This is a genomic window from Streptomyces sp. NPDC044106 (assembly GCF_056433985.1).
Genome location: NZ_JBWKFZ010000001.1, coordinates 169,224 through 610,671, shown reverse-complemented (window position 1 = coordinate 610,671; position 441,448 = coordinate 169,224). Strand labels below are relative to the sequence as shown.

The following is a 441,448-nucleotide window of genomic DNA, read 5'->3' as shown; positions in this document are numbered from 1 at the left end:
CGGCTACCCCGGACTCGGGTAACAGCCGCGACAGCACGGCCCATTCATCATCGGAGAGTTCATGACGGCGCACCACGGCAAACATGATCCATCACGCAAGACGATCTTTGAAGACGCCCCCTAGGGCCCCGCTCCGGACTGGAGCGGGGCCCTAGGGGACGTACCAGGCGGAAGCCGGGTCAGAAGCGGCGCGTGATCAGCGCACGCTTCACTTCCTGGATCGCCTTCGTGACCTCGATGCCACGCGGGCACGCGTCCGTGCAGTTGAACGTCGTGCGGCAGCGCCACACGCCGTCCTTGTCGTTGAGGATCTCCAGGCGCTGCTCGCCCGCCTCGTCACGGCTGTCGAAGATGAAGCGGTGCGCGTTCACGATCGCGGCCGGGCCGAAGTACTGGCCGTCGTTCCAGAAGACCGGGCACGACGACGTGCAGGCGGCGCAGAGGATGCACTTCGTCGTGTCGTCGAAGCGCTCACGGTCCTCGGCGGACTGCAGGCGCTCGCGCGTCGGCTCGTTGCCCGAGGTGACCAGGAACGGCATGACGTCGCGGTAGGCCTGGAAGAACGGGTCCATGTCGACGACCAGGTCCTTCAGGACCGTCAGACCCTTGATCGGCTCGACCGTGATCGGCTTGGCCGGGTTGATGTCCTTGATCAGGGTCTTGCAGGCGAGACGGTTCTTGCCGTTGATCCGCATGGCGTCCGAGCCGCAGATGCCGTGCGCGCAGGAGCGACGGAACGTCAGCGTGCCGTCGATGTCCCACTTGACCTTGTGGAGGGCGTCGAGGACACGCTCCTTGGGGTCGATCTCCAGCTGGAAGTCTTCCCAGGTGGCGTCCGCCGAAACCTCGGGGTTGAAGCGGCGTACGCGCAGGGTGATCGTGATGTACGGGGAGTCGGCGAAGCCCGCCTCGGGCTTCGCGTCTTCCTTCTCGAGGGTCGGGGTAGCCATCAGTACTTACGCTCCATCGGCTGGTAGCGGGTCTGGACGACCGGCTTGTAGTCGAGACGGATCGTCTCCGTGCCGTCGTCGCCGACCTCGCGGTACGCCATGGTGTGGCGCATGAAGTTGACGTCGTCGCGGGTGGGGAAGTCCTCGCGGTAGTGACCGCCGCGCGACTCCTTGCGGGCGAGCGCGGACTGCGCCATGACCTCGGCCAGGTCGAGCAGGTTGCCCAGCTCGATGGCCTCCAGGAGGTCGGTGTTGAACCGCTTGCCCTTGTCCTGGATGGACACGTTCTTGTAGCGGGCACGGAGCTCGGCGATCTTCTCCACGGCCGTCTTGATCGTCTGCTCCGTGCGGAACACCATGACGTTGGCGTCCATGGTCTCCTGCAGCTCCCTGCGGAGCTCGGCGACCCGCTCGTTGCCCTTGGCGTCGCGCAGCTGCTCGACGAGGGAGACGACCAGTTCCTCCGGGTTCTCCGGAAGCTCGACGAAGTCGTTCTTCGCGGAGTACTCGGCGGCGGCGATGCCCGCGCGCTTGCCGAAGACGTTGATGTCCAGGAGGGAGTTGGTGCCGAGGCGGTTGGCGCCGTGCACCGAGACGCAGGCGACCTCGCCGGCCGCGTACAGGCCGGGGACGACCGTCGTGTTGTCCGCCAGGACCTCGCCCTCGACGTTCGTCGGGATGCCGCCCATGGCGTAGTGCGCGGTCGGCTGGATCGGGATCGGGTCCGTGTAGGGCTCGATGCCGAGGTACGTGCGCGCGAACTCGGTGATGTCCGGGAGCTTGGCGTCCAGCTGCTCCGGCGGCAGGTGCGTCAGGTCGAGGTAGACGTGGTCGCCCTCGGGACCGCAGCCGCGGCCCTCACGGATCTCCGTGTAGATGGAGCGGGACACGACGTCACGGGACGCGAGGTCCTTCATGACCGGCGCGTACTTCTCCATGAAGCGCTCGCCGTCCTTGTTGCGGAGGATGCCGCCCTCACCGCGGGCGCCCTCCGTGAGGAGGATGCCCATGCGCCAGATGCCGGTCGGGTGGAACTGGAAGAACTCCATGTCCTCCAGGGGGAGGCCCCGGCGGTAGCAGGCCGCCTGGCCGTCGCCCGTCAGCGTGTGCGCGTTGGACGTCACCTTGAAGAACTTGCCGGTGCCGCCGGACGCGTAGATCACGGCCTTGGCCTGGAAGATGTGGATCTCGCCGGTGGCCAGCTCGTACGCGACGACGCCCGCGCTCTTCTTCACCCCGGTCGCGGGGTCCTCGACGATGATCTGGTCGAGGACGTAGAACTCGTTGAAGAACTCCACACCCTCCTTGACGCAGTTCTGGTAGAGGGTCTGGAGGATCATGTGGCCGGTGCGGTCGGCCGCGTAGCAGGACCGGCGCACGGCGGCCTCGCCGTGGTTACGGGTGTGTCCGCCGAAGCGACGCTGGTCGATGGTGCCGTCCGGGGTGCGGTTGAACGGCAGGCCCATCTTCTCCAGGTCGAGGACCGCGTCGATGGCCTCCTTCGCCAGGATCTCGGCGGCGTCCTGGTCGACCAGGTAGTCGCCGCCCTTGATCGTGTCGAAGGTGTGCCACTCCCAGTTGTCCTCCTCCACGTTGGCGAGCGCGGCGGCCATGCCGCCCTGCGCTGCGCCCGTGTGGGAGCGGGTGGGGTACAGCTTCGTCAGCACGGCGGTGCGGCTGCGCTTCGTCGCCTCGATGGCGGCGCGCATGCCGGCGCCGCCCGCGCCGACGATGACGGTGTCGTACTTGTGAATCTTCACGGAAGTCGCCTCGGCTTTAGCGGATGTTCGGGTCGAAGGTGAAGATCACCAGCGTGCCCAGAAGGATGGTGAACACCGTGGCGGTGTACAGCAGGCCCTTGAGCCACAGACGCGTGTTCGGGCGCTCCGCGTAGTCGTTGATGACCGTGCGCAGGCCGTTGGCGCCGTGCAGCATCGCGAGCCACAGCATCAGCAGGTCCCAGACCTGCCAGAACGGCGAGGCCCAGCGACCGGCGACGAACGCGAAGCCGATCTTCGAGACACCGCCGTCGAGCACCAGCTGGATCAGCAGGTGGCCGAGGACGAGGACGACCAGGACGACACCGGACAGGCGCATGAAGAGCCATGCGGCCATCTCGAAGTTGCCGCGGGTCGAGCGCGGGGTCTTGGAGGTGCGCTTGCGGGGCGCCTCGATGACCGGGGCCGGGTGGTCGGAGTCGTAGAGCGAGGCGCCCTCGACGGGGCCGACTCCGGACGTTCCGGACTTCTCAAGCGTGGTGTCAGCAGACATGTCTGGCGTCAGCTCCCGAAGAGTTCGCGGACGGCGTGGCCGAGGACGGGGTAGAGCGCCCCGACCATCAGGACGACCCAGATACCGACGACGGTCCAGAGCATCTGCTTCTGGTAGCGGGGACCCTTCGACCAGAAGTCGACGGCGATGACGCGCAGGCCGTTGAGTGCGTGGAAGAGGATGGCGGCGACCAGGCCGTACTCGAGGAGTCCGACGATGGGCGTCTTGTAGGTACTGACGACATCGTCGTACGCCTCGGGGGAGACGCGGACGAGAGCGGTGTCGAGCACATGCACGAACAGGAAGAAGAAGATGAGGACGCCGGTGACTCGATGAGCCACCCATGACCACATTCCTTCCCGGCCGCGGTACAGCGTTCCAGCCGGCACGGAAGTTCCTCCGGGAGCGGGGGTTGGGGCCGGCCGCCAGTCTTCTTGTCAAAGAAAGAGCAGCTCTGTCGGACGAGCCCGGCCGGGTACGGTCCACCGGCCGCTCGTCATCGTATCGACGAGTTGTCGGTGGGCCTGCCCCGGGTCCACAGGTGTGATCAAACAGGCAATCAAACAGGCACGTACGGGCTATCGGGGCGTGCGGGCGGGCGGCTCGCCCCGGTGGCCTGTCCGAGGGCCGCTCCCGCGGCGTGTTCCGCGTCCTGGCCCAGGGCGAGCCTGGTCAGCCTGGACCGGGCGAGCCGCCTCAGTTCGTCGGCCGCGACGGCGCGCTCGTCCTCCGGATCGTTGCCGAGGCGTGACCGGATGCCGGAGAGGAGATGGTCGAGCGCCTCGCCCGGCGCCACGTCGTCGAGGCAGATCACGAAGGAGTGCCCGAAGCGGCTCTCGTACGCGGCGTGGGCGGCGCGCAGGGCGGTGTGGGCGGCGGCGCGGGTGGCGGGGGCGGCGACCTGGTACGGGATCTCGGGATCAAGCGGTTCGCAGGCCAGGGCCTCGGCGAGGTCACCGGGCGTCAGGTCGTACGCCGCCTCGTCGGACGCGGCGAGCAGCGCGTCGAGGTCGGGGTAGGGCCGGTGGGCGGTGACGCGGCGGGCCCAGCGCAGGCTGCCGCAGCAGCTGAGCAGGGCGGCTTCGGCCGCGCCCGGCGTGGCGGCGTTCAACTGGTGCGGCGCGGGGGTGGCGCGACCGGCGGGACCGGTGGGGCCGGTGGGACCGGCGAGACGGGGTGAACGGTGCGGGGGCAGCGTGCGCTCCTGGACAGGGGGCGGCAAGGAGGGGGCCATGCGGGTGTGGGGGTGGTGCAACGCTATCGAGACGTGCGGTCAGCTGTCCGATGGATGAGCGAATTTCACTCGAATGGGAGAGTTTCGACGTGTTCTGTGGACGAGCCGCCTGGGGGAGGGCGTCGTAGCGTGGCGGTATGGCTCTGATATTGGCTCCGATATCGACGTCAGTGACAGCTCTCACGGTGACGAGGGGTGACCGGTGAGGCGCGGGCCGGTGGTCGCCGCGAGCGGCGTCGCCGTCGCCGGGGCCGCGGTCCTTGCCGTGGGCCTCTGGCCCGGCGGCTCGGACGGCGGGGGAAGCGCGCGCGTGTCGCCGTCGCGGGAGGAGTCCGCCGCCGCGTCCCCGGCGAGTCCCACCAACGGCTACGCGCTCTCCAAGGCCCCTGCCACCATCCCCGCCGTGCGCGAGCACACCGCCGCCCGCGGCCCAGGCTGGCGGCCCGCCGAGGGAAAGGGCCGCGTGGTCGTCCGTGACGACGGCCTCGCGGACGAGGCGCGGCTGCTCGCCGGCGAGCTGAAGCTGTCGTACGGGGGAGACGCGAAACCCCGCGAGGGCGACGTGGAGCTGGCGCTCGGCAAGGACAAGAACAGCGAGGACAAGAACAGCAAGGACAAGAACAGCAAGGACAAGAACAGCGAGGGCAAGAGCCGCGAGGGCAAGAGCAGCAAGGCGAAGAGCGGCGGCGACGAGTCGTACACGCTGACCGTGAAGGAGCGGCGCGTGCGGATATCCGCGCCCACCGAGGCCGGTGTCTTCTACGGGACCCGCACCCTCAAGCAGGAGGTGAGCGGCGGCAGGGCCGCTCCCGAGGGCGAGGTGCGGGACCGCCCGGCCAAACCGCAGCGCGGCTTCATGATCGACACAGCGCGCAAGCACTTCGACGTGAAGTGGATCGAGGACCGCATACGCGAGCTCGGCGACCTCAAGTACAACCAGCTCGGCCTGCACTTCTCCGACGACCAGGCGTTCCGCATCGCGTCGGACTCGCACCCCGAGATCGTCTCCTCCGACCACCTCACCAAGGACCAGGTCCGCCACCTGGTGAAGCTGGCCGAGAGCAGGCACATCACGGTCGTGCCCGAGATCGACTCACCCGGCCACCTCGGCGCCGTCATCAAGCAGCACCCCTCGCTCCAGCTCCGCACCGCCCGCGGCACCGCCACGCGCGGAGCCGTCGACATCTCCGAACCGGAGGCGGGGAAGATCGTCGACGACCTGCTCAAGGAGTACGCCGAGTTGTTCCCCGGCGCGTACTGGCACCTCGGCGCCGACGAATACCAGGCCCTGACCGTCAAGGACCCCGAGTCCACCTATCCGCAACTGGCCGCCGCCGCCCGCAAGCGCTACGGCCCCGACGGCCGCGTCCAGGACCTGGCGACGGGCTGGCTCAACGACCGTGCCGACACCGTGCGCCCGCACAAGAAGAAGCTGAAGGCGTGGAACGACGGGTTCTTCCGGGGTGGGACCGCCGAGGCCGCCGACGACCTGGAGGTCGCCTACTGGACGGGCAAGGAGATCGGCGCGCGTGAGCCCGTCGAGTATCTGAAGGCGGGCCGCAGGCTCACCAACTACAACGACGAGTACCTCTACTACGTCCTCGGCCAGCCCAACGACTTCCGCTATCCGACCGGGCAGCGGATATACGAGAGCTGGACCCCGCTGGTCGTCCGCGGCACGAGGCCGGTGGACGCGCGGTACGACGACCAGATCCTCGGCGGCACGTTCGCGGTCTGGGGCGACCTCGCGGGCGCGCAGACCCAGGAGCAGGTGGCGAAGGGCATACGCATGCCGCTGCGGGCCACCGCCCAGAAGCTCTGGGACCCCAGAAAGCCGACGCTGGCCTGGAACGACTTCGTGAAACTCGCTGATACCGTCCGGTAGCCGCTGTCCGGCGCCCTGGGGAGGGACGCGGGCGGCTCCATTCGCTCGTGAACCACCCGTGGGGGGTCGCTCGACCATGCTGTCCCAAGAACACCCGGACCATCCAGACCATCTGGACCAGCCACACCTCTTGAACCATCCGCACCACCCGCCGCAGCAGTACGCCCCCGCCGCGCGCCCCGCCTGGCTGCGCTCGCCGGTCGGCCTCAGCCGGGCGGTCATGGCGCTGCTCGGGGTCGTCATCGCCGCCGACCTGTACTCGCTGTGGGCGGGCACCGTCATGCGGAACGTGATGGCGGACCTGCTCGCGGGGGAGTTCGGGGCGGGTGTGGCGCGGGACGCCGAGCACGCCGACACGCTGTACGCGGTCTCCGGCTTCCTGCAGACCGGGGCGCTGATCGCGACCTGCGCCGTGTTCCTCGTCTGGTTCCACCGGGTGCGGGTGAACGCCGAGGTGTTCGAGCCGCACATCCACCGCAAGACGCGCGGCTGGACCGTGGGGTCCTGGTTCGTGCCCGTCCTGAATTTCTGGTTCCCGCGGCGGATCGCCGTCGACATCTGGGACGCGAGCGGCGACCGTTCGGTGGCTCTGGACCGCACGACGACCCTCGACCCGTCGGCGGGCGGCGCTCCGCACCGGCTCGTGAACGCCTGGTGGACGCTGTGGGTGGCGAACCTCCTCGCCGGGCGGTGGTCCACCCAGTCGTACTGGCGGGCGGAGGAGCCCGACGAGATCAAGGCGGCCGTCGGGAACCTGATGTTCTCCGACGCGCTCGACATCGCGGCGGCCGTCCTCGCCATCCTCTTCGTGCACCGCCTCACGGGCATGCAGGACCGCAAGGCCAGGTCGGGACCGCCGCGGCCGCAGCCGCTGCCGGTGGTGCCGGGGCCGCTCGCCGCGCCGTGACGCGGGCTTCCGGATTTCGGCTTCCGGGGTGGCCAACCTGCGGACATCTGTGGTGTATTCGGCCTCGGAGCCCGGTACGGGCATGACGCGGGACGAGCACTACGGGGGGTGCGCGGCATGGGTTACTGGGGGTACTACGTCGTCGGCAGGAGCGAGCGGCCGCTCGCGGAGCTCGCGGCGGTGGCCGCGGTACGGGACGAGCTGACGCTCCTCGACCGGCGGCCCGACGGCTGGCAGGTGTGGGAGGTGCCGGGCGGCGACGGCACGCGGGACGTCGGGAACATGAACACGCTGGCCATGGAGACGGGCGCACCCGCGCTCTTCGGCTATGTGATGGCCAGCGACTGCGTGGTCGTCGAGGCGGCCGCTCCCGAGAGCGGGGCGTGGACCACCTGTCTGGCGCGGAGCGCGATGGCCGGATATCTCGGCGACGCCGAACTGACCGTGGAGGACTACTTCCTCGAACCGCGCGACGCCGCGCAGCGGGCGGTGGCCTGGGCGGCGGAGTCGGGCAGGACGGTGCCGGCGGGGCCGTTGCTGGACGTGCTGAACGCGGCTGCCCAGCCCTCGGCGGAGGAGCTCTTCTTCCGCTTCCTCGACCGCCTCGGCGTGGTCCGCCAGTGACGTTCCCGGGCCGGTGCACGCAGTAAGAGCATGTGTCATATCAGGCGTGGGGGAGTGCGTGCCAGGCGGCGGCCACCCGACCGGGGATATGACACAGGCTCTAAGGGGCAGTGCAGGGTCCGGGACGGGAGACGTAGAGCATGAGCCTGGTGGAGCTGATCGCGCAGGCCGACGAGAGGGGCCTGGCGGCGAGTGGCCTCGCCTGCCTCGACCGGTGCGTTCCGGTGCTCGGCGGCGACGACGACCTGCTGCGCCCGCTGTGGACGAAGCTCGCGGAGGGCGGCGACTGGGGCGGGCCGCTGGCCGACGCGCGCTCGGCGCTGGGTAGGTCGGCGGGGCCGGGCCGAGCGGCCTTCGGGGCCTGTGACGAGGCGGCGGCGCTCGCCCGGCGGATGTTCGACGCCGTCCCCCAAGCGTATTCGGGGTCGGGGGTGCGGGAGTGGGCGGACGGCTGCTCCGTCGCCGCTCTCCAGGTCCACCGCCTCCTTGAGACCGCGCCGGACCGCGGGGCCCGCACGGTGGCGGCGCGCCGCGAGGGCCGCACGGACGGCATGACGCCGCTGGTCGCGTCCGAACTCCGGCGCCAGGTCCGGATCCTGGAACTGCTGTCCAACAAGGGCGCGGGCCCGGCGGGTGGCCTGCGGCAGGCGCTCGACGTCTCCATGGAAGGGCGACGGGTGCTGCGGGCGGTGGTGTCGCGGCGGGCGCGGGGACAGGGCTGACGGCGCCGGAGCGTGGTGAAGGATTTCCGCCAATACCGGGAGTGCCGTGGCGAGAAGCGAATGGTGGCTACGGTAGCCCGGGGCGAATATCGGCCCACTTGAATTCTGGTGGAGGTGGAGGAATTCAGCACCGCTCGCTTCCGGCCGGGTGCGGGACGTCGGCGGTGCCCGTGCAGGTGACGCGGTACGTCACCGGGGCCGTGGGTAGGGGGTGCCGCCGATCGGAATCGCCGCCGCCGAGAAGGGCGTACGCGACGAAGGCGGCGCAGATGCCGATGAGCGCCGTGCCGACGGCGACGACGCGGCGGTCCGAGATCTCACCGACGACCGTCGGGTCGTCGGGATCCTCCGGAACAACGGCTTCCCCTAATTCCGCGTACTCGACGCTTTCCCTGATGTCCGTCGCGTTTTCGTCCTTCATCCATCTCCCCCACCCCGGGCGCTCTGCAAATCCGCCCGGTTATACAACACCTCGGTCTCCGTTCGCCAGGACGAGAAGAAAACGGACCAAACGCTTGACGGCACGAGGAGCATTTTCGTATCGCGATGCCCGACGCGTGAGTCCCGCCCAGGGTTGTACCGCCTCTGTGGATCGGCCGGGTGAGAAGCGCCACGCCGGAAAGCCGTCATGACCGGGGAGCGGCTTGCGCTGAGTAGAACGAGGGCGCGTCGTGCGCTTTCCGGATCACCGGGGCGAAGGAGTGGCAGTCATGGACGGCGAGGGCAGACAGGCGGCTCGGGCGGGGGATATGCGGGGGCAGGCCCGGGAGTTTGTCGCGCGGGCCACTGCCCGCAATCGGCTGCCTCTTGACTTCTCCGTCGCCAGCCTGCGCGTCGTCGACTTCCTCATCGAGGGCCTGCGAAAGGGCGGCCGTGATGGGGTCGAGATCGCCGGGACGCTGTTCGGGCTCGGCGCCTACGTAGGTGAAGTCCTCGTCCGCCGCGCCGGCGCCGTCTGGATCGATTTCGATGCCGGACAGCGGGAATTCTTCGGGCAGACCGTCGGCGTCCGGATGCCGGACGGCCGGGTGTGGAATCCCCTCGGCAAGGTCGTCAATTGCCTTGAGCGCGGCGGAATGGGTGGCTCCGAAGGGTCCCTCCAGGCCTTTTACCTCACGCTGCCGGGACGGGCGCGGCGCGCGGCGTGAAAGAGCCGTCGGGCAGTTTTTGAGCCTTCTTTCGTTATGGGCGGCTGCGGCAGAGTGTGCCGGGCGCGGGGGCGGAGCGGGAAAACGCGGGGCGCGGCAGGACGCGGGCACGGTGGGCGGTGCCGACGGAGTGAAGAGGAGAGCGTGGCGCAGGGTGGGGAACATCGCCGTTCAGCGGCTCGTGACGAAGAGCTGACGCGGGCTCTGGGGGCCGCGCGGGAGGGGGACGAGGAGGCTTTCGCCTTTGTCTACCGGTGCGTGCACCCGGGAATTCTCGGCTTCCTGCGCGGACTCGTCCGCGACGACGCGGAAGACGTCGCGTCCGAGGCCTGGCTGCAGATCGTCCGGGATCTCGGCCGCTTCCGCGGCGGCGGCGCCGACTTCCGCCGCTGGGCCGCGGCGGTCGCGCGCCATCGCGCCATCGACCATCTGCGGCGGCTGGGCAGCAGGCCCCGGGCCACGCTGACCGAGCAGGACATACTCGACATCCCGGCCGTGGACGACACGGCGGGCCGCGCACTGGAGACGCTCTCGACGGAGCACGTCCTCGACCTGGTCGCCGACCTGCCGCCCGGCCAGGGCGAGGCGGTGCTGCTGCGGGTGGTCGTGGGCCTCGACGCGCCCGCCGTCGCGCGGGTGCTCGGCAAGCGGCCCGCGGCGGTGCGGTCGGCCACGTACCGCGGACTGCGCGGGCTGGCCCGGCAGTTGGCGGGCGGGGACGCCGCGCCGCCGGTGGCGCCGGGCGCCGCGGGCCTTTCGCGCCGCGCCCGCCTGCCCCCGTACCGGCAGCGTGCGGAACCCGGCGAGTCCTGCGTGGGGCGGCAGCTGTCCTGCGCCCCACGGTAGCGGCCCGGCACGGGCAAAGGACGGCTCCTCAAGTGCGTACGACGGCACTTCGGGCCGCGCGTCCCCGTCGTGTACGTCGACTGGGCCCTCACCGACTGCCGTGAGCAGGCCGAGCAGTGACCGGGGAGCCGCTCGGAAGTGACCGAGGTACTGCGCGAGATCGCGCTGCAGTACGGCGACTGGGGCGGCGACGGCGGCGGGATCGCCGGTGAACGGCGCCCGGAGCCCGCGCGCCGCCCCCTCGCCGGGGGAGCGGCGCGCGGGGTGGGGCTACGGCGTCAGCGTCTGCCCCAGGTGGGCGCCCGCCGGGGTGCCCAGGAGCGTACGTCCGTAGTAGACGCCGCTCGACCCGGGAATGCCCGAACTGCCGCTGTCCAGCTGGAGGATCGTGCCGTCGCCCGCGTCCTCGCCGTCGACGCCGATGGCGAGGTCCGCGCGGCCGAAGCCGGACAGGTCGGCCAGGGTCACCGAGGAGCCGAGGCGGTCGCCGGTCTCCGTGGAGCCGGGGACATCGGGCTCGTCCTGCGAGAAGGCCTTCGCGCCCGAGCCGGTGAGGCCGGCGGACGAGCCCTTCAGGAGGAGCGAGGTGCCCGCGTCCTTGCGGTTCTTGCCGGCGCGGGTGATGTCCTCGTCGGGGGCGCCCGTGACGACGTCCGCGTAGCCGTCGAGGTTGTAGTCGCCCGCCGCGACCGACCAGCCCATCGCGTCGCCCGCCTCGGCGGCGCCGGGCACGCCGGACGTCGCCTGGTGCACCGTCTTCATGCCGGTCGTCGTGAACCCCGTCGACGTGCCGGGGACCACCGTGACCTGGCCGCCCGCGTGGGCGCCCGACTCGGCGGTGTAGGGCTGGCCGATGACCAGGTCGTCGTAGCCGTTGCCGTTGACGTCGCCCACGGCGACGGACCGGCCGCCGGGGACGGAGAGCACGCCGACCCGGCTGAGCCCGGAGCGGCCGCCCCGGAACCAGGCGACCTTGCCCTTGCCCGCCTGGTCGCGGTAGGTGAGCGCCACGTCGCCGTAGCCGTCGCGGTTGAAGTCGCCGGACGCGGCGTCCGGGTACGCGATGGCGGTGTCGCCCGAGGTGAGGCTGCCGCCCGACTCGTGGTCCTCGTCGAGCCGCGCGGCCCACGAGCCGCCCGTGCCCGTCGCCGCCGCGAAGACATCCGCCTTGCCGTCGGCGTTGAAGTCACCGGAGGCGACCGCGGAGCCGAACCTGGCGCCCGGGTAGTGGAAGTCGTCCGAGAGCTGCATGTCCGTGCCGGACGTGAACTTCGGGCCGTACAGCATGGTGACCGCGCCGCGGTCGGCGTGGCCCGAGGTGTCGTCCTCGCCGGGGGCGCCGATCACGAGGTCCGCGTAGCCGTCGGCGTTCAGGTCGCCCCACGCCGTGGCCGCGCCCCAGTCGTCGCCCTTCTCCGAGTTGCCGGGGACGCCGGGGCTCGCCTGGGTGAGGGAGACGCGGGACGATCCCACGGGACCGCCGAGGCCGCCGGGTACCACGGTGACGCGGCCGCGGCTCGACGACGCCTTCGGGATGCCGGCGATCAGGTCGGTGATGCCGTCGCGGTTGTAGTCCGCCGTCGGGATCGCGGAGTTCTTGCCCGCGCTACCCGCGAAGCGGCGGATCTCGCCGAGCCCGGCGTACAGGTTCTTGCCGGGGCACAGGGTCGAGAAGCCGTCGCGGTGGCCGGAGACGGTGCGCAGCGAGGCCTGCTCGCCCTTCTTCCACACGCCGGTGTCGTCGGCCGCGGTCAGCGTGACCTTGCCGTTCGGGTCGCCGCCGTACTGGCCGAGCTTCCACGCCGTCACGCGCGCCACCGACTCCAGGGCGGCCCGGGTCGGCCTGCCCGCGGGCGTGTTCGTCGCCAGGTCGCCCTCGAAGTCACCGAGGACGGCGATGCCCGCCGAGTCGCCGTTGAAGCCGTAGGTGTGCGCGCCGCGCACGGGCAGGCCGATGCCGCCACCGCGGCCCTCGAATATCTGGCCGCACTTGTCCACGACGAAGTTGTAGCCGAGGTCGTTCCAGCCCTCGGTCCGCACGTGGTACGTCAGGAGGCCGCGGACCAGCGCCGCCGACTGGGCGCAGCTGTAGTCGTTCGTACCGGCCGTGTGGTGGACGAAGACCGCCTTGACCTTGTCGTTGTACTCCGGCGCGTCCTTGACCAGCGACTCGTCGGCGCCCCAGGCGGCCCGGCCGATCACCGGGGGCTGGGTGACCGTGGAGGGCGGGGGCGTGGGCCCGGTCGGGGCGGGGGTCTTGTCGGCGGGGGCGAAGGCCGCGGGGGACAGGGCCGTGCCGGTGCCGGTGGTGCCGGTGGTGCCGGTGGTGCCCGCGCTTGCCGTGCTTCCCGTGCTTTTCGCGCCGCCGTCGAGCGCCGGGTTGCGCGCCTCCTCGGCGGTCACGCCCGGGTCCACGAGGTTGACCTCAAGTTCCCCCGGCAGGGCGGTACTTGACGAGCCGACCTCGGCGACGACGCGGACCTCGACGCCGTCCGAAGGCCCGACCCAGAGCGGGTCGGACGCGGCACGCGGGCCCGCCTCCGCCTTCTCCGCGCGGTGCGGCTCCAGGTCCAGGGCGCGCCAGCCGGTCCAGGAGCCGGAACCGATGGCGCGCGTGCGGACCTGCGCGGAGCCGTCCAGCTCCACGGCGGCACCGCTCCACGAGACGCCGAGGAGCGAGAACTGCTCGGTCTCCGTGCGCGGCAGCGTCCGCTTCGTCGCATCACCGGCTTCGAGCGCCAGATCGTGCACGCTCGCCGGCCGCTCGGCGCGCGGGTCGGCGCCGCGCCCCTGCCCGTCGCCGGGACCGGCCATGGCGTACGTCGCCGCCCCCGCGCCGCCGAGGACGACGGCCCCGACCGTCAGCAACGCCCTGCGCCGCAGACTCAGCGGTCTGTACGCATGCGTGGTACGCGCCTTCTCACGTGGTTTGCGCGGACTCAAATACCCCACCCCTCAGCGAATTGCCGGTGAACTCAGCGAGTCCGTACGACTGATCGCCCTCGCAAAGGGTTGTAGCGGAGCGGGTGATTTGTCGCGTGACGTATCCCGCACGCCCCGGGCGTGACGCGCGGGCGGGCCGGTGCGCTGGGTCATGTGACAGTGGTGAAGTCGTGGGGTGAGTCGAGGTCAGGGGCGGGGTTGCGGGTGGGGAAGAACAGAAGAGGGATACGGGCCGCCGCGCTCTGCCTCGCGGTGGGCGCGCTCGCGTCCTGCGCCACGGAGCGGCAAGTGACGTACTCCGGCGGCACCCTCGAAGAGCTCGTGCCCGAGGACGAGAAGCGCGGCAGGGAGCTGGCCGTTGAGGGCATGCGGCTTCTCAAGGAGGCGGAGTCGGTGCGCATGGCCGTCGACATGACCAAGGCGGCGCGGACCCGGACCGGCGTGCTGCACATGGACCGCGACGGCAACTGCACGGGCACGTACGACATGGGCCCGATGGAGCGCGGCCGGCTCATCGTCGTCGCAGGGGACGCGGCCTACGCGCGCTACGCCGACGAGTCGCTCGACGCGATCGACGCGATGGCGGCGGGGCGGGACCCCGAGGCCGCGGCGCGCGTCCGGGAGCGGACGGCGCTCGCCCGCGGGAAGTACCTGAAGCTGCCCGAGGGCACCGGAAACGGCTCGGGGGCCGCGACTCCGACGACCAACTGCGACCTCGACAAACTCACCGAGACGATGCCCGGCACTCCGGAAGAGGGCGAGACCTTCAAGGCCCTCGACCCGATCCGGCGCTACGGCCAGGACGTCATTCCGCTCGCCGGTGAGTCGCACGGGCAGAAGATGACGCTGTACGTCGCCGCGGACGGCGAGCCGTACGTGGTCGGCGTCCGGCAGGTGGGCAACGGCGTGGCCATGCTCCTGCGGTTCTCGGAGTACGACGAACCGGTCCACGCGGTGGCCCCGCCCGTGGAACAGACGTTGGACATCTCGCGGTTCCTCCCCGAGGGAGGGGACGGCGGCTCGCTCTTCGAGGTGTGAGCGTGGGCCCGTGCCCCGGGTGAGCGTGACATTTCCGCCCCCGGCGACGCTGTCGACCGTGGAGGCACAGGCGCCGTGGCCCGTGCCCGCAGCGGCCGGATGGGAGCGGGTTGGGCCAGCGTGGGGGACCCCGTCGCACACAGCCGTACGACGAGGAGCTGGGCAGGGCCGTCGCGGCGGCCCAGAAGGGAGACGAGGCCGCCTTCGCGGTCGCGTACCGCCTGGTCCAGCCGGGGCTCGTCGGCTATCTGCGCGGCCTCGTCGGGACCGACGGCGAAGCGGCCGAGGACGTCGCCGCCGAGGCGTGGCTGGAGATCGCCAGGGACCTCGGGCGGTTCCACGGCGACGGGGCGGCTTCCGCGCCTGGACCGCGACGATCGCCCGGCACCGGGCCCTGGACCACCTGCGCCGCCGGCGGGCGCGGCCCCGCACCACCGCGCTGGAACAGGACGTCCTCGAACTCCCGGGCCCGCACAGCACCTCGTCGTCGGCCCTGGAGACCCTCTCGACCGAACGGGTCCTCGACCTCATCGCGACCCTGCCCCGCGACCAGGCGGAGGCCGTCCTGCTCCGCGTGGTCGTCGGCCTCGACGCCCCGGCGGCGGCACGGGTACTCGGCAAACGCCCCGGGGCGGTGCGGACGGCTGCGTACCGGGGACTGAGGAGGCTGGGGGAGCGGATGGGGGGCGATGGGAGGTGATGCGCGGTGGCGGTGGCGGTGGGGCGGGGGCTGGGCGAGCCGGGATGACTCCGGCCGGGCGACGGCCGTGCTTCAGCCGCTCCGACGGGGTGTCAGCCGGCCGCGGCGAACCGGGGGCGCGGTGGTTCGTCGGCTCGAAGCCGACGGCGCTCGGGTCGGGACAGGAGTGCCTTGGTGATGTCCTCCATGGGGCGCCGGCCGCGCGGTGGACGGCCGCGCCGGAGCCGACCAGGGCCGCCACCCCCCACAGGAGAGGCCCCGGCCGGCGCGCGGCACGAACCGCGTGCGGTCCGTATCTTCTTCAGCGCCGCGCGTGCGTTTTCTGTCACACCGCGTTCCGTCACGCACTAGTTGCAGTTTGTACAAACATGGACGCAGGGGTGCCCCAGCCCGTACCGTGCTGCTTCGCGCCGGGGCCGGGCGCAGATCTCCGAGTGGCAGGATTGAGAGAGTGCTGGGGGACGACGCGGAGCTGACCGCCGCGGTGCTTGCGGCACAGGACGGGGACGAGACCGCTTTCCGGACTGTGTACCGCGCTGTGCACCCGCGCCTGTTGGGTTACGTACGCACGCTGGTCGCCGACCCGGACGCGGAGGACGTCGCCTCCGAGGCCTGGCTGCAGATAGCGCGCGACCTGGAGCGGTTCAGCGGTGACGCGGACCGGTTCCGGGGCTGGGCGGCGCGCATAGCGCGCAACCGCGCCCTCGACCACATCCGCATGCGCGGCCGCCGCCCCGCGGTGGGCGGCGACGAGTCGGAGCTCACCGGCAAGCCGGGCGACGCGGACACCGCGGGGGAGGCGATGGAGTCCCTCGCCACCGGTGAGGCCCTCGCCCTGATAGCCCGGCTCCCGCAGGACCAGGCGGAGGCCGTCGTCCTCCGCGTCGTCGTCGGTCTCGACGCGAAGAGCGCCGCCCAGACCCTCGGCAAGCGTCCCGGAGCCGTCCGTACCGCGGCGCACCGCGGCCTGAAGCGCCTCGCCGAACTGCTCGGCTCGCAGGGCGCCGACCCCCATGAGGCGCTCGACGCCGTACCCCCGCAAAGAGAGCCGCGCGGCCGCGCGGTGACGTCCGCCGGTGTGACGCAATCGCGCACGCGGACGCAGAAGGACATGTGATGGCCGACGAGCAGCACAAGTGGCTGGACCGCGATGCGGCGGAGCGTTTGCTGCGCGGCGAGCCCCTCGAAGACGTCGACCCTCACGCCCGTGCGCAGGCCGACCGGCTCGCCGCGGCGCTCGCCGCGCTGGCCGCGCAGAACCGCTTCGCCGAAACGGGGGGCGGCGACGAGGACGGGGACGGGGACCGGAGCGGCACGGAAAGTCGCAGCGCTTCGGGGGAGGGCAGCCACCCTGAGAACGGCACCGGCACCGGCACCGACGCCGACGCCGGTCCCGCGCTCCCCGACATCGGTGCCGACGGCCTCGCCGGCCCGGCCCCCGCCGCGCTCCCAGGTGAACTCCCGGGCGAAGCCGCCGCGTTGGCCGCTTTCAGGGAGGCCCGCGCAGGGCTCCCGCCGAGCGGTGGCGGCAGGTCGCGGACCGCGCCGTACGCGACGGCCGCGCACGAGGCGGCCGCGAGCGAGACCGTGCGTCTGGGACGTGCGGGGAGCCGTCCCGCGCCCAGCCGCTGGGGCCGCCCCGTCCGCTTCGGGATCGCCGCGGCACTGGCCGGGTGCATGATCGGCGGGGTTGCCGTGGCCGCGGGGACGGGCGTGCTGCCCTCGCCGTTCGGCACGCACAGCGACCCCGGCCCCACCGTGTCCGCCTCGGCCGACACTGCCAGCTCAGAGGAACCGCAGGCTCCCCCGTCGGACGACGCCGGTGAGCCGTCCGAGGAGCTGTCCCCGGACGAGGGCGCGACACCGGGCGACGGGGCGACGCGGGAGCCCGCGTCCACCGCGTCGCCGGAGGCCGGGGCCGACGGCGAGGGCGAGAGCGACGCGGGCGACGACCCCACGGACCCTCCGGAGCAGCCGGACGGCGACAAGCCGGCGCACCGGGACGAGGCCAGGAACTGGTACCGCAAGGCGGTGGCCGCCTGCCGTGCCTACCGCAGCGGCGAGCTGCAGGGCGGCAAGCGCCGACGTCTCGAGGAGATCGCCAAGGGCCCGGCCCGTGTGGAGGCGTTCTGCGGCCGGGTGCTCGGCGGCTCGGGCGGCGGCGGCCAGCAGGGCGGCGGTCATCAGGGTGGTGGCGGACACCAGAACGGCGGCGGGAACGGCCACGGCGGCGGTCACGGTGACGGGGGCGGCGACGGCGGCGGGAAGGGCTCCGGCGGTGACGACGACGGCGGCCCGGGCGGTGACACCGGCGGTGTCCCCGGGCCTCCCATGTCCTCCCCGGCCGCCCCGGGTGCGACTCCCACGGCTTCGTACAGCGCGCTGCCGCACCTGCCGTGAGCGCCTGTCGTAAGCACCTCGCACAGCTCTGTCCGGCCGGGGTGTGACGTTTTCGGGAGCCGTGGCGCAGTAAGAAGTGAGCCGACTGGTCATCGGCCCACGCACGAGCCGGGGGTTCCCCCCGTACCTTCGGCTCCGTGCCCTCGGCGTGGGCGGGATACGTTCCCCCGATCCCGCCCACGCCGCTTTTCCCGGGACCGGTCCGGCCCGCTCACCCGTGGGTGACGACACCGGCTCTCACTTGTAGATGACGACGCGGTCGCCGTTGCGGACCTGGGCGAACAGGCTCGCGATCTTCTTCTCGTCCCGCACGTTCACACAGCCGTGCGAAGCGCCGCTGTAGCCCCTGGCCGCGAAGTCCGACGAGTAGTGCACGGCCTGGCCGCCGCTGAAGAACATGGCGTACGGCATGGCGGTGTCGTAGAGCGTCGAGACGTGGTGCCGTGACTTCCAGTAGACGCTGAAGACGCCCTCGCGGGTCGGCGTGTACTGCGAGCCGAACCGCACGTCCATCGTCGACACGGCCCTGCCGTCGATCATCCAGGTGAGCGTGCGGCTGCTCTTGGCGATGCACAGGACCCGGCCGGTCAGGCACCGCTTGTCCGGCGCGGCGGCCGGCCTGCCGCCGCCCGCGTACAGCTCCTGCCGCGTCGGTTCGCGCGTCATGTCCTGCAGCTTGCGCAGGGTCACGGTGTCCGTGGCGCCGGTGCGGGGCAGGCCGCGCTTGGCCTGGAAGCCCTTGACCGCGCCGGCGGTGAGGGGACCGTACGTCCCCGTGGGGGCCGCCTGGAACCAGCCGATCTGCCGCAGTCTGGCCTGCAGTTCCCGCACCTGTCCGCCGTGGTCGCCCTCCCGCATGAGCGTCATGGCGGGCGGCGGGGGCGGCGCGGCCTTCACGGCGGACGGCGTGTCGGGTGAGGTGCCGGGTGCGGTGTCGGTCCGCGCCGGGGCCCGCGTCGGCGGTGGGGACGGGGACGGGTGCGTCGGGGTCCGCGTCGGCGCCCGGGTGGCCGACACCCCCGCCCCGCGGTCCGCGCCTGACGGCCCGCCGTCCGTGTCGACCGCCACCGCCTTGCAGCCCGCCGCCAGGACCAGTACCGCCAAGGCCCCTGCCGATATCGCGCCCCTGTCCATCCTGCCCCTGCCCATCACGCCCCCGGTGCTCATGGACAACACTTCTTCTACTGTTTCCCGGTTTGCCGCGAGTGACGCGTCCGGGGCGCGGGCGCAAGCTGGAGACATGACACACGAGTCGGAGTCCGGACTGCCCATCGAACCCGTGTACGGCCCCGAGGACCTGGCGGGATGGGACCCGGCGGAGAAGCTCGGCGCCCCCGGCGCGTACCCCTTCACCCGCGGCGTCTACCCGACGATGTACACCGGCCGCCCCTGGACGATGCGCCAGTACGCCGGATTCGGTACCGCCGCCGAGTCCAACGCCCGCTACCGCCAGCTCATCGAGCACGGCACGACCGGCCTGTCCGTCGCCTTCGACCTGCCGACCCAGATGGGCCACGACTCCGACGCGCCGATCGCGAGCGGCGAGGTCGGCAAGGTGGGCGTCGCCGTGGACTCGCTCGACGACATGCGCGTCCTGTTCGGCGGGATCCCGCTGGACAAGGTCTCCACGTCGATGACGATCAACGCCCCCGCCGCGCTGCTGCTCCTCCTCTACCAACTGGTCGCCGAGGAGCAGGGCATCGCCGCCTCCAAGCTGACCGGCACGATCCAGAACGACGTGCTCAAGGAGTACATCGCGCGCGGCACGTACATCTTCCCGCCCCAGCCGTCGCTCCGGCTCGTCGCGGACACCTTCCGGTACTGCCGGGCCGAGATCCCTCGGTGGAACACCATCTCGATCTCCGGCTACCACATGGCGGAGGCGGGCGCCTCACCCGTGCAGGAGATCGCCTTCACGCTGGCCGACGGCATCGAGTACGTCCGTACGGCGGTCGCGGCCGGCATGGACGTGGACGACTTCGCGCCGCGCGTCTCCTTCTTCTTCGTGGCGCGTACGACGATCCTGGAGGAGGTCGCCAAGTTCCGTGCGGCCAGGCGCATCTGGGCCCGCGTGATGCGCGAGGAGTTCGGCGCGCGGAACCCGAAGTCCCTGATGCTGCGCTTCCACACGCAGACGGCGGGCGTTCAGCTCACCGCCCAGCAGCCCGAGGTGAATCTCGTCCGCGTCGCCGTCCAGGGCCTCGGCGCGGTGCTCGGTGGCACCCAGTCCCTGCACACCAACTCCTTCGACGAGGCGATCGCCCTGCCCACCGCCACGTCGGCCCGCCTGGCCCTGCGCACCCAGCAGGTCCTCGCGTACGAGACGGACGTGACCGCCACCGTGGACCCCTTCGCCGGGTCGTACGTCGTCGAGCGCATGACGGACGACGTGGAGGCGGCGGCCCTGGACCTGATGCGGCGCGTCGAGGACCTGGGCGGCGCGGTGCACGCCATCGAACAGGGCTTCCAGAAGGGCGAGATCGAACGCAACGCCTACCGCATCGCGCAGGAGACGGACAGCGGCGAACGGGTGGTGGTCGGCGTCAACCGCTACCGCCTCGACGAGGAGGAACCGTACGAACCGCTGCGCGTCGACCCCGCCATCGAGGCACAGCAGTCGGCCCGCCTCGCCCGGCTCCGCGAGGAACGCGACGCGACGGCGGTCCGCACCGCGCTCACCGCCCTCAAGGAGGCGGCGAAGGGAGAGGCCAACGTCCTCCCTCCCATGAAGGACGCGCTCCGGGCACGAACCACGGTGGGCGAGGTGTGCGACGCGTTGCGGGAGGTGTGGGGGGCGTACGTGCCGACGGATGCGTTCTGAGGGGGGCTTGGGGGTCTCGAACGGGTGATCCGGAGCGGAATGCCCGTGGGGGTGGTCACCCTCATGAAGAGGCCCCCGGAGGACGCCCGCGGGACGAGGGCGTCACGGTCCTGAAGGGCTATCTGGAGGTCGGCGAGGGCGCCCTGCACCACGACATCGGGGCCCTGCGCGACCGCGGCCTGGTCAGCGAGGACTCCACGGGTACCCTCGCTCTCACCACTGGGGCTGGGTGAGGCCGAGGCCGGCGAGGGTGGTGCGGATGTGGTGGACGACGGCCGCGCCCGCCGCCGAGCTCCAGTAGCCGACGGGCTGGCCGACGAGGTCCTCGTCGCTGTGTGAGTACGCGAAACTGGTCATGCACCGGAACCTAGAACCACAAGCGCGCTTGAGGTCAACACCCGCACCGCGCCAGGTACTCCATGAGCCCGTCCCGCGTGTCCGCCCCCGCCCAGCCCACGTATCCGTCCGGCCGGACCAGGAACAGCCCCTTCCCGTACGGCTCGTGAACGGGAACGCGGTGGACGCGGACCAACTCCGCGTCAAACGGCGGCAGTTCCGCGTCCGTACCCACCGCGAGAAGCGTGAAGTGCGGGCCCCGGAACGCGTCGAACAGCGTGCCAGTGCCGTCCGAGCCATCCGCGCCATCCCCGCCGCACGGGCCGTCCGGCGCCCGGTCGCCCGCCCGCACCTCGTCATCGGACAGGCCCGTGCGGGTCTCCACCGCCAGTGACGACGCGCGGTAGCCGATGCCGAGCTGCCGGGTGGCCGCGCCGCGCCTCGCCTCGCCTCGGTGGATGCGGGTGGACAGGCCCAGCATCTGCTCGGCGTTGGGCCGCCGCTCCTCCTCGTACGTGTCGAGCAGCGCCTCGGGCGCGCCGTGCCGCAGCACCGCGCCCAGCTTCCAGCCCAGGTTGTAGGCGTCCTGGACGCTGGTGTTCAGGCCCTGGCCGCCGGCGGGCGAGTGGACGTGCGCCGCGTCGCCCGCCAGGAAGACGCGGCCCTCGCGGAAGCGGTCCGCGAGCGCCGCGCGCGGCCGGAAGTCGGAGACCCAGCGGAGCTCCGTCACGTCGTCGGCGTCCAAGTGCGTGCGGGCGGCGACGAGTTCCCGTACGCCCCGGAGGGAGAGGTCGGGCGTGGTCCCGGCGGGGAACTGGGCGGTCAGCTGGAAGTCGTCCGTCCCGGGCAGCGGGCAGATCGCCGTGTACAGGCCGCTGTCGTCGGCGGCGGGGAACATGTGCCAGTTGTCGCGGTCGAGCGCGGGGATGCGGACGTCGGCCACCAGGATCGGATTCGGGTCGACGCTCTCGCCCGCCATCGTGATGCCGAGCGCCCGGCGGAGGGTGGAACGGCCGCCGTCCGCCGCCACCGCGTACGCCGCGCGCACCACCGCCCCCGTCGAGAGGCGGCCGGTGACCCCCTCGGCCGCGGCGCCCCGCGTCAGCTCCGTCACGGCCGCGCCGAACACGACGTCGCCGCCGAGCTCCCGCAGCCGCGCGAGGAGGATCTCCTGGGTGCGCCACTGGGGGAGCAGGCACGGCTCGACGTACGGGGCGGTCTCCGTCGGCTCCGGCGCGTCGAACATCCGGTACTCGCCCTGCCGCTCGCCGCCGCGCCACACCATCCCGACCGGCGGCGGGCCGCCCGCCGCGAGGACCGCGCCGACCACGCCGAGGTCGTCGAAGACCTCCATGGTGCGGGGCTGGAGGCCCTTGCCGCGTGAGCCGGGGAAGAGGGCGGGGGCCTGCTCGACGACGACGGTGTCGACGCCGCGCCGCACCAGGTCGCAGGCGAGGGCGAGCCCGGTGGGGCCCGCGCCCACGACGAGTACGCCGGTTTCCTTAACGTTGTTAAGTTCCATGCCCCGGAGGATGCGCTTAACGGTGTTAAGTTGTCAAGGTGGCTACGACGAAACTGGACCGCGCCGGCGTGGCGCGCACCGCGCTCGACCTCCTGAACGAGACCGGACTCGAAGGGCTCACCCTGCGCGCCATCGCGCAGCGCCTCGACGTCAAGGCACCCGCCCTGTACTGGCACTTCAAGGACAAGCAGGCGCTGCTCGACGAGATGGCCACCGAGATGATGCGGCGGATGGGCGAGGAGTTCCTGAGCGCGCCGGACCCCGACTGGCGCGTGGCGCTCACCGACGCGATGCGCGGCCTGCGCAGGCACCTGCTGCGCTACCGCGACGGCGCCAAGGTCTTCAGCGGCACGCGGTACACGGACCTGTCGTACGCGGCGCCCATGGAGGCCATGCTGCGCGCACTGGTCGATGCGGGGTTCGCGCCGGGCCCGGCCGCGCGCGCCTGGTTCACCGCCTACAGCTACACCATCGGCTACGTCATCGAGGAGCAGTTCACGGCCCCCGACCCGGCCCGCGGCGAGAGCGGTTACGACCTCGCCGCGCGCGCCGAGCGCCTCGCCGCGTACCCGCTGATCGCGGCGGCGGGCGAGGAGATGTTCGGCGCGCCCGACGAGGGGTTCGAGGCGGGGCTCGCGGTGGTGGTGGCGGGGGTGGGGGCGACGCTGGTCACTTGTGGGGAGTGAGGTCCCGGCTCAGTCCCTTGCGGATCAGCGGGGTCAGCCGCGCCTCCACGTACCGGTTCAGGAGCCACGCGAGGAGCAGCATCGCGGCGATGGTCAGGCCGAACGTCGCGTACGAGGGCAGCCCCAGGTGCCGGTGCAGCGCCTCCACGGTCACCCAGCCCAGGTGCTCGTGCACCAGGTAGAAGGGGTACGTCAGCGCGCCGGCCACCGTCAGCCAGCGCCAGTCGACCCGGTCCAGGTGGCCGAGTGCGATCAGGAGCACCGCCGCGAAACCCGCCGTCACCACCGCGATGATCACGGACGCCGAGCGGTAGGAGAAGAAGTCCGGGTTGGGTGCGTGCCACAGCTGGCCGACCGCGTAGTGCTGGCCGATCAGCCAGCTGACGCCCGTGATGCCCCACGCGGTGAGGTCGCGGCGGTCGCGGTGGAGGAGGTAGATGCCGACGCCGCCGATGAAGAACGGCGCGTACTCAGGCATCAGGACCACGTCGAGCAGCGGCTGGTCCGCGGCCTCCGCGACGGCCGCGGACAGCGTCCACACCGCGCAGAACAGCACGACGCGCGCGCGGGTGGCGCCCGGCAGGACCACACAGAGGGCGAACAGCGCGTAGAAGCGCAGCTCCGCCCAGAGCGTCCAGCAGACGCCGAGGACTCGGTCGGCGCCGAGCGGCTGTTGCAGCATGGTGAGGTTCACCAGCGTGTCGCTGGGTGAGACCGTCCTGTACGCGACGGCGGGCAGCGCGAAGACGGCCGCCACCAGGACGATCGCCACCCAGTAGGCGGGCAGCAGCCGGGACGCGCGGGACGCGAAGAACGAGCGCAGGGGCCTGCCCCAGCCGCTCATGCATATGACGAAGCCGCTGATCACGAAGAAGATCTGCACACCCAGGCAGCCGTACGCGAACCACTCACTGGCCGTCGGGAACTGCTCCCTGGGCGAGCTGCCCCAGGCCTGGGATATCTCGCCGTCGCGGCCGCCGTAGTGGTACGCGGCGACCATGAGCGCGGCGACCAGGCGCAGCCCGTCCAGGGCGCGGAGGCGGGGCCTGGCGCGGGCGGTCCTGGCGGCGGGGACCGCAGGGGGAGCGGACAGGGCGGAGGTCTCCACGCCGGTTCCGGCGACGGGGTCCGCGGCGGGTTCCGCTCCCGCGGACCGTATCGGGAGGGTGGTGTCGGAAGACGTCATCCGAGCGCGGTCCGCTTGAGCGAGCGCTGCACCGAACGCGCGCGGCGGGCGACGCGGCGGACCGCCGCGTTGCGCGGGATGAAGGCGAGCTGCGAGGGGAGGGCGCCGGGCAGCGCGAGCGCGGTGAGGCGGCGCCGCTTGAAGTAGCGCCAGGTCGCGGTGGTGAGGTTCCGCGCGAGGTAGCGCTCGGCGTCGGGGCGCAGCCGCGGGTATATCTGCGGCTGCATCGCGAAGCCGACCGCCTTGAGGAGGTTGGTCAACTCGCCGACGGTCAGGCCGGGTTCCCGCGCGGTGACCGCGGCGCGGTCGGTGAGCTCGGGCAGCAGCGCGTCGACGATGGTGACCGGTACGCGGTTGCTGTTCTGGTAGGGCGCGAGCCGTTCCAGGAGGAGGTCCGTGCCGGTGCGGGCGGCGGGCAGGCCGTACAGCGCGGACGCCGTGAGCAGCGCCGTGGAGAAGCAGCCGACGACGAGCGCGGGCCGCATCCGCCGGTAGAGCACCTCGGCGAGCACCGGCGTGTCGAGCACCGTCAGCTCGACACCGATCTCCCGCGCCTCCTTCTCCAGGGCGCGCGACCAGCGGGCCGGCGCCGTGGGATGGGGCTTGAACACCACCTGCGTGTGGCCCAGTTCGGCGGCGCCGCGCACCATGCGGATGTGCAGCTCCTCCTCTTCCTCGGCGGTGAGGATGGAGAGCGCGGAGAGGTACTGTCCGAGGACGAGGGCGGAGCCCTCGAGGCCGGGCAGGTCGCCCGCCGGGCCCGCGCCGTCGTCCCCCGACAGTTCTTCCAGTACGGCGACGAACGCGTCGGTCGGCACGATCTCCGGGGCGACCCCGAACTCGGTGAGGAGCAGCGGGGTGAGCCCGGGCACCAGGTCCAGGTGGAGCAGGCGCCGCACGCGGGTGCCGACCAGCGGGTCGATCTTGTTGCGGGTGGGGCCGTAGCTCATCAGGCCGTCGGCGTAGACGTCCACGGGGACGCCGGTGAAGATCTGCGCGAGGGCGAGCGCGGGGTTGACCTGGATGGACTCGACGGCGAGCTCGATCTCGTCGTCACCGAGGTCCCAGAGCAGCCGGATGTAGCGCTCCCACAGCACGACGTCGTCGCCGCGCGGGGCCCAGCCGCCCGGGTGGAAAGGGGCGATCGTCTCGTTCCAGGACCGCACGTCGTCGAACCGGCCGCGCAGCCGCGCGAACCCGGGCATCGTGTCGAGAGCGGGCGTAGTCTCGGGCGTCGCCGCGTTGTTGCTGACCAGGAGGATGCGCCGGTCCGCGGGGCCGAAGCGGCCGGCGTCCAGGGCGGCGGCGAGCGTCGCGACGCCGTACAGCGTGGACGCCATGAAGATCTGCGTCGTACGGGGCGTGGCCCGTGCGGGCGCCTGCGGGGTCGCCTCGGAGGGGGTCTCAGGGGTCGCCATCACGCGGCCACCTCCGCGGACGCCGGGCGCCGGCGCAGCCTGCGCAGCCGGGTCGCCCGCTGGACGTCCATGGAGTCGAGCGCGTCGTCGAGAACGCCCTGCGGCATCCGCTTCAGCGCGGCCGCACTCATTGACTTCAATTTCCGCGCCACGGATGGCTCGAACCTTTCGATGGATCCCAAATGGTGGGAGGTGATCGCGCAGTAGGTGCGTACGGCCTTCGGCAGGAGTTCGTCCGCGTCCCGGTCCGCCGCCGTTTCCCGTATCACCTGGTCGAATGCCTTGATGAAATCGAGCTGGCGCACATCGCCGATCTGCGTCAGCGACGAGGCGACACCGCGCCGGTAGAACACGCCGAGAAGGCCCACCGCCGCGAAGGATTCCGCCTCGCGGTGCAGCCGCCAGATCCACGGACGGTCCTCGGCGGTGCGCAGGCCGTCGGTGAAGTGCAGAAGTCCCCGGTCGGCGAGGCGGCGGTGGTAGATGCCCGCCCAGGCGTACGCGTAGTCGACGGACGTCGAGCGGTCGGCGGGCAGGATGACGTCGCGCGGATTCAGTACGACGCCGCGCCTGCCGTGCGGGACGCGGTGCACGCTACGGGCGCGCGCGGTGCACTGCACATGGTCGGTGCGCACGAAGTCACAGCCCAACTCCTCGATGGCGGCGACGAGTTGAGTGAAGTAGCCGGGGGCGAGCCAGTCGTCGCCGTCCAGGAAGGTGAGGTACTCGCCGCTCGCCGCGTCGAGGCCCGTGTTGCGGGCGGTCGCGAGGCCGCCGTTGATCTCGTGTCGGAGGTGGATGGCGCCGGGAAGCTCGCGCGCCGCACGCTCCAGGATGTCCGGAGTCTCGTCGCGCGAGCAGTCGTCGACGAGAATGAATTCGAAGTCGTCACGCGCGTTCGCACGCAGACTCCTCAAGGTGTCGGGCGCGTATTGCTGCACGTTGTAGAACGGCACGATGACGGAGAGCTTAACCACGTGGGTGACGCTAGGTGTCGGCCCGTCATTCGTGTCGACCCGCAGTGGGATGGCAGGTGAACGACGCGTGGCGGAATGGTTAACCGGGCCGCCGGTAAAGCCGTTCCCGGGCCGATTCGCCGTTCGTCGGCATGCTGTTAACCGTTTGTTGCACCTGAGTTGGGCCGCGAATCGAAATGTATTCCTAGCGTCTGGGACGTGCCAGCAAGCAACCAGAACCCGCTGCGGGTAGCCGTACTCGCCGACTCCGATACGCGATGGAAATGGGGCGCTCTCACCGCGAACCGCATCGTATCGGGCGCTCGGTCCGACGGCGGTGCCCCCGAAGGCCGTGACCCCGAAGGTCACCGGCTCAGTGGGTACCTGCTCCGCGGCCGGGCCACCCCCACACCCCGCCAGCTCGACGAGGTGGGCATCAGCGCGGACTCCCTGCGCGAGGTCACGGCTGTCGAGTTCCTGCGCGAGGTGGAGCGGGACGCGCCCGACCTGATCGTGCTCGCCCTGGTGGGCGGGGCGGTCCAGGCGCTGCTGCACGGACTCGCCCGCGTCACCGAGGACGCCCGCCTCACCGGGAGCGCGAGGAAGCGCCCCGTGGTCGTCACCGGCTATGTCGGCGTCGTCTACGAGAAGCTCGCCGACGGCCTCCTCCTGCGCCACGGCGCGGACATCGTCCTCGCCAACTCCCGCCAGGACGCGGAGCGGTTCCGCGCGGTGTACGAGGGGGTGGGCGCCGACGCGTCGGCGGTGACGGAGGCGGCGCTGCCGTTCCTCGGCGGCGCGCCCTACCGCGAGAACGACCCCTACACCGTCGTCTTCGCCGCCCAGCCCTCCGTCCCCGAGACCGCCGCACACCGCACCTACCTGCTGCGCAGGCTCGCCGAGCACGCCCGCCGCCACCCCGACCGCGAGGTCCTGCTCAAGCTGCGCAGCAAGCCCGGCGAGCACACCACGCACATCGAGGAGCTGCCCTACCAGAAGCTGGCGCAGCGGATCGACGGCGGCCTGCCCGCCAACTGCCGCCTCGTCTACGGGCACATGGGCGAGGTCCTGGACCGCACCGACCTCCTGGTCACCGTCTCCTCCACGGCCGCGCTCGAATCCCTGCACCGCCGCATCCCCACCGCCGTCCTCACCGACCTCGGGGTGCGCGAGGCGCTCGGCAACCACCACTTCACCGGATCCGGCTGCCTCGCCTCCTGGGACCAGCTGGACGCGGGCCACCTCCCGGAGCCCGACGCGCGGTGGCTGGCACGGCAGGGCGTCGCCGCCGACGGCGCGTACGACAAGGCCTTCGACACGGCGCGCGAGCGGGTCCGGGAGCTGCTCGCCGACGCGGCCGCGGGGAGCCTCGCGCCCCTCGCGCCCTACTACAGCCTCACCACCGCCCGCGGCTATCTGCCCGGCATCCTCGCCCGCCACCACCTCGGCCCCGACGGCGCACCGCTGCCGGGCGCCCCCGCGGCCGACAAGGACCCCGGGCCCGTACGGCAGATCGTGCGCCGCGCGGCCCGCGGCGCCTACCGCCACGGAGTGCAGCGCGTGGCCCCCGTCATCCGGCGGATGGGCGAGCTGTGAGCCCCCCGCACCGGCAGGACGGCGAGCCGTGAGCCCCCACCCCCTCCAAGGAGCCCCCATGTCCCACCCCGGCCAAGCCGGTACGCAGCCCCGCCGCGTGCTCGCCGTCATCCCCGCCCGCGGCGGCTCCAAGGGCGTACCCGCCAAGAACCTCGCCCCGGTCGGCGGCGTACCCCTCGTGGTGCGCGCCGTGCGCGAGTGCCTGGCCGCCCGCCTCGTCACCGACGTCGTCGTCTCGACGGACGACCAGGTGATCGGCGAGGCCGCCCGCGCGGCCGGCGCCGAAGTGGTCCTGCGCCCCGCCGCCATCGCCGGTGACACGGCGACCAGCGAGGCCGCCGTACTGCACGCCATGGACGCCCACGAGGCGCTGCACGGCGCGGCCGTGGACGTCGTCCTCCTCGTGCAGTGCACCAGCCCCTTCCTCACCCGCGAGGACGTCGACGGAGTCGCTTCGGCGGTCGCCGAGAACGGCGCGGACACGGCCGTCACGGTCGCGCCCTTCCACGGCTTCATCTGGCGCGACGCGGCGGACGACGCCACGGACGGCGCCGCCGAGGTCCCCGCGCAGCGCACGGACGCGCGGGGCGGCACCGCGACTCTCACCAACGCGACGCGCACCAGCGGCGGTTACGGCGTCAACCACGACAAATCGTTCCGCCCGCGCCGCCAGGACCGCCCCCAGGACCTCCTGGAGACCGGCGCCGCCTACGCGATGGACGCGGCGGGCTTCCGCACCGAGAAGCACCGCTTCTTCGGCCGCACCGAACCGGTCCGCACCGACCCCGCCCGCGTCCTGGAGGTCGACGACCCGCACGACCTCGCAAGGGCCCGCGCGCTCGCCCCCCTCTTCGACGCGGACCGCCCGGCAGGCGGCACCGCCCTCCCCACCGCGGCCGACATCGACGCGGTAGTCCTCGACTTCGACGGCACCCAGACCGACGACAGGGTGCTGGTCGACTCCGAAGGACGGGAGTTCGTCTCCGTGCATCGCGGGGACGGCCTCGGCATCGCGGCCCTCCGCAGGAGCGGCCTGAACATGCTGATCCTGTCCACGGAACAGAACCCGGTCGTCGCCGCGCGCGCCAGGAAGCTGAAGCTTCCCGTCCTGCACGGCATCGACCGCAAGGACCTCGCACTAAAGCAGTGGTGCGAGGAGCAGGGCATCGCGCCCGAGCGCGTGCTCTACGTCGGCAACGACGTCAACGACCTCCCGTGCTTCGCCCTCGTGGGCTGGCCCGTGGCGGTCGCGAGCGCCCACGACGTCGTGCGCGGCGCGGCCCGCGCGGTCACCACCGTCCCCGGCGGTGAAGGCGCGATCCGGGAGATCGCCACCTGGATCCTCGGCCCCTCTCTCGACTCCCTCCACAGTTAAGGAACGTTCCTGCCATGACCTCCCACACCACCGTCACCTCCATCGGCGCCAACTCCCGCCTGCGCCGCTTCGGTTCGAAGACGGCCGGCCCCGGTCAGCCCGTCTACATCACCGGTGAGATCGGCATCAACCACAACGGTGACCTGGAGAACGCGTTCAAGCTGATCGACGTGGCCGCCGAGGCGGGCTGCGACGCGGTCAAGTTCCAGAAGCGCACCCCGGAGATCTGCACCCCGCGCGACCAGTGGGACATCGAGCGCGACACGCCCTGGGGCCGGATGACGTACATCGACTACCGCCACCGCGTGGAGTTCGGCGAGTCCGAGTACCAGGCCATCAGCGAGCACTGCGCCAAGCGCGGCATCGACTGGTTCGCCTCACCGTGGGACACCGAGGCCGTCGCCTTCCTGGAGAAGTTCGACCTGCCCGCGCACAAGGTCGCGAGCGCCTCGCTCACCGACGACGAGCTGCTCCGCGCCCTGCGCGCCACCGGCCGCACGGTCATCCTCTCGACCGGCATGTCCACCCCGAAGCAGATCCGCCACGCGGTGGAGGTACTCGGCTCGGACAACATCCTCATGTGCCACGCCACGTCGACGTACCCGGCGCAGGCCGAGGAGCTCAACCTCCGCGTGATCAACACCCTCCAGGCCGAGTACCCGAACGTCCCGATCGGCTACTCCGGCCACGAGACCGGCCTGCAGACCACGCTCGCCGCCGTCGCCCTCGGCGCCACCTTCGTCGAGCGCCACATCACCCTGGACCGCGCGATGTGGGGCTCCGACCAGGCCGCCTCCGTCGAGCCGCAGGGCCTCACCCGCCTCGTCCGCGACATCCGCACCATCGAGGCGTCCCTCGGTGACGGCGTCAAGAAGGTCTACGAGTCGGAGCTCGGCCCGATGAAGAAGCTGCGCCGCGTGGCCGGCGTCGTCGCCGAGTCGGAGACCGCCGACGCCGAGCCGGTCGCGGTCTGAACCGCGGCCCGATCCAACGGGAGACGGACACACAACGATGAGCCCCCGAGTCGGCCGAGGCGCCGACACCACGGCAGCCCCGGGCGCCGACACCACGGCAGCCCCGGGCAGGGCGGCGACCACGCTCGCCTTCGTGGAGAGCCCGGTCCAGCTCCTCAACGTCCTCGAGTGGGCGCACGCCGCGGCCGCGACCGGCCCGGCCGGGGGCCTCACCGTCGTCGTCCTCTCCCCGAACGACCCCATGACGCGAGGCCAGCTGCGCCGCATGGCGCAGCTCGCCCGCGACGAGGGCGTGGAGGTCCGCTGGGAGGAGGCACGCGGCGGCGCGACGGCTCCCTTCCAGACCGTCGGGGGGCTCACCGGCGCCCTGCGCAGGGCCGACCGGGTCGTCATAGGCGACCCGTTCTCCCGCTACGTACAGCTCCTCCTCACCATCACCCGCGCCCGCTCCCTGGTCGTGGTCGACGACGGCACGGCCACGATGGAGTTCATCGCGCAGCTGGCCTGCGGCGAACGCCTGCAGCGCTGGCACCGCAAGGGCGGCCGGCCCGGCCCCCGTGACCTGGTCTTCGCCCCGGTCTCGGCGTCGGCGCGGCGCCGCCTCACGCCCGGCGGGACGCGCACCGTGGAGGTCTTCTCCGCCATGCCGATCGAGAGCGCGCCGGACGGCGTACGGGTCACGTTCAACGCCTTCGCCTGGACCAGGGAACGCTTCGGCCCGCCCCGGGTCAGCAAGGGCGCAGACCTGGTCGGCACGTCGCTGGTCGAGACGGGTGTGGTCGACCCGGACCGGTACGTGGAGGCGGTCCGCGCACTGTCCCGCACGCACGGCGCCACCCGCTACTTCGCCCACCGCCGCGAAAGCTCCGAGAAGCTGCACCGCCTGGCGGTCGAGACGGGCCTCCAGGTGGTCCGCCCGGACCTCCCCCTGGAACTCATCGCCCGCAGGGGCCCCATCGGCCGCACGATCCTCAGCTTCCCCTCGACCGTCGTCCACACCCTGCCACTGGCCCTGGCCGGTACGGAGGTGAAGGTGGCGGTCTGCGACATCGACCCGGCCTGGCTCACCGAGACGGCGTCGCCGCGGGCCCAGGGCTTCCTGTCCGGGGTGACAGGAACGGCACGGGACGTGCACCGCTTGAGGTCGGTGGGGCACGTGGCACCGGCGTGACACCGTGATGTGACGCCTACGGGGTGAAGCGCTCCACGTACCGCCGCTGCCAGGGGGTCTCGACCGCGCGCCGGTCGTAATGGCGCCGCACGAAGGTGACGGCGTCCCCGGCGGGCACCCCGTCGAGAACGGCGATACAGGCGAGCGCGGTCCCGGTCCGCCCGCGTCCGCCGCCACAGGCGACCTCGACCCGCTCGCCACAGGACCGCTCCCACGCCTCTCGCAGCAGCGTGCGGGCCGCCCCCCGGTCACTGGGCAGCCGGAAGTCGGGCCACCGCAGCCAGCGCGACTCCCAGGGCAGGTCGGGCGGCGGCTTCCCCAGCAGGTACACGCCGAAGTCGGGCAGCTCCCCACCGGGCAACGGCTGCCGCAGCCCCCGTCCCCGGACGACCCGCCCGGACGGCAACGCGAGCACGCCGGGGGCGCCGTCCCGCCAGGTCGGCGCGGAGCTGCTGTCCTCGGTCATGGCTGGCCGGTCTCCTCCCGGGTACGGACGACGGACACCGGCTCATTGTCGCGGCTGGAGGGGCCACCGGGTGGCCGAAATGGTGGGCGTCTCGCCGACCGCCCCCGTTACCGTCTCCGGATGACCGAATTCGACACCCTGCACACCACCCGCGACGCCTACGACGCCATCGCCCCGACCTACGCGCAGATGTTCCACGACCCGGCGCTGCTCGACCGCCCCTTGGAGCGCGCCCTGCTGAGCGCCTTCGCCGAGTTGGTGCGGACGAGCGGCGGCGGCAGCGGTAGCGGCGACGGCAACGTCATCCGCGAGGTCGCGGACCTCGGCTGTGGGCCCGGCCACCTCACCGCCCACCTCCACAGCCTCGGCCTGAACGCCTTCGGCGTCGACGCGTCGCCCGTGATGGTCGACCTCGCACGCGAGGCACACCCCGGGCTGCGGTTCGAGGTCGGCTCCATGGCCGCGCTGGACATCGAGGACGGCGTACTCGGCGGGGTGCTTTCACGGTGGTCCGTCATTCACACCCCGCCGCCGGAGCTGCCCGCCATCCTGGCCGAGACGGCCCGGGTCCTCGCCCCCGGCGGGCACCTGCTGATCGAGTTCCCCGCCACCGACGGCCCCGAGCACGAGACGCAGTCCTACGACCACGTGGTCGCGACGGCCTACCGCTGGTCCCCCGACCGCTTCGCCGAACTCCTGCGCGAACAGGGACTGACGGAGACGTCCCGCTTGGTGATCGAGCCGACCCCGACCGACAAGCGCCAGTTCCAGGAGGTCCAGCTCCTCGCGCACAAGGCGTAGACCGGGGGTGCGCGCCGCCTTACAGGCGCCGCACGGCTTACGCATCCTCCGTGGCGGCCTGAAAGTTTACCCATCGCGACCAACGGTCATGCGCCACGCGGCCAGAAATTCTTCCCCTAACGGGCTGAACTTTTGTTGATCGCGGGTCAGTTGGCCGGTGCGTCGCCTTACCCTTCAAAGGGTGAACCAACTGATGTCCCATGCGTCCGAAGAGGTGTCCGAAGACGTGTGCACAAGCGTGTCCGACGACGTGACCGGATCGGCGTCCGCCCCGGCGGACCTGCTCCCCGGCGCGCTGCCCGAAGCGCTGCGCGCCGAACTCGTCGCCTTCCGGCGCGACTTGCACATGCATCCCGAGCTCGGCAACCAGGAGTTCCGTACCACCGCGGCCCTCAAGGCGCGGCTGGAGGAGGCGGGCCTCGCGCCCCATGTGCTCGCCGGGGGTACGGGGCTCATCTGCGACGTGGGGGACTGGGACGGCGTACGGCCCATGCTCGCCCTGCGTGCCGACATCGACGCGCTGCCCATCCCGGACACCAAGCTGGGCGTGCCCTACCGCTCCACCGTGCCCGACCGCGCCCACGCCTGCGGGCACGACGTGCACACCACCGTCGTCCTGGGCGCCGGGCTCGTGCTCGCCGGGCTCGCCGCGAAGGGGGAGCTGCCCCATCCCGTACGGCTGATCTTCCAGCCCGCCGAGGAGGTGCTGCCGGGCGGCGCGACCGACGCCATCGAGTCGGGCGCCCTGGACGGCGTCGGCCGGATCATCGCCGTGCACTGTGATCCCCGCGTCGACGCGGGCCGCATCGGACTGCGGCACGGGCCGATCACCTCCGCCTGCGACCGCCTGGAGGTCTCACTCGCCGGGCCCGGCGGGCACACCGCGCGACCGCACCTGACCACCGACCTCGTCACCGCCGCCGCCAAGGTCGCCGTCGAGGTCCCCGCCCTGGTCGGCCGGCGCGTCGACGCCCGCTCGGGGCTCTCGCTGACCTGGGGCCGCATCGAGTCGGGCCACGCGCCCAACGTCATCCCGCAGCGCGCCGAGCTCTCCGGCACCGTGCGCTGCCTCGACCTCAGGGCCTGGCGCGACGCGCCCGACCTGGTGCACGGGGCGGTCCAGGAGGTCGCCGACCTCTACCGCGCCAAGTCCGAGATCAACTACATCCGCGGAGTGCCGCCCGTAGTCAACGACCCGGTGGTCACCGACCTGCTGGGTGACGCCATGGCGGCGCGGCGCGGCCCCCAGTCGGTCGAGGACACCGAGCAGAGCCTCGGCGGCGAGGACTTCTCCTGGTACCTGGAGCGGGTGCCCGGAGCCATGGCCCGGCTCGGTGTGCGCGAGCCGGGGGAGCGCACCGTCAGGGACCTCCACCAGGGCGACTTCGACGTCGACGAGTCGGCGATCACCGCGGGAGTCGAACTCTTCACCGCCGCCGCGATGTTGGACGCGGTGCGGTAGGCGTGGCGTCCCGCCCTCCTGGTGGCGCCCCTGGTCGCGTCAGCGTGCGAACTTTTCGATCGCCTCCGGGGTGACGGGGGTGAAGAAGTTGACGAGGTTGCCGTCGGGGTCGCGGAACAGCAGCGACCGGTTGCCCCAGGGCATCGTGGTGGGCTCGTTGACGAAGTCGGTGACGAAGCCGGTCAGGTTCTGGTGCACGCGGTCCACGTCGTCGACGAGGAACTCGGTGATCACGCTGTGGTTGTCCGCCGGGCGGGCGGATCCAGGGGCGAACAGCGGGACGGTGCGGGTGCCGGCGATCGCGAGGGTCGCGCCCGCGGTCCTGAGTTCGGCGAAGTCCTCGGTGGCCCGTACCGCCCGCATCCCCGTGGCCCGCTCGTAGAAGTCGACGAGGCGTGCGACGTCGCTGGTGATGATGCGGATCGAGACGAAGTCCATGGGAATCTCCTGGGCTGTGCGGAAGGCGTACGCATCGCTGAAGGCGTATGCATCGCCAAGGGCGTACACATCGCTGAAGGCGTGCAGTCGCAGGCTAGGAGAGATAGAGGACAGAATCCGTCCTGTATTCGCATTAGGCTGCGGACATGTCCCGACCCACCGGCCGCGTGCTGACCCTCCTGGAGCTGTTGCAGTCGGGCGGCACCCGCACGGTGGCCGAGCTCGCCGACCGGCTCGGCGTCGAGGGACGCACCGTGCGGCGGTACGTGGACCAGCTGGTCGACCTGGACGTGCCAGTGGAGTCGGTGCGCGGCCGCTACGGCGGGTACCGGCTGGCTCCCGGGTACCGCCTGCCTCCGCTCATGCTCAGCGACGACGAGGCGCTCGCCGTGCTGCTCGGCCTGGTCGCCGGTCGCCGGGCAGCAGGACTGACCACGACGGAGCGCACGGCGAACGAGACGGCGTCGGCGAAGATCCGGCGGGTGCTCCCCAAGCACATCGCCCGCCGGCTCGACACACTCCTGGAAGCCCTCGCCTTCACGGACCACCCCGGCGAGCTGGACCACCCGGACGCCGGGCTGCTGCTCACCATCGCCGACGCGGTGCGCCACCGCCGACCGGTCTGGGTCCGCTACACCGACCGCGAAGGACGGCGCAGCGAACGCGCCCTGCACGCGTACGGAATCGTCGCCCATGCGGGCCGGTGGTACGTGACGGGCCGGGACGCCCGGGTCGGCGAGGACCGCACCCTCCGGCTCGATCGCATCGTGGACGCACGGACCCTGCCCGGCTCATTCGAAGCGCCCGCCGGTCCCGGTCCGGCCCAGCGCGTGCTGTCGGGATTCGCCACGGCGGAGTACCGGCACGAGGTGATCATGCGGATCCACGGGACGGTCGAGCAGATCCGCGCGCGCCTCCCCGCCAGCGTCGCGATCCTGAAGGAGCAGGAGCAGGAGCAGGAGCAGGAGCAGGAGCAGGAGCCCGAGCGAGGGCCCGCGCCCGGCCAGGCCCCGGCGGGCACGCGCTGGCTGCGCGTCGAGCTGCGGGCGGAGCGGCTCGACTGGTTGCCTCCCGTACTCGCCTCACTCGACCGGCCGTTCGTCGTCGAGCGCCCCGCCGAACTGCGCGACCTCATCGTCGCGTTCGCCGATCGCCTCACGTCCTGTGCCCGTCAGGGGTGACGGCGCCGCAAGGGCCCATAGGGACAAGGCAGGGAAGGGAATGCCCGTGCGGTGCCGCAAGAGGCGGGCGAAAAGCACAACAAGGTAACGGCACCGCGAAAACCCGTTCCCCTCCCTTTCTACGCGCGTTAATGTGCGCCGAAATCAGCGTCGTACGCGGCGCGTTGGCGATCAAGGGGTGCTTCCTGTGCGTCGTCTCTCTTCGCAATCCCGCCGGCCGCGACCAGCTCGCGCCCGGGCATCACGCGCCACTCACATCACCGCGACACTCGCCGTCCTCGTCCTCGCGGCGGCCGGCTGCGGAAAGACCAGTAGCGAGGCGTCGCAGGACGACGACGGCAAGGACAAGGGCTCCGGGGGCTCGTCCTCGTACAAGGCGAAGGGCGTCGGCCTCGCGTACGACATCGGCGGGAAGGGCGACCAGTCCTTCAACGACGCCGCCTACGCGGGGTACGCCAAGGCCCGCAAGGAGTTCAAGATCGGTGGCGTGGACATGGAGCCGGGTGACGGCGAGTCGAGCGCCGACAAGGTCCAGCGCCTCGAACAGCTCGCCCAGCAGGGCTACGACCCGGTCGTCGGCGTCGGTTTCGTCTACGCGCCCGCGGTGCAGGCCGCAGCGAAGAAGTTCCCCAAGACGACCTTCGGGATCATCGACGACAACACCGTGAAGGCGGACAACGTCGTCGACCTGGTCTTCCACGAGGAGCAGGGCTCCTATCTCGCGGGCGTCGCCGCGGCGAAGGTGAGCAAGGCCAAGCACGTGGGATTCGTGGGCGGTGTGGACATTCCGCTCATCCACAAATTCGAGGCCGGATTCGTGCAGGGCGTGAAGTCCGTCAATCCCAAGATCAAAATCGAGAAGCGGTATTTGACGGAAAAGCCCGAGGAGGGCGGTTTCTCCAGTCCGGACCGCGGACAGAACGCCGCGAGCGGGCAGATCGAGGCGGGCGCCGACGTGATCTACCACGCCGCGGGGTTGTCGGGCCAGGGCGTCATCCAGGAGGTCGGGTCGCAGAAGAAGTGGGCGATCGGCGTCGACTCCGACCAGTACAGGCAGAAGGCGCTGGCCAAGTACAAGCAGTACATCCTCGGCTCCGCCTTCAAGGACGTCGGCGGCGCGGTGTACGACCTGACGAAGTCGGTCGTCGAGGGCCAGCCGATGAAGGGCGAGCAGCGCTACGACCTCAAGTCCGGCCGTGTCGGCTTCTCCGACTCGAACCCGAAGTACGCCGCGATGAAGGACGTCGTCGCCGCGGTGGAGAAGGCCAAGAAGGACATCGTCAGCGGGAAGGTCAAGGTCAAGATCAACCCGTAGGGCGTGATCCGCACACGTTTTACGTAGTACCCGCTGCGGCTGCTGGGCGCTCCCTCTGAAGGGGGCGCCCACTTGCCGTTCGGGTGCCCGACACCCGGTGGCCACAGCTCGATAACGGAGCGGACAGAAGGGTTCTTATGTCAGGTCTACGCGCGTTACGCTGCGGCGAAATCAGCGCCAGGTAGGCGCCGATGCTTGCTTGTACGTGCTTGTGCTTGCTTGACTCAAGGAGTTCGTCTCTATGCGCCGGGTGTCTCGAATAGCTGTCGCGGGCGCCGCGACCGCCGCTCTTGCCGTAACCGTCTCCGCCTGTGGTGGCACGTCCAGCGACGCCGCCGCGAGCAAGGACGACAAGAACAAGGGCATCGCCATCGCCTACGACGTCGGCGGCGCCGGCGACCAGTCCTTCAACGATGCCGCGACCGTCGGCATGAAGAAGGCGGCCAAGGAGTTCAAGACCGGCGAGAAGGCCATCGAGCCGGTCGACGGCGAGTCGGACGCCGACAAGGCGCAGCGGCTGACGCTGCTCGCCAAGCAGGGCTACAACCCGGTCATCGGCGTCGGCTACGCGTACGCGCCGGCCATCAAGGAGGTCGCGGCGAAGTTCCCGAAGACCACCTTCGGCATCGTCGACGACGAGACGGTCAAGGCCGACAACGTCTCCGACCTGGTCTTCAGCGAGCAGGAGGCGTCCTACCTCGCGGGCGTCGTCGCTGCCAAGACCACCAAGTCCAAGACCGTCGGCTTCGTCGGCGGCGTGGACGTCCCCCTCATCCACAAGTTCGAGGCGGGCTTCGCGCAGGGCGTCAAGGACACCGACCCCAAGGTCAAGGTCGTCAAGCAGTACCTGACCGAGAAGGCCGAGGACGGCGGCTTCTCCAGCCCCGACAAGGGCAAGACCGCCGCCCAGGGCCAGATCGAGAAGGGCGCCGACGTGGTCTACCACGCCGCCGGCCTCTCCGGTCAGGGCGTCATCGAGGCCGCCGCCGCCAAGAAGGTCTGGGCGATCGGCGTCGACTCCGACCAGTACAAGCAGGACGCGCTCGCCAAGTACAAGAAGTACATCCTGACCTCGGCGACCAAGGACGTCGCGGGCTCGGTCTACAACCTCGCGAAGGCCGTCGAGGACGGCAGCGCGAAGGGCGGCGTCGTCCGCGCCGACCTCAAGTCCGGCGGTGTCGCGCTCGCCGACTCGAACCCCGATTTCCAGAAGATGAAGGACGTCCAGGCCGCGCTGAAGAAGGCCGAAGAGGGCATCAAGAGCGGCAAGATCAAGGTCAAGACCACGCCGTAGGGCGCGGTTGCAGGGCCGGACCACGCCGTAAGGCGCGGCGCCTTGCCGACTGCCGTGACGGCAGCGTGATTCTCGTGCGACGGGGTGTGGGGGACGATGGTTCACCCGCGCCCCGTTCGCGCGGGCCACATCTCAACACCCCCTGCAACGAGGCGATTTCGCGCAGGGACTTTCCAGTAGCAGCAGGGGCACTGCGCGCGTAGGCGGCCCCTTTCCCTCCGGCCCTTTTCAGGCCTTCCGGCCCCCGAGGAGAGTGCGCCATCGACGCGTCCACCAACCCTCCGCCCGTCGCCGTCGAACTAGTCGGCATCACCAAGCGCTTCCCGGGCGTCGTGGCCAACCACGACATCCACCTGACCGTCCGCAAGGGCACCGTGCACGCCCTCGTCGGAGAGAACGGCGCGGGCAAGTCGACCCTGATGAAGATCCTCTACGGCATGCAGAAGCCGGACGAGGGCACCATCACCGTCGACGGCGAGCAGGTCGCCTTCGCGAGCCCCGCCGACGCGATCGCGCGCGGCATCGGCATGGTGCACCAGCACTTCATGCTCGCCGACCAGCTGACCGTCCTGGAGAACATCGTTCTCGGCAGCGAGAAGCTGCACGGCATCGGCGGCGCGGCCCGGCGCAGAATCGCCGAGATCTCCGAGCGTTACGGACTCGGGGTGCGCCCCGACGCGTACGTGGAGGACCTCGGCGTCGCCGACCGGCAGCGCGTGGAGATCCTCAAGGTCCTCTACCGCGGCGCCACCACGCTGATCCTCGACGAGCCCACGGCCGTCCTCGTGCCGCAGGAGGTCGACGCGCTCTTCGACAACCTGCGCGAACTGAAGTCCGAGGGCCTCTCCGTCATCTTCATCTCGCACAAGCTGGGTGAGGTCCTCTCCGTCGCCGACGACATCACCGTCATCCGGCGCGGCACGACGGTCGGCACGGCGATCCCGTCCGAGACGACGCCGCGCCAGCTCGCCGAGCTGATGGTGGGCAGCGAACTGCCCACCCCCGAGACGGCGGAGTCGACGGTCACCGACCGCCCGATGGTCCAGGTCGAGAGCCTCAAGTTGCTCGCCGACGGCGACTCGGGCCGCGCGCTGCTCGACGACATCTCCTTCACCATCCACGAGGGCGAGGTCCTCGGCATCGCGGGCGTCGAGGGCAACGGCCAGACCGAGCTGATCGACGCGCTCATCGGCCTCAAGCACGCCGACTCCGGCGTGATCCGCATGGCGGGCGAGGACATCACGGCCGTCCCCACCCGCAAGCGCCGCGAGGACGGCATCGGGTACATCCCCGAGGACCGCCACCGCCACGGGCTCCTCCTGGAGTCCCCACTGTGGGAGAACCGCATCCTCGGCCACGTCACCGAGAAGCCGAACTCGGGCGGGACGCTGGGGTTCTGGCTGGACCTCAAGAGCGCCCAGGCCGACACGCGCCGCATCGTCGAGGAGTACGACGTCCGTACGCCCGGCATCGACGTGACGGCCGCCTCGCTCTCCGGCGGCAACCAGCAGAAGCTGATCGTCGGCCGCGAGATGAGCCACAAGCCGCGCTTCCTGATCGCCGCCCACCCCACCCGCGGTGTGGACGTCGGCGCGCAGGCGCAGATCTGGGACCAGATCCGCGAGGCCCGCCGCGAAGGCCTCGCCGTACTGCTGATCTCCGCGGACCTGGACGAGCTGATCGGCCTCTCCGACACCCTGCGCGTCATCTACCGCGGGCGGCTCGTGGCGGACGCCGACCCGGCCACCATCACGCCGGAGGAGCTGGGGTCGGCGATGACGGGTGCCGCCTCCGGTCACCTGGAACACCCCGAGTCCGGTGACGGCTCCGAGGAGGACGAGACCCGATGAAGAAGATCGACAAGGAGCGCGTGCTCCTCGCGGTGGCCGGGCCGGTCATCGCCCTCGTCGTGGCCGTGGCGCTGACCTCGGTCGTGCTGCTGGCGTCGGGCAAGAGCCCGATCGAGCCGTACCGGCTGATGCTGACGCAGATCTCCTACTCCGACGTCCAGGTCCTGACCCTCAACCAGGCAGGGATGTACTACCTGGCCGCGCTCGCGGTGGCCATCGGCTTCCGCATGAACCTGTTCAACATCGGTGTGGACGGCCAGTACCGCCTCGCCGCGATGATCACCGCGGTCGTCGGCGCGCACGTCGCGCTCCCGGCGCCGCTGCAGATCCCGCTGCTCATGGTGGTCGCCATGCTCACGGGTGCCTTCTGGGCCGGCATCGCGGGCATCCTGAAGACCACCCGCGGGGTCAGCGAGGTCGTCGCGACGATCATGCTCAACTCCATCGCGACGAGCGTCATCGGCTACCTCACCCTGACCGACAACTTCGGCGTCCCGGTCGGCAACAACCAGACCACCGGCGTGATGGAGAAGTCCGGCTGGTTCCCCGGCATCAAGCTGGCGGGCGGCGAGGTCTACGGCTTCGTGTTCGTCGCCGTCGCCGCGGGCGTCCTGTACTGGCTGGTCCTCAACCGCACCCGGTTCGGCTTCGACCTGCGCGCCACCGGCGCCTCCGAGTCGGCCGCCGCGGCCTCCGGCGTCAACGCCAAGCGCATGGTGCTCACCGCCATGCTGGTCTCCGGCGGCATGGCGGGCCTCGCGGGCCTGCCGATCCTGCTCGGCGACACCCACACCTACAGCCTCAGCTTCCCGGCAGGACTCGGCTTCACCGCCATCGGCATCGCGCTGCTCGGCCGCAACAACCCGGTCGGCATCGCCCTCGCCGCGCTGCTCTGGGCGTTCCTCGACAAGGCCTCGCCCGCGCTCGACTACGCGACCCCGGTCGCGTACGACAAGGAGATCGCGGTGATCATGCAGGGCCTCATCGTGATCGCGGTCGTCGTCTCCTCCGAGTCCGTACGCCGCTGGGGGCTCAGCCGCCAGCAGCGGCGCGTCGGTGAGGAACTGGCCGCCGCCGCACGGGCGAACGGCAACAACGGCAACAACGGCAACAACGACTCCGTGAAGGAGGTGGCTGCCCGATGAGCACGGCAACCGTCGCCAAGCCCCCGGCCAAGCAGCCCGCGCCGGGCCGCCGCCGCGTCTCGCTCCCCGTCGTCCTGCTGATCGTCGCGGGCGTCCTCGTGCTGACCTCCGTGGTCCGCATCATCACCGGCGCCGACGGCATCACGTCCACCGGACAGATGTCGACGGCCCTCAAACTCGCCGTGCCGATCGGTCTCGCGGGCCTCGGTGGCCTCTGGGCCGAGCGCGCGGGCGTCGTCAACATCGGCCTCGAAGGCATGCTGATCCTCGGCACCTGGTTCGGCGCCTGGGCCGGATTCCAGTGGGGCCCGTGGGCGGGCGTCGTCTTCGGGATCCTCGGCGGCGCGCTCGGCGGACTGCTGCACGCGATCGTCACGGTCACCTTCAACGTCAACCACATCGTCTCCGGCGTGGCCCTGAACATCCTGGCCCTTGGCGTCACGCGCTACCTCGCGACGTTCGCCTTCGAGGGCGAGGAGGGCGGTACGTCGAAGCAGTCGCCGCCCGTCGACTCGCTCGGGGACTTCTCCGTGCCGGGCCTCTCCGACTGGCTGATGGACCTCAACCACAAGCACTGGTTCCTGGTCTCCGACCTCGCGGGCCTGCTCGGCGGCCTGTTCACCAACCTGTCACCGCTCACCGTGGTCGCCGTCGCGATGGTGCCGCTGAGCTGGTGGGTGCTCTGGCGCACCTCGTTCGGACTGCGCCTGCGCTCCTGCGGCGAGAACCCGATCGCGGCGGAGTCGCTCGGCGTCAACGTCTACAAGTACAAGTACCTGGCCGTCGTCATCTCCGGTGGCCTCGCGGGCCTCGGCGGCGCGTTCCTCTCCCTGGTCGCCTCCAACATCTACCTGGAGGGCCAGACCGGCGGCCGCGGCTACATCGGCCTCGCCGCGATGATCTTCGGCAACTGGATGCCGGGCGGACTGGCGCTCGGCGCGGGCCTGTTCGGTTACACCGACAGCCTGAAGCTCCGGGGTGGCGGCACCAACGTCCACGCGCTGCTGCTGCTCCTCGCGATCCTGCTGGTCATCGGTGCGGTCTACCTCGCCTGGCGCAAGCGGTACGTGCCCGCGGCGATCACCGCGGCCGTCTCCGCGCTGATGTTCCTGTGGTACGGCTTGACCGACGAGGTGCCCAACCAGGTCGTCACCGCCACCCCGTACGTGGTGACCCTGCTGGTCCTCTCGCTCTCCGCCCAGCGGCTTCGGATGCCGAAGGCGGACGGAATGCCGTACCGAAGGGGCCAGGGCAAGTGACGTTCATCGCCGCCGACGCCGACTGGGACGCCCTGCGGGAGGCGGCGCGCGAGGCCATGTCCCGCGCGTACGCCCCGTACTCGGAGTTCCCGGTCGGCGCCGCAGCCCTGGTCGACGACGGCAGGACGGTCGCCGGCTGCAACGTGGAGAACGCCTCCTACGGCCTCGGCCTCTGCGCCGAGTGCGGCCTCGTCTCCCAGCTCCAGCTGACCGGCGGCGGCCGGCTCACCCACTTCACGTGCGTGGACGGCAAGGGTGAGGTCCTGATGCCGTGCGGGCGCTGCCGCCAGCTTCTGTACGAGTTCGGCGGCGCGGAGCTCATCCTGGAGACGCCGTCGGGCTTCCGTACGCTGGGCGACATGCTGCCGGACGCGTTCGGGCCGCAGCACCTGGGCGGGCGGCCGGAGAACCGCAACTGACGGGTGGCCCCGTGCCCTTGGGATCTGCGGATCTCGGGTGCGGGGCCGCCTTCATCTCGGGGCTCTATGCGCGTAGAGTCGCGGCATATTCACGTACGTACGCCGTTGTACTGCTGGAAGGACATGCCATGGACGTCATCTCCGTCATCCGCACCAAGCGTGACCGGGGCGAGCTCAGCGACGAGCAGATCGACTGGGTCATCGACGCGTACACCCGCGGCGCGGTCGCCGACGAGCAGATGTCGTCCCTCGCGATGGCGATCCTGCTCAACGGCATGAACCGCAAGGAGATCGCCCGCTGGACCGCCGCGATGATCGCGTCCGGCGAGCGCATGGACTTCTCCTCCCTCTCCCGCCCCACCGCCGACAAGCACTCCACGGGCGGTGTCGGCGACAAGATCACGCTGCCGCTCGCCCCGCTGGTCGCCGCGTGCGGCGCGGCCGTCCCGCAGCTCTCGGGCCGGGGCCTCGGCCACACCGGCGGCACCCTGGACAAGCTGGAGGCCATCCCCGGCTGGCGCGCGCTGCTCTCCAACGAGGAGATGCTGAACGTCCTGGAAGGCGTCGGCTCGGTGATCAGCGCCGCGGGTGATGGCCTGGCCCCCGCCGACAAGAAGCTCTACGCGCTGCGGGACGTGACCGGCACGGTCGAGGCGATCCCGCTGATCGCCTCCTCCATCATGTCCAAGAAGATCGCCGAAGGCACCGGCTCGCTCGTCCTCGACGTGAAGGTCGGCACCGGCGCCTTCATGAAGAACCTCGACGACGCCCGCGAACTGGCCTCGACCATGGTCGAGCTGGGCACCGGCAGCGGCGTCCGCACGGTCGCGCTGCTCACGGACATGTCGACCCCGCTGGGCCTGACGGCCGGCAACGCTCTTGAGGTCCGCGAGTCGGTGGAGGTCCTCGCGGGCGGCGGCCCCTCCGACGTCGTCGAGCTGACCCTCGCGCTGGCCCGCGAGATGCTCGACGCGGCGGGCCTGCCGGACGCCGACCCGGCGAAGGCGCTGGCCGACGGCTCGGCGATGGACGTCTGGCGCCGCATGATCACGGCGCAGGGCGGCGACCCGGACGCGGCGCTCCCCGTGGCCCGCGAGACGCACGTGGTCCGGGCCCCGTCGTCCGGCGTCCTCACCCGCCTCGACGCGTACGACATCGGAGTCGCGGCCTGGCGCCTCGGCGCGGGCCGCGCGCGCAAGGAGGACGTGGTCCAGGCGGGCGCGGGTGTCGAACTCCACGCCAAGCCGGGCGACTCCGTCGAGGCGGGGGCGCCGCTGATGACCCTGCACACGGATACGCCGGACCGCTTCGCGTATGCGTTGGAGTCGGTGGCCGGCTCCTACGACATCGCTCCGGCCGGGACGGGCTTCTCGGCGACTCCGATCATCCTGGGGCGGATCGGCTAGCACGGGCGCCTTCGGTGGATCGGTGTCTTTGATGGTTGCCGGGGCCGCCCGGTGTTGTGCGGAGTGTGGCGGTTCCGGGCCGGGAGTAAAGGGCGCTCCGCTGCGCTGCGCGTCGGCTGCGCCGATTCCGCTGCGCTCCACCCTTGACTCCCGTCCCTCCACCGCACGTTGACTTTGACCCGGACGGCCAGGGGTGGGGGCGACGGGGGCGATGCTCGGGCCATCCCCTTTCATCGCCGGGTGCGGCCCGGTCCAACGCGAGCCGCCGTCACGGTCGGGGCGGGCCCGGCTCCGCCGCTCGGGTCATCACCTCGCGCTGCCGGGTGCGGACCGGCCCATCGTGAGTCGCTGTCACGGTTGGGGTGCGGGGTCGGTACGAGGTGGCGTGCGGCGACCGTCCCGGCCGAAGCGATGGCGGCGGTCTGCCATGGGCTCCAACCCCGGCCCCTCCGGCACCTACTTTGGGAAAGTTGCGAACCGACTCGCCGCGCGCCCCCTCTCCCACGCCCGCGCGCCGCCAGCCAAGTCACCGCTCTCGCGAATCGGACGCGGTAAGCCCGCACGTTGGGGGGGCGCATCCGGCTCGGCAGGGGGGCGCGCGGCGAACGCATTCGCAACTTTCCCAAAGTAGGTGCCGGAACGGGGCGGCCCGACCCAACCTTCCCCCTCCCACATCCCGCGCGTCATCCCACCCACCACCCCATCTCCCGCATCCGCAGAGGCAAGCCCACATGGGAAGGGGCGCATCTAACTTGCCAGGGGGCGCGCGGCGAATGCGTTCGCAACTTTCCCAAAGTAGGTGCCGGAACGGGGCGGCCCGGGCCCACCGGCACATCGACCGTCACTCCCGCCCACGTTGGGCCGGTCCGCACTCGGCCGCGCGAGGTGATGACCCGAGCGGCGGAGCCGGGCCCGCCCCGACCGTGACAGCGACTCACGATGGGCCGGTCCGCACCCGGCAGCGCGAGGTGATGACCCGAGCGGCGGAGCCGGGCCCGCCCCGACCGTGACGGCGGCTCGCGTTGGACCGGGCCGCACCCGGCGATGAAAGGGGATGGCCCGAGCATCGCCCCCGTCGCCCCCACCCCTGGCCGTCCGGGTCAAAGTCAACGTGCGGTGGAGGGACGGGAGTCAAGGGTGGAGCGCAGCGGAATCGGCGCAGCCGACGCGCAGCGCAGCGCCCTTTACTCCCGGCCCGGAACCGCCACACTCCGGAACAACACCGGGCGGCCCCGGCAACCATCAAAGACGCAGGCCCACCAGAGGTACAGCCCGCCCACCGATGAGTTCCGGCCGCCGCCGCGGTCAACCCTGCGTGACTGCTCCCGAAGAGAACCTCATTCGTATCGAGGGCCCGCTGCGCCCAGGAGACATTCCACCCCTGTGCGACCGGGTCGCAGCGGCCCGGCACGGGCCCGGCGGCGGCGCCGATGTGATCTGCGACGTCGCCGGCGTGACCACCGCCGACCTCACCACCGTCGACGCCATCGCCCGGCTGCACCTCGCCGCCCGCAGGGCCGGGGCCGGGGGCGGGATCCGGCTCAGGAATCCCAGCCCCGCCCTGCTCGCCCTGCTCGGGCTCGTCGGGCTCGTCGAGCTGCTCGGGCTAGTCGTCGAGATGGGGGGCCAGGCCGAACAGCGGGAACCACCGCGGCGTGTCCAGGAAGCAGTGGAAGCCGGCGATGCGGCCCTCTGAGATCTCGATGACCTGGATCGCCCAGGGCGCGAAGCCGCCGTTCTCGGGGTCGGGCTTGTAGTGCGCGAAGCCCGGCGTGCCGTTCACGTTCACCGGGAACAGGCGGCTGTTGGCGCACCCCGCGCCCATCGTGGTCATGAAGCCCGTGATGTCCGCCGTGCCGCGCAGCCAGAGGTCGAACGGCGGCATCGTCATGACGGCGTCCTCGGCGAGCAGCGCTGTCAGCGCCGCCATGTCGTAGCCCTCGAAGGCGGCGACGTAGCGGTCGAGGAGCTTCTGCTGCTCCTCGTCCAGCGGATCGGAGACGGCCGTGTCGTCCTCCGGCCGCTCGGCGAGGGTGGCACGGGCCCGCTGCAGCGCGCTGTTCACCGAGGCGACCGACGTGTCGATCAGCTCGGCGACCTCACTGGCCTTCCACGCGAGGACCTCCCGCAGGATCAGCACCGCCCGCTGCTTGGGCGGCAGGCTCTGCAGGGCGGCGACGAACGCCAGACGCACCGACTCCTTGGCGACGGCCGCCTCGGCGGGGTCGTGCAGGCTCGGCAGCACGCGGGCGTCCGGCACCGGCTCCAGCCAGGTGTTGTCCGGACGCGGGTTGAGCGCCGCCTGGGCCAGCGGGGTGGCCGCGGTCAGGTCCATGGGGCGGGCGCGGCGGTTGCCCGCGTTCAGCATGTCCAGGCAGACGTTGGTCGCGATGCGGTACAGCCATGAGCGGATGCTGGAGCGCCCCTCGAACTTCTCGAAGCTGCGCCAGGCCCGCACCATCGTGTCCTGCACGGCGTCCTCGGCCTCGAAGGCCGAACCCAGCATCCGGTAGCAGTACCCGGTCAGCTCGACCCGGTGCTTCTCCAGCGTGACGTCAAGATCGGTCGTCGTCCCAGCCATGTCGCCCATCCCCACCCCTGCGCGTTCCCCGAAAGGGCCCGTTGTGAGGCCCAACACATCGGAAGCTACCGCAGCCCACTGACAACGGCCCCCGGACCGGGGAAACCCGCAGGTGAAATCAGCAGGAACCGGCGACGAGAGCGCGCCGCGACTCCACCCGCGCCGCGTGCGAACCCCACACCGTGACCGCGGCGACGCCGAGCACCGCGAGGACGCCGAGGCCGACGGTCCCGGCCCAGCCGCCCGCGTGGAAGGCGACCGCGCCGAGCGTGCCGCCCGCGCTGGAGCCCAGGTAGTACGCGGACTGGTAGAGCGCGGAAGCCTGCGCCCGCCCTTCGGTGGCCGTACGGCTCACCGAGGAGGACGCGACCGCGTGGCCCGCGAAGAAGCCCGCGGTGATCAGGACGAGGCCCAGCAGGACCATGAGCAGCGACGAGGAGAGGGAGAGCAGCAGGCCGCCGGCGGTCGTGCTCACCGCCAGGTACAGCGCCCCGCGCCGCCCGAGCCGCGCCACCAGCTTCCCCGCGGCCGCCGAGGAGACCGTGCCGACGAGATAGACGAGGAAGATCGAGCCGATGACGCCCTGCGGAAGCGAGAACGGCGCCTCGGTGAGGCGGTAGCCGATCACCGTGTAGACCGCGCCGAAGACGGTCATGAAGAGCGCGCCGATCGCGTACAGCCTGCAGAGCAGCGGGTTCGACAGATGCGTACGCACCGTACGCACGAGGGCTCGCGGGCTGAGTGGCCCCGGGGTGAAGTGCCGCGGCGCGGGCAGCAGTACGCGGAAGGCGACCGCGCACAGCACCGCGACGATGCCGACCACGCCGACCGCCGCACGCCAGCCCCACGCCTGCGCGACCCAGCCGGTGACGATGCGCCCGCTCATGCCACCGATGGAGTTGCCGGCCACGAACATGCCGATCGCGGCCACCAGCGCCTTCGGCCGCACCTCCTCGGCGAGGAACGCCATCGCGGAGGCGGGGAGCCCGGCGAGGGCCGCGCCCTGCACGGCGCGCAGCACGATCAGGACCTCGACCGAGGGAGCGAAGGGGACGAGGAGGCCGACGGCGACGGCGACGGTCAGCGAGGCGGTCATCACCGCGCGCCGCCCGAAGCGTTCGCTGAGCGCGCTCAGCGGCAGGACGAAGAGAGCCAGTGCGCCCGTCGCCCCCGACACCGTCCAGCTCGCCGTGCTCGCGCTCACGCCGAAGTCGGCGGAGACGAGGGGGAGGAGGGCCTGCGTGGAGTAGAGGAGGGCGAAGGTGGCGACCCCCGCGAGGAAGAGCGCGAGACTCATCCGACGGTAGCCGGGTCCGCCCGGGGTCAGACGTGAATCGGTGGCGGGGGACGACGGGGCGGGGGCGACCGCATGGGTGGCGGACGCCCCAGTACTGGCAGCAGGCATGCCACGAACGTACGGCCGACTTTTTGATGCGTCCAATGCATGGAAACCCCATAATCGATGCCATGCAGCATCAGCACAGGTCAGCGCCGCGCGTGTCACAGAACAGTGACCCGCAGGACATCGTCACGCTGCTCGCGCCCCGCCTCGCGTACTTCGCGGGCGTCGCCCGCAGCGAGCACGTCACGCGCGCCGCGCAGCAGATGCGGATCCCCCAGTCGACCCTCTCCCGCGCCCTCGTCCGGCTCGAACGAGACCTCGGCGTCGACCTGTTCGCCCGCCGCGGCCGCACCGTCTCGCTCACCCCGGCGGGCCGCACCTTCCTCGCCTCGGTCGAGCGGGCCCTCGGCGAGGTGGAGCGCGCCGCGGAGTCGGTGCGCGCGGACGCCGACCCGGAGTCCGGCAAGGTCGCCTTCGGCTTCCTGCACACCATGGGCTCGGAGACCGTACCCGGCCTGATCCGCGCCTTCCGCGCCGACCATCCGCGCGTGCGGTTCAGCCTCGTCCAGAACTACGGCGAGGCGATGATCGAGCGGCTGCGCGCGGGCGAGCTCGACCTCTGCCTCACCTCGCCGGTGCCCGACGCCCCCGACCTGGTCGCCCGCCGCCTCGACGAACAGCGGCTGCGCCTCGTGGTGCCCGACGACCACCGCCTGGCCGCCCGCAAGCGGGTCCGCCTCGGCGAGGCCGCCGAAGAGGCGTTCGTGACCCTGGAGCCCGGTTACGGCCTGCGCCGCATCACGGACGACCTCTGCCACGAGGCGGGCTTCAAGCCCCGCGTCGCCTTCGAGGGCGAGGAGGCGGAGACGCTGCGCGGCCTGGTCGCGGCGGGCCTCGGCGTGGCCCTGCTGCCACCACCGGCCGTGCCGCGCCCGGGAGTCGTGGAGCTCACGGTGACGGGCCAGCGGGCGGTCCGCGAGATCGGCGTGGCGTGGCTGGGCGGCCACCCGGACACGCCACCGGTGGCGGCGTTCAAGGCGTTCCTGCTGAGCAGGAAGGGGCGGCTGCTGCATCAGTCGTCCGCGCCGCAGCCCGGCCCCGGAATCTCCGGTCACCCCGGCCCCGGACTCTCCGGTCACCCCGCCCCCGGCGATGTCTCAAGCCCGTCCGGCGATTGAGGGCGAACGCGGCGAAGCCGGTGACCGACCCGCGCCCCGTCCCACCCTCACCACCGAAGCGACCGCCCGAAGCCGGAGGCCAACGGCATGCGCAGCCCCAACGGCGGCGGAGCCGCCAACGCGTCCTCAAGGGGCCGCGCGAAATCCGCCCCGAACAACGTCCCCATCACGAAGTCCGAGGCCAGCGCGAGGACTTCGGCCTGGTGCTGATGCAACCGGTGCCCGTCCGAGTGCACTTCGAACCGGCACACATCACGGTTCGCCTTCTTCGCCCGCTCGGCGAGCCGGAACGACAGCTCGGGATCGGTCCGCTCGTCGTTCGTGCCGTGCACGATCAGCACCCGCCGCCCCGCGAGCTGCTTCACCGGCTCGGGGGTCGCCGCCATGTCGTCCTCCGGCAGCCAAGGCGCAAGCGCCAGAACGGAGTTGACGGCCTCGTGCCCGCCCGAGCGAAGTGCCGCGCGCCCGCCCATGTCCACTCCGGCGAGGCACACGGGGACGTCGCCGTAGCGACGTACGATCTCGTCCGCCGCCCAGGCCGTGTCATGGGCGAGCTGCGCCTGCGCGCCGTTCCAGCCCCGGCAGCGGTAGTGCACGACGTGGGTGACGAGGCCCGCCTCCCGCCCGTCGTGGGCGAGTCTGCGGCCCAGCGCCCGTACGCCGACGCCCGCGAGCGGCGACGGTCTGCGCGCGGAGGTCTCGGCGCCGCCGGGCAGCAGGAGCACCGCTCCGCCCACCGCCGAGGGAGCCGGTCCGATCGCACGCCCGAGCCTGGCCGCGCCCGCCGGCCCCACGGTCCCTTCCTGTGCCATGACAGAACAGTGTCAGAAGCCATCGTGTACGCCACCCGTCCGCAGGGTCACTGTTACGTATCGACCAGTGAGTTCTACGCGCGTAGGCGCTAGAGTGCCGAAATGACGAGCCAGACACACACGACCGGTCACACGGACCGTGAAAAGCCCAGCGCCGAACAGATCCGCCGCGCCCCGAAGGTGCTCCTCCACGACCACCTCGACGGCGGCCTGCGCCCCGGCACGATCGTCGACCTCGCCCGCGCATGCGGGTACGAGGGACTGCCCGAGACCGACCCCGACAAGCTCGGGATCTGGTTCCGCGAGGCGGCCGACTCCGGCTCCCTGCCGCGCTACCTGGAGACCTTCGCCCACACCTGCGCGGTGATGCAGACGAAGGACGCCCTCAAGCGCGTCGCCGCCGAGTGTGCCGAGGACCTCGCCGAGGACGGCGTGGTCTACGCCGAGATCCGGTACGCCCCCGAGCAGCACCTGGAGCAGGGACTCACCCTCGAAGAGGTCGTCGAGGCGGTCAACGAGGGCTTCCGCGAGGGCGAGCGCCGCGCGAAGGCCAACGGCCACCGCATCCGCGTCGGCGCACTGCTCACCGCCATGCGGCACGCGGCCCGCGCCCTGGAGATCGCTGAGCTCGCCAACCGCTACCGCGACCTCGGCGTGACCGGCTTCGACATCGCGGGCGCGGAGGCGGGCTTCCCTCCCACCCGCCACCTCGACGCCTTCGAGTTCCTCAAGCGCGAGAACAACCACTTCACGATCCACGCGGGCGAGGCCTTCGGCCTGCCGTCGATCTGGCAGGCCCTGCAGTGGTGCGGCGCCGACCGCCTCGGCCACGGCGTGCGCATCATCGACGACATCAAGGTCGATGAGGACGGTTCGGTGCAGCTCGGCCGCCTCGCGTCGTACGTCCGTGACAAGCGGATTCCGCTGGAGCTCTGCCCGACCTCCAACCTCCAGACCGGCGCGGCCACCTCGTACGCCGAGCACCCCATCGGTCTGCTGCGCAAGCTGCACTTCCGCGCGACGGTGAACACCGACAACCGCCTGATGTCGGGCACCAGCATGAGCCGCGAGTTCGAGCACCTGGTCGACACGTTCGGCTACACGCTCGACGACATGCAGTGGTTCACAGTCAATGCGATGAAATCAGCATTCATTCCTTTCGATGAACGACTGGCCATGATCAATGACGTGATCAAGCCCGGCTATGCCGAACTGAAGTCCGAGTGGCTGTTCCGGCAGACCGTCTCGACCAGCGCTTCTGTCGAGAGCTGAGGGCGCGGCGTCCGCCGCTGCGGGACGCGAGGGCGGCCGGGAGTACCCACTCCCGGCCGCTTTTCGTTTGACCGCCGCCCGTGATCGGGGCCGCTTACGGTCGTTGAACTCCGCACACCCCCCTCCGTAAGCACAGCCGCCCAAGACACAAGGACGCATTGACAATGAAGCAGTCTGCCGCCAAGACCCTCGGTGTCGCCGCTCTCGGCGCCGCCTTCGCCGCCGCGGGTGCCGGCGCCGCGAACGCCGCCCCCGCCGTGCCGGACCCCGCGGCCGCCCTCGGCCCCGTCTCCTCGGTGGTCCCCGTCGGAGGTCTGACCGGCGCCACCGAGTCCCTCGCCGCCGGGCAGAGCGCCGTCGGCAGCGGTCTGCAGACCCTGGGCCCGGCGGTCGACCGCGTCGCCCCCGGCCTCCTCGGCGACCAGAAGGTCAAGCCCGGCAGCCCCAAGCCCAAGCCCGGCGTCCCCGCCTCCCCCGTCTCGGGTCTGCTCGGCGGCATCCCCCTCGGCGGCACCGGCATCAACGGCCTGCCGCTCGGCTGACCCGGCCCGGCACGTACGCCGATGGGGTGCCCCCTTTCGTGAGGGGGCGCCCCATCGTTGTGTCCGGGTCCCGGCGAGGTCACCAGGCCTGGCGGGTCTTGCTCTCGGACGGCAGCAGGAACCACAGCGCGATGTAGAGCAGGAACTGCGGGCCGGGCAGCAGGCACGAGACGACGAAGATGACGCGCATCATCTTCGCGGAGGTGCCGAAGCGCTTGGCCAGGGCTGCGCACACTCCGCCGATCATCCGGCCGTGGGTGGGGCGGGCAAGGGCGGTCATGTCGGGCTCCTTCGTGAACCGTAGGTGGGGGGCTTCTTCCCTGTGCCCCGATACCTCGACGGTACGTTCGCGAAGTGGCCCAAAGCGTCGCTCTACGGGGCGATGCCGACCCTGGGAATTGTCGGGGTCGACCCCTGAGACAGCTCCTCCCGGCGGCGGGCCGGGCGGCGCTCGACGCCTCTGTCACGACGGAGCCTGGCCCTGACCGCGGGCACCACCGCGAGGTGCGCCACGGCCACCCCGAGGGTGTTCAGGAGCAGCGAGTCGATGTCGACGACCTGCCCGGGGACCCCGGTCTGCAACAGCTCGATGCCGAGGGAGAGCAGTGCTCCGGCAGCGACCGTGCGGACCAGGGAGCCCCACGGCGAGACCGTGAGCCGGCCGTCGGCCAGCGGCAGCAGCACCCCGAGCGGCGCGAGCAGCAGCACGCTCTCGCCGATCCGGCGGGCCGCCTGGAAGCCGCCCAGCGCCAGATCCGCCTTGATCCCGGCGAGCGGCTGCAGATTCGCGGCGCTCACCCAGGGCACGTCCAGTGGACGCAGCGTGATCCACCCGACGAGCAGGAGGTGCGCGGCGAGGAGGAATCCCCCCGCCGCACGGAAGCGGATGGCGGCAATACGGCCGCCCGAGCCTTGGCGCACGTCCCCCAAGACGTCAGAGGCGGCAGGATCGGTTCCGCGTACCCGTCCGCTACTGGTCGACGCTCTCCGTGGGCGGCGCCACCGTACCCGGCCTCGAGCGGACCTCCGGGGTGCACTCGTAGCGCCGCAACGGGGCGTCTCCCGGGCCACCCAGGACGACCGCCCCGTCGTCGGAGGCCGCGTTGTCGGCCAGCGTGCACACGATCTGGGCCAGCGCGAACGTGGACAGGCTCTCCGGCGGTGTGCTGAGGCGCAGCGCGTCGCCGGGTTCGCCCTTGCGCGGTCCCGAGACGGTGACGCCCGCGCGCACGTCCGTGGCGAAGCCCGCCTGCCGCTCAGGGGCCGCCGGGGGCGCCGCCAGCTCCTCGAGGAGCGCCTGGGCGATGCGTACCCGGTCGGTGCTCGCCTTGTCCGTGCGGATCCGCAGGTCCCGGTCGACGGTCACCAGCTGCGCCGCGCACACCAGGAACACCTCCACCGGCACGCCGCCGCCCGACCGCGAGGCGATGCCGGAGCCCGAGAGCACGCACGGCACCCGGGACGGCGCCGCGCCGTAGTCGGTCGGCACCTCGGTCGACCTGATCCCGCACCCGGCGAGCACCGCGGTGAGCGCCGCGACGGCGGCCACGGCGCGCGTCCGTCGCCCGTTCATGCCTGTTCCCCCTCGGCGCTGTCCCCGTCCTCGGTGCCGTCGGTGCCGTCGGGGCCGTCGGTGCCGTCACCGTCGCGCGGCAGCCACAGCGTGAAGACCGCGCCGCCCTCCTCGGAGTTGGCCGCGGTGATCTCACCGCCGTGGATGTGCGCGTTCTCCAGGGCGATGGAGAGGCCGAGGCCGCTGCCCTCGGAGCGCGGGCGGGACGCGCTCGCCTTGTAGAAGCGGTCGAAGACGTGCGGCAGGACCTCTTCGGGGATGCCGGGGCCGCCGTCGCGTACGGAGATGACGAGCTTGGCGTCCTCCAGGCGGACCGAGACCTTCACCGGGGAACCGCCGTGCTTGAGGGCGTTGCCGATGAGGTTCGCCAGGATCACGTCCAGGCGGCGCGGGTCGAGCCGGACCATGATGCCGCGCTCGGCGTCCAGGTCGACCGCGTCCAGCCAGGCGCGCGCGTCGATGCACGCCGTGATCTGGTCGGCGATGTCGACATCGTCGAGGACCAGGCGCGCGGTGCCCGCGTCGAAGCGGGTGACCTCCATGAGGTTCTCCACGAGGTCGTTCAGGCGGCGGGTCTCGCTCACCACGAGCCGTACGGCCGGCTCGATCATCGGGTCCACCGAACCGGTCTCCGCGTCGAGCTCCTCCTCCAGGACCTCCGTCACGGCGGTGATCGCGGTCAGCGGGGTGCGCAGCTCGTGCGACATGTCGGCGACGAAGCGCCGGGACGCCTCGTCGCGGGCGCTCATGTCGGCGACCTTCTTCTCCAGGTTCTCGGCGGTCCTGTTGAACGTCCGGGAGAGATCGGCGAGTTCATCGGTGCCCGACACCCGCAGGCGGGTGTCCAGCTTGCCCTCGCCGAGCCGCCGCGCGGCCACCCCCAGGCGGTGTACGGGCTTCAGCACGGTCGTCGCCGCGGCCTGCGCCAGCAGCGCGGAGCCGATCAGCGCGAGCCCCGTGGCGATGGCGAGGGACCAGCCGAGCGAACTGAGGTCCTTCGCCTCCGGCTCCAGGGACTTGAGCATGTAGCCCGTCGGACCGCCGCCGATCACGGTGGCGCCGCCCACCAGGTACGGCGTGCCGTGGTCGGCGATCCGCTGCCAGTACAGGTGGTGGGCGCTCTTGTTGCCCGAGGTGAGCGGCTGCTTCTCCTTCACCGCCTTCTGCAGCGCGGGCGGCACCTTGGCGAGCGTGAAGGCGTCCAGGTCGGAGTAGCCGACGATCTGCCCACCGGTCTTCTTCTCGGCGACCAAAAGCACGCTGTAGCGCTGGCCGCTGGTCGCCATCTGCTCGGCGGTGGACTGCAGTTCCTCCTGCGAGGGATTGGCCTGCAGGGCCCCCGCGCGGCTCTGCATCTGCTGGCGGAAGTCCTTGAGCGCCGCGTCCTGCGCGCGCGTCAGCACGGCCTCGCGGTTGAGCCAGTACGCGATGCCCGACGCGGAGACGGCGGCGGTGAGCGCCACCAGGCCGAACACCACGACGAGGCGCAGCCGCAGGCTCGTGAAGCGCAGCCCCGCCAGTATCGCCTTGCGTGCCGCGGCCCACCCGCGGAGCTTGTCGTGCGGTTTGGTCACTGAGGCGTGTCCAGCCGGTAACCGACGCCGCGCACCGTACGGATCAGGGTCGGCGACGACGGTACGTCCTCGACCTTGGCGCGCAGCCGCTGCACGCACGCGTCGACGAGCCGGGAGTCGCCCAAGTAGTCGTGCTCCCACACCAGACGCAGCAACTGCTGCCGCGACAGGGCCTGTCCCGGCCTGCGGCTCAGCTCCAGGAGCAGCCGCAGCTCGGTCGGCGTGAGCTGCAGGTCCTCGCCGTTCTTCGTCACGGTCATCGCGGCCCGGTCGATGACGAGCGAACCGAACGTCGCCGCGTCGTTGGCCTCCCGCTCGCCGCGCCGCAGCACGGCCCGGATCCGGGCGTCGAGGACCCGCCCCTGCACGGGCTTGACCACATAGTCGTCGGCGCCCGACTCGAGGCCCACGACGACGTCGATGTCGTCGCTGCGCGCGGTCAGCAGGATGATCGGCAGCTGGTCGGTGCGCCGGATACGACGGCACACCTCGAACCCGTCGATGCCCGGCAGCATCACATCCAGCACGATCAGGTCCGGCCGCTGCTCACCGAGCAGCTTCAGACCGTCCTCGCCGGTGGCAGCAGTGGCCACCCGGTGCCCCTGGCGCGTGAGCGAAAGCTCCAGGGCCGTCCGGATGGCGTCGTCGTCCTCGATCAGCAACAGGGAAGGCACGGACGTCATTCTGTCCCATGCCACGGCCCCAGTTCGACTGCTGGGTCTTCCCCGGGCCCTTTAAGAGCGGGTAGATGCCCCCACCCACACGTGACCTTCACAGGTGGAAGACGTACCGAACCCCTGTGACAGGCCTGTGACAGTCGACGGACACCGTCATGAAGTGGCTCCGGCAGAGTTCTGGTCACAAGCAGGAAGCACGGAAGCAAGACGGAACAGGCCGGACTCCACCCGACGGGGGGCGCAAGATGAATACGCTGCACAGCACCAGCTCAAGCGCAGTTGTCACGCGTCTCCACGACGTCGGACGGAGCGCCGAGAAGTCCGGTGCAACGGGAGGGCGGGGGTGCGCTCGCGGTGCCGGGCGTCAGCACACCGGGTTCATGACGGTGGTTGACAGGGCTCACGGGGGAGCCGCGTACGGGGAGGGCTCGGGGGAGCGCAAGTCGCTGTCGGAGGCGGAGTTCACCGCCTACGTCCAGGAACGGCGCGCCTCCCTGTACGCAACCGCCTACCACCTGACAGGCGACCGCTTCGAGGCCGAGGACCTGCTGCAGAGCGCCCTCTTCTCGACGTACCGCGCCTGGGACAGGATCAGCGACAAGGCCGCGGTCGGGGGCTACCTCCGCCGCACCATGACCAATCTGCACATCAGCGCGTGGCGCCGCCGCAAGCTGAACGAGTACCCGACCGAGGAGCTGCCGGAGACGGTGGGCGACACGGACGCGATGCGCGGCACGGAGCTGCGCGCGGTTCTCTGGCAGGCCCTGGCCCGCCTCCCCGAACTGCAGCGGACGATGCTCGTGCTCCGCTACTACGAGGGTCGTACGGACCCCGAGATCGCGGACATCCTCGACATCAGCGTGGGCACGGTGAAGTCCAGCATCTGGCGCTCGCTCCGCCGGCTGCGTGAGGACGAGGTCCTCAGCTTCGGCCGTGACCAGGAGGAGTCCTTCGGCGAGCTGGTCGCCTGAGGGGCGGGGGGAACACGGGGGAAGCAGGGGGGCCGCCGCTCCGGGGGGTTGCGGCGGATGCACGGGGGAAAGCACGGGGGAAACAAGCAGCGGGACCGGAAGGCCGGGGGGTCTTTCCGGTCCTTCTGTTTTCCGGTCTCCCGCTGCTTCCCCGGTCTCCTGTCGCTTCGCGGTCTCGTACGCTACGACGACGCCTTGGCCCGCGCCTTCACATGGCGGCCCGCCGCCGCGGCCGCGACCCGGCCCAGCGCCTCCTCCTTGCCGCAGGGGTGCGCGCCCAGCGCGGTCTGCCGCGCCACGATGGCGCGTTCGGCCCGCATCAGCCGCCATCCCCGCCGCAGCAGGAACGGCACGGACTTGCGCCCCTCCCGCAGGTCCCGCAGCAGTCGCCGCCGGAACGTGGTCGCGGGCCTGCCCCGCAGACAGATCGCGTCGGCGAGCACGCCGAGCTCCTCGCACCGCCGCACGATGTCCGCGGCGAAGATGCCCTCCGCGATGAACAGCGGCGTGCGCTCGATGTCCAGCGCCTCCTGGCCGACGCGCGAGCTGGTCGCGATGTCGTACACCGGCACCTGCGTGCGCCCCGTACGACACAACTCCTCGATGGCGGCGACCGCGACATCCGCGTCCCAGGAGCCGACGGAGTCCCAGTCGATGTCCGAACTGCCCGGGACCTGCGGCAGCGTGGGGTCGTCGCCCTCCTTGTAGAAGTCGTCCAGACACAGGACGGGCAGCCCGGAGCGGTCGGCGAAGGAGGACTTGCCTGAGCCGGAGGGGCCCGCGAGCAGCACGACGCGGGTCGGTATCGGGGGACGGGAACCCAAAGCTGTGGCCTTTGCACCTGGGGGTGGACCGCATCTCCCGACACGGCTCGTCAGCGTGGACGGAGCCATTATCAACCGAGCCGAGCGCGGAACCCACCCTTCCGCCCGGCCCCGTGCCCCGCTCGCCGGGAACGCCCGGCGCGCCCTACCGGGCGAGTCGCCCTTTGGCTCCCGTGCGGCGACTCAACTACGCTACGTGCGCGCTCGGTCACTCACTACGCACGGATATGGGCGGTACCCATGGCACGACACACAGCAACCCTGTCACCCCGGCCCGCCAAACGCGCACTGCTGCGCGCGGGCCTCACCGTCACCGCCGCGGGCGCCGCCCTCGGCATGGGCGCGGGTGTCGCGGGGGCGGCGGAGCCGGGCCCCGCGGCGGCCGGGCTCACCGCGCCGCTCAGTGCCCTGGACACGGCGATGCCCCTCCAGGTCCTCACGTCGGCCGTGCACCACTCGACGGAGGGTGGCCTCGGCCCCGCCAAGGACCTGCAGCTCGACCCGCTGGCGAACACCAGCGCCGACCCGCTCGACAACACCCTCGGCACGCAGATCGCGGACTTCAAGCCGCTCAGCACGGGAGTGGTCACCGCCCCGCTCGCCGAGGGCGGTTCACTGTCCGACCTTCCCGTGGTGGGCGCGGTGGCGGGGCTGCTGCCCGGCTAGGCAGGCAGTCAGTCAGCCAGGTGGTCGGTCGCCGCCGGGTCCTTCTTCGAGCGCAACGGCATCTCGCGGATCAGCCACGCCGCCGCGAACGTCACGGCGCACAGCACCGCCGTGCCGGTCATGACGGCGTGCAGGCCGTCGGTCACCCCGGACCGGAAGGCCTCCCGCAGCGGTTCGGGCAGGCCGCGCAGGGAAGCGGGGGTCAGCTCGTGGCCGCCCGCGAGGCTCTCCCCGGCCGGACCGAGCCGGTCGGTGACGGTGCCGGTCAGCCGGTCCGTGTAGAGCGAGCCCAGCACCGCGACGCCGAGCGAGCCGCCGATGGTGCGCAACAGCGTGGTGGTGCCGCTGGCCGCACCCAGATCGCGGGGTTCCGCGCTGCTCATGGTGATCAGCAGGGACGGCTGCATCAGAGAGCCGAGACCCGCGCCGAGCACGAAGGTCAGCCCGGACGTGACGGCCGTGGCCGTGTCCACGCCGACCGTCAGGAGGGCGAGGGCGCCCGCCGTGGCGATGGCGCCGCCCGCGATCGGATACGCGCGGTACCTGCCGCCCTTGCCCACCGCGCGGCCGATGTACAGCTGCGCGCCCATCATGCCCAGCATCAGCGGGAGCAACAGAAGGCCGCTCTCCGTGGACGACTTGCCGCGGACGAACTGCATGTACTGCGGCAGGTAACCGGCCGCTCCCAGCATCGCCGCGCCCGCGAGGAAGGTGAGCACCTGCGCGAGCGTGAAGTTGCGGTCGTGGAACAGGCGGGGCGGGATGACCGGTTCGGGGGCGCGCCGCTCCACGCGGACGAAGGCGGCGAGCGCGACCGCCGCGAGCAGCGCGAGGCCGCCGGTCTGCGGCGAGATCCAGTCGTACGTGGTGCCGCCCCAGGTTCCGAGCAGCGTCAGCGCCAGGATCGCCGCCGTGAGGAGGGCGGCGCCCGCCGCGTCGATACGGGCCGGGCCGCGCTCGCCGCGCACCGTGACGAGCAGGCCGACGATCAGCAGCGCGGCCGCGCCCACGGGCACGTTGACGTAGAAGACCCAGCGCCAGTCGAGCCGGTCGGTGAGGAAGCCGCCGAGCAGCGGTCCGCCGACCATCGCGACGGGCAGCAGCACGCCGGCCATCGACTGTGCGCGTCCCGCCTCCGCGGGCGGCAGCAGCGTCCCGATGAGGGACATCGCGCCCACGAAGAGCCCGCCCGCGCCGAGCCCCTGAAGGGCGCGGAAGGCGATCAACTGCTCCATGTTCTGGGCGAGTCCGCAGAGTACGGAGCCGAGGAGGAAGATCGTGACGGAGGCCTGGTAGCCGCCCTTGCGGCCGTACAGGTCGCCCAGCTTGCCCCAGATCGGGGTCGAGACGGCGGCGGTGAGCAGATAGGCCGTCACCACCCAGGAGAAGTGGTCGAGGCCGCCGAGGTCGCCGACGATCGTCGGGAGCGCGGTGCCGACGATCGTGCCGTCGAGCGTCGCCAGGATGATGCCGAGGAGCAGGCCGAGGAGGGCGAGCGGGGAGGGCGGGTCCGGGGTTTTCGGCGGTGCGGGCGGTGCGGGTGGTGCGGGCGTCGGTTCCGGGGTGGCGGGTGGGGTGGGTGCGCGGGGCTCCGTGCGCTGGTTCATGGCGTCCTCGCTGTGGGTGACGTGACGTCAGGCGGCGTACGGGCGGGCGGACCTGGCCTCGCGCAGGGCCAGCGCCCACCATGCGAGCTGGTCGAGCATGGTCTTGACCGCCGCGTCGCTCGCCGGTTCCGTCATCTCCTGCTCCTCGTCGAAGAGGCCCCAGGCGTTGTGCAGGCTGACGGTGTTGCGGATCGTCGTGGCGTTCAACTCGGCCATGACGACCCGGAGGTGTTCGACCGCGCGCAGGCCGCCGGAGATGGCGCCGTAGGAGACGAAACCGATCGGCTTGGCGTGCCACTGCTCGTTGTGCCAGTCGATGGCGTTCTTCAGGGACGCCGGGTAGCTGTGGTTGTACTCGGGCGTGATGAAGACGAAGGCGTCGGCCGCGGCCAGGCGCGGGGTGACCAGCGCGAGGGCCTCGGTGGTGCCGGGCGCGGGCGGCTCTCCGAAGGCGGGCAGGACCGTGGGCAGCGGGGTCTCGGCGAGGTCGACGACGTCGACGTCCATGTCGTCGCGCTGGTCGACGTGGCCCTTGATCCAGCGGGTGACGACGGGTGCGAAGCGGCCCTCGCGGGTGGAGCCGACGAGGATCGCGACGCGGAGGGCGGCGGGGCGCGAAGTGGGTGTGGTCATGGGGGTCCCCCGGGAATGTGAATGTGTACGGCGTATCGTTCGCGTACAACGTACACATCGATGTGTACGGCGTCTACACGGGATACGGTGTACGCATGGCAGCACAGAAGAAGCCCGAGCCCGACATCACGCTCTGGGAACGCATGGAGCGCCCGACGGCCGCGCAGCGCACCGCGCTGACACCGCAGAAGATCGCCGAGGTGGCCGTGAAGATCGCCGACGCCGAGGGCTTCGCGGCCGTCACCATGCGCCGCCTCGCCACCGATCTCGGCGTCGCGCCCATGGCCGCGTACCGCCACGTCTCCGGCAAGGACGACCTGTGGGCGCTGATGGTCGACCGGGTCACCGCCGAGGTCGTCGTACCCGAGGACGTGACCGGCTGGCGCGAGGTGCTGCGCGCGTACGCCGTCGGGAGCCGCCACCTGATGCTGGCGCACCCCTGGCTCGCCCAGCTCCCCACGCCGCACTTCGCCCTGACGCCGAACCGGATGGCCATGGCGGAACGCCAGCTGGCGGCGCTGGAGAACCACGGCCTCGACGCCGACACGATCATGACGGCCTTCCGCACCGTCGGCGCCTATGTGCACGGCGTCAGCCAGTCGGAGGTGGCGCTGCGCCAGTTCATGGAGGACAACGGCTGGACCAGCGGCGACGAGACGCGCGCGGGACTCGCGCCGCAGATGACGTACCTGATGAGCACCGGCCGCTACCCGGCCTACCGGCGCTACGCCCTCGACGCGGGACGCAAGGACGACGCCGCCTGGCGGTTCGAGACGGGGCTCGACTGCGTCCTGGACGGCATCGCGGTCCGGCTCGGCCTCGAACCGCGGACATGACGGAGCCCCGGCCTCCTGGACGGAGGAGGCCGGGGCTCCGCGGTGTGCGGGGGTGGCGGTGGCTAGTACGCCGAGCCGGACGCGCCGAGCGAACCCGTCGGGTGCCAGACCGTCTTGGTCTCCAGGAAGGCCGTCAGGCGGTACGTGCCGGGGTCGGCGGAGAAGTCCACAGGCTGTGGACGCAGCACGCGCTTGAGGTTGTCGGCGGCGGCGATCTCCAGATCGCGCGCCAGGTCCGCCTCCGCGCCCGCCAGGTCGATCGCGTTGACGTCCTGGTGGGCGGCGAGCGGGGCCGCGATCTCGGTGGTCTTCCCGCTCAGGATGTTGACCACGCCGCCGGGGACGTCGGACGTCGCGAGGACCTCGCCGAGGGAGAGCGCGGGGAGCGGCGCCTTCTCGGAGGCGACCACGACGGCCGTGTTGCCCGTCGCGATCACCGGGGCGATCACCGAGACCAGGCCGAGGAACGACGAGTCCTGGGGCGCGAGGACCGCGACCACGCCGGTCGGCTCGGGTGTCGAGAGGTTGAGGTAGGGGCCCGCGACGGGGTTCGCGCCGCCCACGATCTGGCCGATCTTGTCGGTCCATCCCGCGTACCAGACCCAGCGGTCGATCGCCGCGTCCACGACAGCGGCGGCCTTGGACTTGGAGAGGCCCTCCGCGTCCGCCACCTCCCGCACGAACTGGTCCTTGCGGCCCTCCAGCATCTCCGCGACGCGGTAGAGGACCTGACCGCGGTTGTACGCGGTCGCGCCCGACCAGCCGCCGAACGCCTTGCGGGCGGCGACGACCGCGTCACGGGCGTCCTTGCGGGAGGAGAGGGGCGCGTTCGCGAGCCACTCGCCCTTGCCCGCCGCGTCAGCGGCTGATGTCGCCTTGTTCACCTCGTACACCCGGCCGCTCTCGGAGCGGGGGAACTTGCCCCCGACGTACAGCTTGTAGGTCTTGAAAACCGTGAGTCGGTCAGACATCGAGGTACGCCTCCAGCCCGTGCCGGCCGCCCTCGCGGCCGAAGCCCGACTCCTTGTAGCCGCCGAACGGCGAGGTCGGGTCGAACTTGTTGAAAGTGTTGGCCCAGACGACGCCCGCCCGGAGCTTGTTCGCGACCGCGAGGATGCGCGAGCCCTTCTCCGTCCAGATGCCGGCGGAGAGCCCGTACTGGGTGTTGTTGGCCTTGGCGACGGCCTCGTCCGGCGTGCGGAAGGACAGGACGGAGAGGACCGGGCCGAAGATCTCGTCGCGGGCGATGGTGTGCGCCTGTGTGACGTTGGTGAAGAGCGTCGGCGCGAACCAGTAGCCGGAGGTGGGCAGTTCGCACGACGGCGACCAGCGCTCGGCGCCCTCCGCCTCGCCGGTCTCGGCGAGCGCGGTGATGCGGGCGAGCTGCTCGGCGGAGTTGATGGCACCGATGTCGGTGTTCTTGTCGAGCGGATCGCCCAGGCGCAGGGTGGACAGGCGCCGCTTGAGCGAGTCGAGCAGCTCCTCCTGGATCGACTCCTGTACGAGGAGGCGCGACCCGGCGCAGCAGACCTGCCCCTGGTTGAAGAAGATGCCGGTGACGATGCCCTCGACAGCCTGGTCGATGGGCGCGTCGTCGAAGACGATGTTCGCGCCCTTGCCGCCCAGTTCGAGCGTGACCTTCTTGCCGGTGCCCGCGACCTGGCGGGCGATCGCCTTGCCGACGGCGGTCGAGCCGGTGAAGGCGACCTTGTTCACGTCGGGGTGGGCGGTCAGCGCGGCGCCCGCGTCGCCGTACCCGGGGATGATGTTGACGACGCCCTTGGGCAGGCCCGCCTGACGGCAGATGTCCGCGAAGAACAGGGCGCTCAGCGGAGTGGTCTCGGCCGGCTTCAGGACGACCGTGTTGCCGGTGGCGAGCGCCGGGGCGATCTTCCAGGCCAGCATCAGGAGCGGGAAGTTCCACGGGATGACCTGGCCCGCGACACCGAGCGGCGCCGGGTTCGGTCCATAGCCGGCGTGGTCGAGCTTGTCGGCCCAGCCCGCGTAGTAGAAGAAGTGCGCGGCGACCAGGGGGAGGTCGGCGTCGCGCGTCTCCTTGATCGGCTTGCCGTTGTCCAGCGTCTCCAGGACGGCCAGCTCGCGGCTGCGCTCCTGGATGATCCGGGCGATGCGGAAGAGGTACTTGGCGCGCTCGGCGCCCGGCAGCGCCGACCACTTCTCGAACGCCCTGCGGGCGGCCTTGACGGCGCGGTCGACGTCTTCGGAGGAGGCCTGCGCGACTTCGGAGAGGACCTCCTCGGTCGACGGGGACACCGTCTTGAAGACCTTGCCGTCGGCGGCCTCGGTGAACTCGCCGTCGATGAACAGGCCGTAGCCGGCCGCGATGTCGACGACGGAGCGGGACTCGGGCGCGGGTGCGTACTCGAAAGGAGTGGAGGTCATGGGTCAGTCCACCGTCACGTAGTCAGGGCCGGAGTAGCGGCCTGTGGCCAGCTTCTGGCGCTGCATCAGCAGGTCGTTGAGGAGCGACGAGGCGCCGAAGCGGAACCAGTGGTTGTCCAGCCAGTCGGGTCCCGCCGTCTCGTTCACCAGGACGAGGAACTTCACCGCGTCCTTGGTGGAGCGGATGCCGCCCGCGGGCTTCACCCCGATCTGTACCCCGGTCTGCGCGCGGAAGTCGCGGACGGCCTCCAGCATGAGCAGCGTGTTGGGCGGGGTGGCGTTGACGCCGACCTTGCCCGTCGAGGTCTTGATGAAGTCGGCGCCCGCGATCATGCCGATCCAGCTGGCGCGCTTGATGTTGTCGTACGTCGAGAGCTCACCGGTCTCGAAGATGACCTTCAGGCGGGCCGTGCCGCAGGCCTCCTTCACGGCGCGGATCTGCTCGAACACGGTCATGTAGTCGCCGGAGAGGAAGGCACCACGGTCGATGACCATGTCGATCTCGTCGGCGCCCGCGGCCACGGCTTCCCGCACGTCACCGAGTTTCACCTCGATCGCCGCGCGGCCCGCGGGGAAGGCGGTCGCGACGGACGCGACCTTCACGCCGCTGCCCGCGACGGCCTCCTTGGCGGTGGCGACCATGTCCGGATAGACGCAGACGGCCGCGGTGCGGGGCGTCTCCCGGTCGGTCGGATCGGGGTTGACGGCCTTCGCGCCGAGCGCCCGGACCTTGCCCGGGGTGTCGGCGCCCTCGAGCGTCGTCAGGTCGATCATCGAAATGGCCAGGTCGATGGCGTACGCCTTCGCCGTGGTCTTGATCGAACGGGTTCCGAGCGAGGCGGCACGCGCCTCCAGGCCGACCGCGTCGACGCCGGGCAGCCCGTGAAGGAAGCGGCGGAGCGTGCTGTCGGACGCTGTCACGTCAGCGAATGCAGTGGGCATGGTCACGAGGGGAGCATATCTACGCGCGTAGCTGCTGTACAGGGGTGGGGGTTCCGGGCGCTGCCCGGGGCCGGGTAGGGGCCGAGACGGGGTCGGCGTGGGGCCGGGATCGGGCCGCGGTGGGATCGGGGTGGGGACCGGCCAGGGGCCCCGGGCCGGGCTTCAGGCAGAATCAGGGTATGAGCGACCCCCAGAACCCCGTGGCGGAGCCCGCGTACAAGGACCGCACCTTCCGGTCCCCCGCCGGCATCGCCGGCGGCGTCCTGCTGCTCGCCCTCGGCGCCTGGCTCGGCATCGACGCCGTCGTCCGCGGCGAAGGCCGCACCCCGTGGCTCGCCCTCGCCGGGCTCCTGTTCGCCGTGCCGCTGGTCCTCGCGTTCACCGTGCGGCCCGTCGTGTACGCCAACGACGACCGGCTCCGCGTCCGCAACCCGTTCCGCACGATCACCCTGCCGTGGGCGTCCGTCGCGTCGCTCCGCTCCGGGTACTCCAACGAGGTCCTGACCGCCGCGGGCGCCAAGTACCAGCTCTGGGCGATCCCCGTCTCGCTGCGCGGCCGCAAGAGGGCCGCGCGCAGGCAGTCGCAGGCCGCCGCGTCCGGCGACCCGACGGTGGGCGGCCGCCCCTTCCTCGACCCCACGGTGCGGACCCGTTCCTCGGGCGACCAGTCCATGGACGAACTCCGCGAACTCGCCGAAAGCCGCTCCGAGGAACCGTCCGCACAGGGCGAGCCGCTGGTGCGGTGGGCGTACGAGATCGTGGTGCCGTGTCTGGCGGGGGCGCTGCTGCTTGCGGTGTTGCTCGCGGTGACGTGACCTCGCCGCGGAGCGGCGCAGCATTACCGGGCGCTGAGGCGCGGAGCACTGGACCCCGCCGCGGAGCGGCGCAGCAGTACGTGGCGCTGAGGCGCCGAGCACAGAACCCCGCCGCGGAGCGGCGAAGTACCACCGGGCCGGAGGGCGTACCGGTCGTGGCAATCCGCAGACCGGCGATCTACGGCGGACCCATCCACGCCAGAAGCATGTGCCCCCCGACCCCCGCCGAGCCGACCGCCGCCATCACCAGGACCGACACCATCACCCGCTTCCTCGCCCGCGCGAGCGCCACCGCGAGCGGCAGCAGAAGCGGGAAGCCGGGCAGCAGGAAGCGTGCCCGCGGGAAGTACACCCCGCTGCTGCCGAGGACGATCAGCAGCAGCAGACCGCTGAACAACAGCAGCGGCAACGGCTGGCGGTCGCCCACGCAGAACACGAAGAGGACCACCGCCCCCAGCAGCGTCGCCGTCACCATGGCGAGGAAGAGCGGCGGCCGCTCGACCACGAACAGGGCGTGCATGCGCCGCAGCGTCTCCACGCCGCCGTCCCACTCGTTGCGCCACAGCTTCTGCACGGCGAAATAGCCGTCCCAGCGGCCCAGGCGCAGGCCCACCCACCCGACGTACGAAAGCCAGCCGAGCGGGGCCAGCAGGGCGCCAAGGACGGGACGCGGGAAGCCGGACCGCTGTCCGGCGAAGCGGCCGTGGAGTGACAGGAGCGCCGTCACGGACACCGCCGCGGCGAGCGCCACTCCCGTCGGGCGGGTGAGCCCCGCGAGTGAGGCCAGAACCCCCGCCCACACCCAGCGGCCGGTGAGCACCGCGTACAGCGACCACGCGGTGAGCGCCGTGAAGAGCGACTCCGTGTAGCCCATCCACTGCACAAGCGCGACCGGCAGGCTGCCCCACAGCACCGCGAGGACGACCCCGGCCCGGCGGCCGTACAGCCGGGCGCCCACCGCGAAGATCCCCCACGCCGCGAGGAACGAGCAGACCAGCGTGATGCCGAGGCCCGCCGCGCCGCGCGGCAGCCAGGGGAGCACCGTGTCGCCCACCCTGACAAGGACCGGGTACAGCGGGAAGAACGCGAGGTTGTTCGCGTCGAACTGGGTGCCGAGCGTGTGCGTGTACCCGTGGTCGGCGATCTTCAGGTACCAGTCGCAGTCCCAGGACCGCATCAGCAGATGCCCGACCCCCCGGTGCTTCCGGTGCGCCCACGTGGCGAGCACCAGGAGGCCCAGGGCGCGGACGCCCGCGTACGCGAGGAGCGCGGGCGCGGCGTGGCGCAGGGACCGTCCCACCCGCCTCCTGAACCCCGGTGACGGGTGAGGGACGCTGCCGGAGCGCCTGGACGCGGGTACGCAGGACGGCGCGGCGGTGGTGGGCGAGGACTCGGAGATTCCGTACGGCACTGCGGCAGCTCCCGGAACGTGAAAGTGCGCTACCGGTCGTCCCTTCCTGGGGGACCGGCAGCGCACCGGATCGCTGCGGCAGCTGCGCTAGCGGAACCACTCGCACGGGTGGTCCCGGGCTACGTGGCCAATGGCTGGCGGCTATGGGCGCCGTGGAACCGTCCCGTTCAGATGCCCGCAGCCGACGACAGGTCGCGCTTGATCGTCTCCAGCGTCCTGGCCGCCTCGGCCCGCGCCCCGGCCAGCTCCGCCTTGGACGACACCGGGACCACCACCTCCAGGTAGCACTTGAGCTTGGGCTCCGTGCCGCTCGGGCGCACGATCACCCGGGCGCCGTCGAGCGTGTAGCGCAGGCCATCCGTGGGCGGCAGCGTTTCCGTGCCCCGCGTCAGGTCCTCCGCCTTCGTCACGGGCAGGCCCGCGAGCTCCGTCGGCGGCTGCTCGCGCAGCCTGCGCATGGCGTCCGCGATCAGCGACAGGTCCTCGACGCGTACCGACAGCTGGTCGGTGGCGTGCAGACCGTGCTCCACGGCCAGGTCGTCGAGCAGGTCGAGCAGCGTACGACCCCGCTCCTTCAGCTCGGACGCGAGCTCCGTGAGGAGCAGCGCGGCGGTGACGCCGTCCTTGTCGCGTACGCCCTCGGGGTCCACGCAGTAGCCGAGCGCCTCCTCGTAGCCGTAGCGCAGGCCGTCCACGCGGGCGATCCACTTGAAGCCGGTCAGGGTCTCCTCGTACGGGAGGCCCGCCTTCTCCGCGATCCGGCCGAGCAGGGACGAGGAGACGATCGACTCGGCGAAGGTGCCGTGCGCTCCGCGCGCGACCAGGTGCGCGGCGAGGAGGGCGCCCACCTCGTCACCCCGAAGCATCCGCCAGTCCGCGTCGCCCTCTCCCGTCCGCACGGCCGCCGCGCAGCGGTCCGCGTCCGGGTCGTTGGCGATGATCAGGTCCGGGGCGGGGGTGGTGCGGGCCGCCGTCGCGAAGGCCAGGTCCATCGCGCCCGGCTCCTCGGGGTTCGGGAACGCGACCGTGGGGAAGTCCGGGTCCGGCTCGGCCTGCTCGGCGACGAGGACGGGCTCGGGGAAACCGGCGCGGGCGAACGCAGCGAGGAGGGTCTCCTTGCCGACGCCGTGCATCGCCGTGTAGACGGCGCGGGCGGTGCGCGGGGAGCCGGGGGCCAGGACGGCGTCCGTACGGGCCAGGTAGGCCTCCAGGACGTCGTCGGAGAGGGTCTCCCAGCCGGTCTCGGGGCGGGGGACGTCGTGGAGGCTCGCGATGGCGTCGATCTCCGCCGCGATCTCCGCGTCCGCGGGCGGGACGATCTGGGAGCCGTCGCCCAGGTACACCTTGTAGCCGTTGTCGCGCGGCGGATTGTGGCTGGCCGTGACCTCCACGCCCGCGACGGCGCCGAGGTGCCTTATGGCGAAGGCGAGCACGGGGGTGGGCAGGGGGCGGGGCAGGACCGCCGCGCGCAGGCCCGCGCCGGTCATGACGGCGGCCGTGTCGCGGGCGAAGTCCGCCGATTTGTGGCGGGCGTCGTAGCCGACGACGACCAGGCCGTCGTTCTGGCCCTTGCCCTTGAGGTACGCGGCGAGGCCCGCGGCGGCGCGGATGACCACGGAGCGGTTCATGCGCATGGGACCCGCGCCGAGCTCGCCGCGGAGGCCCGCGGTGCCGAACTGGAGGGTGCCGGCGAACCGTGCGGTCAGCTCTTCGGTGTCCTCGGCGTCGATGAGCTTGGCCAGCTCTTCGCGGGTCTCGGGGTCCGGGTCCTCGGCCAGCCAGGCCTGGGCACGTGCGATGAGTTCGGTGTCCTGCACGGGTTCTTCAGCCTCTCGTGTGTCGGGTTCGTCTGCGGGTCCGTCTGGGCTGGGGTCTGCGCCTGTTGTTCGGTTGTGGGGCGGGGCCGCGGGGGTATGTGCGTACTCGCTGTCCCTGCGTCGCGCTGCCCGGGCAATGGGGCTACAGGATGCTCGGTGCTCCGTTCGCACATACCCCCACGTCCCCTCCGGTGCGTGTGCGACTGCGGCCCGGTGGGGGCTGGCCCCGTCCTGCCGTACGTTGTGGGGCAAACGCCCCGGCCCCCGCCCCTACCTCGGCCGTGCGCTGCGGGGCAAACGGGTGGGTGGGTGGGATACATCCGCCGCGAAGCGGCGGGCCTGTTCGTACCCGCAGACGGAAGGCGGGGGCGGGGGGGCCGACCCAACGAGCCCCCGCCCAACGAGCCCCCGCCCAAGGCGCCCCCGCCCGCTAAACGCGGGGGAGGACCTTCCCCAGCAGCTCCCCCATCCGCGTCGCGCTGTCGCGGCCCGCCTGGAGGACTTCCTCGTGGTTCAGGGGCTCACCCGTCATGCCCGCGGCGAGGTTCGTGACGAGGGAGATGCCGAGCACCTCCGCGCCCGCCTCGCGCGCGGCGATGGCCTCGAGGACGGTGGACATGCCCACCAGGTCCGCACCGATCGTGCGGGCCATGCGGATCTCCGCAGGCGTCTCGTAGTGCGGGCCGGGGAACTGCGCGTAGACGCCCTCCTCGAGAGAGGGGTCGATCTCCTTGCAGAGCGTCCGCAGCCGCGGCGAGTACAGGTCGGTGAGGTCCACGAAGTTCGCGCCGACGATCGGGGACGTCGCCGTGAGGTTCAGGTGGTCGCTGATGAGCACCGGCTGGCCGGGGCGCATGCCTTCGCGCAGGCCACCGCAGCCGTTGGTCAGCACGATGGTCTTGCATCCTGCGGCGACGGCGGTGCGGACGCCGTGCGAGACGGCCGCCACGCCACGGCCCTCGTAGTAGTGGGTGCGGCCCAGGAAGACCAGCGCGCGCTTGTCGCCGATCTTGATGGAGCGGATGCGGCCGCCGTGGCCCTCGACCGCCGGCGGCGGGAAGCCGGGCAGCTCGGTGACGGGGAACTCCGCCTCGGGCTCGCCCAGCGCGCCGACGGCGGGGGCCCAGCCGGAGCCCATCACGAGGGCGACGTCGTGGGTCTCGGCGCCCGTCAGCTCGCGCAGGCGCGCGGCGGCGGCGTCGGCGGCGGCGTAGGGGTCGCCCTGGATGTGGTCCGGAATAACTGAAGCGTTCACGCGGACGAGAGTAGCCGCTCAGGGCCTACGCGCGTAGATGACGATGCTCACGGGATTTCGATCGTTGTCTTGTCGTTTCCGACGAGGGCGGTCGGCCCGTGCCGGGACCACCGGTTCAGCAGGGGCGCTTGCGCAGTTCCATCACGTAGTCGTGGGGCGCCCCGGCGGATTCCGCGGCGTCCGCGAGTTCGCCCAGGTAGCGCGCCGAGGGCAGGCCGCCCTCGTAACCGTTGAGCACGTACACCCAGGCGGGCTCCTCGCCCTCCAGCGTGTGGACGCGGACCCGCATGCGCCGGTAGATGTCCATGCCCACGCCCTCCCACCGGTCCATGGAGTCCTCGTCCATGGGGGCGATGTCGTAGAGCGTGACGAAGACCTGGGAACGGGGGGCCTCGACCAAGGTGGCGAGCGCGCCTTCCCAGCCCATGTGCTCGCCGCCGAACGTGAGCCGCCAGCCGGTCAGCCAGCCGGTCGCGCGCAGCGGTGAGTGCGGGGCGCGGCGTGACATGAGCCGCGGATCCAGATTGCCGGCGTACGCGGCGTAGAGCGACATGTGGTCGAGGGTACGGCAGCAATCACCTGCGCCCCTCCCGTACCGCGAGGACCGCGTGGTCGTGGGGTGGCCGCACGGACGGAGGGCCCCGGCGCGTAACCACCTTGAAGCGTGCGGGACAATGGAGTACGTGACTCGGATCGTGATCATTGGCGGCGGACCCGGCGGATACGAGGCGGCCCTGGTGGCCGCCCAGCTCGGCGCGGAGGTGACCGTCGTCGACTGCGACGGTCTGGGCGGGGCGTCGGTGCTCACCGACTGCGTTCCGTCGAAGACTCTGATCGCGACGGCCGAGGTGATGACCACCTTCGACTCGTCGTACGAGGAGCTGGGGATCATCGTCGCCGACGACACCCCGCACATCGACACCCCCGCGCGCGTGGTCGGCGTCGACCTCGGCAAGGTCAACCGCCGCGTGAAGCGTCTGGCGCTCGCCCAGTCCCACGACATCACCGCGTCCGTCACGCGTGCGGGCGCGCGCGTGCTGCGCGGCCGGGGCCGTCTGGCGGGCCAGCAGGACACCGACGGCTCCCGCAAGGTCGTGGTGCGTGCCGCCGACGGGAGTGAGGAGACCCTCGTCGCGGACGCGGTCCTCATCGCGACCGGCGGCCACCCGCGCGAGGTGCCCGACGCGCAGCCCGACGGCGAGCGGATCCTGAACTGGACCCAGGTGTACGACCTCGACGAGCTGCCCGAGGAGCTCATCGTGGTCGGCTCGGGTGTGACCGGCGCCGAGTTCGCCGGTGCCTATCAGGCGCTCGGGTCGAACGTGACGCTCGTCTCCAGCCGTGACCGGGTGCTCCCCGGCGAGGACCCGGACGCCGCCGCCGTCCTCGAGGACGTCTTCCGCCGCCGCGGCATGAACGTCATGTCCCGCTCCCGCGCCGCCTCCGCCAAGCGGGTCGGGGACCGGGTCGAGGTCACGCTCGACGACGGCCGCGTCATCTCCGGCACGCACTGCCTGATGGCCGTCGGCGCCATCCCGAACAGCAGCGGGATGGGCCTCGAGGAGGCCGGGGTCAAGCTGAAGGACTCGGGTCACATCTGGACCGACAAGGTCTCGCGCACCTCCGCGCCCGGCGTGTACGCCGCCGGTGACGTGACCGGGATCTTCGCGCTCGCCTCCGTCGCCGCCATGCAGGGCCGCATCGCGATGTATCACTTCCTGGGCGACGCGGTGCAGCCGCTGAACCTGAAGGCCGTCTCGGCGAACGTCTTCACCGACCCCGAGATCGCGACCGTCGGCTACAGCCAGGCCGATGTCGACGGCGGAAAGATCGACGCCCGCGTGGTGAAGCTGCCGCTGCTGCGCAATCCGCGCGCGAAGATGCAGGGCATCCGCGACGGATTCGTCAAGATCTTCTGCCGTCCGGGAACGGGGATCGTCGTCGGCGGTGTGGTCGTCGCACCGCGCGCCTCGGAACTGATCCACCCCATCTCGATCGCGGTCGACAACAATCTGACCGTCGAGCAGATCGCGAATGCGTTCACCGTGTACCCCTCGCTTTCCGGGTCGATCGCCGAGGTGGCACGCCAGCTCCACACGCGGAAGACGGCGGGCGAGAGCTGATCGGAAGGGCGGCCTGAAACAACTCCGCGCAGGTCACGGAGTGTTGCGGCCCATTCGCGCGGCATACGCGAAGTGCAAAGCACCCATACCACTTCCCGCCCTGCCGTGCGAACAACTTCTGTAATTCGGCGCAAACTGCTGAAAGCAGACGGTCGTTGGGGTTACTGTCAGTTTCGTGTTCGCTGCAGAACGTCGCCAATTGATCCTCGAAATGGTGCGGGCCAACGGGGCGGTATCGCTCCGTGAGCTCGCCCGCGTCGTCCAGACCTCCGAAGTGACCGTACGGCGGGACGTGCGCGCGCTGGAGGCAGAAGGACTCCTCGACCGCCGACATGGCGGTGCGGTATTGCCGGGCGGATTCACGCGGGAGTCCGGCTTTCCGCAGAAATCACATCTCGCGACCGCCGAGAAGACAGCCATCGCCGATCTCGCGGCGGGCCTTGTCGAAGAGGGCGAAGCCATCGTCGTCGGGGCGGGTACGACCACGCAGGAGCTGGCCCGACGGCTCGCGCGGGTGCCCGGTCTGACCGTCGTCACCAACTCCCTTCTGGTGGCGCAGGCGCTGGCCCACGCCAACCGCGTCGAAGTCGTCATGACCGGCGGCACCCTGCGCGGCTCCAACTACGCGCTCGTGGGCAGCGGCGCCGAGCAGTCCCTCCAGGGCCTGCGGGTGACCCGGGCCTTCCTCTCGGGCAGTGGTCTGACCGCGGAACGCGGCCTCTCCACGTCCAACATGCTCTCCGCGAGCGTGGACCGCGCGCTGGTCCAGGCGGCGGCCGAGGTCGTGGTCCTCGCGGACCACACCAAGCTCGGCACCGACACGATGTTCCAGACGGTGCCGACGGACGTCATCACCCGCCTGGTCACGGACGAGCCGCCGGGGCACGACGACCGCGCGGCCACGGAGCTGCAGGCCCTGGCCGACCAGGGCGTGCAGATCGCGGTGGCGGGCGGTGCCGTCGGCCCTAACACCGGTGCCGATTCCGTCCAGGCGGGGCGCCAGCCGCGCCGGGACGTGCCCCTGCCGGGCCAGCGTCGCAACCACGGGGCGGCCCCGGGCCAGCAGCTGCGCAGCGCGGTCCTCGGGGAGCAGCCGCCCGGGGAACGGGCGGCGCGCGTCGCCGACCTGCGCCGTCGCTGACCCGGGCGGCCGCGGCCCCGAAGGACGGGATCCGCGGCCGTGGGCGGTGCCGGTGTTACGCCGTCGGCTGCCCGTCGGCCTTCAGGCCCCGCAGGGTCAGCGTGAGCAGGCGGTCGGCCAACTCCGGATCGTCCGGGGTCTCCTCGGCCGCCAGCGAGATCGCGTTGGTCAGCTGGAGCAGGTCGGAGATGGAGACGTCGGGGCGCACGGCCCCTGCCTCCTGGGCGCGGGCGAGCAGCGCCGCGCCCGCCCGGCGCATCGGCTTGCTGCACCGCGCGAGCGCCGAAGTGTCGTCGTGCGACGCCGACATGAGCGCGCTGGACAGGCCGCGGTACTCACCCGCATGAGTGATGATGGCGCGCAGCCACGTCACCAGCGCGGCACACGGCTGCGGGTCGTCGAGCAGCGCGTGCGAGCGCGCGAGGAGATCGCTCACCGCGTCCTCCCAGACCGCGCTCATCAGCGCGCACCGGTTCGGGAAGTGCCGGTAGAGCGTGCCGATGCCGACGCCCGCGCGGCGCGCCACGTCCTCCAGGGAGGTGCCCGTGCCGTGCTCGGCGAAGGCGGAGCGCGCCTCGGCGAGCAGCCGGTCGTAGTTGCGGCGGGCGTCGGCCCGCATGGCCCGCGCCGACTGTGCCGCCTGTCGCGGCGCTCTCGGCTGCTGGCCCGTGCCGGTCGTCATCCCCGCACCCTTCGTGAACGTACGCGTACCTCAAGGATGCCACTGCCCGCGGCACCCTCCCGGGTGAAGAAGGCGTCCAGCTCCGCCCTGGCCCTGCGCTCGCGCCGGTGCGGCGGCAGGGCGCCGCCGCACAGGTTCCGGGTCAGCCAGAGCACCAGCGGATACGTGACGCAGGTGCCGACGAGCACTCCGGTCAGCACGCCCGCCGCCAGGTTACCCATGATCATCAACTCGCCTTCGTGTGCTGCTTCTTGCCGCCGGCCCCGGCGGGCATGCGGAAACCGTCGCGGGCCGTGGCGATCATCGTGGCGCCGTTGTCCGGGACCACCGCGCCGTAGCCGAGGAGCCGCCAGCGGATGTCGACGGCGTCGCTCTCGTAGTACGGCACCGGACCCGCCGCCGACGGCACCAGGAGCGGCGCGGGCCGCCGGGCGCAGCCGTGGCAGGCGGCGACCTCCTCGCCGCCGTCAGGGGCCCCCGGGGGCCCCACGCGCGCGTGCCCGCGCGCGTGCAGCGGGTTGAAGTAGCAGGGCGGGTCGGGCCGCAGCGGCCGTTCCGTCACCAGGGCCGCCAGGGCGCGCAGCCCGATCCGGCTGAACTCGGCCGCCGCCACGAGTTCCCCCAGGGCGCGCGCGGCGTCGTACGCGGGGTCGGGGCTCTGCGGCCCGTCGCTGACCGGCCGGATCACCGAGTTGCTCGCCTGGATGGCCGCCGTGACGGCGAACGAGGAGAGTTCGGTGCGCAGTCGGGGCGAGAGCGAGCAGGTGTGGCGCAGGGTGTCGCCGAGCGCTGCCGCGTCGCTGAGCAGCTCCGCGCGGCGCTCGGCGTGCGGCCGCAGGGCCTCGGCGTCGCCGTGCGGTTCCGGCAGCGGGGCGCGCCAGTCGGGCGCGGGCAGCGGCAGGGTGAAGGTGTAGGGGCGGCGCCGCCCCATCGGCAGGTGCGTGAAGCGGCGTAACAGCGCCACCGAGAGGCTGAGCGTCAGCCCCAGGACGAGCCCCGCCTCGTAGCGCTCCCCGGCGTCCGCGGTCACCGCGAGCCAGCCGCCGGCCGTGCCGGCGCCCGCCGCGGCGAGCAGCCCGGATATGTCCCCCGTGCGTGTCACTGAAGTCCCCCCGTGGTCTTCGGTTCTACGAGGGGGAGGACGCGGGGCGGGAGCGGGGTGGTTGCGACGCCGGAGGAGCCGGGAAATCAGCCCCTCCGGCGATTGCGGAGCGGGGCCCGGGGCAGCGCCCCGGAAACCCTCGCGCCGTCGCGGGTCAGTCCTTGATCTCGCAGATCACCGCACCGGAGGTCAGGCTCGCGCCCACCTCCGCGGTGAGGCCCTTGATGGTGCCCGAGCGGTGCGCGTTCAGGGGCTGCTCCATCTTCATGGCCTCAAGGACGACGACCAGGTCGCCCTCGTTGACCTCCTGGCCCTCCTCTACCGCGACCTTGACGATCGTGCCCTGCATGGGCGAGGCGAGGGTGTCGCCGGAGGCGGCGGGGCCGGACTTCTTGGCCGCGCGGCGCTTGGGGCGTGCGCCGCCCGCCGCCGCCGTGCGCGCGATCGTCATGCCGAGGGAGGACGGCAGCGAGACCTCGAGACGCTTGCCGCCGACCTCGACGACGACCGTCTCGCGGCCCGGCTCCTCGTCCGTCTCGGCGTCCGCGGTGGCCGTGAACGGCGGGATCTCGTTGACGAACTCGGTCTCGATCCAGCGGGTGTGGACCGTGAACGGGTCGGTGGAGCCGGTCAGTTCCGGCGCGAACGCCGGGTCCCTGACGACGGCACGGTGGAAGGGGATGGCGGTGGCCATGCCCTCCACGGTGAACTCGTCGAGCGCCCGGGCGGCACGCTGCAGTGCCTGCTCGCGCGTCGCGCCGGTGACGACCAGCTTGGCGAGGAGCGAGTCCCAGGCCGGGCCGATGACCGAGCCGGACTCCACACCCGCGTCCAGGCGGACGCCGGGGCCCGACGGCGGCGCGAAGGTGGTGACGGTGCCGGGCGCGGGCAGGAAACCGCGGCCCGGGTCCTCGCCGTTGATGCGGAACTCGAAGGAATGGCCGCGCAGTTCGGGGTCGCCGTAGCCGAGTTCCTCGCCGTCGGCGATGCGGAACATCTCACGGACCAGGTCGATGCCCGCGACCTCTTCGGTGACCGGGTGCTCCACCTGCAGACGGGTGTTGACCTCCAGGAAGGAGATCGTGCCGTCGACGCCGACGAGGAACTCGACGGTGCCCGCGCCCACGTAGCCGGCCTCCTTGAGGATGGCCTTCGACGCGGCGTACAGCTCGGCGTTCTGCTCGGCCGTCAGGAACGGCGCGGGCGCCTCCTCGACCAGCTTCTGGTGGCGGCGCTGCAGCGAGCAGTCACGGGTCGAGACGACGACCACGTTGCCGTGCTTGTCCGCCAGGCACTGGGTCTCCACGTGCCGCGGCTTGTCGAGGTAGCGCTCGACGAAGCACTCGCCGCGGCCGAAGGCCGCCACGGCCTCGCGCACCGCGGAGTCGTACAGCTCGGGGACCTCTTCGAGGGTGCGGGCCACCTTCAGACCGCGGCCGCCACCGCCGAACGCCGCCTTGATCGCGATCGGCAGGCCGTTCGCCTCGGCGAAGGCGACGACCTCGTCGGCGCCGGACACCGGGTCGGGCGTGCCCGCGACCAGCGGGGCGCCCGCGCGCTGCGCGATGTGCCGCGCGGCGACCTTGTCGCCGAGGTCACGGATGGCCTGCGGCGGCGGGCCGATCCAGTTCAGGCCCGCGTCGATGACGGCCTGCGCGAAGTCGGCGTTCTCCGAAAGGAAGCCGTAACCGGGGTGGACGGCGTCCGCCCCCGCGTCCTTGGCCGCCGCCAGCACCTTGGAGATGTCCAGGTAGCTGGTGGCCGGAGTGTCACCGCCCAGCGCGAACGCCTCATCGGCCGCCCGGACGTGCAGAGCGTCCCGGTCGGGGTCTGCGTAGACGGCTACGCTCGCGATCCCTGCGTCCCGGCATGCCCGAGCAACGCGGACAGCGATTTCGCCACGGTTGGCGATGAGCACCTTGCGCACGATGGCTCCCTCCTTGAAACAAGCCGAGTTTAGGGACTGCCGACACGGGCTTACGACCCGTCCCCAATGGTGAGCTTGCCCACACGGAGTGTGACTCGAGGCCGGCTGGTTCCGCGAAATCCCTTGTCGTACCGCCGTAGACAGGGTCCCTCCACGGCAGCGTAGCCCTCCGGTGTGGTCAAGGTCTCTGTCCGCCTGCGCTGCGGACGCGCGGCATTCTTTGTGGAGTCCCTACGAATGGCCCAATGATTCTTTGCCTGCGGCACAGCTCTTGTCCCGGGGTTTACCCGTTAGTAGCGTTCATGGTGAAGCGACGTACCAGGGGTAACAGCGGAGCGGAAGTGGGTGGGGCGCCGTGGCGCGCAGACCGGTGGCCTGGGTGGGCGCGATCGTTCTCCTCGCGGAGGCGCTCGGCATCGCGCTCCTCAACTGGTTCCTCGGCCACGTCGTCGACAAGCAGGACATGTCCCTGGCGGGCCTCGACCCGCACACGATGACCGTGTCGACCTGGATCGCCGGACTCCTCTTCGGCGGCTACCTCGCGCTGTGCGCCGTCGTCCTGGCCCGCACCGCGGCCCGCGACCGCGCCCCCGGCACCTTCGGCCGGCTGGTCCTGATCAGCTGCGCCGTCGTGCACGGCCTGCTCGGCGCCTTCTGCGTCGGCCTGCTGGGCTGGACCGCCTTCGTCTTCATGATGGTCGTCCTCGGCCTGATCGTGCTGCCGCTCGTGGCATACGAGAGGAAGGCGCGGCAGGACGGGGCGGCGGAGGGCGGCGGAGCGCCCGAGAACGGCGCCCCGCAGCCCGCCTGAGCCATTGGTCCGAGGGCAGCTCTTACGGCTGCCACAACTGCGTGATGCCCACGCCCAGTTCCGCCAGGAGGCGGCGCAGCAGCGGCAACGAGAGGCCGATGACGTTGCCGTGGTCGCCCTCGATGCCCTCGATGAACGGCGCCGAGCGGCCGTCCAGGGTGAACGCCCCCGCCACGTGCAGCGGTTCGCCGCTCGCGACGTACGCGGCGATCTCGGCGTCGGAGGGCTCCCCGAAGCGGACCACGGTCGACGCCGTCGCCGACGTGTAGCGCCCCGAGGCGGTGTCGTAGACGCAGTGGCCGGTCTGCAGCACGCCCGCGCGGCCACGCATGGCCTTCCAGCGGGCGGTGGCCTCCTCGGCGTCGGCCGGCTTGCCGAGAGCCTGGCCGTCCAGCTCCAGGACGGAGTCGCAGCCGACGACCAGCGCGCCCTTGGCTTCCGGCCGCGCGGCGACCACGGAGGCCTTGGCCTCGGCCAGCGCGAGGGCCAGCTCCGCGGGGGTGGGCGCGGACACCTTGTCCTCGTCGACGCCGCTGACGATCACCTCGGGGGCGAGGCCCGCCTGCCGGAGCAGGCCGAGCCGGGCGGGGGACTGGGAGGCGAGGACGAGGCGGCGGGGCTGATCAGTCATGCGGGTCAGCGTAGGCGCTGTGCCGGCCGGTGCGGGGCACTCAATGGATGCCGAGCACGAACATCGCGACGACCATCGCCAGGGCGAGGACGAGGCCCGCGCGGCGCATCTTCGCCTGCAGGTCCCGCATGTCCTTCGGAGGATCGTTCTCCGGATCCGACCACAGCATGCAGTCGATACTGCGACCGGACGGGCCGGGGCGCCTGAGTACGCGTACTCAAGTTCCCCGGCCCGACCCGCGCCGCTCCAGGCCCTAACCGGGCCAGTAGGTGCGGCCCCAGGCGGTGGGCGAGGGTGCGGGCAGCCGGTGGCGGGCCACCCGCGCGGGGTCGGCCCAGGAGTCGGGGAGCGCGGGCGCGCCGGACTGCGCCCCCGCCAGCGCCGCGGCGCGCGCCTGGACCACCGCCAGGGCGGCGGCCAGCTCCTCCGGGGTCGGGTTGCCCCGTACGACCTTGATCATGAGCCCTCCCTGAGGGACTAGAGGGGGATGTTGCCGTGCTTCTTCGGAGGGAGGGATTCCCGCTTGGTGCGCAGCTGACGCAGGCCGCGTACGAGATGCGACCGGGTCTCCGACGGCATGATCACCGCGTCCACATAGCCGCGCTCGGCCGCCGTGTACGGGTTGAGCAGGGCGTCCTCGTACTCCTGGATCAGCTGTGCGCGGGCCGCCTCCTGGGCCGCCTCGTCACCCGCCGCGGCGATCGTGCGGCGGTGCAGCACGTTCACCGCGCCCTGCGCGCCCATCACCGCGATCTGCGCGGTCGGCCAGGCGAGGTTCAGGTCGGCGCCCAGGTGCTTGGAGCCCATCACGTCGTACGCGCCGCCGAACGCCTTGCGCGTGATGACGGTGATCAGCGGGACGGTGGCCTCCGCGTACGCGTAGATCAGCTTCGCGCCGCGCCGGATGATGCCCGTGTGCTCCTGCTCGACGCCCGGCAGGAAGCCCGGCACGTCGACGAAGGTGATGACCGGGACGTTGAACGCGTCGCAGGTCCGGACGAAGCGGGCACCCTTCTCGGAGGCGTCGATGTTCAGGCAGCCCGCGAACTGCGTCGGCTGGTTGGCGACGATGCCGACCGGGCGGCCCTCGATCCGGCCGAAGCCGGTGATGATGTTCGGCGCGAACAGCGGCTGCGTCTCGAAGAACTCGGCGTCGTCCAGGACGTGCTCGATGACGCCGTGCATGTCGTACGGCTGGTTGGCGCTGTCCGGGATCAGCGTGTCCAGCGCCAGATCCTCGTCCGTGGGCGCGAGGTCGGCCTCCTCGGGGAAGGCGGGCGGCTCGCTGAGGTTGTTCGAAGGCAGGTAGGAGAGAAGGGACTTGACGTATTCGATGGCGTCCTTCTCGTCGCCCGCCATGTGGTGCGCCACCCCGGAGGTGGAGTTGTGGGTGCGCGCGCCGCCGAGCTCCTCGAAGCCGACGTCCTCACCGGTGACGGTCTTGATGACGTCGGGCCCTGTGATGAACATGTGCGAGGTCTGGTCGACCATGACCGTGAAGTCGGTGATGGCGGGGGAGTAGACCGCGCCGCCCGCGCACGGCCCGACGACCAGGGAGATCTGCGGGATCACACCGGAGGCGTGCGTGTTGCGGCGGAAGATCTCGCCGTACATCCCGAGGGCCATGACGCCCTCCTGGATGCGGGCGCCGCCGGAGTCGTTGATGCCGACGACCGGACAGCCGGTCTTCAGCGCGAAGTCCATGACCTTGACGATCTTCTGGCCGAAGACCTCGCCGAGCGCTCCGCCGAAGACGGTGAAGTCCTGCGAGAACACGGCGACCGGGCGGCCGTCGACCGTGCCGTAACCGGTCACCACGCCGTCGCCGTACGGCCGGTTCTTCTCCAGGCCGAAGTTGGTCGAACGGTGCTGCGCGAACTCGTCCAGCTCCACGAAGGAGCCGTCGTCGAGAAGGAGTTCAATCCGCTCGCGGGCCGTCAGCTTCCCCTTGGCGTGCTGCTTCTCGACCGCGCGGGCCGAACCGGCGTGCTTGGCCTCCTCGATGCGGCGTTGCAGGTCGGCGAGCTTTCCCGCGGTCGTATGGATGTCGATGGCGCTGGCATCGGCGCCGTCATCGGCGCTGCGGTCTGACGCGGGCACGTTGGGCTCTTCCGGCTCGGACATCGGGATGCGGCTCCCTGCCTGCTCAAAGGGGCTTGTCTACGGCTGTGCGGCTGGCTACTGACCCGTAGCGTATCGGCGTGGATACCGTTCGGCAGTGCGGCGTTTACCACACCTAAGGTGGCTTGCATGACGCCGTCAGATGCTGAAGACAACCGCTGGTCCGACCTCGAAAGGCCGCCGCTCGGCGCCGCCTCCCTGCGGCGGGCCCTGCTGCGGGACGGTGGTCTGTGGTCCTCCCTGGACGTGGTGGCCGCCACCGGCTCCACCAACTCCGACCTCGCGGCGCGCGCGGACGAATTGCCCGAGGGCGCGGTGCTCGTCGCCGAGGAGCAGAGCGCGGCCCGCGGCCGCCTGGACCGCCGGTGGTCCGCGCCCGCCCGCTCCGGCCTCTTCTTCTCCGTCCTCCTCAAGCCCGACGAAGTGCCGGTCGAGCGGTGGGGCTGGCTGCCGCTGCTCACTGGTGTCGCCGTCGCCACGGGGCTCTCGCGGGTGGCCGGCGTGGACACGGCACTCAAGTGGCCCAACGACCTCCTGGTGACCGTGGGGGGCCAGGAGCGCAAGGCGGGCGGCATCCTCGTGGAGCGGGCGGGGTCCGCGTCCGGCGGGGGCGTCGTCGTCGGCGTCGGCATCAACGTCACGCTCCGCGAGGACGAGCTGCCGGTCCCCACGGCGGGCTCCCTCGCCCTGGCCGGCGCGGCCACCACGGACCGCGATCCGCTGCTGCGGGCCGTCCTGCGCTCCCTGGAGCAGTGGTACGGGGACTGGCGCGGCGCCGACGGCGACCCGGGCGCCTCCCGGCTCCAGGAGGCGTACGCCGCGGGTTGCGCGACGCTCGGCCGCCGGGTCCGCGCGGAGCTCCCCGGTGACCGGTCCATCGTGGGCGAGGCGGTCGCGGTGGACGGCGACGGCCGCCTGGTCCTCGCCACGGAGGAGGGGGTGCAGGAGCCGGTGGGGGCCGGGGACATCGTGCATCTGCGCCCGGCGGGGTGACGGTGCGGCGTGCCGCGGGTGCGGGCGGCGGGCGCCCGAGGGCAGGAAGCGGGAGCGCTCCCCCGGCCGAGTCAAGAAGGCGGTCGCGGGAGTCGTACGTGAGCTGCGGCACACCTGCCGTAAAGTTGACGCCGGTCGATACCTGACCGCGGCAGATCGGAAGGGCAGCAGGCGTGACCGTCGACGACACGGGCTCCGGCGAGGGTGCACACCCCGCCCACGACAGCGGGTCCGGCCGTACCGCTGGGTCCGTGGCCGCCCGTGACGGCGGGGCGGAGGGCGCGGTGCCGGGTGTCTCCGGGGTGCCCGAGGTGGACGGGGACGGCGAGGGCGACGCGGAGAGGGACCCCCTGGCCCTCCGCCTCGAACAGCTCATCCTCGGCGCCGACCGCCGCTACACCCCCTTCCAGGCGGCCCGCAGCGCCGGTGTCTCGATGGAGCTGGCGTCGCGCTTCTGGCGCGCCATGGGCTTTCCCGACATCGGCCAGGCCAAGGCGCTGACCGAGGCGGACGTGCTTGCCCTGCGCCGCCTCGCGGGCCTCGTCGAGGCGGGGCTGCTCAGCGAGGCCATGGCCGTGCAGGTGGCACGGTCGACGGGGCAGACCACCGCCCGGCTCGCCGAGTGGCAGATCGACTCCTTCCTCGAGGGCCTCACCGAGCCGCCCGAGCCCGGCATGACCCGCACCGAAGTCACGTATCCGCTCGTCGAACTGCTCCTGCCCGAGCTGGAGGAGTTCCTCGTTTATGTCTGGCGGCGCCAGCTCGCCGCCGCCACCGGCCGGGTCGTGCAGGCCGCGGACGACGAGGAGATGGTCGACCGGCGCCTCGCCGTCGGCTTCGCCGACCTCGTCGGCTTCACCCGGCTGACCCGGCGCATGGAGGAGGAGGAGCTCGGCGAGCTCGTCGAGGCCTTCGAGACCACGGCGGCGGACCTCGTGGCCGCGCACGGCGGGCGGCTCATCAAGACCCTCGGCGACGAGGTGCTGTACGCCGCCGACGACGCGGGCGTCGCCGCGGAGATCGCGCTGCGGCTCATCGAGACCATGGCCAACGACGAGACGATGCCGGAGCTCCGCGTCGGCATCGCCTTCGGGACCGTGACGACCCGGATGGGCGACGTCTTCGGCACCACCGTGAACCTCGCGAGCCGCCTCACGTCGATAGCGCCACGGGACGCCGTCCTCGTCGACGGCGCGCTCGCGGAGGAGCTGACGCGGACGGGCGAGGCGCCCGCCTCCGAGGCGGAGGCGGCGGAGGAGGCCGCCCAGGCGGAGAAGGAGGGCGAGGAGCCGCCCTCGTACCGCTTCGCGCTCCAGCCGATGTGGCAGCGGCCCGTGCGAGGCCTCGGCGTCGTCGAACCGTGGCTGCTGGCCCGCCGGGGCTGAGCCCTTCCCGAGCCGGGGCCCGGCTGACATGATCGCCGGGTAACGACCGTTAACCGGAGGTGGAGGAGCGTCATGGGTGACGAGCAGCGGTACGGGGGGTACGTGGCGGTCCGGCGGCACGGGTGCGTCGTCGAACTCGTCCTCGACCGGCCCAAGGCGATGAACGCCGTCTCCACGGAGATGGCCCGCTCCATCGCCGCCGCCTGCGCCGCCCTCGCCGAGGACCGCGACGCCCGCGTGGTCGTGCTGACCTCCACCCACGAGCGGGCGTTCTGCGTGGGCGCCGACCTGAAGGAGCGGAACTCCTTCAGCGACGCCGAGCTGCGCCGCCAGCGCCCCACCACCCGCGCCTCCTACACCGGCGTCCTCGACCTGCCCATGCCCACCGTCGCCGCCGTGCACGGCTTCGCACTCGGGGGCGGCTTCGAGCTCGCGCTCGCCTGCGACATGATCGTCGCCGACCCGACCGCGGTCGTCGGGCTCCCCGAGGTCTCCGTCGGCGTCATCCCGGGCGGTGGTGGCACGCAGCTCCTGCCGCGCCGTGTGGGGGCGGCCCGCGCCGCCGAGCTGATCTTCTCGGCGCGCCGCGTGGAGGCCGCGGAGGCAAGGGAGTTGGGTCTGGTCGACCTCCTCGCGGGGGAGGGCGAGGCCCGTACGGAGGCGCTCGCGCTCGGCGCCCGTATCGCCGCCAACTCGCCCGTCGGCCTGCGCGCCGCCAAGCGCGCCCTGCGCCTCGGGCACGGGCTCGACCTGCGGGCCGGTCTGGAGGTCGAGGACGCGGCGTGGCGGACGGTGGCGTTCTCGGCGGACCGGGCGGAGGGTGTGGCGGCGTTCAACGAGAAGCGGAAGCCGCAGTGGCCGGGCGAGTAGCGCGGCGTCGCGGCGGGTGCGCCCCGCCCCGAAGTTCCAAAACCCCGCAAACCTCCTAATCTGGGGAAATGGGTGACGACGTCCGGCTGCGGGCCGTGGTGGAGCTGGCGCAGGGAATGGCCGCCGCGCACACTCCGCGCGAGTCCTGGCGGGCGGCGGCCGTCGGCGTCTGCCACGCGCTGAACGGCAGCTTCGCCGCGCTCTCCGTGTGGGAGCGGGACACGGGACGGCTGCGCGTCCTGGTGAACGCGGGTCAACGCGCCCGGGGCGAGGAGGAGTTCCCGGAGAACGAGGCGTACCCCGTCCACCAGTTCCCGGAGATCACCGAGTTCCTGCACGAGCACTGGGCGGGCGGCGGCGAGCCGCACGCCTGGGTCGAGACGGCCGAGGGGCCCGCGGGCCCCCGCGCGGCCGGCTACTGCCACCAGCGGGTGGCCGCGCTGCGCCGCCGGGGCCGCGGCTGCTGCGTGATCGCGCCGATCGTGCTGCACGGGCGGGCGTGGGGCGAGCTGTACGTGGCACGCGCGCCGGGCGCCCCCGTCTTCGACCGGGCCGACGCCGACCTCGCGACGGTTCTCGCGGCGGTGGTGGCGGCGGGGATCGCGCAGACCGAGCGTCTGGAGGAGGCCCGCAGACTGGCCTTCACGGACGCGCTGACGGGGCTCGCCAACCGTCGCGCGGTCGACCTCAGACTCGACGAGGCGGTGGAGCGGCACCTCGCCGAGGGCGCCGTGGTGAGCCTGGTCGTCTGCGACGTTAACGGGCTCAAGCGGGTCAACGACACCCGGGGCCACGCGGTCGGCGACCGCCTCCTCGAACGCTTCGGATCGGTCCTCTCGCTCTGCGGCGCGATGCTGCCGGGAACGCTGTCGGCGCGGCTCGGCGGCGACGAGTTCTGCCTCCTCTCCGTGGGGCCCACCGCCGACGAGGTGGTGCGGATCGCCGATGAACTCTGCGTACGCGCCGCCGAGTTGGAGCTCGGTGATGGGGTCGCGTGCGGTGTCGCGTCGACCGGGGACCCGATCGGCCCGGTGCGCTCCGCCCGCCGCCTCTTCCGTCTCGCCGACGCGGCGCAGTACCGCGCGAAGGCCGCGCGCGCGGTGAAACCGGTGGTGGCGGGGCGCGAGGGCGGGCACGAGGGGGCGGACGACCCGGTGATCCGCCTCGCCGACGCGCCCGCGGGGGCGCCCGAGGCGGGGGAGCGGCGGAAGTTCCGGGGCCGGGAGCCGCGGCCGGAGGACCGGCGCGGGGACGGCCGGGGTGCTCATGGCTCCCGGTAAGTGGCCCGGACCAAACCCACCCGTGACACCTGGCGATTCAATCCGTACGCTGCTGAATATGGATATGCACAGCGTGGGCACCGTGGCCCTTGGGACCTCCGGGACGACCGCGGCGGACGTCGTCGCCGTCGCACGCGGGAACGCACGGATCGAACTGTCGGCCGAGGCGCTGTCCGCGCTCGCCGCCGCCCGCGAGATCGTCGACGCGCTCGCCGCCAAGCCCGATCCGGTGTACGGCGTCTCGACCGGCTTCGGCGCCCTGGCCAGCCGCCACATCGGCCCCGACCTCCGCGCCCAGCTGCAGCGCAACATCGTCCGCTCGCACGCGGCCGGCATGGGCCCGCGCGTGGAGCGCGAGGTGGTCCGCGCGCTGATGTTCCTGCGCCTGAAGACGGTCTGCTCCGGCCACACGGGCGTACGCCCCGAGGTCGCGCAGACCATGGCCGACGTCCTGAACGCGGGCATCACGCCGGTCGTCCACGAGTACGGCTCGCTGGGCTGCTCCGGTGACCTCGCGCCGCTGAGCCACTGCGCGCTGACGCTGATGGGCGAGGGCGACGCCGAGGGCCCCGACGGCGAGGTGCGGCCCGCGGGCGAGCTGCTCGCCGCGCACGGCATCACCCCCGTCGAGCTCCGCGAGAAGGAGGGCCTGGCCCTCCTCAACGGCACCGACGGCATGCTCGGCATGCTGATCCTTGCCCTCGCGGATCTGGAGAACCTCTACAAGTCGGCGGACATCACGGCCGCGCTGACGCTGGAGGCGCTGCTCGGCACGGCGAAGGTCCTCGCCCCCGAGCTGCACGCCATCCGCCCGCACCCGGGCCAGGCCGCCTCCGCCGCCAACATGCTCGCGGTCCTCGAAGGGTCGGGCCTCACAGGGCACCACCAGGACGACGCGCCGCGCGTGCAGGACGCGTACTCCGTGCGGTGTGCCCCGCAGGTCGCGGGCGCGGGCCGGGACACGATGGCGCACGCGCGCCTGGTCGCCGAGCGCGAGCTGGCCGCCGCCGTCGACAACCCCGTCGTCCTGCCCGACGGCCGCGTCGAGTCCAACGGCAACTTCCACGGCGCCCCCGTCGCGTACGTCCTGGACTTCCTCGCGATCGCCGCGGCGGACCTCGGCTCCATAGCGGAACGCCGCACGGACCGGCTCCTGGACAAGAACCGCTCGCACGGTCTGCCGCCGTTCCTCGCGGACGACGCGGGCGTCGACTCCGGCCTGATGATCGCCCAGTACACGCAGGCGGCGCTGGTCAGCGAGATGAAGCGGCTCGCCGTCCCGGCGTCGGCCGACTCCATCCCGTCCTCCGCCATGCAGGAGGACCACGTCTCCATGGGCTGGTCGGCCGCCCGCAAACTCCGCACGGCCGTCGACAACCTGACCCGCATCGTGGCCATCGAGCTGTACGCCGCCACGCGCGCGGTCGAGCTGCGCGAGGGCCTCACCCCGGCGCCGGCGTCGCGTGCGGTCATCGAGGCGGTCCGCAAGGCGGGCGTCGAGGGCCCCGGTCCCGACCGCTTCCTCGCGCCGGACCTGGCGGCGGCGGACGCGTTCGTACGGGCCGGTGCGCTGGTGGCGGCGGTGGAGCCGGTGACGGGGACGCTGGCGTAGCGGACGGCTCTTACGCCGAAGAGGGTGCCGTCACCTGGTGGCGGCACCCTCTTCCGTGTTCCTGGTGTTCCTGGCGGCACGTCAGTCGCGGTCGACGTGCTCGCGGGTGATCTTGCCCTTGACCGCGTCGATGTCGAAGTCGGTCTTGTTCCAGTCATCGGTGACGACGTCGACGGACCAGACGACGCCCCCGCTGTCGTTGTCGTCCAGGCTGACGGAGGTGACGGTGCCCTTCTTCTTGTCCGTGGCCACCTTCGCGGCCTGCTGCGCCGTCTGCTTGCTGCGGGAGAGCCAGTTGGCCGTCTCGCGCTTGTCGTCGGCGTCCTGGTCCTTGTCGGGCATGGAGCTGATCACCTTGCCGGAGGCCGCGTCGATGCGGACCTTGTGCACGGTGCCGTCCTTCTCGGCCACCTCGGCGACCCACTGCGGGGTGCCGGCGCGTGCGCTGGTGCTGCTGCTCGGGCTGCTGCTCGCACTCGCACTCGCGCTACCGCTGGGGCTCGCGCTCGCGCTCGCGCGGTCGCCGTCGTGGTCGTCGTCGTCCACGCCGTCCAGGTCGAGGTCGGTCAGCTTGCCGCCCGGCACCTTGTCCAGCGCCGTCTCGGCGGCCTTGCTGTAGGTGACCTTGGCGGCGCCGAGCAGCGCCTTGCGCTCCTTCTGGTCCTCCGTGAGGGACGCCTTGTCGGTGGCGCTGCTGGTCGGGGAGGCCGCCTCCTTCGCCGCGCCGGAGGGCGCCGAGGCGGATGTCTTGCTGTTGTCGTCCCCGCAGCCCGTCACCAGGGCGGCCGATGCGACGATGGCGCAGACGGTGCCGACGAGACGGACGCGGCGGACGCGGGGGATGCCGGGCTTCATGTGCCGGGGCTCGAATCTCATAACCGCATGCCTAGCCACCGTCCCGCCCGCCCATGTTGCCGAGGGCCAAGGGTCACCCGATCGACCGGCGAGAGAGGGAATCCGTGGGCTCCTGCCGCCCTGATGAGCGGGGTGTGGGGCCCGGTGAGTACGCGTACTCGTCCCTCCGCGCGGGCCCCGGGGCGAAGCCGTCCCCGCGAACGTCACCCGAAACATCCTCCCTGCCGAACTGGCCGACTGGCCGGTCTGCGGGTACGTTGCCTGGCCGGGGTCAGTCGTGGTGGGCCGGTGCCTTTTTCGGTGGGCGGGGGCGTCCGGGTTTTTGCGGAGTGTGGCGGTTCCGGGCCGGCAGTAAAGGGCGCTCCTTCGTCGCGTCGGCTGCGCCGATGTCCCTTCGGGCCACCCTTGACTCCCGTCCCTCCACCGCACGTTGACTGTGACCCGGACGCCCAGGGGTGGGGCCGCCGGGGGCCGCTGCTCGGGTCATCCCCTTTACTGCCGGGTGCGGCCCGGTCCAACGCGAGCCAACGTCACGGTCCGGGCTCGGCTGCCCCAGCGGCATCGCCGCTCGGGCCATCCCTTTGCGCTGCCGGGTGCGGCCCGGCCCAACGCGAGCGCACGCTACGGCTCCGGCTGGGTCGGCCAGGCGGCGTCGCCGCTTGGGCCATCCCTTTGCGCTGCCGGGTGCGGCCCGGTCCAACGCGAGCGCACGCTACGTTCCCGGCTCGGCTGCCCCTGCGGCGTCGCCGCTCGGGTCATCAGCCTTCGCGGCCGGGTGCGGGCCCGGCCCATCGAGAATCATCGACCCAGTCACGGCTCGACCAACCGATCGACCGGGTCGCTGCCCGGTCCGGCATCTACTTTGGGAAAGTTGCGAAGCGGTCCGGCGCGCGCCCCCCCTGTCACGCCCCGCGCGCCCCGCCCGTCTCGGATACGCGACCTATCGCCCGGGGGGGCATCAACTTTCGCTAAGTTGCGAAGCGGTCCATCGCGCGCCCCCCTGCCACGCCCTGCGCGCTGCCTCATGCGCCTCGGCAGACTCCCATCCGGGGCGGCGCATTGGGAGTGAAGAGGGGGCGCGCGGCGACTCCATTCGCAACTTTTCCAAAGTAGGTGCCCCGGAGCGGCAGGCGACCGCCCGGCGATGAATGGTCTGACCGAGCGCGACCCTAGCGTCCGCCCACGATGGACCGGTCCGCACCCGGCAGCGATGGCTGATGACCCGAGCGGCGAGGCGGCAGGGGCAGCCGAGCCCCGACCGTGACGTCGACTCGCGTTGGGCCGGGCCGCACCCGGCAGCGCGAGGGGATGGCCCGAGCGGCGACGCCGCAGGGGCAGCCGCGCCCCGACCGTGACGTCGGCTCGCGTTGGACCGGACCGCACCCGGCAGCGAAAGGGAATGACCCAACCCACACCCCCCGGCGGCCCCACCCCTGGGCGTCCGGGTCACAGTCAACGTGCGGTGGAGGGACGGGAGTCAAGGGTGGCCCGAAGGGACATCGGCGCAGCCGACGCGCAGCGCAGCGGAGCGCCCTTGACTGCCGGCCCGGAACCGCCACACTCCGCAAAACCCCGGACGCCCCCGCCCACCAAAAAAGGCTCCGGCCCCCCCGTGGGACCGCGCGGGGCGGTGCATCGCACGGGGTCAGTACGCCGCCTCGCCCTCCGCACGCTCCCTGCGTACCGAGAAGACCACGAAGGCCGCCCCCAGCCCGAGGAACGCCGTCCCCCCGACCACGTAGGGGGTCGTGTCGAAGCCACCCGTCTCCGCGAGGCGGGGCGCGGAGGCCGCGGTGGCCTCGTGGTGGGGTGCGGTCGAGGTGGAGGACGAGGTCGCCGCCGACGTCGCGGGGCGGGTGTCGCGGGGGGCGTCGTGCGACGTCGGCGACGTCGCGTTCGCGGAGGGGACGAAGCACAGGGCACCGAGAACGGCTCCGGCGGCGGCTGTGGTCAGCAACGATCGGCGTGCGGACACGGAATCGGATCCCCCTTGTGGCGCTGGCGAATTGGCCGTGTGGGGCGATGCTAATGAAAGGTGCGGGTCGCGGGAAAGTCGCGAGGTGACGGGGCCGTACGCTCCGTCGTATGAGTGGAGACGAGACATCACGCTTTGTACGGCTGCGAGTCGAAATGGTCGTCGAGGTGGCTGACGCCGGGAAGGTGACCTCGGCCGCGCTCGGCCGCATCGCCGAGGACGAGCAGATGCCCACCGAGGAGCGCGCGCACGCGGAGAGCGCCGTCCAGGAGGACGTCGCCGAGGCGATCGCCTACCTCGTGGACCCCTTCGACCTGGTCAGCGAGGTGCCTGGCACCGAACTCACCCAGGCCTCGTGGAGCAGCGAAATGATCGACTACGACCCCGATTCGCCGGACTGGGAGACGGACGAGGACGATGGGGATGATGGGGACGAGGATGCGGGTGGCCGGGGTGGCACGCTGTCGTAGGGCCAGTCGGGATTGAAGAATCCGGAATCGGGAACCCCGGGCAGCAACCGCCGCCCGGGGTTCAGTCGTCTCACCGTGCACGGTGGTCGACGGCAGAAAGACGAGTAGTCGGTCCAGATCGGTCCAGTACCGCGAACGTGGTGTTCCCCACACTCTTCGCGATAGTGGAACGGGACGAACCGGGCAGGACGTTATGCGGGGTTGCGGGGGACCCTCGGGGATTGACTTGGGGATTCGGCAACTATGGAGATGCGTGTGATGACGGACAGTAGGCGCCGCAGGACCGGGCGTGGACGCAAGGGCGTCGCAGCCGTGTCCGCCCTCGTGGGCGGCGTGCTCGTGCTCTCGGCGTGCAGCAGCGACGACGGTGACAAGGCTTCGGGCGGCAAGGAGTCGCAGAACCAGGTCGACGAGGCGGCCGCCAAGAAGACCTCCGTCGCCCAGATCGCGATCGCCCCGAAGAACGGCTCCGACAACGCAAGCATCAACAGCGCGGCCAAGGTCACCGTCAGCAAGGGCACGCTCACGGACGTGACGATGACGCCGGCTGACGGCGGCGCGCCCGTCAAGGGGCAGATAGCTGCGGACAAGAAGAGCTGGAAGCCCGTCGGCCAGCTGGAGCGCGCCACCAGGTACAAGATCTCGGCGACCGCCCAGGACTCCGAGGGCCGCAAGGCGCACGAGAACTCGTCCTTCACGACCGTCTCGAAGGCCAACAGCTTCATCGGGAACTTCACGCCCGAGGACGGCTCCACGGTTGGCGTCGGTATGCCCGTGTCGATCAACTTCGACAAGGGGATCACCAACAAGAAGGAGGTCCAGTCCGCCGTCAAGGTGTCCTCCGACAGCGGGCAGGAGATCGTCGGGCACTGGTTCGGCAACAACCGCCTGGACTTCCGGCCCCAGGACTACTGGAAGGGCAACTCCACCGTCACGCTGAAGATGAACCTCGACGGCGTCGAGGGTGCCGACGGCGTCTACGGCGTGCAGCAGAAGACCGTCCAGTTCAAGATCGGGCGCAACCAGGTCTCCATCGTCGACGCCAAGACGAAGCAGATGAAGGTCACGCGGGACGGCAAGGTCGTGAAGACCATCCCGATCTCCGCGGGCTCGCCGCAGAACAAGACGTACAACGGCAAGATGGTGATCTCCGAGAAGTTCAAGGAGACCCGCATGGACGGCGCGACCGTCGGTTTCAAGGACGGCGACGGCAAGGGCGAGTACGACATCAAGGACGTGCCGCACGCCATGCGCCTGTCGAACTCCGGCACGTTCATCCACGGCAACTACTGGGGTTCGCCCTCCATCTTCGGCGGCGCCAACACCAGCCACGGCTGCATCGGCCTCCAGGACGCCAAGGGCGCGGGCGACAAGAGCACCCCGGGTTCCTGGTTCTACGAGAACTCCATCACCGGTGACGTCGTCGACGTCCGCAACACCGGTGACAAGGTCGTCGCCCCGGACAACGGCCTCAACGGCTGGAACATGGACTGGGCGCAGTGGAAGGCCGGCTCCGCCGTCTGACCGCTGTGCCGGATCCCGCCGTTCGACGCTGACGCATGTCGTACGAGAGCGGCCCGCACCCCCGACGGGGTTCGGGCCGCTCTTTGGCGTTCCGCGATGGTTTTCGGCCGCACAACTCCCCACTTCCGCCCCACTGTTGAGCAGCTGTTCCCCCCTCGGCATACTTCGACCTCCGAGGGGCGGGAGCCCCTTTACCTCCAGGGGGAGACTTGCACAGACAAGTGAAGAGAGCGTACGGGGCGGGGATCGCCACGGCGGTCGCCGTGGCCCTCGCGGCGGGCATGACCAGCCCGGCCACCGCGACACCGGCCACGGGGGGAACCGGCAACGGGGCACAGGCCACCGGTGGACCGGCCACCGCGGGACAGGCCCGCACGACCCACGTCACCCTGATCACCGGCGACCGCGCCGTCCTCGACCCCACGGGCCGCGTGATCGGCCTCGACCGGGCCAAGGGGCGCGAACACATACCCGTACAGGTACGGCGCACCGGCGGGCACACCCTGCTGATACCCGCCGACGCGCGCCGCCTGCTGTCCGACGGAAAGATCGACCCGCGGCTGTTCGACGTCACCGAGCTGAACAAGAAGCGCAACCGCGCGGTGCAGAAGAAGGGCCTGCGGGTCATCGTCGGCTACAAGGGCGCCGCGGGCACCGCCAAGGCCGACGTCCGCGCCGCCGGTGACACCACGGTCCGCAGGACCCTGAAGTCGCTGAACGCCGACGCCGTCGCCACACCCAAGCGCGACGCGGCCGACCTGTGGGCCGCGCTCACCAGCGGCAAGGGCGCGACCCGCACCACCGCGTCCGGCATCGGCCACATCTGGTTCGACGGGGTCCGCAGGGCCAGCCTCGACAAGAGCGTCAAGCAGATCGGCGCCGACAAGGCCTGGGCCGCCGGGTACGACGGCAAGGGCGTCAAGATAGCCGTCCTGGACACCGGCGTCGACGCCACCCACCCGGACCTCAAGGACCAGGTGATCGCCGAGAAGAACTTCTCGCAGTCGGCCGACGCCAAGGACCGCTACGGCCACGGCACCCACGTCGCGTCCATCGCGGCCGGCACGGGCGCCAAGTCGGGCGGCAAGTTCAAGGGCGTCGCACCCGGCGCCAAGCTGCTCAACGGCAAGGTCCTCGGCGACGACGGATACGGCGACGACTCCGGCATCATCGCCGCCATCGACTGGGCGGCCGCCGAGGGCGCCGACGTCGTCAACCTCAGCCTCGGCGGCGGCGACACCCCCGGTGTCGACCCCCTCGAAGCGCAGGTCGACAAGGTCTCCAAGGACAAGGGCATCCTCTTCGCGATCGCCGCGGGCAACGACGGCGAGCCCGGCTCCGTCGGCTCGCCCGGCAGCGCGGACGCCGCCCTGACCGTCGGCGCGGTCGACGACAACGACAAGCTGGCGGACTTCTCCAGCCAGGGCCCCCGCGTCGGTGACGGTGCGATCAAGCCCGACGTGACCGCGCCCGGCGTGGACATCACGGCCGCCGCGGCGCCCGGCTCCGTCATCGAGCGGGAGGTCGGCCAGAAGCCCGAGGGCTATCTGACGATCTCCGGTACGTCGATGGCGACCCCGCATGTCGCGGGCGCCGCCGCCCTGCTCAAGCAGCAGCACCCCGACTGGAAGCAGCCCGAGCTCAAGGGCGCGCTCACCGGCTCCACCAAGGGCGGCGCGTACACGGCGTTCCAGCAGGGCTCGGGCCGTATCGCCGTCGACAGGGCCATCAAGCAGACGGTGATCGCGGACCCGGTGTCGGTGAGCTTCGGTACGCAGCAGTGGCCGCACGCCGACGACAAGCCGGTCACCAAGAAGGTGACGTACCGCAACCTCGGCAAGAACGACGTCACCCTCGACCTGACGGCGACCGCCACCGACCCGAAGGGCCGTCCGGCCCCGGCCGGGTTCTTCACGCTCGGCGCGGAGAAGGTCACCGTCCCCGCGGGCGGCACCGCCTCCGTCGACATGACCGCCGACTCCCGTCTCGGCGGCACGGTCGACGGCGCGTACTCCGCGTACATCGCGGCGAAGGGCGGCGGCCAGTCGGTGCGCACCGCGGCCGCGGTGATGCGCGAGGTGGAGTCGTACGACCTCACGCTGAAGTTCATCGGGCGCGACGGGCAGCCGACCAAGACGTACGACGTCTACCTCCAGGGAATCATGGGCCTGGCCAAGGGCCAGGGCCTGACGCCGTACGACCCGTCCGGCACCGTCAAGGTGCGCGTGCCCAAGGGCAGTTACGTCCTCGACTCGGACATCGCGGTCGACCCGCAGGACTTCTCCAAGGGCAACGACTGGATGTACCAGCCGAAGCTCGACATCACCAAGGACGCGACGGTGACGGTCGACGCGCGGACCGCGAAGCCGGTCGACGTCACGGTGCCCTCGGCCGACGCCAAGAGCGTGCTCGCCTCGCCCGACTACACGGTGGAGACCCCGGACCTGGCCACCGGCTTCGGCTGGCTGCTCGACGGGTACGAGAACTTCCGCACCGGCGCCCTCGGCGCCGCCCCGACCGGCGTCAAGCTCACCCAGCAGTGGGCGTCCGTCTGGGCCCAGGGCGACAGCGCCGAGTACGACACCGTCGCGGGCGGCCCGGTGAGGCAACTGGCCACCGGCTACACCAAGCACTACAGGACGAGCGAGCTGGCCACGGTCAAGGCCGGTCTCGGCGCGTCCACGCGGGGCAAGACCGGTTCGCTGCGCGCGTACGGCGTCCTGCCCGATGGCTACGGCTCCGCGTCCGTCTCCCTCCCGAACAAGCTGCCCACCACCCGCACGTTCCACGTCTCCACGGGGGACAAGGTGAAGTGGGGCATGGAGTTCGAGCAGAACGGCCCGGACGACGAGCAGGGCTTCCCGACGGTCGAGGCGAGCTACTCGCTGGGCGCCCCGCAGACCTTCAAGGCGGGCCAGAGCTACGGGAAGACGTTCAACACGGCCGTGTTCGGCCCGCGCATCGGCGGCGAGTACGGCGTCTACCGGCGGGGCAACGGCATCGTGGGTCGCCTCCCGGTGTTCGCGGACGGTCAGACGCACGTGGGTTCCTCGGTGTTCTCCTCGGTGAAGTCGACGCTGTACCGCAACGGCACCAGAATTGGGGAGAACGAGGACCCGCTGACCGGCCAGAAGCCGTTCAAGGTGCCGGCGGGCGACGCCGCGTACCGGCTGACGACGTCCGTGAAGCGCAGCGTCACGATCGGCGCGGCCACCACGCGCGTCGACGCGAGCTTCTCGTTCCGCTCCAAGAAGGCGGACAACGCGAGGCTGCCCGTCTCCGCGGCGCGGTTCAGGCCGGCGGTCGACCTGTGGAGCAGGGCGGAGGCGGACAAGAAGCAGTCCGTGCCGGTCGATGTCCTCGGCTCGGCGGCCGGTGCCAACCTCAAGTCCCTCGCCGTGTACGTCTCGTACGACTACGGCCAGACCTGGAAGAAGGTCACGGTAAGCAACGGGAAGATCTCCGTGAAGAACCCGGCGAAGAACAAGGCGATCTCGTTCCACGCCAAGATCGCGGACAAGAAGGGCAACAAGTCGACGTTGTCGATCTACAACGCGTACTACGGCAAGTGAGCGTGTAGTTCTGATGTCCTGAAGATCTGAGCAGAATGTCGGCTCGGGTGCGGCGCCGGTGGGACCGTCGATCACGTATCGCCGGAACCCGTCGGCGCCGTGTCGTTACTGTGCCTCCATGGCCCCCATGACGAATATCCCACCGGACGCATCCGACCCCGCCCCCCTGCCCACGGCAGGGTTCGGCTTCCCGGGACCGCTGCGCGACCAGCTCGTCGCCGCCGTCCTCGACGGGTCCAAGACCTCGACGACGGGGCTCGTCGTCGACTACGAGCACGAGGGCGAGCCGCTGCCGGTGGCGGGGGAACGCGCGATCGTCGTCGACTCCGACGAACGTCCCGTGGGGATCATCGAGACGACGGAGGTCCGCGTCGTGCCGCTCGCCGACGTGGACCTCGCGCATGCCGTGGACGAGGGCGAGGGGTACACGAGTGTGACCCAATGGCGCGTACAGCACGAGGAGTTCTGGCACGGCGCCGAGATGCGCGCGGCGCTCGGGGACCCCGGCTTCACCGTCGACGACACGACGCCCCTCGTCCTCCAGCGCTTCCGGCTCGTGGCCGACCTGCGGGAGGAATGACCGTCCGCGCTCCGCTGCTCGGATTCCTGGGGCAGGGTCAGCCCGCGCTGCCGTAGGGCCTGGTGATGATCTCCAGGACGTGGCCGTACGGGTCGTCCCAGTAGACGCCGCGGCCACCGTCGTTCATGTTGATCTGCTGGGCGTGCTTGTGCTGCGGGTCGGCCCAGTAGGGGAGGCCGCGCTCCTCGATGCGCCCGAAGATCGTGTCGAACTCGTCCTCGGAGACGAGGAAGGCGTAGTGCTGCGGCGTGAGCGGGGCGCCGTCGCCGGGCGCGTCGTAGAAGTCGAGGGTCACGCCGTTGGGGATCTCCACCGGGATGAACGGGCCGTACTGGGGACTCACCTCGAGCCCCAGGATCTCCGCGAGGAACCGGGCTGACGCCTCCTTGTCCTCGGCGGCGACGATGGTGTGGTTCAGCTCGATCGACATCGTGGAACCTCCTGACCGGCACGGGTTGGTGAGGACCACGCTAGGTGCGGGCGGCGGATGCCGGATCGGTCCCGGGGACCGGAGTGCGGTGCGCCATCGGGACTAGGACGCCGGACGCCGGACCTCAGAGGCCGGACGCCGGACCCCGGACCCCGGATATGCCGAAGGCCGGCCGGGTGTGGTCCCGGCCGGCCTTCGGCAGCGTTCGATCAGGTTCGCACCGCTCAGATCGTCGCCGTGTCGATCACGAAGCGGTACCGCACGTCGCTGGCGAGCACCCGCTCGTACGCCTCGTTGATCTGGTCGGCGCGGATCAGCTCGATCTCCGAGCCCAGGTTGTGCTCCGCGCAGAAGTCGAGCATCTCCTGCGTCTCCTGGATGCCGCCGATCATGGAGCCCGCGAGGGTCTTGCCGCCGGCGATCACCGAGAAGAGGTTGAGGGAGACCGGCTCCTCCGGGGCGCCGACGTTCACGAAGGCGCCCTCAGAGCGCAGCAGGCCCAGGTACTTGTCCAGCGGGAGCGGCGCGGAGACCGTCGAGAGGATCATGTCGAAGGAGCCCGCGAGCTGCTCGAACGTGGCCTCGTCGCTGGTCGCGTAGTAGTGCTCGGCGCCCAGGCGCAGGCCGTCGTCCTTCTTGCGCAGGGACTGGGAGAGGACGGTCACCTCGGCGCCCATGGCGTGCGCGATCTTGACGGCCATGTGGCCGAGCCCGCCGAGACCCACCACGGCGACCTTCTTGCCGGGGCCCGCGTTCCAGCGCCGCAGCGGGGAGTACGTGGTGATGCCGGCGCACAGCAGCGGCGCGGCCACGTCCAGGGAGATCCCCTCGGGGATGCCGACGGTGAACGCCTCGTCGACGACGATGTGCGTGGAGTAGCCGCCGTAGGTCGGCTCGCCGTCCTTGCCGAGACCGTTGTACGTCGGGATGTTGCCCTTGACGCAGTACTGCTCCAGGCCCGCCTTGCAGTTCTCGCACTCGCGGCAGGAGTCGACCATGCAGCCGACGCCGACGCGGTCGCCCACGGCGAACTTGGTGACACCGGGGCCGACCTCCGCGACGACTCCGGCGATCTCGTGGCCGGGCACCATCGGGTAGATGCCCTCGCCCCAGCCGTCACGGGCCTGGTGGATGTCCGAGTGGCAGATCCCGGCGTACTTGATGTCGATCAGGACGTCGAACTCGCCGACGGCGCGGCGCGGCACGGTGGTCCGCTCCAGGGGCGCCTCGGGGGCGGGAGCGGCGTAGGCGGAAACGGTGGTGATCTGCTCAGTCATGTCATCGAGGCTGCCAGTGACCTGCGCGTTCGCCCAGACACCCGTTCTGCCTACGACCACTGTGCCTACCACTGGCGGGGTCAGGCTCAGGGACGTACGCGCCTGGATACGGGAAGGCGAGCCTGGATACTGGGAAGCATGGACGAGAATCCCGCGCTCCTCGACAGTCGGGCGGAGCTGAGTGAGTTCCTGCGCACCCGCAGGGCACGGCTGCAGCCCCAGGACGTGGGTCTGCCGGACTTCGGGCGGCACCGCAGGGTGCCCGGTCTGCGCCGCGAGGAGCTCGCCCAGCTCGCCGGGGTCTCCGTCGCGTACTACACCCGGCTGGAGCAGGGCAACGGCCGCAACGTCTCGGGGGAGGTGCTCGACGCCATCGCGCGCGCCCTGCGCCTCACCGACGCCGAGCACGCCCACCTGACGCGCCTCGCGAAGCCGAAGGCCCTCAAGAAGAAGCGGGCGGTGCGCCAGCAGCACATGCGGCCCGCGCTCCAGCAGCTCCTGGACACCATCCAGACCGTGCCGGCGTACGTGGTGGGCCGCCGCACGGACATCCTCGGCTGGAACGCGCTCGCCGCCGCGCTCTTCGGCGACTGGGGACGGCTCGCGCCGGCCGACCGGAACTGGGCGCGGTTCTGCTTCCTCGACCCGCGCTCGCGCGACCTCTTCGTGGACTGGGACCAGAAGGCGTCGGACATCGTCAGCTACCTGCGCATGGACGCGGGCTGCTACCCCAACGACCCCGAGCTGTCCGCTCTCGTCGGTGAACTCTCCGTGAAGAGCGAGGAGTTCAGGGGGTTGTGGGCCACGCACGACGTCAGGGAGAAGGGGCACGGCGTCAAGCACCTGCACCATCCGCTGGTGGGGGACCTGACGCTGTCGTTCGAGACGTTGAAGCTGCCGGACGACTGCGACCAGTCCCTGTTGATGTACCACGCGGAGCCGGACTCGGCGTCGGCGCAGGGGCTGCGGCTGCTGGCCAGCTGGGGCCGGGACGCGTCGTCGGTGGGCTCGGCGCCGAAGTAGCGCGCCGTGAGCCGGGATTTCGCGCCCGGCGGAACGCCGCGTGCTGCCCACGCGGCGGTGCGGATCCTAGGCTGGGGGAGTGAGCAGCCACGAGGCACAAGAGCCGCAGAAGTCGCAGAAGTCGCCGGGGCGCGAGCAGCCGCTTCGGCCGAGCGCGGTCCGCGTGATCCCTCTGCGCCCCCCGGGCAAGGAGGCCACGGAGGCCAAGGAGCCTCTCTGGCGGGACATCGTCGGCGATGTCCTGCGCCGCGAGCGCCTGGCCCAGGAACGCACGCTCAAGGACGTGGCGGACGCCGCCCGGATCTCCATGCCCTACCTCTCCGAGCTGGAGCGAGGCCGCAAGGAAGCCTCGTCCGAGGTCCTCGCGGCCGCCGCCCGCGCACTCGGCCTTGGCCTGCCGGACCTGCTGTCCCTGGCCCAGACGCGGCTGGCCGGCCTTCCCCGCGCGAGGCCGGCCAGGGCGTCGTACCAGGCAGAGGTCCGACTGGCGGCCTGAGCCGCCTGTGTCACCGCCTGCCGCCGCCCTCAAGCGGCGGCGGGCAGCTTCCGCCGGCTGAGCACCTGGTCGGCGAGCCCGTACGCGACGGCCTCCTGCGCGGTGAAGACCTTGTCGCGGTCCATGTCGGCGCGCAGGGTGGCCACGTCGTGGCGCGTGTGGTGGGCGAGGACCTCCTCGACCTGCGAGCGGATCCGCAGCATCTCCTTGGCCTGGAGGCTGAGGTCGGAGACGGTCCCCTGCTGCCCGCGGCTGGCGGGCTGCCCGAGCAGTACGCGGGCGTGGTCGAGGATGAACCGCCGCCCCGGATCGCCGCCTGCGAGCAGTACGGCGGCCGTGGAGGCGGCCTGGCCGACGCAGAACGTCGAGATGGGCGCGGTCACGAAGCTCATGGTGTCGTAGATCGCCATGAGTGAGGTGAAGGAGCCGCCCGGCGAGTTGATGTAGATGGCGACCTCGCGGTCCGGGGCGGACGACTCCAGGTGGAGCAGTTGCGCGATGACGACGTTGGCGACCCCGTCGTCGATCTCCGTCCCGAGGAAGATGATGCGCTCGGAGAGCAGCCGGCTGTAGATGTCGTACGCCCGCTCGCCCTGCGGAGTGCGCTCGACGACGGTGGGAATCGTGTACTGACTCATGCTGTCCAGTCCCCTCGTTCTCTCAGATTCCCAGGCCGATACGCCGCTTCGACCCCGCGGGCCGCACGTCCTCGAGGGACTCGACGACGTGGTCGACCATCCCGTACTCCTTGGCCTGCTCGGCGGTGAACCAGCGGTCGCGGTCACCGTCGCGCGAGATGGTCTCCTCGCTCTGCCCGGTGTGCTCGGCGGTGATCCGCTCGATGGCCCGCTTCGTGAACTCCAGGTTCTCCGCCTGTATGGCGATGTCGGCGGTGGTGCCGCCGATGCCGGCGGACGGCTGGTGCATCATGATCCGCGCGTTGGGCAGCGCGAACCGCTTGCCCGCGGTCCCCACGCTCAGCAGGAACTGCCCCATGCTCGCGGCGAAGCCCATGGCGAGGGTCGCCACGTCGTTCGGGATGAGCCGCATCGTGTCGTAGATGGCGAGCCCGGCGGTGACGGAGCCGCCGGGGCTGTTGATGTACAGACTGATGTCGGTCTTCGGGTCCTCCGCCGACAGCAACAGCATCTGCGCGCAGACGCGGTTGGCGGAGACCTCGTCGACCTGCGTCCCGAGGAACACGATCCGCTGATTGAGCAGCTGCGCGGCCAGATGGTCGTCGTACCGCGAGGGAGCGGTCTCCCCGTCCTCCCCCCGCGGCCGCGCCACCGTGTCCCAGCCACTGTCGAGCCCTGCCATCACGCCTCCAGAAAGTCCGGCGGCCACCAACGCCGCGCCGTGACTTCACTGTTGCCCCTGGCGGGCACCGATGTCAGCGATCTCGGCTTGCGGCAGATTCGCTGAGGGCAGAGGGGGTCGTCACCAGGGGGAGCGCGGGCGCCTCAGCTCTCGGTCGGTGCGGGTGCGATCCCCGTCGGGCAGGCACGGCCCCAGTTCGTCTCCGAGGGGGCGTCCAGGGTGGCGCCCGTGCCGCCGATGCCGCAGTAGCCGTCCGGGTTCTTGTCCAGGTACTGCTGGTGGTACGGCTCCGCGGGCCACAGCGGGCGGGGTTCCGCGGGGAGCACCGTCGTCGTGATCGTGCCGTAGCCCGCGGCGGTCAGGACCTGCTGGTAGGCCTCCAGGGACGCCGTCGCCGCCTCCGTCTGGGCGGGGGAGTGGGTGTAGATCGCCGAGCGGTACTGCGTGCCCACGTCGTTGCCCTGGCGGAAGCCCTGCGTGGGGTTGTGGGACTCCCAGAACAGCTTCAGGAGTGCGGCGTACGAGACCTTCGAGGGGTCGAAGACGACGCGGACCGCCTCCGTGTGGCCCGTCAGGCCGGAGCAGACCTCTTCGTAGGAGGGGTTCTCGGTGTAGCCGCCCTGGTAGCCGACGTAGGTCGTCCAGACGCCCTCCGTCTGCCAGAACTTGCGCTCGGCGCCCCAGAAGCAGCCGAGGGCGAAGTCGGCGACCTCCAGGCCGGCGGGGTAGGGGCCGAGCAGCGGGTTGTCGAGGACCGTGTGGCGGGAGGGGACCTCGAATTCCGGGGTGGCCCGGCCCTTCAGGGCCTGCTCGGGGGTGGGGAGCTCGGGCGTGCGGCCGAAGATCATGCGGGTCTCTCCTCGTGCGGGACAGGGGGTTGCGGGGGCTGTTCCGTCAACGTGCGGGTGCGGCCACGCATTCCGTCAGTGCGGCAGCGTCGCCGGGCTGCCGCCGTTCGCCTCGTAGCCGGCGACGGCCAGCGCGCGGTACACCGCGTACCCCTCGGCCGGGTCCTCGGTCAGCGTCCAGGGCAGGGCGCCGACGTGGCCGTCCACGTGCACGAGCTGGCTCATGGCCTCGCCCCAGCGCTCGCTGCGGACCAGGAAGAAGACCAGGAGGTGACGGACGTGCGCCAGCATCGGGTCGTCCGGGCGCGCGGCGTGCACCGCGAAGAGGGCGCCCTCGACGGCCTTGGTGACGACCTCGCTCTCGTAGAAGCCGCGGACCAGGTTGACCTCGGGGAGGTGCTCGTAGACCGCGAAGAGGGGGAGCGCGGCGAGCAGCGAGCCCCGGGGGGCACGCGCCGCGGCGGCCTCCGCGAAGCCGTACGCGAGGTCGCGGGAGCCGTGCCACTTCTCGCACCAGTAGTGCAGTGCCGCGAGGTGCGCGCCCATGTGTGCGGGCGCGCGGTCCAGGATCTTCAGCCACAGCTGCTCGAACTCCTCGCGGGAGTACGAGAGTCCGCGCGCGATGGAGAGCTCGATGATGTACGGGACGGGGTCGCCGGGGGAGAGCAGCGCCGCCTGCCCGCACGCCTGTCGGGCCTCCTCCAGAATGATCCGGAACTCGTCCGTCCCCTGGACCGCCGTGCGCCACGCCTGCTGGACGAGGAACTCCGCGTGCACCGCGGCCCCGCCCGCGTCCTTCGGCGCCTCGGCACGCCAGACCCGCAGCCACTGCCCGCCGGGGCTGTCGCTGACGCCGCCGGGCCGGTGCTGCAGTTCGAGGGAGGCCGCGCCCGCGAAGGCCTGCACGCGCTGCCACCGCCGCTCGCCGTGCGTCTCCGTGCCCGCGAGGAGCTGCGAGGCCGCCTTCCACTCCTGGGTGCGCTGCACGAGGTCGAGGACTTCGAGGAGATCGGCGTCCGGCCCCGGCATGCGGATGTCCAGCTCCTCCTGGCGCAGGAAGCCGTAGTTCTCCGGGTCCGCGGCGTCCGGCGAGCCCGGGGCCACCTGCCGGATTCCGCCGCGCCTGCGCAGCAGTACGGGCCCGAGGACCGCACCGATCATGATCACCGCGAACAGGAACCAGAGAATCTCCATGGCACAAGCGAACCAGACGCGTCGGACAATTGGCGAACCCGCCGGGGCGTACCCGGACCGACCCGGCGGAAGGTCCCGGTCGCGCACTACGCTCAGGCCGTATGAGTGACTCGCACAGCACGCAGAGCTTCGAGACCGTGGCGATCCACGCGGGCAACACCGCCGATCCCCTCACCGGCGCCGTGGTCCCGCCCATCTACCAGGTGTCGACCTACAAGCAGGACGGGGTGGGGGGTCTGCGCGGCGGCTACGAGTACAGCCGCAGCGCCAACCCGACGCGCACCGCCCTGGAGGAGAACCTGGCCGCACTGGAGGGCGGCCGCCGCGGGCTCGCCTTCGCGTCCGGCCTCGCGGCCGAGGACTGCCTGCTCCGTACGCTGCTCGCCCCCGGCGACCACGTCGTCATCCCCAACGACGCGTACGGCGGCACCTTCCGGCTCTTCGCCAAGGTCGTCTCGCGGTGGGGCGTGGACTGGTCGGTGGCCGACACCTCCAACCCCGAGGCGGTGCGGGGAGCACTGACCGACCGTACGAAGGCGATCTGGGTGGAGACCCCCTCCAACCCGCTGCTCGGCATCACCGACATCGCGGCCGTCGCGCAGGTCGCCCGCGAGGCCGGGGTGCGCCTCGTCGTCGACAACACCTTCGCGAGCCCCTACCTCCAGCAGCCGCTGGCGCTCGGCGCGGACGTCGTCGTGCACTCCATGACGAAGTACATGGGCGGCCACTCGGACGTCGTGGGCGGCGCGCTCGTCGTGGGCGACGCGGAGCTCGGCGAGGAGCTGGCGTACCACCAGAACGCGATGGGAGCCGTCGCGGGCCCGTTCGACGCCTGGCTGGTGCTGCGCGGCATCAAGACCCTCGCGGTGCGCATGGACCGGCACAGCGAGAACGCCACCAAGGTCACCGAGATGCTGACCCGGCACGCGCGCGTGTCGCAGGTTCTCTACCCGGGCCTTCCGGAGCACCCCGGTCACGAGGTCGCCGCCAAGCAGATGCGGGCGTTCGGCGGGATGGTGTCGTTCCGGGTGGAGGGCGGCGAGGAGGCGGCCGTCGAGGTCTGCAACCGCGCCGGCCTTTTCACCCTCGGCGAGTCCCTCGGCGGCGTCGAGTCCCTGATCGAGCACCCGGGCCGGATGACGCACGCATCGGTCGCGGGCTCGGCCCTTGAGGTCCCCGCGGACCTCGTGCGCCTCTCCGTGGGCATCGAGTCGGCCGACGACCTCGTCGCCGACCTGCAGCAGGCGCTGGGTTAACCCCTATCCCCAGCGGGTCAGGGGTGGAGTCGTGTCCGACGGCGGCTCCACCCACGGCCGGGCCAGCGAGGCCCACACGATGAACGCCACGGCGGCGGCGAACAGCAGCGTCCAGAACAGCCGCCGCACCGCCGTACGGCGCCGCAGGAGCCTGCTGCCGCGCCGCACCGCGTCCTCGAGGAGTTCGGGCGGCACGACGGGCGCCGTGCCCTCCAGGAGGCGCCGGACCGCCTGCTCCTTGCGCTCGTACTGGCTCATGACGGCGCCGGACCGCTCAGCGCCCTCGACGGCGCGGGTCCGCGCCGCGGGTGCAGGACCGTCGCCGTCGCGCGGGCGCAGATCACCGAGACCCGCTCCGAGGGCAGCCCGAGCAGCGCGGCCGTCTGCTCCTCCGCGACGCCTTCGTACACCCGCAGGACGAGGATCAGCCGCTCCTGGGGGCTGAGCCCGGCGAGGATCCCGCCGTGGCCGCGGTGGCGGCGCCAGGCGCCGCGTCCGAAGCGGATGGCCAGCTGCTGGCGGGCGTGGTCGTACGGGTCCTCGCCGCGCAGCCGGTCCCACGTCGCGTACGTGTGCGCGAGGGCGCCGGTCAGCAGGACGCGCGCGCGTGGGTTGTCGTCCGGGGGCTCGGCGGTGAGCAGGGTCGCGGCATGCAGGAGCCGCCCTGCCGCGCCCGCGACGAACGCCTCGAACTCCCGGGCACGGCGGGCGCTGAGCAGCGCCTGCCGATCTCGCACCACGCCTCCCGGCCGGAGGGAAGGAGGATCCCGGTCTCATATGAGGCCAGACGCGGGGCCCGGGTCAAGACTCCGGAGTGGCCGGAACTTCTCCCGCGGGTGACGTCTGTGACGTCTGACGCGCCGAGAGGGCGGAATTGAAGCGTGTGAGGAGCGCGCAGAAGCTCTCGCGCTCCTCCGGGGCCCACTCCTGCGTCAGCTCGGCCATCAGCTCGCGGCGCGAGGAGCGCACCTCGTCGAGTCTGGCCTGGCCGCGCGGCGAGAGCTGGAGGACCACGGCGCGGCCGTCCTCCGGGTGCGAGGTGCGCTTGACGAGCCCGGTGTCGACCAGCGGGGCGACCTGCCGGGTGACCGTCGAGGAGTCGATGCCCATGCTCGCGGCAAGCGCCTTGACGCCCATCGGGCCTTCCTTGTCGAGCCGGTTGAGCAGCAGATACGCGGCGCGGTCCATGGAGTTGCGGACCTGGCCTACACCGCCGAGGCGGGTCTGCTCCGCACGGCGGGCGAAGACCGCCACCTGGTGCTGGAGGCTGTCCAGGAGGCCGGGGTCGCTGGCGGTCGTCATGTCCGGAGTTGTGGGCATGGCCGGGGGCTCACTTCATGCGAGGGCGATGGGTTGGGGGACAGGGTACGCGGCTGAGGCCCGTACCGTACCTGCGCTGCGAAAACCTACGGGGAGAACGGTCTCGTCCCTTGGTCGTCGCAGGAGGATCCGGGCCTCGGCTGCAAGACTTGCGGACATGAGCTACCGCACGCCTGACTCCTTGCCGAAGGTCACCCTCGACGATGTGCGCGGCGCGCAGAAGATGCTCTCCGGAGTGGCCCGGACGACCGCGCTGGAGGGCAGCAGGCACCTGTCGGGACTGGTCGGCGCCCCCGTGCACCTCAAGTGCGAGAACCTCCAGCGGACCGGTTCTTTCAAGCTCCGCGGCGCGTACGTGCGGATCGCGGGCCTGCTCCCCGAGGAGCGCGCCGCCGGTGTCGTCGCCGCGAGCGCGGGCAACCACGCGCAGGGCGTGGCGCTCGCCTCCTCGCTGCTCGGGGTGGCCTCCACGGTCTTCATGCCGGCCGGGGCCCCGCTGCCCAAGGTCGCGGCGACCAGGGAGTACGGGGCGCAGGTGCGGCTGCACGGCCAGGTGGTCGACGAGACGCTGGCCGCCGCGCAGGAGTACGCGCGCGAGACGGGCGCCGTCTTCATCCACCCCTTCGACCACCCGGACATCATCGCGGGGCAGGGCACGGTCGGCCTGGAGATCCTGGAGCAGTGCCCCGAGGTGCGCACGGTCGTCGTCGGCGTCGGGGGCGGCGGCCTTGCGGCGGGCATCGCGGTCGCGGTCAAGGCGCTGCGCCCGGACGTGAAGGTGGTCGGCGTACAGGCGGCGGGTTCCGCGGCCTATCCGCCCTCGCTGGCCGCCGGGCGCCCCGTGGCGATCGAGAATCCGGTGACGATGGCCGACGGCATCAAGGTCGGGCGCCCCGGCGACGTGCCGTTCCGGCTGTTCGCGGAGCTGGTCGACGAGGTCGTCACGGTCTCGGAGGACGAGCTCTCCAGCGCCCTGCTGCTCTGCCTGGAGCGGGCCAAGATGGTCGTGGAGCCGGCCGGGGCCAGTCCGGTGGCGGCCCTGCTGAGCGCTCCGAAGGCGTTCGAGGGGCCGGTGGTTGCGCTGCTGTCGGGCGGCAACGTCGATCCGCTCCTGATGCAGCGGATCCTGCGGCACGGCATGTCGGCGGCGGGCCGCTACCTCTCGCTGCGGCTGCGCCTGACCGACCGCCCGGGCGCCCTCGCCACGCTCCTCGGGGTGCTGTCGGAGGTGGACGCCAACGTCCTGGACGTGAGCCACGTACGCACCGATCCGCGGCTGCGGCTCACGGAGGCGGAGGTCGAGCTGCACCTGGAGACGAAGGGGCCCGAGCACTGCGCCGAGGTGGGTGCGGCGCTGCGGGGGGCGGGGTACACGATCATCGGGTGAGGTCACCCGGACTTCTTCCGTCGTCCTCGGCCCACTTTCCGTCGTCGGCGACCACTTTGGAAAATCAGCTGAGCGAACGCGATGTATCGCGTTATGGTGTGTCCCGTGTCACCCGATCGCCGGGCGTGCCAAGTCCGGCAAATCTAAACTTTCCATAGGAAGTCACCCACACCAGGGGAGAACCCACATGCCAGGCGCCATCTACGCCGAAGGTCTGGTGAAGACCTTCGGCGACGTAAGGGCTCTGGACGGCGTCGATCTGGATGTCCCGGAAGGAACCGTGCTCGGCCTCCTCGGGCCGAACGGCGCGGGGAAGACCACGGCGGTCCGCTGTCTGACGACGCTCCTCACGCCGGACAGCGGCAAGGCGGTCGTCGCGGGCATCGACGTGCTCAAACACCCCAACGAAGTCCGGCGTTCGATCGGGCTCTCCGGTCAATTCGCCGCCGTGGACGAGTACCTGACAGGCCGTGAGAACCTCCAGATGGTCGGCCAGCTCTACCAGATGAGGGCCAAGGAGGCCAAAGCCCGGGCGAGCGAGCTGCTCGACCGGTTCAATCTCGCCGACGCCGCCGACCGCCCCTCCAAGACGTACTCGGGAGGCATGCGCCGCCGCCTCGACCTCGCGGCCGCACTCGTCGTATCGCCGCCCGTGATGTTCATGGACGAGCCGACCACCGGCCTCGACCCGCGCAACCGCCAGCAGCTGTGGGAGGTCATCCAGGAGCTCGTCGCGGGCGGCACGACCCTGCTCCTCACCACCCAGTACCTCGAAGAGGCCGACCACCTGGCGCACGACATCTGCGTCGTCGACCACGGCCGCGTCATCGCCCGCGGCACCTCCGACCAGCTCAAGGCCAGGACAGGCGGCGAGCGCGTCGAGGTCGTCGTGCACGACCGCGACCACATCGCCACCGCGGGCGAGGTGCTGCGCGGCTTCGGCAAGGGCGAGGTCGCCGTCGCCGAGCACACGCGCAAGCTGACGGTCCCCGTCACCGGCGGCGCCAAGCTGCTCGCGGAGGTCATCCGCGAACTGGACGCGCGCGGCATCGAGATAGACGACATCGGCCTGCGCCGTCCGACCCTCGACGACGTCTTCATCTCCCTCACCGGACACGCCGCCGAGCAGGCGGACGGGGCCAATGGAGAGGGCGCCGACACCGATCCCCAGCGCAAGGAGGAGGCCGACAAGTGAGCACCGCAACCGACGCCGCGCCCACGGCGGCCCCGAGGCCCGCCGGAGGCATCGGCCAGTCCGTCAGGGACTCCCTGGTCATCGCCCGACGGAACCTCATTCGCATGAGCCGGATCCCCGAGATGGTCCTGTTCGGGCTCATCCAGCCGGTGATGTTCGTGATCCTCTTCACGTACGTCTTCGGCGGATCGATCCAGGTCGGCGGCTCGCTGTCCTCGCAGGACTACCGCAACTTCCTGATGGCGGGCATCTTCGCGCAGACCGTCACCTTCGCCACGGCGGGCGCCGGCGCGGGGATCGCCGACGACATGCACAAGGGCCTCATCGACCGCTTCCGCTCCCTGCCGATGGCGCGGGGCGCGGTCCTCACCGGCCGCACCGTGGCCGACCTGGTGCAGACGGCGCTGACCCTGGTCGTGCTCGCCCTGGTCGCACTCCTCATCGGCTGGCGCACCCACGAGAACTTCGGCAAGGTCCTCGCGGGCTTCGGCCTGCTGCTCCTGCTCGGCTATGCCTTCTCGTGGATCGGCGCCCTGATCGGCCTCTCGGTCCGCACACCGGAGGCGGCGACCTCGGGCGGCCTGATCTGGCTGTTCCCGCTGACGTTCATCTCGAACGCCTTCGTGGACTCCAACAAACTGCCGACGTTCTTCCGGCACATCGCCGAGTGGAACCCGTTCAGCACGACGGTCCAGGCCTGCCGGGAGCTCTTCGGCAACCTGCCGCCGGGCTTCAGGACACCGGACGCGTGGCCCATGCAGCACCCGGTGTGGGCGTCACTGCTGTGGTCCGTGGTGATCCTCGTGGTCTTCCGCACGCTGGCGGTCCGCAAGTACCGCTCGGCGACGGCTTGACCGCACGGGACAGGGGAGCGGACAGGACAGGGCCCCCGGCACTCGCGGTGCCGGGGGCCCTGTCCCGTCGTGGAGCTCGAAGCCCGTGTGGAGCTCGAAGAGCGCGCTATGCCTTGTACGGCTTGGCTTCGAGGATCTTGACGGAGGCGAGCTTGCCGTTCGGCAGCTCGTACTCCGCGTTCTCCCCGATCTTCTTGCCGTTCACGCCGGTGCCCAGCGGGGACTGCGGCGAGTAAGTCTCGATGTCCGCGCTCGCGTACTCACGGGAGGCGAGCAGGAACGTCACGGTGTCGTCCTCGTCGCCGTCGAAGGCGATGGTCACAACCATGCCCGGCTCCACGACACCGTCGTCGGCGGGCGCCTCGCCGACCCGCGCGGTCTCCAGGAGCTGGGTGAGCTGGCGGACCCGGAGCTCCTGCTTGCCCTGCTCCTCCTTGGCCGCGTGGTACCCGCCGTTCTCGCGCAGGTCGCCCTCCTCACGCGCTGCCGCGATCTTCGCCGCGATCTCGGTGCGCGCGGGACCAGACAGGTACTCCAGCTCGGCCTTGAGCTGGTTGTACGCCTCCTGGGTCAGCCAGGTGACGTTCTCGCTGGTCTGGGTCACAGGTGCTCCTCGTAGGTACTGGGAATACAAAGCATCGCCCTACCCAGAAGGATGTTCCTTCACGGGTGGGCGAAACCACGAGCCTAACAATTCAGCCGCGTCAGGGGGAGGACATAAGCCGTCAGATTTGCGTCAACGCAGGTGAGCGCGGTAAAGCAGCCGGTCTCAGTCGGCGTGGCAGCCGAGCAGCTCGACGTTGGTGGCCTTGCTCGTCGTGCGCAGTGTGACGACCTTGTCGATACGGCCCGTGCGCTGGTCGAAGCGGAAGTCCGCGCGGCCCACCTCGGCGCCGGACTCGGCCTGGGAGCGCAGGGTGCAGTAGCCGCGCGCGTCGGCGTCCTTGCGTACTTCCAGGTGCGCCTCGACGGCGTGGTCCGAGACGACGTCGAACTTGATGACCTCGCCGCTGACCTTCGTACCGTTGATGTAGTCGTAGCCGAACCAGCCGACGACGCCGAGCAGCAGTACGCCGAGCACCGAGCCGATGATCTTCAGCTTGCGGTCGGCCGCTTCGTCGGCCGTGCGCGAGCGGCCGTACCGGCCCTCGGGAGCCCCGCCGGGAAGCCGCTGCGAACGCCCCTCGGGAAGCCCGTCGGGAAGCTTCGAGCCCGCCGCCGCCATGATCGTCCTCCAGGAACAGGGGATGCCGGAATTTTCCGCCCCCCGGTTCCGTCACTATAGAAGCCGCCTGTTGCGCCGCGGCATCGAGGGCGCCCGATAAAACTTGAGGATCGAGTCTTGACTGAGCAGCTTCGATTGATGGCCGTGCACGCCCACCCCGACGACGAGTCGAGCAAGGGCGCGGCCACCATGGCCAAGTACGTGTCCGAGGGGGTGGACGTGCTCGTCGTGACCTGCACGGGCGGTGAGCGCGGCGACATCCTCAACCCCAAGCTCCAGGGTGACGCCTACATCGAGGCGAACATCCACGAGGTCCGCAAGAAGGAGATGGACGAGGCCCGCGCGATCCTCGGCGTCAAGCAGGAGTGGCTCGGCTTCGTCGACTCGGGCCTGCCCGAGGGCGACCCGCTGCCGCCGTTGCCCGAGGGCTGTTTCGCCCTGGAGGACGTCGACAAGGCGGCGGGCGAGCTGGTGCGCCAGATCCGCTCCTTCCGTCCGCAGGTGATCACCACCTACGACGAGAACGGCGGATATCCGCACCCCGACCACATCATGACCCACAAGATCAGCATGGTGGCGTTCGAGGGCGCGGCGGACGCCGAGAAGTACCCGGAGAGCGAGTACGGCCCGGCCTTCCAGCCCCAGAAGCTCTACTACAACCAGGGCTTCAACCGGCCGCGCACCGAGGCGCTGCACCACGCGCTGCTCGACCGCGGCATGGAGTCGCCGTACGGGGACTGGCTCAAGCGCTGGGACGAGTCCGAGCGGGCCGAGCGCACGCTGACCACGCACGTGCCGTGCGCCGACTTCTACGAGACCCGTGACAAGGCGCTGATCGCGCACGCCACGCAGATCGACCCCGACGGCGGCTGGTTCCGCGTGCCGATGGAGATCCAGAAGGCGGTCTGGCCCACCGAGGAGTACGAGCTCGCGAAGTCGCTCGTCGATACTTCCCTCCCCGAGGACGACCTCTTCGCGGGCATCCGCGACAATGCCTAGCGTGAACGCACATCTGGCAATGACGCACCTCGTCCCTCTCGCCAAGGAGGTCGACGACGACAAGGTGACCCCCGGCGTGCTGGGCTTCATCGTCTTCGCGGTGATGGCCTTGGCTGTCTGGGGCCTGATGAAGTCGATGAGCAAGCACATGCGGAAGGTCGACTTCAAGGAACCGGAAGCGGAAGCGGAAGCCGGGCCGGAGAAGGAGTCGGCAAAGCCCTGATGCCGCTCCGGGCCGCAGCGCCCGGAGTGCCGCACGGGGCCTGTCCGTGGACGTATACGCGCGAGAGTCGCGGGGCCTCGATGAGACGGCCGCCGCCGCTCATGGGCGCGGCGGCGACCGTCAGGTGCGCGAGGTGGCGGGCTCCCCTCCGACGCCTCCCCGCGCGGGTGTCCTCCGAGGCCGGCAGGAAGCGGGAGTTTCCTGACCGGGCACCTGGAGAACAGCGGCTGGAGCCGTGTCGTCGGCGATGCGGCCCCAGCAGGCCTTGTCTGGTGCGACCGTGCGCGACCCGGGGTCTGGGAGCCGTGGCGAGGGGGCCCGGACCGCGACAGGCGTACGGGCTCCGTCCCTCTGTACGTGAGGGTAGAGCGAGGGCGGCACCGGTGGGAATGGCGCCCGGGGGTTCTGGGCGTGTCCTGTCCGGAAAGAGACGCTGTCGTACGTCTCCGCGCGGGGTGCCGGGGGCTTCGTGGCGTAGAGGAATTGCGCTCCGCCGTGGCCTTTGCGGTGCCTGTGCGTGGAGGACTGTGGAGGCAGGGCGTGCCGCTCGCGTACAGCTCCCCTCCCCGGGCGGTGTGGCCCGACCATGGGCGCCGGTGCTGCGGGAATGTGTCGGCGCCCATGGCGTCGGGACGACGCGGGATTTTCTGCTGCGGGGCCGTCGTGGTTGTTCGCACAGTTCCCCGCGCCCCTAGGGGGCCCGAGCCTGCGCCCAGGAGTTCTCTATGACACAGGCTCTCAGTCCTGCTCCGGTACCGGTACGCCCATCACCTCGCGGGCGTGGCGGTTCGGGACCATGCCCAGGCGCCAGGCCTGCCAGCCTGTCTCCAGGTCGGCGCCCCGGTCCAGGAGGAGGGCGTACGCCTGGACGTAGTCGGCGAGCTTGCCGTCGCGGGTGGGGTGGGTGGCCCGGGCGAGTTGGCTGAGTTCTTCCTGGGCGACGGCCGTGCCGATCTCCCAGCCGCCCGGTGAGCCGTACGGCAGCAGCGTGCAGCGCAGGAAGCGGGCCCAGTCCTCGCCGCGGCGGTCGCCGTAGGAGGTGAAGAGGGTGATCGCCTCGTCGCACAGGGCGAGCGCCTGCTGCGTGCGGGTGTTGCCCGCGTCCACGACCGCCAGCTCCAGGCAGGTCCAGGCCTCGCCGTGCGCGACGCCTATGCGCTGGAAGTCGGCGCGGGCGTCCACGAGGAGCTGGCGGGCGAAGCCGGAGTTGCGCAGCGAACCGGTCTGGGCGGCGCGCTGGTCGCGGGTCACGCGCGCCGAATGGTGCCGGGCGCACGCCAGCCCGTACACGTCCCGCATCCGGGAAAACATCGTGCGGGCCCGCTCCAGCTCCCGCACCGCCTGGTCGAGGTCGCCGGTCTCCTCAAGGGACTGGCCGAGGTAGTACAGGGACCAGGCCTCGCCGCGCGCGTCGTCGTTGTCGCGGTGCCGGGACACCGCCTGGCGCAGGCCGTCGACGGCGGGGGACGGGTCGCCGTCCACCAGCCGGGCCCGCGCCAGCTGCGTGAGGGCCCAGGCCTCGCCGCGCGCGTCGTGGGTGCGGCCGTACAGGCCGAGGGCGTCGCGCAGTTCGCGTTCCGCGCGGGGTACGTCGCCCAGGCGCAGGCAGAGCTGGCCGAGCTGGAAGTGGGTCCAGGCCTCGCCGTGCACGGAGCCGCTGGCGCGGTGCAGGCCGAGCGCGGTCCCGAGCATGTCGAGGGCGTGCGCCAGGTGCGCGCGGTCCCGTTCGACCGCCGCGAGCGCGTGCAGCGTCCAGGCGCGGTCGCCCGCGAGCTCGTCGGCGGTCTGCAGTTCGAGCGCTTCGGTGAGGCGGGCCGCGGCCTCCGTCAGATTGCCCTGGTGGTGCAGGGTGATGCCGAGGGAGCCGAGCGCGCGGGCGGCGGCCGCGTCCTGGTGGGCCTCGAAGTACAGGTCGACGACGGAGTTCAGGGTCGTGCGCGACTGGTCGAGCTCGCCGAGCTGACGGGCCGCGATGCCGGTGCGCCACTGCACGCTGCGGCCGAGCAGGCCCTGGTCGATGGCCTGGGTGAGTTCGTTGATCTCGCCGAGGCGGTAGAGGTCGCCGCGCAGCAGGCAGTAGTCGCACAGGGCGCCGAGGAGGTTGAGTACGGCCTGCTGGTCGACGCCTTCCGCGTACCGCAGGGCCGCCGTGATGAACGTCGACTCGTCGTCCAGCCAGCGCAGGGCCGCGTCGAGGGAGGCGAAACCGTGCTGCCCGAACTGGTCGGCGCGCGTGGACGTCTTGCCGTCGACCAGGCGGATCACCGTGTCGGCGAGCTCGCCGTAGCTGGCGATGAGGCGCTCCTGCGCGGCCGTGCGCTCGGCGGGCTCCTCCTCGTCGAGGAGGCGGGCCCGCGCGAAGGTGCGCACCAGGTCGTGCAGGCGGTAGCGGCTGGCCGCCGACGCGGCCGCGCCCTCCACGTGGCTGCGGGGCCGCGGCAGGTCGACCAGGCCCGCCCGGGAGAGCGCCGTCAGCTGCCGGGCCGCCTCCTGCTCGTCCGTGCCGAGCAGCGCCGCCGCGGCGGCGGCGCCCAGCGAGGCGCGCCCGGCCAGTGCCAGGCGGCGCAGGAGCCGGCGGGCGGGCTCGGACTGGTCGGCGTAGCGCAGCCACAGGACGCGCTCGACCGGGGCCACCTTGTCGCCGGGCCCGTAGGCCGACAGGTCGGCGGCAAGCCCGCGCGGCGTACGCGGCCCGAGGGAGGAGCCCGCGGCGCGCAGCGCCAGCGGCAGGCCGCCGCACAACTCCCGTACCGCGTCGCCGGATTCGGCGTCGTAGGGTCCCGAGAGGTCCTCGGCGGACTCCCGGAGCAGCTGCTCCGCCGCCGCCTCGTCCAGCGCGTCGACCGGCAGCCGGTGCACCCAGGCGGGCAGGTCGTCGGGGAGCTCCAGGGGCTCTCTCGCGGTGATGAGCACGAGGCTGTCCGAGCGCTCCGGGATCAGGGTGCGGATCTGCTCGACGTCGGCGGCGTCGTCGAGGACGATCGTCACCGGCAGGCCTGTCAAGTACTGGTGGTAGAGCTCGCTGAGCCGTTTGACCTGCTGTTCCTGCGAGGACCGCTCGCGGAAGAGCAACTGCTCGCGCGGGGCGCCCAAACGGTTCAGCAGATGCAGCAGAGCGTCGCGCGTGGACAGCGGGGTGTCCTCGGGGGCGTCGCCGCGCAGGTCCACCACGCACGCGCCGCGGAACTGGTCCCGCAGCTCGTGCGCGGCCCGCACCGCGAGCGAGGTCCGTCCCGAGCCGGGCACGCCGTGCAGTACGACGATCGTGGGCCGGGTGTCGGTGCTGGCGCGCGCCGCGTACACCCACTGGGCGATCCGGCCCAGTTCGACCCGGCGGCCCACGAACGGGGCCGCGGTCTCGGCGAGTTGGCCGAAGGACTGCTGGAGCACGCTGCGCCGCCGCGCCGCCGCGCTCTTGTCCGTGCCGCGCAGCTGGGGCGTGGTCTTCTTCGTCGTACCGGTCGATGCGGCCAGGACCCGCTGCTGGTCGAGGAAGGGCCGGATGCCGCGCACCTCAAGGGCGGTCAGCCACTGCAGCCGGAGCTGCTCGGGGCCGCCCGGCCTGCTGAGCTCGCCCGCGCGGCGGCTGGCCGCGGGGACGTGGGCGGCCGTCACCTTCAGGACGGTCGCCGCCGCGCCCGCGAGGGCGACGACCGCGCCGGTGCCGAGGGCCGTGCCGACGCTCGTACCGAAGGACAGGTCGGACACACCGGCCGCGAGGGCGGCAACCACCGCCACGAGCACGGGAGTTCCGGCGCCGTCCTTCGCGTACCGCTGGCCGAAGCTGAGCCGGCCCACGTCCGCCGTGTCGAGCGCGCTCGTGTAGCTCTCGTACTCCTCGGCCGCCGTCTGCGCCATGGCGTCCAGCGCGCCGCGTGCCCGCGAGAGCAGGACGCTCCCGTCGACGCGCCCGCCCGAGCGCCTGACCTCGTCCTCAACGGCCCGTGCCAACAGCCGCTCGGCCTCGGCCCGATGGCTGTCCCGCATATGGGTTCCCCCTCCGAGAGCAACAGTTGCCTGCGGTCACAAGTGTCCTGCGTACGGAGCCCGGGCGCGAGGGTGTCCGGTCGGCCCGGCGCGATCAGCGGGCGGATACGCGTCAATAACAACTCGAACTGACGTCTTCCGCATGAGCCCTATTCCGCGCGGATGTCCGGGTCCTGCGTCAATGTCCACCCATATCGGGAGAGTGGCCCACCGGTGCGGCGGCGCGATGAATGGAAGTCGATTATCCGGATGGTATCCGAGGTGACCTTCCCTGCGGCCACCGGCGTGTCCTTCCGGGAACCGGGCGGGCGCTGATTCCGCTTGGAGAGGCGCGGTGAAGAAATCGCCGGGGAAACGGTGCGTGCGGGGACGGCCAAATACTGGTTTTACTTGCAACCGTAATTCATTTTCGTTTCAATGGCTGATTGCGTGCGCCATGTATGTGGGAATCGCGGGGATGACTGCATTATTGCGGCACTCTTCGGCTCGGCGTCGCGGCGGGCTCGGTGGAGGCTTCACGGCGGGGCCGGTTGACGATCTTTCTCAGGGGGACGTCGAGTTCCACGGCGGCACAGGCGTACCGGCCCAGTGGATCAACGGCTTGGTGTTCCCGGTGGCCAGTGGTGCGAGTGGGCCCAGTAGTTGCGCTTTGAATGATAAATAGAATCCGACGCTCCGGTGTGTTCCGGGGAATCGCGACCCCAAATTCGAAGATCAAAGACTATGCCCGCCGCACGGGACGCGGTTTTTTTCGCTCCCCTCTTGACGCCGGGTTAAGCGCTCTGTAATCGTGCTCTGCATTCCAGAGCTGGGATCACGGGGGGCGCATGTCGAGCAATGTTCGATTTCCTATTGATGCGGAATACGGCGCTCAGCCGGGACCTGCTTCCATCCCGCTTCCCACTCACTGGTACCACTTCCTGCCCGATCTGCCGGCGCCGTTACCGCCCGTCAGGGACGAGCTGACGCCGTCCGCGGCAGAGATCGCGCGGCAGGTGAGGCCGGCGGCGCTGCTCGACCAGGACAGGCCGTCCGACCAGTGGGTTCCCATACCCGAGCCGGTCGCCGACTGGCTGCGGCACATCGGCCGCCCCACCCCGCTCCACCGGGCGAAGGCGCTGGAATCCGCACTCGGGACGAGCGCCCGCATCTACCTCAAGCGCGAGGACGTCTTGCCGACGGGGAGTTTCAAGCTCAACTCCGCCGTGGCGCAGGCGTACTACGCGGCCGAAGAGGGCCGCACGACGCTGATCAGCGAGACGGGCGCGGGGCAGTGGGGGATGAGCGTGGCGCTGGCCGCCTCCCTGCTCGGCCTCGACTCCGAGATCTTCATGGTGCGCTGCTCGCTGGCCCAGAAGCCCTACCGCCGCCACTACATGGAACTCCTCGGGGCCACGGTCCACGCGTCCCCGTCCCCCGACACGAAGTTCGGCCGGCAACTGCTCGCGCGGACGCCCGACCACCCGGGAAGCCTGGGCACGGCCATCAGCGACGCCATCCAGCACGCACTCGACGCCGGGCCCGGGGCCGCCTACCTGTCCGGCAGCGGAGTGCCCCACGTATACCTGCACCAGACCCTCCTCGGCCTTGAGGTGCAGGCACAACTGGCGGCGCTGGAGGAGCCGATCGGGGTTCCCGGACGCGGCGACCACCTCATCGCGTGCTCCGGTGGCGGCAGCAATCTGTGCGGCCTCATCGGACCCTTCCTCCGCCAGGCCAACGCCGCGGGAAGTGAACTGCGCCTCCTTGCCGCCGAATCCACGGCGGCGCCACGCCTCACGGCGGGGCGCTACCAGTACGGCCGCTCCGACCTCGCCGGACTCACCCCCGAGGTCCTCGGATACTCGATGGGCCCCGACTTCATCCCGCCGCCGGTGCACACGGCCGGGCTGCGCAACCACCACAGCTCCAGCGCGGTCAGCCTGCTGCGCCACGAGGGCCTGCTCGACGCGGTGGCGATCGGGGAGAAGCGGGCGCTCGAAGCGGGGCGTCTGGTCCTGCGGACCGAGGGGTTCCTGCTCGCGCCGGAGTCCACGCACGCGGTCGCGGCGGCCATCGAGGTGGCGGCGCGGGCCAAGGAGGCCGACGCGGACCCGGTCCTCGTGGTCCTTGCCAGCGGCTCGGGCCTGCTCGACCTGCAGAGCTACGGCGACGTGCTGTCGGGCGGCGTCCGATGACCGCGGCCTCCCGCGCGGCGGCCAAGCCGCGGGGCACGATGCTGGAGGGCTTCTCACCGGTGCCGGGCGTGCACTGCGAGACGACCATGCTCAACAACATGCTGCGGTACGCCGGGATCGACGTCTCGGAGGCCCTGGTGTTCGGCCTGGGCCGGGGCATCGACTCCCAGTTCTTCCCGCCGCCCCCGCACGCGGGCGTTCCCCCGATGCTCACGGGGCGCGTCGAGCCGGGACGTATCGCCGCGGACGCCTGCGCCGCCATGGGCCTGGACCTGGTCGTCGCGCAGGACGCCGACGACGCCGCCGCTCACGCGCGGGCCGTCGCCGCGCTGTCGGCGGGCAACGTCGTGGGCGTCACCGTCGACATCTTCCACCTGGACTACTTCGCGTCGAAGGCCCACTTCTCGGCCCACTGCATCGCGCTGCACGGAATCGACGCCGCCACCGCGTACGTGGCCGACACCGCGCAGCAGGGCGGCGCCCAGCGACTGCCGTTGCAGTCCTTCACCCGCGCCCGCGCCTCCGACGAGGGCTTCATGCCGTCCCCCCGCCTGCACTGGCACCTCGACGGCGGCCGTGACGCGCCGGCGGACCAGGTGGCGGCCCTCGCCCCGCAGGTGTGGCCCGCCATCCACGGCGCCGCCGTCCGCTACCTCGACCGGCGGCGCGGAGACGACCGGGGGATTCTCGCCCTGCGCCGGGCGGCCGAGGAACTGCCGGACTGGCAGCGGCTGCCGCGCAGCGAGGTGATGATCCCCGAGACCGCCCGGTTCTGGCGGTTCGCGGGGACCGGGGGCACCAACTTCCGCGGCCTGTACGGGGAGTTCCTCACCGAGGCCCACGCCCTGACCGGCGACGCGGAGCTGCTGCCGGGCCTTGCGCGGTTCGAGGGAATCGTCTCGGCGTGGACGGGGCTCATCGACCACCTGACCGGCTACCCCGGAGCGGCGAGCCGTTCCGCTCACCTGAAGGACGCCGCCGCGCGGCTCCACTCCATCGCCGACGCCGAGGAAGCCGCCTTCGGCGAGCTCGCGGAACTGGCCCGAGACCGGGTCGGAGCGGTGTGAACGGCATGAACCACGGAACCACCACGGTGAAGACCGTGTGCCGCATGTGCCACGGCGGGTGCGGCGCACTCGTGGAGCTCACCGACGGCAGACCGACCGGCATCTCCGGCGACCCGGAGAGCCCGACGAGCCGCGGCTACTTCTGCATCAAGGGCAAGGCCTCCCTCGACCTCCTCGAAAGCCCGGACCGGCTCCGCACCCCACTGGTCAGGACCGGGCCCCGCGGCAGCGGTTCCTTCCGTCCGGTCGGCTGGGAGGAGGCGCTCGACGAGGTGGCCCGCAACCTCCGCGTGAGCATGGAGAGCTTCGGCCCCGAGTCGGTGGTCCTCGGCCAGGGCACCGACCGCAACTACCAGGAGTGGGTCTTCCGCCTCGCCAACGCCATCGGCACGCCCAACGTGGTCGGACCGGCCCACGTGTGCTTCTACCCGCGTGTCATGGCGTCGATCCTCACCTACGGAGGCTTCACCTTCTGCGACTACGCCGGGGACCCGGAGGTGATCCTGCTCTGGGGCAGCAACAAGCTCAACACGCACTCCGACGGGGTCATCGGCGTCGACCTCATGGGCGCCATCGACCGCGGCAGCCGCCTGGTGGTCGTCGACCCCCGGCGCACCAGGACCGCCGAGCGGGCCGCCCTCCACCTCCAGCTGAAGCCGGGCACCGACGCGGCGCTCGCGCTCGGCCTCATCCACCTGCTGATCGCCCGCGGCTGGTACGACGAGGAGTTCGTCGCCCGGCACACCTCCGGCTTCGAGGAGCTGGAGCGGGGGATCCGCGCGTACGACCCCGTCACCGTGTCCCGCATCACCGGCCTCGGACCGGAACTCATCGAGGCGGCGGCCGAGATGTACGGCCGGGCGTCCCGCGCGTGCGTCGAGGCGGGCACGGGTGTCTCGCAGAGCGACAACGCCTTCGACACCCACCGGGCGATAGCCGTCCTCTCCGCGCTCTCCGGGAACCTCGACGCCCCCGGCGGGGACCTCATCTGGGACCCCATGCCCGTCGAAGGGCGCCGGGCGTTCCCGAGGTCCGATCTGCTCGGTGAGGACCAGGCGGCCAAACGGATCGGCGGCGCCGCCCACAAGGTGCTCTCGATGTCGGGCTGGGTGGCGCCGGGCGACCTCCAGGAAGCGATCCTCAGCGACAGCCCGTACCACGTCAGCTCCATGGTGGTCTTCGGATCCAACCCGCTGGTCTCCCACGAGAACGCGGCGGCCACCGAGGCCGCGCTGACCAAGCTGGACTTCCTGGCGGTCGCGGACATGTTCATGACGCCGACCGCGCGCCTCGCCGACGTCGTGCTCCCCGCCTCCTCGTGGCTGGAGCGCGACCAGATCGTGGAGTTCAACTCCTACATCGCGGCGCGGCAGCGCGTCGCGACGGTGGAGGGCGCCAGGTCCGACGAGGAGATGATCCTCGACCTGGCCCGGCGCCTCGATCTGGAGCAGCACTTCTACCCGGGTCTTGAGGAGGCCCTGGACGCCAAGCTGAGCGGCATCGGCCTGACGTGGCAGCAGTTCAAGAAGGTCGGCCACCTCCCCAACACCAAGCGGTACCGCAAGTACGAGACGGCCGGCTTCCGCACCCGCTCCGGACGGGTGGACCTGGCCCACCGGGGGCTCGAGGCCATGGGGTACGACGCGGTCCCGACGTTCAAGGCGCCGCCGTCCACCACGGACGCGCTGCCGTACGTCATGACCAGCGCCCACAACCTGCAGTTCTTCAACACCGAGTTCCGCCAGCTCCCCACCACGGCGCGCCGCTACCGGGAACCGCGCGTGACGATCCACCCCCGCGCCGCCGAGGCCCTGGAGGTGGGCGACGGGGACCAGGTGGAGATCTACCGGGACCCGGAGCGGCCCGGTGTGGTGATGGCGGTCAACGTCTCCGACGCGGTGGCACCCGAGGTGATCGTCGCCGACGCCGGGTGGTGGTACCCGGGCGAGGCGGACATCGCCGCCGCCACCCGGTCGTCGGTCAACCGGATCACGAGCGGCGAGCGCCGCGACAAGTACATGGGCAGCGCGATGCTGCGCGGCCTGCCCGTCGGGCTGCGCCCCGCCGTGGCGGCGGAGCCAGGAACAGCGAAAGAGGCAAGGGCAGAGGCAGGGGCCGAAGTGGGAGGTGGTGCGCATGGCGGGCATTCGACGCACTGAACGGGTCCACGAGACCGAAGTCGGTCTGCAGGGCGATGAGTTGGCGCTCAAGTACGACGACATGCAGCGCCACATCCGGGACCGGGGATGGCTGCAGGAGAAGGTCGACAGCGTCCTGGAAGCGGGCATCGACTCCGGACGCGTACTCGAAGCGGGCTGCGGCCCCGGACTGCTCGGCCTCGAATGGCTCAGCCAGAGCTCGGGAGACTGCACCCTGGTCGGCGTCGACATCTCCCCGGCCATGCTCGACAGGGCGCGCGCCAACGCGAGCGCCTACGCGTTCTCGCACCGCACCGACTACACCGCAGGCAACGTCCTGGACCTGCCGTTCCCCGACGCGTCCTTCGACCACGCCTTCAGCGCCGCGTCGCTGCACGAGTGGTCCGACCCGGTCAGAGCGTTGCAGGAGATCGTCCGCCTCGTGCGGCCCGGCGGCGCGTTCTGCGTCTCCGACCTGCGCAGGGACATCGACCGGACCACGTTCCAGTTCATGAAGGCCAACATCGCCGTCGACATGCGTCCCGGCTTCCGTACGTCAGTCCAGTCCGCGTACACGGTCCCCGAAGCCGTCGATCTGCTGAAGCGAGCCGGAATCCACGCGGACAGCGTGACGGCGGTGCAGATGGGTCTCGTCATCGTGGGACGGAAGGAGAAGGAGTCATGACCGCAGCCACAGGCCGTCATCCGTCCGCCCACCGCGGAGAAGCGGGCGCGTTCCCGTCCGACCCCGAATTCGCCGACGTCTGGCGCGAAGTGCTCGCCGAGTCCGCGTCCTGGAACGAGGCCGACTGCGCCTCGTACCTGCGGAGCTGGTGCGGCCACGCGCCCAAGGACGTCACCGAGCGGTTCGCCGGCGTGAACCACATCGGCGTCTACCTCGGCGACTACGCCAGTGACGACGAGGTGTTCCGCTGGCACGCGTACCTGGAGGGCCTGCGGAGCGCCGGAGAGATCTCCTCCGTCGAGATGGGCCCCTCCTACATCGCGCCCCGGCAGTACGGAACGCCCGGCTGGTGGCTCTCGGTGGCGCTGCCCGACGGCCGGGTGATCGAGACCTTCACCTGCCGGTCCTTCGGCGCCTGGCTGGAGCGGCCCGTCGCCGAACGCGGGCGCCTGATGTCGCACGTCGCCCTGGAGGTGTTCGCCGCGGACGACGTCCTGGCGGTCCTCGGCGGCCTCGAGCACGAGGTCGAGCACCTGGAGGCGATCGCGTACACCGAGGCCGACGAGGTGGGCCACACCTACGGGCACCTGCGCAACAACTCCACCCAGTCGGTCCTCGAAGTCGTCTACGACGCCGCGAAGGCGCAGAGCGGCGCGGGCGCGGGGGAGTCGCGACGGTGAACTGGCTATCCGGCGAGCACTGCGAATCGACCACCCTGGCCAACCTGCTGCTGAGCCGCGGCATCGAGGTCAGCGAACCACTGATCTTCGGCCTGGGCCGCGGCATCTCGTTCCTCTACTGGAACTCCAAGCACATGCCCGCCCCGTTCCTCGGCGGCCGCGTCAAGCCCGACCACCTCATCCGCAACGCCACCGGCGCCCTCGGCGTCGAGCTGCTGGAGAGTGAGACCGCCTCGCAGGCCAAGGCCGAGCGGGAACTCCTCGCCGCCCTGGACGCCGGGGAGGCCGTCGGCCTCAAGCTGGACCGCTTCCACCTGGACTACGCCCACGACAGCTTCCACTTCGCCGCCCACTACCTGACGTGCGTCGGGTACACGGCCGAGACGTACACCGTCGTGGAGACCCAGGGGCTCGGGGTGCAGACCACCGGCAGGGCCGCCCTCGGACGGGCGCGGGCGGCGAAGGGCCCGATGAGCTCGCGCAGCCTGTCCTTCCGGCTCGGCAGGAACGGATACGACCCGCGCACCCTGCCCGGCGCGTGCCGCGAGGCCATCGCGGCGACCGCCGCCGACTTCCTCGAACCGCCCATCACCAACATGGGGCACAAGGGGTTCCAGAAGGCGGCCAAGGCGATGCGCGGCTGGTGCGACACGCTCGACGACCCGAGGGCCGCGTTCACCTTCCTGTCCCACAGCATCGAGGACGGCGGCACCGGCGGCGGCTTCTTCCGCACCCTGTGGGCCGACTTCCTCGACGAGGCGGCCGAGCTGGCCGACGAACCGGCCTACGCCTCCGTGGCCCGCACCTACCGCGAACTCTCGACCCGGTGGACACGCGTCGCGGAGCTGCTGCGCGACGAGTCCGAACCGGCCGCGATGCGCAAGGCCGCCGACGAAGCGGCCGTCATCCTGGAGGACCTCGGCCGGGCCGAACGGGACGCCATGTCGAAGCTGGCGGTCACGCCGTGACGACATCGCAGACGGCCCCCGGGGCGGTCCGGACAGCGGACCGGCTGCGCGACGTGATCGGCGCGCGCCGCCGGGTCGCCCGCAAGGTCGCGCACGTCGCGTCCCTGGGCCGCGATGAGCTCGGCCGGTGGGCGGCGGGCGCGCTCGCCGAGACCGTGGCGCACGCGAGCGGGCACTCGCCCTTCTACGCGGGCCGCGTACCGCGGTCGCTGGCCGACGCCGTCGCCGCGGACCCCGAGGCGTTCCGCTCGGTGCCCTTCACCACGCGGCAGGACCTCGCCGACGCCTACCCGCTCGGCATGCTGGCGGTCCCCCGGCGCGAGGTGACCCGGTTCGACGAGAGCTCCGGTACGGGCAACGGGCAGTCCATCGCCGCCTTCTTCACGGCCGACGACTGGGTCGAGAACAACCTCATCGTGGCCCACCTCCTCTCGGCGGTCCTCGACAGCTCCGACGTGGTCGCGATCGCCGTCCCCTACGAACTCGCCGGTGTCGGCCAGGACCTGGACCGCGCCCTCGAACTCCTCGGCTGCACGATCGTTCCGCTCGGCGCCGCGTCCCCGTCCTGCCCGCCGGAACGCATGGTGCAGGCCCTGCGGCGCTCCGGCGCCACGGCGCTGATCTGCTCGGGCACCCGCGCCCTCCTGCTCGGTGAGATCGCGCGGCGCGCGGGCATCGACCCCGGCCGGGACCTCGCCGTCAACAAGATCCTGATGGCCGGGGAGGGCGCCTCACCCGCCAAGAAGGCGCGCCTCACCGAGCAGTGGGGCGCCGCCACCTACTCGATGTTCGGCATGACCGAGACCAACACGCTCGCCATGTTCTGCGCCCGCCAGGACCTGCATCTGGTCGAGACACGCACGTACTTCGAGATCGTCGACCCCCGGACCGGGGAGCGGCTGCCCGACGGCGAGGCCGGTGAACTGGCCGTGACGACGCTCGCCAGCCGGGCGATGCCCCTGCTGCGCTACCGCACCGGCGACACCTGTCAGATCGAGGCGGCGCCCTGCCCCTGCGGCTCACCGCTGCGCAGGCTGCGGCACCGCGGGCGGCTGGGGGACCGGATCGCGGTCGGCCGGGGTTCGGCCTCGCAGCTGGAGATCGAGGACGTCGTGCTCGGCGCCATGACGACGCCGCCGTACTTCTTCGCCTTCGACGTCGACGGACCCGTACTGGACATCGCGCTGCCCCCCGGCAGCGCGGCCGACCGGCGGACCAGGGACACGATCGCGGCGGAGGCCGACCGCAGGTTCGGGGCCACCACCAGGCTCGGTGTCCTGGACGTCCCGGCCTTCGAGCACGCGCTGCGGACCTCCGCCAAGCCGACCATGCGCAATTTCCTGCGCGCCGGGGAGGAGCGATCACCATGACGGAAGCAGAGCCTCCAGGCCGGCTCCCTCTCGACGGCCGGTTCCACATCGACGACACGTGCATCGACTGTCATCTCTGCCGCGACCTCGCCCCCGACAACTTCGAGGGCGACGACGAGAACGAGATCCACTACGTCCACAAGCAGCCCGAGGACGACGACGAACTCGAATGCGTCCTTGACGCCTACGAGTCGTGTCCCAGCAACTCGATCCGCTACCTGCGAATCTCCACCGAGGAGTGAGCGCGATGACCACACAGGAGTCGCAAGCGTGTCCGGTGCCCACGGTCGCGGTGAGCACCGGACCACCGGACGCCTGCCCCGCGTCGGGACCGCCCGGCAATGAGCTGGGGCCCATCGCGCCCAGCTACGACCACCTGCACCGCATCGACCTGATCGGGGCGGCGAGGGAGGCCTGCCCCACCGAGCCCGGCTCGTACGAGTCCACGGTCCGCGCGGTGTTCCAGGCGGCCGAGGTGTGCCTGCTCAACCTGGCCCGCCTGACCGACCGCGGCCGCAAGGCGGTCAAGGCCCGCGACTACGCGTCCGCCTCCCGCTACATCCAGTGGAGCATGGGCTTCCACCGGCTCCTGCGCGGCCTCGGCAAGGTGAGCCAGGAACTGCAGAGCCTCTCCGGGCGGACCTCCCGCCCCGGGGTGCGTTCGGTGGACATCGCCGAGACCGCGGGATGCCAGGCGTACATCGACGAACTGCGCGCCTTCGACGACGAGGTCCGCTGCTCGCTGCTGGTCAGCGACCCGCTCACGGTGCGGGCCACCATCGCCACCCGCAGCATCGACGACGACCTGTACCGGCTCCTGCACGGCATCCGGATCTGCAGCCACGACGCCACCAAGTGGGAGAGCGACCTCTCCGGCGTGCCGCTGCCGCTCGAAGGGGAGCTGAACACGCTCCTGGCCACGGGCCTCCTCGCCGACGCCGTCGCCGCGACCGAACTCCACCCCGGCACCATGCACGGCGAGTTCGTCGCGCTGCACCAGGTCCCGGAGATCCTCAGCGCGGAGTCCAACGACCACCTGGAGCTGGCCGTACGCGACGTACGGGCACGCACCCTCAGCAGCGCCGCGTCGCACCTGGCGCTCTGCAACGCCGTCCTCGGCCCCATGGTCGAGGCGCAGCGGGTCATGGCGGAGCTGCTCGCCACCGGCGAGTACCACGGCTTCCGGAAGAACCTCGGTCCCGCCAGCGGCACCCACTCCCTTGCGATCAAGCAGCACATGTTCAAGGACCTCTTCAAGCACTTCTGGAACGAGATCTCGACATGGCTCGGCGCGGCCGGCGAGGGCTCCCTCGAAGACGCGGCCCTGGCGATCGACGCCGAACGGCACAAGGACGCCGACTCCTGGCTCCGTCACCAGCTGCTGCACCAGGCGTTCCGGCTTCACCACACGTACCAGGAGTGGCGGCACGAGCACCTGCACATGCCGCGCAACTGCCTGGGAAGCGGCGGGACCAAGTCGATGATCGGCGTCTCCGACGGCCCCCAGGCCGTCTACAAGATGCGCGACGCCGCCAACGCCCAGCCCTCGCTGACCGCGCTGCACAGGGCGCGCGGCATGAAGCTGACCAGCGTCGTCGACTGCTCCCCGCTCACCGTGCTGCTCACCGATCCCACCTCGGTGGACTCGGAGCTGATGCGGGTCGTCGGTGAGGCCACCCGGGACTACTTCCCCGAGGTCCAGGAGCAGGGCTACCAGCAGTTCCACCTGGGCGCACCCGAGCGAATGCCGTAGGAAGGCGGGGCATGCCGATACATGAGTCCGAGACCGTCATGACGACCGCGACACCCGCGGCCGGCGCTCCCTCCCGGCCGGGCCTTGGAGCGCACGACGGCGCCACGTACGTCGAGAGTCTGGCCGACGGCCGCGAGGTCTGGGTCGAGGGCAAGCAGATCGACGTGACCACGCACCCCGACTTCCGGCCGATGCTGCGCACCCTCGCGGGCCTGTACGACCGGCAGCGCTCGCCCGCTCTCGCCCGCGAGATGACCTTCACCTCCGACGTCAGCGGAAACCCGGTCAGCCTCTCCTACCTGGCCCCGAGCACCCCGGAGGAGCTGGAGCGCAAGTGGCTCAACTCCCGGCACTGGGTGACGGGCTCGCACGGCCAGATATCCCGGATACCGGACTTCATGGCCAACGTGGTCGTGGGGCTCTACGACTTCCGTCACGCGCTCGGTGAGGTCGACCCCGTGTTCGCGGCCAACGCCGAGAACTACTACCTGCACTGCCGCGAGAACGACCTCGCGCTGACGCACGGCCTCGGCGATCCCCAGGTCGACCGGTCGGTCACGCCCATGCAGCGGCCCGAGCTCGGCCTGCGGGTCGTCCACCGGGACAGCGCGGGCATCGTCGTCCGCGGGGCCAAGCAGATCGCCACCCTCGCCCCGTACGCGCACGACGTCCTCATCTACCTCTCGCCCGCCAACTACCTGCGCGAGGACCCGGCGTACGTCTGCTGGTTCGGCGCCCGCCTGGACACCCCCGGCCTCAAGATCCTCTGCCGCCGCTCCTACAACGGGCCCGCCCACACGCTGGGCTCCCGCTTCGACGAGCAGGACGCCATGCTCGTCTTCGACGACGCGTTCATCCCCAACGACCGCATCTTCCTGCTCGACGACGCGAACACCGCCGTCAAGGGGTTCCGCGCGCTGAACCGCTGGTCCCTCTACACCGGGCAGATCCGCTTCCAGCACCGGCTCCGCGTCATGCTCGGCGTCGCGTCGCTGCTGGCCAAGTCCATCGGGGTCGACAAGTTCCGCGAGGTCGGCGCCATGCTCGGCGAGCTGGCCGCCTATGTGTCGGTGGTCGACCTCGCCCTCAAGACGGTCTCCCAGGAGGCCACCGAGACCCCGAGCGGCCTGCTCGCCCCGGGATCGACCGCGGCCCTCGACTCCATCGCAGGCCAGTTCTCCGAGCGCGCCTCGGCGATCGTGCGGCAGATCGGCGCCTCCGGGCTCATCATGCAGCCCGCCGAGGGCGACCTGGAGTCGGCGGAGCTGCGCGAGGCCCTCGACCTGTACATGGGCGGGCGCGAGACGTCGGTCGATGACAAGTCGCGGCTCTTCCGCCTCGCCGGTGATCTGGTCATCGACCGGTTCGGCATGCGGCAGGAGCTGTACGAGGCCTGGAACCGCGGCGACCCCACGAGGGTCCGCTCGATGCTCTACACCACGTTCGCCGACCTTCCGGCCTGCGAGTCCGCGGCCCGCGTCCTGGCCGACCTTTTGGAGCACCCGTGAACGACAGCATCGTCCTTGAGGGCGTCACCACCCACAACCTCAAGTCCGTCGACGTGGCGCTGCCCAAGGGCAAGTTCATCGTCGCGGTCGGCGTCTCCGGGTCCGGCAAGTCCTCCCTGGTCATCGACACGCTCTTCGAGCATTCGAAGTCCCTCTACCTCGGCGCCCTTTCGAGCAGATCCCTCGACCTGGGCGACGGCGACTACCAGTTCGACCGCATCGCCGGGACCCAGCCACCTGTAGCCCTGCGCCAGCGCGACGGCGGCTACAGCAACCCCCGCTCGACCGTGGGCACGCTCACCGGGATCGACGGGCTCTACCGGCTCCTGTTCGGCGCCGCCTCCCACCCCGTGTGCCCCGCCTGCTTCGGCGACACCGGACCCGATCTGCTCTGCCCCGACTGCGGCATCTACACCGAGCCGCACTCGGCCCAGCACTTCAGCCCCAACCGCCGCGAGGGCAAGTGCCTGCACTGCGACGGTGTCGGCGAACTGGTCGGGTTCTCCCTCGACCGGATCATCCCCGACCCGTCAAGGACGCTGAAGGAGATCTGGGACGGCGCGGACTCCGGCACCTTCGCCGTGCCCAACTGCCGCAAGGTGTTCGAGGCCATGGCGCAGGACACGGGCATCCCGCTCGATCGCCCCTTCGCCGGGCTCACCGACGAGCAGCGCGAGCGGGTCCTGCACGGCTCCGACACCGTCTACAGCATCAAGCTGAACAAAGTCACCAACGACTTCAGGTTCGAGGGAATCCTCGGCTTCCTGGAACGCGCGTACAAGAACGCCAGCAGCCCCGCCCGGCGCAACGCCTTCGCCAACTACCTGGCCAGCGAGGTCTGCCCGGCCTGCGAGGGAGGCCGGCTGCGCACCGAGTCGCTGAAGGCCTCCGTCGCCGGGCTCACCTTCCCGCAGTTCCAGCGCGACGAACTCTCCACCTCGACCGAGCGGCTCCAGGAGGCGCTCTCGGCGGGGAAGCTGCCGGGGCAGGTCCGCGGCCTTGCCGAGGAGATCGTCAAGAAGTCCACCAACATCCGGCAGGTGGGCCTCGGCCACCTCCAGCTGCGCCGCCCCATCGTCACCCTCTCCGGCGGTGAGCTGCAGCGACTGCTGCTCGCCCAGCACCTGGCGAGCGACCTGACCGGCGTCATGTACGTACTGGACGAGCCCACCGCGGGCCTGCACGACGCGGACACCGAGAACGTCCTCGCCTCGCTGCGGCGCCTGCGCGACCTCGGCAACACCGTCATCGCCATCGAGCACGACGAGAGCGTGATCACCGCGGCCGACTGGGTGGTCGAGCTCGGCCCCGGCGCGGGCTCCCGGGGCGGCGAAGTGGTCTTCGAGGGCCCCGTGGCGGAGCTTTTGAAGACGCCCGACTCCCCGACGGCGAAGGCGCTGCGCTCCCGGCCCGCCGCCCGGGAGAGCGCCGACCTGTCCGACGCCCAGTGGCTCGACGTACGCGCCCTCACCCGCAACAACGTCGAGGATCAGGCGGTACGTCTGCCCCTGCGCGGACTCACCTGCGTCACCGGAGTCTCCGGGGCCGGAAAGAGCTCGCTGATCGGCAGTCTCCACGACCGGCTGAAGGCGGGGCTCAAGAGTGTGGCGGCGGGCCGCGGCACCGGGACCGCGGGCGGCGACATCGACGGCATCCAGCATCTCGACGACGTGATCTACGTCGAGAAGCGCCCCATCGGGCGGTCCAGCCGCAGCACGCTGGCGACCTACATCGGCATCGGCGACCACATCCGCGACGCCTTCGCGGGCAGTGAGGACGCGGTCGAACGCGGCCTGGGCCGGGCCGAGTTCAGCGCCAACGTCGTCGGCGGCCGCTGCCCCGCGTGCAAGGGCCTCGGGCTCGCGGAAGTCGACATGACCCTCTTCCGCAGCGAACACGTCGTGTGCTCCGAGTGCGACGGCCGGCGCTTCCAGGACCACGTGCTCGACGTGCGGCTGCACGGCCGCAACATCCACGACGTCCTGTCGATGACGGTCGAGGACGCCCTGGCCTGGTTCGACGGTCTCGGCACCACCAAGGTCGTGAAGATCCTGACCGTCCTCGACGAGTTCGGCCTCGGCTACCTGCTGCTCGGCTCCTCCACCACCACCCTCTCCGGCGGCGAGGCCCAGCGACTCAACCTGGCCGCGGAACTCATCAAGCAGCGCCGCAGCGGCACCCTGTTCATCTTCGACGAGCCCACGCGCGGCCTGCACCCGGCCGACACCCGGCACCTGTTGGCCCTCTTCGAACGCCTCGTCGCCTCCGGCAACACCATCGTCGCCATCGAGCACACCCTGCGCGTCGTCGCCGTCGCCGACTGGGTCATCGACATCGGCCCGGGCGCGGGCCGCGCCGGTGGCAAGGTCATCCACTGCGGTACGCCCGCGGAGCTGCTCGGGGCCGAGGGCTCGGCCACCGCGACGCATCTGCGCCGGGCACTGGAGGGCCGCACCGCCCCCACCTCGCCGGGGCAGCCGACGCTGTCCGCCCGGACGATGAGCCCGCTGGCGGGGGCCAAGGAGCTGCTGCCGACCGCGGTGGCCATCGTGACCGGCTGCGACGGCGCCGCGGGGAACGGCGCCCCGGCGCCGCGCGGGCTGACCGTCGCCTCCCTCACGACGGTCTCGGAGGATCCCGGCCTCATCGGCTTCGTGGTGAAGGCGGAGAGCTCCAGCTGGGCGAGCATCGCCCCCCGGCTGCACTTCTGCGTCAACATCCTGAGCGACCAGCAGGCGGACATCGCCCGCGTCTTCGCACGCACCAGGCCCGACCTCCGCTTCGACGACGTGGAGTGGGCCGCGACCGCGAACGGCTGCCCCCGTATCGAGGGCGCCTTCGGCTTCATCGACTGCCGGACGGCCGCCAGCTACCGGATGGGGGACCACCTGCTGATCCTCGGCACGGTCCACAGGGCCGAGGCCGACGACACGCTCAAGCCGCTGCGGCGGGGCGGGAACGGGCGCGACGCCGACTACGGCTGGACCCTGGCCGGCGAGCTGGCCGAGGCGGGTGCCGCCTCATGAACCCCGTGGCAGACCGGTTCGACGCGCATTTCGCGCGGTGGCTGCGCACCCTGGAGGCCGACGCGCACCACGGCTCCTCCGTGACAGGGGAAGCCCCGCCGCTGTCCGCGCCGGTGAGGTACGGCGAATGGGCGGCCCCTGACGGTGACACGCATGCGATCCGGATGACCCAGCCGGAGTGGGTGCTTGGCCAGCTCGACCTCGTCACCGCCCTCGGCGACCTCATCACCCCCGACGACGTGGCGGTCGTCGCCGTCCCCTACGAACTGTCCCTTGAGGGAGCCGCCGTCGAGCGGGCCATCGAAGCGCTCGGTGCCTGCCTCATCAGCGTCGGCACCAGCAACACGATCTGCCCGGTCCCACGGCTCCTCGACCTGATCCACCGGTACGAGGTGACGACGCTGGCCTGCCCGCCCCAGCTGGCCGCCGAACTGGCCGCGCTCGACGAGGCGGCCGGACGGGACCCGAGGGCGTCCACCGTCCGCACCATCCTCGCGACCCGCCCTGCCGCCCCCGAGCGGCTGCGGCGCGTCGCGGCGAGGTGGGGCGCGGTGGCCTCCGGGGTCTTCAGCACCCCGTTCAGGCCCGCCACGGCCACCACCTGCGCGGCCGGGCGGCTCCACCTGCTGGAGGACCGCTTCGATGCGGGCCTCCGGTCGCCGACGCCGGGCCGCATCGACCGCGACGCCACCCGTGGGGAACTCGTGCTCACCGTCCCCGGCTCCCAGTCGGCCGCGCCGGTGGAACTGCCGACCGGAGAGCTCGTCGAACTCCGCCCACCGCACACGCCCTGCGCGTGCGGCTCCGAACGGCGCGTCGTCACCCCGCTCGGACGGGTGGCCGACGCCGTCGCCACCCCGGAGGGCCCGATCACCCAAGTCGACGTGGAGCACTGCCTGTTCACCTCTCCGGAGCCCCGGGGGCAGGTCGCGAGTACGCGCGAAGGCGAGCGCCTGTCCGTGGCCTTCGCCGTACGGAGCAGCGGCGGTCCGGCGCTTCAGGAGCTCGCCCTGAGCCGGCTCGGGCCCGCCGTCGAGCTGACGCCGTTCGTCGAAGACATCGCCGGAACCGACACCCGCACGAGGAGCAGCAGATGAAGGTAGCGGTAGTCCAGACACGCTGGGCCGACGATCCGGCCGACGGCCTGCGCAACGCCCACAAGGCCATCGAGGAGGCCACCGAGTCCGGCGACGTCGACGTGCTCTGCTTCCCGGAGTTCTTCCTCGGCCCGCCCTGGTACATGCCGGGCCAGGACCACCTGCGGGGCCGCACCGACACCCGCATCCCCGGACCGGTCATCGAGACCTTCCAGGAACTGGCGCGCGGCACCCGCACCAACATGGTGCTCGGCGCGATCGTCGAGGAGCTCGACGACGGCATGTACAGCAACACCTCGCTGTTCCTGAACAGGGACGGCGAGATCGCCGGGCGGGCCGCCAAGGCGCACATGTTCGGCAACGAGATCGTGGTGTGCCGCCCGGCCGACTCGCTGGGCATCATCGAGACCGACTTCGGCCGGGTCGGGCTCGCCGTCTGCTCCGACTTCTGGGTGCCCGAGGCCATCCGCGTCATGGCGCTCGCCGGGGTGCACACCGTCTTCGTACCGGGCGGTACACTGCGCCAGAACCAGGCGCTGATGGTCAACGCGCTCCGCACCACCGCGTACCTGAACGGCGTGAACGTGGTGTACGCCAGCTCCGTCGGCCTGGTCGAGGGCACCCGGGGCGACCGGGTGGTGCAGATCCACTTCGCGGGCACCAGCCTCGTGGTGTCACCGGAGGGCGTGATGGCGCAGGCCGGCAGCGCCCGGCCGCAGATCCTCCACGCCGACCTGGCTCCGCCGCCCCCGGACAACGACGGCAGCGACTGGATCGCCATGCGGCGCCCCGGGGCGTACGGGCCGCTCCTCGGAGCGTACGAGGGCATGAGCCGTGACCTCGCGGCGGAGCTGCGCACCAACCTGGCCGAGGACGCCGGACAGCAGCGGCAGCCGACCGGGGCCCCCGCGACGCAGCCGACGGGAGCGTGACGATGACCAGGATCTTCGTGGCCCAGTACCGCCGCCACGCCGACGCGCAGAGCACCGTGGACGCGGTCCTCAAGTACCTCGACGCCAAGGTCACGGCCCGGGCCGGATTCGTCGTGCTGCCCGAGAACGCCTTCGCCCCCGCGACCGCGGGCCCACTGCCCGCCGCGCTGCGGGACCAGGCCCTCGAACGCCTCGCCGAGCTGGCCCGGCGCCACGGCACCTACGTACTCACCGGATCGTGGGCCGAGGAGCACGGACCCGGCGGGAGCCCGCACCAGGTCACCCACCTCCTGGACCCCGCAGGCGAGGTCCGTGCCGTCGTCCGGCGCGCCGTCGACGACCGGGGCCGCACCCTCACCGGCGACGACTTCCCCGTGGTGGACACCGAGCACGGCCGGGTCGGGGTGCTGCTCGGCCCGGACTTCTGGCTGGTCGAGCCGCCCCGCATTCAGTGCCTCGCGGGAGCCGAGCTCCTTCTCGTGGCCGGTTCGACCAGTGGCGCGGCGACCGACAGCCAGCACGCCGCGGTCTGGGGCCTCGCCACGCTCAACACCGTCGGCATCGCCCTCGCCAGTGCGCTCGACGCGCCATCGGCGGGCGGCTCCGGCGTCGCCGTCCCCGACGGCTTCCTGGCCTGGGCCGGCACCCAGGAGGCCGTGGTCAGCGCCGCCTGGGACCTGGCGCACATCCGCCACCTGCGCCAGCCGGACCTGCGCTTCCAGGAGACCCTGTGGTTCGGCCTGTGGGCGCGGCGGCCCGACCTGTACACGAGCCTCGCCGACGGGGAGCACCCCTCCGGCGCCGCCGTCGACGCGGGGAGCTGACATGCGCCGAGCCGGTCTCCCCGAATCCGCGGTACGCACCGACATCACCGCGGCCCTCGCCGAGGACGTCCGCTGGCCCCGGGTGCTCAACTCCATCTGCACCCAGCCGCATCCGCTGGCCGTCGAGATGTCCCACGCCGCGGCGCACACCAACCTCGGCGACGTACGGATCTTCCGCGGCACCAAGCGGATCGAACGCAAGGTCGTCGCGCTCCTCCTGGACCTGCTCGGCCACCCCCGGGGGGCGGGGAGCCTGGTCTCGGGGGGCACCGAGGCCAATCTGCTCGCCGTCCTCGCCGCCCGCCAGGAGGCGCGGATCTCCGGACGGCTGACGGAGCGCCCGGAAGTCGTCGTCGGAAGCACCGTCCACTTCTCGTTCGACAAGATCTTCGCCGCCCTCGGCATCACCCCCGTGCGCGTCCCCGTCGACGACGGTCTGCGGCTCGCGCCCGACGCCGTGGCGGCGGCGGTGACCGAGCACACCATCGCGGCGGTGGCCACCGCGGGGAGCAGCGAACTGGGGGTGGTGGATGCGGTCGACGACATCGCCGCCGCCCTCGCCGGGCGCGGGGTGTGGCTGCATGTGGACGCGGCCACGGGAGGCTTCATCATCCCGTTCGCGCGCGAACTCGGCCGCCCGCTGCCGCAGTTCGACTTCCAGGTCGACGGCGTCCGGTCGATCACCATCGACCCCCACAAGTACGGCCTGGCGAACGTCCCCGCGGGCGCGATCCTCTTCCGGGACCAGGAGGCGTACCAGGCCGACTCGTTCTTCCTCGACACCCCCGCGCACACCACGCTCCTCGGCACCCGCCCCGGCAGCGCCGCGGTCGCGACCTACGCCGTACTCGAACACCTCGGCAGGGACGGCTTCGTCGAGGTCACCCGCGCCAACTACGAGAACACCCGCTACCTGACCACGCAGCTGGCCGAGGCCGGGTACGACCTCCTCGTCGAACCCGACCTGAACATCGTGGTCGCCCGGGTCCCGCACGCCGCCGAGGTGTCACGCCGCCTCGACTCCGCGGGCTGGATCGTCTCCACCTCCAGGCGCTTCGACGACGGGCTTCGCCTCGTGGTGGCCAGGCACGTCACCCGGGACGTCATCGACGAGTTCCTGCCCGCCCTGGTCAAGGCCGATCACGAAGTCCGGGCGGAGGCGGCCGGATGAGGGCTCCCGCCCTCGCCACGACGATCCCGATCCCCTAGGAGTCCCACGTTGAGCCTGTTCCGCGGAGAAGGACTCACCCTTGCCGCCGTCCAGACGCGGATCGACCCAGGACGGCGCGAGGAGAACCAGGCCCGCGCGGCGGACCTGCTCGCCTCGGCGGCCGAGCAGGGCGCAGGCCTGGCCTGCCTGCCCGCGTCCTTCGCCACCGGAGTCAACTTCCCCTCGCTGCGCAAGGACGCGACGCCCCTGGACGGCCCCGTCATGAGCTTCCTCGCCGAGCAGGCGCAGCGGCACACGATGCACATCGCGGCCGGCGTGCTCCTCTCGGAGGGCCGGGACATCTACGACACCGCCGTCCTCGTCGGCCCCTCGGGCGACCTGCTCTGCCTGTACCGCAGGGCCTGTCTGTGGGCGGGCGAGCGGGACTACCTGGCGGCCGGGGAGCCCGTCGACGCCGTCAAGACCCCGATCGGCCGCATCGGCCTCCAGGTCAGCTACGACCTGCGCTTCCCCGAGGCGAGCAGGCACTTCCTCACCCAGGGCGTCGACGTCGTCGTGTGCGTCGCGGCCCTGTTCGCCGACTTCTCGCACCACGTCAGGACCCTGGCCCGGGCCCGCGCCGCCGACAACGCCACCGCCCTCGTGTTCAGCAGCGGCTCCGGCGAGAACCGTTTCGTGGGCATGCCGTACGTGGGCCGCAGCTGCATCGTCGACGGCCTGACCCAAGGCGTCACCGACGACGACGCCGATGTGCTCGCGGAGGTCCCGGCCCGCAGCCGCGAGGGCGTCGCGACCGCCACGCTGTACCCGCGCAGGCGGCAGAAGACCAGTGCCGGGCTGCCGTTCCGTGCGGACACCGAGGCGACCTGGCGCACCTCCTACATCTGGGAGGGGCCGTGACGGCACCGGCTTACCGAAGGCGCGACGCCCAGGCGTCACCACCAGGCTCCGGCTTCAGCGTGTCGGAGTGGCTCGGCGACGTGTTCCGGCTCGTGGCCCTCGACCTCCGCCAGTTCTTCGACAACCGGCTGTACGCCGTCTCCACCTTCCTCACGTCCGTGTCGATGGTCCTCGCCTTCGGCGCGGCCACGGACCAGATGGACAGCCCCACCGCTGACGCGGCCAACTTCTTCGACTTCGTGTTCCCCGGCATCCTCGCCGCGGGCATCATGTTCAGCTGCACGTACTCCGTCGGCTACACGATCATCGTCGACCGGAACCGGCGCACCATCGAGGACCTGATCCTCTCGCCCCTCTCGTACTCGGGGTTCCTCCTGGCGCGGTTCGTCGGAGTCACCCTGAAGTGCCTCTTCCAGTTCGCCGCGGTCCTGCTCCTCGGCCTCCTGGTGTTCGACGCCGCCGTCGACTCCGTGCCGCTCGCCACCCTCGCCTTCGTCACCGGATGTCTGGCGTTCGCGGGGCTCGGTGTGGTCGTGGCCACCTTCTCCAACGAGATCTCGTTCCCCGCCGTCGTCAACATCATCGTCATCCCGCTCATGTACTTCGCCGGTGTCTTCTTCCCCCTGCAGAACCTGGGGTGGGTGGGCGACGTCATGGAACGGCTCCCGCTCTCCGTCAACGTCGAGCTGTTCAGGGCGGCCACCGGGCAGGGCCCGTCGCCGTCGGTGGAGACCATCGTCCTGGCCGTCGCCTACGCCGTCGTGGCGGTGGGTGTGTCGGCGTACGCCTTCAGACAGAGGATCGGCCGTGGCTAGCGCACACGACAACCGCGTCCCGGTGCTCCAGGTCTCCGGCCTGGCCTACCGCGTCAGCCCCGAATTCGGCCTTCAGGGCATCGGGTTCGACGTCGGGGCGGGTGACGGCGTCGCGATCATCGGGTCCAACGGCGCGGGCAAGACCACCCTCATCAGGCTCATCGCCGGGCTGCTCAAACCCCGGGCCGGCGACGTGCGGGTGTGCGGCACCGAGGCCAGGCGCTGGGGCAAGGTGAGCCGCCACATCGGCTACGTACAGCAGTCGAAGGAGCTGCCCGACGGAGTGACGGTCGAGGCGTACGTACGCCATCAGCTCCGCCTGCACCGGGCCGAACCCGCCCGGCTGCCCGAACTCCTCGCCCTGGCCGACCTGGAGAGCTACGCCGGGCAGTACGTGCGGACGCTGTCCGGCGGCAGCCAGCGCAAGCTGCACATCATCACGGCCGTCGCGCACCGCCCCGACCTGCTGATCCTCGACGAGCCGACCTCGGGCCTCGACCCCGGCGCCCGGCAGACGCTCCTCGAACTGCTGGCCAACCTGAAGAAGGACGGCGTCGGCGTGCTCTACGCGAGCCACCACCGCCAGGAACTCGACGCCCTGGCCGACTCCGTCGTCGTCCTGCACAAGGGCCGACAGGCCAAGGGCGCCTCGCTGGACGACATCGCCCGCTCGGCGGGCAACCCGCGCCTCGCCCTCGAAACGTATCCGGACGCCGACCCCGGACCGCTCCAGAGCTGGTCCGAACGGCTCCTCCAGAGCCACGAAGGCGTCCGGGCGGTCCGTCCGACACGCACCGGCGCCGACATCGAACTGCCCGACGGCGAGCACCCCGAGGCGCTCGGAGAGATCGTCTCGCTCGCACACGCCGAAGGCATCGGGCTTCGTGCCGCCTTCTACCACCGGGCCACTCTCGCGGAGATCGTCCGGACCATCGCCCACCACGAAGGACTGGGAGAGAGCTGATGAGCATCACGACGACCAGCATGCCGTTCTGGAAGGAATATCCGGAGCGGGACAGCGAGTGGGTCAGGCAGTACCCCACCAAGCACGTCATGGTCACCGAGGAGGAGGTCTTCACCACCAAGCCGATGGGTGTGTACATGCACATCCCGTTCTGCAACCGGCTCTGCTTCAGCTGCCCGTACATCAAGTTCCAGACCGAGCGCGACCTGACCCTGGCCTACCTCGACGCCCTCAAGGCCGAGATCACCAACTACGCGAACCGGCCCTACATCCAGGACCACACGATCACCCTCGGCTACATCGGCGGCGGCACGCCGACCTCGCTGACCGCCCAGCAGCTCGACGACCTGCTCGGGCACCTGCACAGCAGCTTCAACTTCGCGCCCGACGCCGACTTCTCCATCGAGACCACGCCGATCGACATCACCGAACGCAAGGCGAAGGTGCTGCTCGAACGGGGCGTGCGCCGCATCAGCCTCGGTGTGCAGACGTTCGTCGAGGAGGAGCTGAAGAACCTGGGCCGCCCCAGCGACCCGGAGATGCTCAAGGCCAGCATCCGCCTGCTGCAGGCGGCCGGCTTCGAGAACATCAACATCGACCTGATGCACGGCATCAACGGGCAGACCATGGAGGGCTGGGAGCACAGCCTCGATGTGGCGATCGACCTCGGCGTCACCTGCGTGTCCTTCTACACGTACATGGAGTTCGCCCAGGTCTCCACCAAGCGCCGCAAGCTGCCGCCCGTCCCGGACCGCCAGACGGTCGACGACATGTTCTTCTTCGCCGCCGACAAGCTCACCAAGAACGGCTTCCTCGGCTACTACGGCGACTGTTTCGCCAAGCCGGGCTTCCAGCCCAAGTACGGCGAGACGTCCTGGAGCGAGGACATCCCCATCATCCCGCTCGGCCCCACCGCCACCGGCCACCTGCGTGAGCACTGGTACTTCAACGAACCCGACATCGGGCGGTACGTCCAGACCGTGCGGGAGGGCCGTCTGCCCATCTCGATGGGGCGGCACATCCCCAAGCCGGAGGCCATCCGCAGGTCGATGGTGCTCGGCGTCAAGGCGGGCCGGGTCAACCGCGAGCGCTTCATGCGGCTGCACGGCGTGGACTTCATGGAGATGTTCGCCGACGAGATCTCCGACCTCGTCGAGAAGGGCCTCGTCGAGGTCAAGGACGACGGCATCGAGGTGACGGGCCCCAAGGGCTGGTACTACCTCGACAACATCTCCAAGGCGTTCTACTCCCCGGAGTTCCGCCGCTATCCGCAGCACCTGGGGGCCGACATCACCGGCTTCATCTCGCCCCAGCGTGCCCTTCCCCTCGCTGTTGTCAACGCTGGTTCTGAAGGAGGCTGCAATGACTGTTGAGGCGCCGCTGCTGGACCTCGCCGAGCGGGTCCCCCTGACGCAGCCCTACACCGACATCGAGGCCGTCCGCGCGTACGACCTCGGCATGCGCCGCTCCGCCCTGATGGCGTACAAGCGCCCGACCGAGCGCATCCTGGCGGCCCACCGCGAGGGCATGACCGACTTCGTCGACATCGGCTTCAACACGGGACTCCTCTCCCTGCACGTCTCCGGGCGGCTGCCCGAAGTCGCCGTGTCGGGCGTCGAGGAGCACAACAACCTCGTCGACGTCGCCGAGGACAACCTGACGCTGTGCGTCTGGGCCAACACGGCGGGGGACGTCGAGTTCGAGCACTCCAAGCTCAGCCGGCTCCCCTTCGCCGACGACTCCGCGGACATCGTCTACTCGTTCTCCTCGCTGCACCGCTGGCGCCGCCCCGTGGAGACGCTCAAGGAGGCCGCGCGCATCTGCAAGCCCGGCGGGACGGTCCTCATCGAGGACGTGAACCGGCTGGCCGAAGAGGGGCACATCACGTTCATCCTCCAGTTCGTCAAGGAGGGCGGCGAGCAGTTCATGCGCTCGCTCAAGGCCGCCTACTCGCCGGAGCAGATCCGGGAACTGCTGCACGAGGCCGGGCTCGACGACTGGCACGTGGTCGAGGAGGACCTGGGCCTCGTCATCTCCAACCGCCCCGTCGTTCCGGTGAGCATGTGATGGGCCGACTCAAGATCGCGGTCGTCCAGATGGAGTCCAAACTCGGGCGGGAGCCCGCAAACCTGCGGCGGGCCGAACGCTACGTCAAGCAGGCCGCGGCCGAGGGCGCGGGCCTCGTCTGCCTCCCGGAGGCCTTCCTCACCTCCGGCAACATCCTGGAGGTCGCCGACGTGGCGGTCACCATCCCCGGCGACGCCACCGACCACCTGTGCCGCCTCGCCGCCGAGCAGGGCGTCCATATCGTCGCGGGGCTCCTGGAGCGGGGCGAGGACGCCGCGTACTACAGCACCTCGGTACTCATCGACCGCACCGGCGAGCTGCGCGGCACCTACCGGCGCGTGCACCGCCACGAGCTGGAGAGCCGCTACCTGTCCGGTGGCAGCGAGTACCCCACGTTCGACCTCGACATCGGGCGGATCGGCCTCATGCAGGGCTACGACGTGAACTTCCCCGAAGTGACCAGGGAGTACCTGCGCCGCTCGGTGGACATCGTCGTGTGCTCCGCGCTGGTGCCGGACATGTTCACGTACCTGGTCGACATGCGACTGCCGGTGCGGGCGGTCGACGGCGAGTGCGTGCTCGCCTTCGCCTCCGGCGTCGGCAGCAACCTCTACGCCGGCTTCGGCTACATGGGGCGCAGCCAGATCCTGGCCGACCCCCTCTTCCTGGAGTCGGAGCGATTCGACTTCGAGGACGGCGACGAACGCATGGTGCTGCTCGCCGAGGGCGAGGGCGTGGGCGTCGTCGAGGTCGACATCGACCGGATGCGCCGCTACCGGGACAAGGCAACACTGCGGGGCGACGCCCAGCCTGGCACCTACTGGCGGCCGGTCACCGACGCCGCCACGGCACCGGCCACGGCGTCCCTCCATACGTAGGAGCGTTCAATGCGAGTCCTCCTGATCTCCACCAACAAGATCCGCGTTCCCCGTCCCGCCCTGCCGATCGGCATGGCCTACATCGGCGCCGCCGTCAAGAAGGCCGGACACGAGGTCGACGTCCTCGACCTCCTCTGGGAGTCGCGCGAGCTCAAGGCCGTGCGCGAGAAGCTGACCTCCACCACCTACGACGTGGTGGGGATCGCCGTCCGCAACCTCGACAACCTCACCTTCGTCGACCCGATCTTCTTCGGCCCGCTCACCGAGAAGATCGTGCAGTGCGTCCGCAAGTACACCGAGGCCAAGGTCGTCCTCGGCGGCTCCGGCTTCTCCGTCGAACCCCTCGCCTTCTTCGAGTACGCCCAGCCCGACTTCGGCATCGCCGGCGAGGGCGAGGTCGGCATGGCGCAGCTGCTGCAGTACCTGGAGGTCGGCGGGTCGCTCGACACCATCTCCGGCCTCTGTTACGTCGACGACGAGGGCCACTTCGTCCACAACCCGCCCAACACGGGCTTCGACATCGGGGCGCTGGTGCCCGACCGGTCCCTGTACGACCCCCGCTACTTCGAGGAGGGAGTCTCCGCGGCCTCCGACCTCACCCGGGACACCCAGCCCGCCATCGAGACGCTCCAGACCAAACGCGGCTGCAAGCTGTACTGCTCCTACTGCATCATCCGCAAGACGGAGGGCAAGGGGAACCGCTTCAAGGAACCGGCGGCGGTGGTGGACGAGATCCAGCGGGCGATGCGGGAGAACCCGGAGGTCAAGGAGTTCGAGATCGTCGATGCCACCTTCAACTTCCCGCTCGACTACGCCGCCGACGTGTGCAACGAGATGGTCAAGGCCAAGCTCGACGTTCCCTGGTACTGCCAGCTGACACCCAACGCGGTCACCCCGGAGTTCATCGAACTGCTCGCCGCGGCCGGCTGCATCCGGGTCGACCTCGGCACCGACGCGTTCACCGACGAGGCCCTCGCCGACCTGCTCAAGGGCTTCGACCTGGCCCGTGTCGTCGAGGTCGACCGGTGGTTCACGGCCAGCAGCATCGAGCACACGCACTGCGTCTTCCTCGGCGGCCCCGGGGAGACCTCGGCGGCGCTGCGCGAGTCCATCGACTTCACCGAGCGCTACCTCAACCCCGCCCAGATCTACGCCAACCTAGGCATCCGCATCCTCAGCGGCACCAAGCTCCTGAAGCAGGCGGTGAAGGCGGGCATCATGGAGGATGGCCAGGGCACCTTCGTCCCCGCCTACTACGTCGAGCCCGAGATCGTGCGGGACCGGGACACCCTCGACTTCGTGCGCAACGCCTACCTCAGCCACAAGAACTGGTACCTGTGGTGGGGGCTGCGCGGCCAGACCCTGAGCGAGCGCGCCCAGTACTCGGTCGAGACGGTCGCCGAGATGCAGCGCGAGTACACCTACGCGATGGCGGGCAAGCCGCGGCTGCGGCCCGCCCGGCCGAAGGCCAAGCCGGTGGCCCTCACGCTCGGGACGCCCGCATGAGACCCGAAACCGCAGCCACCGCACTGCGGGAGCTGCTCGCACGCCACGCGGACCCCGCGTTCGCGGACAGGATGCAGCGCTACTTCCCCGCCCCCGTCCCGGCGCTCGGTGTGGGCAACCGCACCGTCGCCGACCTGACATACCGCTGGGTGGGCGACCATCCGGACCTCTCGCCCGCGGACCGGCTCGCGATCGCCGACACGCTCATCGGGGAGTCCGCGCACCACGAGGAGACGCTCGCCGGCTTCGCCCTCCTGCACAAGGCCGCCAAGAAGCAGCTGGGCGGCGAGCTGCTCGACCACGCCCGCACCTGGCTCGACCAGCACGTCACCAACTGGGCCCAGTGCGACGACCTGTGCCTCAAACTGCTCTACCCCTACCTCCTCGGTCACCTCGACGAGATCCCCCGGACCCGGACGTGGATCCACGGCGGCCCATGGGCCCGGCGGGCCGCCAACGTCGCGGTGGTCAAGTTCGTGCGCCGGACCGTGGGCAGGACCGTCTACGAACTCCCGGTCAGCCATGTGTTCGACAACTGCACCGCGCTCATGGCCGACGACGAGTTCTACGTCCAGAAGGGCGTGGGGTGGCTGCTCAAGGTCACCGCCCAGGTCCATCCGGAGGCCGTCGACGAGTACCTGCGGACCTGGCACGGGCGGATGCGGCGGGACACGTTCAGGTACGCGCTCGAAGGGATGAGCGCCCACGACCGCTCCGTACTCATGGCACTCAACGGAGGTGTGCGCGCATGAGCGATACGAACGGCTACGTGCACCGGCCCGGCATCCACAGCGAGAGTGCCTGCCAGCGCAACGTCCTGGCCGCCGCAGGGCACGACATCGACGAGCACGTCATCTTCGGGCTCGACGGCGGCTTCGGCTTCTCGTACTTCCCCACCCGGGGCAACACGCCCGACATCGTCGTCGGGAAGCAGGTGGTCATGCCGCTGCGGGCGGCGCGGCTCCTCGGCGTCGAGGTCCAGGCGCACACCCCCAAGTCCGCAGCGGGCCTCGCCGCGCTCCTCGACGCCGTGCCGGCCGTCACCACCCGCGTCGACATCGGGCTCATGCCGTACTGGGGTCTGGAGGGCAGGGCCTCGTTCGGCGGCTACTTCGTCAACGTCGTCCGGGCGACGGGTCAGGGCGAGTTCGAGGTCTCCGACCCGGCGTTCGACAGCAGCGTGCGGGTGAGCGCCGACGACCTCAACGCGGCGCGTTCCAGCCGGAGTTCACCGCCGCTCAACCCCGACTGGCGGACCTACACCTTCGGCGCGCCGCGCAACTCGCCCCGGCTCGACCTGGTGGGGCCCGTCGCCGTGCGCACCCTGAGCCGGGAGGTGCTGAGGCCGGGCAGCCGGAGCCTGGGCATCCCCGCCATGAAGGTCCTGACGACGACCGCCCCCTCCTGGCCGGCGAACAAGCGCGGCGAGGTGGAGGACGTCGACCTCCAGGGCAACGTCATCACCACGAGCGCGCTGGCCAGGCAGCTCCTGCACCTGGGACGCCAGATCGAGTCCTTCGGCACGGGAGGCGGGATGTTCCGGCCCGTGATCGCCCGGTTCCTCAGCACCGTCCACGAACACTGCGACAACCCCAGGTACGCGGAGGCGGCCGACCTCTTCGGCCAGAGCGCGGAGCACTGGACCGGGCTGGGGAAGGCGCTCCTCGCCCGCAGCGCCTGCGCCGACGACGCCGAGCTGAAGAGTCTCGTCGACGAGGTCGTCACCTCGGTCCGCGCGTCCATGGATCTTGAGAAGCGGGCCCTGGCCGGCCTGACGACCGTGTAGGAGAGACATGGACGCCGACGAAGAGGCCCTGAAGCAGGGGCCCACGATGTGGAACCAGTACGTACGACGGCGCAGGGCCGAGGGTCACCGGGCGGATCTGCGCGGCGCGCACCTGTCGGGCGCGGACCTGAGCGATACCGACCTCGCCCACGCCGACCTGCGCGGAGCCGTGCTCCGCGCGTCGTACCTGATGTCAGCCGATCTCCGCGGCGCCGACCTCGACGGCGCCGACCTGAGCGAGGCCTACCTGATCCGCGCGGACCTGGTGAACTGCCGCCTCGTCGGAGCCGACCTGGACGGCGCCGACCTCAGCGGAGCCGATCTCACGGGCGCGCACCTCGACCCCTCGTTCACGCGGTCACAGGTCATCTCCGACTACCTCACCATCTGGCCGTCGAAAGGCAAGGAGAGTCATCAATGATCGTCCTGGGCTACAACGGATTCGGCAAAGCCGAGGAGCTGTTCGCACGCCTCTACCGGGCGACCGGCATCGACCGTCACCTGCTGTTCGGCCATGACTCCGGGGCGGCCCTGATCGTCGACGGCGAGCTGGTGGCGGCGGTCGAGGAGGAACGGCTCATCCGGGTGAAGAAGACGTCCAGGTTCCCCGCCGACGCGGTGAGCTGGTGCCTGGAGACGGGCGGTGTCACCCTCGACGACGTCGACGTCGTGGCCTTCTCCTGGCAGTTCTCCGACGACGTCATGGACAAGATGATCGCGGAGATCACCGAGGACGGTACGGCGAGCCCGGCACAGAAGTTCTCCCGCCTCGAGCGCCTCGCCGAGACCTACGCGGCCCTGTTCAGCGAGGAGGCGATCCTCGCCGACTTCTTCGAGCACACCGGCCACCGCCTCGACCCGCGGAAGCTGAAGCTGGTGCCCCACCACCTCGCCCACCTCATGACCGGCTACCACCTGGCCGGTGGCGGCGACACCGCCTTCGTGGTCAGCGACGGCCGCGCGGAGTGGCTTTCGGCGATCATGGGCGAGGTGCGGGACGGCGAGGTGCGGATCCTGGACGACGTGAGCATCGACTCGCGGCACTCCCTGGCCATGCTCTTCTCGGTGGTCACCAGGTACCTCGGCTTCATGCCGAACAACGACGAGTACAAGGTGATGGGCCTGGCCGGCTACGCGCCGCCCCCCACCGAGAACCCCTTCCTGGAGCACGTGGTCGAACTGCTGCCCGACGGCACGTACACGATCCCGTACCCCGCGAGCGCCGTCCCCGCCTACTACGCCCTGTTCGACCGCATCTTCGACGCGGGACCCTCGCAGCGGGAGGACTTCGACTTCCGCGTACGGGTCGCGAGCGCCGCCCAGCAGATGATCGAGGTGGTGACGGCCGCGCAGCTGGGGGTGCTTGAGCGCCGGAGCGACCTGCCGCGGCTCGTCTTCGAGGGCGGCCTCGCACTGAACTGCGTGAACAACACCAAGCTCCTTGAGGGCTCACGCTTCACCGACATGGACGTGAGTTTCGGGGCGTCCGACGTCGGTGTGGCGCTGGGCGCCGCCCTGCACGCGAGCCGGGAGGCGGGTGACGATCCCCGCCCCGGCAAGTCCCCCTATCTCGGGCCCGAGTTCGACCGCGACGACATCCTGGCCGCCCTCGACAAGTTCGCGCAGCAGGTCGAATGGCGCGAGGTCGACGCCGGGCGGGTGCCCGCCGAGACCGTCGAACTCCTGCGGGACGAGAACGTCGTCGGCTGGTTCCAGGGACGGATGGAGTACGGGCCGCGCGCCCTGGGCAACCGGAGCATTCTCGCCAATCCCCGCTTCCCCGGCATCAAGGACCTGATCAACGAGCGGATCAAACAGCGGGAGCAGTTCAGGCCCTTCGCCCCCGTCGTGCTGGAGGAACGCGCGTCCGACGTCTTCGAGACCGGCAAGAAGGACTCCTCGCCCTACATGACGTTCGTGTTCCCCGTGCGCCCCGAGTACCAGGAGCTGATCCAGGGCGCCTGCCATGTGGACGGCACGGCCCGCATCCAGACGATCAACGACGACAGCAACCCGAGGCTCGCGCAGGTACTGCGCCGGTTCAACGAGCGGACCGGGGTGCCGTGCCTGATCAACACGTCGTTCAACGTGGCGGGAGAGCCGATCGTCTGCTCACCCGTGGACGCCATCGCCTGCTTCCTGAACACGGAGATGGACCACCTCGTACTCGACAACTTCTTCGTACGGCGCTCCACGGAGGCGTGAAACGGGAGGGCGCGGGGCGGGCGCGGCCGATGAGCGTGACATCCTCAGGATTCGCCCTACGGTAGGTGGCCGAGCCGCCACACCGGTGCGATGAACCGCTCGGCCGTGGGCTCACCGCCGCTTGCCGCCGCCTCCCGGGACTGAGCCGACCAATGCCATCAACACTGTCAACATCATCAACCTCAGCCACGCCGAACTACGACGTGAAGAAGGACAAGGACCTGCGGGGCCTGTACACCGCGAAGAAGAAGTTCGAGGTCGTCGACGTGCCGGCCATGAGGTTCCTCATGGCCGACGGGGAGGGCAGCCCGAACACCTCGCAGCTGTACCGGGACATCGTGCAGGCGCTGTACGCGACCGCGTACGCCGTCCGGGCCCTCGCCATCGACGAACTCGGCAAGAAGCACACGGTCGGCCCGCTCGAAGGACTGTGGTGGGCCGACGACCTGCAGGCCTTCACGACATCACGCGACGAGGACGGCTGGCAGTGGCGCCTCATGATCGTCCAGCCCGACTGGATCACCGGCGAGCTCTTCGCCGAAGGCCGGAAGCGGGCGATCGACAAGAAGGACCTGACCGCAGGCGACCGCGTCCGCCTCGACGAGTTCCACGAGGGCAAGTCGGTCCAGGTCCTGCACACCGGCCCCTACAACCAGGAGGGCCCCACGATCGCCCGCATGCACGACGAGTTCATGCCGGAACAAGCCCTCAAGCCCCGCGGCAACCACCACGAGATCTACCTCTCCGACGCCCGGCGCACGGACCCATCACGCCTGCGCACGATCCTGCGCCAGCCCGTGGAGCCTGCCGGGGGCTGACGTCTGCTGTCCTGGGCCGTGCGGGGCAGGGCTCGTGTGGGCCCCGTCGCCGGAGGCCTTCGAGGAGGCGCGGCGGCGCGACGTGCCCGTTCTGCTCTCGGTCGGGTACTCCGCGTGCCACTGGTGTCAGTGAACTCGCGAAACCAGTAGTCGGCGGTGCTCACACCTCTCTGGTGGTCACGCGGTTCCCGCAGGGCTTCGACCACTCATCGCGGTCAAAAGTCAGGACGATCACGGGGCTGGGGCACGGAGCGCGAGTGCGGCGATCGCGTAGTTGTGCCCATGGAGCCCCCTGCGTCCCGAAGCAGCGTCACTGCGGAAAGCGAGCCCTCCTGGTTGACCGGTTCCACCCGCAGCTGAGAGAGCACCCACTTCAAGCACACCAGATCGGTCTTCCCATGCGCGGCTTCGACGATGGTCAGCGCCGAGACGAGGACGCGGCGCGCCGCTCGGCATCCCTGGCGTTTTCGTCCCCGAACAGCTCGCGACAAGCGGTTTCGATCTCCTGCTCCGTGAGCGCGCCGTGCTCTTCCTCGTGGGCCGCGACGATCTCGGCGAACCTGTCCATGGCGAGCTGGTGCCTGACGGCTTCCGAGATGTAGGTGGACAGTCCGCGACGACCGGTTCAAGAGCGGAGCTCGGTGACCAGCTCGGCGGGCATGGACACGGACATGTTCTCGGTGGTTCCGGGGCTTCGCCGAACCACATTTCTTGCGACGAGGAGCGTCCGAGGTGCGTCACTCACTGGTTTTCGCACAAGCGGCCGGAGCGCGTCGCCAGGGCATGAGAAGCGATCTGAGGACACACAGAGTGCGAGACGCATGTATGCAACTGTTGTGAGTCGAGGTGGTGACCTCCGTTTTACGGTCGTGAGCTCCGGGCTAGGCTCGACGAATCGCACTTCAATTCGGCACGACAGGTTCTGGGGGACGACGTGGGTGCTGTACGAGCCTGGATGGTACGGGCCGGAGCGGACGGTGACCGGGAGGACGTCTGCATTTCCATGGGCTTGACGATCGCCGGCTGGCCCGAGGTCGGTGACCTCACGAGCTGCATGACGCCGGAAGACCTCAAAGCCGAGCTCGCCAAGGCGTACCCCCGTGAGAACCCACGCGTCCTCGGGAACTGGCGCGGGCAACTGTGGCGTTTTCGCGCCGCCATGTCGCCTGGGGATCTGATCGTCCTGCCACGCAAGGCGGGTGACATCGCCATTGGACACCTTACGGGTGACTACCAGTTCGATGCAGAGGCTACTCCGGGACTCCAGCACGTGCGCCCTGTCACCTGGAAGCGCACCGACGTACCGCGCGCGGAGCTTCGCGCCGACCTGCGTGCGACGCTTGGCTCTCTGCTTACAGTGAGCCAGCTGCGCCGCTTCGATGCCGTGAATCGTCTCACCCTGCTTGCGGCGGGTAACTCCGATCCGGGAAATCCTGACGCCCCGGCTGACCTGCGGTTGCTGGAGGGACCTGCCGAGTTGGCCGCCAAGGTCGCCGAAGCCCCGTCTGGCATGCCGGTGAAACTGACCGTACGCGACCTGCTCAGCATCTGGGACTTCGTGAGTCGCTCGGGCAAGGCGACGGCCACCATTCGCCGGGATCTGGACGAGCTCGGTCTCGCAGTTGTCCCTCCTCTCACCGAGGTCCCGTCGATCGATCACGTCGTCCGCGTCGTCCCCATCGGCTTGGCTCCGGAAGCAAAACGGCAATCGTTGGGCGAAGAGACCGTCAACCTGGAGCTCGAGCCCGAGGAAGGAGATGAATCCGCGGAGGATCTTCTGGTCAAGGAGGAGGCGGGCTCCCCGGACACTGGCGACATCGGCCTGACCGCTGTCGGAGCCGTGGAGGGTGAGAGTGGCGACGATGACGAAGAGTCAGCTCGTCCGGCGCCTGTGCTGGTGACTGTGGGGAGGCTGTCCTCGGCACGCAGTGAGCTGAAGACCGTCAGGCTCACCGACCCGCTCAGCCGAGCGGTGGAGCTTCTGTCCGAGAACGCGTACGACCAGCTCCCGGTCCTCGACGACGACGGTCACTTGTGTGGCTCCGTCACCTGGCGGGAAATCGGTGCGACCAACCGCCCTGCCACCGCGCTGGTCAGAGACGCTGCTGTGCTGAAGGTTCGGTCTATCCGTACCGACGAGCCCATGGTGGACTGCCTGGCCGACGTGGCCGACCACGGCTGCGTTTTCGTGATAAATCCCGACGGTAGCCTCTCTGGGATCGTGACCGGTCACGACTTGGTCCACAGGTTCGAGCAGGAACTGCGCCCCTACGCCCTTATCCAAGAGCTGGAACTCCGCCTGCGCCGAGCGCTCAGGAAGGCTCTGATGCAGGTGAAGGAGACTCGTGGTGAGTATGGCCTCCCCGGCGATCCCACAAAAATCGTCAAGCTCGCCCATCAGGGCATGAACTTCTCCGACTACATCGCATTGCTCAAACGGGATGATGTATGGCAGGCCACAGGTTGGCAGTTCCCGCAACAGAGCTTCGCCGACCGTATGGACCGGGTTCGAAAAATCCGTAACGAGACCATGCACTTCCACACCAGTGACGATGACCGCATCAACGCGGTCAAGGAGATCCAAGTCGCTCTGCAGATGCTCAAGACCGTTCAGCCGCAAGCCTGAGGGCACGGCAGATCCAGCGCTGCCGCACTCCGGGGCTGCTGTTCCGGGATACCGACGATGTTGATGCAGTCATTCTCCCGTGTCGACTTTTAGCAGTGGAAACGGGTGACACCGGAACATGGAGTGCGACTCGCCCCTGCGGCCAAAGGTGTCATACGTGTGCCTGGCGAGGCCCGGTGCTACCGCTCCGTACGGCGCAGGAACTGCCAGCCCAGTACGGCCAGGGCCAGCGTCTGCCCGACAGAAGCGAGCACGAGCAGGGGCTGAACGACGGGAGAGCACCAGAACGCGGTCGTACAGACCATGGGCAGGACCAGGTACGTGAAGAGGTCCACCGCAGTCTGAAGCCGCTTGCGCACGGTGCGGCCCGCAACGTTGCGGTGGTAGACCTCCCACTCGAACAGTGCACCTTGGGCCGAGGTGAGTTCCCCCAGGCGGGGGCCCAGCCGGTCGCGGACGTAGTAGCCGATCACCGAGATCTTCTCGTCGTTGACCAGGTAGGTCCAGCCCAGGATCAGACAGATCGCGGGGACGCAGAGCAGCAGTCGGGACCGTCCGCTCTGGACGGTGATGGCCACGACCGCAGTGGCGGCGGCGAGCGTGAAGTAGAGCAAGTTGTCGCGGAACCCTATGCGGGTCTTCTGTTCCTCCTTGAGCCGGTCATACTCGGCCAGCAGGATTTGGCTCTCGGTGACGTCATCCGTGGAGGTCACAGGCGCTCCTCTGCTGAGTCCAGGATCAGCCGGCCACCTGGAAGGGCGCCAGGCTGTCGGGGCCGTGCCGTTCGATCCAGCTCTTCCCGTCCGCCGCTATCCCCTCCAGGAGACGGAAGGTGTGGGTGGAGCCGGCCGCGCTGAGGTTGATCTCGGAGATCTCCCGGGCATTCTCGGTCGGTGCCAGTTGATGGGCGTCGGCGTCCTTGACGCGGATCTTCCTGGCCGGTCCGTTGGCGAGGAGGAGCTCCAGGTCGTAGCCGATGTCGGCGTTCTCCGTCACCTGCACGGAGGTCAGCGCGTCGAACCGGTAGTTGCTCCGCTGCTCGTTCCTGCGCGTTGCGTCGGAGAAGTTGAACTCGGAGCTGATCTCGCGGATGCCGTCCTGGGTGAACAGGAACAGGCGGAAGACGTAGTGCGAGTACCGCCATGGGCCGCCTCGCACCCGGCCCCGTTTGTAGGAAGGAGCGGGGGCCACCAGGATGGTGTGGGTGATCAGGTCGCGCCAGGTGAGCCGGTGGTACCGGAGTGCCTCATCGACGAACGACGTCTTGTCGCAGGTGAGCCAGGTCTCCATCTCCAGTTCGCTGGGACGCGTTTCGTCCAGGAACGACTTCCACCGGTGGTAGGTGATCTGTCGGGCGGTCAGTTGTTCCTGGTACTCCCGGGTCTCCCGGACCAGCCGGTGCTCTTCACGCCGGACCTCCAGCCATCGGGAAGCGGTCGCGTGCCCGGACCAGGCCGCACCGAGCATGGCAAGGAACGCCCACAGCACCCGCGGTTGCCCGGCACCGGAGACCGCCGTGCCGAACGCGGACAGAGCCGCCGCGCCGAGAAGAGCGAGGGCCGCCACGGTCAGGGCCTTCGTCCTGACCGGAGTCTGGGCCTGGCGGTACTGATCGAACAAGGTGCCGGTGTTGTAGCGATTCCGGGCGTCCTCGGCGAGGTACCGGATCAGCCAGTCGACCCGCTCCACGCCGATCCGGCTCTCCCGGTAGAGGTCCGCGATCTCGGCGGCGAGACTGCCGCGGATCTGAACCGTGTGGGCGAGCCAGGCGTCCGAGGTGAAGCCGTGGGGCCTGCGAACACTGAAGTAGTGATCGAACGAATGGCGGACGCCCTTGGTGAACCCGCTCTCGGTGGACGTGGAGGCGGAGGCGGGATCGTGCGGGTCCGGCACGAGGGCCCCGGCCACGAAGCCCGGCCTGGACCGGCCCCACCACCGGACGCCGAAGCGGGCCGCGGTCAGGCCCGCGCCGAGCGCCACCGGTAACTCGACGATCGCCCGGGTTGGATCCGCGACCAGAGCCAAGGCCCAGAGGAACGCACTGCTGACGACGAACAGGACCGCCCGGACGGGGAGGGCCGCCTTTGCGGCGGCAGCGGTGCTCGGTCGGGGCGGAGCGGCCCGCGCCCCGATGGGGGTGGGTGCGAAGTAGGCCCAGACCCGCCGGCTCCGGTCGTTGCTGAAGCGTTCTGCCCTGGCCCGTCCGAGGGTGTCCGCCCACAGGTCGTCCTTCAGCCCTCCGGTGAGCATGAGGTCGAGGTGGCGGAGGATCGCGTCGTGCTGGCGGCGCGGCAGGTCCTGGAGCTGCTTGAGTACGGGGCCGGTCTCGCTGCCGGTGGTGCTGAGTACCGCCAACAGGTCGAAAGTGACGCGCAGGGCTTCCTTCCACCCGTCCTCGGGGTAGGTCCGTACGAGCCTGGAGGTGTAGCGCAGCCGCTGGACCTCTTCGGCGCTCAGGTCGTGGTGGGTGCGAGCGCTGAGCATGGCGAGCACCCAGTGGAAGCGCACCTCCGTGCCGTCGTAGCCGCGGACGATCGCATCGGTGATCATTTCTCGGGCTCGGCTGGGGACGCCGTCCTCCAGGAGCTGTACGCCGACCCGGTACTTCTCCTGCGGCGAGGCGTCCGGGTTGACGATGTAGACGTTGGAGTCGTGCACGGTCTCGGCCTGGATCCCGATGGTGGAGTTGTACGCGGCCGAGCTGTATGCGGCATCGTCGTCGGGGCTCATGCCAGATCACCGGCCGCGGCAACAAGGGGAGCCAGCGTGGCCACCAGTGCGGGGCACTCCGCGACCAGTCCGCGCAGCCTCTTGAGCGTCATGACCGTCCGCTTCGACGATCCAGGGGTGCGCTCCCCGGCCGACCGGAGAGCGGAGTCCAGATCGGTCAGGGCCTCCCGGTAGCTGTCCTCGTCGAGGGCGCCCTCGGTGCGGTGCCGCCCCAGCTGTTCGCGGAAACCGTTCAGTTCCGTGACCAGGTCCGTCGGGCCGGATGCCTTCGAGGCCGCGTTCATGTGGACACTGCTGCCCGTGACCGAGTCGGCCATAATGCCGACGGTGCTGTTGTGGACGGTGTTACTCACGCGCCGGTCGAACCGGTCGGCCGAACGGGCCCTGTCGTCCTCGGGCATTGCGGCCTCCTCCTGCTCGCCCACCAGCTCCACTGCCAACCGGATGGCGAACGCCGACGCGTTCGCCGCGGCCCGCGGTTGCCAGTTGCGGTCCTCCGAACTGTTCTTCGTGCCGTCCGCCCGGTCGCTGATCCCCCGGACGATGGCCACCGGCGCACCGCTGAGATGGCCGGCCTGGGCCACACCGGCCGCCTCCATCTCGATGGCGAGCGCGTCGTTGTAGTGCTGTCGGATCCACTTGGCCTCGGCCGAGATCCTCGAATTCTGGACGATCTCACCGGCGGCGATCGCCCCGAAACGCACCTGCGGTCCGTCCTCGTGCCCGGGTGCGGGGTCCGCCCAGTCGTCCGAACGGGCCAGGTGCGAGGCGAGCTGGCTGATGCCGTGCGGCGCTTCCCACGCGCGGGGACGGGCTTTGAGCCCGTCGTCCTCGCTGGTCCCGCCGTGGTAGGCGTACACATGTGACGCCACCACAACGTCACCCAGCCTGGTGGCGTCCCACAAGGCGCCGGCGACTCCGACGAACAGCACGGCAACCGGCGAGAACTCCTGGATCGCGCGTTCTGCGATCACCGCGGCGGAATGGTTCCCCTTGTTCGTCAGTCCGAGCGCGACACGGCACGATGTGCCCCGTACGGTGCCCGTTTCGAACCGGGTACCGCGCTCGTGGCGATGCACCTGAAGATCCGTCAGCCGTTGGCGCACAGACTGATATTCCAGATTGAGGGCGGTGAGGATCACCACCGGGGCTTTCGGCATCTACTCCTCTTCCCCTTTCGCGTTCTCTTCCGTCGCAGCCGGCGCGGGTCGGATCAGCGGTGGAAACAGCACGGTGTTCGGACCGGCCCGGTACAACCGTGCGGGCCGCCCTCCCGTGGTCCTGCGGTCCGTGCCGGCGGGCACGATGAATCCCTTCGCGGCTTGGACCTTCCGATAGAAATTGCGGGTGTCGAGCGCGGTTCCCCAGACGGCCTCGTACACCTGCTGCAGCTCCGCGATGGTGAAGCTCTCTCCGCAGAACGCGGTGGCCAGTGCCGAGAACTCAATCTTGGTGCGCGCGCGTTCGATCCCGTCCGCGGCGATGCGCCGGTGGTCGAAGGCAAGGGCGGCCTCGCCGGACAGGACGGCTTCCGCGGGGACCCACGCGGCGTCGGCGGCATCCGTCCCCGCGACAGGGTCGGGCAGCCCCGGTGCGATCGCCAGGTGAGCCACGGAGACGACTCGGCCCCGCGGGTCACGGCCCGAGCTTCCGTACACGCCCAGCTGTTCCAGGTGCACGCAACCGGAGGTCAGGGCCGTTTCCTCACTCAGTTCGCGGTGGGCGGCGTCCAGGATCTCCTCGCCCTCGTGGCTCAGGAATCCTCCGGGCAGCGCGAGCATGCCCTGGAAGGGATCTTCGCCCCGCTCCACCAGGAGGACGTGCAGACGATTCTCCCGCAGCGTCAGGATCACGAGATCGACCGTCAGCAGGACAGGAGGTGGTGACCATGCGGCAACTGGCATGCCGTGCACGCTACTTCAGTTACTGTCACTTACACAAGAAGGGAGGTGGGGGGGGGGAGTCGACGCGCAGTTTCGGAGGGGATGGAGCCGCCCATCACGTGATGGCCCACAAGTGCGGTTCGGCCGAGCGGGGCGGGCTCGTGAGGGTTTCGCCGGTCGCGCCGACCGCTTGAGAAGCTTCTCGTGACAGGCAACGTGCGAACCCAGTGGTCAGCGGTGCTCGTACCTCTTTGATGATCACGCGGTTCCCGCGGGGCTTCGACCAGTCGTCAGGGTCGGAGGTCAGGGCGACGACAGGGGTCGGAACCCTGAGTGCGGGCGCGCGGCGTTGCTCCTCGTGGACCGTCGCGATCTTGCCGAGCCCGTCCATGGTGAGCTGTTCTGCGGTTGCCTGCGGGGGCCCTGCCGGGAGATCGGCTGGCCGGACCTGGGTGGCCGCCTCGCCTCAACCGCCGTGCTCGCGCAGAAGTTCGATCATGTTGCGGAGCATCGGTATCGCCGAGTCACCGACCTTGTCCTTGTCGTTGAAATGCATCAGCTCGTTGCGGATTTCGCGGAGCTCGTCGAGGCGGGCAATGAAGGACTTGCGGTCCAACGGCCAGCCCAGCTTGTCCCACTGCAGCTGATTGCCCAAGACCTGGTGGTAATCCCCATAGGACAGCTGATCGAAGGCGGCGAGCTTCCGGCGTCCGTCCGGATCGCAGAGCGCGACCACCTCTGCGAGGTCCAGACCTTCCGAGATGACACGGCGCAGGTGCCGGTCGAGGTCGCCGATGAGCAGGAACGGCCGGGCGGTGGCGCCGTATTCTGCGGCCACGTCAGCGATGGTGATGATGCCGGCGATCTGATTCGTCTGGTCCTTGACCAGGAGGAAGCCGAACCGCTCCAGTTCGGGCAGGACGTCGATCAGGTGGTCGGCATAGCTGACCGCGTGAGCGGCGACGATGGCATCGGAGAAGGGAGCCTCGGAGTTCGCGTAGCGCGCTCGGGCGATGGATTCCCAGGTGACGGCGCCTCGCAGATTCCGGGGTCCGCTCAGTACCGGCAGTTGCGAGTACCCGTTGAGCCGCATTTTGGTGAACACCTCCTCGAAGCTCGCTGAGGAGGACACCGACACAACCCCCTTGAGTGCTGAGGGCAGGTTGCCGACCGTCTGACCTTGGATCGGTTCCCCCTTGTCCTCCTCGTTGCCGGAAGGGGCAGCGAGCCTTGGGCTGTCGGATTCCCCCGGTTCCTCCTGCCCCGCCACCGGCCCCTGCTCGGTCGTCTCCTCCTCGTCCTCGGTGTCCCCGGAGGTGCCGGTCAGGGTGACCCGGTCGTCAATCCCCACGGCTGCGAAGTCCGGCACTGTGGACAGGCCGTGGTTGGCCAGCTCGGCGGCTACCCGCTCGGTGACCAAGTAGCCGCGCCGGGATGCCCCCCACCAGCCCAGCAGATCGCGGACGGTGAGTGTGACCGGGGCCTTGGCGTCCGCCTGCCTCCGGGCCTCCTTCAGCCGCGTGTGCCGGACGGCGGAGTCTTCCGCCGCAATGTCGCCGGAAGGCGGCAGCTCCGCCGCCGTGTCCAGGAGACTTTGCCTCACCTGGTCCAGCAGGGTGCCGTCGTCCAGTGCCCAGGCGGTCCACCCGTCATATGGGCCTCGCCCGGTGGCGGCAGCTGCGGCCGCCGAGGGGGATCTGAACCGCTGGCCGTCACTCAATTCGATTCTGCCGTCCGCGGATACCTGTGCTCGGTGCTCCTGCCCGAACCGCCGCTGCCGGAAAGTGAGGCGCGCCCCCGGGCTCAGCAGACCGGCGCGGACGAGGTCGGAAACCAGTACTCGCCGCCCTTCGATCAGGTAGGAGGCTCGCCCCAGTGACTCGTCCGCACTGCCGTCTGCCGCGTCATCGGTCACAGGTTTCTCCCGGTCGGCCTGCCTTGGAACGCTGTGATCATCGCAGAGCCGTGTCAGTCATCGGTGCGGATTCAGACGATTGCTTCGCCGGGTGTGGCCTGTCCTTGGCGGCATGTGCACCGTCCAGGTCGCGTACCCATGGGTCGCGAGGAAGGCCCCCTGTGCCGCCCGCTGCCGCGGAGCCCGCTCCGGAGCGGTGGAGGTCGGCCCGGCATCTGGACGACTTTTCCGTTCTCTATATGTCCCCAAGATCGACCGTGATGGAGAAAGGCGCCGTGGCCTTCACCGTGCCGATGAACATCTCGCCGTCCCTGTAAGCCCTGGTGGCGGCATCGAGAACGTAGGTGTAGACGATCGGGACACCGGTGGCGACCTGCTCGACCCGCCAGTAGAAGGGGATACCGGCCTTGGCGTACTGGTCCACCTTCACGATCCGGTCAGTGGTCTCCGAGCCGGGCGACACGACCTCGACGACCAGGAGCACGTGCTCGGGGCGGGTGGGCGTGAAGTCGATGGTCTCTGCCCGGTAGACGGTGACGTCCGGACGGCGGTTGGTGAGCGGAACGTCCTGCAAGCGGACGTCGAAGTCCGTGTCGGCGTTCCAGTCCGGGCCCGCGGCGGCGTCCAGGGCGTTGGCCAGGATCCGGGCCGGCCGGTTGTGGCGCTTGGAGGCGCTCGGGCTCACGACGACCATCCCGTCCACGATCTCGATGCCGGCGCACTGCTCCTCGGACCAGGAGTCGTACTGCTCCGCGCTGATCTGCGAATGCATCCACGCGGGCGGCACCATCTCGGCGGTCATGGTGTACCTCCTTCGAGGAGCCTCGGCAGGTCCAGCGTCACTGCGCCCAGCCTACTGTTCCGAGGTGCCGGGCCGCCCGACGCGGCAGTGGACGGAGTCGCCCGCCACGTGATGGCGCGCAGGTGCAATTCGGCCAAGTGGGGCGGGCTCGTCAGGGTTTCACCGGTCGCGACAGGCGCTATGAGAGGCTGGGTCGTATGAACCGGCTGGCTGGTGTGACCTCGCCTTATCTGCTTCAGCACGCGGACAATCCGGTCGACTGGTGGCCGTGGTCGCCGGAGGCCTTCGAGGAGGCGCGGCGGCGCGACGTGCCCGTTCTGCTCTCGGTCGGCTACTCCGCGTGCCACTGGTGTCACGTCATGGCGCACGAGTCGTTCGAGGACGAGGCGACGGCCGCGCTCATGAACGAGAAGTTCGTGAACATCAAGGTCGACCGCGAGGAGCGGCCCGACGTCGACGCCGTGTACATGGAGGCCGTGCAGGCCGCGACGGGGCAGGGCGGCTGGCCCATGACCGTCTTCCTCACCGCCGACGCCGAGCCCTTCTACTTCGGTACGTACTTCCCGCCGGAGCCCCGGCACGGCATGCCGTCCTTCACGCAGGTCCTCGACGGCGTGCACCGCGCGTGGACGGACCGGCGCGGCGAGGTCGCCGAGGTCGCGGGCAAGATCGTGGCGGAGCTCGGCGAGCGGCAGCTCACCCACGGCTCCGGCGAGAAGCCCGGCGAGGACGAGCTGGCCCAGGCGCTGCTCGGCCTGACCCGCGACTACGACCAGGCGCACGGCGGCTTCGGCGGCGCGCCCAAGTTCCCGCCGTCCATGGTGATCGAGTTCCTGCTGCGGCACTACGCCCGCACGGGCGCCGAGGGCGCCCTCCAGATGGCCGCCGACACCTGCGAGCGGATGGCCCGCGGTGGCATCTACGACCAGCTCGGCGGCGGCTTCGCGCGCTACTCCGTCGACCGCGAGTGGATCGTCCCGCACTTCGAGAAGATGCTGTACGACAACGCCCTGCTGTGCCGCGTCTACGCCCACCTCTGGCGGGCCACCGGCTCCAACCTCGCGCGCCGCGTCGCCCTGGAGACCGCGGAGTTCATGGTCCGTGAACTGCGCACGAACGAGGGTGGGTTCGCCTCCGCGCTCGACGCCGACAGCGAGGACCCGGCGACGGGTGAGCACGTCGAGGGCGCGTACTACGTATGGACGCCGCGGGAGCTGCGGGAGGTGCTGGGGGAGGCCGACGCCGAGCTGGCCATGACCTGCTTCGGCGTGACGGAGGAGGGCACCTTCGAAAAGGGCGCCTCGGTGCTCCGACTCCCTCGGGCGGGAGGCCCGTTGGCGGACGCCTCGCGGCTCGACTCCGTCCGGGAGCGGCTCCTCGCGGCGCGCGCCGGGCGGCCCGCGCCGGGGCGTGACGACAAGGTGGTCGCCGGGTGGAACGGCCTCGCGATCGCCGCGCTCGCCGAGGTCGGCGCGTACTTCGACCGGCCGGACCTGATCGCGGCCGCGGTGGGCGCGGGCGACCTCCTCGTACGTCTGCACATGGACGACCGCGCCCGGCTCGCCCGCACCTCCAAGGACGGCGTCGCGGGTGCCAACGCGGGCGTCCTGGAGGACTACGCCGACGTCGCCGAGGGCTTCCTCGCGCTGGCCTCGGTGACCGGGGAAGGGGTGTGGCTGGAGTTCGCCGGCTTCCTCCTCGACCACGTCCTCGCGCAGTTCGTGGACGTGGAGAGCGGGGCGCTGTACGACACGGCGGCCGACGCGGAGCAGCTGATCCGCCGCCCGCAGGACCCCACGGACAACGCGACGCCCTCCGGGTGGACGGCGGCCGCGGGCGCGCTCCTCACGTACGCGGCCCACACGGGTGCCGCCCCGCACCGCACGGCGGCCGAGCGCGCCCTCGGCATCGTCAAGGCGCTCGGCCCCCGCGTCCCGCGCTTCATCGGCCATGGTCTCGCGGTGGCGGAGGCGGCCCTGGACGGCCCCCGCGAGGTCGCGGTCGTCGGCGACATCCTCGGCGACCTGCACCGCACGGCCCTGCTCGGCACGGCGCCGGGAGCGGTGGTCGCCGCGGGCCCGCCCGGCAGCGACGAACTCCCCCTCCTCGCCGACCGCCCCCTGACCGACTCCCGCCCCACGGCCTACGTCTGCCGCGACTTCGTCTGCGACGTGCCGACGACGGATGCGGGGGAGCTCGCGGGGTTGCTTTCCCCGGCGGCGCGCCCGGTGACGTGACGCGGGCGGGCGGGGCGATTACCCGGGAGGTAATCGCCCCGCCCGGCCGGTGCCGGAGAGACTGACGGTCTTCCCGCGCCGACCGGACGCGGGCCGGGACCGAGAGGCCAGCCATGCCAGCCATGTCCACCGCCGCAGCACACTCCACCCGCGCCGTCATAGAGGAACTGCTGCGCCGGATCGGTGAGGGCGACCCCGAGCGCATCGCCGAGCTGTACGCCGAGCGGGGTGACTGGAAGCTGGACTGGCCGGAGTCCGAGCACGGCAGGGCGGCCACGCCGTGGATCCGGCACCGCTCCACCCGGGCCGACGCGGCCGCGCACTTCCGCGAGCTCGCCGAGCACCATGTGCCGGAGCAGGCGGCGACCGAGGTCGAGCGCATTCTCGTGGACGGCGCCGACGCGGTGGTGCTCGGTGAGATCCGCCGGACGGCCCGGTCCACCGGGCGCCCCTATCGTGCGCGGTTCGCCCTGCACCTCACGGTGGAGGGCGGCCTCGTCACCCGCCACCACGTCTACGAGGACAGCCTGGCGGTGGCGCAGGCGTTCGAGGCGGGCAGGGGCGACGCCGCGCAAGAACGGTGAGGCTCGTCAGCTCCTCACCGGCACCCGGCACCCCGCACCCCGCACCCGGTTCCCGACTCCCCGAACTCCGCCACCGCCCGCTCCACGATCTCGTCGAGCCGGTCGTGATGGGCGCCCCGCCAGAACACGCGGGCGCAGCTCCCGCACTGGGCGAAGACGTCGTACGTGCCGCGGGTGCCGCCCTCCAGGCGGTCGGCGACCTCTTCCTTCGTGGCCGGGCGGAGGGTGCCGTTGCAGGCGCTGCAGCGGGTCCAGGGGCGCAGGGCGGGGGCGAAACGGCCGAGGACGTCGCGGAGTTGGTCGTCGGGGCGGTCGCTGTAGACGTACGCCCCGGCCCACAGCTCGCGGCGCCGCAGCAGGCCCCGGTCGCGGCTCAGCAGCACGCGGCGCTCGGCCGCCGAGCGGGCGGCGAGGGCCGGGTCACCGATGTCCGTGCTCTCGTACGCCGTGTCGACGCCGAGCAGCCGCAGGCGCCGGGCCAGCGTGCCGAGGTGGACGTCGAGGAGGAAGCGGAGCGGGGCGCCGGGGACGCGCTGGGGGCGGGGCACGGCACGCACGTCGACGGTCTCGCCCGCCGCGGGGACGTGTCCGGCGGCGACCTCGCGCCCGTCCACCACGAGCGCGCCGACCTCGGTGAGCGGGACGCCGAGCGACTCGACGACGTGCCCGAGCGTGGACGCGCCGTCCGTGACCGCCGGGGTGGGGCCGCCCCTTCGCCCCTGCGGGACGAAAATCCCCAGCTCGGGGGCGAAACTGACGAGGATCTCCGGACCGTTCATGCCGTCAGGATGGCATGGACGGACGGCGGGTCACCGGGGATTTTCCGTGCCCCCGAAGCGGGCGCCTTCCGTCCCCCCGAAGCCGGCGGCCAGCATGTCCATCGTCCGGTCCACGAGCGCGGGCAGGTCGTCCTTGTGGTCGTGCTCCGCCCAGTACGCCGCGGTCTCGGTGAGCGCGCCGATCAGCGCCATGGAGAAGGTCCGCACCTCCAGGTCGCCGGGGTCGCGGCCGGTGCGCTCCGCGATGACGCGGCAGAGGACGGCGCCGGTGACGGACATGCTCTCCATCATCCGCGAGCGCACGGCAGGCACCTCGGTCATCAGCTTCGTGCGCAGCCGTGAGACCTCAGGGTCCTCCGCGAAGCCGACTCCCACCGCCCGCCGCAGCACATGCCGCAGGGACTCCAGGATCGGCTCGTCGGCGGGCCGCTCCCGCAGCTCGCCCTCCAGGAGCGGGTCGAACTCGTCGGTGAGGACGATGTCCTCCTTGGTCGGGAAGTAGCGGAAGACGGTGGAGGGGGAGACCTCCGCGGCATCCGCGATCTGCTCGACCGTCGTCGTCTCGTACCCCTGCTCCCGGATCAGCCGGTACGTCGCGTCCCGGATGGCGAGCCGGGTCTTGAGCTTCTTCCGCTCGCGGAGCCCGGGCCGGGAGGCGGCCCCGGGGGCGGCCCCGGAGGCGGTCGCCGAGGTCTCGGCGGTGGGGATGCGTGCGGCCGTCATGAGCCTCATTGTCGGGCATCCACCGCCGCGGCCACCGATGAAGCAGGGGGAGCCGGGTCAGCCGTGCTGGTACGCCACCAGGGAGATGCCGACGTAGTGCACGACGAAGGCCGCCAGCGTCAGTGAGTGGAAGACCTCGTGGAAGCCGAAGAAGCGGGGGGAGGGGTTGGGGCGCTTGATGCCGTAGATCACGCCGCCCGCGCTGTAGAGCAGGCCGCCGACGACGACCAGGACGAGCACCGCGATGCCGCCCGTCCGCATGAAGTCCGGCAGGAAGAAGACGGCGGCCCAGCCCATCGCGATGTAGCACGGCGTGTAGAGCCAGCGCGGGGCGCCGACCCAGAAGACGCGGAAGGCGATACCGGCCGCGGCGGCTCCCCAGATGCCCCAGAGCAGCCACTGTCCCTTCGACCCGGGGAGCAGCAGCATCGTCAGCGGGGTGTACGTGCCCGCGATGATCAGGAAGATGTTGGAGTGGTCGAGCCTGCGCAGGACGCGGTCGGCTCTGGGTCCCCAGTTTCCCCGGTGGTACAGCGCGCTCACGCCGAACAGCAGGCAGGAGCTCAGGGCGAAGATGCCGCAGGCGAGCCGGCCGCGCGGGGAGTCCGCGAGCGCGGTGAGCACCAGGCCGGCGACCACCACCGCGGGGAACATGCCGGCGTGCAGCCAGCCGCGCATCTTCGGCTTCGCCGGAAGCGGCATGGCTTCCGGGGGCGGAACGAGTGAAGGCTCACCCGCGGGCTGCGAGTTCGCTTCCGGTGTAGACGCGGTCATGAGCGGAATCGTACCGACGGGACCGTAAGTCGCACATCAGGCGGATGTATTCGCACGGCAAACGGTCAGGTCCGTACGACAAAGGGAATGCAAAGGGCGGATCAGTGCCGTCGCACGCGTACCCGTACAAGTGGCGATGCTCACTCCGCTCAAGTGTGAAGCCCTCTGGACAGATGCGCGAACGCGTCGGATGATCAAATGAGTGCGGTCGGCACCGGATGAGCGCCAAAGTTCGTACACGTGAAGCGTCCGGGTCGCAGCCCCCACGGGGCATACATCCCAAAAACCCCTCGAATAGGAGCAATCGTGGCGCGCGACATCGCGGCTCCCCTTCTCGCAGAGCCCCTGGGCACTGCCCCGACCAACCACCAGGAGCTCGTCTCCTGGGTCAACGAGATCGCCGGACTGACGCAGCCCGACCGCGTCGTCTGGTGCGACGGATCCGAGGCGGAGTACGAGCGCCTGTGCGAGGAGCTCGTCGCCAAGGGCACCTTCAAGAAGCTCGACCCGGTGAAGCGCCCGAACTCGTACTACGCGGCCTCCGACCCCACCGACGTCGCGCGCGTCGAGGACCGCACCTTCATCTGCTCCGAGAAGGAGGAGGACGCGGGCCCGACCAACCACTGGAAGGCCCCCGCCGAGATGCGGGAGATCTTCGCGGGCGAGCAGGGCGTCTTCCGCGGCTCCATGCGCGGCCGGACCATGTACGTCGTGCCCTTCTGCATGGGCCCCCTCGGCTCGCCGCTGTCCGCGATCGGCGTCGAGATCACCGACTCGGCGTACGTCGCCGTCTCCATGCGCACCATGACCCGGATGGGCCAGGCGGTCCTGGACGAGCTCGGCGAGGACGGCTTCTTCGTACGGGCCGTCCACACGCTCGGCGCCCCGCTGGCCGAGGGCGAGGCCGACGTGCCGTGGCCCTGCAACTCCACCAAGTACATCTCGCACTTCCCCGAGGACCGCGAGATCTGGTCGTACGGCTCGGGCTACGGCGGCAACGCCCTGCTGGGCAAGAAGTGCTACGCCCTGCGCATCGCCTCCGTCATGGCGCGCGACGAGGGCTGGCTGGCCGAGCACATGCTCATCCTCAAGCTCACGCCCCCGAAGGGCGAGAGCAAGTACGTCGCCGCCGCCTTCCCGAGCGCCTGCGGCAAGACCAACCTCGCCATGCTGGAGCCGACCGTCCGCGGCTGGACCGTCGAGACCATCGGTGACGACATCGCCTGGATGCGCTTCGGCGAGGACGGCCGCCTCTACGCGATCAACCCCGAGGCGGGCTTCTTCGGCGTCGCGCCCGGCACCGGCGAGCACACCAACGCCAACGCCATGAAGACCCTGTGGGGCAACTCGGTCTTCACGAACGTCGCGCTCACCGACGACAACGACGTCTGGTGGGAGGGCATGACGGAGGAGACTCCCGCCCACCTCACGGACTGGAAAGGCAACGACTGGACCCCTGAGTCAGGCGTCCCCGCGGCCCACCCCAACGCCCGCTTCACCACGCCCGCCTCGCAGTGCCCGATCATCGCGCCCGAGTGGGAGGACCCCAAGGGCGTGCCGATCTCGGCGATCCTCTTCGGCGGCCGGCGCGCCAGCGCGGTGCCGCTGGTGACGGAGTCCTTCAACTGGCAGCACGGCGTCTTCCTCGGCGCGAACGTGGCGAGCGAGAAGACCGCCGCGGCCGAGGGCAAGGTCGGCGAGCTGCGCCGCGACCCGTTCGCGATGCTGCCGTTCTGCGGCTACAACATGGGCGACTACATGGCCCACTGGGTCAAGGTCGGCGCGGACAAGCCCGACCAGTCGAAACTCCCGAAGATCTACTACGTGAACTGGTTCCGGAAGAACGCGGACGGCAAGTTCGTGTGGCCCGGCTTCGGTGAGAACTCCCGCGTCCTGAAGTGGATCGTGGACCGCCTCGACGGCAAGGCCGACGGCGTCGAGACCCCCATCGGCATCCTGCCGACGGCCGACTCGCTGGACACCGAGGGCCTCGACCTGGCCAAGGACGACCTGGAGTTCCTGCTCACGGTCGACAAGGAGGTCTGGCGCGAGGAGGCCTCGCTGATCCCCGAGCACCTCAACACCTTCGGCGACCACACGCCCAAGGAGCTGTGGGACGAGTACCGCGCGCTGGTGCAGCGCCTGGGCTGACGGCCCGCGCATTCCGGATGGGCCCCGCACAACGGCGTGTGGGGCCCGCCCGCGTATACGCGCAGGGCCCGCCCGCGTACATATGCACCCTGTGTACCTTGCCTTCACATGCCCCCCACATGTTTCATAGGCCCCACACGGGGGCCCGCCGCACGGCGCGGGCCGTCAAGAGAGCCTGCGGGGGGACGAGTTGAAGAAGAACCAGAAGGCCCAGAAGCACCAGCGCTTAAGACGGGTGACGGGCGCCGCACTCGCGGTGTCGCTCGGCTCGGCGGGACTGGTCGCCCTCGGGGCGCCCGCCGCGTCCGCCGCGACACCGTCCGACGAGGTGGCGAAGCTGCCCATCGCGTCGTTCGGGGCGATGGTGGTCGACGACGCGCACGAGCGCGTCTACGTCACCGACGGGAACAAGAGCGACACCGGCGCGAGCGCGGTCCGGGTCTACAACTTCCAGGGCCAGCGCGTCGGTTCGCTCGCCACCGACCAGCCCGCTTCCGGCATGGCGCTCAGTGCGGACGGCGCGACCCTGCACGTGTCGCAGTCCAACCGCATCCTGACGTTCGACACCGCGACGCAGGCCAGGACCGGCGCCGCGAGCACGCCCTACGACGTCACCTGTGGCCGTGAGCTGGCCGTCGCGGGCGGCAGGACGTGGTTCACGGAGACGCCGTACTCCGGTTCCTCCTACTGCGACCGGCCCGACAACCTCGCCCTGCTCTACGGGGTCGGCGGCACGTCCTCGGTCAGCACCGGCTGGAGCAGCCAGGGGCGGCTGCGGCTCGCGGCCGGGCCCGGGGCGCCCGACCGGCTCGTGGTGGGGCAGGCGGGCGCGGGCGCCACGGCCGACCCGTTCGTCACCACGTTCGACGCGAGTGGCGAGACCCTGGTCCGGGGCCCCTCGCGGCGGTTCGCCGACGCGCAGGGCAAGGGCGCGCTCGACCTGAAGGACATCGCCCAGAGCGCCGACGGCAAGCGGATAGCCGTGGCGGACGCCGCGTACGGCACCCGGCTGCTCGACGCCGGTGATCTCTCCGACGCCCCGGTCGGCTACCAGCCGCTGCCCGCGGGCGCCAAGGCGTCGGCGGTGGCGTTCAGCGGCGACGGAAAGTACGTGGCACGGGGCGCGGTCGCCGCCGGCAGCACGGCGGACCTGCTGATCCAGTCCGCCGACCCGAAGGACGGCGGCACGCCGACGGAGTTCGCCTTCGAGAGCGAACTCGACGGGACACGGGTCGTGCCGCAGGGGCTCGAATGGGCCAAGGACGGCTCGCGACTCTTCGCGGTGACCTCGGACGGCGGCAGCGGCCACTGGCTGCACATCATCAAGCCGCCCGCCGCGCAGTACGACTCCCGCTTCACCGGCGCGCTCACCACGACGCCCGCGAAGCCCGTCGTCGGCGAACCGCTCGGCATCCGCGGCCGCCTCGAACTGGACGGACCCGCCCCCGCGGAGCCCGTACGGGTCGCCGCCGTCCGCAAGGACGCCGACGGCACGCAGGAGGTGGCGACAGCCAAGGTCGCGGCCGACGGCAGCTTCACCGTGCCCGACGTGCCGGACCGGCTGGGCGAGGCGGCGTACACGCTGCGCTTCCTCGGCGACGTGACGCACCGGCCCGCCGAGGACGTCACGGTCACGGTGGACGTGGGCAAGGCGCCGACGGCGATCGAGCTGAGCGCGCCCGCCGATGCGACCCGCGCGGGTGGCGTCGAGATCACCGGCAGGCTCACCGGGCAGGGGCGCGCGCTGCCGGCCGGGATCGAGCTGAAGGTGACGCGCACCGACAGGCTCGGCGCGACGGGCGAGCTCACGGCGGCGCGGGTCGCGGCCGACGGCACCTTCAAGGTCAAGGACCTGCCCGGCAAGAAGGGCCGGACGGTGTACGCGGTGAGCTACGAGGGCGACGCCCTGCACGAGGGCTCGACCGCGTCGGCCACGGTGAAGATCACCGGCTGAGAAGCACCGAAGAGCACCGACGGCGGCGCCCACCCCCAGTGACGTCGCCGTTGGTGGCGCCCGGTCCGCGGCCTCCTCGGCCGCGGACCGGGGCCGTTCAGGAGGCGCCGACCAGGCGCGCGGCGTCCGCGTGGGCGTCCATGCGCTCCGCGGCGAGGATCGCCGCCGCGGTGTCGGCGCGGGAGGCCGCGACGACCAGGGCGCGGCCCGCGAGGGCGTGCGCGCGCTGGTGCAGGGCGGACACATGGGGTTCGTGGATGGCGGCCGCCACGGAGGACCGCGGCGGGCGCGCGCCACCGCGCAGCCGGGCCACCTGGTACGCCAACTGCTCGGCGGCGCCGTCCAGTTCCGCGGACGGGGCGAGCGCGCGCAGCTCGTCGGTGACGGCGAGGAGCGCCGCGAGGTGCCCGGCGAGCTGGATGTCCAGCTCCTCCTCGCGGGAGCGGTGCGGGTAGCCGGCGTCGTCGGCCACCGTGTGGACCGACTTGGTGCGGATCGGCTCGTACATGGGATGGCCTCCAGACGGTTGCTTGAAAGCCATCCTAGCTTAGATTCTGTCTAAAGTTGAGTCCGGGCCAATAGCGGGTCGTCACGGCTGGCTGTAGCCGTCGAGGAAGTTCCCGATACGCGTGACCGCCTCCGCGAGATCGGTCGCCGTCGGCAGCGTCACGACACGGAAGTGATCGGGTTCCGGCCAGTTGAAGCCTGTGCCGTGCACGACCATGATCTTCTCGGCGCGCAGCAGGTCGAGGACCATCTGCCGGTCGTCCTTGATCTTGAAGACCTTCGGATCGAGCCGCGGGAAGAGGTAGAGCGACCCCTTCGGCTTCACGCAGCTCACGCCGGGGATCTGGGTCAGCAGGTCGTACGCGGTGTCGCGCTGCTCGATGAGCCGTCCGCCCGGCAGCACCAGGTCGTTGATCGTCTGCCGCCCACCGAGCGCCGCGACGACACCGTGCTGGCCCGGCATGTTCGCGCAGAGGCGCATGTTGGCGAGGATCGTCAGGCCCTCGATGTACGAGGAGGCGTGCGCCTTCGGACCCGAGATCGCCATCCAGCCGACGCGGTAGCCCGCCACCCGGTACGCCTTCGACATGCCGTTGAAGGTGAGGGTGAGCAGGTCGGGGGCGATGGCGGCGGTCGGCGTGTGCGTCACGCCGTCGTAGAGGATCTTGTCGTAGATCTCGTCCGAGCAGACCAGGAGGTTGTGGCGGCGCGCGATGTCGGTCAGGCCGCGCAGCATCTCGTCGCTGTAGACGGCGCCGGTCGGGTTGTTCGGATTGATGATCACGAGCGCCTTGGTGCGGTCGGTGACCTTGCGCTCGATGTCGGCGAGGTCCGGCATCCAGTCGGCCTGCTCGTCGCAGCGGTAGTGCACGGCGGTGCCGCCGGAGAGCGAGACCGCAGCCGTCCACAGCGGGTAGTCAGGGGCCGGTACGAGGACCTCGTCGCCGTCGTCGAGCAGGCCCTGCATGGCCATCACGATGAGCTCGGAGACGCCGTTGCCGATGAAGACGTGCTCGACGTCGGTCTCGATGCCCAAGGTCTGGTTGTGCATGACGACCGCGCGGCGGGCGGCGAGGAGGCCCTTCGCGTCGCCGTAGCCGTGCGCGGTGCCGACATTGCGCAGGACGTCCTCGAGGATCTCGGGCGGGCACTCGAAGCCGAAGGCGGCGGGGTTGCCGGTGTTGAGCTTGAGGATGCGGTGACCGGCCGATTCCAGCCGCGTCGCCTCCTCGAGCACCGGGCCCCGGATCTCGTAACAGACGTTGGAGAGCTTCGTCGACTGGATGACCTGCATGTCCGCGAGCTTACGGCCGGGTCGGACGGGCCGCCCCGTGTTTTCGGACACAAGAGGGGCGCAGGGGGCGAGGGGGGCGCCGGGGGAGGGGATGTTCTGTCAGCGGTCGGTTGTGTCCGTTTGTGGTCTTGTCCCGGCGGCCGGGGACCCCAACAATGCGCATGACAAAACCGTGAGAACTTCGGTCACACAGTCATCAGAGGGGACCCCCACATGAAGAAGCCTCTCGTCGGTGCGTGCACCGCCGCCCTGCTCCTCGGGGCGGCGGCGGTACCCGCGTCGGCAGTCGGTCACGAAGGGCCGGCGAAGCCGCAGGCCAAGGTCAAGGCCGTCAACTTCGCGGGGACGGTGGCGCTCAGCAACTGCTCCGGCTCCGTGGTCCGCGTGCCCGACTCCAAGCCCGGCGACCCCGCGCTCGTCCTGTCCAACGGCCACTGCCTGGAGAGCGGCTTCCCGGCGCCCGGCCAGGTCGTCCTCAACAAGCCGTCGTCCCGCAGCTTCACCCTGCTCAACGCCTCCGGCGGCAACGCGGGGACGGTCCGGGCGAGCAAGGTGGCGTACGGCACGATGACGGACACCGACGTGTCGCTCTACCAGCTGACCAGCACCTACAGCGACATCGAGAGCAGGTACGGGATCAAGGCGCTGGAGCTGAACGCGGCGCGGCCCCAGCAGGGGCGGGCGATCACCGTCGCGTCCGGCTACTGGAAGAAGCTGTACAAGTGCAGCATCGACGGCTTCGCGTACCGCCTGAAGGAGGGGAGCTGGACCTGGAAGGACTCGGTCCGCTACACCCCCGCCTGCCAGACGATCGGCGGTACCTCGGGCTCCCCGGTGATCGACGACGCGACCGGCAAGGTCGTCGCCGTCAACAACACCGGCAACGAGGACGGCGAGCGGTGCACGGACAACAACCCGTGCGAGGTCGACGAGAACGGCAAGGTCACCGTCCGCAAGGGCATCAACTACGCGCAGGAGACCTACTGGATCGTGCCGTGCGTCGGCGCGGGCAGCAAGATCGACCTGAGCCGCGCGGGCTGTGGGCTGCCCAAGCCGGCCGGGATGAAGCAGCCGTAGCGGTACGCAGCCCTTCGGGCCCCGGCCGGGACCGCACCCCTGGTGCCCCCGGCCGGGCGTCCGCCCCGGCCGATATCTGCCCCGGCCGAAGCAGACATGCGCATACACCGTTGGTAGCGTTCCCCCGGTGACCTCCTCGCACGGCCCCGAGCGGCTCGATGACGACGACTACCCCGCCTACACCATGGGCCGGGCCGCCGAGCTGATCGGCGCCACGCCGGCCTTCCTCCGCGCGGTCGGCGAAGCCCGGCTGATCACCCCGCTGCGCTCCGAGGGCGGCCACCGCCGCTACTCCCGCTATCAGCTGCGCATCGCCGCACGTGCCAGGGAACTCGTGGACCAGGGCACACCGGTCGACGCGGCCTGCCGCATCGTGATCCTGGAGGACCAGCTCGACGAGGCGCTCCGCCTCAACGAGGAGCTGCGCCGCGACCCCGGCACGGACGGCACGGCGACGCCCTGAGGCAGCCGGGCGCGAAACGCTGCGCCCTCTGCCTCCGTATATCTGTGACGGCAAAAGCAGGATTTCGGGTGGTGCGAGCGGCGGGGTATTCGCGGGTCGACGACGCGATATGGAAAAACGCGCGCCGACGGCGAGGGCGTGCTACTGTCGATTTCAGTTGCAGTTGTGGTTCCCAGAGACTCCAAGTGCTCCGGTCGGCGTTAGGTGCCGACGGGGGCACTTTGTATTGCCGGTCATTTCCGGACGGGGTAATCATCGCGGCGACGCGGAGTCCGCACAGTGCGGGCTCCCGGGCTCTGCCCCGAAGGAGATATGACATGGCTACTGGCACCGTGAAGTGGTTCAACGCTGAAAAGGGCTTCGGCTTCATCGAGCAGGAGGGCGGCGGCGCCGACGTCTTCGCTCACTACTCGAACATCGCCACCCAGGGCTTCCGCGAGCTGCAGGAGGGCCAGAAGGTGACCTTCGACGTCACGCAGGGCCAGAAGGGCCCGCAGGCCGAGAACATCGTTCCCGCCTGACGCTGACGCTCACGCGTACTTCGTAGCTGGGGCCCGCACCTTGGGTGCGGGCCCCAGCTCGTTGCGTTTCCGGGGAAGGCGTTCCGCGTTTCCCTGATTTTCACCGGACGGATTCGGAATACTTTCGCGTCCACCGGGAATATGTTTCATTTTCCCCGGCCGTTCCTGCGATTCTCGGCACCGGTCGGTGCCGGTCAGAATTCCTCGATACGCGCCGCATCGAGGAAGGTTCTCCTTGAACCGTTCAACGCGCACGAACAGCCGACGTCCCAGGAGCACGGGCCGCCGCCCCGCCGCGCTCCAGGGAGAGTTCGCACTGCCGGTCACCGTCACCCCGGCCCTCCCGCCCGTCGAGGACTTCGCGGCGCTCGGGCTGCCGGACGGGGTCGTGAAGACCCTCACCGGGCTCGGTGTCACCGCCCCCTTCCCGATCCAGGCGGCCACGCTGCCCAACTCCCTCGCGGGCCGCGACGTGCTCGGCCGGGGACGCACCGGATCCGGCAAGACCCTCGCCTTCGGCCTCGCGGTGCTCGCCCGCACCGCCGGACAGCGCGCCGAACCGCGCCGCCCGCTCGCACTGATCCTCGTCCCCACCCGCGAGCTCGCCCAGCAGGTGACGGACGCGCTCACCCCGTACGCCAGGTCGCTGCGGCTGCGTATGGCCACCGTGGTCGGCGGCATGTCGATCGGACGGCAGGCCGGCGCCCTGCGCACCGGCGCCGAAGTCGTCGTCGCGACACCGGGACGGCTCAAGGACCTCATCGAGCGCCGCGACTGCCACCTGGACCAGGTCGCCGTCACCGTGCTCGACGAGGCCGACCAGATGGCCGACATGGGCTTCCTTCCCCAGGTCACCGAGTTGCTCGACCAGGTGCGGCCCGGCGGGCAGCGGATGCTGTTCTCGGCCACCCTGGACCGCAACGTCGACCTCCTGGTCCGCCGCTACCTCAGCGACCCCGTCGTCCACTCGGTCGACCCCTCGGCCGGCGCGGTCACGACGATGGAGCACCACGTGCTGCATGTCCACGGCGCCGACAAGTACGCCGCCACCACCGAGATCGCCGCCCGCGACGGCCGGGTGATCCTTTTCCTGGACACCAAGCACGCGGTCGACCGGCTCACCACGCACCTGCTGAGCAGCGGCGTGCGCGCGGCGGCCCTGCACGGCGGCAAGTCCCAGCCGCAGCGCACCCGGACGCTCGCCCAGTTCAAGTCCGGGCAGGTCACGGCGCTCGTCGCCACGAACGTCGCGGCGCGCGGCATCCATGTCGACGACCTCGACCTCGTCGTCAATGTGGACCCGCCCGCCGACCACAAGGACTACCTGCACCGCGGCGGCCGCACCGCGCGGGCCGGCGGTTCCGGCAGCGTCGTCACCCTGGTCACGTCCGCGCAGCGACGTGACATGAACCGGCTGATGATCGCCGCGGGCATCCGGCCGCACACCGCGCAGGTCCGCTCGGGCGAGGCCGAGTTGACGCGTATCACCGGTGCGAAGGCGCCCTCGGGCATCCCGGTCACCATCCCGGCGCCGCCGAAGGACGACTCCCGTCGCGGCGGATCCTCCGCCCGGGGCCGCCGTCCGCGCGACGGCCGCGCGCGCCGCGCCTACGCCGCCCGCTCGCGCAGCGACAGCGCGGCCTGACGCAGGCTCCGAGCCGGGCCCGGCGGGCTTCCCGCCCCGGCGTCCGTCCGTCCACCGACCCTCTTCCCTGTGAGGCACCATGCGCTGTGTCATCGCCCGCTTCCCCTTCGACCTGTTCAAGAGTGACGTCGAGCAGGTCATGAAGGGCGTCAAGCCCGAACCCGTCACGGGCGAGTCCGTGATCGTCGGCCGCCGCACCTACCCGGTCAAGCAGGTCGGCGAGCTGATCACGCGCCAGGACCGCCGTGACTTCTCGGCGCGCGAGGTGACCAGGGCGCTGACCGGCCTCGGCTTCACCTGCCGCACCGCTCCCGCGCCGGTGGCGCCCGAGCCCGCCCCGGCGCCCTGGCCGACCTCCGTCGTCTAGGACGACCGTCTAGTACAGCTGGTACGACCGTCTAGTACGCGTCGGGGGCCCGCGGCGCCGCGCGGGGCGGTCGTCCCGCCACGAGCGCCGAGGCCCCCGGCAGCCAGCCGAGGGCCAGCCCCCACAGCGCGCCGGACAGCGCGCCGGTCAGCGGCAGGAGCAGCCAGCCCCAGGGCCCTGCCTCGACCATCCGGGCCGCGACCAGGCCGCGCCACACGCCCGCGAGGGCCGCGCCCGCGATCAGCGCCGTCCAGCCCGCGAGCAGGCGGCGGCCCGTCCCCGCGCCGGGGCGTAGGCGCAGATGGCGGCGCATCCGCGCGGCGGCCGTGGCGATCAGGAGCAGCGCAGCGAAGTCCTCGCAGAGCTGCCAGGACCAGTCCGTCGCGCCCAGCGGCGTCATCCGCAGCCCCGGCAGCGCGAACGGCACGCCGAGCGCGCTCGGCACGACCGAGAGACCCGCCCGCGCCGTGAACGCGGTCAGCAGCGTCGCGCTGCCGTGTGCCAGGACGAGCAGCAGGCAGACGCCGGCGACCACGGCCGTGGCATCCGTCCGGGCCCGCAACGCGTCCAACGTCGTCCGCATGGCGCGCCACTGTAGGCCGCCCCGGCCGCCGCGGAACAGAGGTGCGGAAGAATAAAGTGAACAAGGCTCAGGTCTGTCGCGCGACGGGTCCCGCGATCTACCATCCCGGCCATGAAGTCCCCTGCGGCGTGGCGCACTTGGGCGGTGGGCGCCGTCGTGCTCGCCGTCGCCGCCGCGCTGCTGGTCGCCGTCGGACCGGAGGGCGCGGGCGCCGCGCGCGCCGACACCGCGAGCGGCCACCGGTGGATCACCGACCGGCAGGGGCGCGCGCTGGTGCTGCGCGGCCTGTCCACGGCGAGCAGCGCCAAGCAGGCGGGCGACGGCATGCCGTGGATCGAGGAGAAGGACGTCGCACGCGAACGGCGCGATCTTGGCACGAATTTCGTCCGCTTCCTCCTCCAGTGGCGCAAGGTGGAGCCCGCGCCGGGGACGTACGACAGGACGTATCTGAAGCGGGTCGCCGAGCGCGTCCGCTGGTACGGCGAGCGGGGCTACCACGTGCTGCTCGACATGCACCAGGACCTGTACGGCCCGGCGGTCGGCGGCGACGGCGCCCCCGGGTGGGCCACGGAGACCGACGGTCTCACGTCCGCCGCCACCGACCCCTGGGAACTCGGCTACGCCGAACCCGGGACCGTCCGCGCCTTCGACCGTTTCTGGGGGACGGTCGAAGGCGGCGGACGTGACCTGCGAAAACACTACGTCGGCGCCCTGCGCACGGTGGCCGGGCACTTCGCCGACGACGACGCCGTCATCGGCTACGACCTGATGAACGAGCCGTGGGGCGGCAGCGTGCAGGGGCCCGCGTTCGAGTCGGGGCCGCTCGCCCGTCTCTACCAGGACGGCATCGACGCGATCCGCACCGTCGACCGCGACCACTGGCTCTTCGTCGAGCCGTCCGCCATCGGCGCCAACTGGGGCTTCGCGTCCGGGCTCCCGCGCCTGGACGACCCGCGCGGCGACGGCGACAGGGCCCGCATCGCCTACGCGCCGCACCTCTACCCCCTCCCCATGGATCTCGGCGGCGGCTACACCGGGTCGGCCAGGGGGCAGGTCGACAGGTCCCTGGAGGCCTGGCGCGCGCAGACGGAGAAGACCGCGCGGCGGCTCGGAGCGCCCGTGATCATCGGGGAGTTCGGGCTCGACGTGGGGCTGCCGGGCGCCATGGAGTACGTCGAGAAGGTGCAGCGCATGGCCGACGGGATGGGCGCGGGCATCGCGTACTGGTCCAACGACCCCGGCAGCTGGGCGCCGTGGGACTCCGACATGAAGCCGACCGCGCTGCTGCCCGTGCTCGACCGGCCCTACCCGCGGGCCGTCGCGGGGGACCCGGTCGCCCACCGGTGGGACGCGGAGGCCAAGACGCTGACGGTGAGCTGGCGGGGCGTGGCGGGCGTGCGGGGCGGCACGGAGGTCCACCTGCCCGCGCGGCTCTTCCCCCGGGGAGGGCGGGTGCTGGGCGGCTCCCAGCGCTCCTGGAACCCCAAGTCCCGCATCCTCACACTCACTTCGGGGCCCGGCACGCACGCTGTCCGCATCACACCACATGGGTGAAAGGGAAGAGTTCCCACCCCTTGTCCGGCCGCACAGCGCCCCCCAAGAATGCCCCTGACATACGTATGACTGGTGTACATCGCAAGGGGGGCTCCACTGATGGGACGACAGACGAGCAAAGCGGTGACGGGCGGGCTGCTCGCCCTCGCCCTGGCGGGCGCGGGCGCGGTACCCGCGTTCGCGGGGCACGGACAGCCGGCCCGGCAGGGGCAGGCCAAGACCAAGAAGGTCGACTTCGCGGGAACGGTGGCGCTCAGCAACTGTTCCGGCTCCGTCGTGCGCACGCCCCGGTCCGAACCGGGTGACCCGGCGCTCGTCCTCACCAACGGCCACTGCATAGAGTCCGGGTTCCCGGCGGCCGGCGAGGTCATCGTGGACCAGCCGTCCACCCGCACCTTCAAGCTCCTCGACGCGAAGGCGCACGACGTCGCCACGCTCAAGGCGTCCAAAGTGTCGTACGCGACGATGACGGACACCGACATCACGCTCTACCAACTCACCAGCAGCTACCGCGACATCACCAGGAAGTACAAGATCAAGCCGCTGGAGCTGGAGGACGACCACCCGGTGAAGGGGCGGGCGATCACCGTCGTCTCCGGCTACTGGAAGAAGACCTACAGCTGCAACATCGACGGCTTCGTCCACCGCATCAAGGAGGGTGAGTGGACCTGGAAGGACTCCGTCCGCTACACCCCCGCCTGCCAGACCATAGGCGGCACCTCGGGCTCGCCGGTCATCGACCACAAGACCGGCAAGGTCACCGCGGTCAACAACACCGGCAACGAGGACGGCGAGCGCTGCACGCTCAACAACCCCTGTGAGATCGACCGCAAGGGCAGGGTGACCGTGCGCAAGGGCATCAACTACGCGCAGGAGACGTACGGGATCGTGCCGTGCGTCGGCAAGGCGAGCAAGATCGACCTCGGCCGCAAGGGGTGCAGGCTGCCGCGCCCTGCCGCTGCTCAGAGGTAGGACGCGGGTTCGCTCCTCGCCGCGTACGTGGCCCCCGTCCCCGCCCCCGTCCCCGCCCTCGGCACCGGCACCGGCACCGGCGGGGACGGGGGGCGGGGGCGGGCGGCCCTCCTGGCCCGGAGAGCCGGGGTCAGGGAGTGCGGCGGACCGCGCGTCCCGCGAGGACGTCCGTGCGCCGGCCGTCCCGCATGACGAAGCGGCCGTCGATCAGGACGTGCGGCACGCCGACGGGCAGGGTGCGCGGCGCCTCGAACGTCGACCCCGCCGCGACCGTCTCCGGGTCGAAGAGGACCAGGTCGGCGCGGTAGCCCTCGCGGACGACGCCCCGGTCGGGCAGGCGCAGGCGGGCGGCGGGCCGTGAGGTGAGGTGTGCGACGGTCTCCTCCAGGGACATGACGCCGAGCTCCCGCGCGTAGCGCCCGAGGTACTGCGGGAACGTCCCGTACGCGCGCGGGTGCGGCTTGTAGCCCTGGAGGATGCCGTCGCTGCCGCCGGTGTGCACCCGGTGTCGCATGATCGCCTGGACGTTCTCCTCGTGGCCGACGTGCTGGAGGATCGTCGAACCGAGGTTGTCGTTGATCAGGAGACGGCGGGCGGTGATCCACGGCTCCTCGCCCCGCTGGGCCGCCGACTCGGCGATCGTCTTGCCGACGCAGGAGGCGAGCCCGGGGTCGCTGACGCCGGACACCTCGATCGTGTCCCACTCGATGGGCACGCCGTGACAGCCGTCGGCGCCGATGACCTCCATGTGGTGCCGGATCTCCGCGGCGCTCGCGTCGTCCTCGAGACGGGCGAGGATGGCATCGGGCCCGCCCTCGCTCGCCCAGCTCGGCAGCATCGCGACGAGCGTCGTGCAGCCGGGGGTGTAGGGGTACGTGTCCAGGGTGATGTCGGCGCCGCTCGCGAGCGCGTCGTCGAGCAGGGCCAGCAGGTCCGGCGCCTTGCCCTTGTTCACGCCGAAGTTCATGGTGGCGTGCGCGAGGTGCAGGGGGCAGTTCGCGGTCCGGGTGAGGTTCACCATCTCCTCGTACGCCTGGAGGGCGCCGGCGCCGTAGCTGCGGTGATGGGGGCAGTAGTAGCCGTTGTGGGCCGCCACGACCCGGCAGAGCTCGGTGAGTTCGGAGTCGTCGGCGTACATGCCCGGCGTGTACGTGAGCCCCGACGACATGCCGACGGCGCCCTCTTCCATTCCCTCGGCGACGAGCTGCTTCATGCGGTCCAGCTCGGCCGGGGTCGCCGGGCGGTCGTCCCAGCCCAGCGCGTGCATGCGGACGGTGCCCTGCGGGATGAGGTAGGCGGCGTTCACCGCGATGCCGTGGCCGCCGTGGGCGGTGTCGAGGGCGTCGAGGTAGCCGCCGACCGTGCGCCAGCTGAAGTCGATGTCGCTGCCGTCGCCGTTCCACCCGGTGATGGCCTTGCGGACCTGGGCGAGCGTGCGGTCGTCGACGGGGGCGTAGGACAGTCCGTCCTGGCCGATGACCTCCAGGGTGACGCCCTGGGCCGCCTTCGCGGTGTGCTCCGGGTCGCGGAGCAGGGCGAGGTCGCTGTGGGCGTGCATGTCGATGAAACCGGGCGCCAGCGCCAGGCCCTCGGCGTCGAGGGTGGCCTGCCCCGTGAGGCGGGGCCCCGCGTCCTCTTTGCGGATCTCCGCGATCCTGCCCTCGTGTACGCCGACGTCGGCGCGGTAGGAGGCACCTCCGGTGCCATCCATGACGCGGGCGTCCCGGATCACCAGGTCCATGTCGCCTCTTTCCTTGTGCGCTTCTTTGGCTGCGGGTGGTGCGGGTCTCGTGGCCGGGGTGGGGGCGGACCGCCGTTGGCGGGGGACGGGCCCCTACGTGGCTATGCGTCGCGGGGCAAACGGGTGGGCGGGTGGGATACATCCGCCGCGGAGCGGCGGTTCAGGCCCCTACGCCCGCCGCGCGTCGCGGGGCAAACGGGTGGGTGGTGGGATACATCCGCCGCGGAGCGGCGGGACAGTCCAGCCCCCCACCCACAGGAAGTGGACCGGAGCCGCCCCCCCCGGAGACCGCACCGGCCGCGCAGCGGCGGACCAGAACACCCCCAAGACCCCCAGGTCAGAAAAACGTTCGGACGTAGTCCGTGACCGTCCCGTCCCCCTCCACCAAAGGAATCAGCTGCCACTTGTCGAACACCGTGCAAGGGTGCGAAAGCCCCATCCCGACCCAGTCGCCCACGACGAGATCCGCCTCCGGCGAGGTCACGAGCCACCCGTGCTGGTCGGAGAGCCCGGTGACCGAGACCCCGGTCGCGGCCCGCTCCACACCGTCCCGCCGGACGACCTGCGCCTCGGGCAGATCCAGGTCGTACGCCGCGTCCCGCTTGCCCGCGTTGATGAACGCCTGCTCGGCGGAGGGCCGCGACACCACCTGGGCCCAGAGCCGGAACGCGGGCTCAAGAGCGCCCTCGTCCGGGACCCGGTTGAACGGCGTCAGATGCTTGTAGTGGCCGTCGTCGTGCGAGACGTAGGCACCCGAGCGCAGCAACTTGCAAAGGGGCCGCGAGAGTTCGGGGATCTCCGCGAAGACCGACGCGACCGCGTCGAACCACGCACTGCCCCCCGCGCTGACCACGACCTCCGGCAGATCGGTGAAGAGCCCCGCCGCGTCGAACTCGACGAGCAGCGCGACGAGCCGCCGCAGCCACGCCGTGACGCTCTCGTTCGACGCGTCCGGCACCTCGCCCTCGTACCCGGCGACACCCACGAGCCGCAGCGTGTCCGCGCCCGCGATGGCGCCCGCGATCTCGAAGCACTCCGCCTCGGTCCGCACACCGGTCCGCGCGCCGTCGCCCGCCGCCAGCTCCACCACGACATCCACCGGGCGGCTCGCGCCCGCCTCGCTGAGCGCGGCGTGCATCAGCTCGACGCCGCGTACGGAGTCCACGTAGCAGATGAAGCGGAAGGAGGGGTCCGCGTCGAGCTCGCCGGCCAGCCATCGCAGCGCCGCCGCGTCGACGAGCTCGTTGGCGAGGAAGATCCGCGAGACGCCGAACTCCCGTGCCACGCGCGCCTGGTGGGGCACGGCGAGGGTGATGCCCCATGCCCCGCGCTCCAGCTGGCGGGCGAAGAGCTGCGGGGCCATCGACGTCTTGCCGTGCGGCGCGAAGGCCAGGCCGTGCCGCTCGGCGTACGTCTCCATGAGGGCGAGGTTGTGCTCCAGGCGCTCGGCGGAGAGCGCGAGGACCGGGGTGGTGAAGCCGCCCGTGAAGAGGTTGCGCCGCTGCGCCGCGAGTTCACCCACCGTCAGCCCTTCGGCGTCCGGCGGCAGGCCCTTGAAGCGGTGGTCGAGCCGTTCGTCGGCGAGAGCGGCGAGCCGCCCGGCCGCGGGCGTGGCCTGCGGACCGGCGGGACGTTCGACGGCGTTGTCGGCGGCCATGGGCGCCTCCTCCAGGAGTGCATTCATGAGGGGATTCATGAGGTGTTGCAGCATGTGCAACAGTCATTGCGTATGCCGCTTACTGCTGTCTAACATCCGAGCCAACGCCGGGTCAACGGATCCGGAGAGTCGGTTGAGGGGCTGGAAGATCGTGACCGCACAGGCAGCCGCACCGACGGCCGCACCGGCAGTGGTGGACGTCGTGGCACTCGGCGAGTCCATGGTCACCTTCCTGCCCGCGCGGCCCGGCCGCCTCGCCGACGTGCCCTCCTTCGACCGCGGCATCGGCGGCGCCGAGTCCAACGTCGCCTGCGCCCTGGCCGCCGCGGGACACACCACCCGCTGGGTCAGCCGCGTCGGCGCCGACGGCTTCGGTGACCACCTGGTCGAGACGATCGGCGGCTACGGAGTCGACACCTCCGCCGTCGGCCGCGACCCGCACCGGCCCACCGGCATCTACTTCCGCACCGCAGACGACCGTGACACCGACGCCCACGAGGTCGTCTACTACCGCGCGGGCTCCGCCGCCTCCGCCATGGCGCCAGGGTCCGTCGACGAGGACGCCCTCACCGCAGGACGCGTCCTGCACCTGTCGGGCATCACGCCCGCCCTCTCCGCCGACTGCCTCGCCCTCGTACGCCACCTCTGCGCCCGGCGCCCGGAGCGCGGCCCGCTCGTCTCCTTCGACGTCAACCACCGCCCCGGGCTGTGGAAGGACACCGGCGACGGCCCCGGCGTCCTCCTCGACCTCGCCCGCGGCGCCGACCTCGTCTTCGTCGGCGAGGACGAGGCCGCGGCCGCCTGGGACGTGACCGGCGGACCCGCCGCCGTCCGCGCCGCCCTGCCCGAGCCCGCCACCCTCGTCGTCAAGCAGGGCAGCCGCGGCGCCACCGTCTTCCGGCACGGCGAGGACCCCGTCTTCCGGGCCGCCCTGCACGTGGACGTCGTCGCACCCGTCGGCGCGGGCGACGCCTTCGCCGCCGGTTTCCTCTCCGCCACCCTGCGCGGCCTGCCCGCCGACCGGTGCCTGCGCCACGGCCACCTCATGGCCGCCGCCGCGCTCACCGTCCCCGGCGACCTCGCCACACCCCCCGACCGCACCCACGCCGACCGCCTCGCCGACCTGGACGACGCCGCCTGGGGGACACTTCGTCTCGGCCCCGGCTGGACGGATCGCGCCCCGTCGGACACCGCGGTCGAGGAGGAGGTACGTACCCCATGAGCCAGACCGTCGACCGCGCCCTTTCGATCCTGCCGCTGCTCGCCGAGGGCCCCGCCGACCTGGGCCAGGTCGCCGACCGGCTCGGCGTGCACAAGTCCACGGCGCTCAGGCTGCTGCGCACCCTCCACGAACACGGCCTGGTCTTCCGCCAGTCCGACCAGCGCTACCGTCTCGGCGCGCGCCTCTTCGCCCTCGCCCAGCAGGCCGTCGAGAGCCTCGACGTGCGCGAGATCGCCCACCCCCACCTCCTCGCCCTCAACGAGAAGTGCGGCCACACGGTCCACCTCGCCGTCTACGAGGAGCAGGAAGTCCTCTACATCGACAAGGTCGAGAGCCGCTACCCGGTGCGGATGTACTCCCGTATCGGCAAGCCGGTGGCGATCACCGTCGCCGCCGTCGCCAAGCTACTGCTCTCCGACTTCCCGGAGGCCGAGCGCCGCGCCATCGCGGAGAAGCTCGACTACCCCACCTACACGTCCCGTTCGACACCCAACGCCGCCGCGTTCCTGCGGGAGTTGGAGAAGGTGCGCGAACAGGGCTGGGCCACCGACCTCGGTGGCCACGAGGAGTCCATCAACTGCATCGGGGCCCCCATCCGCGGTGCGGACGGGCGCGTCGTCGCGGCCATGTCGGTCTCGGCGCCGAACGTCGTCGTGACCGCCGAGGAACTCCTCACCCTGCTCCCGCTGGTCCGCCGCACGGCGGACGCCATCAGCAGGGAGTACTCCGGCGCCGCGCCGGAGGCCAAGACCGCCCCACTCAAGGAAGCCTGATCAGCCCATGACCGAGAAGACCGCGCTCACCCCGGCCACCCACACCACCCCGCCCGCGAAGTTCTCCCACGGCGTGAAGAAGGGCAACATCCTTCAGGTCGCAGGACAGGTCGGCTTCCTCCCCGCCGAGGAGGGCAAGGCCCCCACCCCCGCGGGCCCGACCCTGCGCGAGCAGACCCTGCAGACCTTCGCCAACGTCAAGGCGATCCTCGAAGAGGGCGGCGCCACCTGGGACGACGTGATGATGATGCGCGTCTACCTCACGGACGTGGACCACTTCGCCGAGATGAACGAGATCTACAACGCGTACTTCGAGGAGCAGGGCCTCAAGGCCCCCGCCTCGGCCCGCACCACCGTCTACGTCGGCCTCCCGGCGGGTCTCCTCATCGAGATCGACGCGCTCGCCGTCCTCGGCTGACCCACATCCACTTCTCCACGCAAGCCGTACGTCGTCACGGCACGGCGCCCGCATCCCGCCGGGCGCCGTGCCGCGATCCCCCCTGCTCCGAAAGCCCCATGCACTTACGAGGTCAAAGATGTCCCCGTCCCACACCGCCGTGCTCGCGGCCGCCCCCGCCGCAGAACCGCCACCGCACACCGGTGGCATCCTCACCCTGATCGACGGCACCGCAGGCCTCCTGACGGTCGCCGCGCTCGGCATCGTGCTTCTGCTCTTCCTGATCATCAAGGTCAGGCTGCAGCCCTTCGTGGCGCTGCTCGCGGTCTCCATAGCCGTCGGTCTCTCGGCCGGGCTCTCCGTCACCGAACTCTTCGGCACCGTCCAGAGGTCCGACGCCGTCTCGGTCATCGAGACCGGCATGGGCGGCATCCTCGGCCATGTGGCGATCATCATCGGCCTCGGCACGATGCTCGGCGCGATCCTGGAGGTCTCCGGCGGCGCCGAGGTCCTCGCCTCCCGCCTGCTCGGCCTCTTCGGCGAGAAGCGCGCGCCGCTGGCCATGGGCCTGACGGGCCTGATCTTCGGTGTCCCCGTCTTCTTCGACGTCGGCATCTTCGTCCTCGCGCCGATCGTGTACGCCGCCGCCAAGCGCAGCGGCAAGTCGATCCTGCTCTACTGCCTGCCCCTGCTCGCGGGCCTCTCCATGACCCACGCGTTCCTGCCCCCGCACCCGGGCCCGGTGGCCGCCGCGGGACTGCTCCACGTGGACCTCGGCTGGGTCATCCTGATGGGCATCGTCTGCGGCATCCCCGCGGTGCTCGCCGCCTGGGCGTTCTCCGCGTGGGTCGGCAAGCGCATCTTCGTGCCGGTGCCGCAGGACATGGTCGAGGCCGCCGAGGAGGCCAAGGCCGCGGTCGTCGCCGAGCAGCGGGCGGCGGGCGTGGCCCCGCAGGAGAAGCCGGTGCCGCTGGGCATCGTCTTCACGATCATCGGCACGCCGCTGGTCCTGATCCTCCTGGCGACGTTCTCCTCGATCGCCTTCGATCCCTCGACGTTCCGCAGCGTCATCGAGTTCTTCGGCAGCCCGTTCGTCGCCCTGACCATCGCCCTGCTGATGGCGTACTACCTGCTCGGCATCCGGCGCGGCTGGTCCCGCAAGTCCCTGGAGACCGTCTCGACCGCGTCCCTCAAGCCGGTCGGCAACATTCTCCTGGTCGTCGGCGCGGGCGGGATCTTCGGCGCGGTCCTCAAGGCGAGCGGCGTGGCCGACGCCATCTCGGACACCTTCCAGGACGTCGGCCTGCCGATCATCGTCCTCGCGTACCTGCTCTCCCTGATCCTGCGCGTCGCCCAGGGCTCGGCGACGGTCGCGATCGTCACGACGGCGGGCATCGTCGCCCCGCTCCTCTCCGAGGGCGACTACTCCCAGGCGTTCACCGCCCTGGTCATCATGGCGATCTCGGCGGGCTCCATCTTCGCCTCGCACGTCAACGACGGCGGCTTCTGGATGGTCGCGAAGTACTTCGGCATCAGCGAGCGGGACACGCTGAGGACGTGGACCGTCCTTGAGTCGGTCCTGTCCGTGGCAGGGTTCGCGGTCGCCGCTCTGCTGAGCCTGTTCGTCTAGGGCCTGTCTTTCGGATCTGTCCGGGGTCGCGGGGTCTGGCACGCACATCTGCGGCGTTGTCGTCGGTTGCCAACGCTCCGCGTTGCCGCCCTCCTCCGCCTTGCAGCTGCACGCACCAGACCCCGCTCAAGCCCCACCCAAGGCAAGGCCACCCAAGTCCGGCCTGATCCGAAAGACAGACCCTAGGGCCCTAGCGGTTCGCCCTGCCGGTCTGCCGCTTGCAGGTCAGGTCGCCCGCGGGCAGCTTGCCGGTGGCCAGGTAGCGGTTGACCTGGTTGTCGACGCAGGCGTTCTCGTAAAGGCCGTAGACCGCGTGCCGGTTGGCGCCCTCGACGGTGACCAACCGGGAGCTCGGCAGCAGACCGTGCAGGGCGACGGCGCCCTTGTGCGGGGTGCGCGGGTCGCCGGTGGCGGACACGATCATCGCCTCGGCATCGTGCGTCACCGCGGTGGGCTCCTCACGGGGCCGGTCCCAGAAGGCGCACGGGCCGATGTTGTTGTTCATCGGGCCGAAGCGGGGGTACGCGGCGCGGCTGCGCCGGATGTCCCGCCAGTAGACCTCCGGGTCGCGCGGGGCCGCCTTGTCCCCGCAGATGATCGCGGTCTGCGAACTGCCCATGTTCGACTGGTCGCCGGTCGTCGCGAGCCGCAGGAGCCCGGTGAACTGCGGCGAGAGCGTGGTCGGCAGCCCGGCCGCGGCCTCGTTCAGCACGGACACGTGCTCGCCGAGGGACGCCCGGGAGGCGTCGGTGTCGCTGTCGAGCCCGGCGAGGAGGACGAACGGGACCTGGGTGTCGTCCAGCCGGAAGCTCTCCGGTGCGGTGCCGACGGACAGCGGGCCGCGCGCGGACTCCTTGATGACGCGGTCGACGGTGGCGAGGACCTGGGCGCGGGTGCGGCCGAGGTGGTAGGTGTCGTTCCGGGCGGCGGCCCAGGCGGCCCAGTCGGCGAGCGCCCGCTCGTTCTCGCCGACGGCCTCCTTCAGGAGCCGGGGGCCGAACTTGCGCGGGTCGATGGCGCCGTCGAGGACCATGCGGTCGGTGCGGCCGGGGAACATCTGGGTGTATACGGTGCCGAGGTAAGTGCCGTACGAATAGCCGAAGTAGGAGATCTTCCGCTCGCCGAGCGCGCCGCGGATGACGTCCATGTCGCGGGCGGTGTTGCGGGTGCTCACGTGCGGCAGTACGTCGGCGTTGGTGGCGCGGCACTTGGCGGCCAGGTCCTTGTGGAGGTCGATCTGGCGCTCGAAGCTCGCCCGGCCGAGGCCCGCCGAGAAGAGCTGCGTGCCGACGTTCCAGCCGCAGTCCAGCGGGGTGCTGCGGCCGACGAAGCGCGGGTCGAAGCCGACGATGTCGTAGCGCGGACCCGTCTTCTTCATCCACGCGTGGAACTCCGGCGGCGACTGCACGGCACCGTTGCCGGGGCCGCCGTTGTTGAGCAGGATCGAGCCGATGCGGTGGCGGGTGTCGGTGGCCTTGAGCCGGGATATCGCGACGGTGAGCGTACGGCCCCCCGGCTCGGAGTAGTCGAGCGGCACGGTGACGTCCGCGCACTGGACGCCGGCCGTGTCCAGGTCGCGGCCCATGGAGTCGTCCGGGCTCTTGGCGCAGCCGCCCCAGCTCAGGTGCTGGGAGTAGTAGCGGTCAAGGCCGGAGGCGGGCTTCGCCGGGGTGGCGGTCGCCGTGCCGGTCGCGGCGGCCGCGGCGGGGGCCGCGCCGAGGCAGGCGGCGAGGAGGAGGCCGACGTTCCGTATGCGTCTCATACCGTCGACGCTAAGTGGATCATCGGCCCCGCTCACTACGGCTGTCCCCCCACTTCGGAGGGGGATCACCCCCGCCGACGGCCGGCGGGGGCGCGCCGCCGTCAACTCGCGCAGTACTGCTGCTCCTTGCCGATGGACCGGTACATGCAGTCCGAGTTCTCCAGGAGCTGCAGCACCGCGTCGCGGTTACGCGACGTCTCCCGCTCGATGACCTCGTCGGGCGGGTAGAAGCCGCCGCCGCCGGAGCGCGGGTACATCTCGAAGGTGTAGCTGAAGATCTTCTGGTCGCCCCACAGCCAGTCGTCGATCGTGCCGTCCGTGATGTAGAGGTCACTGGACTGCTCGGGCGTGTAGCCGTTGCTCGCGGCCATCTTCCTTCCGACGGCGGCGTGCGCGTCGCGGTCGTCCTGGGTGAGGCCCGGTGCCGTGTCGTTGTACGTGAAGCCGTACGGCCACAGGACCAGCTCGCTGTACGTGTGGAAGTCGATCCCGGCCTTGATCTGCTGCTTGCCGCCGACGACGCGGCTGCGGACGAAGTTGGCGACGACCTTCACCTCGGGGGCCGACTCGGCGGCCGAACCCCGGTAGGTCTCGGAGCCCGGGGTGCTCGAAGAGCCGCCGCAGCAGCCCCACTTGTAGCCCCAGTTGCGGTTCAGGTCGGTGCCGGTGCGGCCATTGGAATTGGGCTGCCGGTTGAGCCGCCAGCTGCGGTACGAGCCGGTCGCGATGTCGTACTCGCCGCCGTCCGGATTCATGTCCGGGACGATCCAGATCTCGCGCGAGTCCACCATCTTCTTGATGCGGGCGTCGGAGGCGTAGCCCGCGCCGAGTTCGCGGAGGAGGTACAGCGCCATCTCGACCGTCAGGTGCTCGCGGGCGTGCTGGTGGTGGGTGAAGAGGACTTCCGGCTCGGCCTCGTCGGTGCCCACGTTGTCGCTGACCTTGATGGCGACGATGTCCCTGCCGGAGTACGACTTGCCGATGACCTTCTTCGACATCAGGCTCGGGTAGGCCGCGATGCGCTGGTCGATCTCCGCGTTCATCTCGGCGTAGTTGTGGTACCTCGCGTCGGCGGGCGGGAAGTCCTTGACCCGCACTTCCTGTCCGTCCGTACGCTTCGGCGGTCCGGCCAGGGGCTTGAGCTCGTACCCCGACTCCCGCAGCTTCGCGGCCTGCCGGGCGTCCGCCGAGACGACCACCGCGCGGGCGTCCACCTCGTCGATGGCGACGCCGGTGCGGGCGAGTGCGGTGCGCGCGGCGCGGTCGTCGCGCAGGGGTATCTCGTACTGGCGCGTTTCCTCGTCGGTTGCCGTCGCCGCGCCGCCCGCGGCCCGGTCATCGGATCCCGATGCGGCGTTGGCGGTCAGGGGCGCCGCCAGGGCGAGGGTGAGGAGGGTCGCGAGAGCGGCGGATCTCCTGCCGCGTATGCGCAGTCGCATGAAGTCTCCTGAGGGGGTGGGGGTTGCTCAGTGCGACACGTGCGGGGGCGTGCGGTGGTGCGGTGCGGGGTGTGCGGTGGTGCGGTGCGGGGTGTGCGGTCGTGCGGTGCTGCGTGTGCTGTCGTGCGTTGCGGGTCGCGCGGCCCCATCGTCGAGCCATGGCATGGCCCCGTCAACGCTCTCTTCGGCCAACCCCCTTGTGCCGGAAGCGGCGATGCGCTTTCTTGATCGGCATGGCTGAAACCACAGGCAGTGGCACCACCGCCGACGCGACGGCCCCCCGGCCGCGCAAGTCGAGCTGGAAGTACATCGGCCCCGGCATCGTCGTCGCGGCGACCGGCGTCGGCGCGGGCGACCTCGTCGCGACCCTCATCGCGGGCAGCAACTTCGGCTACACCCTGCTGTGGGCGGCCGTCATCGGCTGCGTCGTCAAGATCTCGCTCGCGGAGGCCGCGGGCCGCTGGCACCTGGCCACCGGCCGTACCCTCTTCGACGGCTGGGCGAGCCTCGGCCGCTGGACGACGTGGTTCTTCGTCGTCTACGTGGTGATCTGGGGGTACGTCTACGGGGCGGCCGCGATGTCGTCGTCCGGGCTGCCCCTCCAGGCCCTGTTCCCCGACGTCATGGAGCTCAAGTGGTGGGGCATCCTCACCGGCGTCGTCGGCCTGGCCTTCGTCTGGTTCAACAAGTACGCCGTCTTCGAGAAGGTCATGACGGTGCTCGTCGGCATCATGTTCGTCGTCACCGTCTACCTCGCCATCCGCGTCACCCCGCACCTCGGTGACGCCTTCGCGGGCCTGCTCCCCGTCCTGCCCGACGAGAAGGACTCCGTCCTCAACACACTCGGCCTGATCGGCGGCGTCGGCGGCACCATCACGCTGGCCGCGTACGGCTACTGGGTCAACGCCAAGGGCTGGACCGACGCCGGCTGGATGAAGGTGATGCGGCTCGACAACCGCGTCGCGTACATCACGACCGGCATCTTCGTCGTCGCCATGCTCTTCGTCGGCGCGGAGATGCTGCACTCCGCCAACGTCGCCATCGCCAACGGCGACAAGGGGCTCGTCCAGCTCTCCGGCATCCTGGAGGAGGAGTACGGCAACGCCACCGCCAAGATGTTCCTCGTCGGCTTCTTCGCCACGTCCTTCACCTCGCTGATCGGCGTGTGGCACGGCGTGAGCCTGATGTTCGCCGACTTCGTCGAGCGCTACCGCAAGGAGCGCGTCGGCGCCGAGGAGAAGGCGCTGACCGGCGAGGAGGTGGCGTCCGGCAGCCACGAGAAGTCGGTGCCGTTCCGCGCGTACCTGCTGTGGCTGACCTTCCCGCCGATGGTCCTGCTCTTCCAGGGCCAGCCGTTCCGCCTCATCATCCTCTACGGCGTCCTCGGCGCGGCCTTCATGCCGTTCCTCGCCCTCACCCTGGTCTGGCTGCTCAACTCCTCGCGCACGCCCCGTGAATGGCGCAACGGCTGGCTGAGCAACGGCATGCTGGCCGTCGCGGGTCTGCTCTTCCTGGTCCTGTGCGTCAAGCAGATCACCGACCAGGACTGGGGCAGCTTCTTCTGAGGGCCTGTCGGAGGAATCGCCCCGGGGGGACGCGTAGGTTCCGGGGAACGGCTTCGGCCAACCTCGGTCCGGGTGGCCCGGGGCCGAACGCGGAGTTGGCGGGGCGTGGACCTGTCGATTCCGGCTGCGTCGGGTTTTGGCCCTGATTTCCGCGGGCGCTGCCTGCCCCGCGCGCCGTCACTACTGTCATGCCCCACTCAGGCCCGGCTGCCGGAAAGCCGGGCGGACGGGGGTGGAACGACCATGAGAGCCAGCAGAGAAGTGACCGGCAGGGCGCGTACGTTCGTCTCGCTCGCGGCGCTGGTCGCCGGGGGAGTGCTGTGGGCCGCGCCGAACGGCGCCGCGGCCCCGGCCGACCCGGGCGCCGCCCCGGCCCCGGCCGCCGCGGCGTCGTACACCATCGGGCAGTTCAACATGGCGGGCGGCAACGCTCAGCACGGTGACGACGGCGACGAGGCACCGGACGCCCTGGTGCGCAGCGTCCAGGACCGCAAGCCCGCCTTCATGACGCTGAACGAGGCGTGCAGGGACTGGTCGGACCGGCTCCAGTCGCAGCTCGGCGGCGAGTACACGGTGCTGTTCGACCCGGTGACCAGGAGCGCGGGAGGGCCGAACACCAAGTGCTACCACCCGGTGGGCGTGCCGGACGACCAGCGCACGGACTTCGGCAACGGCCTGCTCGTCCGCAACGACATGGGCTTCGACACCTCGACGCTCGTCGGCCACAGCCTCGGCACCTCGGCCGACCGCGAGCAGCGCGAGATGCTCTGCATGACCTCGCCCACCAGGCAGCTGGCCCTGTGCAGCGTGCACCTCACGCACAACAGCAAGTCCGAGCGCCGCAAGGAGTCCGCCAAGGCCAAGGAGATCCTCGACACCACGTACGCCGGATACACGAAGTACCTGGGCGGCGACCTCAACGCCGAGCCGCTGCACCAGGCGCCGGACAACTTCTACCACCCCGACTACGGGCGGGGAGCGGGCGGCCAGTTCAAGGAGGCCGACAGCCACTGCGGCAACAACCCGCACTGGGGCGACGTGATCGGCGGCTCACCCTTCCCGGTGATCCTCTGGTGCCGTGACGGCGAGGCCACGATGAGCGACGCGAATAAGAAGATCGACTACATCTTCGTGCCGATGGCGACGCACGTCGACTGGGCCGACGCCACGAACGCGGAGCACTCCGACCACAAGCTGCTGTGGGCCGGGGTCACCTTCTGAGAAGCCCGGGCCGACGACGGTCGGAACGACGGCGGTTCCCCCCGGGTGGAGCGGGGGGAATCGCCCACCTCCATATGAACAGTGGGAAGTTGGGTGTCGAGTCGACCATGACGTGGATATGGTGCTGAGGCAGGAGTGCACGAGGACCGGGGGTGTACGCATTGCCGACCGCCATAGCCGTCACGGGCCCCGACCTCGTGCTGCCGTCGCCCGACCGGCACACCCCGTCGGCCGCCGTCCTCCAGTCGGCCGTGCGGCCCCCGCGGGCGTACTCCCTGGACAAGGCGCTCGCCGAGATGCACACCCTCATCGAGCAGCACGGCCACGTCATCGCCCTGTGCCCCGCCTCCGCGCCCGCGGTCGTCCGGCAGCGGCTGCACGCGGTCCGCTCCGTCCTGGAGAGCGACCGCATCGCCGTCGTCCGCTCCGACCTGCCGCCGCTCGGCCTCTCCGTACTCGCGCTCCAGCTGCGGCAGCTGTCGGTCTGTGACTTCAGTCCGGGCGTCCTGGCCTGCGCCGCCCGGCTCCTCTCCCACTACATCTACGCGGGCGCCCTGCTCACCTCGGTCGCCAGGCTCGACCGCGTCCCCGTCACCCTCAAGACACACGCCAAGTCCTGGCTGCCCGGCACCCAGTTCGCCGTCCTCGCCACCCCGCGCCCCGAACTCGTGAAGCTCTCCGGCGGCAACGGAACGGCCCTGCCGGGGCCGGGATTCGGCACCCGCCTGCTCTACGCCCCCGGCAAGCTGGCCCCCGACTGGGTGACCGGCACCCTCGCCCCCGCCTGGCGCTCCCAGGACGTCACCGAGACGACGCTGCCCGGCGAATCCGCGCGCTGGTGGGCCACCGGCAGGCTCGTCGAGTTCGCCGCGGCCATCCCCGACATCTCCGTCCTCTACCAACTCGTCTCGTCCGTCCGCCGCGACGACTGCCACTGGTGCGGCCTCGAACTCATCGGCGACCGCTGCGCGTTCTGCGCCGCGCCCCTGCCGCCGCCCGCCGAGTGCCCCGCGCCCCCGGTGCGCGCCCTCACCTCCACCGGCACCCGAACCCGCCCCGGAAACGGCGGCGCACGGCACGACGCGACCGCCCTGCCCCGCGGCGCGACCTAGGTCAGGACCACCCGCCCCCGCACCTCGTACGCGACCGACGACCGCACGTGCGCCACCCCGCTCACTGTCCGTAGCCAACCGCACTCGATCGAGGTAGTCCGGCCCATGAACTCACGCCAGCGCCGCGGCGTCATCCTGCTGGTCCTTTCGGTCCTGTGCGCGATCGGCGCGTTCGCGGGCGTCCTGTCGGTGATCCGCGACGTGAATGCGAAGGTCGGCCCCGAAGTCCCCGCGTACAAGCTCAAGGACGACATCGCGCCCTACAAGGAGCTGACGTCCGACCAGTTCGAGAAGGTCGAGATGCCCGAGCGCTGGCTGTCCGACAACGCCGTCACCGACCTCCGGCAGATCCGCGGCAAGATCGCCGTCACCCAGCTGCGCAAGGGCTCGCTGCTGCAGTCCGACATGATCGTGAAACGGCCCGAACTCGGACCGGGCCAGCAGGAGATCGCCATCATGATCGACGCCGCGACGGGCGTCGCCGGAAAGATCACGCCCGGCTCGACGGTCAACATCTACGCCACCTTCAAGGGCGAGGCCGACAACGCGAAGGACCAGTCCAAAGTCATCGTGGAGGGTGCCAGGGTGCTCGACGTCGGCAAGCTGACCCCGCTCGAACCGAACCAGGACGACCGCACCCGCCGCAGGGCCACCGAGGCGGTGCCCATCACGTTCGCCCTCGGCACCGCCGACGCCCAGCGCGTCGCGTACGCCGAGTCGTTCGCCACGCACGTCCGGCTCGCCCTGGTCGGCGCGGGCGGCGACGCGACCGTACCGCCCCGCGACCGGACGTACACCCTCGACGAGGACAAGTAGGAGGTCACGTATGACCACTCGGATCCTCCCCGCCGTCGGAGACATCGACGCGGCCCGCGCCCTATCCACGCTCACCGGCCAGCTGCCCGACACCGAACCCGCGCTGCCGGTCGGCGACTCCACGGCGCTGCTCGACACCCTCGCGCACCTCGCCGCCGAGTCGGTCGACGAGTTGCCCGAGGTCGTCCTCGTCCACGAGCGGATCGGTCCCGTCCCCGCCCTCGACCTCATCCGCGACCTCGTCCTGCGCTTCCCCGCGGTCGGCGTCGTCCTGATCACCGCCGACACCGGCCCCGGACTCCTCACCGCCGCCATGGACTCCGGGGCGCGCGGCATCGTCGGCCTCCCGCTCGCCTACGACGCCCTCGCCGAGCGCGTCCAGGCGGCCGCCGCCTGGTCCACCGGGATGCGGCGCCACCTGGGCAACGGCAGCGGCGGCCTCGAGCTGTACGCGGGCAACGGCGCCGGACCCGGCTCGGGCACCGTCGTCGCGGTCAGCGGGGCCAAGGGCGGCGTCGGGGCGACCGTCACCGCCGTCCAGCTCGCCCTCGCCGCCAAGGCCTCGGGGCGCACCGTCGCCCTCCTCGACCTCGACCTGCAGTCCGGCGACGTCGCCTCCTACCTCGACGTGCAGTTCCGGCGCTCCGTCGCCGACCTCGCGGCGATCAGCGACATCACCCCGCGCGTCCTCCAGGACGCCGTCTACACCCACGAGACCGGCATCGGCCTGCTCCTCGCCCCCGCCGAGGGCGAACGCGGCGAAGAGGTCACCGACCGCGTCGCCCGCCAGATCATCGGCGCCCTGCGCACCCGCTACGACGTCGTGATCGTCGACTGCGGCGCCTACGTCACCGGGGCGAGCGCCACCGCCGTGGAACTCGCCGACCAGGCCCTGCTCCTCGTCACCCCCGACGTCGTGGCCGTCCGCGCCGCCAAGCGCATGGTGCGCCTCTGGGACCGCCTGCAGATCCGCAAGGCGGAGGAGACCGTCACCGTCATCAACCGGCACGGCAGGACCGCGGAGATCCAGCCCTCCCTGGTGGAGCGCGTCACCGGCACGAGAACGGCCCGTTCCACCGTGCCCGCCTGCTTCAAGGAACTGCAGGGCGCGGTCGACGCGGGCCGCATGCAGGACCTGGAGAGCCGCTCCACGGTCAAGCAGGCGCTGTGGGCCCTCGCGGGCGAACTCGGCCTCGTCGACGGCGACACCGCGGCCGGCACCAAGCGCTCCGGCCTCGCCCTGCGCAGAAAGGCGGCGGGCGGCGACCGGGGCGCGGTCACCCTCGAATTCGCCGGCATGTTCCCGCTCCTCCTCGTCGTCATGACGCTCCTCTGGCAGTGCGCGCTGTACGGGTACTCGTACTCACTCGCGGGCAACGCGGCGGACGAGGCGGCGCGGGCGTACACGGCGGCGCGTGCGGTGGGGGAGGGCGCGGCCGGGGCCTGCGACGCGGCGGGCAAGGAGCATCTGCCCGGTGCCTGGCAGGGCGCGGAGATCTCGTGCGGGGAGGAGGACGGCGTGTACAAGGCCCACGTGCGGGTCGACGTGCCGGTGTTCTTCCCCGGCTTCGACGCGGGGTGGAAGGTCCACGGAGAGGCGGGCGCGGCGAAGGAGGGGGACGACGGGTGACGCGGCCCGGGTTCTTCGTGAGGCTCCGGGGCCGCCGGGGGCGGGACGGGCGCCGCCGCTGGGGCGACCGGGGCGTATCCATGCTGGAGTTCGCCGGATTCCTGCCGATCCTGCTGCTCGTCGGCCTGGCCGCGATCCAGCTGGGCCTGGTGGGGTACGCCGCCAACCAGGCCGGGTCCGGCGCCCGCGCCGCGGCCCGCGCGGCCTCGCAGGGCGACTCCGGGGAGGCGGCGGGTGCGGCGGCGATGGACGGCGACCTGGACTCCTCCGTCGATGTCGGGATCGGCACCGAGACCACGACCGCGACCGTCGAGGTCCAGGTCCCGACCCTGCTCCCCTTCATCGGCTCGGACTGGAGCGTCACCAAGCACGCCACCATGCCGAACGACGACGACCCCACGGACGACTGACGCCCGCCTGAAACCACGTATCGACGAAGGAGGTTGAGAGGACACCATGAGCCTGCGCGACCGCGTGGCCCCCACCCGCCAGACCGAGCCCAGCCGCGACGACGGCCTCGTCGCCGTCTACCGCTCCAAGCTCCTGGAGGAGATCGACCTCGCCGAGATGTCGTCGCTCGCGGCGGCCGACCGCCGGGTCCGCCTCGAACGAGTGCTCGGCCACATCATCAGCCGCGAGGGCCCCGTCCTCTCCACCTCCGAACGCGCCCAGCTGATCCGCCGCGTCGTCGACGAAGCCCTCGGACTGGGCGTACTCGAACCGCTCCTCGCCGACACCTCCATCACGGAGATCATGGTCAACGGCCCCGACTCGATCTTCGTCGAGCGCGCAGGCCGGGTGGAACAGCTCCCCCTGCGCTTCGCCTCGAACGAGCAGCTGATGCAGACCATCGAACGCATCGTCTCCACGGTCAACCGCCGCGTGGACGAGTCGAACCCGATGGTCGACGCCCGCCTGCCCACCGGCGAACGCGTCAACGTCATCATCCCGCCGCTCGCCCTGACCGGCGCCACCCTCACCATCCGCCGCTTCCCCCGCGCCTACACGCTCCCCGAACTCATCGGCCTCGGCTCCCTCGACGAGCACATGCTGATGCTGCTCGCCGCGTTCGTGAGGGCCCGCTTCAACCTCATCGTCAGCGGCGGCACGGGCACCGGCAAGACCACCCTCCTCAACGCCCTCTCCGGCCTCATCCCCGCCCACGAACGCATCATCACCATCGAGGACTCCGCCGAGCTCCAGCTCCAGCAGGACCACGTCATCCGCCTCGAATCCCGGCCCGCCAACGTCGAGGGCAAGGGCCAGATCACCATCCGCGACCTCGTACGCAACTCCCTGCGCATGCGACCCGACCGCATCATCGTCGGCGAGGTCCGCGGCGGCGAGACCCTCGACATGCTCCAGGCGATGTCGACGGGCCACGACGGTTCGCTCGCCACCGTCCACGCCAACACCGCCGAGGACGCCCTCATGCGCCTGCAGACCCTCGGCTCCATGTCGGAGGTCCAGATCCCCTTCGAGGCCCTGAAGGACCAGATCAACTCGGCCGTCGACGTGGTCATCCAGCTGGCCAGGCACGGTGACGGCTCCCGCAAGGTCGCCGAGATCGTGCTGCTCGTCAGCCACGGTCGCCAGCAGTTTCGCATCGTGCCGGTCACCCGCTTCGTGCCGTACCCGCTCGGCGCCGACCGCGTCGTGCACGGCCGCTTCGAGCACCTGCCGCTGCCCCGCGAGGTCGCCGACAAGCTGTACGTCGCCAACGAACCGGTGCCGCCGGCCTTCGGTGTGGCGGAGGCCATCGACGTACTGGACACGAGGGAAGCGATCGGATGAACGACCCCGCCGCCCTCGCGCTGGGCGCCACGATCCTCACGGGCACACTCGCCGTCGCCGGCATCCACACGTACGCGTCGGGGCGCGCCCAGCGCCAGGCCCTGGCCGACCGCCTGGCGCTCGGCCCCGGCTCGGGGGACGGCGGCCCGGCCGGCCGCGCCCGTCGCTTCGCCGCCGTCGACCGCCGCCTGCGCCATACCCGCCTGGGCCGCTCCCTGCACCTGCGCCTGTCGGCCACCGGACTCGACCTGACACCAGGCGAGTTCTTCACCTACGTCGTCGCGGTGGTCGCCGCCCTCTGGCTGACGGCGGCGGCCACGCTCGCCCCCTTCTTCGGCCCGATCGCGGGAGTGGTCGCCGTCTGGAGCGCGGTCGCCTTCCTCAACTGGCAGCGCCAGAAGCGCATCGAGGCGTTCATCAACCAGCTCCCCGACGTGGCACGCATCCTGGCCAACGCGACGGCGGCGGGCCTGGCCCTGCGCACGTCGCTCGCCATGGCGGCGGAGGAGCTGGAGGCCCCCGCGGGCGAGGAACTCAGCCACGTCGCCGACCAGTTGACCCTGGGCCGCTCCATCGACGACACCCTCGGCGAACTGGCCGAACGCTTGCCGTCCCGCGAGCTGATAGTCCTGGTCACCACCCTCGTCCTCTCCAACAAGGCGGGCGGCACGGTGGTCAACTCGCTGCGCAACCTCACCCAGACCCTGGAGGACAGGAAGGAGACCCGGCGCGAGGTCCGCACGATGCTGTCGGAGGTCCACGCGACGGCGTTCACGGTTCCCCTGCTCGGCCTGGGCTCCCTGCTCCTCATCAACTCCTCGAACGAGGGCGCGCTGGAGCGCGTGACGGGCTCACCGCTCGGCCAGACACTGATCCTCATCTCGCTCGGCCTGTATGGGATCGGCTTCTTCGTGATCAGACGCCTCGGAAAGATCGAGGTCTAGAAGTGCCGTACAAGGAGGGAGCGTTACGTTGCTGGGCTTGCTGCTAGCGGTCGCGATGGGCCTCGCCGTGGCGGGCGTCTGCCAGGGCATCCGCATGTACCGCGCGGACGCGAAGCTCCCCTCCGACCTGGCCATCGCCCTGGAGGTCGGCGCGACCCGCGTCTCGGTGGCGGGCTCCGCGGTCGACCGCCTCGGCATGCGCTTCGCCCCCTTCGTGCTGCGCCTGATGGGCCCGAAGCGCGTCGACGCCAAGCGCCGCAGGATCGACATGGCGGGCAACCCGGGCGGCCTGACCATCGACCGCTACGCCGCGCGCCGCGCGGTCTACGGCGTCTTCGGCCTCGTCCTCGGCCTGGTCTTCCTGACCAACGGCTCCCCGCTCTTCGGCCTGCTCACCCTGGTCTTCGGCGCGGTGGCGGCCGACGCGCTGATCTGGCAGGCGATCCGCGAACGCCGCGAGGTCATCGACCGCACGCTCCCCGACTTCCTGGACGTCCTGGCCGTCGTCGTCTCGGCGGGCCTCGGCTTCCGCCAGGCGCTGGACCGCGTCGCCGAACGGTACGAGGGTCCGTGGGCGGACGAACTCCGCATCACCCTGCGCCAGATGGACATGGGGGTCAGCCGCCGCCAGGCCTTCGACGAGCTCCGCCGCCGCAACGCGTCCGAACAGGTCGCTCAGTTCGTCTCGGCCCTCCAGCAGGGCGAGGAACTGGGCTCCCCGATCGCCGACACCCTGATCCAACTCGCCACGGACATGCGCCGCACCGACGCGCAGAACTCCCGCCGCAGAGCGGCGAAGACGATCCCCAAGGCGACGATGGTGACACTCGTCTTCATGCTCCCGGCCACGATGATCCTGATCGCCGCGGGCATGTTCCTCGGCTCGGGCTCCGACTTCGGCTCCATCCTGGGCCGTTAGCACCAGGAGCGAGCACCAGGTTCGCGAAAGCTCTTCGCGGATGCAACTCGATGTGGGACAGTCGGAATTGAGCTCACGGTTCGCGGGAGGGGACTTCGTGCATGGTGATCTCAACGAGAGGGAAGGGAACCCGCCAACTTGGCGACGGCGCGCGCCGGTTGGCGCATACGTCGCGCAGAGTTGCTGCCGTTGTACGCGTGGTGGCGTACGTTGCCTCTGACTGCAACGGTCGCGGTATCGGGTGGGAGAGAAGGGGCCGTCGTGCTGAAGGATCGCGCGCTCAAAGTCTGGGTCGACTGGACGGTCGCCGTGGCGTCCCGGGTTCGGGGGAGGGGCCGGGATGCGGGGGCGGGGTTTGTGGAGTATGCGGGGTTGATGATTCTTATTGCGGGGATCTATACGTTGATCGACCAGCTGGGGCTGGATGGTCGTATCTCGGAAGCAATCGGCAACGCGGTGGACGACGTCGTCGGTGGCTGATGCCGAGAAGGCTCCGTAGCGATCAAGGGCAGACACTCCCCATCTACATCTGGCTGACGGGGATTCTGCTCTTTGTTGCGTTGGCCTTCTTTGCCTTCGCTCAGGCCGCGTCAGCGCGGAACGGTGCTCAAACGGCGGCAGATGCGGCGGCGTTGGCAGCGGCACAGGAAGCCAGGGATGATCTCGTAGAGGAAATGGGCCTGTCCATCGGCGAAGGTGACGATTGGCTCGATTGGCTGGTAGGGGACAAGTTCACCAGTGATGGGGCCCGCGGTGCGGCCGATGCGTTGGCCGCCGAGAACGACTCTACGGTCATCGGCTTCGGTCCCGCGGAAGTGAACGGATACCAGGGCTTCCGGGCGGAAATCGAGACCAGGTACACCGCCGGTGACTCGATCATTCCTGCCACGGACCAGCATGCCAAGGCCGAGGCCACGGCAGTCATCGAGCCGCGCTGCGATGTCGCTCCATCCGCCGACCCGGAGAAGGTCGTGGAATTCGACTGCGACGGCGGCGAATCCTTCCACATCAATCCGGATGACTTCGAGCTGGACAACCTCCCGGACGCTTCCGTGCTCTTCTCTGTCCACCTGGCCGACTGACAAGCGATTGACGAGAGAAGGTAGCCGTAGCGATGAACATTCGGCACACCACGGTGACGCGCAGGGCGATGACCGCTGCGGCGATCGCTACCGGCCTGGTCTTCGCGGTGGCCGGCTGCGGCGGGGGTGACGGGAATGACGACAAACCCGAAAAGGATTCCACGTCCAGCTCGTCCGCTGACAACGGCGACGACACTGACAAGGGGAGCGGCTCACAAGCTCCCGAAGCGGGCAAGACCTTGGCTGAGGTGAGGAGCAATGGCATCACGCTGAGTGTCACTTCAGCCGTCCGCGACGAGGGCGGCTTCCTGACCGTCAGTGGAACCGTGCTTAATGGTAAGTCCGGTCGTTGGATCGGTGCCGAATGGGCGAGCGACGAACAGGAACTGAAGAAGAACGGTGGCTCCATGGCCGGAGCGAGCCTGGTGGACGAGGCGGGCAAGAAAAAGTACTTGATCCTTCGGGACACCGAGGGGCGTTGCCTGTGCACTCAGTTTCAAGGGGGCGTCGCTCAAGGTGCAACCACTGAATGGTTCGCTCAGTTTCCCGCCCCTCCTGAGGGTGCCGACAAAATGCAGCTGCAGGTGCCTTCGATGCCCCCCGCATCGCTCGAGATCTCCGAGGGCGAGTAACCCATGGCCCGCCACCACCTCACCGGCGCCACCACAGCCGTCACCCTCAGCACCCTGATCCTCGTACTGGGCCCCGGCCCGTCCTGGGCCGACGACGACCCACCCGTCCCCCCCGGCAGCACAACCACCTCCCCACCCCCCAAAGTCGACGCCACCAGCCCGGGGCTGAAGCTTGCCGACGGTGCTACTCTCGCGCCCGCCAAGGTGCTGGACATCAAGTCCGTCGTCGAGGACCTCGGCGGCGAGGAGCGGCGCGAGGACACCAACACGGACGTGAAGTTCGCGTTGCAGGCGGAGGTGCTGTTCCCCAAGGACAGTCCGAAGCTGAACCCCGAGGCGAACGCCCGGATCAAGGCGATCGCCGAGGAGGCGAAGAACCAGAAGGCCACGGACGTCAGGGTGTTCGGCTTCACGGACAGCCTCGGCAGTTACAGCCACGGGAAGAAGCTGTCCCGCGACCGCGCGGAAGCCGTGCACGACAGACTGGCGGCCTACCTCGGCCCCGAGGTCACGTACTCCGTGCGCGGCTACAGCGAGGACTACCCGATCGCGGACAACGGCTCCGAGGAGGGCCGTACGAAGAACCGCCGGGTGGAAGTCTCCTTCCCGCGCGGCAGCACGGGGACCGAGTCCGGCTCGGAGTCCGGCTCCGAGCCGGACGGCACTACGAGCTGAGCCACGGGTAACGCCCCACGTCCCCGCCCGCGTAATCCGGATCCAGATAGATGAAGCAGCGCTGGATCAGCCAGTCCCGGATCTCGAAGACGTCGCAGAAGCGGCCCGCGCCCCAGCCGGGCAGCCCTTCGCGCCACGCCCCGTCCCGGTGCTCGCCATGGCTCGTGCCCTCGCAGACGACGGTGTCCGAGCCGGAGAAGACCCAGTTGAAGTCGGCGTAGTGGTGCGTGATGGAGCGGATCGTGCCGCCCACGTCGCCGAACATCCGCCCGATGGCCGCCTTGCCGTCGGCGAGGCCCCACTTGGGGAAGTACACCTGGGCGTCGTCCGCGAAGAGGTCGAGGAGCGGGGCGCCGTCGGAGGTCCTGCCGCCCCGGTCGAAGGCCTTGAGGTAGGCGAGCGCGACCGACTTGCGCTGCTCGTCCGTCATGGTGTGCCGGGTCACTGTCACACGGGTGGAGTCTGACGGCTGCCGGCCGCGCGTCAAGGGCCCGCGGCGCGGCGCCGGGCGCACCCGATGTCAGGATTGCCCCATGACCAGCCACGCAAGCCAGGACCCCGGGGCCACCGGCGGCCCCCGCACGTTCGACGACCTCGTCGCCGAGGCCGAGGCCGCGCCCACCGAAGGGTGGGACTTCTCCTGGTTCGAGGGCCGGGCCACCGAGGCGCGGCCCTCGTGGCGGTACGCCGAGGCCATGGCGGACCGCCTCGCCACCGCCTCCGCGAGCCTCGACATCCAGACCGGCGGCGGCGAGGTCCTGGCCCTGGCCGCCACCCTGCCGCCGCTCGCCGTCGCCACGGAAGGCTGGCCCGCGAACGTCGCGAAGGCCACCGCCCTGCTCCACCCGCGCGGCGTGGCCGTCGTCGCCTCGCCCGAGGACGCCCCGCTGCCGTTCGCGGACGGCGCCTTCGACCTCGTCACCAGCCGGCACCCGGTGAAGGCCCACTTCGACGAGATCGCGCGCGTACTGCGCCCCGGCGGCACGTACTTCGCTCAACACGTCGGGCCCGCCAGCGTCTTCGAGGTCGTCGAATACTTCCTCGGACCGCAGCCGGCGGAGGTCAGGAACAGCCGCCACCCCGACATCGAGCGCGCCGAGGCCGAGGCGGCGGGCCTGGAGGTCGTGGACCTGCGGGCCGAGCGGCTGCGGATCGAGTTCCACGACATCGGCGCGGTCGTCTACTTCCTGCGCAAGGTGGTGTGGATGGTTCCGGGCTTCAGCGTCGCGGAGTACCGGCCGCGACTGAGCGAACTGCACGACCGGATCGAGGCGGAGGGCCCCTTCGTCGCCCACAGCACCCGGCACCTCTTCGACCTGCGCAAGCCGTAGCCGCTGGAACACATCACGCGCACCGCTCAATTCGTGACGTATGGCCGCGAATCCGAGCCCCGATTCCTCATCGTTATCAATACTGGCTCGATCCGCCCCTGAACGTCACGTAAGTTCAGACCAAGGCTAATTCGCGTGAGCAAATCTGCGCGGCGGTGCCGTGCGGTGGAGGGGGCCGCGCGGCGCCGCGAGCCGTCCCCCGGAGCCGGTCCCCGAACCGTCACCGCACGCCGCCCCCGGCCCCGTGCACGACGATCCGCGCACCCCGGCGTACGCCCCAGCCCGCCATCGCCCCGGCCTCCGCCTCGATCACGTGCCTGGCCCTCGGCCGCGGCAACCCGATACGTCCCGGACGCATCGTCCGGACGGACAGCACCCGCAGCTCGCGGTCGAGATACGCCACATCAATGGCGAAGCGCATCCGAACGGTGTGCACGCTGCTCGCCGGTGACAGCAGGAGCGCGCCCGTCATCCCCGTACGCCCGAGCAGCCCCCGCCGCCGCGCCCGCGCCGAGTCCGCGATCTCCAGAGGGATCTCCGCAGACGCCTCCGGCGCGATCGGTGAAGAGGGAGTACCAGGGGTCGGGTCCGCGCGGCCCGGCAAAGGGGCAGAGACCGTCATCGTCGCCATGACCGCGAAATTAGCGGCCCGGCCACCCGGGGCGTCAAGCGCGCGAACCGCGCGGGGGTCCCTCTTGGGGGTACCGACGCGCACGGCCGGAATTCGCCTTCGAACCCCTGATTCCGCCGGTGGAACGGGATCGCGCAGTCGTCGGCCGGTCTCGGAGAGTAGTTGTGGCGCGCCAATGCACCCATCAGCACTTACGAAGGGTTATGGTGGAAACCCCCCCTCGGGCCGGTCCGTCTCCCCCCCACGGACCGGCCCGATTTTTTGTGCCCCGAAGATCTTCGTCCGGTTATCGTCATGGGCATGTCTAACGAGCATCCCCCTCCGCCCCCTCCGCAGCCCGGCCCCCAGTCCAACCCCCAGTCCAGCCTGCCCACCTACAACGGCCCCGCCCAGGACCCGGGCTACGGCCAGGCTTATGGCCAGGGCTACGGACAAGGTTATGGACAGGGCTACGGTCCGGGCCCCGGGTACGGATACGGGCAGGGTCCGATGGCCCCGTTCCGGATGCCCGGCGTGGTCCGCGCCGCGCAGATCGTGACCTGGGTGCTCGCCGGACTCACCGTCCTCGGCACCGTCCTCCTGATCGCCATCGCCAACCCCGAGACGGCGGGTGCGGCCCTCGGCGTGAACATCTGCCTCCTGGTCGCGGCCGGCATGGCCTTCCGCTTCGGCACCGCGGGCAACGGCATCCGCGTCACCTGCATCGTCCTGATGAGCGTGCAGATCGCCTTCGGCCTCGGCGGCACGGCCGCGGGCAACCCGGGCGGACTGCTGCCGCTGCTCGGCGCGATAGCCGTCGTCGTCCTGCTCTCGCAGGGCACGGCGGGCGCGTGGTTCAAGCGGCCGCGGGCCTGACACGCCCAACGCGCGCCACCTGGCGAAGACGGCCCGGGGCCCCGGGCCGGAACGCACCGCGTCCGGCCCGGGGCCCCGCCACGTCACGTCACCCGTCGGTTCAGCCCCGCCCGGCCCAGATGTTGGTGCCCGGCGTCGACACCGCGAACGTGTCGATCGCGGAGAGCTCGCTCTCCGTCAGCTTCGGGCCCGCGAGCGCCGCCACGTTCTCCTCCAGCTGCTTGACGCTGGAGGCGCCGATCAGCGCGGAGGTCATCCGCTCGTCGCGGAGCACCCAGTTCAGCGCGAGCTGGGCGAGGGACTGGCCGCGGCCTGCCGCGATGTCGTTCAGGCCGTTCAGCCGCCGCACGACCTCGTCGCTCAGCAGATCCGGGTCGAGCGACTTGCCCTGGGTGGCGCGTGAACCCTCGGGGATCCCCTTCAAGTACTTGTTCGTGAGCAGGCCCTGGGCGAGCGGCACGAAGGAGATGCACCCCATGCCCGCCTCCTCCAGGGTGTCGAGCAGCCCGTCCTCCTCGGTCCAGCGGTTGATCATCGAGTACGAGGGCTGGTGGATGAGGGCGGGGACGCCCATCTCCCGCAACAGGCGCGCCGCCCGCGCGGTCTGCTCGCTGTTGTACGAGGAGACGCCCACGTAGAGCGCCTTGCCCTGCTGGACGGCCGAGGCGAGGGCGCCCATCGTCTCCTCGAGCGGAGTCTCCGGGTCGAAGCGGTGGGAGTAGAAGATGTCCACGTAGTCGACACCCATCCGCCTGAGCGACGCGTCGAGGGACGACAGCAAATACTTTCGACTGCCCCACTCGCCGTACGGGCCGGGGTGCATGAGGTAGCCGGCCTTGGTCGAGAGGACCAGCTCGTCACGGTACGGGGCGAAGTCCTGCGCGAAGACCTTGCCGAAGTTGAGCTCCGCGGAGCCGGCCGGCGGACCGTAGTTGTTCGCCAGGTCGAAGTGCGTGACGCCCAGGTCGAAGGCGCGGCGCAGGATCCCGCGCTGCGTCTCCAGGGCCTTGTCGTCGCCGAAGTTGTGCCAGAGCCCGAGGGACACCGCGGGCAGTTTCAGACCGCTGCGGCCCGTCCGCCGGTACTCCATCGAGTCGTAACGGTCCGGTGCCGCGCGATACAGAGACGTGTCGTTCATGGGGACGAAGCTACTTCAGCGCCCTGGCACCCGACTGTGGAGGGACGCTCGAGCGGCGGTAGGGTGTCGCCCTCGGGGTTGCTCTGGGCGCGCCCCTGGAGGATCGCCATCTGCTGGAGGCTGACACACGTGAACCTGCGCGACCTGGTGTACGGACTTTACGCACGCCGGGTGGAAGGCCGCCTCGACCACGACCAGGTGCCCAAGCACATCGGGGTCATCCTCGACGGCAACCGCCGCTGGGCGAAGGCGGCGGGCGGGACCACCGCAGAGGGCCACCAGGCGGGCGCACACAAGATCGAGGAGTTCCTCGGCTGGTGCGCCGAGACGGACGTCGAGGTCGTGACGTTGTGGATGCTGTCCACCGACAACTTCGACCGGCCCGACGACGAGCTGAAGCCGCTCCTCGGCATCATCGAGGCCACCGTCCGCTCGCTCGTCGCCGACGGCCGCTGGCGCGTGCACCACGTCGGCGCGCTGGACCTGCTGCCCGCCCACACCCAGATGGTGATGAAGGAAGCCGAAGAGGCGACCCGGACCAACACCGGGATACTGGTCAACGTCGCCGTCGGCTACGGCGGCCGCCAGGAGATCGCCGACGCGGTCCGCTCGCTGCTCCTGGAGCAGGCGGACAAGGGCAGCAGCCTGGAGGAGGTCGCGGAGAGCGTCGACATCGACCAGATCTCCAAGCACCTCTACACCAGCGGCCAGCCGGACCCCGACCTGGTGATCCGAACGAGTGGCGAGCAGCGTCTCTCCGGATTCATGCTCTGGCAGTCCGCCCACTCCGAGTACTACTTCTGCGAAGTCTTCTGGCCGGCCTTCCGCAAGGTCGACTTCCTGCGCGCGCTGCGTGACTACGCGGCCCGCCACCGCCGCTACGGCGGCTGACCGGGCACGCCCCTGAGGTCGGGGTAACCCGGAGTTAACCAACGCGTCGTCATATGCCATGGCATGGCTGCGCTTGTTCGAGGGAATAAGCCTTCCAGGTCGACGTCTCAGCAGTATCCGACAGGGACGTCGTATCTCAGCGGGCGGCATGAGCCGTCCGCCCGGGAGGCCCGTTGCACCAGGACGACCGTGTGAGCAGCACGGGCGACGTGGAGGGCCGGCGCTCGGCCCGCGCACCGCGGCCCGTGACCGGTCCGGCTCACACCCGCCGGATCGCCCCCGGCATCCCTCCCGTCGCTCCCCGACCTCATCCGAGGGGGTACGTCCTTCCGTGGTGACCAGCACAAAGCGCCGCATGCCCGACAGGCGCACCTATGTTCTCGACACCAGCGTCCTGCTGGCCGACCCGAACGCCCTGACCCGCTTCGACGAGCACGAAGTCGTGCTGCCCGTCGTCGTGGTGACGGAGCTGGAGGCCAAGCGGCACCATCCGGAGCTCGGCTACTTCGCCCGGCAGGCGCTGCGCCTGCTGGACGACTTCCGTATCCGGCACGGCCGCCTGGACGCCCCGATCCCGATCGGGGACCTGGGCGGTTCGCTGCGCGTCGAGCTCAACCACTCCGATCCCGGCGTGCTTCCTGCCGGCTACCGGTTGGGGGACAACGACTCACGGATTCTCGCCGTCGCGCGCAACCTCCAGGCGGAGGGGTACGACGTCACCGTCGTCTCCAAGGATCTGCCGCTCCGGATCAAGGCGTCCTCGGTCGGCCTCCTCGCCGAGGAGTACCGCGCCGAGCTCGCCATCACGGACTCCGGCTGGACCGGCATGTCCGAACTGACGCTCTCGGCCGAACAGGTGGACCTCCTCTTCGAAGAGGACACCCTGTACGTCCCCGAGGCGGCCGACCTGCCCGTGCACACGGGGCTCACCATCCAGTCGGAGCGGGGCAAGGCGCTGGGCCGCGTCACGTCCGAGGGCAACGTCCGCCTCGTACGCGGGGATCGGGAGGCCTTCGGCATCAAGGGCCGCAGCGCCGAGCAGCGGATCGCGCTCGATCTGCTCCTCGACCCGGACGTCGGCATCGTCTCGATGGGCGGCCGCGCGGGCACCGGCAAGTCGGCGCTGGCGCTCTGCGCGGGCCTGGAGGCCGTCCTGGAGCGCCGGCAGCACCAGAAGGTGATGGTCTTCCGGCCGCTGTACGCGGTGGGCGGGCAGGAGCTCGGCTATCTGCCCGGCACCGAGGCGGAGAAGATGGGCCCCTGGGCGCAGGCGGTCTTCGACACGCTCGGTTCGGTGGCGGGCAAGGAGGTCATCGAGGAGGTCACGGCGCGCGGGATGCTCGAAGTGCTGCCGCTCACCCATATCCGGGGGCGCTCGCTGCACGACGCCTTCGTGATCGTGGACGAGGCGCAATCCCTGGAGCGGAACGTCCTGTTGACCGTTCTGTCCAGGATCGGGGCGAACTCCCGTGTCGTACTGACCCATGACGTGGCCCAGCGCGACAACCTCCGCGTCGGGCGGTACGACGGCGTGGTCGCCGTCGTCGAGAAGCTGAAGGGGCATCCGCTCTTCGCGCACGTCACGCTCACGCGGTCGGAGCGTTCGCAGATCGCGGCCCTGGTGACCGAAATGCTGGAGGACGGTCACCTCTGAGGCACATGACGGCATTTGCACCGTAGTTGGCGCCGCCCGGCGAAGCGAAGGAGCCTAGCCGGGCGGCGTCTCGGTGCGCGCCTCTTTCCGTAAAACTCGTGGGGCAAACGGGGTGTGAGCTTTCCCACGCAATGGAGAATTGCCTTGCGGTGTCCGGCTGGGGCAGAGTCTGGGTCCTGTCAGGCCCCGCATGCGACACACCTGTACCCCCAGCGGTACCGAACACCAGAACTTCATAGTGACCGTCGCATGCCGCCCGAAGCACCACGCGACGCTCCCGTCACGGGAGTTGAGCACCGGGTCCGTGCCTCCCGTGACCGATCGCAAGCGGAGGCCAGTGCCAGGGGCACGATTGCGTCCGCGAGGTCACCTATGCGGGCGATGCTGGAAGGAAACCGTGTGAGCCGGATTTCGGTCCGGGGATTCGCCGTGGCATCTGCCACCGCGGTCACCACCGTCGGCGCTGTCGTGGGTGTCGCCTCGGGCAACACCCAGCCCTCGAACACGAACGACTTCGAGGCAGCTGCAAGCGATGCGACGCTCCTCGCAGACATCCCCGCGGGTCAGCAGGCGCAGGTCCAGACCGTCTCCCTGACGCAGCAGGCCGACGCGCAGGCCATGGCCGCCGACAACGCGGCGCGGAAGACCGCCGCGGAGGAGGCCCGCAAGCAGGCCGCCGCATCGGCGATCGAGAAGCAGAAGGCCGCGGCGAAGGCGGAGAAGGAGGAGGCGGCCAAGAAGGCCGCCGCCAAGAAGGAGCGTGAGGAGAAGGCCGAGAACAAGGCCAGCCGCTCCTCCGCCCGCGACGCCTCCAGCTTCTCGCCCCAGAGCTCTTACACGGTCGCTCAGGTCCAGGCGATGGCACGGCAGATGGTCCCCGGCGACCAGTTCCAGTGCTTCAGCAACATCGTCAACCACGAGTCCACGTGGAACTACAAGGCCACCAACGCCGGTTCCGGCGCGTACGGCCTCGTGCAGGCGCTGCCCGGTTCCAAGATGGCCTCGGCGGGCGCCGACTGGCAGACCAACCCGGCCACGCAGATCAAGTGGGGCCTCGGGTACATGAACGACCGCTACGGCAGCCCGTGCGGAGCCTGGAGCTTCTGGCAGGCGAACAGCTGGTACTAGGCCGGATCCGGCCCTACCGGTGCTCAACCTTGAGAGGCCCCTCACCGTCCTTCGGTGGGGGGTCTCTCCCGTGTACGGTCGGTGCGACAGCTCCAGGGGGGAGCGGTGGGGAACGACGGGGGTAGAGGACGGATCATGTCGCGAGTGCCAGGATGGCTCGGCCGGCTGGGCGCCGGGCTGAGTGAGATGGGCGAGAGGTTGAACGAGCAGCGCCGCGACGAGGACGCCGACTCCGAGACCGACGAGCCGGGAGTCTCCTCCGCCGAGGACACCGAACACGTGCCGCCGCCGCCCGCGTACGCGCCGGCCATAGCGGCCAGACCCGACCCTGTGGCCTCCATCCCGTGGGGCATGCGCGTCGCGGCCGAGGCCGGCTGGCGCCTCCTCGTCCTCGCGGGCACACTCTGGGTCCTGATGAAGGTCATCAGCGCGGTGCAGCTCGTCGTGCTCGCCTTCGTGGCCGCGCTCCTGTTCACCGCGCTGCTGCAGCCCACCGTGGCCCGGCTGCGGCGGCTCGGGCTTCCGCGCGGCCTCGCGACGGCGGTCACGGCGATCCTCGGCTTCGTCATCATGGGCCTGGTCGGCTGGTTCGTGGTCTGGCAGGTCATGGAGAACGCCGACGAACTCTCCCGGCAGGTCCAGGACGGCATCGAGGATCTGCGTAAGTGGCTCCTCAACAGCCCGTTCCACGTGACCGAGGACCAGATCAACGACATCGCCAAGAGCCTGCGGGACGCGGTCGGCTCCAACACCGAGGAGCTCACCTCCGCGGGCCTCGAAGGCGTCACCGTCATCGTCGAGATGCTGACCGGCATCCTGCTGGCGATGTTCTCGACGCTCTTCCTGCTCTACGACGGCAAGCGCATCTGGCAGTGGTTCCTGAAGCTGATGCCCGCCCAGGCGCGGCCCGGCATCGCGGGCGCGGGGCCGCGGGCGTGGCGCACGCTCACCGCGTATGTGCGCGGCACGGTGATAGTGGCTCTCATCGACGCCATCTTCATCGGCCTCGGCATCTACTTCCTCGGGGTGCCGATGGCGGTGCCGCTCGCCGTCATCATCTTCCTCGCCGCGTTCGTGCCGCTGGTCGGTGCCGTGGTCTCCGGCGCGCTCGCGGTGGTCGTCGCGCTGGTGACGCAGGGCGTGTTCACCGCGGTGATGGCGCTCGCGGTGGTCCTCGCGGTGCAGCAGATCGAGGGGCACATCCTGCAGCCGTTCATCCTCGGCCGCGCGGTGCGGGTGCATCCGCTGGCGGTGATCCTGTCCGTCGCCGCGGGCGGCATGGTCGCCGGGGTCGGCGGTGCGGTCGTGGCGGTACCGCTGGTGGCCGTCACCAACACGGTCGTCGGCTACCTGCGGGCGTACTCCCGCGAGGCGGCGCTCAAGCAGGCGCCGCAGCCGAGGGGGGCCACCGCCGTGGACGCCGCCCCGGCGGAGCCGCCGCAGCAGTAGCTCCGGGACACACGAAAACACCGGCCGGGCTGGAGGAATCCAGCCCGGCCGGTGTTTTCGAGGGTGCGGAGGTCACTCCGCGAGGTGCGCCTCGGAGTCCAGCGTGACGCCCACGGCCTGGATGACCGCGGCGATCTTGAACGCCTCCTGGATCGTCTCGCGGTCGACACCGGCCTTGCGCAGGACCTGCTCGTGCGAGTCCAGGCACTGGCCGCAGCCGTTGATCGCGGAGACCGCGAGGGACCACAGCTCGAAGTCGACCTTCTCGACGCCCGGGTTGCCGATGACGTTCATCCGCAGACCGGCGCGCATCGTCCCGTACTCCGGGTCGGAGAGCAGGTGACGCGTGCGGTAGAAGACGTTGTTCATCGCCATGACGGCGGCGGCCGACTTGGCGGCGGTGTACGCCTCGGGGGAGAGGTTGGCCTTCGCCTCGGGCTCCAGCTCGCGCAGCACCTTGGGGGAGCGGGACGCGATGGCGCAGGCCAGCACGGTGCCCCACAGCTGCTGCTGCGGCAGGTCCGAGTTGCCGATGACCGAGCCGAGGTTCAGCTTCAGGTCCTTGGCGTAGTCCGGTACGGCGGACTTCAGTTCGTCGAGTGCCATGTCAGAAGGCTCCTGTTCACTCGCCCGAGAGCAGCGCGACCGGGTCGAGGGTCTCGTCGCCCTGGGTCCAGTTGCACGGGCAGAGCTCGTCGGTCTGCAGGGCATCGAGGACCCGCAGGACCTCCTTGGGGTTACGGCCCACGGAACCGGCGGTCACCATCGTGAACTGGATCTCGTTGTTCTGGTCGACGATGAAGACGGCGCGCTGCGCGAAGCCGTCCGCGCCCTCGATGCCGAGCTCACGCATGAGCTCGTGCTTCGAGTCGGCCATCATCGGGAAGGGCAGGTCGGTGAGGTCCGGGTGGTCCTTGCGCCAGGCGTGGTGCACGAACTCGGAGTCACCGGAGAAGCCGAGGATCTGGGCGTCGCGGTCGGCGAACTCGTCGTTCAGCTTGCCGAACGCCGCGATCTCCGTCGGGCACACGAAGGTGAAGTCCTTGGGCCAAGCGAAGACGACCTTCCACTTGCCCTCGTAGGTCTTGTGGTTGATCTGCTCGAACTCCGCGCCCTTCTCAAGCGAGACGCAGGCGGTCAGGTCGAACTCGGGGAACTTGTCACCGACAGTGAGCACACGTACTCCTTGCAGCAGAGAGACTCCCTTTTGGGGAGTTTCCTGTGGGGTTGGACTGATGTCGATGGTGGCACAGGGTGCATTGATTACGGAAATAGCTAGAGTGGGTCGTGTTGATCGGAGGTGGTTATCAGTGCGAGCCATATATAGGGGAAAGCCGACAAACGGCAGGCAGCCGAGTCTTGCGCAGCTGCGCGCCTTCGCCGCCGTGGCCGAGCATCTGCACTTCCGGGACGCCGCGGCCGCGATCGGGATGAGTCAGCCCGCCCTCTCCGGGGCCGTGGCCGCGCTGGAGGAGGCACTGGGTGTCAAGCTCCTGGAGCGGACCACCCGGAAGGTGCTGCTCTCGCCCGCCGGCGAGCGGCTCGCCCTGCGGGTGAAGGCGGTCCTCGACGAGGTCGAGGCGCTCATGGAGGAGGCCGACGCCGTCAAGGCACCGTTCACCGGCGCGCTGCGGCTCGGCGTGATCCCGACCGTGGCGCCGTACCTGCTGCCCGCGGTGATCACGCTGGTCCACGACAAGTATCCCGACCTGGACCTCCAGGTGCACGAGGAGCAGACCTCCTCGCTCCTCGAAGGGCTCACGGCCGGACGGCTCGACCTGCTGCTGCTCGCGGTGCCGCTCGGGGTGCCGGGGGTGGCGGAGCTGCCGCTCTTCGACGAGGACTTCGTGCTCGTCACGCCGCTGGATCACTGGCTCGGCGGCCGCGAGGGCATTCCGCGCGAGGCGCTGAAGGAGCTGAACCTGCTGCTCCTCGACGAGGGGCACTGCCTGCGGGACCAGGCCCTCGACATCTGCCGGGAGGCGGGCCGCGCGGAGGCTCCCGTCACCACGACCGCCGCCGGGCTCTCCACGCTCGTCCAGCTGGTCGCGGGCGGGCTCGGCGTGACGCTGCTGCCGCGCACGGCTGTGCGGGTGGAGACGAGCCGCAGCAATCAGCTGCTCACCGGGTACTTCGCCGATCCGGCGCCGACCCGGCGGATCGCCCTCGCGATGCGGGCGGGGGCGGCGCGGGCCGCGGAGTACGAGGAGCTGGCGCGGGCCCTGAAGGAGGCGGTGCGGGCGTTGCCGGTGCGGGTGGTGGTGTGATCCCGCACCGGCGTACCGCCGCGATGCCGGTCCGCTGGCCGCGGGTCGGACGTGGCTGTCCGCGCAGCTCCCCGCGGCCCTGAAAGCAACCCCCGGCGCCGCCCCTGAAGGCCCCCTGGGCGCCGCCTCTGAAAGCCCCGGCGCCCGGAGCTACTCCGTGCGCAAGCCGTCCGGCCTCATCATGCGGCGCAGCGGTGGCAGGCTGAGGAGCGTGACGGCGGCCACCATCGCCGCGCCCGCGCCCGTCAGGGGCAGGAACGACCACCAGTCGGTGACCGACTTGTCGATCATGCGGGTCATGACCACGCCGAGGCCGAGACCGCCGATGATCGCGAGGCCGAGTCCGAGGGCGACCGGGACCGCCGTCTGCCACAGGAGCGACCACGCCATCGACGAGCGGCGCGTGCCGAACGCGGTGAGTGCCGCGAGCAGCCTCTTGCGCTCACGCAGTTGCTCGATCATCGAGACCAGCATGGAGGCCGCGATCAGCGTCATCGTGGCGCTCGCGCCGATCTGCAGACCGCGCGCGATGGACGCGTACTGCTTGTCGCGGTCGACCGACTTCAGGGTGTCCACACCGATGAACGGATCGATGCGGAGCGCCGTGTTGCGCACGTACTCCTCGGCGTCCGCCACCTTCGGGTCGGTCTTGACCCAGGAGGTCGTCGACGCGTCGTCCAGCTTCTTGACGTCGATGGCGCCCGGCGTCGCGAAGATGCCGTCGATCTTCCTGCCGGACGGGTTGGGCCGCGCCTGGACGGTGGGCGTGTCCTTGGGCAGCGTCCACAGGACCGGGTCCGCCTTCTTGTGGAAGTCGGGGTCGGGCCCGACATTGACCGGCTTGCCGGGGCGTGCCGTCTGGTCCACCCAGCCGTTCTGCTCCTTGCTGCCGGTGTGCGAGATGAAGGTGTCGCCGTCCTTGCACGAGCCGATGGCCGCCAGCTCGCGCAGGGTCGCGCAGGTGCCGATGGTCACCTGCGTGGTCGGCGTGAGGTTGTTGACCTTCTTGCCGTCGGGGCGGGTGACGAACGCCTGCACGGTCCCGATGACCTTGGTGACGCCCTTGGTCGCGGCGAAGTCGTCGATCATCCGCTGGCTGAGGGGGCCACTGGCGGCCCCGCTGCGGACCGTGAGCTGGGCGCGCGTGGTGTCCTGCCCCGTGATCTCGTTGAAGTCGTCGTGCATGGACGCGAACATCATCTGCAGCGCCACCGCGCCCGCCACCGCGACGGTGATCCCGCTGACCGCGCGGGATGCGGTGCCGGTGGTCATCTGAAGCCTGCGGACGGCGAGTTGCCAGGGCACGGGCCCGCCGCGCAGTCGTCCCACGACGGCCTCGACGAGCCAGGGAAGCAGCGCGCTGAGCCCGATCAGGGAGAGCGCCGAACCCACCGCGATCGCGGTCACGTTGACGGCGTCGTTGCCCATGTCGCGGTCGATGCGGCCGGAGTAGAGCAGGATGCCGATGCCGAGGACCGGCAGGACGAGCCGCCACCACAGGCGGCGCTTGCGCTGCTTGGCGCCCCGGAACACGCCGAGGGGTTCGATGGCGACCGAGCGCAGCGAGATCAGCGTCACCAGGACCGCGGCCACCGGCACGGCCACCGCGACCAGCGCGACCAGGCCGGGCGACGGCACCATGTCGGAGGGGTAGGCGCTGACGTTCGTCAGGTCGACCACGCCCACCAGCTCCCGCAGGAGCAGGAAGAACACGGCACCCGCGGCGAGCCCGAGGAGCGCGCCGAACAGCGCTTCGCCCGCCGCGATCCTGCGCACCGCACGGGCGTCCGCGCCGACCAGGCGCAGGGCCGCGAGCCGCCGGTCGCGCCGGTCGCCGCCGAACCGGACGGCCGTGCCGATGAAGATCGCCACCGGGGTGAGGAGGACGACGCAGATCAGCACGACGAGCGCCATCAGGAACGGGTCGAGGGGCAGTGAGTCGTCCTGCCCGAAGCCCTCGACGCGGTAGTTGTTGCCCGTCGCGGTGATCTTGTCGCTGCCCGCGTAGTAGTAGAGCTCCACGGGTGAGAGGAGGCCCGCCTCGCCGATGGTGCCGGTCACGCGGTAGTCGCCGAAGCGTTCCTTGAGCAGCTTGTTCGCCGGGTCGTCGAGCAGGTCGCGCAGCGCGGGCGAGACGACCATCTCGCCGGGCGCGGGGAGCTTGTCGAGTCCGGGCGGTAGCGCCGGGCTCCTGCCGTCGGCGCGCACGAAGAAGCCGGTCAGGCTCTTCTCGCGGAACGTGGTACCGGTGTTGCGCATGACCACCGTCGACTCGGACGCCTTGACCGGCGAACCGTCGAGGGAGGAGTGCGGTGTGCGGGCGAACGACCGGTCGTCGCGGTTCTGCAGCATGTTCGGCACCGATGCGGCGCCGAGCAGCAGCGCGACGCCGAGGCCGACGCCGACAGCGGTCAGGACCGTGCGGATCCAGCCCTCGCGGCCGCCGCCCGTCGCGAACCGTATGCCCATGCCCAGGTCGCGCAGCCAGGCGGCGACTCCGGTCGGGGCCTTGGAGCTCGGCGCCGCTGTCGAGGGCCCCGGGCGCACTCGGGTGTCGCTCATGAGGCCCGCTCCATGTCACGGGACTTCCCGTCCCGCACGACGATCTCGCGGTCGGAGTAGGCGGCGACGCGGGTCTCGTGGGTGACCAGGACGACGGCCGTGTTGGCCGAGCGGGCCGCGTCGGTCAGGAGCTCCATGACGCGCTCGCCGTTGAGTGAGTCGAGGGCGCCGGTCGGCTCGTCGGCGAAGATGACGCGCGGGGTGGTGGCCAGGGCGCGGGCGACGGCGACGCGCTGGCCCTGTCCGCCGGAGACCTCGCCGGGCCGCTTGGCGGCGACGTCGTCGACCTCCAGGCGCTCCATCCAGGAGCGGGCAGTCGCCTCGGCCTCCTTGCGCTTGACGCCGTTCAGGCGCAGCGGCAGTGCGACGTTCTCGACGCAGGTGAGCTCGGGCACGAGCTGGCCGAACTGGAAGACGAAGCCGAACTCGCTGCGGCGCAGGGCGCTCAGTTCGGCGTCCGACATGCCGGTCAGTGAGCGGCCGCCGTACGCGATGGAGCCCGCGTCGGGGCGGACGATCCCGGCGAGGCAGTGCAGCAGGGTCGACTTTCCCGAGCCGGAGGGGCCCATGACGGCGACGACCTCGCCGGGGTGGATGGAGAACTGCGCGCCGTCGAGCGCGGTGGTCGGGCCGTACGACTTGCGGAGTCCGTCGGCCACGAGGAGGGAACCTGCGGGGGTCATGAGGAGCGCACCTCCTGGGCGAGCTTGCCGAGGCGTGCGGCGGCCAGCTCAAGCCAGCGCAGGTCGGCTTCGAGGTGGAAGAGCGCGTGGTCGCAGATGAGCTGGTCGGCGAGGTCGCCCTTGCGCTTGCGGTCGGTGAGGATGCGCATCAGGCGCAGGTGCTCCGCGCGCTGTACGTCGAGGAGTTCGGCGGCGTCGCGGCCGGTGAGCAGCGCGAGGACGACCTTGGTGTAGAGCGTCGACTGGAGGTAGGGCTCCGGCTTCTCGGGGGTGGCGAGCCAGCGGTGGACATCCGTGACGCCCGCCTCGGTGATCGCGTACCGCTTGCGCTCGGGACCGCCGCCCGCCTCTATGCCGTCGACTTCGACGAGGCCGTTCTTCAAGAGCCGGGACATGGTCGAGTAGACCTGCCCGTAGTGCAGGGGCTTGTCGTGCCCGAACTTCTCGTCGAAGGCGCGCTTGAGGTCGTAGCCGTGCCGGGGGCCCGACTCCAGGAGACCCAGAAGGGTATGGCCAATGGACATGCGGAGCACTCTACACGGTGTGTATACGTGATGTGTATACGCGGCACGTATACACACCGTGCAGAGATCATTTGTGCGAGGGGCGGGCAACCATAGGGGCCCGGCGGGCGTCGGTTCCTTAGGGGCAGGTGCTCATTGTCACGTCCGGAAAAGACCGGATGGGCAGGAGTTTGTCCCGCGGTGCGGTGTTAGCTTCATGAGCTGACTCGACGTACGCATGTTGACTAGACGGAAGCGGAGCACTCTCAGTCATGGGCCGAGCCGAAGAACGACAAGCGCGGCAGCGCGGTGCCCGCCGGGCAGCGCGCGGGCGCCCGTCCGGCGGGGGCAAGCCCAAGCGCACCGGCATACGCCGCTTCTTCACCTGGAAGAAGATCCTCGGCACGTTCTTCGGGTTCTGCCTGCTCGGCATGCTCGGCTTCGTGGTCCTGTACCTCGTGGTGGACGTCCCCGAGGGCAACCCCGCGGCGAAGATGCAGAGCAACGTCTACAAGTACAGCAACGGCGAGGTCATCGCCCGGACCGGCGACGTGAACCGCGAGATCGTCGACCTGGACAAGGTGCCCGAGGAGGTCCAGAAGACCTTCGTCGCCGCCGAGAACAAGTCCTTCTACAAGGACGAGGGCATCGATTTCAAGGGCACCGCACGAGGCGTCCTGAACACGGTGACCGGCAAGGGCAAGCAGGGTGGTTCGACCATCACCCAGCAGTACGTGAAGAACTACTACCTCAGCCAGGACCAGACCGTCAGCCGCAAGCTGAAGGAACTCGTCATCTCGCTGAAGGTGGACCGCGAGAAGAGCAAGGACGACATCCTCGCGGGCTACATCAACACCAGCTACTACGGCCGCGGCGCCTACGGCATCCAGGCCGCCGCCCAGGCCTATTACCGCGTCGACGCCAAGGACCTCAACGTCCAGCAGGGCGCCTACCTCGCCGCGCTGCTCCAGGCCCCCAGCCAGTACGACTGGGCGGCCGCGACGCCGACCGGCAAGAAGCTCGTCAAGCAGCGCTGGAACTACGTCCTGGACAACATGGTCGAGGAGGACTGGCTCGACTCGGGCAAGCGGGACGAGCTGAAGTTCCCCACGCCGAAGCCCCCCAAGGCCCCGCCCGGCCGCGAGGGCCAGATCGGCTACCTGGTGGAGGCCGCCAAGCGCGAGGTGCTGCGCAACAGCGACCTCAGCGAGGCCCAGTTCGAGGCCGGCGGCTACACCGTCACGCTGAACATCGACCCCAAGAAGCAGAAGCAGCTCGAACGGGCCGTCGACAAGAAGCTGAACGACAGGCTCGACCGCAAGAAGAACAAGGCGGACGCGCGGGTCCAGGCGGGCGCCGCGTCCGTCGACCCGAAGACCGGCAAGGTCCTCGCCATGTACGGCGGCGAGAACTACGTGAAGCACTACACGAACAACGCCGTCCGCCGCGACTACCAGTCCGCCTCCACCTTCAAGCCGCTGATCCTCGCCGCGGCCCTGGAGCACGGCGCCACCACGCAGGACGGCAAGCCGATCACGGCGAACACGATCTACGACGGCACCAGCAAGCGGCCGGTCAGGGGCAGTGAGGTCGGCTTCGCGCCGCCGAACGAGGACGGCGTCAACTACGGGCCCGTCACCGTCCAGAAGGCGATGAACAAGTCCATCAACTCCGTCTTCGCGCAGATGGGCGTCGACGTGGGGATGCCCGAGGTCATGAAGATGGCCGGCACGCTCGGCATGAACGTCGACGGCCTGCCTGCCGTGCCCGCGCAGACCCTGGGCTCCATGGGCGCGAGCCCGCTGGAGATGGCGGGCGTGTACGCCACCCTCGACAACCACGGCAAGAAGGTCACCCCGGCGCTCGTCGGCTCCGTCGAGCACAAGGACCGCGCCATCGACCTGCCCGACCCGATCGGCGACCAGGTCATCAAGCGCGGCACCGCCGACTCGCTCACCTCGGTCCTGACCGGTGTGGTCGACGACGGTACGGGCCACGCGGTGCGCAACCCGTCGCAGGACGTGGCGGGCAAGACCGGTACCTCCGACGACAACAAGTCGGCCTGGTTCACCGGCTACACGCCGAAGCTGGTCACCTCCGTCGGCCTCTTCGGCGAGGGCGCCCCGGGCACCCCGGAGAGGGGCCGGCAGGTTCCCATGAAGGGCGCGCTCGGCGAGGCGCGCATCGACGGCGGCAGCTTCCCCGCCGAGATCTGGGCGGCCTACACGTTCGACGCCATGGGCGCGCCGAGCGAGTTCGACCTCAACACGGACATGGGCGCGGCCGTCGCGCCGCCGCCGGACCCGACGTCGAAGGCGCCCAAGGAGCCGACGAGCACCCCGACGGAGCCGACGCACAAGCCGACCCAGAGTCCGACGCAGAGCCCGACACAGAAGCCGACGCAGAGCCCGACCCAGAGTCCGACGCAGAAGCCGACGCAGAAGCCGACGCAGACCCCGACGGCCCCGCCGACCTCGACGATCGACCCGGAGGATCCCGAGGACGGCTTGTTCGGCAGGGACTGAGCAGGACAGGCTCCGAGCCCGAGCACGAAGAAGGCGCCCCGGATCGAAAAGGTCCGGGGCGCCTTCGTACGTCGCCTGCGGGGCGCTCAGCTCCGGTTCAGCTCGAACCAGACCACCTTCCCGGTGCTCAGCCGCGTCGCGCCCCAGCGCCGCGCCATCTTGTTGACCAGGTACAGGCCGCGACCGCCCTCGTCGGTGGCGCGGGCGTTGCGCAGCCGGGGCAGCTGCGGCACGTCGTCGCCGACCTCGCAGCGCAGCACGTCGGTGCGGAGCAGGCGCAGTGTGATCGGCCGCGACGCGTACCGCACGGCGTTGGTCACGACCTCGCTGACCAGGAGTTCCACCGAATCGGTCAGCTCCTCGAGACCCCAGCGCACCAGCGCACTGCGGGCCAGCCGGCGGGCGCGGGACGGCGTCGCGTTCTCCGGCTCCAGGAACCAGTACGCGACGTCGCTCGGGGCGATCCCGTCGAAGCGGGCGGCGAGCAGCGCGATGTCGTCGTCCCGGTCGCCAGGACCGAGCATGTCGAGCACCTCGTCGCAGAGCGCCTCCAGGGGCGGCGGGTGGTCGGGGCCCGTCAGCTGCGCGGTGGCGGCGAGCCGTTCGCGCAGCTGCTCTATGCCGGTCCATACGTCGCGAAGGCGGGACTCGACGAGCCCGTCCGTGTAGAGGAGGAGCGTCGCGCCCGCGGGGGCGTCCAGCTCGACGGCCTCGAAGTCGACGCCGCCCACGCCGATGGGGGCGCCCGGCGGCACCCGGAGCACCTCGGCGCGTCCGCCCAGGTGCAGCAGGACGGGCGGCGGGTGGCCCGCGTTGGCGATGGTGATGCGGTGCGAGACCGGGTCGTACACCGCGTACAGGCAGGTGGCCATGCGGTCGGAGCCGAGCCGCTGGGCCTGCTCGTCCAGGTGGTGCAGGACCTCCTGGGGCGGCAGGTCGAGACCGGCGAGGGTCTGCGCCGTCGTGCGCAGCTGGCCCATGATCGCGGCCGAGGTCATGGAGTGCCCCATGACGTCGCCCACGACCAGGGCGACGCGGCTGCCGGGCAGCGGGATCGCGTCGTACCAGTCGCCGCCGACGCGGGCCGTCTCGGCGGCCGGGAGGTAGCGCGAGGCGAGCCGCACGCCGGTCGGGCGCGGCAGCGTCTCGGGGAGCATGGTGCGCTGCAGCTCGTCGGCGATGTACGCCTCGCGACCGTACAGGACGGCCTTGTCGATGCCGAGCGCGCTGTGCGTGGCCAGCTGGGCGGCGACGAGGAGGTCGTCGCCCTCGAACGCGGGCCGGTCGGGGCGGCGCAGGAACACGGCCGCGCCGATCACCCTGCGGCGGCCCCGCAGCGGCGCCAGTATGGCCCGCTGGCCGCCCGGCAGGGTGCGCCCCTCGCCGAGCAGCTCGGGCAGCGCCGCCCGCGCGGCCGCCGAGTCCGCGAAGACCGGGCGCACGCCGCGCAGGACCTCGGCGAGCGCGCCGCCCGGCCGCACCTCGCACAGCTCGGCGCTGCCCATCACGTCGGTGATGTCGGACTGCACCATCTGCAGCGCGGGCTGCGTGCCGCCCTCGGTGTCCGGCTCCTCGGCGCCCTCCTCGATGGAGCGCAGCCGGTCGGAGCGGCGCAGCCGGAGCACCAGCGGCCCGGTCGGCCGCTCGTCGCCGACGGGCAGCGGGTCGCGCAGATAGACCAGGATCGCGTCGGAGAACGTCGGCACCGTCGCCCGGCACAGGCCCATCACGATCTCGTCGAGGTCGATGCCGCGCGCGATGCGCCGGGTCGCGGCGCCCACGAAACGCAGCCGGTCACCGTCGCGCCGCATCGCCACGGGGCCCGAACCCGGCGGTCTCGGCTGCCCGGAGCGCCGCTCCCCGCCGTCCGGCGGGGCCGGGAGTCCGGCAGGGGCGGGTCCGCCCTGGGACGGCACGCCGCTCTCGGGCACCGGGCGCGGCCGGTGCGGGTCGGGCTCGGCGGCCGAGGACTGGGAGTGCTCGCCGGACGGCACGGGGGCGCCCGGGCGCGACTCGCCGGCTTGCTGTGCCGCTGCCCCGGCGCCCGCCGATGGTTCGGTGGAACGCAGCAGCGCCCCGCGGGAATCCGCGGGGGCGGTCGTCCCGGCACCTGGTGCCTTGCGACCCTCGTGGGGGGTGAGGTGCTCCGTCACGCGTTTCGAATCCGTCCGTCCGGGGCTGCGCGCCGTGCGCGCCGTCCAGCGTTGCACGTTGCTCAGCCGCGTCGGCAGTGCAGAAAGACCTGATGCTCGGGTGGTACGTCGGTGCTCGCGGGGGCGTACGAGTACGTGTCCTCGCCGGTGATCTCGAAGCCCGCGTCCCGTACGACCTGCCGCAGTTCGTCCCGCAGGTAACCGGATACCCGGATTGTGTGTCCCAGGAACGGAATTGCCGCGTCATCCAGGTCGGCCTCGACCATGGACAGCTCCATCAGGCCTCCCGGCCGCAGCAGACCGTGCAGCCGCCGCAGCGCCTCGGGGATCTCCGCGCGCGGCAGCATCAGGAGGGCGAAGAAGCAGACGATGCCGTCGAACGTGCCGACCCCGCCCGGTCCATCCGCCCGCAGGTCCGCGATGTCGAGTTGCCGGAACTCGACTCCCGGGACGTTCTTTCCTGCCAGCTCCAGCATGCCCGCCGAGATGTCCGTGCCGAGCACCGAGTGGCCGGATTCGGACAGCTGGCGGGCGGTGGGCAGGCCGGTGCCGCAGCCCACGTCCAGGACGCGGGACCCGGCAGGAAGCGCCTCGGCGATACGGCGTCCGGCGTCCAGTTGGCCTTCCTTGTGCGGGAAGGCGTCGTCGTAGTGCTGCCCGATGGCGTCAAAGGCCTCGGCCTGACCTCTGCGGTCCTCGCTCACGTTCTGCCGCCCCTCGATGACTTCCTGTCAGGCACCGCGCGAACGCACGGAGTTGCTGTGATGCGCCCTTGCGGAGGACGATCCTACGTTTGAACCACGGGGGCGCATCAAGGGTCTCATGTCGACACGTGCGCGGGCGTACGGTCCCAGTCATCCGGAAGGGACGGTACGACCCAGGACGGATCGGGACGCCAGTGCTGCCAGCCGTCCGAAAACGGTGTCCCCCAGGACTCGATCACGTCAAGTGCGGCGCGTCCGGCGGCGCGTACCCCGGCGGCCTTGTCCGCGCCCATCAGGCCCACCCGGCGGGCCTGCTCGAACTCGTCCTCGTCGTGCCAGCGCCAGCTGCGGTCCGGGCGCACGGAGATGTCCAGAAAGTGGTCCTCGGAGTCGACGCCGCCGGCCCAACGCACGCGCGGCTCCTCCAGGTTCACGTACCAGTTCTTGAACTTCCAGCCCGCGTCCCAGAACAGCCAGACCGACCAGGGCTCGCCCGGCCGCGCGAGCTTGAGGACGCCGGTGCCGAACCAGCGGTCCCTGCGTACCGCGCGCGGCTTGGTGTAGCGGGTGGCGAGCGGTTCGCGGTGCAGGGGAGTCCCGTCGGCGATCACCGGCTTCACACACTCGGTGCCGGGCGCCATCCACACGGCGAGCAGTTCGGCGGTATCGCGCACGACGGTGACGGGGCGGCAGATGTGGACCCGGGTACCGGAGTTCTCCCGGTACCGCCACAGGACGTGGTCCCCGGGCGCCCACCGCGCCGCTCCGCCACCGGCCGTCGTCTTCCCGTCGAGGTCTGTCATGGACAGATACTAGACGCCCCCTCCGTCGGGGGCGGGTCCGCGCCGGGACGCGTCAGGGGTGCGTCATGCGCAGGACGTCCAGTGCCTCGTCCAGCTGCTCCAGGGTGAGGTCGCCCCGGTCGACGTAACCGGATTCGAGCACCACTTCGCGGATCGTCTTCCGATCGGCCAGGGACTTCTTCGCCACCTTCGCCGCCTCCTCGTACCCGATGTACTTGTTCAGCGGCGTCACGACGGAGGGCGACGACTCGGCGTACTCACGGGCCCGTTCGCGGTGGGCGGTGATCCCGTCGACGGTACGGTCGGCGAGCAGGCGCGAGACGTTGGCGAGCAGCCGGATCGACTCAAGGACGTTCTTGGCGATGACCGGGAGCATGACGTTCAGCTCGAAGTTGCCCGCGGCGCCGGCCGCCGCGACCGTCGCGTCGTTGCCTGTGACCTGCGCGGCGACCATCAGGGCCGCCTCAGGAATCACCGGGTTCACCTTGCCCGGCATGATCGACGAGCCGGGCTGCAGATCCGGCAGGCTGATCTCGGCGAGCCCCGTGCGCGGGCCCGACGCCATCCACCGCAGATCGTTGGCGATCTTCGTCAGGCCGACCCCGATGGTCCGCAGCTGCCCGCTGGTCTCGACGATGCCGTCCCGCGCGCCCTGCGCCTCGAAGTGGTCGCGCGCCTCGGTCAGCGGCAGGCCGGTGGCCCGCGCGACCTCGGCGATGACGGCGGCGGCGAAGCCGGGCGGAGTGTTGATGCCGGTGCCCACGGCGGTGCCGCCCAGGGGCAGTTCGGCGAGGCGGGGCAGCGAGGCGCGCAGCCGCTCGACGCCGTACCGCACCTGCGCCGCGTACCCGCCGAACTCCTGGCCGAGGGTCACGGGGGTGGCGTCCATGAGGTGCGTACGGCCGGACTTCACGACGTCGGCGAACTCCTCCGCCTTGCGCTCCAGGGCGGCGGCGAGGTGCTCCAGGGCGGGGATCAGGTCGCCGGTGACCGCGCCCGTCGCCGCGATGTGGATCGAGGAGGGGAAGACGTCGTTGGACGACTGCGAGGCGTTCACGTGGTCGTTGGGGTGGACGTCGCGACCGAGCCGTTCCGTCGCGAGGGTGGCCAGGACCTCATTGGTGTTCATGTTGGACGAGGTGCCGGAGCCGGTCTGGAAGACGTCGACCGGGAAGTGGTCGTCCCAGCGCCCTTCGGCGACCTCGGCTGCCGCGGCGGCGATGGCGTCGGCGACGTCCTTGTCGACCACGCCCAGCTCCGCGTTGACCTGGGCGGCGGCCGCCTTGATCCGCGCGAGGGCGGCGATGTGGGCGCGTTCGAGTACCTGTCCGGAGACGGGGAAGTTCTCCACCGCGCGCTGGGTCTGGGCCCGCCACTTGGCGTGCGCGGGGACCCGTACCTCGCCCATGGAGTCGTGTTCGATCCGGTACTCGCCGGTGCGGTCGTCGCTGGCGTCACTGGTCATGCCCTGAACCTACCTCTCCGTTCAAACCCCGTAAAAAGTTGAGCACTTGTCTTGTTCCAGGTATTCCCAAGCCTCCTACCCACCAGTAAAAACCCTGGGTAACACCACACCGGGGAGGCGCAATGAAGCGCATCAGACGCAGCGGACGAGGCAGCGGACGAGGCGGTGGCAGGGGCCGGCTGCGATGTTCGTTCGCGGCAGCCGTCGCGATGACGGCCGTGCTCGGCACGGCAGCCGCCGTACCCGCCCAGGCGGCGGACGGGAGCGGGCAGAGGGCGCCCGCCGCGACGCCCCTCCCGCCCGAGCTGGAGAAGATCCGGGCGGACGAGGCCACCAAGCTGTACGGCGGCCCCGCCGAGCGCCCGATGGCCGACCGCAAGACCGGTCTGATCTCGCTCGGCGACAGCGAGATCTCCGGCGAGGGCGTGGGCCGTTACGAACCGGGCACCGACGGCCCCGACAACTGGTGTCACCGCTCGCCGGACGCCGCGATCCACCGCACCGGCATCCCGGCCGACGTGACGTACAACGTCGCCTGCTCGGGGGCGCAGACCGTCAACATCAGGATCGGCGGCCAGAAGCAGTACGCCGACGAGCTGGTCCAGAGCGACAACCTCGCCATCAAGGCGCGCAACACCAGGATCAAGGCGATCCTGCTCGTCATCGGCGCCAACGACGACCTCGAGTTCGCGCCGGTGATGACCGACTGCGTGACGCGTTTCCTGCTCAGCCGGGGCTCCTGCGCGGGCAAGTACACGCCCGGCTGGCAGGCGCGCGTCGACGCCCTCGTACCCAAGGTCGAGCAGTCGCTGCGCGACCTGAAGACGGTCATGAAGGACGCGGGCTACCAGGAGGGCGACTACAAGCTGGTCGCCATGGGCTACCCGAGCCCGATCGGCCCGGACTTCCGCGACAACCCCAAGTTCCCGGGGAAGCTCGCCTGCGGCGGACTCGGCTACGACTCCGACACCGAGTGGGGCCGCAACTACGCGGTGCCCGCCTTCGAGACCGGCATGCGCAAGGCCGCGCGGAACGCGGGCGCGACCTACCTCGACAACTCCCGCCTCTTCCACGGCCACGAGGTCTGCACGGAGGACACCTGGGCACGCGGCCTCTACGTCGACGTGTCCAACCCCTTCCCGCCGGACTCCAACTCGGTGCGCCAGTCCTTCCACCCGAACGCCCGCGGCCACGCCGCCTTCGCGTCCTGCCTCACCCAGATCTACCGCTCGGACCGGCGCGAGGGCAGCTGCGCCGACCCGGCCAGCACGGGGAGTCCCACCCTGTACGAAGGCGCGTGGGACGACGCGTACAAGCCGTTGAAGAACGCCGGCACCGGCACCTGCGTGGACGTCGACGCGTCCAAGAGCGCCAACGGCACCAAAGTCCAGGGCTGGGACTGCACCGGAAACCGCAACCAGACCTGGTGGTACGACGACGCGCGCGGCTCCCTGCACACGGGCCTGACCCAGGACCGCTGCGCGGACGTGCCGGACGCCTCCTACAAGGAGGGCACCGCCGTCACCCTCTGGAACTGCCACGGCGGCGCCAACCAGAAGTTCGTGCGCGACGCGGGGACGGTGCGCCCCGCCGCCGACACCGGACTCTGCCTGACCCTTGCGGGGGCCAGGGAGCCGGTGCGGCTGCAGAAGTGCACGGGGGCGGCGAACCAGCGGTTCGCCTGAGAACGCCGCAGGGACCCTTCACGCGCGCGTGAAGGGTCCCTGCCGTCAAGTGCTACGCCAGGCCCGGTCCGCGCACGGGAATGTGCGTGAACGTCGGTTCCGGGGCCGGGTTCTGGAAGAAGTCGTTGCCCTTGTCGTCGACCACGATGAAGGCGGGGAAGTCCTCCACCTCGATCTTCCAGACCGCCTCCATGCCGAGCTCCTCGTACTCGACGACCTCGACCTTCTTGATGCAGTCCTGGGCGAGGCGCGCCGCGGGGCCGCCGATGGAGCCCAGGTAGAAGCCGCCGTGCGCGTCGCACGCGTCGGTGACCTGCTTGCTCCTGTTGCCCTTGGCCAGCATCACCTTGGAACCGCCCGCCGCCTGGAACTGCTCCACGTAGGAGTCCATGCGGCCGGCCGTCGTCGGGCCGAAGGAACCGGACGCGTAACCCTCGGGGGTCTTCGCGGGGCCGGCGTAGTACACCGGGTGGTCCTTCAGGTACTGCGGCATCTCCTCGCCCGCGTCGAGCCGCTCCTTGATCTTGGCGTGCGCGATGTCGCGGGCCACGACCAGCGGCCCCGTGAGCGAGAGGCGGGTCTTCACCGGGTGCTTGGTGAGCTCGGCGAGGATGTCGTCCATCGGCTGGTTGAGGTCGATCTTCACGACGTCCGCGGCCTCGGCGTCGTCGTTGAGGGTCTCGTCCGTCGTCTCCGGCAGGAAGCGCGCCGGGTCGGTCTCCAACTGCTCGAGGAAGACGCCCTCGGCGGTGATCTTCGCGGTGGCCTGGCGGTCGGCCGAGCAGGAGACGGCGATGGCGACGGGCAGCGAGGCGCCGTGCCGCGGCAGGCGCACCACGCGCACGTCGTGGCAGAAGTACTTGCCGCCGAACTGCGCGCCGATCCCGATCTTCTGCGTGAGCTCGAAGACCTTCTCTTCGAGCTCCTTGTCCCGGAACCCGTGGCCGGTCGCGGAGCCCTCGGCGGGCAGTTCGTCGAGGTAGTGCGCGGAGGCGTACTTCGCGGTCTTGAGCGCGAACTCGGCGCTGGTGCCGCCCACGACGATCGCCAGGTGGTACGGCGGGCACGCGGCCGTGCCCAGGGAGCGGATCTTCTCCTCCAGGAACTTCATCATGGAGGCCTCGTTCAGGACGGCCTTCGTCTCCTGGTAGAGGAACGACTTGTTGGCGGAGCCGCCGCCCTTGGCCATGAAGAGGAACTTGTAGGCGCCGCCGTCGGTCGCGTACAGCTCTATCTGGGCGGGGAGGTTGGAGCCGGTGTTCTTCTCCTCCCACATGGTCAGGGGGGCCATCTGGGAGTAGCGCAGGTTGAGCTTCGTGTACGCGTCGTAGATGCCCTTGGAGAGCGCCTTCTCGTCCTCACCTTCGGTGAGGACGTTCTGTCCGCGCTTGCCCATGACGATCGCGGTGCCGGTGTCCTGGCACATGGGCAGCACGCCCGCCGCCGCGATGTTCGCGTTCTTCAGCAGGTCGAGCGCCACGAACTTGTCGTTGCCCGACGCCTCGGGGTCGTCGACGATGCGCCGCAGCTGGGCCAGGTGGGCGGGCCGCAGGTAGTGCTGGATGTCGTGGATCGCCTCGGCGGCCAGCTTGCGCAGCGCCTCCGGATCGACCTTGAGGAACGTCCGCCCGTCGGCCTCGAAAGTGGAGACACCCTCGGAGGTCACCAGCCGGTACGGGGTGGTGTCCTCTCCCAGCGGGAGCAGATCGGAGTACTCAAACTCTGGCATTACGGCCATTCCTCACTCGGCAGACAGCGGCGCGGCCTCCATTGGCGACGCGCCATCCAGCGTAGAGCGCGCGGAACGGGCCGGGTCTGTGAGGTAGGGCTCAGTGACCCGAGGCGGGTTATCCACAGGGGTAGTCGCGATCTATCGCGTTTGGGTACGCTGCTTTCGTGGACCTCGAAAAGCAGCCCTCAGCGCTCCGTGCCTCCGACGCCGACCGGGATCGGACGGCGGACATCCTGCGTGAGGCCCTGGCCGAGGGCCGCCTGACCGCGGAGGAGCACTCCGAGCGGATCGACGGGGTGTATGCCGCCAAGACCGTGGCCGAACTGGAGCCGCTGGTGCGGGACTTGCCCGCGGCGCACGGGCGCCCGTCCGCCGGGAGAGGAGCCCCCGAGCCCGCCCCCTCCAGGCCGTCCCCCGGCGTCGTCCCGCCGGTCGCCGACGAGAACATGGTGGCGGTGCTCAGCAGTTCCGCGCGCAGGGGCCGCTGGCGGGTGGCCCGCCGCACGCACGCGTACGCCGTGTTCGGCAGCGTCGAGATCGACCTGAGCGAGGCGATCTTCGAGCAGCGCCAGGTGGTCATCAAGGCCGTCGCGATCTTCGGATCGGTCGAGATCCGCGTCCCGGAGAACGTCTCGCTGCGCGGCAGCGGCACCGGCGTCCTCGGCAACTTCGAGGTGGACACGCTCGACTCGCCGGACCAGGACGCCCCCGTCGTGTACGTGGACGGCATAGCGGTCCTCGGCAACATCGAGGCACGGCCCAAGCGCGGCAAGCTCGTCCGCGATCTGCACCGGCAGCTGCGCAAGCACTTCGGATGAAGGCGGCGCGCGGGCCGTCGCGGGGACCAGGTCACGGGTCGTCCCGGGGAAGCTGAACGTCCGTAATCGGAACTCAGTGCATAGGCGCGCACACAGCGGGTAGAGCTTGCTGCATCGTCTCTCGCTCGCGAAGCCGTCGTCAGGAGTAGACCCGTGCTGCAACCGTCGCGTCAGTCTCTGCAGGCCGCCGCCGTTCCGGCACAGCGGGTGCCCGCGCGAGATCGGGACGATGACGCCCCATGGCACACCGAAGCCGTGTGCCGTCGTGACGAGGCGGGCCTGTTCTTCGCCCCGTCCAAGGAGCCGACCGCGGCGCGGCTGTCACGCGAGGAGGCGGCCAAGCGCGTCTGCGCCCGCTGCCCCGTGATGGTCGAGTGCCGCGAGCACGCCCTCCTGCAGCCCGAGCCGTACGGCGTCTGGGGCGGCCTCACCGCCGCCGAGCGCCGCGTCGTCCTGGCCCGCCGTCGCCGGCGCGACCTGGAGCTGCAGAAGGCGGCGCACGCGACGGGTATCGCGGCGGCGGGATAGCACTCCGCCCACGCACGCCGAAGGGGGCGTCCCCCGCACGGGGCGCCCCCTTCGACGTATGCCTCGTTCCTGTCCGGTCCGGCCGGTCTGGCCTGCTCGGCCCGCGTCCTACTTGGCGCGGTCGAAGTCGATGGCGCTGTACGCGCGCAGCTTCGACAGCCGGTGGTCGGAGTCGATCTTGCGGATCGTGCCCGACTTGGAGCGCATGACGAGGGACGACGTCGAGGCGTTCGCCGCCCGGTAGCGCACGCCCTGGAGCAGCTCGCCGTCGGTGATGCCGGTCGCGACGAAGAAGACGTTGTCGCCCTTGACCAGGTCGTCCGTGGAGAGCGTGCGGTCCAGGTCGTGGCCCGCGTCGATGGCGCGCTGACGCTCCGCGTCGTCCTTGGGCCACAGCTTGCCCTGGATGGTGCCGCCCAGGCACTTGATCGCGCAGGCCGAGATGATGCCCTCGGGGGTGCCGCCGATGCCCATCAGGAGGTCGACGCCGGTGCCCTCACGGACGGCCATGACGGACCCCGCGACGTCGCCGTCCGAGATGAACTTGATGCGGGCGCCCGTCTCGCGGATCTCCTTGACGATGCCCTCGTGGCGCGGGCGGTCGAGGATCATGACCGTGACGTCCTCGGGCGAGGAGTTCTTGGCCTTGGCGACGCGGCGGATGTTGACCGAGGCGGGCGCGTTGATGTCCACGTAGTCCGCGGCCTCGGGGCCGGTGACCAGCTTGTCCATGTAGAAGACGGCGGACGGGTCGAACATCGCGCCGCGGTCGGCGGCGGCCAGCACGGCGATGGCGTTCGGCATGCCCTTCGCGCAGAGGGTCGTGCCGTCGATGGGGTCGACGGCGATGTCGACCTCGGCGCCGGTGCTGTCGCCGATGTGCTCCCCGTTGAAGAGCATCGGGGCCTCGTCCTTCTCACCCTCACCGATGACGACGACGCCGTTCATCGAGACGGTGGAGACGAGGGTCCGCATGGCCCTGACGGCCGCGCCGTCCGCGCCGTTCTTGTCGCCGCGGCCGACCCAGCGGCCCGCGGCCATGGCGGCCGCCTCGGTGACGCGGACGAGCTCCAGGGCGAGGTTGCGGTCGGGAGCCTCGGGGGAGACCTCGAGCTCGGAAGGGAGATGATGCTCGGTCATCGGAGAGCACCTTTCTGCTGATACAAAAAAGTGGCGCGCCCGTAGGGCGTCCTTGGAAGGGCGGTGGTGGGAGACGGGAGGGCGGCCGGATGAGGGTGTGGCACGACTCTATCCGTAGGCCGACAAAATGAGCAGTGGGCCCCACGCATGAGCGGGACGGGCACCGGGGGAGGAGTCGCGCCGTGCGCCTGAGACCATGGGGGCGTGGCAGGAAGACAAGGCACTCAGACGGTCAAGAACATGCTGTGGTCGTTGGTGGCGATCACCCTCGCTGCGGGCGTGATCTACATCTTCGTACCGCACGACGAGTCCAAATCGTCCGTCAAGCGGGTCGACTACCGCGTGGAGCTCCTGACGGCACGGCGGGCGGCGTCGTACCCCGTGGCGGCGCCCGAGGGGCTGCCCAAGGAGTGGAAGCCGACGTCGGTGCGGTACAAGGGCGCCGAGGACGACAGCTGGCACCTGGGCTTCCTCGACCCGCACGACGAGTACGTGGCGATCGAGCAGTCCGTCTCCGCGAAGCCGGCCGCGTTCATCAAGGACGTCACGCACAACGCCTCGAAGACGGAAGCGACCGAGGAGGTCGGCGGCCGCACCTGGCAGCGGTACAAGGGCTCGAAGTACAACGCCCTGGTGCTCAGCGGGCAGGCCGAGAAGGCCGAGAAGAGCGACGAGGACGGCAAGAGCGACGAGGACGGCAAGGGCGCGACCACGGTGATCACCGGTACGGCGTCCTTCGGGCAGCTGGCCAAGATGGCCGAGTCGCTGAAGATGTCGTGACCGCGCGCATGCGTGACCGTCAGGACGTATGACGGTGATGTGACGGTGAAACGCGAAGGGCCCCCGGCGATGACGTGCCGGGGGCCCTTCGCGTGTGCGGCTGCTGCCTGGTGCGGGCTCAGGCTCAGACCGTGGTGATGACGTCGTCGTAGGCCAGGCGCGGGGAGCGCGGGAACCAGGCGTCGTCGCCCGGCTTGCCGATGTTGACGATCATCAGCGGGGTGTGGTCGTCGTCCAGGAACTCCTTCTGGACGCCGGCGAAGTCGAAGCCGGTCATCGGGCCCGCGGCCAGACCCGCGGCGCGGACGCCGACGATGAAGTAGCCGGCCTGCAGCGTGGCGTTCACCAGGGCGGCCTGCTCGCGGACCGGGCGCTCCGCGAAGAAGGCGTCCTTGGCCTGCGGGAAGTGCGGGAACAGCGCCGGGAGCTCCTCGTGGAACTCGTTGTCCGCGGAGAGGATCGCGACGAGCGGCGCGGCGGCCGTCTTCGGGCGGTTGCCCTCGGCCATGTGCTTGACCAGGCGCTCGCGGGCCTCGGGGGAGCGGACCAGGGTGACGCGGAGCGGCGACTGGTTGAAGGCGGTCGGGCCGTATTTGACCAGGTCGTAGATCGCCTGGACCTGCTCCTCGGTGACCGGCTCGTCGGTGAAGGTGTTCGCGGTGCGGGCCTCGCGGAAGAGCAGGTCCTGGGCGGCGGGGTCAAGTACGAGAGACATGGATCAACCTTCTTGAACGTACGAAGTGTCTGGCGGACCCGTCACCGGGCTCGCGGATACGACAGTACGCCACTTCTGTTCAACTTTCAATCAAAAGTGGAGCTGGGTGATCCGGTTCACAAATCGCAGGTCGGCGCTGTTCTGGACTCGGCAGGACTGGGCTCGGCAGTGCTGCCTCGTCAGGATTGGGCTCCTTGAGGTGCGGGCTCCTCAGGCGTCCGGGTCGTCGTCCGTCTCCGGGCCCGCCAGGGCCGCGTCGAGCCGGGCCCGCGCGCCGTCCAACCAGCGGCGGCACACCTTCGCCAGCTCCTCGCCGCGCTCCCAGAGCGCCAGTGACTCCTCCAGGGTCGTCCCGCCGGTCTCCAGGCGGCGTACGACCTCGATGAGCTCGTCCCGCGCCTGCTCGTAGCCGAGGGCGTCCGTGGGGACCGCGGTCTCGTCCGTCTTGCTGGTCATGCGCCCACCCTAAATCTCGGCGTTGTCGTCATTTTGTGTGGTTTCCATTGCCCGGGCGGTTTCCGGCGACCGCACGGACTCCGTCGCTCGTACGGTGAAGGCGCCCTCGGCGACGCGTGCCCGCAGCTCGTCGTCGACGTCCACTTCTCCCGGCGCCCGGACCACCGTGCCGTCCGGCTTCTGCAGTACCGCGTACCCCCTCTGGAGGGTCGCGGCGGGGGAGAGGGCCACCACGCGCGCGTGCGTGTGCGTCAGCTCCGAGCCCGCCCGGTCGAGGAGGTGGCCGAGCGTGCGGCGGCTGCGGTCGACCAGCGCCGCGACCTGCTCCTCGCGCTCCTCGACCATGCGGTGCGGATGCTCCATGCAGGGGCGGGCCAGGGCGTGCGCGAGGCCGCGGGTCTCGCGGTCGAGGAAGGCGTCGACGCTGCGCCGGGCGCGGTCCCGGAGCCACTGCACGCGCTCATACTCCTCGCCGACGTCCGGCACGACTTTCTTGGCGGCGTCGGTGGGGGTGGAGGCGCGCAGGTCCGCCACGTGGTCGAGAAGGGGGTTGTCCGGCTCGTGGCCGATCGCGGAGACGACGGGCGTACGGCAGGAGGCGACGGCCCGTACGAGCTGCTCGTCCGAGAACGGCAGCAGATCCTCCACGCTGCCGCCGCCCCGCGCCACGATGATCACGTCGACCTCGTCGTGCGCGTCGAGGTCCTTCACGGCCTGGACGACCTGCGGCACGGCGTGCACGCCCTGGACGGGGACGTTGCGCACCTCGAAGCGGACGGCGGGCCAGCGGTGCCTGGCGTTCTCCAGGACGTCCCGCTCGGCGGCGGAGGCGCGGCCGGTGACGAGCCCGATGAGCTGCGGCAGGAACGGCAGCGGCTTCTTGCGCTCGGGTGAGAAGAGCCCCTCCGCGGCGAGGCTCTTCTTCAACTGCTCGATCCGTGCGAGCAGCTCACCGACGCCGACCGGCTTTATCTCGGCGGCCCGCAGCGACAGCTGCCCCCGCCGCTCGTACCACTCGGGCTTGGCGCGTACGACGACGCGGGCGCCCTCGGAGACGACGTCCGCCACCGCGTCGAACACCTGGCGGTAGCAGGTGACGCTCACCGAGATGTCGTGCGACGGGTCGCGCAACGTCATGAAGACGACGCCGGCGCCGGGCCTGCGGGAGAGCTGAGTGATCTGCCCCTCGACCCAGATGGCACCGAGCCGGTCGATCCACCCGCCGATGAGCCGCGACACCTCCCCCACGGGGAGGGGTGCGTCCGCGGACGTGTTGAGAGCCATGCGCCGAGCGTAGCCGCCGGGTATGACACGGCGTTGGTGTGCGGTGGTGTGCGGTGGTGTGCGGTGGTGTGCGGTGGTGTGCGGTGGTGTGCGGTGGCGTGCGGTGGCGTGCGGTGGTGCGTGGGCGGGGACCCTTTCCGTCGGTTCACCTCGTGCGGGTCGTGGGGGCCGGGCGCGCGGTTCCCCGTGCCCCTGGGGGGCACGGGCGGATCCGCGCGTCATGCTCCCGCTACGTATCCCGGCGGGCCTCGCCCCCGCGGCTCGCTCCCTGCACCACCAGCACCACCAACCCCACCGCCAACCAGACCGCCCCCACCACCTGCGCGGAGCCCGACGCCTCCCAGATGACCGCCACCACGATCGCCGCACCGAGCACCGGGATCAGCAGATGGCGCCACCAGGTGAAGCCGTCCTCGCGGTGACGGACCGCGAACCAGCCCACCACGCTCGCGTGCAGCAGCAGGAACGCCGTGAGCGCGCCGATGTCGACCACCGACACCAGGTGGTCCATGCCGTCGTCGCGCCGCGCCGCCCACACCGCGGCGACCAGCGTCACCACCGCCGCGCACAGCAGCGCGATCCGCGGGGTCCCGGCGTCCGTCCTGGACAGGGCCCTCGGCAGCCGGCGGTCACGGGCCATCGCGTAGAGCAGCCGCCCCGCGGCCGCCTGCCCGGCGAGCGCCGCGAAGGCCGCGCCGATCGCCTTGCTCGCGGCCACCAGATCGTGCAGCCACGTGCCGGCCGCCGAGTCCACCGCGTCGTAGAAGGCCGTGCCCTGCTTGCCGGGATCCGCCGCGAGATCGGCCGACGCGAGCGGTTCGAGGAGGGCCACCAGGTAGGTCTGGGCGATGAACAGCAGACCCGCGAGCGCCAGACAGAACAGCACCGCCCGCGCGACCTTCGCCGACCCGCCCGTCACCTCCTCCGCGAAGGACGCGATCGCGTCGAAGCCCAGGTACGACAGGACGGCGATCGACACCGCGCCGACCACCGCCGACAGCGCGAACGCACCCTGCGAGCCGTCACCCGTCAGCGGTGAGAGCCAGTCGCGCTGCGCCCCGTCCCGGACCAGGACGACCACCGCAGCCACGACGAAGACGAGCAGGACCACGACCTCCAGGGCGAGCACCGCGAAGCCGACCCGCGCCGCCGCCCGTACACCCCACACGTTCAGCGCGGTCGTGATGAGCACCGCGAGCGCCGTCCACACCCAGCGGGACACCGACGGCACGAGGGAGTTCATGGCGATGCCGGAGAAGAGGTACGCGACCGCCGGGATGAGGAGGTAGTCGAGCATCGCCATCCATCCGGCGATGAACCCCGGGCCCTTGCCGAGCCCCACGCGCGCGTAGGCGAAGACGGACCCCGCCTGGGGGACGACCCGCACCATCTGCGCGTAACTGAATGCGGTGAACGCCATCGCGACCGTGGCGACCAGGTAGACGAGGGCGACGGCGCCGTGCGACTTCGCGTCGAGCGTCCCGAAGACACCGACCGGCGCCATGGGGGCGATGAAGAGCAGCCCGTAGACCACGAGGTCACGGAAGCCGAGACTTCGCCGCAGCCCCGTACCCTCGGCGGGCTCGGCGCCCTCTGCATGGGCTCCCGTACGGGCGGACTGACCGGACATCGTGCCTCCGTAGATCAACGCAGGCCCCCAGTCTCCCCAACCGGGCGATCTTTGACGCGCTGGACGCGGCCTTACGATGGTGCGTATGACTGCTACGCCTGGCACCCGCCGTGTCCTGCTCGCCGCTCCCCGTGGCTACTGCGCCGGCGTGGACCGTGCCGTGATCGCCGTCGAGAAGGCCCTGGAGCAGTACGGGGCCCCGATCTACGTCCGCCACGAGATCGTCCACAACAAGTACGTGGTGCAGACCCTGGAGAAGAAGGGCGCGATCTTCGTCGAGCAGACGGAGGAGGTCCCCGAGGGCTCCATCGTCATGTTCTCCGCGCACGGTGTCGCGCCGACCGTCCACGCGGAGGCCGCCGAGCGCAAGCTCGCGACCATCGACGCGACGTGCCCGCTGGTCACGAAGGTCCACAAGGAAGCGGTCCGGTTCGCCAAGGAGGACTTCGACATCCTCCTCATCGGGCACGAGGGCCACGAGGAAGTCATCGGCACGTCCGGCGAGGCGCCCGACCACATCACGCTGGTCGACGGCCCCGACGACGTCGCGAACGTCGAGGTGCGCGACCCCGACAAGGTCGTCTGGCTCTCCCAGACCACGCTCTCCGTCGACGAGACGATGGAGACGGTCGACGCCCTGAAGGGCAAGTTCCCCAACCTGCTCTCGCCGCCCAGCGACGACATCTGCTACGCCACGCAGAACCGCCAGACCGCCGTGAAGAAGCTCGCCGAGGACGCCGAGCTGGTCATCGTCGTCGGCTCCAAGAACTCCTCGAACTCCATCCGCATGGTCGAGGTTGCCCTGGACGCGGGCGCCGCCGCCTCGTACCTGGTCGACAAGGCCGACGAGATCGACGAGGCCTGGCTGGAGGGCGTGACCACGGTCGGCCTGACCTCGGGCGCCTCCGTGCCGGACGTCCTGGTGGACGGCGTCATCGAGTGGCTGGCCGAGCGGGGCTACGGCGACGTGGAGACGGTGAAGACCGCCGAGGAGTCCATCACCTTCTCCCTCCCCAAGGAGCTCCGCAGGGACCTGCGCGCCGAGGCGGCCGAGCTGTCCCAGCGCTGAGCACGAGCGCGTCGTACGGTGGGAGCCATGCAGATCTTCGGTGTGGACATCGGCGGATCAGGGATCAAGGGCGCTCCCGTGGACCTGGACCGTGGAGACCTGACGCAAGAGCGGCACAAGGTACTGACCCCGCATCCGGCGACGCCGGACGCCGTGGTCGAGGGAGTGCGCGAGGTCGTCGAGCACTTCGGCTGGAAGGGCGCCATCGGGGCGACCTTCCCCGGAGTGATCGCCGGCGGCACGGCGCGGACGGCCGCCAACGTCGACAAGAGCTGGATCGGTACGGACATCCAGGCGCTGATCGCCGACCGCCTCGGCGGCGTTCCGGTCACCGTCCTGAACGACGCGGACGCGGCGGGCGTCGCCGAGATGCACTTCGGCGCGGGCCGCGGCCGTACCGGCACGGTCCTTCTGCTCACCCTCGGCACGGGCATCGGCAGCGCGCTCTTCACCAACGGCAGACTCGTCCCGAACACCGAGCTCGGCCACCTCGAACTGCGCGGCCACGACGCGGAGAAGAAGGCCTCCTCCAAGGCGCGCGAGGACGAGGACCTGAGCTGGGAGCACTGGGCGCGCCGCGTACAGAAGTACCTCGCGCACGTGGAGATGCTGTTCTCGCCGGAACTGTTCATCATCGGCGGCGGGGTGAGCCGCAAGGCGCACAAGTTCCTGCCGCTCATCGAGGGCATCACCGCGGAGATCGTCCCGGCCCAGCTGCAGAACGACGCGGGCATCGTGGGAGCGGCGATGGCGGCGGCGGAGGCGCAGACGTCGGCCGGGTGAGCCGGACACGTCGCGTGGGCCCCGCGGGGCCGGGGCTCACGCGACGGGCAGTCGCTTCCCGCCGGGCGGCGGCGGCGCCGGTGGCTGCTGCTTCTGCTGCGGGCCGGTCCTGCGCCGCTCCGTCATCAGCTGAACCCTGCGTACGATCACGATGAGTCCGGCGACGAGAGTCCCCCCGTACAGCCAGCCCGCGTGGAACGCCAGCGTCGTCACGAGCCCTATGAGCTGGCCGCCGAAGCCGCCCGACCCCTCGGAGATGGGCAGCACCCCGGCCGCGAAGGCGATCGGCACGCCCACCGGGGCGGTGACGAGGTCGGCCGGGCGCACCCACAGCGCCGTGAGCGCGGCCACGGGCAGGAACAGCACGCCGTACGCGACGACGGAGCCCCCGACCAGCCAGAGCAGGCACGCGAGCAGGAACATCACGGCCGTGCAGAAGAGCCCGCTGCCGAGCCCGGTCAGGCGGGGGTTCGGGATCCGCCGCAGCGTGCGGTACAGCGGGGTGCGGCGCAGGGCACGTACGAACGGTGGGGCGGGACGGCGTGGGCGCGGCGCGGCCCGGTACACGGTGCGCGACGCGGCGGGCCGGCCCTGCGGGGGCAGCGGGGCGGTCGTCCGGCGGGGCCGGGCCGGCGAGGTGCTCCTCGGGGCGGACTGAGGGGGGCGCGTCCTGTGTTGCTCCACTGGACCAACCTAGGCGGGACACGGCGCCGATCCGGTCGCGGGACACGCCTTTGGGACGACCTTGGCCATCCGTTCGAGGCCTGGATGACGGGCAGGCGGGGGCGTCGGCGGCACGCCGTAGACTGGGGGATCGCCCCACGGTCGCTCCGGCCCTCCGGGCCGTCCACCCACAGCCCTCACGTACGGGAAGTCGCAACGTGTCGCTCACGATCGGAATCGTCGGTCTGCCGAATGTCGGCAAGTCGACCCTGTTCAACGCCCTGACCAAGAACGACGTCCTTGCGGCCAACTACCCGTTCGCGACGATCGAGCCGAACGTGGGCGTGGTCGGTGTCCCCGACCCCCGCCTCACGAAACTGGCCGAGATCTTCTCCTCGCAGAAGGTCCTCCCCGCGACGGTCGACTTCGTCGACATCGCGGGCATCGTGCGCGGCGCGAGCGAGGGCGAGGGCCTGGGCAACAAGTTCCTCGCCAACATTCGCGAGTCGGACGCGATCTGCCAGGTCATCCGCGCCTTCAAGGACGAGAACGTCGTGCACGTCGACGGCAAGGTCTCGCCCAAGGACGACATCGAGACGATCAACACCGAGCTGATCCTCGCCGACCTCCAGACCATCGAGAAGGTCCTGCCGCGCCTCCAGAAGGAGTCGCGCATCAAGAAGGACGTCGCCCCGAAGGTGAAGGCGGTCGAGGAGGCCCAGGCGATCCTGGAAAAGGGCGACACGCTCTTCTCCGCCGGCATCGTCCAGGGCTCCGGCAAGGAGGAGCTCCTCCACGACCTCCACCTCCTCACCACCAAGCCCTTCCTCTACGTCTTCAACGTGGACGAGGACGAGCTGACGGACGACGACTTCAAGGCGGAGCAGCGCGCGCTCGTCGCCCCTGCCGAGGCGATCTTCCTCAACGCCAAGCTGGAGGCGGACCTCGCGGAGCTGGACGACGAGGAGGCCCTCGAACTCCTCCAGTCCGTGGGTCAGGAGGAGCCCGGCCTCGCCACGCTCGCCCACGTCGGCTTCCGCACGCTCGGCCTCCAGACCTACCTCACGGCAGGCCCGAAGGAATCCCGCGCCTGGACGATCAAAAAGGGCGCGACGGCGCCCGAGGCGGCCGGCGTCATCCACACCGACTTCCAGAAGGGCTTCATCAAGGCCGAGGTCATCTCTTTCGAGGACCTGGTCGAGACGGGCTCAGTGGCCGACGCCCGCGCGGCGGGCAAGGCCCGCATGGAAGGCAAGGAGTATGTGATGCAGGACGGGGATGTGGTGGAGTTCCGGTTCAACGTGTAGCGGCTGACTTACCGCCACGTCGCTGATCTGGCAAACATGCAGGTCAGGGAGGGTCCGACTCTTCGGGGTCGGGCCCTTTGTATTTTCCCGTGCTGGGTTGGTGCTGGGATAGCCGACCCCTCGTCACCTGTCGTCATCCCTGGTCATCCGTACCGTGCTGGGATTGAGCTGGGACGTGGATGGGCCGCCGGTGTCAGGTTCCACTCTGAATGAGTCCTCCTAGACCACGAGCCGATCGTCGGGGGAGCGCAGTCTGCCGCACCCGGGTTCGTTCTTGCCGGTTTGCGGAGTGGCCGCTCCGGCAACATCGCGCCGATTCGTTCGCCGAGTCCCAGATCAGAGAGTTCGTGCAGGGTCTCGTCCAGCGGTTGCTCGCCGATCCGAAGCTGATCAACCAGTCCAGGTCGTGCTCCCGACTCTGGTCGAGCACCCTCGACCCGCTCCAGCATTTTGATGCCATTTCTTAGGTCTAATTGATATCGTTGTTGGGGCGTCGAGCTGTGGAGGGACAACTGATGGCCAGGACTGTGATCGATCTGGACGACGAGATCGTCGAGCAGGCGATGCGGGTGTACGGGGCGAAGACGAAGGCTGCCGCAGTGCGGGCGGCTATGGAGGAGGGGGTGAAGCTGCGACTGCGCCGGGAGTTGTTCGACGCCATGGACGAGGGCGAGTTCGAGGACGTGTTTGCGGAGATCCGCTCGCAGACGGGGCCGCGGAATCCGGATGGCTCTCTGAAGCGTGAAGGCGGGGCCTCGGCGGCGTGATCGGGCGCTACCTCATCGACAAGTCGGCGCTGGCCCGCCGGGGCAAACCAGCGGTGCGGGCTCGGCTGGATGCGCTGGATCGCGATGGGCTCCTGGCTGTGTGCGCCCCGACTGAGTACGAGGTTCTGTACTCGGCACGAGGGAAGCCCGAGGCGCTGCGGTTGCGGACCCTGCTCCGTGGATTCGACTACCTGCCCTGCAATGACGAGGAGTTCGAGCGGGCGCTCGAGATCCAGGCTCTGGCCCTCAACGCCGGCTTTCACCGGGCGCTGTCGCTGGCCGACGTCCTCATCGCGGCAACCGCTGAGCGGCATCGAGCCACGGTCCTGCACTATGACGGCGACTTCGACATGATTGCTTCATTGAGCGGACTGCAAGCCGAGTGGGTCGTGGAGCCAGGCACCGCCGACTGAGCCGGTGTTTTCGGTGTCGAATCCTTTTACCCCGCCAGCCCCGTCTTCGCCCCCGCCCCGCACAGCGGGACCACCACCGAGCGGTCCTCGAACACACCGGCCCCGGACACGCCGGCCCCGGCCGCGCCCTCCCGTACCGCCGCCCAGCACGCCACCCCCGTCGATTCGACATAGAGGCCGCGCGACGCCAAGTCGGTCTGGGCCGTGCGGATCTGCTGCTCCGTCACCGTGAGGAAGCCGCCCCCGGAGTCACGTACCGCCCGGAGGATCTGTCGTGCCCGGAGTGGCCGTGGGATCGCGATGCCCTCCGCGAAGGTGGGCGCCATCGGGGTCTCGCCGACCAGGTCTTCCGCACCGGCCCGCCACGCCTCGGCGAGCGGGGCGACCGCCGCGGACTGCACGGCGTACAGCGCCGGTCGGCTCTTGATGAGTCCGGCCCCGTACAGCTCCCGCACCGCGAGCGCCGCGCCGAGCAGCAGGGTGCCGTTGCCGACGGGGACGACGAGTGCGTCGGGCAGCGTGCCGCCGAGGTCTTCCCAGAGTTCGTGGACGTACGTCTTCGTGCCGTGCAGGAAGTAGGGGTTGTGGACGTGGGAGGCGTAGAACGTGCCGGTGGTGTCGGCGGCGGCGCGGGCCGTGCGGGCCGCCGCCTCGCGGTCGCCTTCGACCACTTCGAGCCGCGCCCCGTGCGCGCCGATCTGCTCCAGCTTCTTCGGTGACGTACCGGCGGGGACGTACACCGTGCAGGGGAGCCCGGCCCGCGCGCAGTACGCGGCGACGGCCGTGCCCGCGTTGCCGCTGCTGTCGGCGATCACCCGGTCCGGGCCAAGGCGCCGCGCGAGGGCGGCGAGGACGACCGCTCCGCGGTCCTTGAAGGAGAGCGTCGGCATCAGGAAGTCCAGCTTGGCCGAAACCCGTCCCTCCAGTTCGACCAGGGGCGTGCGGCCCTCGCCGAGAGAGATCGACGGGGTCGGCAGCGGCAGGGTCTCCGCGTACCGCCACAGGGAGTTCACCCGCCGGGACAGGCTGTCGAGCGGTGCGGGTACGGGGGAGAAGTCCAGGTCGAGAGGGCCGCGACAGGCGGGGCACGACCAGGCGAGCGTGGTCGACGCGACGCGTGTTCCGTCGTTCGGGCAGACGTAGTCCGGGAGGGCGGGCAGGTGGGGCTCCGTCACAGGGGTCATGCGCGCAGGCTAGTTGGGGCGGTTGGTGGCAGTTGGTGGTGGTGATGGCCGTGTGGCGCGCAGGGTTCGGCGCCAGGCCGGTGCGGCGTAAATAACGGTGCGCGAACGCCGTGTTACGTCCTGTCCTGACCCTTGTGAGTTTCCTATGGACCCGCCAATCTTTCGTTCTGACAGAGGCAAGAGCGGGTGAGTCCACTTGACATGACCCTGTCGTATTCCCCTGTCGGTGTGGGCATCACGGCATCACGGCATCACGGCATCACGGCATCACGGCATCACGGCATCACGGCATCACGGCACCACTCCGCACCGACCCGCATCACCCCGCACCAATCCCCCACCAGCGCACCACCTATTGAGGAGGACCCCTCAGATGGCAGTGACGCGTCACAACCGCCGAAGACTGGCCGGGATCAGCACGACCGCGGTCGCGGCCCTCGCCCTCGGCGTCGTCTCCGCCCTCCCGGCGGATGCCCGGCCGGACCGGGCGGAAGGTGCGATCGAGAACGCCGGCGCCCCCGGAGTGATCAAGAACAGCTACATCGTGAGCCTCGACAAGAACGCGCCGAAGGCCCGCTCCGCCGAGGGCAAGGCCCTGGCCAAGGAGTACGGCGCCAAGATCGAGCGGACCTACGACAAGGCCCTCAACGGCTACGCGGTCGAGCTCTCCGAGGCCGCGGCGAAGAAGTTCGCCGCCGACCCCGCGGTCGACATGGTCGTGCAGAACCGGACGTTCACCGCCACCGCGACCCAGAACAACCCGCCGTCCTGGGGCCTGGACCGCATCGACCAGAAGAACCTGCCGCTCGACCAGAAGTACACCTACCCGGACTCCGCGGGCGAGGGCGTCACCGCGTACATCATCGACACCGGTGTCCGCATCAGCCACAGCGACTTAGGCGGGCGCGCCTCCTACGGCTACGACGCCGTCGACAACGACAACACCGCGCAGGACGGCCACGGCCACGGCACGCACGTCTCCGGCACCGTCGCGGGGACCCTGCACGGCGTCGCCAAGAAGGCCAAGATCGTCGGCGTCCGTGTCCTGAACAACCAGGGCTCGGGCACCACCGCGCAGGTCGTCGCGGGCATCGACTGGGTGACCAAGAACGCGGTCAAGCCGGCCGTCGCCAACATGTCGCTCGGCGGCGGCGCCGACAGCGCGCTCGACACGGCGGTACGCAACTCCATCGCGTCCGGCGTCACGTATGCCGTGGCGGCGGGCAACGAGTCGACCGACGCGTCGACCAAGTCCCCCGCACGCGTGGCCGAGGCCATCACCGTCGGCGCCACGACCAGCACCGACGCGCGGGCGAGCTACTCCAACTACGGCAGCATCCTCGACATCTTCGCCCCGGGCTCCTCGATCACCTCGACGTGGAACACCAGCGACAGCGCGACCAACACCATCTCCGGCACGTCGATGGCCTCTCCGCACGTCGCGGGCGCAGCCGCGATCTACCTGGGCCAGAACCCCAATTCGACCCCGGCGCAGGTGTCCGCCGCCCTGGTCAGTGCCGCCTCGACCGGCGTCGTCGGCAGCCCCGGATCGGGCTCCCCCAACCGTCTCCTGAACGTCACCGGAGGCACCACCAACCCGCCGGGCAAGTCGTTCAGCAACACCGACGACTACGCGATCAACGACAACGCCACGGCCGAGTCGCCGATCAACGTCACGGGCGTCGAGGGCTCGGCACCGGCCGCGCTCGCCGTGCCGGTCACCATCCAGCACACCTACATCGGCGACCTCCAGGTCCAGCTGATCGCCCCCGATGGCACCGCGTACACCCTCAAGGGGTACGGCACCGGCGGCAGCTCGGACAACATCAACACCACGTACACCGTGAACGCCTCCTCGGAGACGGCCAACGGCACGTGGAAGCTGCGCGTCAGCGACAACGCCGCACAGGACACCGGGAAGATCGACTCCTGGGGGCTGCAGTTCTAGGGCGCATGGCCTAGGCGGGCAAGTCCCTGTCCGCGTCCTCGCGGTACGGCTCCGGGTCGGTTACCCAGCCTGCCGCGAGGGCGAGGCGCGAGGTGCGGTGGACGGCGAGGAAGCCGAAGGGGCGGTCGAAGGTGGCGTGCACCTCGGTGGTGACGTAACGCTCCTCGGGTACGCCCATGGCGGCCACGTCGAACGCGGTGGCGGCCGCGGCCCGGAAGCCGAGCGCCCCGAACGTCGCCGTCGCCGCCTGCCCGCCCCGCTGGAGCGCCAGGGGTTCGGCGGCGATCCCCGGGAAGTGGCCGTGCGTCCCGTCCCCCGCCGCCGTCAGGCCGAACAGTTCGTGCCGCCGCATCAGGTCGTGCTCCGCGGTGAGGGTGAACGCCACGGTGTCGACGTGCAGCGTCGGCGGACGGGGGCGCGCGGCGCGCACCTTGCGCACGCTCAGTCCCGGACCCACGTCGCCGTACGGCAGTTGAGGCCCGGGGAGCACCGGGAGCCCGCGGGCCAGCGCGTCCACGCCCGCGCCGAGCACCCGGCCGGGCGCCATGTGCCCCTCACCCAGCAGCAGATGCACGTCGATCCCGGTGTCGCCGAGCACTTCCAGCCGCGTCACGGCCCCGGACGGGCTCTGTGCGACGCCGACGCGGTCGAGGAGCGACGTCGAGCGGTACAGGGAGGTCAGCGCCCGGCCCTTCCAAGGCCCTGCCACAGGCCACAGCACGCCCTCGTCGAAGGGCTGGAACCAGTCCGTCCGCAGCGCCGGCGCACTCGCCAGGACGAACCCGGTCTCGTCGTCCGGCCGGGTCGGCAGCCGTTCGATCTGTCCGCCGGTCCGCCGGGACGCCCACGCGTCGAGGGCCGCCGCGTCCGCGTCCTGGTCCCCGGTCAGCACCCCCAGCGCCGCCACCGGCACCCCCTTGCGCCACGCGTCCCGCAGCGTCAGCGTGCGCTTGGTCCACAGGCCCACCGCCGCGTCCACGCCCCGCATGGCGTCCAGTGAGGCCAGCAGCTCCCGTGCCGCGCCCGCCGCCTGGTCCGCCGGCAGCCCCACGGCGTCCGCGAGTTCGGCGCGGGCCGTGCCGTCCGCGCCGTCTGCGAGGAGCGCGAGGAGGGGCCAGACGCCGGGCGCCGAGAAGACGGTGCCGGTCCCGGCGGCGGCCGTCGCGGCCCACCGGGAGGTCAGACCGTTGACGGCCTGGACGACTGTCCGAGTTGTAGAGGTTTGCCGCCGGGTCAATGCTCCGCTCCCACCCCGATTACGATGCGTGAAGCCCTCCGCATCGCCCGCCCAGAATCCAGGAGCACGCTACCCGTGGACATACCGCCGCCGCCCGGCCCGTACGCGCCTCCTCCCGGGCAGGAGGGGGTTTGGGGTCAGGTCGGGCCGCCGCCCGGGCAGGTTCCGTACCAGCCGTGGCCCGGCCCGTACTCCCCGTACTCCCGACCGCCGGTGAACGGCTTCGCCATCGCCTCCCTGGTCCTCGGCATCCTCTGCTTCCTGCCCGGCGTCGGCCTGGTGCTCGGCCTGGTCGCGCTCGCACAGATCAAGAAGAAGGGTGAGCGCGGCAAGGGGCTGGCGGTCGCGGGCAGCATCGTCTCGGTGGTCGGTCTGCTGCTGCTCGTCCTCACCGTCGCCACGGGCGGCGCGCGCGATTTCGTGGAGGGTTTCCGTGACGCGGCGCGCGAGTCCCGGCAGGGCGCCGGCGGCTTCCCGGTCGACAAGGGCGGCTGCTTCGACGCCCCCGACGGAAGCATCGACTCCATGAAGTACGCGTTCCAGGTCGAGGAGGTCCCGTGCGCGGGGCGCCACGACGGTGAGGTCTTCGGGTCGTTCCGCCTGAACGACGCGCGCTATCCGGGGCAGGACGCGGTCGCCGAGCTCGCCCGGAGCAGGTGCACCGACCTCCAGTACGGCTACACCGGCGGCAACGGCGGCGGCAACGGTGACGGGCTCGGTGCAGGCGTCGCCGAGATCTACTACTTCATGCCCGACCGGACCACCTGGCGCCAGGGCGACCGCCACGTGACGTGCATCTTCGGCGCCGTGGATCCGGAGCATCCGCTCACCGGTTCCTTGCGTCGGGGCGCGTCGGCGTCGGACGGCGGCTCCGAAGAGCGTGTGTAGGACCTGAGACGCTTCCTCAATACCCTTGACTGCTCGCCATATCCGCGGAAAGGCCCTGCGTAAAGACCTGCGGGGGCAGACTTCATCACTTCGGGTGATTCCTTGGCCTTGGGTTGCATCCAACAACCCACGGTTGCCACGCTGTTGCTGTCTGTCAACCTGATGGGAGTGGCTAGTGACTTTCGGTGAGCAGCCGGCGTATCTGCGCGTCGCGGGTGATCTCCGCAAGAAGATCGTCGACGGTTCGCTGCCGCCGCACACCCGACTCCCCTCGCAGGCCAGGATCCGCGAGGAGTACGGGGTCTCCGACACGGTCGCCCTGGAGGCGCGCAAGGTCCTGATGGCCGAGGGGCTCGTCGAGGGCCGCTCCGGGTCCGGCACGTACGTACGGGAGCGCCCGGTCCCGCGCCGCATCGCCCGCACCGGATATCGCGCGGTGAACGGCGGTTCGACCCCCTTCCGTCAGGAGCAGGCCGCCGACAGCGCGCGCGGCACCTGGGAGTCCCGCAGTGAGCAGATCGAGGCGAGCGCCGCGGTCGCCGAGCGGCTCGCCGTCCGGCCGGGCGACCGCGTGATGTGTACGAAGTACGTGTTCCGGGACGCGGGCGAGGCCATGATGCTCTCCACCTCCTGGGAGCCCCTCGCCGTCACCGGCCGCACCCCCGTGATGCTCCCCGAGGAGGGCCCGCTCGGCGGCTGTGGAGTGGTGGAGCGGATGGCGGCCATCGACGTGATCGTGGACAACGTCGCGGAGGAGGTCGGCGCCCGCCCCGGCCTGGCGGAGGAGCTCAACGCGCTCGGTGGCGTCCCCGGCCATGTGGTCATCGTCGTCCACCGGACGTACTACGCGTCGGGCCGCCCGGTCGAGACGGCCGACGTCGTGGTGCCCGCCGACCGCTATCGGATCGCGTACCACCTGCCGGTGAAGTGACCGAGCCCGCCTGCTTGCCGGTGAGGTGAGCCGCCCGTCGCGTGGGCGTGCGGTCGACGGGGGCGCACTCACAGAGTGCGCCCCCGCGCGATGACCGGGTCCTGGCCGATAGCGGACCCCACGCGTACCTCTTTGTGCAAAGCCGTATCCGCTGAGTAAAGGTCGGGCGTAGGCTCGGGCATATGCGTATTGCGGTTTCCTTACTGATCGAGGCGTGGGGCGCGCCGGGGGTGGCGAGCGGAGGGGCGCGATGAATGACGGGACGGGCCTGCTGCCCTGGTTCGTGATACGGCAGGACGGCGACGGCAACCGCTATCGCGTGGGCAGGTACGCGACGAAGGCCGAGGCCCAGCGGATCGCGGACAGCCTCGACGACCGCGGTCACCGACAGCTCTACTCCATCGAGCGGATGAGCCAGAACGGCAGCGGCCGCTGAGCCGGACGCCTGCCGCCGCCGCGTCCGCTGGGGGTACGGCCTAGGCTCCGGCACATGAACGAATGCGATGTGCCGGTCGGACGCGAGGTGCCGGACGAGCGCGGCACGGCGGATGAACGCGTCGTGGTGGGTGCCGCCCTGTATGACGATGGGCGCCTGCTCGCCGCACGGCGCAGCGCGCCGCCCGAACTCGCGGGCGGCTGGGAGCTGCCCGGCGGCAAGGTCGAGCCCGGCGAGCGGTGCGAGGACGCGCTGGTGCGCGAGCTCCGCGAGGAACTGGGTGTCGAGACCGAACTGACCGGCCGCGTGCCCGGCCAGTGGCCCCTCTCCAAGGGGTACGTCCTTCGGGTATGGACGGCCCGGCTCGTCTCGGGCGAACCGCGGCCCCTGCAGGACCACGACGAGCTGCGCTGGCTCGCTCCTGACGCCGTCTGGTCGGTCGACTGGCTGACCGCGGACGTACCCGCCGTCACGGCGGCGCTCGCTCTGCCGCACGCCGCGCACTGACCCCGCCTACGCCGTTCGTGCCACAGTGCGTCGGAGTACGCGGTAAGCCGACCTGGATACCGGGTATGTGCCCATTAACCCCATGAAACCGGACAGGTTCAGCTACTGGTCTGGAAGTGATCGGCGTGATCGACACCGAAGGCGACTGCGCCGAGTGGGCCTTTCCCGCGGACCCCGGCGCGGTCCGCACCGCACGAGCCGTCGTCCGCAAACAGCTCGCCGACTGGGGCCTCGCGCCCCTCGGCGACGTCACCGTGCTGCTCGTCAGCGAGCTGGTGACCAATGCGCTGCGCCATGCCTCCGGGCCCATCGGCGTACGTCTCGTACGTCCCCCGAACCCCACCGGAACGCTCCTCGTGGAGGTGTCCGACCCCCTCCCCGACCCACCCCTCGAACGGATGGCCGCACCCGACGACGAGGGGGGACGCGGCCTTCAGCTGGTCTCCCGCTCGTCGCGGCGCTGGGGGACACGGTCCGGTCGAACGGGCAGGACGGGGAAGACGGTGTGGTTCGAGCTGGCCCTGCCGGGTTAGAAGACTGGCAGTGTGCGACAGCCGTCCGGCACAAGGGCGGCACGGGCCAAAAAGCGTCGAGTCCGTGCTGTGATCGTGAACGCCGTGTGGCGCGGCACCGTAGTGCTGGATACTGCGGTCAGCCGTATGCGGTGACCGGTGCCGGGCGCGGTGAGCTGGAGGGGACGGTTCGCGTGAGCGAGATACCAGCGAAGGCGACGGAGCGCGACGGGCCGTCGGGCGACGCGAGAAACCATGGGGGCACGGATGCCCGTGGGGCCGCGGATGCCTATGGGGCCGCGGATGACGCGACGGGCGACGGTCCGGTCGGCAGCGGTTCGTACGTCGGCGGTTCGTACGGCGACGGCGACGGCGGCGGCGATGTGCCGATGGACGAGACATGGCAGAGCAACCCACCCGGTTCGATCTACGACTACATCAAGGTCGCCTCGTTCTCGATCGGCCCCGACGGACTGGTCGACCAGTGGAGCGTGCGCGCCGAGCGGCTGTTCGGCGTGGCCGCGCGGGACGCCGTGGGCAAGGACCCCATCGAGGCCTTCGTACCGCCGGAGCTGCGCGCCGGGGGACACCGCAAGATGGCCGAGATCCTCGACGGACGGGAGTGGACGGGTGTCGTCCCCTTCCGCGTGCCGGAGGGCTCCGAGGACTTTCCCGCACCCGGCGGCGCGCCGTCCGGCAGCGGTTCCGGCGGCGGTTCCGGCGGCGGTTCCGGCGGCCTCGAGGGCGTCGCCGAGGTCTATGTCATGCCGACCGAGACGGAGGACGGCGAGCGGGCCGCGGTCTGCATCGTCGTCGACGTCCGCGCGCTCCGGCAGATCGAGACGGACCTCGCGGCCTCACAGGCCATTTTCGGCCAATCACCCTTCGGTTTCCTGCTGTTCGGCACCGACCTGAAGGTGCAGCGAGCCAACCGCCGGTTCGCCGACGTGTTCGGCGGCGGCATCGAGGACCAGCGCGGCCGCACCGTCCACGACTATCTGCCGCGCCACGAGGCCGACCGCATGGCCGCCGCCATGAAACGAGTCCTTGAGACCGGCGATTCCGTGACGGACATGCAGATAGTGGGCCCCGTGCCAGGCGGCACCGAGCGCAGGCACTGGTCGATCAACCTCTACCGCGTGCACAGCGGTTCGGGCCGCCCCATCGGCGTCGCGGGCCTCGGCACCGACGTCACCCGCCGGCACGCCGCCGCCCGCGAGGCCGCCCACGCGCGGCGCAATCTGGCCCTTCTGAACGAGGCGGGCGCCCGCATCGGCAACTCCCTCGACCTGGAGACCACCGCCAGGGAACTGCTCGACGTCGCCGTCCCCGGCTTCTGCGACCTCGCGTCCGTCGACCTCTACCAAGGCCTCCTCGACGGTGACGAGACGCCGCCGGGGCTCGCCGACGGCAGCGCGGACCTGCGTCGGGTGGCCTTCGCGAGCGCCGTCGCCGACGCCCCGTTCCCCGCGGGCACCGGGCCCGTCGACGTCGGTGCCGTGCACCGCTTCGCCTTCACCTCGCCCTGCGCCGACGCCCTGCGCGGCGCCCGCCCCCGGCTGATCACCGCGGACGACGACGATTCGGCGAGCCGGCGCACCGGCGGCCTCGTCCAGTCGACGCTCGCCGTGCCGATGGTCGCCCACGACACGGTGGTCGGCCTCGCCCAGTTCTCCCGTACGAAGGGCAGCGAGCCCTTCGGCGAACGCGACCGGACGCTCGCCGTCGAACTGGCCGCGCGCGCCGCCGTCTGCATCGACAACGCCCGCCTGTACCGCCGCGAGCACGAACGCGCGCTGATACTGCAACGGTCCCTGCTGCCGCCCGGCGACCCCGAGGCGTCCGGCCTCGACATCGCCTGCCGCTACCTGCCGGGCAACGCCGCGACGGAGGTCGGCGGCGACTGGTTCGACGTCATCGAGCTGCCGGGCCACCGCACGGCCCTGGTGGTCGGCGACGTCATGGGCCGCGGCCTGCGCGCCGCCGTCGCCATGGGGGAGCTGCGCACCGCCGTGCGCACCCTGGCACTCCTCGACCTGGAGCCCGCCGAGGTGCTCTCCGCCCTGGACGAGATCGCCAGCGGCCTCGGCAACCCGGCAGGGCCCCAGCAGGCCTCCCGCGCGGCGCGCAAGGCGGCGGACGCGGACCTCGGCGAGGTCTACCTCGCCACCTGTGTGTACGCGGTCTACGATGCCGTCACCCGCCGCTGCACCTTCGCCAACGCCGGCCATCTGCCGCCCGTCCTCGTGGAGCCCGGCGAGAGCGCGCTCATGCTCGACGTGCCGCCGGGCATGCCGCTCGGCGTCGGCGGCGAGCCCTTCGAGGACGTCCAGGTCGAACTCCCCGAGGGCGCCCTCCTCGCGCTCTACACCGACGGCCTCGTGGAATCCCGCCACCACCCGCTCGACGAGGGCCTCAACGCGTTGGTCAGCTCGCTCAACGACGCGCCGCCCGTCCTGGAGGACGTCTGCGACCACGTCCTGAACACGCTGGACACCCACCACGGGGAGGACGACATCGCCCTCCTCATGGCACGCGTCCAGGGCCTGCCCGCCGAGCACGTGGGCGACTGGACGCTGCCGCGTGAGCCGCAGTCGGTCGGCCGCGCCCGCGAACTGGCCTGCGACCAGCTGCGCTCCTGGGATCTCGACCGGCTCTGCGACACGGCGGAGCTGCTGGTCAGCGAACTCGTCACCAACGCCCTGCGGTACGGCGAGGGCGACATCCGGCTACGCCTGCTGCTCGACCGCACGCTGGTGTGCGAGGTGTGGGACGGCGGCTTCGTCCAGCCACGCCGCCGCCGGGCCAGGGACACCGACGAGGGCGGGCGCGGACTCCAACTGGTCGGACTGCTCAGCGCGGCGTGGGGTTCGCGCAGGACACCGCACGGCAAAACCGTGTGGTTCGAACTCGCGCTGCCGGGGGAGTCGGAGCCGATGGACGCGGCGGAGGCGCTGCTCAGCCTGTTCTGAGGGATGAGGAGGGAGGGGTGAGGTGGGGGTGTGAGGTGTGATGCCTGTGGTCTGGGGTCGCCTGAGGGCTGACGGCAGACGCGGGTGCCTCTCCTCGGACCGCGTCTCCCGGACGTCGGTGTGCCGGGCCGCGTCCGTCATCCGGTTCTGCTCCCCGGCGGCCTTCGCCCGCGCCACCGACGGGTCGCCCCTTCGGTCTGCGGCGCGTTCTTCTCCAGGGCGCGCAGCCGCTCGAGGCCCGCGCTCGCGGCGCCCAGGCGGTGGCCCGCGTCCGTGCACCGGGCGGCAATTTCGCCCAGCATGCGGCGCCTGGTCGGATCGTCCTCAGGGAACGCGTCGTCGAGCTTTTGCCGCAGCCGGAACGCCGCCGCCAGCTCGGCCTGCGCGTACGCGAGGGCCTCACCGAAGGGTCTGACCGCCTCCTCGCCGAACCCGGCGACAGCGGAACCTAGATCCTCGGCGCCGGTGCGGACCGCGGCCTCGGTCTCCACGAGAAGCAGGCGGGCCTCCTCGTCGAGCTCGGGGAGCGGGACGAGGCCGGGGCCGGGGCCGCCGGTATCGCCGCCCGCCCGCTGGCCCCGGCCGCCGCCGGGCGTCGTACGGGTGGCGACGCGCTTCCTGCGCCGCTTGCAGGTGATCGCCGCGGCGATCCCGGCCGCGCACGCCACCGCCACGGGGAGCACGAGGTCGCCGTTCATGGAACCGCCCGAGCCGTTCCTACCACCCTTGTCGCTCATGCCACCCGGGTCGGCCGAACCGGGGGTGATCGATGGGCTGGGAACCGGGGCGTCGGCGAGCACCGAGCGATAGCGGGTGACCACGTCCCGGAGCTGCGCGTCGCTGAGGTGCGCGGCGCTGAGCCGCGCATCGTCGCCCATGGCGGTGGCGCCCGCCCAACGCTGCGCGGAGCGGCCGGTGAAGTCGTGCGCGCAGACCACGAAGAGCTGCGCACCGCGGTCGTCGTGGAGCCGGTCGAGCGCCCGCTCGACGGCGCCCTCGTGGTCGCCGAGCGGGTCCGTCCGGTCGGTGACCTGCCCGGTACGTGAGAGCGTGACCGGCTCGTCCGCGACCGCGCCCGAGGGATACAGCACCGCGAACCCCCCGAGCAGCACGGCCACCACGGCCCCTGCTGCCCTCGCGGCGACCGTGCGCGGGGGCGGCGTCACATTCCGGAGCGTAGGGCGGACCTCCCGTTCCCGCGACCTGGGAGGCGGGGTCCGCAGGGACGGTGAGCGCCGGGTGGCGGGTAGTGAGTGGCGGGAGGCGAGTGGTGAGTGCGAGGCCGGGGCCGGGGCTGGCTGTCGGGTGCCGGGGGCGGCTGCCGAAAGCCCAAGCCCCCCTCAGCAGCCGCAGGCAACGCCCCAGCGCGGCCGATCTCGCCTCACGAATCACCCCGCGAACTCCACCTCCGGATACCGCCCCGACGGCCCGTCGAGAAGGCCGTCGTCCGTTCCCCGCAGCCATCTGTCGAAGAACGCCGCCACATACGCCCGTTGCGCCGCCACCGCCCGTGCCGGGTCGACCGTGCCTATGTTCTGCTCCAGGACCTTTCCGGGCACGCCGGCCTGCGGCAGCAGCGCGGACAGGTCGGTGTACGTCTGGTGCAGCGAGCCGCGCAGCGTCAGGTTCCGCTTCCAGCCGGTGCTGTGGGACCAGAACGAGCGCCACGACGGCTCGGTCCTGCGGTCGTTGCCCGCCCGGCCCATGAGCAGGAACGGCCGGTCCAGGCCGTGCCGCGCGACCGGCATCAGATTCGTGCCGTGGGGTTCGGAGTTGTACTCCAGCGTGCCGTCCAGGTCGATTCCGGCCGTGACCCGCCGGTCCTCGTACATCGTCTCGGCCGCGGCGATCCCGCCCGCCGACTGGCCGAACATGCCCACGCGATGGCGGTCGACGATCCGGGAGAGGCCGTGTGGCAGCGAGCCGAGGCGGTCGAGGACGAACCGGGAGTCGGCGACCCGGGTGTCGAGGGTCCGTTTCAGGAGCTTTGGAAGGGTGTTGTTCTTCTGCGCCTCCGCCAGCGCCTTGCGGAGCGGTCCGTCGTCCTTGACCGAGCCGTCGGGGAACTGCACCCCGGGGTTCTCATAGGTGTGGTCGACGGTCACCACGACATAGCCGCGGCTCGCCATCTCCTCGACCAGGGCGGTGCCCCAGGTGCGCGGGTCGCCCGCGCCCGCCGCGTACACCAGGACGGGGCGCCGTCCGTCGCCGGTGTCCGCGGGCGCTCCCTGCCGGGCGTGGGCGCGCAGGGCGGCGAAGTCGATCGCGCCCCGGGGGATTCCGTGCGGTGCGGTGGCGTCCCAGCGGGCTGCGGCGCCCGGCTCCATGTAGCGGGCGCGGCGGTGCCCGGAGCCCGCGTGGTCCGGCGCCGCCGGGTACCAGACGCTGATCATCAGCTCTCTGTACGGCTGCGAGCGCACCCATGGGTCGTGCCGGGAACGGTCGACGAGCCGGGCCGAGACGGTGCCGATGTCGTGCGGCCCGGTGGGCGCGGGCAGGTGGACCGCGGTGGCGGGGGCGGTGGCGGACGCGCTGGGCGCGGAGATGGACGCGGAGGTGGACGCGGACGCGGGGAGAGCCCCCGCGGTCGTCGCGAGCCCCGCGACCGCGAGCCCGACCAGCGAACGGCGGGTCAGTGAACGGCGGGTCAGTGAACGGCGAGCCACGGAAACACGAGAAGTCATGCCTCCATGCTGATCGTCACCGACCCCCCGCGACCATGGGGGAAATCATGGAAATCCCACCTGGGGGATTACCCCCAGAGGCCCCGGCCCCGGCCCCGGCCCCGCCCCGATCCGCCCTCCCCGTTACGCGCAGCTACCCCGCTACTCCGCCCGCCGCCGAATCTTGTTCCCCAGCCACACCAGCGGATCGTACTTGCGGTCAACCGCCCGTTCCTTCAGGGGAATCAGCGCATTGTCCGTGATCTTGATGCCCTCGGGGCACACCTCCGTGCAGCACTTGGTGATGTTGCAGTAGCCGAGCCCGTGCTCGTCCTGTGCCGTCCGCTTGCGGTCGAGGCCGGACTCCGCCGCCGCGTCCAGTGGGTGCATGTCCAGCTCGGCGACGCGCATCAGGAAGCGCGGCCCGGCGAAGGCCGTCTTGTTCTCCTCGTGGTCGCGCACCACGTGGCACGTGTCCTGGCACAGGAAGCACTCGATGCACTTGCGGAACTCCTGCGGGCGGTCCACGTCCTCCTGTTGCATGCGGTACTCGCCGGGACCGAGGTCCGCGGGCGGCACGAACGCCGGGACCTCGCGCGCCTTCGTGTAGTTGAAGCCGACGTCCGTGACCAGGTCCCGCACCACGGGGAACGCCCGCAGCGGCGTCACCGTGATCACCTCGTCGGGGTCGAAGACCGACATCCGCGTCATGCACATCAGCCGCGGCCGGCCGTTGATCTCCGCCGAGCACGAACCGCACTTGCCCGCCTTGCAGTTCCAGCGCACGGCCAGATCGGGCGCCTGGGTGGCCTGGAGCCGGTGGATGATGTCGAGCACCACTTCGCCCTCGTTGACCTCGACCTTGAAGTCCTCCAGGTCGCCGCCGCCGAGATCCCCGCGCCAGACCTTGAACCGCGCGTCGTACGAACTCATTCGTACAGCTCCTCTTCAGCCAGGTACTTGACCAGCTCCTCCTTCTCGAAGAGGGCGAGCAGGTCGGGGCGGATGGGCTCGGTCTCCGTGCGGACCAGGTCGATCTGGCCGCGTACGGAATCGGTGGCGGCCAACCCCTCGGTGGGGTCGGCGAGTTGGCAGAGCAGGTTGACGCGGCGCCACTCGCGGCTCATCGCCGGGTGGTCCTCGCGGGTGTGGCCGCCGCGGCTCTCGGTGCGCTCCAGGGCGGCCCGCGCGACGCACTCGCTGACCAGGAGCATGTTGCGCAGGTCGAGGGCGAGGTGCCAGCCGGGGTTGAACTGGCGGTGGCCCTCGACACCGGCCCGCCGCGCCCGGACCCGCAGCTCCGCCAGCTTCTCCAGGGCCTGTGCCATCTCGGCCTCGCGGCGGATGATGCCGACCAGGTCGTTCATCGTCTGCTGCAGTTCCTGGTGGAGGGCGTACGGATTCTCCGGCGTCGCCCCGTCCTGCGGGCCCTCCGCGCTGAACGGCCGCAGCGCCTCGGCGGCCGCCGTGTCGACCTGCACCTCGTCCACGGGCGGCCGGGCGGCGAGTCCCGCGGCGTACCGGGCCGCGTGCAGGCCCGCGCGCCGCCCGAAGACCAGCAGGTCCGAGAGGGAGTTGCCGCCCAGCCGGTTGGAGCCGTGCATGCCGCCCGCGACCTCGCCCGCGGCGTAGAGCCCGGCGACGCGGCGCGCGGCGGCGGTGTCGGAGTCGACCGCGATGCCGCCCATCACGTAGTGACAGGTCGGGCCGACCTCCATCGCCTCGGCGGTGATGTCGACGTCCGCAAGTTCCTTGAACTGGTGGTACATGGAAGGCAGCCGGCGCTTGATGACCTCGGCCGGCATGCGCGTGGAGACGTCGAGGAACACTCCGCCGTGCGGGGATCCTCGGCCCGCCTTGACCTCGGAGTTGATGGCCCGCGCGACCTCGTCACGGGGGAGGAGTTCGGGAGGACGGCGGTTGTGGTCCGGGTCGTCGTACCACCGGTCGCCCTCGTCCTCCGACTGCGCGTACTTCTCCTTGAAGACGTCGGGCACGTAGTCGAACATGAACCGCTTGCCCTCGGAGTTGCGGAGCACCCCGCCGTCGCCGCGCACGGACTCGGTGACGAGGATGCCCTTGACCGACGGCGGCCAGACCATGCCCGTCGGGTGGAACTGCACGAACTCCATGTTGAGCAGCGGAGCACCGGCGAGCAGCGCGAGCGCGTGCCCGTCGCCCGTGTACTCCCACGAGTTCGACGTCACCTTGAAGGACTTGCCGATGCCGCCGGTCGCCAGGACCACGGCAGGTGCCTCGAGGACGAAGAAGCGGCCGGACTCGCGGTCGTAGCAGAAGGTCCCGCAGACCCGGCCGCCCTCGGCGAGGCCGCCGTCCTCCTCCTTCAGGACCCGGGTGACCGTGCACTCCTGGAAGACCTTCAGGCGGGCCTCGTAGTCCCCGAACTCCTTGTGGTCCTCCTGTTGCAGCGAGACGATCTTCTGCTGGAGCGTGCGGATGAGTTCCAGGCCGGTGCGGTCGCCGACGTGGGCGAGGCGCGGGTACTCGTGTCCGCCGAAGTTGCGCTGCGAGATGCGTCCGTCCGGGGTGCGGTCGAAGAGGGCGCCCCAGGTCTCCAGCTCCCACACGCGGTCCGGTGCCTCGCGGGCGTGCAGTTCGGCCATGCGCCACTGGTTGAGGAACTTGCCGCCGCGCAGCGTGTCGCGGAAGTGGACCTGCCAGTTGTCGCCGGAGTTCACATTGCCCATGGAGGCGGCGATGCCGCCCTCGGCCATCACCGTGTGGGCCTTGCCGAACAGCGACTTGCAGATCACGGCCGTACGGGCGCCCTGCTCACGCGCCTCGATGGCGGCCCGCAGACCCGCGCCCCCGGCCCCCACCACGACGACGTCCCACTGCTGCCGCTCCACTTGAGACATTCCGAGGGTCCTGTCCGTTAGAAATAGCGCGAAGAAGTAGTGCGTAGAAGTCGCGCGGATCGTCTAGAAGAAGCGCGGATCGTCGAAGGCGCCGCTCGCGACCAGGTAGACGTAGAGGTCGGCGAGCGCCACGCTCGCCAGCGACGTCCAGGCGAGCAGCATGTGACGGCTGGTCAGCTTGCCCGTCCACTGCCACAGGCGGTATCGCACCGGGTGCTTGGAGAAGTGCTTGAGCTTGCCGCCGATGACATGGCGGCAGGAGTGGCAGGAGAGCGTGTAGATCCAGATCAGTACGACGTTGACGAGGAGGACGAGCGTGCCGAGGCCCATGTGGCCCCACTCGTAGTGCTCGTCGCGGAAGCCCAGGACGGTGTCGTACGTGAGGATGCCCGCCACCGGCACGGCGGCGTAGAAGAAGTACCGGTGGATGTTCTGCAGGATCAGCGGGAAGCGGGTCTCGCCCGTGTACTTCTTGTGCGGTTCGGCGACCGCGCAGGCCGGCGGTGACGCCCAGAAGCCGCGGTAGTAGGCCTTGCGGTAGTAGTAGCAGGTCAGCCGGAAACCGAGCGGGAAGATCAGGATGAGCACCGAGGGGGAGAGGCCCCACCAGCTGCCGAAGATCTCCCAGTTGGGGCCGGAGCGCATGGGCTCGCAGTTCTCGGCGACGCACGGCGAGTAGAACGGCGAGACGTAGGGCGCCGCGTAGTAGTCGGCGTTGGCGAACGCCCGCCAGGTCGAGTAGACGACGAAGGCGAGCAGTCCGGCGGCGGTCGCCGCGGGCGCCAGCCACCAGCGGTCGGTGCGCAGATGGGCAGCGTCGATGGCGGCGCGCGTGCCGTCGCGCACGCCGCCGTCGGGGGCCGTTCCGCTCTTCGGTTGGGGTTCCGTGCCGGTGGCCAACGAGGCTCCACTCCTTCGTCCTCGGGTCGGGGAGAGGCTCTGCGAGTGCGTGCGTGCGTGCGTGCGGCGTGCGGAGGCGGTGCGGGGCGGGCGGGAACGGAAGTCAGGGCGCGCGGCGGTCGCAGCCGCCCAGGCCCTCGTCGTCGAGGTCCCCGGAGTCCGCCCACAGGGAGCTGTCGTACGGCGCGTCGGGGATGGTCACGAATTCGCGTGGAAGCGGTTCGGTGCGGGGTGCCGGTGGCAGGGCGGAGGCGCGCAGCAGGGCCACGCTCTCGCGCAGGTGGTCGGTGTCCGTACGCACCCGGCGTACGTCGACACCCGTCAGCTGTCCGTCGGCCTGCTGCTCCAGCCTGCCGACCGTGCGGACCAGGTCGTCCACACATCGTTGTACGGCCGTCAATTCGTCGTGCAGAGCCATTACTTGCCCTCACTTCGGGGGTGCGGTGGCAACGCTCATGCGCCTGCGAGTGTCGCGCGCCACATCCCGGCTTGTGAAGGGATCTGCACCGATTACCGGATCGGGAGCGGTGAACGCGCCGGATCACGCGCCTGTCCCGGTGGCCGCGACCGACGGCGTACCCCGTCGCCGCGTTGGGCCGCACGAGTGGCAAACGCGCGCCCCCCGTCGTGCCTCCCCCGCGGTACGGGTCCCGTCCCCTTCAGTGGGGCGATAGATGTGATCAGCACCATATACCGCCAAACGTGATCAAACCCGGCGCGGTCCCGGTAGCGGGCGGCCGGGCGAGCCCCGGACCCCGGAGGTACCAGCCATGTCCCACGACCGCGTCAGAGCCTCATCTGTCGTGTTCCTCGCGACGGGGGTGCTGATTCTGCCCGCCCTCGCCGGCTGCAGCTCGAACGACGAGGCGGGCCGGCCGACCGCGGGCCAGGACGTCGCTCCCGCCGCCCGGGGCCTGGTCGCCGACGGCGGAACCGTGAACTGGGCGGTCGACGCGCTGCCCGAGACGCTCAATTCCTTCCAGTCCGACGCCGACGAGGCGACCTCACGGGTGGCGGGCGCCGTCCTGCCGTCCCTGTTCCGGCTCGACGCGCAGGGCAGGGCGCAGCGCAACGGCGACTTCCTGGAGTCCGCGGAGGTCGTCGAGCGCGAGCCGCAGCAGGTCGTCCTGTACAAGCTCAACCAGCAGGCGGTCTGGAGCGACGGCCGCGAGATCGGCGCCGACGACTTCGCCGCGCAGTGGCGGGCCCTCTCCGGCAAGGACACCGCGTACTGGACGGCGCGGAACGCCGGTTACGACCGCATCCAGAAGATCGAGCGCGGCGCGAACAACCTGCAGGTGCGGGTCACCTTCGCCAAGCCGTACGCGGACTGGCGCTCCCTCTTCTCGCCGCTGTACCCGAAGCAGGTCATGGGCACCCCGGACTCCTTCAACGACGGCGCGCGCCGCAAGCTGAAGGCGACCGCCGGTCCCTTCGCCCTCGCGGACATCGACCGCAAGGCCGGTGATGTGACGCTGACGCGCAACCCGCGCTGGTGGGGCCGTCCGGCCAAGCTCGACAGGATCGTGCTGCGCGAGGTGAAGCGCGCCGAGCGGGCCGGGGCGCTCGCCCAGGGCAAGGTCGACCTCGCCGCGGTCGATCCGGCGGCGGCGGAACGTATCTCCCTGGCCGCCCGGGACAAGGGCGCCCAGGGCCCGCCCGCGCACGGCCCCGCCGCCGCGCTGACCCCCGCCAAGGCGCTGCGCTCCTGGGCCGTCGCCCACGGCTCCGACGCGGAGGCCGCCGGCGCGGAGAGAGCGGCCCGCGCCAAGACCCGCAAGGCCGTCAAGAAGTACGTGGCCGAACAGGACGGGCTGCGGGGCTACGTGGTCCGCAAGTCCCTGGAGCCCGCCTACACCCAGCTGGCCCTCAACGGTTCCGAGGGCCCGCTCGCCGACGACCGCGTGCGCCGCGCGGTGGCCCGCGCCCTCGACCGCGAGGAACTCGCCAAGGCCGTCCTCAAGCCGCTCGGCCTGCCCGCCGTGCCGGTCGGCAGCCATCTCGCCCTCGCCGGGCAGCAGGCGTACGCGGACAACAGCGGGGCGCTCGGCGAGCAGGACACCGCCGAGGCGCGGGCGCTGCTCGCGGACGCGGGCTGGACGCCGGGCGCGCTGCTGAAGGGGAAGAAGGAGAAGGAGAAGGGGCCGAAGACGGCGGGCGGCGAGGCCGGTGCGAAGAAGTCGGAGGCGGACTCGGGCAAGGACTCGTCGGACGACGGCACGTACATCGTCGGCGAGGACGACGGCAAGCCCGTCGACACCGGCACCACGGTGCTCGCCCCGGCGCCCGCGGCCGCCTACCAGCGGGCCGCCCTGAACCGGCAGGCCGACGTCCTCGCGGCGCCCGGCGAGACGGACAAGGAGAAGAAGAAGGAGCCGGGCGACCAGCCCAAGCACAGCGACAAGCGGGCCAAGGCCAAGGCGGGTGGCAGGGACCAGGCCAAGGGCGGTGCCCCGGGCGCGTACGCCCCCAAGGGCACCGCGGCCCCCAAGGGAGCCACCGGTGTCGCGGCGGGCCCGCTCACCAAGGACGGCAAGCCCCTCACCCTGCGCTTCGTGCTGCCCTCCGGGGACGGCTCGGAGCCGCTGCGCGCGGTGGCCGACCGGATCTCGCGGATGCTGGAGAGGATCGGCGTGCGCACGGAGACCTCGAAGGTCTCCGACGCCAGCTACTTCAAGGACCACATCGCGTCCGGCCAGTACGACCTCGCCCTGTACTCCTGGCCCGCTTCGGCCTTCCCCGCCACCGACGCCCGGCCGATCTTCGCCAAGCCGGTCCCGGCCGCGGACGGTTCGCTGAACGTCGAGCAGAACTACACGCGCGTCGGCACCGACCACATCGACCAGCTCTTCGACCAGGCGGTCTCCGAGCTCGATGAAGAAACGTCACGCTCCCTGGTCAAGAAGGCCGACGCCCGGATCTGGGCCGAGGCCGGGTCCATTCCGCTCTACCAGCGTCCCCAGCTGATGGCGGCCCGCCCGAACCTGGCGAACGCCGGAGCGTTCGGCTTCCAGTCCCCGCAGTACGAGGACATCGGCTTCCTGAAGCCGGGCACGAAGCCGCCGGGACTGCCGGCCGCCGAGTAGCGAGCGGGCCACCAACCGGCACAAGCGGCACAAGCCGCCCGTGGACACCCCTCGCCGAGGGCGCGTCTGCTCAGATTCCGCTCAACTCTCTTGCCCGCCGACCGCCCCGGCGGGCAAGCTCGTATCCACCCATTGACCTGCTGTTTCGTTGAACTTCCCCCACCTTTGGCAGCCCCCGCGACGCCCCCGCGGAGGCTGCCTCCGCGGAAGGCCCGTAGACTGGGGTGAGGCCGTGGCGTGTCCAGCCCGGCAGGGTTCGCGTACTTCAGAGGTGCGTGCGACCATCCACTCACTCCAGGAGTACGCCGCACTATGGCCACGCGCCACGACATCCGTAACGTCGCCATCGTCGCTCACGTCGACCACGGCAAGACGACCATCGTCGACGCCATGCTCAAGCAGGCCGGTTCCTTCGCCGCGCACGCCGCAGAGTCCCTCGACGACCGCATGATGGACTCGAACGACCTGGAGCGTGAGAAGGGCATCACGATCCTCGCCAAGAACACGGCGGTGAAGTATCACCCCAAGGACGGCGGGGACCCGATCACGATCAACATCATCGACACCCCCGGCCACGCCGACTTCGGTGGCGAGGTCGAGCGCGGTCTGTCGATGGTGGACGCGGTCGTCCTGCTGGTCGACGCCTCCGAGGGCCCGCTGCCGCAGACCCGCTTCGTGCTCCGCAAGGCCCTCCAGCAGCGGCTGCCCGTCATCCTGTGCATCAACAAGACGGACCGCCCCGACTCGCGCATCGACGAGGTCGTCAACGAGACGTACGACCTCTTCCTCGACCTCGACGCGGACGAGGACCAGATCGAGTTCCCGATCGTCTACGCGTGCGGCCGTGACGGCGTCGCCTCGCTGACCAAGCCGGAGGACGGCACGGTTCCGGCGGACTCCACCAACCTGCAGCCGTTCTTCTCCACGATCCTGGAGCACGTCCCGGCCCCGACGTACGACGAGGCCGCGCCGCTGCAGGCGCACGTCACCAACCTCGACGCCGACAACTTCCTCGGCCGCATCGCGCTGCTCCGCGTCGAGCAGGGCGAGCTGCGCAAGGGCCAGACGGTCGCGTGGATCAAGCGCGACGGCACCATCGCCAACGTCCGCATCACCGAGCTGATGATGACCGAGGCGCTCACCCGCAAGCCGGCCGAGATGGCGGGCCCGGGCGACATCTGCGCGGTCGCCGGTATCCCCGACATCATGATCGGCGAGACCCTGGCCGACCCGGAGAACCCGATCGCGCTGCCGCTCATCACGGTCGACGAGCCGGCGATCTCCATGACCATCGGTACGAACACCTCGCCGCTGGTCGGCCGTGGCGGCACCGGCAAGGGCGCGGACGCCAAGTCCGCGGTCAAGGACCGCAAGGTCACCGCCCGCCAGGTGAAGGACCGCCTGGACCGCGAGCTGATCGGTAACGTCTCGCTGCGCGTCCTGGACACCGAGCGCCCCGACGCCTGGGAGGTGCAGGGCCGCGGTGAGCTGGCGCTCGCCATCCTCGTCGAGCAGATGCGCCGCGAGGGCTTCGAGATGACCATCGGCAAGCCGCAGGTCGTCACCCAGCAGATCGACGGCAAGACGCACGAGCCGGTCGAGCGCATGACCATCGACGTGCCCGAGGAGCACATGGGCGCGGTCACGCAGCTCATGGGCGTCCGCAAGGGCCGCATGGACAACATGTCGAACCACGGCTCCGGCTGGGTCCGCCTGGAGTTCGTCGTGCCGTCCCGCGGTCTGATCGGTTTCCGTACGGAGTTCCTCACGAGCACCCGCGGCACCGGCATCGCCCACTCCATCCACGAGGGCCACGAGCCGTGGTTCGGCGAGCTGAAGACCCGTAACAACGGCTCGCTGGTCGCCGACCGCGCGGGCACGGTCACCGCCTTCGCGATGACCAACCTCCAGGAGCGCGGTGTGCTCTTCACCGAGCCCGGCACCGAGGTGTACGAGGGCATGATCGTCGGTGAGAACTCGCGCGCCGACGACATGGACGTGAACATCACCAAGGAGAAGAAGCTCACCAACATGCGCTCGGCCGCCGCCGACTCCTTCGAGGCGATCGTGCCGCCGCGCAAGCTGTCCCTGGAGCAGTCCCTGGAGTTCTGCCGCGACGACGAGTGCGTCGAGGTGACCCCGGAGGCCGTGCGCATCCGCAAGGTCGTCCTGGACCAGAAGGAGCGCGGCCGCTCCGCGTCCCGCGCCAAGCACAACTGACACCGAGGACAACCGACACCAAGCACAACTGACCCGCTGAGGTAAGCAGTCAGGGGCAGTTCGCCGCTCACGAGGCCGATTTCCGCCGCTCCCGAGGGAGCAGGGGCGGAGGTCGGCCTCCGGCGTTTTCGCTGACGGTACGGTGTGGCCACGGCCCGTCAAGAGGTTCCCGGCAACCGGTTTTTGGCTGGAGAACGTCCGCTATCCGGACGTCACTGACCGTTAGATGTGTAACACGTCCGTTTCGCAACCATCTATCTCGGATCGGTTTGTCCGGATTTTGGAAGTTGTACGCGTCAGGTGTGATTGAACCGAGACCAAAAGGGTGTGGTCGACCGGTACCGCATGGCTAATAGTTGACCGCGTATAGCTCGGGTCAATGGGTCACGCGCTGTGGGGAGCGCCGACTCACGAGCACACTGGGGTACTCGATCTTCGCCGTCAGGGGTGTCGGCGTGGTTGCACGTACCCCCTCTTGCAGTGAACAAGTGGACTCATGAGGAGGAACCCATGCGTGGTGCCAAGAGCGCCAAGTGGGTCGCGTGCGCGATAACCGTCACTCTGGCGGCGACCGCCTGCGGCGGTGGCGGCAGCGACAGCAGTGACGACATGAACAAGGGCAAGCCTGACCCGAAGGGCATCGTCACCGCGCAGCTCAGCGAACCGCAGAACCCGCTGCAGCCGGCCAACGCCAAGGAGAGCCAGGGCAGCCGCGTGCTGCGCGCGGTCTTCGCGGGCCTGGTCGACTACAAGCCCGGTTCCGGCGAACTGGTCAACATCAACGCCGAGTCGGTGAAGCCGAACAAGGACTCCTCCGTCTGGACCGTCAAGCTCAAGCCGGGCTGGAAGTTCCACGATGGCACCCCGGTGACCTCCAAGTCCTACGTGGACTCCTGGAACTGGTCGGCCAACGTGTCGAACAACCAGACCAACTCCAGCTGGTTCGCCGACATCAAGGGCTACGAGGACGTCCACCCCGAGAAGGGCAAGCCCAAGTCCGACAAGATGTCGGGCCTGAAGGTCGTCGACGACAACACCTTCACCATCTCGCTCAACAGCCCCGTCTCGTACTTCGCGTACAAGCTCGGCTACGACGTGTGGGCGCCGCTTCCCGAGGCCTTCTTCAAGGACCCGAAGGCGTTCGGCCAGAAGCCCGTCGGCAACGGCCCCTACAAGTTCGTCTCGTGGGACCACAACAAGCTGATCAAGGTCCGTAAGTTCGACGGCTACAAGGGCCCGAACGCGGCGAAGAACGGCGGCATCGATTTCAAGAACTACACGACCGCCGACGCCGCCTACTCGGACCTGCGCTCGAACAACCTCGACTGGATCGAGCAGGTTCCGACCACCGCGCTGACGAACTACAAGCAGGACCTCGGCGACCGCGCGATCGACCAGGAGTACTCCGCGGTCCAGTCGATCGTCCCGGCGTTCTACTCCAAGCAGTTCAAGGACATCGACCCCAAGGTCATCCAGGGTCTGTCCATGGCGATCGACCGCGACACCATCACCAAGAAGGTGCTGCACGGCACGCGTACCCCGGCCGACTCCTTCGTCGCGCGCGGTGTGCTCGGCCACAAGGACGGCGCCCTCGGTGACGTCGCCAAGTTCGACCCGGCCAAGGCCAAGGCCCTCATCAAGGAGGGTGGCGGCGTCCCGGGCAACAAGATCTCGATCCAGTTCAACGCGGACCAGGACCACAAGCCGTGGGTCGACGCGGTGTGCAACAGCATCCGCAAGGCCGTCGGTGTCGAGTGTGTCGGCGCGTCCAAGCCGACCTTCCAGTCGGACCTGAACGCGCGTGACAACAAGCAGGTCAAGTCCATGTACCGCGGTGGCTGGGTGCTCGACTACCCCGTCAACTCGAACTTCATGCGCGACCTGTACGGCTCGAAGGCCGCCGGTAACACCAGCGGCTTCTCCAGCAAGAAGTTCGACGAGCTGAGCTCCAAGGCCGACAAGGCCGCCACGCTCGACGAGACCGTGAAGCTGTACCAGCAGGCGGAGCAGACTCTCGTCAAGGAGATGCCGGCCATCCCGCTGTGGTTCTACAAGGTCAACAGCGGTCAGTCGACCAACATCCTCGGCAAGATCCCCTACGGCCAGGACGGCGACCCCATCTTCACCGACGTTCAGGTGAAGCAGAAGTAAGCATCGGGACCGTCGTCGGGTGCCGCCGCCCAGCAGTGGGCGGCGGCACCCGACCCAGGCGCGCAGGCCCGTGACTCTCCACCCCCACCCTGCGGTTGAGAAGATCGCGTAGGCCGTCGCCGACCCCTCACGGCATGGAGGCATGATGGGGCGCTACGCCGCCAGGCGACTGCTCCAGATGATCCCGATCTTCATCGGGACCACTCTGTTGATTTTCCTCATGGTCCACATCCTTCCCGGAGACCCCATCCGGGCGATGTGGGGCGACAAGGCCGCCGACCCCGCACAGGTCGCGGCACTGCGCCATGAGTTCGGGCTCGACCAGCCCGTGTGGAAGCAATACACCGACTACATGGCCAACCTCTTCCAAGGGGACTTCGGCCGGACGTTCGGCGGCCGCGAGGTCGTCGACGTCATGTCGGAGGCATTCCCGGTGACGCTCAGACTCACCGCGCTTGCCATCATCATCGAGGTCATCGTCGGCATCGGTCTCGGTGCCTGGGCGGGCCTGCGCGCGGGCAAGGCGGCGGACACAGGTGTCCTCGTCTTCACCCTGTTCGTGATCTCCATCCCGGTGTTCGTGCTCGGCTACCTCGCCCGGTTCATCTTCGCGGACGAACTCGGCTGGCTCCCGCCGAACGTGCAGGACTCCGCGAACCTCTCCCAGCTCTTCCTGCCGGCGTTCGTCCTCGCGATGCTCTCCATGGCGTACGTGGCGCGGCTGACCCGCACCACCTTCGCCGAGAACCTGCGGGCCGACTACATGCGCACCGCGACGGCCAAGGGCCTGCCGCGCCGCCGCGTCGTCGGTGTCCACCTGCTGCGCAACTCGCTGATTCCCGTGATCACGTTCATCGGCACGGACATCGGCGGCTTCATCGGCGGTGCCGTCATCACCGAGGGCATCTTCAACGTGCAGGGCGTGGGCAACCTCCTCTACAGGGCGATCCAGACGAGCGAGGGCTCCACGATCGTCGGCGTGGTGACGGTCATCGTCCTCGTCATCCTGCTGCTCAACCTGATCATCGACCTGCTGTACGCGGTCCTGGACCCGAGGATCCGGTATGCCTGACGCACCTGTGAGCAAGACGGCCCTCGACGTTCCGCCGGGGACGGCACGCACGGAGGACGGCGCGGACGCCGCGGCCGCGGGCGTCGCCGCCACCAAGGTCAAGGGCGCCGGTGAGCGCGAGAAGCCCCGTTCGCTCTGGGGCGACGCGTGGTTCGAACTGCGCCACCGCCCGATGTTCTGGATCGCGGGGATCCTGCTGGTCCTGCTCCTCGTCATCGCCGCCTTCCCGGGGATGTTCACCGGAGCCGACCCGCGCGACGGAGACCTGACCAACCACTTCCTGAGCAAGCCGGAACTGGGCCACTTCTTCCAGGCCGACTGGTTCGGCTACGACGGCCAGGGCCGCTCCATCTACGCCCGGGTCATCTACGGAACGCGCGCCTCGATCATGGTCGGTGTGGGCGTGACCGTCCTCGTGACCCTGCTCGGCGGTCTGCTCGGCATGCTGGCCGGCTACTTCGGAGGCTGGATCGACTCGGTCATCTCCCGGGTCACGGACATCTTCTTCGGCCTGCCCTTCCTGCTCGGCACGATGGTCATCCTGAACGCCTTCACCGAGCGCAAGGTCTACGTCGTCATCGCGTCCCTCGCGTTCCTCGGCTGGACGTCGATCGCCCGCGTGACGCGCAGCTCCGTGATCAGCGCCAAGCAGGCCGACTACGTGACGGCGGCGCGGGCGCTCGGCGCCGGGACCACCCGGATGCTGTTCCGCCACGTGATGCCGAACGCCATCGCGCCCACCATCGTGGTGGCGACGATCGCGCTGGGCGGCTACATCTCGGCGGAGGCGACCCTCTCCTTCCTCGGACTCGGTCTCGCCGACCCGACGATTTCCTGGGGCATCGACATCTCCGAGGGGAGCAAGGCGATCCGGGACAACCCGCACGCCCTGTTCTTCCCCGCGGGAATGCTGAGCATCACGGTCTTCGCGTTCATCATGCTCGGCGACGCGGTCCGCGACGCCCTCGATCCCAAGCTGCGCTGAGGGAGGCGTACGTGACCAGCATCGACATCAAAGAAGACGCCTTTCCCGCACCGCGTTCAGGTGAGGAGAAGAGCGGCAGGCTCCTGGACGTCAAGGACCTGCACGTCGAGTTCGACACCCGTGACGGCGTGGTCAAGGCCGTCAACGGCGTCAACTACAGCGTGGACGCGGGCGAGACGCTCGCCGTGCTCGGTGAGTCCGGTTCGGGCAAGTCCGTGACGGCGCAGGCCATCATGGGCATCCTCGACATGCCGCCGGGGAGGATCCCGCAGGGCGAGATCCTCTTCCGCGGTCAGGACATGCTGAAGATGTCCGGCGAGGAGCGCAGGAAGATCCGCGGCCGGAAGATCGCGATGATCTTCCAGGACGCGCTGTCCTCGCTGAACCCCGTGCTCTCGGTGGGCTATCAGCTCGGCGAAATGTTCCGGGTCCACGAGGGGCTCAGCCGCAAGGCGGCCAAGGCCAAGTCCATCGAGCTGATGGAGCGGGTCAAGATCCCGGCGGCCAAGGAGCGGGTGAACGACTACCCGCACCAGTTCTCCGGCGGTATGCGCCAGCGCATCATGATCGCGATGGCGCTGGCCCTGGAGCCTGACCTGATCATCGCGGACGAGCCGACGACGGCGCTGGACGTGACGGTGCAGGCGCAGGTGATGGACCTGCTCGCGGAGTTGCAGCGCGAGTACAACATGGGCCTGATCCTGATCACCCATGACCTGGGTGTCGTCGCCGATGTGGCGGACAAGATCGCGGTCATGTACGCGGGCCGGATCGTGGAGACCGCGCCGGTGCACGAGCTCTACAAGCGCCCGGCGCACCCCTACACCCGCGGTCTGCTCGACTCGATCCCGCGCCTTGACCAGAAGGGCCACGAGCTCTACGCGATCAAGGGGCTGCCGCCCAACCTGCTGAAGGTGCCCGGCGGTTGTGCGTTCAACCCGCGCTGTCCCAAGGCGCAGGACGTCTGCCGCACGGAGGTCCCGGCGCTGGTGCCGGTCACCGAGCAGGACGGCGCACCGCTGGCGGGCCGCGGCAGCGCGTGCCACTTCTGGAAGGAGACGATCCATGGCTGAGCCGACGAAGGCTTCGAAGCTCTCGAAGGCCGCGAAGAGCGAGCCGGTCGACGCCACCCCGAACGTCTCCGACGTCGAGCCGGTGGACGCCGCGAGCGAGACCGAGGCGGTCGCCGCGATCGAGGCGCCTGTCGAGCGCGGTGAGCCGATCCTGCAGGTCCGCAACCTGGTCAAGCACTTCCCGCTGACCCAGGGCATCCTGTTCAAGAAGCAGGTCGGTGCGGTCAAGGCGGTCGACGGAATCTCCTTTGACCTCTACCAGGGCGAGACGCTGGGCATCGTGGGGGAGTCCGGCTGTGGCAAGTCCACGGTCGCCAAGCTCCTGATGACCCTGGAGCAGGCCACCGCCGGTGAGGTCTTCTACAAGGGCCAGGACATCACCAAGCTGTCGGGGCGCGCGCTGAAGGCGGTGCGCCGCAACATCCAGATGGTGTTCCAGGACCCGTACACCTCGCTGAACCCCCGTATGACGGTGGGTGACATCATCGGTGAGCCGTACGAGATCCACCCCGAGGTGGCTCCGAAGGGCTCGCGCCGTCAGAAGGTCCAGGACCTCCTGGACGTGGTCGGCCTGAACCCCGAGTACATCAACCGCTATCCGCACCAGTTCTCCGGCGGCCAGCGCCAGCGCATCGGCATCGCCCGCGGCCTGGCCCTCAACCCCGAGATCATCATCTGCGACGAGCCGGTCTCGGCCCTGGACGTCTCCGTCCAGGCCCAGGTCATCAACCTGATGGAGCAGCTCCAGGACGAGTTCAACCTCTCCTACCTCTTCATCGCCCACGACCTGTCCATCGTCCGGCACATCTCCGACCGCGTCGGCGTCATGTACCTCGGCAAGATGGCCGAGATCGGCTCCGACGAGCAGATCTACGAACACCCCACACACCCCTACACCCAGGCCCTGCTCTCCGCGGTGCCGGTGCCGGACCCGCAGGCCCGCGAGGGCCGCGAGCGCATCATCCTCACCGGTGACGTGCCGTCCCCCGCGAATCCGCCCTCGGGCTGCCGCTTCCGCACCCGCTGCTGGAAGGCGGAGGACAAGTGCGCCAAGGAGATCCCGCTGCTCGCGATCCCGGAGCGCTTCAAGGACCAGGACACTCCGGCGGCCCACGAGTCGGCGTGCCACTTCGCGGAGGAGAAGGCGGTACTGGTCGGCTGACGCCGGCGTGTGACCGTCTCTGAGGGGCGCCCGGGACCGACGAGTCCCGGGCGCCCTCGCGTTCGCGGGTGGGCCCCCTCGTCGACCTCAGTCGTCGAGACGCTTGTCGTCGATGTCGACGGTGACGGTGCCCGGCGGATATCTGTCTTCCTGGTCCGTGAGGATGATGTCCTGCTGAGGGCGGGCCGGGCTCGGCAAGGAGGCGTACAGCGCGTGGCAGACGTCGGGCCCGCCGAGCCCGTCGCGGACCATCGTGGCGACGGAGACGGACGCGACCCTGTCCAGCGGTTCGATGTCGATGCCGGGCAGTGCGAGCGCGTTCGTGCCCGCTTCGGCGTCGTCGCTCTCCGCCTGCATCAGGCAGAGAGCGGGCACGAGGAGGTGCCGGAAGGGGGACGCCGCGGCGTTGTCCGCGATACGGGCGAGTTTGCGGTGCCCGCGGGCAAGGGCCAGGACGGCGCTCGTGTCCAGGATGATCACGCGGCGTGGTCCCTGTCCCGCAGGGCGCTCCGGGTCTTCTCCGCCGCGACCTCATAGACACGCTCCAGCGCGTGGGGCGTCGCGTCGAACTCCTCGTCCGTGAGCGTGGAGTGCATCCGCTCGCGCATGAGACGGCGGCTCTCCTCGATACGGGCGCGCGTCTGCTCCGCGGTGAGCCGCTCCGCTGCCAGCTCCGCGACGAGCGCGCCTATCGTCGTTCCCCGCTCTTTCGCCAGCATGGCGAGGTGATCGCGGGTCGCTTCGGGGACCTTGATGGTCGAGTCAGCCATACCTGTCACGGCACACCGGCTCTCTACTTCCGGTACACCGCGACTCGTGGGACGACCTCGCCGCAGGTATGCCCTATGCCGCCGATGCCACCGTCGAGCTCGAACCAGGTGGCCTTGCCCGGCCCCGGCCCGTGTGTGCAGATGCCCCAGGCGCGGGCGCCGTACGAGATGAGCTGTATGCCGCGGCCGGTTTCGTCGCCCTCGGCGGGGGTCCGGCAGACGGGCAGGCCGGGGGCTTCGTCGTGGATGAGAACCCGGAGCCGGCCGCCGAGGTCCTGACCGGCCCAGTCGGCGAAGAGGGTCACCGGAGCGGTGCAGGCTTTGCTGGCGCAGGCGTTGATGGCGTTCGTGACGGCTTCGGAGGTCAGCAGGGCGGCGGTGTCGGCCAGTTCCGTACGCCCCGCCGAGGCGAGGAGCGTCCGCACGGTTTCCCTCGCGGTGCGGACCCAGACGGGGTCGGGCGGGAAGGTGAGGGTGACGCCGGTGGTGGTGGGGGGCGGGTCGTTCATGGGGGCTGCTCCTTGGGGTGCGCCGGTCGGTGACGAGGCCCGCGTGGGCGGGGGTACTTCCGATTGCTGCGCGGGGGGTGCGGGTGCTTTCTGAAGGTAGGGAACACGTTCAGTTAGTTGCAACCGTTTCCACTGCCTGTCACTGGTGTGGGTGACATGCGAACTACCTTGTGGACCATGCGAGTTCGAGCCGGAAGACTCCATTGCGGAGGAGGTCAGGCATGCCACCCAGAAGCAATCCCAGTGAGCGGCAACGCCGACTCGGACTCGAACTGCGCAAGCTGAGAAACGCCGCGGGGCTGTCCGGTGACCAGGCTGGAGCGCTGCTCGACGCGGATCGGACTCGGATCAGCAACATCGAGGCAGGGCGCATCGACGTCTCCCGTAACCGGTTGTACAAGCTGCTCCGGGAGTACGGGTGTCCGGACGGCCCGTACTTCGACGGCCTCATGGCGATGGCGCAGGAGAGAGGAACGGGGTGGTGGGACGAGTTCCGCGGCTCCATCGGCCCAAGAGCGCGTGACCTGGCGGAACTTGAGTCACGCTGCTCCGGCATCCGTATCCACGAGCCGCTCTTCATCCCGGGAATGTTCCAGACCGAGGACTACGCACACGCCGTGGTCACGGTGGTGGAGCAGGACCAGGCGCGCGTAGGTCGATACGTCGAGTTCCGCCGGGCCAGGCAGCGGATCCTGGTGGAGCCCAGGTCGGTCCCGTACCACGCAATCGTTCACGAGGCGGCGCTGCGCGTGCACACGGGCGGTACCAGGACCATGCGCAAGCAGTTGCTGCGTCTGATCGAGATTGCTCGGCTGCCCAACGTCACGCTGCAGGTCTTCCCGTTCGAGCGCGGAGCCTATGCGGCGTTCAGTCGCCCGTTCGTCCTCTTCGGCGGTGGCAGCCGAGAGTTGGACACCGTCTACCTTGAACATCCACTGAGGTCGGTCTTCCTGGGGGATGGAGAGGCCATCGACGAGTACGGCAAGATGTTTGAGCGGCTCTCCGAACTGGCGCTCGCACCGGTCGATCCGGAGTCTGCGCCCGAGTCCCATGACGGACGGGACTCGCTGAGCCTGATCCAGCACATCATGTACGAACTGTAGGCAGGGAGTCAGATGTACCAGCTCACTTGGCAGAAGTCCTCTTTCAGTACGGGCGGCGAGGGCGAATGCGTCGAGTTGGCGAACGGCCCCGGCGGACACGTGCACCTTCGGGAGAGTGACCGGCCCGCGGAGATCACCACGGTGGCTCCTGGTGCCTTGTACGGGCTCCTCCGTGCCCTCAAGGCGGACGGCGCCCCCACCCTCCGTGGGTGACCTGGGCCTACGCCCCTGGCGGGAAGAGGACGCCGCCACCGTCCTGGCCGCCTTCTCCGAACCGGAGATGGCGTGGCAGGCGGACGAACCCGTCGACTCCGTCGGCGCCGCCGCCCGTTGGCTCGCGCGCCGCACGGCCGAGCGCGACGCCGGATCGGCGTACGCCTTCGCCGTGGAGGACGAGAACGGCACGGCGCTGGGCAACGCCTCGGTGGGCGCGGTGAACCACGTCCACGGCACCGGCTGGGTGTCGTACTGGACGACTCCGGAGGCGCGGGGCAGGGGAGTGGCGGCCTACGGGTGCGGGGCGTTGGCGGACTGGGCCTTTGTCGAACTCGGCTTGTTCCGCCTTGAGCTGGGCCACCGCACGAACAACCCCGCATCGTGCCGCGTGGCCCGCGCGGCCGGCTTCGCGGTGGAGGGGCTGCAGCGCCAGAAGCTGATGTACGACGGCATCCGATACGACGTGGAGCTGCACGCACGCCTGGCGACGGGCCCCTGCTGAGTGCCTGGCGGGGGAGGCTTCGGCTTGCCCGCACCGAGTGGTTACCGGGGCCGCCCGGTTTTTGCGGAGTGTGGCGGCTCCGGGCCGGCAGTAAAGGGCGCTCCTGCGTCGCGTCGGCTCCGCCGATTCCGCTCCGCTCCACCCTTGACTCCCGCCCCTGCACCGCACGCAGACTTCGACCCGGACGGCCAGGGGTGGGGCCGACGGAGGGGCCCACTGGGTCATTCCCTTTCATCGCCGGGTGCGGACCGGTCCATCGTGGGCGCGGGCCAGGGTCCCGGCTCGGCCGCCCGCGCGGCCCCGCCGCTCGGGTCATCGGCTCTCGGTGCCGGGTGCGGACCGGTCCATCGCGGGCGGCCGTCACGGTCAATGTGCTGGGCAAGCCCGCCCAAGCCCGTCTCCCCCGGGCACCTACTTTGGGAAAGTTGCGAACGGGCAGACCGCGCGCCCCCCTTCGCAACCAATGCGCCGCCCGGCCAGGAGAGACCGAAAGGGAGAGACCGCCCCCCGGGCACCTACTTTCGCCAAGTTGCGAAGGAGGAGACCGCGCGCCCCCCTTTCACAACCAATGCGCCGCCCGGCGGGAGAGACCAGACGGTGAGAGGCCGTCGCTCGGGCACCTACTTTGGGAAAGTTGCGAATACGTTCGCCGCACGCCCCCCGCGCACGCTCAACACGCCCCCGGGAACCGGAACTCCTGCGGCAAAATCCCGCCATAGATGGCCATGCCGGAGGGCGCGCGGGGTGTGGCAGAGGGGCGCGCGGCCCTTCCATTCGCAACTTTCCCAAAGTAGGTGCCCGGGGGCGGCGGGTCCGGTGTCCTGCCACGCTCCCACCACCCCGGGCACGCCACATTGAGCCGGTCCGCACCCGGCAGCGCAAGCCGATGACCCGAGCAGCGAAGCCGGGCCCCTACCGAGCCGGGACCCTCACCCGCGCCCACGATGGGCCGGTCGGCACCCGGCCGCGAGAGCCGATGACCCGGGCGGCGAAGCCGGAAACGGACGGCCGAGCCGGAACCCTGCCCCGCGCCCACGATGGGCCGGTCCGCACTCGGCAGTGAAAGGGGATGACCCATCCAGGGAATCCCGCAGCCCCCACCCCTGGCCGTCCGGCTCAAGGAAGACTTGCGGTGGAGGGGCGGGAGTCAAGGGTGGAGCGGAGCGGAATCGGCGGAGCCGACGCGACGCAGGAGCGCCCTTTACTGCCGGCCCGGAGCCGCCACACTCCGCAAAAAACCGGGCGGCCCCGCCCACCGTCAAAGATGCAGCCCCACCGAAGTTCCCGCCGCTCCGTCAAGGCGGAACGGGGCGGTCACATGGGAAGTGACCGCAGCCGCACCGGCCCCCCGGGCCACCGCGCGTCCTCCCGCAGCGGTGTCACCATCGTCCGCAGGGGCATGGTCACCACGCGGCCCCCGGGCTGTTCGACCTGTACGTCCTCGTCGAGCGCGTGCCAGCCCAGCCTCTCGTACAGCGTGACGAGCGGGGGGGGGCGGCAGAAGAGCAGGGCGTGGGGTGGGCCCAGGGTGCGGGCGTGGGAGAGGGCCGTGGTGAGGACCTCGCGGGCCAGGCCCCGGCCGCGTACGTCGGGGGCGACCGCCACACCGCCGACCCCGATGACCTCCAGGTCGGTCCCGTCGACCGACAGGGGCAGGCGTCGCAGGCCTGCGTGGGCCACGAGTCGGCCCTCGTGACGTATGCCGAAGTGTTCCTCCTTCGGCAGCCAGGCCAGACCGGTCTCCGCGACACCGAAGGGGTCGTCGCCGGCACCCAGGATCTCGTCCTGCTCGGTCTTCGTGTACCGGGTGAGCCGGACCGCGCTCGGCCGGTCGGATGTGTGGCGTGCGCTGCGGTGTGTGCTGTGGTGTGTGCTCATCTCCGCATGGTGGCCCAGGGGAGTCCCGCACCGTACGGCAGCCCCGGAACCGGCCGCGCCCCGCTCGGGTCAAGGGGGAGGGCGGGCCGGTTCCGGTGAGCGGGGGCTCTGCCCGGAGGGGTGGGCGGGGCTCCGGTCGGAGATCGGAGGAGTGGGTCCTTGGTCAGAGCGACTTGCGCGCCGACGGGACCACCAATTCAGCCGGTGCCTCCGGGTGGTGGCACGCCGTCAGGTGGCCCTCGCGGTTGCCGTCGATGCGGACCAGCGGGGGTGTTTCCGTCGCGCACTTGTCCGTCGCCTTCCAGCAGCGGGTGCGGAAGCGGCAGCCGGAGGGCGGGTTGACGGGGGAGGGGACGTCGCCGGTGAGGAGGATGCGTTCGCGGCGCGGGACGTCGTCCGGGGTGGCCTCGGGGACCGCCGACAGGAGCGCGCGGGTGTAGGGGTGGCGCGGGTTCCCGTACAGGCTCTCGCGGTCGGCGATCTCCACGATCCGGCCGAGGTACATCACGGCGACCCGCTGCGAGAAGTGGCGTACCACCGCGAGGTCGTGGGCGATGAAGAGGAACGCGATCCCCAGGTCTCTCTGCAGTTGCTGGAGCAGGTTCACCACCTGCGCCTGGATGGAGACGTCGAGGGCCGAGACCGGTTCGTCGGCCACGATCAGCTTGGGTTCGAGGGCGAGCGCGCGGGCCACGCCGATGCGCTGGCGCTGGCCGCCCGAGAACTCGTGCGGGAAGCGGTTGTAGTGCTCGGGGTTGAGGCCGACGGTCTCCAGGAGTTCGCGGACGCGGGCCTCCCTGCCGTTCGGCGGCTCGATGCCGTTGACCTCCATCGGACCCGAGATGATCTTGCCGACGGTCTGGCGCGGGTTCAGCGACGCGTACGGGTCCTGGAAGATCATCTGGATCTCGGAGCGGACCGGCGCCAGCTGCTTGCGCGAGGCGTGCGTGATGTCCTGGCCCCGGTAGGAGATTTTGCCGCCGGTGGGCTCCAGGAGGCGCGTGATCAGGCGGCCCGTCGTCGACTTGCCGCAGCCGGACTCGCCGACCAGGCCCACGCTCTCGCCCTGGGCGACGGTGAAGTCCAGGCCGTCGACCGCCTGCACGGCGCCGATCCTGCGCCGGAACGGGAAGCCGCCCATGACCGGGAAGTGCTTGGTCAGCCCGCTGACGTCCAGGAGGGGAGTGCTGTCGCTCATCGTGGTCAAATCCCGTCTCGTGTACGTCAGTACGTCAGTCGGTGCGCGTCGTCGCGAAGTCCACGAAGAACTCCGCGCGCTGCTCGGCCGTGAGGTGGCAGGCCGCGCCCCGGCCGTCGGTCAGTTCGAGGAGCGGCTGCTCGCCCGCGCAGCGCCCGTCCCCGACCTGCTCGGTGAACGCGCACCGGGGGTGGAAGCGGCAGCCGGAGGGCGGGTTGAGCAGGCTGGGCGGCGTACCCGGGATGGGTGAGAGCGGCACGTCCACCGGGCCCTCCAGGGACGGCATCGAGCCGAGCAGCCCCCAGGTGTAGGGGTGTTGCGGGGCGCGCAGCACTTCCTTCTTGGTGCCGCGCTCCACGCACCGCCCCCCGTACATCACCAGGACGTCGTCCGCGATGTCGGCGATCACGCCGAGGTCGTGGGTGATGAAGATGATCGCCGTGCCGAACTCCTGCTGGAGGTCTTTGAGGAGGTCCATGATCTGCGCCTGGACCGTCACGTCGAGCGCCGTGGTCGGCTCGTCGGCGATCAGCAGCGCCGGGTTGCAGACCAGTGACATGGCGATCATCGCGCGCTGGCGCATACCGCCGGAGAACTGGTGCGGATAGTCGTCCACACGAAGGTCGGGCTGGGGGATGCCGACCTTCTTGAGCATCTCGACCGAGCGGTCCCGCGCCTCCTTCTTGGAGGCGCCGGTGTGCTTGCGGAACGTCTCGCCGATCTGCCGGCCGATGGTGTGGTACGGGGAGAGGGAGGCCAGCGCGTCCTGGAAGATCATCGCCATCTTGTTGCCGCGCAACCGTTCCAGCTCGCGCTCGGTGGCGGTGAGGAGCTCCTGGCCGTCGAGGAGGATCTCGCCGTCGATGGCGGTGCTGTCCTTGTGGTGCAGGCCGAGGATGGCGAGGTTCGTGACCGACTTGCCGGAGCCGGACTCGCCGACGATGCCGAGGGTCCTGCCCTTCTCCAGGTCGAAGTCGAGGCCGTCGACGGCCTTGACCATGCCGTCCTCGGTGGAGAAGTGGACGCGCAGGTCGCGTACGGACAGGAAGGGGGTGGTGCTCATCAGATCTCTCCCTGAGCCCTAGGACAGCCGCACGCGCGGGTCGATCAGCGCGTACAGGGCGTCGACGACGATGTTGAAGATGACGATCGCGGTGGCCGCCACCAGGACCACGCCGAGCAGCAGCGGCAGGTCGCTCGTGTCGACCGCCTTCACGGACAGCTCACCGATGCCGTGCAGGGCGAAGGTCTTCTCGGTGATGATCGCGCCGCCGAGCAGGACGCCGATGTCGAGGCCGAAGATGGTGACGATCGGGCCCATCGCGCCGCGCCAGGCGAAGCGGAAGAAGACCGTACGGCGTGAGAGTCCCTTGGCCCGCGCGGTGCGGACGTAGTCCTCGTTCATCGTCTCGACCAGCTGCGAGCGGGCCATGCGCGTGTAGTTCGCGGTGAAGATGAGCGCGAGCACGAGCCAGGGGATCAGCAGCCCGGAGAACCACTGCGCGGGATTCTCGGTGATCGGGGTGTACGCGGGCCGGTCGAGGAGGTGCATCTGGTCGGTGAGGACGTACACGGCGAAGACACCGACGACGTAGATCTGCATCGAGGACGCGATGAGCGACGCGGACGAGGCGATCTTGTCGACCGCCTTGCCCTGCTTGAGGGCGGCCAGCATGCCGGTGCCCACGCCGAGGACGACGAAGACGACGGCGGCGCCCATCGAGAGCGAGACGGTGGTGGGGAAGCGGTCCAGGATGGTGGCGAGGACGGGTTCCCGGTTGCGGAACGAGTAGCCGAGGCAGGGCGCGTCGCAGAAGCCGTACGTGTCGTAGTCACGGCCGACGAAGACGCCCTCGAACCAGTGCCAGAACTGCACCGGCAGCGGATCGGCGATCCCCAGGTTGTGCTTCACCAGCGCCAGCGTGTCGGGCGGGCAGACCTTGCCGCAGGCCAGGCGCGCGGGGTCGCGCGGAGCGGCGTAGAAGAGAAGGAAGACGATCGCGCTGATGATCAGCAGGATTACCGCGCCGCCGATGACGCGGCGGAAGAGGAAGCGGAGCATGGCAGTTGGGGTTCCTGACCTGACGGATGCCGTGCGGGAGGGGAAGGGCTGGGGCGGGCCCCGTGAGCGGGGCCCGCCCGGGGGCGTTCGTCAGCCCTTGACGTACGTCTTGTGGAGCATCGTCGCGGCGAACTGCGGGTCGTGGATGGCGCCGCCGACCTTGGAACCGTGCAGGTACCAACGGCGCTGGTAGGTCTCCGGGATGATCGGCACGACCTCCTTCATGATCCGCCGGTCGAGCGCGGCCCAGGCCTTGCCGGCCTCCTTCGGGTCCGCGATGACGGCGTTCTTCTTGATCGCCTCGTTGATCCAGGGGACGTCGCACTGGGAGACGTTGTTCTGGCCGTCACCGATCGCCGCGCCGTCGAACAGCGGCTGCATCAGGGTGTAGGCGGTCGGCCAGTCCGGGGACCAGCCGAACCACATCACGTCGAACTTGTTGTCCAGGCGCTGGGCCTGGTCGTAGAAGTCCGTCGAGTTGAGCGGCTTGATGACCGGCTCGAACCCGGCGGCCTTCAGGTTCTTCTCGATGACGATCTTGGTCTTGTCGTACGTGGGGCGCCGCGGGAAGGCGTACACGATCTTCGTGCCGAGCTTGCCGGCCTTCTTCAGGATCTCGTGGGCCCGCTTCACGTCGCCCTGCGGCTTGTCCAGCTTGCCGTAGAGGTCGAACTTCTCGCGGCCCAGGATGTCGGGGCTGAGGATCGTCGTCGCGTAGTCGCCCGCGGTGGCGCCGCCGTAGATCTTGCGGCTCTGCTCCAGGGGCCAGGCGATGAGGAGGGCCTTGCGCACCTCGACGTCGGTGACGCGCTTCATGTTGATGGCGAAGTAGTAGGTGCCCGAGGAGAGGCCGTTGAAGCTGCGCTTCTTGATGTCCGGCGTGGTGAGCACCTTCTGCATGCGCTCGGCCGGGATCGGCTCGTAGAGGGCGACCATCTGCTGGTCCTTGCCCTGGTCCGCGATGAAGCGGTCGCAGGACTCGGGGCCTGTCGGCCCGAACTCGAACTCGAAGGTGTCCGGGTAGGCGTTGCGGATCGGGTCGGTCTTGGGGTCCCAGTGCTTGTTGCGCGTCAGCGTCATCGACTTGTCGATGGAGCGGTGCTTGACGATGTAGGGGCCGCTGGAGAAGGGCGCCTTGTCGTACTTCTCCTTGGTGTCGTGCTTCACGGGCGTGGCCGCGTACGTGTGCATGGCCAGCGTGAAGTTGAACTCCGGGCGCGACTCCTTCAGGTGGAAGGTGATCGTCTTCTTCGCCTTGTCGGTGACGATCGAGTCCAGGTGCTTGCCCTTGTACGGGCCCTCGTACGCGTCACGCCACTTGGCGCCCTTGCCGGTCAGCGCCTGCTGGACGTAGATGGCGCCCTCGGTGATGAAGGGGGCCCAGCCGCGCTCGAAGCCGTGCCGGACGTCGTCGACCGTGAGCTCGCTGCCGTCCTGCCACTTCAGGCCGTCCTTCAGCGTGAAGGTCCAGGTCTTGTTGTTGTCGGAGGCCGTGCCGGTGTCGGTGGCGAGGTCGCCGACGAGGATCTGGTGGCCCTCCATGTCGGTCTGGTAGCCGGTGAGGCAGCGCGCGAAGAGGTTGGCGATGGAGGAGTTGTACGCGAAGTAGATGCGCTGCGGGTCCATGTGCGAGACGTCGTCCTCGGCGACGCCGTAGATCGTGCCGCCCTTCTTCCCGCCCGGCACCGCGGGCGCGGGTCCGGTCGAATCCTCCTTGGAGCCGATCTTCACGGTCGCGTTCGTGTACTCCGTGGCCCCGCCGTGCGAACCGCCCCCGCCCCCGCCCGAGTCGCCGCTGCTGCACGCGGACAGCACGAGCGAGCCGCCCGCCGCCACGGACGTCGAGATGAGGAGGTTTCTGCGTGAGATTGCCATCTGGCTACCAACCCTGAGTGAAGGAGTAGAGCGGAGGGAACGGAAGGCGGGCCGGCGGCGCCCCGTCGCGCGGGCCGGCCCGGGGCGTGTCAGCGCCGGGTCTTCGGGTCGAGCGCGTCGCGCACCGAGTCCCCGAGGAGGTTGAAGGCCACCACGAAGATCACCATGGCGAGGCCGGGGAACACCATGAAGGTGATGTCGTCCTGGTAGTACTTCGAGCCGTTCTGGATCATCACGCCCCAGTCCGGCGTCGGCTCCTCGAGACCGACGCCAAGGAAGGCGAGGCCCGCCTCGGCGGTGACGAACAGCGGCAGCAGGAGCGTCGCCTGGATCAGGATCGGCGTCCACAGGTTCGGGAGCAGTTCCTTGAAGATGATGCGCGCGGGGGAGGCGCCCGTGACCTTGGCGGCCTCCACGAACTCCCGCTCGCGCAGGGCGAGCACCTCGCCGCGCAGCAGTCGCGCCAGGGGGGCCCAGCCGAAGGCGGTCATCACGGTGATGAGGCTGGTGACGGTGAGCCACTGCGGGATCTTGTCCTCGGGGCTGACGAGCACCGAGATCATCACCGGGAAGAACGCGATGTAGAAGAGCGTCGAGGGGAAGGCGAGCAGGATGTCGATGACCCGGCCGATGAGGTAGTCCGTCTTGCCGCCGATGTACCCGGCGGTGAGGCCGATGGTGATGCCGAGCAGCGTGACGAGGACGGTCGTCGCGGTGGCGATCAGCAGCGAGTTGCGGATCCCGTAGAGGAGGAAGGTGAAGACGTCCCGGCCGAGCACCGGTTCGACGCCGAACCAGAAGCTCCCGTCGATGCCGCCGTTCGGCTTGACCGGGTAGTTGAAGTCGTTGAGCAGCCCGGGCTGGTCGAGTCCGTAGGTGTCGTACGGGTTCTTCCCGTAGACCTTCGCGATCAGCGGGGCGCAGAGCGCGACGACGAAGAAGAAGATCACCGTGCAGGCGGCGATGACGCCGGACTTGTCCCGCTTGAACCGTGTCCAGGCGAGCCGCCCCGGTGAACGGCCCTTGCTGCCGAGGCCGTTGGGAGGCAAGGGTGCGCCGGTCGTCTCGCCCAGCACTTCGAGCGTGGCGGCGGTGGCGGGGGTTGGGGAGGTCATGGCGCTCCAGGCCCGGAGGGGGACTTCAGGAATCCGCAGGACAACCAGCACCCGCGGGCTTGGCGCGACTGTGGCAAGGCGTTTCCCGCCCGGTCAATGAATCGTCAGGCGCTTTGGGCCGGTCTTGGGATCCTTGAGCATCACTTGAGCCAAGCATGGGCATGACATTGCCTTGGCGTAATCATGCGTGATGGACAAGGCCGGGCGCCGTCGGGCAAGCCGGGCAATGAGTCCGATATGCGGGCGCGAGCGTCTCGGAATACGTACATCCGGATGGCCTCCGGCGCATACGGGTGGGGTAAATGTGCGGTTCATGCCGTATGAGGCGATATTGGGCCGTGAGTGTGCCGGTTCGCCGGCACACGGGCCAGTACGGCAGGACAGCACCAGGACTGGAGGACTCCATGCGTGGAGCCACGCACGCCAAGTGGGCCGCATGTGCGGTGACGGTCGCACTCGCGGCGACGGCCTGTGGTGGCGGGGGAGGCGGCGGTGGCGGTGGCGACGGCTCCGGCATCGTGAGCTCGTCCTGGGGCGACCCGCAGAACCCGCTCGAACCGGCGAACACCAACGAGGTCCAGGGCGGCAAGATCCTCGACATGCTCTTCCGGGGTCTCAAGCGGTACGACCCGAAGACCGGCGAGGCCAAGAACATGGTCGCCGAGTCGATCGAGACCAAGGACGCGCAGAACTTCACGGTCAAGATCAAGAAGAACTGGAAGTTCAGCAACGGCGAGAAGATCACCGCCAAGTCCTTCGTCGACGCCTGGAACTACGGCGCGAACCTCAAGAACAACCAGAAGAACGCGTACTTCTTCGGCTACATCGACGGCTACGACAAGGTCCACCCCGACAAGGGCGAGGCGAGCGCCAAGACTCTCTCCGGGCTCAAGGTCACCGACGACACGACCTTCACCGTCAAGCTCAGCCAGAAGTTCTCCACCTGGCCCGACACCCTCGGCTACCCGGCCTTCGCGCCGCTGCCCAAGGCGTTCTACGACGACCACGACGCCTGGCTCTCCAAGCCCGTCGGCAACGGCCCGTACACCGTGGACTCGTACACCAAGGGCTCGAAGATGTCCCTGCGCAAGTGGGACGGGTACCCCGGGAGCGACAAGGCGCAGAACGGCGGTGTGGACATGAAGGTCTACACCGACAACAACACCGCCTACACCGACCTGATGGCCGGCAACCTCGACCTCGTCGACGACGTCCCCGCCTCGCAGCTCAAGAACGCCAAGAACGACCTCGGCGACCGCTACATCAACACCCCCGCGGGCATCATCCAGACCCTCGCGTTCCCGTTCTACGACAGCAAGTGGAGCAAGCCGGGGATGGAGAAGGTCCGCCAGGGCCTGTCCATGGCGATCAACCGCGACCAGATCACCGAGACGATCTTCCAGAAGACGCGGACGCCCGCCACCGACTGGACCTCTCCGGTGCTCGGCAAGGACGGCGGCTACCGGGACGGGCTCTGCGGCGACGCCTGCACGTACGACGCCGCCAAGGCCAGGAAGCTGGTCGAGGAGGGCGGCGGCATCCCCGGCGGCACCCTCAAGATCTCGTACAACGCGGACACCGGCTCGCACAAGGAGTGGGTCGACGCCGTCTGCAACTCCATCAACAAGGCGCTCGGCAAGGACAAGGCCTGCGTCGCGAGCCCCGTCGGCACCTTCGCGGACTTCCGCAGCAAGGCCTCCAAGCAGGAGCTCGACGGCGCCTGGCGCGCGGGCTGGCAGATGGACTACCCGCTGATCCAGAACTTCCTGGAGCCGGTCTACTTCACCGACGCCCCCTCCAACGACGGCAAGTTCTCCGACAAGCAGTTCGACAAGCTCGTCAACGAGGCCAACGGCGAGACCGACACCGGCAAGGCCGTCGCCAAGTTCCAGGACGCCGAGAAGATCCTCGCCAAGAAGATGCCCGCCATCCCGCTCTGGTACCAGAACGGCAGCGCCGGCTACTCGGACAACGTCTCCGACGTCGCGCTCAACCAGTTCAGCGTGCCCGTCTACAACGAGATCAAGGTCAACTGAGACGCCGGGAGCGGCCGCCGGGCCCCCGCGAGGGCGCCCGGCGGCCGCTCCCCCTAATTCCGGAGCCACCGTGGGACGTTATGTGATCCGGCGTCTGCTGCAGATGATCCCGGTCTTCATCGGCGCCACCCTGCTGATCTTCCTGATGGTGAACGTGATGGGCGACCCCGTCGCGGGCCTGTGCGGCGACCGCAAGTGCGACCCCGCCACGGCCACCCAGCTGAAGAAGGAGTTCGGCCTCGATAAACCGGTGTGGCAGCAGTACCTGACGTACATGGGCAACCTCTTCACCGGCGACTTCGGCACCGCCTTCAACGGCCAGAAGGTCACCGAGCTGATGTCGGCCGCCTTCCCGGTCACCATCCGCCTCACCGTCGTCGCCATCGTCTTCGAGATCGTCATCGGCATCTCGCTCGGCGTCCTCACGGGCCTGCGGCGCGGGCGCCCCATCGACACCGTGGTGTTGCTGCTGACCCTCGTCGTCATCTCCATCCCCACCTTCGTCACCGGGCTCGTCCTGCAACTCCTGCTCGGCGTGCAGTGGGGCGTCATCAAACCCTCCGTGTCGAGCGAGGCGCCCTTCAACGAACTGCTGATCCCGGGACTCGTGCTCGCCTCGGTCTCCCTGGCGTACGTGACCCGCCTGACCCGCACCTCCATCGCGGAGAACCGGCGCGCCGACTACGTCCGCACCGCCGTCGCCAAGGGCCTGCCCCGGCGCCGCGTCATCACCCGGCACCTGCTGCGCAACTCACTGATCCCGGTGGTCACCTTCATCGGCACCGACGTGGGCGCGCTGATGGGCGGCGCGATCGTCACCGAGCGGATCTTCAACATCCACGGCGTCGGCTTCCAGCTCTACCAGGGGATCCTCCGCCAGAGCACCCAGACCGTCGTCGGCTTCGTGACCGTCCTCGTCCTGGTCTTCCTGGCGGCCAACCTGATCGTCGACCTGCTGTACGCCGTACTCGACCCGAGGATCCGCTATGCCTGAACCTCAGCAGCCGGAGCGCGCCATGGCCGCGACCGGCATGGGCGGCGCGATGGACCTCGCCACCAGCGAGGCCACGACCCTGGAGAAGCCGCCCGGCGGGCCGGGCGGCGGCCCCGACGGCACCGGCTCGTCGGCCCCGGCCCGCAGCCTCTGGTCCGACGCCTGGCGCGACCTGCGGCGCAACCCGGTCTTCATCATCTCGGGCCTGATCATCCTCTTCCTCGTCGTCATCTCCCTCTGGCCCTCCCTCATCGCCTCCCGCAACCCGTTGGACTGCGACCTCGCCAACGCGCAGAAGAGCTCGGCGCCCGGCCACCCCTTCGGCTTCAACGAGCAGGGCTGCGACGTCTACACCCGGGTCGTGTACGGCACCCGCGTCTCCGTCACCGTCGGCGTCTGCGCCACCCTCGGTGTCGCCCTCATCGGCAGCGCGCTCGGCGGGCTCGCCGGGTTCTTCGGCGGCGCGTGGGACGCGATCCTCTCCCGTATCACCGACATCTTCTTCGCCATCCCCGTCGTCCTCGGCGGCCTGGTGCTCCTCTCGGTGGTCACCAGCTCCACGGTCTGGCCGGTGGTCGGCTTCATGGTGCTGCTCGGCTGGCCGCAGATCTCCCGCATCGCGCGCGGCTCCGTCATCACCGCCAAACAGAACGACTACGTCCAGGCCGCGCGGGCCCTCGGCGCCTCCAACTCCCGGATGCTGCTCCGCCACATCGCGCCGAACGCCGTCGCCCCGGTGATCGTGGTGGCGACCATCGCGCTCGGCACGTACATCGCCCTGGAGGCGACGCTCTCCTACCTCGGCGTCGGCCTGAAACCGCCGACCGTCAGCTGGGGCATCGACATCTCCGCCGCCTCCCAGTACATCCGCAACGCCCCGCACATGCTGCTCTGGCCCGCCGGAGCCCTTGCGATCACCGTGCTCGCGTTCATCATGCTCGGCGACGCGGTGCGCGACGCCCTCGACCCCAAGCTGAGGTAGGCGCCCATGGCAACCGTGGCATCCGACGCGACCGGCGCGCCCGCCTCCGGGGCGCCCACCCTGCTCGAAGTACGCGACCTGCACGTGGAGTTCCGTACCAGGGACGGCGTCGCCAAGGCCGTCAACGGCGTCGACTACAGCGTCGCGGCGGGCGAGACCCTCGCCGTCCTCGGCGAGTCGGGATCCGGCAAGTCCGTGACCGCCCAGGCCCTCATGGGCATCCTCGACGTCCCGCCCGGAAGGATCACCAAGGGCGAGATCCTCTTCAAGGGCCGGGACCTGCTGAAGCTCAAGGAGGACGAGCGGCGAAAGATCCGCGGCGCGGGCATGGCGATGATCTTCCAGGACGCGCTGTCCTCCCTGAACCCGGTGCTCAGCGTCGGCGCCCAACTCGGCGAGATGTACGTCGTCCACAAGGGCATGTCACGCAAGGACGCCCGGAACAAGGCGGTCGAGCTGATGGACCGGGTGCGCATCCCGGCGGCCAGGGAGCGCGTGAACCAGTACCCGCACCAGTTCAGCGGCGGCATGCGCCAGCGCATCATGATCGCCATGGCGATGGCCCTGGAGCCCGACCTGATCATCGCCGACGAGCCGACCACCGCCCTCGACGTCACGGTCCAGGCCCAGGTCATGGACCTGCTCGCGGAGCTCCAACGCGAGCTGAACATGGGCCTGATCCTCATCACCCACGACCTCGGCGTCGTCGCCGACGTCGCCGACACCATCGCCGTCATGTACGCGGGCCGCATCGTCGAGCGCGCCCCCGTCCACGAGATCTACAAGGCGCCCGCCCACCCGTACACCCTCGGCCTGCTCGAATCCATCCCGCGCCTGGACCAGAAGGGCCAGGACCTCTACGCGATCAAGGGCCTGCCACCGAACCTCATGAACATCCCGCCCGGCTGCCCCTTCCACCCCCGCTGCCCCATGGCCCGGGACATCTGCGTGAGCGACGACCCACCGCTCGCGCGGGTGACGTACGAGGGGCTGACCGCCGAGCGCAGGAGCGCCTGCCACTTCTGGAGGGAGACGCTCGATGTCGCACGTTGAGCACGTCGGCGCCGCCATGCCCGCCGGACGCGAGCCGATCCTGCAAGTCCGCGGCCTGGTCAAGCACTACCCGCTGACCCAGGGCATCGTCTTCCGCAAACAGGTCGGCGCGGTCAAGGCCGTGGACGGCGTCGACTTCGAGCTGGCGCGGGGCGAGACGCTCGGCATCGTCGGGGAGTCCGGCTGCGGCAAGTCCACGGTCGCGAAGATGCTGGTCAACCTGGAGCGGCCGACCGCGGGCGAGATCCGCTACAAGGGCGAGGACATCACCAAGCTGTCGGGGCGTGCGCTGAAGGCGGTGCGCCGCAACATCCAGATGGTGTTCCAGGACCCGTACACCTCGCTGAATCCGCGGATGACGGTGGGTGACATCATCGGTGAGCCGTACGAGATCCACCCCGAGGTGGCTCCGAAGGGCTCGCGCCGTCAGAAGGTCCAGGACCTCCTGGACGTGGTCGGCCTGAACCCCGAGTACATCAACCGCTATCCGCACCAGTTCTCCGGCGGCCAGCGCCAGCGCATCGGCATCGCCCGCGGCCTGGCCCTCAACCCCGAGATCATCGTCGCCGACGAGCCGGTCTCGGCGCTCGACGTCTCCGTACAGGCGCAGGTCATCAACCTCCTGGAGAAGCTCCAGAACGAGTTCGACCTCTCCTACGTCTTCATCGCCCATGACCTGTCGATCGTCCGGCACATCTCCGACCGCGTCGGCGTCATGTACCTGGGACGGATCATCGAGACCGGCTCGGACGAGGAGATCTACGAGCACCCGACGCACCCCTACACGCAGGCGCTGCTCTCCGCCGTCCCCGTGCCCGACCCCGAGGCGCGCGAGCACCGTGAGCGGATCATCCTCTCCGGGGACGTGCCCTCGCCCGCCAACCCGCCCTCGGGCTGCCGCTTCCGCACCCGCTGCTGGAAGGCGCGGGAGCGGTGCGCCCTCGAAGTGCCGCTCCTCGCCGTACCGGCGGAGTTCCGGCTGCACGAGGGCCCCGCCGCGCACGACTCGGCCTGCCACTTCGCCGAGGAGAAGCAGGTCGTGCCGTAGCGGGACCCCTCGCCGCTACGGCCTCTGCATCCCCAGCGACCGCTTCAGGAAGTCGACCTGGAGCAGCAGCAGGTTCTCCGCGACCTCCTCCTGCGGCGTCATGTGCGTGACGCCGGACAGGGGCAGGACCTCGTGCGGGCGGCCCGCGGCGAGCAGCGCGGAGGAGAGCCGCAGGGAGTGCGCCACCACGACGTTGTCGTCGGCGAGGCCGTGCACGATCAGCATCGGGCGGTGCGGCTCCGCGGCCTCGACGAGACCGTCGTCCGAGACGAGGGAGCTGTGCCGGTACGTTTCCGGCGTCCGGTTCGGATCACCCAGGTACCGCTCCTCGTAGTGGGTGTCGTAGAGCCGCAGATCCGTCACCGGGGCGCCGACCACCGCCGCGTGGAACACGTCGGGGCGGCGCAGCGCGGCCATGCCGGCCAGGTAGCCGCCGTAGGACCAGCCGCGGATCGCCACCCGCTCCAGGTCGAAGGGGAACCGCTCCGCGAGCGAGTGCAGCGCGTCGACCTGGTCGGCCAGGGTCAGGGTCTTGTCGTTCTTGATCGACTTCTCCCAGCCGGGGGAGCGGCCGGGGGTGCCGCGGCCGTCCGCGACGAGGACCGCGAAGCCCTGGTCGGCGAACCACTGCGAGGTGAGGAACATGTTGTGCGCACGCTGGACGCGCTGGCCGTGCGGACCGCCGTACGGATCGAGGAGTACCGGCAGGGGCCCGTCCGTCTCCTGGTAATCCGTGGGGAGCAGGACGGCGCACGGAATCCGTCGCGTGCCCCCTTCGGTGAGCGTCACGCGCGGCGTGAGCCCCGGGCGCTGGGCGTGTGAGGCCACGGTGGCCACCGGCTTGCCCTCGCGCAGCACCTGGACCCGGGCGCCGGGGCGGTCCAGGGTGGCCGACACCAGGACGGTGAGTCCGCCCGCGCGAACCGCCGAGTGAACACCCGGCACCTTCGAGACGCGCTCCACGCCGAGTTCGTTGACGCGGTACACATGGATCTCGCCGATCTCGGGGTCGGCCGCCGCCTCGCCCGCAGACGCCGAGATCAGGACGTCTTCCTCGGTGACGTCCAGGACCGCACGCACATGCAACTGCGGTCCGGTGAGCGGCCGTTCACCCCAGGCCAGGACGCGTGCGCCGCCCTCGTCCACGATCCGCACCAGCTTGCCGCTGGGCGACCAGCACGGGACGCCGGGGAAGAGTTCCAGCCAGTCCGCGTCCTCCTCCGCGTGCACCATCCGCGTCGAACCGTCGTCCGGATCCACCGCGAGGTACAGCTGGCTGCCCTGGTCGCGGGATTGCACGAGCAACAGCGGCGCGCCGTCCGACGACCAGTGCACGCGCGCCAGGTAGGGGAAGCGCGCACGGTCCCAGACCACCTCGGTGCGCGAGCCGTCCAGGCCGAGCACGAAGAGGCGCACGTCCGCGTTGGGCGTGCCCGCGGCCGGGTACGCGATCTGCTCGGGTTCGCGGTCGGGGTGTGCGGGGTCCGCGATCCACCATCGCTGCACCGGGGCGTCGTCGACCCGCGCCACGAGCAGCCGGTCCGACGCCGGAGACCACCAGAAGCCCCGTGAACGGGCCATCTCCTCGGCCGCGATGAATTCCGCCAGCCCGTACGTGACGGTCGCCTCCTGGCCCGTCTCCGGCTCCGCGAGCGCCCGGTCGCCCGTACCGTCGGCGCCGGTCACGCGCAGCGCGCCCCGCGCCACGTACGCGACATGACGGCCGTCCGGCGAGGGGCGCGGGTCGACCACCGGGCCCTGCGCGGGCAGTTCACGCGCGGTGCCCGCCCGCAGCTCCGCCGTGAAGAGGCGGCCCGACAGCGCGAACGCCGCCAGCTCCACCGCCGCGTCCGTCGCATAGCCCACGATGCCCGCGCCGCCCTCACGGCTGCGTTCGCGCCGTGCGCGCTCCTCGGCGGACAACTGCTCGGCCGCGCCGCCGAGCAACACGTCCGGATCGGCGGCCACTCGCTCGGTGGCACCGTCCGACACGTCGAGCACCCAGAGTCTGCCCGCTCGATCGGTACTTGAGGACGAACGGAGAAAGACGACGCGCGAACCGTCGGGTGCCACGGTGAACGCACGGGGCGCGCCAAGGGTGAAACGCTGGGTGCGGGCGTGCTGACGCGGGAAGGAGAGCCGCTGTGCCGGGCTCTCGTCAGGCCTGGGAATTCCGGGGATCTCGGTGGTCATCCTCCGAGCCTAGGGCGCATGCGCCCCCCTGTGCTGCCGTGCCCCGAGTCATGCGTCCACACGGATAGTTATGATCCGTAGCGCTTGGTGGGTATGTACCTGCTGGCGTCCGCACTGGGTTACGGCAACGACTTGGAGGTGACCGCCGTGGCACTCTCGATTTCGGCGGTGGTGCTGCTGGCGATCATCGTCTTCCTGTTGGTCAAGAAGTCAGGGCTCAAAGCGGGGCACGCGGTCGTCTGTACGCTGCTCGGCTTCTACCTGGCGAGCTCGTCCATGGCGCCGACCATCAACGAGCTGACGACCAACGTGGCGGGGATGATCGGCGACATCAAGTTCTGAGCCGCGGGCTCGTAGGGTGGTCCCATGACGGAACTGCCCGCCCGACGCCTGCTGCTCGTGCACGCGCACCCCGACGACGAGTCGATCACCACCGGCGCGACCATGGCCAAGTACGCGGCCGAGGGAGCCCATGTCACGTTGGTGACCTGCACGCTCGGCGAGGAGGGCGAGGTCATCCCGGCCGAGCTCGCCCATCTCGCCGCCGACCGCGAGGACTCCCTGGGCGCCGAGCGCATCGGGGAGCTCGCCGCCGCGATGAAGGCGCTCGGCGTCAGCGACCACCGCTTCCTCGGCGGCACCGGGCGCTACCGCGACTCCGGGATGATGGGCGTCGAGCAGAACCACCGGCCCGGCGCCTTCTGGTCGGCCGACCCCGACGACGCGGCCGCGCACCTCGTCGAGGTGATCCGCGAGGTGCGCCCGCAGGTCCTCGTCACCTACGACCCCGACGGCGGGTACGGCCACCCCGACCACATCCAGGCGCACCGCGTCGCCATGCGCGCCGCCGACCTCGCCGCCGAGCCCGCCTTCCGCGCCGACCTCGGCGAGCCCCACACCATCGGCAAGATCTACTGGAACCGCGCCCCGCGGTCCGTGGTCGAGGAGCGCTTCCGGTGGATGTCGGGGGCGCTGCGGCACTCGCCGTTCGGCACGCCCGCCGTCGTCGAGGACGTGCCCGGCGTCACGGACGACGAGCGGATCACGACGGAGATCGACGGCCGTCCCTACAAGGCGGCCAAGGCGGCGGCGATGGCGGCCCACGTCACCCAGATCACGGTGAGCGGCCCGCTCTTCGTCCTCTCCAACCAGCTCGCGCAGCCGATTTTCGAGGTGGAGTACTACGAGCTGGTGCGGGGAGAAGTCTCCCCAGCGCCCGCGGAGGGAACGGCCCGCGAGACGGATCTCTTCGCGGGTCTCGAAAGGGTGACGGATGTGGCTGAGGTGACCGGGCTGTGAGTACGCGATCCCGTGCGTCGTCGGGGGCCGGTTCGGGCGCGCCCAAGAAGTCCGCCGCGCCGGTGCGGAGCGCCGCCCCGGCGTCCGGCGCGGGCGCCGCGGCGCCCGCGGGCAGCTTCCTCGCGCAGCCCCTGCGGCCGGGGCGACTTGCCGCCTATGTCGGACTCTTCGTGCTCGGCGCCGTCGTCGGCGTCGCCGGCGCGCTCGTCCAGGGCGGATCCTTCCCCGCCGGGCTGCTGCTCGCGCTCGTCGGGGCGGCGGGCCTCTTCTACGGCGGGTCCCGGGCGACCGGCACCAGAGCGGGCGCCGTCGCGCCCGCCGCCGGCTGGCTGGCCGCGGTGATGCTGCTCACCGCCACCAGACCCGAGGGCGACTTCCTCTTCGGCGCGGGACTCGCCTCGTACGGCTACCTGCTCGGCGGAATGGCCGTGGCTGTGATGTGTGCCACGCTCGGCCAGGTGTCGCAACCGAGCGGTTACGCCGCCCGACTTGGCAAGTGACGTACCACTTCGGACCGTGTTCCGCACGGGTTTGACGCCGGTCACAGGATGAGTATCGACGGCGGCCAGTATGGTGGTGCGGCCGCCGAGCCTCCCCAACCTCCGGCCGGGGGGGACCCCGGACGAGGTCGAGACGGGCGGCGGAGTCAACCAGGAGAACCTGCCTTGAGTCGTGAAACTGACAGTTCGTCCTCCGGCCCCCAGGGGCGCGGTGGAGCCGCATACCCCTCGGGGACGCCGCCCTACGGCTCCCCGGCCCAGGGCGCCGGCGCCGACGGCGACACGGACGGAGTGCGGCGGCAGGCCGCCGATGAGCGGCCCGAAGAGCCCGAGACCCAGACCACGCTGACCACCCGCGTCCGGATCAACATCCCCGGCTCGCGGCCCATCCCGCCGGTCGTCATGCGCACGCCCGTCGCCGACGACGGCGCGCGCGGGGACTCCTCGGCCGCGGACGACACCGGCCGCCGCGACAGTGCCGCGCCGGGTGTCCACGGTGCGGGCGACCCGGGCGGGGCGACGGGCGCCGGAGCCCCGGCCGCTCCCGGGGGCGGCTTCGGTGCGGGCTCCGGCGGTGGTTCCGGTTCCGGGGCCGGGTCGGGTTCCGCTTCGGGTTCGGGCGACGGCGGTACGGGAGGTTCCGCGGCGGCCGATGAGAAGACGAGTGACTGGTTCGCGCCGCGCAGGCCTGCCAGGGGCGAGGGCGGTCAGGGCGCGGGAGCGTCCGGGGCGAACGGGACCGCGGGTTCCGGCGGTTCCGCTCCTTCCGGCCCCGGTGTTCACGGCTCCGGTGGTCCGCTGCCGAACGGTTCCGGTACGGGCTCCTTCGACGTCACGGGCGCGGTGGCGTCCGGCCCCCTCGGTGCGGGTGCCCCGCAGGGCGGCGACGCGCAGCGCGGCGACCTGCCGTACTTCTCGCCGGGCACGGGCGGCTCCGGGGACTCCCGGCATCCGGCGGGCCCGACCGGCGGCCCGGTCACCGGCGACAGCCCTGTGGCGTCTCCCGCCCCGGGGGCCCGCCCCTCCGCTCCCGGTGCTCCCGGCGGCCCCGCCAACTCGGCCGGACGGCCCCCGCGTTCCGGTGCCATGAGCGACGACACCGCGATCCTCACGCCGCAGAAGGGGGGTGGCCCGGTCGCGCCGCCCGGTGGCTCGGTGCCCGGCAGCTCCGTGCCCGGTGGCAACGTCTCCGGTGAGACGCTCACCAGCGGCATCCCCGTCGTCCCGCCCGCGCAGGACAACTCGCCGTTCCCGTCCGGGCCGCAGGGCGAAGGACCGGTGCCGCACACCCCGCCGAAGCTGCCCGACCCGGTGCGCTCGGACGTCCCGCCCGCCACGCCCGCGCCGAAGAAGGCGAAGAAGAAGGGCCGCAGCAAGCTGGTCCTCCTCGCCGTCGCCGTGGTCGTCGTGGGCTGCGGCGCGTACGGCGCGGGCCTGTTGATGAACCACGCGGACGTCCCGAAGGGCACCACCGTGCTCGGCGTCGACATCGGCGGCGGCACCCGCGACGAGGCCGTCAAGAAGCTCGACGACGCCATCGGCGCGCGCGTCACCAAGCCCCTGAAGCTCTCGGTGGGCGGCGAGCCGGTCACGCTCAAGCCGGACCAGGCGGGCCTGACCCTCGACAGCCAGGCCACCGTCCGCGAGGCCGCGGGCAGCGACTACAACCCCGTCTCCGTGATCGGTTCGCTCTTCGGCGGCCAACGGGTCGTCGAGCCCGTTATGCCCGTCGACGAGGAGAAGCTCGCGGCCGCCCTCGAACGCGCGGCGGGCGACTCGGGCACGGCGAAGGAGGGCACGGTCAAGTTCGTGCCCGGCAAGGCCGTTCCGGTCTACGGGAAGGTCGGCAAGGGCATCGACCCGCAGGCCTCGACCACGGCCGTCGCCGACGCGTACAAGAAGCAGGTCGAGACGGGCGGCACGAGCGCGGTCCAGATCCCGGTCACCACGCGCAAGCCGACGGTCTCCAAGGCCGAGGTCGACAAGTTCATGACGAACTTCGCGAAGCCTGCCATGTCCGCCAACGTCACGGTCAAGGCGGGCGCCAAGTCGATCCCGTTCGGCCCGGCCAGGTCGCTGCCGAAGATCCTCGAGACGCGGGTCCTCAAGGACGGCACGCTCCAGGTGCACTACAACCTCGAAGAGCTCCGCAAGCTGTACGGCAACGTCTTCGACGGCGTACTGATCCAGCGCGGCAACGGCGACAAGACGCCGGTCCAGCCGACGGACGTCGCCCAGGCGATGGGCAAGGCGCTGATCGGCAAGACGCCCGCGGAGCGGATCGGCGTGATCGAGACGAACGCGAGCTGACCGGCGTACGTTCCGCGACGCCACGCAAGACCCGGAAGGCCGGCAGGTGACGATCCTGCCGGCCTTCCCCATGACATCTGTCATCCCGGAGACACCACAACCGACACTGCCGCCACCACCTGCGGTTTTGTGACGATGGCGGACATGACGACGACCACAGCACCGCCCGGCGTCGCGGCCACCACCGCCGTGACCTTCGAGCGGGTCTCCAAGAGCTACGGCGATGTCCGCGCAGTCGACGGCCTGACCCTCGACCTCCGGCCGGGCGAGACCGTGGCGCTCCTCGGGCCGAACGGCGCGGGCAAGTCCTCCACCCTCGACCTGCTGCTCGGCCTCAAGCGCCCCGACAGCGGCACCGTACGCGTCTTCGGGGCGGAGCCGAGCGAGGCGATCGCCGCGGGCCGGGTCGGCGCCATGCTGCAGAGCGGCGGCCTGATGGGCGAGGTCACCGTCCGCGAACTGGTGACCCTCGGCTGCGATCTGCACCCGCGGCCGCACCGCGTGAACGACGTGCTCGCCCGTGCGGGCATCACCCAGATCGCGGACCGCAAGGTCGACAAGCTCTCCGGCGGCCAGGAGCAGCGCGTCCGCTTCGCGCTCGCCACCGCCGGCGCCAACGACCTGATCGTGCTCGACGAGCCGACCACCGGCATGGACGTCACCGCCCGCCAGGCGTTCTGGGCCACCATGCGGGAGCAGGCGGACCAGGGCCGCGCGGTCCTGTTCGCCACGCACTACCTGGAGGAGGCCGACGCGATCGCCGACCGCGTCCTCGTCCTGCACCGCGGCCGGCTCCTCGCGGACGGCACCGCCGCCGAGATCAAGGCGAAGGCGGGCGCCCGCAAGGTCGCCTTCGACCTGCCGGACCTCGACGAGGCGCTCACCGGGCGGCTCCGCTCGCTGCCCTGCCTGACCACCCTGGACGTCTCGGGCCACACGGTCCGCCTCCAGTCCACGGACGCCGACGCCACCGTGCACGCGCTGTACGGGCTCGGTTTCTACCCCCGCAATCTCGAAGTCGCCGGGCTCGGTCTCGAGCAGGCCTTCGTGGCGATCACCGAGGCCGAGGAGGCCAGGACCGCATGAAAGGCACCCACGGCATGAACAGCCTCATCAAGCTCGAGATCACCCGAGCCCTGCGCAACCGCAAGTTCCTCTTCTTCTCGGTGATCTACCCGTCGATGCTCTTCCTGATCATCGCGGGCAGCCAGGACGGCTCCGACAAGGTCTCCGACACGGGCCTGTCCGTGCCCGCGTTCATGATGGTCTCGATGGCGTCCTTCGGCGCCCTCACCGCAGTCCTCATGGGCAACAGCGAACGCATCGCCAAGGAGCGCGAGAGCGGCTGGGTACGGCAGTTGCGCCTGACGGCCCTGCCCGGCCGCGGCTACGTCCTCGCCAAGACCGCGAGCGCGGCGGTGGTGAGCCTGCCGTCGATCGTCGTGGTCTTCCTGGTCGCCGCGGTCTTCAAGGACGTCCGCTTCGACGCCTGGCAGTGGCTGGCGCTGACCGGCGCGATCTGGGCGGGCAGCCTCTGCTTCGCCGCGCTCGGCGTGGCCATCGGCTACCTGGCGACCGGCGACGCCGTACGCCCGATCACGATGATCGTCTACTTCGGGCTCTCCCTCCTCGGCGGCCTGTGGATGCCGACGACGACGTTCCCCGACTGGCTGAGCCGGGCCGCGACCTGGCTGCCCACGCACGCGTACGCTGCCCTCGGCCGGGCGATCGAACTCGGCGAAGCGCCGCACGCGAAGGACATCACGCTCCTGGTCGCCTACTTCCTCCTCTTCGCGGGCGGCGCGGCGTGGCTGTACCGGAAGGACACCCTGAAGGCGTGAGCGAGACAGATGCCGAAGACAACGAGCGCCACCCCGTGTACACGTTCGGGCGACCGCCCCAGGACCGCCGCCAGTTCCTGACGAAGTCCGTCTGGATCGGTGTCTGGCTGGTCTTCCTGAGCTCCCCGATCAAGGATCTGACGGACGGCCATCACACGGTCCTCGCCACGGTCCTCGGCTCGGCCGGCCTCGCGGTCTTCGTGGTCTGCTACCTGAGCCTCGTCTTCCGCTACACCACCCGGGTCCTCCAATGGGGCGGCGTCATCGCCTCCTTCGGGATCCTCGTGCTCCTCGCCGTGGTCCTCGCCTTCAGCCTCGGCGACCACTGGCTCGGACTCTTCGTGTACGCCTCGGTCTCCGCGGGCGCCGTCCTGCCCATGCGGTACGCGCTCTGGGCCATCCCCTCGGTCACCCTCCTGATGATCGTGGTCGGCCTGCGCGACGACGGCCTCGGCGACCTGATCACCAACCTCGGGGTGATCACGCTCCTGGTGGGCTTCGCGATGTCCGGCGTACGCCAGTTGATCCGTACGACGATCCAGCTGCGCCAGGCCCGCGCCACCGTCGCCCAGCTCGCCGCCAACGAGGAGCGGCTGCGGCTCGCCAGGGACCTGCACGATCTGCTCGGCCACTCGCTCTCCCTGATCACGCTCAAGAGCGAGCTGGCCGGGCGGATGCTCCCCACCGATCCGGCGAAGGCGGCCCAGCAGGTCGCCGACATCGAACAGGTCAGCCGCCAGGCCCTGGTGGACGTCCGCGAGGCGGTCTCCGGCTACCGGCGTCGCACCCTCGCGGGCGAGCTCGCGGGCGCGCGCACCGCGCTCACCGCCGCGGGCGTCGAGGCCGACGTCCCGCTGGAGCCGCCCGCCCGGCTGCCGGACGAGGAGGCCGAGGCGGTCCTTGCCTGGGCGCTGCGGGAGGCCGTGACCAATGTCGTACGGCACAGCGGGGCCGGGCGCTGCACGGTCTCGTTCACGGCCCGTCAGACGCTCGCGGGGCCGCACCTGGAGCTCTCCGTGGAGGACGACGGGGCGGGCGGTTCCGGGGTCGTCGCGGGCAACGGCCTGACGGGCCTCGGCGAACGCGTGGAGGCGGTCGGCGGGGTCCTGGAGACGGGGCCGGGGGCCCGCCGCGGCTTCCGTCTGGCGGCCCGCGTGCCGCTGACGGACACGGCCGTAGGATCCCCCTCATGAGCAGCGGGAACAGTGGGGCCGACGGAAACGGCAGGGACGGCGCGGACGGCACGGGCGGTGTCATCAGGATTCTGCTGGCCGAGGACCAGGCGATGGTCCGCGAGGCCCTCGCCGCGCTGCTCGGCCTGGAACCGGACATCGAGGTCGTCGCCCAGGTGGCCCGCGGCGACGAGGTGCTCGCCGCGGTGCGCGCCGACGCCGTGGACGTGGCGCTGCTCGACATCGAGATGCCCGGCATGACGGGCATCGAGGCCGCCGCCGAACTGCACGCCGCGTTCCCCGCGATGAAGATCGTCGTGCTCACCACCTTCGGCCGCCCCGGCTATCTGCGCAGCGCGATGGAGGCGGGCGCCGACGCGTTCCTGGTCAAGGACGCCCCCGCGGCCCAGCTCGCCGCGGCGGTGCGCAAGGTGCTCGCGGGGGAGCGGGTCATCGACCCCACGCTGGCGGCGGCGGCCCTCGCCGGGGGCGCGAACCCGCTGACGGACCGCGAGCGCGAGGTGCTGCGCGCGGCGGCCGACGGCGCCACCAACGCCGAACTGGCCACCGTCCTGCACCTCTCCCAGGGCACCGTCCGCAACTACCTCTCGACGGCCATCCAGAAGCTCGCGGTCCGCAACCGCGCGGAGGCGGTCCGAACGGCCAGGGACAAGGGCTGGCTCTGACTGAGCGTTTAGCCCTGTGAGAGCCCGCCTTCGAAGCCCCCTGCGCGCCCTCGCGCGTCAGTTCAGCATCGCCCGGGCCCCGAACGCCTGCCACCGCGCCCGGTCGGCCGTAGCGGGGTCCAGGGCGGCGACGTCGTCGGCGTAGGCGTCAAGCGCACGGGCGCCCAGTAGGAAATCCCCCCGCTGCACGAGGAGTTGGGCGCGCTCGTAGTGCAGGCGGGGCGGCGCCGCAGGGAGCAGCAGGGCGAGCTCGATCGCCCAGAGCGCGACGTCGGACCGTTCGGGGCGGGCCGCGGCCCAGGCGCGGATGTTGTCGAGGACGCGTCCCACGATGTCCAGGGGGCCCGCGGGGCAGAGCATCGACGGCACGAGGGGGCCGCCGGTGGCCGCCGCGACGAGGAGTTCCACGTCCATGCCGGTGAGCAGTCGGCCGCCGCCGAAGGGGTCGGCGAGCAGCGGTTCGTCCCGCGGGCCGAAGCCGACGACGAAGTGCCCGGGGAGCGCGACTCCGTGGACGGGTGCGCCCGCGCGCCGCGCGACTTCCATCCAGACGACGGAGAGCAGGATGGGCAGGCCTCTGCGGCGCCGCAGGACCTGGTGCAGGAACGAGGAGTCGAGGCGCTGGTAGTCGCCGGGTCTGCCCTTGAACCCGTGCCGCCCGCCGAGGAGTTCGGCCAGGGCGGCGGCCCAGGTCCGCGGTTCGTCGGCGCGGTGGGGGCGGTGGCCGCGTACGGCCTTCGAGGCCTGTGCGGCCTGCGCGCCGAGCCGGTCGAGCAGGCGCCGTGCGGCGTCGATGCCCGCCTCGTCGAGGGAGGGGTCGGCCTCGGCGCCGATCAGCAGGCACAGCAGCGCCAGGTCGGGCCGCGAGGACTCGGCCTCGGCGGCGAACAGCCGCCGCCGCTCGGTGGTTCCGGGGGGTCGGGGGTGCATACGTCCTTGGTGCCCCCTCGCACCGATCGATACGTCGGTCCGCGCCGACGTCAGTTCAGCATGGCCCGCGCCGCCCGCGCCTGCTGGCGTACCCGGTCCGCCGTGGTCGGCTCGACCGTCGACACCACGTCCGCGTACGCGTCCAGCTCCTGCGCGCCACCGAGGAAATCCCCACGCTGTACGAGGAGTTGGGCCCTCTCGTAGCGCAGGCGCGCCGGATGGGCGGGCAGCAGGAGGGAGAGTTCGAGGGCCCACAGCGCGACCTCGGAGCGCTCGGGGCGGGCGGCGGCCCAGGCGCGGATGTTGTTGAGGATGCGCTGCACGATGTTGAGCGGATCGGCGGGCGTCAGCATCGACGGCGGGATGCCCGTACCCGCCGTCCCGCCGACGAGGAGCTCGGCGTCGGCCCCGGTGAGCAGCCTGCCGCCGTCGAAAGGGTCGGCCAGCACCTGCTCGTCCCTGGGCCCGAAGCCGACGACGAAGTGCCCCGGCAGGGCGACCCCGTAGACGGGCGCGCCCGCGCGCCGCGCGACCTCCATCCAGACGACGGAGAGCAGGATGGGCAGGCCCCTGCGGCGGCGCAGGACCTGGTGCAGGAGCGAGGAGTCGAGGCGCTGGTAGTCGCCCGGTGTCCCCTCGAACCCGCACTGCTCACCGAGGAGTTCGGCCATCGCCGCGGCCCACGCGCGGGGTCCGCCGGGCCGGAACGGCAGCAGGCCCGCGAGCCGGTCGAGCTCGATCTCGGCGGCGTCGATGCCCGCCTCGTCGAGGGAGGGGTCCGCCTCGGTGCCGATCAGCAGGCACAGCGGCGCGAGACCGGGCCGTTCGGACCTCGCCTCTTCGGCGAACCGCCGTCGCCATTCGCCGGACTCCGCGTGCATACGTGCCTCGTGTCTGCCCTCACCGGGCGCTCTCTCCGTGCCGTGCTCTGCTCTGCCGTGCTCTTGCCGTGCCCTGTTCCGCCGTGCCTGCCCGTGCCCGCGCCGCTCGCCGCGTCCGTCGGGCCGTCTCCTGCCGTGTGCCCCGCCTGCCGGGTCGTGTGCCCGCTCAGGCGGGTCCGTACCGGTAGTGGTGGTAGGCGTGATGCGCGGCGAAACCCATCCCGCCGTACAGCGCCCGCGCGCCGTCGTTGGCTTCCTCGACCTGCAGCCAGGCCGCCGACGCGCCCTCGGCCAGGGCCTGCCGGGACAACGCGGCCATCACCGCGGTGGCGAGCCCCTGGCGCCGGTGTTCCGGGGCGACCTCGACCGCCATGAACCCCGCCCAGCGGCCGTCCACCACACACCGCCCGATCGCGGCCGGGGCGTCAACGCTCCCGGGCACGGAAGCGAACCATACCGAGGGCCCGCTCGCCAGCACCTTGCGCACATGCGGTCCCGCGGCCCGGAAACGCTTGTACCGCCGCAGCCACGCGTCGTCGAAGGACCGGGACAGCTCCACACGGTCCACGTCCGCGTCCAGGTCACCGACCGGCGCGAGCCCCCCGATGTGGAGCTGGGCGCTCACCTCGCGCTCCCAGCCGCGCTCCTCCAGGCCCGCGCAGAGCAGTTCCTGCGCCCCCTCGGCGCCGGTCGCGGTCTGGACGTACGGGGGCAGGCCGCGGGCCGCGTACCACTCGCGCACGCGGCCGAGTGCCTCGTCGAGCGGCCGGCCCGGATCGCCCAGCGGCAGCACGGAGTTGGCCCGCCGCGTGAATCCGGCGGCGGCCCGGAGCTCCCACTCCCCGAGCCGCTCGCTCTCCACGGGCTGCCAGGCGCGCGCGCAGACCCGCGCCAGCTCCTCGTAGGAGGCGGCGGGCCCGCGCCTGCGCGCAGGCGCGGCCGGGACGACCTTGCCCGCGACCAGCGAACGCTCCGGAATGCGGACGCTCTCGCCGTTCCGTCGTGTGATGAGCATTACACCGTCGTCCCACGATGCGAGAACACCCACCGTGTCGGTGAACTTCTCCCCCGGTACCAAAGCGTCGCTCAAGCGCCGAACCGAGACGCGTTTGCCCACGTCAGCAGGGGTGATGCGGACCTCGAGACGTCCGCCCGCGGTGAATTCCACAGCTCTGTGAGCCCCTCCTGTTCGGATCATGCCTGGGAACGGAGATACTAGGGGTGGGCATCGACGACGCCGCGCTCCCGCGCGCCAGGCGAGCGGAGCCTGAGGACGGCCCGCCAACGCCCGTATCGAGGAGGAACGACAGCGTGACCTACGTCATCGCGCAGCCTTGTGTCGACGTCAAGGACAAGGCGTGCATCGAGGAGTGCCCGGTCGACTGCATTTACGAGGGCTCCCGGTCCTTGTACATCCACCCGGACGAATGCGTCGACTGCGGAGCCTGCGAACCGGTCTGCCCGGTCGAGGCGATCTTCTACGAGGACGACACTCCTGAGGAGTGGAAGGACTACTACAAGGCGAACGTCGAGTTCTTCGACGAGCTCGGTTCGCCCGGTGGCGCGAGCAAGCTCGGTCTCATCGAGCGCGACCACGCCTTCATCGCCGCCCTGCCGCCGCAGAACCAGTAACGGCAGCCTGAGCGTCGCCCCGGTCCCGTACGGCACACCGCCGCACGGGACCGAGGCATTTGTCACGACAAGTACCAGTACGGGAGTCACCACGTGTCCGCAGTCTCCGACCGGCTTCCCACCTTCCCCTGGGACAAGCTCGAACCGTACAAGGCCACGGCCGCCGCCCACCCCGGCGGCATCGTCGACCTGTCGGTGGGCACCCCGGTCGACCCGGTCCCCGAGCTGATCCAAAAAGCGCTGACCGGGGCCGCGGACTCGCCGGGCTATCCGACGGTGTGGGGCACGCCCGAGCTGCGCGACGCGATCACCGGCTGGTGCGAACGGCGCCTGGGCGCCCGGGACATCACGCACCGCAACGTCCTGCCGATCGTCGGCTCCAAGGAGCTGGTGGCCTGGCTGCCGACGCAGCTGGGCCTCGGGCCGGGCGACGTGGTCGCCTACCCGCGGCTCGCCTACCCGACGTACGAGGTGGGCGCGCGACTGGCCCGCGCCGAGTACGTCGCCTACGACGACCCGACGGATCTCGACCCCACGAACCTGAAGCTCCTCTGGCTCAACTCGCCCTCGAACCCGACCGGTCGCGTCCTGTCCGCGGACGAGCTGACCCGCGCCGTCGCCTGGGCCCGCGAGCACGGCGTGCTCGTCGTCAGCGACGAGTGCTACCTGGAGCTCGGCTGGGAGGCGGAGCCTGTCTCGGTCCTGCACCCGGACGTGTGCGGCGGTTCGTACGAGGGGATCATCTCCGTCCACTCGCTCTCCAAGCGGTCCAACCTGGCGGGCTACCGTGCGGCGTTCCTCGCCGGTGACGCGGCGGTGCTCGGGGAACTGCTCCAGATCCGCAAGCACGGCGGCATGATGACCTCCGCGCCGACCCAGGCCGCCGTCGTCGCGGCGCTCGGCGACGACGAGCACGTGCGCGAGCAGCGCGAGCGGTACGCGGCCCGGCGCACCGCGCTGCGGGACGCCCTCCTGAAGCACGGCTTCCGGATCGAGCACAGCGAGGCGAGCCTGTACCTGTGGGCCACCCGTGACGAGTCCTGCTGGGACACCGTCGGCCGCCTCGCCGACCTCGGCATCCTGGTGGCACCCGGCGACTTCTACGGCCCGGCGGGCGACCGGTTCGTGCGGGTGGCGCTGACGGCGACGGACGAGCGGGTCGCGGCGGCGGTCGAGCGTCTGGCGTGAGCCGTGCATGCTGCTGCTCGTGAGCGTGTGCTCGTGGGGCACGCCTAAGGGCCCGGAGCCAGTGGCTCCGGGCCCTTCGCGCGTACCGGGTGGACTAGCCGAGCGGCAGGGTGCTGCCGAGGGGCAGTTCGCCGGTCGGCAGGCCGCTCTTGGTCAGCGAGTCGGTGGGCAGGCCGTCTTTGGTGGCCGTGCCGGCGGTGTCGCCGACCGTCTTGCCCGCGCTGCCCGCGACGTCGCCCGCGGCCCGCTGCGCGGCGGGGGTCGCCGTCTTGCCGGCCCTGCCGACGGCCTTGCCCGCGGCCGGAACGGTCTGCTTCACGGCCTTGCTGCCGGTGTCACCCGCGAGGTTGGTGACGTTCTGAGCCGCACTGTCGACGGTGTCGCCGAGGCCCGAGCCGTCCAGGGCGCTCACTCCGCCCAGGTCGTGGCCGGCCGGCAGGTCGACGGCGCCAGCGGAGCCGGCCGCACCGACCACGGAAGCTGCGCCCGCTGCGCTGAGCAGCGCGGCACGGGCGATCCGGCGGGTCAGGGGGAGGGACATGATGCTCCTTCAGACGGGGGAGAACGTTGAGGTGTCCGGCCGGATCGATTCCGGCGCCCCGCCGGACGGCTTCCGGCGATCGGACGCAGTGACTACCGCTCGAAGCCCGCGAAGGTTGCGGTACGGCAACGTAAAGAGTTCGCAATGCGTCGCATTATCGGCTGCGGATAAAGGCGGGCAAAGGGATCACGGGACCGGGCGCTGCGGAATCCTTCATCCCGTTGATTTCCAAGGGATTCACGGGTGCGCGAGGGGGGTACGGAAAGGCGTACGTGGCATCGTCCCACGGTGTCCGGCGCGCCCCGATCGAGTGACGTGCCGCACTCCTGAGTGATCCGCCGTCCTCCGCCGCCGCCCTGCCGACCGCCGTCCTGTCGGCTGCCGACCGCCGTCCTGCCGCCCGCGTCCAAAGTACTGGAGTCCACCGACAGGGCGTTCTGCCTCGGCGCTAGGGTCGTCCGCATGCCTCACACACCGCTTGACCTCACGCTCGACGCCGCCCAGCTGACCGCGCGCCTGGTCGACTTCCCGTCCCCGAGCGGTGCGGAGAAGGCGCTCGCCGACGCCATCGAAACGGCCCTGCGCGCCCTTCCGCACCTGACGGTCGACCGGCACGGCAACAACGTCGTGGCCCGTACGAACCTCGGCCGCGCGGAGCGGGTCATCCTCGCCGGGCACATCGACACGGTGCCGATCGCGGACAACGTGCCCTCCAGGCTCGACGAGGAAGGCGTCCTGTGGGGCTGCGGCACCTGTGACATGAAGTCGGGCGTCGCCGTCCAGCTGCGCCTCGCGCAGACGGTGACCGAGCCCAACCGCGACCTGACCTTCGTCTTCTACGACAACGAAGAGGTGGCCGGGCACCTCAACGGCCTCGGGCATGTCGCCAAGGCCCACCCGGACTGGCTGGCGGGCGACTTCGCCGTCCTCCTCGAACCGACCGACGGACAGGTCGAGGGCGGCTGCCAGGGCACCCTGCGGGTCCTCCTGAGGACCAAGGGCGTGCGGGCGCACTCCGCGCGCGCGTGGATGGGCTCCAACGCCATCCACGCGGCCACTCCGATCCTGGAGAGGCTCGCCGCGTACGAGCCCCGCAAGCCGGTGGTGGAGGGCCTGGAGTTCCACGAGGGCCTCAACGCCGTCCGCATCGAGGGCGGCGTCGCCACCAACGTCATCCCCGACGAGTGCACCGTCACCGTCAACTTCCGCTACGCCCCCGACCGCAGCGAGGCCGAAGCCCTCGCCTTCGTGCGCGACTACTTCGCGGACTGCGGCGTCGACGAGTTCATCGTCGACGACCACACGGGCGCGGCCCGCCCCGGCCTCACCCACCCGGCCGCCGCGGCGTTCATGGCGGCCGTCGGCGGCGAGGCGCGCCCCAAGTTCGGCTGGACGGACGTCTCCCGCTTCAGCGCGCTCGGCGTGCCCGCGGTCAACTACGGGCCGGGCGAACCGTTGCTGGCGCACAAGATCGACGAGCGCGTCGAGGCGTCGCTGATCCCGCTGGCGGAGGAACGGTTGCGGTCCTGGCTGACTGCGTAGCCGCGGAAGGTTCCCGGTACCGGACATCCGGAGGTCCCTCCTCCGTAACCCGCGTAGATCTACGCTGTCAGTCACGTACGCACACGTACGCATGGAGGGAGCAGACGATGAGCCAAGCCAACGACGGTGCTGCCCGCGCCGCCAGGAAGGGCCCCGAGGAGCAGCGGCTCGGCCCGGTGCTGCGCAGGCGGGACAAGGTGCAGGCCGGGACCACCGATCAGCGTCTCCTCGACTCCGACGGCCCTTCGGAGTGGGTGCACACGGACCCCTGGAGAGTCCTGCGCATCCAGTCCGAGTTCATCGAGGGCTTCGGCACCCTCGCCGAACTCCCGCCCGCCATCAGCGTTTTCGGCTCGGCCCGCACCCCACAGGGCACTCCGGAGTACGTGGCGGGCGTCGAGATCGGCAAGGCGCTCGTGGAGGCCGGTTTCGCGGTGATCACGGGCGGCGGGCCCGGCGCGATGCAGGCGGCCAACCAGGGCGCCGTCGAGGCGAAGGGCACCTCCGTCGGCCTCGGCATCGAGCTGCCCTTCGAGCAGGGCCTCAACCCCTACGTCGACATCGGTGTGAACTTCCGCTACTTCTTCGTCCGCAAGACGATGTTCGTGAAGTACGCGCAGGGCTTCGTGGTCCTGCCCGGCGGCCTCGGCACCCTGGACGAGCTCTTCGAAGCGCTCACCCTCGTGCAGACCCGCAAGGTCACCCGGTTCCCGATCGTGCTGTTCGGCTCCGCGTACTGGGGCGGCCTCGTCGACTGGCTGAAGAACACGGTCATCGCCCAGGGCAAGGCCTCCGAGGCCGACCTGCTCCTCTTCCACGTCACGGACGACGTGGAAGAGGCCATCTCCCTGGTGACGAAGGAAGTCGGGAAGTAGCACTCCCCGAAGGGGAGTGCACACGAGGGGCGGTCAGGCGAGCCCCCGGCGGGCGACCGCCGGGGGCCGGTGCCCGGCGATCGTCGCGACCATGTCCAGGACCTGCTTGGTCTCCGCGACCTCGTGGACCCGGTAGACCTGCGCGCCCAGCCATGCCGAGACCGCCGTCGTGGCGAGCGTCCCGAGGACGCGTTCCTTGACCGGCTTGTCGAGGGTCTCGCCCACGAAGTCCTTGTTGGACAGCGAGACGAGCACCGGCCAGCCCGTGTCGACCATCTCGCCGAGTCTGCGGGTCGCCTCCAGGCTGTGCCGGGTGTTCTTGCCGAAGTCGTGCCCCGGGTCGATCAGTACGGAGTCCCGCTCCACGCCCAGCTCGACCGCGCGCTCGGCCAGGCCGACCGTCACGCGCAGGATGTCGGCCATCACGTCGTCGTACGTGACACGGTGCGGCCTGGTGCGCGGCTCGGCGCCGCCCGCATGCGTGCAGACCAGGCCCACCCGGTACCGCGCGGCGACCTCCGCGAGCTTCGGGTCGACGCCTCCCCAGGCGTCGTTGAGCACATCGGCGCCCGCCTCGCAGACCGCCTCGCCGACATCGTGCCGCCAGGTGTCGACGCTGATCACCACGTCGGGGAACCGCTTGCGGACCTCGGCGACGAAACCGACCGTGCGGCGCGCCTCCTCCTCGGCGGTCACCTCGTCGCCGGGACCCGCCTTGACCCCGCCGATGTCGATGACGGCGGCGCCCTCGGCCACGGCCTGCTCCACGCGCGCGAGCGCGGGCTCGTCGCGGAACGTGGCGCCCTGGTCGTAGAAGGAGTCCGGGGTCCGGTTGACGATCGCCATGATCACCGGCTCGTGCGCGTCGAACTCGCGCCTGCCAAGCCTGAGCATCCCCTGCGGCCCTCCTGGGTCCTTGTCGCGGTACGGCCGCCTGTGACCTTAACTGTCACAGGCGCATGGCACGATCGGACCCTGACAGTTTGAACACGGGCAGTCGAGCGTGGGGGGCCTGAGGAGATGGTCATGTTCTTGTTCCTGGTCATCGCCCTTGTCGTGGTCGTCGGCGCGGTGTCCCTCGCCGTGATCGGCGGCGGGGAGAGCGGCGCGCTGCCCGAGGCCGCGCCCGAGCGGTTCACCGACCCGCTGCCCCCGGACCGGCCGCTGCGCCGCGCCGACGTGGACGCGGTGCGCTTCCCGATGACGTTGCGCGGCTACCACATGGACGAGGTCGACGACGTGCTCGGCCGCCTGGGCGCCGAACTGGCCGAGCGGGACGCGCGCATCGCGGAGCTGGAGGCGGCCCTGGCCGGCGCGCAGGCCACGGCGGTCGCGGGCCCCGCCCTCTTCGAGGGGTACGCACCGGGCAGGGCAGTCGAAGCCAGGGCAGGCGAAGGCAAGGCCGCCGAAGGCAAGGCCGCCGAAGGCAAGGCCGCCGAAGGCAGTGCCGACGACAAGAAGGGCGACGACCAGTGAGCACCGTGAGCGGGGCGGTCGCGGGACCGGACGGCGGCCTGCGCTGCCCCTGGGGCCTGTCCACCGAGGATTACGTGGCGTATCACGACGACGAATGGGGCCGCCCGGTCCACGGCGACGACGCGCTGTACGAGAGGCTCTGCCTGGAGGCGTTCCAGTCCGGTCTGTCCTGGATCACGATCCTGCGCCGCCGCGAGGGCTTCCGCGCCGCCTTCGCGGACTTCAGGATCGCCTCGGTCGCCGAGTTCACCGACGCGGATCGCGAGCGGCTCCTCGCCGACCCCGGGATCATCCGCAACCGCGCCAAGATCGACGCGACCCTCGCCAACGCGCGCGTGCTCGCCGACTGGTCCGAGGGCGAACTGGACGAGCTGATCTGGTCCTTCGCGCCGGACCGCGCGACCAGGCAGGCCCCGAGGTCCCTCGCCGACGTACCCGCGATCACCCCCGAGTCCACGGCCCTGTCCAAGACCCTCAAGAAGCGCGGCATCCGCTTCGTCGGCCCCACCACGGCGTACGCCCTGATGCAGGCCTGCGGTCTGGTCGACGACCACCTCGCGGACTGCGTGGCCCGCGAGGCGGCGTAGCGGCCGCGCTCACCGCCCGAGGTACTTCGGCCTCTCCTTGGCGATGAAGGCCCGCACGGCGATCGTGTGGTCCTCGGACGCGCCCGCCTTCGTCTGGAGCTCGTCCTCCTTGTCCAGCGCCTCGTCCAGGGAGTGGGCCGCCGCGTAGGCGAGGGACTCCTTGAGCGCCGCGTAGGCCAGGGTCGGCCCGTCCGCCAGGGCGCGGGCCACCTGGGCGGCCTCGGCGGCGAGGTCGGCCGTCGGCACGAGCTTGTTGGCGATGCCCAGCTCGTACGCCTCCTGCGCGGAGATGTTGCGCGGGAAGAGCAGCAGGTCGGCGGCGCGCCCCGGACCGATCACGCGCGGCAGCGTCCAGGAGACGCCCGAGTCGGCGGTCAGCGCGACCCCTGCGAAGGAGGTGTTGAACTTCGCCGTGTCCGCGACCACGCGGTAGTCGGCGGCGAGCGCGAAGCCGAGGCCGGCCCCCGCCGCCGCGCCGTTGACCCCCGCCACGACGGGCTTCGGCATGCCGGTGATCGCCCGCACGATGGGGTTGTAGTGCTCCCTGACCGTGCTCATCGTCTGCCCGGTGCCCGCCTCGCGGTCGGCGGTGAGGGAGCCGATGTGCTCCTTGAGGTCCTGGCCCACACAGAAGGCGCGGCCGTTGGCCGTGAGCAGCACCGCGCGTACGGCGTCGTCGGCGGCGGCCGACCGCACGGCTTCCCGCAGCGCGACCTTGGCCTCGGTGTTCATGGCGTTCATGGCCTCGGGACGGTTGATCGTGATCGTCGCGAGTCCGTCGCTCACCTCGTAGAGCACGCTGTCGGCCATGGTGGTCCCCTCCGCTGGTCCAGTACGTCGGAACTCAGCATGACGGAGATCATCGGCCTCCGGCACGAGGACGGATATGTGACCTGCGTCTAAGAATTCCGGGCCCACAATCCGTGCGGGGCGGCGAAGTATCGCAGCCACATCGGCGAAATGAGCGGTTTTGCGGGCGCGCGTTGCGGAGTCGATGCAGACCGATGTTGGTCATCGGGTCCTGCCATGCGGGATAATGGCCTGGAAGCAATGTGTTCGATGCCGGTGACACCTGGGTTGTCGGCTGCGATGAGCTGGTTTCAGGAAGGGGAACGAGCATGGCGGCCATGAAGCCGCGGACGGGCGACGGCCCGCTCGAGGTGACCAAGGAGGGGCGGGGCATCGTCATGCGCGTTCCGCTCGAAGGCGGCGGACGACTTGTCGTCGAACTGACTCCGGACGAGGCCGATGCACTCGGCGACGCCCTGAAGAAGGTCGTCGGCTGACGCGGAAGCGCCCACACTTCTCCACTGCCCCGGCATCGTACGACGAGCCGGGGCAGTGATGTACCCGGGGCCCGCGCGGCCCCGCCCCTCCTTTGGGCTGTCCGCCGGTGGGGGCTGGTCGCGCAGTTCCCCGCGCCCCCGGGTGGTCCCACGCTCGCCCGCACCGGATCAGCCCCCCCCCGAGCACCAAGCCACGCCGCCCCTGCGGACAGCGATGCAGAGGGCCGGACTCCAGGGGCGCGGTGAAATGCGCAAAATGCCACGACGGGCCCGCAGGCGACACGCTGGTCGGGGGAAGCCGACGGCAAGGCGGCGCAGCGCTACCTTTTGACGGCGCAGAGCAATCCATCCCCCACCGGCAACAACGCCGGCACGAGATCCGCCCTCTCCCGAACCGCCCGCAGCAACTCACGAAGGTGCAGCACCTCGACCGGCTGCGGCCCGGAGTCCACGGTCCTGCCGTCCGCGAAGACGCCCTCGAAGCAGACGAGCCCACCCGGCCGCAGCAGGCGCAACGATTCAGCGAGGTATTCGAGGGACTCCACGCGGTCGCCGTCGCAGAACACGAGGTCGTACCCGCCGTCGGCGAGACGCGGCAGGACATCGAGGGCCCGCCCCGGAATGAACCGCGCGCGGTTGCCCGCGAAGCCCGCCGCACGGAAGGCCTGCCGGGCGAACTGCTGCCGCTCCGGCTCGGGGTCGACCGTGGTGAGGACGCCGTCGGGCCGCATGCCGTGCAGCAGGTGGATGCCCGACACTCCGGTCCCCGTACCGATTTCGGCCACCGCTTTCGCGTCAGCCGTGGCGGCGAGCATGCGCAGCGCGGCGCCGGTGCCGGGCGACACCGAGGGCAGGCCTGCCTCCCGGGCCCGGTCCCGGGCCCAGCGCAGCGCCTCGTCCTCGGCGACAAAGGCGTCGGCGAACGCCCAGCTCGTCTGCCGGTTGCCGGTAATGGCCCTCTCCTGTCCCCGTGGTTGCCTGGCCGTGACTGTATCCGTTGGGGCCGGGAACCCGCAGATGAGGCCGGGCGTTATGAAGGGGTGGGAGACCAGCGGGGGTGGACGGATGGATCACGGCCGGAGGCGGGCGGCGCGAAGGAGCAGGACACCTGCAGCGAAGCCCGTACCAAATTCACGTAAAAACGCTTATCCGGAGCTAACGGGCGAGGTGGTTATGGTAGGGGCTCCACTGGACACCACCAGAGCCGATAGGGGAGGTGCGGCTGCGTCCGCGGATCGGGGAGGAGCGCTCCGGCGTTTTCTCGGATTGGCGGGTGAGCCGAAATCCGTGACCGAGACCGCTGACCGTTTCCGCGCCAACGACTCCGCTCAGACCGCGACCTTTGCCGCTGATGCGGAATCGCAGGCGTGGACTCCGCCCACCTGGGAGGAGATCGTCAGCACACACAGCGGCCGCGTGTACCGCCTGGCGTACCGCCTGACCGGCAATCAGCACGATGCCGAGGACCTCACGCAAGAGGTCTTCGTCCGTGTCTTCCGCTCCCTCTCGACCTACACCCCCGGCACGTTCGAGGGCTGGCTGCACCGCATCACCACCAACCTCTTCCTGGACATGGTGCGCCGCAAGCAGCGCATCCGCTTCGACGCGCTCGGGGACGACGCCGCGGAGCGGCTGCCGAGCCGCGAGCCGTCGCCGCAGCAGGTGTTCAACGACACGCACTTCGACGCGGACGTCCAGCAGGCGCTCGACACCCTCGCGCCCGAATTCCGCGCCGCCGTGGTCCTCTGCGACATCGAGGGCCTTTCGTACGAAGAGATCGCCGCAACACTCGGCGTCAAGCTCGGTACGGTCCGCAGCCGTATCCACCGGGGTCGCTCGCAGCTGCGCAAGGCCCTCCAGCACCGGTCTCCCGAGGCCCGCGCGGAGCGCCGCTCGCTCGCGGTGACCGGAGCCGTGGCGCTGGGAGGAGGGGGTGCGACCGCGTGAGTGGATCACGGTCGAATCCTGCCGAACGGCAACTAGCCGAGGCCGAGCAGCATCTTGGGGACCGCCTCGCCGCCCTTGTGGACGGCGAGTTGGGTCATGACGCGCGCGAGCGCGTCCTCGCGCATCTGGCGACCTGTCCGATGTGCAAAACGGAGGCCGACGCGCAGCGTCGCCTCAAGAGCGTCTTCGCGCAGGCCGCCCCGCCGCCGCCTTCCGCGAGCTTCCTCGCCCGTCTCCAGGGTCTCCCCGGAGGCGGTTCCGGGCCGTCCGGAAGACCCGGCGCGCCCGGTGACGGGGAGGGGTTCGCCACCGGATCCACAGACTCCGCCGGACTGCCGCGGAGCGGGGTCTTCGGCGTGCGCCCCGACCCCTTCGTGGAGTACGTCCCCGCAGGCGCCCACGCCGCGGTGCTGCCCAGCGAGCAGCAGGGCTTCCGCATCCACGGGGTCACCCGGCACGAGGTCGGCCGGCACGAGGCGGAGCGGTCGCTCTGGCGAGGCCGCCGGTTCGCGTTCGCGGCGGCGGGCGCGGTCTCGCTGGCCGCCATCGCGCTCGGCGGCGTCACGGTGGGCGCCCCCACCGGCTCGAACGACACCCGCGCGGGAGGCTCCGGCAGCAATGTGACCCCGCAGCGCACGCAGGGCTCGGGCACTGCCGCGGTTCCCGAATCCATGCGGCGACGTGGCGGCGGCAATCCGCTGTCGGTGCAGGGCCAGCGCCCCGGCCCCCTGGCGGCTCCGCTCGCGCCGGCCGAGGTCACCGGACCGCTGCTGCCCGGACCCCCCACCCAGCCGCTGCGTCCGCGCGGCTCCATGTACGAACTGACGGCCCCCATGGTGGCGGGCGCGGTCACCATCTCCCCGCTGATACGCCCGGTGCCGTCGGGCCGTCACTCCGCCGTGCCGCCCGGCATGGGGTTCCCGCAGACGGATGAGCCCGTGGTGGCGAGCGAGGCGAATCCGGTGCGGACCACGGCGGCGTCGCCGGGGGCCGGACCGCTGAAGGGCACGTCGCAGCTGCACTGACCCGACGCTGCCCTGCGCTTTCGCCGGGGAACCTGGTTGAATCCTCGGTGGGCCGTGCCCGCCGGGGATCGTGGCGGGCTCGGAGTTGAGCAAGCAAACGGCGTCCGCCGCGGGCCAGTTGTGGGGAGAACATGGACGAGGGGAAGCGGAAGCCCACGAAGGCGAACTGGTGGAGTCGGCCCCGACCGGAGGCACGGGGTGCGGACGCGGGCGCGGATGCGGGTGAACAGTTGCCCGGCTCGGATGCGGACACGGATGCGGGTGAACGGCTGCCCGGCTCGGATCCGGACCAGGCCGCGGGCCCGGGCCCGGACCCTGCCTCGGACGTGGAGCCGACCTCTGCCCCGGCTGCCCCGGCCGAGGCTACGTACACGACCCCGGCCCTGCCCCCGCACCCAGACCCGGCCCCGCACCCAGACCCGGCCCCGCACCCAGACCCGGCCCCGCACCCAGACCCGGCCCTGCCCCCTCACCCGGACGCGGCTACTGGGCAGATGCCGACGCAGGCCGCGACCGCTCCGATGCCCGACGCGGACGTACCCGCGCAGGCCCCCGCGGCCCCGGCTACTCCCGCCCCTGCCCCGCACGGCACGACGCCGCACGGTGTGACGTCCGGTGCCTCCATATCGGCTGCCTCGTCCGCGGCGCAGGGTCCGCCGGTTCAGGATTCCGCGCCGGTCGGCCAGGGGCCCGCGCCCGTGGAGCGGCCCCGCCCCCTGCACGACCCCGACCCGTACGGCACTCCGCCCTACGGCGAGCCCGGCCCGTGGGCGCCCGCTCCGCCGGTGCAGCGCCCCACGGCGACCCCGGCCCAGGGCACCGCCCTCCCGGCGCCCCCGTACAGCGGCACGCCGACCCGGAGCGCGCCCCCTCACGCGGCCCCCTTCCCGGCGCCTCCGTACGGCGGCACCCCCGAACCCTCCGCCCCCGCACCGGCCCCCGGCGGCCCCGCTCCGTACAACGCCGCCAACCGGCCGGCCTACGACCCGTGGAACGCGCCGTTGCAGCAGATCGGGTCGCTGCCGCCGGAGTCGGCGGAGAAGCGGAGTCGGCGGGGGAAGCGGGTCCTGGTGGTCGGGGCCGCTGTGATCGCTCTCGTGTCCAGCCTCATCGGCGGGGCGGTCGGCTCGTACCTGGAGCGGAACGGCAGCGGTGACATCGAGCTGCGGCAGCCGGACACCGAGTCCGTGAACCGGCCCAGGGGCAGTGTCGCGGGCATCGCGTCGGCCTCCCTGCCCGGTGTCGTGACTCTGCACGTCAGCGGCGACTCCGCGCAGGGCACCGGCACCGGCTTCGTGCTGGACGCCAAGGGCCACATTCTCACCAACAACCACGTCGTCGAGCCCGCGGGCACCGGCGGCGAGGTGACGGTGACCTTCAGCGGCGGCGAGACCGCCAAGGCCGAGGTCGTCGGCCGCGACTCCGGCTACGACCTCGCGGTCGTCAAGGTGTCCCACGTGAGCGGCCTGAAGCCGCTGCCCCTCGGAAACTCCGAGAACGTGCAGGTCGGTGACCCCGTCGTGGCCATCGGTGCCCCCTTCGACCTGGAGAACACCGTCACCTCCGGGATCATCAGCGCCAAGGAGCGGCCGATCACCGCGGGCGGCGAGAAGGGCGACGGCAGCGACATCTCGTACGTGGATGCCCTGCAGACCGACGCCCCCATCAACCCCGGCAACTCCGGCGGCCCCCTCGTCGACTCCAAGGCGCGCGTCATCGGCATCAACAGCGCCATACGCTCCGCGGACGAGGGCTCCGACCCGAGCGGTGGCCAGGCCGGCTCGATCGGCCTGGGCTTCGCCATCCCCATCAACCAGGGCAAGCGCGTCGCCGAAGAGCTGATCAACTTCGGCAGGGCCGCGCATCCCGTGATAGGCGTCACGCTCGACACCCAGTTCACCGGCGACGGCGCCCGCATCGCGGACAAGGGCAGGAACGGCGGCCTGGCCGTCAACAAGAACGGTCCCGGCGACAAGGCAGGCCTCGTACCGGGCGACGTCATCACCGAGGTCGACGGCCGCGCGGTGCACTCCAGCGACGAACTGATCGTCAAAGTCCGTGCTCACCGCCCGAAGGACCGGCTGCGGCTGACGGTCGAGCGGGGCGGCGGCGACCGCGAGGTGAACCTGGTGCTCGGCTCGGCCGACGGCGACTGAGCGGGCGCCGGTGGCGGCGCGGGGTGGGTGGGCGCCGGGTAAAGGACTGACCAGGTGTACTCCGCGTTGTCGTGCAGCGGCTACCGGACGGACAGGGACGCCGGGTACCGTGGTCCCGGTCCGGACCATGCACAACCTGCTGCGCACTACCTGCCGCACATGCACGGACGACCTGCTGCGGGCTGAGGACATCGCAAGGAGTTCTAGGTGTTCAATGACATTGGCGCACTCGAGATCGTGGCGCTGGTCGTCCTCGCCGTGCTCATTTTCGGTCCGGACAAGCTGCCGAAGGTCATCCAGGACATCTCCCGCACGATCCGCAAGATCCGCGAGTTCTCCGACAGCGCGAAGGCGGACATCCGCGAGGAGCTGGGCCCGGAGTTCAAGGACTTCGAGTTCGAGGACCTGAATCCCAAGAAGTTCATCCGCAAGCAGCTCGACAGCGATGAGCTCGGGATCAAGGAGATCCGCAACGGCTTCGATCTGAAGAAGGAGATGAACGAGGTCGCGGACGCCGTGCACGGCCGCGACAGCGCATCGACCGACTCCTCAGACGCGGGTTCACAGGCCTCCGCTGCCTCTTCCGGCGGAGCCCGCGTCGACATGCGCAAGAAGTCCGCGGAGCCCGGGAAGCTCGACGCCGGCGACCCTCCGCCGTTCGACGCGGACGCCACCTGAGGCAGCTCCTGAACTGCCGCCGCCAACGGGTGTGGCTATCCTGCCTTGTTGTCCGGGGTGAGGACGCCCGAGGGGGGCGGGCCGCTCCGGACACACGAGAGCGAGGAGGCGGCCGGGTACATGGAGACGACAAGTCGGGTAGGCGCGCAGGCGCCGGCCGCGGAGGGCACCGCAGAAGCGGTGCCCTCCGCCCGGCGCACGGTCGACGGCTACCTGCTGGCATCCTTCCCCTGGTACGGCCTTGACGAGGCCTTCACGGGGCAGCGCTGGCTGATGCAGGTCGGCGCGACGTCGGACGGCACCGTGGAGCACGGTTCCATCGGGCACGGCGAGGAGCCGTCCGTGCGTGCGGAGGGCACCCTCGGCAACAGCGACAAGGAACGCTTCGCGGTCGTGGTGACCGTCGCGGCCAACCCCGTGCGGCGCAGTGCGGACGGTACGGGGGTCCTGGAGGCCACCTCGGTCTCCTCGGCGGCCTGGCTCGCCGGGGTGGGCCTGCTGTCCTTCACCTGGCCCATCCAGATGGACCACACCCTGCGCGACGACTGGCTCGACCAGCAGACGGAGACGGCCTGGGTCCTCGCCGACGACCTGGACGGCTCCGACTGGTCGTCGCTGTCCCTGCCGGTGGACGGGGTGCCGACCCCGTTCCACTACCGCGAGTCCGAATACGGCTGGGTCCTCGCGGGCTCCACGAAGGAGGGCGTGCATCTGGGGGCGTACGGGCGCGGGATGAGCGCGTACGGGCTGGGTTTCTCGGTGGTCCCGGACATCGCGTCGTACGCGTAGAACGGCGGACCGAACGGAGAAGGGGGGGCGCCGTCGGGTTCGACGGCACCCTCCTTCACCTGCGAACACGCTCACGACTCGCCTGCGGGCCCGCCGTGGTCGCTCGCGCAGTTCCCCGCGCCCCTTACCCGGCGGTTGCTCGCGCAGTCTCCGTGCCCCTGACGGGGGCGCTGCGGTGTCTGACCAGGGGCGCGGGGAACTGCGCGACCGGCCCCCGCGGCCCGCAGGAGGCAGCGGCGGCGAGGCCGGAAGAGGTCCGCAGAGGTCCGCAGAGGTCCGCAGAGGTCAGAACTTGTTGCGCGGTGTGATGCCCAGCGTCATACCGGCGAGGCCCCGCTGGCGCCCGCCGAGCTTGCCGGCGATCGTGCGGAGGGCCGAGCCCGCGGGGGAGTCCGGGTCCGTGAGGACGACCGGCTTGCCCTCGTCGCCGCCCTCCCGCAGGCGTACGTCGATCGGGATGGAGCCGAGAACCGGCACCGTCGCGCCCGTCGTCCTCGTAAGGCCCTCGGCGACCTTCTGGCCGCCCCCCGTGCCGAAGACGTCGACCATCTCGCCGCAGTGCGGGCAGGGCAGCCCCGACATGTTCTCGACGACGCCGACGATCTTCTGGTGGGTCTGGACGGCGATGGAACCGGCGCGCTCGGCGACCTCGGCGGCAGCCTGCTGCGGGGTGGTGACCACCAGGATCTCGGCGTTCGGGACGAGCTGGGCGACCGAGATGGCGATGTCGCCCGTGCCCGGCGGCAGGTCGAGGAGCAGCACGTCCAGGTCGCCCCAGAAGACGTCCGCGAGGAACTGCTGGAGCGCGCGGTGCAGCATCGGGCCGCGCCAGACGACCGGCGCGTTGCCCGGGGTGAACATGCCGATGGAGATGACCTTCACGCCGTGCGCGGACGGCGGCATGATCATGTTCTCGACCTGTGTGGGCTTGCCGTCGGCGCCCAGCATGCGCGGCACCGAGTGGCCGTAGATGTCCGCGTCGACGACGCCGACCTTCAGGCCGTCCGCCGCCATCGCGGCCGCGAGGTTCACCGTCACCGAGGACTTGCCGACGCCGCCCTTGCCGGAGGCGACCGCGTAGACACGGGTCAGCGAGCCGGGCTTGGCGAAGGGGACCTCGCGCTCGGCGGTGCCGCCGCGCAGGGCCGAGGCCAGCTCCTTGCGCTGCTCGTCGCTCATCACGTCGAGGGTGACGTCGACGCGCGTGACGCCCTCGACGGCGGCGACCGCGTCGGTCACGTTCTTGGTGATGGTCTCGCGCATCGGGCAGCCGGAGACCGTCAGGTACACGGTGACCGCTACCGCCCCATCAGCGGCGATATCCACCGATTTGACCATCCCCAACTCGGTGATGGGTCGCTGGATCTCGGGGTCGTTCACCGTCGCCAGTGCTTCACGCACCGCGTCTTCCGTAGCCATACGACCGATAGTACGGCGCGGTAACCCATGCCGGGAAAGAGCTGTCAGCGGTCGCCTACGTCACGTCCGCGGGTGCCCTCGGAGGGGAATACGACGCGGCTCTCCGTGCGCTGCTCGATCCGCTGCTCCTCCAACTCCTTGACGAGGTCCTGGAGCTCGGAACGGATCCAGTCGCGGGTCGCCACCTCGCCGAGGCCCATGCGGAGCGAGGCGATCTCACGGGTGAGGTACTCGGTGTCCGCGATCGACCGCTCGTTCTGCTTGCGGTCCTGCTCCAGATTGACGCGGTCGCGGTCGTCCTGGCGGTTCTGCGCGAGAAGGATCAGCGGGGCCGCGTAGGACGCCTGGAGCGACAGCATCAGGGTGAGGAAGATGAACGGGTACTGGTCGAAGCGCAGATGGTCCGGCGCCGCGACGTTCCACACCACCCACATGATGATGACGACCGTCATCCAGACGATGAACCTGCCGGTGCCGAGGAACCGCGCGATGCGCTCGGAGAACCGCCCGAAGGCCTCCGGGTCGTAGTCGGGCAGGAGCTTGTTGCGCGGGGGCCTCGGCTGGTCGAGCCGCGGGCGCGGGCTGCGCGGCTCGGCGCGGTTCTCGCGCTCGCGCTCAGCCGCCATGGCCCACTCCTTCCTCCTCCAGATGGAACTCCGTCTCGCGCCAGTCGTCGGGCAGCATGTGGTCGAGTACGTCGTCGACGGTGACCGCCCCGAGCAGCGAGCCGCCCTCGTCGACGACGGGCGCCGCCACCATGTCGTACGTCGCGAAGAACCCGGCGACGGCGGGCAGCGTCGCGTCCGGCGCGAGCGGTTGCAGATCGTCGTCGAGGATCGAGCCGACCAGCGTGTACGGCGGATCGCGAAGCAGCCGCTGGAAGTGCACGGTGCCCAGGTACTTGCCGGTCGGCGTCTCGTCCGGCGGACGGCACACGTACACCTGCGCGGCGAGCGCGGGGGAGAGGTCCTGCTGACGCACGCGCGCGAGGGCGTCGGCGACCGTCGCGTCGGGCCGCAGCACGATCGGCTCGGTCGTCATCAGACCGCCGGCGGTGCGCTCCTCGTACGCCATCAGGCGCCGCACGTCGGCCGCGTCGTCCGGCTGCATCAGGGTGAGCAGCCGTTCCTTGTCGTCCTCGGGCAGCTCGGCGAGGAGATCGGCGGCGTCGTCGGGGTCCATGGCCTCCAGGACGTCGGCCGCGCGCTCCTCCTTGAGCTTGCCGAGGATCTCGATCTGGTCGTCCTCGGGGAGCTCCTCGAGGACGTCGGCGAGGCGGTCGTCGTCGAGGGCGGCGGCCACCTCGGTCCGCCGCTTGGGGGAGAGGTGGTGCAGGACGTTGGCGAGGTCGGCGGGGCGCAGCTGCTCGAAGGTGGCGAGCAGGCTCTCGGCGCCCTGGCCGTGCTCCTCCAGGGAGAAGCCGTCGACGGCGGACCAGTCGACGGTGAGGGTCTCCCCCTTGCGCCGGAAGGTTCCCCCCTTGCCCTTGCGTACGAAGACCCGGTCGATCTCCCAGTCGCGGCGGGCCGGGAGCTGCTGGACCGACACATCCAGGACGGTGACCTCCTCGCCCGACTCGACGAGGTGCACCCGCCGGTCCAGCATCTCGCCGAGGACGAGCCGCTCGGTGGGCCGCTGCTCGAAGCGCCGCACGTTCATGACGCCGGTGGTGATGACCTGGCCCGACTCGATGCCGGTGACGCGGGTCATGGGCAGGAAGATGCGGCGCCGGGTGGCGAGCTCGACGACGAGGCCGAGCAGCCTGGGCGGGCGCCTGCCGACCCTGAGCATCGTCACCAGGTCGCGCACCCGGCCGACCTGGTCGCCGTTCGGGTCGAAGACGGGGATGCCGGAGAGGTGCGAGACGAAGATGCGGGGGGCGCCTGCCGCCATACGTGCGCCTCCTTCCGGCCGGGGGGTTCATGCCGTTTGGTCCGTCAATACGGGCTTCAGGCTAGCCCGTCCCGGTCGGACACGCCCCGGCGGAGGTCCGGACGGTCTGCCTCCGGTCGACTCGCCCGACCCGGGTACGCTGCCGTACTGCCGAAGCCGTAGAGGTCGTCCGCACGAGAGGCAGCGCCACCTGTGACCGTACTTCCCCCGGCCAGCCGCGCCCGCAGGGCAGCGTTCGTGACCGCGATGTGCGCGGGCCTGGTGGCGGCGTCCACGAGTCTGACGGGCTGCGGCGGCGGCGAGGACCCCGACGCGGGCACGAACGGTGTCGGAAAGCTGTCCGCGCCGAAGATCCAGGGCAAGGCGGGCAAGGCGGCCGAGGCGGCGTCGGCGGTCCGGCTCTCCGGCACGGTGGTGAGCAAGAACCACACGTACACCCTCGACATGCGCCTCAAGGGCGAGGGCGGTACCGGTTCGGTCACCTCGAAGGGGCAGACCTTCCAGCTCCTGCGGATCGGCGAGGAGCTCTACCTGAAGGCCGACTCGGAGTTCTGGACGCACGACGGCGCGACCGACGGCAAGTCCCCGAACGGCGACGAGGCCGCCGCGGCCAAGCTGAACGGCAAGTACGTGAAGGTCCCTCAGGGCGACCCCGCCTACCAGCAGCTGAGCGGCTTCACCGACAAGGACGAGCTCCTGGACGGCATGCTCGTGCTGCACGGCACGCTCACCAAGGGCGACCGCGGCCGGACGGGCTCGCAACGCACCATCGAGATCACCGGCGACCAGGGCGCGGGCGGCACGCTCTCCGTCTCCCTCGAGGGCAAGCCCTACCCCCTGCGCCTGGAACGCGGCGGCCACGCGGGCACCCTCAAACTCACCGACTGGAACAAGGACTTCCCCTTGCAGGAGCCGGGGAAGGACGAGATGGTCGACTACGGGAAGCAGTTGCCGACGTCATAGCGGGGGAGGCGAAGCCCCCGAAGGGGCAAGCCTCCCAGGGGCGCGGGGAACTGCGCGACCAGCCACAACGCACCCGCAGGGCAAGACAGCCCCACCCCTCAACGGCGCTTGCGGCGGAACAACAGCCGAGGAAGCCCAGCAGGCAACGCCTCACGCGTAGTGGCCCCGGTCGGCAGCGGCGCAGCCGCGAGAGACCCCGAGGGCAGCTCAGTCGTCACCGTACGCGGCGTGAGCCGGACGACCCGACACTGCTCGGCCCACCGCACGGTGACCCGCTCGGCGTCAGGCGCGTTCAACCGCTTCCCCTTCAGCTCGGCGACAGCCGCCTCCCACTCCGGGGAACCGGGCGCCAGCTCACTCACGTCCGCCGTCCAGGCGACAACGCGCCCGCCCTTGTCCTTGCTGCGTACGGTCACCTCGGCGGAGCCCCCGTCGACGAGCCCCGGCAGCGGCTGCTCACCGGGCCCGTCCCCGACGAGGTGGACGGCGCCCTCGTGCCAGACGTGCCAGAGCCCCCGGGCGGGCGAGCCCTCGCCCCGGACCCAGATGAGGCCGGACTTCTTGGTGGCCTCCTCGACGAGGGCGCGCTCAAGGAGCGGGTCAGCAGTCATGGGCGGCAGCCTACCGAGTGGCACCCGGCCGGGGATCTGACACAGGCTCTCAGAGCCAGCCGTTGCGCTTCAGGGTGCGGTGGATCGCGAAGCAGACGCCGCCGATGAGGGCGAGCACCATCGGGTAGCCGTACCGCCAGTGCAGCTCGGGCATGTGCTCGAAGTTCATGCCGTAGACACCGCAGACGGCCGTCGGCACGGCGATGATCGCCGCCCACGAGGTGATCTTGCGCATGTCCTCGTTCTGCGCGACGGCGGCCTGCGCGAGGTTGGCCTGGAGGATCGAGTTGAGCAGTTCGTCGAAGCCGATGACCTGCTCCTGGACGCGCGTGAGGTGGTCGGCGACGTCACGGAAGTACTTCTGGATGTCGGGGTCGACGAGCCGCATCGGCCGCTCGCTGAGCAGCAGCATCGGGCGGAGCAGCGGCGAGACGGCCCGCTTGAACTCCAGGACCTCGCGCTTGAGCTGGTAGATCCGCCCGGCGTCGACACCGCGCGAGCTGCCCTTGCCCTTGCTCGGCGCGGAGAACACCTCGCTCTCCACGTCGTCGATGTCGTCCTGCATGGCGTCGGCGACCGCGATGTAGCCGTCGACGACGTGGTCGGCGATGGTGTGCAGCACGGCGGAGGGGCCCTTGGCGAGCAGCTCGGGGTCCTCCTGGAGGCGGCGGCGCAGGGCGCGCAGCGAGCCGTGGCCGCCGTGCCGCACGGTGATGAAGAAGTCCCGGCCGGTGAAGCACATCACCTCGCCGGTCTCGACGACCTCGCTGGTGGCGGTGAGTTCGGTGTGCTCGACGTAGTGGATGGTCTTGAAGACGGTGAACAGCGTGTCGTCGTACCGCTCCAGCTTGGGCCGCTGGTGGGCGTGGACGGCGTCCTCGACGGCGAGCGGGTGGAGCCCGAACTCGGCGGCGATACCGGCGAATTCGGACTCGGTCGGCTCGTGCAGGCCGATCCAGGCGAAGCCGCCCTGACGGCGCACCTCCAGCATCGCCTCGTGCGGGCTGAGGATGTCGGCGCACTCCAGGCGCCGGCCGTCGCGGTAGACGGCGCAGTCGACGACGGCGGACGCGGCGTCGCGGGTCGCGTCATAGGTGTCGTACGACGCGGGGGAGGAAGGGTAGGAGGTGCCGTCCTTGCGCAGCGAGGGGCGGACGGCGGCACGAAGGTCACGGATCATCGACATGGGCAGGCTCCTTCGACGGAGGCCGCCTGCGACGGTTGGAACTGCCCGGAATGGGGACGTCCTGCGTGCGTGGTGTTTGGCACGTCCACAAAGCGGGGAGCACCGCACCGTTGCGGTGGCAGCTTCGCTACTGACACAGATCAGGAAACTCAGACAGATCAGGTGGGAACGAAGTGCTCTTCCGTCGCACACGGCACGAACAGTGCTCGTGGTGCGTGTGGGTGCGTGCGCAGCTACCGGGCTGCGTGATTCACCGGGCGGAAGAGCGGGTGGTACTGCACGGTCGACTTCGGTCCATTGCAGCCCCACCTCCTCCGGCCGGTCCCCCGTAAGGGAAGTCCCATGCGCCCTTCGCACCAGTGGCGCGAAGTCAGTGTCTGTCTGCAGGGCTTGAAAGCGACGCTTCTGCGTGCTGCCCTGAGCCAGCGGCCAACACTATCAGCCGACAGAAGTGTCAAGCCCCCGCTTTGCCCTTTACTAGCGAGTTCTATGCTCACGTCATGGCTGATGTTCTTGCGCTGGTCGAGGCCCGTCTCCGTACCGGCCTCGGCGAACCGGACGCGCGCGCCGCGGTGACCTTCCTCGGCACCGACCGCGTCGAGGTCCTGCGGTTCACGGACGGCGACGTGGTGCGCTACGCCACGCTCGGCATGTCCGCCCAGCCGATGACCGACCCCACCGCCGCCCTGGCGGACCCGGTCAAGGGCCCGCGCGCCGAGCTGGTCCTCTCGGTACGGGGAGGACTCGCCGACACCGACAAGGTGCTGCGGCCGCTTGCCGTCCTCGCCGCGTCACCGCAGGTCGAGGGCCTGGTCGTGGCGCCGGGCGCCTCGCTCGACGTGGGCGACCCGCTCTGGCCGGGCGCGCCGTTCACCTCGGTGCTCGTGGCGGAGTCCGGCGGGCTGGTCGAGGACCTCGACCTCGACGAACCCATGGAGCCCGTACGTTTCCTGCCGCTGCTCCCCATGACGCCGAACGAGGCGGCGTGGAAGCGGGTGCACGGCGCGGCGGCCTTGCAGGAGCGCTGGCTGAACGGCGGCACGGACCTGCGCGATCCGCTGCGCAAGTCCGTGTCCCTGGACTGAAGTGCCGCTGCCGAAAGGTCAGTCGGCGAAGACCGTGACGCTGTCCTCCGTCGCGTGCCGGGGCTCCAGTTCCTCGGCCTCGTGCGTGAGGGCGTTCCTGCGTACCCACACCACGACCGCGCCGAGCACCGCCGTCACGGCCGCGACCACGAACGGGATGTGGATGTTGCTCCACTCCTCGATCTTCGGCGCGAAGAACGGCGCGGCGGCGGCCGCGAACCAGCGCACGAAGTTGTAGCCGGCGCTGGCCACCGGGCGCGGCGCGTCGGAGACGCCGAGGGCGAGCTCGGTGTAGACGGTGTTGTTCACGCCGATGAACGCGCCGGACAGGATCGTGCAGACGACGGCGACCGTGTGGTTGCCGTAGCCGAGCACCAGCACGTCGGCGGCGAGCAGCACCAGTGAGCCGCCGAGCACCTGCAGCGAGCCGAACCGCGCCTGCAGCCGCGGCGCCACCAGTACGGAGAACACCGCGAGCAGCACGCCCCAGGCGAAGAAGACCGCGCCCGACCTGTACGGGGACATGTTCAGCACGAACGGCGTGAAGGCCAGCACGGTGAAGAACGTGTAGTTGTAGAAGAAGGCGGAGGCGGCCGCGGAGGCGAGCCCGCCGTGGCCGAGCGCCCTGAGCGGGTCGAGCAGCGACGTCTTCCTCGCGGGCCTCGGCTGCTCCTTGAGGAATGCCGTGATGCAGAGGAAGCCGACCGCCATCAGGGCCGCGGTGCCGAAGAAGGGGTAGCGCCAGCTGGCGTCGCCGAGCAGCGCGCCGACCAGGGGCCCGCACGCCATGCCGAGGCCGAGCGCCGACTCGTACAGCAGGATCGCGGCCGCGCTGCCGCCGGCCGCGGCGCCGACGATGACGGCGAGCGCGGTGGAGACGAAGAGCGCGTTACCGAGCCCCCAGCCCGCCCGGAACCCGACGAGCTCGCCGACCGAGCCCGAGGTGCCGGAGAGGCCGGCGAAGACCACCACGAGCGCGAGACCGAGCAGCAGGGTCTTCTTGCCGCCGATGCGGCTGGAGACGAAGCCGGTGACCAGCATGGCGACCGCGGTGATCAGGAAGTACGAGGTGAAGAGGAGGGAGACCTGGCCGGCGCTCGCGTCCAGGCCCTTGGCGATGGACGGCAGGATCGGGTCGACGAGGCCGATGCCCATGAAGGCCACGACGGACGCGCCGGCCGTGGCCCAGACGGCCTTCGGCTGCCGCAGGAGGCCGCCGGTCCCGGCGTCGAACGGGTCCCCTTCGGCGGGGCCCCCTGTGCTGCTGTGCATACAGCCGCTCCTTCGCTGATGTCGCTGGGTTCGTCGACGGTTCGTCGATGGTTCGTTGACGTATGCACATATTAAGTTAGGCAGGCTAAATGATGCAAGCTACATCTAGTTTCTCCTGGTGACAGGGCCACCGGACGGGTGATCGTCCTTGACGGGGCGGCGACCGGGGAGGACCGTTGGGCGACATGAGGGGCGAACCCAGTTGCCCGAAGTGTGGTGGCCGGGTCAGGGCTCCCGGTCTCTTTGCCGACTCCTGGCAGTGTGACGTGCACGGCACCGTGCATCCGCTGCAGCCCGTGATCCCACCCAGCGTCGAGGCCCTCCAGGTCGTGGTGCACCGGGCCCAGGTGCCGGTGTGGATGCCCTGGCCGCTGCCGGTCGGCTGGCTGTACACGGGTGTGGGCTGTGCGGGCGACGACCGCAGCGGCGGCCGTGCGACGGCCGTGGCCTGCTCGGGCCCCGCGCCGCTCGGCGGCGTCGGCGAGCTCGTGCTCGTCGCCGAGGAACTGGGCGTCGGCCTCGGCGCGCGGTATGCGGGCATCGAAGGGCCCGACCCGGGACCGCACATGAGCGTCGAGAAGCCACCGCAGACCAAGGTCCTCGCCGCAGGCCGGCCGACGCCGATGTGGCATGTGTCGGGGACACCGGACGACCGCGCCGTCTTCGCAGGTGAGGCACGTGGCCTGTGGCTGTGGGCCATCGCGTGGCCGGCCCAGTCGGGCCTCCTGATGTACGACGAGCTGGTCCTCACGGACCTGCGGGACGCGGGCGCGGAGGTGGACCTGCTGCCGTGCGGGGCGCTGTCGCCGCGGCTGCTCATGGCGTGAGCGGCGTCGTCACGGCTGGTGCGCGCGGGCCCCGGCAGGGAGCGGTGCGTACGGGCCCGTGGCGCGGTCGTGCCGCTGCCCTCCCGGCGTGAGCGATGCCTCGTTCGGGGCGGCCGGAGCGGCGTCGCGTTCCCGTTATCCTTGAGCGTCCCCCTCAGCCGCCTGTCAGAGCACTGGAGCCAGCGTCGTGCGCATCGATCTGCACACCCACTCCACTGCGTCCGACGGCACGGACACCCCGGCCGAGCTGGTCCGCAACGCGGCCGCCGCCGGTCTCGACGTCGTCGCGCTGACCGACCACGACACCACCCGGGGCCACGCGGAGGCGAAGCGGGCCCTGCGCGAGCTGCCGGCCGGGCCGACCCTCGTGACCGGCGCCGAACTCTCCTGCCGCCTCGACGGCATGGGCCTGCACATGCTCGCCTACCTCTTCGACCCCGATGAGCCGGAGCTCGCCCGCGAGCGCGAGCTGGTCCGCGACGACCGGGTCCCGCGCGCGAAGACGATGATCGGCAAGCTGCAGGAGCTGGGCGTGCCGGTGACCTGGGAGCAGGTCGCACGGATCGCGGGCGAAGGATCGGTCGGCCGCCCGCACATCGCCGAGGCGCTCGTCGAGCTCGGCGTCGTGCCGACCGTCTCCGACGCCTTCACGCCCGAGTGGCTCGCCGACGGCGGCCGCGGCTACGCCGAGAAGCACGAGCTCGACCCCTTCGACGCGATCCGCCTGGTCAAGGCGGCCGGTGGCGTCACCGTGTTCGCGCACCCCGGCGCCGCCAAGCGCGGCAGGACGGTGTCCGAGACCGCGATAGCCGAACTCGCGGCGGCCGGCCTCGACGGCATCGAGGTCGACCACATGGACCACACTCCCGAGACCCGTACCCGGCTGCGTGGACTCGCCGGGGAACTCGGCCTCCTCGTCACCGGCTCCAGCGACTACCACGGCAGCCGCAAGACGTGCGTGCTCGGGGAGTACACCACCGACCCCGAGATCTACGGCGAGATCACGCGCCGGGCGACGGGGGCGTTCCCCGTGCCGGGGGCGGGCGGAACCCCGGCGGCGTAACGGCTCGCACGGGCCGCGCGGCCAACACCGCTCACGCGGTCCCCTCTGTACCGGCCGCCCGCCACCACACCGCGCCGCGTCGCGCCGCATGGCTTTGCTTCGCGCCGCAGCTCACTCCGCTCCATCACTTCACCGCATCCACCGCCCCTGACGGCGGCCACCGCGCCCCGCGCCCGGTGCCGCCCGTTCGGCGCGGCTCCTTCGTACGACTCTCTGCAAGGCCATCACTGTGTTCGACGTCGCCGTCTTCGGATCCCTCTTTCTCACGCTTTTCGTGATTATGGACCCTCCTGGGATCACCCCGATCTTCCTCGGTCTCACCGCGGGCCGCCCCGTCAAGGTGCAGCAGCGGATGGCCTTCCAGGCCGTGTGCGTCGCCTTCGGCGTCATCTCGGTCTTCGGCCTCGTGGGCCACCAGATCCTCAACTACCTGCACGTCTCCGTCCCCGCGCTGATGATCGCGGGCGGGCTGCTGCTGCTCCTCATCGCGCTCGACCTGCTCACCGGCAAGACGGACGAGCCGAAGCAGACCAAGGACGTCAATGTGGCGCTGGTGCCGCTCGGCATGCCGCTGCTCGCCGGGCCCGGCGCGATCGTCTCGGTCATCCTCGCCGTCCAGGACGCCGACAGCGTCGGTACGCAAGTCTCCGTCTGGGCGGCGATCGTGGTGATGCACGTGGTGCTGTGGCTGGTGATGCGGTACTCGCTGCTGATCATCCGCGTCATCAAGGACGGCGGCGTGGTCCTCGTGACCCGGCTCGCGGGCATGATGCTCTCCGCCATCGCGGTGCAGCAGATCATCAACGGCGTCACACAGGTCATCCAGGGCACCTGAAGCTCCTGGAAGGCGCCTGACGGCACCTGCACGGTGGTGCACCCGTCCTTGGACGCACGAAGGGCCCCCGTACGGATTCCGTACGGGGGCCCTGCGACGTCTGCGTTATGAGGCCGAGGTGTCGGCCGGGCGGATGTAGATGCGCTGGCCGATCGCTGCGGCCTGCTGCACGATCCGGTTGACGGAGGCGGCGTCTACGACGGTGCTGTCCACGGCCGAGCCATCGACGTCGTCGAGTCGCATGATTTCGAAGCGCATAGGGGCTTCTCCCTTCGTCTGGTCATCCTCCTGCAAGGAGAACTGCTGTGTGTTGCTGGTGTTGCTGCGGTGTTCCTGATGGGTACAACGAGTTGTCCCGTGCAAACATTCCCTACGCTAAGGAAATTTTTCGAGAACCTAATTACCTGTGAGTAGCGAGACCAGTTGTGTTCGCTGTGTGACCGGCGGGAGACTGGTGACGATATGAACGACGCCTACCCCAACGCGGCCGACATCACCGCTCAGCTGGACCGCGCCAACAGCCTGCTCGAACGGGTGCTCGCCGAGGTGGCGAAGACTCCGTCCACGCACGCGATCTTCGTCGACGCCGGATACCTGTACGCGGCCGCGGGCCGGCTCGCGGCCGGGACCGAGGACCGGCGCGCCTTCGACCTCGACGCGGAAGGCCTCATCGACGCGCTCATCGACAAGGCCCGGACGATCTTCGCGGACAGCCGTCTGCTGCGCGTCTACTGGTACGACGGTGCGAGGCGCCGCATCCACACGAACGAGCAGCAGTCGATCGCCGAGCTGCCCGACGTCAAGGTCAGGCTCGGCAACCTCAACGCCAACAACCAGCAGAAGGGCGTCGACTCGCTGATCCGCAGCGACCTGGAGTCACTGGCCAGGCACCGCGCCATCAGCGACGCGGCGCTGATCGGCGGCGACGAGGACCTCGTCTCGGCGGTCGAGGCGGCGCAGGGGTACGGCGCGCGGGTCCACCTGTGGGGCATCGAGGCGCCCGACGGCCGCAACCAGGCGGAGGCGCTGCTGTGGGAGGTCGACAGCCAGCGCACGTTCGACCTCGACTTCTTCAAGCCGTACGTCACGCGGCGCTCCGTCACGGCGTACGAGGCGGGCGCCACCGCGCACCGCCCCACCCGCGAGGAGGTCCGCTTCGTCGGCGCGCAGATCGCCGCGAAGTGGCTCGCGGCGCGGGGGCGCGAGGCACTGGTGGGCCTGCTGCCCGGCCATCCGTACCTGCCCGGCTCCGTGGACCAGGATCTCCTGGTGGAGGCGGAACGGCTGCTCCAGTACTCGCTGCGCGGCCAGGCGGACCTGCGCCGGGCACTGCGGGACGGCTTCTGGGATCACCTGCAGGCGCAGTACTGAGGACGTCGTACCGCGCCGGTCAGCGCGCGAGTCAGTGGCGGTTCCAGAAGTCGATCAGAGCCGCCGCCGTCTCCGCGGGGCGGTCGGTGTTCGGGGAGTGCTCGGCGCCGTGGATCACCGTGCGACGGGCGTGCAGGCGGTCCGCCATGTCGTCCAGGAGCGGCACGGGCCAGGTGTCGTCGCGCTCGCCCGACACCACGTGCTTGGGCAGGGGCAGGGCGGCGAGCTCGGCGACACGGTCCGGTTCGGTGCGGAGCTGCCTGCCGGTGGCGATCAGCTGGGCCGGAGCGTGCAGCAGCCAGCGGGCGCGCAGCGCCTCGTCGTCGCTCTCGGCGGCGCCGGTCTGTACGGCAGGGGCGTCCCGCGTGGATCGTGCGTCTTGTGCGTCCGGCGTGGCCTGTGCGTCTTGTGCGTCCTGCGGGGGCGGCGGCTCCATGGCCTGCATCGCCTGCCACACCTCGTCCATCGACAGCGCCGCGAGGGCGTCGGCCAGCATCGTGACGCGGGTCTGCTGGGCAGGGGCGACGGCGGCGGGGCCCGAGGACATCAGGGTGAGGGTGGCGAAGGCGCCGGGGTCCAGGAGCACGGCGGCGCGGGCGATCTGACCGCCGAGGGAGTGACCGAGGAGGTGGGGCCGGAGGGGTGACGGCTCCCCGGCCGCTCCTTGCACTCCCGCCGCGCCCTTCTCCAGAGCCGCCGCCTGGGCCAGGACGTCACGGGCCAACTCGGTCTGTGCGTACGCCGACTCGTCGTCGGGACCCGCGGTCTCGTACTGGCCGCGGCCGTCCACGGACACCGCCCGGTAGCCCGCGGCCGCCAATGGCTCAAGGAGGGCGATGAAGTCCTCCTTGCTGCCGGTGAAGCCGGGGATCAGGAGAACGGTCCCCCTGCGCCGGACGCCTCGCGCCGGAGCAGCGTCGAGGACGGCGAAGTCCCCGCGCGCGGTACGAAGGGTGTGCGCGGTCGCGCACGGGGGCGGGACGAAGGTCGGGGGCCTGCTCATGAGCCGAGGCTAACGGGTCGGGTGGGGGCGGTGACGGCGTGGTGGGGCAGGGCGAGCAGGGTGGGGCGATAGGGCCGTCAGGAACTCGTGCCCGAACCGGCCCGTGGTGGGTGTCACGCGCGAAGGCCCGCCCCCGGGCGGAGGCGGGCCTTCGGTGCGGCGGATCCGTGCGGACCGGGGGAGAGGTGACCGGTGGGTCAGCTCTCCGGGGTCTCCACCGGCTCGGCCTTCTTGCGCGTGCGACGACGCGGCGCCGGAGCGGCGGCCTCGGCCTCGGTCGTCTCCACCGGGGCGGCGGCAACCTTGCGCGTACGACGACGGGGCTTGGCCTCGTCCGTCGCCTGCGCCGGGATCTCCGCCTCGACGGCCTCGACGGCCTTGGCCGCGGTCTTGCGGGTGCGGCGCTTGGGCTTGTCGGCCTCGGCTTCGGCGTCGGGCGTGGTGGCCTCGGGGGTCGCGGCGTCGGCGACCTTCTCGGCGACCTTGCGCGTACGGCGCTTCGGCTTCTCGGCAGCGGGTGCCTCGGCGACGGGCGCCTCGGCCTCCGGGGCGGCTGCCTCGGCGACCTTCTCCGCCACCTTGCGGGTGCGGCGCTTCGGCTTCTCCGCCGCGGGCGCCTCGACGGCCTCGACCGTCTCCGGGGTGCCCTCGGCCGTGGCGACCGCGGTCTCGGCGGCCTGTGCCGTCTTGCGGGTGCGGCGGCGCGGCTTGGTGGCCGGAGCCTCCGCCTCGGCCACCGGAGCGGCCTCGGGCGCCGTGACCTCGACAGCGGCGGTCTCGGCCGCCTTCTCCGCGGTCTGTGCCGTCTTGCGGGTGCGGCGGCGCGGCTTCGTGACCGGGGCCTCCACCTCCTCGACGGCGGGGACGGCGGCAGGCGCGGGGATCTCCGCCTCGACGACCGTCGTGGTCCCGGCCGTGGCCACGGCCTCCGACGCCGCGCCGGAACGCGTCCGACGACGGCGACGCGGGGTGCGCGGCTCGGTCGCCTCGGCGACGGCCGGAGCGACCGGAGCGGCCTCGGCCACCGGAGCGGCGGCCTCGGTCACCGCGGTGGCCTGAGCCGTCGTGGCGGTGTCGAGCGGGCTGCCGGCCCGCGTGCGACGGCGACGACGCGGCGTACGGGCGGGACGCTCGCGCTCGGCGGGCGCGGACTCGGGGGCGGAACCGGCACGGTCACGGCCACCGCGGTCACGGTCGCGACCGCCACGGTCCTGACCGCGGTCCCGGTCATGGCCACGGTCCCGGTCCTGGCCACGACCGCCGGAGCGGCCACCGCGGCCACGCCCACCGGTCTCGCCGAGGTCCTCGACCTCTTCCGCGCCCAGACCCGCACGGGTCCGCTCGGCGCGCGGCAGCACACCCTTGGTGCCCGCCGGGATGTTCAGCTCCTCGTACAGGTGAGGAGAGCTGGAGTACGTCTCGACCGGGTCGTTGAAGCCCAGGTCGAGGGCCTTGTTGATCAGCTGCCAGCGCGGGATGTCGTCCCAGTCGACCAGCGTGATCGCGATGCCCTTGGCGCCCGCGCGGCCGGTGCGGCCGATGCGGTGCAGGTAGGTCTTCTCGTCCTCGGGGGACTGGTAGTTGATGACGTGCGTCACGCCGCCGACGTCGATGCCGCGCGCGGCGACGTCCGTGCAGACGAGCACGTCGACCTTGCCGTTGCGGAACGCGCGCAGCGCCTGCTCGCGCGCGCCCTGGCCGAGGTCGCCGTGGACCGCGCCCGAGGCGAAGCCGCGCTTCTCGAGCTGCTCGGCGATGTCGGCGGCGGTCCGCTTCGTCCGGCAGAAGATCATGGCGAGTCCGCGGCCCTCGGCCTGCAGGATGCGCGAGACCATCTCGGGCTTGTCCATGTTGTGCGCGCGGTACACGTGCTGCTTGGTGTTCGCGACGGTCTGGCCCTCGTCGTCCGGCGCGGTGGCGCGGATATGCGTGGGCTGCGACATGTAGCGACGGGCCAGGCCGATGACGGCGCCCGGCATGGTCGCCGAGAACAGCATCGTCTGGCGCTTCGCCGGAAGCATGTTGATGATCTTCTCGACGTCGGGCAGGAAGCCCAGGTCGAGCATCTCGTCGGCCTCGTCGAGGACCAGGCACTTGACGTGCTTGAGGTCGAGCTTGCGCTGTCCGGCGAGGTCGAGCAGGCGGCCCGGGGTGCCGACGACGATGTCGATGCCCTTCTTGAGGGCCTCGACCTGCGGCTCGTAGGCCCGGCCGCCGTATATGGCGAGGACGCGGACGTTACGCGCCTTGCCGGCGGTCAGGAGGTCGTTCGTCACCTGCTGGCAGAGCTCGCGGGTGGGGACGACGATGAGCGCCTGCGGGGCGTCGGTCAGCTGTCCGGGCTCGGCCCGGCCCGCCTCGACGTCCGCGGGGACGGTGACGCGCTCCAGGAGCGGGAGGCCGAAGCCGAGCGTCTTGCCGGTGCCGGTCTTGGCCTGGCCGATGACGTCCGAGCCCGAAAGGGCGACGGGGAGTGTCATCTCCTGGATGGGGAAAGGGCTGATGATGCCGACGGCCTCAAGGGCCTCGGCCGTCTCGGGAAGAATCCCGAGCTCTCGGAAAGTCGTAGTCAGGGCTATGCCTCTTCTGTGAGACGCGGCGTGAGGCGAACGCTGGGGGTCGTGACCGTGCCACTACCGCCGGCCGCTGTGGGGCGTGCCGGGGGCGCGGGACCACTGCCTGCGCTCGAGCGCTCTTACCGCTGAGGTTCCCCCCTCATGCCGCACGCATCTGCGCGTAGGGCTCGGAGGGCTGTCGGGTCGGAGCCGATCGTGCCACCGACCGGGCATCCTCATTCGTACGGCCCGTCGAATGTCCAGCGGGCGCATTACCACTGTACCGCTAAATCTCGCATGTGTGTCCGGCGAATTGGTCACATGGCCGTCGTCACACTCACTGACCAGGGCCTTACGCCTTCCTGCAAGCGGGCTATTGTGCGCTTCATGGAGACGCCTGACACCTCTGCCGAATCCGCCCCCGAACCCACCGGAGTCGCCGCCCAGGACTGGGCGAAAGCCTCTGCCGAGCCCCACTACCGCGCGGCGGTGGTGGACCTGCTCGGCGCGCTCGCCTACGGGGAACTCGCGGCGTTCGAACGCCTCGCGGAGGACGCGAAGCTGGCGCCCACGCTCGGCGACAAGGCGGAGCTCGCGAAGATGGCGTCGGCGGAGTTCCATCACTTCGAGCAGCTCAGGGACCGGCTTTCGGCGATCGGCGCGGAGCCGACGGAGGCGATGGAGCCGTTCGTCGCCGCGCTCGACGGCTTCCACCGCCAGACCGCGCCGTCCGACTGGCTGGAGGGCCTGGTCAAGGCGTACGTCGGTGACTCGATCGCCAGTGACTTCTACCGCGAGGTCGCGGCGCGCCTCGACGGCGACACCCGCGCCCTGGTGCTCGGGGTGCTCGACGACACCGGGCACGCGAGCTTCGCCGTGGAGAAGGTGCGCGCCGCGATCGACGCGGATCCGCGGGTGGGCGGGCGGCTCGCGCTGTGGGCCCGCCGGCTGATGGGCGAGGCGCTCTCGCAGTCGCAGCGGGTGGTCGCCGACCGGGACGCGCTGTCGACCATGCTGGTCGGGGGCGTGGCGGACGGGTTCGACCTCGCCGAGGTCGGGCGGATGTTCTCGCGGATCACTGAGGCGCACACGAAGCGGATGGCGGCGTTGGGCCTCGCGGCCTAGCGGAGCGGTGCGGGTGGCTTTTGGCCTCCGGGTCCGCTGTGGCCGGTCGCGCAGTTCCCCGTGCCCCTGGCGCCGCTGAGGGTTACGCCGTCGCCGAGTGGCGCAGTCTGGTGCCGGTGGGGCGGATCAGGAGGGACAGCAGGGCCGCCGAGACGGCCAGTGCTCCTGTGAGGGTCGCGGGGGCGTGGCCGGAGCCGAGCGCCATGTGGGTGATGAAGGCGCCGATGAGTGCGCCGACGGGGCCCGTGGACAGGACCAGGCTGCGCGCGGGCAGGCGGTGCCCGAAGCGGTGCGCGGTGGCCCAGGCCAGGGCGAGGCCGAGCAGTGTGGAGCCGAGTGCTTCCAGAATCACGGTGGTGCCCTCCCTTGCGGCCAGGTGCAAATCGGTCGTAGCCGGTCTACCCCAGGCGGCCGGAATGCAACCCTCCATGATCGGGTGGCGTCGACATCTCCTCGTACAACACAGCGGAACGGCCCGGTGGTTGAGACCACCGGGCCGTTCCGCATATCAACGCATATCCGCCGGGAGCGTCCCGCAGGACGCCCGGCAGCGTCCTACAGGGCGCTGAAGCCCACCTTGCGCGTAGTCGGCTCGCCGAGCTCGACGTACGCGAGGCGGTCGGCCGGAACCAGGACCTTGCGGCCGTGGTCGTCCACGAGGCTCAGCAGCGGCGACTTGCCGGTCAGCGCCTCGGACACCGCGTGCTCGACTTCCTCGGCGCTCTGGCCGCTCTCCAGCACGATCTCGCGGGGCGCGTACTGCACGCCGATCTTGACCTCCACGGCTTTGTCCCTCCGACGGTCAGTCTGTGCGCGGCCGTCCGCGCCGTACCCAGCACACATTAGCCCGGTGAGGGGACGGGGACGGCCGCGGCCGTGCACGCCGGTAGCGAACACGGGACGGGAACAGACCGCGCGGGTCGGAGCCCGTGCTCTCAGAGCTTGTGTCATATCCCCGGTCGGATCAGTGGGCGTCGTCTGGTGCGTGCGATCGCAAGGCGCCGGGAAGCCCTCGTAGCGGAGCTACTAGGGCTTTTCGGCAACGCGGCGAGCGTGCGTGCCAGGCGGCGACCACCCGGCCGGGGATATGACACAGGCTCTTAGTGGCCTTCCGTGCCGTGCAGCGGGAAGCCCGCGATACCGCGCCAGGCGAGCGACGTGAGCAGTTCCACCGCCTTGTCGCGCGGCACGGTGCTGCGGCTGGCCAGCCAGTACCGGGCGACCACCTGCGAATACCCGCCGAGGCCCACGGCGAGGAGCATCGCCTCGTCCCGCGGCAGGCCGGTGTCCTCGGCGATGACCTCGCAGATCGCCTCGGCGCACTGGAGGGTGACGCGGTCCACGCGCTCGCGCACCGCCGCCTCGTTCGTCAGGTCCGACTCGAAGACCAGCCGGAAGGCGCCGCCCTCGTTCTCCACGTACGCGAAGTAGGCGTCCATCGTCGCGGCGACGCGGAGCTTGTTGTCCGTGGTGGACGCCAGCGCCGTGCGCACGGACTGCAGCAGTGACTCGCAGTGCTGGTCGAGCAGGGCCAGGTAGAGGTCGAGCTTGCCCGGGAAGTGCTGGTAGAGCACGGGCTTGCTGACGCCGGCGCGCTCGGCGATGTCGTCCATCGCCGCCGCGTGGTAGCCCTGCGCGACGAACACTTCCTGTGCCGCCCCGAGGAGCTGGTTGCGTCGGGCACGGCGCGGCAGCCGTGTGCCGCGCGGGCGTGCCGCCTCTGTCTGCTCGATGGCTGTCACGCCGCCTCCCAAATCGTCCGGTGTGCGGTGAGCGCCGCGCCGCCATCGTACTTTTCGGTAACTGTGATGTGCGCGGTGCGAGCGCAGAATTTCACGGACTGGACGACCACAGAAGGGCCGCGCAGCGGTGCGTAGCAGGGCAAACACGGGCAGCTGCCCGTACGCGGCCGCCGGCTTACCCGTCGGCTTCCGCGCCGGTTGGCCGACCGGGCCCTCTCGGTGAGTCGTCTCGGTGAGTCCTAGCGGTAGTCGTCCTCGTCCAGGTTGACGACGCGCGCCTGTTCCGCCAGGTCGCCTTCGCTGGCGACGGCCGGGTCGGCCTCCTCCAGGGGGTCGTCCCTGCTGGGTGTCAGGTCCGCCTGCTGCTCGGCCGCGTCCGCCTCCGGCGCCTCCACGTCGGCCACGGGCCCGGTCTCTGCCGTCTCGAAGGTGTCGGGATCGGTCGGGTCGACACTCATGTGCTGGCTCTCTTCCCTTGCGGTACTCGGTGGTCCTGGGGGTGCGAGTGCCCGCCTCGCCCTCCTTCCATGACTCTTTCCGTCCGCTCTTTCGAGCGTAGAAGAGACCCGGACGAGGCGCTACGCGATCTGTGTGCATTCTGTGACAGCGAACAGGTGAACTACCGCGTGATCGTCTCGTAACATTGCCGCATGTCTTCGACCGACTTGCCGAACCTACTGGCCGCCGCCGCGCCCAAGCCGGGTGCCGTGGCGGTCGCGGAGGGGGAGCGGCTCGACTCGGTCGGTCTGCCCGGGCTCTCGCTGACCGTGCGTTCCCGGCCCCCGGCCCGCCCCGGCCTGCCGCCCGCGCTGTTCGTGCACGGGCTCGGCGGCTCCTCGCAGAACTGGTCGGCCCTGATGCCGCGGCTCGAGGACGTCGTCGACTGCGAGGCGCTCGACCTGCCCGGGTTCGGGGATTCCCCGCCGCCGGACGACGGCGACTACTCCATCACCGGGCACGCCCGCGCGGTCATCCGCTACCTCGACGCGCGCGAGCGCGGCCCCGTCCACCTCGTCGGGAACTCACTGGGCGGCGCCATCACCACGCGCGTCGCCGCGGTCCGCCCCGACCTGGTCCGCACCCTGACGCTCGTCTCGCCCGCCCTGCCCGAGCTGCGGGTGCAGCGCACGGCGTTGCCGACCGGACTGCTTGCGGTGCCGGGCGTCGCCGCCCTCTTCACCCGGCTCACCAGGGAGTGGACGGCGGAGCAGCGGGTGCGTGGCGTCCTCGGCCTCTGCTACGGCGACCCGGGCAGGGTGACGCCGGAAGGTTTCGGCGCCGCGGTGAGGGAAATGGAGCGCAGGCTCCAGCTCCCCTATTTCTGGGACGCCATGGCCCGCTCGGCGCGCGGCGTCGTCAACGCGTACACGCTGGGTGGCCAGCACGGACTCTGGCGGCAGGCCGAGCGGGTGCTCGCGCCGACCCTGCTGGTCTACGGCGGGCGCGATCTGCTCGTCTCCTTCCGCATGGCCCGCAGGGCTGCCGCCGCGTTCCGCGACTCGCGGCTGCTCACGCTGCCCGACGCGGGGCACGTGGCGATGATGGAGTACCCCGAGACCGTGGCGACAGCTTTTCGTGAACTCCTCGTCGACGCGGGCGAGTTGAGTGACGTGCGCCATGGCGCCTCGCGCGCGGGTTCGGGGAGCTGAGGCGGGGCGTGGGACGTCACAGCCGCCGCGGTCCGGCAGACACGACTGACAACGACAGCACCTCGGGTGACCACAGCGGGGCTTCGGATGACCACATCAGAGCCTCGGGCATGCCCACGTCGCCCGGCGTGGGCCCGCAGGCCGGGGCGGGCAGCGGGCGGCGCAGGCGGGCCCCCGGGGCCGACGGCGCGCCCGCGGACAGCACGCCCGCGGACAGCACGCCCGCGGACAGCACGCCCGCGGACAGCACGCCCGCGCACGGCATGCCCCGGGCGACGCCGCCGCACGGGATCCCGCACGTCCGTGGCGGGCACCCCGAGCAGCGTGAGTCCGGCGTACCCGGGCCCCGCCAGGACTACGTCGCCGCCTTCCCCGACGATCTCCCCGAGGGCTTCACCCCGGCCGCGCCGACCGCGGCCACGCCCAAGCCGGACACCCCGATTCCGGGCACCCCGGCTCCGGCCACCCCGACTCCGGGCGTGCCGAATCAGGCCGCAGCCCCGCAGCCCGCGTCCCCGCAGCCCGGCGCGCAGCCGTCCCGCCCCCGCGACCCGTACGCCTCCGTCACCGAGTGGGACGGCGGCGACTTCTCCGGCGGTGACGGGCCCGGATCGGCGGGCGACGGCAAGAAGGGCGGTCGCGGTCGCCGCCGTGCCTTCGCCGGTATCGCGGCCGTCGCCGTGACCACCGTGCTGGTGGCCGTCGTGTCGGGCCAGTTCGCCGACAGGGCGAAGGACTCGGACACGGGTACCAAGGCGGCCCCGGGCGGCGCGCGTGACACCGAGGACCCGGCCTCCCGCTCGGACCGCCGGCCGACGCCGGCCGAGGAGCGGAAGGCGGCCCCGGAGACGTACGAGCAGAAGATGGCCAAGACGGTCCCGATGGATCCGAAGCTCAAGGCGTCCGGCGACTTCGAGGTGGTGTCCGGGTTCGCCAAGGCTCCCGGCAGGGGGCAGCGGCTCCGCTACCGCGTCGACATCGAGAAGGGGCTCGGTCTGGACGGCGAGCTCTTCGCGCAGGCCGCCCAGAAGACACTGAACGACGACCGGAGCTGGGCCCACGGCGGCGCCCGTACTTTCGAGCGCATTTCGTCGGGGCACCCCGATTTCGTCCTGACGCTGGCGAGCCCGGGGACGACCGCGGCCTGGTGCGCGAAATCCGGTCTGGACACCACCCAGGACAACGTTTCGTGCGATTCCGCGGCGACGGACCGCGTGATGATCAACGCCTATCGGTGGGCGCAGGGTGCCAAGACCTACGGTGACGCGGTCAAGAAGAAATTCGGCAGCGCCATTTACCCCTACCGCCAGATGCTCCTCAATCACGAGGTCGGACACCGGCTCGGCCACAATCACACGGACTGCACCAAGGACGGTGCCCTCGCCCCCGTCATGCAGCAGCAGACGAAGTTCCTCGAGCACGACGGCATCAAGTGCAAGGCCAACCCCTGGGTGTTCCCCAAGAGTTGAGGCGGGGCGCCCTCGCGGGGAGGGGCGCCGCTTTGACATCTGTCGGAAGTTCGTTCATATTTCTCCGCATGTCGAACCAGCACGCCCCGTCGAGCGCCGCCATTGAGCTGGCGCTGTTCGGCGTGACCGCGCTCTGCGTGGCCGACATTCACTGTTGCTGACGCCCGCCCCGGCGAGTGCGTCGCTCTTTCCCAGCTGTTCAGGACCCGGTCGTCCCGCAATCCCTTTCGGCCGTCCGTAACCCGGTTCAGCTGTTTCCACGCCGCCTTATGTGCCGCGTCTCCGCGCCTTCTCCCGGGGCGAGCTCCGCTCGGTCTCTGCTCGATTCCCATTGCTCCGCTGCCCTTCGCGCAGCGCCCCCGAGAGGTCTTTCCCCGATGCGCCAAACGTCCGTCATAGCCCGCCGCGTGGCAGCGGCATCCGTCAGCCTGGTCCTGGCCTCGGGCGCCGTCGCCTGCGCGGGCCCGAAGGACAGCGGCGCCGGGAGCGGCGACGGCAAGCCCGCCGAGGGCGGCACGCTCACCGTCCTCAACCGCGTTCCGCAGACCGACTTCGACCCCGCGCGGCAGTACACCTCCGGCGGCGGCAACGTGCCGAGCCTCGTCTTCCGCACGCTGACCACCCGTAACCGCGAGGACGGCGCCAAGGGCGCGGAGGTCGTCCCGGACCTCGCCACGGACCTGGGCAAGCCGAGCAAGGACGCCACCGTGTGGACGTACACCCTGAAGAAGGGCGTCAAGTACGAGGACGGCTCGGCGATCACCTCGGCGGACGTGAAGTACGGCATCGAGCGGTCCTTCGCCGCCGAACTCAGCGGCGGCGCGCCCTACTTGCGGGACTGGCTCATCGGCGGGGACAAGTACCAGGGGCCGTACAAAGACAAGAGCGGCAAAGGGCTCGCGTCCATCGAGACGCCCGACGAGCGGACCATCGTCTTCCACCTGAACAAGCCCGAGGGCGAATTCCCCTACCTCGCGACCCAGACGCAGTTCACGCCCGTCCCGAAGAGCAAGGACAAGGGCACGAAGTACGAGGAGCACCCCGTCTCGTCCGGGCCCTACAAGGTCGTCAAGAACGAGAACGACGGCGAGCGGCTGCGCCTGGAGCGCAACCCGCACTGGTCCGCGAAGACCGATCCGGAGCGCAAGGCCTACCCGGACGTCATCGACGTACGCTCCGGGCTCGACTCGTCCGTCATCAACCAGCGGCTCTCCGCGAGCCAGGGTGCCGACGCCGCCGCCGTCACCACCGACACCAACCTCGGCCCCGCCGAACTCGCCAAGGTCACCGGCGACAAGGAGCTGGCCTCGCACGTCGGCACCGGCCACTTCGGTTACACGAACTACCTCGCCTTCAACCCGCAGGTGAAGCCGTTCGACGACCCGAAGGTCCGCCAGGCCATCTCCTACGCCGTGGACCGCTCCTCCGTCGTCAACGCCGCGGGCGGCTCCTCCCTCGCCGAGCCCGCCACCACGCACCTGCCGAACCAGAAATCATTCGGATACACGAAGTACGACCACTTCCCGGCGGGCCCGTCCGGCAACCCGGAGAAGGCCAAGGAGCTCCTGAAGGAAGCCGGTCACAAGGACGGGCTGACCATCACGCTCACGCATTCCAACGCCAAGGACTTCGAGACGAGCCCCGAGATCGCGACCGCGATCCAGGACTCCCTGAAGAAGGCCGGCATCACCGTCAAGCTCCAGGGCCTCGAGGACAACGACTACAAGGACAAGACCCACAGCGCCAAGGACGAGCCCGGCCTCTTCCTCGCCCACTGGGGCGCCGACTGGCCCTCCGGCGGCCCCTTCCTCGCCCCGATCTTCGACGGTCGGCAGATCGTGAAGGACGGCGCCAACTTCAACACCGGCTTCCTCGACGACAAGTCCGTCAACGACGAGATCGACGAGATCAACAAGCTGACCGACCTGAAGGCCGCCGCCGAGCGGTGGGGCGCACTCGACAAGAAGGTCGGCGAGAAGGCGCTGACCGTGCCGCTCTTCCACCCGGTCTACAAGCGCCTGTACGGCAAGGACGTCAAGAATGTCGTCATCAGCGACTGGACCGGTGTGCTCGACGTCTCGCAGGTCGCGGTGGAGTCGAAGTGATCGCAGGTTCGCGCTTCTGGGGGCGGCTGCGCGAGCAGCGCGCCGCCCTCGTCGCGGCGGGCGTCGTCGCGCTGCTCGTCGTCGTGGCGCTCGCCGCGCCGCTGCTCACCGCCCTGGAGGGGCAGGACCCCACCGCGTACCACCCGGACCTCATCGACTCGGCGCGCGGCGGCGTGCCGGTCGGCCCGCTCGGCGGGATCAGCGCCGAGCACTGGCTCGGCGTCGAGCCGCAGACCGGCCGCGACCTCTTCGCGCGCCTGGTGTACGGGGCACGGGTCTCGCTCGGCGTCGCGCTCGCCGCGACCCTCGTGCAGGTCATTGTCGGTGTGGCGGTCGGGATGGCCGCCGGGTTCGGCAACCGCTGGGTCGACCAGGTGCTCAGCAGGGCCACCGACGTCATCGTGGCCCTGCCGCTCATGGTCTTCGCACTCGCGCTGATGGCGGTCGTGCCCAGCGGATTTCCGCGGCCCATGCTCGTCGCCCTCGTCATCGGGCTCATCGCCTGGGGCAGCCTGGCCAAGATCGTGCGGGCGCAGACCATCACGCTCAAGGAGCTCGACCACGTGGCCGCCGCGCGGCTCAGCGGCTGGGGCTCCGTGCGGATCGCCCGCCGCGAACTGCTGCCCGCCCTCGCCGCGCCCGTCATCACCTACGCCGCGCTGCTCGTCCCCACCAACATCACCGTCGAGGCCGCGCTCTCCTTCCTCGGCGTGGGCGTGAAACCGCCCACCGCGTCATGGGGCCAGATGCTCACGTCCGCCGACGTCTGGTACCAGGCGGCGCCGCAGTACCTGCTGTACCCGGCGGGCGCGCTGTTCGTGACCGTGTTCGCCCTCACCGTCCTCGGCGACGGCGTGCGCACGGCGCTCGACCCGCGGGCCACGTCGCGGCTGCGGATCGGCGCCGGCCGGAAGCAGGAGGCCCGCGCATGACCGGCCTCCCCGGATTCCTGCTGCGGCGCCTCATCGGCGTCGTCGTCACGCTCCTCGCCCTCTCCGTCATCGTCTACGCGGTCTTCTACACCGCTCCGGGCGACGTCGCCCAGATCACCTGCGGCCCGCGCTGCTCACCCGCCCAGGTCCAGCAGGTCGCCGAGCAGCTGCGGCTCGACGATCCGCTGTACGTCCGCTACTGGGACTTCCTGCAAGGAATCGTCGTCGGCCAGGACTACTCGACGGGCACCGGCACCGAACACTGCTCCGCACCCTGCCTCGGGATCTCCTACCAGAGCGACCAGCAGGTCACCACGCTGATCACGACGAAGCTGCCGGTCACCGGGTCGCTCGCGCTGGGCGCGATGGTGCTGTGGCTCCTCCTGGGGGTGGGCGCCGGCGTGCTCTCCGCCTGGCGGCGCGGCCGGATCAGCGAGCGCGTGCTGACCGCCGTCACGCTCGCGGGCACCGCCACGCCCGTCTTCGTGATCGGCCTGCTCCTGATGATCGTGGTCTGCGGTCAGCTCCAGTGGCTGCCCTTCCCCCAGTACGTCCCCTTCGCCGACGATCCGACGCAGTGGGCGTGGAACCTGCTCCTGCCCTGGCTCTCGCTGGCCCTCATCGAGGCCGCCAAGTACGCGCGCCTGACCCGCTCCTCGATGCTGGAGACCCTCGCCGACGACCATGTGCGGACCTTTCGCGCGTACGGCGTGGGCGAGCGGTCGATCATCGGGAAGCACGCGCTGCGCGGCGCCGTCGCGCCCGTCATCGCGCTGACCGCCAACGACTTCGGGTCGATGTTCGGCGGCGCGGTGCTCAGCGAGACGCTGTTCGGACTGCCCGGACTCGGGCGCGAACTCGTGCACGCGGTCAAGGTCGTCGACCTGCCGGTGGTGGTCGGGATGGTCCTGGTCACCGGCTTCTTCGTGGTGCTCGCCAATGCCGTCGCGGACGTCCTGTACGCGGTGGCCGACCGACGGGTGGTGCTGTCGTGAGTCTCGTTCAAGTCACCGACTTGTCGGTGGAGTTCGGCTCCGGGGTGCACGCGGTCGACGGGCTCTCCTTCTCGCTGGAAGCGGGCGGCGCGCTCGCCCTCGTCGGCGAGTCGGGATCCGGCAAGTCCACCGTGGCGTCCGCGCTCCTCGGCCTTCACCGGGGCACGGGGGCGCGCGTCGACGGGTCCATCCTCGTCGACGGCGTCGACGTACAGGCGGCGTCCGAGGCCGAACTGCGCGGGCTGCGCGGCGGGAAGGCCGCAATGGTCTTCCAGGACCCGCTCTCCTCCCTCGACCCGTACTACGCGGTGGGCGACCAGATCGCCGAGGTGTACCGCGTGCACACCGGAGCGTCCAGGCGGGCGGCACGCGCGCGTGCCGTGGAAGTGCTCGACCGGGTCGGCATTCCCGACGCGACCCGCCGCTCCCGCTCGCGCCCGCACGAGTTCAGCGGCGGCATGCGCCAACGAGCCCTCATCGCCATGGCGTTGGCCTGCGAGCCCGCGCTGCTCGTCGCCGACGAGCCGACCACCGCGCTCGACGTCACCGTCCAGGCCCAGATCCTGGACCTGCTGCACGCGCTGCGGACCGAGACCGGCATGGGCCTGCTCCTGGTCACCCACGACGTCGGCGTCGCCGCGGAGAGCGCCGACGAGGTGCTCGTCATGCGGGACGGACGCGCGGTGGAGCGCGGCGAGGTGCGGGACGTCCTCGGCGCGCCCCGGGAGGCGTACACGCAGGAACTCCTCAAAGCCGTGCCCCGGGTGGACGCACCGCTCGTGCCGGCCGCCGGGGAGCCGGGCGAGGTCGTGCTCGAAGCCGTCGGGCTCCGGCGCGAGTTCGGGCGAGGGAAGCGCGCGGTCACCGCCGTCGACGACGTCTCGCTCACCGTCCGCCGCGGGGAGACCCTCGGCGTCGTCGGCGAGAGCGGCAGCGGCAAGACCACGCTCGGGCGCATGCTCGTCGGCCTCCTGGAACCGACCGCCGGGCAGCTCCGCCACGGGGGTGCGGAGAAGCCCGGCGGCCGGGTGGTGCCCGGGGTGCAGATGGTGTTCCAGGACCCCGTCTCCTCGCTCAACCCGCGGCGCTCCATCGGCGAGTCCATCGCCGACCCGCTGCGGGCACGGGGCGAGAACGACGCCTTCGTACGAGACCGTGTGCGCGCCCTCCTGGAGCGCGTCGGCCTCGAACCGGCGCACTACGCCCGCTACCCGCACGAGTTCAGTGGCGGGCAGCGCCAGCGCGTCGGCATCGCGCGGGCGCTCGCCGCCGAACCCCGCCTCATCGTGTGCGACGAGCCGGTCTCCGCCCTCGACGTGACGACTCAGGCCCAGGTCATGGCGCTGCTCGCCGAGTTGCAGCGGGAGCTCGGGCTCGCCCTGGTCTTCGTCGCGCACGACCTCGCGGTGGTCCGGCAGGTCAGCGACCGGGTCGCGGTGATGCGACAGGGGCGGATCGTCGAGCAGGGCCCGGTGGCGGAGGTCTACGGCGCGCCCCGTGACCCCTACACCCGGCGGCTGCTCGCGGCGGTGCCCGCGCTCGACCCGGAGGTGGCGGCGCGGCGGCGGGCGGCGCGCGAGGAGCTCGCAGGGGTGTGAGGCGCCCGTAGGGGGCGTGCGGGTGGCGCGAGGCCAGGGGCGGTCGCAGCCCGACGTTCCGTGGCGAAACGCGGCTTCCGCGGGGTTATAGCGCGACGGAACGCGACCGACGCGGGAAAGTTACTGCCGTTCACCCCTTCTGGTGGCGCGATGGACAACCGTCCGTCGCGCCACCCGCATGACCGCATACGTTCTTCCCGCTGCGAGCCGCCGGTCCGGCGGCTCCCCAGACGGGAGATCGGGGGTGCGCTCGTGCGCGTCGGACTGCTTACGGAGGGTGGCTACCCGTATGTGAACGGTGAGGCCCGGCTCTGGTGCGACCGGCTCGTGCGCGGGCTCGGGCAGCACGAGTTCGACGTCTACGCACTCAGCCGCAGCGAGCGGCAGGAGGCGCGGGGCTGGGTCGAACTGCCGCCCCGCATCGGCCGGGTGCGCACGGCGCCGCTGTGGACCACCGACGACGAGGCGCTCCGTGCCGCGGGGCCCCGCGGCGGACGCGGACGGCGGGCCAGGCGCCGGTTCGCGGAGTGCTTCGGGGAGCTGGCCGACGTGGTCTGCCGGGGTGGCTCCGGCGGCGTCGACCGAGCGGCGCGGGACGGCCGCGACGAGGTGGCGGACCGTTTCAGCAACGCGCTGTACGGGCTCGCCGAACTCGCCCGTGACGAGGGCGGCCTGGTCGGCGCGCTGCGCTCCGAATCCGCCGTCCGCGCCCTGGAGCGCGCCTGCCGCGCGCCCGGCGCACCGCGCGCCGCCCGCGCGGCCCGCGTCTCCGACCTGCTCACCACAGTGGATCTGATGGAGCGGGCGCTGCGGCCGCTCTCCCTCGACTGGTACGGCGCCGACGGGCTCGGCGCCGTCGACCTGTGCCACGCCACCTCCGGCGGGCCCGCCGCGCTGCCGGGACTCCTCGCCGGACACTTCGCCGGAGTGCCGCTGCTCGTGACCGAGTACGGCGTGCAGTTGCGGGCGCACTACCTCGCCGCGGGCGACATGGACCTGAGCGCGCCCGCGAGGGCACTGCTCGCCTCCTTCCACGGCCTCCTCGCGGCCGAGGTGTACCGGGGGGCCGCCCTCATCACCCCCGGCAACACCCACGCCCGGCGCTGGCAGGAGCGCTGCGGCGCCGACCTCGCCAAGCTGCGCACGGTCTACCCCGGCATGGAGGCCGACCGCTTCACGGAGATCGGCGAGCGGGGCTACGACGCGTTCACGACCGACCCCGACACGCTCCTGTGGGTCGGCCGTGTCGAGCCCGCCAAGGACCTGATCTCCCTGCTCCACGCCTTCGCGGCGATCCGCGGGGAGGTGCCGGGGGCGCGCCTGCGGATCGTCGGGGCGCCCGCCGAGGGGCCCGCGGCCCTGGAGTACCTCGCGCACTGCCGGGCCCTCGCCGCACAGCTGTTCCCCGACGAGGCGGAGGGCGCACACGCCGTCGGCACGAACCCCGTCTCCTTCGAGGAGATCGGCGGCCCCGACGTGCCCGAACTCGCCGACGCGTACGCCGGTGGAGGCATCGTCGTCCTGTCCAGCGTCGTCGAGGGCTTCCCGATCAGCCTGGTCGAGGCGATGTTCTGCGGGCGCGCGACCGTCTCGACGGATGTCGGCGCGGTGGTGGAGGTCATCGGCGGTACGGGACTCGTCGTGCCGCCGCGCAATCCGAGGGCGCTCGCGCAGGCGTGCGTGGCGCTCCTGCGCGACCCCGGCCGACGTGCGCGCCTGGGCGCGGCGGCGCGGGCGCGAGCCCTCGAACTCTTCACCGTCGAGCAGAACATCGCGGCATTTCGAAGCATTTACTTGGACATCGTCTCGCACTGCCCGGTGCGCAGGGACGCGGTGGACGAGGCGGGCGAACCGGTGCCGTTCGCGCATCCGGCGGAGGCGTATCTCCCTGGCCGGTGGGCGGTCGCGGTGGGGCCCACGTCGTCCGGAGCGCAGCCGGGTGCCGAGAGCGGCGGGGTGCCGAGCTGGGCCGTGACGGAGGAGGGGGCCGCCGTATGAAGCGAGTCGAGGGAGCTGTGGACGCCGTCGAGGCCGTGGACGCGGTGGGCGGGCCGCGTGCTCCGGAGGGGTTGGTGGGCCCGGCGGAGTACGTGCCTGCCTTCGGCGCAGGCGCAAGCGCCAGCGCCAGCGCCAGCGGCAGCGAGGGCGAGGGCGACGGTGACGGCGACAGCGGGTGGGACGCGCGGGGCAAAGGGCGGGGTTACGGCAGCGGAGACGGCGCCGACGGCCGCAGCAGGGTGAGCGGAAACGGCAACGGCGGCACCGTCACCACCGAAGCGCACCCGCCCGGTCCCCGCGCCAACCCCCCACGCCGCGGCCCCGCCGACCCCGTGAAAGCCCTCATACACCGCCACCGCGAGCTGTGCGAGCGCGCCGTCGACCCGCTGGAGATCGCGGTGGGCCTGGAGGCCCACGGGGTCACCGACAGGGCGGCCGCACGCTTCCGGCACCGGGACGTGTTCGCGCTCGCCGAGGAGATGTACGCGCGCGTGCCGCGCGACGGGGACGAAACCCCGGGCGCGGCCTCCCCCGGCAAGGGGCGCACCGAGGGGCGTACGAAGGGACGTACCGACGGGCGTAGGGAAGTACATGAAGGCGCGCGCCCCGCACACCGCACCACCCCCGACCTCGCCCCCGCCGTACCCACCGGCTGGGCCCTCTTCGCGCTGCTGCCCGGTGCCGCCTGCGCCGCGGCCGTGGCCGGGCTGCTCCTCGGTGAGGGAGACACGCGGCTCGTGGCCGTACCCGTCGGCGCGCTCGCCGTCGGCGTGGCACTGCGTATCGCCCTGCGGTACGGGCCACTGCGCGCCGTCGCCCGCCCGACGCACGCCACGCGCGCGTGGGTGTGCTGGCTCCTCGCGTACGCCCTGCTCGGCGACGGCCTGTTACGGGGCGTCGTCGCGGACGGCACCGACGGACCCGGCGACCTCTGGGACCCCGCGGTCGCCCCGCTCCTCGGCCTCGCCCTCGCCGTCGCACCCGCGACGTGGTGCGCCCGCCTCTTCGCCGTACGGGCCGGGCGCAGGCTCGCCGCCAGCCGTGGGCTCGACGAGTTCGCCTCCGCCGTAAGGCCGTTGCTGCTCGGCGTGTTCGCGCTCTTCCTGGCGGCTCTCGGGGCGCTGCTCGCGACGGCGGACGCGCTGCTCACGACGGCGGACGCGCTCCTCGGCGATGTGGGTGGCCGCCCGGGCGGCCACCCCGTCCACGGCTCTCCCGCACTCCTCGGAGCCGCCGCGCTCGGCGCACTGCTGCTGCTCGCCCGGCTCCTCGGCGTCTACGGCTTCACACGCGCCCCCACCCTGCTGCTCGGCGCAGCGGGCACCTGCGAAGCGGCCGCCCCTGCCCTGGTGTTCGCGGGCCGGCTGCCCGGCTGCGATGCACTGGCCGTCCCCGTCAGGGCCGCCGTCGACGCGTGGGGCCCCGGTGTCGTACCGGCCCTCGCGTGCGGCGCGGCGGCCCTCGCCCTCCTGGTCCACGCGGCCAGGACCCTGACCCTCGCCTCGGCCCACTTCGGCGCCCGGGACGCACCGTGAGCCGCCGCACCAAGACCGGCACGACCACTCTCCCGCGGGGCCGACACCGCGGGCCTCATCCCGTGCACCACGGCAACACCCCGAAGGAGAAAGACAGATGACCACCCGCAGCCGTCTCCGCCTCCGAGCGGCCACCCCGGGAGGCGCCCGATGAGGGTGCTGCTGATCGGAGCCAACGGATACCTCGGCCGGTTCGTCGCCGACCGGCTGCTCGCCGACCCGGCCGTGCAGCTCACCGCGCTCGGTCGCGGCGACGACTCGGACGTACGGTTCGACCTCGCCAGCGGAAGCCCCGGCGCGCTCACCCGCTTCCTGGACGCCGTGCATCCGGGCGTCGTCATCAACTGCGCCGGTGCCACCCGCGGCGGCGCCCGCGACCTGACCCGGCACAACACCGTCGCCGTCGCCACCGTCTGCGAAGCCCTGCGCCGCAGCGGCTGCGGGGCCCGCCTCGTGCAGCTCGGCTGCGGCGCCGAGTACGGCCCGAGCCAGCCGGGCTCCTCCACGGCCGAGGACGCGGTGCCGCGCCCCGGCGGGCCCTACGGCGTCAGCAAGCTGGCGGCCACCGAACTGGTGCTCGGCTCCGGGCTCGACGCCGTCGTCCTGCGGGTGTTCTCGCCCGCCGGGCCCGGTACGCCCGCGGGGTCGCCGCTCGGGCGGCTCGCGGAGGCCATGCGGCGCGCGATGCAGGCCGGTGACGGCGAGCTCAAGCTGGGCGGGCTCGGCGTGCAACGGGACTTCGTCGACGTGCGCGACGTGGCGCGCGCCGTGCACGCCGCCTCGCTCTCCGCCGCCCAGGGCGTCGTCAACATCGGCTCGGGCCGTGCCGTACGGCTGCGCGACGCGGCCGCGGTCCTGGCCCGCGTCGCGGGGTACGGCGGCGCGTTGCACGAACTGGATCAGGTCCCCGTGCGGGGAGTCATCGGTCACCCGCGCGGTGAAGCCGAACACGGCGCCCCGGCCGCCGCGTACCCCTACCCCGACGGCTGCGGCAGCTGGCAGCAGGCCGATGTCCGCACCGCGCGCGACCGGCTCGGATGGAGGCCCCGCATCAACCTCGAAGAGTCGCTCGCCGACATCTGGATGGAGGCCGCATGCCGCATCTGACCAGGGCCGACAGGGGCACCGCGAGCACCGAGGTGCGCGTCGGCTTCGGCATCCCGGGCTTCGCCCACCCGCTCGTCGCCCCCGTCGAATGGGCCGAACTGACCCGGCCCGGCGCCCCTTTGAAGTGGGTCGTCCTCAATGTCGCGAACGGTCCTGGCGAGCGGCCCGACCCGCACTGCCTCGAAGCGGCGGGCCGACTGCGGAACGCGGGCATCCGCGTGCTCGGCCACCTCGACACGGCGTACGGCGCCCGCTCCTTCGGGGAGCTGGTCTCCGACGCGCACCGCTACCTCGACTGGTACCGGGTCGACGGCTTCTCCCTGGACCGCTGCCCGACCGAACGGGCGGCGCTTCCCGACGTCCGCCGGACGGTGGCGACCCTGCGCGCGCTGGTCGACGACGCGCACATCGTGCTCGGCCACGGCTCCCACCCCTACCCCGGATACGCCGAGACGGGCGACCAGTTGGTGACCTTCGCGGGGCCGTGGAGCGACTACCGCTGGTCACAGGTGGCGGAGTGGACCGCCGACCATCCGCCGGAGCGCTTCTGCCACTTCGTGCACGGCATGCCGCTCGGCCACCTGGACGAGGCGCTGCGCATCGCGCGCTGGCAGGGCGCCTCGACGATCTACTTCACCGACCGGGTGGAAGGGCGCGGTCACGGCGACCCGTGGGAGTCCCTGCCCGGGTACTGGGACGAAATCGTCTCGCGTATTGGGACGGGTATCTCGGAATGAAAAAGGGCGTGGCAGTGTTACGGGGAGAACAACCGTTCCGAAATACCGACCAACGGAGTCCCCGTGTCGCTGCCACCCCTGGTCGAGCCCGCCTCCGAGCTCACCGTCGACGAGGTTCGCAGGTACTCCCGCCACCTGATCATCCCGGATGTCGGGATGGACGGGCAGAAGCGGCTGAAGAACGCCAAGGTGCTGTGCGTCGGCGCCGGTGGCCTCGGGTCGCCGGCCCTGATGTACCTGGCCGCGGCCGGTGTCGGCACGCTCGGCATCGTCGAGTTCGACGAGGTCGACGAGTCCAACCTGCAGCGCCAGATCATCCACAGCCAGGCGGACATCGGCCGCTCCAAGGCGGAGTCCGCGAAGGACTCGGTCCTCGGCATCAACCCGTACGTCAACGTGATCCTCCACGAAGAGCGGCTCGAGGCCGACAACGTGATGGAGATCTTCGGCCAGTACGACCTGATCGTCGACGGCACGGACAACTTCGCGACCCGCTACCTGGTCAACGACGCGTGCGTGCTCCTCAACAAGCCGTATGTCTGGGGCTCCATCTACCGCTTCGACGGCCAGGCGTCCGTCTTCTGGAGCGAGCACGGCCCGTGCTACCGCTGCCTCTACCCGGAGCCCCCGCCGCCCGGCATGGTCCCCTCCTGCGCCGAGGGCGGCGTGCTCGGCGTGCTCTGCGCGTCGATCGGCTCCATCCAGGTCACCGAGGCGATCAAGGTCCTGACCGGTGTCGGCGACCCGCTGGTCGGCCGCCTGATGATCTACGACGCCCTGGAGATGCAGTACCGCCAGGTCAAGGTCCGCAAGGACCCGGACTGCGCGGTCTGCGGCCCGAACGCGACCGTCACCGAGCTCATCGACTACGAGGCCTTCTGCGGCGTCGTCTCCGAGGAGGCCCAGGAAGCGGCGGCCGGTTCGACGATCACTCCCAGGCAGCTCAAGGAGTGGATCGACGCCGACGAGAAGATCGAGATCATCGACGTACGCGAGCAGAACGAGTACGAGATCGTCTCGATCCCCGGCGCCAAGCTGATCCCGAAGAACGAGTTCCTCATGGGCACCGCCCTCCAGGACCTCCCGCAGGACCGGAAGATCGTCTTGCATTGCAAGACGGGTGTCCGCTCCGCGGAAGTTCTCGCCGTGCTGAAGTCCGCGGGCTTCGCGGACGCGGTGCACGTGGGCGGCGGCGTGATCGGCTGGGTCAACCAGATCGAGCCCGAGAAGCCGGTGTACTAGACCTGCCTGCCAAAAAGCCCATCGGCCTGCTGGAAACGCCCCGCTCACCCCTTGGTGAGCGGGGCGTTTCTCATGAGCAGACCTTGCCGTCCTTCGGGGCCTCGCCCTCCAGCAGGTACGCGTTGATCGTGTCGTCGACACAGGAGCTGCCGTTGCCGTACGCCCCGTGGCCCTCGCCCTTCCACGTGAGGTGGACGCCGACGTCCTTGCCGAGTTCGTCCGCCATCTTGCGGGCGCCCTCGTAGGGGGTGGCCGGGTCGCCGGTGTTGCCGACGACGAGGATCGGGTCGGCGCCCGGCGCGCTCACGTCGGGGGAGTCGTGCAGCCCGGCCACCGGCCACTCGTGGCACCAGCCGGCCGTGTCCCAGCCCATGAACTCCCCGAAGACCGGCGATATCTCACGGAAGCGGCCCAGGCGCTTCTTCGCCTCCTCCGGAGAGGTCCGCGTCTTCGCGTCCAGGCAGGAGATGGCCCGCTGCGAGTGGCTCTGCGTGCTGTAGCGCCCGGAGGCGTCGCGTTCGTTGTAGGCGTCGGCGAGCTGGAGCAGCGTCGAGCCGTCGCCCTTCTCGGCGTCCGCCAGGCCGCGGGTCAGCGCGGGCCACGTCTGCTTGCTGTAGAGCGTGACGAGGATTCCCGTGCTCGCCAGGGACTCGGTCAGCTTCCGGTCGCCCGAGGCGCGCATCGGCGCGGCGTCCAGGCGCTTGAACAGCTTCGCTATCCTCGCGCTCCCCGCCTTCGGGTCCTCGCCCTGGGCCCTGAAGTAGTTGTCCAGGGCGCGCTGGAAGCCCTTCGCCTGGTTCTCCGCGTGGCCGATCGCGTCCGCGCTCGGGTCGACGACCGCGTCGAACATGAGGCGGCCGACGCGCCGGGGGAACAAGTGGGCGTACGTGCCGCCCAGTTCGGTGCCGTACGAGATGCCGAAGTAGTGCAGCTTGTCGTCGCCGAGGACCTGGCGCATGACGTCCATGTCGCGGGCCGCCTCGACCGTCGAGATGTGCTCGATGACGTTCTTCGCGTTCCGCGCGCAGCCCGCTCCGAAGTCCGCCGCGTCCTTGAAGTAGGCCTTCTCCTCCGCCGGAGTGTCCGGTGTGAGGTCGATCTTCTTCTCGGCGGCCCGCGTCGCCGCGTCGTCCCGGCAGCGCACGCCCTTGCTCGCCGCGACCCCGCGCGGGTCGAAGCTGACCAGGTCGTACCGCTCACGCAGCTTGGTGTAGGAATCGGCGAAGGACGGGAGGCCCGAGACGCCCGAGCCGCCCGGACCGCCGAAGTTGAAGAGGAGGGAGCCGATGCGGTCGCCCTTGCCCGTGCTCTTGGCGCGGATCAGGGCGATCCCGATGGTCTCGCCGCCCGGCCTCGCGTAGTCCAACGGGACCTTGAGCGTCGAGCACTGCCACTCGGTACCCGGCGCACTGCCCTTCTCGGGCGCCTCGCAGCGGCTCCAGTCCAGCTTCTGGGAGGTCAGCGAGGCGGGCAGGGTCGAGGAGGGATCCGGCTTCGGCCTCGGCTCGGGAGCGGTCGCCGAAGGGCCCTTCCCGTCCTCCCCGCCCCCGTCGCCGGACGAGCCGCAGCCGGCGGCCAGGCCCGCCACCAGGACCCCCGCCGCGGCCAGAGCCGTGGACCGTACAAAACGCTGCATTGAGGCGCTTCCCCCCTTGGAAGACAGTCAGGCCATAGTAGGTGGGGCCTCTGACATCGGTTGGGGCGCCCGGGGTTGGCGGTCCGGCGCGCGGGTGATGGCGGTCCGGGGCGCGGGCGATTTCCGTCCCGCGCGGGTCAGGAGCAGACCGTCTGCGCCTTGGGCGTCCTGCCCTCCAGCAGATAGCCGTCCACGGCGTCCCGCACGCACTTGTTCTTGCTGTCGTACGCCCCGTGCCCCTGGCCCTTGTACGTCAGCTCGACGCCGACACCCTTGCCCAGCGCCTGCGCCATCTTGTGCGCGCCCTCGTACGGTGTGGCCGGGTCGCCGGTGTTGCCGATGACGACGACGGGCGGCGCGCCCTGGGCGCTCACGTCGGGGTGGGCGGCCTGGCCCTTGACCGCCCAGTCGGTGCAGCCGAGCATGCCCCACGCCAGGTAGTCGCCGAACAGCGGGGAGGCCCCGCGGAACTCGGGGAGCTTCTTCTCGACGTACTGCGGGGTGTAACGCGCCGTGTCGTCCGCGCAGTTGATGGCGACGTTGGCCGACTGGATGTTGCTGTACTCGCCGTCCTCGTTGCGCCCGTTCATCGAGTCGGAGAGCGCCATCAGGATCTTGCCGTCGCCCTTGTAGGCCTCTTCGAGGCCCTGGGTGAGGTACGGCCAGAAGTCCTTGGAGTACAGGGCCTGGGCGATGCCGTTGGTGGCGGCGGTCTGCGTCAGTTCGCGCGGCGGGAGGCCCCGGATCGGCTTGCCGTCCAGGTCCTTCAGGAGTTTGGCGATCTTCGCCTTGACGTCCTGTGCCGTATCGCCGACCGGGCAGTCGTCCTGCTGGGACGCGCAGTCCTTCGCGAAGTTGTCGAGCGCGAGCTGGAATCCCCGGGCCTGGCCGAGCGAGCCCTCTTCGGAGTTCTCGGTGGGATCGACGACCGCGTCGAAGACGGCCCGTCCCACCTTCTTGGGGAACAGGTGTGCGTAGACGCCGCCGAGTTCGGTGCCGTACGAGATGCCGAAGTAGTGCAGCTTGTCGTCGCCGAGGATCTGGCGCATCAGGTCCATGTCGCGGGCCGCGTCGGTGGTGCGGACGTGCGGCAGAGTGTTGCCTGCGTTCTGCTCGCAGCCGCCGTTGAAGGACTTCACGTTCTCGACGAGCTTCTTCCGCTCGGCGTCGTCGTCGGGCGTGGAGTCCTGCTGGAAGTATTTGTCGAGCTGTTCGTCGTCCTCACATCTGATGCCCGCGCTGCGGCCGACGCCCCGTGGGTCGAAGCTCACCAGGTCGTAGCGGGTGCGGAGCTTGGCGTACTCCTCCGCGAAGGCGGGCAGCGTGGTGATGCCCGAGCCGCCGGGGCCGCCGAAGTTGAAGACGAGGGAGCCGATGCGCTTGTCCTTGCCACCGGTCGTGGCCGCCTTGATCAACGCGATGTCGACCGTGTCGCCCTTCGGCTTCGACCAGTCGAGAGGCGCCTTCATGGTGGCGCACTGCCATTCGGCGCCGCCCGGCAGCGGGGACGGGGCCTCGCCGCCGCCCTCGGAGGCGGCGGGCGCGGGGCAGTCCTTCCAGCTCAGCTTCTGAGCCGGCAGATCCTCGTCCTTGGAGTCGGCTCCGCCGCACGCCGAGAGCGCGGCGGACAGGAGCAGGGTGGCGGCGGCCAGCGCGGTGACGCGCGGCTGGGACTGTGTGGGCATGGGCCCATCCTGCGGGGGACCCTGACGGGACGCTATGGGCGCGGGCCGTGTGGGTGAGGAACGGATACGCCGGAGCGGCGTCCTCTCCCTTGAGTGGCCCCCTCTTTAGAGGAGACCCTTTCGCGTCAGATGGTTGAAGAAGAGCCACCCCGGAAGCACCGGCAGCCACAGCGTCAGGAGCCGGTAGAGCAGCACGGCGGGGGCCGCCACGTCCTTGGGGACGCCCACCGCGATCAGACCGAGGGTCAGCGTCGCCTCGACCGCGCCCACACCGCCCGGCGTCGGCGCCGCCGATCCCAGGGCGTTGCCCGCGAGGAAGACGACCGCGACGCTCGCGAGACTCAGCGACGTCATCTGCTCGTTGCCGAAGGCCCGCACCGAAGCGTCCAGGCAGAGCACGAACATCAGGGTGAGCAGCAGCATCCCGCCGATGCCGGTGAGCAGCTTCTGCGGCCGCTGCAGTACGTCCAGCATGCGCGGCACGACCCCGGCGAAAAGCGACCGCACGCGCGTGACGACGAATTTCCGCAGGAACGGGATGGCGGTCACCACGAGGACGAGGACCGCGACCGACAGCAGACCGGCGATGACGGTGCGGGACGGCGTGAAGGACGGGGTCTTCTCCGTCCCCGTCAGATAGCCGAAGATCAGCAGCAGCAGGATGTGCGAACCGAGCCCGAAGAGCTGCGAGGCGCCGACGCTCGCCACCGCGAGCCCCGAGCGCACTCCGGACCGCTGCAGGAACCGGGTGTTCAGCGCGACACCGCCGACGGCCGCGGGCGCCACGATCTTCACGAACGATCCGGCGACCTGCGCCGCCACCGCCCGCAGGAACGGCACCCGCTCCGGCACGAAGCCCAGCAGGCTCATCGCCGCCGCGAAGTAGCTCAGCGCGGAGAAGCCCACCGCGGCGGCCACCCAGCCCCATTCCGCCTCGTCGACGAGGGTGCCGAACTCGACGTGCGTGAGCTGCGAGAGCAGGAAGTAGGCGCCGATGGCGCCGGCGATGAAGCTGACCAGCGTGCGCGGCCTGATCCGCTCCAGCTGCGCGGGCTCGACCGGCGCCGTCGGGCGGATGAGGAGTACCTGGTGGCGGATCTGGGTGAGCAGATCCTCCTCGCGGGCCTGCTCCAGGGCGTCGTCTATGGCCTGCTTCTCGGCCTGCCGCTCCTGCTTGGCCGCCTGCTTCTCCTGCTTCGAGGACTGCTTGTCCGCCGGGTCGCCCCCGGCCGCCTCCGCGCGCGCGTTCTGCCGGGACTTGCGGGAGGCCTCGAGGACGGCCTCGCGCTCGCGCTGGGACCGTTCCCTGGCCAGCCTGGCGAGGGTGGCGCGGGTGGAGCGGGTGAGGGCGATGGGCTGCAGCAGCGGCAGACAGTCGGCCACCGCGTCGGGCCCGAGGACCTCGACGGCGGCGGCGACCGCGCGTTCGGCCCCCACCCGCAGGCCGAGGGCGGTCAGGAGCTGGGCGATGTCGATGCGCAGGACCAGGTCGCCCGCGGCGATCTCGCCGCCGCGCAGGTCAGTGAGGATCACGGTGCCGGAACGATCCACCAGGACCGCGTCGCCCGCGAGCCTGCGGTGCGCGATGCGCCGGGACTGCAGTGCCTGCACCTGGCGCCAGGTGTCGCACAGCAACTCGTCGGTGATGGCGTCGTCCGGCAGCGAGTCCAGGGTGCGGCCGCCCGTGTGCTCGTAGACGAGCATCACGGCGTCGGGGCCGAGCTCGGAGGTGGCGATCAGCTTCGGCGCGTTCGCTCCGGCCGCGATGGCCGCGTACGCGAGGAGGGCCTCCTGCTCCAGGGCCTGCCGCAGCGACTGCAGGCTGCGCCGCTGGGTGATGCCCCGCAGGGTGAGCCTGCGCCAGACGCGGTAGAAGAAGCCCTGCGCCTGCTGCTCGCGGTCGATGACCGTGACGTCCAGCGGCGGGCCGTCCTCCATGGTGACGAAATACCGCCTGCCGCGGTCGCCGTGCTCGCTGTCCGGGGACTCCTCGCGGGCGGCGTTGACGGGGTGGAAGCCGACGTGGCGCAGGCCCACGAGGAGCGTCTGCCCGGTCGGCCGTACGTTCGGTGAGCCGACCGCGTAGAGCGTGCCGTACGCGACCGCCCAGCCGATCAGCACGGTCAGGATGATCGAGAACGGCGTCGTGTAGCCGGTCACCAGCATCGTGAACGCGTCGAGCAGCAGCACCACGAACAGGACCAGGCGCCAGCGCGGTCTGCGGGACATGCCGACGGCCGTCATGTACGCGATGACGGGTGCGAGGTAGCCGTGCACCGGATCGGTGAAGGCGTGCAGGTCGGCCGGGGACGGCTTGGTCAGCGCGTCCTGGATGGAGTCCGGGGCGGCCTTCGCCACCCAGAGGTCGGTGGCGAGCGTCACGCCGTGCGCGAGGACCGCGGCCAGCACACCGTCGGCGATGCGCAGCCCGTCGCGTTTGACTAGGCGTTCGATCGCGAAGGCGACGGGGACGAGCAGCACCCCGATGCTGGCGATCAGGCCCGCCACCTTGATCAGCAGGTCGGGCGCCTGCTCCGTGCCCTTGTCGATGTCCTGTTCGAGCCCGGACGTCGTTCCGTGCGCGAACGCGGCGATGGCCAGGAGCACGGCGATGGCCAGGACGCCGACGAGGAGCCGCATCAGGTCGGACGGGCGGTGCACGCGCGCGGCCAGGAGCGGTTCGTCGCCCGCGACGCGGTCGACGTGCGCACCCTCGCCGTCGGCGCAGTCGGGACCGCGGTCCACGCCCTGCCCCTGGGCCTTCTCGACCTCTTCGGTCCGCCCGGTCTCGTTGGTCTGGTCGGTCTTCTCGGTCTTCAGGGGGCGCTCACCGGTGTCCAGGTGTGACTCGGACGCAGAGGTGCCCGCCTTCTCATCGGGATGCACGCCCTGCCGCTCCGTTGCCTCTTCTTGATCTCGTATCACCAGTCACCGCCCGCACGATGGTGGCATGTCCCGCCCCCGGAGGGGGGCACCAGGGGGCAACGCGAGGCTGCGAAGTGGTCACGAAACGACACTTTGTGCCCTGTCACGGGGCCTGCGGCACGCTCCGTGGCGGGCACGTCACCATGTCGGTGGGGTACGGCAGGATGGTCCGGATGAGCGAGGAGAGCCGAACGGGACAGGCGCGGCCCGACGACACGGGGCAGGCGCTGCCGGAGTACGCGGAACGGGTTCTCGAGGTCGCCGAACTGATCCCCCCGGGGAGGGTGATGACCTACGGGGACGTCGCCGAGTGGCTCGAGGAAGGCGGCCCGCGCCAGGTCGGACGGGTGATGGCCCTCTACGGAGGGGGTGTTCCGTGGTGGCGCGTGGTCCGCTCGGACGGCGTGCTGCTGCCCGGCCACGAACTGCGCGCCCTTGAGCGCTACCGGGAGGAGGGCACGCCGCTGCGGCAGGCCTCGCGCGCCGCCCAGGGGCATGTCCCGAAGCTCGACATGCGGCGGGCGCGGTGGGACGGCGGTGCGGTGGGCGGCGGCGCGGCGCACGGCGGCGCGGAGGGCGTCGCCGCGGATGACGCTCGCCCGCAGGCTCCGGAGGCTCACACCTGACAGCTTCCGGCATGCGGCGGCACGGCGGGGAACCGGTGGCCCGTACGGGGGAAGCCACGCGTTCCCCGCGCCCACTGGCGTAGCGTCGACAGCACGCATCCCCTTCACCCCGCGGCCACCACGAAGCCGCTCTTCGACCAGTACACCCACCAGGACCGGCGACCCACGTGAGTTCCCCTTCTTCCACTCGGCACACCCGGCACCCGTCGCACCACCAGGTACGACAGGGAGCCCGGGATGTCTACCGACTGGTGCGTACGCCGCCGACCCCATTGGCCCCCCCTCGCCTGGACGCAGGTCAGCGCGGTGTGGTTGACCACGAGAGCGGGCCGCTGCTGGTCCTGGCCGGGCCCGGCACGGGCAAGACGACCACCCTCGTGGAGGCCGTCGCCCGCCGCGTCGCCGAGGGCGGGGACCCCGCACGCATCCTGGTGCTGACCTTCAGCCGCAAGGCCGCGGTGGAGCTGCGCGACCGCATGGCGCTGCGCATAGGGGCGGCGCGCGCCCCGCAGGCCACGACCTTCCACTCCTTCTGCTACGCCCTCGTCCGCGCCCACCAGGACGCCGATCTGTTCGTCGAGCCGTTGCGGCTCCTGTCCGGCCCCGAGCAGGACGTGGCGGTACGTGAACTGCTCGCGGGCCAGATCGACCTCGCGCGGGAGGGGCACGGCCACATCCGCTGGCCGGACGAGCTGCGCGCCTGCCTGACCACGCGCGGCTTCGCCGACGAGGTGCGCGCGGTGCTCGCCCGCAGCCGGGAGCTGGGGCTCGGCCCTGATGCCCTGGACGCCTTCGCGCGCCGCAGCGGCCGGCCCGACTGGGGCGCGGCAGCGGCCTTCCTCGCCGAGTACCTGGACGTACTCGACCTGCAAGGAGTGCTCGACTACGCGGAACTGGTGCACCGCGCCGTGCTGCTCGCGCGCCGGCCCGAGGTGGCGCGGGCGCTCGGCGCGCAGTACGACGCCGTCTTCGTGGACGAGTACCAGGACACCGACCCCGCACAGGTCCGGCTGCTGCACGCGCTCGCCGGGGGCGGCCGCACGCTCGTCGCCTTCGGCGACCCCGACCAGTCGATCTACACGTTCCGCGGCGCCGATGTGAACGGCATCCTGGAGTTCCCGCACGACTTCCCGCGCGCGGACGGCACCCCGGCGCCGGTCGAGGTCCTGAGGACATCCCGCAGGTCGGGCGCGGGCCTGCTCGACGCCACCCGCCTGCTCACCCGCCGCATGCCGCTGACCAGGCTTCCCGCGCAGAAGGTGCGGGCCCACCGGGAGCTGGAGCCGGTCAGGGACGGCGGCCGCGTCGAGGTGTACACCTACCCGACGGCAGGCACCGAGCTCGACAACATCGCGGACATCCTGCGCCGCGCCCACCTGGAGGACGGCGTCCCCTGGGGCGACATGGCGGTCCTGGTCCGTGCGGGCGCCCGCACGATTCCCGCGGTCCGCCGCAGCCTCAGCGCGGCGGGCGTCCCTCTGGAGATCGACGGCGACGACATCGCCCTGCGCCACGAGCCCGCGGTGACGCCGCTGCTCACGGCGCTGCGCGTGGTGGCCACGGCGGTGGACGACGCGGAGGCGGGGGCCGCGGGGGAGGGGACTCCCGAGGGCGAGGCCGCCGAAGCGGAGGCTTCAGTGAGCGATGTCTCGGAAGAGGGTGCCTCTGTGGGCGGTGTCTCGGAAGACGGTGCCTCTGTGGGCGGTGTCTCGGAAGACGGTGCCTCTGTGGGCGGTGTCTCGGAAGACGGTGCCTCCGTAAGCGATGTCCTGGAAACCGAGGCATCCGGAAGCGCCGCTGCAGAAGGCACCGCTGCGGGAATCAGCACTCCAGAAGGCGGCCCCTCCGGAAACGACACCCCCGGGGAACCCGGCCCGCGCCGGACGACCGCCCCGCGCGCGGAAGCCACCGCACCCGCCTGGCTGGACACCGAGACCGCCATCGCCCTCCTCACCTCCCCCCTGGCCGGCATGGACGCCGCCGACCTGCGGCGACTGGGCCGCGCCCTGCGCGAGGAGGAGCGCGCGGCGGGCAACCACGTGCCGCCGCCCTCCGACGAGCTGCTGGCCCGCGCCCTCGCCGAGCCGGAGCGCCTCGTCGCGCACGACCCGGCGTACGCACGCGGCGCCCAGCGGCTCGGCGCGCTGCTCCGCAAGGCCCGCGAGCGCCTCGCGGGCGGCGGCACCGCCGAGGAGGCGCTGTGGGAGCTGTGGGACGGCACGCCCTGGCCCAGGCGGCTCGAGCGCACCGCGCGCCGCGGCGGCGCGGCAGGCCGCAACGCCGACCGCGACCTCGACGCGGTGTGCGCCCTGTTCGCCGCCGCCGCCCGCGCGGAGGAGCGCACGGGCGGCCGCGGCGCCCTCAACTTCCTGGAGGAGACCGAGGCCCAGGACATCGCCGCGGACACACTCACCCGGCGGACGGCCCGCCCCGACGCCGTACGGCTGATGACGGCGCACCGCTCCAAGGGCCTGGAGTGGCGGCTCGTGGTGGTCGCGGGCGTCCAGGAGGGCCTCTGGCCCGACCTGCGCCGCCGCGGCTCCCTCCTGGAGGCCGACCGCATCGGCCGCGACGGCCTCGCCGAACCGCTCACTCCCGGAGCGCTCCTCTCCGAAGAACGCCGGTTGTTCTACGTCGCCGCCACGCGCGCGCGTGAACGGCTCGTCGTGACCGCGGTGAAGGCGCCCGCGGACGACGGCGACCAGCCGTCCCGCTTCCTGAGCGAACTCGGTGTCGAGCCCAAGGACATAACGGGCCGCCCGCGGCGTCCTCTGTCCGTCGCCGCGCTCGTCGCCGAGCTGCGCGCCACCACCGTCGACCCGCGCGTCTCCGACACCCTGCGCGAGGCGGCGGCCCGGCGCCTGGCCCGCCTGGCCGCGCTGAGCGACGCCGACGGGCGCCCCCTCGTACCCGCCGCGCACCCCTACCGCTGGTGGGGCATGTACGAACCGACGGCGAGCGAGGTCCCCCTGCGGGACCGGGACAAGCCCGTCGTGCTCTCCGGAAGCGCCCTCGACCAGCTCGCCAACACCTGCGCCCTGCAGTGGTTCCTCGGCCGCGAGGTGAAGGCGGACGCCCCCGCGACCGCCGCCCAGGGCTTCGGCAACGTGGTGCACGTGCTGGCCGACGAGGTCGCCTCCGGACGCACCCCCGCCGACCTCGCCGTCCTCATGGAGCGCCTCGACTCCGTGTGGGACGCGCTCGCGTTCGACGCCCCCTGGAAGTCGGCGCAGGAGAAGGAGCACGCGCGCGTGGCGCTTGAGCGCTTCCTCCAGTGGCATGTGATGGACCGCGCGAGCCGCACCCCCGTCGCCAGCGAGCACGGCTTCGACGTGACCCTGGAAGCCGGTTCCTACGAAGTGCGGGTACGCGGCTCCATGGACCGTGTCGAACAGGACGCGGAAGGCCGTGCCTACGTAGTCGACTTCAAGACAGGCAAGCAGTCCCCGAGCGCCGCCGAGGTCGCCCGCCATCCGCAGCTCGCCGTCTACCAGCTCGCGCTCCGCGAGGGCGCCGCCGACGAGGTCTTCGAAGGCGTACGACCCGAACCGGGCGGCGCCGAACTGGTGCAGCTGCGCCAGGGCGCCGCCAAGAAGAACGGCGGCGAGAGCCTGCCGAAGGTGCAGGCCCAGGAGGCCCTTACCGGGGAGTGGATCGGCGACCTCCTCGCGACGGCCGCGGGCAAGGTCCTCGACGAGCGCTTCACCCCGACCACCGGACAGCACTGCGCACACTGCGCGTTCCGGGCGTCGTGCAGCGCGCGGCCGGAGGGCCGCCACGTCGTGGAGTAGCCCCGGGGGACCCAGCACCCGCGTGGCCGAATTAAAGTCACGGTAAGAACTTGCTGTGCGCCGTCCGAGGTGCACCCTTTTGAGGAGTACGCGTATATGGCAGCCAACCGGAAGCTCCTGGCAGTGGCCGTCGCCTGTGCCGCCGCCGTCATCGGCGTGACGGGCTGCAGCAGCGACGGCGACAAGGACCCCTTCGACGGCATGAGCGCCGACAAGATCGCCGACAAGGCGTCCAAGGCCTCCAAGGACGCCGGGTCCTACCGCATGAAGGGCCAGATGAAGCAGAACGGCCAGGCGAGCGACGTCGAGTTCGCCGTCGCCGAGTCCGGCGACTGCAAGGGCACCGTGGGTTCGGCCAAGACGGGGAAGGCCGAGTTCCTCTCCGTCGGCGAGTTCAGGTACTCCAAGGGCGACGACAAGTTCTGGGACTCCAAGGGCGGCGGCGCCACGGCGGAGCTCCTCAAGGGCCGCTGGGTCAAGCAGCCCAGCACGGCGGGCAAGGCCGTCTGCAACCCGGACGACATGTTCAGCAACAAGAACCTGAAGAAGCTCGAGCGCGAGGACGACGCCGAGGTCGACGGCGCGAAGGCGGCCGTCCTGACCCGCAAGAAGGGCGGCGAGACCACCACCTTCTACGTCGCGATGGAGGGCAAGCCGTACTTCCTGAAGGTCGTGAACAAGGGCTCCGACGGCCCAAGCACCGTCACCTTCAGCGACTACGGCAAGACCGTCGACGTCAAGGCCCCGCCGGCCAGCGAGGTCGTCGACCCGAAGAAGCTGGCCTCGGGCTCCTGACCTCACCCTCCACCTGAGCATGCGGTGGCCGCTCGCGTCCGGGTCCGCCCCGGTTGTCAGTGGCCACCGCTAGCCTCTCTGACGTGTCACATCGCCTCACCGATCCCGAGCAGCTCAAGGAGCTCCTCGGCATCCCGTTCACCCCGGAGCAGACGGCCTGCATCACCGCGCCGCCCGCCCCGCAGGTGATCGTGGCCGGAGCGGGATCGGGCAAGACGACGGTGATGGCGGCACGCGTGGTGTGGCTGGTCGGCACCGGCCAGGTCGCCCCCGAGCAGGTCCTCGGCCTGACGTTCACGAACAAGGCGGCGGGGGAGCTCGCCGAGCGCGTGCGCCAGGCCCTCGTCAGGGCGGGCGTCACCGACCCGGACGCGGTCGACCCGGACAACCCGCCCGGCGAGCCGCTCATCTCCACCTACCACGCGTTCGCCGGCCGCCTCCTGACCGACCACGGTCTGCGCATCGGCCTGGAGCCGACCTCCCGCCTGCTCGCCGACGCCACCCGCTTCCAGCTCGCCGCCCGCGTGCTGCGCGAGGCGCCCGGCCCCTACCCGTCGCTCACCCGGTCCTTCCCCGACCTCGTCAGCGACCTCCTCGCCCTCGACAGCGAGCTCGCCGAACACCTCGTACACCCCGAGCGGCTCCGCGCGTACGACACCGCGCTCCTCGACGCCCTGGAAGGCGCCAAGCTCACCAACGCCGACCTGCGCAAGGTCCCCGAGACGGCGGCGGCCCGGCTCGAACTGGCCGAGCTCGTGGGCCACTACCGCGCGGCGAAGCGCTCCCGCGACCTCCTCGACTTCGGCGACCAGATCGCCCTCTCCGCGACACTGGCCCGCACCCGCGCGGAGGTCGGCGAGATCCTCCGCGACGAATTCCGCGTCGTCCTCCTCGACGAGTACCAGGACACGTCGGTCGCCCAGCGCATCCTCCTCTCCGGCCTGTTCGGCGGCGGCACGGGCCACCCGGTGACCGCGGTCGGTGACCCCTGCCAGGCCATCTACGGCTGGCGCGGCGCCTCTGTCGCCAACCTCGACGACTTTCCCGAGCACTTCGCGTACGCCGACGGCCGCCCCGCCACCCGCCACGCGCTCAGCGAGAACCGCCGAAGCGGGGGCCGCCTCCTGGACCTCGCCAACGGCCTCGCGGAGCCCCTGCGCGCCATGCACGCGGGCGTGGAGGCCCTGCGGCCCGCGCCGGGCGCCGAGCGCGACGGAACGGTGCGCTGCGCCCTGCTGCGCACGCACGCCGAGGAGATCGACTGGCTCGCCGACTCCATCGCCCACCTCGTCCGCACCGGCAAGGCGCCCGGCGAGATCGCCGTCCTGTGCCGCACGGCGACGGACTTCGCCGAGATCCAGGGCGCGCTCGTCGCCCGCGACATCCCCGTGGAGGTCGTCGGCCTCTCCGGACTCCTGCACCTCCCGGAGGTCGCCGACCTCGTCGCCGTCTGCGAGGTCCTCCAGGACCCGGGGGCGAACGCGTCCCTGGTGCGGCTCCTGACCGGCCCCCGCTGGCGCATCGGGCCCCGCGACCTCGCCCTCCTGGGCCGCCGCGCCCGTCTCCTCGTGCGCCCCGGGCACGCCGCCCCCGACGACCCGGACCGCCGCCTCGCCGAAGCCGTCGAAGGGGTCGACCCGGCCGAGGTGATATCGCTCGCGGACGCGCTCGACACCTTCCTGGAGACGCCGCTCGACCCGGCCGGCGCCTCCGGAGGGGACGACGGCCTGCCCTTCTCGGCGGAGGCCAGGGTGCGCTTCGCCCGGCTCGCCGCGGAACTGCGCGAGCTGCGCCGGTCGCTGTCCGACCCCCTGATGGACGTGCTGCACCGGGTGCTCGCCGTGACCGGCCTGGAGGTCGAGCTCTCCGCGTCACCGGGCGCCCTGGCGGCCCGCCGCCGCGAGACGCTCTCCAACTTCCTGGACGTCGCCGCCTCCTTCGCGGCCAACGACAACGGCGCCTCACTCCTCGCCTTCCTTGGATTCCTGCGCACCGCCGCCCAGTACGAGAAGGGCCTCGACAACGCCCTGCCGGGCGGCGAGAACACCGTCAAGGTGCTCACCGCGCACAGGTCCAAGGGCCTCGAGTGGGACGTCGTCGCCGTCCCCGGCCTGGTCACGGGCACGTTCCCGAGCGCGCAGGGCCGCGAGAAGTGGACCGCCCAGGCCAAGGTCGTACCGCACGAACTGCGCGGCGACGCGGCGACACTGCCCGACATCGACGCGTGGGACGCCAAGGGAATGAAGGCCTTCCACGAGGCGATGAAGGACCACCAGCGCACCGAGGAGCTCCGCCTCGGCTACGTGACCTTCACCCGGCCCCGCTCGCTGCTCCTCGGCTCGGGCCACTGGTGGGGCCCCTCCCAGAAGAAGCCGCGCGGCCCCTCGGACTTCCTCCAGGCCCTGTACGACCACTGCGCGGCGGGCCACGGCGAGATCGAGGCCTGGGCGGACAAGCCTGCCGAGGACGAGGAGAACCCCGCCCTGCGGGAGGCCACCGCCGACCGGGCGTGGCCGCTCCCGCTGGACGACGACTCCCTGGCCCGCCGCCGCGCCGCCGCGCGGACCGTCCTCGCGCACCTGGACCGCCTCACGGGAGAGGGCCCCGCGGAAGAGGCCCGTACCCACGAAGAGACTCATCCGGCGGCGTACGACGACGTGCCCCCGGCCGACGATCCGGAATGGCCACCCCCTCCGGAGGACGACGAACCTCCCTATGACGAGCCCCCCTATGACGAACCTCCTTATGAGGAGGCCGATCCTCCCGGCGACGCCCCGGTCGACTGGGCCGCGCTGACGCCGGAGCGCCCGACGATCCCGCACCCCGCGGACGCCCCGGACGCGCGCGTGCCGCTCCCCGCAGGGGCCGCGCCCGAGGCCCGACCGCACCCCGCCGACGCCGACGCCGGCGCGGACATGGACGCCGACGCCGACCGCGTCCCGGACAGCCGCCTCACCCCGGAGGAGGCCCGCACCCTCGCCTCCTGGGACCGTGACCTGGACGCCCTCACCGGCGAGCTCCTGCGCGCCCGCGAAGCCGTCAGGGACATCCCCGTGCCGCCCTGGCTCACCGCGTCCGAGCTGATGCGCCTGGCCGCCGACCCCGAGGGCTTCGCGCGGGACCTGGCCCGGCCCATGCCGCGCCCGCCGCAGCCCGCCGCCCGCCGCGGCACCCGCTTCCACGCCTGGATCGAGTCCCGTTTCGAAGAGCTCACCCTGCCGATGCTCTCCCCGGAGGAGCTGCCGGGCGGCGGGCCCGACGAGGCCGAGATCGCCGACGAGCGCGACCTGGAAGCCCTCAAGGAAGCCTTCGAGCGCACCGAGTACGCCCACCGCGCGCCCTACCGCGTCGAGGTCCCCTTCCAGTTCGTGATCGCGGGCCGCGTTATCCGGGGCCGCATCGACGCCGTCTACAAGGAGGGCGAGGGCGCCGACGCGACGTACGAGATCGTCGACTGGAAGACCAGCCGCACCCGCACCGCCGACCCCCTCCAGCTCGCCGTCTATCGCCTCGCCTGGGCCGAGCAGCAGGGCGTCCCTCTGGGGTCCGTCAAGGCCGCCTTCCTCTACGTCCGCAGCGGGGAGACCGCCCGCCCGGCGAACCTCCCGGGCCGCGCCGGGCTGGAACGCCTCCTGCTGGAGGAACCGGCGGCCGGTGTGCCGGGCGACGGGCCGCAGGACGGGACCACCCCGGATGGCGGATAGGCTCGTGACCATGAGCGAGACACCGGACGGCGCCGTCCGCACGTACATCGAGAACCACCGTGCCGCCTTCCTCGACGACCTCTCCGAGTGGCTGCGCATCCCGTCCGTGTCGGCTCAGCCCGACCACGCCGGGGACGTGCGTGCCAGCGCCGAGTGGCTCGCCGGCCGGCTCAAGGAGACCGGCTTCCCGGTCGCGGAGGTCTGGGAGACGCCCGGGGCGCCCGCCGTCTTCGCCGAGTGGCCCTCCGGCGACCCGCAGGCCCCCACGGTCCTCGTCTACGGTCACCACGACGTCCAGCCCGCGGCCCGCGAGGACGGCTGGGACACCGACCCCTTCGAGCCCGTGGTCCGGGGAAACCGCCTCCACGCGCGCGGGGCCGCCGACGACAAGGGCCAGGTCTTCTTCCACACCCTCGGCGTCCGCGCCCACCTCGCCGTCACCGGCCGCACCGCGCCCGCGGTCAACCTCAAGCTGCTCGTCGAGGGCGAGGAGGAGTCCGGCTCGCCGCACTTCCGCGCCCTCGTCGAAGCCCACAGGGACCGCATCGCCGCCGACGCGGTGATCGTCTCGGACACCGGCATGTGGTCGGAGGACACCCCGACCGTCTGCACGGGCATGCGCGGCCTCGCCGAGTGCGAGATCGAGCTGCACGGCCCCGACCAGGACATCCACTCCGGCTCGTTCGGCGGCGCCGTGCCGAACCCCGCCACCGAGGCCGCCCGGCTCGTCGCCGCCCTCCACGACGACCACGCGCGCGTGGCGATCCCCGGCTTCTACGACGGCATCACGGAGCTCACCGACCGCGAGCGCGAACTCTTCGCCGAGCTGCCCTTCGACGAGGAGCGCTGGCTGCGCACGGCCAAGTCGCACGGCACCCACGGCGAGTCCGGGCACACCACTCTTGAACGCATTTGGGCCCGCCCCACCGCCGAGGTCAACGGCATCGGCGGCGGCTACCAGGGCGCGGGCAGCAAGACGATCATCCCGTCGTCCGCCGTCGTGAAGCTGTCCTTCCGGCTCGTCGCGGGCCAGGACCCGGAGCGCGTCGAGAAGGCCGTGCGCGCCTGGGCCGCCGACCGCGTCCCCGCCGGTATCCGCCAGACGGTCACCTTCAGCGCAGGCACGCGCCCGTGCCTGACCCCGCTGGACCACCCCGCTCTCCAGTCCGTCGTACGGGCGATGGGCCGCGCCTTCGAGCAGAAGATCCGCTTCACGCGCGAGGGCGGCTCGGGACCGGCCGCCGACCTCCAGGACGTCCTCGCCGCGCCCGTCCTCTTCCTGGGCATCTCCGTCCCGTCCGACGGCTGGCACGCGCCGAACGAGAAGGTCGAGATCGACTTGCTGCTCAAGGGCGTCGAGACGACCGCCTACCTGTGGGGCGACCTCGCGGCGAACTGGCACGATGCAGACTGAGGCGCCCCTCGAAGGCCCGCCGGCCGTCGTACACGCCCCGCCGCACGCCCTGCTGAACCACCCATTCCACCGGGGGAGTTGGAAGCACCTGTGACCACCTGGACCGACAGCACCGCAGATCGCCCCGTCTCGCTGACCGCTCCCAGCGGCATCGACCGTGCGGCCCACCACCGCATGGACGAGGCGTGGCTCGCCGCAGCCTGGAGCCACCCCACGACCCGGGTCTTCGTGGTCTCCGGCGGCCAGGTACTCATCGACGAGACACCCGAGGGCAACACCGAACTGGTGATGACGCCGTCCTTCGAAGCGCCCCTCACCGAGGAGCACCGCTACTTCCTGGGCACCGACGACGACGGCGTCAGCTACTTCGCCCTCCAGAAGGACAGCCTGCCGGGTCGCATGGACCAGTCGGCGCGCCCAGCGGGGCTGCGCGAGGCGGGGCTCCTGCTCTCCCCCCGGGACGCGGGCCTGATGGTGCACGCGGTCGCCCTGGAGAACTGGCAGCGCCTGCACCGCTTCTGCTCACGCTGTGGCGAGCGCACCGTCATCGCGGCGGCCGGTCACATCCGCCGCTGCCAGGCCTGCGGCGCCGAGCACTACCCACGCACGGACCCCGCCGTGATCATGGCCGTCAGGGACAGCGAGGACCGCATCCTCCTCGGCCGCCAGGTGCACTGGCCCGAGGGCCGCTTCTCCACCCTCGCGGGCTTCGTCGAGCCGGGGGAGTCCATCGAGCAGTCGGTGCGGCGCGAGGTCTTCGAGGAGGCGGGCGTCACGGTCGGCGACGTCGAGTACGTCGCGAGTCAGCCCTGGCCGTTCCCCTCCAGCCTGATGCTGGGCTTCATGGCCGACGCGACCTCCTCGGAGATCAACGTCGACGGCGAGGAGATCCATGAGGCCCGCTGGTTCTCCCGGGAAGACCTGCGGGCCGCGTTCGAGTCCGGGGAGGTCCTGCCTCCCTACGGAATCTCGATCGCGGCCCGCTTGATCGAACTCTGGTACGGCAAGCCCCTGCCGAAGCCGGGGACCGTGGGCTGAGCCCGCGCCGCACCCTCGCCCGGGTGCTGCGCCTCAGGCGTCCAGCTTCTGCTTGACCTGCGCCAGCGAGGGGTTCGTCAGCGTCGAGCCGTCCGGGAAGAGAACGGTGGGAACCGTCTGGTTTCCGCCGTTCGCCTTCTCGACGAAGGCCGCCGACTCCGGGTCGTGCTCGATGTTGATCTCGGTGTACGCGATGCCCTCACGGTCCATCTGACCCTTGAGGCGGCGGCAGTAGCCGCACCACGTGGTGCTGTACATCGTCACAGTGCCCGGCATGTCTTTCGTGCTCCTTCGTCGCTCGGGGTGCGTCTTCGCAATGGAGCGAACGTACGCGACCCGGCCACCATTCCCGTATTAGTACGACCGGCTGCGCTCCCCTGTGGACAACCGGCTCACCCGCCTCCTGCGACCTGGCAGCATGGCAGGGTGACATCAGCAACGCACTCCACCCTCTTCCCGCAGGTCCCGGACTCGGCCGACGCGGTGCTCGACGGGCTCGACCCCGAGCAGCGCGAGGTGGCCACCGCCCTGCACGGGCCGGTGTGTGTCCTGGCGGGCGCCGGCACCGGCAAGACGCGGGCGATCACGCACCGGATCGCCTATGGCGTGCGCGCCGGAATGCTCCAGCCCGCCAGCGTGCTCGCCGTCACCTTCACCAACCGCGCCGCGGGCGAGATGCGCGGCCGCCTCCGCCAGCTCGGCGCCTCCGGCGTCCAGGCCCGCACCTTCCACTCCGCCGCCCTGCGCCAGCTCCAGTTCTTCTGGCCGAAAGCCGTCGGTGGACCGCTGCCCCGGATCGTCGACCGCAAGATCAAGCTCGTCGCGGACGCGGCCGCCGCCTGCCGCATCCGCCTGGACCGCAATGAGCTGCGCGACCTCACCGGCGAGATCGAGTGGGCCAAGGTCACCCAGACCGTCCCCGCCGACTATGCGGCCGCCGCCGCCCAGTCGGGCCGGGACGTCCCGCGCGACCCCGCGGAGACCGCCCAGCTCTACGCCGCGTACGAGGACCTCAAGCGCGACCGCACCCTCATCGACTTCGAGGACGTACTGCTGCTCGCCGTCGGCATCCTCCAGGACCGCCACGACATCGCCGAACAGGTCCGCACCCAGTACCAGCACTTCGTGGTCGACGAGTACCAGGACGTGAGCCCCCTCCAGCAGCGCCTCCTTGAGCTGTGGCTCGGCGAGCGGGACAGCCTCTGCGTCGTCGGCGACGCCAGCCAGACGATCTACTCCTTCACCGGCGCGACCCCCGACCACCTGCTGAACTTCCGCACCCGCCACCCGGGGGCGACGGTCGTCAAGCTGGTCCGTGACTACCGCTCGACACCTCAGGTCGTCCACCTCGCCAACGGCCTGCTCTCGCAGGCCCGGGGCCGCGCCGCCGACCACCGCCTGGAGCTGATCTCCCAGCGCGAGCCCGGCGCGGAGCCGATCTACACGGAGTATGCGGACGAGCCCGCCGAAGCCGAGGGCGCCGCCCGCCGCATCCGCGCCCTCCTCGCGGACGGCGTGCCCGCCAGCGAGATCGCGGTCCTCTTCCGCACGAACTCCCAGTCGGAGATCTACGAGCAGGCGCTCGCCGACGCCGGCGTGCCCTACCAGCTGCGCGGCGCCGAGCGGTTCTTCGAGCGCACCGAAGTGCGCGAGGCGGGCGCGGCCCTGCGCGGCGCGGCCCGCTTCGGGGGCAACGACCCGCTCCTCGACGACGTGGTCGACCTGCCCTCCCAGGTGCGGGCCGTCCTCTCCACGAAGGGCTGGACGACCGAGCCGCCCGCGGGCTCCGGGGCGGTCCGCGACCGATGGGAGTCGCTGGCCGCGCTGGTGCGGCTGGCCGAGGACTTCTCGCGGGCCAGACCGGAGGCGACCCTCGCCGACCTCGTGGCCGAGCTCGACGAGCGGGCGAACGCGCAGCACGCGCCCACCGTCGAGGGCGTCACGCTCGCCTCGCTGCACGCGGCCAAGGGCCTGGAGTGGGACGCCGTCTTCCTGGTGGGCCTCGCCGAAGGCATGATGCCGATCACCTACGCCAAGACGGACGAGCAGATCGAGGAGGAGCGCAGGCTCCTCTATGTGGGGGTGACCCGCGCCCGCGTCCACCTCTCGCTCTCCTGGGCCCTCTCCCGCTCTCCGGGCGGGCGCCCCAGCCGCCGCCCCAGCCGCTTCCTGGACGGTCTGCGTCCGGGCTCAGGGTCGGGCTCCGCCGCCCGTGCCGCGAGCGGCGGCCCCGGTGGTGTCGAGCGGGGCAGCGGCGGGGCCACCGCCGTGGCGGGCCGTCGTGAGCGCAAGAGCCGCACCCCGGCCCGCTGCCGGGTCTGCGGCCGGAGCCTGACGGACGCGGGCGAGATGAAGCTCATGCGGTGCGAGGACTGTCCGTCCGACATGGACGAAGGGCTCTACGAGCGGTTGCGGGAGTGGCGCTCCGGCCAGGCGAGGGAGCTGGGGCAGCCCGCGTACTGCGTCTTCACGGACAAGACCTTGATCGCCATCGCGGAGGCCGTGCCGGGGGACGAGGGCGAACTGGCCCGGATCCCCGGGGTCGGTGTCCGCAAGTTTCATCGCTTCGGGGCCGATGTCCTCGCGATCTGTGCAGGTCAGGAGGGTGTAAGGGGCGCCGAAGGAGAATGATTCAAACTCGTCGAAAAAATAGTTTGCGCATGCGCAAGGAAGACCCATAGGTTCTTAACACGGAAACGGCGGGCTTCTCCGAAGCCCCGGTTCCGTGCTGTACTTGTCAGTCCGCAGGATCGGTCCGTCCGATCCCTTGAGACGCCGAGAGGAGGCGAATTCCAGTGATCAGCATCAACGAGAGCTTCATCAGCACCGCGAAAATGACCGATCGCTCGGTCGTCGCTTCCTGCCTGCTCGGCTTCTCGAACCAGGGCACCGGTCTGTCCGGCGGCATTCCCGCCTCCCGTCCGCTGCCCGCCTCCCTGCTTCTCATGGGTCTTCCCGTCCGCGAGGTCAATGGGGGCAATGAGCGACCGACCAAGGCACCGGAAGCAGCAGTAGCGGAGGCGCAGGCCCATGCCTATGCCTTTGCGGCGGCCGGTGCCGGATTCCGGAAGCAGACGACGCAGCACCACACGATGTGGGCCTTCCGTGGGCTCGAACCCTGGAGTGATCCAGTCTGATCTCGATCAGACGGGCGCCTTCAGGGCCGCGGAACCCCACCCGGGATCCGCGGCCCTTTTGTTTTCCCCGAGACAGGGAGAACGGAGCGAAGGGGCCGACAGCAAGACCCGGTACCAGCCGCCAACCGGCCGACCCAGGCCGGCACGACCAGACGAGGACAACACCACCGTGCAAATCGAAGCGCACGCCCCGTCCGTACCGCCTTCACAGACGCTCCCGCCGCCCGCACCCACGGAGGACCCGACCTTGACTCCCCTCACCGCGCTCACCGCGCTCGACGACGCCATCGAGAACCTCGGCGTACCCGTTCCCTGCCGTGCCTACGACCCGGAGGTCTTCTTCGCGGAGTCCCCGGCCGACGTCGAGTACGCCAAGTCCCTCTGCCGGACCTGCCCGCTGGTGGAGGCCTGCCTCGCCGGCGCCAAGGAGCGGCGTGAGCCGTGGGGCGTCTGGGGCGGCGAGCTGTTCGTCCAGGGCGTTGTCGTTGCCCGCAAGCGGCCCCGTGGCCGCCCGCGCAAGAACCCGGTCGTCGCATGAGCACCGCCGGAACCATCGACCGCCCCCTGACGCACGACCCCAAGAAGCAGGCCCCGATGAAGGCAGCCACCAGCGAGCCCGCCGGCTCCGCGACCCCAGACTTCACCACCACCGGCGCGCACGTCCCGCGCCAGAACAGGACCCGTGAGATGCAACTCATCCCAGAAGCCATGGCTCGTGCGCATATGCACGAACGCCTGCGCGAGGCCGAGGCCCAGCGCCCGGCCGAGCGCCTGATGGCGGCCCGCCGTATGCAGCGCCGCGCGGAGCGCGCCTCGCTGCGTGCCCGGCGCGCGCTCGCCATAGCGGTCATGCAGTAAGAGCCACGCTGCGGAATTCCCGCAGCAAGGGCCGCCGACGCGGCCCGGCACGATGACAGATGCCCGTGGGGGCGGTCCGAACGGACTGCCCCCGCGGTGCGTTGTGCTCAGCGATCGTCCCGGCACGGCGATAGGGTCGCCGGGTGGACCAGCAGAACCCCCGGGCGTCGGAGCCGGAGAACCCGGAGGAACCGATGAATTCCGTGTGCGGCCTCTGCGGCACGGTCGCCCGAGGCACCCCGCCGACCTGGACCTGTTCCGTGGAGAACGGCACCCGCCGCTACCTCTGCGAAGCCTGCGCACGGGACAACATCAGAGCCATCGAAGGGCGTCTCGACTCCGCCTGGTGGTGAGCCTCTCCGCGGTTCAGCCCTGCGCCGCCGTACCGCCCTCCACGGCCTCCACCAGTTCCTCGCTCCCGGCCGGATCCTCGCTGTCCGCGGACTCCCCGTCCTCCTCCACGAAACCGGGCAGCCACTCCTCCAGTTCGTCCCGCATCCGCACTGTCGCACCCAGCTGGCACAGCACCCCGATGGTGCTCACCGTCACGCGGTGTATCAGCAGGTAGGCCGGCGGCAGGTTCAGATACCGGCCCAACTGGTAGGCGGGGGAGCGGACATCGGCAAGACGTGCCGCCTGCTTGCGCATCCAGGCGCGGGTGAAGGTGTACTCGTCGACGGCCAGGGGCTCGATGATCGGCAGCAGGTAGTCGAGCACCGCCTGCGGCTCCAGGTCGACGGACTCCTTGACGAAGCCCTCCTCACGGAGCATGTCGTAGACGGCGTCGGCCTCGCCCGCCAGCGTCATCCGCAGGGATGTCCCGATGGTCGGGGGCAGCCCGTCGGGCAGGCGGTCCACCGTGCCGAAGTCGAGGACACCGAGGCGGTAGCCGTTCTTCTCGTCGGGCAGCAGACGGAAGTTGCCCGGATGCGGATCGGCGTGCAGCAGCCCCGTGCGCGCCGGCCCCGAGAAGAGGAAGTGGGCCAGCAGCTGCCCCGCCCGGTCGCGCTGCTCCTGAGTACCGTCCGAGATCACCTTCGACAGAGGTGTCCCGTCCATCCACTCGGTGACCAGAACCTGATCGCTCTGGTGCACCACCTGGGGCACCACCACATGCGGGTCGTACGCGAACTCCTCCGCGTGGGCCTGCTGGGCCTGCGCCTCCAAGCCGTAGTCCAACTCCTCCGAGACACGGTCGCGCAGCTCCGCGATGAGGGGCTTGATGTCCATCCCCGGGATCAGCGGCCCGAGGAGCCGGGCGAACCGTCCGAGTTGATTGAGGTCGGAGAGCAACGCCTCGCCCGCCCCCGGGTACTGCACCTTGACCGCGACCTCCCGGCCGTCCTCCCAGACGGCCCGGTGCACCTGACCGATGGACGCGGCAGCCGCGGGCTTGTCGTCGAACTCCAGGAACCGCTCGCGCCAGTCCGCGCCGAGACGCTCCGCGAGGACGGCGTGCACGGTGCTGGTCGGCATCGGCGGCGCCGCTTCCTGCAACTTCGTCAGCGCCGCGCGGTAGGGCCCCGCGATCTCCTCCGGCAGGGCGGACTCGAAGACGGACAGCGCCTGCCCGAACTTCATGGCGCCGCCCTTCAGCTCTCCGAGCACCTTGAACAACTGCTCGGCCGTGCGCTGCTGCAGTTCCCGTCCGACGATTTCCGCGGACTTTCCCCCGATCCGCTTGCCGAGCCCCCAGGTCGCGCGTCCCGCGAAGCCGAGCGGCAGCGCTGCCAGTTTGGCGGTACGGGTGACCGCCTTCCGGGGAAGATCAGACATGCGCCCCTCCAAGTCCCAGACAGCCGCGCCCTCTCAGGCGGTTACCCGGCCATTGTTGCGTGCGGCCTCTTGTCAGCGGTGGGCCGATCCCCCCTAACGGACACGTCGGCCCCACAAGAGCATGATGGATGGGCCCAAATCGGGGTCGAGCGCCACTCGAATCCGGGCACCGAGGCCTTCCAGCGCGCGCCCGCGCAGGCCGACGGCTCCCCGTCCAGAAACGCGAGGGCGTGTCCCGCCGTGAGCCCCGCCACCGATGTCGACAGGGCCACGTCGCAGGCGGGCGCCTGCCGCGCGTGCCCCGAGCGCCACTGTGCCAGTAGCCGCGGCCAGGTGGGGTCGTGTTCGGCACGTTGCAGGAAGAGACACTCGGCGCACGGGGTCGTCCCCGGCAGGACCAGAGGACCCACCACACCCGTCCCCTCGATCACCCCGGCATAGAGGTGGGGCGTGCCCGACGCGAGGAGTTCCTCGGCCGCGGCGGGCGCGGGAGCGTACGCGTCCAGGCCGTCCCTCGGCGCGATGATCACAAGAGACAGTCCTGCCGCGCCCTCCGCTTCGGTGGACCGCCGGCCCGGCCGGCCGGGCGCCGACTGCCGCACGATCCGACGCGCGGTCGTGTCCCTCCGCTCCCCGACGGACTCGGCGGGCAGGCCGCCAGGTGCCACGTCCCACGGCCGCACATGTCCGCCGTCCAGCACATCGACCCGGCCGACCCCGGCGGCCGCGAGCACCGAAGCCACGACGGTGCCCACCCGCCCGGCACCCTGAACCCGCACGCGCATGGCCCGGCGCGCCGCCATCTTCGTGATCGCACCGCCCGGCTCGGGCGACAGGAGCGACAGTGAGGCCAGGTCGGCCCGCAGCCGGTCCATGATCTCGCTCCGCTCGCGCAGCGCGTCGGCCGCGGGCCCGCCGCCCGTCGAGTCGTCGAGGAGCCCGGCCCGTGAGAGCTCGCCGAGCAGCTTGTCCACATGGCCGTCCGGCAGCCCCATCCGCCTGGCCTCCTCGCGCAGCAGCGGCAGCCCGCGGGTCCCGTCGAGCAGAGTCAGGAAGGTGCCCGTCGCCGTGTCCATCGGGCCGAGCACCAGGGCATGCGCGGGCGCCACCCCGAACTGCACGGTGCTCAGGTCCCGCCAGCCGCGCCGCAGCGCGGGCTTCACGATCGGATGCATCAGGCGCATGGTCGTCCCCCGTCGGCCGGTCGGCGCGGTCCCGTCCGCCGCGTCGATCGAATGCCAGAATGCCCGTCCCAGCGGACGCCTGCGTCGCGTTGTCCACAGGTGGTGAGTATTCATCGCACTAATCGGACGCGTGGGGTGCGGAACAGCGCCGAACCGCCCCGGAGGCGGGACTTCCCCCATGCCCAGCGGGTAACGTCGGGGCGTGCCCGCCGACCCGTCACCTCGCGTCGCTGGGGAGACCTCAGCGCGTCGCGCCGGAGCTCCACAGCGCAGCACGACCAGCCCGGCCCCGTCCGGCGTGACGGCCAGCGCGGTCGAGGTCAGACGGAGCGCCCGCCGCCGCAGAACGGTCTCCGCGTACCGGGAGGGCGATCGCACCGTCGTCCTCATCCCCGCCCGGATGTCCGAGGCGGAGGAGCAGCGCTGGGTCAACGTGATGCTCGACAAGCTCGCGGCCCAGGAGAGCAAGCGGCTCCTCGGCGACGCGGAGCTCGCCGAGCGTGCCGAGCAGCTGTCGGAGCAGTACTTCGAGGGCCGCGCCAGACCGGTGTCGGTTCGCTGGGTCACGAACCAGAACACCAGGTGGGGATCCTGCACGCCGGCGGAGGGCAGCATCCGTCTTTCGCACCGGCTCCAGGGCATGCCCGAATACGTCGTGGACTACGTCCTCGTCCATGAACTCGCCCACCTGCTCGTTCCCGGCCACGGGCCGGATTTCTGGCGCCTCCTGGAGGCCTACCCCCGTACGGAGCGGGCCCGTGGCTACCTCGAAGGGGTGGTCTCGGCCAGCCGGCTGCCCCACCTGCCCGCCGCCCGCGAGGAGTGAACATCCGCGGCGTCAGGCCGTTGTGCAGCGGGTCTGTACCGGCTTCGCCCGCTGTCGGACTTTGCGGTTAGCCTGACGCGACGTATTCACATTCGGGATGGGGGACGGTCGTTACGTATGGCCAGGCAATTCCAACGCGGCCACAAGGCCAAGATCAGTGATCTCACTCCGGGCACCGATCTGTACGTGGGCGTACAGATCTCCGCCCCCGGGCTGACCTTCGACATCAGCTGCTTCGGCCTGGACGCGAGCGAGCGGCTCTCGGACGACCGTTACTTCATCTTCTTCAATCAGCCGAAGTCGCCCGAGGAGTCGATCCAGCTCCTGGGCGCGCAGGCGGGCGACACCGAGTCCTTCCGCGTCACCCTGGACCGCATCCCGCCGCAGATCCAGCGGTTGTCGTTCACGGCCACGATCGACGGCGCCGGGCAGATGTCGCAGGTCGCCTCCGGGTACGTCCGCATCGTCGCGGGCGGCGAGGAAGTCGCGCGCTACGCCTTCAGCGGCGCGGAGTTCTCCACCGAGCGCGCCGTCATGCTGGGTGACTTCTACCTGAAGGACGTCTGGCGGTTCGCCGCGATCGGCCAGGGCTTCGACGGCGGTCTCGACGCGCTCCTGAAGAACTTCGGCGGCGAGATCGCCGAGGAGGAGCCCGCCGCCCCCCAGCCGCAGGGCGCGCCCTCCTTCGCACCGCCCGCGCAGGCCACGCCCCCGCCCGCGTTCGGCGCCCCGGCTGCCACCACGCCGCCCCAGGCACCGGCACCCGCTCCGGCCCCCGCGCAGAACTTCGCGCCGCCCCAGGGCGTCACCCCACCCCCCGCACCCGCTCCGGTCGACCCGTCGGTGCACGCCGCGCAGACCGTCGTAGCCCCGTTGCACCAGCCGCCGGGCGGCCCCGTGCCGCCCCCGCCGCCCCCCGCGCCGTACGGCCAGCCGGGCCAGCAGCCCCCGCAGCAGCCGCAGTTCGGCCAGGTCCCCGGCCAGCAACCGCCCGGCCAGAGTGCACCGCTCCCGCCCGGTTACGGCCAGCAGCCGCAGGCCCCGATGCCTCCGGGATACGGGCAGCAGCCTCCGGGCGGTCAGTTCCCCGGCCAGCCCGTCGCACCACAGGGCGCCGCTCCCCAGGGCGCCGGTGTGGCGGCGGCCCTCCAGAAGTACCGCGAAGCCCCCACCGGTCAGCGCTGGACGCAGCAGAACGAGAAGCTGATCCGCGTCGACCTGAGCGTCGCCGACCAGCCGGTCCTGGCCCGCCAGGGCAGCATGGTGCTCTACCAGGGCAAGGTCGAGTTCGGCTACAAGGGCGCGGGCTTCGCCGGGCGCATCGTGGGCAACGCCACCGGCCAGGAGATGCAGCTGATGCGCTGCTCCGGCCGTGGCCAGGTCTTCCTCGCCGAGGAGGGCACTCACCTGCACCCCATCGAGCTCCAGGGCGACGCGATCTGCGTCTCCGCGGAGAACGTCCTCGCCTTCGACGAGAGCCTGCAGCACGAGGTGCGCAGGATCGAGGGCCACGGGATCCCCGGCGGCGCGCTGTTCGTCATGCAGTTCCAGGGCACCGGCACGGTCGTCGTGAAGACGCACGGTGTGCCCGTGGTGCTGCCCGTCACGCCGACGACGTTCGCCGACTGCCACGCCGTCGTGGCCTGGTCGGCCGCCGCGCAGGCGATCGTCTCCAGCCAGGTGCGGCTGCGCAGCAACGCCTACGCGGGCTCCACGGGAGAGAGCGTGAACCTCCAGTTCCGTGGCGCGCCCGGCAATTTCATCGTCGTCCAGCCGTACGAGGTCTGAGGGAGCTCGTCATGAACCAGCAACTCGCGGGCTTCGCTCCCGCACCCGTCGCCGCCCGCATGGAGAACCACGGCCATCACATGGTCAAGGTGGCCATGCAGACCGGCAACGACCTCCTCGCGCGCGTGGGCTCGATGGTCGCCTACGAAGGGTTCGTGCAGTACGAGCCGAATCCGCCCGCCGTCCGTCAGATCGCGCGCGAGTGGATGACCGGCGAGGGCGCGCCCCTGATGAAGTGCTCCGGAGACGGCCTTCTCTACCTGGCCGACTACGGGGCGGACGTCGTCCTCATCAACCTGGCGGGCGACTCCCTCTCGGTGAACGGCACCAATTTGCTCGCGTTCGACGCCTCCCTCCAGTGGGGCGTCGAGCGGGTCAAGGGCATGGCCAAGTTCGCCGGGCAGGGCCTGTGGAACATCAAGGTCTCCGGCCAGGGCTGGGTCGCGCTGACGTCCCGGGGCACTCCGATCGTCGTCGACTGCGGCCGCGGCGAGGACGAGACGTACGTCGACCCGGACGCCCTGATCGCCTGGTCCCCGAACCTCAAGGTGAAGGGCAAGCGCAGCTTCAAGGCAGGGGCCCTCATCGGGCGCGGCAGCGGCGAGGCCTACCAGATGGGCTTCTCCGGAGAAGGCATCGTCGTCGTACAGCCCAGTGAGGACAGCACCGACCGCCTCCGAGCACGGGGCTGAGGGGGAGCAACACACCATGCAGAGCCCACTTTTCGCGCATGCCGAGCAGCAGACGCAGGAGCGCTACTCCGTCCAGAACCCGCAGATGCTGCGGGTCGCCCTGGAGGGTCACGACGACGTCCTGGCCCGCAAGGGCGCCATGGTCGCCTACCAGGGTCTTATGGAGTTCGACGCGGAGTACCAGAGCCGGGGCAACCAGCGTGCCCGCGCGCACACCGGTGAGGGCCTGGACCTGATGCGGGTCCACGGCCAGGGCACGGTCTACCTCGCCAACCTCGCCCAGTACATCCACGTGGTGGATGTGGACCAGGACGGCCTGACCGTGGACAGCAGCTACGTCCTGGCGATGGACTCGTCGCTGGCCCACCAGGTCATCGCCGTGGACAGCCAGTACGGCATCTCAGGCTCGGGCAAGTACCAGCTCAACATCACCGGACGCGGCAAGGTCGCCCTGATGACGTCGGGGCAGCCGCTGATGCTGCAGGTCACGCCGGACCGGTACGTCAACGCCGACGCCGACGCGATCGTCGCCTGGTCCAACGGCCTGCGCGTCCAGATGCAGGCCCAGACCCATTCCTCGGGCGTCTGGCGGCGCCGCGGCAACACGGGCGAGGGCTGGGAGCTCAGCTTCATGGGCCAGGGCTACGCGCTCGTCCAGCCCAGCGAGATGCTGCCGCCCCAGAACGCGGTCATCGGGCAGGGCGCCCGGGCGCAGTTCGGGGTGGGCCAGCAGGGAGCACGGGGGCAGAACCAGGGCAACGTCTGGAGCTGAGCGCTCCGCTTCGGTGACGCAGGGAACAAGTCGCGGGGAACTGCGGGCCGGCTGTGGCTGGTCGCGCAGTTCCCCGCGCCCCTTTCAGGGGCGCTCCCCGGCTACAGGCGTGCCCTTGTCGCCTCGACCAGTCGTACCACCGACTCGTCCGCCACCCCCGCCACCTCGTCGTACGCGAACCAGCGCAGGTCCAGGGACTCGTCGCTGATCGCCTCGACGGCGTCCTCGGGGGCGAGCGCGGCGAACTGCACATCCAGGTGCTGGGTGCACGGGCCCGGGATCGGGTGCCTGTCCAGGCGGACGGGACCGCCCGCGAGCAGCGTCAGGCCGGGCACGCCGGACTCCTCCGTGGCCTCACGCAGCGCCGCCGCGGCGAGCGTCGGGTCGCCCGGCTCGCAGTGGCCGCCCATCTGAAGCCACATCCGCAGCTTTCTGTGCAGCGTGAGCAGCACCCGTCCGCGCGCGGGGTCGACGACCAGGGCGCTCGCCGTCACGTGGCCCGCGGTGCAGGCCTTCCACATGCCGTCGTCACCGTGCGCCGACAGGTGCTCCAGGTAGGCCTGGCGCAGCTCGGGCTGCTCCTCGTACCCCTTGAGCACGAGGACCGTGTCGTCGTACAGACTCACTTGTCGCCGTCGTCCTTGCCGTCGCCCTCGGTGTCGTCGCCGGTGTCCTTCTTGAGGTCCGGCTTCGCGGCGCCGCCGCCCGCCGCCTCGCCGAGCATCTTGTCCAGCTCGGAGAAGTCCAGCTGCTCGCGGTGGACGAAGCCGTCCGGGTCGTCCAGGTCGGAGGCGGTCGGCAGCATGTCCGGGTGCTCCCACAGGCCGTCACGGCCGTCGACGCCGCGCGCGTCCGTGAGGGAGGCCCACAGGCGCGAGGCGTCCCGCAGCCGGCGCGGGCGCAGCTCGAGACCGATCAGGGTCGCGAACGTCTGCTCCGCGGGCCCGCCCGTCGCGCGGCGGCGGCGCAGCGTCTCCCGGAGGGCGTCGGCGGACGACAGGCGCGGTTTGGCGGCGGCGTGCACCACCGCGTCCACCCAGCCCTCGACGAGCGCGAGAGCCGTCTCCAGGCGGGCCAGAGCGGCCTTCTGGGCCGGGGTGTCCTCCGGCTGGAACATGCCCTGCTGGAGCGCTTCCTGCAACTGCTCGGGGTTCTGCGGGTCGAGCTGGCCGACCACGTCCTCCAGCTTGGCCGTGTCGACCTTGATCCCGCGCGCGTACCCCTCGACGGCTCCGAACAGGTGCGAGCGCAGCCACGGGACGTGGGCGAAGAGCCGCTGGTGGGCGGCCTCGCGCAGCGCCAGGTAGAGCCGCACCTCGTCCTTGTCGATGCCCAGGTCCTTGCCGAAGGCCTGGATGTTCACCGGGAGGAGCGCCGCCTTGCCGGACGGGCCGAGTGGCAGGCCGATGTCGGTGGAGCCGACGACCTCGCCCGCGAGCACGCCCACGGCCTGGCCGATCTGCTGGCCGAACATGGCGCCGCCCATGGAGCGCATCATGCCGATCAGCGGGCCCGCCATGGCCTGCATCTCCTCGGGCAGCACATCGCCCATGGCGAGGCCGACCCGCTCGGCGACGGGGTCGACGAGCTCCTTCCACACCGGCAGGGTCGCCTCGACCCACTCGGCGCGGCTCCACGCCACAGCGGTGCCGGAGCCCGAAGGCAGCGACGTCGCGTCGTCCAGCCACAGATCGGCCAGCCGCACGGCCTCCGCGACGGCGGAGCGCTCGGCGGGGCCGACGCTGGCGTCCTTGGCGCCGTCCGCCGTGCCCTGGGACACGGTCTGGCGGGCGATGTCCTTGGCCATGTCCCAGTTCACCGGGCCGCCCTCGTACGACAGCATCTGGCCGAGCTGCTGGAACGCGGCGCCCAGGTCGTTCGGGTTCATCGAACCGAACATCGCGGCGAACGGATTGTCACCGCCGCCGGGACCGCCCGCCCCGGGGAACCCCCCAAAACCGAACGGATTTGCGGGGCCGCCTGCGCCTTGCCCCCCGCTCCGGCCCTCTCCAGGGGATTCCTTCTTCTTGCCCTCGTCGCCGTCGTCCGGCTCCTCCGGCGGAAGGCCGAATCCGAATGGGGTGTCACTCACGGGATTCCTCGGCTCGTCAGGCCACCGGTCGTGTTCCGGCGGCGGCTGCCCTACAACACCACCCAGCGTAGACACCGTGACGGGATCGGGCCTCGGTGCTTCGCCGACTCTCGGCCTGCGGCAGGATGGATGCCACCTGGTACGTACGCGTCATTCGCTTACGTACTGAAGACAACCGCTGGAGACGCCCGGTGAGTTCCCCAGATCCACAGGTTCGCGCAGCGCGAAACCCGTCAACCCCGGCGCCCGTCCGAGGGCCCGTCGTCGCCGTCACCGGCGCGGCCTCCGGCGTGGGCGCGCTGCTGACCGAGCGCCTCGCGGCCTCGGAGGAGATCAAGCAGGTCATCGCCATCGACGAGCGCCGGGGTGACTGCTCGCAGGCGCAGTGGCACATTCTGGACGTCCGGGACCCGGCCATCGCCGAGAAGCTGCGCGGCGCGGACGTTGTGGTGCACCTGGCGCTCGACCTGGACCTGGAGACGGACGGCGCGGCCCGCACCGCCTACAACGTGCGCGGCACCCAGACCGTGCTGACCGCCGCTGCCGCCGCGGGCGTGCACCGCGTCGTCCTGTGCACCTCGGCGATGGTCTACGGGGCGCTGTCCGACAACGAACTGCCCCTCTCCGAAGACGCCGAACTGCGTGCCACCGCCGAGGCCACCGGCGTCGGCGACCTCTTGGAGGTCGAGCGCCTCGCCCGCCGGGCGCCCCGCGCCCACCCCGGTCTCAACGTCACCGTCGTACGGCCCGCGACCCTCGTCGGCGGCACGGACACGGCCCTCACCCGGTATTTCGAGTCGCCCCGGCTCCTGGTCGTGGCCGGATCGCGGCCCGCCTGGCAGTTCTGCCACGTCGAGGACCTGTGCAGCGCTCTGGAGTACGCGGTGCTCGAGAAGGTCGACGGCGAGCTCGCCGTCGGCTGCGACGGCTGGCTGGAGCAGGAGGAGGTCGAGGAGCTCAGCGGGATCCGGCGCATGGAGCTGCCCTCGGCCGTCGCCCTCGGGGCCGCCGCCCGGCTGCACCGCATCGGCCTCACGCCGTCGCCTGCGGGCGACCTCGCGTACACGATGTACCCGTGGGTGGTCAGCGTCAGCAGGCTGCACGACGCCGGGTGGCGCCCGCAGTGGACTAACGAGGAGGTCCTCGCGGAGCTGCTCGACGAGGTCTCCGGGCGGCGCACGGTGGCGGGCCGGCGGCTCGGGCGCAAGGACGCCACGGCCGCGGGCGCGGCGGGGGCGACGGTCGCGCTGCTGGGCGCCGCGGCGGTGGTCCGCAGGGCGCGGAAGGCGCGGCGCAGGATCTGAGGGGTGCGGGGGCGCGGGGAGCGCGGCCTGGAACTGCGCGGCGCCGTCGAGGGGGCATACGTCCACGCCCCAGGCGTACGCCGCCCTCGCCCTGTAGGGAACTCCAAGGCGATACGCGCGCGTGCCGGGCGAAAGGTCTATTCCGCGATGACCGTGCCGTGCGGCACCATGGCCGCATGGCACGCACCACGATGGACCACCCCGGCGAGCAGGCCGCGCAGGACCCGATCCGCCTCCTCGCGATCCGTGACACGCCGCTCTCCCTGGACGAGGTCTTCCGGGCCGTCGGCGACGACGCGGCGGGCGGCACGGCGCTCTTCGTGGGGACCGTGCGCAACCACGACGGCGGTGCGGACGTCGACGAGCTGGGGTACTCGACCCACCCCACCGCCGAGGCCGAGATGCGCCGGGTGGCCGAGAAGGTCGTCGCCTCATACCCGGTGCGCGCCCTGGCCGCCGTGCACCGCATCGGTGACCTCGCCGTCGGAGATCTTGCGGTGGTCGTGGCCGTCTCCTGCCCGCACCGCGCCGAAGCCTTCGACGCCTGCCGCAAGCTGATCGACGACCTCAAGCACGAGGTGCCGATCTGGAAGCACCAGCGCTTCTCCGACGGCAAGGAGGAGTGGGTCGGCGCCTGTTGAGGCGCGGGGGAGCGGCCGCCGGGACGGGGTGGAGCCCCCGGGGCCCGGTTGGTCCGTGTGGCTCCGGTTGCGTAACCCGACCCCTGCCGTGAGCGTTGACCATGCAGATGGTTAATCTGCTGATCAGTCAGTTGCGGTGGATCGTGGGGTCGGGAGGTTGACATGGCATCACTTGCCTGGTTGCTGATTCCGGTCCTGGCTGCCGTCGGCGCGGGTCTGTGGGGCGGCTGGGCCGCCCGCAACCGCAAGTCCGGACGGACCGGCGACGCGATCGAGCTCAACGGCTACGCCGCGTTCCGCGAGGCCATGGAGAAGTCCCGCACCGGGACGTGACGCCCGCGTCGGCGCCCGGGCTCGGGCCCGTACCGCGGTTCCCCGTACGGACCGGCCCCGAAGGTGCTCTCACAGGCAGGTCCCGTACTGTCGTTCCATGCCACGCCGCACCGCGACGATGCTCGCCTCCACCCTGATGCTGATCGCGCTGCTCTGCGCCGGAGTGCTCATCAAAGTGCCCTACTCGGAGATGTCCCCCGGGCCCACGGTGAACACGCTCGGCGACCACGACGGCGAGCCGGTGCTCCAGATCTCCGGGCGGAAGACCTACCCCACGACCGGCAACCTCAACATGACGACGGTCAGGGTCACGAGCGCCGACTACAACACGAACCTCGCGGAGGCCGTCTACGGCTGGCTGGCACACGACAGCATCGTGGTGCCGCACGACACGCTCTACCCGGACGGCAAGACCGAGCAGCAGTCCTCCCAGGAGAACGCCGAGGACTTCAGCCTCTCCCAGGAGAGCGCCAAGGTCGCGGCGCTCCGGGAGCTGGACATCCCGGTGAAGTCCCAGGTCATCGTCTCCACCGTCTTCAAGGGCGACCCGGCCGAGGGCAAGCTGCACGCCGGCGACGTCATCAAGAAGGTCGACGGCAAGCCCGTCAAGGAGATGACGGACGTCGCGAAGCTCGTCACCCGGCACAAGCCCGGCGAGGCGGTGACGTTCTCGGTCGTCCCGGTCAAGGACGCGGCCGCCGCCGAGAAGGCGGGCAAGGAAGCGACCGGGACCGAGGAGGTCAGGATGACGACGGAGGCGGCCGAGGGAGACACCGGCCGTGCGGTCGTCGGCATCAAGGCGGGCACCGACCACACCTTCCCGTTCACGATCGACATCAAGCTGGCCGATGTGGGCGGGCCGAGCGCCGGTCTCATGTTCGCTCTCGGAATCGTCGACAAGCTGACCCCTGACGACCTCACCGGAGGCAAGTTCGTGGCCGGCACCGGCACCATAGAGGACAACGGCAAGGTCGGCCCGATCGGCGGCATCCAGATGAAGACCGTCGGCGCACGCAAGAAGGGCGCCGAGTACTTCCTCACGCCGAAGGGCAACTGCGCGGCCGCCGCGAGCGACGTCCCCGACGGGCTCAAGCTCGTCAAGGTCGACACCATCCACGACGCGGTGAAGTCCCTGAAGAAGATCAGCAAGGGCGACACGGCCGACCTGCCGCGGTGCCGGGCGAGCTAGCAGCGGACACAGCCGGCGGGGGACACAGCCTGCGGGGGACACCGCTGTACGCGGGTGGCAGCCACCCGCGTACAGCACGGAAGACCTGTCGGCCTGCGAACCCCGCTACGCGAACGTCGCCGCGAGTGCCTCCGCCAGTCCCGGCACCAGGTCCGAGCCCGTGAGGACCTCGGTCGGCGAATCCTTCTCGCGCAGCCGCAACGCGGACTCGCGCGCACCGTCACGGAGCACCGCGACGGTCATGCGGACCTCCTGGCGGTCCGGGTGCTCGGCCACCCACTTCGCGAGCTGCGCCTCGCCGAGGCCCTTGGGGACGGCCGTCTCGGCGGACGGCGGCAGCATCAGGCGCTCCACCGTGAGGGCGCAGCCCACCACCGCGTCGGGCCAGGCGATGGTGGCGAGGAATTCGTCCAGCGGCTTGTCGGCGGGAATCTCCTCCTGCTCGATAGGGGTGAGACCGGTGTGTTCCACACCGTCGTCGAGGCCGAGCTGGGAGGCCAGGCCGGGTTCTTGGGTACGCAGTCGCGCCGTGTCGACCAGCGCGAAGAGGCGGGCGGGCCGGTCCCAGCCGAGGCCGGAGACGTACTCGTCGATCTCGAGTACCGCCCGGGTGAGGGGGCTCGCTGCCATGGGAGTGTTGGACATGGTCACAATCCTGCCTCGTTAGTCCCGAGAAACGGGAACCGAGTAAAGCGTAGGTAAGTTGCATAGGTGTGGGTCCGCGATCTCGGGGGCCTGACGGACCAACACGAATCAACAGCGAACTTCGAGGTGCGCACCTTGGCTTTCCAGATGCCGGACCGCGGCGGAGGCCCGACGGGGCCACGGATCAGAGTGGGCCGACCCTCCCGGCGTGTCCGGACCCTGCTCATGACACTGGGGGTACTGGCCGTCCTGGCCATGGCCTTCGTCATGTTCGCGGGGTTCTGGACGGACTGGCTCTGGTACCGCTCGGTCCACTACTCATCAGTCTTCACGACGACCCTGTGGACCAAGATCGGCCTGTTCTTCGTCTTCGGCCTCCTGATGGCGGTCGCGGTCGGCGTGAACATCTGGCTGGCGCACCGGCTGCGCCCGCCGCTCAGTGCCATGTCGATGGAGCAGCAGAGCCTCGACCGGTACCGCATGGGCATCGCCCCGTACAAGAAGTGGCTGCTCATCGGGGTCACCGCCCTGGTGGGGCTGATCGCGGGCGCGAGCGCCGCGGGGCAGTGGCGCACCTGGCTCCTCTGGGTCAACGGCGTGCCCTTCGGCCAGAAGGACCCGCAGTTCCACATGGACGTGGCGTTCTTCGCGTTCGACCTGCCCTGGTACCGCTTCCTGCTCGGCTTCGGCTTCGCGGCCACGGTGCTCTCCCTGGTCGCCGCCGCGCTGACGCACTACCTGTACGGCGGGCTGCGGATCACCAGCCCCGGCGCGCGCGCGACCGCGGCGGCCACCGGTCACCTCTCGGTGCTGCTCGGCGTCTTCGTGTCACTCAAGGCCATCGCCTACTGGCTCGACCGGTACGGCCTCGCGGTGAAGTCCAGTGACTTCAAGGCGACGGGCAACTGGACGGGCCTCAGGTACGTCGACGCGAACGCGTACCTGCCGGCGAAGACGATCCTGTTCTGTATCGCGGTCATCTGCGCGATCCTCTTCTTCGCGACGCTCTGGCGGCGCACCTGGCAGCTGCCCGTCATCGGCTTCGGCCTGATGGTGCTCTCGGCGATCCTCATCGGCGGGCTCTACCCCGCGATCGTCCAGAAGTTCCAGGTTCAGCCGAACGAGCAGGCCAAGGAAGCGCCGTACATCGAGAAGAACATCGAGGCGACCCGTAACGCCTACGGCATCAACGGCGTGAAGCCGCAGGAGTACAAGGGCGCAGGACGGGTCGACGAGGACTCCAAGAAGAAGCGCGACAACGCGGACTCGGCGGCCAATTACCGGCTGAACGACCCGAACATCGTCTCGCCGACCTTCCAGCAGCTGGAGCAGGAGCGCAGTTACTACCAGTTCCCGAAGACGCTGGACGTGGACCGCTACAACGGTCAGGACACCATCGTCGGCCTGCGCGAGATCGACGTGAACAAGCTCGACAAGCGCAACTGGATCAACGACCACTTCGCCTACACCCACGGCTACGGCATGGTGGCTGCCAAGGGCACGGAGACGAAGAAGGGCTCCAAGGGCGCCCCCGCGTTCACCGAGTCCGGTCTGCCCACCAACGGCGACCTCGGTGAGTACGAGCAGCGGGTCTACTACGGCGAGAAGACCACCCAGTACTCGATCGTGGGCGGGCCCCAGAAGGAGCTCGACTACGAGGAGAACGGCGGCGGCCAGAAGACCTACAGCTACAAGGGCGACAGCGGCGTCAACCTCTCCAACCCGATCAACCGCGCCGCGTACGCGGTGTCGTTCGGAGAGCCGCAGATCCTCTACTCGGGCGCCATCGGCGACGGTTCGCGGATCCTCTACAACCGCACTCCGAAGGAGCGCGTCGAGGCCGTGGCCCCGTGGCTGACCATCGACGGTGACGTCTACCCGACGGTGGTCGACGGCCGCATCCAGTGGGTGGTCGACGCCTACACGACCAGCAACGGCTACCCGTACGCCTCACGGACGACGCTCGGCGACACCACGGCCGACTCCCTGTCGCAGGCGGACAGCCAGCGCACGGTGATCGCCCAGCAGAACCAGGTCAACTACATCCGGAACTCGGTGAAGGCGACCGTCGACGCGTACACGGGTGACGTCAAGCTCTACACGTGGGACGACAAGGACCCGGTCCTGAAGACCTGGAAGAAGGCGTTCCCGGGCACCGTCAAGGACAAGAGCGAGATCCCGCCGAAGCTGATGGACCACCTGCGCTACCCGCAGGACATGTTCAAGGTGCAGCGCGAACTGCTGACGAAGTACCACGTCACGGACCCCGGCCAGTTCTACAACGCGAGTGACGCCTGGCAGGTGCCGAACGACCCGACGAAGAAGGACGACAGCGCGGTCCCGCCGTACTACCTGTCGCTGAAGTCGCCGGGCCAGACACAGCGGCAGTTCTCGCTGACGACGACGTTCACCCCGAGCGAGCGGCCCAACCTACGGGCGTTCATGACGGTCGACGCCGACGCCAGAAGCAAGAACTACGGCCAGATGCAGCTGCTCAGAGTGCAGGGCGACGTCGACGGGCCCGAACAGGTCCAGAACAAGCTGAACTCCATGAAGGAGGTCGGTACCTTCGTCCGCGACATGAAGGGCGCCGACTCCGACGTCCTCTACGGCAATCTGCTGACCGTGCCACTGGACGACGGCTTCCTGTACGTCGAACCCGTCTACGTACAGGGACGCAAGTCGGCGTATCCCCTTCTGAAGAAGGTCGCTGTGTCGTACGGCACGGAAACCTACTTCGCGGACTCGCTCAGCGAGGGCCTCAACAAGGTCTTCAGTGTCGAGGGCGCCACCAAGCCACCGGGCCAGGACGAGGGCCGGGACGAGCCGACCAAGCCGCCCAGGACGAACGACCCGACGGTCCAGGCCGCGCTCGACGACGCCCAGCAGGCGTTTGAGGACGGCGAGGCGGCCATGAAGAAGGGCGACTGGAAGGCGTACGGCGAGGCCCAGGACCAGCTCCAGGAGGCTCTGAAGCGGGCCGAGGCCGCCTCGGCGAAGGCCAACGAGAAGAGCGACAAGAACGCCGACAACGCCGACAAGGCCGACAAGGCCGACAAGAAGGACGGCGACAAGGCGGCGGACGAGACCGGGTAGTGGCTGGTCAAGGAGCTACCCCGCGCCGTGGTACGGTTTGAACACAACGGCGCGGGGTGGAGCAGCTCGGTAGCTCGCTGGGCTCATAACCCAGAGGTCGCAGGTTCAAATCCTGTCCCCGCTACTGCAAGGTGAAGGCCCGGATCCTTACGGATCCGGGCCTTCGTCGTGTGTGACCGGTGCCGGTGCGGCGGCCGGTGGTCGGCGTGTGCGGGTGTCCTATGCCAAGACATGCGAAGGGTGCACGGTCGGGGGAGAGTTGGGAGATCTGTGTTTCACTTATCTCTCTGTGGGCATGTCGACAAAACGCTGAAGTGACCTCACTGGCTGCGGTATACCAGGTGTACCCAGGTTGCAGGTGGTGCGACGATGGACGTTATGGGGGACAAGGCAACTCTGTTGGAGACAGGGCGGTTTGTGCAGCCGGCCGACCGGGAGGATCCCGGGGCGGCCGCCGAGGAGATGCGCCATCGGCTGGCCGCCGAGGCCGGCGACGTGGACGCGATGAGCGTTCTCGGAAGCCTTCTGCTGCGCCGCGGTGATCTCGACGGAGCCGAGTCTCTGCTGCGCGCGGCGACCGCCGAGGGCGACCGCGCCGCGGCCAACAACCTCGGCGTCCTCCTCCACCAGCGCGGATACGCCGACGAGGCGGCCGGCTGGTGGCGGGTCGCCGCCGTCGCCGGTTCGGCCGCGGCCGCGCACGCGCTCGGCCGCCACCACCGCGAGCGCGGCGACGAGCCCGCCGCCGAGTACTGGCTGCGCCAGTCCGCCGAGGACGGGCACACCCTCGGGGCGTACGCCCTCGCGGACCTCCTGGAGCACCGCGGTGACGTCGGAGCCGAGCGCTGGCTGCGCGTCGCCGCCGAGCGCGGCCACCGCGAGGCCGCCTACCGCCTGGCCCGCGCGCTCGACCGGCGGGCCACCACCGAGCGCGGCGAGCGGCCCTCGCGCGCGGAACACGGCGACGACGACGCGAAGGCGCCCGCCGACGAGGCCGAGCAGTGGTACCGCCAGGCCGCCGCCCGCGGGCACCGCAGGGCCGCGCTGCACCTCGGCGCGATCCTGGAGCGGCGCGGCGAGCTGAAGGAGGCCGGCCGCTGGTACCTCAACTCTGCCAAGGACGGGGAGGCGAGGGCGGCCTGCGCCCTCGGGTTCCTGCTGCGGGACGCGGGCGACGAGGAGAGCGCCGCCGTGTGGTGGCTCAAGGCCACGCAGGACGGTGACGGGAACGCCGCGAACGCGCTGGGCGCGCTGCACGCGCAGCGGGGCGAGACCCAGACCGCCGAGCGCTGGTACCGGGCGGCCATGGACGCGGGCGATGTGAACGGCGCGTACAACCTCGGGCTGCTCTGCGCCGAGCAGGGCCGCACCGCGCAGGCCGACCAGTGGTACCGCCGCGCCGCGTACGCGGGGCACCGCGAGGCGGCCAACGCGCTGGCCGTGCTGCTGCTCCAGGGCGGCGACGCCGCCGGGGCCGAGCCGTGGTTCTCCAAGGCCGCGGAGGCCGGCAGCGTCGACGCCGCGTTCAACCTCGGAATCCTGTACGCGAGCAGGGACGACGAGGCGGGCGCCCTGCGCTGGTACGAGCGCGCGGCCGCGGCCGGGCACACCGACGCGGCCCTCCAGGTCGGCACCGCCCGGCTGCGCGCGGGCGACGACCGGGAGGCCGAGCGGTATCTGCGCTGCGCGGCGGGGGGCGGCAGCGCCGAGGCGGCGTACCGGCTCGGTACGGTCCTCGACGCGCGGCGCCCCGCCGCGGCGCCGCCCGCCCTCGGCGAGCCCGCCGCGGAGAAGAGCGAGTGCGAGGAGTGGTACGAGAGAGCCGCCGAGCAGGGGCACCGACGGGCCCAGGTGCGGGTGGGCATGCTGGCCTCAGGCCGGGGCGACGTCGTCGAGGCCGCGCGGTGGTACCGCAAGGCCGCGGAGGCCGGCAGCCGCAACGGCGCGTTCAACCTCGGCCTGCTCCTCGCCCGCGAGGGCAGTGAGCCGGAGGCCGCGCTGTGGTGGACGCGGGCCGCCGACGCGGGGCACGGGCGCGCGGCGCTCCGGCTCGCCCTGCTCTACGCCCGGCGCGGACAGCTCGCGCAGGGGCAGCGGTGGGCCTCGCGGGCCGTCGATCTCGGGCCCGCGGAGGTCTCCGAGCGCGCGGGGCGCCTGCGTGAGGCCTTGCGGCAGGAACTCTCCGCGTAGGCCGCAACCGTGGGAACGGGAGCGAGGGAACGGGACCGTGAGAACGGGGACCGTGGGAACAGATTTGCGCTGGTCGTAGCCCTGACGTAGAGTTGTGTTCATCGACGCGGGGTGGAGCAGCTCGGTAGCTCGCTGGGCTCATAACCCAGAGGTCGCAGGTTCAAATCCTGTCCCCGCTACTGAAACCGAAGGCCCGGAACCACTGGTTCCGGGCCTTCGGCGTGTGCTGGGCGCGTCCCGGCGTTCAGAGACCGGCCCTCAGTGTTTCTCGTGCCCCACCGCCTCCTCGTACAGTTCGCGGTTCACGGCCCGCTTCTCCGGGACCCTGGCGCCGTCAAAGACGCCCGCCGCGCGGTACGCCTCCTGCAGACGGTCCGTCGTGCCGGCGCGGATCTCCCAGTCCATGCGCAGCGACGGCGTGGAGAGCAGCACCTTCTCGTCCGTCTTGAGCAGCTGGGCGAGCTCCTTCGCGAAGGCCCTGTCGGCCTTGTAGTCGCCCGCGAAGTACGTGTTCACCGTCCGGATGTACGCGCGCAGCAGCGCGACGCCCGCGTCGGGGTCCTTCTTGAGGAGGTTCGGGCCGAAGAGGAGGCCGCCCAGCGGTTCCGCCAGGGGCTGGCCGCCGAGGAACGCGTACCTCTTGTCGCCGTCGACCTTGCGCCAGACCGGGTCGAGCAGCCAGGCCGAGCCGGTGCCGCCGTTCTGGAGCGCGGTGAGGACGTCCGCCGAGCCCAGCTGTTGGAACCGGATCTTGTCGAGGCCGCCACCGTGCTTCTTCAGGGCGCGGTTGATGGGGTACGCGATGACGGACCCCTTGCCGATCATCGTGCCGAGCGTGCGGCCCGCCATGGAGACGTGGGCCGCACGCTCGTTCTTCTTCAGCCGCACCCACAGACCGCTCTTGGAGCGCGGGTCGGGGGAGAAGTTGCCGGCCGTCCACTTGATGTCGAATCCGCTGGTGATGCCGTTCATCACGGCGGCTTCCGGGGCCGCCCACTGGGCGTCGATGTCGCCCTTGGCCAGAAGGGGGAGCGCGTCGGGTGTGGGCAGCACCTTCAGATCGACGTTCAGGCCCTCCTTCTTGAACTCCCCCTTCTCAAGGGCCATGTGGAGCGGGGCGACGTACTCGGCGCTCAGGGTGCCGGTCGCTATCGTCAGGCTGCGTTCTTCGGGGAGGGGCTTGGGGGCGGGGGTGCCCGGGGCGCAGCGGGCCGGTGCGCGGTCGGGTGCCAGGTCGGCGGGGTCGGTCCAGCTGCCCTTGCCGCAGCCGGAGACTGCGGTGACGGTGCGGGGGCCGGCCGGGGCGGACGGGGCCTCGTCGTCCTCCTTCGCGCAGCCCGCGGCGGCGAGCAGCGTGCCCGCCAGGAGCAGGGTGAGTGCGGTGGAGCGGGTGCGCATGGCGCCTCCGAGTGCTGTCTTCGTGCGTACGCCGGCTGTCTTCCCGCGTACGCCGGTCGAGGTCATGACTGGCCGCGGCCACGGTCGCGCGGTGCCCACGGGGTGAGCAGGCGGCCCGCGATCCGCACCAGTTCGGAGAAGACGACGCCGAGCACGGCGACACAGACGATGCCGACGAACATCACGTCGTTCTGGAAGAGGGCGCGCGAGTCGAAGATGAGGTGGCCGAGGCCGTCCGCCGCCGCGATCTGCTCCGAGGCGACGATGACCAGGACCGCGACGCCCGCGGCGATCCGCGCGCCGACCAGGACGGCGGGCAGCGAGGCGGGCAGCAGGACGTGCCGGAACATCTGCCAGGGCGAGGCGCCGAAGACCTGGCCCGCGTCCCGGTGCCCCGAGGGCACGGCGAGGACCGCCGCCATCGTCGATATCCAGACGAAGAAGAAGACGGTGGCGGCGACGAGCGCGATCTGCGGGCCCTCGCCGAGGCCGAACATGTTCAGGAAGACGGGAAGCAGCGCCAGTTTCGGGACGACGTACAGCGCGTCGAGAGTGGGTTCGAGAGCGGCGCGCAGGACGGAGAGCGAGCCCATCAGCAGGCCCAGCGCATAGCCGGCGACCGTGCCGATCGCGTACCCGGCGAGCACGCGCTGCAGCGTGGCCCGGACGTCCGGCCAGAGATCACCGTCGGCGGCGCGGTGCCAGCCGTCCTCCAGGATGGTCTGTGGCGCGGGGTAGACGCGGTCGTCGATCCAGCCGCTCACGGCGGCCAGCTGCCACAGCAGGACCAGGGCGAGGGGCACGCCCGCGGCGAGGGAGATCTCCAGGGCGCGGCGGCGGCGATGGGTGCGGACCGGGTGCAGCTCCCGCGGACCCGGCCTTCTGAGCAGGACTTCTTCGCGCGGGGCGGAGCTCTCGCCGGGGCGGGGTGCCGGGCTCTTGCCGGTGGCGGTGGTCATGCCGCCGCCACCGTGCCGACCTCGGCCCGCAGCAGCTCCCACAGCTCGCTCTTGAGCGCGGTGAACTCGGGAGCCGAGCGGACCTCGCCGCTGCGGGGGCGCGGGAACGGCGGGAGGCGCTCGGCGATGAAGCGGCCGGGCCTTGCGGACATCACCAGGACGCGGTCGCCCAGGATGATCGCCTCTTCGAGGCTGTGCGTGATGAACAGGGTCGTGGTGCGGGTGGTCTGGGTGAGGGCGAGGAGCTCGTCCTGGAGGATCGTGCGGAGCTGGGCGTCGAGGGCCGCGAACGGCTCGTCCATCAGCAGGATCTCGGGCTCGACGGCCAGCGCGCGGGCGATCGCGACGCGCTGGCGCATGCCGCCGGAGAGGGCGGCGGGGTAGGCGTCGGCGAACTCGGCGAGGCCCATGCGGGTCAGCCAGTCCGTGGCGCGGGCGTTGGCCTCGCGGCGCGGGACCTTCTGGACGTCCAGGCCGAAACGTACGTTGCCCCGCACGGTCTTCCAGTCGTAGATGCCGTAGTCCTGGAAGATCATCGCGACGGGGTGCCGGGCGGCGGTGCGGATGCCCAGCTCGCCGGAGCTGGGCCGCAGCAGGCCCGCGGCGATGCGCAGCAGGGTCGACTTCCCGCAGCCCGACGGGCCGACGACGCAGGTGAACTCGCCGGGGGCGACGGTCAGGTCCAAGGGGCCGAGTGCGTGCACCGCATCGGCGGCGCGGCCGAACGTTCGGGTGAGTGCGTGGGCTTCTAGTTTCGGGTGCGGGTCTCCCACGGGGATCTCCTTGCGGAGGGCGTACGGACATGGGCCCGCCGGCAATATGACGCCCCGTCAGATTCCGGAAGTCCTGTGAGTACGCGGAAGCCCCCGGCGCCACAGAGGGTGCCGGGGGCTTCGCGTGTGCAGGGGGAGGGTGGCTACGCCGACGCGCAGTTCGGGCAGACGCCCCGGTACGTGACCTCCACGTCCTCGACCGTGAAGCCGAAGCGCTCCGAGTCGGGGAGGCTGGCCAGCGGGTTGCCCGTGGGATGGACGTCGCGGATGGCGCCGCAGCGCGCGCAGACCAGGTGCTGGTGGGGGCGGTGCGCGTTCGGGTCGTACCGCTTGGCGCGGCGGTCCGTCGAGACCTCGAGGATCTCGCCGAGGGTCACCAGCTCGCCCAGGGTGTTGTAGACGGTCGCCCGGGAGATCTCGGGCAGCTTGTCCGCGGCGCGGGCGTGCACCTCGTCCGCGGTGAGGTGGACGTGGTCCCCGTCGAGGACCTCGGCCACGACGCGCCGCTGCGCTGTCATGCGCCAGCCGCGTCCGCGCAGTCGTTCCAACAGGTCACTCATGAAAGCCAGCCTAACAGGCGGGGGACCTCAGTCCCGAATGGATGTGACTTTGGATGCTCGCTTGACTTAGACAAAGTCCATTGTAGGATCGAGTTTGGATAACACCAAGGGACAGGACTTGCAGGAATGACGCAGGAGGCGCACGTGACGCAGGGACCGCTCACCACGGAGGCCGGCGCGCCGGTGGCCGACAACCAGAACAGCGAGACCGCGGGCGTCGACGGACCGGTTCTGGTCCAGGACCAGCTGCTGCTCGAGAAGCTCGCCCACTTCAACCGCGAGCGGATCCCGGAGCGGATCGTGCACGCCCGCGGCGCGGGTGCGTACGGCACCTTCACGCTGACCCGCGACGTCTCGCAGTGGACGCGGGCGAAGTTCCTCTCCGAGGTCGGCAAGGAGACGGAGACGTTCCTGCGCTTCTCCACCGTGGCCGGCAACCTCGGCGCGGCCGACGCGGTGCGCGACCCGCGCGGCTGGGCGCTGAAGTTCTACACCGAAGAGGGCAACTACGACCTCGTCGGCAACAACACCCCGGTCTTCTTCATCAGGGACGCCATCAAGTTCCCCGACTTCATCCACACCCAGAAGCGCGATCCCTACACGGGTTCGACCGAGGCGGACAACGTCTGGGACTTCTGGGGCCTCAGCCCGGAGAGCACCCACCAGGTGACCTGGCTCTTCGGCGACCGCGGCATCCCCGCCTCGTACCGCCACATGGATGGCTTCGGCTCGCACACCTTCCAGTGGAACAACGAGGCCGGCGAGGTCTTCTGGGTCAAGTACCACTTCAAGACCGACCAGGGGATCAAGAACCTCACCCAGGAAGAGGCCAACAGGCTCGCCGGTGAGGACCCCGACTCCCACCAGCGCGACCTGCGCGAGGCCATCGAGCGCGGCGACTTCCCGTCCTGGTCGGTGCAGGTGCAGATCATGCCGGCGGCGGACGCGGCGAACTACCGCTTCAACCCGTTCGACCTCACCAAGGTGTGGCCGCACGCGGACTACCCGCCGATCGAGATCGGCAAGCTGGAGCTCAACCGCAACCCGGAGAACATCTTCGCCGAGGTCGAGCAGGCCATCTTCAGCCCCGCGCACTTCGTGCCGGGCATCGGTCCCTCCCCCGACAAGATGCTCCAGGGCCGCCTCTTCGCGTACGGCGACGCCCACCGCTACCGCGTCGGCATCAACGCCGACCACCTGCCGGTGAACCGCCCGCACGCCACCGAGGCGCGCACCAACTCCCGTGACGGCGCGCTGTACGACGGCCGCCACAAGGGCGCGAAGAACTACGAGCCGAACAGCTTCGGCGGCCCGTTCCAGACGGACCGGCCGCTGTGGCAGCCCATCCCGGTCACGGGCGTCGCGGGCAACCACGCGGCGGCCAGGCACGCCGAGGACAACGACTTCGTGCAGGCGGGCAACCTCTACCGGCTGATGTCCGAGGACGAGAAGGGCCGCCTCGTCGACAACCTCGCGGGCTTCATCTCCAAGGTCTCGCGCGACGAGATCGCGGAGCGCGCGATCGACAACTTCCGTCAGGCCGACGGTGACTTCGGCAAGCGGCTTCAGGCCGCGGTCCAGGCCCTGCGCGGCTGACCCCGCCCCACTTGCCGTGGACGAGCGACGGGCCGGATCCCCTCGGGGACCGGCCCGCCGCCGTGTCCTGGCGGCGCCGCGGTCAGCCCGCCACGCCGGCTGCCGGCCGCCGGGCCGGCGCCCAGCAGCGGATGATGTCGCGGACCGAGACGATCCCGGTCGGCTCGTTGTCGTCCATGACGATCAGGTGCCGGAAGCCGCCGTGCGCCATGGCGTCCGCGGCGTCCTCCAGGGTCCAGGCGGGGCAGGCGAAGACGACGTCCGTCGTGGTGTGCGTGCCGGCGGTCTCGTTGTCCGGGTCCTGGCCGAGGCCCAGGGAGATCAGGATGTCCCGCTCGGTGAGTATGCCGAGCCCGTAGGTGTCGGGGTCCAGGACGACTGCGGCGCCGACGCGGCGCGCCGACATCAGCCGGGCCGCCTGGCGGAGGGTGTGGGTGGGGCCGATGGTGAGAACCACCGAGCTCATGGCGTCGCGGACGAGCATGGGCGTGAGCCACCTCCTTGATGAATCCGGGGTCTCCCGGTGGGCGAAGGATTGCCTCCGCTACCGGCTGGAGAACGGATTCACAAGTTCACAAGTAGGGGGACTCATAGAGTCGCAGCCACGCCGGGGCCCAGCAAGGGGGCGCGTGCGGTCAGTTCGGGGCGTGCGCTCGGTTCAGGGCGCGTGCGCCGGTGGCCGCGCGCCGTCCCGGGTGGCGGGGCCGGGCGTCGGGGCGCAGACGGGGGTTCAAAGACAGGCCCTCAGTAGCGCTGGTTGACGTACCCGAGCAGCTCGTCGTGGAGCAGGCCGTTCGACGCCGCCGCGTTGCCGCTGTGCGGTCCCGGCTTGCCGTCGAGGCCGGTGAAGGTGCCGCCCGCCTCCGTCACCACGATCGCGGTCGCCGCCATGTCCCAGAGCGAGAGCTCCGGCTCCGCACAGATGTCCACCGCACCCTCGGCCACCATCATGTACGGCCAGAAGTCGCCGTACGCCCGGGTGCGCCAGACCGACCGCGTCAGATCCATGAAGCCGTCCAGGCGCCCCTGCTCTTCCCAGCCGGAGAGCGAGGAGTACGCGAAGGAGGCGTCAGCGAGCCGGGAGACCTTCGAGACCCGCAGCCGCGTCGCCGAGGTGAGGCTGCGCCCCGTATAGGCGCCGCCGCCCTTCGCCGCCCACCACCGGCGGCCGAGCGCGGGCGCCGAGACGACCCCGACCACCGGCTGGTAGCCCCCCTCGCCCGCCTCCATCAGGGAGATCAGGGTGGCCCAGACCGGCACGCCGCGTACGTAGTTCTTGGTGCCGTCGATCGGGTCGATCACCCAGCGGCGCGGGCCCGTGCCCTCCACGCCGTACTCCTCGCCGAGGATCGCGTCGCGCGGCCGGGCCCGCTGGAGGTTGCCACGGATCAGCTCCTCGGCGGCCTTGTCGGCCTCGCTCACCGGGGTCATGTCCGGCTTGGTCTCGACCTTCAGGTCGAGGGCCTTGAACCGGTCCATGGTCGCGGCGTCGGCGGTGTCCGCGAGGACGTGGGCGAGACGCAGATCATCGTGGTAGTCGGGCATGGGTGAACAGTATCGATCTCGTTCGGCGCGATCCACAGTGCCGGGGCGGGGCGCGCGCCCTTGCCCCCGCCGGAGCCATTGACAGTGCGCCGGAGCTATTGACAGTGCTGCCGGGCGCGTCAACTCTGGCACCGGAGCCGATCGGGCGGCCCGGGGAGGCAACGATGCCTGCAGCACGGGAATCCTTACTGGACGCGGCGTACGCGGCGCTCGCGCGGCGGCCGTGGCCGAGCGTCCGCATGGTCGACGTCGCGGCGTCCGCCGGGGTCTCGCGCCAGACCCTCTACAACGAGTTCGGCAGCAAGGACGGGCTCGCCCGCGCGCTGCTGCGGCGCGAGACGGACGGCTATCTGCACGGCGTCGAGCGGGCCCTCGCCGAGGAACGGGAGCCCGCGGAGCGGCTCGCCGCCGTGGCGGCGTGGACGGTGGGCGCTGCCCGCGCCAACACCCTCGTGCGGGCCGCGATCACCGACTGCTGGGGCGAGCGGCTGCCGGGGCCGAGCCGGGTCACCGGGTCCACCTCGCCGGTGCCCGCGCAGCGCCGCGCGGACGCGGGCGTGCCCTCGGCCGCGGAACTGCTCGCGCTCGTACGGGACAGGGCGGTGCTCGCGCTCGGCGGCCGGGGCCGGTCCAGGGACCCCGAGCTCGCCCTCGCCTGCGAGAGCGCCGTCCGCCTCGCCCTGTCGTACGTCGTCGCGCCCGCCGGGAACGACGACGACCCCGCGGAGCTGGTCCGCGGGGCCATCGGGCGGTGGGTGTCGGCCAGGTAGCCCGCGGGCGCCCGGCCGCTCAGGAGCTCAGTGCGCGGAGCCGGAGAGCTGGAGTCCGATCACGCCGATGATGACGAACGAGATCGACACGATCTTGAGCGTGGAGACCAGGTCGCCGAGGAAGACCATGCCGTAGATCGCGGTACCCGCGGCCCCGATGCCCGTCCACACCGCGTACGCGGGCCCCACGTCCAGCTTCCGCAGCGCCAGGGTCAGCAGGCCGAAGCTGCCGAGCGCGAAGGAGGCGAACGCGATCGTGGGCCAGAGCCTGGTGAATCCGTGCGACAGCTTGAGGCAGACCGCGAAGCCGGTCTCGAGAATCCCGGCCACGATGACCAGCAGCCACGCCATGTCCTTGCCTCCCGTACTCGTCCATGAACCGCGGCCGCTTCGTCTGGCTTGAATCCGGCTTGGTGCGATTATGCATTTACCTTTACCGGCGCGGCGGCAAACAATCGGGACGTCAGTCCTCGTCGCGCCGCTCGCGCGTGGCGAGGAGCCTGCGCAGCGAGTAGAGGCGGGCCGGATCCGCGTGCCCCTCGGCCACCCAGGCGTCCAGCGCGCAGTCCTTCTCGTCGTGGCTGCAGCCGCGCGGGCACTCCGCAGTGCCCGGCTCCAGATCGGGGAAGGCGAGGATGACGCGGGACGGGTCGACGTGGTTGAGGCCGAACGACCGTACGCCCGGCGTGTCGACCACCCAGCCCGCCGACCCCTCCAGCGGGAGCGCGAGGGCGGAGGTGGTGGTGTGCCTGCCGCGGCCCGTGACCGCGTTGACGTGCCCGGTGGTGCGCCGCCGCTCCTGCGGTACGAGCGCGTTGACGAGCGTGGTCTTGCCGACCCCCGAGTGCCCCACGAAGGCGGTGACCTTGCCGTCGAGCAGTTCGTGGACCCGCGCGAGCTCCGCGCCGTCGGTGAACTCCTCGCGGCTGGTGACCACGTAGGGGATGTCGAGGGTGGCGTACGTCTCCAGGATCTTGTCGGCCGGCGCCAGGTCCGACTTGGTCAGCACGAGGATCGGTTCGAGGCCGCCGTCGTACGCCGCCACGACGCACCGGTCGATCAGCCGCGGGCGCGGCTCGGGGTCCGCGAGGGCGGTGACGATGGCGAGCTGGTCGGCGTTGGCGACGACCACCCGCTCGTAGGGGTCGTCGTCGTCGGCGGTGCGCCGCAGCACGGACGTGCGCTCCGCGATCCGCACGATCCGCGCGAGGGTGTCCTTCTTCCCGGTCAGGTCCCCGACGACCGCGACCCGGTCGCCCACCACGGCGGCCTTGCGGCCCAGCTCGCGGGCCTTCATGGCCATCACGATCCGGTCGTCGACAAGCACGGTGAGGCGGCCCCGGTCGACGGTGAGGACCATGCCCTCGGCGGCGTCCTCGTGCTTGGGCCTGATGTGGGTGCGGGGACGGTTGCCCTTGCGGTTGGGGCGGACGCGGATGTCGTCCTCGTCGGGGTTCTTGCCGTAGCGGCGCATATTTTCTCGATCCGCCCGTTCAGTTCCCGAGCATCCCGGTCCAGAGGTCGGGGAAGTCAGGGAGGGTCTTCGCCGTCGTCGCGACGTTCTCGATCCGCACGCCCTCCACCGCGAGGCCGATGATCGCGCCCGCGGTCGCCATGCGGTGGTCGTCGTAGGTGTGGAAGACACCGCCGCGCAGCGGGCGCGGCCGGATGTGCAGGCCGTCGGCGGTCTCGGTCACGTCGCCGCCGAGACCGTTGATCTCCTTGGTGAGCGCGGCCAGGCGGTCCGTCTCGTGCAGGCGCAGATGGGCGACGCCGCGCAGCGTCGAGGGGGAGTCGGCGAGGGCCGCGACCGCCGCGATGCCGGGGGTGAGCTCGCCGACCTCGCTCAGGTCCACGTCGATTCCGTGGATCGCACCGGATCCGGTGAACACCAGGCCCTGCTCCGTCAGTTCGCAGGAACCACCCATCTCGGTGAAGATCCGGCGCAGCGCGTCGCCGGGCTGCGTGGTGCGGGCCGGCCAGTCGGGGATCGTCACCGTACCGCCGGTGACCAGGGCGGCGGCGAGGAACGGCTGGGCGTTCGACAGGTCGGGCTCGATGGTCAGGTCGCGGCCGAGCAGGGCGCCGGGGGCCACCCGCCACACGTTCGGCTCGCCGCCCGCCTCCGGGGTGTCCACCTGGGCGCCGACGGCGCGGAGCATGTCGACCGTCATCCGGATGTGCGGCATGGACGGCAGCGCGCCGCCCACGTGCCGCACCTCCACGCCCTGGTTGAAGCGCGGGCCCGAGAGCAGCAGGGCGCTCACGAACTGCGAGGAGGACGAGGCGTCGATCTCGACCCTGCCGCCCTCCAGGGCGCCACCGCCGTGCACGATCAGCGGCAGCGCGCCACGGCTGCCCTCCTTGTCGTCGATGCGGGCGCCGAGCACGCGCAGCGCGTCGATGACACCGTGCAGGGGGCGCTCGTACGAACGGGGGTCGCCGTCGAAGCGGACCGGGCCGTCGGCGAGGGCGGCGACCGGGGGCAGGAAGCGCATGACCGTGCCGGCGTTGCCGACGTCGACCGTGGACGGCCCGTGCAGCCGCGAGGGGATCACGCGCCACGCCTCGCCGGAGGCACCGGCGCCACCGGCGACCGCGGAGCTCGACGACACCGTCTCCTCGATGCCGACGCCCATCGCACGCAGCGCGCCCGCCATCAGGAGGGTGTCGCGGGAGCGCAGCGGGCGGCGCAGCCAGCCCGGCTCGGCGGCCAGCGCGGCCAGGACCAACGCCCGGTTGGTGACCGACTTCGAACCGGGGACGTGGACCGTCGCGGTGACGGCTCCGCTTGCGTGCGGGGCGGGCCAGAGGGCGGTGTGCGCCGGGGTTTCGGTCATGCACCTCACTTTAGTGGCTGGCCGGGGAGAGGCCCTCAGACGTCGAGGAGCCAGCGCGCTCCGCCCATCAGCGAGCAGAGCGAGACGGCGTGGAAGAGGAAGAGCCAAAGGCCGGCCGGGACGTGCGTGAGGCGCGAGAGCTGGTCCGCGTCCGAGTCGCCCGCGCCGCCGCGGCTGCGCTTGGACTGCAGCTCGAAGGCGGGACGTACGCCTCCCAGGAGCAGGAACCACACCACCGCGTACGCGAACGCCGCCTGCACGTCGGTGGTGCCGAGCCAGGAGACGACCAGGAACGTGCCGCCGGTGACGACCACCGTCAGGGCGCCGTACGCGTTGCGGATCATCACCAGCATCACGACGAGCAGCGCGGTCGCGAGCCACAGGAACGCCGTGATGTGCCCGGCGGCGAGCAGCGCCGCGCCGCCGAGGCCGAGCAGGGGCGGCGCGGTGTATCCCGCGGCCGCGGTGAGGATCATGCCGAGGCCGGACGGCTTGCCGCGCGAGACGGTCAGACCCGAGGTGTCGGAGTGCAGCCGGATGCCGTCGAGGCGCCGCCCGGTGAGCAGGGCGACCAGGCCGTGGCCGCCCTCGTGCGCGATGGTGATGGCGTTGCGGGCGAGCCGCCATATGTTGTGCGGCACGACGACGGCCAGGGCCACGACACCCGCCGCGATCACCAGCCACTGTTCCGGCGCGGCCTGGGTGCCGAAGACTCGGTCCCAGAGGTCGGTCAGGCTGGCGCTGGCGGTGCTTTCCATTACTGGGACGGCTCCCTCGGGTCGTACGCGGTCTGGCAGTCTGGCACGTATGTGCGGACGGTATGCATCCAGTCGTAGGCCGGAGGATCTCGCGGCCGTCTTCGAGATCGAGAAGTGGGAGCCGGCGGAAGAACTGGCCCCCGACTACAACGTGGCCCCCACCAAAGAGGTCTACGCGGTCCTCGACCGTCCCCTGAAAGACGCCGGGGACCCGGCTCCGGTTCGCCAGCTGCGCACCCTGAAGTGGGGCCTCGTCCCCTCCTGGTCCAAGACGCCCGACGGCGGCGCCCGGATGATCAACGCCCGCGCGGAGACCGTCCACGAGAAGCCCTCCTACCGCCGCGCCTTCACCTCCCGCCGCTGCGTCATCCCGGCCGACGGCTATTACGAGTGGGTGACCGCGCCCGACGAACGGCAGCTGGAGGTCGAGGGCAAGAAGAAGCGGCCGCGCAAGCAGCCCTACTTCGTGACGCCCGCCGACGGCTCCGTCTTCGCCATGGCGGGGCTCTATGAGTTCTGGCGGGACCGGACGCTGCCCGACGAGCACCCCCTGGCCTGGTGGGTGACGTGCACGGTGATCACCACGGAGGCGGAGACCGCGCCCCTCGCGGTCGCCCCCGAGGAGGGCCCGCGCTCGCTCGCGGACATCCACCCGCGCATGCCGCTGATGCTGACACCCGACCGCTGGGACGCCTGGCTCGACCCCTCCCGCAAGGACCCCGACGAACTCCGCACCCTCCTGGAACCGCCACCGCACGGCCTGATGCGGGCCTACCCCGTCTCCACCGCCGTCAGCAACGTCCGCAACAACGGCCCCGAGCTCCTGAAGGAGCTGGAAGGACCGGAAGAGGGCACACTCTTCTGACGTGAGCCACGCAACGCGGAGCGAGACCGTAGAGACCGACGCCGGTACGGCGCGCATCACCTGGCACCCCGCCACGGAGAAGGCCCGCCTCCTCCTCGCCGTCAGCCACGGCGCCGGTGGCGGTATCGAGGCCCGGGACCTTCAGGCGCTGGCCGCCGTGCTGCCCGCGCACGGAGTGAGCGTCGCCCTCGTGGAGCAGCCCTGGCGGGTCGCGGGGAAGAAGCTGGCGCCCGCGCCGAAGACGCTGGACACGGGGTGGCGGGAGATCTGGCCGGCGCTGGAGAGGAAGGGGCTGCCCGTGGTCTCCGGCGGGCGCAGCGCGGGCGCCCGTGTCGCCTGCCGCACGGCGAGCGAGCTGGGCGCCGCCGCCGTGCTCGCCCTCAGCTTCCCGCTGCATCCGCCGGGCAGGCCGGAGAAGTCCCGGGCCGGCGAACTGCTCCGCACCGGCGTGCCCACGCTCGTCGTGCAGGGCGGCAACGACCCGTTCGGCAGGCCCGCCGAGTTCCCGGACGGCGGAACGTACGAACTGGTGGAAATCCCTTACGGGGATCACGGATTCGCCGTCCCGAAGCGGGCCGGGACCGGCCAGGACGAGGCAGTGAAGCGGATCACGGACGCCGTGGCCCACTGGACGGGAATGTTGGGCGGGTGACCTCTGTTGTCGCGAACAGACGGCGAACGCCGTCGGTAGCTGTTCGTACGAGAGGGAGTCCGCCGCATGGGTTCGACCATCTGCCCGAACCGCTCCAGCGCCTCTGACCTGGAGTGGACGGTGCTGAGCGCACCCAAAACCGCATCTATTCGGGCGGCGCGGGGAGCGGATCGTCGTCTATCCTCCGATTCGAGTGGGGCTGCTTTCGGCCTCGCCACGTCGTTGGAGGAGGTGGGTCCGGTCACTGGGACCGACGCAGGGACCGAGAGCGGTCAGGCGGAGCAGCCCCGAGAGAGCGCCGAGAGGTCCGAGACGGCCGCGGAGCGCACGGCCCGCTTCGAGCGGGACGCGCTGACGTTCCTCGACCAGATGTACTCGGCGGCGCTGCGCATGACGCGCAACCCGGCGGACGCGGAGGACCTGGTGCAGGAGACCTACGCCAAGGCGTACGCGTCGTTCCACCAGTTCCGTGAGGGCACCAACCTCAAGGCGTGGCTGTACCGGATCCTCACGAACACGTTCATCAACTCGTACCGCAAGAAGCAGCGCGAGCCCCAGCGCAGCGCCGCCGAGGAGATCGAGGACTGGCAGCTGGCGCGCGCCGAGTCGCACATGTCCACCGGTCTGCGCTCGGCCGAGTCGCAGGCGCTGGACCATCTGCCCGACTCGGACGTGAAGCGGGCGCTGCAGGCGATCCCCGAGGAGTTCCGCATCGCCGTCTATCTGGCCGACGTAGAGGGCTTTGCGTACAAGGAGATCGCGGACATTATGGGGACACCCATCGGTACGGTGATGTCCCGGCTGCACCGGGGCCGTCGCCAACTGCGCGGCATGCTGGAGGACTACGCCCGTGAGCGCGGGCTCGTCCCGGCCGGCGCCGGGGAGTCGAACGGAACGAAAGGCTCGGGCTCATGAGCTGCGGAGAGCCGCACGAGACTGACTGCAGTGAAGTCCTGGACCATCTCTATGAGTTCCTGGACCACGAGATGCCGGACAGCGACTGCACCAAGTTCGAGACGCACTTCGAGGAGTGCTCCCCGTGCCTGGAGAAGTACGGCCTTGAGCAGGCCGTCAAGAAGCTGGTCAAGCGCTGCTGCGGCTCCGACGACGTACCGGTCGACCTGCGGGCCAAGGTCATGGGGCGTATCGACCTCATCCGCTCGGGGCAGACCGTGCCCGACCAGGACGTCACGCAGGACCTCCCGCGGGACGTGACGGCCTCGGAGGCCTGACCCCACCTCCTCTTCCCCTCTCTCTCCTTCTCTCCCCTCCCGTCACTCGAACGTGCTAATTAACGGCAGCCGGGCGCCGGCCGGGGGGTCTCCGTTCTAGTCTCCGGACCTGGAACGGGGAGGAGTGCTCCATGCGGTCGGTGCCGGTGCGGGCCCGCGTCTACATCCTGTGCGTCGCCCTGACCGGCGGCGCCTGCGCCACGCCCGCGCCCGGCACCCACCCTTCGTGGCCCGCCGTCCTCCTCCTCGCCGCGCTTTTCGCCGGCTGCGAGCAGCTCACGCGGTGCGGTTTCGTCGGCCGTCGCGCCCCGCGCGGCCTCGGCACCTTCTTCCCCGTGCTGCTCGCCGGGGTGTTTCTGCTGCCACCGCAGGGCGCCGCCCTCGTCGCCCTGCCGGGCGCCCTCCTCGCCCGCGTCGACCGGCACCCCCGGTGGGTGCGCCGCCTCTGGCGCGGCGCCCAACTCGCCCTGGCCGCCTGGGTCTCGGCGTGGGTGTACGGCCTGCTCGGCGGGCCCGCCGCCGGTGCCGCGCCCGACTTCCCGTACGTCCTGTGGCCCGCAGGAGCAGCCGTACTCGCCTTCTCCTGCGTGCTCGCCGCGCTGGACGGCGGCATCCTCGTGACCGCCGAGCGCGTGCCGGCCCGGACCGCCTGGCGGGGGCTCTTCCTGCGCAGCCTCGCACCCGTCACCGTGCACGGCCTCGCCGGGCTGATGATGGCCGTGCTCTGGGTCAGCCCCTACGGGCCCCCGGCCGCCCTGCTCGTACTGCTCCCGATGGGCGTCTCCTGCTGGGTCTTCGCGCAGTACCACCGCGAGCGGGCCGCCCACCAGGCCACCATCCGGGCCCTCGTGCAGGCCGTCGACATCAAGGACAAGTACACCCGCGGCCACAGCGAGCGGGTCGGCCGCGCCTCCGTCATGATCGCCCGTGAGCTGGGCATGGACGACGAGCGCGTCGAGGTCCTGCGGTTCGCCGGGATCCTGCACGACGTCGGCAAGCTCGGCGTGCCGACGCGGCTGCTGCGCAAGGAAGGGCCGCTGACGCCCGAGGAGCGGCGCATCATCGAGCTGCATCCCGAGTACGGCCACGAGATGGTGCGCGGCATCGGCTTTCTGGGAGAGGCGCGGGCGGCGATCCTGCACCACCACGAGCGCATCGACGGCAGCGGCTACCCGTACGGCCTCGCGGGGTCGCAGATTCCGCAGTGCGCGCGGGTGGTGGCGGTGGCCGACGCCTTCGACGCCATGACCTCCACCCGGTCCTACCGGCGGGCCCGGCCCGTCGAGGCCGCCGTGGCGGAGCTGTCGCGGTGCGCGGGGGCACAGTTCGACCCCGAGATGGTCGGCGCCCTCGCGCGGGCCCTGGAGCGGGAGGGCTGGCACCCCGAGGTCACCGCGGACGTGCCGGACCAGGGCGGAAACGTGTCTGCCGGGACCGTGCCGACGGCCTCCGCGCTCTCCCGCCCGGCCGCCCGGTGAGGGCCTCCTCGCGCCTGCCCCCGACCGTCACCTGCCTGGCCGGACTGCTCGCCCTCGCCGCCCTGCTCTGGACCCTCCGGCACGGCGTCGCCGAAGGGCGGGTCGCGCTCGCCTTCGGGGTGCTGATCGCCCTGGGCGAGCTGGCCCGGTGGGGGAGCGGGCAGGGCAGGGAGTCCGCGCCGCTCGGCGCCGCCGGGGCACTGGCGTACGCCCTGCTGGGCGAGAACAGCGGACGGGCCACCCACCACGGCGTGCTCCAGGTGATCGCGGTGGTCGTCGCGGCGGCGCTGGTGGGCGCGGTGCCGCAGGTGGCGCTCGGCCGCGGGCACACGCTCGACCACCTGGCGCGCCGCGTCCTGACCGTCGGCTTCGCGGCCGCCTGCTTCCAACCCCTGTACAACTCGGGCAAGTTGCGGGAGTGGTTCGGGCACGGCCCCTACTTCGTGCTGGTCAGCGTCGCCCTGCTGGTCCTCACCGCGCTCTGCGACGCCGTCCTCGCCGCCGTGACGGCGCGCGCCCGCACCCGGTGGCCGTTCGGGCCGCTGCTGCGCGAGGAGCTGCGGGGCACGCTCGGGATCGGCTCCGCCGTCTGCGCGACGGGCGCCGTGATGGCGCTCGCGGTGGCCGTGGCGGGGCTCTGGGCGCTGCCGGTCTTCAGCCTGCCGCTGCTGCTCACCCAGCTGTCCTTCCGGCGGTACGCGGCCGTGCGGGCGACCTACCGGCAGACCATCGCCTCGCTGGCCAGGGCCACCGAGATCGCCGGGTACACCCCGCAGGGGCACGCCCACCGCGTGGCGGGGCTGAGCCGGGCCGTGGGGCGGGACCTCGGGCTCTCCGCGTCGGACCTGACCGTCCTCGAGCACGCCGCCCTGATGCACGACATCGGCCAGCTCTCCCTCGTCGACCCCGTCCCCGCGGGCGCCACCGCCGCGCTCCCCGAGGCGGAACAGCGCCGAATAGCCCTGCTCGGCGGCGCCGTCGTACGCCAGACCGGGGTGGACGCCGCCGTCGCCGTCGTCGTGGAGCGGCAGGCCGATCCGTATCGCGAGCAGCCGCTCACCGCACGTATTGTGCGCACCGCGAACGCGTACGACGAGATGGCGCGGGGAGAAGGACCCTCGGGGGCGCTCGACGGCCCCCTGCGGGCCCTGGAGCGGCTGCGCCTCGCCACCGGCCACGACTACCAGCCGGAAGTCGTGGAGTCGCTGGCGAGGGTGCTGTCCAGGGAGCCTTACCTCGCGTCGGGCTGGGTAACCCATGGGTAATGAGCGGCCGTCCGACCGTACGTGGTTGGATGCGAAGAAGAGGGTGCACGGGGGCACGGGCCCGACGCCGCGCCCGGACAAGACGCGACCTACGCATACGTGGCAGGCGGGAATCAGGCGGGAATCGTGAGGATCTTCGGCAAGGGACGGCACCGGCCCTCCGCCTCATGGCGGCAGGCGACCGACCGCGCGTTCACGCTGATCGGCGACGGCCGGTACGAGGACGCGGGGGCGCTGCTCACGCGTGCGGCGGATCTCGAGCCCTGGCTGTCCGAGTCCTGGTTCAACCTGGCCCTGCTGCACAAGTTCCGGCACGACTGGGAGCAGGCGCGGGCCGCGGGGCTGCGCGCCGTCGCGCTCCTGGACCGCTCCGCCGGCGCCCCCGACTGGTGGAACGTCGGCATCGCGGCGACCGCCCTCCAGGACTGGCCGCTGGCCCGCCGCGCCTGGCAGGCGTACGGCCTGCGGGTGCCGGGCGGGGTGGCCGCGTCCGGCGAGCCGACGGGCATGGAGCTCGGCAGCGCGGCCGTGCGGCTCTCCCCGGAGGGCGAGGCCGAGGTCGTGTGGGGCCGGCGGCTCGACCCGGCCCGCATGGAGGTCCTCTCCATCCCGCTGCCGTCCTCCGGGCGCCGCTGGGGCGAGGTCGTCCTGCACGACGGCGTCCCGCACGGCGAGCGCACGACGGCCGCCGGGCACTCCTACCCCGTGTTCGACGAGATCGAGCTGTGGGCGCCCTCGCCCGTGCCGACCTGGGTGGTCCTCCTGGAGGCCGCCACCGAGGACGACAGGGACGCCCTGGAGCGGCTCGCCGCCGACGCGGGCTTCGCCGCCGAGGACTGGTCGTCCTCCGTGCGGCTGCTCTGCCGGATGTGCTCGGAGTCCCGGATGCCGAGCGACGAGGGCGACGGCGAGCACCTGGACCCGCACGACCACAGCGAGCCGGGCCATCCGGGACCGCTCGGGCACCGCAGCCCCGGCGCGCTCTGGGTGCCGGAGCGCGAGTGCGGCCTCGCGGCCCCGGCCGCCCTGGTGCGGGGGCTCCTGGACGGGTGGGTGGCGGACAGCCCGGATTCCCGCGACTGGCGGGATCTCGAAGAGGTCTGCTGACACTTCGCCGTAGGCTGTACCGGCACAAACTCTTGAGGGTTCCACGGAAGGCGTACGGCGGACATGGCGCAGGACACTGAGCAGCAGGCCATCGGCGGCGACGGGGTCCTCCCCGTCGACGACGAGGGCTTCGTCATCGACACCGAGAACTGCGAGGAGCGGGAGACGGCCTACCGCGAGCGCGGTACGTACCGGCCGATCACGGTCGTCGGGAACCCGGTCCTGCACAAGGAGTGCAAGGACGTCACGGCCTTCGACGACGAGCTCGCGAGCCTGATCGACGACATGTTCGTGAGCCAGCGGGTGGCCAACGGCGTGGGCGTCGCCGCCAACCAGGTCGGCGTCGATCTGAAGGTCTTCGTCTACGACTGCATGGACGACGACGGCGTGCGGCACGTCGGGGTGGTCTGCAACCCGGTGCTGCGCGAGCTGCCCGCCGACAAGCGCCGCCTCGACGACTCCGGCGAGGGCTGCCTCTCCGTCCCCACCGCCTACGCCGACCTGGCCCGCCCCGACTATGCCGAGGTGACCGGGCAGGACGAGAAGGGCAACCCCATCAAGGTGCGCGGCACCGGCTACTTCGCGCGCTGCCTGCAGCACGAGACGGACCATCTGTACGGGTACCTCTACATCGACCGCCTCTCCAAGAGGGAGCGCAAGGAGGCGCTGCGCCAGATGGAAGAGGGCACTCCGCGCTACCCCGTGGTGGCGAATGACTGACCCCCGCGGCGCCTGAGCGGCGTGGGAATGGTGCGACACGAGCGGCCCCTGGTCGGGATCACCCCTGACCAGGGGCTGTTGGCGTGAACCGCTCGCCTGTGCGAGCAAATCAGGCTTCCAGTGATCCATATCCAGTCACGTACGTGGATGTTCTCGGCACTGGGGGGTAGTGAATGGCGCAAATCTGTTCCCTGAACGGTCAGTTGTGGTGCTGAATGGAAAGCGCGGGGATACGCAACGGCGCGCGCCCGGCACGGCGGAAGGGGCGCGTGTCCTCAGGCGGCTGAAAGGGGTCCGTTCGTGCCTGCATATTCCGGAAGCACTTCACCGACACAACCACACACACAGCCACGCACACCGGTGGTAACCGTCCCGCCGGCACTGGCCGTTCCGGTGATCGAAGCAGCGTTCCCTCGTCGTCTGCACCCGTATTGGCCAAAGCTTCAGGAGAAGTCCAGGACCTGGTTGCGCGAAATGCGCCTGATGCCCCCGGACAAGGTCGAACGGTACGCGGACAGCCTCTGCTACACCGACCTGGTCGCGGGCTACTACATTGGCGCGCCCGACGAGTTGCTCACCGCTATAGCGGACCTCAGCAGCTGGTTCTTCGCGTGGGACGACCGGCACGACCGGGACTCGGTGCACGGCAGAGCCCCCCAGTGGCGGCGGCTGTGCCGGGGCCTGCACGGCGCCCTGAACGACCCCCGGCGGTACCTGCACCACAAGGACCCGTTGGTCGCGGGCTTCGCGGACTGCGTCCTGCGCTTGTACTCCTTCCTCGGCCCCAGCTGGAACGCCCGGTTCGCCAGGCACTTCCACCCGGTGATCGAGGCGTACGACGAGGAGTTCAGGAACCGGTGCGCCGGCACGGTGCCCACGGTCGAGGCGTACATCGAGCTGCGCCGGCTCACGTTCGCGCACTGGGCCTGGATCGACCTCCTCGAACCGACCGCGGGGCGCGAACTGCCGGAGGCGGTACGGAAACACCCCGCTTACCGGCGGGCGGCACGGGCGACCCAGGATTTCTCGGCCTGGTACAACGACCTGTGCTCGCTCCCGAAAGAACTCGCGGGGGACGAGCTGCACAATCTCGGGATCAGCCTCATCCACCACAAGGGAATGACGCTTGAGGAGGCCGTGCGGGAAGTCCACAGACGCGTCAGTCAGTGCGTCATGGAATTCATCGAAGCGGAGCGGGAAGTGCTTCTGCTCGCCGACTCAATGGCGGACGGGAGTGAACACGGAAGGGAACTCGCGGACGCGGTGGGATCCTGCGTCTTCAATATGCGGAACTGGTTCTCTTCCGTGTACTGGTTCCATCACGAATCCGGTCGCTATCGGGTGGACAGCTGGGACGACAGGTCCATACCCCCGTATGTGACGGAAGACGGACTGGCGGAAAACGAACTGGTAGGTGAGGAATGAGCGTCGAATCCGCGATACCCGCTCCGGCCACCCCGGGGCCGGGTCCGCTGCGCACCCCGCCCCTCGTCCGGGGCGGTGTGCCGCTGCTCGGCCACGCCTGGCACCTGGTGCGCGACCCGCTCGGCTTCCTCGCCGCGCTGCGGGACCACGGCGATCTCGTACGGATCAGGCTGGGGCCCCGGACGGCGTACGCCGTCTGCGATCCGAAGCTCGTCGGCGCCATGCTGAAGGACCCGGAGTACATCGTGGGCGGGCCGCTCTGGGACACCCTGGAGGTGCTCCTAGGCAAGGGCGTGGCGACCAGCAACGGCAAGCTGCACCGGCGGCAACGGCGCATGATGCAGCCCGCGTTCCGGCCCGAGCGGATCGCCGACTACGCCAAGGTGATGGAGGAGGAGGCGCGGGCCACGGCGGCCCGCTGGCAGCCGGGCGCCACGGTCGACGTGAGCGCGGAGATGTTCCGCACCGCCGTGCGCATCGTCTCGCGCTCGCTCCTTGAGGTCGACTCGATCGGCGAGAAGGCGGACCGCATCGCCGACTCGCTGCACACCGTGTTCGAGGGCCTCTACCGCCGGATGGTGCTCTCCGTCGGGCCCCTCTACCGGGTGCCGACCCCCGCCAACCGGCGCTTCGAGAGGGCGCTCGCCGATCTGCACGCGCTGGTCGACGAGATCGTCGCGGAACGCCGCGCGGCCGGGCCGGGCGGCCCGGACGATCTGCTCGCGCAATTGCTGCGGGCAAGGGACGAAACCGGAGCGCCCATAGCCGACCAGGAGATCCACGACAACGTCGTTTCGCTCGTCGTGGCGGGTGCGGAGAATGTGGCGTCGACGCTGGCGTGGGCGTTCCATCTGCTCACCGAACACCCGGAGCAGGAAAGGCGGTTGGTTGAAGAGGTAAATGCCGTGGCCCCGGACCGGGCGATCACTTTCGCCGATCTGAAGGACCTGCCGCACACTCGCAATGTCGTCACCGAGGCGATGCGCATACGGCCGGCCGCCTGGATATTCACGCGCAGGTCCGTGGCCGAAACCGAGCTGGGAGGCTATTCGATTCCGGCGGACGCGGACCTCGTCTACAGCGTCTACGCGATGCAGCGCGACCCGCGTTCCTTCGAGCGGAATCTGGAGTTCGACCCGGACCGCTGGAACCCGGAACGCGCGGCCGACATCCCCGAGTTCGCGATGATGCCGTTCGGCGTCGGCAACAGGAAGTGCCCGGGAGACCACTTCAGCCTGGCCGAACTCGCCCTGATCCTCGGGACGGTGGCCCCGAAGTGGCGCCTGGAGCGGGTCAAGGAGACCGACACCGGTACGCGGATCGGCATCACCCTGCACCCCAAGCGGCTCGTCCTGCGTGCCCGGCCACGCTGAGCACACGGGCGTGCCCGCCCCGTCCTGAGCGACGGGGCGGGCACACCGCGGACACACCGCGGGCCTACCGCGCCAGGCTAGAAATCGTCGTCGAAGGAGACCGAACCCTCGACGGCGACCTGGTAGGCGGAGGGCCGCCGCTCGAAGAAGTTGGTCAGCTCCTGGACGCCCTGCAACTCCATGAAGGAGAAGGGGTTCTCCGAGCCGTAGACCGGCGCGAAGCCCAGGCGCTGCAGCCGCTGGTCGGCGACGCACTGCAGGTAGTCGCGCATCGAGTCGGTGTTCATGCCCGGCAGGCCGTCGCCGCACAGGTCGCGGGCGAACTGCAGCTCGGCCTCGACCGCCTCCTTGAGCATGTCGGTGACCTGCTCCCGAAGCGCGTCGTCGAAGAGCTCCGGCTCCTCCTTGCGGACCGTGTCGACCACGTCGAAGGCGAAGCTCATGTGCATCGTCTCGTCGCGGAACACCCAGTTGGTGCCGGTCGCGAGGCCGTGCAGCAGGCCGCGGCTGCGGAACCAGTAGACGTAGGCGAAGGCGCCGTAGAAGAACAGGCCCTCGATGCACGCGGCGAAGCAGATCAGGTTGAGCAGGAAGCGGCGCCGGTCGGCCAGGGACTCCAGGCGGTCGAGCTGGTCGACCGAGTCCATCCACTTGAAGCAGAACTGGGCCTTCTCGCGGATGGAGGGGATCTCCTCGACCGCGTCGAAGGCCGCCGCGCGGTCCTCCGGATCGGGCAGATAGGTGTCGAGCAGCGTCAGATAGAACTGGACGTGCACGGCCTCCTCGAAGAGCTGGCGGCTCAGGTAGAGCCGGGCCTCGGGGGAGTTGATGTGCTTGTAGAGCGTGAGGACCAGGTTGTTCGAGACGATCGAGTCACCGGTCGCGAAGAACGCGACGAGGCGGCCGATCATGTGCTGCTCGCCGGGCGAGAGCTTGGCGAGGTCGGCGACGTCGGAGTGGAGGTCGACCTCCTCGACGGTCCAGGTGTTCTTGATCGCGTCCCGGTACCGCTCGTAGAAGTCCGGATAGCGCATGGGGCGCAGGGTCAGCTCGAAGCCCGGGTCCAGGAGGTTCTTCTCGCTGTTGGTCGTGGTGCTCATTACTGGCAGGCCTCGCAGGACTCGGGGTTTTCCAGGGAGCAGGCGACGGCGTCGGGGTCGGCCGCCTGCTGGGGGACGGGGGTGGCGCTCGCGGCGTTCGGCCCGCCTGCCGCGCGGGCGATGCGCGTCGCGGGGCGCGAACGCAGGTAGTACGTGGTCTTCAGACCCTGCTGCCAGGCATACGCGTACATGGAGGAGAGCTTGCCGATGGTCGGCGTCTCCAGGAACAGGTTCAGCGACTGCGCCTGGTCCAGGAACGGGGTGCGCGCGGCGGCCATGTCGATGAGGCCGCGCTGCGGGATCTCCCACGCGGTGCGGTACAGCTCACGCACCTCGGCGGGGATCCAGTCGAAGCCCTGCACCGAGCCGTTGGCCTCGCGCAGCGCCTCGCGGGTCTGCGCGTCCCAGCCACCGAGCCGCTTCAGCTCATCCACCAGGTAGGCGTTGACCTGGAGGAACTCGCCGGACAGCGTCTCGCGCTTGAAGAGGTTGGAGACCTGCGGCTCGATGCACTCGTAGACGCCCGCGATGGACGCGATGGTGGCGGTCGGCGCGATGGCGAGCAGGAGCGAGTTGCGCATGCCGGTCGTCGCGATGCGTTCGCGCAGCGCCGCCCAGCGCTCCGGCCAGGTGAGTTCCACGTCGTAGTGGTCGGGGTGCAGGACACCGCGCGCGGTGCGGGTCTTCTCCCAGGCGGGGAGCGGGCCACTGCGCTCGGCGAGGTCGGCGGAGGCCTCGTACGCGGCGAGCATGATGCGCTCGGCGATCCGGGTCGACAGGGCGCGCGCCTTGGGGGAGTCGAAGGGCAGCTTCAGCTGGAAGAAGACGTCCTGGAGGCCCATCGCGCCGAGGCCCACCGGGCGCCACTTGGCGTTGGAGCGCCCGGCCTGCTCGGTCGGGTAGAAGTTGATGTCGACGACGCGGTCGAGGAAGGTCACCGCGGTGCGGACGGTGGCGTCGAGCCGCTCCCAGTCGATGTCCTGCGCGGCCGGGTCGACGAACGCGCCGAGGTTCACCGAGCCGAGGTTGCAGACAGCCGTCTCGCCGTCGTCCGTCACCTCCAGGATCTCGGTGCAGAGGTTGGAGGAGTGCACGGTGTGACCGGGCTCGGCGGTCTGGTTCGCGGTGCGGTTGGCGGCGTCCTTGAAGGTCAGCCAGCCGTTGCCGGTCTGCGCGAGGGTGCGCATCATGCGGCCGTACAGCTCCCGCGCGGGCAGGGTCTTCTTCGCGAGCCCGGCGGCCTCCGCCGCGCGGTAGGCGGCGTCGAACTCCTCGCCCCACAGGTCGACGAGGTCGGGCACGTCGGAGGGCGAGAACAGCGACCAGTCCCGGTCGGCGGCGACCCGGCGCATGAACTCGTCGGGGATCCAGTGCGCGAGGTTGAGGTTGTGGGTGCGGCGCGCGTCCTCACCGGTGTTGTCGCGCAGCTCCAGGAACTCCTCGACGTCGGAGTGCCAGGTCTCCAGGTAGACCGCGGCGGCGCCCTTGCGGCGTCCGCCCTGGTTCACCGCGGCGACCGAGGCGTCCAGCGTCTTGAGGAACGGCACGATGCCGTTGGAGTGCCCGTTCGTGCCGCGGATCAGCGAGCCGCGGGAGCGGATGCGGGAGTACGAGAGGCCGATGCCCCCCGCGTGCTTGGAGAGCCGCGCGACCTGGTGGTAGCGGTCGTAGATGGAGTCGAGCTCGTCCAGGGGCGAGTCGAGGAGGTAGCAGGAGGACATCTGCGGGTGGCGGGTGCCGGAGTTGAAGAGCGTGGGGGAGGACGGCAGGTAGTCCAGGCGGCTCATCAGGCCGTACAGCGCGGCAACTTCGTCCACGGCCCGGACGCTGGAGTCCTCCGCGAGCCCGCTGGCGACGCGCAGCATGAAGTGCTGCGGCGTCTCGATGACCTGCCGGGTGATCGGGTGGCGCAGCAGGTAGCGGCTGTGCAGCGTGCGCAGGCCGAAGTAGCCGAAGCGGAAGTCGGCGCCGTCCGCGAGCGCGCTCTCCACGAGCGCGTCGAGCCGGGCCGCGTGTTCGGTGACGAAGGACGCCGTGCGGTCGGCGATCAGGCCCTCGCGGTGGCCGACCGCGATCGACTCGGTGAAGGAGCGCACGCCCTGGGTAGCGGCTTCCTCGCGGATGCCGATCGACAGGAGCCTGGCCGCGAGCTTGGAGTACGCCGGGTCCTCGGAGATGAGCCCCGCGGCCGCCTCGGTCGCGAGCTCCCTGAGCTCGGCCACGTCGGCCCGGGCGGAGCGGCCGCGCAGCGCGGCGGCGGCCACCCGGCCGGCGTCGGCGTCGGGGAGATCGGCGGTGAGGTCGGTCAGGGTGCGCAGCAGCGCGGTCCCTGGCGCGTCGGTACCCACAGTGCTGTCGGTGGGCTGCGGTGACAGCGCTGACGCAGGTTCGGCAGGCGCGATGGTCACGTGGAGCTCTCCCTCGCTCGGCTCTGGGCCTGGGGAGAGGACGGCACACACGGGCGCACCCGGGCAGGGTGGCGTACCGCGTCCACCGGCCCATTCCACGAGGCCCGGACGGTCGGCACCCGGGCCGGACGGCACGGGTGCACTGCCGGCAGGTCTTCGGACTCCGGGTACGACAAATGCGTACACGTACACCGTTGCGGGACAGTTCCGGACTTGCACCGGATTCCCCTGCGGCGACAGCGAGCATGAGCATACATCTTGTGCCGTGCTTCTGAAGCAGGCCCACATCTTGTGTCGGCTCGCATAGGCAGGGTCTAAGGTGCGGTCGGGAGTTCCAGCGCGTAGGTGAGCAGCGGCAGGCCCGGGATCGGGTACCAGTCGCGCTCCGGGGTGCGTATGAAGCCGAGACGTTCATAGAGCCGGTGGGCGGTGCGCATGGTGGGCGAGGAGGACAGCACGAGCCGGTCGCGGCCCGCGTCCCTGGACCGCTGGACGCAGTCCCGCACCAGGAGTTCGCCGATACCGCGGCCGCGCGCCGCGGGCGAGACCGCCAGCATGCGGATCTCCGTCTCGCCGTCCCGCGCGATGTCGGCCATGGGGCCGCCGGACGGCACGAAGGTCACGCCGCCGAGCAGCTCGCGGGAGGCCGCGTCGTCCGCCACGGCCACCAGGATCTCGGCGTGCGCCGCGCGCCCCGCCACGTCCCGCAGCACGGCCAGATAGCGGTCCTCCGCTCCGTGGTCCAGATGTCCGTCGTCGAGGTAGGCCCGCGCGGTGAGATCGCCCAGCGCCTCGTGCTCCGCGGGGTGTGCCCGCCTGATGGTGATGTCCATGGGGCGCAGTGTGCAACACGGGTACGACAAAGGGCCGCCGGTTTTCCGGCGGCCCAACGTCACTTGCGGGGACCGGCGTTGAGTGTCGGGTTCAAGGACAGGCTCTCAGTGCCCGGCGCCCGCGGTCGCCTTCGGCAGCTCCTGGACGACGCCGGGGTCGCCCGCGTCCGCCGTGTAGTCCTCCGGGGAGGTCTCGTCGATGCCGTCGGGGGCCTTCAGCGCCTTCAGGACGAAGGTGAGGACCACGGTCACGACCACATTCAGGATGAACGCGGTCAGGCCGATGTAGCCGATCTCGCCGATGCCGGGGATCTCGTCGGACGAGCCGCCGAAGTGCTTCTGGGTCGGCGAGGCGACGCCGTACGCCGCGAGCGTTCCGTACACCATGCCGACCGCCCAGCCGGCGAGCAGCGCCCAGCGGTGGAACCACCGGGTGAACAGGCCGCCGACCAGCGCGGGCATCGTCTGCAGGATCCAGATGCCGCCGAGCAGCTGGAAGTTGATCGCGACCGTTTTGTCCATCGTGAGGACGAAGACGAGCGCGCCCACCTTCACGAGCAGCGAGACCAGCTTGGAGACCCTGGTCTCCTGCTCGGGAGTCGCGTCCGGCTTGAGGAAGTCCTTGTAGATGTTCCTGGTGAAGAGGTTCGCGGCCGCGATCGACATGATCGCCGCAGGCACGAGCGCGCCGATGCCGATGGCGGCGAAGGCGACGCCGGTGAACCAGTCGGGGAACATGTTCTCGAACAGCTGCGGGATGGCCAGCTGGCCGTTCTCGACCTTGACCCCGGCCGCGATCGCCATGAACCCGAGCAGCGCCAGCAGGCCTAGCATCAGCGAGTAGAGCGGCAGGATCGTGGTGTTGCGGCGGATGACGTCGCGGCTCTTGGAGGAGAGCGTCGCGGTGATCGAGTGCGGGTACATGAACAGGGCGAGCGCGGAGCCGAGCGCGAGCGTGGCGTAGGTCCACTGACCGCCCCGGCCGGGCGCGAGGCCCGCGACGGGCTTGCCCGCCGCCTCGTTGGCCTTCGAGAACTTCTCGCCCGCCGCCTGGAAGATCTCGTCGAAGCCGCCCAGCTTGATCGGGATGTAGATGATCGCGACGGCGATGACGAGGTAGATCAGTCCGTCCTTCACGAACGCGATCAGCGCGGGCGCGCGCAGGCCGGACGAGTAGGTGTACGCGGCGAGCACCGCGAAGGCGATGAGCAGCGGCAGGTCCTTGATGAACCAGTTGGTGTCCGGGCCGCCGCCGACGCCCATGACGTCGAGCACGGCCTGGATGCCGACCAGTTGGAGCGCGATGTACGGCATCGTGGCGAGGATGCCGGTGACCGCGACGGCCAGCGAGAGCCCCTTGGAGCCGAAGCGTCCGCGCACGAAGTCCGAGGTCGTCACGTATCCGTGCTTGTGCGAGACGGACCAGAGCCGCGGCAGGAAGGTGAAGATCAGCGGATAGACGAGGATCGTGTACGGCACCGCGAAGAAGCCGGCCGCGCCCGCCGCGTAGATCGCCGCGGGGACGGCCACGAACGTGTACGCCGTGTAGAGGTCGCCGCCGAGCAGGAACCAGGTGACCCAGGTGCCGAACGAGCGGCCGCCGAGGCCCCATTCGTCCAGGCTCTCGGTCTCGGCCTTGCGCCAGCGCGCGGCCAGGAAGCCCATCGCCGTTACGGCGACGAAGAAGAAGATGAAGACGGCGAGGGCGACGCCGTTCACGCCGCCGGTCCCCGATGCGAGTGTGATCACAGTCCGGCACCCCTCTGGGCCGCTTCGGCCTTGCGGGCGCGCTGGTCACGCTGCCACAGCTTGTACGCGATCATCGTCAGCGCCGTGGAGATGAGCACCCACAGCATCTGGTACCAGTAGAAGAACGGAATGCCGATCAAGGTCGGGTCGACCTTGGCGTAGGAGCTCACCCAGAGCATCGCGACGAACGGCGCGACGAGGCAGACGGCGATGACCACGCGGACCGGTGTGACGACCGGTCTGTTCACTTCAGGCGCATCTGACATATCGCGGCTCCGTTCCCTCACTTATCCCATGCTTAACGTGCGGGAAATCTAAGCCACAGTCTTGCGCCATGGAACCCCTGTCCGGATAACGGACGAGGCGATGTCCCTGCTCAGCAGCAGCGGAACCCGTTGCGGGGATCCGACTCCTGGCGTTCTGTCCGCATACGCTCAAATGCGCGGCGACTGGGGACGGTTGCTGCCGGATGGTCCTTGCGGATATGAGCCACGTACCGCTCGTACGCCGACTCGTCGGTCAGCTCATGGACGTACCAGCGCATCCAGCGCACGCCGCGCAGCAGCCAGGTCACGGCGCCGGCTCCCGCTTCTCCTCGCGGGTCGCGAAGAGCCCGGCCGGGGCGCTCAACTCCGACTCCACGTACGGCGCTTCGTGCAGCGGCGTGGCGTCGGGGCTGCGGACGTGGCGGACGCACACCCGCGCCGCGTCCAGGATCACGACGACGATGAGCAGCGCGAGTACCGCCGAAAGGACGCCGTCCACCGTGGAGTTGGTGACGACGGTGTGCATGTCGTCCATCGTCTTGGCGGGCGGCAGGATCTTGCCGTCGTCGATGGCGTCCCGGTAGTTCGCGCGCTGCTGGAAGAAGCCGACGCGCGGGTCGCTGGAGAACACCTTCTGCCAGCTCGCGGTGAGCGTCACCGTCGCGTCCCAGGCGAGCGGAACGCCGGTGATCCAGGCCCACTTGAGGCGGCCGGACTTCACGAGCAGCGTGGTGCAGACGGCGAGGGCGACGGCCGCGAGGAGCTGGTTGGCGATGCCGAAGATCGGGAAGAGCTGGTTGATCCCGCCGAGCGGCTCGTGCACGCCCACCCACAGGAAGTAGCCCCAGAGACCGGTGACGGCCGCGCTGGTGAGCAGCAGTCCGGGCTTCCAGCTCATGTTCTTGAAGGGCTTGTAGACGTTGCCGAGCATGTCCTGCAGCATGAAGCGGCCCACGCGCGTGCCCGCGTCGAGCGCGGTCAGGATGAACAGCGCCTCGAACATGATCGCGAAGTGGTACCAGAAGGCCCGCATCGAGCCGCCGGTGACTTTCGAGAAGATCTCCGAGACGCCGACCGCGAGGGTGGGCGCGCCGCCGGTGCGCGAGAGCAGCGAGGACTCCTCGACGTTCCCCGCGGCCTGCGCGAGGTCGGCCGGCGAGATGCTGTACCCGAAGCCCGCGACGGCCTTCGACGCCTCCTGGACGGTGTCGCCGATGACGCCCGCCGGCGCGTTCATCGCGAAGTACAGCCCCGGGTCGATGATGGAGGCCGCGACGAGCGCCATGATCGCGACGGACGACTCCATCAGCATGGAGCCGTAGCCGATCATCCGGACCTGCGTCTCCTTCTGGATCATCTTCGGCGTCGTGCCCGAGGAGATCAGGGCGTGGAAGCCGGACAGCGCGCCGCAGGCGATGGTGATGAAGACGAACGGGAAGAGCGAGCCCGCGAAGACCGGCCCGTCACCGCGCGAGGCGAAGTCGGTGACCGGCTCCATCTTCAGCGTCGGCAGAGTGACGACGACACCGAGCGCCAGCAGCAGGATGGTGCCGATCTTCATGAAGGTGGAGAGGTAGTCGCGCGGCGCGAGCAGCATCCACACCGGCAGGATCGAGGCGACGAACCCGTACGCCACCAGCCAGATGACCAGTGTCGAGGGCGCCAGCGTGAAGGTGTCCGCGAGCGACGACTCCGCGACCCAGCGCCCGCCGACGAGTGCGAGCAGCAGCAGCGCGATGCCGATCAGGGAGACCTCGCTGACCCGTCCTGGGCGCAGTACCCGCAGGTAGAAGCCCATGAGCAGGGCGATCGGGATGGTCATCGCGATGGAGAAGGTGCCCCACGGCGACTCGGCGAGCGCGTTGACGACGACAAGCGCGAGCACCCCGAGCAGGATGATCATGATGGCGAAGGTGGCGAGCAGCGCGGCGGCCCCGCCGAACGGGCCGATCTCCTCGCGCGCCATCTGCCCGAGCGACTTGCCGTCGCGCCGCGTCGAGAAGAACAGCACGACCATGTCCTGCACGGCGCCCGCGAAGATCACGCCGACGATGATCCAGATGGTGCCTGGCAGGTACCCCATCTGGGCGGCCAGGACCGGCCCCACCAGCGGCCCGGCCCCCGCGATCGCCGCGAAGTGGTGGCCGAGCAGCACCCGGCGGTCGGTCGGATGGAAGTCGATGCCGTTGTCGAGCCGCTCGGCGGGCGTGGCCCGCTTCCTGTCGACCTTCAGGACGCGGTACGCGATGAACTTGGAGTAGAAGCGGTACGCGACGGCGTACGAGCCGAGGGCCGCCGCCACCATCCAGGCGGCTGACACCTCCTCGTCGCGGGCGAGCGCCAGGACGGTCCAGCCCGCGGCGCCGACCAGCGCGACGAGGGACCAGATGACGATGGATCGGGGATTCGCTCTGCGCACCGGGTCGTCCTCCCGCTCATGGCGATATCGGGGAAGACGGTAGAGCACGGCTTAACTCGCCCGCTATAGCGCGGAGTTGCCGAGCCGGGTGGGGGCGAGGAGGCGAACGGCGACTGCCGGGGCGCGGGGGTGCGGGGCGTGGCGCGCCGGCGTGGGGTGCGGCGCGTGGCGCGCCGGCGTGGGGTCGAGTACGGGCTCTCAGTCCGTCGGCCGCTTCAGACGTGCCACGAACTTGTACCGGTCGCCGCGGTACACCGACCGCACCCACTCCACCGGCTGGCCGTCGCCGTCCAGGGAGTGGCGCGAGAGCAGCAGCATCGGCAGGCCGACGTCGGTGCCGAGCAGGCCGGCCTCGCGCGGGGTCGCGAGCGAGGTCTCGATGGTCTCCTCGGCCTCCGCGAGGTGCACGTCGTACACCTCGGCGAGTGCCGTGTAGAGCGAGGTGTACTTCACCAGGGAGCGGCGCAGGGCCGGGAAGCGCTTCGCCGAGAGGTGCGTGGTCTCGATGGCCATCGCCTCGCCGTTGGCGAGCCGGAGCCGCTCGATGCGCAGGACGCGCCCGCCCGCGCTGATGTCGAGCAGTCCGGCGAGGGTGTCGTCCGCGGTGATGTAGCCGATGTCCAGGAGCTGCGAGGTCGGTTCCAGCCCCTGGGCGCGCATGTCCTCGGTGTACGAGGTGAGTTGGAGGGCCTGCGACACCTTGGGCTTGGCGACGAAGGTGCCCTTGCCCTGGATGCGCTCAAGGCGGCCCTCGACGACCAGCTCCTGAAGGGCCTGGCGCACGGTCGTGCGGGAGGTGTCGAACTCGGCGGCGAGCGTGCGCTCCGGCGGGACGGGGGTGCCGGGCGGCAGCGTCTCGGTCATGTCGAGGAGGTGCCGCTTGAGGCGGTAGTACTTGGGTACGCGCGCGGTGCGGCCGACGCTGGGGGCGTCCGCGGGCACGCCCGCATCGGCCCCTGTGCTGCCCGCCTCGGTGCCCATGATTGACCTTCCCGGCTCCTGTGCTGCTGCCGTCACCGGCTCCTCCGTCTGTCGCGGCTCACATCGTGGCACGTACCGGGCCATGGGGCGCCCCCTGGTCGAGCGAAGTCGAGAGCTTGGGGGAAGTCTCTGCCTGCTCAGGTGTCGGTCCGATAACGGACGCGACAGCCCTTCTTATACACCCTTGACACCCCTAAAGGTCTAGGCCAAGCTCCCCCGTACTGGTCTACACCATTAAAGACCAGGTTCCAGTCCCACGGGCAGATCTCGGTCCATTCGGTCGCTGCGGGTGGGGGGGGTTGACTGGCATCCCTTGAGGAGGGTGACGTGAAGCGCAAGCTCATAGCGGCCATTGGTGTCGCGGGCATGTTGGTCTCGGTCGCGGCCTGCGGCAGTGACGACGACGACAAGAAGGCCGGGGGAGCCGACAGCTTCAAGGGCGAGACCCTGACGCTCTGGGCGATGGACGGTTCGACGCCCGACCAGTGGCAGAAGGACGTCACCGCCGCCTTCGAGAAGAAGACCGGCGCGAAGCTGAAGTTCGAAGTCCAGCAGTGGAACGGCATCCAGCAGAAGCTGACCACCGCCCTCTCCGAGGAGAACCCCCCGGACGTCTTCGAGATCGGCAACACCCAGACCGCCGCGTACGCCAAGACGGGCGGCCTCGCCGAGCTCGACGACCTCAAGAAGTCGATCGGTGCCGACTGGACCGACTCGATGAACAAGGCCTCGGTCATCGACGGCAAGCAGTACGCCGCCCCGTGGTTCGTCCTCAACCGCGTCGTGGTCTACAACAAGAAGATCTGGGCCGAAGCCGGCATCAAGAAGCTTCCCAAGACCCGCGCCGAGTTCCTCAAGGACCTCAAGCAGATCGGCTCCAAGACCGACGCCGAGCCGATCTACCTGCCCGGCCAGAACTGGTACCACTTCGTCGGCCTGACCATCGGTGAGGGCGCCGAGCTGGTCAAGAAGGACGGCGACAAGTACGTCTCCAACCTCAGTGACCCCAAGGTCACCAAGGCCATGAAGACGTACAAGGAGTTCGCGGACCTCTCCAAGGCGCCGAAGAACAAGGACGAGGCCACCCCGCAGCAGGCCGAGGTCTTCGCCAAGGGCAAGACCGGCGCCTTCATCGGCATGAGCTGGGAGGCCGCGACCGCGATCAAGGCCAACAAGAAGATCGAGAAGGACATCGGCTTCTTCACGATCCCCGGCGCCACCGCCGACAAGCCCGAGGGCGTCTTCCTCGGCGGCTCCAACCTCGCCGTCGCCGCGACGAGCAAGAAGCAGGAGCTCGCCAAGGAGTTCCTGAAGATCGCGCTGTCCGACAAGTTCGAGGGTCAGTTCGCCAAGGAAGGCGGCACGATCCCGAACAAGAAGGCGCTGGAGTCCAACCTCAAGGGCAACCCGGCCGCCGAGGCCGCGGCCCCCGCCACCTCCGGCGGCGGCACCACCCCGCTGATCCCGGAGTGGGGCGCGGTCGAGAACCCGCCGAACCCGATCAAGAACTACATGACCGCGGTGCTCAACGGTAAGGCGCCTGCCGACGCGGCCAAGCAGGTCGAGGGCGAGCTCAACAAGCGCCTGGCGCAGAAGCAGTAGGAACGCGTGCCCTGCCGGGGGCGGCGGGTGACACGACCCCGCTGCCCCCGGCGCATCCATGCGCTCTTCGCGCTCACTGCGCTCACTGCGCTCACTGCGTTCTCCGCGCTCACTGCGTTCTCCGCGCTGCCCCCAGCGCTCCGCGTTGCCCCCAGCGCTCCGCGTTGCTCACGAAAGAGATGGCGAGCATGACCGTGCAGAAGACCGAACGGCCGCCCTCCGGCCCGACGGAGGTGCAGACACTCGAAGGCGGGCCAAAGCCAAAAGGGCGGCGCAGTCCCTCGGAGCGTCGCGCCGGCCTGACGCCCTATCTGCTCCTTGCCCCCGCGATCATCGCCACCGTGCTGCTGCTCGGCTGGCCGCTGGTCAGCAACGGGATGTTGTCGTTCCAGAACCTCAACATGCGGCAGTTCATTCTGCACTTGACCGAGTGGAACGGATTCGACAACTACAAGGAGGTCCTCACCGGCGAGGACTTCTGGCGGGTCACCGGACGTTCGGTCGTCTTCACCGCCGTCAACGTCGTGCTGATCATGGTCCTCGGCACGCTGGTGGGCCTGCTGCTCGCGCGCCTCGGCCGGAAGATGCGCACGTTCCTCCTGGTCGGCCTCGTGCTCGCCTGGGCGATGCCCGTCGTCGCGGCGAGCACCGTCTACCAGTGGCTGTTCGCGCAGCGCTTCGGCGTCGTCAACTGGGTGCTCGCCAAGATCGGCTTCGAGTCGATGGCCGACCACGACTGGCTGGCCACGCAGTACTCGACCTTCTTCGTGGTCCTGCTGCTCATCGTCTGGATGTCCATCCCCTTCGTGGCGATCAACCTGTACGCCGCCACGACCACCATCCCCAAGGAGCTGTACGAGGCCGCGGCCCTGGACGGCGCCGGTGCCTGGAAGCGGTTCACCCAGGTGACGCTGCCGTATCTGCGGCCCTTCCTCTACGCCACGACGTTCCTGGAGATCATCTGGGTCTTCAAGGCGTTCGTGCAGGTCTTCACGATCAACGAGGGCGGACCCGACCGCCTCACCGAGATCCTGCCCGTCTACGCCTACATCGAGGGCATGGGCAACCAGCACTTCGGCATGGGCGCCGCGATCGCGCTGCTCACCATCATCATCCTGCTGGCCATCACCTCGTTCTACCTGCGGATCGTGCTCAAGCAAGAGGAGGACGAGCTGTGAAGCGCTCGCTGATGGGCCGCCTGTGGCCCAACCTGACCGCTGTCGTCATCTTCGTCTTCTGCGTCTTCCCCGTGTACTGGATGTTCGCGACGGCGTTCAAGCCGACCGGCGACATCATCGCCGAGGACCCGGTCTGGATCCCGACCGACGTCACCCTCGAACACTTCAAGAAGGCGATCGACGCCGACCACTTCTGGACCATGGTCGGCAACTCCCTCACCGTGACGATCCTCGCGGTCCTCTTCTCCCTCATCATCGGCGTGACCGCGGCGTTCGCCCTGGCCCGGATGCGCTTCAAGGGCCGGCGCGGCTTCATCATCGGCTTCATGCTGGCGCAGATGGCGCCGTGGGAAGTCATGGTCATCGCGATCTACATCATCGTGCGCGACGCGGACATGCTGAACAGCCTGATCCCGCTGACCCTCTTCTACACGGTGATGATCCTCCCCTTCACCCTCCTCACGCTGCGCGGCTTCGTCGCCGCCGTGCCCAAGGAGCTGGAGGAGTCCGCCATGGTCGACGGCTGCACCCGCATGCAGGCCTTCCGCCGCGTGATCCTGCCGCTGCTCGCCCCGGGTCTCATGTCGACCTCGCTCTTCGGCTTCATCACCGCCTGGAACGAGTTCCCGCTGGTCCTGGTGCTCAACAAGGAACCCGGGGCCAAGACCCTGCCGGTGTGGGTGTCCAGCTTCCAGACCGCTTTCGGCGACGACTGGGGCGCCACGATGGCCGCCTCCTCCCTCTTCGCCATCCCGATCCTCATCCTCTTCGTCTTCCTGCAGCGCAGGGCCGTCAGCGGCCTGACCGATGGCGCAGTGAAGGGATAACGCCTCATGACGACACTCACGACGCACGCCGGTGACACCCTCACCCGCGACGCCCTCGCCGTCCTCCAGCCCGGCTTCGACGGCACCACCGCCGCACCGGACTGGGTGCGCCGCCGGATCGACGAGGGCCTCGCCTCCGTCAGCCTCTTCGGCCGCAACGTACAGACCGCCGAGCAGGTGGCCGCCCTCACCGCGCAGCTGCGCGCCGAGCGCGACGACCTCCTGATCGCCATCGACGAGGAGAGCGGCGACGTCACCCGCCTCGAGGTCCGCACCGGCTCCTCCTACCCGGGCAACCACGCACTGGGCGCCGTCGACGACACGGAGCTGACCCGCGAGGTGGCCGCCGACCTCGGCCGCCGCCTCGCCGCCTGCGGCATCAACCTCAACTGGGCGCCGTCCGCCGATGTCAACGCCAACCCCGACAACCCCGTCATCGGCGTACGCTCCTTCGGCACCGACCCCCTCCTTGTCGCCCGGCACACCGCCGCGTACGTCGAGGGCATGCAGTCCTCCGGCGTCGCCACCTCCGCCAAGCACTTCCCGGGGCACGGCGACACGGCGATCGACTCGCACCACTCCGTGCCGGTCATCGACGTCGACCGGGACGTCCTGAACTCCCGCGACCTCGCGCCCTTCCGCGCGGCCATCGCCGCGGGCACCCGCGCCGTGATGAGCGCCCACGTCCTGGCCCCGGCCCTGGACCCGGAGAACCCCGGCACGCTCTCCCGCCGCATCCTCACCGGCCTGCTCCGCGAGGAGTTCGGCTACGAGGGCCTCATCGTCACCGACGGCATGGACATGCAGGCCATCGCCGGGACCTACGGCTTCGAGCGCGGCTGCGTCCTCGCCATCGCCGCCGGCGCCGACGCGATCTGCACGGGTGGCGGGCCCTCCGACGAGGGAACCGTGCTGCGGCTGCGGGACGCCTTCGTCGCGGCGGTGCGCTCGGGCGAACTGTCCGAGGAACGCCTCGCCGACGCGGCCGACCGTGTACGCGCCCTCGCGGGCTGGACCGCGGCGGCGGAGGTGTCGGGCGCGACCGGTCATGCGGGGGGCGCGCCCGACACCGGGATCGGCCTGGTCGCGGCCCGCCGCGCCCTGCGGGTCACCCGCGGCGACACCTACGCGGCCCCGGTCACCGAGGCCCCCTATGTCGCCACCTTCTCCCCGCTGCCGAACATCGCGGTCGGCGACGAGACCCCCTGGGGCGTGACCGCCGAACTGGTGCGCCGCTTCCCCGGCACCGCCTCGGGCACCTTCTCCGGCGACGGCTCCGGCGCCCGTGCGCTCGCCGCGGCGGGGGAGCACCGCATCGTGGCCGTCGTCCGCGACGCCCACCGCCACGCGTGGATGGCGGACGCCCTGACCACCCTGGTATCGGCCCGCCCGGACACGGTCGTGGTGGAAATGGGCGTCCCCCAGGCCGCCCCCACCGGCGCCATCCACATCGCCACACGCGGCGCCTCCCGTGTCTGCGGAGAAGCGGCGGCGGAGGCGATCACAGGCGAGTGAGCCTGGTCCTCACCCTGTCCTGGACCAAGACGGAGGGGCGCCCCTTGCCCGGGGCGCCCCTCCGTCCTGCGTACGTCCGCGATACCTCTTACAGCCCCTGCCAGCCGGGCTTGTTGGCGTACGTGTGCCGGAAGTAGTCCGCGAGCTTCAGCTTGGAGGCGGCGGCCTCGTCCACGACGACCGTGGCGTGCGGGTGCAACTGCAGCGCGGAGGCGGGCACGACCGAGGCGACAGGCCCCTCCACCGTCGCGGCCACCGCGTCCGCCTTGCCCTCACCCGTGGCGAGCAGCACCAGGTGCCGCGCCTCGAGGATCGTCCCGATCCCCTGGGTGATGACGTGGTGCGGCACCTGCTCGATGTCCCCGTCGAAGAAGCGTGCGTTGTCCACCCGCGTCTGCTCGGTCAGCGTCTTGATGCGCGTACGCGAGGCGAGCGACGAGCACGGCTCGTTGAACCCGATGTGCCCGTCCGTCCCGATCCCGAGCAGCTGCAGATCGACGCCCCCGGCCTCGGCGAGCGCCCGGTCGTACGCCACGCACGCCGCCTGCACGTCCTCGGCGCTGCCGTCCGGCCCCATGAAGGAGGCCTCGCTCAGCCCGAGGGGTTCGACGACCTCACGCAGCACCACGGAACGGTACGACTCGGGGTGCCCGGCAGGCAGCCCCACGTACTCGTCGAGCTGGCAGATGCGCGCCCGCGAGGCATCCACGGCACCGGCCGCGACCTTGGCGGCCAGCGCCTCGTAGATGGGCAGGGGAGTGGAGCCGGTGGCGACACCGAGCAGGGCGTCAGGCTTACGACGCACCAGGGCGGCCATGGCCTCCGCGATGAGCTCGCCGCCTGCCTTGGCGTCCGGGACGATGACAACTTCCACGCTGGGCCTGCCGATCTGGAGAGGGGGCTGAGGGTCACTCACAAGAATTGGTGGTATAGACCAATCTAGCAGAGCTGTGCCGCCAGGGCAGTCGATTCCTCAGTCCATGCTCGGCCTTCCCCGGACCCTCCGCCCGCCGGACGGCCCCGCCCTCCAGGCGGCCGGGTGGCCGGTCGGCGCGCGGCGCCCGTCCCCCCGGCCCTGCTGTCCGGCCCGCCGCTACAGCCCCAGCGCCGACCCTCCCGTCGCGTCGATGTACTGCCCGGTGATCCACCGTGCGTCGTCCGAGGCCACGAAGGCGACGATGTCCGCCACGTCGGCCGGCAGTCCTATGCGGTCGAAGGCCGAGTACCCCGCCATCTCCGCCCGTCGTTCCGCGGGAAGGCCCTCCAGCATCTCTGTCTGGATGATTCCCGGGGCCACCGCATTCACCGTGATTCCGCGCGGGCCCAGTTCCTGCGCGAGCGTATGGGTAAGGACGTTCACCGCGCCCTTCGTCATCGAGTACGCGATGGTGATCGGGAAGGCGATCCGGGTGACGCCGGAGGAGATGTTGATGATCCGGCCGCCGTCCCGCAGACGGTCGAGACCTTTCTGTACGACGAAGAACAGGGCCTTGGTGTTGACCGCGAACACCTTGTCGTACTCCGCCTCCTGTACCTCTCCCACATGGCCGTAGAGCCCGATGCCCGCGTTGTTCACCAGGATGTCCAGGCCGTCCGCGTGCCGGTCGAACTCGGCCCAGAGCGTCTCGGCGTCTCCCGGCACTCCCAGCTCCGCGCCGATCGCGAAGGCGGAGCCGCCCGCCTCCTCGATCGCGGTGACCGTCTCCTTCGCGGCCACCTCGTTGCTGCCGTAGTGCACGGCCACCCGCGCCCCGTCCCGTCCGAGCCGCTCGGCGATGCCGCGGCCGATCCCTCGGCTGCCGCCCGTGACCAGCGCCGTCTTCCCCGCAAGCCTGCCCGCAGATGCACCCATGCCGGACGCCCCCTCTTTCTCTAGTGGTCGCTACAAAAAGAACCGTACCCGAACCACCGCCGATTTACTAGCGCCCGCTATACAATTCACTCCATGGCGACGAAACAGCGAGGCCGCCCGCGCTCCTTCGACCGCGAGACGGCGCTGGAGCAGGCGATCCGGGCCTTCTGGGAGCACGGGTACGAGGGGACGTCCGTCTCGGACCTGACGCGCGTCATGGGAATCGGGGCGCCCAGCCTCTACGCCGCCTTCGGCGACAAGCGCCGCCTCTTCGACGAGGTCGTCGTGCGGTACGGCCACACGCACGGCTCCTTCGGTGGCCGCGCCTTCGAGGAGGAACCGACGGCGCGCGGCGCCGTCTCCCGGATGCTGCACGAAGCGGCGGCCGAGTTCACCGACCCGACCCGCCCCCGGGGCTGCCTCGTCATCTCCGCGGCGACCAACTGCACCACTCCGGAGGTGGAGGAGATGCTCCGTGAGCGGCGCAATGCCAACGTGGCGGACATCGAGTCCCGCGTCCGCGCTGCCGTCGCCGCGGGGGAGCTGCCCGGCGACACCGACCCCGGCGCCCTCGCCCGCTATACGGCGGCGGTCTTCCAGGGGATGTCGCAGCAGGCCAGGGACGGCGCCACCAGGGAGGACCTGGAAGCGGTGGCCGACCTCGCGATGCGGGCGTGGCCGCAGGTGTGACCGCGGACGCGAGCGCCGGAGATCGGGTGCCGCCCGTCAGGGGCGGAGTCGGGGGAACTGTCGGAGAATGTGACGGCGAAAGTCCCGGCGAAAGAGACGACAACAAACATCCGCCGACGCATAGACATGGGAGAATGGTCTAGTCCACAATGCGTGGGTAAAGCCTCCGCTCTTCCCGCACAGGAGAGCGGAACGAGGAGCCGGCGCTCTCTGCCCTGACCGCGTCGGACCCTCTCGATCGGCTGTTCAGTACCGCACATTCTGGCGGCCGATGCACCTGAAGGGCTGCGGTGCCGTGGGCGGGCTGAGGGTCCCGCCCCTGGCGCCGCGGCTCGTCGGGGCCGCCGGACGTGAAAGGTACGCTCGCACACGTGCCCTCCATGAACGACCTCGTACGCCAGCACACCGCCCTCGGTGACTCCGACCTCGAGTGGCTGCACCTGCTGGTCTCGGAGTGGCAGCTGCTCTCCGACCTCTCCTTCGCCGACCTGGTGCTCTGGGTCCCCACGCGCGACGGAACCCGCTACGTATCCGTGGCGCAGATGCGGCCCAACACCGGCCCGACCTCCTACCAGGACGACATGGTCGGCCACCTCGTGCCGCGCGGTCGCCGCCCCCTCCTCGACGCCGCCCTGGACGAGGGCCGCATCGTGCGTGAGGGCGACCCGGAGTGGCGCGAGGAGGTCCCGGTGCGCGTCGAGTCCATTCCCGTACGCAGGGAAGGGCGCGTCCTGGGAGTCATCGCCCGCAATACCAACCTGCTGACCGTGCGCACGCCGTCGCGGCTGGAGCTCACCTACCTCCAGTCGGCGTCCGACCTCGCACAGATGATCGCCGCGGGATCGTTCCCCTTCCAGGGGCAGCAGGTCGACATGGACGCCTCCCCGCGCGTGGGTGATGGTCTGGTGCGCCTCGACGCCGAGGGTGTCGTGCAGTACGCGTCGCCGAACGCGCTCTCCGCGTACCACCGTCTCGGCCTCGCGTCCGATCTCGTAGGCCACCACCTGGGCACGGCGACGGCCGAACTCGCGCCGTCCCGCGGCCCGGTGGACGAGGCGCTGGCCAAACTCGCCAGTGGCTGGGCACCGCGCGAGTTCGAGATCGAGGGCGGTGACGGCGTGATCCAGCTGCGCGCGATCCCGCTCAAGCCCAAGGGGCCCCGCATCGGATCGCTCGTCCTCCTGCGTGACGTCACCGAACTGCGCCGCCGCGAGCGGGAGTTGATCACGAAGGACGCCACCATCCGGGAGATCCACCACCGGGTGAAGAACAACCTCCAGACAGTCGCCGCGCTGCTGCGGCTGCAGGCCCGTCGCATCGACTCCACCACCGGCCGTGAGGCGCTCGAGGAGGCCGTGCGCCGCGTGGGCTCCATCGCCATCGTCCACGAGACGCTCTCCCAGAACCTGGACGAGCGCGTGGAGTTCGACGAGATCGCCGACCGGGTGCTCGCGATGGTCGCCGAGATCTCGCCCGGCAAGGTCGCGGGCCGGCGCACCGGCCGTTTCGGAATTCTCGACGCGGAGGTCGCGACGCCGCTGTCGATGGTGCTGACGGAGATTCTGCAGAACGCCCTGGAGCACGGTTTCCGGGAAGGGGACACCGGCACGGTCGAGGTGTCGGCGGTGCGCGGCGGCACCGCCAAGGACACACGGCTGCTGATCACCGTCCAGGACGACGGCGTCGGGCTGCCCGACGGCTTCGATCCGCACCGCTCGGGCAATCTCGGCCTGCAGATCGTCCGCACACTGGTCGAAGGTGAGCTGGGCGGCACTTTCGACATGGTTCCCGCTCCCGAGCGTGGCACACGGGTGATCCTCGACATTCCGGTTCGCGCCGACAAGTGACAGCGGATACGTAGCAGCGGCAAACAGTCGGCGACCGGCCGGGCGAGAGCCGGCCGCGGCACAGAAGAAAGCAGTGAGCCCCGGACCGATTGGTCCGGGGCTCACTGCTCACGTTGCGATGCGCATCGGGGGTACTGCGCGGCTGCGGCTCGGGGGCGGGAGTTGCGTACTCGCTGTACGCGCCGCCAAGCTCAGGCTCGTGGGGGGGCGTGAACGTCAGGCGCTGGCCTGGCGAGCACGGTTGCGAGCGGCGCGGCGCTTCATTGCACGACGCTCGTCCTCGCTGAGGCCACCCCAGACGCCGGAGTCCTGGCCGGACTCGAGCGCCCACTGCAGGCACTGCTCCATGACGGGGCAGCGGCGGCAGACGGCCTTGGCTTCCTCGATCTGCAGCAGCGCAGGACCGGTGTTGCCGATGGGGAAGAAGAGCTCGGGGTCTTCCTCGCGGCAAACGGCGTTGTGACGCCAGTCCATGGCTGCTACCTCTCCTTGGTATTACATGCAGATTGCTTGTGAATGTGAACGCTTTCACGAATCCCCCCGCACGGGAAGGGCCGACGCCCAGTTGCCTGGTGTGGACCTGTGGTGGAGGAGGGGTTCTGGCTCTCTGTGGGGCCGATGTTGCGGGCCGTCCCGATCGCCATGTAGAGATTCGCAAACCTCGGCGGCGGATACAACCCCTTCCGGAAAGTTTTTTTTGATTCCTCAGTGTCGGCTGGGTCACAGCCGTACTTCTATGGGGTGGACCCTGGCCTAAACGTTCGAGTGAAAGGACTTTAGGCCCTTCTACTCACACAATCACACGCAGTGCACGGCGTACGCCTGTGAACGTCACGCTCGTCCGCAGTCCCAAGTGGTCGCCGTCCATCTGGAGGGGCAGGGGCACCTTGGATTGCAAGGTGAAGTCCGTGAGGTCGTGGAGCGTAACCGCGTGCTTACCGTGCGGTCCGCGTTCGGGCGTCGACGTCAGGAGCTGGGTGCCGTAACGGGCCACCGCGGCCGTGGAGAGCTTCTTCAGGCCCAGCACGTCCAGACCTGTGTCGAAGGAGGCCTGCGGGGACGCGTACAGCGGACGATTGCCCAGGTAGGAGTAGGGGGAGGTGTTGCAGACTATCGACATCACCAGGTCGGTCACCGGGTCCTCGCCGGACCGCTCGAGGGTGATCATTCCGTGCCTGCGGTGCGGCTCGTCGAGGAACTGGCGGAGCACCTGTCGCACATAGAGGGCATGCGTCGAACGCCGGCCGAGCTCGCGCTGCTGTTCGACCCTGCCGACCACGCCGCCGTCGAAGCCGAGTCCCGCACAGAACGTGAACCAGCGCGAGGGCACGGCCTCGTCCTCCGTGCCCGGCGTGCCGCCCGCGATACCGAGCCCCACCGTGCGCTCGCTGCCCTCGCGCAGGGCGTCCAGCAGGGCGCCGGTGGCCTCCACGGCGTCGTTCGGCAGCCCAAGGGCGCGCGCGAAGACGTTGGTGGAGCCGCCGGGGACGACGGCGAGGCGGGGGAGGCGGTCCGGATCGGGGCCGTGGTGCAGCAGGCCGTTGACGACTTCGTTGACGGTGCCGTCGCCGCCGAGGGCGACGATGAGCTCGATGTCCTTGCTCTCCGCGGCCTGCCGGCCGAGGTCTCTGGCGTGCCCGCGGTACTCCGTGGTGACCGCGTCGAGCTTCATCTCGCTCGCCAGGGCGTGGACCAGCACATCACGCGTACGCGCACTGGTGGTGGTTGCCGCCGGGTTGACCACGAGAAGTGCACGCATGCGCAGCAGACTACCTAGCCGTCTTTACCCGGCCTAGACCGAGGTGCCGCGGCGCGGGCACCCGGAGCTACCCTGCTCGGGTGAGTACTGAGCGGAAATCCACCCCCGAAACCCCGGAGTCGCCCGAGCCCGGCCCGCGACCCGCACGGGTGACCGCCGCCGCGGCCCTGGTCGCGCTGGAGGGTCTTGCCCTTCTCGCCGGGGGCGTCTACATGCTCGCGATGGGCCTCGCGGGATCGCCCGACGATCCGCGGCAGGCCGAGACGGGGGGCATCACGCTCATCGTCCTCGCACTGCTTCCGCTGCTCGCCGCGCGCGGGCTGATGAAGCTGCGCCGCTGGAGCCGCGGGCCCGCGATCATCACGCAGATCATGGCGCTTCCGGTGGCCTGGCAGCTGCTGCAGGCCGACAGCGCGGCGATCCCGGCCGGCATCGCCCTCGCGCTCGCGGCCGTGGCCTCGCTCGTCCTCCTGATCAATCCCGCCACGACCGAGGCCCTCGGTATCCAGGACCCCGGCAACGTTCAAGATCAGAAGTAACGTTCAGGATCAGAAGTAGCGGGTACGCGGCAGTGACCGTGGAAATTGGCTACGAGGAGTGACTCCGGTGAGTGATCACGCAAAGTCACGACCTGGTGATCACACGCAGTGACTACTCCTCGACCAGCAGCTTCTCGCGCAGTTGCGCGAGCGTGCGCGCCAGCAGCCGGGAGACGTGCATCTGGGAGATGCCGACCTCCTGCGCGATCTGCGACTGGGTCATGTTGCCGAAGAAGCGCAGCAGCAGGATGCGTTTCTCGCGCGGGGGCAGGTCCTCCAGGAGGGGCTTGAGCGACTCGCGGTACTCGACGCCCTCAAGGGCCTCGTCCTCGGCGCCCAGGGTGTCCGCGACGGCCGGGGACTCGTCGTCCGTGTCGGGGACGTCCAAGGACAGCGTGGAGTAGGCGTTGGCCGACTCCAGGCCCTCCAGTACCTCCTCCTCGGAGATGGCCAGCTTCTCGGCCAGCTCGTGCACGGTGGGGGAGCGGCCGTGCAGCTGGGACAGCTCGGCCGTCGCCGTCGTCAACGACAGGCGCAGCTCCTGGAGGCGCCGCGGAACGCGGACCGCCCACCCCTTGTCGCGGAAGTGCCGCTTGATCTCGCCGACGACCGTCGGTGTCGCGTACGTGGAGAACTCCACGCCGCGCTCCGGGTCGAAGCGGTCCACGGACTTGATCAGGCCGATCGTGGCGACCTGGGTGAGGTCGTCGAGGGGCTCGCCGCGGTTGCGGAAGCGGCGGGCCAGGTGCTCGACGAGCGGCAGGTGCATGCGGACCAGCTTGTTGCGCAGCTCCGCGTACTCCGGACTGCCGTCCTGCAGGGAGCGCAACTCGATGAACATCGCGCGTGCGCCGCTGCGGTCCTGTGGATCGTGCCGGCTGTGCTCGTGCTCGCTCATGTTTCCCACCCGTCGCCCGCCGCCCCGGCCGGAGAGCTGCTTGAGCTCGTCCTTGGCGGTCGGCTCTGCCTGCTCCGACACATCGGCCACCTTCAGCGGAACCAACTGATCCGGTTCCTCCGGGTGCGGTTTGGCCTGCTGCTCGGGGATTCCGGTGGTCATGCGGCGCGCCCCCTCCCTGCCGCCGGCGGGTAGACCTTGTGTGCCGCGCTCGTCGTTCCGCACCGGCCCGTCCCCGTTCCTCACGCCGGCCCGGGTCCCGCGCCGCGCTTCTTGTAGAGGCTGATCGAGACGGTGTTGTCCTCGGCGACGGCGGAGTCGACCTGGCCCGCGAGGGCCGACAGCACAGTCCAGGCGAAGGTGTCCCGCTCCGGGGCCCGGCCGTCGGTCGTGGGTGCCGAGACCGTCACCTCCAACGAGTCGTCGACGAGGCGGAAGACGCAGCTGAGCACGGAGCCCGGCACGGCCTGCTGGAGCAGGATCGCGCAGGCCTCGTCGACCGCGATGCGGAGGTCCTCGATCTCGTCGAGAGTGAAGTCCAAGCGCGCCGCGAGGCCGGCCGTCGCCGTCCGCAGCACAGACAGGTAGGCACCCGCAGCCGGAAGACGGACTTCCACGAAGTCCTGATTCCCGGGCTCGCCTGCGATCTGGGACACCCTCACCTCCAAGGTGGTACAAGCACTTTCGGGGCTCCGGGGCCACCGTCCAACGGCGGTCCGGACTGCGTCACACGGGTAACGCACCACTTCTTTCTGCGGTGACGCTACCGCGCTCCCCAGTTCCGTGTCCCGGGGACCCCGCTCGATGCTGTCACTCATAGTAAGCCTATGAGTACGGACAGTGGCTAGGGGTCGCGCAGGCCCAATTGGAAAGAACGGGCGCCGGGTTGACGTACCCAGTCGTCAGACGATCGAACCGTCCACGAAACACCAGCGCCAGCTCTCGCCCGGCTCGAAGGTCCTCATCACAGGGTGTGAGGTTTCCTTGAAATGTGCCGTCGCGTGCTGGAAGGGCGAGGAGTCGCAGCAGCCGACATGACCGCACTCCAGACACAGCCGCAGCTGGACCGGATGGCTGCCGGCCGCCTGGCACTCGAGACACGTTCCGCTCAGCGGGGGCACCTCGGGGTGCGGCAGGGCGGCGACGTGCGGGCACTCGTTCATGATTGCCAGGTTACGACGGGAACCCGTAGGGCGGAGAGGTCTGCGCATGGATGTACTGCCCCTTGTGGCACTGATCGCGGCGAGCGCCATGGTGGCGGGGGCCGCGCGCAGGACCCCCGTGCCGGCGCCGCTGCTCCTGGTCGGGGTGGGGCTCATCGCCTCGTACGTCCCCGGGGTGCCCGACTACCACCTCGACCCGCACATCGTGCTGCCGCTGATCCTGCCCCCGCTGCTGCACACGGCCGCCCTGGAGAGCTCCTATCTGGACCTGCGCGCCAACATCAGGCCCGTCGCCCTGCTCTCGGTCGGGTACGTCCTGTTCGCCACGCTCGCCGTCGGCTGGCTGGCGTATCTGCTCATCCCCGACCTGCCGCTGACCGCCGCGCTCGTCCTCGGCGCCGTGATCGCACCCCCTGACGCCGTCGCAGCCACCGCCATCGCGCGCCGGGTGGGCCTCCCCTCGCGGATCACCACGATCCTGCAGGGCGAGTCCCTGGTGAACGACGCGACCGCGATCACGGCCTACAAGGTGGCCCTCGCCGCGGCGGTCGGCGAAGGCGCGAGCTGGTCGGGCGGTGTCCGGGAGTTCCTGCTCGCGGCCGTCGGCGGAGTCGGTGTCGGGCTGCTCCTCATGGTGCCGATCCACTGGCTGCGCACCCACTTGAGGGAGGCGATGCTGCAGAACACCCTGTCGCTGCTCATCCCCTTCGTCGCGTACGCCGCCGCGGAACAGGTCGGTGCCTCCGGAGTGCTCGCCGTGGTCGTGGTCGCCCTCTACCTGGGGCACCGCTCCTGGCAGGTCGACTTCGAGACGCGGCTGCAGGAGGCCGCGGTGTGGAAGGTGGTCGCGTTCATCCTGGAGTCGGCGGTCTTCGCGCTCATCGGCCTGCAACTGCCCGTCGTGCTCAAGGGGCTCGGCGAGTACAGCGTGGCGCAGGCGGCCTGGTACGCGGTCGGTGTCTTCGTCTTCGTCGTGGTGGCACGCTTCGTGTGGTCGTACCCGGCGACCTATCTGCCGCGCGGACTGTCGGCCCGGATCAGGGAGCACGAGGACGACCTGGACTGGCGCAGACCGCTGATCGTCAGCTGGGCCGGGATGCGGGGCGTGGTCTCGCTGGCCATCGCCTTCTCGATCCCGCTCGTCACGGACGACGGGGAGCCGTTCCCGGCGCGCAACCTTGTCCTGTTTCTGACGTTCACAACGGTGATCGGCACGCTCGTCGTGCAAGGCCTGTCGCTGCCGTGGCTGATCCGTGTCCTGAAACTGCCGGGCCGTGACGCGCAGGCGCAGACGCTCGCGGAGGCGCAGGCGCAGAACGCCGCCTCAGAGGCCGCGGAGGCGCGGGTGGAGGAACTCATGCGGGAGGAGCGCAATCGGCTGCCACAGCCCCTCCAGGACCGCCTGCGCACCGTTCTCGAACGCCGCCGCAACTCCGTGTGGGAGCGGCTCGGCCAAGCCAACCCGGTGACGGGGGAGTCCGCGGACGACACCTATCGCCGGCTGGCGCGCGAGGCGATCGCCGCGGAGCGCGAGGTGTTCGTGAGGATGCGGGACGAGCGGCGCATCGACGACGAGATGATGCGGACGCTGCTGCGCAAGCTGGACCTGGAGGAGGCTGCCGCCCACCGGGAGGTCGAGGACTGAGGCGGCCCGGCCTCCGGCGGGCGCCGCCGCGGAGCCTTCAGAGCCTGTGTCATATCCCCGGTCGGATCAGTGGGCGTCGTCTGGTGCGTGCGATCGCAAGGCGCCGGGAAGTCCTCGGTGGGGGTCCCCCCGGGCCGTTCAGGCCTGGGGGAGGAGCTACTAGGGCTTTTCGGCAACGCGGCGAGCGTGCGTGCCAGGCGGCGACCACCCGGCCGGGGATATGACACAGGCTCTCAGGGGGTGCCGGTGATGACCGCCGTGAGACGGGTGCCGGGCGGGAAGGCGCCCTCTTCGGAGAGTGCGCTCAGGGCGTACAGGAGCTTGGCGACGTAGAGCCGCTCCACAGAGAGGCCGGTCGTGTGGCCGTGGCGGGCCTCGAAGTCCTCGGCGAAGGCGATGAGTTCGGGCGGGGTGCGGGCGTAGCCGCCGCAGTGGAAGCGTTCGTCCAGGCGCCAGTTGGCGGTCGGCTCGCCGAAGGTCCGCCGCTGCAGGGCCGCTATGCCGGCGTCCAGGAAACCGCCCTTGAGGACGGGTATGCCCAGGGCCTGCCGGTCCGGGCCGAGCCCGGCGGCCAGGCCCGCGAGGGTGCCGCCGGTGCCGCATGCCACGGCCGCCACGTCGGTGTGCTCGCGCAGCTCCTCACCGAGCGCCGTGCAGCCCCGTACGGCAAGGGAGTTGCTGCCGCCCTCGGGGATCACATACGCGTCCTGGGCGTGTGTCGCGCGCAGGAGTGCCGCCAGGGTGTCCGGCTCGGTCTTCTGCCGGTACGTCGTCCGGTCGACGAAGTGCAGGCGCATGCCGTCGGCCGCGCAGCGCGTCAGGGACGGATTCAGGGGGCGCCCGGCGAGCTCGTCGCCGCGTACGACGCCGATCGTCGAGAAGCCCAGGAGGCGGCCCGCGGCGGCGGTGGCGCGCAGGTGGTTGGAGTAGGCGCCACCGAAGGTGAGGAGGGTGTCGTGCCCCGCGTCGGCCGCCGCGCGCAGGTTCAGGACGAGTTTGCGGAACTTGTTGCCCGGCAGGTCCGGGTGGATCAGGTCATCGCGCTTGAGCAGCAGGCGGACGCCGCGCCGGGCGAAGCGCTCGTCCTCCACGCGCTGCAGCGGGGACGGCAGTCGGGGGCGCAGGCCGGCGGGCGGGTCGGGACACACCCCGTCATTGTCTCCCGTGGCGTGCCGTACGGCAGGGGAGCCCTGTGCCGGGGCTCCCCGGGCGTCCCTCGGAACTACTTGAGGCGTTCTTCGATGCGCTTGCGCATCCAGTCCATCGTGAAGCCGCGCGGGTCGATCTTGCCCGGCTGCCACTCCAGGTGGCCGATCACCGAGCGTTCCGTCCAGCCGTGGTGGCGGCAGACGGCGGCCGAGACCTTCTCGATCGCCTCCAGCTGCTCGTCGGGCCAGGGGTCCTCGCCGTCGCCGAGATTTTCGCACTCGAAGCCGTAGAAGTGGCGGTTGCCGTCGGTGTTCGCCTCGTTGTCCGGAGGCAGCCGCTTCTCGGCGATGACGGCGCGGAGCACGTCGTCGTCGCCGAGGCCCGCGTGGTTGGCGCGGCCGTAGCCGACGAGGTGGACGCGGCCGTCCTTGGTGATGACGCCGTGGCAGAGCGGCCCGGGGAGCGCGGGGGAGCCTTCACGGCAGATCTCCACGGTGCGCTCGCTGCCCGAGGTCACGGTGTGGTGGATCACCACGCCGTGCACGGGGCCCCAGGGGCCCTTGTGGTTGCGGTTGTGGTGCTCCCAGTCGCCGACTTCGACGACGGTCACGCCTTCGTCTCGCAAGATGTCCAGAAACCTGCCCGCGGACATGGGTGGGGACATGGCGGCCTTCTTCGCAGGGCGCGACGGCCGCCTGTCGCGGGCCGCCTCGTACGCCCTGCTTGTACCGGAACTCCGGCGGTGTCACCAGCTGTTCGGTAGCGGCCCGGGGCCTGTTCGGGCGCTGTGCGAGCCGATCCGGTCAGTTGCCCCGCAGGAACCCGTCGCCGTTCGTCGCGATGTGGGTCTCCAGGGCGGTCAGCGCCTGCTGGGTGTCCTGGGGCGAGCCGGTGCCCCGACGCTCCGCGTAGTACGCGGCGCCGAGCTTCTTCAGGAGGGCGTCGCCCGCGCGCTTCTCCTGCACCTCGTCGATCTTCTGCTTGCCCTGGGTGAGGCCCCGCTGGGCCTGCTCTTTGGCGCGATCCAGGAAGCCTGCCATTGCCTTCTCCTGCCGGTTGGTACGAAGGGTGCGGATGGTACGGATCCCGCGAGGGGTACAACGGTCGTGCGGAGCCTTGAGTTCCCGGACCTGGTCGCCGGGCCTTGTCAGGGGCGCGTGGTCCGCGTCTAGGCGGTCAGTCTGCGCATGAGGCGCACTCCCTGGGCCGGCTTCATGTGCGGCAGGTACGCCTTGCCGATCGCCCGTGTGATGTTGGGCAGGGCCGCCGGGTCCCGGTAGCACATGTACAGGGGCCGGTACTCGGGCTGGAACTTCGCCTTGAAGTTGAGCAGGGAACGGAAACCGTAGACCGGCTCCAGGGTGCGGCCCGCGTAGTCCAGCAGGCGTTGCAGAGCGGCGGGCGGCTTCGCGGTGTCGGAGCGGGCCAGCGGTGCTCCGGAGAGGCTGAGGAACTGCGCGCCCTCCTCCTTGAAGCCGAGCGCGGCGGACGCGATCAGGAACTCCATCGAGCCGCGGAACCCGTCGGAGCGGCGCCGCATGAAGTCCAGGGTCCAGCCCACGGGCGGGGCCGACGGGCTGCCGGCGGCCTCCCCGGTTTCCTCGACTGTGGTGTTTCCGGCGTCTCCGAAGACAGGCATCCAGCTCGTGATGCCATGCACCGTGCGGCCCTCGTCGACCGCGAGCAGGCAGCGCACATGGGGGTCGTCGAGCTCGTCGAGGCCGCCGAGCGTGAAGCCCATCTCCGGAAGGCCCTTGTCCGCCACCCACTCCTCGGAGATCGAGCGGATCTGGTCGGTGAGGGCGAGGGGAGCCTCCGGGAACGTGTGCCACTCCGCGGTGATGCCCTCCTTCCTGGCCTTGTTCATGGCCGTGCGGACGTCCTGCCACTTCTTGCCGGTGAAGGCCAGCTGCGGCAACGGCACGACGGTGTCCTCGGCGACCTGTACCGAGCTCCAGCCCAGCGCATCCGTACGGGCCCTGACATCGGCCGTCACGCTGTAGAAGCACGGTGTCCAGCCGCGCCGGTCGCAGTACGCGGCGAAACCGCCGATCGCCTCCCCGCGCGCGGACGGCACCCCGAAGGGGCCACCCGTCGTGAGTGCGACCGTGGAGTGCACGCGGTAGGCCACAGCGGCCCGGCCGTCCGCCGAGAACCAGTAGTGGTTGCCCGGCCACGTCGTCAGATACGAGAGCGTGGAGCCCCCGTGCGCGGCGAGCAGCGCACGCGCGCGCGTGGCCGCGTCGGGGTCGGCGTGCAGGAGTGGCCGCCGGAACGCCATGAAGAGAGCGATCAGGGTGACCACCCAGAACAGCATTCCGCAGTACTCGTACAGGGACAGCGCCGTGCCGCCGACCGGGACGGGGGCCCGGCCGCGGAAGAAGAACGGTTCGTAGCTGGGCGGCAGGAACTGTGCGGGGATGCCCGCGATCAGCTTCGAGAACGTCGCGGTGGGCGTGAACTGGTCACGCACCGCGTAACCGATACCCACGTATGCCAGGCAGGACAGCAGAAACGTGCCGCCTGCGGCCCCCGCGAGCCACCCCACGGTGGTGCGCGAAAGGCGCTGGTCGAAGAGGTGCCGGGCGAAGAGGAGCAGCACCAGGACCAGCAGCGGAAGCATCATCTGCTCGATGACCGACTGGATCATCGCGGCCTTCCGGTCGGACAGGTCGCTGCCCTCCAGGACGTACCGGTCCGGATGTGAGACGACGTCGCTCAGCAGATACGCCATGAGCCCCAGCCACACCATCTGAGCGGCCACGGTGATCCGCCAGGACGGCCGCAGCCCGCGACGAAGCCCCTCGGCGAGTACGAGCAGCAGCAAGGGGATGGCGATCCCCATGAGCATCGCGGGGGACCCGTAGAAGTGGTCCTGGGCGTGGACGCGGGCGCAGCCCGTACTGCCCGCCCGGACGCAGGCGTCCGCGATCTCCTGGGGGCCCGGACCTCCGGAGACGTACAGATCGAGGACGTTGAACGGGCCGTAGGAGTCCTTGTAGAGCGTGGCGATGAGCGGGCCGACGGCGGAGGCGGCCACCACGAGGGCCACCAGGACCCGGCCCTCGGAGTGGGAGGCGTGCGGCATCCGCAGGCGGTGCGTGTGCCGGTGGGCGAGCACGCCGAGCCCCAGACCCACGACCACGCCGCCCAGCCGCAGCACCCCTTGGAGATGACCGACGTACAGCGCGAGCATCAGCGGGAACACGATCAGGCACAGCTGGAGCCTGCGCCGCCACAGGGCGTTGAGCCGGAAGCTGAGGAAGGCGCCGACGGCACAGGCGCCGATTCCGGGCGTTGCCGTCAGCTTGTGCGACAGGTCGCTCAGCCAGTCCTCACCGGCCAGCGCGCACAGCTTGACGACGCCGATGCCGAGCAGTGAGCCGAGCACCTGGCCGAGGACCAATACGAAGGCGGTACGCACGGAGCCCATACGCTGCTCGGCCGCGGAGCCCACGAGGAGCAACAGCAGCGTGGAGCCGATGTAGTTGCCGATTCCCGGACACCAGAGCATCGAGGTGAGCGGGGTCCACCAGCGGCCGTCGGCGAGTGCGGGCACGCCCACGCCGACATCGTTCAGGAGCGTGGTGGAGGGCCCGGAACCGAGGCTTGCGGTGAGGGCGCCCACGGCCCACAGCGCCACGACCATGAACACGGTGACCGGAGCGCGGCGTACCGGTTCGAGTGCCCGGCCGGCGGCGTGCAGCCAGCGCACCGGACCGTGCTCGCCCGGCGGTGCGAGCGGAGCCGCCGGGGCCGGCTCCTGCGCACCGGCGTCGGCGGAGGCCTCGGGGGTCGTCATCCCCCGAGCCCATCAGGCTACCCGGCCCGGCACACCCCCAGCTGCGCCGAATGGGTGGAAACGCCCTTCCTGCCCCGCCGGAGCCTGATCCATTCCCGCTCTTTTGTGTAATGGCGCGGGCACGCTTCGTGCTGGAAGGCTGGGGTGACCAGATCACCGCAGGTATCCGGGAGGGCAAAGCCAATGTCGGTAGGCGAAGAGATCCGTACTGAGTCGGAGAAGCCGCAGCAGAGTCTCGGCACATCCGCCGCGCGGAATCTGGCCACCACCACCAAATCCGCGCCACAGATGCAGGAGATCAGCTCCCGCTGGCTGCTGCGGATGTTGCCCTGGGTCCAGGTGCAGGGCGGCACGTACCGGGTGAACCGCAGGTTGAGCTACTCGGTCGGCGACGGCCGGGTGACCTTCGTGAAGACGGCCGACCGCGTACAGGTCATCCCGGCCGAGCTCGGTGAGCTGCCGGTGCTCCGGTCCTTCGACGACCAGGAGGTGCTGGGGGAGCTGGCGCAGCGGTGTCAGCAGCGGGAGTTCGCCGCCGGGGAGGTCCTGACCTCCTTCGGCAGCCCGGCGAACGAAGTGTTCCTGCTCGCGCACGGCCGCGTGGAGAAGATCGGCTCGGGGCCGTACGGGGACGACACGGTGCTCGAGACGCTCGCCGACGGCTCCTACTTCGGCGAACAGGCACTCACCGACTCCGAAACCATCTGGGAATACACCGTGCGCGCGGTCACCGCGTGCACCGTCCTCACCCTGCCCCGCCAGGACCTCGAACAGGTCGCGGAGCGAAGCGAATCGCTGCGCGGCCACCTCCAGCGGCTGCGGTCCATCCCGGCCCAGCGCACCAACGAGTTCGGCGAGGCGTCCATCGACCTGTCGGCGGGCCACGTCGGTGAGGCCGTCCTCCCGGGCACCTTCGTGGACTACGAATCGTCGCCGCGTGAGTACGAACTGAGCGTCGCGCAGACCGTGCTGCGCATCCACACCCGCGTGGCCGACCTCTACAACCAGCCCATGAACCAGACGGAACACCAGCTGCGGCTGACCGTCGAAGCGCTCAAGGAGCGCCAGGAGCACGAGCTGATCAACCACCGCGAGTTCGGCCTCCTGAACAACTGCGAGTACGACCAGCGGATCCAGCCCCACGACGGCGTCCCCGGCCCCGACGACCTGGACGAACTGCTCAGCCGAAGGCGCGGATCCAAGCTCTTCCTCGCCCACCCGCGCGCGATCGCCGCGTTCGGCCGCGAACTCAACAAGAGGGGACTCGTCCCCGAGACCATCGATGTGGGAGGCAACAGGATTCCCACCTGGCGTGGGGTGCCGATCTTCCCGTGCAACAAGATCCCGATCACCGACACCCGTACGACCTCCATCATCTGCATGCGTACAGGAGAGGAGGAACAGGGTGTCGTCGGCCTGCGCCAGACCGGCATCCCGGACGAGATCGAACCGAGCCTTTCGGTGCGGTTCATGGGCATCAACGAACAGGCGATCATCTCGTACCTGGTGTCGACGTACTACTCCGCGGCAGTGCTCGTACCCGATGCGCTCGGCGTCCTGGAGAACGTCCAGATCGGACGCTGGGAGTGAACCAGCGGCCGTGTCTGCGGGTGCGGCGCGGGGTACGCCCCCTCCGTACGCGCCCACAGGTCGAGGAACCGCCACCGTCCGCATCCTTCACGGGGTGAGTCCATGACCCACACGACGACGGACACCGCGACAGGCACCGCGACGGGCACCGCGGCAGACAAGGCAGTGACACCGGCGGGTGGGACGGCACGGGTCCCGGGGCCGGGAACCGGCCTCGAACCCTGCGAGGGGAACGAGGCCGCGGAGATCCTGGCCTCGGCACGGACCCACGTCGATCCGGAGCTGCGCAGGGCGATCGACTCGCTGCCCGAATCGTTGCGCCGGATCGCGCTCTACCACTTCGGGTGGGAGCACGCGGACGGCACACCGGCCTCGGGGAACGCGGGCAAGGCGATCAGGCCGGCGCTCGTGCTCACCGCGGTACGGGCGCTCGGTGGGGAGCCCGCCGTGGCTGTACGGGCGGCGGCAGCCGTGGAGTTGATCCACAACTTCACGCTCCTGCACGACGACGTGATGGACCGCGACACCACACGCAGGCACCGGCCCACCGTGTGGACCGTGTTCGGCGAGGCCGGCGCGATCCTCACCGGCGACGCCATGCAGGCACTGGCGCAGCGGCTGATAGCCGAAGACCCTCACCCGGGGGCGTCGGTGGCGGCAGCCCGCCTCGCCGCCTGCGTCGAGGAGCTCTGCGCGGGCCAGCTGGCGGACTGCGCACTGGAGGACCGCAGCCCGGACGAGGTCACGCTGGAGGAGTGCCTGGCCATGGCCGAGGCCAAGACCGGGGCACTGCTCGGCTGCGCCTGTGCGCTCGGGGCGGTGTATGCGGGGGCGGGGGCGGAGGAGGCCGACGCGTTGGACGGGTTCGGCCGGGAGGCAGGGCTCGCTTTCCAGCTCATCGACGACGTCATCGGTATCTGGGGCGACCCCGGACGCACCGGCAAGCCCGCGGGCGCCGATCTCGCGGCCCGGAAGAAGTCCCTGCCGGTCGTCGCGGCCCTGGCGTCGGGCACGCCGGCCGCCGCGGAACTGGCCGAGCTGTACGGGAGGTTGCCCGGCAAGGCAGGGGCGGGAAACGGCGCCTCGGGGGGCGACACATCGGGGGGCGACAAGGCGGAAGGAGTTCTGGAGTATGCGGCACGTGCGGCCCGCGCGGTGGAGAGCGCGGGCGGTCGTGACTGGGCACAGGTGCACGCGGCCGACCGGATGTCCCGGGCGGTGGGCCAGCTCGCCAGGGCGGTCCCGGACCCGGAGTCGGCAGGGGGTCTGTTGGCACTCGCCGAGTTCGTGACGCGGCGTACGCACTGAAGGGGCGGGGGCGGGGCGGGGACCGTAGAGGGGAGGCGAGGGAGGGAGGAAGTTCGCAGGGGGGCGGGAGGAGGCGTCGGCTGGAGACGGGTGAGAGGAGACCAAAGGGGGGGAGGAGGTGGAGTCGCGGGGGGCCTTCCCGGTGCACGGGGGTGATCACTTACGCTGCAACCGGCGTGGCCGGGACGAGAGTTGAGGGCCGGTGTGCGCGTGGTCGGAAGCGGGCGAGTGGTTGGGGACGGGCTGTGGGTGTGGCGATACGGAGAGCCGGGGAGGGCGACCGGGAGGACGTGGTGCGGCTGCTCGATACGGCGTTCATGCAGGACCCGGTGAGCAGCTGGATCTTCCCCGAGGAGGGGCACCGCCTGCGCACGCACAGAGGGCTGATGCGGGCCTTCTTCCACATCGCGCTCAGCGAGGGATATGTCGACGTCACCGAGGACGGCTCGGCCGTGGCGCTGTGGTGGTCCGTGTCGGCGGGGGCGCTTGAGAGTGATGGAGAAGGACCGGGGGACGTCGGAGGTGATGGAGGTGCCGGAGAGGATGGAGGTGATCGAGGGAGTGTTGAGGACGGGCCCGCGTGGCTGCGGCAGGTCGTGGATCCCGGTAATGAACGCCTGGAGCTGGTCGGGCGGTTGACGGAAGCGATTCATCCGAACGACAGGGCGCACGAATACCTGCACCTCATAGCCGTGCATCCGGATCGGCAGGGCGAAGGGCTCGGTACAGCACTCGTAACCGGTGTGCTCGAACGCTGCGATCGCGAGGGGCGACACGCCTATCTGGAGGCGAGCAACACGCGTAGCCGCGACCTGTACGCACGACTCGGATTCAGCTTCATGGGCACGACGCTCGATCTGCCGGACGGCCCACGGATGTGGCCCATGTGGCGTGAGCCGAGGGTGGCCGGGGCGTCGGGCTGACGGGTGAGGAGACATTCCAGTCGGGCGCCCGCTGTTCCGTGGCCCGACCGGTAAGGTCCCACGGATCGTTGGTGTCGGCCGTTTGGGGAGCACGTGTTGAGAGCACGATGGGGTGTACTCGCCGTGGCGGGCGCGGTGTTGGCGGGCTGTGGCACCGGAGCGGGTGGCGGTGCCGGTGGCGGTGGCGGTGTCGATTCCGAAGTCGGTGGAGGTGCTGGGTCGGGTGACTCCGGATCCGTGCCGGGGGACGCGCGGGGAGTCGGTGTGCCGCGCGTGAAGAGTGTGCGTGATCTGCCGGAACTGCCGCTTGATTACTACGAGTTCACCAGTCGGGACAACAGGCGCATCGGGCAGGCGCGGCAGCGGGTGGCGCGGCGGTGTATGCGGTCCTTCGGGTTCGCAGACTTCCCGCTCGATCCCAAACCGCAGGTCAGTGGGGGAAGGAGCACCGTCGCGTTGGCGATGACCACGGTGGCCCCGTACGGGATGCTCAATCTCGACCATGTCCGCCGGTGGGGCTATGGCGTCGATCCGGATCGTGTGAGAGACGTGAAGGTGCAGACGCGGCCGAAGGGGCGGGCGCTGACGCAGGAGGAGTACGAGGTGCTGTATGACCTCGGTGAGGGGCGCGGCGGCCATTCCGAGGTGAACGGACGCAAGGTCCCCAAGGGTGGCTGCGCTGCTGAGGCCATGCGGCGGATCATGGGGGACGCGGCCGCGTCTGCGCGGCTCTGGGGGTACGTGCAGGGGCGTACGCAGGAGATCGGCAAAGCGGTCACCAAGGACCGGCGGATGCGGGGAGCCTTCGGTGACTGGTCGCGCTGTGTGGTGGACAAGGGCTTCAAACGGTACGAGAACCCGAAGCAGGCCTACCTGGACAAGGCTTGGCGCAAGGGGCGGACGGACGGCAGTACCAGTCGTACGAAGCGGGAACTGGGCACGGCTGTCGCCGATGTGGAGTGCAACCGGAAGCTGAATACGGCCGGAGTGTGGTGGGCCGTCAGCAACGAGAAGCAGCGTGAGGATCTACGTCGCCAAAAGTCCCGGTACGCGGCTGTGCGCAAGGAGCAGGAGCGCGTACGTGCCAAGGTTCGTGACGCGCTCGGCGAGGACTGAGAGCGGACACACGCGCCCAAGCCTCGGCTCACGTCCAGACCCCCCAGACTCCTCGGCTCATGCCCGGCCCCCGGACCCCCGGACCCCCAGACTCCTCGGCTCACGCCCGGCCCCCGGACCCGCGGACCCCCGGCTCACGCCCAGCCCCGGCCCATGCCCACGCCCACGCCCAGGCCGCGCCCCCGTCCGCGCCTGAGCACCGCACCGGACGCTCCGCAAGGTCGCCCTGGGGCACGTGATAGACACGTGTGATGACGATCTGCGGACGGGCGTTCGATGTCGTACTGAGTGATCTCGACGGGGTGATCCGCTTCTACGACATGACGGAGCTGGAGGAGCTGGAGCGCTCGGCCGGTCTGGCGCGGGGCAGCACGGCCGAGGTGGCCTTCCGGCCCGAGACCGACATGCCGTTGATGCGTGGTGAGATCACCAAGGAGCGGTGGGTCGAGTCGATCGCGGACGGGCTCGCCGACCGGGTGTCGTGGGCGCGCGGGTATGAGCTCGGGATGACGCTGGCGCAGGCCAAGTTCCGGGCCGATGAGGTGGTCGTGGGGTTGCTCAGGCAGGTCCGCGCGGCCGGGGTGCCCGTCCTGCTCGTCACGAACGCGACTCCGTGGCTCGTCGCCGACGACCTCGCTCAGCTGGGTCTGACCGGCCCGGACGGGTTCCTGCACG

The 441,448-nt window shown here is 70.9% G+C and carries 399 protein-coding genes, 2 tRNA genes, 4 pseudogenes and 1 riboswitch (1 of these 406 running past the window's edge); of the genes and pseudogenes, 237 read left to right on the top strand and 168 right to left on the bottom strand.

What is annotated here, in order from left to right; genetic code table 11:
• Positions 1–179: 179 nt before the first annotated feature.
• The 5 genes from AC07DI_RS02800 to AC07DI_RS02780 form a co-directional block, all read right to left on the bottom strand.
• Positions 180–950 (bottom strand): succinate dehydrogenase iron-sulfur subunit, encoded by a 771-nt coding sequence (locus AC07DI_RS02800; protein WP_384260670.1) that lies wholly within the window; start codon positions 948–950, stop codon positions 180–182.
• Entirely contained in the window at positions 950–2,710 is a 1,761-nt protein-coding gene (sdhA, locus tag AC07DI_RS02795; protein WP_384260673.1) for a succinate dehydrogenase flavoprotein subunit, read from the bottom strand. The genes AC07DI_RS02800 and sdhA overlap by 1 nt, the downstream gene beginning before the upstream one ends.
• Before the next feature lie 16 nt (positions 2,711–2,726).
• Positions 2,727–3,221, bottom strand: coding sequence for a succinate dehydrogenase hydrophobic membrane anchor subunit (locus AC07DI_RS02790; RefSeq protein ID WP_384260675.1), 495 nt, complete (start codon positions 3,219–3,221; stop codon positions 2,727–2,729).
• Positions 3,222–3,229: 8 nt separating this feature from the next.
• A complete protein-coding gene (gene sdhC, locus AC07DI_RS02785) occupies positions 3,230–3,610 on the bottom strand; it encodes a succinate dehydrogenase, cytochrome b556 subunit (protein WP_384260678.1) in 381 nt (126 codons plus the stop codon).
• A gap of 170 nt (positions 3,611–3,780) precedes the next feature.
• Positions 3,781–4,455 carry a 2-oxo-4-hydroxy-4-carboxy-5-ureidoimidazoline decarboxylase gene (locus AC07DI_RS02780; RefSeq protein WP_478901700.1) on the bottom strand — a complete coding sequence of 225 codons (675 nt, stop codon included), beginning with the start codon at positions 4,453–4,455 and terminating at the stop codon, positions 3,781–3,783.
• A gap of 202 nt (positions 4,456–4,657) precedes the next feature.
• Here AC07DI_RS02780 and AC07DI_RS02775 point away from each other — a divergent pair, with 202 nt between their 5' ends.
• The 4 genes from AC07DI_RS02775 (at position 4,658) to AC07DI_RS02760 (ending at position 8,593) form a co-directional block, all read left to right on the top strand.
• Complete coding sequence (locus tag AC07DI_RS02775; RefSeq protein WP_478901698.1) at positions 4,658–6,340, top strand: beta-N-acetylhexosaminidase; 1,683 nt, start codon at positions 4,658–4,660, stop codon at positions 6,338–6,340.
• Positions 6,341–6,470: 130 nt separating this feature from the next.
• Positions 6,471–7,247 (top strand): DUF4328 domain-containing protein, encoded by a 777-nt coding sequence (locus AC07DI_RS02770; protein ID WP_478901697.1) that lies wholly within the window; start codon positions 6,471–6,473, stop codon positions 7,245–7,247.
• A 117-nt stretch (positions 7,248–7,364) separates the two neighbouring features.
• The gene (locus AC07DI_RS02765; protein WP_384260687.1) at positions 7,365–7,871 is read left to right on the top strand and encodes a hypothetical protein; all 507 of its coding nucleotides are present in this window, start codon (positions 7,365–7,367) and stop codon (positions 7,869–7,871) included.
• Positions 7,872–8,011: 140 nt separating this feature from the next.
• A complete protein-coding gene (locus AC07DI_RS02760) occupies positions 8,012–8,593 on the top strand; it encodes a hypothetical protein (protein ID WP_478901696.1) in 582 nt (193 codons plus the stop codon).
• Positions 8,594–8,717: 124 nt separating this feature from the next.
• Here the strand turns inward: AC07DI_RS02760 and AC07DI_RS02755 are convergent, their stop codons facing one another.
• Positions 8,718–9,014, bottom strand: a complete 297-nt coding sequence (locus AC07DI_RS02755; protein ID WP_478901694.1) for a hypothetical protein — start codon at positions 9,012–9,014, stop codon at positions 8,718–8,720.
• Positions 9,015–9,303: 289 nt separating this feature from the next.
• On the opposite strand from AC07DI_RS02755, the gene AC07DI_RS02750 reads away from it, so the two are divergent.
• Positions 9,304–9,741: a hypothetical protein gene (locus tag AC07DI_RS02750; RefSeq protein WP_478901692.1), complete on the top strand. Its 438-nt coding sequence runs from the start codon at positions 9,304–9,306 to the stop codon at positions 9,739–9,741.
• A 144-nt stretch (positions 9,742–9,885) separates the two neighbouring features.
• Complete coding sequence (locus AC07DI_RS02745) at positions 9,886–10,587, top strand: RNA polymerase sigma factor (protein ID WP_478901690.1); 702 nt, start codon at positions 9,886–9,888, stop codon at positions 10,585–10,587.
• A 270-nt stretch (positions 10,588–10,857) separates the two neighbouring features.
• Here AC07DI_RS02745 and AC07DI_RS02740 read toward each other — a convergent pair whose 3' ends face one another.
• Positions 10,858–13,455 carry an FG-GAP-like repeat-containing protein gene (locus AC07DI_RS02740; RefSeq protein WP_478901689.1) on the bottom strand — a complete coding sequence of 866 codons (2,598 nt, stop codon included), beginning with the start codon at positions 13,453–13,455 and terminating at the stop codon, positions 10,858–10,860.
• Positions 13,456–13,734: 279 nt separating this feature from the next.
• Between AC07DI_RS02740 and AC07DI_RS02735 the strand changes: the two genes are divergently transcribed.
• The 4 genes and pseudogenes from AC07DI_RS02735 to AC07DI_RS02720 all read left to right on the top strand — a co-directional run bounded on the left by AC07DI_RS02735 (position 13,735) and on the right by AC07DI_RS02720 (position 17,668).
• Positions 13,735–14,568 (top strand): hypothetical protein, encoded by an 834-nt coding sequence (locus tag AC07DI_RS02735; protein ID WP_478901688.1) that lies wholly within the window; start codon positions 13,735–13,737, stop codon positions 14,566–14,568.
• 110 nt (positions 14,569–14,678) lie between these two features.
• A pseudogene (locus tag AC07DI_RS02730) lies at positions 14,679–15,268 on the top strand (RNA polymerase sigma factor).
• A 451-nt stretch (positions 15,269–15,719) separates the two neighbouring features.
• Positions 15,720–16,385, top strand: a complete 666-nt coding sequence (locus tag AC07DI_RS02725) for an RNA polymerase sigma factor (protein WP_384262487.1) — start codon at positions 15,720–15,722, stop codon at positions 16,383–16,385.
• Positions 16,385–17,668: a hypothetical protein gene (locus AC07DI_RS02720; protein WP_478901685.1), complete on the top strand. Its 1,284-nt coding sequence runs from the start codon at positions 16,385–16,387 to the stop codon at positions 17,666–17,668. The genes AC07DI_RS02725 and AC07DI_RS02720 overlap by 1 nt, the downstream gene beginning before the upstream one ends.
• Before the next feature lie 237 nt (positions 17,669–17,905).
• On the opposite strand, the gene AC07DI_RS02715 is transcribed toward AC07DI_RS02720, so the two are convergent.
• On the bottom strand, positions 17,906–18,835 hold the full coding sequence (locus AC07DI_RS02715; protein WP_478901683.1) for a L,D-transpeptidase family protein: 930 nt from the start codon (positions 18,833–18,835) through the stop codon (positions 17,906–17,908).
• A 73-nt stretch (positions 18,836–18,908) separates the two neighbouring features.
• On the opposite strand from AC07DI_RS02715, the gene AC07DI_RS02710 reads away from it, so the two are divergent.
• Positions 18,909–20,489 carry an acyl-CoA mutase large subunit family protein gene (locus AC07DI_RS02710; protein ID WP_478901681.1) on the top strand — a complete coding sequence of 527 codons (1,581 nt, stop codon included), beginning with the start codon at positions 18,909–18,911 and terminating at the stop codon, positions 20,487–20,489.
• A gap of 213 nt (positions 20,490–20,702) precedes the next feature.
• Here AC07DI_RS02710 and AC07DI_RS02705 read toward each other — a convergent pair whose 3' ends face one another.
• Together AC07DI_RS02705 and AC07DI_RS02700 are read right to left on the bottom strand one after the other, a co-directional pair.
• Entirely contained in the window at positions 20,703–20,846 is a 144-nt protein-coding gene (locus tag AC07DI_RS02705) for a hypothetical protein (RefSeq protein ID WP_478901679.1), read from the bottom strand.
• 34 nt (positions 20,847–20,880) lie between these two features.
• Positions 20,881–22,347 (bottom strand): FAD-dependent monooxygenase, encoded by a 1,467-nt coding sequence (locus AC07DI_RS02700; protein WP_478901677.1) that lies wholly within the window; start codon positions 22,345–22,347, stop codon positions 20,881–20,883.
• 38 nt (positions 22,348–22,385) lie between these two features.
• Between AC07DI_RS02700 and AC07DI_RS02695 the strand changes: the two genes are divergently transcribed.
• The gene (locus AC07DI_RS02695; RefSeq protein ID WP_478901675.1) at positions 22,386–23,033 is read left to right on the top strand and encodes a TetR/AcrR family transcriptional regulator C-terminal domain-containing protein; all 648 of its coding nucleotides are present in this window, start codon (positions 22,386–22,388) and stop codon (positions 23,031–23,033) included.
• Here AC07DI_RS02695 and AC07DI_RS02690 read toward each other — a convergent pair.
• The 3 genes from AC07DI_RS02690 to AC07DI_RS02680 all read right to left on the bottom strand — a co-directional run bounded on the left by AC07DI_RS02690 (position 23,017) and on the right by AC07DI_RS02680 (position 26,614).
• Positions 23,017–24,219, bottom strand: a complete 1,203-nt coding sequence (locus tag AC07DI_RS02690; RefSeq protein WP_478901673.1) for an acyltransferase family protein — start codon at positions 24,217–24,219, stop codon at positions 23,017–23,019. The two genes, AC07DI_RS02695 and AC07DI_RS02690, sit on opposite strands and share 17 nt — an antisense overlap.
• Positions 24,216–25,559 (bottom strand): polysialyltransferase family glycosyltransferase, encoded by a 1,344-nt coding sequence (locus AC07DI_RS02685; protein WP_478901735.1) that lies wholly within the window; start codon positions 25,557–25,559, stop codon positions 24,216–24,218. Before AC07DI_RS02685 ends, AC07DI_RS02690 begins: the two co-directional genes overlap by 4 nt.
• Positions 25,560–25,636: 77 nt before the next feature.
• Positions 25,637–26,614 (bottom strand): glycosyltransferase family 2 protein, encoded by a 978-nt coding sequence (locus tag AC07DI_RS02680; protein WP_478901671.1) that lies wholly within the window; start codon positions 26,612–26,614, stop codon positions 25,637–25,639.
• 198 nt (positions 26,615–26,812) lie between these two features.
• Between AC07DI_RS02680 and AC07DI_RS02675 the strand changes: the two genes are divergently transcribed.
• The 4 genes from AC07DI_RS02675 to AC07DI_RS02660 are packed head-to-tail and all read left to right on the top strand — an operon-like array spanning position 26,813 to position 31,709.
• On the top strand, positions 26,813–28,189 hold the full coding sequence (locus AC07DI_RS02675) for a DUF6716 putative glycosyltransferase (protein WP_478901669.1): 1,377 nt from the start codon (positions 26,813–26,815) through the stop codon (positions 28,187–28,189).
• Positions 28,190–28,247: 58 nt separating this feature from the next.
• Entirely contained in the window at positions 28,248–29,564 is a 1,317-nt protein-coding gene (locus AC07DI_RS02670) for a cytidylyltransferase domain-containing protein (RefSeq protein WP_384262506.1), read from the top strand.
• A 14-nt stretch (positions 29,565–29,578) separates the two neighbouring features.
• On the top strand, positions 29,579–30,538 hold the full coding sequence (locus tag AC07DI_RS02665) for an N-acetylneuraminate synthase family protein (RefSeq protein WP_478901668.1): 960 nt from the start codon (positions 29,579–29,581) through the stop codon (positions 30,536–30,538).
• A gap of 37 nt (positions 30,539–30,575) precedes the next feature.
• The gene (locus AC07DI_RS02660) at positions 30,576–31,709 is read left to right on the top strand and encodes a hypothetical protein (protein ID WP_384262510.1); all 1,134 of its coding nucleotides are present in this window, start codon (positions 30,576–30,578) and stop codon (positions 31,707–31,709) included.
• Between the two features lie 16 nt (positions 31,710–31,725).
• On the opposite strand, the gene AC07DI_RS02655 is transcribed toward AC07DI_RS02660, so the two are convergent.
• On the bottom strand, positions 31,726–32,175 hold the full coding sequence (locus tag AC07DI_RS02655) for a protein-tyrosine phosphatase family protein (RefSeq protein ID WP_384262513.1): 450 nt from the start codon (positions 32,173–32,175) through the stop codon (positions 31,726–31,728).
• Between the two features lie 120 nt (positions 32,176–32,295).
• On the opposite strand from AC07DI_RS02655, the gene AC07DI_RS02650 reads away from it, so the two are divergent.
• Entirely contained in the window at positions 32,296–32,976 is a 681-nt protein-coding gene (locus AC07DI_RS02650) for a class I SAM-dependent methyltransferase (RefSeq protein ID WP_478901666.1), read from the top strand.
• Between the two features lie 181 nt (positions 32,977–33,157).
• Complete coding sequence (locus tag AC07DI_RS02645) at positions 33,158–34,438, top strand: amidohydrolase (RefSeq protein WP_478901665.1); 1,281 nt, start codon at positions 33,158–33,160, stop codon at positions 34,436–34,438.
• Between the two features lie 39 nt (positions 34,439–34,477).
• Here AC07DI_RS02645 and AC07DI_RS02640 read toward each other — a convergent pair whose 3' ends face one another.
• Positions 34,478–34,876, bottom strand: coding sequence for a VOC family protein (locus tag AC07DI_RS02640; RefSeq protein ID WP_478901664.1), 399 nt, complete (start codon positions 34,874–34,876; stop codon positions 34,478–34,480).
• Positions 34,877–35,022: 146 nt separating this feature from the next.
• On the opposite strand from AC07DI_RS02640, the gene AC07DI_RS02635 reads away from it, so the two are divergent.
• From AC07DI_RS02635 to AC07DI_RS02595, 9 genes are all read left to right on the top strand, one after another.
• Positions 35,023–36,057 carry a helix-turn-helix transcriptional regulator gene (locus AC07DI_RS02635; RefSeq protein WP_478901663.1) on the top strand — a complete coding sequence of 345 codons (1,035 nt, stop codon included), beginning with the start codon at positions 35,023–35,025 and terminating at the stop codon, positions 36,055–36,057.
• A 256-nt stretch (positions 36,058–36,313) separates the two neighbouring features.
• Positions 36,314–37,372, top strand: a complete 1,059-nt coding sequence (locus AC07DI_RS02630) for a BMP family lipoprotein (RefSeq protein ID WP_478901734.1) — start codon at positions 36,314–36,316, stop codon at positions 37,370–37,372.
• 241 nt (positions 37,373–37,613) lie between these two features.
• The gene (locus AC07DI_RS02625) at positions 37,614–38,666 is read left to right on the top strand and encodes a BMP family lipoprotein (RefSeq protein WP_384262524.1); all 1,053 of its coding nucleotides are present in this window, start codon (positions 37,614–37,616) and stop codon (positions 38,664–38,666) included.
• Between the two features lie 260 nt (positions 38,667–38,926).
• A complete protein-coding gene (locus AC07DI_RS02620) occupies positions 38,927–40,516 on the top strand; it encodes an ABC transporter ATP-binding protein (protein WP_478901732.1) in 1,590 nt (529 codons plus the stop codon).
• Positions 40,513–41,661, top strand: coding sequence for an ABC transporter permease (locus AC07DI_RS02615; RefSeq protein ID WP_384262527.1), 1,149 nt, complete (start codon positions 40,513–40,515; stop codon positions 41,659–41,661). The genes AC07DI_RS02620 and AC07DI_RS02615 overlap by 4 nt, the downstream gene beginning before the upstream one ends.
• A complete protein-coding gene (locus AC07DI_RS02610) occupies positions 41,658–42,920 on the top strand; it encodes an ABC transporter permease (protein WP_478901661.1) in 1,263 nt (420 codons plus the stop codon). Before AC07DI_RS02615 ends, AC07DI_RS02610 begins: the two co-directional genes overlap by 4 nt.
• Positions 42,917–43,339 carry a cytidine deaminase gene (locus AC07DI_RS02605; RefSeq protein ID WP_384262532.1) on the top strand — a complete coding sequence of 141 codons (423 nt, stop codon included), beginning with the start codon at positions 42,917–42,919 and terminating at the stop codon, positions 43,337–43,339. Before AC07DI_RS02610 ends, AC07DI_RS02605 begins: the two co-directional genes overlap by 4 nt.
• A 128-nt stretch (positions 43,340–43,467) precedes the next feature.
• Entirely contained in the window at positions 43,468–44,745 is a 1,278-nt protein-coding gene (locus tag AC07DI_RS02600; RefSeq protein WP_478901659.1) for a thymidine phosphorylase, read from the top strand.
• A 1,315-nt stretch (positions 44,746–46,060) separates the two neighbouring features.
• Positions 46,061–46,441 (top strand): STAS domain-containing protein, encoded by a 381-nt coding sequence (locus AC07DI_RS02595; protein ID WP_478901657.1) that lies wholly within the window; start codon positions 46,061–46,063, stop codon positions 46,439–46,441.
• Here AC07DI_RS02595 and AC07DI_RS02590 read toward each other — a convergent pair.
• Both AC07DI_RS02590 and AC07DI_RS02585 read right to left on the bottom strand, forming a co-directional pair.
• Positions 46,352–47,335: a sigma-70 family RNA polymerase sigma factor gene (locus tag AC07DI_RS02590; protein WP_384263907.1), complete on the bottom strand. Its 984-nt coding sequence runs from the start codon at positions 47,333–47,335 to the stop codon at positions 46,352–46,354. The two genes, AC07DI_RS02595 and AC07DI_RS02590, sit on opposite strands and share 90 nt — an antisense overlap.
• Before the next feature lie 109 nt (positions 47,336–47,444).
• Positions 47,445–48,731, bottom strand: coding sequence for an MFS transporter (locus AC07DI_RS02585; RefSeq protein WP_478901654.1), 1,287 nt, complete (start codon positions 48,729–48,731; stop codon positions 47,445–47,447).
• 62 nt (positions 48,732–48,793) lie between these two features.
• Between AC07DI_RS02585 and AC07DI_RS02580 the strand changes: the two genes are divergently transcribed.
• On the top strand, positions 48,794–49,846 hold the full coding sequence (locus AC07DI_RS02580; RefSeq protein WP_478901652.1) for a LysR family transcriptional regulator: 1,053 nt from the start codon (positions 48,794–48,796) through the stop codon (positions 49,844–49,846).
• A gap of 47 nt (positions 49,847–49,893) precedes the next feature.
• Here the strand turns inward: AC07DI_RS02580 and AC07DI_RS02575 are convergent, their stop codons facing one another.
• Positions 49,894–50,658, bottom strand: a complete 765-nt coding sequence (locus AC07DI_RS02575; protein WP_478901650.1) for an alpha/beta hydrolase — start codon at positions 50,656–50,658, stop codon at positions 49,894–49,896.
• A 102-nt stretch (positions 50,659–50,760) separates the two neighbouring features.
• On the opposite strand from AC07DI_RS02575, the gene AC07DI_RS02570 reads away from it, so the two are divergent.
• Both AC07DI_RS02570 and AC07DI_RS02565 read left to right on the top strand, forming a co-directional pair.
• Positions 50,761–51,930, top strand: a complete 1,170-nt coding sequence (locus AC07DI_RS02570) for an adenosine deaminase (protein ID WP_384262284.1) — start codon at positions 50,761–50,763, stop codon at positions 51,928–51,930.
• Between the two features lie 164 nt (positions 51,931–52,094).
• Complete coding sequence (locus AC07DI_RS02565; protein WP_384262286.1) at positions 52,095–52,472, top strand: ATP-binding protein; 378 nt, start codon at positions 52,095–52,097, stop codon at positions 52,470–52,472.
• Positions 52,473–52,551: 79 nt separating this feature from the next.
• Here the strand turns inward: AC07DI_RS02565 and AC07DI_RS02560 are convergent, their stop codons facing one another.
• The 5 genes from AC07DI_RS02560 to afsQ1 form a co-directional block, all read right to left on the bottom strand.
• Complete coding sequence (locus AC07DI_RS02560) at positions 52,552–52,752, bottom strand: PspC domain-containing protein (protein ID WP_384262289.1); 201 nt, start codon at positions 52,750–52,752, stop codon at positions 52,552–52,554.
• A gap of 92 nt (positions 52,753–52,844) precedes the next feature.
• Positions 52,845–53,393: a VanZ family protein gene (locus AC07DI_RS02555; RefSeq protein WP_384262291.1), complete on the bottom strand. Its 549-nt coding sequence runs from the start codon at positions 53,391–53,393 to the stop codon at positions 52,845–52,847.
• Positions 53,394–53,442: 49 nt separating this feature from the next.
• Positions 53,443–54,045 carry a hypothetical protein gene (locus tag AC07DI_RS02550; RefSeq protein WP_478901648.1) on the bottom strand — a complete coding sequence of 201 codons (603 nt, stop codon included), beginning with the start codon at positions 54,043–54,045 and terminating at the stop codon, positions 53,443–53,445.
• Complete coding sequence (locus AC07DI_RS02545; RefSeq protein WP_478901646.1) at positions 54,042–55,619, bottom strand: ATP-binding protein; 1,578 nt, start codon at positions 55,617–55,619, stop codon at positions 54,042–54,044. Before AC07DI_RS02545 ends, AC07DI_RS02550 begins: the two co-directional genes overlap by 4 nt.
• Positions 55,616–56,293 carry a two-component system response regulator AfsQ1 gene (gene afsQ1 / locus AC07DI_RS02540; RefSeq protein WP_030779097.1) on the bottom strand — a complete coding sequence of 226 codons (678 nt, stop codon included), beginning with the start codon at positions 56,291–56,293 and terminating at the stop codon, positions 55,616–55,618. Before afsQ1 ends, AC07DI_RS02545 begins: the two co-directional genes overlap by 4 nt.
• Before the next feature lie 248 nt (positions 56,294–56,541).
• Between afsQ1 and AC07DI_RS02535 the strand changes: the two genes are divergently transcribed.
• The gene (locus tag AC07DI_RS02535) at positions 56,542–57,267 is read left to right on the top strand and encodes a SigE family RNA polymerase sigma factor (RefSeq protein WP_478901644.1); all 726 of its coding nucleotides are present in this window, start codon (positions 56,542–56,544) and stop codon (positions 57,265–57,267) included.
• Between the two features lie 182 nt (positions 57,268–57,449).
• Here the strand turns inward: AC07DI_RS02535 and AC07DI_RS02530 are convergent, their stop codons facing one another.
• Complete coding sequence (locus AC07DI_RS02530; protein ID WP_384262302.1) at positions 57,450–58,091, bottom strand: uridine kinase family protein; 642 nt, start codon at positions 58,089–58,091, stop codon at positions 57,450–57,452.
• Between the two features lie 240 nt (positions 58,092–58,331).
• Here AC07DI_RS02530 and AC07DI_RS02525 point away from each other — a divergent pair, with 240 nt between their 5' ends.
• Entirely contained in the window at positions 58,332–58,757 is a 426-nt protein-coding gene (locus AC07DI_RS02525) for a hypothetical protein (RefSeq protein WP_478901643.1), read from the top strand.
• Positions 58,758–58,765: 8 nt separating this feature from the next.
• Here AC07DI_RS02525 and AC07DI_RS02520 read toward each other — a convergent pair whose 3' ends face one another.
• On the bottom strand, positions 58,766–60,364 hold the full coding sequence (locus tag AC07DI_RS02520) for an MDR family MFS transporter (protein WP_478901642.1): 1,599 nt from the start codon (positions 60,362–60,364) through the stop codon (positions 58,766–58,768).
• Positions 60,365–60,391: 27 nt separating this feature from the next.
• Positions 60,392–60,997 carry an NADPH-dependent FMN reductase gene (locus AC07DI_RS02515; protein WP_478901640.1) on the bottom strand — a complete coding sequence of 202 codons (606 nt, stop codon included), beginning with the start codon at positions 60,995–60,997 and terminating at the stop codon, positions 60,392–60,394.
• Positions 60,998–61,092: 95 nt separating this feature from the next.
• Between AC07DI_RS02515 and AC07DI_RS02510 the strand changes: the two genes are divergently transcribed.
• Positions 61,093–61,833, top strand: a complete 741-nt coding sequence (locus AC07DI_RS02510) for a TetR/AcrR family transcriptional regulator (protein WP_478901639.1) — start codon at positions 61,093–61,095, stop codon at positions 61,831–61,833.
• Positions 61,834–61,895: 62 nt separating this feature from the next.
• On the opposite strand, the gene AC07DI_RS02505 is transcribed toward AC07DI_RS02510, so the two are convergent.
• The 3 genes from AC07DI_RS02505 to deoC are packed head-to-tail and all read right to left on the bottom strand — an operon-like array spanning position 61,896 to position 65,178.
• The gene (locus AC07DI_RS02505; RefSeq protein ID WP_478901638.1) at positions 61,896–62,804 is read right to left on the bottom strand and encodes an aldehyde dehydrogenase family protein; all 909 of its coding nucleotides are present in this window, start codon (positions 62,802–62,804) and stop codon (positions 61,896–61,898) included.
• Positions 62,797–64,236, bottom strand: coding sequence for an aldehyde dehydrogenase family protein (locus tag AC07DI_RS02500; RefSeq protein ID WP_478901637.1), 1,440 nt, complete (start codon positions 64,234–64,236; stop codon positions 62,797–62,799). Before AC07DI_RS02500 ends, AC07DI_RS02505 begins: the two co-directional genes overlap by 8 nt.
• A gap of 3 nt (positions 64,237–64,239) precedes the next feature.
• Positions 64,240–65,178 carry a deoxyribose-phosphate aldolase gene (gene deoC, locus AC07DI_RS02495; RefSeq protein ID WP_384262317.1) on the bottom strand — a complete coding sequence of 313 codons (939 nt, stop codon included), beginning with the start codon at positions 65,176–65,178 and terminating at the stop codon, positions 64,240–64,242.
• A 179-nt stretch (positions 65,179–65,357) separates the two neighbouring features.
• On the opposite strand from deoC, the gene AC07DI_RS02490 reads away from it, so the two are divergent.
• Positions 65,358–65,993, top strand: coding sequence for a PH domain-containing protein (locus tag AC07DI_RS02490; RefSeq protein ID WP_384262318.1), 636 nt, complete (start codon positions 65,358–65,360; stop codon positions 65,991–65,993).
• Between the two features lie 178 nt (positions 65,994–66,171).
• On the opposite strand, the gene AC07DI_RS02485 is transcribed toward AC07DI_RS02490, so the two are convergent.
• The 4 genes from AC07DI_RS02485 to AC07DI_RS02470 all read right to left on the bottom strand — a co-directional run bounded on the left by AC07DI_RS02485 (position 66,172) and on the right by AC07DI_RS02470 (position 71,029).
• Positions 66,172–67,392 (bottom strand): hypothetical protein, encoded by a 1,221-nt coding sequence (locus AC07DI_RS02485; protein WP_478901730.1) that lies wholly within the window; start codon positions 67,390–67,392, stop codon positions 66,172–66,174.
• Positions 67,393–67,571: 179 nt separating this feature from the next.
• A complete protein-coding gene (locus AC07DI_RS02480) occupies positions 67,572–69,221 on the bottom strand; it encodes a phospho-sugar mutase (protein WP_478901634.1) in 1,650 nt (549 codons plus the stop codon).
• Between the two features lie 430 nt (positions 69,222–69,651).
• Entirely contained in the window at positions 69,652–70,476 is an 825-nt protein-coding gene (locus tag AC07DI_RS02475) for a purine-nucleoside phosphorylase (protein ID WP_384262323.1), read from the bottom strand.
• Positions 70,477–70,591: 115 nt separating this feature from the next.
• A complete protein-coding gene (locus AC07DI_RS02470) occupies positions 70,592–71,029 on the bottom strand; it encodes a gamma-glutamylcyclotransferase family protein (RefSeq protein WP_384262325.1) in 438 nt (145 codons plus the stop codon).
• Between the two features lie 121 nt (positions 71,030–71,150).
• On the opposite strand from AC07DI_RS02470, the gene AC07DI_RS02465 reads away from it, so the two are divergent.
• On the top strand, positions 71,151–72,599 hold the full coding sequence (locus AC07DI_RS02465) for an NAD(P)H-quinone dehydrogenase (RefSeq protein ID WP_384262327.1): 1,449 nt from the start codon (positions 71,151–71,153) through the stop codon (positions 72,597–72,599).
• A 175-nt stretch (positions 72,600–72,774) separates the two neighbouring features.
• The gene (locus AC07DI_RS02460; protein WP_478901632.1) at positions 72,775–73,740 is read left to right on the top strand and encodes a DeoR/GlpR family DNA-binding transcription regulator; all 966 of its coding nucleotides are present in this window, start codon (positions 72,775–72,777) and stop codon (positions 73,738–73,740) included.
• A gap of 55 nt (positions 73,741–73,795) precedes the next feature.
• Here the strand turns inward: AC07DI_RS02460 and AC07DI_RS02455 are convergent, their stop codons facing one another.
• The 4 genes from AC07DI_RS02455 to AC07DI_RS02440 all read right to left on the bottom strand — a co-directional run bounded on the left by AC07DI_RS02455 (position 73,796) and on the right by AC07DI_RS02440 (position 77,451).
• Entirely contained in the window at positions 73,796–74,359 is a 564-nt protein-coding gene (locus AC07DI_RS02455; RefSeq protein ID WP_478901728.1) for a TetR/AcrR family transcriptional regulator, read from the bottom strand.
• Positions 74,360–74,418: 59 nt separating this feature from the next.
• Complete coding sequence (locus AC07DI_RS02450) at positions 74,419–74,649, bottom strand: hypothetical protein (RefSeq protein ID WP_478901631.1); 231 nt, start codon at positions 74,647–74,649, stop codon at positions 74,419–74,421.
• Entirely contained in the window at positions 74,649–75,524 is an 876-nt protein-coding gene (locus tag AC07DI_RS02445; RefSeq protein ID WP_478901629.1) for a hypothetical protein, read from the bottom strand. Before AC07DI_RS02445 ends, AC07DI_RS02450 begins: the two co-directional genes overlap by 1 nt.
• A gap of 154 nt (positions 75,525–75,678) precedes the next feature.
• Complete coding sequence (locus AC07DI_RS02440; RefSeq protein WP_478901627.1) at positions 75,679–77,451, bottom strand: acetyl/propionyl/methylcrotonyl-CoA carboxylase subunit alpha; 1,773 nt, start codon at positions 77,449–77,451, stop codon at positions 75,679–75,681.
• A 355-nt stretch (positions 77,452–77,806) separates the two neighbouring features.
• Between AC07DI_RS02440 and AC07DI_RS02435 the strand changes: the two genes are divergently transcribed.
• Positions 77,807–78,262 carry a hypothetical protein gene (locus tag AC07DI_RS02435; RefSeq protein ID WP_384262341.1) on the top strand — a complete coding sequence of 152 codons (456 nt, stop codon included), beginning with the start codon at positions 77,807–77,809 and terminating at the stop codon, positions 78,260–78,262.
• 22 nt (positions 78,263–78,284) lie between these two features.
• On the opposite strand, the gene AC07DI_RS02430 is transcribed toward AC07DI_RS02435, so the two are convergent.
• From AC07DI_RS02430 to AC07DI_RS02415, 4 genes are all read right to left on the bottom strand, one after another.
• The gene (locus tag AC07DI_RS02430; RefSeq protein WP_384262343.1) at positions 78,285–78,893 is read right to left on the bottom strand and encodes a nucleoside triphosphate pyrophosphatase; all 609 of its coding nucleotides are present in this window, start codon (positions 78,891–78,893) and stop codon (positions 78,285–78,287) included.
• 40 nt (positions 78,894–78,933) lie between these two features.
• Complete coding sequence (mmpB, locus tag AC07DI_RS02425) at positions 78,934–79,062, bottom strand: morphogenic membrane protein MmpB (protein ID WP_384262345.1); 129 nt, start codon at positions 79,060–79,062, stop codon at positions 78,934–78,936.
• Positions 79,063–79,146: 84 nt separating this feature from the next.
• Positions 79,147–79,353 (bottom strand): acyl-CoA carboxylase epsilon subunit, encoded by a 207-nt coding sequence (locus AC07DI_RS02420; RefSeq protein ID WP_478901625.1) that lies wholly within the window; start codon positions 79,351–79,353, stop codon positions 79,147–79,149.
• Between the two features lie 17 nt (positions 79,354–79,370).
• On the bottom strand, positions 79,371–81,017 hold the full coding sequence (locus AC07DI_RS02415; protein WP_384262350.1) for an acyl-CoA carboxylase subunit beta: 1,647 nt from the start codon (positions 81,015–81,017) through the stop codon (positions 79,371–79,373).
• 126 nt (positions 81,018–81,143) lie between these two features.
• Between AC07DI_RS02415 and AC07DI_RS02410 the strand changes: the two genes are divergently transcribed.
• The 5 genes from AC07DI_RS02410 (at position 81,144) to hutH (ending at position 87,154) form a co-directional block, all read left to right on the top strand.
• Positions 81,144–82,007: a biotin--[acetyl-CoA-carboxylase] ligase gene (locus AC07DI_RS02410; RefSeq protein WP_478901623.1), complete on the top strand. Its 864-nt coding sequence runs from the start codon at positions 81,144–81,146 to the stop codon at positions 82,005–82,007.
• A gap of 173 nt (positions 82,008–82,180) precedes the next feature.
• Complete coding sequence (locus AC07DI_RS02405; RefSeq protein WP_478901621.1) at positions 82,181–83,392, top strand: adenylate/guanylate cyclase domain-containing protein; 1,212 nt, start codon at positions 82,181–82,183, stop codon at positions 83,390–83,392.
• 72 nt (positions 83,393–83,464) lie between these two features.
• Positions 83,465–84,262: an enoyl-CoA hydratase/isomerase family protein gene (locus AC07DI_RS02400; RefSeq protein WP_478901620.1), complete on the top strand. Its 798-nt coding sequence runs from the start codon at positions 83,465–83,467 to the stop codon at positions 84,260–84,262.
• A gap of 68 nt (positions 84,263–84,330) precedes the next feature.
• Complete coding sequence (locus AC07DI_RS02395; protein ID WP_478901618.1) at positions 84,331–85,542, top strand: GGDEF domain-containing protein; 1,212 nt, start codon at positions 84,331–84,333, stop codon at positions 85,540–85,542.
• Positions 85,543–85,600: 58 nt separating this feature from the next.
• On the top strand, positions 85,601–87,154 hold the full coding sequence (gene hutH, locus AC07DI_RS02390; protein WP_478901617.1) for a histidine ammonia-lyase: 1,554 nt from the start codon (positions 85,601–85,603) through the stop codon (positions 87,152–87,154).
• An 81-nt stretch (positions 87,155–87,235) separates the two neighbouring features.
• Here hutH and AC07DI_RS02385 read toward each other — a convergent pair whose 3' ends face one another.
• Positions 87,236–88,030 (bottom strand): PepSY domain-containing protein, encoded by a 795-nt coding sequence (locus AC07DI_RS02385; RefSeq protein WP_478901616.1) that lies wholly within the window; start codon positions 88,028–88,030, stop codon positions 87,236–87,238.
• A 1,624-nt stretch (positions 88,031–89,654) separates the two neighbouring features.
• Positions 89,655–89,984 (bottom strand): LAETG motif-containing sortase-dependent surface protein, encoded by a 330-nt coding sequence (locus AC07DI_RS02380; RefSeq protein ID WP_478901615.1) that lies wholly within the window; start codon positions 89,982–89,984, stop codon positions 89,655–89,657.
• 110 nt (positions 89,985–90,094) lie between these two features.
• Here AC07DI_RS02380 and AC07DI_RS02375 point away from each other — a divergent pair, with 110 nt between their 5' ends.
• The 4 genes from AC07DI_RS02375 to AC07DI_RS02360 all read left to right on the top strand — a co-directional run bounded on the left by AC07DI_RS02375 (position 90,095) and on the right by AC07DI_RS02360 (position 96,130).
• Positions 90,095–90,454 (top strand): hypothetical protein, encoded by a 360-nt coding sequence (locus AC07DI_RS02375; RefSeq protein ID WP_478901614.1) that lies wholly within the window; start codon positions 90,095–90,097, stop codon positions 90,452–90,454.
• Between the two features lie 258 nt (positions 90,455–90,712).
• Entirely contained in the window at positions 90,713–91,978 is a 1,266-nt protein-coding gene (locus AC07DI_RS02370; RefSeq protein ID WP_384259874.1) for a L,D-transpeptidase, read from the top strand.
• A gap of 221 nt (positions 91,979–92,199) precedes the next feature.
• Positions 92,200–95,550 (top strand): S8 family peptidase, encoded by a 3,351-nt coding sequence (locus AC07DI_RS02365; RefSeq protein ID WP_478901613.1) that lies wholly within the window; start codon positions 92,200–92,202, stop codon positions 95,548–95,550.
• A gap of 127 nt (positions 95,551–95,677) precedes the next feature.
• On the top strand, positions 95,678–96,130 hold the full coding sequence (locus AC07DI_RS02360; protein ID WP_478901611.1) for an ASCH domain-containing protein: 453 nt from the start codon (positions 95,678–95,680) through the stop codon (positions 96,128–96,130).
• A 37-nt stretch (positions 96,131–96,167) separates the two neighbouring features.
• Here AC07DI_RS02360 and AC07DI_RS02355 read toward each other — a convergent pair whose 3' ends face one another.
• Both AC07DI_RS02355 and AC07DI_RS02350 read right to left on the bottom strand, forming a co-directional pair.
• Positions 96,168–96,560, bottom strand: coding sequence for a VOC family protein (locus AC07DI_RS02355; RefSeq protein ID WP_478901610.1), 393 nt, complete (start codon positions 96,558–96,560; stop codon positions 96,168–96,170).
• A gap of 224 nt (positions 96,561–96,784) precedes the next feature.
• Positions 96,785–97,837: an NAD(P)-dependent alcohol dehydrogenase gene (locus AC07DI_RS02350; RefSeq protein ID WP_384259883.1), complete on the bottom strand. Its 1,053-nt coding sequence runs from the start codon at positions 97,835–97,837 to the stop codon at positions 96,785–96,787.
• 138 nt (positions 97,838–97,975) lie between these two features.
• Here AC07DI_RS02350 and AC07DI_RS02345 point away from each other — a divergent pair, with 138 nt between their 5' ends.
• Both AC07DI_RS02345 and AC07DI_RS02340 read left to right on the top strand, forming a co-directional pair.
• Positions 97,976–98,860 carry a helix-turn-helix domain-containing protein gene (locus AC07DI_RS02345; RefSeq protein WP_384259885.1) on the top strand — a complete coding sequence of 295 codons (885 nt, stop codon included), beginning with the start codon at positions 97,976–97,978 and terminating at the stop codon, positions 98,858–98,860.
• A gap of 79 nt (positions 98,861–98,939) precedes the next feature.
• Positions 98,940–99,356: a helix-turn-helix domain-containing protein gene (locus AC07DI_RS02340; protein ID WP_384259888.1), complete on the top strand. Its 417-nt coding sequence runs from the start codon at positions 98,940–98,942 to the stop codon at positions 99,354–99,356.
• A gap of 29 nt (positions 99,357–99,385) precedes the next feature.
• Here AC07DI_RS02340 and AC07DI_RS02335 read toward each other — a convergent pair whose 3' ends face one another.
• The 4 genes from AC07DI_RS02335 to AC07DI_RS02320 all read right to left on the bottom strand — a co-directional run bounded on the left by AC07DI_RS02335 (position 99,386) and on the right by AC07DI_RS02320 (position 102,718).
• A complete protein-coding gene (locus AC07DI_RS02335) occupies positions 99,386–99,994 on the bottom strand; it encodes a ClpP family protease (RefSeq protein ID WP_384259890.1) in 609 nt (202 codons plus the stop codon).
• Between the two features lie 22 nt (positions 99,995–100,016).
• Complete coding sequence (locus tag AC07DI_RS02330; protein ID WP_478901607.1) at positions 100,017–100,676, bottom strand: ClpP family protease; 660 nt, start codon at positions 100,674–100,676, stop codon at positions 100,017–100,019.
• A gap of 143 nt (positions 100,677–100,819) precedes the next feature.
• Entirely contained in the window at positions 100,820–101,524 is a 705-nt protein-coding gene (gene msrA / locus AC07DI_RS02325; RefSeq protein WP_478901605.1) for a peptide-methionine (S)-S-oxide reductase MsrA, read from the bottom strand.
• A 75-nt stretch (positions 101,525–101,599) separates the two neighbouring features.
• Complete coding sequence (locus tag AC07DI_RS02320; RefSeq protein ID WP_384259898.1) at positions 101,600–102,718, bottom strand: hypothetical protein; 1,119 nt, start codon at positions 102,716–102,718, stop codon at positions 101,600–101,602.
• Positions 102,719–102,819: 101 nt separating this feature from the next.
• On the opposite strand from AC07DI_RS02320, the gene AC07DI_RS02315 reads away from it, so the two are divergent.
• Positions 102,820–103,974, top strand: coding sequence for a cystathionine gamma-synthase (locus AC07DI_RS02315; RefSeq protein WP_384259901.1), 1,155 nt, complete (start codon positions 102,820–102,822; stop codon positions 103,972–103,974).
• 3 nt (positions 103,975–103,977) lie between these two features.
• Here the strand turns inward: AC07DI_RS02315 and AC07DI_RS02310 are convergent, their stop codons facing one another.
• The 3 genes from AC07DI_RS02310 to AC07DI_RS02300 form a co-directional block, all read right to left on the bottom strand.
• Entirely contained in the window at positions 103,978–104,232 is a 255-nt protein-coding gene (locus tag AC07DI_RS02310; protein ID WP_384259903.1) for a hypothetical protein, read from the bottom strand.
• A complete protein-coding gene (locus tag AC07DI_RS02305) occupies positions 104,229–104,711 on the bottom strand; it encodes a sigma factor-like helix-turn-helix DNA-binding protein (RefSeq protein ID WP_478901602.1) in 483 nt (160 codons plus the stop codon). Before AC07DI_RS02305 ends, AC07DI_RS02310 begins: the two co-directional genes overlap by 4 nt.
• A gap of 64 nt (positions 104,712–104,775) precedes the next feature.
• Positions 104,776–105,294, bottom strand: a complete 519-nt coding sequence (locus tag AC07DI_RS02300) for a MarR family winged helix-turn-helix transcriptional regulator (protein WP_384259909.1) — start codon at positions 105,292–105,294, stop codon at positions 104,776–104,778.
• Between the two features lie 157 nt (positions 105,295–105,451).
• Between AC07DI_RS02300 and ilvA the strand changes: the two genes are divergently transcribed.
• From ilvA to AC07DI_RS02285, 3 genes are all read left to right on the top strand, one after another.
• Positions 105,452–106,681, top strand: a complete 1,230-nt coding sequence (gene ilvA / locus AC07DI_RS02295; protein WP_478901600.1) for a threonine ammonia-lyase — start codon at positions 105,452–105,454, stop codon at positions 106,679–106,681.
• Positions 106,682–106,868: 187 nt separating this feature from the next.
• Positions 106,869–107,876, top strand: a complete 1,008-nt coding sequence (locus AC07DI_RS02290) for an ATP-binding cassette domain-containing protein (RefSeq protein WP_384259915.1) — start codon at positions 106,869–106,871, stop codon at positions 107,874–107,876.
• Complete coding sequence (locus AC07DI_RS02285) at positions 107,873–108,730, top strand: ABC transporter permease (RefSeq protein ID WP_384259918.1); 858 nt, start codon at positions 107,873–107,875, stop codon at positions 108,728–108,730. Before AC07DI_RS02290 ends, AC07DI_RS02285 begins: the two co-directional genes overlap by 4 nt.
• A gap of 106 nt (positions 108,731–108,836) precedes the next feature.
• Here AC07DI_RS02285 and greA read toward each other — a convergent pair whose 3' ends face one another.
• Both greA and AC07DI_RS02275 read right to left on the bottom strand, forming a co-directional pair.
• The gene (greA, locus tag AC07DI_RS02280) at positions 108,837–109,334 is read right to left on the bottom strand and encodes a transcription elongation factor GreA (protein ID WP_384259920.1); all 498 of its coding nucleotides are present in this window, start codon (positions 109,332–109,334) and stop codon (positions 108,837–108,839) included.
• A gap of 165 nt (positions 109,335–109,499) precedes the next feature.
• On the bottom strand, positions 109,500–109,955 hold the full coding sequence (locus tag AC07DI_RS02275; protein ID WP_384259923.1) for a DUF4307 domain-containing protein: 456 nt from the start codon (positions 109,953–109,955) through the stop codon (positions 109,500–109,502).
• Positions 109,956–110,093: 138 nt separating this feature from the next.
• On the opposite strand from AC07DI_RS02275, the gene mca reads away from it, so the two are divergent.
• Both mca and AC07DI_RS02265 read left to right on the top strand, forming a co-directional pair.
• A complete protein-coding gene (gene mca, locus AC07DI_RS02270; protein ID WP_478901726.1) occupies positions 110,094–110,954 on the top strand; it encodes a mycothiol conjugate amidase Mca in 861 nt (286 codons plus the stop codon).
• 19 nt (positions 110,955–110,973) lie between these two features.
• A complete protein-coding gene (locus AC07DI_RS02265; protein ID WP_478901724.1) occupies positions 110,974–111,177 on the top strand; it encodes a hypothetical protein in 204 nt (67 codons plus the stop codon).
• A gap of 738 nt (positions 111,178–111,915) precedes the next feature.
• On the opposite strand, the gene AC07DI_RS02260 is transcribed toward AC07DI_RS02265, so the two are convergent.
• Complete coding sequence (locus AC07DI_RS02260) at positions 111,916–115,164, bottom strand: AAA family ATPase (RefSeq protein WP_478901597.1); 3,249 nt, start codon at positions 115,162–115,164, stop codon at positions 111,916–111,918.
• An 827-nt stretch (positions 115,165–115,991) separates the two neighbouring features.
• On the opposite strand from AC07DI_RS02260, the gene AC07DI_RS02255 reads away from it, so the two are divergent.
• From AC07DI_RS02255 to AC07DI_RS02120, 28 genes and pseudogenes are all read left to right on the top strand, one after another.
• The gene (locus AC07DI_RS02255) at positions 115,992–117,341 is read left to right on the top strand and encodes a TrpB-like pyridoxal phosphate-dependent enzyme (protein ID WP_384259926.1); all 1,350 of its coding nucleotides are present in this window, start codon (positions 115,992–115,994) and stop codon (positions 117,339–117,341) included.
• Entirely contained in the window at positions 117,338–118,408 is a 1,071-nt protein-coding gene (locus AC07DI_RS02250) for a BtrH N-terminal domain-containing protein (RefSeq protein ID WP_478901595.1), read from the top strand. The genes AC07DI_RS02255 and AC07DI_RS02250 overlap by 4 nt, the downstream gene beginning before the upstream one ends.
• Before the next feature lie 5 nt (positions 118,409–118,413).
• A complete protein-coding gene (locus AC07DI_RS02245; protein WP_478901593.1) occupies positions 118,414–120,567 on the top strand; it encodes a molybdopterin-containing oxidoreductase family protein in 2,154 nt (717 codons plus the stop codon).
• Positions 120,545–121,231 carry a class I SAM-dependent methyltransferase gene (locus AC07DI_RS02240; RefSeq protein WP_384259934.1) on the top strand — a complete coding sequence of 229 codons (687 nt, stop codon included), beginning with the start codon at positions 120,545–120,547 and terminating at the stop codon, positions 121,229–121,231. The genes AC07DI_RS02245 and AC07DI_RS02240 overlap by 23 nt, the downstream gene beginning before the upstream one ends.
• Entirely contained in the window at positions 121,228–121,911 is a 684-nt protein-coding gene (locus AC07DI_RS02235) for a hypothetical protein (protein ID WP_478901592.1), read from the top strand. Before AC07DI_RS02240 ends, AC07DI_RS02235 begins: the two co-directional genes overlap by 4 nt.
• On the top strand, positions 121,908–122,879 hold the full coding sequence (locus tag AC07DI_RS02230; protein ID WP_478901590.1) for a BtrH N-terminal domain-containing protein: 972 nt from the start codon (positions 121,908–121,910) through the stop codon (positions 122,877–122,879). Before AC07DI_RS02235 ends, AC07DI_RS02230 begins: the two co-directional genes overlap by 4 nt.
• On the top strand, positions 122,876–124,249 hold the full coding sequence (locus AC07DI_RS02225; protein ID WP_478901588.1) for a phenylacetate--CoA ligase family protein: 1,374 nt from the start codon (positions 122,876–122,878) through the stop codon (positions 124,247–124,249). Before AC07DI_RS02230 ends, AC07DI_RS02225 begins: the two co-directional genes overlap by 4 nt.
• Entirely contained in the window at positions 124,246–124,491 is a 246-nt protein-coding gene (locus tag AC07DI_RS02220; RefSeq protein WP_384259944.1) for a ferredoxin, read from the top strand. Before AC07DI_RS02225 ends, AC07DI_RS02220 begins: the two co-directional genes overlap by 4 nt.
• Before the next feature lie 5 nt (positions 124,492–124,496).
• Positions 124,497–126,002 carry a hypothetical protein gene (locus tag AC07DI_RS02215; protein ID WP_478901587.1) on the top strand — a complete coding sequence of 502 codons (1,506 nt, stop codon included), beginning with the start codon at positions 124,497–124,499 and terminating at the stop codon, positions 126,000–126,002.
• Between the two features lie 11 nt (positions 126,003–126,013).
• Complete coding sequence (locus AC07DI_RS02210) at positions 126,014–127,510, top strand: 4-hydroxyphenylacetate 3-hydroxylase N-terminal domain-containing protein (RefSeq protein ID WP_478901585.1); 1,497 nt, start codon at positions 126,014–126,016, stop codon at positions 127,508–127,510.
• Entirely contained in the window at positions 127,507–130,536 is a 3,030-nt protein-coding gene (locus AC07DI_RS02205; protein ID WP_478901584.1) for a flavin reductase, read from the top strand. Before AC07DI_RS02210 ends, AC07DI_RS02205 begins: the two co-directional genes overlap by 4 nt.
• Complete coding sequence (locus AC07DI_RS02200; protein WP_478901582.1) at positions 130,533–131,633, top strand: phenylacetate--CoA ligase family protein; 1,101 nt, start codon at positions 130,533–130,535, stop codon at positions 131,631–131,633. The genes AC07DI_RS02205 and AC07DI_RS02200 overlap by 4 nt, the downstream gene beginning before the upstream one ends.
• Positions 131,630–132,565, top strand: a complete 936-nt coding sequence (locus AC07DI_RS02195; RefSeq protein ID WP_478901580.1) for a carbon-nitrogen hydrolase family protein — start codon at positions 131,630–131,632, stop codon at positions 132,563–132,565. Before AC07DI_RS02200 ends, AC07DI_RS02195 begins: the two co-directional genes overlap by 4 nt.
• Before the next feature lie 2 nt (positions 132,566–132,567).
• Positions 132,568–133,389 carry a carbon-nitrogen hydrolase family protein gene (locus AC07DI_RS02190; protein ID WP_478901579.1) on the top strand — a complete coding sequence of 274 codons (822 nt, stop codon included), beginning with the start codon at positions 132,568–132,570 and terminating at the stop codon, positions 133,387–133,389.
• A 1-nt stretch (position 133,390) separates the two neighbouring features.
• The gene (mfnA, locus tag AC07DI_RS02185) at positions 133,391–134,560 is read left to right on the top strand and encodes a tyrosine decarboxylase MfnA (RefSeq protein WP_478901578.1); all 1,170 of its coding nucleotides are present in this window, start codon (positions 133,391–133,393) and stop codon (positions 134,558–134,560) included.
• Positions 134,561–134,608: 48 nt separating this feature from the next.
• A complete protein-coding gene (locus AC07DI_RS02180) occupies positions 134,609–135,460 on the top strand; it encodes a carbon-nitrogen hydrolase family protein (protein WP_478901576.1) in 852 nt (283 codons plus the stop codon).
• Entirely contained in the window at positions 135,457–136,275 is an 819-nt protein-coding gene (locus AC07DI_RS02175) for an ABC transporter permease (protein WP_478901574.1), read from the top strand. Before AC07DI_RS02180 ends, AC07DI_RS02175 begins: the two co-directional genes overlap by 4 nt.
• Positions 136,268–137,239, top strand: coding sequence for an ABC transporter ATP-binding protein (locus AC07DI_RS02170; protein ID WP_478901572.1), 972 nt, complete (start codon positions 136,268–136,270; stop codon positions 137,237–137,239). The genes AC07DI_RS02175 and AC07DI_RS02170 overlap by 8 nt, the downstream gene beginning before the upstream one ends.
• Positions 137,239–138,612, top strand: coding sequence for a coproporphyrinogen-III oxidase family protein (locus AC07DI_RS02165; RefSeq protein ID WP_384259970.1), 1,374 nt, complete (start codon positions 137,239–137,241; stop codon positions 138,610–138,612). Before AC07DI_RS02170 ends, AC07DI_RS02165 begins: the two co-directional genes overlap by 1 nt.
• Entirely contained in the window at positions 138,602–139,306 is a 705-nt protein-coding gene (locus tag AC07DI_RS02160) for a class I SAM-dependent methyltransferase (protein WP_384259972.1), read from the top strand. Before AC07DI_RS02165 ends, AC07DI_RS02160 begins: the two co-directional genes overlap by 11 nt.
• Positions 139,306–140,184 (top strand): carbon-nitrogen hydrolase family protein, encoded by an 879-nt coding sequence (locus AC07DI_RS02155; protein ID WP_384259975.1) that lies wholly within the window; start codon positions 139,306–139,308, stop codon positions 140,182–140,184. The genes AC07DI_RS02160 and AC07DI_RS02155 overlap by 1 nt, the downstream gene beginning before the upstream one ends.
• 9 nt (positions 140,185–140,193) lie before the next feature.
• Positions 140,194–141,690, top strand: a complete 1,497-nt coding sequence (locus tag AC07DI_RS02150; protein ID WP_384259978.1) for a B12-binding domain-containing radical SAM protein — start codon at positions 140,194–140,196, stop codon at positions 141,688–141,690.
• Positions 141,687–142,442: a DNA alkylation repair protein gene (locus tag AC07DI_RS02145; protein ID WP_384259980.1), complete on the top strand. Its 756-nt coding sequence runs from the start codon at positions 141,687–141,689 to the stop codon at positions 142,440–142,442. The genes AC07DI_RS02150 and AC07DI_RS02145 overlap by 4 nt, the downstream gene beginning before the upstream one ends.
• Positions 142,439–143,476 (top strand): BtrH N-terminal domain-containing protein, encoded by a 1,038-nt coding sequence (locus tag AC07DI_RS02140; RefSeq protein WP_384259983.1) that lies wholly within the window; start codon positions 142,439–142,441, stop codon positions 143,474–143,476. The genes AC07DI_RS02145 and AC07DI_RS02140 overlap by 4 nt, the downstream gene beginning before the upstream one ends.
• A 7-nt stretch (positions 143,477–143,483) precedes the next feature.
• A complete protein-coding gene (locus tag AC07DI_RS02135; RefSeq protein ID WP_478901569.1) occupies positions 143,484–143,897 on the top strand; it encodes a pentapeptide repeat-containing protein in 414 nt (137 codons plus the stop codon).
• Positions 143,894–145,681 carry a carbamoyltransferase family protein gene (locus AC07DI_RS02130; RefSeq protein WP_478901568.1) on the top strand — a complete coding sequence of 596 codons (1,788 nt, stop codon included), beginning with the start codon at positions 143,894–143,896 and terminating at the stop codon, positions 145,679–145,681. Before AC07DI_RS02135 ends, AC07DI_RS02130 begins: the two co-directional genes overlap by 4 nt.
• Positions 145,682–145,884: 203 nt before the next feature.
• The gene (locus AC07DI_RS02125; RefSeq protein ID WP_478901566.1) at positions 145,885–146,499 is read left to right on the top strand and encodes a GyrI-like domain-containing protein; all 615 of its coding nucleotides are present in this window, start codon (positions 145,885–145,887) and stop codon (positions 146,497–146,499) included.
• Positions 146,486–146,626: pseudogene (locus AC07DI_RS02120) on the top strand (DUF255 domain-containing protein); the annotation flags it as partial. The gene AC07DI_RS02125 and the pseudogene AC07DI_RS02120, both read left to right, overlap by 14 nt.
• Positions 146,627–146,659: 33 nt before the next feature.
• Here the strand turns inward: AC07DI_RS02120 and AC07DI_RS02115 are convergent.
• Positions 146,660–146,990 (bottom strand): annotated as a pseudogene (locus AC07DI_RS02115) (DNA-binding protein).
• Positions 146,918–147,160: pseudogene (locus tag AC07DI_RS02110) on the bottom strand (hypothetical protein). Before AC07DI_RS02110 ends, AC07DI_RS02115 begins: the two co-directional pseudogenes overlap by 73 nt.
• Positions 147,161–147,502: 342 nt before the next feature.
• Between AC07DI_RS02110 and AC07DI_RS02105 the strand changes: the two are divergent.
• Positions 147,503–149,125 (top strand): CBS domain-containing protein, encoded by a 1,623-nt coding sequence (locus AC07DI_RS02105; RefSeq protein WP_478901565.1) that lies wholly within the window; start codon positions 147,503–147,505, stop codon positions 149,123–149,125.
• A gap of 179 nt (positions 149,126–149,304) precedes the next feature.
• Here AC07DI_RS02105 and AC07DI_RS02100 read toward each other — a convergent pair whose 3' ends face one another.
• The 6 genes from AC07DI_RS02100 to AC07DI_RS02075 all read right to left on the bottom strand — a co-directional run bounded on the left by AC07DI_RS02100 (position 149,305) and on the right by AC07DI_RS02075 (position 156,455).
• On the bottom strand, positions 149,305–149,838 hold the full coding sequence (locus tag AC07DI_RS02100; RefSeq protein WP_478901564.1) for a hypothetical protein: 534 nt from the start codon (positions 149,836–149,838) through the stop codon (positions 149,305–149,307).
• Between the two features lie 25 nt (positions 149,839–149,863).
• The gene (locus AC07DI_RS02095; RefSeq protein ID WP_478901562.1) at positions 149,864–151,855 is read right to left on the bottom strand and encodes a hypothetical protein; all 1,992 of its coding nucleotides are present in this window, start codon (positions 151,853–151,855) and stop codon (positions 149,864–149,866) included.
• Positions 151,852–153,015, bottom strand: coding sequence for a 5'-methylthioadenosine/S-adenosylhomocysteine nucleosidase family protein (locus tag AC07DI_RS02090; protein ID WP_307537068.1), 1,164 nt, complete (start codon positions 153,013–153,015; stop codon positions 151,852–151,854). Before AC07DI_RS02090 ends, AC07DI_RS02095 begins: the two co-directional genes overlap by 4 nt.
• A complete protein-coding gene (locus AC07DI_RS02085) occupies positions 153,016–153,759 on the bottom strand; it encodes an NUDIX hydrolase (RefSeq protein ID WP_478901561.1) in 744 nt (247 codons plus the stop codon).
• 445 nt (positions 153,760–154,204) lie between these two features.
• Entirely contained in the window at positions 154,205–155,653 is a 1,449-nt protein-coding gene (locus AC07DI_RS02080) for a restriction system modified-DNA reader domain-containing protein (RefSeq protein WP_384260004.1), read from the bottom strand.
• Positions 155,654–155,888: 235 nt separating this feature from the next.
• Positions 155,889–156,455 carry a Uma2 family endonuclease gene (locus tag AC07DI_RS02075; RefSeq protein WP_478901560.1) on the bottom strand — a complete coding sequence of 189 codons (567 nt, stop codon included), beginning with the start codon at positions 156,453–156,455 and terminating at the stop codon, positions 155,889–155,891.
• Between the two features lie 197 nt (positions 156,456–156,652).
• Here AC07DI_RS02075 and AC07DI_RS02070 point away from each other — a divergent pair, with 197 nt between their 5' ends.
• Both AC07DI_RS02070 and AC07DI_RS02065 read left to right on the top strand, forming a co-directional pair.
• Positions 156,653–158,692: a thioredoxin domain-containing protein gene (locus AC07DI_RS02070; RefSeq protein ID WP_478901558.1), complete on the top strand. Its 2,040-nt coding sequence runs from the start codon at positions 156,653–156,655 to the stop codon at positions 158,690–158,692.
• 122 nt (positions 158,693–158,814) lie between these two features.
• Complete coding sequence (locus AC07DI_RS02065; protein WP_478901556.1) at positions 158,815–159,276, top strand: nuclear transport factor 2 family protein; 462 nt, start codon at positions 158,815–158,817, stop codon at positions 159,274–159,276.
• A gap of 14 nt (positions 159,277–159,290) precedes the next feature.
• Here AC07DI_RS02065 and AC07DI_RS02060 read toward each other — a convergent pair whose 3' ends face one another.
• Genes AC07DI_RS02060 through trhA form a run of 3 tightly spaced genes read right to left on the bottom strand, consistent with a single transcriptional unit; the run spans position 159,291 to position 161,552 of the window.
• Complete coding sequence (locus AC07DI_RS02060) at positions 159,291–160,055, bottom strand: Mut7-C RNAse domain-containing protein (protein ID WP_478901554.1); 765 nt, start codon at positions 160,053–160,055, stop codon at positions 159,291–159,293.
• A 30-nt stretch (positions 160,056–160,085) separates the two neighbouring features.
• Entirely contained in the window at positions 160,086–160,778 is a 693-nt protein-coding gene (locus AC07DI_RS02055; RefSeq protein ID WP_478901553.1) for a TetR/AcrR family transcriptional regulator, read from the bottom strand.
• Positions 160,779–160,835: 57 nt separating this feature from the next.
• A complete protein-coding gene (trhA, locus tag AC07DI_RS02050; RefSeq protein ID WP_478901551.1) occupies positions 160,836–161,552 on the bottom strand; it encodes a PAQR family membrane homeostasis protein TrhA in 717 nt (238 codons plus the stop codon).
• A 306-nt stretch (positions 161,553–161,858) separates the two neighbouring features.
• Between trhA and AC07DI_RS02045 the strand changes: the two genes are divergently transcribed.
• Together AC07DI_RS02045 and AC07DI_RS02040 are read left to right on the top strand one after the other, a co-directional pair.
• Entirely contained in the window at positions 161,859–163,703 is a 1,845-nt protein-coding gene (locus tag AC07DI_RS02045; RefSeq protein ID WP_384263888.1) for a phosphoenolpyruvate carboxykinase (GTP), read from the top strand.
• Between the two features lie 190 nt (positions 163,704–163,893).
• On the top strand, positions 163,894–165,657 hold the full coding sequence (locus tag AC07DI_RS02040; protein WP_478901549.1) for an Ig-like domain repeat protein: 1,764 nt from the start codon (positions 163,894–163,896) through the stop codon (positions 165,655–165,657).
• A gap of 97 nt (positions 165,658–165,754) precedes the next feature.
• Here the strand turns inward: AC07DI_RS02040 and AC07DI_RS02035 are convergent, their stop codons facing one another.
• Entirely contained in the window at positions 165,755–166,165 is a 411-nt protein-coding gene (locus AC07DI_RS02035; RefSeq protein WP_384261538.1) for an SCO4983 family protein, read from the bottom strand.
• An 81-nt stretch (positions 166,166–166,246) separates the two neighbouring features.
• Positions 166,247–167,458 carry a pyridoxal phosphate-dependent aminotransferase gene (locus tag AC07DI_RS02030; protein WP_478901548.1) on the bottom strand — a complete coding sequence of 404 codons (1,212 nt, stop codon included), beginning with the start codon at positions 167,456–167,458 and terminating at the stop codon, positions 166,247–166,249.
• Between the two features lie 213 nt (positions 167,459–167,671).
• Here AC07DI_RS02030 and AC07DI_RS02025 point away from each other — a divergent pair, with 213 nt between their 5' ends.
• The 5 genes from AC07DI_RS02025 to AC07DI_RS02005 all read left to right on the top strand — a co-directional run bounded on the left by AC07DI_RS02025 (position 167,672) and on the right by AC07DI_RS02005 (position 171,531).
• Positions 167,672–168,535, top strand: a complete 864-nt coding sequence (locus AC07DI_RS02025; RefSeq protein ID WP_478901546.1) for a trypsin-like serine peptidase — start codon at positions 167,672–167,674, stop codon at positions 168,533–168,535.
• 184 nt (positions 168,536–168,719) lie between these two features.
• A complete protein-coding gene (locus tag AC07DI_RS02020) occupies positions 168,720–168,998 on the top strand; it encodes a MerR family transcriptional regulator (protein ID WP_384261648.1) in 279 nt (92 codons plus the stop codon).
• A 317-nt stretch (positions 168,999–169,315) separates the two neighbouring features.
• On the top strand, positions 169,316–169,519 hold the full coding sequence (locus AC07DI_RS02015) for a cold-shock protein (RefSeq protein ID WP_030788646.1): 204 nt from the start codon (positions 169,316–169,318) through the stop codon (positions 169,517–169,519).
• Positions 169,520–169,754: 235 nt separating this feature from the next.
• Positions 169,755–171,164 carry a DEAD/DEAH box helicase gene (locus AC07DI_RS02010; protein WP_478901544.1) on the top strand — a complete coding sequence of 470 codons (1,410 nt, stop codon included), beginning with the start codon at positions 169,755–169,757 and terminating at the stop codon, positions 171,162–171,164.
• A gap of 79 nt (positions 171,165–171,243) precedes the next feature.
• A complete protein-coding gene (locus AC07DI_RS02005) occupies positions 171,244–171,531 on the top strand; it encodes an SCO5918 family protein (RefSeq protein WP_478901542.1) in 288 nt (95 codons plus the stop codon).
• A gap of 31 nt (positions 171,532–171,562) precedes the next feature.
• Here AC07DI_RS02005 and AC07DI_RS02000 read toward each other — a convergent pair whose 3' ends face one another.
• Positions 171,563–172,114 (bottom strand): hypothetical protein, encoded by a 552-nt coding sequence (locus AC07DI_RS02000; protein ID WP_478901541.1) that lies wholly within the window; start codon positions 172,112–172,114, stop codon positions 171,563–171,565.
• A 111-nt stretch (positions 172,115–172,225) separates the two neighbouring features.
• Between AC07DI_RS02000 and AC07DI_RS01995 the strand changes: the two genes are divergently transcribed.
• The gene (locus tag AC07DI_RS01995) at positions 172,226–173,668 is read left to right on the top strand and encodes a cellulase family glycosylhydrolase (RefSeq protein WP_478901539.1); all 1,443 of its coding nucleotides are present in this window, start codon (positions 172,226–172,228) and stop codon (positions 173,666–173,668) included.
• A gap of 99 nt (positions 173,669–173,767) precedes the next feature.
• Positions 173,768–174,640 carry a S1 family peptidase gene (locus tag AC07DI_RS01990; RefSeq protein WP_478901538.1) on the top strand — a complete coding sequence of 291 codons (873 nt, stop codon included), beginning with the start codon at positions 173,768–173,770 and terminating at the stop codon, positions 174,638–174,640.
• 130 nt (positions 174,641–174,770) lie between these two features.
• On the opposite strand, the gene AC07DI_RS01985 is transcribed toward AC07DI_RS01990, so the two are convergent.
• Both AC07DI_RS01985 and AC07DI_RS01980 read right to left on the bottom strand, forming a co-directional pair.
• Positions 174,771–176,381: an N-acyl-D-amino-acid deacylase family protein gene (locus AC07DI_RS01985; protein ID WP_478901536.1), complete on the bottom strand. Its 1,611-nt coding sequence runs from the start codon at positions 176,379–176,381 to the stop codon at positions 174,771–174,773.
• Between the two features lie 337 nt (positions 176,382–176,718).
• A complete protein-coding gene (locus AC07DI_RS01980) occupies positions 176,719–178,038 on the bottom strand; it encodes an amino acid deaminase (protein WP_478901722.1) in 1,320 nt (439 codons plus the stop codon).
• 220 nt (positions 178,039–178,258) lie between these two features.
• Here AC07DI_RS01980 and AC07DI_RS01975 point away from each other — a divergent pair, with 220 nt between their 5' ends.
• The 4 genes from AC07DI_RS01975 to AC07DI_RS01960 all read left to right on the top strand — a co-directional run bounded on the left by AC07DI_RS01975 (position 178,259) and on the right by AC07DI_RS01960 (position 182,060).
• Positions 178,259–179,260, top strand: a complete 1,002-nt coding sequence (locus tag AC07DI_RS01975) for a sugar kinase (protein ID WP_384261654.1) — start codon at positions 178,259–178,261, stop codon at positions 179,258–179,260.
• On the top strand, positions 179,257–180,033 hold the full coding sequence (locus AC07DI_RS01970; protein ID WP_384261559.1) for an IclR family transcriptional regulator: 777 nt from the start codon (positions 179,257–179,259) through the stop codon (positions 180,031–180,033). The genes AC07DI_RS01975 and AC07DI_RS01970 overlap by 4 nt, the downstream gene beginning before the upstream one ends.
• 7 nt (positions 180,034–180,040) lie before the next feature.
• Complete coding sequence (locus tag AC07DI_RS01965) at positions 180,041–180,451, top strand: RidA family protein (protein ID WP_055570127.1); 411 nt, start codon at positions 180,041–180,043, stop codon at positions 180,449–180,451.
• Positions 180,452–180,569: 118 nt separating this feature from the next.
• Positions 180,570–182,060 carry a GntP family permease gene (locus tag AC07DI_RS01960; RefSeq protein ID WP_478901534.1) on the top strand — a complete coding sequence of 497 codons (1,491 nt, stop codon included), beginning with the start codon at positions 180,570–180,572 and terminating at the stop codon, positions 182,058–182,060.
• Positions 182,061–182,250: 190 nt separating this feature from the next.
• Here AC07DI_RS01960 and AC07DI_RS01955 read toward each other — a convergent pair whose 3' ends face one another.
• Entirely contained in the window at positions 182,251–183,822 is a 1,572-nt protein-coding gene (locus AC07DI_RS01955; protein ID WP_478901533.1) for an alpha/beta hydrolase, read from the bottom strand.
• 101 nt (positions 183,823–183,923) lie between these two features.
• On the bottom strand, positions 183,924–185,261 hold the full coding sequence (locus AC07DI_RS01950) for a M14 family metallopeptidase (RefSeq protein WP_478901531.1): 1,338 nt from the start codon (positions 185,259–185,261) through the stop codon (positions 183,924–183,926).
• 233 nt (positions 185,262–185,494) lie between these two features.
• Between AC07DI_RS01950 and AC07DI_RS01945 the strand changes: the two genes are divergently transcribed.
• From AC07DI_RS01945 to AC07DI_RS01885, 13 genes are all read left to right on the top strand, one after another.
• A complete protein-coding gene (locus tag AC07DI_RS01945; RefSeq protein WP_478901530.1) occupies positions 185,495–186,826 on the top strand; it encodes an Nramp family divalent metal transporter in 1,332 nt (443 codons plus the stop codon).
• 243 nt (positions 186,827–187,069) lie between these two features.
• A complete protein-coding gene (locus AC07DI_RS01940) occupies positions 187,070–188,047 on the top strand; it encodes an endonuclease/exonuclease/phosphatase family protein (RefSeq protein WP_384261600.1) in 978 nt (325 codons plus the stop codon).
• A gap of 161 nt (positions 188,048–188,208) precedes the next feature.
• The gene (locus tag AC07DI_RS01935) at positions 188,209–189,159 is read left to right on the top strand and encodes a hypothetical protein (RefSeq protein ID WP_478901720.1); all 951 of its coding nucleotides are present in this window, start codon (positions 188,209–188,211) and stop codon (positions 189,157–189,159) included.
• Positions 189,160–189,264: 105 nt separating this feature from the next.
• Complete coding sequence (cpaB, locus tag AC07DI_RS01930; RefSeq protein WP_384261603.1) at positions 189,265–189,975, top strand: Flp pilus assembly protein CpaB; 711 nt, start codon at positions 189,265–189,267, stop codon at positions 189,973–189,975.
• 10 nt (positions 189,976–189,985) lie between these two features.
• Positions 189,986–191,605 (top strand): CpaE/TadZ family protein, encoded by a 1,620-nt coding sequence (locus AC07DI_RS01925; RefSeq protein ID WP_478901528.1) that lies wholly within the window; start codon positions 189,986–189,988, stop codon positions 191,603–191,605.
• Between the two features lie 80 nt (positions 191,606–191,685).
• Positions 191,686–192,015 carry a TadE family protein gene (locus AC07DI_RS01920; RefSeq protein WP_478901718.1) on the top strand — a complete coding sequence of 110 codons (330 nt, stop codon included), beginning with the start codon at positions 191,686–191,688 and terminating at the stop codon, positions 192,013–192,015.
• 46 nt (positions 192,016–192,061) lie between these two features.
• Positions 192,062–193,399, top strand: coding sequence for a TadA family conjugal transfer-associated ATPase (locus AC07DI_RS01915; RefSeq protein WP_384261609.1), 1,338 nt, complete (start codon positions 192,062–192,064; stop codon positions 193,397–193,399).
• A complete protein-coding gene (locus tag AC07DI_RS01910) occupies positions 193,396–194,343 on the top strand; it encodes a type II secretion system F family protein (protein ID WP_478901525.1) in 948 nt (315 codons plus the stop codon). Before AC07DI_RS01915 ends, AC07DI_RS01910 begins: the two co-directional genes overlap by 4 nt.
• A 28-nt stretch (positions 194,344–194,371) precedes the next feature.
• Positions 194,372–195,262 (top strand): DUF5936 domain-containing protein, encoded by an 891-nt coding sequence (locus AC07DI_RS01905; protein ID WP_478901524.1) that lies wholly within the window; start codon positions 194,372–194,374, stop codon positions 195,260–195,262.
• Positions 195,263–195,523: 261 nt separating this feature from the next.
• Positions 195,524–195,742 (top strand): hypothetical protein, encoded by a 219-nt coding sequence (locus AC07DI_RS01900; protein WP_478901736.1) that lies wholly within the window; start codon positions 195,524–195,526, stop codon positions 195,740–195,742.
• A complete protein-coding gene (locus tag AC07DI_RS01895) occupies positions 195,742–196,344 on the top strand; it encodes a pilus assembly protein TadG-related protein (RefSeq protein WP_478901522.1) in 603 nt (200 codons plus the stop codon). Before AC07DI_RS01900 ends, AC07DI_RS01895 begins: the two co-directional genes overlap by 1 nt.
• Before the next feature lie 32 nt (positions 196,345–196,376).
• Positions 196,377–196,976, top strand: coding sequence for a hypothetical protein (locus AC07DI_RS01890; RefSeq protein WP_478901521.1), 600 nt, complete (start codon positions 196,377–196,379; stop codon positions 196,974–196,976).
• A gap of 3 nt (positions 196,977–196,979) precedes the next feature.
• The gene (locus AC07DI_RS01885) at positions 196,980–197,651 is read left to right on the top strand and encodes an OmpA family protein (RefSeq protein WP_478901519.1); all 672 of its coding nucleotides are present in this window, start codon (positions 196,980–196,982) and stop codon (positions 197,649–197,651) included.
• Here AC07DI_RS01885 and AC07DI_RS01880 read toward each other — a convergent pair.
• Entirely contained in the window at positions 197,641–198,102 is a 462-nt protein-coding gene (locus tag AC07DI_RS01880) for a nuclear transport factor 2 family protein (protein WP_478901518.1), read from the bottom strand. The genes AC07DI_RS01885 and AC07DI_RS01880 overlap by 11 nt on opposite strands.
• Before the next feature lie 82 nt (positions 198,103–198,184).
• Between AC07DI_RS01880 and AC07DI_RS01875 the strand changes: the two genes are divergently transcribed.
• Positions 198,185–198,982 carry a class I SAM-dependent methyltransferase gene (locus AC07DI_RS01875; RefSeq protein ID WP_478901516.1) on the top strand — a complete coding sequence of 266 codons (798 nt, stop codon included), beginning with the start codon at positions 198,185–198,187 and terminating at the stop codon, positions 198,980–198,982.
• A gap of 220 nt (positions 198,983–199,202) precedes the next feature.
• On the opposite strand, the gene AC07DI_RS01870 is transcribed toward AC07DI_RS01875, so the two are convergent.
• Positions 199,203–199,613, bottom strand: coding sequence for a DUF192 domain-containing protein (locus AC07DI_RS01870; RefSeq protein ID WP_478901514.1), 411 nt, complete (start codon positions 199,611–199,613; stop codon positions 199,203–199,205).
• A gap of 300 nt (positions 199,614–199,913) precedes the next feature.
• Between AC07DI_RS01870 and AC07DI_RS01865 the strand changes: the two genes are divergently transcribed.
• The gene (locus AC07DI_RS01865) at positions 199,914–200,468 is read left to right on the top strand and encodes a hypothetical protein (protein ID WP_478901513.1); all 555 of its coding nucleotides are present in this window, start codon (positions 199,914–199,916) and stop codon (positions 200,466–200,468) included.
• Between the two features lie 100 nt (positions 200,469–200,568).
• On the opposite strand, the gene mgrA is transcribed toward AC07DI_RS01865, so the two are convergent.
• Positions 200,569–201,606 carry an L-glyceraldehyde 3-phosphate reductase gene (mgrA, locus tag AC07DI_RS01860; protein ID WP_384261634.1) on the bottom strand — a complete coding sequence of 346 codons (1,038 nt, stop codon included), beginning with the start codon at positions 201,604–201,606 and terminating at the stop codon, positions 200,569–200,571.
• A 129-nt stretch (positions 201,607–201,735) separates the two neighbouring features.
• Here mgrA and AC07DI_RS01855 point away from each other — a divergent pair, with 129 nt between their 5' ends.
• The 4 genes from AC07DI_RS01855 (at position 201,736) to AC07DI_RS01840 (ending at position 206,728) form a co-directional block, all read left to right on the top strand.
• Positions 201,736–202,497, top strand: a complete 762-nt coding sequence (locus tag AC07DI_RS01855) for an isoprenyl transferase (protein ID WP_384261637.1) — start codon at positions 201,736–201,738, stop codon at positions 202,495–202,497.
• A gap of 331 nt (positions 202,498–202,828) precedes the next feature.
• Positions 202,829–204,151 carry a PhoH family protein gene (locus AC07DI_RS01850; RefSeq protein ID WP_384261640.1) on the top strand — a complete coding sequence of 441 codons (1,323 nt, stop codon included), beginning with the start codon at positions 202,829–202,831 and terminating at the stop codon, positions 204,149–204,151.
• A 399-nt stretch (positions 204,152–204,550) separates the two neighbouring features.
• Entirely contained in the window at positions 204,551–205,279 is a 729-nt protein-coding gene (locus tag AC07DI_RS01845) for an aggregation-promoting factor C-terminal-like domain-containing protein (RefSeq protein ID WP_478901512.1), read from the top strand.
• 135 nt (positions 205,280–205,414) lie between these two features.
• A complete protein-coding gene (locus AC07DI_RS01840) occupies positions 205,415–206,728 on the top strand; it encodes an AI-2E family transporter (protein ID WP_478901510.1) in 1,314 nt (437 codons plus the stop codon).
• 72 nt (positions 206,729–206,800) lie between these two features.
• Here AC07DI_RS01840 and AC07DI_RS01835 read toward each other — a convergent pair whose 3' ends face one another.
• Positions 206,801–207,334: an alkyl hydroperoxide reductase gene (locus AC07DI_RS01835; protein WP_055568864.1), complete on the bottom strand. Its 534-nt coding sequence runs from the start codon at positions 207,332–207,334 to the stop codon at positions 206,801–206,803.
• Positions 207,335–207,350: 16 nt separating this feature from the next.
• Positions 207,351–207,905 carry a peroxiredoxin gene (locus AC07DI_RS01830; protein WP_384263317.1) on the bottom strand — a complete coding sequence of 185 codons (555 nt, stop codon included), beginning with the start codon at positions 207,903–207,905 and terminating at the stop codon, positions 207,351–207,353.
• A gap of 133 nt (positions 207,906–208,038) precedes the next feature.
• Between AC07DI_RS01830 and AC07DI_RS01825 the strand changes: the two genes are divergently transcribed.
• The gene (locus AC07DI_RS01825) at positions 208,039–208,995 is read left to right on the top strand and encodes a LysR substrate-binding domain-containing protein (RefSeq protein ID WP_384263315.1); all 957 of its coding nucleotides are present in this window, start codon (positions 208,039–208,041) and stop codon (positions 208,993–208,995) included.
• A gap of 150 nt (positions 208,996–209,145) precedes the next feature.
• Here AC07DI_RS01825 and AC07DI_RS01820 read toward each other — a convergent pair whose 3' ends face one another.
• The 3 genes from AC07DI_RS01820 to AC07DI_RS01810 are packed head-to-tail and all read right to left on the bottom strand — an operon-like array spanning position 209,146 to position 212,764.
• Positions 209,146–211,557: an ABC transporter permease gene (locus tag AC07DI_RS01820; RefSeq protein ID WP_478901508.1), complete on the bottom strand. Its 2,412-nt coding sequence runs from the start codon at positions 211,555–211,557 to the stop codon at positions 209,146–209,148.
• On the bottom strand, positions 211,554–212,240 hold the full coding sequence (locus AC07DI_RS01815; protein WP_478901507.1) for an ABC transporter ATP-binding protein: 687 nt from the start codon (positions 212,238–212,240) through the stop codon (positions 211,554–211,556). Before AC07DI_RS01815 ends, AC07DI_RS01820 begins: the two co-directional genes overlap by 4 nt.
• A complete protein-coding gene (locus tag AC07DI_RS01810; protein WP_384263307.1) occupies positions 212,237–212,764 on the bottom strand; it encodes a PadR family transcriptional regulator in 528 nt (175 codons plus the stop codon). The genes AC07DI_RS01815 and AC07DI_RS01810 overlap by 4 nt, the downstream gene beginning before the upstream one ends.
• Before the next feature lie 251 nt (positions 212,765–213,015).
• Here AC07DI_RS01810 and AC07DI_RS01805 point away from each other — a divergent pair, with 251 nt between their 5' ends.
• Positions 213,016–215,268, top strand: coding sequence for a transglycosylase domain-containing protein (locus tag AC07DI_RS01805; protein ID WP_478901504.1), 2,253 nt, complete (start codon positions 213,016–213,018; stop codon positions 215,266–215,268).
• 86 nt (positions 215,269–215,354) lie between these two features.
• Here the strand turns inward: AC07DI_RS01805 and AC07DI_RS01800 are convergent, their stop codons facing one another.
• The 4 genes from AC07DI_RS01800 to AC07DI_RS01785 all read right to left on the bottom strand — a co-directional run bounded on the left by AC07DI_RS01800 (position 215,355) and on the right by AC07DI_RS01785 (position 220,393).
• Entirely contained in the window at positions 215,355–217,421 is a 2,067-nt protein-coding gene (locus tag AC07DI_RS01800; protein WP_478901503.1) for a SpoIIE family protein phosphatase, read from the bottom strand.
• A gap of 62 nt (positions 217,422–217,483) precedes the next feature.
• Positions 217,484–218,125, bottom strand: a complete 642-nt coding sequence (locus tag AC07DI_RS01795) for a class I SAM-dependent methyltransferase (protein ID WP_478901501.1) — start codon at positions 218,123–218,125, stop codon at positions 217,484–217,486.
• A 116-nt stretch (positions 218,126–218,241) separates the two neighbouring features.
• A complete protein-coding gene (gene fomD / locus AC07DI_RS01790) occupies positions 218,242–218,928 on the bottom strand; it encodes a cytidylyl-2-hydroxypropylphosphonate hydrolase (protein ID WP_478901500.1) in 687 nt (228 codons plus the stop codon).
• Positions 218,929–218,980: 52 nt separating this feature from the next.
• Entirely contained in the window at positions 218,981–220,393 is a 1,413-nt protein-coding gene (locus AC07DI_RS01785; RefSeq protein WP_478901498.1) for a class II fumarate hydratase, read from the bottom strand.
• A gap of 122 nt (positions 220,394–220,515) precedes the next feature.
• On the opposite strand from AC07DI_RS01785, the gene AC07DI_RS01780 reads away from it, so the two are divergent.
• Positions 220,516–222,078, top strand: a complete 1,563-nt coding sequence (locus tag AC07DI_RS01780; RefSeq protein WP_478901496.1) for a ricin-type beta-trefoil lectin domain protein — start codon at positions 220,516–220,518, stop codon at positions 222,076–222,078.
• Positions 222,079–222,130: 52 nt separating this feature from the next.
• On the opposite strand, the gene AC07DI_RS01775 is transcribed toward AC07DI_RS01780, so the two are convergent.
• Entirely contained in the window at positions 222,131–223,807 is a 1,677-nt protein-coding gene (locus AC07DI_RS01775) for a fumarate hydratase (RefSeq protein WP_384263292.1), read from the bottom strand.
• Positions 223,808–223,974: 167 nt separating this feature from the next.
• Here AC07DI_RS01775 and AC07DI_RS01770 point away from each other — a divergent pair, with 167 nt between their 5' ends.
• Positions 223,975–224,628, top strand: a complete 654-nt coding sequence (locus AC07DI_RS01770) for a DUF1707 SHOCT-like domain-containing protein (RefSeq protein WP_478901495.1) — start codon at positions 223,975–223,977, stop codon at positions 224,626–224,628.
• 153 nt (positions 224,629–224,781) lie between these two features.
• Positions 224,782–225,156, top strand: a complete 375-nt coding sequence (locus AC07DI_RS01765) for a WhiB family transcriptional regulator (RefSeq protein ID WP_478901493.1) — start codon at positions 224,782–224,784, stop codon at positions 225,154–225,156.
• A gap of 108 nt (positions 225,157–225,264) precedes the next feature.
• On the opposite strand, the gene glpX is transcribed toward AC07DI_RS01765, so the two are convergent.
• Complete coding sequence (gene glpX / locus AC07DI_RS01760; RefSeq protein ID WP_384263285.1) at positions 225,265–226,296, bottom strand: class II fructose-bisphosphatase; 1,032 nt, start codon at positions 226,294–226,296, stop codon at positions 225,265–225,267.
• Between the two features lie 204 nt (positions 226,297–226,500).
• Here glpX and AC07DI_RS01755 point away from each other — a divergent pair, with 204 nt between their 5' ends.
• Positions 226,501–227,076 (top strand): DUF4245 domain-containing protein, encoded by a 576-nt coding sequence (locus AC07DI_RS01755; RefSeq protein ID WP_478901491.1) that lies wholly within the window; start codon positions 226,501–226,503, stop codon positions 227,074–227,076.
• Positions 227,077–227,200: 124 nt separating this feature from the next.
• Here the strand turns inward: AC07DI_RS01755 and AC07DI_RS01750 are convergent, their stop codons facing one another.
• The 4 genes from AC07DI_RS01750 to AC07DI_RS01735 all read right to left on the bottom strand — a co-directional run bounded on the left by AC07DI_RS01750 (position 227,201) and on the right by AC07DI_RS01735 (position 231,161).
• A complete protein-coding gene (locus tag AC07DI_RS01750; protein WP_478901490.1) occupies positions 227,201–227,791 on the bottom strand; it encodes a malonic semialdehyde reductase in 591 nt (196 codons plus the stop codon).
• 210 nt (positions 227,792–228,001) lie between these two features.
• Entirely contained in the window at positions 228,002–228,247 is a 246-nt protein-coding gene (locus AC07DI_RS01745; RefSeq protein WP_384262217.1) for an exodeoxyribonuclease VII small subunit, read from the bottom strand.
• A 9-nt stretch (positions 228,248–228,256) separates the two neighbouring features.
• Complete coding sequence (gene xseA / locus AC07DI_RS01740; protein WP_478901489.1) at positions 228,257–229,531, bottom strand: exodeoxyribonuclease VII large subunit; 1,275 nt, start codon at positions 229,529–229,531, stop codon at positions 228,257–228,259.
• Positions 229,532–229,760: 229 nt separating this feature from the next.
• Complete coding sequence (locus tag AC07DI_RS01735; protein WP_478901487.1) at positions 229,761–231,161, bottom strand: APC family permease; 1,401 nt, start codon at positions 231,159–231,161, stop codon at positions 229,761–229,763.
• A 76-nt stretch (positions 231,162–231,237) separates the two neighbouring features.
• Here AC07DI_RS01735 and AC07DI_RS01730 point away from each other — a divergent pair, with 76 nt between their 5' ends.
• Together AC07DI_RS01730 and ppgK are read left to right on the top strand one after the other, a co-directional pair.
• The gene (locus AC07DI_RS01730; protein WP_478901485.1) at positions 231,238–232,230 is read left to right on the top strand and encodes a 4-hydroxy-3-methylbut-2-enyl diphosphate reductase; all 993 of its coding nucleotides are present in this window, start codon (positions 231,238–231,240) and stop codon (positions 232,228–232,230) included.
• Between the two features lie 27 nt (positions 232,231–232,257).
• On the top strand, positions 232,258–233,013 hold the full coding sequence (ppgK, locus tag AC07DI_RS01725; RefSeq protein ID WP_384262227.1) for a polyphosphate--glucose phosphotransferase: 756 nt from the start codon (positions 232,258–232,260) through the stop codon (positions 233,011–233,013).
• 36 nt (positions 233,014–233,049) lie between these two features.
• Here ppgK and AC07DI_RS01720 read toward each other — a convergent pair whose 3' ends face one another.
• Positions 233,050–233,697 (bottom strand): DUF6542 domain-containing protein, encoded by a 648-nt coding sequence (locus AC07DI_RS01720; protein ID WP_384262229.1) that lies wholly within the window; start codon positions 233,695–233,697, stop codon positions 233,050–233,052.
• A 197-nt stretch (positions 233,698–233,894) separates the two neighbouring features.
• Here AC07DI_RS01720 and ychF point away from each other — a divergent pair, with 197 nt between their 5' ends.
• The 3 genes from ychF to AC07DI_RS01705 all read left to right on the top strand — a co-directional run bounded on the left by ychF (position 233,895) and on the right by AC07DI_RS01705 (position 236,163).
• Entirely contained in the window at positions 233,895–234,983 is a 1,089-nt protein-coding gene (gene ychF / locus AC07DI_RS01715; protein ID WP_384262232.1) for a redox-regulated ATPase YchF, read from the top strand.
• 515 nt (positions 234,984–235,498) lie between these two features.
• Positions 235,499–235,750 (top strand): type II toxin-antitoxin system VapB family antitoxin, encoded by a 252-nt coding sequence (locus AC07DI_RS01710; protein ID WP_093812987.1) that lies wholly within the window; start codon positions 235,499–235,501, stop codon positions 235,748–235,750.
• A complete protein-coding gene (locus AC07DI_RS01705; RefSeq protein ID WP_478901482.1) occupies positions 235,747–236,163 on the top strand; it encodes a PIN domain-containing protein in 417 nt (138 codons plus the stop codon). The genes AC07DI_RS01710 and AC07DI_RS01705 overlap by 4 nt, the downstream gene beginning before the upstream one ends.
• 26 nt (positions 236,164–236,189) lie before the next feature.
• Here the strand turns inward: AC07DI_RS01705 and AC07DI_RS01700 are convergent, their stop codons facing one another.
• Positions 236,190–237,347, bottom strand: a complete 1,158-nt coding sequence (locus tag AC07DI_RS01700) for a threonine synthase (RefSeq protein ID WP_478901480.1) — start codon at positions 237,345–237,347, stop codon at positions 236,190–236,192.
• Positions 237,348–237,720: 373 nt separating this feature from the next.
• Here AC07DI_RS01700 and AC07DI_RS01695 point away from each other — a divergent pair, with 373 nt between their 5' ends.
• Positions 237,721–239,295 carry a S8 family peptidase gene (locus tag AC07DI_RS01695; RefSeq protein ID WP_478901479.1) on the top strand — a complete coding sequence of 525 codons (1,575 nt, stop codon included), beginning with the start codon at positions 237,721–237,723 and terminating at the stop codon, positions 239,293–239,295.
• Positions 239,296–239,305: 10 nt separating this feature from the next.
• Here AC07DI_RS01695 and AC07DI_RS01690 read toward each other — a convergent pair whose 3' ends face one another.
• Positions 239,306–240,532: a serpin family protein gene (locus AC07DI_RS01690; protein WP_478901478.1), complete on the bottom strand. Its 1,227-nt coding sequence runs from the start codon at positions 240,530–240,532 to the stop codon at positions 239,306–239,308.
• 213 nt (positions 240,533–240,745) lie between these two features.
• On the opposite strand from AC07DI_RS01690, the gene AC07DI_RS01685 reads away from it, so the two are divergent.
• From AC07DI_RS01685 to AC07DI_RS01660, 6 genes are all read left to right on the top strand, one after another.
• Positions 240,746–241,420, top strand: coding sequence for a DUF4190 domain-containing protein (locus tag AC07DI_RS01685; RefSeq protein WP_478901477.1), 675 nt, complete (start codon positions 240,746–240,748; stop codon positions 241,418–241,420).
• Between the two features lie 175 nt (positions 241,421–241,595).
• Positions 241,596–242,351 carry a GntR family transcriptional regulator gene (locus AC07DI_RS01680; protein WP_384262253.1) on the top strand — a complete coding sequence of 252 codons (756 nt, stop codon included), beginning with the start codon at positions 241,596–241,598 and terminating at the stop codon, positions 242,349–242,351.
• A 250-nt stretch (positions 242,352–242,601) separates the two neighbouring features.
• The gene (locus AC07DI_RS01675; protein WP_384262255.1) at positions 242,602–242,787 is read left to right on the top strand and encodes an SPOR domain-containing protein; all 186 of its coding nucleotides are present in this window, start codon (positions 242,602–242,604) and stop codon (positions 242,785–242,787) included.
• A 54-nt stretch (positions 242,788–242,841) separates the two neighbouring features.
• Positions 242,842–243,294, top strand: a complete 453-nt coding sequence (locus tag AC07DI_RS01670; RefSeq protein ID WP_478901474.1) for a (deoxy)nucleoside triphosphate pyrophosphohydrolase — start codon at positions 242,842–242,844, stop codon at positions 243,292–243,294.
• Positions 243,295–243,410: 116 nt separating this feature from the next.
• Positions 243,411–243,827, top strand: coding sequence for an ATP-binding protein (locus AC07DI_RS01665; protein ID WP_384262259.1), 417 nt, complete (start codon positions 243,411–243,413; stop codon positions 243,825–243,827).
• A gap of 173 nt (positions 243,828–244,000) precedes the next feature.
• Positions 244,001–246,778 carry a SpoIIE family protein phosphatase gene (locus AC07DI_RS01660; protein WP_478901472.1) on the top strand — a complete coding sequence of 926 codons (2,778 nt, stop codon included), beginning with the start codon at positions 244,001–244,003 and terminating at the stop codon, positions 246,776–246,778.
• Between the two features lie 137 nt (positions 246,779–246,915).
• Here the strand turns inward: AC07DI_RS01660 and AC07DI_RS01655 are convergent, their stop codons facing one another.
• From AC07DI_RS01655 to AC07DI_RS01630, 6 genes are all read right to left on the bottom strand, one after another.
• Positions 246,916–247,944, bottom strand: a complete 1,029-nt coding sequence (locus AC07DI_RS01655) for a hypothetical protein (protein WP_478901471.1) — start codon at positions 247,942–247,944, stop codon at positions 246,916–246,918.
• Positions 247,945–248,166: 222 nt separating this feature from the next.
• The gene (locus tag AC07DI_RS01650) at positions 248,167–249,462 is read right to left on the bottom strand and encodes an alpha/beta hydrolase (protein WP_478901469.1); all 1,296 of its coding nucleotides are present in this window, start codon (positions 249,460–249,462) and stop codon (positions 248,167–248,169) included.
• A 141-nt stretch (positions 249,463–249,603) separates the two neighbouring features.
• Complete coding sequence (locus AC07DI_RS01645) at positions 249,604–250,374, bottom strand: succinate dehydrogenase/fumarate reductase iron-sulfur subunit (RefSeq protein WP_478901468.1); 771 nt, start codon at positions 250,372–250,374, stop codon at positions 249,604–249,606.
• Complete coding sequence (locus AC07DI_RS01640; protein ID WP_478901466.1) at positions 250,371–252,320, bottom strand: fumarate reductase/succinate dehydrogenase flavoprotein subunit; 1,950 nt, start codon at positions 252,318–252,320, stop codon at positions 250,371–250,373. Before AC07DI_RS01640 ends, AC07DI_RS01645 begins: the two co-directional genes overlap by 4 nt.
• A gap of 63 nt (positions 252,321–252,383) precedes the next feature.
• Positions 252,384–253,220, bottom strand: a complete 837-nt coding sequence (locus tag AC07DI_RS01635; protein WP_478901465.1) for a hypothetical protein — start codon at positions 253,218–253,220, stop codon at positions 252,384–252,386.
• A gap of 103 nt (positions 253,221–253,323) precedes the next feature.
• Complete coding sequence (locus AC07DI_RS01630; protein WP_384262274.1) at positions 253,324–253,638, bottom strand: hypothetical protein; 315 nt, start codon at positions 253,636–253,638, stop codon at positions 253,324–253,326.
• Positions 253,639–253,990: 352 nt separating this feature from the next.
• Here AC07DI_RS01630 and AC07DI_RS01625 point away from each other — a divergent pair, with 352 nt between their 5' ends.
• The 7 genes from AC07DI_RS01625 (at position 253,991) to AC07DI_RS01595 (ending at position 264,969) form a co-directional block, all read left to right on the top strand.
• A complete protein-coding gene (locus AC07DI_RS01625; protein ID WP_478901463.1) occupies positions 253,991–256,306 on the top strand; it encodes an ABC transporter family substrate-binding protein in 2,316 nt (771 codons plus the stop codon).
• Between the two features lie 312 nt (positions 256,307–256,618).
• Positions 256,619–258,526, top strand: a complete 1,908-nt coding sequence (typA, locus tag AC07DI_RS01620) for a translational GTPase TypA (protein ID WP_384262279.1) — start codon at positions 256,619–256,621, stop codon at positions 258,524–258,526.
• Between the two features lie 510 nt (positions 258,527–259,036).
• A complete protein-coding gene (locus tag AC07DI_RS01615; protein ID WP_384262281.1) occupies positions 259,037–260,677 on the top strand; it encodes a peptide ABC transporter substrate-binding protein in 1,641 nt (546 codons plus the stop codon).
• A gap of 145 nt (positions 260,678–260,822) precedes the next feature.
• Positions 260,823–261,749, top strand: a complete 927-nt coding sequence (locus AC07DI_RS01610) for an ABC transporter permease (protein WP_384249525.1) — start codon at positions 260,823–260,825, stop codon at positions 261,747–261,749.
• Entirely contained in the window at positions 261,742–262,734 is a 993-nt protein-coding gene (locus AC07DI_RS01605; protein WP_384249522.1) for an ABC transporter permease, read from the top strand. The genes AC07DI_RS01610 and AC07DI_RS01605 overlap by 8 nt, the downstream gene beginning before the upstream one ends.
• Positions 262,735–262,745: 11 nt before the next feature.
• On the top strand, positions 262,746–263,807 hold the full coding sequence (locus AC07DI_RS01600; RefSeq protein ID WP_384249519.1) for an ABC transporter ATP-binding protein: 1,062 nt from the start codon (positions 262,746–262,748) through the stop codon (positions 263,805–263,807).
• Positions 263,800–264,969: an ABC transporter ATP-binding protein gene (locus AC07DI_RS01595; RefSeq protein WP_478901461.1), complete on the top strand. Its 1,170-nt coding sequence runs from the start codon at positions 263,800–263,802 to the stop codon at positions 264,967–264,969. Before AC07DI_RS01600 ends, AC07DI_RS01595 begins: the two co-directional genes overlap by 8 nt.
• Before the next feature lie 87 nt (positions 264,970–265,056).
• Here AC07DI_RS01595 and AC07DI_RS01590 read toward each other — a convergent pair whose 3' ends face one another.
• From AC07DI_RS01590 to AC07DI_RS01580, 3 genes are read right to left on the bottom strand one after another with little or no spacing between them, the layout of a single operon-like run.
• A complete protein-coding gene (locus AC07DI_RS01590) occupies positions 265,057–265,449 on the bottom strand; it encodes a PIN domain-containing protein (protein ID WP_478901460.1) in 393 nt (130 codons plus the stop codon).
• The gene (locus AC07DI_RS01585) at positions 265,446–265,739 is read right to left on the bottom strand and encodes a hypothetical protein (protein WP_384249515.1); all 294 of its coding nucleotides are present in this window, start codon (positions 265,737–265,739) and stop codon (positions 265,446–265,448) included. The genes AC07DI_RS01590 and AC07DI_RS01585 overlap by 4 nt, the downstream gene beginning before the upstream one ends.
• 23 nt (positions 265,740–265,762) lie before the next feature.
• Entirely contained in the window at positions 265,763–266,248 is a 486-nt protein-coding gene (locus AC07DI_RS01580; protein ID WP_478901458.1) for an ATP-binding protein, read from the bottom strand.
• A 221-nt stretch (positions 266,249–266,469) separates the two neighbouring features.
• On the opposite strand from AC07DI_RS01580, the gene AC07DI_RS01575 reads away from it, so the two are divergent.
• The 3 genes from AC07DI_RS01575 to AC07DI_RS01565 are packed head-to-tail and all read left to right on the top strand — an operon-like array spanning position 266,470 to position 268,069.
• The gene (locus AC07DI_RS01575; RefSeq protein WP_384249510.1) at positions 266,470–267,351 is read left to right on the top strand and encodes a helix-turn-helix domain-containing protein; all 882 of its coding nucleotides are present in this window, start codon (positions 266,470–266,472) and stop codon (positions 267,349–267,351) included.
• Positions 267,352–267,363: 12 nt separating this feature from the next.
• Entirely contained in the window at positions 267,364–267,564 is a 201-nt protein-coding gene (locus AC07DI_RS01570) for a DUF397 domain-containing protein (protein ID WP_478901456.1), read from the top strand.
• Positions 267,557–268,069: a GNAT family N-acetyltransferase gene (locus AC07DI_RS01565; RefSeq protein ID WP_478901455.1), complete on the top strand. Its 513-nt coding sequence runs from the start codon at positions 267,557–267,559 to the stop codon at positions 268,067–268,069. Before AC07DI_RS01570 ends, AC07DI_RS01565 begins: the two co-directional genes overlap by 8 nt.
• A 1,314-nt stretch (positions 268,070–269,383) precedes the next feature.
• Here the strand turns inward: AC07DI_RS01565 and AC07DI_RS01560 are convergent.
• The 6 genes from AC07DI_RS01560 to AC07DI_RS01535 all read right to left on the bottom strand — a co-directional run bounded on the left by AC07DI_RS01560 (position 269,384) and on the right by AC07DI_RS01535 (position 276,197).
• A complete protein-coding gene (locus tag AC07DI_RS01560) occupies positions 269,384–269,947 on the bottom strand; it encodes a GNAT family N-acetyltransferase (protein ID WP_478901453.1) in 564 nt (187 codons plus the stop codon).
• Between the two features lie 163 nt (positions 269,948–270,110).
• The gene (locus AC07DI_RS01555; RefSeq protein ID WP_478901451.1) at positions 270,111–271,145 is read right to left on the bottom strand and encodes an ABC transporter ATP-binding protein; all 1,035 of its coding nucleotides are present in this window, start codon (positions 271,143–271,145) and stop codon (positions 270,111–270,113) included.
• A 34-nt stretch (positions 271,146–271,179) separates the two neighbouring features.
• Complete coding sequence (locus AC07DI_RS01550) at positions 271,180–272,208, bottom strand: ABC transporter ATP-binding protein (protein ID WP_384249498.1); 1,029 nt, start codon at positions 272,206–272,208, stop codon at positions 271,180–271,182.
• 18 nt (positions 272,209–272,226) lie between these two features.
• Positions 272,227–273,207, bottom strand: coding sequence for an ABC transporter permease (locus AC07DI_RS01545; protein WP_384249496.1), 981 nt, complete (start codon positions 273,205–273,207; stop codon positions 272,227–272,229).
• A 90-nt stretch (positions 273,208–273,297) separates the two neighbouring features.
• Positions 273,298–275,082, bottom strand: a complete 1,785-nt coding sequence (locus AC07DI_RS01540; RefSeq protein ID WP_478901449.1) for an ABC transporter substrate-binding protein — start codon at positions 275,080–275,082, stop codon at positions 273,298–273,300.
• A gap of 89 nt (positions 275,083–275,171) precedes the next feature.
• The gene (locus tag AC07DI_RS01535) at positions 275,172–276,197 is read right to left on the bottom strand and encodes an ABC transporter permease (protein WP_384249490.1); all 1,026 of its coding nucleotides are present in this window, start codon (positions 276,195–276,197) and stop codon (positions 275,172–275,174) included.
• 404 nt (positions 276,198–276,601) lie between these two features.
• Here AC07DI_RS01535 and AC07DI_RS01530 point away from each other — a divergent pair, with 404 nt between their 5' ends.
• The 5 genes from AC07DI_RS01530 to AC07DI_RS01510 all read left to right on the top strand — a co-directional run bounded on the left by AC07DI_RS01530 (position 276,602) and on the right by AC07DI_RS01510 (position 282,310).
• A complete protein-coding gene (locus AC07DI_RS01530) occupies positions 276,602–278,233 on the top strand; it encodes a peptide ABC transporter substrate-binding protein (protein WP_478901448.1) in 1,632 nt (543 codons plus the stop codon).
• Positions 278,234–278,303: 70 nt separating this feature from the next.
• The gene (locus tag AC07DI_RS01525) at positions 278,304–279,227 is read left to right on the top strand and encodes an ABC transporter permease (RefSeq protein ID WP_478901446.1); all 924 of its coding nucleotides are present in this window, start codon (positions 278,304–278,306) and stop codon (positions 279,225–279,227) included.
• The gene (locus AC07DI_RS01520) at positions 279,220–280,209 is read left to right on the top strand and encodes an ABC transporter permease (protein WP_384249482.1); all 990 of its coding nucleotides are present in this window, start codon (positions 279,220–279,222) and stop codon (positions 280,207–280,209) included. Before AC07DI_RS01525 ends, AC07DI_RS01520 begins: the two co-directional genes overlap by 8 nt.
• 6 nt (positions 280,210–280,215) lie before the next feature.
• Positions 280,216–281,262: an ABC transporter ATP-binding protein gene (locus tag AC07DI_RS01515; protein WP_478901444.1), complete on the top strand. Its 1,047-nt coding sequence runs from the start codon at positions 280,216–280,218 to the stop codon at positions 281,260–281,262.
• Positions 281,249–282,310, top strand: coding sequence for an ABC transporter ATP-binding protein (locus AC07DI_RS01510; protein ID WP_478901443.1), 1,062 nt, complete (start codon positions 281,249–281,251; stop codon positions 282,308–282,310). The genes AC07DI_RS01515 and AC07DI_RS01510 overlap by 14 nt, the downstream gene beginning before the upstream one ends.
• A gap of 15 nt (positions 282,311–282,325) precedes the next feature.
• On the opposite strand, the gene AC07DI_RS01505 is transcribed toward AC07DI_RS01510, so the two are convergent.
• Complete coding sequence (locus tag AC07DI_RS01505) at positions 282,326–284,503, bottom strand: S9 family peptidase (protein ID WP_478901442.1); 2,178 nt, start codon at positions 284,501–284,503, stop codon at positions 282,326–282,328.
• A gap of 147 nt (positions 284,504–284,650) precedes the next feature.
• Here AC07DI_RS01505 and AC07DI_RS01500 point away from each other — a divergent pair, with 147 nt between their 5' ends.
• The 8 genes from AC07DI_RS01500 (at position 284,651) to AC07DI_RS01465 (ending at position 292,311) form a co-directional block, all read left to right on the top strand.
• Positions 284,651–284,845 carry a hypothetical protein gene (locus AC07DI_RS01500; protein WP_362996229.1) on the top strand — a complete coding sequence of 65 codons (195 nt, stop codon included), beginning with the start codon at positions 284,651–284,653 and terminating at the stop codon, positions 284,843–284,845.
• Between the two features lie 24 nt (positions 284,846–284,869).
• Positions 284,870–285,802, top strand: a complete 933-nt coding sequence (gene mshB, locus AC07DI_RS01495; protein WP_384249472.1) for an N-acetyl-1-D-myo-inositol-2-amino-2-deoxy-alpha-D-glucopyranoside deacetylase — start codon at positions 284,870–284,872, stop codon at positions 285,800–285,802.
• A 62-nt stretch (positions 285,803–285,864) separates the two neighbouring features.
• A complete protein-coding gene (locus AC07DI_RS01490; protein ID WP_478901717.1) occupies positions 285,865–286,302 on the top strand; it encodes a DUF6113 family protein in 438 nt (145 codons plus the stop codon).
• A 165-nt stretch (positions 286,303–286,467) separates the two neighbouring features.
• Positions 286,468–288,612 carry a hypothetical protein gene (locus AC07DI_RS01485; RefSeq protein ID WP_478901440.1) on the top strand — a complete coding sequence of 715 codons (2,145 nt, stop codon included), beginning with the start codon at positions 286,468–286,470 and terminating at the stop codon, positions 288,610–288,612.
• A gap of 144 nt (positions 288,613–288,756) precedes the next feature.
• Positions 288,757–289,698 (top strand): ABC transporter ATP-binding protein, encoded by a 942-nt coding sequence (locus AC07DI_RS01480; RefSeq protein WP_384249468.1) that lies wholly within the window; start codon positions 288,757–288,759, stop codon positions 289,696–289,698.
• 14 nt (positions 289,699–289,712) lie between these two features.
• Positions 289,713–290,453, top strand: a complete 741-nt coding sequence (locus AC07DI_RS01475; RefSeq protein WP_384249589.1) for an ABC transporter permease — start codon at positions 289,713–289,715, stop codon at positions 290,451–290,453.
• Positions 290,450–291,646 (top strand): sensor histidine kinase, encoded by a 1,197-nt coding sequence (locus AC07DI_RS01470; RefSeq protein WP_478901438.1) that lies wholly within the window; start codon positions 290,450–290,452, stop codon positions 291,644–291,646. The genes AC07DI_RS01475 and AC07DI_RS01470 overlap by 4 nt, the downstream gene beginning before the upstream one ends.
• A 92-nt stretch (positions 291,647–291,738) precedes the next feature.
• Complete coding sequence (locus AC07DI_RS01465) at positions 291,739–292,311, top strand: response regulator transcription factor (protein WP_478901715.1); 573 nt, start codon at positions 291,739–291,741, stop codon at positions 292,309–292,311.
• Positions 292,312–292,368: 57 nt separating this feature from the next.
• On the opposite strand, the gene AC07DI_RS01460 is transcribed toward AC07DI_RS01465, so the two are convergent.
• The 3 genes from AC07DI_RS01460 to AC07DI_RS01450 form a co-directional block, all read right to left on the bottom strand.
• Positions 292,369–293,241: a transglutaminase family protein gene (locus tag AC07DI_RS01460; RefSeq protein WP_478901437.1), complete on the bottom strand. Its 873-nt coding sequence runs from the start codon at positions 293,239–293,241 to the stop codon at positions 292,369–292,371.
• A 50-nt stretch (positions 293,242–293,291) separates the two neighbouring features.
• Positions 293,292–294,122, bottom strand: a complete 831-nt coding sequence (locus AC07DI_RS01455) for a transglutaminase family protein (protein ID WP_478901435.1) — start codon at positions 294,120–294,122, stop codon at positions 293,292–293,294.
• 166 nt (positions 294,123–294,288) lie between these two features.
• Positions 294,289–295,290 (bottom strand): GNAT family N-acetyltransferase, encoded by a 1,002-nt coding sequence (locus AC07DI_RS01450; RefSeq protein ID WP_384249458.1) that lies wholly within the window; start codon positions 295,288–295,290, stop codon positions 294,289–294,291.
• Between the two features lie 143 nt (positions 295,291–295,433).
• Here AC07DI_RS01450 and fdxA point away from each other — a divergent pair, with 143 nt between their 5' ends.
• On the top strand, positions 295,434–295,754 hold the full coding sequence (fdxA, locus tag AC07DI_RS01445; protein WP_030573070.1) for a ferredoxin: 321 nt from the start codon (positions 295,434–295,436) through the stop codon (positions 295,752–295,754).
• 93 nt (positions 295,755–295,847) lie between these two features.
• Entirely contained in the window at positions 295,848–296,942 is a 1,095-nt protein-coding gene (locus AC07DI_RS01440; protein WP_478901433.1) for a bifunctional succinyldiaminopimelate transaminase/glutamate-prephenate aminotransferase, read from the top strand.
• Positions 296,943–297,036: 94 nt separating this feature from the next.
• Here AC07DI_RS01440 and AC07DI_RS01435 read toward each other — a convergent pair whose 3' ends face one another.
• Positions 297,037–297,483, bottom strand: coding sequence for an ATP-binding protein (locus tag AC07DI_RS01435; protein WP_478901431.1), 447 nt, complete (start codon positions 297,481–297,483; stop codon positions 297,037–297,039).
• Between the two features lie 462 nt (positions 297,484–297,945).
• On the opposite strand from AC07DI_RS01435, the gene dapE reads away from it, so the two are divergent.
• Complete coding sequence (dapE, locus tag AC07DI_RS01430; RefSeq protein ID WP_384249451.1) at positions 297,946–299,025, top strand: succinyl-diaminopimelate desuccinylase; 1,080 nt, start codon at positions 297,946–297,948, stop codon at positions 299,023–299,025.
• A gap of 107 nt (positions 299,026–299,132) precedes the next feature.
• Entirely contained in the window at positions 299,133–299,900 is a 768-nt protein-coding gene (locus tag AC07DI_RS01425) for an LOG family protein (protein ID WP_384249448.1), read from the top strand.
• A gap of 33 nt (positions 299,901–299,933) precedes the next feature.
• Here AC07DI_RS01425 and folP read toward each other — a convergent pair whose 3' ends face one another.
• Positions 299,934–300,794, bottom strand: a complete 861-nt coding sequence (gene folP, locus AC07DI_RS01420) for a dihydropteroate synthase (RefSeq protein ID WP_478901429.1) — start codon at positions 300,792–300,794, stop codon at positions 299,934–299,936.
• A gap of 126 nt (positions 300,795–300,920) precedes the next feature.
• On the opposite strand from folP, the gene AC07DI_RS01415 reads away from it, so the two are divergent.
• Positions 300,921–301,376 (top strand): DivIVA domain-containing protein, encoded by a 456-nt coding sequence (locus AC07DI_RS01415; RefSeq protein ID WP_478901428.1) that lies wholly within the window; start codon positions 300,921–300,923, stop codon positions 301,374–301,376.
• Between the two features lie 5 nt (positions 301,377–301,381).
• Positions 301,382–301,963 (top strand): DNA-3-methyladenine glycosylase I, encoded by a 582-nt coding sequence (locus AC07DI_RS01410; RefSeq protein ID WP_384249583.1) that lies wholly within the window; start codon positions 301,382–301,384, stop codon positions 301,961–301,963.
• Between the two features lie 9 nt (positions 301,964–301,972).
• Here AC07DI_RS01410 and chcB read toward each other — a convergent pair whose 3' ends face one another.
• A complete protein-coding gene (chcB, locus tag AC07DI_RS01405; protein ID WP_478901427.1) occupies positions 301,973–302,773 on the bottom strand; it encodes a 2-cyclohexenylcarbonyl CoA isomerase in 801 nt (266 codons plus the stop codon).
• A 308-nt stretch (positions 302,774–303,081) separates the two neighbouring features.
• On the opposite strand from chcB, the gene AC07DI_RS01400 reads away from it, so the two are divergent.
• Entirely contained in the window at positions 303,082–303,249 is a 168-nt protein-coding gene (locus AC07DI_RS01400; protein WP_003966491.1) for a DUF3117 domain-containing protein, read from the top strand.
• A 320-nt stretch (positions 303,250–303,569) separates the two neighbouring features.
• Here the strand turns inward: AC07DI_RS01400 and AC07DI_RS01395 are convergent, their stop codons facing one another.
• Positions 303,570–304,268, bottom strand: coding sequence for an O-methyltransferase (locus AC07DI_RS01395; protein WP_384249580.1), 699 nt, complete (start codon positions 304,266–304,268; stop codon positions 303,570–303,572).
• Between the two features lie 154 nt (positions 304,269–304,422).
• On the opposite strand from AC07DI_RS01395, the gene sigE reads away from it, so the two are divergent.
• The 5 genes from sigE (at position 304,423) to AC07DI_RS01370 (ending at position 309,844) form a co-directional block, all read left to right on the top strand.
• Positions 304,423–305,196, top strand: a complete 774-nt coding sequence (gene sigE / locus AC07DI_RS01390; protein WP_384249439.1) for an RNA polymerase sigma factor SigE — start codon at positions 304,423–304,425, stop codon at positions 305,194–305,196.
• A gap of 89 nt (positions 305,197–305,285) precedes the next feature.
• Positions 305,286–306,221: a zf-HC2 domain-containing protein gene (locus AC07DI_RS01385; protein ID WP_478901714.1), complete on the top strand. Its 936-nt coding sequence runs from the start codon at positions 305,286–305,288 to the stop codon at positions 306,219–306,221.
• A 494-nt stretch (positions 306,222–306,715) separates the two neighbouring features.
• Complete coding sequence (locus tag AC07DI_RS01380) at positions 306,716–308,377, top strand: S1C family serine protease (RefSeq protein ID WP_478901426.1); 1,662 nt, start codon at positions 306,716–306,718, stop codon at positions 308,375–308,377.
• A 207-nt stretch (positions 308,378–308,584) separates the two neighbouring features.
• Positions 308,585–309,055 (top strand): sec-independent translocase, encoded by a 471-nt coding sequence (locus AC07DI_RS01375; protein ID WP_384249435.1) that lies wholly within the window; start codon positions 308,585–308,587, stop codon positions 309,053–309,055.
• 120 nt (positions 309,056–309,175) lie between these two features.
• The gene (locus tag AC07DI_RS01370) at positions 309,176–309,844 is read left to right on the top strand and encodes a hypothetical protein (RefSeq protein ID WP_478901425.1); all 669 of its coding nucleotides are present in this window, start codon (positions 309,176–309,178) and stop codon (positions 309,842–309,844) included.
• Between the two features lie 285 nt (positions 309,845–310,129).
• Here AC07DI_RS01370 and AC07DI_RS01365 read toward each other — a convergent pair whose 3' ends face one another.
• Genes AC07DI_RS01365 through AC07DI_RS01355 form a run of 3 tightly spaced genes read right to left on the bottom strand, consistent with a single transcriptional unit; the run spans position 310,130 to position 313,156 of the window.
• On the bottom strand, positions 310,130–311,263 hold the full coding sequence (locus AC07DI_RS01365) for an Mrp/NBP35 family ATP-binding protein (RefSeq protein WP_478901424.1): 1,134 nt from the start codon (positions 311,261–311,263) through the stop codon (positions 310,130–310,132).
• Positions 311,264–311,307: 44 nt separating this feature from the next.
• Positions 311,308–311,889: a DUF1003 domain-containing protein gene (locus tag AC07DI_RS01360; RefSeq protein WP_384249428.1), complete on the bottom strand. Its 582-nt coding sequence runs from the start codon at positions 311,887–311,889 to the stop codon at positions 311,308–311,310.
• A complete protein-coding gene (locus AC07DI_RS01355) occupies positions 311,879–313,156 on the bottom strand; it encodes a magnesium transporter MgtE N-terminal domain-containing protein (RefSeq protein ID WP_384249425.1) in 1,278 nt (425 codons plus the stop codon). The genes AC07DI_RS01360 and AC07DI_RS01355 overlap by 11 nt, the downstream gene beginning before the upstream one ends.
• A 246-nt stretch (positions 313,157–313,402) precedes the next feature.
• On the opposite strand from AC07DI_RS01355, the gene AC07DI_RS01350 reads away from it, so the two are divergent.
• Positions 313,403–314,119, top strand: coding sequence for a hypothetical protein (locus AC07DI_RS01350; protein WP_384249574.1), 717 nt, complete (start codon positions 313,403–313,405; stop codon positions 314,117–314,119).
• A gap of 98 nt (positions 314,120–314,217) precedes the next feature.
• On the opposite strand, the gene AC07DI_RS01345 is transcribed toward AC07DI_RS01350, so the two are convergent.
• Entirely contained in the window at positions 314,218–314,730 is a 513-nt protein-coding gene (locus AC07DI_RS01345; protein ID WP_478901423.1) for a hypothetical protein, read from the bottom strand.
• 49 nt (positions 314,731–314,779) lie between these two features.
• Positions 314,780–315,916, bottom strand: a complete 1,137-nt coding sequence (locus AC07DI_RS01340) for a magnesium and cobalt transport protein CorA (RefSeq protein ID WP_384249421.1) — start codon at positions 315,914–315,916, stop codon at positions 314,780–314,782.
• Positions 315,917–316,416: 500 nt separating this feature from the next.
• Here AC07DI_RS01340 and AC07DI_RS01335 point away from each other — a divergent pair, with 500 nt between their 5' ends.
• Complete coding sequence (locus AC07DI_RS01335; RefSeq protein ID WP_384249419.1) at positions 316,417–317,001, top strand: suppressor of fused domain protein; 585 nt, start codon at positions 316,417–316,419, stop codon at positions 316,999–317,001.
• Positions 317,002–317,019: 18 nt separating this feature from the next.
• Here AC07DI_RS01335 and AC07DI_RS01330 read toward each other — a convergent pair whose 3' ends face one another.
• Entirely contained in the window at positions 317,020–318,273 is a 1,254-nt protein-coding gene (locus AC07DI_RS01330) for an MFS transporter (RefSeq protein ID WP_478901420.1), read from the bottom strand.
• Positions 318,274–318,458: 185 nt separating this feature from the next.
• Between AC07DI_RS01330 and AC07DI_RS01325 the strand changes: the two genes are divergently transcribed.
• From AC07DI_RS01325 to AC07DI_RS01315, 3 genes are all read left to right on the top strand, one after another.
• Positions 318,459–319,100: a DUF6758 family protein gene (locus AC07DI_RS01325; RefSeq protein WP_478901419.1), complete on the top strand. Its 642-nt coding sequence runs from the start codon at positions 318,459–318,461 to the stop codon at positions 319,098–319,100.
• Positions 319,101–319,287: 187 nt separating this feature from the next.
• Entirely contained in the window at positions 319,288–320,163 is an 876-nt protein-coding gene (locus tag AC07DI_RS01320) for a PHP domain-containing protein (RefSeq protein ID WP_384249411.1), read from the top strand.
• A gap of 229 nt (positions 320,164–320,392) precedes the next feature.
• Positions 320,393–320,998: a MarC family protein gene (locus AC07DI_RS01315; RefSeq protein ID WP_478901417.1), complete on the top strand. Its 606-nt coding sequence runs from the start codon at positions 320,393–320,395 to the stop codon at positions 320,996–320,998.
• Between the two features lie 105 nt (positions 320,999–321,103).
• Here AC07DI_RS01315 and AC07DI_RS01310 read toward each other — a convergent pair whose 3' ends face one another.
• Positions 321,104–321,256 (bottom strand): hypothetical protein, encoded by a 153-nt coding sequence (locus AC07DI_RS01310; RefSeq protein ID WP_266659153.1) that lies wholly within the window; start codon positions 321,254–321,256, stop codon positions 321,104–321,106.
• 204 nt (positions 321,257–321,460) lie between these two features.
• On the opposite strand from AC07DI_RS01310, the gene AC07DI_RS01305 reads away from it, so the two are divergent.
• Entirely contained in the window at positions 321,461–322,369 is a 909-nt protein-coding gene (locus tag AC07DI_RS01305) for an NYN domain-containing protein (protein ID WP_478901416.1), read from the top strand.
• Between the two features lie 31 nt (positions 322,370–322,400).
• On the opposite strand, the gene AC07DI_RS01300 is transcribed toward AC07DI_RS01305, so the two are convergent.
• Both AC07DI_RS01300 and AC07DI_RS01295 read right to left on the bottom strand, forming a co-directional pair.
• The gene (locus tag AC07DI_RS01300; RefSeq protein WP_478901414.1) at positions 322,401–323,372 is read right to left on the bottom strand and encodes an alpha/beta fold hydrolase; all 972 of its coding nucleotides are present in this window, start codon (positions 323,370–323,372) and stop codon (positions 322,401–322,403) included.
• Between the two features lie 197 nt (positions 323,373–323,569).
• Positions 323,570–325,852 carry a DEAD/DEAH box helicase gene (locus AC07DI_RS01295; protein ID WP_478901412.1) on the bottom strand — a complete coding sequence of 761 codons (2,283 nt, stop codon included), beginning with the start codon at positions 325,850–325,852 and terminating at the stop codon, positions 323,570–323,572.
• Positions 325,853–326,314: 462 nt separating this feature from the next.
• Between AC07DI_RS01295 and AC07DI_RS01290 the strand changes: the two genes are divergently transcribed.
• Positions 326,315–327,052, top strand: coding sequence for a ferritin-like fold-containing protein (locus AC07DI_RS01290; protein WP_384249399.1), 738 nt, complete (start codon positions 326,315–326,317; stop codon positions 327,050–327,052).
• An 82-nt stretch (positions 327,053–327,134) separates the two neighbouring features.
• Here the strand turns inward: AC07DI_RS01290 and AC07DI_RS01285 are convergent, their stop codons facing one another.
• The 4 genes from AC07DI_RS01285 to AC07DI_RS01270 form a co-directional block, all read right to left on the bottom strand.
• On the bottom strand, positions 327,135–327,404 hold the full coding sequence (locus tag AC07DI_RS01285; protein WP_384249397.1) for a hypothetical protein: 270 nt from the start codon (positions 327,402–327,404) through the stop codon (positions 327,135–327,137).
• A gap of 203 nt (positions 327,405–327,607) precedes the next feature.
• The gene (locus tag AC07DI_RS01280; protein WP_362999486.1) at positions 327,608–327,835 is read right to left on the bottom strand and encodes a DUF3107 domain-containing protein; all 228 of its coding nucleotides are present in this window, start codon (positions 327,833–327,835) and stop codon (positions 327,608–327,610) included.
• 317 nt (positions 327,836–328,152) lie between these two features.
• Positions 328,153–328,794 carry a TetR/AcrR family transcriptional regulator gene (locus tag AC07DI_RS01275; RefSeq protein ID WP_384249395.1) on the bottom strand — a complete coding sequence of 214 codons (642 nt, stop codon included), beginning with the start codon at positions 328,792–328,794 and terminating at the stop codon, positions 328,153–328,155.
• A gap of 239 nt (positions 328,795–329,033) precedes the next feature.
• Positions 329,034–329,252: a hypothetical protein gene (locus tag AC07DI_RS01270; protein ID WP_384249392.1), complete on the bottom strand. Its 219-nt coding sequence runs from the start codon at positions 329,250–329,252 to the stop codon at positions 329,034–329,036.
• A 192-nt stretch (positions 329,253–329,444) separates the two neighbouring features.
• Between AC07DI_RS01270 and AC07DI_RS01265 the strand changes: the two genes are divergently transcribed.
• From AC07DI_RS01265 to moeZ, 12 genes are all read left to right on the top strand, one after another.
• On the top strand, positions 329,445–330,443 hold the full coding sequence (locus tag AC07DI_RS01265; protein ID WP_478901410.1) for an alpha/beta fold hydrolase: 999 nt from the start codon (positions 329,445–329,447) through the stop codon (positions 330,441–330,443).
• 110 nt (positions 330,444–330,553) lie between these two features.
• Positions 330,554–331,912: a DUF3152 domain-containing protein gene (locus tag AC07DI_RS01260; protein WP_478901409.1), complete on the top strand. Its 1,359-nt coding sequence runs from the start codon at positions 330,554–330,556 to the stop codon at positions 331,910–331,912.
• 68 nt (positions 331,913–331,980) lie between these two features.
• Positions 331,981–332,073, top strand: a complete 93-nt coding sequence (locus AC07DI_RS01255) for an Ms4533A family Cys-rich leader peptide (RefSeq protein WP_467671010.1) — start codon at positions 331,981–331,983, stop codon at positions 332,071–332,073.
• Between the two features lie 216 nt (positions 332,074–332,289).
• Complete coding sequence (locus AC07DI_RS01250) at positions 332,290–334,017, top strand: ABC transporter substrate-binding protein (RefSeq protein ID WP_478901407.1); 1,728 nt, start codon at positions 332,290–332,292, stop codon at positions 334,015–334,017.
• On the top strand, positions 334,014–334,949 hold the full coding sequence (locus tag AC07DI_RS01245) for an ABC transporter permease (RefSeq protein WP_478901406.1): 936 nt from the start codon (positions 334,014–334,016) through the stop codon (positions 334,947–334,949). The genes AC07DI_RS01250 and AC07DI_RS01245 overlap by 4 nt, the downstream gene beginning before the upstream one ends.
• A complete protein-coding gene (locus AC07DI_RS01240) occupies positions 334,946–335,944 on the top strand; it encodes an ABC transporter permease (protein WP_478901405.1) in 999 nt (332 codons plus the stop codon). Before AC07DI_RS01245 ends, AC07DI_RS01240 begins: the two co-directional genes overlap by 4 nt.
• Positions 335,941–337,542, top strand: a complete 1,602-nt coding sequence (locus tag AC07DI_RS01235) for a dipeptide ABC transporter ATP-binding protein (RefSeq protein WP_478901404.1) — start codon at positions 335,941–335,943, stop codon at positions 337,540–337,542. The genes AC07DI_RS01240 and AC07DI_RS01235 overlap by 4 nt, the downstream gene beginning before the upstream one ends.
• A gap of 252 nt (positions 337,543–337,794) precedes the next feature.
• Positions 337,795–339,540 (top strand): DUF3492 domain-containing protein, encoded by a 1,746-nt coding sequence (locus AC07DI_RS01230; RefSeq protein WP_478901403.1) that lies wholly within the window; start codon positions 337,795–337,797, stop codon positions 339,538–339,540.
• Complete coding sequence (locus AC07DI_RS01225; protein WP_478901402.1) at positions 339,537–341,075, top strand: hypothetical protein; 1,539 nt, start codon at positions 339,537–339,539, stop codon at positions 341,073–341,075. Before AC07DI_RS01230 ends, AC07DI_RS01225 begins: the two co-directional genes overlap by 4 nt.
• 150 nt (positions 341,076–341,225) lie before the next feature.
• Positions 341,226–342,182, top strand: a complete 957-nt coding sequence (locus AC07DI_RS01220; RefSeq protein WP_478901401.1) for an NAD-dependent epimerase/dehydratase family protein — start codon at positions 341,226–341,228, stop codon at positions 342,180–342,182.
• Complete coding sequence (locus tag AC07DI_RS01215; RefSeq protein WP_384249365.1) at positions 342,170–342,919, top strand: spherulation-specific family 4 protein; 750 nt, start codon at positions 342,170–342,172, stop codon at positions 342,917–342,919. The genes AC07DI_RS01220 and AC07DI_RS01215 overlap by 13 nt, the downstream gene beginning before the upstream one ends.
• 63 nt (positions 342,920–342,982) lie before the next feature.
• Positions 342,983–344,161, top strand: coding sequence for an adenylyltransferase/sulfurtransferase MoeZ (moeZ, locus tag AC07DI_RS01210; RefSeq protein ID WP_478901399.1), 1,179 nt, complete (start codon positions 342,983–342,985; stop codon positions 344,159–344,161).
• A 70-nt stretch (positions 344,162–344,231) separates the two neighbouring features.
• Here moeZ and AC07DI_RS01205 read toward each other — a convergent pair whose 3' ends face one another.
• The 3 genes from AC07DI_RS01205 to AC07DI_RS01195 all read right to left on the bottom strand — a co-directional run bounded on the left by AC07DI_RS01205 (position 344,232) and on the right by AC07DI_RS01195 (position 350,368).
• Positions 344,232–345,797, bottom strand: coding sequence for an alpha/beta hydrolase (locus AC07DI_RS01205; RefSeq protein ID WP_478901397.1), 1,566 nt, complete (start codon positions 345,795–345,797; stop codon positions 344,232–344,234).
• Positions 345,798–345,934: 137 nt separating this feature from the next.
• Positions 345,935–347,482: an alpha/beta hydrolase gene (locus AC07DI_RS01200; protein ID WP_478901395.1), complete on the bottom strand. Its 1,548-nt coding sequence runs from the start codon at positions 347,480–347,482 to the stop codon at positions 345,935–345,937.
• 105 nt (positions 347,483–347,587) lie between these two features.
• Positions 347,588–350,368: a lysylphosphatidylglycerol synthase transmembrane domain-containing protein gene (locus tag AC07DI_RS01195; protein WP_478901393.1), complete on the bottom strand. Its 2,781-nt coding sequence runs from the start codon at positions 350,366–350,368 to the stop codon at positions 347,588–347,590.
• A 212-nt stretch (positions 350,369–350,580) separates the two neighbouring features.
• On the opposite strand from AC07DI_RS01195, the gene AC07DI_RS01190 reads away from it, so the two are divergent.
• The 6 genes from AC07DI_RS01190 to nudC all read left to right on the top strand — a co-directional run bounded on the left by AC07DI_RS01190 (position 350,581) and on the right by nudC (position 361,775).
• A complete protein-coding gene (locus AC07DI_RS01190) occupies positions 350,581–351,033 on the top strand; it encodes an MGMT family protein (RefSeq protein ID WP_478901392.1) in 453 nt (150 codons plus the stop codon).
• A gap of 167 nt (positions 351,034–351,200) precedes the next feature.
• Positions 351,201–354,824 (top strand): ATP-dependent helicase, encoded by a 3,624-nt coding sequence (locus tag AC07DI_RS01185; protein ID WP_478901390.1) that lies wholly within the window; start codon positions 351,201–351,203, stop codon positions 354,822–354,824.
• Positions 354,825–354,920: 96 nt separating this feature from the next.
• A complete protein-coding gene (locus AC07DI_RS01180; protein WP_384249346.1) occupies positions 354,921–355,619 on the top strand; it encodes a hypothetical protein in 699 nt (232 codons plus the stop codon).
• An 83-nt stretch (positions 355,620–355,702) separates the two neighbouring features.
• A complete protein-coding gene (locus AC07DI_RS01175; RefSeq protein WP_478901388.1) occupies positions 355,703–359,323 on the top strand; it encodes a UvrD-helicase domain-containing protein in 3,621 nt (1,206 codons plus the stop codon).
• A 10-nt stretch (positions 359,324–359,333) separates the two neighbouring features.
• Positions 359,334–360,737, top strand: coding sequence for a dipeptidase (locus tag AC07DI_RS01170; RefSeq protein WP_384249342.1), 1,404 nt, complete (start codon positions 359,334–359,336; stop codon positions 360,735–360,737).
• A 90-nt stretch (positions 360,738–360,827) separates the two neighbouring features.
• Positions 360,828–361,775, top strand: a complete 948-nt coding sequence (gene nudC, locus AC07DI_RS01165) for an NAD(+) diphosphatase (RefSeq protein WP_384249340.1) — start codon at positions 360,828–360,830, stop codon at positions 361,773–361,775.
• A 33-nt stretch (positions 361,776–361,808) separates the two neighbouring features.
• Here nudC and AC07DI_RS01160 read toward each other — a convergent pair whose 3' ends face one another.
• Positions 361,809–362,051 (bottom strand): mycoredoxin, encoded by a 243-nt coding sequence (locus tag AC07DI_RS01160; protein ID WP_478901386.1) that lies wholly within the window; start codon positions 362,049–362,051, stop codon positions 361,809–361,811.
• 69 nt (positions 362,052–362,120) lie between these two features.
• On the opposite strand from AC07DI_RS01160, the gene AC07DI_RS01155 reads away from it, so the two are divergent.
• The 5 genes from AC07DI_RS01155 to AC07DI_RS01135 all read left to right on the top strand — a co-directional run bounded on the left by AC07DI_RS01155 (position 362,121) and on the right by AC07DI_RS01135 (position 366,123).
• A complete protein-coding gene (locus tag AC07DI_RS01155) occupies positions 362,121–364,406 on the top strand; it encodes an ATP-dependent DNA helicase UvrD2 (protein WP_478901713.1) in 2,286 nt (761 codons plus the stop codon).
• A 164-nt stretch (positions 364,407–364,570) separates the two neighbouring features.
• Positions 364,571–364,912 carry a hypothetical protein gene (locus AC07DI_RS01150; RefSeq protein WP_478901384.1) on the top strand — a complete coding sequence of 114 codons (342 nt, stop codon included), beginning with the start codon at positions 364,571–364,573 and terminating at the stop codon, positions 364,910–364,912.
• A 169-nt stretch (positions 364,913–365,081) separates the two neighbouring features.
• Positions 365,082–365,450 (top strand): WhiB family transcriptional regulator, encoded by a 369-nt coding sequence (locus AC07DI_RS01145; RefSeq protein ID WP_384249330.1) that lies wholly within the window; start codon positions 365,082–365,084, stop codon positions 365,448–365,450.
• Positions 365,447–365,770, top strand: a complete 324-nt coding sequence (locus AC07DI_RS01140) for a hypothetical protein (RefSeq protein ID WP_478901383.1) — start codon at positions 365,447–365,449, stop codon at positions 365,768–365,770. The genes AC07DI_RS01145 and AC07DI_RS01140 overlap by 4 nt, the downstream gene beginning before the upstream one ends.
• 143 nt (positions 365,771–365,913) lie before the next feature.
• Positions 365,914–366,123, top strand: a complete 210-nt coding sequence (locus AC07DI_RS01135; RefSeq protein ID WP_384249598.1) for a hypothetical protein — start codon at positions 365,914–365,916, stop codon at positions 366,121–366,123.
• A 13-nt stretch (positions 366,124–366,136) separates the two neighbouring features.
• Here the strand turns inward: AC07DI_RS01135 and AC07DI_RS01130 are convergent, their stop codons facing one another.
• Together AC07DI_RS01130 and AC07DI_RS01125 are read right to left on the bottom strand one after the other, a co-directional pair.
• Positions 366,137–367,546 carry an ABC1 kinase family protein gene (locus tag AC07DI_RS01130; protein ID WP_478901382.1) on the bottom strand — a complete coding sequence of 470 codons (1,410 nt, stop codon included), beginning with the start codon at positions 367,544–367,546 and terminating at the stop codon, positions 366,137–366,139.
• Between the two features lie 41 nt (positions 367,547–367,587).
• Entirely contained in the window at positions 367,588–368,721 is a 1,134-nt protein-coding gene (locus AC07DI_RS01125) for a ThiF family adenylyltransferase (protein WP_478901380.1), read from the bottom strand.
• A 211-nt stretch (positions 368,722–368,932) separates the two neighbouring features.
• Here AC07DI_RS01125 and AC07DI_RS01120 point away from each other — a divergent pair, with 211 nt between their 5' ends.
• The 4 genes from AC07DI_RS01120 (at position 368,933) to AC07DI_RS01105 (ending at position 372,808) form a co-directional block, all read left to right on the top strand.
• A complete protein-coding gene (locus AC07DI_RS01120) occupies positions 368,933–369,556 on the top strand; it encodes a M48 metallopeptidase family protein (RefSeq protein WP_384249320.1) in 624 nt (207 codons plus the stop codon).
• Between the two features lie 117 nt (positions 369,557–369,673).
• Entirely contained in the window at positions 369,674–371,344 is a 1,671-nt protein-coding gene (locus AC07DI_RS01115; protein ID WP_478901378.1) for a TerD family protein, read from the top strand.
• A gap of 11 nt (positions 371,345–371,355) precedes the next feature.
• Complete coding sequence (locus AC07DI_RS01110; RefSeq protein ID WP_384249313.1) at positions 371,356–372,036, top strand: AIM24 family protein; 681 nt, start codon at positions 371,356–371,358, stop codon at positions 372,034–372,036.
• Positions 372,037–372,052: 16 nt separating this feature from the next.
• Entirely contained in the window at positions 372,053–372,808 is a 756-nt protein-coding gene (locus AC07DI_RS01105) for an AIM24 family protein (protein ID WP_478901376.1), read from the top strand.
• Positions 372,809–372,909: 101 nt separating this feature from the next.
• On the opposite strand, the gene AC07DI_RS01100 is transcribed toward AC07DI_RS01105, so the two are convergent.
• A complete protein-coding gene (locus AC07DI_RS01100) occupies positions 372,910–373,434 on the bottom strand; it encodes an NUDIX hydrolase (protein WP_478901374.1) in 525 nt (174 codons plus the stop codon).
• Positions 373,431–374,900 carry a zinc-dependent metalloprotease gene (locus AC07DI_RS01095; protein ID WP_478901372.1) on the bottom strand — a complete coding sequence of 490 codons (1,470 nt, stop codon included), beginning with the start codon at positions 374,898–374,900 and terminating at the stop codon, positions 373,431–373,433. The genes AC07DI_RS01100 and AC07DI_RS01095 overlap by 4 nt, the downstream gene beginning before the upstream one ends.
• A gap of 191 nt (positions 374,901–375,091) precedes the next feature.
• Here AC07DI_RS01095 and AC07DI_RS01090 point away from each other — a divergent pair, with 191 nt between their 5' ends.
• The 4 genes from AC07DI_RS01090 (at position 375,092) to AC07DI_RS01075 (ending at position 378,367) form a co-directional block, all read left to right on the top strand.
• On the top strand, positions 375,092–376,204 hold the full coding sequence (locus AC07DI_RS01090) for an SDR family oxidoreductase (protein WP_384249300.1): 1,113 nt from the start codon (positions 375,092–375,094) through the stop codon (positions 376,202–376,204).
• Positions 376,205–376,380: 176 nt separating this feature from the next.
• Positions 376,381–376,845, top strand: coding sequence for a molybdenum cofactor biosynthesis protein MoaE (locus AC07DI_RS01085; protein WP_384249296.1), 465 nt, complete (start codon positions 376,381–376,383; stop codon positions 376,843–376,845).
• 162 nt (positions 376,846–377,007) lie between these two features.
• The gene (locus AC07DI_RS01080; protein ID WP_478901371.1) at positions 377,008–377,178 is read left to right on the top strand and encodes a hypothetical protein; all 171 of its coding nucleotides are present in this window, start codon (positions 377,008–377,010) and stop codon (positions 377,176–377,178) included.
• 97 nt (positions 377,179–377,275) lie between these two features.
• Complete coding sequence (locus AC07DI_RS01075) at positions 377,276–378,367, top strand: YlbL family protein (protein WP_478901369.1); 1,092 nt, start codon at positions 377,276–377,278, stop codon at positions 378,365–378,367.
• 105 nt (positions 378,368–378,472) lie between these two features.
• Here the strand turns inward: AC07DI_RS01075 and AC07DI_RS01070 are convergent, their stop codons facing one another.
• The gene (locus tag AC07DI_RS01070) at positions 378,473–379,012 is read right to left on the bottom strand and encodes a PPA1309 family protein (RefSeq protein ID WP_384249287.1); all 540 of its coding nucleotides are present in this window, start codon (positions 379,010–379,012) and stop codon (positions 378,473–378,475) included.
• A 147-nt stretch (positions 379,013–379,159) separates the two neighbouring features.
• Between AC07DI_RS01070 and AC07DI_RS01065 the strand changes: the two genes are divergently transcribed.
• The 4 genes from AC07DI_RS01065 to AC07DI_RS01050 all read left to right on the top strand — a co-directional run bounded on the left by AC07DI_RS01065 (position 379,160) and on the right by AC07DI_RS01050 (position 384,477).
• On the top strand, positions 379,160–382,108 hold the full coding sequence (locus AC07DI_RS01065) for a UPF0182 family membrane protein (protein ID WP_478901712.1): 2,949 nt from the start codon (positions 379,160–379,162) through the stop codon (positions 382,106–382,108).
• A 50-nt stretch (positions 382,109–382,158) separates the two neighbouring features.
• Positions 382,159–382,232, top strand: a tRNA-Met gene (locus tag AC07DI_RS01060).
• Between the two features lie 245 nt (positions 382,233–382,477).
• The gene (locus AC07DI_RS01055; protein WP_478901367.1) at positions 382,478–384,298 is read left to right on the top strand and encodes a tetratricopeptide repeat protein; all 1,821 of its coding nucleotides are present in this window, start codon (positions 382,478–382,480) and stop codon (positions 384,296–384,298) included.
• 105 nt (positions 384,299–384,403) lie between these two features.
• Positions 384,404–384,477, top strand: a tRNA-Met gene (locus AC07DI_RS01050).
• A gap of 79 nt (positions 384,478–384,556) precedes the next feature.
• Here AC07DI_RS01050 and AC07DI_RS01045 read toward each other — a convergent pair.
• From AC07DI_RS01045 to AC07DI_RS01030, 4 genes are all read right to left on the bottom strand, one after another.
• On the bottom strand, positions 384,557–385,696 hold the full coding sequence (locus tag AC07DI_RS01045) for an ABC transporter substrate-binding protein (RefSeq protein ID WP_478901365.1): 1,140 nt from the start codon (positions 385,694–385,696) through the stop codon (positions 384,557–384,559).
• Between the two features lie 62 nt (positions 385,697–385,758).
• Positions 385,759–386,655 (bottom strand): ABC transporter permease, encoded by an 897-nt coding sequence (locus AC07DI_RS01040; protein WP_478901364.1) that lies wholly within the window; start codon positions 386,653–386,655, stop codon positions 385,759–385,761.
• Positions 386,652–387,428 (bottom strand): ABC transporter ATP-binding protein, encoded by a 777-nt coding sequence (locus tag AC07DI_RS01035; protein ID WP_478901363.1) that lies wholly within the window; start codon positions 387,426–387,428, stop codon positions 386,652–386,654. Before AC07DI_RS01035 ends, AC07DI_RS01040 begins: the two co-directional genes overlap by 4 nt.
• Positions 387,429–387,571: 143 nt before the next feature.
• A complete protein-coding gene (locus tag AC07DI_RS01030) occupies positions 387,572–387,988 on the bottom strand; it encodes a Fur family transcriptional regulator (RefSeq protein WP_384249272.1) in 417 nt (138 codons plus the stop codon).
• Positions 387,989–388,114: 126 nt separating this feature from the next.
• On the opposite strand from AC07DI_RS01030, the gene AC07DI_RS01025 reads away from it, so the two are divergent.
• Positions 388,115–389,584, top strand: a complete 1,470-nt coding sequence (locus AC07DI_RS01025) for a catalase (RefSeq protein ID WP_478901361.1) — start codon at positions 388,115–388,117, stop codon at positions 389,582–389,584.
• Between the two features lie 82 nt (positions 389,585–389,666).
• Here AC07DI_RS01025 and AC07DI_RS01020 read toward each other — a convergent pair whose 3' ends face one another.
• Together AC07DI_RS01020 and hisN are read right to left on the bottom strand one after the other, a co-directional pair.
• Positions 389,667–390,068, bottom strand: a complete 402-nt coding sequence (locus tag AC07DI_RS01020; RefSeq protein ID WP_478901359.1) for a CBS domain-containing protein — start codon at positions 390,066–390,068, stop codon at positions 389,667–389,669.
• Positions 390,069–390,328: 260 nt separating this feature from the next.
• Entirely contained in the window at positions 390,329–391,129 is an 801-nt protein-coding gene (gene hisN, locus AC07DI_RS01015; protein WP_384249264.1) for a histidinol-phosphatase, read from the bottom strand.
• Between the two features lie 164 nt (positions 391,130–391,293).
• Here hisN and AC07DI_RS01010 point away from each other — a divergent pair, with 164 nt between their 5' ends.
• A complete protein-coding gene (locus AC07DI_RS01010; protein WP_384249261.1) occupies positions 391,294–391,899 on the top strand; it encodes a TetR/AcrR family transcriptional regulator in 606 nt (201 codons plus the stop codon).
• Between the two features lie 27 nt (positions 391,900–391,926).
• On the opposite strand, the gene AC07DI_RS01005 is transcribed toward AC07DI_RS01010, so the two are convergent.
• From AC07DI_RS01005 to AC07DI_RS00990, 4 genes are all read right to left on the bottom strand, one after another.
• Positions 391,927–392,250 carry a DMT family transporter gene (locus AC07DI_RS01005; protein ID WP_384249258.1) on the bottom strand — a complete coding sequence of 108 codons (324 nt, stop codon included), beginning with the start codon at positions 392,248–392,250 and terminating at the stop codon, positions 391,927–391,929.
• 112 nt (positions 392,251–392,362) lie between these two features.
• Entirely contained in the window at positions 392,363–393,373 is a 1,011-nt protein-coding gene (rsgA, locus tag AC07DI_RS01000) for a ribosome small subunit-dependent GTPase A (RefSeq protein ID WP_384249255.1), read from the bottom strand.
• Between the two features lie 19 nt (positions 393,374–393,392).
• Entirely contained in the window at positions 393,393–394,739 is a 1,347-nt protein-coding gene (gene aroA / locus AC07DI_RS00995; protein ID WP_384249252.1) for a 3-phosphoshikimate 1-carboxyvinyltransferase, read from the bottom strand.
• 35 nt (positions 394,740–394,774) lie between these two features.
• Positions 394,775–395,497 carry a M50 family metallopeptidase gene (locus AC07DI_RS00990; RefSeq protein WP_478901356.1) on the bottom strand — a complete coding sequence of 241 codons (723 nt, stop codon included), beginning with the start codon at positions 395,495–395,497 and terminating at the stop codon, positions 394,775–394,777.
• A 49-nt stretch (positions 395,498–395,546) separates the two neighbouring features.
• On the opposite strand from AC07DI_RS00990, the gene AC07DI_RS00985 reads away from it, so the two are divergent.
• The 10 genes from AC07DI_RS00985 to AC07DI_RS00940 all read left to right on the top strand — a co-directional run bounded on the left by AC07DI_RS00985 (position 395,547) and on the right by AC07DI_RS00940 (position 405,614).
• On the top strand, positions 395,547–396,362 hold the full coding sequence (locus tag AC07DI_RS00985) for an SOS response-associated peptidase (RefSeq protein WP_478901355.1): 816 nt from the start codon (positions 395,547–395,549) through the stop codon (positions 396,360–396,362).
• Position 396,363: 1 nt separating this feature from the next.
• Entirely contained in the window at positions 396,364–397,014 is a 651-nt protein-coding gene (locus tag AC07DI_RS00980; RefSeq protein WP_478901353.1) for an alpha/beta hydrolase family protein, read from the top strand.
• Between the two features lie 231 nt (positions 397,015–397,245).
• Positions 397,246–397,929, top strand: a complete 684-nt coding sequence (locus AC07DI_RS00975) for a sigma-70 family RNA polymerase sigma factor (protein WP_384249240.1) — start codon at positions 397,246–397,248, stop codon at positions 397,927–397,929.
• Positions 397,926–398,246: a mycothiol system anti-sigma-R factor gene (gene rsrA, locus AC07DI_RS00970; RefSeq protein ID WP_384249236.1), complete on the top strand. Its 321-nt coding sequence runs from the start codon at positions 397,926–397,928 to the stop codon at positions 398,244–398,246. The genes AC07DI_RS00975 and rsrA overlap by 4 nt, the downstream gene beginning before the upstream one ends.
• Before the next feature lie 131 nt (positions 398,247–398,377).
• Positions 398,378–399,724 (top strand): HD-GYP domain-containing protein, encoded by a 1,347-nt coding sequence (locus tag AC07DI_RS00965; protein ID WP_478901351.1) that lies wholly within the window; start codon positions 398,378–398,380, stop codon positions 399,722–399,724.
• Positions 399,721–400,989 carry an HD-GYP domain-containing protein gene (locus AC07DI_RS00960; RefSeq protein WP_384249230.1) on the top strand — a complete coding sequence of 423 codons (1,269 nt, stop codon included), beginning with the start codon at positions 399,721–399,723 and terminating at the stop codon, positions 400,987–400,989. Before AC07DI_RS00965 ends, AC07DI_RS00960 begins: the two co-directional genes overlap by 4 nt.
• A gap of 126 nt (positions 400,990–401,115) precedes the next feature.
• Entirely contained in the window at positions 401,116–402,096 is a 981-nt protein-coding gene (locus AC07DI_RS00955) for a tetratricopeptide repeat protein (protein WP_384249228.1), read from the top strand.
• A 63-nt stretch (positions 402,097–402,159) separates the two neighbouring features.
• A complete protein-coding gene (def, locus tag AC07DI_RS00950; protein WP_384249225.1) occupies positions 402,160–402,816 on the top strand; it encodes a peptide deformylase in 657 nt (218 codons plus the stop codon).
• A 300-nt stretch (positions 402,817–403,116) separates the two neighbouring features.
• Positions 403,117–404,241: an epi-isozizaene synthase gene (gene cyc1, locus AC07DI_RS00945; RefSeq protein WP_384249223.1), complete on the top strand. Its 1,125-nt coding sequence runs from the start codon at positions 403,117–403,119 to the stop codon at positions 404,239–404,241.
• Positions 404,238–405,614, top strand: coding sequence for a bifunctional albaflavenone monooxygenase/terpene synthase (locus AC07DI_RS00940; protein WP_478901348.1), 1,377 nt, complete (start codon positions 404,238–404,240; stop codon positions 405,612–405,614). Before cyc1 ends, AC07DI_RS00940 begins: the two co-directional genes overlap by 4 nt.
• 77 nt (positions 405,615–405,691) lie before the next feature.
• Here the strand turns inward: AC07DI_RS00940 and AC07DI_RS00935 are convergent, their stop codons facing one another.
• The 8 genes from AC07DI_RS00935 to AC07DI_RS00900 all read right to left on the bottom strand — a co-directional run bounded on the left by AC07DI_RS00935 (position 405,692) and on the right by AC07DI_RS00900 (position 415,370).
• A complete protein-coding gene (locus AC07DI_RS00935) occupies positions 405,692–406,714 on the bottom strand; it encodes a ribonucleotide-diphosphate reductase subunit beta (protein WP_384249217.1) in 1,023 nt (340 codons plus the stop codon).
• Positions 406,714–409,122, bottom strand: coding sequence for a ribonucleoside-diphosphate reductase subunit alpha (locus AC07DI_RS00930; protein ID WP_478901346.1), 2,409 nt, complete (start codon positions 409,120–409,122; stop codon positions 406,714–406,716). The genes AC07DI_RS00935 and AC07DI_RS00930 overlap by 1 nt, the downstream gene beginning before the upstream one ends.
• Before the next feature lie 130 nt (positions 409,123–409,252).
• Positions 409,253–409,375: riboswitch (cobalamin riboswitch) on the bottom strand.
• A gap of 61 nt (positions 409,376–409,436) precedes the next feature.
• Complete coding sequence (locus AC07DI_RS00925) at positions 409,437–409,955, bottom strand: GNAT family N-acetyltransferase (RefSeq protein WP_478901345.1); 519 nt, start codon at positions 409,953–409,955, stop codon at positions 409,437–409,439.
• A gap of 105 nt (positions 409,956–410,060) precedes the next feature.
• Positions 410,061–411,674, bottom strand: a complete 1,614-nt coding sequence (gene mctP, locus AC07DI_RS00920) for a monocarboxylate uptake permease MctP (RefSeq protein WP_384249565.1) — start codon at positions 411,672–411,674, stop codon at positions 410,061–410,063.
• 26 nt (positions 411,675–411,700) lie between these two features.
• On the bottom strand, positions 411,701–411,970 hold the full coding sequence (locus tag AC07DI_RS00915; RefSeq protein ID WP_384249210.1) for a DUF3311 domain-containing protein: 270 nt from the start codon (positions 411,968–411,970) through the stop codon (positions 411,701–411,703).
• A 110-nt stretch (positions 411,971–412,080) separates the two neighbouring features.
• Entirely contained in the window at positions 412,081–412,278 is a 198-nt protein-coding gene (locus AC07DI_RS00910) for a CstA-like transporter-associated (seleno)protein (protein ID WP_478901343.1), read from the bottom strand.
• On the bottom strand, positions 412,275–414,389 hold the full coding sequence (locus AC07DI_RS00905; protein ID WP_478901341.1) for a carbon starvation CstA family protein: 2,115 nt from the start codon (positions 414,387–414,389) through the stop codon (positions 412,275–412,277). Before AC07DI_RS00905 ends, AC07DI_RS00910 begins: the two co-directional genes overlap by 4 nt.
• A 198-nt stretch (positions 414,390–414,587) precedes the next feature.
• Positions 414,588–415,370 carry a GntR family transcriptional regulator gene (locus AC07DI_RS00900; RefSeq protein ID WP_478901340.1) on the bottom strand — a complete coding sequence of 261 codons (783 nt, stop codon included), beginning with the start codon at positions 415,368–415,370 and terminating at the stop codon, positions 414,588–414,590.
• Positions 415,371–415,697: 327 nt separating this feature from the next.
• On the opposite strand from AC07DI_RS00900, the gene AC07DI_RS00895 reads away from it, so the two are divergent.
• The 4 genes from AC07DI_RS00895 (at position 415,698) to AC07DI_RS00880 (ending at position 420,492) form a co-directional block, all read left to right on the top strand.
• Entirely contained in the window at positions 415,698–416,972 is a 1,275-nt protein-coding gene (locus tag AC07DI_RS00895) for an extracellular solute-binding protein (protein WP_384249199.1), read from the top strand.
• A 188-nt stretch (positions 416,973–417,160) separates the two neighbouring features.
• Complete coding sequence (locus AC07DI_RS00890; RefSeq protein ID WP_478901338.1) at positions 417,161–418,150, top strand: carbohydrate ABC transporter permease; 990 nt, start codon at positions 417,161–417,163, stop codon at positions 418,148–418,150.
• Positions 418,147–418,977 (top strand): carbohydrate ABC transporter permease, encoded by an 831-nt coding sequence (locus AC07DI_RS00885; RefSeq protein WP_384249194.1) that lies wholly within the window; start codon positions 418,147–418,149, stop codon positions 418,975–418,977. The genes AC07DI_RS00890 and AC07DI_RS00885 overlap by 4 nt, the downstream gene beginning before the upstream one ends.
• A 6-nt stretch (positions 418,978–418,983) precedes the next feature.
• A complete protein-coding gene (locus tag AC07DI_RS00880; RefSeq protein ID WP_478901336.1) occupies positions 418,984–420,492 on the top strand; it encodes a glycoside hydrolase family 3 protein in 1,509 nt (502 codons plus the stop codon).
• Between the two features lie 88 nt (positions 420,493–420,580).
• Here the strand turns inward: AC07DI_RS00880 and nagB are convergent, their stop codons facing one another.
• Positions 420,581–421,366 (bottom strand): glucosamine-6-phosphate deaminase, encoded by a 786-nt coding sequence (gene nagB, locus AC07DI_RS00875; RefSeq protein WP_384249189.1) that lies wholly within the window; start codon positions 421,364–421,366, stop codon positions 420,581–420,583.
• Between the two features lie 219 nt (positions 421,367–421,585).
• Positions 421,586–422,344, bottom strand: a complete 759-nt coding sequence (locus AC07DI_RS00870; RefSeq protein WP_478901333.1) for an SDR family oxidoreductase — start codon at positions 422,342–422,344, stop codon at positions 421,586–421,588.
• A 93-nt stretch (positions 422,345–422,437) separates the two neighbouring features.
• On the opposite strand from AC07DI_RS00870, the gene AC07DI_RS00865 reads away from it, so the two are divergent.
• Both AC07DI_RS00865 and AC07DI_RS00860 read left to right on the top strand, forming a co-directional pair.
• Positions 422,438–423,034, top strand: coding sequence for a TetR/AcrR family transcriptional regulator (locus tag AC07DI_RS00865; RefSeq protein ID WP_478901332.1), 597 nt, complete (start codon positions 422,438–422,440; stop codon positions 423,032–423,034).
• Positions 423,035–423,414: 380 nt separating this feature from the next.
• A complete protein-coding gene (locus tag AC07DI_RS00860; RefSeq protein WP_478901709.1) occupies positions 423,415–424,881 on the top strand; it encodes a sensor histidine kinase in 1,467 nt (488 codons plus the stop codon).
• Between the two features lie 216 nt (positions 424,882–425,097).
• Here the strand turns inward: AC07DI_RS00860 and AC07DI_RS00855 are convergent, their stop codons facing one another.
• Both AC07DI_RS00855 and AC07DI_RS00850 read right to left on the bottom strand, forming a co-directional pair.
• On the bottom strand, positions 425,098–425,355 hold the full coding sequence (locus tag AC07DI_RS00855) for a WhiB family transcriptional regulator (RefSeq protein WP_016639615.1): 258 nt from the start codon (positions 425,353–425,355) through the stop codon (positions 425,098–425,100).
• A 316-nt stretch (positions 425,356–425,671) separates the two neighbouring features.
• Positions 425,672–426,640, bottom strand: a complete 969-nt coding sequence (locus AC07DI_RS00850; protein ID WP_478901330.1) for a diacylglycerol/lipid kinase family protein — start codon at positions 426,638–426,640, stop codon at positions 425,672–425,674.
• 80 nt (positions 426,641–426,720) lie between these two features.
• On the opposite strand from AC07DI_RS00850, the gene AC07DI_RS00845 reads away from it, so the two are divergent.
• Entirely contained in the window at positions 426,721–427,179 is a 459-nt protein-coding gene (locus AC07DI_RS00845) for a hypothetical protein (protein ID WP_478901329.1), read from the top strand.
• 112 nt (positions 427,180–427,291) lie between these two features.
• Here the strand turns inward: AC07DI_RS00845 and AC07DI_RS00840 are convergent, their stop codons facing one another.
• The 3 genes from AC07DI_RS00840 to AC07DI_RS00830 form a co-directional block, all read right to left on the bottom strand.
• Positions 427,292–428,323 (bottom strand): RNA polymerase sigma factor SigF, encoded by a 1,032-nt coding sequence (locus AC07DI_RS00840; RefSeq protein ID WP_478901328.1) that lies wholly within the window; start codon positions 428,321–428,323, stop codon positions 427,292–427,294.
• Positions 428,320–428,733: an ATP-binding protein gene (locus AC07DI_RS00835; RefSeq protein WP_062782207.1), complete on the bottom strand. Its 414-nt coding sequence runs from the start codon at positions 428,731–428,733 to the stop codon at positions 428,320–428,322. The genes AC07DI_RS00840 and AC07DI_RS00835 overlap by 4 nt, the downstream gene beginning before the upstream one ends.
• 246 nt (positions 428,734–428,979) lie before the next feature.
• Positions 428,980–429,240 (bottom strand): UBP-type zinc finger domain-containing protein, encoded by a 261-nt coding sequence (locus tag AC07DI_RS00830; protein ID WP_384249175.1) that lies wholly within the window; start codon positions 429,238–429,240, stop codon positions 428,980–428,982.
• 46 nt (positions 429,241–429,286) lie between these two features.
• Here AC07DI_RS00830 and AC07DI_RS00825 point away from each other — a divergent pair, with 46 nt between their 5' ends.
• Entirely contained in the window at positions 429,287–430,885 is a 1,599-nt protein-coding gene (locus tag AC07DI_RS00825) for a Na+/H+ antiporter (protein WP_478901326.1), read from the top strand.
• Positions 430,886–431,118: 233 nt separating this feature from the next.
• Here AC07DI_RS00825 and AC07DI_RS00820 read toward each other — a convergent pair whose 3' ends face one another.
• The 4 genes from AC07DI_RS00820 to AC07DI_RS00805 all read right to left on the bottom strand — a co-directional run bounded on the left by AC07DI_RS00820 (position 431,119) and on the right by AC07DI_RS00805 (position 435,836).
• Positions 431,119–432,033: a 1-aminocyclopropane-1-carboxylate deaminase/D-cysteine desulfhydrase gene (locus AC07DI_RS00820; RefSeq protein WP_478901324.1), complete on the bottom strand. Its 915-nt coding sequence runs from the start codon at positions 432,031–432,033 to the stop codon at positions 431,119–431,121.
• Between the two features lie 74 nt (positions 432,034–432,107).
• Positions 432,108–432,698: an N-acetylmuramoyl-L-alanine amidase gene (locus AC07DI_RS00815; protein WP_384249167.1), complete on the bottom strand. Its 591-nt coding sequence runs from the start codon at positions 432,696–432,698 to the stop codon at positions 432,108–432,110.
• A gap of 139 nt (positions 432,699–432,837) precedes the next feature.
• A complete protein-coding gene (locus AC07DI_RS00810) occupies positions 432,838–433,074 on the bottom strand; it encodes a hypothetical protein (protein WP_478901322.1) in 237 nt (78 codons plus the stop codon).
• A 128-nt stretch (positions 433,075–433,202) separates the two neighbouring features.
• Positions 433,203–435,836: a phosphatidylglycerol lysyltransferase domain-containing protein gene (locus tag AC07DI_RS00805; protein ID WP_478901320.1), complete on the bottom strand. Its 2,634-nt coding sequence runs from the start codon at positions 435,834–435,836 to the stop codon at positions 433,203–433,205.
• Between the two features lie 183 nt (positions 435,837–436,019).
• Between AC07DI_RS00805 and AC07DI_RS00800 the strand changes: the two genes are divergently transcribed.
• The 5 genes from AC07DI_RS00800 to AC07DI_RS00780 all read left to right on the top strand — a co-directional run.
• Complete coding sequence (locus AC07DI_RS00800; protein ID WP_384249159.1) at positions 436,020–437,426, top strand: family 2B encapsulin nanocompartment shell protein; 1,407 nt, start codon at positions 436,020–436,022, stop codon at positions 437,424–437,426.
• Between the two features lie 102 nt (positions 437,427–437,528).
• The gene (locus AC07DI_RS00795; protein WP_478901318.1) at positions 437,529–438,734 is read left to right on the top strand and encodes a family 2 encapsulin nanocompartment cargo protein polyprenyl transferase; all 1,206 of its coding nucleotides are present in this window, start codon (positions 437,529–437,531) and stop codon (positions 438,732–438,734) included.
• Between the two features lie 245 nt (positions 438,735–438,979).
• Positions 438,980–439,657, top strand: coding sequence for a GNAT family N-acetyltransferase (locus AC07DI_RS00790; protein ID WP_478901316.1), 678 nt, complete (start codon positions 438,980–438,982; stop codon positions 439,655–439,657).
• Positions 439,658–439,921: 264 nt separating this feature from the next.
• Positions 439,922–440,773 carry a hypothetical protein gene (locus AC07DI_RS00785; protein WP_478901315.1) on the top strand — a complete coding sequence of 284 codons (852 nt, stop codon included), beginning with the start codon at positions 439,922–439,924 and terminating at the stop codon, positions 440,771–440,773.
• 251 nt (positions 440,774–441,024) lie between these two features.
• Positions 441,025–441,448, top strand: the 5' portion of a protein-coding gene (locus tag AC07DI_RS00780) for an HAD-IA family hydrolase (RefSeq protein WP_478901314.1). 209 nt of this gene lie beyond the right edge of the window; the window shows 424 of its 633 coding nt (coding positions 1–424); its start codon is at positions 441,025–441,027; its stop codon lies beyond the right edge, outside the window.

What these genes read in the sequence shown, in the direction of transcription:
- AC07DI_RS01350 (WP_384249574.1), top strand. Translation starts at nt 313,403, where the DNA reads ATGTGCGCGGGCCTGGTGGCGGCGTCCACGAGTCTGACGGGCTGCGGC.
- AC07DI_RS02570 (WP_384262284.1), top strand. Translation starts at nt 50,761, where the DNA reads ATGACGAGCCAGACACACACGACCGGTCACACGGACCGTGAAAAGCCC.
- AC07DI_RS02615 (WP_384262527.1), top strand. Translation starts at nt 40,513, where the DNA reads ATGAAGAAGATCGACAAGGAGCGCGTGCTCCTCGCGGTGGCCGGGCCG.
- AC07DI_RS02765 (WP_384260687.1), top strand. Translation starts at nt 7,365, where the DNA reads ATGGGTTACTGGGGGTACTACGTCGTCGGCAGGAGCGAGCGGCCGCTC.
- AC07DI_RS01300 (WP_478901414.1), bottom strand. Translation starts at nt 323,372, where the DNA reads ATGAGCAGGCCCCCGACCTTCGTCCCGCCCCCGTGCGCGACCGCGCAC.
- AC07DI_RS01520 (WP_384249482.1), top strand. Translation starts at nt 279,220, where the DNA reads ATGCCTGAACCTCAGCAGCCGGAGCGCGCCATGGCCGCGACCGGCATG.
- AC07DI_RS02525 (WP_478901643.1), top strand. Translation starts at nt 58,332, where the DNA reads ATGGCACGACACACAGCAACCCTGTCACCCCGGCCCGCCAAACGCGCA.
- AC07DI_RS01200 (WP_478901395.1), bottom strand. Translation starts at nt 347,482, where the DNA reads ATGCCCACACAGTCCCAGCCGCGCGTCACCGCGCTGGCCGCCGCCACC.
- AC07DI_RS01480 (WP_384249468.1), top strand. Translation starts at nt 288,757, where the DNA reads ATGACGACGACCACAGCACCGCCCGGCGTCGCGGCCACCACCGCCGTG.
- sigE (WP_384249439.1), top strand. Translation starts at nt 304,423, where the DNA reads ATGGTAGGGGCTCCACTGGACACCACCAGAGCCGATAGGGGAGGTGCG.
- AC07DI_RS01515 (WP_478901444.1), top strand. Translation starts at nt 280,216, where the DNA reads ATGGCAACCGTGGCATCCGACGCGACCGGCGCGCCCGCCTCCGGGGCG.
- AC07DI_RS02005 (WP_478901542.1), top strand. Translation starts at nt 171,244, where the DNA reads ATGCGCTGTGTCATCGCCCGCTTCCCCTTCGACCTGTTCAAGAGTGAC.
- AC07DI_RS02150 (WP_384259978.1), top strand. Translation starts at nt 140,194, where the DNA reads ATGCGAGTCCTCCTGATCTCCACCAACAAGATCCGCGTTCCCCGTCCC.
- AC07DI_RS01550 (WP_384249498.1), bottom strand. Translation starts at nt 272,208, where the DNA reads ATGAGCACCACCCCCTTCCTGTCCGTACGCGACCTGCGCGTCCACTTC.
- fomD (WP_478901500.1), bottom strand. Translation starts at nt 218,928, where the DNA reads ATGACAGACCTCGACGGGAAGACGACGGCCGGTGGCGGAGCGGCGCGG.
- AC07DI_RS01295 (WP_478901412.1), bottom strand. Translation starts at nt 325,852, where the DNA reads ATGACACTCCCCGTCGCCCTTTCGGGCTCGGACGTCATCGGCCAGGCC.
- hisN (WP_384249264.1), bottom strand. Translation starts at nt 391,129, where the DNA reads ATGCCCGACTACCACGATGATCTGCGTCTCGCCCACGTCCTCGCGGAC.
- AC07DI_RS02550 (WP_478901648.1), bottom strand. Translation starts at nt 54,045, where the DNA reads ATGAACGGGCGACGGACGCGCGCCGTGGCCGCCGTCGCGGCGCTCACC.
- AC07DI_RS02755 (WP_478901694.1), bottom strand. Translation starts at nt 9,014, where the DNA reads ATGAAGGACGAAAACGCGACGGACATCAGGGAAAGCGTCGAGTACGCG.
- AC07DI_RS02450 (WP_478901631.1), bottom strand. Translation starts at nt 74,649, where the DNA reads ATGATCATGGGTAACCTGGCGGCGGGCGTGCTGACCGGAGTGCTCGTC.
- AC07DI_RS01570 (WP_478901456.1), top strand. Translation starts at nt 267,364, where the DNA reads ATGTACCAGCTCACTTGGCAGAAGTCCTCTTTCAGTACGGGCGGCGAG.
- AC07DI_RS01560 (WP_478901453.1), bottom strand. Translation starts at nt 269,947, where the DNA reads ATGAGCACACACCACAGCACACACCGCAGCGCACGCCACACATCCGAC.
- cpaB (WP_384261603.1), top strand. Translation starts at nt 189,265, where the DNA reads ATGAACTCACGCCAGCGCCGCGGCGTCATCCTGCTGGTCCTTTCGGTC.
- AC07DI_RS02780 (WP_478901700.1), bottom strand. Translation starts at nt 4,455, where the DNA reads ATGGCCCCCTCCTTGCCGCCCCCTGTCCAGGAGCGCACGCTGCCCCCG.
- AC07DI_RS01670 (WP_478901474.1), top strand. Translation starts at nt 242,842, where the DNA reads ATGAACGAATGCGATGTGCCGGTCGGACGCGAGGTGCCGGACGAGCGC.
- AC07DI_RS01325 (WP_478901419.1), top strand. Translation starts at nt 318,459, where the DNA reads ATGAGGGGCGAACCCAGTTGCCCGAAGTGTGGTGGCCGGGTCAGGGCT.
- AC07DI_RS02800 (WP_384260670.1), bottom strand. Translation starts at nt 950, where the DNA reads ATGGCTACCCCGACCCTCGAGAAGGAAGACGCGAAGCCCGAGGCGGGC.
- AC07DI_RS02250 (WP_478901595.1), top strand. Translation starts at nt 117,338, where the DNA reads ATGACCGCGGCCTCCCGCGCGGCGGCCAAGCCGCGGGGCACGATGCTG.
- AC07DI_RS02510 (WP_478901639.1), top strand. Translation starts at nt 61,093, where the DNA reads ATGGCAGCACAGAAGAAGCCCGAGCCCGACATCACGCTCTGGGAACGC.
- AC07DI_RS00860 (WP_478901709.1), top strand. Translation starts at nt 423,415, where the DNA reads ATGAACGACCTCGTACGCCAGCACACCGCCCTCGGTGACTCCGACCTC.
- AC07DI_RS01460 (WP_478901437.1), bottom strand. Translation starts at nt 293,241, where the DNA reads ATGCACCCCCGACCCCCCGGAACCACCGAGCGGCGGCGGCTGTTCGCC.
- AC07DI_RS00870 (WP_478901333.1), bottom strand. Translation starts at nt 422,344, where the DNA reads ATGGGTGCATCTGCGGGCAGGCTTGCGGGGAAGACGGCGCTGGTCACG.
- AC07DI_RS00990 (WP_478901356.1), bottom strand. Translation starts at nt 395,497, where the DNA reads ATGGAAAGCACCGCCAGCGCCAGCCTGACCGACCTCTGGGACCGAGTC.
- AC07DI_RS01970 (WP_384261559.1), top strand. Translation starts at nt 179,257, where the DNA reads ATGAGCCAGACCGTCGACCGCGCCCTTTCGATCCTGCCGCTGCTCGCC.
- AC07DI_RS01640 (WP_478901466.1), bottom strand. Translation starts at nt 252,320, where the DNA reads ATGTCTCAAGTGGAGCGGCAGCAGTGGGACGTCGTCGTGGTGGGGGCC.
- AC07DI_RS01215 (WP_384249365.1), top strand. Translation starts at nt 342,170, where the DNA reads ATGCCGCATCTGACCAGGGCCGACAGGGGCACCGCGAGCACCGAGGTG.
- AC07DI_RS00830 (WP_384249175.1), bottom strand. Translation starts at nt 429,240, where the DNA reads ATGAACGAGTGCCCGCACGTCGCCGCCCTGCCGCACCCCGAGGTGCCC.
- AC07DI_RS00865 (WP_478901332.1), top strand. Translation starts at nt 422,438, where the DNA reads ATGGCGACGAAACAGCGAGGCCGCCCGCGCTCCTTCGACCGCGAGACG.
- AC07DI_RS01815 (WP_478901507.1), bottom strand. Translation starts at nt 212,240, where the DNA reads ATGACCCCCGCAGGTTCCCTCCTCGTGGCCGACGGACTCCGCAAGTCG.
- AC07DI_RS01885 (WP_478901519.1), top strand. Translation starts at nt 196,980, where the DNA reads ATGGCCCGCCACCACCTCACCGGCGCCACCACAGCCGTCACCCTCAGC.
- AC07DI_RS00880 (WP_478901336.1), top strand. Translation starts at nt 418,984, where the DNA reads ATGACGACACTCACGACGCACGCCGGTGACACCCTCACCCGCGACGCC.
- AC07DI_RS01555 (WP_478901451.1), bottom strand. Translation starts at nt 271,145, where the DNA reads ATGAGCGACAGCACTCCCCTCCTGGACGTCAGCGGGCTGACCAAGCAC.
- AC07DI_RS01675 (WP_384262255.1), top strand. Translation starts at nt 242,602, where the DNA reads ATGAATGACGGGACGGGCCTGCTGCCCTGGTTCGTGATACGGCAGGAC.
- AC07DI_RS02515 (WP_478901640.1), bottom strand. Translation starts at nt 60,997, where the DNA reads ATGACCACACCCACTTCGCGCCCCGCCGCCCTCCGCGTCGCGATCCTC.
- AC07DI_RS02520 (WP_478901642.1), bottom strand. Translation starts at nt 60,364, where the DNA reads ATGAACCAGCGCACGGAGCCCCGCGCACCCACCCCACCCGCCACCCCG.
- AC07DI_RS02535 (WP_478901644.1), top strand. Translation starts at nt 56,542, where the DNA reads ATGAATACGCTGCACAGCACCAGCTCAAGCGCAGTTGTCACGCGTCTC.
- AC07DI_RS01265 (WP_478901410.1), top strand. Translation starts at nt 329,445, where the DNA reads ATGTCTTCGACCGACTTGCCGAACCTACTGGCCGCCGCCGCGCCCAAG.
- glpX (WP_384263285.1), bottom strand. Translation starts at nt 226,296, where the DNA reads ATGACCGAGCATCATCTCCCTTCCGAGCTCGAGGTCTCCCCCGAGGCT.
- AC07DI_RS00965 (WP_478901351.1), top strand. Translation starts at nt 398,378, where the DNA reads ATGCGGTCGGTGCCGGTGCGGGCCCGCGTCTACATCCTGTGCGTCGCC.
- AC07DI_RS01055 (WP_478901367.1), top strand. Translation starts at nt 382,478, where the DNA reads ATGGACGTTATGGGGGACAAGGCAACTCTGTTGGAGACAGGGCGGTTT.
- AC07DI_RS01875 (WP_478901516.1), top strand. Translation starts at nt 198,185, where the DNA reads ATGACCAGCCACGCAAGCCAGGACCCCGGGGCCACCGGCGGCCCCCGC.
- AC07DI_RS02710 (WP_478901681.1), top strand. Translation starts at nt 18,909, where the DNA reads ATGACACACGAGTCGGAGTCCGGACTGCCCATCGAACCCGTGTACGGC.
- dapE (WP_384249451.1), top strand. Translation starts at nt 297,946, where the DNA reads ATGCCTCACACACCGCTTGACCTCACGCTCGACGCCGCCCAGCTGACC.
- AC07DI_RS02600 (WP_478901659.1), top strand. Translation starts at nt 43,468, where the DNA reads ATGGACGTCATCTCCGTCATCCGCACCAAGCGTGACCGGGGCGAGCTC.
- AC07DI_RS02505 (WP_478901638.1), bottom strand. Translation starts at nt 62,804, where the DNA reads ATGTCTGACCGACTCACGGTTTTCAAGACCTACAAGCTGTACGTCGGG.
- AC07DI_RS01870 (WP_478901514.1), bottom strand. Translation starts at nt 199,613, where the DNA reads ATGGCGACGATGACGGTCTCTGCCCCTTTGCCGGGCCGCGCGGACCCG.
- AC07DI_RS02720 (WP_478901685.1), top strand. Translation starts at nt 16,385, where the DNA reads ATGGCCGACGAGCAGCACAAGTGGCTGGACCGCGATGCGGCGGAGCGT.
- AC07DI_RS01915 (WP_384261609.1), top strand. Translation starts at nt 192,062, where the DNA reads ATGAGCCTGCGCGACCGCGTGGCCCCCACCCGCCAGACCGAGCCCAGC.
- AC07DI_RS01190 (WP_478901392.1), top strand. Translation starts at nt 350,581, where the DNA reads ATGAGCGAGGAGAGCCGAACGGGACAGGCGCGGCCCGACGACACGGGG.
- AC07DI_RS01400 (WP_003966491.1), top strand. Translation starts at nt 303,082, where the DNA reads ATGGCGGCCATGAAGCCGCGGACGGGCGACGGCCCGCTCGAGGTGACC.
- AC07DI_RS02750 (WP_478901692.1), top strand. Translation starts at nt 9,304, where the DNA reads ATGGACGGCGAGGGCAGACAGGCGGCTCGGGCGGGGGATATGCGGGGG.
- AC07DI_RS01505 (WP_478901442.1), bottom strand. Translation starts at nt 284,503, where the DNA reads ATGACCACCGAGATCCCCGGAATTCCCAGGCCTGACGAGAGCCCGGCA.
- AC07DI_RS02075 (WP_478901560.1), bottom strand. Translation starts at nt 156,455, where the DNA reads ATGACCGCCGAGATGGTGCCGCCCGCGTGGATGCATTCGCAGATCAGC.
- AC07DI_RS01435 (WP_478901431.1), bottom strand. Translation starts at nt 297,483, where the DNA reads ATGTCCCTCCCCCTGACCCGCCGGATCGCCCGTGCCGCGCTGCTCAGC.
- AC07DI_RS02580 (WP_478901652.1), top strand. Translation starts at nt 48,794, where the DNA reads ATGCAGCATCAGCACAGGTCAGCGCCGCGCGTGTCACAGAACAGTGAC.
- AC07DI_RS01950 (WP_478901531.1), bottom strand. Translation starts at nt 185,261, where the DNA reads ATGCGACTGCGCATACGCGGCAGGAGATCCGCCGCTCTCGCGACCCTC.
- AC07DI_RS02565 (WP_384262286.1), top strand. Translation starts at nt 52,095, where the DNA reads ATGAAGCAGTCTGCCGCCAAGACCCTCGGTGTCGCCGCTCTCGGCGCC.
- AC07DI_RS01650 (WP_478901469.1), bottom strand. Translation starts at nt 249,462, where the DNA reads ATGACTTCTCGTGTTTCCGTGGCTCGCCGTTCACTGACCCGCCGTTCA.
- AC07DI_RS02430 (WP_384262343.1), bottom strand. Translation starts at nt 78,893, where the DNA reads ATGACTGATCAGCCCCGCCGCCTCGTCCTCGCCTCCCAGTCCCCCGCC.
- AC07DI_RS02070 (WP_478901558.1), top strand. Translation starts at nt 156,653, where the DNA reads ATGAACCGGCTGGCTGGTGTGACCTCGCCTTATCTGCTTCAGCACGCG.
- AC07DI_RS01925 (WP_478901528.1), top strand. Translation starts at nt 189,986, where the DNA reads ATGACCACTCGGATCCTCCCCGCCGTCGGAGACATCGACGCGGCCCGC.
- AC07DI_RS02140 (WP_384259983.1), top strand. Translation starts at nt 142,439, where the DNA reads ATGAGCGATACGAACGGCTACGTGCACCGGCCCGGCATCCACAGCGAG.
- AC07DI_RS01455 (WP_478901435.1), bottom strand. Translation starts at nt 294,122, where the DNA reads ATGCACGCGGAGTCCGGCGAATGGCGACGGCGGTTCGCCGAAGAGGCG.
- AC07DI_RS01695 (WP_478901479.1), top strand. Translation starts at nt 237,721, where the DNA reads ATGGCAGTGACGCGTCACAACCGCCGAAGACTGGCCGGGATCAGCACG.
- AC07DI_RS01775 (WP_384263292.1), bottom strand. Translation starts at nt 223,807, where the DNA reads ATGCCAGAGTTTGAGTACTCCGATCTGCTCCCGCTGGGAGAGGACACC.
- AC07DI_RS02260 (WP_478901597.1), bottom strand. Translation starts at nt 115,164, where the DNA reads ATGCGGGACAGCCATCGGGCCGAGGCCGAGCGGCTGTTGGCACGGGCC.
- AC07DI_RS01630 (WP_384262274.1), bottom strand. Translation starts at nt 253,638, where the DNA reads ATGGCTCTGCACGACGAATTGACGGCCGTACAACGATGTGTGGACGAC.
- deoC (WP_384262317.1), bottom strand. Translation starts at nt 65,178, where the DNA reads ATGCCCACTGCATTCGCTGACGTGACAGCGTCCGACAGCACGCTCCGC.
- AC07DI_RS02690 (WP_478901673.1), bottom strand. Translation starts at nt 24,219, where the DNA reads ATGACGTCTTCCGACACCACCCTCCCGATACGGTCCGCGGGAGCGGAA.
- AC07DI_RS02190 (WP_478901579.1), top strand. Translation starts at nt 132,568, where the DNA reads ATGACCAGGATCTTCGTGGCCCAGTACCGCCGCCACGCCGACGCGCAG.
- AC07DI_RS02335 (WP_384259890.1), bottom strand. Translation starts at nt 99,994, where the DNA reads ATGAGTCAGTACACGATTCCCACCGTCGTCGAGCGCACTCCGCAGGGC.
- AC07DI_RS01545 (WP_384249496.1), bottom strand. Translation starts at nt 273,207, where the DNA reads ATGCTCCGCTTCCTCTTCCGCCGCGTCATCGGCGGCGCGGTAATCCTG.
- AC07DI_RS02415 (WP_384262350.1), bottom strand. Translation starts at nt 81,017, where the DNA reads ATGTCCGAGCCGGAAGAGCCCAACGTGCCCGCGTCAGACCGCAGCGCC.
- AC07DI_RS00825 (WP_478901326.1), top strand. Translation starts at nt 429,287, where the DNA reads ATGGATGTACTGCCCCTTGTGGCACTGATCGCGGCGAGCGCCATGGTG.
- AC07DI_RS02315 (WP_384259901.1), top strand. Translation starts at nt 102,820, where the DNA reads ATGAGTGACTCGCACAGCACGCAGAGCTTCGAGACCGTGGCGATCCAC.
- AC07DI_RS00915 (WP_384249210.1), bottom strand. Translation starts at nt 411,970, where the DNA reads ATGTCAGATGCGCCTGAAGTGAACAGACCGGTCGTCACACCGGTCCGC.
- AC07DI_RS01070 (WP_384249287.1), bottom strand. Translation starts at nt 379,012, where the DNA reads ATGTCCAACACTCCCATGGCAGCGAGCCCCCTCACCCGGGCGGTACTC.
- AC07DI_RS01025 (WP_478901361.1), top strand. Translation starts at nt 388,115, where the DNA reads ATGACGCAGGAGGCGCACGTGACGCAGGGACCGCTCACCACGGAGGCC.
- AC07DI_RS01040 (WP_478901364.1), bottom strand. Translation starts at nt 386,655, where the DNA reads ATGACCACCGCCACCGGCAAGAGCCCGGCACCCCGCCCCGGCGAGAGC.
- ilvA (WP_478901600.1), top strand. Translation starts at nt 105,452, where the DNA reads ATGAGCTACCGCACGCCTGACTCCTTGCCGAAGGTCACCCTCGACGAT.
- AC07DI_RS01255 (WP_467671010.1), top strand. Translation starts at nt 331,981, where the DNA reads ATGTCGAACCAGCACGCCCCGTCGAGCGCCGCCATTGAGCTGGCGCTG.
- AC07DI_RS02500 (WP_478901637.1), bottom strand. Translation starts at nt 64,236, where the DNA reads ATGACCTCCACTCCTTTCGAGTACGCACCCGCGCCCGAGTCCCGCTCC.
- AC07DI_RS01475 (WP_384249589.1), top strand. Translation starts at nt 289,713, where the DNA reads ATGAACAGCCTCATCAAGCTCGAGATCACCCGAGCCCTGCGCAACCGC.
- AC07DI_RS01585 (WP_384249515.1), bottom strand. Translation starts at nt 265,739, where the DNA reads ATGGCTGACTCGACCATCAAGGTCCCCGAAGCGACCCGCGATCACCTC.
- AC07DI_RS01780 (WP_478901496.1), top strand. Translation starts at nt 220,516, where the DNA reads ATGAAGCGCATCAGACGCAGCGGACGAGGCAGCGGACGAGGCGGTGGC.
- AC07DI_RS01130 (WP_478901382.1), bottom strand. Translation starts at nt 367,546, where the DNA reads ATGTCTGATCTTCCCCGGAAGGCGGTCACCCGTACCGCCAAACTGGCA.
- AC07DI_RS02610 (WP_478901661.1), top strand. Translation starts at nt 41,658, where the DNA reads ATGAGCACGGCAACCGTCGCCAAGCCCCCGGCCAAGCAGCCCGCGCCG.
- AC07DI_RS01045 (WP_478901365.1), bottom strand. Translation starts at nt 385,696, where the DNA reads ATGCGCACCCGCTCCACCGCACTCACCCTGCTCCTGGCGGGCACGCTG.
- AC07DI_RS01115 (WP_478901378.1), top strand. Translation starts at nt 369,674, where the DNA reads ATGGCCAGGCAATTCCAACGCGGCCACAAGGCCAAGATCAGTGATCTC.
- AC07DI_RS00890 (WP_478901338.1), top strand. Translation starts at nt 417,161, where the DNA reads ATGACCGTGCAGAAGACCGAACGGCCGCCCTCCGGCCCGACGGAGGTG.
- def (WP_384249225.1), top strand. Translation starts at nt 402,160, where the DNA reads ATGGCGCAGGACACTGAGCAGCAGGCCATCGGCGGCGACGGGGTCCTC.
- AC07DI_RS01250 (WP_478901407.1), top strand. Translation starts at nt 332,290, where the DNA reads ATGCGCCAAACGTCCGTCATAGCCCGCCGCGTGGCAGCGGCATCCGTC.
- AC07DI_RS01365 (WP_478901424.1), bottom strand. Translation starts at nt 311,263, where the DNA reads ATGGCTACGGAAGACGCGGTGCGTGAAGCACTGGCGACGGTGAACGAC.
- AC07DI_RS02310 (WP_384259903.1), bottom strand. Translation starts at nt 104,232, where the DNA reads ATGAGCCAGTACGAGCGCAAGGAGCAGGCGGTCCGGCGCCTCCTGGAG.
- AC07DI_RS02375 (WP_478901614.1), top strand. Translation starts at nt 90,095, where the DNA reads ATGAGTGGAGACGAGACATCACGCTTTGTACGGCTGCGAGTCGAAATG.
- AC07DI_RS00800 (WP_384249159.1), top strand. Translation starts at nt 436,020, where the DNA reads ATGTCGGTAGGCGAAGAGATCCGTACTGAGTCGGAGAAGCCGCAGCAG.
- AC07DI_RS02660 (WP_384262510.1), top strand. Translation starts at nt 30,576, where the DNA reads ATGAGCCCCCGAGTCGGCCGAGGCGCCGACACCACGGCAGCCCCGGGC.
- AC07DI_RS02560 (WP_384262289.1), bottom strand. Translation starts at nt 52,752, where the DNA reads ATGACCGCCCTTGCCCGCCCCACCCACGGCCGGATGATCGGCGGAGTG.
- AC07DI_RS02625 (WP_384262524.1), top strand. Translation starts at nt 37,614, where the DNA reads ATGCGCCGGGTGTCTCGAATAGCTGTCGCGGGCGCCGCGACCGCCGCT.
- AC07DI_RS01005 (WP_384249258.1), bottom strand. Translation starts at nt 392,250, where the DNA reads ATGGCGTGGCTGCTGGTCATCGTGGCCGGGATTCTCGAGACCGGCTTC.
- AC07DI_RS01990 (WP_478901538.1), top strand. Translation starts at nt 173,768, where the DNA reads ATGGGACGACAGACGAGCAAAGCGGTGACGGGCGGGCTGCTCGCCCTC.
- AC07DI_RS01260 (WP_478901409.1), top strand. Translation starts at nt 330,554, where the DNA reads ATGCCCACGTCGCCCGGCGTGGGCCCGCAGGCCGGGGCGGGCAGCGGG.
- AC07DI_RS02060 (WP_478901554.1), bottom strand. Translation starts at nt 160,055, where the DNA reads ATGAACGGTCCGGAGATCCTCGTCAGTTTCGCCCCCGAGCTGGGGATT.
- AC07DI_RS02255 (WP_384259926.1), top strand. Translation starts at nt 115,992, where the DNA reads ATGTCGAGCAATGTTCGATTTCCTATTGATGCGGAATACGGCGCTCAG.
- AC07DI_RS01735 (WP_478901487.1), bottom strand. Translation starts at nt 231,161, where the DNA reads ATGTCCGGTCAGTCCGCCCGTACGGGAGCCCATGCAGAGGGCGCCGAG.
- AC07DI_RS02760 (WP_478901696.1), top strand. Translation starts at nt 8,012, where the DNA reads ATGAGCCTGGTGGAGCTGATCGCGCAGGCCGACGAGAGGGGCCTGGCG.
- AC07DI_RS01810 (WP_384263307.1), bottom strand. Translation starts at nt 212,764, where the DNA reads ATGTCCATTGGCCATACCCTTCTGGGTCTCCTGGAGTCGGGCCCCCGG.
- AC07DI_RS02465 (WP_384262327.1), top strand. Translation starts at nt 71,151, where the DNA reads ATGGAGTACGTGACTCGGATCGTGATCATTGGCGGCGGACCCGGCGGA.
- AC07DI_RS01360 (WP_384249428.1), bottom strand. Translation starts at nt 311,889, where the DNA reads ATGGCGGCTGAGCGCGAGCGCGAGAACCGCGCCGAGCCGCGCAGCCCG.
- AC07DI_RS01205 (WP_478901397.1), bottom strand. Translation starts at nt 345,797, where the DNA reads ATGCAGCGTTTTGTACGGTCCACGGCTCTGGCCGCGGCGGGGGTCCTG.
- AC07DI_RS01530 (WP_478901448.1), top strand. Translation starts at nt 276,602, where the DNA reads ATGCGTGGAGCCACGCACGCCAAGTGGGCCGCATGTGCGGTGACGGTC.
- chcB (WP_478901427.1), bottom strand. Translation starts at nt 302,773, where the DNA reads ATGGCCGACAGCGTGCTCTACGAGGTGAGCGACGGACTCGCGACGATC.
- AC07DI_RS01865 (WP_478901513.1), top strand. Translation starts at nt 199,914, where the DNA reads ATGTCTAACGAGCATCCCCCTCCGCCCCCTCCGCAGCCCGGCCCCCAG.
- folP (WP_478901429.1), bottom strand. Translation starts at nt 300,794, where the DNA reads ATGCTCAGGCTTGGCAGGCGCGAGTTCGACGCGCACGAGCCGGTGATC.
- AC07DI_RS02350 (WP_384259883.1), bottom strand. Translation starts at nt 97,837, where the DNA reads ATGACTGAGCAGATCACCACCGTTTCCGCCTACGCCGCTCCCGCCCCC.
- AC07DI_RS01625 (WP_478901463.1), top strand. Translation starts at nt 253,991, where the DNA reads ATGTCCCACGACCGCGTCAGAGCCTCATCTGTCGTGTTCCTCGCGACG.
- AC07DI_RS02090 (WP_307537068.1), bottom strand. Translation starts at nt 153,015, where the DNA reads ATGCCGAAAGCCCCGGTGGTGATCCTCACCGCCCTCAATCTGGAATAT.
- AC07DI_RS02490 (WP_384262318.1), top strand. Translation starts at nt 65,358, where the DNA reads ATGAGCGACCCCCAGAACCCCGTGGCGGAGCCCGCGTACAAGGACCGC.
- AC07DI_RS01980 (WP_478901722.1), bottom strand. Translation starts at nt 178,038, where the DNA reads ATGGCCGCCGACAACGCCGTCGAACGTCCCGCCGGTCCGCAGGCCACG.
- AC07DI_RS01240 (WP_478901405.1), top strand. Translation starts at nt 334,946, where the DNA reads ATGACCGGCCTCCCCGGATTCCTGCTGCGGCGCCTCATCGGCGTCGTC.
- AC07DI_RS01945 (WP_478901530.1), top strand. Translation starts at nt 185,495, where the DNA reads ATGGCTGAAACCACAGGCAGTGGCACCACCGCCGACGCGACGGCCCCC.
- AC07DI_RS02300 (WP_384259909.1), bottom strand. Translation starts at nt 105,294, where the DNA reads ATGCCCACAACTCCGGACATGACGACCGCCAGCGACCCCGGCCTCCTG.
- AC07DI_RS01085 (WP_384249296.1), top strand. Translation starts at nt 376,381, where the DNA reads ATGGCACGCACCACGATGGACCACCCCGGCGAGCAGGCCGCGCAGGAC.
- AC07DI_RS00940 (WP_478901348.1), top strand. Translation starts at nt 404,238, where the DNA reads ATGAGCGTCGAATCCGCGATACCCGCTCCGGCCACCCCGGGGCCGGGT.
- AC07DI_RS01370 (WP_478901425.1), top strand. Translation starts at nt 309,176, where the DNA reads ATGGAGACGACAAGTCGGGTAGGCGCGCAGGCGCCGGCCGCGGAGGGC.
- AC07DI_RS02665 (WP_478901668.1), top strand. Translation starts at nt 29,579, where the DNA reads ATGACCTCCCACACCACCGTCACCTCCATCGGCGCCAACTCCCGCCTG.
- AC07DI_RS01895 (WP_478901522.1), top strand. Translation starts at nt 195,742, where the DNA reads ATGCCGAGAAGGCTCCGTAGCGATCAAGGGCAGACACTCCCCATCTAC.
- AC07DI_RS01985 (WP_478901536.1), bottom strand. Translation starts at nt 176,381, where the DNA reads ATGGACCTGGTGATCCGGGACGCCCGCGTCATGGATGGCACCGGAGGT.
- AC07DI_RS02655 (WP_384262513.1), bottom strand. Translation starts at nt 32,175, where the DNA reads ATGACCGAGGACAGCAGCTCCGCGCCGACCTGGCGGGACGGCGCCCCC.
- AC07DI_RS02220 (WP_384259944.1), top strand. Translation starts at nt 124,246, where the DNA reads ATGACGGAAGCAGAGCCTCCAGGCCGGCTCCCTCTCGACGGCCGGTTC.
- AC07DI_RS02215 (WP_478901587.1), top strand. Translation starts at nt 124,497, where the DNA reads ATGACCACACAGGAGTCGCAAGCGTGTCCGGTGCCCACGGTCGCGGTG.
- AC07DI_RS00935 (WP_384249217.1), bottom strand. Translation starts at nt 406,714, where the DNA reads ATGAGCACCACGACCAACAGCGAGAAGAACCTCCTGGACCCGGGCTTC.
- AC07DI_RS01580 (WP_478901458.1), bottom strand. Translation starts at nt 266,248, where the DNA reads ATGAACGACCCGCCCCCCACCACCACCGGCGTCACCCTCACCTTCCCG.
- AC07DI_RS02030 (WP_478901548.1), bottom strand. Translation starts at nt 167,458, where the DNA reads ATGCAGGTCATCCAGTCGACGAAGCTCTCCAACGTCTGTTACGAGATC.
- rsgA (WP_384249255.1), bottom strand. Translation starts at nt 393,373, where the DNA reads ATGCGCCGCTACGGCAAGAACCCCGACGAGGACGACATCCGCGTCCGC.
- AC07DI_RS00900 (WP_478901340.1), bottom strand. Translation starts at nt 415,370, where the DNA reads ATGGGCACCGAGGCGGGCAGCACAGGGGCCGATGCGGGCGTGCCCGCG.
- AC07DI_RS01995 (WP_478901539.1), top strand. Translation starts at nt 172,226, where the DNA reads ATGAAGTCCCCTGCGGCGTGGCGCACTTGGGCGGTGGGCGCCGTCGTG.
- AC07DI_RS02410 (WP_478901623.1), top strand. Translation starts at nt 81,144, where the DNA reads ATGACGCCGTCAGATGCTGAAGACAACCGCTGGTCCGACCTCGAAAGG.
- AC07DI_RS00985 (WP_478901355.1), top strand. Translation starts at nt 395,547, where the DNA reads ATGTGCGGACGGTATGCATCCAGTCGTAGGCCGGAGGATCTCGCGGCC.
- AC07DI_RS02370 (WP_384259874.1), top strand. Translation starts at nt 90,713, where the DNA reads ATGACGGACAGTAGGCGCCGCAGGACCGGGCGTGGACGCAAGGGCGTC.
- AC07DI_RS01380 (WP_478901426.1), top strand. Translation starts at nt 306,716, where the DNA reads ATGCCGACGCAGGCCGCGACCGCTCCGATGCCCGACGCGGACGTACCC.
- AC07DI_RS02400 (WP_478901620.1), top strand. Translation starts at nt 83,465, where the DNA reads ATGGGTGACGAGCAGCGGTACGGGGGGTACGTGGCGGTCCGGCGGCAC.
- AC07DI_RS01270 (WP_384249392.1), bottom strand. Translation starts at nt 329,252, where the DNA reads ATGAGTGTCGACCCGACCGATCCCGACACCTTCGAGACGGCAGAGACC.
- AC07DI_RS02650 (WP_478901666.1), top strand. Translation starts at nt 32,296, where the DNA reads ATGACCGAATTCGACACCCTGCACACCACCCGCGACGCCTACGACGCC.
- AC07DI_RS01745 (WP_384262217.1), bottom strand. Translation starts at nt 228,247, where the DNA reads ATGACCAGCAAGACGGACGAGACCGCGGTCCCCACGGACGCCCTCGGC.
- AC07DI_RS02585 (WP_478901654.1), bottom strand. Translation starts at nt 48,731, where the DNA reads ATGCCTGCTGCCAGTACTGGGGCGTCCGCCACCCATGCGGTCGCCCCC.
- AC07DI_RS02195 (WP_478901580.1), top strand. Translation starts at nt 131,630, where the DNA reads ATGAAGGTAGCGGTAGTCCAGACACGCTGGGCCGACGATCCGGCCGAC.
- AC07DI_RS01960 (WP_478901534.1), top strand. Translation starts at nt 180,570, where the DNA reads ATGTCCCCGTCCCACACCGCCGTGCTCGCGGCCGCCCCCGCCGCAGAA.
- AC07DI_RS01170 (WP_384249342.1), top strand. Translation starts at nt 359,334, where the DNA reads ATGAGCGAGACACCGGACGGCGCCGTCCGCACGTACATCGAGAACCAC.
- AC07DI_RS01075 (WP_478901369.1), top strand. Translation starts at nt 377,276, where the DNA reads ATGCCACGCCGCACCGCGACGATGCTCGCCTCCACCCTGATGCTGATC.
- AC07DI_RS02000 (WP_478901541.1), bottom strand. Translation starts at nt 172,114, where the DNA reads ATGCGGACGACGTTGGACGCGTTGCGGGCCCGGACGGATGCCACGGCC.
- xseA (WP_478901489.1), bottom strand. Translation starts at nt 229,531, where the DNA reads ATGGCTCTCAACACGTCCGCGGACGCACCCCTCCCCGTGGGGGAGGTG.
- AC07DI_RS01785 (WP_478901498.1), bottom strand. Translation starts at nt 220,393, where the DNA reads ATGACCAGTGACGCCAGCGACGACCGCACCGGCGAGTACCGGATCGAA.
- AC07DI_RS01335 (WP_384249419.1), top strand. Translation starts at nt 316,417, where the DNA reads ATGGCTGATGTTCTTGCGCTGGTCGAGGCCCGTCTCCGTACCGGCCTC.
- AC07DI_RS01340 (WP_384249421.1), bottom strand. Translation starts at nt 315,916, where the DNA reads ATGTCGATGATCCGTGACCTTCGTGCCGCCGTCCGCCCCTCGCTGCGC.
- AC07DI_RS01425 (WP_384249448.1), top strand. Translation starts at nt 299,133, where the DNA reads ATGAGCCAAGCCAACGACGGTGCTGCCCGCGCCGCCAGGAAGGGCCCC.
- AC07DI_RS02265 (WP_478901724.1), top strand. Translation starts at nt 110,974, where the DNA reads ATGACGCACCTCGTCCCTCTCGCCAAGGAGGTCGACGACGACAAGGTG.
- AC07DI_RS00815 (WP_384249167.1), bottom strand. Translation starts at nt 432,698, where the DNA reads ATGTCCCCACCCATGTCCGCGGGCAGGTTTCTGGACATCTTGCGAGAC.
- AC07DI_RS01305 (WP_478901416.1), top strand. Translation starts at nt 321,461, where the DNA reads ATGAACGACGCCTACCCCAACGCGGCCGACATCACCGCTCAGCTGGAC.
- AC07DI_RS01510 (WP_478901443.1), top strand. Translation starts at nt 281,249, where the DNA reads ATGTCGCACGTTGAGCACGTCGGCGCCGCCATGCCCGCCGGACGCGAG.
- AC07DI_RS01975 (WP_384261654.1), top strand. Translation starts at nt 178,259, where the DNA reads ATGGTCACCTTCCTGCCCGCGCGGCCCGGCCGCCTCGCCGACGTGCCC.
- AC07DI_RS02420 (WP_478901625.1), bottom strand. Translation starts at nt 79,353, where the DNA reads ATGATCAAGGTCGTACGGGGCAACCCGACCCCGGAGGAGCTGGCCGCC.
- AC07DI_RS02385 (WP_478901616.1), bottom strand. Translation starts at nt 88,030, where the DNA reads ATGAGATTCGAGCCCCGGCACATGAAGCCCGGCATCCCCCGCGTCCGC.
- AC07DI_RS01955 (WP_478901533.1), bottom strand. Translation starts at nt 183,822, where the DNA reads ATGAGACGCATACGGAACGTCGGCCTCCTCCTCGCCGCCTGCCTCGGC.
- AC07DI_RS02685 (WP_478901735.1), bottom strand. Translation starts at nt 25,559, where the DNA reads ATGGCGTCCACGCTGTACGGCGTCGCGACGCTCGCCGCCGCCCTGGAC.
- AC07DI_RS01710 (WP_093812987.1), top strand. Translation starts at nt 235,499, where the DNA reads ATGGCCAGGACTGTGATCGATCTGGACGACGAGATCGTCGAGCAGGCG.
- AC07DI_RS02455 (WP_478901728.1), bottom strand. Translation starts at nt 74,359, where the DNA reads ATGCGGGCCGACGCCCGCCGCAACTACGACCGGCTGCTCGCCGAGGCG.
- AC07DI_RS02145 (WP_384259980.1), top strand. Translation starts at nt 141,687, where the DNA reads ATGAGACCCGAAACCGCAGCCACCGCACTGCGGGAGCTGCTCGCACGC.
- AC07DI_RS02245 (WP_478901593.1), top strand. Translation starts at nt 118,414, where the DNA reads ATGAACCACGGAACCACCACGGTGAAGACCGTGTGCCGCATGTGCCAC.
- AC07DI_RS02240 (WP_384259934.1), top strand. Translation starts at nt 120,545, where the DNA reads ATGGCGGGCATTCGACGCACTGAACGGGTCCACGAGACCGAAGTCGGT.
- AC07DI_RS01345 (WP_478901423.1), bottom strand. Translation starts at nt 314,730, where the DNA reads ATGACTGCTGACCCGCTCCTTGAGCGCGCCCTCGTCGAGGAGGCCACC.
- AC07DI_RS02670 (WP_384262506.1), top strand. Translation starts at nt 28,248, where the DNA reads ATGTCCCACCCCGGCCAAGCCGGTACGCAGCCCCGCCGCGTGCTCGCC.
- AC07DI_RS01465 (WP_478901715.1), top strand. Translation starts at nt 291,739, where the DNA reads ATGGTCCGCGAGGCCCTCGCCGCGCTGCTCGGCCTGGAACCGGACATC.
- AC07DI_RS02095 (WP_478901562.1), bottom strand. Translation starts at nt 151,855, where the DNA reads ATGAGCCCCGACGACGATGCCGCATACAGCTCGGCCGCGTACAACTCC.
- AC07DI_RS02705 (WP_478901679.1), bottom strand. Translation starts at nt 20,846, where the DNA reads ATGACCAGTTTCGCGTACTCACACAGCGACGAGGACCTCGTCGGCCAG.
- AC07DI_RS01610 (WP_384249525.1), top strand. Translation starts at nt 260,823, where the DNA reads ATGGGGCGCTACGCCGCCAGGCGACTGCTCCAGATGATCCCGATCTTC.
- AC07DI_RS01125 (WP_478901380.1), bottom strand. Translation starts at nt 368,721, where the DNA reads ATGCATCCGATCGTGAAGCCCGCGCTGCGGCGCGGCTGGCGGGACCTG.
- mshB (WP_384249472.1), top strand. Translation starts at nt 284,870, where the DNA reads ATGACGGAACTGCCCGCCCGACGCCTGCTGCTCGTGCACGCGCACCCC.
- AC07DI_RS02020 (WP_384261648.1), top strand. Translation starts at nt 168,720, where the DNA reads ATGGGCCGGGCCGCCGAGCTGATCGGCGCCACGCCGGCCTTCCTCCGC.
- AC07DI_RS02210 (WP_478901585.1), top strand. Translation starts at nt 126,014, where the DNA reads ATGCCGATACATGAGTCCGAGACCGTCATGACGACCGCGACACCCGCG.
- AC07DI_RS00795 (WP_478901318.1), top strand. Translation starts at nt 437,529, where the DNA reads ATGACCCACACGACGACGGACACCGCGACAGGCACCGCGACGGGCACC.
- AC07DI_RS01730 (WP_478901485.1), top strand. Translation starts at nt 231,238, where the DNA reads ATGGTGCGTATGACTGCTACGCCTGGCACCCGCCGTGTCCTGCTCGCC.
- AC07DI_RS02590 (WP_384263907.1), bottom strand. Translation starts at nt 47,335, where the DNA reads ATGGGCGACATGGCTGGGACGACGACCGATCTTGACGTCACGCTGGAG.
- AC07DI_RS02575 (WP_478901650.1), bottom strand. Translation starts at nt 50,658, where the DNA reads ATGGCACAGGAAGGGACCGTGGGGCCGGCGGGCGCGGCCAGGCTCGGG.
- AC07DI_RS02700 (WP_478901677.1), bottom strand. Translation starts at nt 22,347, where the DNA reads ATGGAACTTAACAACGTTAAGGAAACCGGCGTACTCGTCGTGGGCGCG.
- AC07DI_RS01700 (WP_478901480.1), bottom strand. Translation starts at nt 237,347, where the DNA reads ATGACCCCTGTGACGGAGCCCCACCTGCCCGCCCTCCCGGACTACGTC.
- AC07DI_RS02130 (WP_478901568.1), top strand. Translation starts at nt 143,894, where the DNA reads ATGATCGTCCTGGGCTACAACGGATTCGGCAAAGCCGAGGAGCTGTTC.
- AC07DI_RS01920 (WP_478901718.1), top strand. Translation starts at nt 191,686, where the DNA reads ATGCTGGAGTTCGCCGGATTCCTGCCGATCCTGCTGCTCGTCGGCCTG.
- AC07DI_RS01140 (WP_478901383.1), top strand. Translation starts at nt 365,447, where the DNA reads ATGAGCACCGCCGGAACCATCGACCGCCCCCTGACGCACGACCCCAAG.
- AC07DI_RS01105 (WP_478901376.1), top strand. Translation starts at nt 372,053, where the DNA reads ATGCAGAGCCCACTTTTCGCGCATGCCGAGCAGCAGACGCAGGAGCGC.
- AC07DI_RS02330 (WP_478901607.1), bottom strand. Translation starts at nt 100,676, where the DNA reads ATGGCAGGGCTCGACAGTGGCTGGGACACGGTGGCGCGGCCGCGGGGG.
- AC07DI_RS01225 (WP_478901402.1), top strand. Translation starts at nt 339,537, where the DNA reads ATGAAGCGAGTCGAGGGAGCTGTGGACGCCGTCGAGGCCGTGGACGCG.
- AC07DI_RS01535 (WP_384249490.1), bottom strand. Translation starts at nt 276,197, where the DNA reads ATGACCTCCCCAACCCCCGCCACCGCCGCCACGCTCGAAGTGCTGGGC.
- AC07DI_RS02715 (WP_478901683.1), bottom strand. Translation starts at nt 18,835, where the DNA reads ATGAGCACCGGGGGCGTGATGGGCAGGGGCAGGATGGACAGGGGCGCG.
- AC07DI_RS02235 (WP_478901592.1), top strand. Translation starts at nt 121,228, where the DNA reads ATGACCGCAGCCACAGGCCGTCATCCGTCCGCCCACCGCGGAGAAGCG.
- AC07DI_RS01835 (WP_055568864.1), bottom strand. Translation starts at nt 207,334, where the DNA reads ATGGCACTCGACGAACTGAAGTCCGCCGTACCGGACTACGCCAAGGAC.
- AC07DI_RS02470 (WP_384262325.1), bottom strand. Translation starts at nt 71,029, where the DNA reads ATGTCGCTCTACGCCGCGTACGCCGGCAATCTGGATCCGCGGCTCATG.
- mmpB (WP_384262345.1), bottom strand. Translation starts at nt 79,062, where the DNA reads ATGCTGTGGTCGGATCCGGAGAACGATCCTCCGAAGGACATGCGGGAC.
- AC07DI_RS01415 (WP_478901428.1), top strand. Translation starts at nt 300,921, where the DNA reads ATGGTCATGTTCTTGTTCCTGGTCATCGCCCTTGTCGTGGTCGTCGGC.
- AC07DI_RS00850 (WP_478901330.1), bottom strand. Translation starts at nt 426,640, where the DNA reads ATGCGTGCACTTCTCGTGGTCAACCCGGCGGCAACCACCACCAGTGCG.
- hutH (WP_478901617.1), top strand. Translation starts at nt 85,601, where the DNA reads ATGGATATGCACAGCGTGGGCACCGTGGCCCTTGGGACCTCCGGGACG.
- AC07DI_RS00810 (WP_478901322.1), bottom strand. Translation starts at nt 433,074, where the DNA reads ATGGCAGGCTTCCTGGATCGCGCCAAAGAGCAGGCCCAGCGGGGCCTC.
- AC07DI_RS00855 (WP_016639615.1), bottom strand. Translation starts at nt 425,355, where the DNA reads ATGGACTGGCGTCACAACGCCGTTTGCCGCGAGGAAGACCCCGAGCTC.
- AC07DI_RS01805 (WP_478901504.1), top strand. Translation starts at nt 213,016, where the DNA reads ATGGGCCGAGCCGAAGAACGACAAGCGCGGCAGCGCGGTGCCCGCCGG.
- AC07DI_RS02640 (WP_478901664.1), bottom strand. Translation starts at nt 34,876, where the DNA reads ATGGACTTCGTCTCGATCCGCATCATCACCAGCGACGTCGCACGCCTC.
- typA (WP_384262279.1), top strand. Translation starts at nt 256,619, where the DNA reads ATGGCCACGCGCCACGACATCCGTAACGTCGCCATCGTCGCTCACGTC.
- AC07DI_RS01890 (WP_478901521.1), top strand. Translation starts at nt 196,377, where the DNA reads ATGAACATTCGGCACACCACGGTGACGCGCAGGGCGATGACCGCTGCG.
- AC07DI_RS02025 (WP_478901546.1), top strand. Translation starts at nt 167,672, where the DNA reads ATGAAGAAGCCTCTCGTCGGTGCGTGCACCGCCGCCCTGCTCCTCGGG.
- AC07DI_RS00925 (WP_478901345.1), bottom strand. Translation starts at nt 409,955, where the DNA reads ATGGACATCACCATCAGGCGGGCACACCCCGCGGAGCACGAGGCGCTG.
- AC07DI_RS01080 (WP_478901371.1), top strand. Translation starts at nt 377,008, where the DNA reads ATGGCATCACTTGCCTGGTTGCTGATTCCGGTCCTGGCTGCCGTCGGC.
- AC07DI_RS02015 (WP_030788646.1), top strand. Translation starts at nt 169,316, where the DNA reads ATGGCTACTGGCACCGTGAAGTGGTTCAACGCTGAAAAGGGCTTCGGC.
- AC07DI_RS01355 (WP_384249425.1), bottom strand. Translation starts at nt 313,156, where the DNA reads ATGGCGGCAGGCGCCCCCCGCATCTTCGTCTCGCACCTCTCCGGCATC.
- AC07DI_RS02635 (WP_478901663.1), top strand. Translation starts at nt 35,023, where the DNA reads ATGTCCCGACCCACCGGCCGCGTGCTGACCCTCCTGGAGCTGTTGCAG.
- AC07DI_RS02355 (WP_478901610.1), bottom strand. Translation starts at nt 96,560, where the DNA reads ATGTCGATCGAGCTGAACCACACCATCGTCGCCGCCGAGGACAAGGAG.
- ppgK (WP_384262227.1), top strand. Translation starts at nt 232,258, where the DNA reads ATGCAGATCTTCGGTGTGGACATCGGCGGATCAGGGATCAAGGGCGCT.
- AC07DI_RS01750 (WP_478901490.1), bottom strand. Translation starts at nt 227,791, where the DNA reads ATGTCTCTCGTACTTGACCCCGCCGCCCAGGACCTGCTCTTCCGCGAG.
- AC07DI_RS01645 (WP_478901468.1), bottom strand. Translation starts at nt 250,374, where the DNA reads ATGAGTTCGTACGACGCGCGGTTCAAGGTCTGGCGCGGGGATCTCGGC.
- AC07DI_RS01820 (WP_478901508.1), bottom strand. Translation starts at nt 211,557, where the DNA reads ATGAGCGACACCCGAGTGCGCCCGGGGCCCTCGACAGCGGCGCCGAGC.
- AC07DI_RS01160 (WP_478901386.1), bottom strand. Translation starts at nt 362,051, where the DNA reads ATGCCGGGCACTGTGACGATGTACAGCACCACGTGGTGCGGCTACTGC.
- AC07DI_RS02065 (WP_478901556.1), top strand. Translation starts at nt 158,815, where the DNA reads ATGTCCACCGCCGCAGCACACTCCACCCGCGCCGTCATAGAGGAACTG.
- AC07DI_RS02200 (WP_478901582.1), top strand. Translation starts at nt 130,533, where the DNA reads ATGAACCCCGTGGCAGACCGGTTCGACGCGCATTTCGCGCGGTGGCTG.
- AC07DI_RS01065 (WP_478901712.1), top strand. Translation starts at nt 379,160, where the DNA reads ATGCCGGACCGCGGCGGAGGCCCGACGGGGCCACGGATCAGAGTGGGC.
- mfnA (WP_478901578.1), top strand. Translation starts at nt 133,391, where the DNA reads ATGCGCCGAGCCGGTCTCCCCGAATCCGCGGTACGCACCGACATCACC.
- AC07DI_RS02160 (WP_384259972.1), top strand. Translation starts at nt 138,602, where the DNA reads ATGACTGTTGAGGCGCCGCTGCTGGACCTCGCCGAGCGGGTCCCCCTG.
- AC07DI_RS01110 (WP_384249313.1), top strand. Translation starts at nt 371,356, where the DNA reads ATGAACCAGCAACTCGCGGGCTTCGCTCCCGCACCCGTCGCCGCCCGC.
- AC07DI_RS00805 (WP_478901320.1), bottom strand. Translation starts at nt 435,836, where the DNA reads ATGACGACCCCCGAGGCCTCCGCCGACGCCGGTGCGCAGGAGCCGGCC.
- mca (WP_478901726.1), top strand. Translation starts at nt 110,094, where the DNA reads ATGGCCGTGCACGCCCACCCCGACGACGAGTCGAGCAAGGGCGCGGCC.
- AC07DI_RS02790 (WP_384260675.1), bottom strand. Translation starts at nt 3,221, where the DNA reads ATGTCTGCTGACACCACGCTTGAGAAGTCCGGAACGTCCGGAGTCGGC.
- AC07DI_RS01615 (WP_384262281.1), top strand. Translation starts at nt 259,037, where the DNA reads ATGCGTGGTGCCAAGAGCGCCAAGTGGGTCGCGTGCGCGATAACCGTC.
- AC07DI_RS02105 (WP_478901565.1), top strand. Translation starts at nt 147,503, where the DNA reads ATGGGCTTGACGATCGCCGGCTGGCCCGAGGTCGGTGACCTCACGAGC.
- AC07DI_RS02085 (WP_478901561.1), bottom strand. Translation starts at nt 153,759, where the DNA reads ATGCCAGTTGCCGCATGGTCACCACCTCCTGTCCTGCTGACGGTCGAT.
- aroA (WP_384249252.1), bottom strand. Translation starts at nt 394,739, where the DNA reads ATGACCGAAACCCCGGCGCACACCGCCCTCTGGCCCGCCCCGCACGCA.
- AC07DI_RS01540 (WP_478901449.1), bottom strand. Translation starts at nt 275,082, where the DNA reads ATGGCAATCTCACGCAGAAACCTCCTCATCTCGACGTCCGTGGCGGCG.
- AC07DI_RS02345 (WP_384259885.1), top strand. Translation starts at nt 97,976, where the DNA reads ATGGACGAGAATCCCGCGCTCCTCGACAGTCGGGCGGAGCTGAGTGAG.
- AC07DI_RS01180 (WP_384249346.1), top strand. Translation starts at nt 354,921, where the DNA reads ATGGCAGCCAACCGGAAGCTCCTGGCAGTGGCCGTCGCCTGTGCCGCC.
- AC07DI_RS01010 (WP_384249261.1), top strand. Translation starts at nt 391,294, where the DNA reads ATGCCTGCAGCACGGGAATCCTTACTGGACGCGGCGTACGCGGCGCTC.
- AC07DI_RS01030 (WP_384249272.1), bottom strand. Translation starts at nt 387,988, where the DNA reads ATGAGTGACCTGTTGGAACGACTGCGCGGACGCGGCTGGCGCATGACA.
- AC07DI_RS01605 (WP_384249522.1), top strand. Translation starts at nt 261,742, where the DNA reads ATGCCTGACGCACCTGTGAGCAAGACGGCCCTCGACGTTCCGCCGGGG.
- AC07DI_RS02055 (WP_478901553.1), bottom strand. Translation starts at nt 160,778, where the DNA reads ATGACGGCCGCACGCATCCCCACCGCCGAGACCTCGGCGACCGCCTCC.
- AC07DI_RS01290 (WP_384249399.1), top strand. Translation starts at nt 326,315, where the DNA reads ATGGAGACGCCTGACACCTCTGCCGAATCCGCCCCCGAACCCACCGGA.
- AC07DI_RS02290 (WP_384259915.1), top strand. Translation starts at nt 106,869, where the DNA reads ATGCCAGGCGCCATCTACGCCGAAGGTCTGGTGAAGACCTTCGGCGAC.
- AC07DI_RS02360 (WP_478901611.1), top strand. Translation starts at nt 95,678, where the DNA reads ATGACGAATATCCCACCGGACGCATCCGACCCCGCCCCCCTGCCCACG.
- AC07DI_RS01965 (WP_055570127.1), top strand. Translation starts at nt 180,041, where the DNA reads ATGACCGAGAAGACCGCGCTCACCCCGGCCACCCACACCACCCCGCCC.
- AC07DI_RS01840 (WP_478901510.1), top strand. Translation starts at nt 205,415, where the DNA reads ATGTCGCGAGTGCCAGGATGGCTCGGCCGGCTGGGCGCCGGGCTGAGT.
- AC07DI_RS01910 (WP_478901525.1), top strand. Translation starts at nt 193,396, where the DNA reads ATGAACGACCCCGCCGCCCTCGCGCTGGGCGCCACGATCCTCACGGGC.
- mgrA (WP_384261634.1), bottom strand. Translation starts at nt 201,606, where the DNA reads ATGAACGACACGTCTCTGTATCGCGCGGCACCGGACCGTTACGACTCG.
- AC07DI_RS02035 (WP_384261538.1), bottom strand. Translation starts at nt 166,165, where the DNA reads ATGTACGAGCCGATCCGCACCAAGTCGGTCCACACGGTGGCCGACGAC.
- AC07DI_RS01940 (WP_384261600.1), top strand. Translation starts at nt 187,070, where the DNA reads ATGAGAGCCAGCAGAGAAGTGACCGGCAGGGCGCGTACGTTCGTCTCG.
- trhA (WP_478901551.1), bottom strand. Translation starts at nt 161,552, where the DNA reads ATGACCGCGTCTACACCGGAAGCGAACTCGCAGCCCGCGGGTGAGCCT.
- AC07DI_RS01575 (WP_384249510.1), top strand. Translation starts at nt 266,470, where the DNA reads ATGCCACCCAGAAGCAATCCCAGTGAGCGGCAACGCCGACTCGGACTC.
- rsrA (WP_384249236.1), top strand. Translation starts at nt 397,926, where the DNA reads ATGAGCTGCGGAGAGCCGCACGAGACTGACTGCAGTGAAGTCCTGGAC.
- AC07DI_RS01220 (WP_478901401.1), top strand. Translation starts at nt 341,226, where the DNA reads ATGAGGGTGCTGCTGATCGGAGCCAACGGATACCTCGGCCGGTTCGTC.
- AC07DI_RS02320 (WP_384259898.1), bottom strand. Translation starts at nt 102,718, where the DNA reads ATGGAGATTCTCTGGTTCCTGTTCGCGGTGATCATGATCGGTGCGGTC.
- AC07DI_RS02275 (WP_384259923.1), bottom strand. Translation starts at nt 109,955, where the DNA reads ATGGCGGCGGCGGGCTCGAAGCTTCCCGACGGGCTTCCCGAGGGGCGT.
- AC07DI_RS01020 (WP_478901359.1), bottom strand. Translation starts at nt 390,068, where the DNA reads ATGCTCGTCCGCGACGCCATGAGCTCGGTGGTTCTCACCATCGGCCCC.
- AC07DI_RS02165 (WP_384259970.1), top strand. Translation starts at nt 137,239, where the DNA reads ATGAGCATCACGACGACCAGCATGCCGTTCTGGAAGGAATATCCGGAG.
- AC07DI_RS02155 (WP_384259975.1), top strand. Translation starts at nt 139,306, where the DNA reads ATGGGCCGACTCAAGATCGCGGTCGTCCAGATGGAGTCCAAACTCGGG.
- AC07DI_RS02135 (WP_478901569.1), top strand. Translation starts at nt 143,484, where the DNA reads ATGGACGCCGACGAAGAGGCCCTGAAGCAGGGGCCCACGATGTGGAAC.
- AC07DI_RS01330 (WP_478901420.1), bottom strand. Translation starts at nt 318,273, where the DNA reads ATGCACAGCAGCACAGGGGGCCCCGCCGAAGGGGACCCGTTCGACGCC.
- msrA (WP_478901605.1), bottom strand. Translation starts at nt 101,524, where the DNA reads ATGATCTTCGGCCGCACGCCCGAGCTCCCCACCCCCGAGCAGGCCCTG.
- AC07DI_RS01595 (WP_478901461.1), top strand. Translation starts at nt 263,800, where the DNA reads ATGGCTGAGCCGACGAAGGCTTCGAAGCTCTCGAAGGCCGCGAAGAGC.
- AC07DI_RS02395 (WP_478901618.1), top strand. Translation starts at nt 84,331, where the DNA reads ATGGGTGACGACGTCCGGCTGCGGGCCGTGGTGGAGCTGGCGCAGGGA.
- AC07DI_RS01310 (WP_266659153.1), bottom strand. Translation starts at nt 321,256, where the DNA reads ATGCGCTTCGAAATCATGCGACTCGACGACGTCGATGGCTCGGCCGTG.